Annotated in this window: 344 protein-coding genes, 1 rRNA gene, 22 pseudogenes and 1 other annotated feature (2 of these 368 cut by a window edge); of the genes and pseudogenes, 170 read left to right on the top strand and 197 right to left on the bottom strand. The window is 54.1% G+C overall.

Annotation, left to right across the window (positions count from 1 at the left end):
* Both JMJ16_RS42535 and JMJ16_RS42540 read right to left on the bottom strand, forming a co-directional pair.
* Positions 1-59: the 5' portion of a zinc-binding dehydrogenase gene (locus tag JMJ16_RS42535; protein ID WP_201391460.1), read on the bottom strand. It extends 955 nt beyond the left edge of the window; the window shows 59 of its 1014 coding nt (coding positions 1-59); its start codon is at positions 57-59; its stop codon lies off the left edge, out of view.
* A gap of 166 nt (positions 60-225) precedes the next feature.
* Complete coding sequence (locus JMJ16_RS42540) at positions 226-1641, bottom strand: hypothetical protein (protein WP_201391462.1); 1416 nt, start codon at positions 1639-1641, stop codon at positions 226-228.
* Between the two features lie 175 nt (positions 1642-1816).
* Positions 1817-2083: a binding site (T-box leader), on the top strand.
* A 111-nt stretch (positions 2084-2194) separates the two neighbouring features.
* Between JMJ16_RS42540 and ileS the strand changes: the two genes are divergently transcribed.
* Complete coding sequence (gene ileS / locus JMJ16_RS42545) at positions 2195-5404, top strand: isoleucine--tRNA ligase (RefSeq protein ID WP_201391464.1); 3210 nt, start codon at positions 2195-2197, stop codon at positions 5402-5404.
* A gap of 99 nt (positions 5405-5503) precedes the next feature.
* Here ileS and JMJ16_RS42550 read toward each other — a convergent pair whose 3' ends face one another.
* From JMJ16_RS42550 to JMJ16_RS42575, 6 genes are all read right to left on the bottom strand, one after another.
* Positions 5504-6613 (bottom strand): Gfo/Idh/MocA family protein, encoded by a 1110-nt coding sequence (locus JMJ16_RS42550; protein ID WP_201391466.1) that lies wholly within the window; start codon positions 6611-6613, stop codon positions 5504-5506.
* Positions 6614-6631: 18 nt separating this feature from the next.
* A complete protein-coding gene (locus tag JMJ16_RS42555) occupies positions 6632-7690 on the bottom strand; it encodes a glycoside hydrolase family 130 protein (protein WP_201391468.1) in 1059 nt (352 codons plus the stop codon).
* A 77-nt stretch (positions 7691-7767) separates the two neighbouring features.
* A complete protein-coding gene (locus JMJ16_RS42560; RefSeq protein WP_201391470.1) occupies positions 7768-8676 on the bottom strand; it encodes a carbohydrate ABC transporter permease in 909 nt (302 codons plus the stop codon).
* A gap of 33 nt (positions 8677-8709) precedes the next feature.
* On the bottom strand, positions 8710-9471 hold the full coding sequence (locus tag JMJ16_RS42565; RefSeq protein ID WP_374229170.1) for a carbohydrate ABC transporter permease: 762 nt from the start codon (positions 9469-9471) through the stop codon (positions 8710-8712).
* 555 nt (positions 9472-10026) lie between these two features.
* Entirely contained in the window at positions 10027-11328 is a 1302-nt protein-coding gene (locus JMJ16_RS42570) for an extracellular solute-binding protein (RefSeq protein WP_374229171.1), read from the bottom strand.
* A 96-nt stretch (positions 11329-11424) separates the two neighbouring features.
* Positions 11425-12450: a LacI family DNA-binding transcriptional regulator gene (locus JMJ16_RS42575; protein WP_201391474.1), complete on the bottom strand. Its 1026-nt coding sequence runs from the start codon at positions 12448-12450 to the stop codon at positions 11425-11427.
* Between the two features lie 439 nt (positions 12451-12889).
* On the opposite strand from JMJ16_RS42575, the gene JMJ16_RS42580 reads away from it, so the two are divergent.
* The 4 genes from JMJ16_RS42580 to JMJ16_RS42595 are packed head-to-tail and all read left to right on the top strand — an operon-like array spanning position 12890 to position 17532.
* Positions 12890-13666, top strand: coding sequence for a DUF5666 domain-containing protein (locus JMJ16_RS42580; RefSeq protein WP_201391476.1), 777 nt, complete (start codon positions 12890-12892; stop codon positions 13664-13666).
* Between the two features lie 37 nt (positions 13667-13703).
* The gene (locus JMJ16_RS42585) at positions 13704-15320 is read left to right on the top strand and encodes an efflux RND transporter periplasmic adaptor subunit (RefSeq protein ID WP_201391478.1); all 1617 of its coding nucleotides are present in this window, start codon (positions 13704-13706) and stop codon (positions 15318-15320) included.
* 2 nt (positions 15321-15322) lie between these two features.
* Positions 15323-16120 carry an ABC transporter ATP-binding protein gene (locus JMJ16_RS42590; protein WP_201391480.1) on the top strand — a complete coding sequence of 266 codons (798 nt, stop codon included), beginning with the start codon at positions 15323-15325 and terminating at the stop codon, positions 16118-16120.
* Complete coding sequence (locus JMJ16_RS42595) at positions 16117-17532, top strand: ABC transporter permease (protein ID WP_201391482.1); 1416 nt, start codon at positions 16117-16119, stop codon at positions 17530-17532. The genes JMJ16_RS42590 and JMJ16_RS42595 overlap by 4 nt, the downstream gene beginning before the upstream one ends.
* Positions 17533-17591: 59 nt before the next feature.
* Here the strand turns inward: JMJ16_RS42595 and JMJ16_RS42600 are convergent, their stop codons facing one another.
* Together JMJ16_RS42600 and JMJ16_RS42605 are read right to left on the bottom strand one after the other, a co-directional pair.
* Positions 17592-18071, bottom strand: a complete 480-nt coding sequence (locus tag JMJ16_RS42600) for a hypothetical protein (protein ID WP_201391484.1) — start codon at positions 18069-18071, stop codon at positions 17592-17594.
* Positions 18068-18412, bottom strand: a complete 345-nt coding sequence (locus tag JMJ16_RS42605; protein ID WP_201391486.1) for a PadR family transcriptional regulator — start codon at positions 18410-18412, stop codon at positions 18068-18070. The genes JMJ16_RS42600 and JMJ16_RS42605 overlap by 4 nt, the downstream gene beginning before the upstream one ends.
* A 205-nt stretch (positions 18413-18617) precedes the next feature.
* Between JMJ16_RS42605 and JMJ16_RS42610 the strand changes: the two genes are divergently transcribed.
* Complete coding sequence (locus JMJ16_RS42610) at positions 18618-20480, top strand: serine hydrolase (protein WP_201391488.1); 1863 nt, start codon at positions 18618-18620, stop codon at positions 20478-20480.
* A gap of 31 nt (positions 20481-20511) precedes the next feature.
* Here JMJ16_RS42610 and JMJ16_RS42615 read toward each other — a convergent pair whose 3' ends face one another.
* The 3 genes from JMJ16_RS42615 to ada all read right to left on the bottom strand — a co-directional run bounded on the left by JMJ16_RS42615 (position 20512) and on the right by ada (position 23208).
* The gene (locus JMJ16_RS42615) at positions 20512-21480 is read right to left on the bottom strand and encodes a GNAT family N-acetyltransferase (RefSeq protein ID WP_201391489.1); all 969 of its coding nucleotides are present in this window, start codon (positions 21478-21480) and stop codon (positions 20512-20514) included.
* A 140-nt stretch (positions 21481-21620) separates the two neighbouring features.
* Positions 21621-22124, bottom strand: coding sequence for a DUF5946 family protein (locus JMJ16_RS42620; protein WP_201391492.1), 504 nt, complete (start codon positions 22122-22124; stop codon positions 21621-21623).
* Positions 22117-23208, bottom strand: coding sequence for a bifunctional DNA-binding transcriptional regulator/O6-methylguanine-DNA methyltransferase Ada (gene ada, locus JMJ16_RS42625; protein ID WP_236601943.1), 1092 nt, complete (start codon positions 23206-23208; stop codon positions 22117-22119). Before ada ends, JMJ16_RS42620 begins: the two co-directional genes overlap by 8 nt.
* Positions 23209-23980: 772 nt before the next feature.
* Between ada and proB the strand changes: the two genes are divergently transcribed.
* The 4 genes from proB (at position 23981) to JMJ16_RS42645 (ending at position 27607) form a co-directional block, all read left to right on the top strand.
* Complete coding sequence (gene proB / locus JMJ16_RS42630; RefSeq protein ID WP_201391496.1) at positions 23981-25123, top strand: glutamate 5-kinase; 1143 nt, start codon at positions 23981-23983, stop codon at positions 25121-25123.
* An 18-nt stretch (positions 25124-25141) separates the two neighbouring features.
* Positions 25142-26419: a glutamate-5-semialdehyde dehydrogenase gene (locus JMJ16_RS42635; RefSeq protein ID WP_201391498.1), complete on the top strand. Its 1278-nt coding sequence runs from the start codon at positions 25142-25144 to the stop codon at positions 26417-26419.
* A 13-nt stretch (positions 26420-26432) separates the two neighbouring features.
* Entirely contained in the window at positions 26433-27281 is an 849-nt protein-coding gene (proC, locus tag JMJ16_RS42640) for a pyrroline-5-carboxylate reductase (RefSeq protein ID WP_201391500.1), read from the top strand.
* Between the two features lie 170 nt (positions 27282-27451).
* Positions 27452-27607 (top strand): DUF5679 domain-containing protein, encoded by a 156-nt coding sequence (locus JMJ16_RS42645; RefSeq protein WP_007920481.1) that lies wholly within the window; start codon positions 27452-27454, stop codon positions 27605-27607.
* Positions 27608-27712: 105 nt separating this feature from the next.
* Here JMJ16_RS42645 and JMJ16_RS42650 read toward each other — a convergent pair whose 3' ends face one another.
* From JMJ16_RS42650 to JMJ16_RS42675, 6 genes are all read right to left on the bottom strand, one after another.
* Positions 27713-29356 (bottom strand): MFS transporter, encoded by a 1644-nt coding sequence (locus JMJ16_RS42650; protein WP_201391502.1) that lies wholly within the window; start codon positions 29354-29356, stop codon positions 27713-27715.
* 220 nt (positions 29357-29576) lie between these two features.
* Positions 29577-31856, bottom strand: a complete 2280-nt coding sequence (locus tag JMJ16_RS42655) for a PHB depolymerase family esterase (protein WP_201391504.1) — start codon at positions 31854-31856, stop codon at positions 29577-29579.
* Between the two features lie 92 nt (positions 31857-31948).
* On the bottom strand, positions 31949-32977 hold the full coding sequence (locus JMJ16_RS42660; protein WP_236601945.1) for a PHB depolymerase family esterase: 1029 nt from the start codon (positions 32975-32977) through the stop codon (positions 31949-31951).
* Between the two features lie 883 nt (positions 32978-33860).
* Complete coding sequence (locus tag JMJ16_RS42665; protein WP_201391506.1) at positions 33861-35153, bottom strand: MFS transporter; 1293 nt, start codon at positions 35151-35153, stop codon at positions 33861-33863.
* 447 nt (positions 35154-35600) lie between these two features.
* Positions 35601-36287: a class I SAM-dependent methyltransferase gene (locus tag JMJ16_RS42670; protein WP_201391508.1), complete on the bottom strand. Its 687-nt coding sequence runs from the start codon at positions 36285-36287 to the stop codon at positions 35601-35603.
* A 57-nt stretch (positions 36288-36344) separates the two neighbouring features.
* Positions 36345-37034: a hypothetical protein gene (locus tag JMJ16_RS42675; RefSeq protein WP_201391510.1), complete on the bottom strand. Its 690-nt coding sequence runs from the start codon at positions 37032-37034 to the stop codon at positions 36345-36347.
* 215 nt (positions 37035-37249) lie between these two features.
* On the opposite strand from JMJ16_RS42675, the pseudogene JMJ16_RS42680 reads away from it, so the two are divergent.
* The 4 genes and pseudogenes from JMJ16_RS42680 to JMJ16_RS42695 all read left to right on the top strand — a co-directional run bounded on the left by JMJ16_RS42680 (position 37250) and on the right by JMJ16_RS42695 (position 39578).
* Positions 37250-37626 (top strand): annotated as a pseudogene (locus tag JMJ16_RS42680) (winged helix-turn-helix transcriptional regulator).
* 100 nt (positions 37627-37726) lie between these two features.
* Positions 37727-38218, top strand: coding sequence for a nitroreductase family deazaflavin-dependent oxidoreductase (locus tag JMJ16_RS42685; protein ID WP_201391512.1), 492 nt, complete (start codon positions 37727-37729; stop codon positions 38216-38218).
* A 79-nt stretch (positions 38219-38297) separates the two neighbouring features.
* On the top strand, positions 38298-38888 hold the full coding sequence (locus tag JMJ16_RS42690; protein WP_201391514.1) for a TetR/AcrR family transcriptional regulator: 591 nt from the start codon (positions 38298-38300) through the stop codon (positions 38886-38888).
* Between the two features lie 234 nt (positions 38889-39122).
* Positions 39123-39578 carry a pyridoxamine 5'-phosphate oxidase family protein gene (locus tag JMJ16_RS42695; protein ID WP_201391515.1) on the top strand — a complete coding sequence of 152 codons (456 nt, stop codon included), beginning with the start codon at positions 39123-39125 and terminating at the stop codon, positions 39576-39578.
* A 119-nt stretch (positions 39579-39697) separates the two neighbouring features.
* Here the strand turns inward: JMJ16_RS42695 and JMJ16_RS42700 are convergent, their stop codons facing one another.
* From JMJ16_RS42700 to JMJ16_RS42715, 4 genes are all read right to left on the bottom strand, one after another.
* On the bottom strand, positions 39698-40528 hold the full coding sequence (locus JMJ16_RS42700; protein WP_201391517.1) for an ABC transporter permease: 831 nt from the start codon (positions 40526-40528) through the stop codon (positions 39698-39700).
* Positions 40525-41544 carry an ABC transporter ATP-binding protein gene (locus tag JMJ16_RS42705; protein ID WP_201391519.1) on the bottom strand — a complete coding sequence of 340 codons (1020 nt, stop codon included), beginning with the start codon at positions 41542-41544 and terminating at the stop codon, positions 40525-40527. Before JMJ16_RS42705 ends, JMJ16_RS42700 begins: the two co-directional genes overlap by 4 nt.
* Positions 41545-41686: 142 nt before the next feature.
* A complete protein-coding gene (locus tag JMJ16_RS42710) occupies positions 41687-42328 on the bottom strand; it encodes a class I SAM-dependent methyltransferase (RefSeq protein WP_201391522.1) in 642 nt (213 codons plus the stop codon).
* A 425-nt stretch (positions 42329-42753) separates the two neighbouring features.
* On the bottom strand, positions 42754-45996 hold the full coding sequence (locus JMJ16_RS42715) for a LuxR C-terminal-related transcriptional regulator (protein ID WP_201391524.1): 3243 nt from the start codon (positions 45994-45996) through the stop codon (positions 42754-42756).
* Between the two features lie 157 nt (positions 45997-46153).
* Here JMJ16_RS42715 and JMJ16_RS42720 point away from each other — a divergent pair, with 157 nt between their 5' ends.
* Complete coding sequence (locus JMJ16_RS42720) at positions 46154-47038, top strand: AraC family transcriptional regulator (protein ID WP_201391526.1); 885 nt, start codon at positions 46154-46156, stop codon at positions 47036-47038.
* 104 nt (positions 47039-47142) lie between these two features.
* On the opposite strand, the gene JMJ16_RS56240 is transcribed toward JMJ16_RS42720, so the two are convergent.
* Entirely contained in the window at positions 47143-47763 is a 621-nt protein-coding gene (locus tag JMJ16_RS56240) for a DNA glycosylase AlkZ-like family protein (protein WP_307813389.1), read from the bottom strand.
* The gene (locus tag JMJ16_RS56245; RefSeq protein WP_201391531.1) at positions 47661-48287 is read right to left on the bottom strand and encodes a DNA glycosylase AlkZ-like family protein; all 627 of its coding nucleotides are present in this window, start codon (positions 48285-48287) and stop codon (positions 47661-47663) included. The genes JMJ16_RS56240 and JMJ16_RS56245 overlap by 103 nt, the downstream gene beginning before the upstream one ends.
* A gap of 320 nt (positions 48288-48607) precedes the next feature.
* Here JMJ16_RS56245 and JMJ16_RS42735 point away from each other — a divergent pair, with 320 nt between their 5' ends.
* Both JMJ16_RS42735 and JMJ16_RS42740 read left to right on the top strand, forming a co-directional pair.
* Complete coding sequence (locus JMJ16_RS42735; RefSeq protein WP_201391533.1) at positions 48608-49582, top strand: nitronate monooxygenase family protein; 975 nt, start codon at positions 48608-48610, stop codon at positions 49580-49582.
* A gap of 183 nt (positions 49583-49765) precedes the next feature.
* Complete coding sequence (locus JMJ16_RS42740) at positions 49766-50644, top strand: transglutaminase-like domain-containing protein (RefSeq protein WP_201391535.1); 879 nt, start codon at positions 49766-49768, stop codon at positions 50642-50644.
* 74 nt (positions 50645-50718) lie between these two features.
* On the opposite strand, the gene JMJ16_RS42745 is transcribed toward JMJ16_RS42740, so the two are convergent.
* Entirely contained in the window at positions 50719-52845 is a 2127-nt protein-coding gene (locus tag JMJ16_RS42745) for an ADP-ribosylglycohydrolase family protein (RefSeq protein ID WP_236601946.1), read from the bottom strand.
* A gap of 318 nt (positions 52846-53163) precedes the next feature.
* Here JMJ16_RS42745 and JMJ16_RS42750 point away from each other — a divergent pair, with 318 nt between their 5' ends.
* Entirely contained in the window at positions 53164-54351 is a 1188-nt protein-coding gene (locus JMJ16_RS42750; protein ID WP_201391537.1) for a YCF48-related protein, read from the top strand.
* A 162-nt stretch (positions 54352-54513) separates the two neighbouring features.
* Here JMJ16_RS42750 and JMJ16_RS42755 read toward each other — a convergent pair whose 3' ends face one another.
* The 3 genes from JMJ16_RS42755 to JMJ16_RS42765 are packed head-to-tail and all read right to left on the bottom strand — an operon-like array spanning position 54514 to position 57016.
* Complete coding sequence (locus JMJ16_RS42755) at positions 54514-55179, bottom strand: HAD family phosphatase (protein WP_201391539.1); 666 nt, start codon at positions 55177-55179, stop codon at positions 54514-54516.
* A gap of 47 nt (positions 55180-55226) precedes the next feature.
* Positions 55227-55937, bottom strand: coding sequence for a hypothetical protein (locus tag JMJ16_RS42760; RefSeq protein WP_201391541.1), 711 nt, complete (start codon positions 55935-55937; stop codon positions 55227-55229).
* A gap of 47 nt (positions 55938-55984) precedes the next feature.
* Entirely contained in the window at positions 55985-57016 is a 1032-nt protein-coding gene (locus JMJ16_RS42765) for a LacI family DNA-binding transcriptional regulator (protein ID WP_201391543.1), read from the bottom strand.
* Between the two features lie 245 nt (positions 57017-57261).
* On the opposite strand from JMJ16_RS42765, the gene JMJ16_RS42770 reads away from it, so the two are divergent.
* The 3 genes from JMJ16_RS42770 (at position 57262) to JMJ16_RS42780 (ending at position 60931) form a co-directional block, all read left to right on the top strand.
* On the top strand, positions 57262-58110 hold the full coding sequence (locus JMJ16_RS42770) for a GNAT family N-acetyltransferase (protein WP_201391545.1): 849 nt from the start codon (positions 57262-57264) through the stop codon (positions 58108-58110).
* A gap of 51 nt (positions 58111-58161) precedes the next feature.
* The gene (locus JMJ16_RS42775; RefSeq protein WP_201391547.1) at positions 58162-59250 is read left to right on the top strand and encodes a DUF2332 domain-containing protein; all 1089 of its coding nucleotides are present in this window, start codon (positions 58162-58164) and stop codon (positions 59248-59250) included.
* Between the two features lie 259 nt (positions 59251-59509).
* Entirely contained in the window at positions 59510-60931 is a 1422-nt protein-coding gene (locus JMJ16_RS42780; RefSeq protein ID WP_374229162.1) for a glutamine synthetase family protein, read from the top strand.
* Positions 60932-61400: 469 nt separating this feature from the next.
* Here JMJ16_RS42780 and leuD read toward each other — a convergent pair whose 3' ends face one another.
* The gene (gene leuD / locus JMJ16_RS42785; RefSeq protein WP_201391551.1) at positions 61401-62018 is read right to left on the bottom strand and encodes a 3-isopropylmalate dehydratase small subunit; all 618 of its coding nucleotides are present in this window, start codon (positions 62016-62018) and stop codon (positions 61401-61403) included.
* Between the two features lie 22 nt (positions 62019-62040).
* Positions 62041-63474: a 3-isopropylmalate dehydratase large subunit gene (gene leuC / locus JMJ16_RS42790; RefSeq protein ID WP_201391553.1), complete on the bottom strand. Its 1434-nt coding sequence runs from the start codon at positions 63472-63474 to the stop codon at positions 62041-62043.
* A 262-nt stretch (positions 63475-63736) separates the two neighbouring features.
* On the opposite strand from leuC, the gene JMJ16_RS42795 reads away from it, so the two are divergent.
* Positions 63737-64636 (top strand): LysR family transcriptional regulator, encoded by a 900-nt coding sequence (locus JMJ16_RS42795; RefSeq protein WP_201391554.1) that lies wholly within the window; start codon positions 63737-63739, stop codon positions 64634-64636.
* Between the two features lie 93 nt (positions 64637-64729).
* Here JMJ16_RS42795 and JMJ16_RS42800 read toward each other — a convergent pair whose 3' ends face one another.
* Entirely contained in the window at positions 64730-64948 is a 219-nt protein-coding gene (locus JMJ16_RS42800) for a hypothetical protein (RefSeq protein ID WP_236601947.1), read from the bottom strand.
* Positions 64949-64958: 10 nt separating this feature from the next.
* Positions 64959-65354: pseudogene (locus tag JMJ16_RS42805) on the bottom strand (ABC transporter ATP-binding protein); the annotation flags it as partial.
* 297 nt (positions 65355-65651) lie between these two features.
* Here JMJ16_RS42805 and JMJ16_RS42810 point away from each other — a divergent pair.
* Both JMJ16_RS42810 and JMJ16_RS42815 read left to right on the top strand, forming a co-directional pair.
* On the top strand, positions 65652-67016 hold the full coding sequence (locus tag JMJ16_RS42810; RefSeq protein ID WP_201391556.1) for a sensor histidine kinase: 1365 nt from the start codon (positions 65652-65654) through the stop codon (positions 67014-67016).
* Positions 66997-67665, top strand: coding sequence for a response regulator transcription factor (locus JMJ16_RS42815; protein ID WP_201391558.1), 669 nt, complete (start codon positions 66997-66999; stop codon positions 67663-67665). Before JMJ16_RS42810 ends, JMJ16_RS42815 begins: the two co-directional genes overlap by 20 nt.
* Here JMJ16_RS42815 and JMJ16_RS42820 read toward each other — a convergent pair.
* From JMJ16_RS42820 to JMJ16_RS42830, 3 genes are all read right to left on the bottom strand, one after another.
* Complete coding sequence (locus tag JMJ16_RS42820; RefSeq protein ID WP_201391560.1) at positions 67621-69645, bottom strand: WD40 repeat domain-containing serine/threonine protein kinase; 2025 nt, start codon at positions 69643-69645, stop codon at positions 67621-67623. The genes JMJ16_RS42815 and JMJ16_RS42820 overlap by 45 nt on opposite strands.
* A gap of 29 nt (positions 69646-69674) precedes the next feature.
* Complete coding sequence (locus JMJ16_RS42825; protein WP_201391563.1) at positions 69675-71810, bottom strand: serine/threonine-protein kinase; 2136 nt, start codon at positions 71808-71810, stop codon at positions 69675-69677.
* A 244-nt stretch (positions 71811-72054) separates the two neighbouring features.
* Complete coding sequence (locus JMJ16_RS42830; RefSeq protein ID WP_201391565.1) at positions 72055-72801, bottom strand: YqjF family protein; 747 nt, start codon at positions 72799-72801, stop codon at positions 72055-72057.
* A 585-nt stretch (positions 72802-73386) separates the two neighbouring features.
* Here JMJ16_RS42830 and JMJ16_RS42835 point away from each other — a divergent pair.
* The 4 genes from JMJ16_RS42835 to JMJ16_RS42850 all read left to right on the top strand — a co-directional run bounded on the left by JMJ16_RS42835 (position 73387) and on the right by JMJ16_RS42850 (position 77527).
* Positions 73387-73542 (top strand): response regulator transcription factor, encoded by a 156-nt coding sequence (locus tag JMJ16_RS42835; protein ID WP_255553290.1) that lies wholly within the window; start codon positions 73387-73389, stop codon positions 73540-73542.
* A gap of 505 nt (positions 73543-74047) precedes the next feature.
* Positions 74048-74950: an aminoglycoside phosphotransferase family protein gene (locus JMJ16_RS42840; protein WP_201391567.1), complete on the top strand. Its 903-nt coding sequence runs from the start codon at positions 74048-74050 to the stop codon at positions 74948-74950.
* A 16-nt stretch (positions 74951-74966) separates the two neighbouring features.
* Positions 74967-75812 carry an LLM class flavin-dependent oxidoreductase gene (locus tag JMJ16_RS42845; RefSeq protein WP_201391569.1) on the top strand — a complete coding sequence of 282 codons (846 nt, stop codon included), beginning with the start codon at positions 74967-74969 and terminating at the stop codon, positions 75810-75812.
* Between the two features lie 158 nt (positions 75813-75970).
* Complete coding sequence (locus tag JMJ16_RS42850; RefSeq protein ID WP_201391571.1) at positions 75971-77527, top strand: serine/threonine-protein kinase; 1557 nt, start codon at positions 75971-75973, stop codon at positions 77525-77527.
* A gap of 60 nt (positions 77528-77587) precedes the next feature.
* Here JMJ16_RS42850 and JMJ16_RS42855 read toward each other — a convergent pair whose 3' ends face one another.
* From JMJ16_RS42855 to JMJ16_RS42880, 6 genes are all read right to left on the bottom strand, one after another.
* Positions 77588-78514, bottom strand: coding sequence for a carbohydrate ABC transporter permease (locus JMJ16_RS42855; protein ID WP_201391573.1), 927 nt, complete (start codon positions 78512-78514; stop codon positions 77588-77590).
* Complete coding sequence (locus JMJ16_RS42860; protein ID WP_201391575.1) at positions 78511-79422, bottom strand: carbohydrate ABC transporter permease; 912 nt, start codon at positions 79420-79422, stop codon at positions 78511-78513. The genes JMJ16_RS42855 and JMJ16_RS42860 overlap by 4 nt, the downstream gene beginning before the upstream one ends.
* An 89-nt stretch (positions 79423-79511) precedes the next feature.
* The gene (locus JMJ16_RS42865) at positions 79512-80915 is read right to left on the bottom strand and encodes an ABC transporter substrate-binding protein (protein WP_201391577.1); all 1404 of its coding nucleotides are present in this window, start codon (positions 80913-80915) and stop codon (positions 79512-79514) included.
* Between the two features lie 144 nt (positions 80916-81059).
* Entirely contained in the window at positions 81060-82379 is a 1320-nt protein-coding gene (locus tag JMJ16_RS42870) for a WD40 repeat domain-containing protein (RefSeq protein WP_201391579.1), read from the bottom strand.
* A complete protein-coding gene (locus JMJ16_RS42875) occupies positions 82379-83020 on the bottom strand; it encodes an RNA polymerase sigma factor (protein ID WP_201391581.1) in 642 nt (213 codons plus the stop codon). The genes JMJ16_RS42870 and JMJ16_RS42875 overlap by 1 nt, the downstream gene beginning before the upstream one ends.
* A 704-nt stretch (positions 83021-83724) precedes the next feature.
* Entirely contained in the window at positions 83725-84504 is a 780-nt protein-coding gene (locus JMJ16_RS42880) for a DUF899 family protein (protein WP_201391584.1), read from the bottom strand.
* Between the two features lie 380 nt (positions 84505-84884).
* Here JMJ16_RS42880 and JMJ16_RS42885 point away from each other — a divergent pair, with 380 nt between their 5' ends.
* Both JMJ16_RS42885 and JMJ16_RS42890 read left to right on the top strand, forming a co-directional pair.
* Positions 84885-85529, top strand: coding sequence for a PadR family transcriptional regulator (locus JMJ16_RS42885; RefSeq protein WP_201391586.1), 645 nt, complete (start codon positions 84885-84887; stop codon positions 85527-85529).
* Positions 85530-85589: 60 nt separating this feature from the next.
* The gene (locus JMJ16_RS42890; RefSeq protein ID WP_201391588.1) at positions 85590-86921 is read left to right on the top strand and encodes an MFS transporter; all 1332 of its coding nucleotides are present in this window, start codon (positions 85590-85592) and stop codon (positions 86919-86921) included.
* Here the strand turns inward: JMJ16_RS42890 and JMJ16_RS42895 are convergent.
* The 3 genes from JMJ16_RS42895 to JMJ16_RS42905 all read right to left on the bottom strand — a co-directional run bounded on the left by JMJ16_RS42895 (position 86851) and on the right by JMJ16_RS42905 (position 88629).
* A complete protein-coding gene (locus tag JMJ16_RS42895) occupies positions 86851-87360 on the bottom strand; it encodes a hypothetical protein (RefSeq protein WP_201391590.1) in 510 nt (169 codons plus the stop codon). The two genes, JMJ16_RS42890 and JMJ16_RS42895, sit on opposite strands and share 71 nt — an antisense overlap.
* A gap of 2 nt (positions 87361-87362) precedes the next feature.
* Complete coding sequence (locus JMJ16_RS42900) at positions 87363-88169, bottom strand: NAD(P)-dependent oxidoreductase (RefSeq protein ID WP_201391592.1); 807 nt, start codon at positions 88167-88169, stop codon at positions 87363-87365.
* A 70-nt stretch (positions 88170-88239) separates the two neighbouring features.
* Positions 88240-88629 carry a MerR family transcriptional regulator gene (locus JMJ16_RS42905; RefSeq protein ID WP_201391594.1) on the bottom strand — a complete coding sequence of 130 codons (390 nt, stop codon included), beginning with the start codon at positions 88627-88629 and terminating at the stop codon, positions 88240-88242.
* Between the two features lie 116 nt (positions 88630-88745).
* Here JMJ16_RS42905 and JMJ16_RS55080 point away from each other — a divergent pair.
* Positions 88746-88868 (top strand): annotated as a pseudogene (locus JMJ16_RS55080) (RNA-guided endonuclease TnpB family protein); the annotation flags it as partial.
* Between the two features lie 156 nt (positions 88869-89024).
* Here JMJ16_RS55080 and JMJ16_RS42910 read toward each other — a convergent pair.
* A complete protein-coding gene (locus tag JMJ16_RS42910; RefSeq protein ID WP_236601949.1) occupies positions 89025-89654 on the bottom strand; it encodes a GNAT family N-acetyltransferase in 630 nt (209 codons plus the stop codon).
* Positions 89655-89736: 82 nt separating this feature from the next.
* Positions 89737-90069: a DUF302 domain-containing protein gene (locus JMJ16_RS56525; RefSeq protein ID WP_307813354.1), complete on the bottom strand. Its 333-nt coding sequence runs from the start codon at positions 90067-90069 to the stop codon at positions 89737-89739.
* A 5-nt stretch (positions 90070-90074) separates the two neighbouring features.
* Between JMJ16_RS56525 and JMJ16_RS42920 the strand changes: the two genes are divergently transcribed.
* Both JMJ16_RS42920 and JMJ16_RS42925 read left to right on the top strand, forming a co-directional pair.
* Positions 90075-90965 (top strand): isoaspartyl peptidase/L-asparaginase family protein, encoded by an 891-nt coding sequence (locus JMJ16_RS42920; RefSeq protein WP_201391596.1) that lies wholly within the window; start codon positions 90075-90077, stop codon positions 90963-90965.
* A 28-nt stretch (positions 90966-90993) separates the two neighbouring features.
* Positions 90994-91764 (top strand): sugar isomerase domain-containing protein, encoded by a 771-nt coding sequence (locus JMJ16_RS42925; RefSeq protein ID WP_201391598.1) that lies wholly within the window; start codon positions 90994-90996, stop codon positions 91762-91764.
* An 85-nt stretch (positions 91765-91849) separates the two neighbouring features.
* Here JMJ16_RS42925 and JMJ16_RS42930 read toward each other — a convergent pair whose 3' ends face one another.
* Positions 91850-93016 (bottom strand): oxalate decarboxylase family bicupin, encoded by a 1167-nt coding sequence (locus JMJ16_RS42930; RefSeq protein ID WP_201391600.1) that lies wholly within the window; start codon positions 93014-93016, stop codon positions 91850-91852.
* Between the two features lie 466 nt (positions 93017-93482).
* Here JMJ16_RS42930 and JMJ16_RS42935 point away from each other — a divergent pair, with 466 nt between their 5' ends.
* The 4 genes from JMJ16_RS42935 to JMJ16_RS42950 all read left to right on the top strand — a co-directional run bounded on the left by JMJ16_RS42935 (position 93483) and on the right by JMJ16_RS42950 (position 99533).
* Positions 93483-95321, top strand: coding sequence for an N-acetylmuramoyl-L-alanine amidase (locus JMJ16_RS42935; protein ID WP_236601950.1), 1839 nt, complete (start codon positions 93483-93485; stop codon positions 95319-95321).
* Positions 95322-95578: 257 nt separating this feature from the next.
* Entirely contained in the window at positions 95579-96556 is a 978-nt protein-coding gene (locus JMJ16_RS42940) for a CapA family protein (protein ID WP_201391601.1), read from the top strand.
* Positions 96557-96637: 81 nt separating this feature from the next.
* Positions 96638-97498, top strand: a complete 861-nt coding sequence (locus JMJ16_RS42945) for an SAM-dependent methyltransferase (RefSeq protein ID WP_201391603.1) — start codon at positions 96638-96640, stop codon at positions 97496-97498.
* A gap of 208 nt (positions 97499-97706) precedes the next feature.
* On the top strand, positions 97707-99533 hold the full coding sequence (locus JMJ16_RS42950) for a heparinase II/III family protein (protein ID WP_201391606.1): 1827 nt from the start codon (positions 97707-97709) through the stop codon (positions 99531-99533).
* Positions 99534-99778: 245 nt separating this feature from the next.
* On the opposite strand, the gene JMJ16_RS42955 is transcribed toward JMJ16_RS42950, so the two are convergent.
* Positions 99779-100981, bottom strand: coding sequence for a multidrug effflux MFS transporter (locus JMJ16_RS42955; RefSeq protein ID WP_236601951.1), 1203 nt, complete (start codon positions 100979-100981; stop codon positions 99779-99781).
* A gap of 289 nt (positions 100982-101270) precedes the next feature.
* Here JMJ16_RS42955 and JMJ16_RS42960 point away from each other — a divergent pair, with 289 nt between their 5' ends.
* A complete protein-coding gene (locus JMJ16_RS42960) occupies positions 101271-102167 on the top strand; it encodes a LysR family transcriptional regulator (protein ID WP_201391608.1) in 897 nt (298 codons plus the stop codon).
* A gap of 154 nt (positions 102168-102321) precedes the next feature.
* Here the strand turns inward: JMJ16_RS42960 and JMJ16_RS42965 are convergent, their stop codons facing one another.
* The 9 genes from JMJ16_RS42965 to JMJ16_RS43005 all read right to left on the bottom strand — a co-directional run bounded on the left by JMJ16_RS42965 (position 102322) and on the right by JMJ16_RS43005 (position 109516).
* A complete protein-coding gene (locus JMJ16_RS42965; protein WP_201391610.1) occupies positions 102322-103032 on the bottom strand; it encodes a YIP1 family protein in 711 nt (236 codons plus the stop codon).
* A gap of 145 nt (positions 103033-103177) precedes the next feature.
* Positions 103178-104266, bottom strand: a complete 1089-nt coding sequence (locus JMJ16_RS42970) for an S-adenosylmethionine:tRNA ribosyltransferase-isomerase (protein ID WP_201391611.1) — start codon at positions 104264-104266, stop codon at positions 103178-103180.
* Positions 104263-104970: an SDR family oxidoreductase gene (locus JMJ16_RS42975; RefSeq protein ID WP_201391612.1), complete on the bottom strand. Its 708-nt coding sequence runs from the start codon at positions 104968-104970 to the stop codon at positions 104263-104265. Before JMJ16_RS42975 ends, JMJ16_RS42970 begins: the two co-directional genes overlap by 4 nt.
* A gap of 137 nt (positions 104971-105107) precedes the next feature.
* Positions 105108-105554 carry an OsmC family protein gene (locus JMJ16_RS42980; RefSeq protein WP_201391613.1) on the bottom strand — a complete coding sequence of 149 codons (447 nt, stop codon included), beginning with the start codon at positions 105552-105554 and terminating at the stop codon, positions 105108-105110.
* Positions 105555-105625: 71 nt separating this feature from the next.
* Entirely contained in the window at positions 105626-105994 is a 369-nt protein-coding gene (locus JMJ16_RS42985; protein WP_201391614.1) for an ester cyclase, read from the bottom strand.
* A gap of 155 nt (positions 105995-106149) precedes the next feature.
* Positions 106150-107070: a manganese catalase family protein gene (locus tag JMJ16_RS42990; RefSeq protein ID WP_201391615.1), complete on the bottom strand. Its 921-nt coding sequence runs from the start codon at positions 107068-107070 to the stop codon at positions 106150-106152.
* A 112-nt stretch (positions 107071-107182) separates the two neighbouring features.
* Positions 107183-107749, bottom strand: coding sequence for a hypothetical protein (locus JMJ16_RS42995; RefSeq protein ID WP_201391616.1), 567 nt, complete (start codon positions 107747-107749; stop codon positions 107183-107185).
* A 43-nt stretch (positions 107750-107792) separates the two neighbouring features.
* Positions 107793-108767 carry a sensor histidine kinase KdpD gene (locus tag JMJ16_RS43000; RefSeq protein WP_201391617.1) on the bottom strand — a complete coding sequence of 325 codons (975 nt, stop codon included), beginning with the start codon at positions 108765-108767 and terminating at the stop codon, positions 107793-107795.
* Between the two features lie 131 nt (positions 108768-108898).
* Positions 108899-109516, bottom strand: a complete 618-nt coding sequence (locus tag JMJ16_RS43005; RefSeq protein WP_201391619.1) for an NUDIX domain-containing protein — start codon at positions 109514-109516, stop codon at positions 108899-108901.
* A 616-nt stretch (positions 109517-110132) separates the two neighbouring features.
* Between JMJ16_RS43005 and JMJ16_RS43010 the strand changes: the two genes are divergently transcribed.
* Positions 110133-111020, top strand: coding sequence for a metal ABC transporter permease (locus JMJ16_RS43010; protein ID WP_236601952.1), 888 nt, complete (start codon positions 110133-110135; stop codon positions 111018-111020).
* Between the two features lie 12 nt (positions 111021-111032).
* Positions 111033-111917: a metal ABC transporter permease gene (locus JMJ16_RS43015; RefSeq protein ID WP_201391623.1), complete on the top strand. Its 885-nt coding sequence runs from the start codon at positions 111033-111035 to the stop codon at positions 111915-111917.
* A gap of 68 nt (positions 111918-111985) precedes the next feature.
* Here JMJ16_RS43015 and JMJ16_RS43020 read toward each other — a convergent pair whose 3' ends face one another.
* The 3 genes from JMJ16_RS43020 to JMJ16_RS43030 form a co-directional block, all read right to left on the bottom strand.
* Positions 111986-112168 (bottom strand): hypothetical protein, encoded by a 183-nt coding sequence (locus JMJ16_RS43020; protein WP_201391625.1) that lies wholly within the window; start codon positions 112166-112168, stop codon positions 111986-111988.
* Positions 112169-112302: 134 nt separating this feature from the next.
* Positions 112303-113052 carry a hypothetical protein gene (locus JMJ16_RS43025; protein ID WP_201391627.1) on the bottom strand — a complete coding sequence of 250 codons (750 nt, stop codon included), beginning with the start codon at positions 113050-113052 and terminating at the stop codon, positions 112303-112305.
* Positions 113045-113590 carry an RNA polymerase sigma factor gene (locus tag JMJ16_RS43030; protein WP_201391629.1) on the bottom strand — a complete coding sequence of 182 codons (546 nt, stop codon included), beginning with the start codon at positions 113588-113590 and terminating at the stop codon, positions 113045-113047. The genes JMJ16_RS43025 and JMJ16_RS43030 overlap by 8 nt, the downstream gene beginning before the upstream one ends.
* Positions 113591-113811: 221 nt before the next feature.
* Between JMJ16_RS43030 and JMJ16_RS43035 the strand changes: the two genes are divergently transcribed.
* The gene (locus tag JMJ16_RS43035) at positions 113812-114765 is read left to right on the top strand and encodes an oxidoreductase (protein ID WP_201391631.1); all 954 of its coding nucleotides are present in this window, start codon (positions 113812-113814) and stop codon (positions 114763-114765) included.
* Positions 114766-114860: 95 nt separating this feature from the next.
* Here JMJ16_RS43035 and JMJ16_RS43040 read toward each other — a convergent pair whose 3' ends face one another.
* The 4 genes from JMJ16_RS43040 to JMJ16_RS43055 form a co-directional block, all read right to left on the bottom strand.
* On the bottom strand, positions 114861-115079 hold the full coding sequence (locus tag JMJ16_RS43040; RefSeq protein WP_236601953.1) for a DNA-binding protein: 219 nt from the start codon (positions 115077-115079) through the stop codon (positions 114861-114863).
* 160 nt (positions 115080-115239) lie between these two features.
* Entirely contained in the window at positions 115240-115743 is a 504-nt protein-coding gene (locus JMJ16_RS43045) for a dihydrofolate reductase family protein (protein ID WP_201391633.1), read from the bottom strand.
* A 54-nt stretch (positions 115744-115797) separates the two neighbouring features.
* Complete coding sequence (locus tag JMJ16_RS43050) at positions 115798-116676, bottom strand: haloalkane dehalogenase (RefSeq protein WP_201391635.1); 879 nt, start codon at positions 116674-116676, stop codon at positions 115798-115800.
* 141 nt (positions 116677-116817) lie between these two features.
* Positions 116818-119922: a LuxR C-terminal-related transcriptional regulator gene (locus JMJ16_RS43055; RefSeq protein WP_201391637.1), complete on the bottom strand. Its 3105-nt coding sequence runs from the start codon at positions 119920-119922 to the stop codon at positions 116818-116820.
* 293 nt (positions 119923-120215) lie between these two features.
* Between JMJ16_RS43055 and JMJ16_RS43060 the strand changes: the two are divergent.
* Positions 120216-121319, top strand: a pseudogene (locus tag JMJ16_RS43060) (FAD-dependent monooxygenase); the annotation flags it as partial.
* Between the two features lie 36 nt (positions 121320-121355).
* Here JMJ16_RS43060 and JMJ16_RS43065 read toward each other — a convergent pair.
* Positions 121356-121811, bottom strand: a complete 456-nt coding sequence (locus tag JMJ16_RS43065; protein ID WP_201391639.1) for a helix-turn-helix domain-containing protein — start codon at positions 121809-121811, stop codon at positions 121356-121358.
* A 129-nt stretch (positions 121812-121940) separates the two neighbouring features.
* Here JMJ16_RS43065 and JMJ16_RS43070 point away from each other — a divergent pair, with 129 nt between their 5' ends.
* The 3 genes from JMJ16_RS43070 to JMJ16_RS43080 all read left to right on the top strand — a co-directional run bounded on the left by JMJ16_RS43070 (position 121941) and on the right by JMJ16_RS43080 (position 124045).
* Complete coding sequence (locus tag JMJ16_RS43070) at positions 121941-122378, top strand: DoxX family protein (protein WP_201391640.1); 438 nt, start codon at positions 121941-121943, stop codon at positions 122376-122378.
* Between the two features lie 82 nt (positions 122379-122460).
* Positions 122461-122856, top strand: a complete 396-nt coding sequence (locus JMJ16_RS43075; protein WP_201391642.1) for a VOC family protein — start codon at positions 122461-122463, stop codon at positions 122854-122856.
* A gap of 160 nt (positions 122857-123016) precedes the next feature.
* The gene (locus JMJ16_RS43080; protein WP_201391644.1) at positions 123017-124045 is read left to right on the top strand and encodes a zinc-binding alcohol dehydrogenase family protein; all 1029 of its coding nucleotides are present in this window, start codon (positions 123017-123019) and stop codon (positions 124043-124045) included.
* Positions 124046-124217: 172 nt separating this feature from the next.
* Here JMJ16_RS43080 and JMJ16_RS43085 read toward each other — a convergent pair whose 3' ends face one another.
* Positions 124218-125048, bottom strand: coding sequence for an aminoglycoside adenylyltransferase domain-containing protein (locus JMJ16_RS43085; protein ID WP_201391646.1), 831 nt, complete (start codon positions 125046-125048; stop codon positions 124218-124220).
* Between the two features lie 478 nt (positions 125049-125526).
* Entirely contained in the window at positions 125527-128715 is a 3189-nt protein-coding gene (locus JMJ16_RS43090; RefSeq protein WP_201391648.1) for an efflux RND transporter permease subunit, read from the bottom strand.
* A gap of 169 nt (positions 128716-128884) precedes the next feature.
* Between JMJ16_RS43090 and JMJ16_RS43095 the strand changes: the two genes are divergently transcribed.
* The 3 genes from JMJ16_RS43095 (at position 128885) to JMJ16_RS43105 (ending at position 132724) form a co-directional block, all read left to right on the top strand.
* Positions 128885-131296 carry an ATP-binding protein gene (locus JMJ16_RS43095; RefSeq protein ID WP_201391650.1) on the top strand — a complete coding sequence of 804 codons (2412 nt, stop codon included), beginning with the start codon at positions 128885-128887 and terminating at the stop codon, positions 131294-131296.
* Between the two features lie 13 nt (positions 131297-131309).
* Positions 131310-131969: a response regulator transcription factor gene (locus tag JMJ16_RS43100; RefSeq protein WP_201391652.1), complete on the top strand. Its 660-nt coding sequence runs from the start codon at positions 131310-131312 to the stop codon at positions 131967-131969.
* 323 nt (positions 131970-132292) lie between these two features.
* Positions 132293-132724: an OsmC family protein gene (locus tag JMJ16_RS43105; protein WP_201391654.1), complete on the top strand. Its 432-nt coding sequence runs from the start codon at positions 132293-132295 to the stop codon at positions 132722-132724.
* 129 nt (positions 132725-132853) lie between these two features.
* Here JMJ16_RS43105 and JMJ16_RS43110 read toward each other — a convergent pair whose 3' ends face one another.
* On the bottom strand, positions 132854-133429 hold the full coding sequence (locus tag JMJ16_RS43110; RefSeq protein ID WP_201391656.1) for a hypothetical protein: 576 nt from the start codon (positions 133427-133429) through the stop codon (positions 132854-132856).
* A gap of 115 nt (positions 133430-133544) precedes the next feature.
* On the opposite strand from JMJ16_RS43110, the gene JMJ16_RS43115 reads away from it, so the two are divergent.
* From JMJ16_RS43115 to JMJ16_RS57550, 7 genes are all read left to right on the top strand, one after another.
* A complete protein-coding gene (locus tag JMJ16_RS43115; RefSeq protein WP_374229163.1) occupies positions 133545-135023 on the top strand; it encodes a PLP-dependent aminotransferase family protein in 1479 nt (492 codons plus the stop codon).
* Positions 135024-135168: 145 nt separating this feature from the next.
* Positions 135169-138327: a LuxR C-terminal-related transcriptional regulator gene (locus JMJ16_RS43120; RefSeq protein WP_201391660.1), complete on the top strand. Its 3159-nt coding sequence runs from the start codon at positions 135169-135171 to the stop codon at positions 138325-138327.
* Positions 138328-138506: 179 nt separating this feature from the next.
* Positions 138507-138737 (top strand): hypothetical protein, encoded by a 231-nt coding sequence (locus JMJ16_RS43125; protein ID WP_201391663.1) that lies wholly within the window; start codon positions 138507-138509, stop codon positions 138735-138737.
* Positions 138738-138857: 120 nt separating this feature from the next.
* Positions 138858-139994: an epoxide hydrolase family protein gene (locus JMJ16_RS43130; protein ID WP_201391665.1), complete on the top strand. Its 1137-nt coding sequence runs from the start codon at positions 138858-138860 to the stop codon at positions 139992-139994.
* 102 nt (positions 139995-140096) lie between these two features.
* Positions 140097-140804 carry an MFS transporter gene (locus JMJ16_RS43135; RefSeq protein WP_201391668.1) on the top strand — a complete coding sequence of 236 codons (708 nt, stop codon included), beginning with the start codon at positions 140097-140099 and terminating at the stop codon, positions 140802-140804.
* Positions 140792-141385: a hypothetical protein gene (locus JMJ16_RS43140; protein WP_201391670.1), complete on the top strand. Its 594-nt coding sequence runs from the start codon at positions 140792-140794 to the stop codon at positions 141383-141385. The genes JMJ16_RS43135 and JMJ16_RS43140 overlap by 13 nt, the downstream gene beginning before the upstream one ends.
* A 271-nt stretch (positions 141386-141656) precedes the next feature.
* Positions 141657-141905, top strand: a complete 249-nt coding sequence (locus JMJ16_RS57550; RefSeq protein ID WP_201376055.1) for a DUF1272 domain-containing protein — start codon at positions 141657-141659, stop codon at positions 141903-141905.
* A gap of 75 nt (positions 141906-141980) precedes the next feature.
* On the opposite strand, the gene JMJ16_RS43150 is transcribed toward JMJ16_RS57550, so the two are convergent.
* Complete coding sequence (locus tag JMJ16_RS43150) at positions 141981-142580, bottom strand: NADPH-dependent FMN reductase (RefSeq protein WP_201391672.1); 600 nt, start codon at positions 142578-142580, stop codon at positions 141981-141983.
* Between the two features lie 252 nt (positions 142581-142832).
* Here JMJ16_RS43150 and JMJ16_RS43155 point away from each other — a divergent pair, with 252 nt between their 5' ends.
* The 3 genes from JMJ16_RS43155 to xylA all read left to right on the top strand — a co-directional run bounded on the left by JMJ16_RS43155 (position 142833) and on the right by xylA (position 146013).
* Positions 142833-143210 carry a helix-turn-helix domain-containing protein gene (locus JMJ16_RS43155; RefSeq protein ID WP_201391674.1) on the top strand — a complete coding sequence of 126 codons (378 nt, stop codon included), beginning with the start codon at positions 142833-142835 and terminating at the stop codon, positions 143208-143210.
* Between the two features lie 206 nt (positions 143211-143416).
* On the top strand, positions 143417-144682 hold the full coding sequence (locus JMJ16_RS43160) for an ROK family transcriptional regulator (RefSeq protein WP_201391676.1): 1266 nt from the start codon (positions 143417-143419) through the stop codon (positions 144680-144682).
* A 137-nt stretch (positions 144683-144819) separates the two neighbouring features.
* Positions 144820-146013 carry a xylose isomerase gene (xylA, locus tag JMJ16_RS43165; protein ID WP_201391678.1) on the top strand — a complete coding sequence of 398 codons (1194 nt, stop codon included), beginning with the start codon at positions 144820-144822 and terminating at the stop codon, positions 146011-146013.
* 180 nt (positions 146014-146193) lie between these two features.
* On the opposite strand, the gene JMJ16_RS43170 is transcribed toward xylA, so the two are convergent.
* Positions 146194-147123 (bottom strand): hypothetical protein, encoded by a 930-nt coding sequence (locus tag JMJ16_RS43170; RefSeq protein ID WP_201391680.1) that lies wholly within the window; start codon positions 147121-147123, stop codon positions 146194-146196.
* A gap of 231 nt (positions 147124-147354) precedes the next feature.
* The gene (locus JMJ16_RS43175; protein WP_201391682.1) at positions 147355-150459 is read right to left on the bottom strand and encodes a LuxR C-terminal-related transcriptional regulator; all 3105 of its coding nucleotides are present in this window, start codon (positions 150457-150459) and stop codon (positions 147355-147357) included.
* 225 nt (positions 150460-150684) lie between these two features.
* On the opposite strand from JMJ16_RS43175, the gene JMJ16_RS43180 reads away from it, so the two are divergent.
* Complete coding sequence (locus JMJ16_RS43180) at positions 150685-151632, top strand: NADP-dependent oxidoreductase (protein ID WP_201391684.1); 948 nt, start codon at positions 150685-150687, stop codon at positions 151630-151632.
* A gap of 5 nt (positions 151633-151637) precedes the next feature.
* Here the strand turns inward: JMJ16_RS43180 and JMJ16_RS43185 are convergent, their stop codons facing one another.
* Positions 151638-152483, bottom strand: a complete 846-nt coding sequence (locus tag JMJ16_RS43185) for a phosphotransferase enzyme family protein (protein ID WP_201391686.1) — start codon at positions 152481-152483, stop codon at positions 151638-151640.
* 96 nt (positions 152484-152579) lie between these two features.
* Positions 152580-153311 carry a MerR family transcriptional regulator gene (locus JMJ16_RS43190; protein WP_201391689.1) on the bottom strand — a complete coding sequence of 244 codons (732 nt, stop codon included), beginning with the start codon at positions 153309-153311 and terminating at the stop codon, positions 152580-152582.
* Between the two features lie 191 nt (positions 153312-153502).
* Between JMJ16_RS43190 and JMJ16_RS43195 the strand changes: the two genes are divergently transcribed.
* Together JMJ16_RS43195 and JMJ16_RS43200 are read left to right on the top strand one after the other, a co-directional pair.
* Positions 153503-153808, top strand: coding sequence for a hypothetical protein (locus tag JMJ16_RS43195; RefSeq protein ID WP_201391691.1), 306 nt, complete (start codon positions 153503-153505; stop codon positions 153806-153808).
* Positions 153809-153887: 79 nt separating this feature from the next.
* Entirely contained in the window at positions 153888-154349 is a 462-nt protein-coding gene (locus tag JMJ16_RS43200) for a VOC family protein (RefSeq protein WP_201391693.1), read from the top strand.
* Positions 154350-154440: 91 nt separating this feature from the next.
* Here JMJ16_RS43200 and JMJ16_RS43205 read toward each other — a convergent pair whose 3' ends face one another.
* The 6 genes from JMJ16_RS43205 to JMJ16_RS43230 form a co-directional block, all read right to left on the bottom strand.
* Positions 154441-155910, bottom strand: coding sequence for an MDR family MFS transporter (locus tag JMJ16_RS43205; protein ID WP_201391695.1), 1470 nt, complete (start codon positions 155908-155910; stop codon positions 154441-154443).
* A gap of 80 nt (positions 155911-155990) precedes the next feature.
* Complete coding sequence (locus JMJ16_RS43210; RefSeq protein WP_201391697.1) at positions 155991-156485, bottom strand: hypothetical protein; 495 nt, start codon at positions 156483-156485, stop codon at positions 155991-155993.
* Positions 156486-156693: 208 nt separating this feature from the next.
* Entirely contained in the window at positions 156694-157146 is a 453-nt protein-coding gene (locus JMJ16_RS43215) for a DUF3995 domain-containing protein (protein ID WP_201391699.1), read from the bottom strand.
* Positions 157147-157162: 16 nt separating this feature from the next.
* Positions 157163-158158, bottom strand: a complete 996-nt coding sequence (locus tag JMJ16_RS43220; protein WP_201391701.1) for an alpha/beta fold hydrolase — start codon at positions 158156-158158, stop codon at positions 157163-157165.
* A gap of 96 nt (positions 158159-158254) precedes the next feature.
* The gene (locus tag JMJ16_RS43225; RefSeq protein ID WP_201391703.1) at positions 158255-158896 is read right to left on the bottom strand and encodes a TetR/AcrR family transcriptional regulator; all 642 of its coding nucleotides are present in this window, start codon (positions 158894-158896) and stop codon (positions 158255-158257) included.
* A gap of 669 nt (positions 158897-159565) precedes the next feature.
* Positions 159566-159763, bottom strand: coding sequence for a YwbE family protein (locus JMJ16_RS43230; RefSeq protein ID WP_201386382.1), 198 nt, complete (start codon positions 159761-159763; stop codon positions 159566-159568).
* 396 nt (positions 159764-160159) lie between these two features.
* Here JMJ16_RS43230 and JMJ16_RS57555 point away from each other — a divergent pair.
* Positions 160160-160483: pseudogene (locus JMJ16_RS57555) on the top strand (transposase family protein); the annotation flags it as partial.
* 348 nt (positions 160484-160831) lie between these two features.
* Here the strand turns inward: JMJ16_RS57555 and JMJ16_RS43240 are convergent.
* The 3 genes from JMJ16_RS43240 to JMJ16_RS43250 form a co-directional block, all read right to left on the bottom strand.
* The gene (locus JMJ16_RS43240; RefSeq protein WP_201391706.1) at positions 160832-161008 is read right to left on the bottom strand and encodes a helix-turn-helix transcriptional regulator; all 177 of its coding nucleotides are present in this window, start codon (positions 161006-161008) and stop codon (positions 160832-160834) included.
* 26 nt (positions 161009-161034) lie between these two features.
* A complete protein-coding gene (locus tag JMJ16_RS43245; RefSeq protein WP_201391708.1) occupies positions 161035-161529 on the bottom strand; it encodes a DDE-type integrase/transposase/recombinase in 495 nt (164 codons plus the stop codon).
* Between the two features lie 103 nt (positions 161530-161632).
* Positions 161633-161812, bottom strand: coding sequence for a hypothetical protein (locus tag JMJ16_RS43250; protein WP_374229164.1), 180 nt, complete (start codon positions 161810-161812; stop codon positions 161633-161635).
* A gap of 404 nt (positions 161813-162216) precedes the next feature.
* Here JMJ16_RS43250 and JMJ16_RS43255 point away from each other — a divergent pair, with 404 nt between their 5' ends.
* The 3 genes and pseudogenes from JMJ16_RS43255 to JMJ16_RS43265 all read left to right on the top strand — a co-directional run bounded on the left by JMJ16_RS43255 (position 162217) and on the right by JMJ16_RS43265 (position 165165).
* Positions 162217-163506: a glycosyltransferase gene (locus JMJ16_RS43255; RefSeq protein WP_236601955.1), complete on the top strand. Its 1290-nt coding sequence runs from the start codon at positions 162217-162219 to the stop codon at positions 163504-163506.
* Between the two features lie 581 nt (positions 163507-164087).
* Positions 164088-164408, top strand: a pseudogene (locus JMJ16_RS43260) (DDE-type integrase/transposase/recombinase); the annotation flags it as partial.
* A 58-nt stretch (positions 164409-164466) separates the two neighbouring features.
* Positions 164467-165165, top strand: a pseudogene (locus tag JMJ16_RS43265) (IS6 family transposase).
* A 138-nt stretch (positions 165166-165303) separates the two neighbouring features.
* Here JMJ16_RS43265 and JMJ16_RS57560 read toward each other — a convergent pair.
* The 7 genes and pseudogenes from JMJ16_RS57560 to JMJ16_RS43300 all read right to left on the bottom strand — a co-directional run bounded on the left by JMJ16_RS57560 (position 165304) and on the right by JMJ16_RS43300 (position 170169).
* Positions 165304-165492: a zinc ribbon domain-containing protein gene (locus JMJ16_RS57560; protein ID WP_201391712.1), complete on the bottom strand. Its 189-nt coding sequence runs from the start codon at positions 165490-165492 to the stop codon at positions 165304-165306.
* Positions 165493-165760: 268 nt separating this feature from the next.
* On the bottom strand, positions 165761-166174 hold the full coding sequence (locus JMJ16_RS43275) for a DUF3592 domain-containing protein (protein WP_201391714.1): 414 nt from the start codon (positions 166172-166174) through the stop codon (positions 165761-165763).
* A gap of 261 nt (positions 166175-166435) precedes the next feature.
* Positions 166436-166651, bottom strand: a complete 216-nt coding sequence (locus tag JMJ16_RS43280) for a hypothetical protein (RefSeq protein WP_201391716.1) — start codon at positions 166649-166651, stop codon at positions 166436-166438.
* A gap of 411 nt (positions 166652-167062) precedes the next feature.
* The gene (locus JMJ16_RS43285; protein WP_201391718.1) at positions 167063-168454 is read right to left on the bottom strand and encodes a hypothetical protein; all 1392 of its coding nucleotides are present in this window, start codon (positions 168452-168454) and stop codon (positions 167063-167065) included.
* Positions 168435-169073: pseudogene (locus JMJ16_RS57565) on the bottom strand (transposase family protein); the annotation flags it as partial. The gene JMJ16_RS43285 and the pseudogene JMJ16_RS57565, both read right to left, overlap by 20 nt.
* 224 nt (positions 169074-169297) lie before the next feature.
* Complete coding sequence (locus JMJ16_RS43295) at positions 169298-169792, bottom strand: DMT family transporter (RefSeq protein ID WP_201391720.1); 495 nt, start codon at positions 169790-169792, stop codon at positions 169298-169300.
* A 92-nt stretch (positions 169793-169884) separates the two neighbouring features.
* Positions 169885-170169: an EamA family transporter gene (locus JMJ16_RS43300; RefSeq protein WP_201391722.1), complete on the bottom strand. Its 285-nt coding sequence runs from the start codon at positions 170167-170169 to the stop codon at positions 169885-169887.
* A 386-nt stretch (positions 170170-170555) separates the two neighbouring features.
* Between JMJ16_RS43300 and JMJ16_RS43305 the strand changes: the two genes are divergently transcribed.
* A complete protein-coding gene (locus tag JMJ16_RS43305) occupies positions 170556-171560 on the top strand; it encodes an aldo/keto reductase (protein WP_201391724.1) in 1005 nt (334 codons plus the stop codon).
* 99 nt (positions 171561-171659) lie between these two features.
* Positions 171660-172199: pseudogene (locus tag JMJ16_RS43310) on the top strand (zinc ribbon domain-containing protein); the annotation flags it as partial.
* Between the two features lie 774 nt (positions 172200-172973).
* Here the strand turns inward: JMJ16_RS43310 and JMJ16_RS57570 are convergent.
* The 9 genes from JMJ16_RS57570 to JMJ16_RS43360 form a co-directional block, all read right to left on the bottom strand.
* Positions 172974-173051 (bottom strand): hypothetical protein, encoded by a 78-nt coding sequence (locus JMJ16_RS57570; RefSeq protein ID WP_374229172.1) that lies wholly within the window; start codon positions 173049-173051, stop codon positions 172974-172976.
* A 577-nt stretch (positions 173052-173628) separates the two neighbouring features.
* Positions 173629-175542, bottom strand: coding sequence for a hypothetical protein (locus JMJ16_RS43325; RefSeq protein WP_201391726.1), 1914 nt, complete (start codon positions 175540-175542; stop codon positions 173629-173631).
* 331 nt (positions 175543-175873) lie between these two features.
* Entirely contained in the window at positions 175874-178471 is a 2598-nt protein-coding gene (locus JMJ16_RS43330; protein ID WP_201391728.1) for a hypothetical protein, read from the bottom strand.
* 124 nt (positions 178472-178595) lie between these two features.
* The gene (locus JMJ16_RS43335; RefSeq protein ID WP_201391730.1) at positions 178596-179540 is read right to left on the bottom strand and encodes a carbohydrate ABC transporter permease; all 945 of its coding nucleotides are present in this window, start codon (positions 179538-179540) and stop codon (positions 178596-178598) included.
* Between the two features lie 4 nt (positions 179541-179544).
* Positions 179545-180480: a carbohydrate ABC transporter permease gene (locus tag JMJ16_RS43340; protein WP_201391732.1), complete on the bottom strand. Its 936-nt coding sequence runs from the start codon at positions 180478-180480 to the stop codon at positions 179545-179547.
* A 260-nt stretch (positions 180481-180740) separates the two neighbouring features.
* Positions 180741-182075, bottom strand: coding sequence for an ABC transporter substrate-binding protein (locus JMJ16_RS43345; protein ID WP_236601956.1), 1335 nt, complete (start codon positions 182073-182075; stop codon positions 180741-180743).
* A gap of 224 nt (positions 182076-182299) precedes the next feature.
* Positions 182300-183526: an ROK family protein gene (locus JMJ16_RS43350; protein WP_201391734.1), complete on the bottom strand. Its 1227-nt coding sequence runs from the start codon at positions 183524-183526 to the stop codon at positions 182300-182302.
* 284 nt (positions 183527-183810) lie between these two features.
* On the bottom strand, positions 183811-184632 hold the full coding sequence (locus JMJ16_RS43355) for an alpha/beta fold hydrolase (RefSeq protein ID WP_201391736.1): 822 nt from the start codon (positions 184630-184632) through the stop codon (positions 183811-183813).
* Between the two features lie 328 nt (positions 184633-184960).
* Positions 184961-185701: a GH25 family lysozyme gene (locus tag JMJ16_RS43360; protein WP_236601997.1), complete on the bottom strand. Its 741-nt coding sequence runs from the start codon at positions 185699-185701 to the stop codon at positions 184961-184963.
* Positions 185702-186173: 472 nt separating this feature from the next.
* Here JMJ16_RS43360 and JMJ16_RS55090 point away from each other — a divergent pair, with 472 nt between their 5' ends.
* The 7 genes from JMJ16_RS55090 (at position 186174) to JMJ16_RS43390 (ending at position 191755) form a co-directional block, all read left to right on the top strand.
* Positions 186174-187205, top strand: coding sequence for a GAF domain-containing protein (locus tag JMJ16_RS55090; protein WP_236601957.1), 1032 nt, complete (start codon positions 186174-186176; stop codon positions 187203-187205).
* Positions 187177-187824: a sensor histidine kinase KdpD gene (locus tag JMJ16_RS55095; protein ID WP_236601958.1), complete on the top strand. Its 648-nt coding sequence runs from the start codon at positions 187177-187179 to the stop codon at positions 187822-187824. The genes JMJ16_RS55090 and JMJ16_RS55095 overlap by 29 nt, the downstream gene beginning before the upstream one ends.
* 143 nt (positions 187825-187967) lie before the next feature.
* Positions 187968-188549 carry a TetR/AcrR family transcriptional regulator gene (locus tag JMJ16_RS43370; RefSeq protein WP_201391741.1) on the top strand — a complete coding sequence of 194 codons (582 nt, stop codon included), beginning with the start codon at positions 187968-187970 and terminating at the stop codon, positions 188547-188549.
* Between the two features lie 214 nt (positions 188550-188763).
* Positions 188764-189408, top strand: coding sequence for a DUF6114 domain-containing protein (locus JMJ16_RS43375; protein WP_201391743.1), 645 nt, complete (start codon positions 188764-188766; stop codon positions 189406-189408).
* Between the two features lie 218 nt (positions 189409-189626).
* Positions 189627-190241, top strand: coding sequence for a DUF6230 family protein (locus tag JMJ16_RS43380; protein WP_201391744.1), 615 nt, complete (start codon positions 189627-189629; stop codon positions 190239-190241).
* A 242-nt stretch (positions 190242-190483) separates the two neighbouring features.
* Positions 190484-191278, top strand: coding sequence for a hypothetical protein (locus JMJ16_RS43385; protein WP_201391745.1), 795 nt, complete (start codon positions 190484-190486; stop codon positions 191276-191278).
* 165 nt (positions 191279-191443) lie between these two features.
* Positions 191444-191755 (top strand): hypothetical protein, encoded by a 312-nt coding sequence (locus tag JMJ16_RS43390; protein WP_201391746.1) that lies wholly within the window; start codon positions 191444-191446, stop codon positions 191753-191755.
* On the opposite strand, the gene JMJ16_RS43395 is transcribed toward JMJ16_RS43390, so the two are convergent.
* Together JMJ16_RS43395 and JMJ16_RS43400 are read right to left on the bottom strand one after the other, a co-directional pair.
* Positions 191729-193303, bottom strand: coding sequence for an IS1182 family transposase (locus JMJ16_RS43395; protein WP_201377468.1), 1575 nt, complete (start codon positions 193301-193303; stop codon positions 191729-191731). The genes JMJ16_RS43390 and JMJ16_RS43395 overlap by 27 nt on opposite strands.
* A gap of 184 nt (positions 193304-193487) precedes the next feature.
* Complete coding sequence (locus JMJ16_RS43400) at positions 193488-194315, bottom strand: nucleotidyltransferase domain-containing protein (RefSeq protein ID WP_201377465.1); 828 nt, start codon at positions 194313-194315, stop codon at positions 193488-193490.
* 140 nt (positions 194316-194455) lie between these two features.
* Here JMJ16_RS43400 and JMJ16_RS43405 point away from each other — a divergent pair, with 140 nt between their 5' ends.
* A complete protein-coding gene (locus JMJ16_RS43405) occupies positions 194456-194983 on the top strand; it encodes a DUF6230 family protein (protein WP_255553303.1) in 528 nt (175 codons plus the stop codon).
* Positions 194984-195195: 212 nt separating this feature from the next.
* Here JMJ16_RS43405 and JMJ16_RS43410 read toward each other — a convergent pair whose 3' ends face one another.
* Entirely contained in the window at positions 195196-196035 is an 840-nt protein-coding gene (locus tag JMJ16_RS43410) for a class I SAM-dependent methyltransferase (RefSeq protein ID WP_201391748.1), read from the bottom strand.
* Positions 196036-196395: 360 nt separating this feature from the next.
* Positions 196396-197187 (bottom strand): hypothetical protein, encoded by a 792-nt coding sequence (locus tag JMJ16_RS43415; protein ID WP_201391749.1) that lies wholly within the window; start codon positions 197185-197187, stop codon positions 196396-196398.
* Between the two features lie 447 nt (positions 197188-197634).
* Here JMJ16_RS43415 and JMJ16_RS43420 point away from each other — a divergent pair, with 447 nt between their 5' ends.
* The 7 genes from JMJ16_RS43420 (at position 197635) to JMJ16_RS56540 (ending at position 202146) form a co-directional block, all read left to right on the top strand.
* Positions 197635-198651 (top strand): TIGR03842 family LLM class F420-dependent oxidoreductase, encoded by a 1017-nt coding sequence (locus JMJ16_RS43420; protein WP_201391750.1) that lies wholly within the window; start codon positions 197635-197637, stop codon positions 198649-198651.
* A 217-nt stretch (positions 198652-198868) separates the two neighbouring features.
* Positions 198869-198994, top strand: coding sequence for a hypothetical protein (locus tag JMJ16_RS56250; protein WP_255553291.1), 126 nt, complete (start codon positions 198869-198871; stop codon positions 198992-198994).
* 12 nt (positions 198995-199006) lie between these two features.
* A complete protein-coding gene (locus tag JMJ16_RS43425) occupies positions 199007-199408 on the top strand; it encodes an alpha/beta hydrolase (RefSeq protein WP_201391751.1) in 402 nt (133 codons plus the stop codon).
* A gap of 65 nt (positions 199409-199473) precedes the next feature.
* Positions 199474-200217 (top strand): SDR family oxidoreductase, encoded by a 744-nt coding sequence (locus JMJ16_RS43430; RefSeq protein ID WP_201391753.1) that lies wholly within the window; start codon positions 199474-199476, stop codon positions 200215-200217.
* Positions 200218-200780: 563 nt separating this feature from the next.
* Entirely contained in the window at positions 200781-201227 is a 447-nt protein-coding gene (locus JMJ16_RS56530) for a PAS domain-containing protein (protein ID WP_307813359.1), read from the top strand.
* The gene (locus JMJ16_RS56535; protein ID WP_307813361.1) at positions 201158-201649 is read left to right on the top strand and encodes a PAS domain-containing protein; all 492 of its coding nucleotides are present in this window, start codon (positions 201158-201160) and stop codon (positions 201647-201649) included. Before JMJ16_RS56530 ends, JMJ16_RS56535 begins: the two co-directional genes overlap by 70 nt.
* The gene (locus JMJ16_RS56540) at positions 201646-202146 is read left to right on the top strand and encodes a PAS domain S-box protein (protein ID WP_307813362.1); all 501 of its coding nucleotides are present in this window, start codon (positions 201646-201648) and stop codon (positions 202144-202146) included. Before JMJ16_RS56535 ends, JMJ16_RS56540 begins: the two co-directional genes overlap by 4 nt.
* On the opposite strand, the gene JMJ16_RS43440 is transcribed toward JMJ16_RS56540, so the two are convergent.
* The gene (locus JMJ16_RS43440; protein ID WP_201391755.1) at positions 202091-203281 is read right to left on the bottom strand and encodes a kelch repeat-containing protein; all 1191 of its coding nucleotides are present in this window, start codon (positions 203279-203281) and stop codon (positions 202091-202093) included. The genes JMJ16_RS56540 and JMJ16_RS43440 overlap by 56 nt on opposite strands.
* 186 nt (positions 203282-203467) lie before the next feature.
* On the bottom strand, positions 203468-204427 hold the full coding sequence (locus tag JMJ16_RS43445) for a hypothetical protein (RefSeq protein ID WP_201391757.1): 960 nt from the start codon (positions 204425-204427) through the stop codon (positions 203468-203470).
* 14 nt (positions 204428-204441) lie between these two features.
* Between JMJ16_RS43445 and JMJ16_RS43450 the strand changes: the two genes are divergently transcribed.
* Entirely contained in the window at positions 204442-204669 is a 228-nt protein-coding gene (locus JMJ16_RS43450; RefSeq protein ID WP_201391759.1) for a hypothetical protein, read from the top strand.
* 498 nt (positions 204670-205167) lie between these two features.
* Here the strand turns inward: JMJ16_RS43450 and JMJ16_RS43455 are convergent, their stop codons facing one another.
* The 4 genes and pseudogenes from JMJ16_RS43455 to JMJ16_RS43470 form a co-directional block, all read right to left on the bottom strand.
* On the bottom strand, positions 205168-205869 hold the full coding sequence (locus JMJ16_RS43455; RefSeq protein ID WP_201391761.1) for a PAS domain S-box protein: 702 nt from the start codon (positions 205867-205869) through the stop codon (positions 205168-205170).
* Entirely contained in the window at positions 205839-205985 is a 147-nt protein-coding gene (locus JMJ16_RS43460) for a hypothetical protein (RefSeq protein ID WP_201391763.1), read from the bottom strand. Before JMJ16_RS43460 ends, JMJ16_RS43455 begins: the two co-directional genes overlap by 31 nt.
* A gap of 399 nt (positions 205986-206384) precedes the next feature.
* Positions 206385-206600, bottom strand: a pseudogene (locus JMJ16_RS43465) (Tn3 family transposase); the annotation flags it as partial.
* A 57-nt stretch (positions 206601-206657) separates the two neighbouring features.
* Positions 206658-207322, bottom strand: a pseudogene (locus tag JMJ16_RS43470) (IS6 family transposase).
* A gap of 650 nt (positions 207323-207972) precedes the next feature.
* Between JMJ16_RS43470 and JMJ16_RS43475 the strand changes: the two are divergent.
* The 4 genes from JMJ16_RS43475 (at position 207973) to JMJ16_RS43490 (ending at position 211386) form a co-directional block, all read left to right on the top strand.
* Positions 207973-208185 (top strand): hypothetical protein, encoded by a 213-nt coding sequence (locus JMJ16_RS43475; protein ID WP_201391767.1) that lies wholly within the window; start codon positions 207973-207975, stop codon positions 208183-208185.
* On the top strand, positions 208128-208970 hold the full coding sequence (locus tag JMJ16_RS43480) for an alpha/beta hydrolase (protein ID WP_201391769.1): 843 nt from the start codon (positions 208128-208130) through the stop codon (positions 208968-208970). The genes JMJ16_RS43475 and JMJ16_RS43480 overlap by 58 nt, the downstream gene beginning before the upstream one ends.
* A gap of 342 nt (positions 208971-209312) precedes the next feature.
* Positions 209313-210713 (top strand): transposase, encoded by a 1401-nt coding sequence (locus JMJ16_RS43485; protein WP_255553304.1) that lies wholly within the window; start codon positions 209313-209315, stop codon positions 210711-210713.
* A gap of 43 nt (positions 210714-210756) precedes the next feature.
* Positions 210757-211386, top strand: a complete 630-nt coding sequence (locus JMJ16_RS43490) for a hypothetical protein (RefSeq protein ID WP_201391771.1) — start codon at positions 210757-210759, stop codon at positions 211384-211386.
* A 102-nt stretch (positions 211387-211488) separates the two neighbouring features.
* Here the strand turns inward: JMJ16_RS43490 and JMJ16_RS43495 are convergent.
* Positions 211489-212911, bottom strand: a pseudogene (locus tag JMJ16_RS43495) (AAA family ATPase).
* A 107-nt stretch (positions 212912-213018) separates the two neighbouring features.
* Between JMJ16_RS43495 and JMJ16_RS43500 the strand changes: the two are divergent.
* The 5 genes from JMJ16_RS43500 (at position 213019) to JMJ16_RS43520 (ending at position 218174) form a co-directional block, all read left to right on the top strand.
* Positions 213019-214617, top strand: a complete 1599-nt coding sequence (locus JMJ16_RS43500; RefSeq protein ID WP_201391773.1) for a UxaA family hydrolase — start codon at positions 213019-213021, stop codon at positions 214615-214617.
* A gap of 331 nt (positions 214618-214948) precedes the next feature.
* On the top strand, positions 214949-215821 hold the full coding sequence (locus tag JMJ16_RS43505) for a TIGR03621 family F420-dependent LLM class oxidoreductase (protein ID WP_201391775.1): 873 nt from the start codon (positions 214949-214951) through the stop codon (positions 215819-215821).
* Positions 215822-216128: 307 nt separating this feature from the next.
* Positions 216129-216485 (top strand): hypothetical protein, encoded by a 357-nt coding sequence (locus JMJ16_RS43510; protein ID WP_201391777.1) that lies wholly within the window; start codon positions 216129-216131, stop codon positions 216483-216485.
* Positions 216466-217005 (top strand): peroxidase-related enzyme, encoded by a 540-nt coding sequence (locus JMJ16_RS43515; RefSeq protein ID WP_201391778.1) that lies wholly within the window; start codon positions 216466-216468, stop codon positions 217003-217005. Before JMJ16_RS43510 ends, JMJ16_RS43515 begins: the two co-directional genes overlap by 20 nt.
* Positions 217006-217403: 398 nt before the next feature.
* Entirely contained in the window at positions 217404-218174 is a 771-nt protein-coding gene (locus JMJ16_RS43520) for a sugar phosphate isomerase/epimerase (protein ID WP_201391780.1), read from the top strand.
* 196 nt (positions 218175-218370) lie between these two features.
* On the opposite strand, the gene JMJ16_RS43525 is transcribed toward JMJ16_RS43520, so the two are convergent.
* Positions 218371-219663 (bottom strand): erythromycin esterase family protein, encoded by a 1293-nt coding sequence (locus tag JMJ16_RS43525; RefSeq protein ID WP_201391782.1) that lies wholly within the window; start codon positions 219661-219663, stop codon positions 218371-218373.
* 713 nt (positions 219664-220376) lie between these two features.
* Between JMJ16_RS43525 and JMJ16_RS43530 the strand changes: the two genes are divergently transcribed.
* The 4 genes from JMJ16_RS43530 (at position 220377) to JMJ16_RS43545 (ending at position 225745) form a co-directional block, all read left to right on the top strand.
* The gene (locus JMJ16_RS43530; RefSeq protein ID WP_201391784.1) at positions 220377-223091 is read left to right on the top strand and encodes a LuxR C-terminal-related transcriptional regulator; all 2715 of its coding nucleotides are present in this window, start codon (positions 220377-220379) and stop codon (positions 223089-223091) included.
* Between the two features lie 188 nt (positions 223092-223279).
* Positions 223280-223528, top strand: coding sequence for a hypothetical protein (locus JMJ16_RS43535; RefSeq protein WP_201391786.1), 249 nt, complete (start codon positions 223280-223282; stop codon positions 223526-223528).
* A gap of 36 nt (positions 223529-223564) precedes the next feature.
* On the top strand, positions 223565-224326 hold the full coding sequence (locus JMJ16_RS43540) for a DUF4386 domain-containing protein (protein ID WP_201391788.1): 762 nt from the start codon (positions 223565-223567) through the stop codon (positions 224324-224326).
* Positions 224327-224902: 576 nt separating this feature from the next.
* On the top strand, positions 224903-225745 hold the full coding sequence (locus JMJ16_RS43545; RefSeq protein ID WP_201391790.1) for a DinB family protein: 843 nt from the start codon (positions 224903-224905) through the stop codon (positions 225743-225745).
* A gap of 667 nt (positions 225746-226412) precedes the next feature.
* Here the strand turns inward: JMJ16_RS43545 and JMJ16_RS43550 are convergent.
* The 9 genes from JMJ16_RS43550 to JMJ16_RS43590 form a co-directional block, all read right to left on the bottom strand.
* Positions 226413-227024, bottom strand: a complete 612-nt coding sequence (locus tag JMJ16_RS43550; protein ID WP_201391792.1) for a LysE family translocator — start codon at positions 227022-227024, stop codon at positions 226413-226415.
* Positions 227025-227164: 140 nt separating this feature from the next.
* Positions 227165-227317 (bottom strand): hypothetical protein, encoded by a 153-nt coding sequence (locus JMJ16_RS43555; protein WP_201391794.1) that lies wholly within the window; start codon positions 227315-227317, stop codon positions 227165-227167.
* Complete coding sequence (locus tag JMJ16_RS43560) at positions 227318-227599, bottom strand: pyridoxamine 5'-phosphate oxidase family protein (RefSeq protein ID WP_201391797.1); 282 nt, start codon at positions 227597-227599, stop codon at positions 227318-227320. It lies immediately after the preceding gene.
* Positions 227600-227674: 75 nt separating this feature from the next.
* Positions 227675-228319, bottom strand: a complete 645-nt coding sequence (locus tag JMJ16_RS43565) for a DJ-1/PfpI family protein (protein WP_201391799.1) — start codon at positions 228317-228319, stop codon at positions 227675-227677.
* A gap of 56 nt (positions 228320-228375) precedes the next feature.
* On the bottom strand, positions 228376-228969 hold the full coding sequence (locus JMJ16_RS43570) for a TetR/AcrR family transcriptional regulator (protein WP_255553292.1): 594 nt from the start codon (positions 228967-228969) through the stop codon (positions 228376-228378).
* Between the two features lie 361 nt (positions 228970-229330).
* Positions 229331-229681 carry a hypothetical protein gene (locus JMJ16_RS43575; RefSeq protein ID WP_201391803.1) on the bottom strand — a complete coding sequence of 117 codons (351 nt, stop codon included), beginning with the start codon at positions 229679-229681 and terminating at the stop codon, positions 229331-229333.
* A 188-nt stretch (positions 229682-229869) separates the two neighbouring features.
* On the bottom strand, positions 229870-230850 hold the full coding sequence (locus tag JMJ16_RS43580) for an aldo/keto reductase (RefSeq protein ID WP_201391804.1): 981 nt from the start codon (positions 230848-230850) through the stop codon (positions 229870-229872).
* Between the two features lie 516 nt (positions 230851-231366).
* Entirely contained in the window at positions 231367-232182 is an 816-nt protein-coding gene (locus tag JMJ16_RS43585; protein ID WP_201391806.1) for an SDR family NAD(P)-dependent oxidoreductase, read from the bottom strand.
* Positions 232183-232250: 68 nt separating this feature from the next.
* On the bottom strand, positions 232251-232673 hold the full coding sequence (locus JMJ16_RS43590) for a MarR family winged helix-turn-helix transcriptional regulator (RefSeq protein ID WP_201391809.1): 423 nt from the start codon (positions 232671-232673) through the stop codon (positions 232251-232253).
* A 449-nt stretch (positions 232674-233122) separates the two neighbouring features.
* Between JMJ16_RS43590 and JMJ16_RS43595 the strand changes: the two genes are divergently transcribed.
* Positions 233123-234166: a sensor histidine kinase KdpD gene (locus tag JMJ16_RS43595; protein ID WP_201391811.1), complete on the top strand. Its 1044-nt coding sequence runs from the start codon at positions 233123-233125 to the stop codon at positions 234164-234166.
* 29 nt (positions 234167-234195) lie between these two features.
* Here the strand turns inward: JMJ16_RS43595 and JMJ16_RS43600 are convergent, their stop codons facing one another.
* Positions 234196-235041, bottom strand: a complete 846-nt coding sequence (locus JMJ16_RS43600; RefSeq protein WP_201392344.1) for a metallophosphoesterase — start codon at positions 235039-235041, stop codon at positions 234196-234198.
* A 573-nt stretch (positions 235042-235614) separates the two neighbouring features.
* Between JMJ16_RS43600 and JMJ16_RS43605 the strand changes: the two genes are divergently transcribed.
* Together JMJ16_RS43605 and JMJ16_RS43610 are read left to right on the top strand one after the other, a co-directional pair.
* Positions 235615-238182 (top strand): tetratricopeptide repeat protein, encoded by a 2568-nt coding sequence (locus JMJ16_RS43605; protein ID WP_201391813.1) that lies wholly within the window; start codon positions 235615-235617, stop codon positions 238180-238182.
* Positions 238183-238290: 108 nt separating this feature from the next.
* Positions 238291-239034, top strand: a complete 744-nt coding sequence (locus JMJ16_RS43610) for a thioesterase II family protein (protein WP_201391815.1) — start codon at positions 238291-238293, stop codon at positions 239032-239034.
* Between the two features lie 52 nt (positions 239035-239086).
* On the opposite strand, the gene JMJ16_RS43615 is transcribed toward JMJ16_RS43610, so the two are convergent.
* Positions 239087-239278: a hypothetical protein gene (locus JMJ16_RS43615; protein WP_201391817.1), complete on the bottom strand. Its 192-nt coding sequence runs from the start codon at positions 239276-239278 to the stop codon at positions 239087-239089.
* 328 nt (positions 239279-239606) lie between these two features.
* Here JMJ16_RS43615 and JMJ16_RS43620 point away from each other — a divergent pair, with 328 nt between their 5' ends.
* From JMJ16_RS43620 to JMJ16_RS43645, 6 genes are all read left to right on the top strand, one after another.
* Complete coding sequence (locus JMJ16_RS43620; protein WP_201391819.1) at positions 239607-240227, top strand: response regulator transcription factor; 621 nt, start codon at positions 239607-239609, stop codon at positions 240225-240227.
* 246 nt (positions 240228-240473) lie between these two features.
* The gene (locus JMJ16_RS43625) at positions 240474-240704 is read left to right on the top strand and encodes an MbtH family protein (RefSeq protein WP_201391821.1); all 231 of its coding nucleotides are present in this window, start codon (positions 240474-240476) and stop codon (positions 240702-240704) included.
* A gap of 211 nt (positions 240705-240915) precedes the next feature.
* Positions 240916-241977: a MupA/Atu3671 family FMN-dependent luciferase-like monooxygenase gene (locus JMJ16_RS43630; RefSeq protein WP_201391823.1), complete on the top strand. Its 1062-nt coding sequence runs from the start codon at positions 240916-240918 to the stop codon at positions 241975-241977.
* Between the two features lie 108 nt (positions 241978-242085).
* Positions 242086-242814 (top strand): aspartate/glutamate racemase family protein, encoded by a 729-nt coding sequence (locus JMJ16_RS43635; protein WP_201391825.1) that lies wholly within the window; start codon positions 242086-242088, stop codon positions 242812-242814.
* 182 nt (positions 242815-242996) lie between these two features.
* Complete coding sequence (locus JMJ16_RS43640) at positions 242997-249662, top strand: non-ribosomal peptide synthetase (protein ID WP_201391827.1); 6666 nt, start codon at positions 242997-242999, stop codon at positions 249660-249662.
* On the top strand, positions 249659-263569 hold the full coding sequence (locus tag JMJ16_RS43645; RefSeq protein WP_201391829.1) for a non-ribosomal peptide synthetase/type I polyketide synthase: 13911 nt from the start codon (positions 249659-249661) through the stop codon (positions 263567-263569). Before JMJ16_RS43640 ends, JMJ16_RS43645 begins: the two co-directional genes overlap by 4 nt.
* A 123-nt stretch (positions 263570-263692) precedes the next feature.
* Here JMJ16_RS43645 and JMJ16_RS43650 read toward each other — a convergent pair whose 3' ends face one another.
* The 18 genes and pseudogenes from JMJ16_RS43650 to JMJ16_RS43740 all read right to left on the bottom strand — a co-directional run bounded on the left by JMJ16_RS43650 (position 263693) and on the right by JMJ16_RS43740 (position 328562).
* Positions 263693-271822, bottom strand: coding sequence for a non-ribosomal peptide synthetase (locus JMJ16_RS43650; RefSeq protein ID WP_201391831.1), 8130 nt, complete (start codon positions 271820-271822; stop codon positions 263693-263695).
* Positions 271819-272826 (bottom strand): AMP-binding protein, encoded by a 1008-nt coding sequence (locus tag JMJ16_RS57575; protein ID WP_374229173.1) that lies wholly within the window; start codon positions 272824-272826, stop codon positions 271819-271821. The genes JMJ16_RS43650 and JMJ16_RS57575 overlap by 4 nt, the downstream gene beginning before the upstream one ends.
* A 6-nt stretch (positions 272827-272832) precedes the next feature.
* Positions 272833-274136, bottom strand: a pseudogene (locus JMJ16_RS57580) (condensation domain-containing protein); the annotation flags it as partial.
* Positions 274137-274227: 91 nt separating this feature from the next.
* A pseudogene (locus tag JMJ16_RS43670) lies at positions 274228-278312 on the bottom strand (amino acid adenylation domain-containing protein).
* Between the two features lie 65 nt (positions 278313-278377).
* Positions 278378-279244: pseudogene (locus tag JMJ16_RS55105) on the bottom strand (condensation domain-containing protein); the annotation flags it as partial.
* A gap of 11 nt (positions 279245-279255) precedes the next feature.
* Positions 279256-282105, bottom strand: coding sequence for an amino acid adenylation domain-containing protein (locus JMJ16_RS43685; protein WP_201391840.1), 2850 nt, complete (start codon positions 282103-282105; stop codon positions 279256-279258).
* A gap of 49 nt (positions 282106-282154) precedes the next feature.
* Positions 282155-288277 (bottom strand): SDR family NAD(P)-dependent oxidoreductase, encoded by a 6123-nt coding sequence (locus tag JMJ16_RS43690; RefSeq protein WP_201391842.1) that lies wholly within the window; start codon positions 288275-288277, stop codon positions 282155-282157.
* A complete protein-coding gene (locus JMJ16_RS43695; RefSeq protein WP_201391844.1) occupies positions 288226-288912 on the bottom strand; it encodes an AMP-binding protein in 687 nt (228 codons plus the stop codon). Before JMJ16_RS43695 ends, JMJ16_RS43690 begins: the two co-directional genes overlap by 52 nt.
* Positions 288902-291352, bottom strand: coding sequence for an SDR family NAD(P)-dependent oxidoreductase (locus JMJ16_RS43700; protein ID WP_307813391.1), 2451 nt, complete (start codon positions 291350-291352; stop codon positions 288902-288904). The genes JMJ16_RS43695 and JMJ16_RS43700 overlap by 11 nt, the downstream gene beginning before the upstream one ends.
* A gap of 59 nt (positions 291353-291411) precedes the next feature.
* Positions 291412-293094 (bottom strand): annotated as a pseudogene (locus JMJ16_RS56255) (AMP-binding protein); the annotation flags it as partial.
* On the bottom strand, positions 292977-294404 hold the full coding sequence (locus JMJ16_RS55115) for an AMP-binding protein (RefSeq protein WP_236601962.1): 1428 nt from the start codon (positions 294402-294404) through the stop codon (positions 292977-292979). The gene JMJ16_RS55115 and the pseudogene JMJ16_RS56255, both read right to left, overlap by 118 nt.
* Positions 294320-300433, bottom strand: coding sequence for an SDR family NAD(P)-dependent oxidoreductase (locus JMJ16_RS43710; protein WP_201391850.1), 6114 nt, complete (start codon positions 300431-300433; stop codon positions 294320-294322). Before JMJ16_RS43710 ends, JMJ16_RS55115 begins: the two co-directional genes overlap by 85 nt.
* Before the next feature lie 92 nt (positions 300434-300525).
* Positions 300526-301544 (bottom strand): annotated as a pseudogene (locus JMJ16_RS57585) (condensation domain-containing protein); the annotation flags it as partial.
* Between the two features lie 23 nt (positions 301545-301567).
* Positions 301568-305035: pseudogene (locus tag JMJ16_RS43720) on the bottom strand (amino acid adenylation domain-containing protein); the annotation flags it as partial.
* A 97-nt stretch (positions 305036-305132) separates the two neighbouring features.
* Positions 305133-309269 (bottom strand): non-ribosomal peptide synthetase, encoded by a 4137-nt coding sequence (locus JMJ16_RS43725; protein WP_201391856.1) that lies wholly within the window; start codon positions 309267-309269, stop codon positions 305133-305135.
* The gene (locus tag JMJ16_RS43730) at positions 309173-312979 is read right to left on the bottom strand and encodes a non-ribosomal peptide synthetase (RefSeq protein ID WP_201391858.1); all 3807 of its coding nucleotides are present in this window, start codon (positions 312977-312979) and stop codon (positions 309173-309175) included. Before JMJ16_RS43730 ends, JMJ16_RS43725 begins: the two co-directional genes overlap by 97 nt.
* A gap of 95 nt (positions 312980-313074) precedes the next feature.
* Positions 313075-314130, bottom strand: a complete 1056-nt coding sequence (locus tag JMJ16_RS43735; protein ID WP_201391860.1) for a TauD/TfdA family dioxygenase — start codon at positions 314128-314130, stop codon at positions 313075-313077.
* Positions 314131-314249: 119 nt separating this feature from the next.
* Positions 314250-328562 carry a non-ribosomal peptide synthase/polyketide synthase gene (locus JMJ16_RS43740; protein ID WP_201391862.1) on the bottom strand — a complete coding sequence of 4771 codons (14313 nt, stop codon included), beginning with the start codon at positions 328560-328562 and terminating at the stop codon, positions 314250-314252.
* A gap of 316 nt (positions 328563-328878) precedes the next feature.
* Here JMJ16_RS43740 and JMJ16_RS43745 point away from each other — a divergent pair, with 316 nt between their 5' ends.
* The 7 genes from JMJ16_RS43745 to JMJ16_RS43775 all read left to right on the top strand — a co-directional run bounded on the left by JMJ16_RS43745 (position 328879) and on the right by JMJ16_RS43775 (position 335025).
* The gene (locus tag JMJ16_RS43745) at positions 328879-329934 is read left to right on the top strand and encodes a TauD/TfdA family dioxygenase (protein WP_201391864.1); all 1056 of its coding nucleotides are present in this window, start codon (positions 328879-328881) and stop codon (positions 329932-329934) included.
* Positions 329935-330208: 274 nt separating this feature from the next.
* Positions 330209-331252, top strand: a complete 1044-nt coding sequence (locus JMJ16_RS43750) for a pyridoxal-phosphate dependent enzyme (RefSeq protein WP_201391866.1) — start codon at positions 330209-330211, stop codon at positions 331250-331252.
* A gap of 54 nt (positions 331253-331306) precedes the next feature.
* Entirely contained in the window at positions 331307-332242 is a 936-nt protein-coding gene (locus JMJ16_RS43755) for an ABC transporter ATP-binding protein (RefSeq protein ID WP_201391868.1), read from the top strand.
* The gene (locus JMJ16_RS43760; RefSeq protein ID WP_201391869.1) at positions 332235-333062 is read left to right on the top strand and encodes an ABC transporter permease; all 828 of its coding nucleotides are present in this window, start codon (positions 332235-332237) and stop codon (positions 333060-333062) included. Before JMJ16_RS43755 ends, JMJ16_RS43760 begins: the two co-directional genes overlap by 8 nt.
* A gap of 233 nt (positions 333063-333295) precedes the next feature.
* On the top strand, positions 333296-334150 hold the full coding sequence (locus JMJ16_RS43765; protein ID WP_236601964.1) for a hypothetical protein: 855 nt from the start codon (positions 333296-333298) through the stop codon (positions 334148-334150).
* A 106-nt stretch (positions 334151-334256) separates the two neighbouring features.
* On the top strand, positions 334257-334625 hold the full coding sequence (locus JMJ16_RS43770) for a hypothetical protein (protein WP_201391873.1): 369 nt from the start codon (positions 334257-334259) through the stop codon (positions 334623-334625).
* 64 nt (positions 334626-334689) lie between these two features.
* Positions 334690-335025, top strand: coding sequence for a hypothetical protein (locus tag JMJ16_RS43775; protein ID WP_201391875.1), 336 nt, complete (start codon positions 334690-334692; stop codon positions 335023-335025).
* A gap of 103 nt (positions 335026-335128) precedes the next feature.
* On the opposite strand, the gene JMJ16_RS43780 is transcribed toward JMJ16_RS43775, so the two are convergent.
* The 5 genes from JMJ16_RS43780 to rhaI all read right to left on the bottom strand — a co-directional run bounded on the left by JMJ16_RS43780 (position 335129) and on the right by rhaI (position 343989).
* Positions 335129-337990 carry an NB-ARC domain-containing protein gene (locus JMJ16_RS43780; protein WP_201391877.1) on the bottom strand — a complete coding sequence of 954 codons (2862 nt, stop codon included), beginning with the start codon at positions 337988-337990 and terminating at the stop codon, positions 335129-335131.
* Between the two features lie 723 nt (positions 337991-338713).
* On the bottom strand, positions 338714-338977 hold the full coding sequence (locus tag JMJ16_RS43785; protein ID WP_236601965.1) for a hypothetical protein: 264 nt from the start codon (positions 338975-338977) through the stop codon (positions 338714-338716).
* 124 nt (positions 338978-339101) lie between these two features.
* Entirely contained in the window at positions 339102-340580 is a 1479-nt protein-coding gene (locus JMJ16_RS43790) for a rhamnulokinase family protein (protein ID WP_201391882.1), read from the bottom strand.
* A 16-nt stretch (positions 340581-340596) separates the two neighbouring features.
* The gene (locus JMJ16_RS43795) at positions 340597-342687 is read right to left on the bottom strand and encodes a bifunctional aldolase/short-chain dehydrogenase (protein WP_201391884.1); all 2091 of its coding nucleotides are present in this window, start codon (positions 342685-342687) and stop codon (positions 340597-340599) included.
* A 78-nt stretch (positions 342688-342765) separates the two neighbouring features.
* Positions 342766-343989, bottom strand: coding sequence for an L-rhamnose isomerase (gene rhaI, locus JMJ16_RS43800; protein ID WP_201391886.1), 1224 nt, complete (start codon positions 343987-343989; stop codon positions 342766-342768).
* Between the two features lie 354 nt (positions 343990-344343).
* Here rhaI and JMJ16_RS43805 point away from each other — a divergent pair, with 354 nt between their 5' ends.
* A complete protein-coding gene (locus tag JMJ16_RS43805; RefSeq protein WP_201391887.1) occupies positions 344344-345369 on the top strand; it encodes a substrate-binding domain-containing protein in 1026 nt (341 codons plus the stop codon).
* An 18-nt stretch (positions 345370-345387) separates the two neighbouring features.
* Here JMJ16_RS43805 and JMJ16_RS43810 read toward each other — a convergent pair whose 3' ends face one another.
* On the bottom strand, positions 345388-346146 hold the full coding sequence (locus tag JMJ16_RS43810; RefSeq protein ID WP_201391889.1) for a DUF72 domain-containing protein: 759 nt from the start codon (positions 346144-346146) through the stop codon (positions 345388-345390).
* A 304-nt stretch (positions 346147-346450) separates the two neighbouring features.
* Between JMJ16_RS43810 and JMJ16_RS43815 the strand changes: the two genes are divergently transcribed.
* From JMJ16_RS43815 to fxsT (JMJ16_RS43855), 9 genes are all read left to right on the top strand, one after another.
* Entirely contained in the window at positions 346451-348403 is a 1953-nt protein-coding gene (locus JMJ16_RS43815; RefSeq protein WP_201391892.1) for a RiPP maturation radical SAM C-methyltransferase, read from the top strand.
* 86 nt (positions 348404-348489) lie between these two features.
* Positions 348490-348690, top strand: coding sequence for a hypothetical protein (locus tag JMJ16_RS43820; protein ID WP_201391894.1), 201 nt, complete (start codon positions 348490-348492; stop codon positions 348688-348690).
* Positions 348691-348949: 259 nt separating this feature from the next.
* Positions 348950-349150, top strand: coding sequence for a hypothetical protein (locus JMJ16_RS43825; RefSeq protein ID WP_201391896.1), 201 nt, complete (start codon positions 348950-348952; stop codon positions 349148-349150).
* 260 nt (positions 349151-349410) lie between these two features.
* A complete protein-coding gene (locus JMJ16_RS43830; protein WP_201374232.1) occupies positions 349411-349611 on the top strand; it encodes a hypothetical protein in 201 nt (66 codons plus the stop codon).
* A 173-nt stretch (positions 349612-349784) separates the two neighbouring features.
* Positions 349785-351038, top strand: coding sequence for a pitrilysin family protein (locus tag JMJ16_RS43835; RefSeq protein WP_201391899.1), 1254 nt, complete (start codon positions 349785-349787; stop codon positions 351036-351038).
* Positions 351039-351085: 47 nt separating this feature from the next.
* The gene (locus tag JMJ16_RS43840; protein ID WP_201391901.1) at positions 351086-351646 is read left to right on the top strand and encodes a hypothetical protein; all 561 of its coding nucleotides are present in this window, start codon (positions 351086-351088) and stop codon (positions 351644-351646) included.
* A 44-nt stretch (positions 351647-351690) separates the two neighbouring features.
* Positions 351691-353058: an MFS transporter gene (locus JMJ16_RS43845; protein ID WP_201391903.1), complete on the top strand. Its 1368-nt coding sequence runs from the start codon at positions 351691-351693 to the stop codon at positions 353056-353058.
* A gap of 576 nt (positions 353059-353634) precedes the next feature.
* Entirely contained in the window at positions 353635-353871 is a 237-nt protein-coding gene (locus JMJ16_RS43850; RefSeq protein WP_201391905.1) for a hypothetical protein, read from the top strand.
* A 271-nt stretch (positions 353872-354142) separates the two neighbouring features.
* The gene (fxsT, locus tag JMJ16_RS43855) at positions 354143-356434 is read left to right on the top strand and encodes an FxSxx-COOH system tetratricopeptide repeat protein (RefSeq protein ID WP_201391907.1); all 2292 of its coding nucleotides are present in this window, start codon (positions 354143-354145) and stop codon (positions 356432-356434) included.
* A gap of 443 nt (positions 356435-356877) precedes the next feature.
* Here fxsT (JMJ16_RS43855) and JMJ16_RS43860 read toward each other — a convergent pair whose 3' ends face one another.
* Positions 356878-357432, bottom strand: a complete 555-nt coding sequence (locus tag JMJ16_RS43860; RefSeq protein WP_201391909.1) for a hypothetical protein — start codon at positions 357430-357432, stop codon at positions 356878-356880.
* A 215-nt stretch (positions 357433-357647) separates the two neighbouring features.
* Here JMJ16_RS43860 and JMJ16_RS43865 point away from each other — a divergent pair, with 215 nt between their 5' ends.
* Positions 357648-358388, top strand: a complete 741-nt coding sequence (locus tag JMJ16_RS43865) for an alpha/beta fold hydrolase (RefSeq protein ID WP_201391911.1) — start codon at positions 357648-357650, stop codon at positions 358386-358388.
* Between the two features lie 149 nt (positions 358389-358537).
* Here JMJ16_RS43865 and rrf read toward each other — a convergent pair.
* The 5 genes from rrf to JMJ16_RS43890 form a co-directional block, all read right to left on the bottom strand.
* Positions 358538-358654: ribosomal RNA gene (rrf, locus tag JMJ16_RS43870) — 5S ribosomal RNA — on the bottom strand.
* A gap of 289 nt (positions 358655-358943) precedes the next feature.
* Positions 358944-359822, bottom strand: a complete 879-nt coding sequence (locus JMJ16_RS43875; RefSeq protein ID WP_201391913.1) for an ABC transporter ATP-binding protein — start codon at positions 359820-359822, stop codon at positions 358944-358946.
* A gap of 54 nt (positions 359823-359876) precedes the next feature.
* Positions 359877-360845 carry an ABC transporter permease gene (locus JMJ16_RS43880; protein ID WP_201391915.1) on the bottom strand — a complete coding sequence of 323 codons (969 nt, stop codon included), beginning with the start codon at positions 360843-360845 and terminating at the stop codon, positions 359877-359879.
* A gap of 90 nt (positions 360846-360935) precedes the next feature.
* The gene (locus tag JMJ16_RS43885) at positions 360936-361799 is read right to left on the bottom strand and encodes a hypothetical protein (protein ID WP_201391917.1); all 864 of its coding nucleotides are present in this window, start codon (positions 361797-361799) and stop codon (positions 360936-360938) included.
* Positions 361800-362369, bottom strand: a complete 570-nt coding sequence (locus JMJ16_RS43890; protein WP_201391919.1) for an RNA polymerase sigma factor — start codon at positions 362367-362369, stop codon at positions 361800-361802.
* 259 nt (positions 362370-362628) lie between these two features.
* Here JMJ16_RS43890 and JMJ16_RS43895 point away from each other — a divergent pair, with 259 nt between their 5' ends.
* From JMJ16_RS43895 to JMJ16_RS43910, 4 genes are all read left to right on the top strand, one after another.
* Entirely contained in the window at positions 362629-363447 is an 819-nt protein-coding gene (locus tag JMJ16_RS43895) for an alpha/beta fold hydrolase (RefSeq protein WP_201391921.1), read from the top strand.
* A gap of 366 nt (positions 363448-363813) precedes the next feature.
* Positions 363814-364827, top strand: a complete 1014-nt coding sequence (locus JMJ16_RS43900) for a phosphotransferase enzyme family protein (protein WP_201391923.1) — start codon at positions 363814-363816, stop codon at positions 364825-364827.
* A 129-nt stretch (positions 364828-364956) separates the two neighbouring features.
* Positions 364957-365637, top strand: a complete 681-nt coding sequence (locus tag JMJ16_RS43905) for a VOC family protein (protein WP_201391925.1) — start codon at positions 364957-364959, stop codon at positions 365635-365637.
* A gap of 32 nt (positions 365638-365669) precedes the next feature.
* Positions 365670-366029, top strand: a complete 360-nt coding sequence (locus tag JMJ16_RS43910) for a nitroreductase/quinone reductase family protein (RefSeq protein WP_201391927.1) — start codon at positions 365670-365672, stop codon at positions 366027-366029.
* Between the two features lie 34 nt (positions 366030-366063).
* Here JMJ16_RS43910 and dinB read toward each other — a convergent pair whose 3' ends face one another.
* Positions 366064-367152, bottom strand: coding sequence for a DNA polymerase IV (gene dinB / locus JMJ16_RS43915; RefSeq protein ID WP_201391930.1), 1089 nt, complete (start codon positions 367150-367152; stop codon positions 366064-366066).
* A 1-nt stretch (position 367153) separates the two neighbouring features.
* Positions 367154-368353, bottom strand: coding sequence for an acetylornithine deacetylase (gene argE, locus JMJ16_RS43920; RefSeq protein WP_201391932.1), 1200 nt, complete (start codon positions 368351-368353; stop codon positions 367154-367156).
* 438 nt (positions 368354-368791) lie between these two features.
* Between argE and JMJ16_RS43925 the strand changes: the two genes are divergently transcribed.
* From JMJ16_RS43925 to JMJ16_RS43940, 4 genes are all read left to right on the top strand, one after another.
* Positions 368792-370261: a serine/threonine-protein kinase gene (locus JMJ16_RS43925; RefSeq protein WP_201391934.1), complete on the top strand. Its 1470-nt coding sequence runs from the start codon at positions 368792-368794 to the stop codon at positions 370259-370261.
* 27 nt (positions 370262-370288) lie between these two features.
* Positions 370289-370678 carry a hypothetical protein gene (locus tag JMJ16_RS43930; RefSeq protein ID WP_201391936.1) on the top strand — a complete coding sequence of 130 codons (390 nt, stop codon included), beginning with the start codon at positions 370289-370291 and terminating at the stop codon, positions 370676-370678.
* A gap of 119 nt (positions 370679-370797) precedes the next feature.
* Positions 370798-371232, top strand: coding sequence for a hypothetical protein (locus tag JMJ16_RS43935; protein ID WP_201391938.1), 435 nt, complete (start codon positions 370798-370800; stop codon positions 371230-371232).
* Between the two features lie 194 nt (positions 371233-371426).
* Positions 371427-372242 carry a hypothetical protein gene (locus JMJ16_RS43940; protein ID WP_201391940.1) on the top strand — a complete coding sequence of 272 codons (816 nt, stop codon included), beginning with the start codon at positions 371427-371429 and terminating at the stop codon, positions 372240-372242.
* Between the two features lie 65 nt (positions 372243-372307).
* On the opposite strand, the pseudogene JMJ16_RS43945 reads toward JMJ16_RS43940, so the two are convergent.
* Positions 372308-374041, bottom strand: a pseudogene (locus JMJ16_RS43945) (NAD-dependent malic enzyme).
* A 281-nt stretch (positions 374042-374322) separates the two neighbouring features.
* On the opposite strand from JMJ16_RS43945, the gene JMJ16_RS43950 reads away from it, so the two are divergent.
* Both JMJ16_RS43950 and JMJ16_RS43955 read left to right on the top strand, forming a co-directional pair.
* Complete coding sequence (locus JMJ16_RS43950) at positions 374323-374790, top strand: Rrf2 family transcriptional regulator (protein ID WP_201391942.1); 468 nt, start codon at positions 374323-374325, stop codon at positions 374788-374790.
* Positions 374791-374917: 127 nt separating this feature from the next.
* Positions 374918-376162 (top strand): MFS transporter, encoded by a 1245-nt coding sequence (locus JMJ16_RS43955; RefSeq protein WP_201391944.1) that lies wholly within the window; start codon positions 374918-374920, stop codon positions 376160-376162.
* Positions 376163-376249: 87 nt separating this feature from the next.
* On the opposite strand, the gene JMJ16_RS43960 is transcribed toward JMJ16_RS43955, so the two are convergent.
* The 4 genes from JMJ16_RS43960 to JMJ16_RS55135 form a co-directional block, all read right to left on the bottom strand.
* Positions 376250-377443: an MFS transporter gene (locus tag JMJ16_RS43960; RefSeq protein ID WP_201392354.1), complete on the bottom strand. Its 1194-nt coding sequence runs from the start codon at positions 377441-377443 to the stop codon at positions 376250-376252.
* Positions 377444-377548: 105 nt separating this feature from the next.
* Positions 377549-377773 carry a carboxymuconolactone decarboxylase family protein gene (locus tag JMJ16_RS55125; RefSeq protein WP_236601966.1) on the bottom strand — a complete coding sequence of 75 codons (225 nt, stop codon included), beginning with the start codon at positions 377771-377773 and terminating at the stop codon, positions 377549-377551.
* Positions 377774-377808: 35 nt separating this feature from the next.
* On the bottom strand, positions 377809-378288 hold the full coding sequence (locus tag JMJ16_RS55130) for a transposase (protein WP_236601122.1): 480 nt from the start codon (positions 378286-378288) through the stop codon (positions 377809-377811).
* A 26-nt stretch (positions 378289-378314) separates the two neighbouring features.
* Positions 378315-378815 carry an IS630 family transposase gene (locus tag JMJ16_RS55135; protein WP_236601123.1) on the bottom strand — a complete coding sequence of 167 codons (501 nt, stop codon included), beginning with the start codon at positions 378813-378815 and terminating at the stop codon, positions 378315-378317.
* A gap of 322 nt (positions 378816-379137) precedes the next feature.
* On the opposite strand from JMJ16_RS55135, the gene JMJ16_RS43975 reads away from it, so the two are divergent.
* Positions 379138-380649, top strand: a complete 1512-nt coding sequence (locus JMJ16_RS43975; RefSeq protein WP_201391946.1) for a PLP-dependent aminotransferase family protein — start codon at positions 379138-379140, stop codon at positions 380647-380649.
* 150 nt (positions 380650-380799) lie between these two features.
* Here the strand turns inward: JMJ16_RS43975 and JMJ16_RS43980 are convergent, their stop codons facing one another.
* Complete coding sequence (locus JMJ16_RS43980) at positions 380800-381510, bottom strand: TetR/AcrR family transcriptional regulator (protein ID WP_201391948.1); 711 nt, start codon at positions 381508-381510, stop codon at positions 380800-380802.
* Positions 381511-381546: 36 nt separating this feature from the next.
* A complete protein-coding gene (locus JMJ16_RS43985; RefSeq protein ID WP_201391950.1) occupies positions 381547-382422 on the bottom strand; it encodes a class I SAM-dependent methyltransferase in 876 nt (291 codons plus the stop codon).
* A 334-nt stretch (positions 382423-382756) separates the two neighbouring features.
* Between JMJ16_RS43985 and JMJ16_RS43990 the strand changes: the two genes are divergently transcribed.
* On the top strand, positions 382757-383431 hold the full coding sequence (locus tag JMJ16_RS43990) for a 5'-methylthioadenosine/S-adenosylhomocysteine nucleosidase (RefSeq protein WP_201391952.1): 675 nt from the start codon (positions 382757-382759) through the stop codon (positions 383429-383431).
* 176 nt (positions 383432-383607) lie between these two features.
* On the opposite strand, the gene JMJ16_RS43995 is transcribed toward JMJ16_RS43990, so the two are convergent.
* On the bottom strand, positions 383608-383943 hold the full coding sequence (locus JMJ16_RS43995) for a VOC family protein (protein ID WP_201391954.1): 336 nt from the start codon (positions 383941-383943) through the stop codon (positions 383608-383610).
* Positions 383944-384278: 335 nt separating this feature from the next.
* Here JMJ16_RS43995 and JMJ16_RS44000 point away from each other — a divergent pair, with 335 nt between their 5' ends.
* Complete coding sequence (locus tag JMJ16_RS44000) at positions 384279-385514, top strand: transposase (protein WP_255553306.1); 1236 nt, start codon at positions 384279-384281, stop codon at positions 385512-385514.
* 187 nt (positions 385515-385701) lie between these two features.
* On the opposite strand, the gene JMJ16_RS44005 is transcribed toward JMJ16_RS44000, so the two are convergent.
* Genes JMJ16_RS44005 through JMJ16_RS44015 form a run of 3 tightly spaced genes read right to left on the bottom strand, consistent with a single transcriptional unit; the run spans position 385702 to position 389095 of the window.
* A complete protein-coding gene (locus JMJ16_RS44005; protein WP_201391958.1) occupies positions 385702-387207 on the bottom strand; it encodes an alpha-amylase family glycosyl hydrolase in 1506 nt (501 codons plus the stop codon).
* A 42-nt stretch (positions 387208-387249) separates the two neighbouring features.
* Positions 387250-388509, bottom strand: a complete 1260-nt coding sequence (locus tag JMJ16_RS44010) for an RNA-guided endonuclease TnpB family protein (RefSeq protein WP_201384132.1) — start codon at positions 388507-388509, stop codon at positions 387250-387252.
* A complete protein-coding gene (locus tag JMJ16_RS44015; RefSeq protein ID WP_201392345.1) occupies positions 388481-389095 on the bottom strand; it encodes an IS607 family transposase in 615 nt (204 codons plus the stop codon). The genes JMJ16_RS44010 and JMJ16_RS44015 overlap by 29 nt, the downstream gene beginning before the upstream one ends.
* A gap of 285 nt (positions 389096-389380) precedes the next feature.
* On the opposite strand from JMJ16_RS44015, the gene JMJ16_RS44020 reads away from it, so the two are divergent.
* The 3 genes and pseudogenes from JMJ16_RS44020 to JMJ16_RS55145 all read left to right on the top strand — a co-directional run bounded on the left by JMJ16_RS44020 (position 389381) and on the right by JMJ16_RS55145 (position 392709).
* Complete coding sequence (locus JMJ16_RS44020; protein ID WP_201391959.1) at positions 389381-390118, top strand: TetR/AcrR family transcriptional regulator; 738 nt, start codon at positions 389381-389383, stop codon at positions 390116-390118.
* A gap of 200 nt (positions 390119-390318) precedes the next feature.
* Positions 390319-391050, top strand: a pseudogene (locus JMJ16_RS55140) (PEP/pyruvate-binding domain-containing protein); the annotation flags it as partial.
* 588 nt (positions 391051-391638) lie between these two features.
* The gene (locus JMJ16_RS55145) at positions 391639-392709 is read left to right on the top strand and encodes a PEP-utilizing enzyme (protein WP_236602002.1); all 1071 of its coding nucleotides are present in this window, start codon (positions 391639-391641) and stop codon (positions 392707-392709) included.
* A 28-nt stretch (positions 392710-392737) separates the two neighbouring features.
* Here JMJ16_RS55145 and JMJ16_RS44030 read toward each other — a convergent pair whose 3' ends face one another.
* Both JMJ16_RS44030 and JMJ16_RS44035 read right to left on the bottom strand, forming a co-directional pair.
* Complete coding sequence (locus JMJ16_RS44030) at positions 392738-395401, bottom strand: PEP/pyruvate-binding domain-containing protein (protein ID WP_201391961.1); 2664 nt, start codon at positions 395399-395401, stop codon at positions 392738-392740.
* A gap of 82 nt (positions 395402-395483) precedes the next feature.
* Positions 395484-395942, bottom strand: coding sequence for a MarR family winged helix-turn-helix transcriptional regulator (locus JMJ16_RS44035; protein ID WP_201391963.1), 459 nt, complete (start codon positions 395940-395942; stop codon positions 395484-395486).
* 341 nt (positions 395943-396283) lie between these two features.
* Here JMJ16_RS44035 and JMJ16_RS44040 point away from each other — a divergent pair, with 341 nt between their 5' ends.
* Positions 396284-396787: an SDR family oxidoreductase gene (locus JMJ16_RS44040; protein ID WP_201391965.1), complete on the top strand. Its 504-nt coding sequence runs from the start codon at positions 396284-396286 to the stop codon at positions 396785-396787.
* 72 nt (positions 396788-396859) lie between these two features.
* Here the strand turns inward: JMJ16_RS44040 and JMJ16_RS44045 are convergent, their stop codons facing one another.
* Together JMJ16_RS44045 and JMJ16_RS44050 are read right to left on the bottom strand one after the other, a co-directional pair.
* Positions 396860-397285, bottom strand: coding sequence for a DUF6069 family protein (locus JMJ16_RS44045; RefSeq protein WP_201391967.1), 426 nt, complete (start codon positions 397283-397285; stop codon positions 396860-396862).
* A gap of 95 nt (positions 397286-397380) precedes the next feature.
* Positions 397381-397797 (bottom strand): MFS transporter, encoded by a 417-nt coding sequence (locus JMJ16_RS44050; RefSeq protein WP_201391969.1) that lies wholly within the window; start codon positions 397795-397797, stop codon positions 397381-397383.
* A 306-nt stretch (positions 397798-398103) separates the two neighbouring features.
* Here JMJ16_RS44050 and JMJ16_RS56545 point away from each other — a divergent pair.
* The 4 genes and pseudogenes from JMJ16_RS56545 to JMJ16_RS44070 all read left to right on the top strand — a co-directional run.
* Positions 398104-399446 (top strand): annotated as a pseudogene (locus JMJ16_RS56545) (N,N-dimethylformamidase beta subunit family domain-containing protein); the annotation flags it as partial.
* Positions 399447-399539: 93 nt separating this feature from the next.
* Complete coding sequence (locus JMJ16_RS56550) at positions 399540-400841, top strand: choice-of-anchor D domain-containing protein (RefSeq protein ID WP_307813393.1); 1302 nt, start codon at positions 399540-399542, stop codon at positions 400839-400841.
* A 170-nt stretch (positions 400842-401011) separates the two neighbouring features.
* On the top strand, positions 401012-402916 hold the full coding sequence (locus JMJ16_RS44065; RefSeq protein ID WP_201391972.1) for an SWIM zinc finger domain-containing protein: 1905 nt from the start codon (positions 401012-401014) through the stop codon (positions 402914-402916).
* Between the two features lie 291 nt (positions 402917-403207).
* The gene (locus tag JMJ16_RS44070; protein ID WP_201391973.1) at positions 403208-403420 is read left to right on the top strand and encodes a DUF2795 domain-containing protein; all 213 of its coding nucleotides are present in this window, start codon (positions 403208-403210) and stop codon (positions 403418-403420) included.
* 78 nt (positions 403421-403498) lie between these two features.
* On the opposite strand, the gene JMJ16_RS44075 is transcribed toward JMJ16_RS44070, so the two are convergent.
* The 8 genes and pseudogenes from JMJ16_RS44075 to JMJ16_RS44105 all read right to left on the bottom strand — a co-directional run bounded on the left by JMJ16_RS44075 (position 403499) and on the right by JMJ16_RS44105 (position 414287).
* Positions 403499-405904: an FAD-dependent oxidoreductase gene (locus JMJ16_RS44075; RefSeq protein ID WP_201391974.1), complete on the bottom strand. Its 2406-nt coding sequence runs from the start codon at positions 405902-405904 to the stop codon at positions 403499-403501.
* 263 nt (positions 405905-406167) lie between these two features.
* Complete coding sequence (locus JMJ16_RS44080) at positions 406168-407982, bottom strand: tetratricopeptide repeat protein (protein ID WP_255553308.1); 1815 nt, start codon at positions 407980-407982, stop codon at positions 406168-406170.
* 96 nt (positions 407983-408078) lie between these two features.
* Positions 408079-408948 (bottom strand): annotated as a pseudogene (locus tag JMJ16_RS56265) (helix-turn-helix domain-containing protein); the annotation flags it as partial.
* A gap of 42 nt (positions 408949-408990) precedes the next feature.
* Positions 408991-409659: a transposase gene (locus JMJ16_RS44085; RefSeq protein WP_201377911.1), complete on the bottom strand. Its 669-nt coding sequence runs from the start codon at positions 409657-409659 to the stop codon at positions 408991-408993.
* Positions 409656-410684 (bottom strand): hypothetical protein, encoded by a 1029-nt coding sequence (locus tag JMJ16_RS44090; RefSeq protein WP_201377840.1) that lies wholly within the window; start codon positions 410682-410684, stop codon positions 409656-409658. The genes JMJ16_RS44085 and JMJ16_RS44090 overlap by 4 nt, the downstream gene beginning before the upstream one ends.
* A gap of 284 nt (positions 410685-410968) precedes the next feature.
* Positions 410969-412627, bottom strand: a complete 1659-nt coding sequence (locus JMJ16_RS44095) for an isovaleryl-CoA dehydrogenase (protein WP_201391976.1) — start codon at positions 412625-412627, stop codon at positions 410969-410971.
* 99 nt (positions 412628-412726) lie between these two features.
* On the bottom strand, positions 412727-413035 hold the full coding sequence (locus tag JMJ16_RS44100; RefSeq protein ID WP_201391977.1) for a protealysin inhibitor emfourin: 309 nt from the start codon (positions 413033-413035) through the stop codon (positions 412727-412729).
* Complete coding sequence (locus JMJ16_RS44105) at positions 413019-414287, bottom strand: M4 family metallopeptidase (RefSeq protein ID WP_201391978.1); 1269 nt, start codon at positions 414285-414287, stop codon at positions 413019-413021. Before JMJ16_RS44105 ends, JMJ16_RS44100 begins: the two co-directional genes overlap by 17 nt.
* A gap of 454 nt (positions 414288-414741) precedes the next feature.
* Between JMJ16_RS44105 and JMJ16_RS44110 the strand changes: the two genes are divergently transcribed.
* Positions 414742-415062 (top strand): RNA-binding protein, encoded by a 321-nt coding sequence (locus JMJ16_RS44110; RefSeq protein ID WP_201374287.1) that lies wholly within the window; start codon positions 414742-414744, stop codon positions 415060-415062.
* A 326-nt stretch (positions 415063-415388) separates the two neighbouring features.
* Here JMJ16_RS44110 and JMJ16_RS44115 read toward each other — a convergent pair whose 3' ends face one another.
* Positions 415389-416519: a M4 family metallopeptidase gene (locus tag JMJ16_RS44115; protein WP_201391980.1), complete on the bottom strand. Its 1131-nt coding sequence runs from the start codon at positions 416517-416519 to the stop codon at positions 415389-415391.
* Positions 416520-416768: 249 nt separating this feature from the next.
* Here JMJ16_RS44115 and JMJ16_RS44120 point away from each other — a divergent pair, with 249 nt between their 5' ends.
* The 3 genes from JMJ16_RS44120 (at position 416769) to JMJ16_RS44130 (ending at position 419687) form a co-directional block, all read left to right on the top strand.
* Positions 416769-417398 (top strand): LysE/ArgO family amino acid transporter, encoded by a 630-nt coding sequence (locus JMJ16_RS44120; RefSeq protein ID WP_201391983.1) that lies wholly within the window; start codon positions 416769-416771, stop codon positions 417396-417398.
* 115 nt (positions 417399-417513) lie between these two features.
* Positions 417514-418494 carry a phosphotransferase enzyme family protein gene (locus JMJ16_RS44125; protein WP_201391985.1) on the top strand — a complete coding sequence of 327 codons (981 nt, stop codon included), beginning with the start codon at positions 417514-417516 and terminating at the stop codon, positions 418492-418494.
* 221 nt (positions 418495-418715) lie between these two features.
* A complete protein-coding gene (locus JMJ16_RS44130; protein WP_201391986.1) occupies positions 418716-419687 on the top strand; it encodes a heme A synthase in 972 nt (323 codons plus the stop codon).
* An 85-nt stretch (positions 419688-419772) separates the two neighbouring features.
* Here the strand turns inward: JMJ16_RS44130 and trpA are convergent, their stop codons facing one another.
* Genes trpA through JMJ16_RS44145 form a run of 3 tightly spaced genes read right to left on the bottom strand, consistent with a single transcriptional unit; the run spans position 419773 to position 422747 of the window.
* Positions 419773-420588, bottom strand: a complete 816-nt coding sequence (gene trpA / locus JMJ16_RS44135) for a tryptophan synthase subunit alpha (RefSeq protein WP_201391988.1) — start codon at positions 420586-420588, stop codon at positions 419773-419775.
* Entirely contained in the window at positions 420509-421765 is a 1257-nt protein-coding gene (gene trpB / locus JMJ16_RS44140) for a tryptophan synthase subunit beta (RefSeq protein WP_201391990.1), read from the bottom strand. Before trpB ends, trpA begins: the two co-directional genes overlap by 80 nt.
* Before the next feature lie 16 nt (positions 421766-421781).
* Positions 421782-422747, bottom strand: coding sequence for a sugar-binding transcriptional regulator (locus tag JMJ16_RS44145; RefSeq protein ID WP_201391992.1), 966 nt, complete (start codon positions 422745-422747; stop codon positions 421782-421784).
* A gap of 41 nt (positions 422748-422788) precedes the next feature.
* Between JMJ16_RS44145 and JMJ16_RS44150 the strand changes: the two genes are divergently transcribed.
* On the top strand, positions 422789-423121 hold the full coding sequence (locus tag JMJ16_RS44150; protein ID WP_201391994.1) for a hypothetical protein: 333 nt from the start codon (positions 422789-422791) through the stop codon (positions 423119-423121).
* 141 nt (positions 423122-423262) lie between these two features.
* On the opposite strand, the gene JMJ16_RS44155 is transcribed toward JMJ16_RS44150, so the two are convergent.
* The 6 genes from JMJ16_RS44155 to JMJ16_RS44180 all read right to left on the bottom strand — a co-directional run bounded on the left by JMJ16_RS44155 (position 423263) and on the right by JMJ16_RS44180 (position 430984).
* Positions 423263-423895, bottom strand: coding sequence for a hypothetical protein (locus JMJ16_RS44155; RefSeq protein WP_201391996.1), 633 nt, complete (start codon positions 423893-423895; stop codon positions 423263-423265).
* Positions 423896-424099: 204 nt separating this feature from the next.
* The gene (locus JMJ16_RS44160) at positions 424100-425485 is read right to left on the bottom strand and encodes a substrate-binding domain-containing protein (protein WP_201391998.1); all 1386 of its coding nucleotides are present in this window, start codon (positions 425483-425485) and stop codon (positions 424100-424102) included.
* A gap of 268 nt (positions 425486-425753) precedes the next feature.
* Positions 425754-426299, bottom strand: coding sequence for a hypothetical protein (locus JMJ16_RS44165; protein ID WP_201392000.1), 546 nt, complete (start codon positions 426297-426299; stop codon positions 425754-425756).
* A 231-nt stretch (positions 426300-426530) separates the two neighbouring features.
* A complete protein-coding gene (locus tag JMJ16_RS44170) occupies positions 426531-427883 on the bottom strand; it encodes a hypothetical protein (protein ID WP_201392002.1) in 1353 nt (450 codons plus the stop codon).
* 23 nt (positions 427884-427906) lie between these two features.
* Positions 427907-429337, bottom strand: a complete 1431-nt coding sequence (locus tag JMJ16_RS44175; RefSeq protein ID WP_201392004.1) for a hypothetical protein — start codon at positions 429335-429337, stop codon at positions 427907-427909.
* A gap of 165 nt (positions 429338-429502) precedes the next feature.
* Positions 429503-430984 carry an MFS transporter gene (locus JMJ16_RS44180; RefSeq protein WP_201392006.1) on the bottom strand — a complete coding sequence of 494 codons (1482 nt, stop codon included), beginning with the start codon at positions 430982-430984 and terminating at the stop codon, positions 429503-429505.
* Between the two features lie 370 nt (positions 430985-431354).
* On the opposite strand from JMJ16_RS44180, the gene JMJ16_RS44185 reads away from it, so the two are divergent.
* Positions 431355-431540, top strand: a complete 186-nt coding sequence (locus JMJ16_RS44185) for a hypothetical protein (RefSeq protein WP_201392009.1) — start codon at positions 431355-431357, stop codon at positions 431538-431540.
* Positions 431541-431556: 16 nt separating this feature from the next.
* Here the strand turns inward: JMJ16_RS44185 and JMJ16_RS44190 are convergent, their stop codons facing one another.
* Both JMJ16_RS44190 and JMJ16_RS44195 read right to left on the bottom strand, forming a co-directional pair.
* Entirely contained in the window at positions 431557-432537 is a 981-nt protein-coding gene (locus tag JMJ16_RS44190; protein ID WP_236601970.1) for a ring-cleaving dioxygenase, read from the bottom strand.
* A 461-nt stretch (positions 432538-432998) separates the two neighbouring features.
* Positions 432999-433178 carry a hypothetical protein gene (locus tag JMJ16_RS44195; protein WP_201392011.1) on the bottom strand — a complete coding sequence of 60 codons (180 nt, stop codon included), beginning with the start codon at positions 433176-433178 and terminating at the stop codon, positions 432999-433001.
* Between the two features lie 276 nt (positions 433179-433454).
* Here JMJ16_RS44195 and JMJ16_RS44200 point away from each other — a divergent pair, with 276 nt between their 5' ends.
* From JMJ16_RS44200 to JMJ16_RS44235, 8 genes are all read left to right on the top strand, one after another.
* Positions 433455-434069 (top strand): TetR/AcrR family transcriptional regulator, encoded by a 615-nt coding sequence (locus tag JMJ16_RS44200; RefSeq protein WP_201392013.1) that lies wholly within the window; start codon positions 433455-433457, stop codon positions 434067-434069.
* A 160-nt stretch (positions 434070-434229) separates the two neighbouring features.
* Positions 434230-436938 carry an FxSxx-COOH system tetratricopeptide repeat protein gene (gene fxsT / locus JMJ16_RS44205; protein ID WP_201392015.1) on the top strand — a complete coding sequence of 903 codons (2709 nt, stop codon included), beginning with the start codon at positions 434230-434232 and terminating at the stop codon, positions 436936-436938.
* 754 nt (positions 436939-437692) lie between these two features.
* Positions 437693-438520, top strand: coding sequence for an alpha/beta fold hydrolase (locus JMJ16_RS44210; RefSeq protein ID WP_201392017.1), 828 nt, complete (start codon positions 437693-437695; stop codon positions 438518-438520).
* A 178-nt stretch (positions 438521-438698) separates the two neighbouring features.
* Positions 438699-439325 carry an NAD(P)H:quinone oxidoreductase gene (gene wrbA, locus JMJ16_RS44215; protein WP_201392019.1) on the top strand — a complete coding sequence of 209 codons (627 nt, stop codon included), beginning with the start codon at positions 438699-438701 and terminating at the stop codon, positions 439323-439325.
* Positions 439326-439397: 72 nt separating this feature from the next.
* On the top strand, positions 439398-439676 hold the full coding sequence (locus JMJ16_RS44220) for a ubiquitin carboxyl-terminal hydrolase 14 (protein WP_201374316.1): 279 nt from the start codon (positions 439398-439400) through the stop codon (positions 439674-439676).
* A 73-nt stretch (positions 439677-439749) separates the two neighbouring features.
* On the top strand, positions 439750-440724 hold the full coding sequence (locus JMJ16_RS44225; protein WP_201392020.1) for a ring-cleaving dioxygenase: 975 nt from the start codon (positions 439750-439752) through the stop codon (positions 440722-440724).
* 21 nt (positions 440725-440745) lie between these two features.
* Complete coding sequence (locus JMJ16_RS44230; RefSeq protein ID WP_201392021.1) at positions 440746-441405, top strand: alpha/beta hydrolase; 660 nt, start codon at positions 440746-440748, stop codon at positions 441403-441405.
* Positions 441406-441605: 200 nt separating this feature from the next.
* Positions 441606-442160: a GNAT family N-acetyltransferase gene (locus tag JMJ16_RS44235; protein ID WP_201391657.1), complete on the top strand. Its 555-nt coding sequence runs from the start codon at positions 441606-441608 to the stop codon at positions 442158-442160.
* 182 nt (positions 442161-442342) lie between these two features.
* Here the strand turns inward: JMJ16_RS44235 and JMJ16_RS44240 are convergent, their stop codons facing one another.
* Positions 442343-443110 carry an MBL fold metallo-hydrolase gene (locus JMJ16_RS44240; RefSeq protein ID WP_201392022.1) on the bottom strand — a complete coding sequence of 256 codons (768 nt, stop codon included), beginning with the start codon at positions 443108-443110 and terminating at the stop codon, positions 442343-442345.
* A gap of 178 nt (positions 443111-443288) precedes the next feature.
* Here JMJ16_RS44240 and JMJ16_RS44245 point away from each other — a divergent pair, with 178 nt between their 5' ends.
* Positions 443289-443708, top strand: coding sequence for an Lrp/AsnC family transcriptional regulator (locus JMJ16_RS44245; protein WP_201392023.1), 420 nt, complete (start codon positions 443289-443291; stop codon positions 443706-443708).
* Between the two features lie 132 nt (positions 443709-443840).
* On the opposite strand, the gene JMJ16_RS44250 is transcribed toward JMJ16_RS44245, so the two are convergent.
* Positions 443841-444875 (bottom strand): WD40 repeat domain-containing protein, encoded by a 1035-nt coding sequence (locus tag JMJ16_RS44250; RefSeq protein WP_201392024.1) that lies wholly within the window; start codon positions 444873-444875, stop codon positions 443841-443843.
* 657 nt (positions 444876-445532) lie between these two features.
* On the opposite strand from JMJ16_RS44250, the gene JMJ16_RS44255 reads away from it, so the two are divergent.
* A complete protein-coding gene (locus JMJ16_RS44255; RefSeq protein ID WP_201391643.1) occupies positions 445533-445964 on the top strand; it encodes a MerR family transcriptional regulator in 432 nt (143 codons plus the stop codon).
* 18 nt (positions 445965-445982) lie between these two features.
* Here the strand turns inward: JMJ16_RS44255 and JMJ16_RS44260 are convergent, their stop codons facing one another.
* The gene (locus JMJ16_RS44260; protein ID WP_201377970.1) at positions 445983-447365 is read right to left on the bottom strand and encodes a transposase; all 1383 of its coding nucleotides are present in this window, start codon (positions 447363-447365) and stop codon (positions 445983-445985) included.
* Between the two features lie 128 nt (positions 447366-447493).
* Between JMJ16_RS44260 and JMJ16_RS44265 the strand changes: the two genes are divergently transcribed.
* The 5 genes from JMJ16_RS44265 to JMJ16_RS44285 all read left to right on the top strand — a co-directional run bounded on the left by JMJ16_RS44265 (position 447494) and on the right by JMJ16_RS44285 (position 451549).
* Positions 447494-448006, top strand: a complete 513-nt coding sequence (locus JMJ16_RS44265; protein WP_201392025.1) for a (2Fe-2S)-binding protein — start codon at positions 447494-447496, stop codon at positions 448004-448006.
* Positions 447993-448976, top strand: coding sequence for a xanthine dehydrogenase family protein subunit M (locus JMJ16_RS44270; RefSeq protein ID WP_201392026.1), 984 nt, complete (start codon positions 447993-447995; stop codon positions 448974-448976). Before JMJ16_RS44265 ends, JMJ16_RS44270 begins: the two co-directional genes overlap by 14 nt.
* Positions 448973-449314: a xanthine dehydrogenase family protein molybdopterin-binding subunit gene (locus JMJ16_RS56270; protein ID WP_201392027.1), complete on the top strand. Its 342-nt coding sequence runs from the start codon at positions 448973-448975 to the stop codon at positions 449312-449314. Before JMJ16_RS44270 ends, JMJ16_RS56270 begins: the two co-directional genes overlap by 4 nt.
* Complete coding sequence (locus tag JMJ16_RS44280) at positions 449308-451185, top strand: xanthine dehydrogenase family protein molybdopterin-binding subunit (RefSeq protein ID WP_255553295.1); 1878 nt, start codon at positions 449308-449310, stop codon at positions 451183-451185. Before JMJ16_RS56270 ends, JMJ16_RS44280 begins: the two co-directional genes overlap by 7 nt.
* Before the next feature lie 193 nt (positions 451186-451378).
* Complete coding sequence (locus JMJ16_RS44285) at positions 451379-451549, top strand: hypothetical protein (RefSeq protein WP_201392031.1); 171 nt, start codon at positions 451379-451381, stop codon at positions 451547-451549.
* A gap of 12 nt (positions 451550-451561) precedes the next feature.
* Here JMJ16_RS44285 and JMJ16_RS44290 read toward each other — a convergent pair whose 3' ends face one another.
* Complete coding sequence (locus JMJ16_RS44290; protein ID WP_201392033.1) at positions 451562-452254, bottom strand: hypothetical protein; 693 nt, start codon at positions 452252-452254, stop codon at positions 451562-451564.
* Positions 452255-452755: 501 nt separating this feature from the next.
* On the opposite strand from JMJ16_RS44290, the gene JMJ16_RS44295 reads away from it, so the two are divergent.
* Complete coding sequence (locus JMJ16_RS44295) at positions 452756-453115, top strand: hypothetical protein (protein ID WP_201392035.1); 360 nt, start codon at positions 452756-452758, stop codon at positions 453113-453115.
* 81 nt (positions 453116-453196) lie between these two features.
* Here the strand turns inward: JMJ16_RS44295 and JMJ16_RS44300 are convergent, their stop codons facing one another.
* Positions 453197-454006: a class I SAM-dependent methyltransferase gene (locus tag JMJ16_RS44300; protein ID WP_201392037.1), complete on the bottom strand. Its 810-nt coding sequence runs from the start codon at positions 454004-454006 to the stop codon at positions 453197-453199.
* A 538-nt stretch (positions 454007-454544) separates the two neighbouring features.
* On the opposite strand from JMJ16_RS44300, the gene JMJ16_RS44305 reads away from it, so the two are divergent.
* From JMJ16_RS44305 to JMJ16_RS44315, 3 genes are all read left to right on the top strand, one after another.
* On the top strand, positions 454545-455723 hold the full coding sequence (locus JMJ16_RS44305) for an MFS transporter (RefSeq protein WP_201392039.1): 1179 nt from the start codon (positions 454545-454547) through the stop codon (positions 455721-455723).
* Between the two features lie 298 nt (positions 455724-456021).
* Positions 456022-458361, top strand: coding sequence for an RICIN domain-containing protein (locus tag JMJ16_RS44310; protein ID WP_201392041.1), 2340 nt, complete (start codon positions 456022-456024; stop codon positions 458359-458361).
* Positions 458362-458476: 115 nt separating this feature from the next.
* Complete coding sequence (locus JMJ16_RS44315; RefSeq protein WP_201392043.1) at positions 458477-459379, top strand: NAD(P)-dependent oxidoreductase; 903 nt, start codon at positions 458477-458479, stop codon at positions 459377-459379.
* On the opposite strand, the gene JMJ16_RS44320 is transcribed toward JMJ16_RS44315, so the two are convergent.
* The 3 genes from JMJ16_RS44320 to JMJ16_RS44330 form a co-directional block, all read right to left on the bottom strand.
* A complete protein-coding gene (locus JMJ16_RS44320) occupies positions 459376-459975 on the bottom strand; it encodes a GNAT family N-acetyltransferase (protein ID WP_201392045.1) in 600 nt (199 codons plus the stop codon). The genes JMJ16_RS44315 and JMJ16_RS44320 overlap by 4 nt on opposite strands.
* Positions 459972-460460 (bottom strand): SgcJ/EcaC family oxidoreductase, encoded by a 489-nt coding sequence (locus tag JMJ16_RS44325; protein ID WP_201392048.1) that lies wholly within the window; start codon positions 460458-460460, stop codon positions 459972-459974. The genes JMJ16_RS44320 and JMJ16_RS44325 overlap by 4 nt, the downstream gene beginning before the upstream one ends.
* 107 nt (positions 460461-460567) lie before the next feature.
* Complete coding sequence (locus tag JMJ16_RS44330) at positions 460568-461101, bottom strand: NUDIX hydrolase (protein WP_201392050.1); 534 nt, start codon at positions 461099-461101, stop codon at positions 460568-460570.
* Between the two features lie 93 nt (positions 461102-461194).
* On the opposite strand from JMJ16_RS44330, the gene JMJ16_RS44335 reads away from it, so the two are divergent.
* Positions 461195-461373: the 5' portion of a serine hydrolase gene (locus tag JMJ16_RS44335; protein ID WP_201392052.1), read on the top strand. It continues 1111 nt past the right edge of the window; the window shows 179 of its 1290 coding nt (coding positions 1-179); its start codon is at positions 461195-461197; its stop codon lies off the right edge, out of view.

The raw sequence follows: 461373 nt of genomic DNA on the forward strand, positions 1-461373 counted from the left end.
GCCTCTTCACGTACCTCGACCTGGTTCTTGCCCGTAAAAATAACGTTGAGCGATTTCAATAGGGTCCTCCTTCCGTGCTTCCATTCAAATTATTGTATGCTTCATAATAGTAACGCCAAGAAGCGTGCGTCAATGAGGGCGGCTCTCTGTTTGAGCACTCAACACAACAATCACCATGCCTCAGGCTCTCCCCCTACATAGCCTGGGGCATGGCGAAGATGTCTTTCAGGCGTTTTGTTTGGCATAGGTGTAGGTGCCAAAGCGCTCCACAAGCTGAATGGTCTCGGTGGGTAGCCCCTGGTGCAGGGCTATACAGCGAGCGTAGAAGTAGTGCCCTGGTTTCTGCACAGAGCCAAGATGATAGGCAATGAGCGTCTCTAACAGTGCTCCCAGCCAGGCTTGAGGATTGCTATGCTGGCGAGCAAGCTGGATGTAATAGCCCTGTTTCTGAGAGGTCTCCCCAAAGACCTGGCACAGGTAGCTTGCTACCTCCCTAACGTTAACGTTAACGTTTTTAATTAAATTTAATAACGTAACGTTAACGTTAGAGAGATTAGTCGCCACCTCTGAGGGAGACGAGTCGCCCATAGTATGAGCTGAAGTCGCCTTGAAGTCGCCCATTTTTGGGGAGACGAGTCGCCTTTTTTCTGGCGACTCGGTAGCAAGAGAGTCGCCATTTTTGTTCACCGAGTCGCCAATTGTAGTCGCCTTTCCAGAAGGGGAGTCGCCATTTTTGTTCACCGAGTCGCCAATTGTAGTAGACTGGTCGCCAATTGTAGTCGCCCTCCCAAAAGGCGAGTCGCCATTTTGTGCAGGGGAGTCGCCTTTTGCCTTTTCCCTTGGAGAAGGAGAGTCGCCAATTGTGGTAGCCTGGTCGCCAATGTGAGTCGCCAACTCGCCAATTGTAGTTGCCATCTCAGAAGGCGAGTCGCCTTTTGGTGTGGCGACTCCCTTGGTGGCAGGAGTGCTACGCTGGCTCGCCAGACTCTCGATCTCGTGGAACAGGCGGTGCGCGGCTACTGGATCGAAAAGGTCGAAGATTGCCTGGCGTACATCCTCCAGGTTGACCATCCCTTTGTGTGATGTGGAGGGTGCTTTGTCGGCTTGTGTAGTTTGCGCAAACTGCGGCGTGCAGGATAGGATACAGGCGTCTTTGGTGGCTAGCAGGGCCAGCCAGCGCTGTTTGACCTGGCAGGCGAAGGAGGCCACCTTGGGCCGGTAAGAGGTCAGGGCGTCTAGCGTGTCGGGATGGGCCAGGCGTGGCTCGCCCAGAGGCAGGTAGAGTGCGATACCGGGCCTCTCTTCACATCTCTGGAGCACACGCATCTGTTGCAGCACTAGCACATACTTATTGGTCCGGTCATAATCCAGGCCCAGTAGCCGTGCCAGCTCGCGCTGGTTGCGTGCCCGCACCACCGCCGCTTCGCCAGCGGACTCTACGGTAGCCTGGGACAGAAAGGCCTCCAGGAAGCTCAGGCCGCCATTGGCGGGCAAGAGGAGGTCGAGTAGTTGTACCAGGAAGGGGTGAGCTCTTCGCATAGCCTGATTGCAATTCGCCTGGGAAGTGGGCTGTTGTATATTCTGTTCAGGGGGAAATTCAGTTAAGGGAAGAGTGGTCATCGCGCCTACTTTCTTTTCCACACAGCTATCCACACATACATAGTAGTAGGGCAGGTATCTCTACATATAAAACGTACGAGATATAATTTTTGGGGCATGAGTTTTTGGCGCGGGCCCGCTACTGGCGTATGCAAGTAGCGGGCCCACCCTTTTACAGGGTGGACGAGTGTGCTATAATGCAGATGACCGAACTCACTGAAAAGTGTTGAGGGAGACGAGTACGCGCAGGTTGCCCGGTACAGAAAGAGCACGGCTGATGAGAGTGCTACTGGAGACGCGCCGAATATCACTCCTGAGCTGAACGCCGAACGTCACCTGACAAGTAAGCGGACCGGCCTTGCCTCCCGTTAGCGGGGCAGAGATGTGTTGGCATCTCATCGAGTGGACGTGCCTTGCCCTCATAGGGCTGTGAAGGGACGTCAATAGGGGTGGTACCGCGAACCTTTCAAGCTTCGTCCCCAGTTGGGGCGGGCTTTTTTTTATGCACTTTTTTCCGATTGTTTCATTAGAAAGCTACCCGAATATCCGAATAGCGCATGGTTGGTTGTAGACAGTATCTGGAGCGTTGAAGAGCATGTTTAAAGAGATTGAGACGAGGCAATCATTTCCTGCCCTCGAACAACAGGTGGAGCAGTGGTGGCAGGAGTATGGCGTGGTCGAGAAGGTGCTCGCCCATGGAGACCGGAAGCAGCCGTTTGTCTTCTTTGAGGGGCCGCCGACCGCCAATGGCCGCCCGGGCGTGCACCATATTGAGTCGCGCACAAGCAAGGATGTCGTGATCCGTTATCGGCGAATGCAGGGCCAGTATATCCTGGGTGCGCGCGGTGGTTGGGATACGCATGGTCTTCCGGTTGAGCTTGAGGTGGAGAAGCAGCTTGGCTTCTCGGGCAAGCCCGATATCGAGAAGTATGGCATCGCCGAGTTTAACAAGGCCTGTAAAGAGAGCGTCTGGAACTATGTCCAGGAGTGGGAGCGGCTGACGAACCGTATCGCCTACTGGATCGACCTCAAAGATCCCTATATCACCTATACCAATGAATATATCGAGTCCCTGTGGTGGATCCTCAGAACCTTCTGGGATCGGGGCCTGCTCTTCCGTGACTATAAAGTCACGATGCACTGCCCACGCTGTGGCACCTCGCTCTCAGACCACGAGGTCTCACAGGGCTTTGAGGACAACGTGGATGACCCTTCGGTCTGGGTGCGCTTCCGTGTGCGCCAGACCGGGCATGAACTGGCTTCGCAGCTAGCGGGTGCCTCCCTGCTGGTCTGGACGACCACGCCCTGGACCCTGCCTGCCAACGTGGCGGTCGCGGTCAAGCCCGATGCCGACTACGTGCTGGTTGAGTATAAGGATGAGCGCTTGCTGCTGGTGCAGGCCCTGGCCGACAAGGTTCTGGGTGAGGGCGCATACACCGTCCTGGCGACTTTCAAGGGCAATCAGTTGCGCGACTTGCGCTATGAGAATCTCTTCAAGGGCGTTCCCGGCGTGGGCGAGCAGGTGGATTGGACCCACACCTACCGCGTCATCGCCGACGACTATGTCTCGCTGGAGGATGGTTCGGGCCTGGTGCATATCGCGCCCGCCTATGGTGACCTGGAGATCGGGCGCACCCATGGCCTGCCAACGCTCTTCTCGGTTGACCTGGCAGGTAATACGCTCTCGGCTTATGATGAACTGGGCTTCGGTGGCCTCTTCTTTAAGAAGGCTGATCCCGTTATCACACGCAACCTGAAGGAGCGCGGCCTGCTCTTCAAGGGCGAGCGTGTGCGCCACAGCTATCCCTTCTGCTGGCGTTGTCATACACCCTTACTCTACTATGCCAAGCCCTCCTGGTATGTGCGTACAACCAAGTTCCGCGATGAGATGCTGAGCAACAATGAGCAGATCAACTGGGTTCCCGAGCACATTAAGACGGGGCGCTTTGGTAACTGGCTGGAGAACAACGTTGACTGGGCTTTGAGCCGTGAACGCTACTGGGGCACGCCCCTGCCGATCTGGATCTGTGATAAGTGCGAGAAGACCGACGTGGTTGGTTCGGTGGCCGAGCTTTCGCAGAAGGCTGGGCGCGACCTGAAGGAGCTGGATCTGCACCGCCCATATGTGGACGAGATCACCTGGGGCTGTGAGTGCGGCGGTAACTATCATCGCGTTCCTGATGTCGCTGACTGTTGGTTTGACTCGGGTTCGATGCCGGTCGCGCAGTGGCACTATCCCTTCGAGAACGAGGAGATCTTCGCGCAGGCGGGCCAGGCCGACTACATCTCAGAGGCTATCGACCAGACGCGTGGCTGGTTCTATACCCTGCACGCCATCTCGACCCTGCTCTTTGATCGCCCGGCGTATAAGAACGTCATCTGCCTGGGCCATATCCTGGATGCCAGGGGCGAGAAGATGTCGAAGTCGCGTGGCAACGTCGTCAATCCCTGGGAGCTGCTGGAATCTTATGGCGCCGACTCGACGCGCTGGTTTATGTGTGCCTCCGCGCCTCCCTACAACTCGCGCAACTTCTCGTTCGAGCTGGTGAACGAGATGCAGCGCCAGTTCCTGCTGACACTCTGGAACACCTATGCCTTCTTCGTGACCTACGCCAATATCGATGGCTGGCAGGCGCCAACAGAGGGCGATCCCTTCGCGGGCGTCGAGCTCCAGTTGATCGACCGCTGGATCCTGGCGCGTTTGAACGCCTTGATCGGCGATGTCACCGGGATGCTCGACAACTATGATATCCATGGTCCCACGCGCCAGATGGTCAGCTTTATCGAGGATCTCTCTAACTGGTATGTCAGGCGCAACCGCCGCCGCTTCTGGAAGGCCGAGAGCGACCAGGATAAGCACGCCGCTTACCTCACGCTCTACACCTGTCTAACGACGCTGGCGAAGCTCCTGGCGCCCTTTACGCCCTATGTCAGCGAGTCGCTCTACCAGAACCTGGTTGCCAGCCAGAATGCCAGCGCGCCGCAGAGTGTGCACATGGCCGAGTGGCCGGTGGCCGATCCCGCGCGCCTGGATAGTCAGCTCGTCACCGATATGGGCCTGTTGCTGGAGACGGTCAACCTGGGGCGTTCGGCGCGCCAGAATGCCTCGCTGCGTATCCGCCAGCCCTTGAGCGAGCTGCTCATTCGCCTGACGCGTAGCAACGCCACGGTGGAAGGGCTGCGCCGCTTCGAGAGCGAGCTGCGCGATGAACTGAACATCAAGAGCGTGCGCTTCCTGGGCGTCGAGGACGGCCTGGTAGAGTACTACTTCAAGCCAAACCTGCCGGTGCTCGGTAAGAAGCATGGCCGCCTGATCCCGCAGGTCCGTAGCGCCCTGAGCGCTCTGACGGGCGAGGTCGCTACGCAGGCCGCGCACAAGCTGGAGAAGGGCGAGAGCGTCGCCATAGAGGTTAATGGACAGGAACTGCAACTGGTCTCCGAGGATGTCCTGGTCTTCGCCACCTCACCCGAGGGGTATGCCGTAGCGGAGAGTGACGGTCTCGTCGTCGCCCTCAACACAACGGTCTCGCCTGAACTGGCACAGGAGGGCATTGCCCGTGACCTGGTGCGCCTGATCCAGGACGCGCGTAAGTCGGCTGGCTTTAGCATCACGGATCGCATCCAGGTGCGCCTGCAACCGGAGGGCAAACTAGACCTACAAGCCGTCCTGAACTCTCACAGCAGCGTCATCAGCAGTGAGACGCTGGCCAACTCGCTGGAGCTTGGCGCGAGCAACGGTGGCTATCACACCACTACCGCCGAACTCGAAGGCGGCAACGTCGTCATTGCCGTCCAGCGTGTGTAAAATAATATTACTAAACAAAGACGCAAAGAGCCGGACCGTTGCATTTGCAACGGTCCGGCTCTTCTTTTTTCAAGATGGTTACCAGACAGGGAGCCAGGCTTATGGTTGCTCGTAGGACTGGCTGCGACCCTGCTCGATGGATTGCTGGGAGAGGAACGCCAGGCGGAAGCTTTCGTAGGCATCCTGTAGCGTTACCCCTGGTGTGTAGTCGGGCTCCTGGATGGAGTGTACCAGGTCGGACATACCTGCACGAATGGCGTTGGCGTAGTCTCCCGTGCGATCGGGACGTGTCAGCGTTGCCTGTACAAGCTGGCCCGCTGTCGCGCCTGTAATGCCCTCGGGGGCGGGTATTGTCTGGATGGTAAGCTTGGTTTGCAGGAGCTTTTCGAGGGCGGGATAGTCCGAGGAGGCGAGCGTGCCCTCTATCTCCATCCGATCTGGAATCCAGCCATAGGCCGTGGCCGTACCTCGCTCCATGACCACACGCAGCACCGTTTTCTCCAGAATTGCCAGGCGGTCAAAAGCATGATAAAAATGGGCGAGGGCGCCGCTGCTGTAAGAGACCGATGACATGACGCGATCCTGTCTGCCATCGGAGCCTGTGTGGGCATTGCCCGATACCAGGACAGGCTTGCTGGCAACCAACTGGTTGCACAGATCAAAGAAGTGTACCCCATGTTCAATAAAGATGCCACCGCTACGGGAGCGGTCCCAGAACCAGTGCTGTGGGTGAAGCGCCTCGTTGGAGGCTGTATTTTCCAGGCGGATATAGGTTACTTCGCCTAGCAGCTTGCTGTGTACCAGCTTCTGCAGTGTGACGTAGAGGGGAACATAGCGCAGGACATAATCGACCTGTATCTGTACACCGTGTTCTCTGGCTGCTGCAACAAGGGTATCGGCATCCGTAAGGGTCGTGGCAAGGGGCTTCTCCAGGAAGACATGTTTGCCCGCCTGAATGGCCTTGAGCGCCTGGGGAACATGGAGCCAGGGGGGAGTGGCAATCGTCACGAGATCTACCTCGAGATCCGCGAGTAGCTGATCAATATCGGCATATGACGTGGCGTCGAAGCGTGCGGCGGCCTCTTCTCTGCGTGCGGCGGCCACATCTGTAATAGCCGCGATCCGCACCTGAGGCATTGTCGCATACGCCTGGGCTGTAAATTCGCCGAAGCCGCCATAACCAATAATACCAAGACCAAGAGGTTTCATGTCAAAGAGCTCCATTTCTTAGAGAAGCGTCGCAAGAATGTCTTTAATCGAGAAGGTTGCGCTACAGACGACCAGGTCAGAAGCGCCATAGTACACGGTTAGCGTATCCCCGTTTTCAACGACGCCATTGGTAAAGACCACATTCCCGAAGAAGCCGTTGACCTCATATTCAGCCAGGGGCTCCATAATAGGCTGTTCTGAGCGTGCGATGACCTTTGTGGGATCATTGAGATCGAGCAGCACTGCACCCAGGCAGTAGCGGTTCTGCTCATTGGCTCCATGATAGATCTCCAGCCAGCCAGCTTCCGTGCGTGTAGGTGCGGCCCCGGCGCCGATCCGCACGGAGTCCCACATTCCAGGACGCGTTGTCAGCAGGCAGGTATGCTCTCCCCAATGCAGCAGGTCAGGAGATTTGCTGATCCAGATGTTATTCCCACCAAGGCCAGTTTCGCCGAGCGTGGGGCGGTGTAGGGCGAAATAGTGCTCACCGATTTTCTCAGAGAAGAAGGTACAATCTTTATTATTGGGGGGCAGGATCATGCCGTGACGGTTAAAGTGCTGCCAATCCTCTGTACTAATCATGCCCACTCCATATCCCAATCTGGAGACCGCTGTATACGTCAGGTAGTAGCAATTCCCGATCTGGGTCACGCGGCAATCCTCAATGCCAAAGGCCTCCAGCTCGCCTTCACCGATGAGTGTAGGCGTTGGCATGACCTGGAAGTGGACGCCATCCTCGCTGGAGGCGAGGCGCAGGTGGGAGAGGGTCGTCAGGTAGGTATTTCCCTGATAGACAAAACTGCGTGGATCGGTTCCGTACTCTAAGCCTGGATCATCCTTCTTGCAGGAGAGGATGCGCAGGCCATTGTGCGCGGAGGGATCGATCACGAGTGCTCCAACTGTGTCCTTAGCTTGTTCTGGACGCTCGGCCACGCGGAGCAGGAGCCAGGTCTTGCCCTGGAAGGTGAAGGCCCCTGGATTGAGCAGGCATTCGACTACCAGCCCATCGAGGCTGGGGGCAACATTAGCTGGATGTAAGAGGGGATTATAAGTAGAACGCTTGGCGTTGTCTGTCATTATATTGTGCTCCTTAGTATAGCAATGTGGATTGCTGGTATATACACCAGGTTTCGGTGAGGGCCAGAGGGCCGGGATTAATCCCAGCCATAGCGGTGGCCCCACGACTCAACAATACGGCGAATGATAATGATTGAGATGAAGGTTGCGATTGCGTTAAGCAGGGCAATCGTTGCTCCATATCCCGAACGGAATTGGTTGAAGGCTTGATAGTAGATTTCTAGCTGCCAGGTCTGCGTCGCCATTTGCGGCCCACCATTGGTTAAGGTGAAAGGCTCCGTAAAGATGGAGAACATCAAGCCAACGGCCAGGATAATGACTGTGTAGAACGCGGGATAGAGCATAGGTATCGTCATACGCCAGAAGCGTGTCCAGGCGTTAGCGCCATCAATAGCGGCTGCCTCATAGACCTCGGTGGGAATGCCCTGAAGGCCGGACAAAAAGATCAGCGAATAGTACCCGGCAAACTTCCATACCATCATAAAGACGATGACCAGGGTCGCCAGTGTGCCATCCCCCAGCCAGTCGGGTGAGGAGCCAAAGAGGGAGCGGAGAAACGTATTCAGCGGGCTATCATAGGAGAGAAAGCCGCGCACGACGAGAGAGGTGACCACGCCTGAAGCCAGGTAGGGGAGGAAAAAACCAACCGCAAAGAGAGGCTTGAAGCGTGGAATCCGGTGAATAATCAGCGCCAGTCCAATAGCTCCCGCCAGTACAAGGGGGATAAAGAGTACCAGAAATTTGTATGAAACCAGAAAGGCCTGCCAGACCCGAGGGCTGGCGAGCGCTTCCTGAAAATTGCCCAGGCCAATAAAAATGGGGGTAGGCGAGATCAGGTTCCAGTTCTGGAAGACCAGGAAGAGGCTCCAGAGCAAGGGAATAAAGAAAAAGATCAGCGTAAAGATGAGATAAGGACTGGTCAGAAGCCAGCCTTGAAGCTCTCTCTTTATGGCTTGTTTTTTGTTGATAGCTGGTATGCTACTCATGAGAATCGCTCCGTTATTTCTATGATGCAGTGCTTAGCGCAGGACCAGTTGGACGCCCTTGACGAAGTTGCGACTAAAGAGGCTAAACAAGAAAAGGATCGGGAAGGTCAAGAGAGCGGCGGCGGCATAGAGCGGACCCGGGTAGGCACCATAGGGGCCAAACATGGAGCTCAGGAGCACATTTAGCGTTTGTCTGGTTGGCTCTTTGACCACGATGAGGTCCCACATGAGTTCGGTCCAGCGTTCCATGAAGACAAACAGGAAGATGATCGTACTGATAGAGCGGGCCATAGGGATCATGATACGGAAAATGATCGAGAGATTATTGGCGCCATCCAGGCGTGCCGCTTCGATCATTTCGAGAGGAGTAGAGCGGAAGAAACTGGTATACATGAAGATGGCCCAGAGGCTGACCAGCTTAGGAATAATCATCGCCCAGTACGTATTATACAGGCCAACGAAGCGAATAATGAGAAACGTCGGCACGAGGAGAATGATAGCCGGGTAAAACATTTGAAAGAGGATAAAGTTGTTGATGAAGCGCTTCCCGCGAAAGTCGAGGATAGAGAGCGCGTACCCAACGATGGCTCCCACCAGCACGACACTGACGCTATCGACAATGGTGACCATGAAACTATTCAATAGGGCATTGACGAGAGGAAGCGAGGCATAGCCTCCCCCGTTGAATATCCATTCATAGGAGCGGAGGGTAAGAGCGCTGGGAATAAAGGTCTTATTGACCTGGTCCCAGGGCGCAAAAGACTGTAAAAGCAGATACACATAGGGCAGAATCATAATCAGCAGGACTGGTATGGCAATGATATATAGCCAGTTGCCCCTGGTATGATGCGTTGTTTTACTCGTAATTTTAGGGCGAGTATTGGTCGCAGAAGCCAAGGGTATGGCTACTCCCTGTTTGCTTTGCGTTTGTGCCATCATCATTCTCCTTCACTTTGACACCAACTAGTTGTAGACCTGGCAAAGGCACCCGGTACGTGCAAAAGAGAGATTGGGAGAGAATTAGTTCAAAGATCTTATTCCGAACCCCAACGTCACTTGCGTGTCTAGTGCTGCGCACTCAGGGTTTTCGGATCAGAAGTAATTGCAATAGGTAGTAGTGTGATTGGCACTATTGCTTTGCACCCGGAGTGTGTCCCTTTTTGGAATGTGTAACCGCTGTTGCTATCCAGTAGTGGTTTGAGGAGCCTGGGAGTAGCCACCTGGTTTTCACCAGGCAGCTACTCCTATGTGCAAGGTTACCAATGTGTAAGATCTTATTCCGAAACCCAACGTCACTGACGTGACTAGCGCTCCGCGCTCAGGGTTTTCGGATCAGAAGTAAGGTAGGTGTTACTTCAGCATGGTTTGAACAGAGGATTTCCAGCTATTCCATGCCTGCTGAGGGGAAGCGCTACCTTTAACAACCGGGATAACGGCCTGATCTCCTAGTGATACCTGAATATCTGTATAATTCGATACATTGATCGGAGGTATCGCATTTGGGATATTTTCGGCATACTTAGAGAATTGTGGATTCTGAGTGAAGTACGCTTTAAACGTCGTATTTGTGCTCAGATCATCACGAGCCGAGGGCAAGCTAGTGGTTTGTAGCCATTGCAGGTCGTGCTGCGAGTCTGAGAGCACCCACTTAAGAAACTCCCAGATAGCGTTCTGCTGCTCAGTTGAGGCCTGCTTGTAGATTACCAGGCCCTTGGCATCGGCAAAGGTTTTGATGTTCTGGCTATTGGCCATGTTATCGGGAACCGGTGGCGGGGTCAGGACATAGTTATCATTGAGTTTGAGATTGGGATACTTCTGCTGCCAGGTGGCAAAGCGCCAGGGCCCAATGATGTCCATCACACTCAGGCCAGTTTCAAAGGCATCGGTCTCAGTCTGTGTCAGGAGGAGCTTATTCTGCGAGAGATCCTTCAAGAAGCTTAGGGTGTTGACGGCAGCCTGGTCATTGGCAGTGACTTTCCCGCCAGAAATGAAGTTCTGTCCATTACTAGCAGCGTCATAGATGCTGAAGAAATCGAACCAGCGCTCGTACCAGGTATCTTTCACAAGCGCGTCACGTGCCCAGACAAACTTGTCAGGGAACTTCTGCTTTAGCTTCTGGCCCATGGCGATAACCTGGCTATAGGTGCGTGGTGGCTCGTTATAACCGATCTGTTTGAGGATATCCATACGCCAGCCGAAGAGCATAGCGTTGCTATACATGGGCAGAATGTAGGTATGACCATCGCTAAATTTCCAGTTGGTGATGGTCTTGTCCATGTGGCGGGCTTTAATGACATCATTCCATCCGGGCATCTGGTCGAGAGGCACAATAGCCTGCGAGCTTTGTAGCTGCCCGCCAAAGCCGGTAAAGATATTCTCTGATGCTGCTGGCCCGGTGCCACCTGCCAGGGCTGCTTGAATGCTGGCCTCTGAGGTGGGATTTTCTGGAATGGCCTTGACTGTAACTTTGATGTCGGGGTGCTGGGCCATGTATTCTTTGGCCATCTGGTTCCAGAAGGCCTGTTGAGGGGGATTGGCTGCGGACCAGAAGGTCAGATTCTTAGCGTCACCAGTACTTCCACCTTCGCCACAGGCGGCCAGGGGGAGACACACCACAAGTAGAAGTAGCGAACCCCAGAGTAATTTTGTCAGCTTCACTGCTGATTCCTCCTTTATATCTGGACACTTTTGCATCTGGGCACTGCCGAAAGAATAGTTATATATTCTTTATCGGCTTTTACGGCGTAATCAATAACTACTGAAAGCACATCCACATGAGCGGCGCAACACCAGCTCAGTCGCGAGTTGCGTCTGCACCGTTACGGGCGTCTCCTCAGATTCCTCCAGAATGTTGAGCAGGCGGCGAGCCGCGAGCTTTCCCATTTCCTGGGTAAAAACCTTGACGGTACTGAGCGGAGGCGTACTGAGCGCACTAAAATAGGTGTCGTCAAAGCCTATAAGCGCGATATCTTCTGGCACACGACGCCCTAGTTGTTGTAGTGCGCGTAGTGCCCCCAATGCCATGGCATCGTTGACGGCGAAGATTGCGGTAAGATTGGGAAGCGTTTGAAGCGTTTCTTTGAGCAACACTTGCCCGGTTTCGAGCGTGGTATCCTCGGCATGAAAGAGATGAGGCGCCAGTCCTGCCGTGGCGAGGGCATTCCTATAGCCTTGACCGCGATGAACAGAACTGGCCCAATTCTCCGGCCCTAGCAGGGCAACAATGTCGCGATGCCCATGCTCGATCAGGTGCGTCGTTGCTTTATAGGCTCCCTGAACATCATCGCTATTGATGGTGTCGAGAGGCGTATTTAGAAGCATATTATCAACCAGGACCATAGGAATTCCCTCTTGTTTGAGCTCCAGAATGAAGCGGGTGGGAATATCTGGACCAGCTAAAATTATGCCATCTACGCGATTTTCAGCCACAGGTTTAAAGGTTGCAATGCTCTTTTGCTCCTCACTGATAGTGCTTAGCAAGAGATGATAGCCATGACGACTTAACTCGGCCTCTACACCATGCATGATGATGGGATAAAAAGGATCTCCCTCCAATGGTGTATGGCGCTGGTTGACAACATAACAGATCGTCTCCGTCCGTGATGTCGCCAGGACGCGTGCAGCCATATTCACCGAATATTCGAGTTCCTTTGCCACGGCAAGGACCCGTTCACGTGTCTCTGGCTTCACACCATCTTTCCCATTGAGCGCGCGAGACGCCGTTGCTAGTGAGACGCCAGCCTTCTCAGCAATTTCATTTAAACTTGTGGACATTTGCAAATCCTTGAAAAACTTTTGGAAACGCTTACAAAAATGATACATTTATTTTCTATTTCTGTCAAGCATGACAAAATAGGTAGGGCTATTCACATTTTGGCACACGAAAACCTTAGGTGTCATCTTGCATCTATGAGATCAAAATTGCAAAAACTGGATTACACTACATTTCGCTCACAAAAATAACCCTGGGTAGGATGGAAATTTTCAGAGCGAAAATTTTCAAATAATTTACAATTGCTTGAGGTTTTTTCTGGGGCTCTGTGTTAGATTTTCATCTTAAGAGGTATATGTCCTTGAAGTGTGCTTTAACAGATCTATCGTATATATTTTTGAAGAGTTTTATTGGTTCTAATTATGTCATGCAGTGTAGTTGCGGAGCACGTAACTATACTGAACAGCCCCTTGTGCAGTATCGAAAAGGAGGCCTATTTCAATGTATGGGCAACGTTTGCATAAGACTATTATTGGAGGGTTCGCGGGACTCTCGCTCTGCGCTCTCCTTTTGAGCGGGTGTGGTTCATTCCCCTTTCAAGGTAGCGCTGCAAGTTCCACTCCTACGGCGACCAATTGTACCTCTTCTGCCCGTTTCAGGCCCGTGAATGGGACGCTCAAGAGCGTTGACGGGAATACGCTCTCCGTGACGAACCAGCAGGGGAAAAGCGTCACCGCCCACCTTGAGAAGATGACGCGTTTTACGCAGGAGAAGGCCGTCGCGGCCAGTAGCTTGAAGGATGGCATAGCTGTCTCCGCTGTGGTGAAGCAAAATAGCGATAACAGCACATACACGGCGACCCAGATCGTGCTTACCGATAGAAATACTGGCGCGTTTGGGAACAATCGGCAGCAGCGTGGCAACAACCTGAACGCGAACTGTGTGCCTGCCCGCCAACGTACTCCCACTGGCAACGGTAAAGGTAATGGTAATGGTGGCGTGCGCACCAACGCCAATGGCACGCATACCCTGAGTGGGACCGTGGGACAACTAAACAATAATATATTGACGGTAACGGATACGAAGGGTGATGACTATACCATCAACCTGGCAAGTACCACAAACATTATGCAGATAAGTAGTGCGACCGCCTCCGACTTGAAAGCGGGCGAGACTGTAACCGTGACCGGAAGCACCGAGAAGGACGGCAGCGTTGACGCGCAAAATGTTTCCATCCTGCCAGCCGGAAGCAATAGTCAATCCCCAGCGGGAAATTAATGGTGCAATATTATTTTATGAAAGATGAGAGAGAGATATGGCTGAGCAGATAGAAGATATTCCTTTGTTAGATGAAGAAGAGCCAGATCTGGATGGTCCGGAGGGCGAGGAGAAGGCGAAACGGCGCTTCCCACGCTGGATGATCATTGTTTCGGTCATCCTGATAGTCGTTTTGCTGGCGGGCGGCGCTCTCTACTGGCGCACGGCGAGGCCTAAGCCCATTCAGTATACCCAGGTGGCCGCGACGACCGGGAATATCAGCGTAAAGGTCTCCGCAACCGGCCCTGTAGCCGCGAACGCGCAGTATCCCTTGAACTTTGGCACCGCTGGCCAGATCAGCGAGATCGATGTCCAGGTTGGGCAACATGTGACCAAGGGGCAGAAGTTGGCCAAGGTGACTGTTGATACCACAACCCTTCAGGACAACATCGCACAAGCGCAGCTGGATGTCAATTCGGCGCGTGATTCGCTGAACTCGGCCATCAACTCGGCGGGTACTGCCTGGAACAACGTAAGCAAGCAGCAAGGTGTCAATACTGCGAACTTAAATCTGGCATATGACCAGGAACAGACTGATCTGAGCAATTGTAGCAAGGCTGGTGCCGCGCCCAACTGCCAGCAGCAAGCGAAGGATAAGTACACGCAGGCACAGAAGCAGGCGGATAGCAGCAATACGTCGACATATAACCAGGCGGTCTCGGCGCAGAACCAGGTCACCTCAGCGCAGGATAATCTGAATAAAGCCCTGTTGTCGTTGACCATAGCCCAGCATGCTCTGGCCAACGCCAATACCAATGCCGTGCTCCTGTCCCCAGTTGACGCGACTGTGGCAACCATTAATGGAACTATTGGGCAGAACGTCTCCTCCTCTGGTAGCGTCAGTAGCAGTAGCGGTGGCAGCAGTAGCAGTAGCAGTAGCAGTAGCAGCAGTAGCAGCCAGGGCTTTATCATCCTGACGGATACGGGCAAGTTGATGGTCTCGGCGCAGATCAACGAGGCCGATATTGGTAGCATCCAGGTTGGGCAGCCTGCGCAGTTTACGCTCACGGCTTACCCTTCGCAGACCTTCCGCGCCTCGGTAGCCTCGATCAATACCATTGGCCAGGTGACCTCGAACGTCGTGAACTATACAGTCATGCTGGCGGTGGATAATCAGAGCATTGGCTCAGCCCGCGTCTATCCCGGCATGACAGCGACGGTCAATATCACCACGGCCCAGCGTATAGATGCCCTGCTCATTCCGGCCACCGCCTTGAGCTTCCCCAGTACTGCCTTACAGAATGGGGAGATTGATCGCACCCAGTATCTCTCGCTGCTGAGAAACAACCTGGGTGGTTCATCCACCGGCGGCACTGGCGGCGCGCAGAGCGATACAAGGGTTATCCTGCAATTGAAAGATGGTAAGTTGACCCCCACCGTGATCAAGATTGGCCTGAATAACGGGCAGTATGTGGAGGTCCTCTCGGGCTTGAACGCAAACGACCAGGTAGTGACCGGCCAGACTGGTGGGAGCAGCACCACTTCAGGTAGCGGTACGGGCAACGGTGGTCTCTTCCGCCTGGGCGGCGGCGGTGGCAACGGTGGCGCTGGCGGTCGTGGTGGCAATGGCGGCACTGGTGGTAACGGAGGCACTGGTGGCAAGGGAGGAAACTAAGCATGCTAGATCAAGAACAGACTGTGGAAGTCTCGACCACTGAAGAGAACGCGCCAATTATTCGCCTGGAGCGCCTCAAGAAGTCCTACAAAATGGGGCGGACGGAGGTGCAGGCCCTGCGCGGCGTCGATCTCTCGATCAAGAAGGGCGAGATGGTCGCGATCATGGGGCCCTCCGGCTCGGGCAAGTCGACGTTGATGAATATCCTTGGCTGCCTGGACCGGCCCTCTGGCGGGAAATACTACCTGGACGGCATCTCCGTGAGCCAGATGAACAAAGGGGAGCTCGCGGACGTGCGCAACCAGAAGATTGGCTTTGTCTTTCAGAGTTTTAACCTGCTCTCCTGGATGAGTGCCTTCTCAAATGTCGAGCTGCCACTGGTGTATGCCGGTGTCTCTACTGAGCGGCGCAAGAAACGGGCCTTGTGGGCCTTAAAGCTGGTTGGTCTGGGGAGCCGGGCCAACCATCGCCCGATGGAGCTTTCAGGTGGTCAGCAGCAGCGCGTCGCCATCGCGCGGGCGCTCGCTACCTCGCCAGCCATGATCCTGGCTGACGAGCCGACTGGCAACCTGGATACAAAAACAAGCACCCAGATCATGATGGTGCTTCAGAAGCTCAATGCACGTGGCATGACTATTGTCCTGGTCACGCATGAGCCAGACATCGCGAACTACTGCCACCGTAAAGTGGTGCTACGAGATGGAAAAATTCGCGAAGATAGCATCAACGCCTTCCCCCTCTCCGCGCAGGAGCAGCTTGCTTCATGGTCGGCACCAGACGAAACGGAGGAGTTACCATGAACACGCCAGAAGAGCAGCAGGAGATCATGCTTGAGGACCAGGACACGATAAAAATGCCAGCCTTCGACCCGCCTGAAGAGTTTGCCTTTGTGGATCAAGAGACGGCGAAGATCACGCCACCCATCGCAACCTCCCCTCTGGAGCGCAAGGGGCCTGGCGAGGGGCGACTGAGGCGCCGACGAGGAACCCTGGCCCTGTACCAGAGCTTCTCAAGTGCCGTGGTGGCCTTACGTGCCAATAAGATGCGCTCACTCTTGACCTCGCTGGGTATCATCATTGGCGTGGGGGCGGTCATTGTCATGGTCTCAGTGAGCCAGAGTAACGCCGCGGTCATCAACCAGCGCCTCTCGACGCTTAATCCGAACGAGCTCGTTATTCGCTCGGGGAGCGCCAATTCGAGCGGCGTTCGCCAGGGCCAGGGTTCGCTGCAGACGCTCACGCAGGCCGATGCCGATGAGCTCTCTTCACGTGTACCCAACGTCTCGGCGGTCAGTCCTATTGCCAATGCCAGCGGTCAGGTGATCTTCCAGGGTCAGAATTGGGCCTCGACCATCCAGGGGGTCTATCCCTCGTTCCAGACAATCAATAGCTGGCAGATGCAGGAGGGCAACTTCATCTCCGACACGGACGAGCAGAGTGGTGGCGCCGTCGCGGTCATCGGCCAGACCGTCGCGGACAATTTGTTCACGCCCCAGGGCGTTGACCCACTGGGACAGCAAATTCGTATCCGCAACGTTCCCTTTACCGTTGTAGGCGTGCTGGCCTCAAAAGGCGCCAACGCGGGCCAGCAGGACGCCGACGATGTCGTCTACGTCCCCTTCAGCACCGCGCAGAGGCGCCTCACCGGGTCCCAGTTTGCTAGCTCAATTGACGTGCTGGTCAGCGACCAATCCCACATGACCGACGCCCAGAGCGCCGTGCAGCAGGTATTGGAGCAGCAGCACCATATTGGCGATCCAGCCTCCGACGACTTTGTGATCCAGAACCAGGCGCAGGTCCTGGACACGGTCCAGACGACGACGCAGGCCTTGACCTTCCTGCTGGTGAGCGTGGCGGCCATCTCCCTGTTGGTGGGTGGCATTGGCATCATGAACATCATGCTCGTCTCAGTCACCGAGCGTACGCGTGAGATTGGTATCCGCATGGCTATCGGGGCGCGCCCTCGTGATGTCATGACCCAGTTTCTGATCGAGGCCCTGATGCTAAGTGCGCTCGGTGGCCTGGTCGGAATTCTTATAGGCATAGGAGGCGGATTTATTGTTTCGCTTGTCGCGAACACCCCCTTTGTCCTGAGTCCGCTGGCGGTCCTGCTGGCCTTCGGCTTCTCCGCCGGCGTCGGCGTTGTCTTCGGCTTCTACCCGGCCCAACGCGCCGCCCAACTCGATCCCATCGTCGCTTTGCGCACTGAATAAAGATACTTTACGGGTGGGGCGTTACCAGCGTGTGCCGGTAACGCCTCATTTTCCGTTCTTTATTCTTCAGTAGCAGATCTTACAGGGCGTTTGAAGTAGTGGAACGGGGTCCAGTTTCCACACGGCTCCCAATGATCGGCCATCATCTCGTTGATAATCGCGTTACGGTTGAGGCCAATGCGACGGGCGTACTCCCACTGCTGAACGTTTCCGGGATTCCAGGGGCGCTGACAATACAGAGCAAACGCGGCGACATCTGTGAGTTCCCAACCCGCCTTGCCTGCTTCTTGCAAAATGGCCATCTCGTCGAAGGCTGTGGCGCGAAACGTGCGGCGCTGCATTTCTCCTCCTGCGACCCGTTCGCGGGCAGTCACGCGCTCTTCAGCGTACACCTCTGGAGATCCAAAAGCTTCCAGAGGCGTTTCCCCGCTTTCCGCCAGGTGACTTTCTACCTCCGCGAGAATCTCACCGATCTGGTGGTTGTCCAACCCATAGCGTTGGAGACAGGCGGAAAGCTGTTCAAGATATGTATCAGTCATTCTTGTTTCTCTCCTCTTGGATAGATTAACGTTGCGACATGTTCAGTGAAGGACGTCCAATCCCCCGCTTGTTCTTTAAAGGTGTGATGCCCTTGTTGTGTCAGGGTGTAGTACTTGCGCCCTGGCCCTTGTTCTCCAGCTGTCCATCGGCTTGTGACCAAGCCAGCTTCCTCGAGCCGTGCCAGGAGGGGATACAATGTGCCTCCTTTAATGTGCCCCAGCCCTGCTTGCTCCAGGCGCTGCGTGATGGCGTACCCATAGTATTCGCCATCGGCAAGCACACCCAGAACGCAGAGATCCAGGACCCCGCGAAGCCATTGTGTTCGTCTTTCTGCTTTCATGGCTATATAGTATCACAATCTAGATAGTAAAGCAATATAGATTGCAGCACAACCTAGAGAGGGAACGATGCGTGCTAGAACAGGAAATTAGTCCCTGTTTTGACTGCATGAGCTAATTATTGCTAGAATCTTGAGTGTTTCATTGTATATTTTTATGCATTTACATGTACGATTCTATCAATAATTAAAGGGATAGGACGGCTTGATGATGAAGCATATTTCCAGACGAACGATGAGGCTCCTTCTCCTTATGGTAATGTTTGGCAGTTCGGCACTTTTGTACTCTGGCTGTGTCTTTCGTGGCCCCAATGCAGTAATCACAAATGCAAGTAATGGAGCCAACCAGTGGGTTGGTGAAAGCAAAGTTACTGCGCCAGACTTTGACTTCTCGGTGCCAGAGGCCCAGGCGTTGAGCGTCTCCCCACTCTTTGAGCGTTACACTCAGAGTCATGGAGGAACGATAAACCTGGGAGCTCCGCTGACCGCTGCGTTTCCTACAGACCAGGGGTGGTTGCAGTTCTTTGCATCGAGCGCGTTGCTCCTGCCAGTAAGTCAGCAGGGGCATACGCAAGCGAACGATGGCTCGCTGGTTGCCTTAAGCAAGGATGGCGTGAGGGACGCCAATACGGGAATCGTGCGCCTGCCGCTGCTCCAGGCCTTGCTTACGGCTGGCAGCCAGGTGCCCATTGGTGGTGATAAGAGCCACTTTACCTATATTGATCTACGCAAGGCAACCAATCCCGGCTTCATGCTGGCGGCACCAGCGACGGGTCAAACCGCTACGGCCTCCGTGAGTGGGAAGGGCGTCTTTGTCAAGGGAGGGACACGCGCCGGACAGGATGTGGGCCATTTCATTCCACAGTCGCTCTGGAGCTATGTCAATCGTTCTGATGTCTCGCCTGACGGGTGGAAAACGGATTTTGGTCTACCACTTACGGAGGCGCTTTCTTTGAGCGTTACGAAGGATGACGGCCTTCATCATATGCTAGTGCAGGCATTTGAGCGCGATGGATTGGTACTCGATCAAGGCACTGTGGGCGCCTCGGGTCAGCCTCAGATCCAACGCCTCGATACTGGCACGGACTATGTGCATACCATTGGCCTGCCTACCGTCGCGATTAGCGCCAAGCAGGCGATCTGGGCGCTAGAAGATACAGCCCTCCTCTCCGCTCCGAGTGCGGGCCAGGCGGTGGCGCACGTTGGGCAGAATTTCCCGCTGACACTGCTTGGGGATACGAAATGGGACACAGGCATGCTCTGGTACCATATACAATGGGCAGCGCCAAAGGGTGGTGGAGAGGGATGGGTGCCGGCGAACGCCATTACCTTCACCGCGCCTGGCAATGCACCGAGCCAGGCCTCAATGGACGCGCTTTCACCGGCTCTGGCAACGTACCTTGCCGGGATCGGCAACAATGCAGGTGCCGTGGTCTACGATGTGTCGCGCCAGCGTTATTATACCTATAATGACAGTGCTCAATTCATCGTAGCCAGCTCAATGAAAGTGCCCATTATGTTGACGTTCTTCGATACAATTGAGCAACAGGGGCGTGAGCCGAATGATGACGAGATGAATCTCCTGACGACCATGATCGAGAATTCCGATAACGACTCGGCCTCGGCCCTCTTCTTTGATAAGATCGGCGGTGCGGCAGGGATTGCAAGTTATATGCAAAAGACCGGCATGAGTGGGCTCAATCCGAGTGATGATGCCTGGGGATACAGCACAATTACGCCGCAGACCATGGTGAATCTGCTGACGCTCCTCCAGGAAGGCAAAATCCTGACGGCCCACGACCGCGACATCGCGCTCAACCTGATGGAGCATATTGAATCTGATCAGCGATTCGGGGTTGGAGATAGCGCGCCCGATGGGGCCACGGTGGCGATGAAAGACGGCTGGGTGCCTGGACCCGATGATCAGTGGGCCGTGAACTCTTCTGGCATCGTGACCCTGGGCCAGGAGACCTATATCATCTCCATCTATACAATGGAAAGTGCCTCTTTAGAGGATGGGCAGGGCATTGTGCAGCACGTCTGCGATAGTGTTGCCTCACTGCTTACCTAGAGAGCCGGCGTTGGCCGCCTCTATTCAGGTCTCAATGTATTCGTAGGTCTTTCCCAGCCCACACCTCCTTCTCGTAGGTGTGGTATTGGAAGAGGGTGTGCATGCCAGCGCGCTCATAGAGGCGGAAGGCGCCGGTTGAGCTGAGCGTGTCAACGTTCAATGTCATTTTGTGCAGGCCGCGCTGATAAAACTCTCGCTGGATGTGGCGTAAGAGTGCCATTCCCAGCCCTTGCTTGCGCCAGGAATGCCGGACGCCCAGGTGACCAATCCATCCCTGGTCATCCATCGTCTCGCCGCTCACAAGTCCCGCGACCTCGTTCCCATCGCAGGCTAAGAACATCAGGATCGTGTCAGAGATTTTCTGTCGCCGCCACTCCTCGAAGGTCAGGGGCACGTGTCCGCGCTCATCCTGCGCGATCTCCTCATCGGCTTCATAGCAGGCCTGGGCATCTTCGTGGGAGCGAAATGGGCGTATCACGATTCTGTCGTTTGGTACTGGTATTGATGGTAGCTCATTCAGGTCAAGCTGCATATGGGCGAAGCTGTACACTTTCTCATAGCCATTCTGGTGCAGGAGCCGCTGCGCCTTCTGGTTGCGCTCGCTGATCCAGCTTGCCCCCATGGTGGCACGTGCTCCTGGCGGGGCTTCGGCGACCCATTCCTGGACGCGCATCTCAGCACAATGGAGCAGGAACCCGCCAATACCACGCCCGGTGTACTCAGGTAGCAACCACACATTGGCAAAGAGCCGGACGCGTCCACTTCCCCTGGCACAGGCATAACCTATGATGCGCCCGCTTGATGTTCCTACCACCCACGTATCGGTCAGGAGATTGAAGCCCTTGGCGTGCCAACTCCTCCAGAGGCTCTGCCTCTCAGAGAGCGGCTTCCCAAAATCCGCCATTTCCTGGGCGATAAGCACCTGCAAGACCGCCTCCAGGTCCCCTACTATAGCTGGGCGAACCCAGAAACCATCGGGAAGAGCAACTATCTTCGTCATCTAAGCACTCCTTGCTGTAACCATCTACGATATATCCATAACAGATATATTAAGGCAGAGGCGCGCTTTCGTCAAGGGCATCTAGTGTCTAAGTTGGCCTGAAGCTACGTAATCGGCGCTTTACAAATATTTTGGCTCTTTTACTTGCTTGAGATGTTGAGCCGTTCATGGACAAAGTTTGCAACCTTTGCCTGTTCTGCCTCCCAGGTCCTCCAGACAGATTGCTCCCATTGTTGGAGCATGTCGATTCTTTGCTGCTCGGGGACGTTGAGTACATCCAGGACGGTCAGTGTTGCTTTGGCTTCTGGAAGGCGAAATGAGGGCCACTGTTTTGGCGTTTTCGCAAGAAGCATATGCGCTCTTTGTACCTGTCTCCCGGTATAGCTGTGCTCACATGCCAGGTATAATCCGACCAGGGCAAAGGTCAACGTAATAGGTTTGAGGTTTGTTCCTGCATGCTGTGCGGCATATGTATCGACAGCAAACTGGTGAGGGAAACTTGCATCCGGCAATGACAGGGTATAGGCAGATAGCTGATCATATAGTTGTCTACATGCAGAGGAGGCGTGATAGCGCTCATCGAATTGCTCTTCTGTCGAAGGCAGAATGAGCCCACAGCCTGGACATATTACCGTTTTATTCACAAGTGCTCCTTTTGCTTTGTTCCAGGGCGAGCAGGCGCTGTTTACGCTCAATGCCCCAGCGGTAGCCGCCTAGTTGCCCGTTGTTGCGCACTACACGGTGGCAGGGAATGAAGACCGCGATGTGATTGGCGGCGCAGGCCTGGGCGACGGCGCGTACCGCACTGGGCTGGCCGATTGCCTGGGCGACCTCGCTATAGGAGCGTGTCTGCCCGGCGGGGATCGCTTGCAGAGCGCGCCAGACCCTCCATTGAAAGGCTGTGGCCTGGACATCGAGGGGGATATCGATCTCAATTGTCCGGCCTGCCAGGGCACGTTGCAGGTGCTCTATCCACGGGCGCAGGTGCTCCGCGTCGTATGTGCGCTCCGCATGGGGATACTCGCGCTCTAGTTCTGCCTCCAGTGCCTGCCTGGACTCGCCAAAACGGATGGCTGTAATCCCACGCTCAGTAGCCGCGATAAGTACCTTTCCAAGCGGGCTATCGGCGATAGTATAGGCCAGGTGCACCCCTTTGCCTCCGCGCTGGTAGGTCGCGGGCGTCATGCCGAGTTGCATCGGCGTGCGCTCATACACGCTGCTGCTCGATTGATAGCCCGCGTTATAGAGGGCGCTGGTGACTGGCTCGCCCTCCTGAAGGCGCGTTTTGAACTGCTTCAGTCTGAGCGATTCAGCATACTGGCGGGGCGAGAGGCCCGTCACCTGCTTAAAGGTGCGTTGGAGGTGATAGGGACTCATATGAAACTGCGTGCTTAAATCGGCGAGGCGTAGGGGGGCATCTATGTTGTTCTCGATATATTGACGCACCTGCTCAACCAACTCCGCATGAGGAGAAGGCACCTGCTGCTGATCTGGATGGCAGCGCAGGCATGGGCGAAAGCCAGCCGCGACGGCCTCTGCGGGTAAGCGAAAGAAGCTCACATTCTCCCGCCGTGGGCGACGCGCCGGACAGGACGGACGGCAATAGACTCCGGTGGAGCGTACCGCGAAGACAAAAGCCCCATCCATCCGCGCGCTTCTTATAGTCACAGCATCCCAACACTGCTCCTCATCGAGGGTAGACTGATTATGTGTCTGGATATCAAACATACTGGCATTTTCCCTTTCCTCATTTCTGCTCATGAGTAAGTATAAGCTAGGAAGAGGGGATAGGCTATCGCTTTCTTGCGCACCAAACTGAAACTCTTTCCTTGTACAAATATCCATGAAATGCATTAATTGCATCAAGCATTCGGTAGGGACCAGCTCTCCAAGCTCAGCCGCTTGTTAGGACCAAACTCTCCAACAATGTATTATGTTGGTACACCGCACGACCAGTTCGACATAAACTCAATGATCTTCAATACCATGTTTCAATCCTTCCAGGAAAAATAGTGAGGCATGAAAATGAATAGCACTCATATAAGACTTGACAGGAAGATATATTTTGTGGTACACATTAAAGAAATCTGAATATCTTTGCTGTCACAGAGAAGTAGTACGTCCATCTATGCGTACAGAGAATGGCAAGCTAGTAGCTGCGAGCTGCCATCGCTAAGCGGACCGAACCCATCCCTGAGCAGCTAGCGATGAGCTAGCCGGGTGTTCCCCCGTTATCGGGAAATCAAGTGAGCAATGTTGTGCTGACAGAGCGAGATGCCTCTTCATCATCTCATTGCTAACGAAGGTGGTACCACGGAAGTAAACGTTCTTTCGTCCTTTGCGACGAAGAGAGCGTTTTTTTTGTGGTCTCTTCTCGAAAACCTGAGCGCGCTTGTCCCCGAATGGGGGAGCGCTAGCCACGAGAGTGGCGCTGCGCCCCCGAATGGGGGGTGGTTTTCGCCTAAGAAGGGAATCGACCAAGAAAAGGAAAGTTTGCACAATGGCAGGTAGGCAACACCGTATCGTCGTAAAAATTGGTGGCAGCATTTTAACGAGCGCAAGTTATATGCTGCGTATGGAGCGGCTGCAAAGTCTGGTAGACGACATTGCCCGGCTGCGCTCTAGTGGCTTTACACCGCTGATCGTGAGTTCAGGAGCAGTGCCAGCTGGCTTTGGCGCCTTGAGTGGCACGCGCTATCCCACATCCGTCGCCGAGAAGCAGATGGCCGCTTCTGTGGGGCAGGGCCGTTTGATGCACCTGTACCAGCAACTCTTCATGCAGTATGACCTGTTGACAGGCCAACTGCTACTCACCAGTGATGATTTTCGTGTCCGTGCGCGTTACGTAAACATTTGCAATACTCTGAATTTGTTGTTGCAGCGTGGTGTGGTGCCTATTGTCAATGAAAATGATACGGTCAGTGTCGATGGTATCAAGGTTGGCGACAATGATACGTTGGGAGCGTTGGTCGCCACGGCAGTGGATGCCGAACACTATATCATCCTTTCAGACATCGATGGTCTGTATACTGCGAACCCGCGCCAGGACCCGCAGGCGCGGCTTATCACAACAGTGGAAACTATTACGCCCTACATCGAGACCCTCGGTGGCGCACGTGGCTCGCTGGGGACCACCGGTGGTATGCGCACTAAGATCAAAGCGGCACGGATCGCTACCGCTGCGGGTGTGGAGGTGGTGATCGCCAATGGCGAGACGCCCGACATTTTGCGGCGCATCCTCAATGGCGAGGAGATCGGAACGCATTTCAAGCCGCGCAAAAGGCCGCTCTCAGGGAAAAAATCCTGGATCGCCTTCGGTTCACATCCTGAGGGAAAAATCTTGATCGATATGGGCGCGGTGCAGGCTGTGTTGCACCAGCATAAAAGCCTGCTGGCAAGCGGCATTTTGCGGATCGAAGGCGATTTTTCAGAGGGGGACGTGGTCGCGATTTGCGGACCAGATGGCAGCGAGCTAGGACGCGGCATCAGCCAGTATGCCTCGGACGATCTCCAGCGTTTGAAGGGCATGCGTTCACAAGAGATCGCTTCTTTAGCACCGGCAAATATGACGACGGTTCCTGAAGTTGTACACAGAGATACGCTGGCGCTCTATCGCTCAACGATAGTGGCCACCGCACAGTAGTATGGGTAGGAGAAACAAATGCTTTCAACAGATACAGCCCAAGCTCTGAAAGAGCGGGTGGCAACCCAGGCCCAAGCCGCGAAAGTAGCGGCCCGCGAACTGGCGCGAAAAACGAGCGAGGAGAAGAATGCGGCCCTAGAACTGATGGCTGCTAGCCTGGTCGCACGCCAGCATGAAATTCTGCAAGCCAATGCGCAAGATGTCAGCAGAGTGAGCGCCGCTGGTGCGGCCAAGAGTTTCATCGACCGCCTGACCTTGACGCCCGCGCGCATTCAGAGTATTGCCGATGGTGTGCGCGCCGTCATGGCTTTGCCCGATCCCATCGGAGTGACGCAGGAGCGCTGGCAATTGCGCAATGGCGTGTTTGTCGAGCGGCGCAGCGTTCCCCTGGGCGTCATCGCCATGATCTACGAGGCTCGCCCCAATGTCACAGTTGACGCCGCGACTTTGGCGCTGAAGACCAGTAACGCCGTGATCTTGCGTGGCAGCGCCGATGCCTTAGAGAGTAATCGCGCTATTGTCGCGACCCTGCGGGAGGGCTTGCGCGTCAGTGAAATCCCCGCAGAAGCCATTCAATTGATAGAGAGTGGAGAGCACGCTTCGGTCGAATACCTCATTCGAATGCGTGATGCCATTGACCTGGTGATACCACGTGGCGGTGCCAGGCTCATTCAGACTGTTGTAGAGTCGTCCGTTGTACCGGTCATCGAGACTGGAGTGGGAAATTGTCACGTTTACGTTGACGAAGCCGCGCAACAGGAGATGGCAACAAAAATTGTCGTCAATGCCAAGACACAGCGCCCCTCTGTGTGTAATGCGGCTGAAACTCTGCTGGTACATAAAGACATCGCGCCGCAGTGGCTACCCCAGGCGCTCAAAGCCTTGCAGGAGCGTGGCGTAGAGATCCGTGGCTGTGCACGCACTTGCCAACTTGTCCCTGATATAGAAAGCGCGAGCGAGCAGGATTGGGGGACAGAATACCTGGAGCTGATCATGGCCGTCAAACTAGTTGACAATGTGCAAGAGGCCATCGCGCATATCGCGCAGTACGGTACGCGACATACGGAGAGCATTGTTACCGAGAACGAGGAAACGGCAGCGCTGTTCTTAGACCGGGTGGATGCGGCGGTCGTATACCATAATGCCTCGACACGCTTGACAGATGGTTTTGCCTTTGGTTTTGGCGCGGAGATCGGTATCAGCACGCAGAAAATGCATGCACGTGGCCCGATGGGTCTCCAGGCCTTAACCAGCTACAAATACGTTGGGCATGGCAGCGGCCAGGTTATTGAGTAGAGAGAAGGTTGAAATGGCAATACAACGCGACCAAACCCTGTTTTTCCTGGGCGCAGGCTCGATGAGCGAGGCGATGATCAAAGGCATCGTTGCCGCTGGCATTTTGCCCGCTGAGCAGATAGTCATCGCTAATCGGCGACATCCTGAGCGCCTGGCCCATCTGCGAGAGACCTATGGTGTACGTATCTGCCAGGAGAAACAGGCAGAGCTTGCCGAAGCTGGCATGATTATTATCGCCGTGAAGCCCTTCGACCTGGCCACGGCTTTACAGGAGATCGCGCCGTACGTAACCGCGCGGCAGCTTGTGATCTCGGTTGTTGCTGGAGCCGCGACCGCGACAATTGAGCAGCATTTTCATGAAGCGGTGCCAGTCGTTCGTGCCATGCCGAATACCTCCAGTTTTGTGCAGGCATCAGCGACCGCGCTCTGCCGTGGTCGCTGGGCCAATGACGAGCACCTGGCAGTAGCACGCCACCTTTTTGCCGCCATCGGTGTCGCCGTCAGCGTCGAAGAACCCTCGATAGACGCGGTTACAGGTCTCTCAGGGACTGGCCCAGCCTACTTTTATTATGTGATAGAGTCCCTGATGGCAGGAGGACTGGCCTGTGGACTCTCGCAAGAGGATTGTCGTGTGCTCATGGAGCAGACGGTGTTTGGCGTGGCGAAAATGCTGCAAGAAACAGGAAAAGATCCGTCGGAGTTGCGTCGCCAGGTGACGTCGCCTAATGGCACGACCATGGCCGCGATGGAGGTGCTGGATCGAGGTCATGGGAAGCAATTATTCATGCAAGCTGTCCAGCGCGCAACTCAGCGCTCAGTTGAGATGGGCAAAGAGATGACAACGCAACCGAACCTGGTATGAGCGATTGCCCTTTGAGTATGGTTGAGTTTATGGTAACACCAAAAAGTACTCAAGGAGCCTAAAACTGCTCCCAAATGGCTTCGACATACGTGAACGATATAGTCAAATATATGCCACTTGCGTGGGTGTGGTATATTTGGTTTCAGTTCACATTGAAAGGAGGTCTGTCTATGGCAGACGTAGCATATTGCGTGAAGTGTAAGGAAAAGCGGGAGATGAAGGACCCTCACAAGATCGAGATGAAAAACGGGAAACCTGCGATGCAGGGGACCTGCTCGGTTTGTGGTACCAAGCTCACGCGTATTCTTTCCAGCAAAGACGCGTAGTTTTTATGCGCATTTGAACGAGAATATGCTTGCACATGCGGTGTGAGCTTTGACCTTATGCAAAAGGAAGTGACCTCTCGGGGTCGCTTCCTTTTGTCGTTATGATCAGGCTTCCTGCGGCGAGCTTTGTGTTGGCCGGGCTGATGTGCCTGCCTCCTGCTTCTGTGGTGCTGGCTTGCCTTCCACCAGGAAGAGGGCGCTGAGAGCGCTGGCGAAGGCCAGGCCCGCGCAGACCCAGGCGACCAGGCGGAAACTGCTCAGGAAGGATTCATTGATGGCGCGCTTGAGAGCTGCCTGGCTAGCGCCACTTACCTCTGTGGGGATGCTGATGCCTGCCAGTCTTGAGCGTTGAGCGTCAATCGCTGCTTGTACCGTGGGCGAGAGGTGAAGTGTTGCCAGGTGCTGATCCAGGTTACTGTTGAAGACGGCCAGGACCACGAGGCCAAGGATCGCGATGGCTAGTAGGCCAGCAGTGCGCGAAACGGCGTTATTAATGCCAGAGGCGACACCGGAATGACGTGACTCAACTGACCCCATCACGGCGGTGGTCAGGGGCGCGACAGTGATAGTCATGCCCGCTCCCATAGCGATAACGGCGGGGAAGAAGGTAGTCCAGTAGCTTGCGGCTCCACTCCCAACGCCTGGCAGGGAGAAGAGGATAAAGCCAAGACCGGTGATGGTGGGTCCCACGACCAGCGGCAGTTTCGCGCCAAAGCGATTGACCAGGGCGCCGGTCCAGCGTGAGAAGATGAAGAGCATCAGGACAAAGGGGACCATGGCCGCGCCCGCAAAGACAGCCGGATAGCCTTGCACCTGAATCAGATTGAAGGGTAAGTAAAAGGTCAGGACACCCAGGGCGCCATAGAGCAAGAAGGTAAGGATATTGGTACCGCTAAAGGTGGGCGAGTGGAAGAGCGTGAGCGGAACCATCGGGCTTGCGCTGCGTGCCTCGACCAGCAGGAAGGCGCAGAGGAGCACAATGCCAACTGCCAGCATACCCAGTACCGTAATATTGCCCAGGCCGAGCGAGCCAGCCTCGATCAGTCCGTAGACAAGCGCTCCCAGCCCGAAGGTGACCAGGAATGTACCCCACCAGTCCAGTCGCCCTGTGGCGCTCTCGTCGCGACTCTCCGGAACACGCCAGAAGAGCACAATCAGCACGATCACTGCCAGGGGAACATTGAGGAAGAAGATCCAGCGCCAGGTGGCGTACTCAATAAAGAGTCCCCCGAGAACCGGACCCACAACTGAGGTAATGGCCGTAAAGCCGGACCAGGTGCCTATGGCGCGCCCACGCTGCTCATCGCTAAATGACGCGCTGATAATAGCCAGACTTCCGGGCACGAGTAACGCGCTCCCGATGCCCTGAATGGCGCGTGCGAGGATTAATTGCGGCACGTTGGGGGCCAGGCCGCACCAGAGCGAGGCCAGGATAAAGATGGTAATGCCCAGGCCGAAGATGCGCCGTCGTCCAAAGCGGTCGCCCAGTGAGCCACCCACAAGGATGAGAGAGGCGAGGAAAAGCGAATAGGCCTCGACAATCCATTGTACATCGCTGGCGGTAGCGTTTAGCTCTTTCTGGATAAAGGGTAACGCTACGTTGACAACGGAGCCATCGATAAAGGCCATGCTTGATCCGAGGATGGTGGCGACAAGAACCCATGCGCCAACATTGGGCGTGCAGGGCTGTGTTCTGGGAGCAGAACGGATTACACCTTCGTCACATGGTGCTTTCATAAAGTTTGGCATGAGTTCTTCTCGTTCCCCTGGCAAAATATTTGTATCCTTCTATATAAATTTCGTAGTGGTGCGCAAAAACAATTCTGACGCAACGCTGGTATAGCTACCAGACTGCATCTATGCCCTCATTGTATCATCTAACAAGGGGAAGTAGCCGCGTACGCCAGTAGCGGGTATCAGCCCGCTACTGGCGTACGCGGCTACTGTGGGGGAAGGAGCTATGAAGTCGCTACTGGTACTGTACGCTCAGAACCGGGACATAGGCACCTCCTGAATCGCCGCTGTAAAAATCCATCACGTCTGACTGGTTGTTGTTGCTGGTGGGCAACTGGAAATGGACGCGGAACTGGGTATGGCCACTGAGATTGATATAAGCTAAGGCGCTCTGGCTGAGAGTATCCGTGGTTGCCTGATTCGTTTGCGTGGGTACGACATTAAAGTAGCCAATGTTCGTCTGGCCCGACGTGGCGTTGTAGTCAGCCTGCTCCAGGGCGTTATTGTTGTTAAAGCCACCAGTGGGCGAGATATCCAGGCTGATGGAGCCAAGATCGCCCAGGTAGTAGTAGGGATCGTAGCGGTACAACGTCACGGTAGCACTGACAATGGTTGAGCCAGCCGGGATCTGGCTCGTATCGAAGGAGAGAATACTTATCTCCGCCTGGTTCAAGGGCGTTGAGCCGGACTGGAGATAGGCCAGCGATCCGACGGGAATGCCATCATTGGGATAGATGTAGCCATCTTCAGTGGCGATAGATTTGAGGGTAATGGTATGCGTCGGCGGTGAATTGATCGTATAGGCCTGGGATTGCACAGGACCGCTATTGCCTACCTGGTCCTTGCCAAAGAACTTGAGCGTCTCTGAGCTTGTAACCTTGATCGGTCCACTGTACTGTGTCGAGCTAGTGGTCGGGGTCGAGCCATCAGAGGTATAGTAGATCGTGCCGGGCATATTCAAGCTGAGCACGACGCTCTGTGGACCACTATAGGTTCCTGCTGGTGGACTGGCTGTGACCTGAATAGCGGTTATGGTATAGACCTGGCTCTGGACCGTGCTTGTATTGTTGCTGGCATCCACGCCAAAGTATTTGAGGGTCGTGGTTTGCGTAAGGCGGAGTGGCGCGCTATAGGTGGCGGACGAAGCAGTAGGCGTCGAGCCGTCAGTGGTGTAGTGAATGGTTGTATTGCTCTCGTTTGAGCTTAGACTTACTGACACGGGACCACCAAAGGTGCTGCCCGAGGGCGAGGCGGTAATGGTTGGACCTGTGGCATTGATGGTATAAGTCTGGGTAGCCACGGTGCTTGTGCGTCCGCTAGCAACGGCGATGGCCTTCAACGTGGTTGTTTGCGTGAAGGTCAGCGGACCACTATAGGTAGTTGAACTGGTAGTGGGCGTTGAGCCATTGGTGGTATAGTAGATCGTCGCGCTGGTAGGGCTGGCTGTGAGCGTGACCTGTACGGAACCGTTATAGGTACCGCCCGCCGGCGAGACGCTTACTGTTGGGGCCTGTCCCTGGGGATGATTCATGAAGAAGGTATACATGGCCTGGGTAGCGCTGGGTCCCTGCGGATCGGTATAGGAGCCACTGCTGCTTCCGCCCGACCAGGCATGACCCATGCTATTGATCTTCCAGTACTCCTGTACCTCATTGCCATTGGTATCGTTCCAGGTCTGAACAGTATAGGAGCGACCACCAGAGACCTGGCCGTTGGTCGAGGTTGAGGGGCTATTAAAGCTCGCGTTATACGTATTGTTAGAGGCCAGGTGGTCAGTCTGCATCCATTGCTGCACAATCTGATCGCCGTTGACGGGATAGACGGTATAGTCGCTGGTGCCGTGGAAGACGATGGTAGGCACGACGCCCGCGACGCTCCCCATGGCGTTATAGGCCGCCTGCCCTTGCTGGGTCGGATTGGGACCTCCCTGGGTTTGCGCGGTTGAGGCGGCGGTAAGCGAGGTGGCGGCCTGGTATTCAAGTCCAGACTCGACACCGATAGAGGCGAAGATATCGGGATAGGTTGCCCCCATAATGACGCTCATGGCCGCGCCGGCAGACATTCCCGCGACATAGACGCGATTAGGATCGATGCTCCACTGGGAGGTAGCCTGTTTAACCGTCTGAACAATCCCGGCAATAATCGCCGGCTCGCCGCTTCCCCGCGCCTGGTCGGCTGTCTGGAACCAGTTCCAGCAATCGCTTGAGTTGTAACTGCTCGTTTGCTGGGGATAGACAACGATAAATTGTTTCTGGTCCGCCAGGGCGTTCATCTGTGTGCCATTGGCGAAATCGGTAGGATTTTGCGTGCAGCCATGCAGCATCACGATGAGCGGGACGGTGGTGCCTGCCTGGTAATTCGCGGGTGTGTAAACATAATAAGGGCGGCTACCGGCGGAGCCATTATAGGTATACTGCTGGAAGGTTCCACTACTGGCGTGAGCATGAGGAGTGAAGGGGGCCAGGCCAAGCATAAGTAGAACCAGGACGGCGGTGTATCTGCATAATCTGGACATGACATGTATCCCCTTAAGGGTCTTGTGGGAGCCTACTAATCTGGAGTGACAGAATTGGTAGGCTCTGTTTGTGTACGAAGCCAGGGAGATGTTTAACGTGAGTGGCTCATGAAGAAGGTATACATAGCCTGGGTAGCGCTGGGGCCAGCGGGATCGGTATAGGAGCCAGAACTACTGCCGCCCGACCAGGCATGGCCCATGCCATTGATGGTCCAGTACTCTTCGATCTCCTGCCCGCTGGAGTTGTTCCAGCGCCGGATGGTGTAGGAGTGACCGCCAGAGACCTGGCCATTGGTGGTACTGGAGGGGGAGGAAAAGCTGGCGTTGTAAGAGCCGCCGGAGGCGTCGTAATCCGTCCGCATCCATTGTTGAACGGCCTGATTGCCATTGATGGGGTTAACAACGGTATCAGCGGTGCCATGGAAGACAATGACGGGGACCACGTGGGCGTAGCTGCCCATAGTATTGTAGGCAGCGTCCCCCTGGCTGGTCGGATTGGGTCCACCGTAGAGTTGAGCGTAGGCCGCGCCATAGGCATTGGTGGTGGCCTGGTACTCAAGCCCGGAATGGATGCCGATGGCCGCATAGAGGTCAGGATAGGTCGCGCCCATATTGGAGGCCATAGCTGCACCCGCTGACATGCCAGCGAGATAGACATGATGAGTATCAATTCTCCAATCGCTGGTATCTTGCTCCACGGCCTGCGTGATGCCGCCAATAATCCCAGCTTCGCCACTATTGCGGTATTGATTGACGGAGAGGAACCAGTTCCAGCAGAGCGAGGCGTTATTGATGTACTGCTCCTGTGGATAGACGACGATAAACTGGTGCTGGTCTGCCAGCTGGTTCATCTGGGTTCCCGCCGCGAAATCCTGTGGCGTCTGCGTGCAGCCATGCAGCATGACAATCATGGGAACTGAAGTGCCTGGCTGATAATTAGCCGGAGTATAGACATAGTAGTTGCGGCTGCCTTGAAAGGCGTTGGAGTAGGTGTAGAGATGCCATGCGCCTCCACTAGCATGGGCCATGCCTGTAGAGAGGGGAAGCAAGAGACTGAAGCTAAGCACTACAAGGCCAACCATGATCTTTGTGATCTTTGTGATCTTTGTATAAAGAAACATCCGTGTTACCTCCTTCAGACACTCCTCTGTGCCTGATCGCCGGGCAGTATCCGCCCTGAGGAAAAGATCGGTTGAGCTATCCCACGAACAATGCAGCAACGATATTCGCAGGGAAAACATGACAAGTGAATCACTTATCATATACCAGATAGAAAAGCTCTTTGTCAAGATATACATGTGAGGGTATGGCAGAGGAAAGATTAGAAAATAGTGATTTCTCCTTTGCAGAGGAAAATTGCCTGTTTGCTGGGTTGACAATTATATATTGGGATGATAAACTACTAACAACGAAAGGAGGTGGTGTGAATAATGTATGAACCTAGTCGCTGCACAAGCAGCACATTGTTGCGCACCTCCCAGAAGAGAGGCCTGAAGCACTAGTTGCTTTCTCTTCTCGGGTGTGATGCACACTGGTAGGTCGCGTGACTTGCTTGCTTGTGCAGTTTCTATAAAACAGAGCATGGGGACCAAGAAATATGCCCTCTGCTCTGTTTTTATTTTTGGAATGTCGTGGGCCATCTAGAATGTCCTCTCTGGCAAACTTATTGCTCTTTTCACTATTCGGGGCCGCGACATTTTTACCTCCCAAATCCCCGTTAAGGATTGGCAAGACTGATAAAAGCCTTCTGTTTTCCCTCTAAACTTTGAGAAAGTGGCCCTCCTTTCCCATCCAGTGCTGTTTCATTGACAGGTCACTAATGAAGGGCCAGAAGTGGTCCAGGGAACTGTGGCCGACTAAAGCTGTGCGGTGCATGTCAAAAATCGTTCGTTTGTTGCAATGAGTTCCTCCATTTCCTTAAGAAGTTTATGAGGAGGCACAGAAGGCAGAGGGAGAGCGGTGTTTCTCCTCTCCCTCAAAAGCAAGCGATAAGGAAAACCTTTTTCAGTTCTCTTCATTCGAGAGCAATGCGGTCTCTTGTTCACCACCAAGCGTTTGCTTTTTCGCCTGGTGCCTCTGAAGAAGCGGAAGAGCGATCCATACACAAACCATGGCGAGGAGAGTAATGAGCGAAGCTGAGGCATAGACTTGAAAATGCCCCCACGCTGTGTAGATGAAACCGCCAATAAGTGGTCCGACAACCCATCCAAGCGATTGCAACGATTGTGTCGCTCCACTCACACGACCTTGTTCGTGTCGTCCAACCATTTCAGAGATGAGACCTCGCAGAGCGTTTTCAACAAGGCTACCTGAACCTGCGAAGAGTACAATACCGACAAGCAAGAGAATCGGTGTGGCGAGAAACGTGATAGAACCAAGCACGAGGTAGCTGATGCCGACCAGCACGAAGGCTATGAGACCGAGCTTTATGTTTCCCAGCATTGCGAGGAACCTGTCTACCAACACACCCTGGACGAGAATGTCTACCGCGCCGAGCACGGTGACCACGAGACTGGCCTGCGTGACATTGAAGCCAAGGCTATCTTTCATCAAGACGGTGATCGTCGTCTGCAACATGCCCACTGGGAAAGCGTACAAGAACCAGGCCAGCAGTAACCAGCGCAAGTTTGCCCAACGAAACGCGGACGCCAGTTGTTTCAAGGGGTTCAGTTCATGTACCGAAACGGAGGTGATGCGGTGCTCTTTGTTCAAACTCTCTGGTAACAAGAAGTACCCCCAGACAAGAGTAAGCAGGAGAAGGCCAGCCGCGGCAAGAAAGGGGGCGCGATCGTTGATCGTGGCCAGCAGTCCACCAAGCGCAGGGCCAATGAGAGTACCGACACCTGCCGCACTGCCCAGCAGACCAAAGTACTTGCCACGGTCCTTTGGTTCCGTGAGATCAGCGACATAGCCAAACAAGACACTGATGTTGCCGCCCGTCAAGCCATCGATGATGCGTCCGAGGAAGAGCAACCAGAGCGCACCGCCAAGGCCCAGGATGAGATAGCCAAACACGGAACCAAGGAGACAGATGAAGAGAATGGGGCGTCGCCCAAAACGGTCGGAAAGCACGCCTAAACCTGGCGCGGCGATCAACTGGCAGATCCCATAGGCAGCGGTCAGCCATCCCACGATGACGGCGAGATTATTCGGATGAGCCAGGTACTGGACCGTGAGAAACGGAACAAGAGGGACAATGATCGTGATACCCATCGTATTCAAAAGGGCGATAACGAGAAGAAGCACAAGAGATGTGCGTCCTACAGACGTGTTTGTAGGACCAGCTGATTTGTTCATGGAGGTGTTCTACCTTTGCAAAAAATTCTATCCTCCTCCACCTGTGAAGGAGGAGCATGAATCTTTTCAAACAAGTCCCAGCTTTCTCGCGCGGTAGATACGCTGCACACCTGTTTACGAACTGTATTTACGGAGAAGAAATGGGGAACGGGAGAGCTTCTCTTGCTGCTCTCTCTCCTCGCCGTGCGCCGCATGCGGCTCGAACACATCCGTACGATGAGCAAGAACGCTGACAATGAATATTCGTTGGAGGAGTTGTCAGCGCTTCACCCTTGCTTCATCGATATATTTGCTGTGATATACTTGCTATTTGCTTTTTGAAAAGACGTGCTCACTTTATCACAGGGCGTTTTTGTCTGTCAAGCGTCGTTTCCTCTATCCACTCGGCATCTTACAATCGACCTTTTTTTGACCCTTTCTGCTCTGCTTTTCCTGCACAGGAATCCATCACCTTCGCGCTCTGACAAAACCTACTTCGGGCAGCTTTGTCGTCCCAGTTTCGATCTCCCCGCTTTCTATCTGCAAGAATCCTGCTGCTTGCATCAAGGCAGGCTGATCTTGAACTCCACTCTGCCAGGGACCTGTATGGACAGGCCGCTCAGATTGTTCCTCATGCTCCTGCGGGCGCCTGAAATCGACCACCAGCAGACGCCCTTCCGGTTTGAGCACGCGGGCTATTTCAGCGAGTCCTTGACGCTTGAGATCATCAGGCATAACGTGCATCATAAAGGTACTTAAAACAACATCGAATGACTGGTCGGCGAAAGCAAGCTGTTCGATCACGCCAACCTGGAAGTCAATAGAGAGGCCCGCTCTCTCCGCCTTGGAACGCGCGCGAGTGATCTGCTTCGGCCCGGGGTCAATGCCAGACACACGGCCCACCGCACCCACGTGTTGCTTCGCGATGATTGCCAGTGTCCCGGTGCCGCACCCAACATCCAACATAGTTTCTCCTGGCTGAAACTGGGCCAAGTCGGCTATGTGTTGCTGAAGCTCCTGCCACTTACCACGCGACAGGATATTTTGCCACCACAGCATCAGATCGTAACGCCAGCCCAAATCAATGACATGTCCTTGTGTCGCTTTAGACGACGCCTCGCTCGATTCCTTATGGTGATGGGTGAATGATTGCATAGATCTTGCTCCTTTCAGGTTTCAGAGACATTCGCTAAGGCATTCTGACCTCAGCCTTTATGCAACAAACTCAGCATGAGCAATGGGTTGGCTCTCGCGCAAGATGAGCAAAGCACTCCAGGCAATTGCCAGCCCTTCAGCCGCATACCCAGCTATCTCGACCCACATCGGCACCATCAAGTCAATGCCCAGAATTACCCCACCGACGAGAAACAGCACCCCAATAGGCCAGGGGAAGATGTGTTTTAGCAGGAGAAGAATTCCCAGGAATCCATAGCCAACGATAAGGAGGAGAGACATCAGGAAGGGAGTATAGAGGGCGATCCCGAAGCTCTGAAGCAGAGGACTCTGGGCTACGGCTTGAAAGAAGTCAGGCGAATGGAACTGCGTTTGCAGCGTGGGATCAAAATGCGCAAAAAGAGGATTGAAGAACCCATCAATAAACAGGAGGCCCGCATACGAGATTTGCCCAAGGAGAGCCAGAATCAAGCTGAGGGGCGCGCCCCTGCCCATACGCTCATGGTAGCGCAGGTAGATGGCGATCAGTCCAAACCCGGCCAGGATGGTACAGTAGGCTCCTATCATATGGGCTGCCATATAGGCAGCGGCGCGCGGGTTGATCTCCATGGCGCGTCGTCCGCCATGGAGAAAGGCCTCATAAAAAGGAAGGAAAAGCGCAGGGAGGATACTGACTCCCGCTAACAGACGCGTCATGCGAGTGAAGCTCGCTGGGTAGGTGTTGTACATACTACCAGTTCTTTCTATGCTTGTTCTTCTTGAGAGAAGAGACAGTTTAGTTCAGGATGAGAGAAGGTGATCTTTTTGCTCCAGCCCAAGTTGGCTTCGCTTGTTATGCTTCCCACATCCTGCTACAATCAAAATACAGGATAACAGTGAAAGAAACAAGTACGCAAAATAATTTGAGGTAGTCTAGAAAATCATACTATAGAAAGGTGCATCTCATGAAACAGCAGCAGAAAACGGCGGGGTGTCCAGTCGAAGTGACGCTTTCGATCGTTGGGGGAAAATGGAAATTGCAGATTGTCTATTGTTTGCTCAACGGAACCAAACGCTTCGGAGAGTTACGCAGGCTCATTCCTGCTACGACCCAACAAATGCTCACCCTCCAATTGCGGGAGCTAGAGCAGGCAGGGATCATTCACCGGAAGGTCTATGCTCAGGTCCCCCAAAGGTGGAATACTCACTCACCGAGTCGGGGCGAAGCCTGGAACCAATCGTCTACCAGATTCACGCCTGGGGAGAGTGGTACTGCGAGCAAAACAACATCGAGTATTGGCAGTTGAGTGACAACATGGAAGATCATGGTAGTCGTGCGTGAGATTGGCTGCATTGACTCCCTTGACAAGTTCCCCATCTCTGGCTATAGTATGTTAGTGAACATTCACACACATATGGAGAAGGAGTTAAGGTAGCATCTCATGGCAAAAACATTTCGCCCAACACTTTTCTTCCGCGTGGGCCGCAACATCAACACGTTTCTGCTGCGGGCCGGTGTGAAGAAGGGCAATATGACCCTGCTCACGGTACGTGGGCGCAAAAGCGGGCAGCCTCATACAATTCCGGTAGCGCTCGTTGAATACGATGGCCAGCGCTGGTTGACCGCGCCCTACGGCGTCGTCAACTGGGTGCGCAATCTGCGCGTGGCAGGCGAGGCCACGCTGACACGTGGTCGCCACACCGAGCGCGTCTCTGCATTCGAGGTGAGTGCTCAGGAAGCAGCTCCCATCCTCAAAAGAAGCCTGATCGGAGCTCGATCTTTTGTTCTGGCTTACTTCGATGTAACAGCAGACTCCTCGCTTGCAGAATTTGAGCGTGAGGTATCGAAGCACCCTGTTTTCTTGGTGAAAAGTCTCTCAGAGCAGCCCCATACTTACAAAAATACTTCGGAAAGAAAGGCTTTGTTTTCATAAGGTTGACCCCACCTCTTGACAAGACCCTCATTTCTGACCTATCATGTTAGTGAACACTCACACACATGGAGAAAGAAGCATGGGAAAAACACGAGAGAAAATCCTGGACGCCGCTGAAAAGCTGCTGCTCTTGAAAGGTTCGACACACGTGACCACCAAGGAGATCGCACGCGAGGTCGGCCTCTCCGAAAGCGCACTCTACCGACATTTCGATCATAAAGAAGACATCTTCTTTGCGCTCATGGCCGAGCACCTGCCGGCCTTCCACGAGGTGTTCCAGACGCACCGGGCAGGCACCGCAACCGTCCGCGAGAACCTTATCGCGCTCGCGCTGGCAGTTCTTCACTACTATGAGCAACTGCTGCCCATGGGCGTCTCCTTCCTGGCTGACAAGGAGCTCCTGGCCCAGTTTCGTGCCACGACCTTACCGTTGGGTATGGGCCCACACAACGTTTTTGAACGGTTTGCAGCCTACCTTGAGGAGGAGCAGCGCCTGGAACGCATTGGGCGGCACCTTCCCTCTTTGACTATAGCGACCCTGTTGCTGGGTCCCTGTTTTCAAAGGGTCTTTAACCAGCAATTCCTGGGCTTCGATCCGTTTCACAAAACAGATCAGCAGTTTGTTGAGGAACTGGTGCAAGGGTTGCTGGCTGGCAACACCCCTTCCTGAACAGGGAATGAAAAGGGGTTCTCTCTGTGAGCGCAATAAATGCTTCAACCGGTCAACAGGATGAATGTATGGCAGGTACATTTGGTGAGAGCTTTTCTCACTCTCGAACAGCATCTGGAAACAAGGAGATACATTGATGTCGATCTTCGCACAAACTTTTTCGTGCAAGGGACAAATAGTGAGAACCATAGCGGAAAACGCCGAGCAAACGATCACAAGAAAGAGAGACAGATCATGAGCGAAAAAACGACTCATACCACGCGAGAGTATCTGACTGCCCCTGGAAAAGGTCATATGACTCTGCTGACCAGCTTCCGCCGCAACGGCATAGGCATCGGCACCCCGGTAGGCACGGTGGCCTCAGACGGCAAACTCTACTTTATGACGCCAGCGGATACCTGGAAGGTCAAGCGCCTCGCCCATAATTCACACGTCACCCTCGCGCCTGGCAACCGCAAAGGGGAGGCGCTTGGTCCGGCGATTGAAGGCACCGTGCGTCGCCTGTATGCCGAGGAGGCCAGGCGCGCGCGAGGTATGTTGCGTATCGGCATCGTGGGTCGTTTCTTCGGGATCGTCTTCGACCGCAAATATCCTGGCGAGAAAACGGCGGTGTATGAAATTGTGCTGGATGAGAGAGGCGCCGACATGGGAGATGGAGGCTTTGAGAAGACGCAGGCTGCACGTTCCTAAGCTGGATCAACGCAGAGTTCATCTCGATCAGGCATGGAGACGCGCAAGGCTGCTTCTCCCCACGAACCAATCATGGCTGCGCTCAGCCATGATTGGTTCGTCTATGCCAAAATTTGATTTTAACGGTTGCGCTCGCGGCGCACAAAGAGGATGGTGCCGCTGACGAGGAAGATGGTGAAGAGAACCGCGATAATGGCCAGATTTATGAGCGGGTGGAGCAGGACGATCTGGTTGTACTCTGGCCTGCCCGCGTAGAAGATGCCGCGAACCAGGTCCACCGCGTAGCGCATGGGCGTAATCTCTGAGAGAAGGGTCAGGTACCAGGGAAGTCCACGGGTGGGCAGAAAGATGCCTGAGAGGAAGAATTGTGGGAATAGGAGAAAGGGCATAATCATATTCGCTGTCCTCTGATCGCTGAAGAGCGAGGTGAGCAGAGCACCAAACGCGCCGCCAAAGAGGCAGATGATCAAAGAGACGGGTATGACGAGGAGCAGGCTGGTGAGCGAGAGCGGAACACCAAAGAGGAGAGCGCCCAGCAGGACGAGAATGACTGCCTGCACCAGGGCGACAAGTGACTCACCAAAGATTTTGCCAAAGATGATGGTATAGCGCGAGATGGGGGCGATAAAGAGTTCCTGGCTAAAATCGCTCGTTCGGTCCTCGATTAGTGAGACCAGGCCGCTCATCGTGCTCTGGAAGAGCGACATGGCGAGCAAACCAGTCATGCTAAAGGTAATCAAATTATAGCCCGCCGCTTTCCCAAAATTGCCCTGAAGGGGACCTGCCAGCCCACCAACGAGAATAATGGGGAAAATGAGGGTAAAGACCAGGCGTATCGGGTCACGTAGGAAACGCATGACGTCGCGCCCAGCGATGGTCAGGATAGCATTCCAGTTGCGAGAGACGTTACTTCGTTGCTCTCTAGCAGGATGAATGACGGGATTGGTCATTTTGTGTGTTCCTCCGTTTGCTCCTCGATATATTCTTGTTTAATGATATGGATATAGGCATCCTCTAGCGAAGGGGTATGGGTTTGGACCATGCTCAAGGGTGTATCGATGCTCTTGAGGAGCTGGTGTACCTGCTGGTTTTCAAGGGCGATGGAGAAGAGGCCATCTTCTTTAAACGCAATATTTTTCGTGTGTAGCTCCACGCGTAGCTGCTCGCGCTCGTGCGCGTCGATGAAGAGCATAGGCTGTGTCAGGCTGGTTTTGATCTGCTGAGGGCTGCCAGCGCTAACAATCTGGCCGCGATTGATAATCAGGATGTTATCGGCCCCCTCGGCCTCTTCCAGGTAGTGAGTGGTAAGAAAGATGGTGGTCCCGCTCTCGGCGCGTACCTGGCGGAGATGATCCCATAGCTCGCGTCGACTCTCCGGGTCCAACCCGGTAGTAGGCTCATCCAGGAAGAGGACCTCGGGACGGTGGAGCAGGCTACGGACGATTTCGAGCTTGCGCTTCATACCTCCAGAGAACGTCTTGACGGGTTTGAAGAGGCTTTCTTCGATGCCCAGGAGATGAGCCAGCTCCTGTACCTGGGCGCGGTAAGTCTTTGGCATCAGGCGAAACAGGGGTCGGTAAGGGTAGAGACCATAGAGGGTCGCATGCAGGCGTATATTCTCTTCAGCGGTCAGGTTAAGATCGAGGCTGGGCTTCTGGAAGATAATGCCGATCTGGCTACGAATCAGGTGAGCCTGTGTTGCCAGGTCATAGCCCGCGATACGTATGGTGCCAGACGTGGGAGCCAGGGTCGTGGTCAGCATGGAGATGGTTGTGGTTTTGCCGGAGCCGTTGGGTCCCAGCAGGGCAAAGAGCGTGCCGGGCGCGACCGAAAAAGAGATTTGGTCGACGGCATTCTTTGTCGCCTTTTTATAGCGTTTTACCAGGTTCTCGACATTGATGATAGGTGTTTTTGTTGCGTGAGGGATATGGCTTGTATCGATAGGAACAAGTGTCTCTTGAGTCATATCTTATAGAACCTTTCCATGGAGGGGTACATCTAGCTCCCCTGCGCGATTGACTTGTTTTGAGTATAGCGATAAATAGGATGAAAGTGCATCATCCATCAAGACGATGCGAGGGATGATTTTTGTTTGAAGAGTTATGCTATTAGCCTCTGGCCAGTATTATCACCAGGGGCATCAACTCGCCTACGGGCGTGAGGTATTCAAGTCGTATATCCTGAAAACCAGCCTCCTGAACGGTTTGTACCGTGCTGCGGTTCCAGTGACAATTGCCCAGCAGGAGCCTGGTAAGGGGGGTAATCAAGTCCTGTAGCAGGGCGGGCATGCGTTTTTGGGCGCGCACATGCTCTATCATGAGGAGCTGGCCGCCAGGTTTGAGGATGCGGCGCATTTCTTGCAGGCCACGTAGGGGATTATTGACGGAGCAGAAGACCAGTGTGCAAACGATGCTGTCAAAGTATGCATCGGCGAAGGGAAGTTGCTCAACGTTGGCTTGCGTGAGGGTAACAGACACGGGTGCGCTTTGGGCGCGTGTGCGTGCATAGCTCAGCATCGAGCTATCAAGCTCAGTTGCCTCTACGCGCTCGACAAACTCGGGATCATAGCAGGCGAAGTTCAGACCGTTGCCCGCCCCCACTTCGAGCACCAGTCCTGCAGCCTGCCCGACAATTTTCTTACGCAACGGCTCCATATAGTCTTTCTCTGCTGTGCCTTGCGACATACGCTCATAATAGGAGGCGAAGAGACGCCGTAAAGGTGCAGGTGTGGAGAGACGCTCCTGGTTCATGCCTGGCAACCTCGCTTTCAGCTTAAGATATTGATGCTCACCTTCTAGAAGAATTACAACCCGTGTATAGTGTAATGCAAAGAGGGATATTCTACATCATCCTTTATGGTTATTTGCATGAACTAGCGTGGGTAATGCCGTTTCTCAGAATACCTGGTTCATACACAACTTTAGTGTGAAATGGTCGGTGCCTGCTTTCTCTGGAAGCGGAGACCAGTGAAATGATATAATTCCCAAAACCTCTTTGGGCTATCACTTGATAAAAGTGGCTCCTGAAGCCATTTCGCAGCGAGTTCATCGCATTATGACATGGATGAGGAGTTGCTGATGGAAGGGCCTGCTGTTCTGCCTCTTCTTCAAGGATTGCGTCTCACTGGGATTTATGTGAGAAACATCAGGTAACCATAATGGTTGTTTTTGAAGACTTAAAGGAGATGCAGCTGGCGGGCAAGCTCGCTGGCGGCATGGCGATTATTGACTTGTAGTTTGCGGTAGATGCTCTGGACCTGGGAGCGGATAGTATTGACAGAAACAATCAGTTCGCGGGCGATATCGGGGTTGGAGCGACCTGTTGCCAGCAGGCGTAGTACTCGCTGTTCCTGGCTCGTCAGTGGCTCATAGAGCGGTTCAAAGACGGGGGTCACAACAATGGACTGGCTGGCATCGTGTTGTGAAAAGGCCTGAATGAGTTGGCGCGCATAGTTTCGCAGTGGTTGAATATGGAGATGAGGAAGATTATCGCGCAGGAGAGTCACAAGCCTTTCGCCCTCATCAAGGAATGTGCGCCGGTAACCCTCAATATGTCCCTGCTTGAGCGCTTCCATGAGGGTTTGATGTGCCTGGGGGAGTTGCTTATGAGCTGCGTAGACCTGGGCCAGCAGTAATTTTATTTGCAGGGCGTGTCGTCCCCGGCCAGCCTCCTGAGCTGCGGAAAGCTGGATGTTTAGGAGATGTAGCGCGGCCTCATACTCATCCTGAGCAAGATGCAGGCGTGCCATGAGGAGTACGCTCTGTTCGCGCACCAGGACAAGCATATCCGGTGATGCTTGCATACTTTCTGAAGGGTGTTCTTGCATAGCGATCTCCCCTGGTGCTGGCAGTAAAGATGGTTCGGAAGATGTCGTTGTGGCGCAGGTACCTGGATGAGGTGTGAATTGGAACCAGTAATGCGCTGTGGCGATATCTCCCTGCGAGAGAAAGAGCTGGACAAGCCAGCTGCGTGCCTCATGATAGAAGTAGAGAGGCAGGCCCTCCGGGGTGTTGTGCACCTGAGCTAAAGCATTGGCCAGGCGCTCTATAGCCTGATCGGTTTCTCCCTGGGCATGCTCCAGCCGTGCCATAAGTAGCTCAACCAATGGCTGGAAGAAGTCCTGGGGGACCATTGGAAAGTTTTGGGCCAGGGCTGAGAATGCCTGAAGCTCGCGTTGTACACCGTCGAGGTCGTTCTTCTCATAGAGGACCTGGGCCAGGCCAAGGTGCGCGGCAAGGGCGACAGGACCATCTTCAAGGATAGTTCTCTTATGAATAAGCTGTTCAAACTGGTGGGCTGCCTGGCGTAGTTCACCAGTTTCATAGCAGATCATGCCTGTAAAAAGCGTAGTGCCATCTAGAATGTGCAAGCTATGGAGAACTTGCCAGCACTTGCCAACCTCCGCAATGAGCTGTCTAGCCTCGTTGAGTCGACCTGTTTGCAGGGCTTCGATTCCCAGAACCACCAGGCTCATGCCTCTCCATAAAGGCTCTGTTGCTGGGAGCCAGGCCAGGGCTTGCCTAGCCCAACTTACAGATTGCTCGCGCTTGCCTTGTTGGTAGGAGAAAAGAGCACGAAAGGCGAAGACCTGTCCAAGATGGGGAAGATCTTTACGTACGTGCCAGCCTTCTTCAGCCAGTTGCAACAGTATTTCTAGTTGTTCCACGAGGAATGGGTCTGGTTCCTCTTGCTCGTCGCGACCAAAGATGAGTGTTACGGCATAGCTTAAACAGAGTTGGGGAGAGCTTTGACGTATTTTTTCGGGTAGCTGCGTGAGCCAGCGGCGCAGAGTGTGAAACTCGCGAAATTCCTGTACGTGCAAGGCCTCTATATATTGCTCTATCAATCTCGCGGCCAGCTCGCTATCCTTAGCCTTCAATGCCGCTTCAATGCCTTCTGTAAGCAGGTCATATTCTGCGAACCAGTGGCTGGCCCTCTGATACAGTGTGCGTAGTTCATCCTCGCCCAGGCGCAGGCGCGCCTCATGCTGCATCGCCTCGGCGAAGAGGGCATGATAGCGGTACCACTCGCCTGTGCCATCGAGGGCCTCCAGAAAGAGGTTGGCCCGCGCAATACTTTCTAACAGGCTTGCGCTCTCTTGCTGACCGGTGACAGCCAGACAGAGAGGAACACTTAAGCGCGCCAGGATGCTCGTGCGTAGCAAGAAGTCTTGCAGCGGCTCGGGCTGAGCCTGGAGGACCTCACTGACAAAATAATCCCGAATGGAGCGGTGATTGCCGCGAAAGGTGGTAAGGATATACTCTATCTGTGTCTGTGTCTTGTGTCCCTGCAAGGAGAGCGCGAGCAGGCGTAATCCGGCGGCCCACCCCTCCAGGTGCGTATCGAGCGTAGCCAGGAGTTCCGTAGAGGGTGACGCTGGAATAATCGGCTGGAGGAATGCAGCCGTTTCCTCGGGTGAGAAGCGCAGGTCACTGGCATAAATAGAACTAATTTCGCCTCGTGAGCGCAGGCGAGTAAGCGAGAGTGGAGGCTCTGTGCGTGTCAGCAGCAGAATATGCAGCGTCTCAGGCAGATTAGCGAGGAGAAAGTCAAACGTCTCATGAATCCTTGCCTCAGTGATGACATGGTAGTCTTCTAAAACAAGCAGGCGATGTTGAGAGTGTTGCGCCACCTCGTTGAGGAAAGGAATGAGTAGCTCTTCGAAGGGACGCGCCGGGATGCCTGTTTGAGGTGAGGGGAGGTTTAGAGGAAGAATATATGGTTCGGGAAGGGAGTGCCAGCCCTGGCAAGCGCGCAGGACATAGCGCCAGAAGCGAGCTGGATCATTATCATTCATGTCTAGCGAGACCCAGGCTGCCTCAGATAGGAAGTCATTTTGCGCAAGCCAGGAGGTGACGAGCGTCGTTTTGCCCGAGCCAGCGGGCGCGATAAGCAATGTGAGCTTGTATGCTGACCAGCCATCGAGGCGCTTAAATAAGCGTGGTCGCTCCACCAGTTCCAGGGGGAGGCGTGGCGGACGCAACTTGGTATCCAGTAATAGCTGATCCTGCTTCGATGGAGCTTGTTGGGAGTGCTGAGATGCTGTTATGGGTTTATCAACCATGTGCCCATTGGAGGTGATAGGGGTATCTGGGGGAGAGAGAAAGCTTTCTGCAATGTTTTCCAGATGGCCTATGGAGAGATCGGCCGTGCGGCCAAGATAACGTTTGCTCGTTCGACCCTGGGATGAGCGATAAGCATACCAGTAGGGGCCATTGCGTTGAATATTCTCTTTGCGCGCCGTAAAGTGAGCGCCAGTGTAGCTGTAAAAGGCAAAAGAGCTGATATCAACCAGCTTATGTAGCAGATCGGAATGTTCAAGAGTCTGGCCACCCGATTGAGAGCATCCCTGGTCGAGAAGTTCATATTTTTGTGCTTGAGGAGACCAACGCAGGAGGTAGGGAGCCTGTTTGGGCATGTGTGCTCCTTTAGGGAAATACGGTATTACCTAAAACCATTATCTATCATCCAATATATTACCACATCTTTGCTTTTAGGTAATACGTATGAACACGGATCGCATGATATAATTTGCAGAGAATCCATTGTCTTCCTATAGCAGAGAGACATGAGTCGTGAAGAAGTTTCAGCATGATGATGCCAGGCCATATCAGGCTTTTGATGTGCCGCCAGAACATATTGTACAGTCGAGTAGGGGGCGGGATTGGAATGGCTTTGATATCGCGGATGTCGTGCATCCCGATGATGACTTTGTCTTGCCCGCGCTGCCAAGACATGTGCTAGTAATCAACCTGAGTGCCGCTACCGAGGCTCAGGAACGGCTTGCCGGGCGCCAGGGGCAACTGGGAACAGGCAGCTTGACAATTCTACCCGCGGGCGCACCAAGCACATGGCACCTGGATAGTCCCGAGGAGGTGCGCCACCTGCATCTCTACCTGCCTCCAGCTCTACTCAAGGGGGTTGCCGCCGAGATTGATCTCAATCCCGAACGCATAGAGCTTATTGACGAGATTGGCGTAAGTGATCCCCAAATCGAGGCACTGGCGCTCGCATTCTTGAGGGAACTCCATACTAATGACCTCGGCGGTAGGCTGTATATCGATTCCTTGACGAATCTCTTTATCCTGCATCTGCTAAGGCAGCATTCTTCAGTAAAGTTGCCCACAAAAACACAGCGCCATTGCCTATCTTCACGTCATCTCAAACGTGTACAGGCTTATATTGAAGAGCGCCTCGCGACCGATCTTACTCTCGCCGAGCTCGCGGCCCAGATTCATCTTAGCCCTTATTACTTCGCGCGCCTTTTTAAGGAAGCTACTGGCCTCTCTCCCCACCAGTATGTGCTCCAGCGCCGCGTAGAGCGCGCCAAAGTCTTGCTCACCACCACTGACTGGTCTGTGCTCTCTATCGCTCACAGCGTGGGCTTCGCCAATGAGAGCCACCTGGCCCAGTACTTTAAGCGCCTCACTGGTCTCTCGCCAAAACAGTACCGGCGCTAAATTGTAGGGTTCAAGCTGGCTTGGACTCGCCCGGCCCACAGGCCGGCACCCAGGCGCTGAGCAGGTCGCTTCGCTCGAACTCTGTCGAGCCAGCTCCAAGATCGCTAAAACTGGGAAGATGAGGGAGATTCATATTCCAGTAAGACCTTCTTCCCGAAGAGGTCACTGAGCCGTTCCGCTTCGGCTTCAATCCCTTTTCGGATCGAGGCGGTGGATGAGGAGAACAGGTTCACCTTGACGACGGTTTGCGAGCGTCGGATTGTAGAGCGCCAGACTCCTTGTATGGAACCGTTGATCAGAATGACCGCAAAGGTCCACCCTTGAAGGTTGAAGACCTGGCGCTTGTAGGCTTGAGCGAGCAGGGGTTCGCAACCGCGCGGCGCCGCCCCGATCGTATAGGCATCGAATAAGGGGAGCAGGTGGATCTGCTCTGCTGGTTCAACGCTTTGGATGAGCGGAAGGGTCGCACGCAGGGCGAAGGCTCGCCACCCTTCTACCTCTACTTCTTCCAACTCCTCTTCTATCGATTGGAAGAGTTTTTTTGCGAGGGTTTTCCCACATCCCCACCAAAAAGCAAAATCGTCTGCGGTCGCGGGGCCATATGCTCGCAGATATCGACGGGCTATTTCCTGAAGCGCCAGCTTGGGCTCGATTGGCTGCCATTTCCCAATCCATCCTCGGGGTTCATGAAGGTGACCGTCTTCCCCTGGCCTGGCCCGAAACAGAGATCTCCGCGATAGGCCGATGGCTTCAAGGGAGACCCCCAGCTCTCAGAGAGGATCAAGTCGCGCACGCGAGCAGCACCCGTATGCTTCGCAACAGCGTCAGCGAGTTGCAGACGAGTCATTGGTCCCTGCTCCAAAACATGCGGGATAGCCAAGAGATAGGCCTCCTGTTGCTCTATTGAGAGGCCGAACTCAGCGAAATAATTCGACCAGCTCGCAGTATGCTGCCAGTCACGCGCCGCTACATACAGAGGGAGTTCTCTTGCAGAGAGTAAGTGTAATGTGCCACGCATGGCCCAGGTCCTCACCAGGGTGTGGTCCTGGAAGATCGCAGCTTTGACATCATGTGGAGAGAGTCCTTCCACACGGGTACACAATGCCAGCTCGGCAGCAGACATCACCTGTGCCTGAATCCCACCAGTGCGCGTCACCGCCTGAACGAAATCCTGCGAGGAGAAACGCGGGGAGAGGCCATGTTGCGACAAACGCCAGGCATGCACCTGGCGCCATTTCAATACTCTCATCTTCGCTCCTTTCAATGCCACCAATGCTTTTACATTAATCTTCAATCACAGTGTACTGGTTCATGCGGTCAGAATACGTCCTCAAAAGAGGGGTTGTGCCCAAGAGAGGAGGTTGAAGAAAAAAAGAAGACTTCTTCGTGTTGGAAACAGATCAGTGTCCTACAGACTTGGTGAATAGACCATTTAGAGTGCAAGAATATGATGGAAAGGCGCAAGAATATAGCGGTCTTTTCCCTCCAACTGCAATATAGTAGGAGCAAGATAAGTAGTCTGGCGAGTTGAGAAAGAACGGTTCGCCAGTAAGAGTGAGGAGATTACTTATGCTACATACGCATCTTACAACCTGCTGGAAGTTAAGCTATCCCATCGTTGGTGCGCCAATGGCGTATGTGGGCAAAGGGCGCCTGGCACGAGCGGTGAGCGAGGCGGGCGGCCTGGGCATGCTTGGTATTGGGAGCAAGGACTCTGTGGAGTATATCGCTCGCGAGGCACAGATCGCGCGTGGAGACGACCAGGGACGCTTTGGTATTGGCCTGTTGGCCTGGTCCCTTGCGTCAAGGCCGGAACAGTTGGAGGCGGTGCTGGCGGCTCGCCCCTTCCTTATCTCTATCTCGTTTGGCTCGCTTGCTCCCTATGCTGCACGTATCAAGCAGGAGGGTGTGCTGCTTGCCTCCCAGGTGCATTCGCGGGAGGAGGCCCTGGCGGCAGTACAAGATGGAGCGGACCTGCTTGTGGTGCAGGGGACAGAGGCCGGAGGCCATACTGGGCATGTGAGCACGCTGCCTCTGCTCCAAAGTATTTTGGATGCTGTTGAAGTGCCTATCATCGCCGCCGGGGGCATAGCGACGCCGCGTGGAGTGGCGGCAGCCCTGGCCGCTGGCGCGGAGGGTGTCTGGATCGGAACCTGTCTGCTGGTCTCGCCGGAGTGTGATACTACTGAGGATGCACGCTCACGTATTATCGCGGCGCAGGAGAGCGAGACCGTGCTTACCCGCGCCTTCGATGTGGCGCAGGGCTTTGCCTGGCCCCCTGAGTATCCTGGTCGCGCTTTGCGGAACAGCTTCAGTGAGCAGTGGCATGAACGCGTAGATGCGCTGGTAAAGGATCAGGAGGCGCAGCAACAACTGAGGGAAGCGGTCGCGCGCAAGGATTACGACCTGGCCCAGATTTATGCAGGAGAGGCTGTAGGCCTGGTAAGGCAACGCCTTCCCGCGGGCGAGATCGTCCGTCGCCTGGGCGAGGGGACGGAACAGCTTTTGCGTGAGCGATATGCTGCCCTTTTAGGGGAAGCGTGATACACAAAGCACAACTTTATCTGTAACCACCGCCAGGCGATTGTTTTGCTTATAGACATAGGAATTAGCAGGGGACATTCCGTTCTTGTACATAATTTGACAAAAGATGTCAGTTGATGGACGCTATGCTGGAATGCCAGGAGAACATATGTCTCTTGGCATTTGCTGAAAGGAAGAGCGTTTATGGCTGGAAACGACCAGGTATTGGTGTATTATCGCGAGCAGAGCGCTTTGACGGACCCAGGCAAGTATGCTTATCTCTATGCCGACCTTCCACGTGATATGGCTGGCCTGGTGAGTGTGGTGCAGGGACTGCTGATTCCACCTTATACAGAATTGTTGCGTGAGGGTTATGGGCTTGGAGCAGGCGAGATTGATAACGCGCTCTTTGGAGAGCGGCGTACCGAGGCTTTGCTGGCGCGTATCCTGCGGCGCAGACCAGAGCCTTTGACTATGCGGCGACCGCCAGTAGATCGTATTGGCATGATCTGCCGTAATTTCGCCGTGTTGCTGGTCTCTATGCTGCGCTACCAGGGGGTGCCCGCACGGGCGCGAGTCGGATTTGGTGGTTACTTCCGTTCACCCTACGCCGCTGATCATCGCCTCGCAGAGTACTGGGATGCAACCCAGGAGCGCTGGGTGCGCGTGGACCCGATGATCGACGAGGTTCAGCAACGCGGTCGGGATATGGGTTTCAACCTGCTGGATATGAAGGCAGGCGATCCCTTCTGGCTGGCGGGTGAGGTCTGGCGGCGCTGCCGCGCAGGCGAGCTTGAGCCGTGGGACTTTGGCGATAGCGACGTGGACAGGGGCATGCCACCCATCCGTTATGCCCTCCTGCAAGACTTTGCCTATTTGAACAAGCTCGAAATGCTGGGGAATGACGACTGGGGCGCGTTAATTACAAAGCCCGAGGCGGAACTAACACGCGAAGACCTGGACCTGCTTGACCGTATCGCCCTCCTGACAGAGAACGCCGACACCCACTTCGATGAGTTACGAACGTCCTTTCCCCAGACAGCCTATGGCCGGGCTGTGCTAGAGAGCATAGCAAAAGTATAAGCCCCTGAGTAGCCGCGTACGCCAGTAGCGGGCGCCCGCTACTGGCGTACGCGGCTACTTATGCTTACCGTCAACTAAGAAGAGGCTGGCTGAATACGAACAGCATCGCAGCCAACGCGGCCTTCCTGGCAGATGAGTGCGATAGCTCCACCCTCCAGGAGATTCTCTGTATCCTGGAGATCAAAGAGGGGTTGCTCGTTGATCCAGGCCTGGATGTGTGTTCCCTGCACCTGCAAGCTTAGTGCGTAAGCCTGATAGAGTTTCCAGGGGAATGACGTTTCGGCCAGCACGTGTTCTCCGTCCAGAACTTTGACCAGTTGGGCCTGCCCTGAGCGAGTCAGCAGGAGGGCATAGTAGCGCTGGAGGCCCTGTACGCACGCGGCCAGACCAAAGGCTTCGGCCAGGTGGGGCGTGAAGGTCGTGCTGATGCGGTAGTCTTGCCAGTCACGTGTCCCTTGAATGAGCAGACCCCTTCCGGTGTTTTGCACCAGGCGAAAGGACTCTGCTGCCCATGGCTCAAACTGGTCGACAGCGTTCGTCCAGGCGCGATGCCACATCTGTCCTTGCCGAACGGGACGTGTCAGGGTTGTTATGGGTGCTCCCCGCCAGTCCAGGCTCTCCAGATAGACTCGCCCTGGATTGCCGCTTGCTTCGTTCCGTAGGATAAGGCCGATCTCCATGATGGGTTCACCTGCTGTATCAGGAATTTGCCATGTCATGACTTGCTTTGCCTGTGGTTCCAGCGCAATAATCGGCCCCCAATACGTTTCTAGCTGATCCTCTGTCCCATAAGTACGCACGAAAAGCTGGACGCTTATAGGAGCTATATTCGCCTGGTCGGCCAAAAGGTGCGCTTCTACAACCTGGCCAGCATAGAACGTGGGTGAGGCCAGAAGCTCATAGCCGGGCATATCCTGTGCAGAGGGTGGAATAAATGTTGACGTTGCCAGCGAGGTCTCCCGCTCACCCTGATAATGAATGGCCAGGCAGCGTTGCGCGCTATTTAGAGGATGGACAACGTTGCTGAGGATTGCGTTCGTTTCCTCTCCTCCAAGTTGAAAGCCTTGCAAGGAGCCGGGCAGCGAGAAGTTAAAGCGTGGCGGGAGGGTGAAAGGAAGACCGCGTAGTGCATGCGCCATGCTGGCAAGCTGATAAGTTACCTGGACAGCGTCAGAGATGCAACTTCCTCCATCGGCGGTCGGCAGGTAGAGGCGGTCTGCCACGGGACCGCGCCAGTCGGGGCCAGCCTCCAGAGTTTTCAAACCATTTTTGATGGCTAGCAGACAGCCAACATTGCCCGAGTTACAGTCGGTATCCCAGCCACAGGTATTGACGATCATCAGCGAGCGCTGGAAGTCGTCGTCTCCATACAACAGTGCGAGGATGATGAGGGCATGATTGGGAATGACGTGGCAGCCACCACCGTAGCGATCATAGCCGTAACGAGCTACGATGCGCTCACGCGTCCTGCGCCAATCACCATCCTCCTGGTGCCAGGCACGGATGTCCTGGATCATCCTGGCTACAAGCGAGGTCGAGGGAATAAAGGAGAGCCCAATATCAAGGAGCGTGTCCAGGTCATGCTCAATGAAGGCTGCCGCCTCCATTGCCGCGATTACCTGCGCAGCGTAGACAGCCTCACCATCATGGCTCACGCTTCCAGCCTTACGGGCCAGTTCCGCCGCCAGCACTGGATCACCCGGCGCGACCATCCCCCAACCATCGATAAAGATTTGCGCGCCGATCTGCTCGGCGACGACCTGGCCATTTAGCTTGCTGGAGCCACTTTCTGGAGCCTGGATGCCAGCTTTGAGCCGCAGATAGGTCGTATGCTCGGTAGAGGTTCCCATTCCACCCCACCAGAGGATTGTGCGCTGCTCTATAATGTAGTTAAGCCACGTTTGTCCGATCTGGGCTGCGCTAAGATCAGGCGAGTTGCCATAATCGGCGAGGGCGCGCACAAAGGTAAAGGTACCAGAGAGATCATCGTCAGTCACTATGAGTGGAACGCCCAGTTTATCATGAACATAGTAGTTGATCTCGCCTAGCTCTTGCGCGATATGCTCATAGGTCCAGCCCTCAAAGGGCCGCCCCAGGTAGACGCCGATTATCTTGCCCAGCACCCCGGCATAAACCCGTTCTATATAATCGGGTGGAAGTTCTTGCAGTGGAAAGCGCTCGTTATCTTGGTGCATCGTCATCGCCATCATTTCTATCCTTGTTTTAAATAAGGCATAGGGAGAACGTGATTCTTGAGCTTTATTATAGAACGCAATTGAAATGATTGTATAGGCTGATTCATACCTGTGCCTAGCTTTTCAATGCTCGCGAGAACGGGGCGGATACTCTTTCTCGCGAGCGCCTTCGCGCCGCAGGCGCGAGACGAAAGAGAGTTCGAAAGTTGCGCGCAACTTTTGATAATCCTCTGGCATTATAGTAAGTGTGCAATTCAAATTACTCTACCATGTTTTGTGTAAGCATAGAGTGGATAAAAAATACAGGTCACGACGGAGTGCACTATGCGCAAAAAAAGTATATTCTCAACTATTGGTATGGTTTCAGCTCTGGCTGCGCTTCTTTTGCTCGCGGCATGTGACAGTGGTGGAACAATCTCGGCGTCTTCTACCGCAACACCAACCTTATCAACTACTCAAACGCCTGCTACCTCGGAGACACCCGGGACTAACAGCACGCAGACCGCTACACTGCCCTCTTCGGTCAAAGGGCCACTGACCGCCATTCGCATGCTTACAACGCAGCAAGGGTGGGCTATGACGTCCAATGCGATCCTCAAAACAACTGATGGTGGGAAGAACTGGACGAATGTAACACCGCCTAATGCACCTGGTTACCAGGTCGCACGAGGAACCTTTATTGACAATCTCTATGCCTGGGTTGTTAGCGCTCAGGAGACCCAGAACAAGGTCATCATCCAGCATACGACCGATGGCGGGCAGACCTGGAGCAGCCTAACGCTCGATGTCCAGGACCCTGCGGGCGTTGATATGTTGCATTTTAGCGGCAACGAAGGCTGGTTTGAGGCTATCACCTCTCCTGGAGCTGGGAGCCAGGGTGCTTACATCTTCCGGACGACTGATGCGGGTCAGACCTGGAAGCTCATATCCCAGGCTGGAAGGAATGGTTTGCCGCTTGGTGGCTTCAAGTCAGGTCTCTCCTTTAAAGACGCGAGCACTGTCTATGCTACGATTCGCAGTACGACTGGTCAGCCAACTGATCCGGGCCTCTATGTCTCCCGCGATGGCGGTTTTACCTGGCAGGAACAGCAATTGACTCCTCCGGCTGGTCTTACTGTCCAGCAGATAGGCACAACGCCTCCCATCTTCTTTGGAAATACCGGTCTCTTGCCTGTCTATATCACCACACCGGATGGACATGCCCACCTGGTTCTGTATCACAGCAATGACGGTGGCTCATCCTGGTTCCCGACCCTACCTATCGAAACGAGCGCCGATAGCACCTATGTTGCCGATACCTCCCACGCCTGGGCCTCTGATTGGCAGAGTGGTAAGCTCTTCTATACTACCGATGGCGGCAAGAGTTGGCAGACGGCCTTAGTTCGCCCTGGCAAGCTCAAAGAAATGAGCTTTGCCGATGCGAATAATGGCTGGGCCGTCACAGAGAGCCAGCTCCTACATACCTGGGATGGTGGCAAAACCTGGGGCAACATCTCCTACACCAATCAATAGCATTACATCTTAGAGCGCACCCGGCAGCACACAAGCTGCCGGGTGCGCTCTAATAGGCACTTGAGGCTGAGCGCAGCGATAAAACCCACTATCAACCTGTGCGCTTCGGCAGTGCTGTTCGCTCCACGAAAGGAACGTGCAGTGCTGTTCCCACACAGAGTGTCAGCGCCCCAGCTCCCTGCTCAACCTCGGGAGGGAGCACTGGACGGTTACCATGGTGAAGTCTGGGATGACGTACCTCGCTCCTGCTGCAAGCAAGGGAGAGGCAAGCGCCTCCGGGCGCACGCCAATGCACAGCGCTCCCGCAACACGAGCTGCCTGGACCCCGCCAGGCGCATCCTCAAATACTATGCAGGAGGAGGCTGGGCGTTTGAGCAGGTGAGCCGCGCGCAGATATCCTTCGGGGTCTGGTTTCCCCCTGCGCATGTCTTCTGCGCTCACCTGGACCGCAAACAGGCCAGCGAGACCCAGTTGAGCCAGGACGGTCTCGACTTTCCAGCGCTGGCCACTCGTTACCAGGGCTGTCGGAATCTGCGCGGCGTGCAACGCCCGTAAGAGCGCCCCCACGCCTGAGACTTCCTGATACACCGCCTGCTGTTCTGCGGCCTGGAGTTCTTGCAAGATAGCGTCTTTCTGCTGCCCGCTCAGGTGGGCAAACAGCATCTCCAGCGTTTCGGAGGCTCTCCGTCCATAGACAGACCGATCCAGATCTTCCGTGGTGAGTTCACATCTGTACCTGGCTGCGATCTGTTGCCAGAATGTGGTTACGGCGAGCTGCGTATCCACAACCACGCCATCAAGATCAAAGAGAATGGCTTCATAGCTCATAGGCACTGTCCTGCCTGCCTTTCTCGCACTGTGATGGGCGATAGATGCTAGCGGAGGGAGGATGTCGCGCCGATTTCCACGAAATATGCCGTCGTGTCCAGGCGGCCCGCGCCGGTAAAGACTTCCGCGCCAGCCTCCACGCTGATGAGATATTGCGAAGTGCTCAACCCACGTTCGACGAGATAGTCAAAGAATTCGCGCAAGTCGAGCGCCTGTGAAGTGGTATTGGAGGTGCGGAGAAACGAATGGACCGGCCAGCCACACTGAGGCAGAGAACCCTCCCATAGCTCCCAGGTAGTCCCGCCAAGCGCGATGGAGGTCTGTTTTGTGCCGATTGGACGAATATCACCACTTTGATAGAGCCAGATCATAATCTCATGATCGGCGTTGGCATTACCCAGGTGCGGGTCGGAGGAGAGCCAGAGGTCATATGACACATTGAGACTCCCAGGAGTTGTCTCTTGCAGGTGGAAATCCCAGGACGTCTGGACATTGCGGTGCTCGCAAAGCTGGAGAGGCAAGCCGGTGCCAGAGAGTTTCCAGCCCCAGTGCCATCCAAGCACTGCGCAATTGTAGGATTTCACGGTATCGACTGGCCCGCTCCAGTCCCAACTGGTGCCCCAGGCAATGGCCGCATCGCTCTGCGACGTATCCCAGAGGTATTGCGAACCGGACCCGGTTTCGGCTCCCCAGAGATTGCTGTTGAGCCAGTATTTGCCCAAGGTGAACGAGTCACCGTCCTTGTGCAATTGTGTCATGCTATCCTCCTTGTGTTCTAGTGTGTGAAAAACACATCTGCGATAGACTACACGCGAGGTGCGGCGCAGGACTGACGCAGGATCAATTCTGGCTGCACAATCACGCGACACGTATCTTCTTTTGGGAGGCCGCCCTCGATCAAACGATGGATCAAGCGTGTCGCGTGGTCAGCCATCATCTCAACCGGTTGGCGGACGGTAGTGAGGGAGGGAAACCCCTCGGCAGCCTCCTCGATATCATCAAAGCCGAGAATGGACAGATCTTCGGGCACCGTGCGGCCCACCTGCCATGCCCCACTCATCGCACCAAGAGCGAGCAGATCTGAGGCACAGAAGAGAGCGGTGGGCGGCTCTGACAGGGCCAGAAAGTGGCGCACGTGAGCGGCGGCATTGCTGCGTGAACTGTGGCAGTGCTGGGCATAGTACTCCTGCCACTCCAGGTTCCGCTCTTGCACAAAACGCTGGAAACAGACGAGCCGCTCGCGCACTCCTGCATGCTCCAGATTGCCCAGAAACGCGATCCGGCGGTGCCCCAATTGGTAGAGGTAGTCCAGAGCTAGTTGGGTTCCAGCCTCCTCATCAATCACCACTGCTGGAAGCGCCATCTGCGTCCCGCAGGCCACAGCGACACAGGGACGAGGGCGTTGCGTGAGCATCTGAAGCAGGAGCGCATCGCCTGGCAGGTTTCCCAGCAAGAAGAGGCCATCAAACCAGGGGTTGAGCAGAAACGCGAGATGCCGCTCGGCGGTGGAAGGATCAGAAGCAGCGTGTCCCACTAGAAGATCAAAGCCCTCCTGATGTGCCGCACGCTGCAAAGCTCGGACCAGCACGCTCAGAAATGGATCGCCGAGATCACGAAGAATAGCTCCCAGAACGCCTGTGCGCTGGGTTCGCAGGGCGGCTGCAAAAGGATTGGGGGAATAGCCCAAACGCCTGGCAGCCTCTCTCACTCGTTCCACCGTGGTCTGGCTGATCGGAATGCTGCCCTCGCGCTGATTCAAGACGCGGGAGACCGTGCTTACCGAAACGTGGGCAGCTTTCGCGATATCCGCGAGGGTCAGGGAGGAATGATTCTCCATCACATCTTCCTTTTTAATACAATCGATCTACGTATAACGATTGCATTACATAGCGTACCTGACGTTGAAGGGCCTGTCAAGCATTGTCAGGGACGAAATAAAGGTATAGACGAAAGAGATGCCTTGTGCTGTGTTCGCTTACCAGGCAGTGCAGGCCATACGCTTGTGGTAAAATGGGCTTGATAAAGTTCCTAAAGGAGTTAGAGGTCAATTTTATATTTCTCTATTTGGAAAGATTATAGCGTATGCATATTGCAATTCAGCCTTTACTTGAAACTGATATAGACAGGACAGATATAGTTGTGCAGGCGGCCTATGGTTCGAGTAGTCGCAAGACGACCTTCTACTACTATTTATACCTCCAGCCAGACGGGGCATTTGTGGCGAAGAAGGCTGACGCGATTGTAGGTTTTGGTGGCTTTCTCGACTATGACGATTTTTCCTACATCGGCATGATGTCTGTGGCGCCTGGCGAGCAGCGGCAGGGCATTGGCCAACGTCTATTAGAGGCAATTCTCAATCGCCTGGAGGAGCGAGGATGCCCTACAGTCCTCCTCGATGCCTCGCCCAGTGGCGCGCCTCTCTATCGCTGCTATGGCTTTTATGATGACGGTGAGGCGCTTGTCCTCAAAAAGAGCCAGCAGGTGAAGTTACCAGATAGCGGTGCCGAACCAATTCTCTCAGCAACCGAGGCCGATCTTCCAGAGTTACTGGCCTTCGATGCCTCCATGTTTGGGGGTGATCGTGCCAGGCTCCTCAAGACGTATTGGGCAGGAAACCCTGAGCGCACCCTTATCGCGCGCGATGAACATGGGCAAATCAGTGGGTATCTACTGGCGCAGGCGAGTGTGCTGGGACCGTGGATTGCCCAGAGTCAGGAGGTAGCTGAAAGGTTACTGCTAGCGGGATTGGCCCTGCCCTTTCAGGATATGCCTCAGGTCTTCGTTGCCGCAGAGCACAGGGACGCCCTTGCGCTACTCACGCGCTATGGTTTTACCATCCAACGTTCGCTTCAACATATGTATAAAGGAACGAGAATAGCACGCCCGCGCACAACCAATATTTTTGGCCAGGCCAGCCTGGGTTTCGGCTAAAAGAGTGGTGTTCGCGCCATTGTAGCAAACATAGGAAAGGATGCTATCACAATGTTTTCCTCTGCCTCCTTACCAGAGAAGCTGGCCCAACTTGCTAGCTACTTTGAGCAGCATGGGAATTACATCTATAAGGGGAAGTCGCCTGAAAATTCGTCTCCTCTTTATGCCTATCTCAGCCAGCAAGTCAGCCAAGACCCTGACTTACTGGCTCTGCTTGTGAATGTAGATACCTCGACAACGGTCACAAACCTCTTTTTCAGTGCCGTTCACTTCCTCTTACTCAAGCAACCAGTACATCCCCTGGCAGAGTTTTATCCCGATCTCACAGCGCAACCGCGCCCGCCCCATGAGAGCTATCCTCCTTTTCGCTCCTTTTGTCTGAAACATAAAGAAGAGCTTATCCACCTGGTAACGACGCGCCCGGTCCAGATCAACGAGGTTCGACGCTGCTCGGCCCTGGCGCTGGCATTCTGTGTGCTTGGTCAACGCCTGCAAGGACAACCTCTGGCTCTTGTCGAGATCGGCACTAGTGCAGGGCTACATCTGCTCTGGGATAGCTACGCCTACGATTATGGTGAAGGTCGCTCCCTCGGCTCGCAGGAGTCACCAGTACATATTGTTTCTGCCTTTGAGGGAAGCTTCCCTATCCCTGGTAAGCAACCATTCCCTCTAGTTGCTTCGCGTGTGGGACTCGATCTCAATCCCCTGGATGTTCATAATGAGGATGATATGCTCTGGTTGCGTGCCCTGCTCTGGCCTGAGCATCATGATAGCCAGCAGCTTTTGCAGTCAGCTATAGAAGTGGCGCGCCAGCATACACTTCCTCTCGTGAGAGGCGATGCCTCCATGACACTTCCGCAGGTGATAGCGGCGATACCGCGAAAGCACGTGCTCTGCATCTATCACAGCTATACTTTGAACCAGGTACCACGGCAGACGCGTGAATACATTCTCAAGCAGATCCTTCAACATTCAGAGCAACGCGACCTGTATCGCATTGAACAAGAAGGCTATTCGCTTCAGCAACCTCCTGGCCTTTTGCTCCACACCTATCATAAGGGACAGATGCAGAGCGAGCGCCTGGCATCTTGCGAATCACGCGGACGCTGGATCAAATGGCAGCCTACTCAAGTGAACTAAAAAAAGAAGAGTTATTAGTAATCTTCTGAAAGAGCAAGCAGACACTATATTGACAATGCTGGAGACTGATTTTATACTTTATTATTGCTTGGTTAAAAAGTTGTAGTGCAGCTATGTTAGTTTATCATTCATGAACTTGATGCTACCTCCAGGTTTTTTACTATCATGATGTTGTTCCATGCAACATGCACATTCTGCTCTTAGATTGTGCTAAACCTCTTAGTTTCGTCTCCTGTCAGAAATTCAAGAATGGAAAAACATGAACGATCTTTTTTTGGCACTTCCTTATGATGAGCTTGAAGAGTTAAACATTGGCGCGAGGGAAAAGCGCGACAAGGTTCCAGTGGAGGAACAGGAGCGCGAATATCGCTCTTATCTGGAGAAGGAAAAGCGCATTAGAGCAGTGACGCTCTGCTTCTCGGACCTGGAAGGGCGCTTCCACATGTTAGATTATGACAAGAAGTTTCTCTTAGAATCGGCAGATAATCTGACATTTGATGGTTCATCTATCCGAGGATTTACGGCTCAGCATGAATCAGATTTGCGTATCAAGCCTGATTGGAGCAGTTTTTTCTGGTTACCAACCGATCTTTTTGGACCTGGCAAAGTCATTATGTTTGCCAATATTTTAACGCGCGAAGGTGGTCAGTATGCCTCGGATTTCCGTGGTTTATTGCAGAATTTCACGCGAGATCTCAAGGCACAAGAGGGTTTAAGCGCACTCGTAGCGGCAGAGGTTGAGGGATTTGTGTTAGCGGGGCGGAACGCGGAGCAGAATTTTGATGAGAAGGATGGTTTTCAACTGCTCTCCACGAGTGGTTATTTCCATTCGTTGCCACGTGACCCGCTACGTCAATTTATCGATGAGGCTTCGGTGGTCCAGCGAGCTATGGGTTTTAAGAATGAGAAAGACCACCCTGAAGTGGCTCCATCTCAGTTTGAAATGAACTTTTCCTATGGAGAAGCCTTACGTGTGGCCGACCTGATTCAGCTCTACAAATTGCTCTGTCGTCAGGTTGCTAGCAACTTGGGCATGACTGCATGCTTTCTGCCAAAGCCTGTTATGGGTATTAACGGCAGTGGTATGCATATCAACATGTCTATGGCAAAAAACGGGGAGAATCTTTTCTACGATAAAGCGGGAAAAGGGCAATTATCGACCTTTGCGCATGATTTTATTTCCCGTACGCTTAACCATGCACAAGAGATCTGTCTGGTCTTGAACGCGAGTGTCAATGCATATCGTCGGCTAGATCCACATTTTGAAGCGCCGAATCAGATCAAGGTCTCGGCGATAGACCGGGGTTCAATGGTACGTATTCCGGTGGGCAACGAAAGGACCGCGCGTATAGAGGTCCGTTCTGTTGGTCCGGATGCCAATCCCTACCTGCTCCTCTATGTTCTTTTCAAAACGGGGCTACATGGCGAGCTTTCATCGGTATCTGCTACGGGGCATGAGTCAGCGAGCCTGTTGCCTGGTACCATTCAAGAGGCGATAGCGCTTTTTGAGTCTGGCGATTTCGTGAAAAAGATCCTGGGTAAGGAGAATATCGAGAAATATCTGGCTTGCAAAAAACAGGTAGCCAGTCGCAGCCCCAGTGATTTGGGGACGTTGGTAAAGACATCTGAAGTCACCTATCATCATGAGATTACCAACCAGGGATTATGGAATAAATTCTAAGATCTTATTCCGAACCCCAACGCCACTGGCGTGTCTAGCGCTTCGCGCTCAGGGTTTTCGGAGAAGTAGTAAGCCCCGCATTGAGTGTGCACTTGCACAAATCGCTAAAACGAGGCAAGCCATTCCATCGACGCACGGAATGGAGAATGCCGAGTAGACGAGAGGCGTTGCAGCCTCCAAGCGCTGAGTAGCCCCAGGAGGCATTGTAGCCTCCAAGCCTCTAGAAGCTGTAGAGAGTAGCATTAAGCGTCCGTCCCCACCTCATCATCCCCCTCCGTTATCGGCCTCATTCTGAAAAGAGCTTTACGTGGTGTAGGACCCATACTGGCATGGACTCAAGACGCACAGGCAGGGAGACGTCCAGGGTGGAAAGGTCGCTGCGCTCGGAGTTTATACCCGCATAAGCCCTACAGGTGGCTTTTCTTGTCAAGGTACCACACACTACCTGAATTCACCGGTTAACTTCTCTCTACGCAAATTGCCAGGGAGTGACCTGGGCGCGCTGGCGCTCGTACGCGGCGATCTTGTCCTGCATATGCAGGGTGCGGCCTACGGCATCCAGTCCCAGCAGGAGAGCCTCTTTACGGTAACTGTCGATCTCGAAACGTAGTACGCGGCCTTCAGGTGTCGTGACTGCTTGCTCCCCGAGGTCGATGTGCAGGGTATAGCCCTCGGTGGTGTTGACCTCCTCGAAGAGCGACTGCACGGTCTCGGCATCGAGTGTGATGGGCAAGATGCCGATGTTCAGGCAGTTGTTATAGAAGATATCGGCGAAGCTGGGGGCGATGATGGCGCAAAAGCCATACTCGGCTAAGGCCCAGGGGGCATGCTCGCGTGAGGAGCCACAGCCAAAGTTCTCGCGTGTGACCAGGACGCTGGCGCCCTGATAGCGCGGCATATTTAGCTCAAAGCTGGGATTAGGTTCTTTGGTGGTCTCGTTCGCGTAGCGCCAGTGTGAGAACAGGCCCTCGGCAAAGCCGGTGCGCGCCACAGAGGTCAGATACTGCGCGGGAATGATGGCGTCAGTATCGACGTTGGCGCGGTCCAGGGGCATAACGATGCCGGTATGTTCGGTAAATGCTTGCATTGAATAGTGCTCCTCTCCGCTCTTATTCCCAGGTGCGAATATCGACAAAATGGCCCGCAATTGCCGCCGCGGCAGCCATGGCGGGACTGACCAGGTGCGTGCGCCCGCCCTTGCCCTGGCGACCCTCAAAGTTTCGATTCGAGGTGCTGGCACAGCGCTCTTCCGGTGCCAGGCGGTCGCCGTTCATGGCGATACACATGCTGCATCCGGGTTCGCGCCACTCAAAGCCCGCCTCGGTAAAGATCGTATTGAGTCCCTCTTCCTCGGCCTGCCGTTTGACCAGGCCACTGCCGGGAACAACCATGGCATGGACGTGGTCAGCCACCTTCTTGCCTTTGACCATGGAGGCAGCGATGCGCAAGTCTTCCAGGCGGCTATTGGTGCAGCTCCCGATGAAGACGCGATCCAGCTTGATTTCCTCGATAGCCGTGCCAGGCTCCAGGCCCATGTAATCCAGGGCGCGGCGTGCGATGGCGGGATCCGAGAAGGTTTCTGGCTCGGGAACGATGCCAGTGACGGGTGCAACCATGGCGGGGGTTGTGCCCCACGTAACCTGGGGAGCCATTTCCTCGGTGGTCAGGGTAATCTGTTTATCGTATGTGGCGCCGGCATCGGTCTTGAGGCTATTCCAATAAACAATGGCCTTCTCCCAGGCTTCACCCTTGGGGGCAAAGGGACGGCCCTGCAAATAGTTGAACGTCGTCTCATCGGGCGCGACTACACCCATGCGTGCTCCAGCCTCAATTGCCATATTGCAGAGGGTCATACGGCCCTCCATCGAGAGCGAGCGAATGGCGGAGCCGGTAAACTCGATGCAGTAGCCAGTACCAGCGCCGGTGCCGATCTTGCCAATGATGAAGAGTGCCAGGTCCTTGGCGGTACAGCCAGCGGGAATAGGGCCTTCGACGCGGACCTCCAAGGCCTTGGGACGGCTCTGGCGCAGGCACTGGCTGGCGAGTACATGCTCGACCTCGCTGGTGCCAATACCAAAGGCCAGGGCGCCAAATGCACCATGGGTCGCGGTATGGCTATCGCCACAGACAATTGTCATGCCTGGGAGGGTAATGCCCTGCTCCGGCGCGGTCACATGGACGATGCCATTGCGCGCATCATCCACACCAAAGAAATTAATGCCGGCTTCTTTCGCGTTCTGCTCAAACGTCTGAATCTGGAGCGCGGCCTTGGCATCCACGACCGGGACGCTGCTGCGTTTGCCCTGTACCTGTACTGGCGTAGTAGGAATACTGTGATCGACCACGCCAAAGGTCGCATCTGGACGGCGCACGCGCCGGCTGGCCTGCCATAACGCCGCGAAAGATTGGGGCGAGGTTACCTCGTGGACGAGATGGCGGTCAATATAGAGGAGCGTACCCTGCCCTGGTTCTTCGCTGATCGCGTGTGCTTCCCAGATCTTTTCGAAGAGTGTGCGTGGATGGGAGGATGTAGCCTGATCCATAGCAAATTGCCTCTTTCTTAGCGTTACGTTTATCTTCTGATCCGAAAACCCTGAGCGCGCTTGCCGTGCCACCGCTTGCCCCGAATGGGGGTTAGGTGGTCCCCGAATGGGGGGAGCGCTAGCCACGCCAGTGACGTTGGGTTTCGGAAGAAGATCATAGTCAGGTCTTTACGGAACAGTATAACGGAGCTATACTGATATGTCTAATACCTATTTTTTAGGTTTGTGATGCTTCCTTGTTATCAAGCCTTGAAGGAAAAGCATGGAACTGCGCCAATTAACCTATTTTTTGACTGCGGCCCAGACGCAGAATTTTCGCAAGGCAGCTGAGTTATGCCTGGTGGCCCAGCCAGCGCTCAGTCGCCAGATTGCGGCCCTGGAGGAGGAGTTGGGTATTGCGCTCTTTCGCCGGGTGAAGCAGCGCGTGGTGCTTACGACCGCCGGTCAGGAGTTTGCCAGCTATGTCAAGAATGCCCTTGATACCTTACAGCAGGGGCAATTTGCCATGTCGCGCTTGCAACAGGGCCAGAGCGGAACGCTGCTCATCGGGTGTAATGAATCGCTGGCAACGGCGGTCCTGCCCGAGGTCTTTGCGCGCTTTCGCGTCTCTTATCCCGATGTGCGCTTGAAGGTCAGCGTCAACCGTACTGACGAGGTGATCGCGTTGGTGGAGACGGGCGAGGTCGATGTGGGCCTGATCTTTGATCCCGATGTGCGTTCAGAGATCGTTGTGTTGCGCGAGCTCTTTCGCCAGCAGCTCCAGGTACTGGTGGCCTCCTCGCATCCACTCGCGCACCTGGAGCCACACCAGGTCACCTTGCAGCGCATCCTGCAAGAGCCGCTGATCTTATTGGACGAGTCAGCCAGGCTGCGCAAAGTGCTCGACCGCATCTTATTGCAGCGTGGCTTTAGCATCTCGCCCAGCGTGGAAATCAGCTCAGTAGAGGCGCTTAAAGAACTGGTGCGACATGGAAGCGGAGTGACGCTGATCTCGCCTGCCCTCATGCGTTCCGCCCACCACGAGGGGCTAACCCTGCTTTCTATCGCCGATTTGCAGGAGGAGTTTATCTATGCGCTGGTCTACCGGCGTTTCGGTACCATTCCCCTGCTGGCACGCCAGTTTATCGATATCGTGCTGCAAACCGAGGCGCCAGTAGAATAACAGTCTTACCGTTTTGTGTCGGCAGCCCAGAGCACCCAGGATATGAGCACAAGCTGTGTGATACCGACTCACTGACTCGAATCTGAGACCTTGCTAGAGATCCTGAAGCGCTTTCTCAAGGACAATATCATGACCAGCGGCCAGATCTGCCGATGTGGGGTGTACTTCATCGTCAGGCGGCACGCCAATGCCATCGACGATCTCTCCAGCAGGCCCTTGCATAAATGCAACCGGCAACGCTATTACGCCCCCATCGTCGAGCAAGAAGTCACTGGACGGTCCAGAGACCGCTCCCGCCGTCCTTTCTCCCATCAGGTGCCCCGGCCTCCCTGGAAGAGACGCCACTGACTAGCAGTGGCAATTCCACATTCTCCAATCCGGTGAGCACTGGGAGTAAGTTATACGTCTGAAAAACAAAGCCCATCTCGCGGGCACGGAAGAGGGTGAGCCAGCGATCTGACAGGTTGCGAATATCCTGATTCGCAATGCTGATGGTTCCTTTCGTGACCCAATCCAATCCGCTCAGGCAATTGAGCAGCGTGGTCTTGCCACAGCCACTCGGCCCCATAATGGCAACAACTTCCTTGCGCTGGATACGCAGCGTCACCCCCTGCAAGGCCTTCACCACGACCTTGCCAGTATCGTAGTGCTTGTGAACATCAAGAGCCTCGATAATGATGTCTTCCTGGTGTGTATCGTTAGATCGCACCAATTCCATGTCTGGATACCTCCTTCTGAGAATCATTTGCTCAGGGCAATGGCTTGCCCTGGGCACAAGTGTAGCCAGGAGTGAAAGACAACGCTATCGAGAAACTCTGCACTTTGCCCTCGTCAAAGCCTGTAGCGAGATGGTGCAGAGAGATGCAGCAGACAAATGCAGACACGTGCAAGAATATTTGCTGGAATTGACGTAGTGCCCGGAAGCCACTCATGCTATACTTGAGTAAAGCTTCTCTGCATTTCTGAAACCCGCCCCGAAAGGCGAACCTTGCAAGCACGAAGAGCGAGGAACACGATGACAAATATGCTCTTTCATCTCTTCAGCAAAAAAGAGGGGAAGAAGCCGGAGCAACAAGATCAACAGAAAAGGTCGCCGAACTGGTTTCTTTTATTCTGGCTTGGCTTCATCTATGTGCAATATATGCTGCCGCGCGTAGTATCTCTATTGCAAAAAGTGGATGAAAAACTTTCATTTGTTCCCTCTGTTGAAGATGTCTCTCAAAAAGATGGCAGAAGCGGCATCCTCCTTGCTCTTTTTGTTTTTACGCTCTTGATGGCATTTCATAGTGGTCTGCACTGGTCGGCTCTGTTTAGAAATATCAAGCGGCCCTATTTGTGGCTCTATTTCCCGCTCCAGATCGTGTGTATCTTGCTTATCTACCTTATGACCGATGGGGTAAGGGGGTCAGATGACGTCCTTCTGGGATTGTGCCTCATGCTGGCTATTGAGGCCATTATTCTGTTCAAACGGATATCCCTGATCATTGTGGCAGCAGCAGGATGCCTGCTTTTTTACCTCGCCATTCAAGGGTTAAATCTGCTTATCATTACGCAACAGGACCTCCCTGCGGTACCCAAACTGATCGGGGTACTCACGGAAAGTTCAGCCCTCATTCCGTTCGTCTGTGCCAGCGTCATTCTCTACATCCAACAAACCAGGGCTCACCAGAGAGATCAGATACTCTTGCGCGATTTAGAGACGGCACATATTCAGCTCGAAGACTATGCGGCACGCGTCCAGGATCTGACGTTGACCACCGAGAGACAACGGATGGCCCGCGAACTGCACGACACGCTGGCCCAGGGGTTGGTTGGCCTGACGATGCAATTGGAGACCATTGACTCGCTCCTGATCAGGCAGCGTTGCGAGCAGGCGCGAACCATCGTCCAGCAGGCGATGACACGTTCGCGAGCCACGATCACCAGTGCGCGATCCGCGATCACGGATCTGCGGACAGAGATATCTACGACGCGTGATATACTCGTCGCCATTGAGGCAGAAGCGGAACATTTCACGATGGCGACCGGTATCCCTTGTCCCTGTTCTCTGGAAACAAGGCTCCCAGACGAGTATTATGAGCATCTGTTACGTATGGTCAGCGAGGGACTGACCAACATTGCCCGCCACGCCCAGGCCAACCAGGCCTGGATAAGGGCAAGCGTCGAAAATGAAGCGATCACGCTTGAAATAGGTGATAATGGGGTTGGCTTTGAGTCAGCAAAGATCACAACAGGTCACTATGGTCTGCTGGGACTGCGTGAACGAGCACGTCTGATGAATGGTCAGCTGCTGGTGAGCAGCAAGCCTGGCAAGGGAACGACGGTCCGCCTCTGTCTTCCCCTGCAGAGAGGAGGCGAAGATGAACGAAAAGCAGGATGATATTCGTGTCATTGTGGTTGACGACCATCTCGTCGTGCGAGAGGGACTGCGGATGATGTTGGAAATCGCCGGTGAAGGCTTTACCCTGGTTGGCGATGCGGCGGATGGGGCAGCGGCTCTGTGCGTGATAGAGGAACTTCAGCCTGACGTCGTGCTGATGGATCTGCGGATGCCTGGCATGGATGGTTTGGAGGCAATCACTCAGATACGGGAGCGCTGGCCACACATCGCCATCGTCATTCTGACGACCTACAATGAAGACGATTTGATGCTGCGCGGGCTGCGGGCAGGCGCATGCGGGTATCTGCTCAAGGATACCGACCGTGAGACCTTGTTTCATGCTATTCGTGCGGCGGCTCGTGGTGATCTGCTCCTCCAGCCAGAGATCATGGCACGTATTCTGGCCCGCACCACAGATGCACCTCAATCGACACCCTTAAGATCTCAAGCAGAGGAGTTGACCGAGCGTGAGTGTGAAGTATTAGAGGCCGTAGCACGTGGCGAACGAAGCAAAGAGATCGCGTCTCGGCTTGGGATCAGTTTACGCACCGTTGGATCACATCTCACGAGTATCTATACTAAGCTCGGCGTCGATTCGCGCGCCTCAGCGGTGGCTACTGGCATTGAGCGCGGTCTGCTTTCGCGATAACACAAAATAAAATGATTTACACTTTCCAGACGCGAATAACTCCGTTTTCGTCGCCGAAGCGATAAACTGATTATTGGGTGACCAGGCAATGCTTTTGATCGTTGCCCCCTGACCTGGATAAGATCGGAGCAGCTTGCCAGTTGTGCTATGCCAGACCTGTAGGACCCGGTTGTCTCCGAAGGACGCGATGTACTTCCCATCGGGCGACCAGCTCATCACCAGACTCACAATATCGTCAGTGAACTCAACGATCTTCGTGCCGGCGAGAGCGTTCCAGACGCAGGGCGAACCATGCGCCATTTGCGAAACAATGCGTGTGCTGTCCGGCGACCAGAGAGCGTCAATGGCGGCACCAATACCATGTGTAAACGAGCTAATGCGCGCGCGTGAGGGCAGTTGTAGGACATCGAAGCCCTGAAATGTCTGCTGGACAACGTATTTGCCATCAGGGGAGCAACGAGATGGTAAGCCATTCAGGGAAATATAGAGATACGACATGTGCTTATTGGTAGGGTTCCAGGTGCGAATAGTGCCATCGCTACAGGTAAGAAGAAGCTCCGCTGCATTGGGTGTCCAGGCGATTCGATCAACGCTACCAATGATGTCATTAGGTGGCTCGATATCTTCATCATGGGTCGCGATTCCCTGCCCGGTTGTAGGGTCCCAGAGATGCGTCTGAGGATGACCATAGCCAGAGGAAGCAACGCTTTTGCCATCAGAAGACCAGGCGAGCGTCGCCACTGCATCTTTATGGCCGTAATAGATCGCGACATTGTTCCCCGTAAATGCATCCCAGGCATGCACACTATGGTCATCCTGCGTCGCGGTAGGAGTCGCACCCATATACGTTACAGAGGGTGCGGCCCCCCCACCGGAGGTGATGCGCTTGCCATCAGGGGACCAGCCCAGAGCGCTCACCAAACTGGAATGCCCCTTGTAAGTGTACACCAGCGCACCCGGTTGTATTACCGTTGGTGTAGGAGTAGGGGGATGTTGTGTGGTTGGAGTCTGAGTAGGGGATGACTGGTGTGTGCTATTCCACCAGGTAAGCCCACCAACTCCAAGCAGAGCGAGCGCGCCTACTCCGAGCGCGCCCTGAAGCACGTACCGTCGCGGAACAGAAGACGGACCAGGTTGCTGGGCTGGCACCATCTGTTGAGAATCATGCTGGCAGGCGTATTCCAGGGCGTTCGCGAAGGCGTTGATATTCGCGAAACGTTCGCCAGGGTCTTTGACAAGCGCCTTCTGTAAGACAGATTCCAGCGCGGGCAGTGGTTGCCCCATGCGCTCGTGTAGAGGCGGTGGAGGTGTGAGCGCATGCTGCGTAGCGATCTCGACATAGGTGCCGCTGAATGGGGGCTGTCCTGTCAACCACTCATAGACCATAACAGCAAGCGCATATTGATCGCAAAGGGGCGAAAGCTGATGCTGAAATTGCTCAGGGGCCATATACTCTACGGTTCCGACAATGTTCTCCTGCGCTTGCTGACTCGCCAGGCGCGCGAGACCGAAGTCGCTGAGCAGTAACTGCTGCTGAGAGCCGATGAGGATATTTTCGGGTTTGACATCGCCATGTATCAGCCCCTGGTCATGAATGTACTGTAAGGCGGATGCGATCTGCCTGTTGTAGTAAGCAACATGTGTGAGCGGCAGACGTGTATGTGCTGGTACACGCTGGCGGAGGGTGCCGTTGGGTATGTATTCCATGACCATATAAGGTATCGCGTGCTGTACGTCAAATTCCAGAATCGGTATGATATGTGGATGTTGCAGGCGGGCGATGAGGCGTGCCTCCTTGAGAAAGCCCTCCTGATCTGAGTGCTCGGTGTGCAACAACTTGATGGCCGCCTGGGTTGCCAGGTACATATGCTCGGCAAGGTAGACTTCCGCGAAGCCACCACGCCCAAGTAAACGTTGTAAACGATAATTTCCGAATTGCTTCCCGACATGGGAGACAGAGCTCTGTTGCTGCTGCTTCATAGCGCTTGAATACTCCTCACAATACAGTTCTAAAAAGAGGTAACCTGCCAGAGTCGCACCGTCTTGTCCTGGCTGGCGGAGACAAGTCGCTTCCCATCAGTAGACCAGGCGAGCGAGTGGATAGCGTCACTATGACCCTGTCCGGTAGAGACGACTTTGCCTGTGCTTGCCTCCCAGATCATTACCGCGAAAGAATCTTCGTTGGCGCTCGCGGAGGCAACATACTTCCCATTGGGTGACCAGGCGACAGGAGCGCTAAACTGGGTATAGATCTGAGAGAATTCTTTCGAGTTTGTATCGACATCCCATAGCGCGACCTCCTTCTCCGCACCGATAACGATGAGATTGCTTTTGGGAGACCAGGAAATGCTGAGCTGTTCATTCGCTCCTTGCAGGGTATAGGCCGCGTGTTGTTTATCCCCATCCAGCCTCCATATGCGAACATAGCCATTCGTTTCAGCAGTAGCTATGCGCTTGTTATCGGCGGACCACGCCAGGGCGTTTACATCGCCAAGGGTCAGCCTGTTGGAGTTAACGTAGCGAGTAGGAGTCTCCGAACTCTGTATGTTCCAGACCGCAGGATTTTGTGCGGCAACAGCCAGCAGATGGCTATCGAGACTCCAGGCCACTGGTCGCCTGCCCCAGTCGAAGAGGCCACCACTCTGTCTGTATTGGGTTGGTTGGTGTATCGTTGTCACGTCCCAGATGCGTACAGAATTGCTGCCCTCCATTGCACCGGAGGCAATGTAGCGACTATCTGGGCTCCAGGCCACATCTGTCACCCTCCCCTGAACGTTTTGCGACCAGAGTGTGTTGCCTGTCGCTGCCTCCCACAGGCGCACCGTGTTATCGTCACCTCCCGAAATGAGATGCGAACCCTTGGGGGACCAGGCCACACTGACGACGCCCTCTATATGCTCGTTATACACGCGAAGAGAGCGAGCCTGTACGAGATAGGGCGGAGGTGTGTCTGGATGGCTTCCGGTCGAGTTTCCCTGCGCGCTCCGGCCATAATTCCACCACAGCGTGCCAGCGGAGAGCGCAATGGTAGTGGCGAAAACACCAACGAGCAGGCCGCGACGCGAAACAAGCGGTCTCATACTGGCTGTGCTGGTCTCTTGTGGAGGAGTCGTAGTAGGACCAGCGACAAGTGTTGGTGGAGTCATAATGGGCGTGTCAAAGCGGGAATCGTGTGCGGCGACCGTCGGCGGAGATATTACAGGGACAGAGGGCGTGCTAATGTGCGTCGTGGCCATGGGAGATTGGCTGTGGGAGGTATGTAGCGGAAACTGCTTGGGTGCGCGATATTGGCCTATCTGATGCGCGATCTCCAAGGCCGCGACAAAATCGGTGATGCGAGCATAGCGCTGATGTGGGTCTTTCGCCAGGGCAGTTAATACGGTAGTTTCAACGGCTGGTGGAAGCGTTGGTACCATCTCGCGTAGCGACGGCGGTGGCGTCTGAAGGTGTTTGGTTGCGATCTCAAGATAGTTGGAGCCTTGAAATGGTCGCCTGCCGGTGAGCCATTCGTAGGCAACGATAGCCAAGGAATACTGATCGCTCGCCGGACGTGGTCTACCCTGTAGCTGTTCAGGAGCCATATAGGTAACGGTTCCGGTAATCTCCTGTAGCGTCTGGGAGCGAGAACCACGAGCCTGGGTCGCGATCCCAAAGTCGCTGAGAAAGATCTCATCCTGCTCACCGAGAAGTAGGTTTTCCGGTTTGATATCACGATGAACAAGCTTCTGGTCATGCGCGTATTGTAGGGCGGAAGCGATCTGTCGCAGAATTGGAAGGACGTCAGTGAGTGGCACGGGTCGACCGGCGAGGAATCGCTGCCGGAGTGTACCATTCGGCGTATAGTTCATGACGAGATAAGGAACCTCGTTCTCTTCGACTCCGAATTCTAAAATATGGATAATGTGAGGGTGTTTTAGGCGAGCGACAATGCGAGCTTCCGCCAGAAAGCTTTGTTGCTCACTCTCGCTCATGCGTGTATGCAGTACCTTAATAGCGGCCTGTGTCTCCAGGTGGCGATGAGTGGCGAGGTAGACTGCCGCGAATCCGCCTTTGCCGAGAAGCCTGGTTAAAGTGTAGTTTCCTAAACGTTTCCCAATCAGAGTTTCCGTTGCGTCAGTCATAAGCGCGAATTGTTTTACCTCCAATATATACTCTCTTGTCTTCAATTTGAAGTATAAGCTGCTTGCGAGCCTATGTGCTATTTGAGCATGTCTGGCATCAATTATAAGACCACCAGAATCCGAGGTTGTATGATCTTCATCACATAATTGGCATGCAGGCGACGAGAAAGGGAGGCCAGTCGAAATGTGTAAATCACGGAATGAAATGGGACGTCCGTTACGACGAGCATAGTAGCTCTGAGTATATCCCATAATTTTGGCTGTCTTTTTATTTCACGCGTTGCAGCGGCCAGATCAGGACCTTGAGCTGGTGCGAGTAGTGCAGGAGTGGCTGTGTGTCGGGAAGAGTGATCCCATGTGCCTGGGCCATGGTGTTGACCCTACTCTCTAACTCAGCCTGCCAGAGGGGCCAGCGCATATGGTGAATATCGCCGCGATAGAGATGACGCCGCTTATCCAGAGCATACAGGCAGTAGCGCTCGGTAAACCACTCCTCGACGGAGCCGGGTCGGGCGGGCGCCTCTTGTGGTAGAGGGCGATAGCGCGCCTGGTAATCAGCGGTTGGGGCATTACGATGGGTTCGATGGCTGGAATAGATGGTCATATCCTGTTCATGCGCGACCCGCATCTGGGCGTTAAAGTAAGGAAGATGAAAGAAGGTCCGCGCACTGGCAACGGCTATTGGGCTACTTGCATCCAGGCTGAAGAAATAGACCCCGGGAATACCCTGCGCTCGCACATAGGTGCGCACATTAAGCTCAACTGTCGCAGAAAGACCAGGAACCTCGGGGAGAGTGCGCAGACGAATATGAGCCATGGTAAAAGGCACCACACCGACCCAGCATTCACCCTCATAGATGTCCAGTTCCAACTCTGGCGGGATAAGAGGACGTAACTGAGCAGGCTTGATGGGCCAGTGCGAGAAGAGCAGATCATTCCAGGTCTGAGTCATAATCCAGCGCGTTTTAGGCAAGGGATAGGGACGGTGCGCAATATTCTCAAGTAGTGTTTGCATAGACACGTTAACCTCTTTACTGGCCGACGCTGCTAACGCACGCGTCTACATATCATGGCACGGAGAATGTCGTGCCATGATATGTAGACGCGTGCGTTAGCAGCGTCGGGTCACTCCCGATCCCCATGCCCACGCAGGAAGGGCCTGCATGGCTGGAAACCCTTAACTTAATGCGACTATAGAGTGTAAACTCGAGAATCTGCTTGCCTTGCTGTTCTACTTTCTGATATACTGCTCCCTGTGGGAAGAACGCGAGAATCCCAGAAAGGCCGTATGCTTGGGTATCTCTTCTGACGCTCCTCTGCTTCCAAATCATGCTCTCTCTGAGCTTGTCTATCCCCAACCACTTGGAGCGGCGTTTTCGTCCTGCAGGAGACCAGTTGATGCTCTTTTAATAATTAATCTGGGAACGATAATGCTCAACGTTATCTGCTTAATTATTAAAACTCCATTAACTTACCTGAGTGAAAATGGCAACCTCCTTTCCCGCGCCATCGGTTCTACTGGTCAGCTCAATGTGTACAAAGTCTAGCTCAGATGCATCTCAAAAAGTACCTGACCTCATGAGATATGTGAGATATCGGCTTGATTGCTCAAGGGCTTTCTAACCGCGAGATTGCCCGACACCTTGTGCTCAGTGTCGGCACCGTAAAAGTCCATACGCGCAATATCTACGGCAAGTTGGGTGTAGGTAGCCGCACCCAGGCACTCGCGCAAGCCGCCAGATTCAAGCTTCTGTAACGAGACTCGGCTTCTTTTTCCACAAGCAGAATACCTCCATCTGCAAGGGCAGATTACCACTTTTGGGAGATCACACTACCACCGCTTGTCGTTTATGCTTAGAACATCATCAATGAGCCTTGGGGCACATTCGATGAACAATGACATTCGACAAACTGAACAGGATTTTTCGACCAAAAAGGGGATTTCGTCTTGCAATCTATGTTTCATACCAGCTTAAAAGTCATTCATGACCAGAAGATCACGGAAGCCTTGGAGCACTCCCGCTTTTTTACAGAGCCAAAAACACAAAAGCCCGCTGTGTTCCAGATGGTTGGGGCGTTTCTGGCTCGTTTCAGCACGTTCTTTGTTCAAAAACCAAAAGCGACCTCCCCTTTCTGTGCCCGGCAAGGGGAAGGAACAGTTTCTTGAGTCGCAGCGAGTATGCCTCCCTCACACTCGCGCCGAGGCAGCTCTGCACTTTTCTGCTTTCAACGGGAAGTTATTCATAAAGAGGAGAACATTCATGGGTAAAATGCACGTCGACGAGGTGGATATCGATAGCGTTCTCGTGGGCCGGTTACTCACGGCCCAGTTTCCGCAGTGGGCGGATCTCCCCATCAAGCCGGTGTCCTCCGCTGGGACCAACAACGCGATCTATCGGCTCGGGAAGGACATGGCCGTGCGGCTCCCCCGTATCGCAGGAGCTACCGGACAAATGGACAAAGAACACCTGTGGTTGCCGAGGCTTGCCCCGTACCTGCCGCTGACAATCCCTACCTCACTCGCTTTGGGGACACCTGGTGAGGGCTATCCCTGGCATTGGTCTGTCTATCAGTGGCTCGAAGGCGAGAACGCGGAAAGCAGGTCCATCACCGAGGAAAGTCAGGCGGCGCGTAATCTGGCCCAATTCATCACAGCCCTGCAACAGTTTGATCCAGGAGACTGGCCGCCTCCTGGGCTGCCCAATTCCTCTCGCGGCGTGCCGCTCTCCACACGCGATGCTCCCACGCGCGCCGCCATCGCTGAGCTTTCTGGCATACTTGATACTGGTGCGGTGACTGCAGCATGGGAGGCGGCGCTGCGAACCCCCTTGTGGCAAGGGTTGCCTACCTTAACCCACGGAGACCTGTTACCAGGAAATCTGCTGGTCCAACGGGGCCGGATCAGTGCCGTTATCGACTTTGGGGGATTAGGCGTGGGCGATCCCGCTTGTGACTTAATCGTCGCGTGGAGTCTGCTTTCCGCCCACACCCGAGATGACTTCCGCGCGGCCCTATCGGTCGATAACGCGACATGGGCACGAGGGCGAGGTTGGGCACTGTCCATCGGACTGATCGCCTTACCCTACCACCAGGACACCAACCCCGTGTTCGCAGCCACCGCCCGCCGTATGATCGACGAAGTTCTCGCCGATCACGGAAGATAGAAAAGGAGCATCACCTATGCAGTTTGCCATCGATCTTCCCCACTTTGGTCCTTTCAGCAATCCTCGCCTGGTCGCCGAATTGGCGTATGAAGCCGAGGAGGCGGGTTGGGATGGGTTCTTTCTCTGGGATCACCTCAACTACGACCAGGCTGGATTACCGAAACCCGTGGCAGTCGCCGATCCCTGGATATTGCTGACTGCGATTGCACTGCGCACCAAATACATCAAATTCGGTTCGATGGTCACGCCATTGCCACGTCGCCGTCCCTGGAAGCTGGCACGCGAAACGGTCACGCTCGACCATCTCTCAGGTGGGCGTCTGATCCTGGGGGTTGGCCTGGGTACCAACTACTATGGAGAATATCACGATTTCGGCGAGAACACGGATGTCAAAGTTCATGGAGAGATGCTCGATGAGGGTCTTGCAATTCTGCTGCGCCTGTGGAGCGGTGAGCAATTCAGCTACGAGGGGCAGCATTATCAACTCTCGCAGGTGCAATTTCTGCCCAAACCGCTTCAGCAGCCGCGCATCCCAATTTGGATCGCAGGCAACTGGCCTCACAAAAAGCCCTTTCGTCGTGCAGCTCGATTCGATGGTGTCTTCCCCCAGAAGAGCGGTCGCGACCTCACACCAGAGGACTTCCGTGAGCTTCTTGGCTATATCCATACCCATCGGACAGGAACAACTCCTTTCGATGCGGTTGCCTTTGGGCTGACCAGCGGGATCGATAAAGCTCAGGATGCGGCGCATGTGGCTTCGTTTGCTCAGGCAGGTGCCACCTGGTGGCTGGAGAGCTTTGACCCCCTTCAGACATTTGAGCAGATCCGCCAACGGATTCACCAGGGGCCACCGCGCTTCTGATGACAAACCACCCTCCATTCGGCAATCTTTGGCGAGACCCGGGAGAAATTGGCAGGCCTCTTGCTATTTCGAAGAAGGTCACTATAATAGACCGTAGCATCATAGTATTGATGATTATGCATGCACTTATTTTTTTCTTTATTGTATAGGTAGTTTGTATGCCGCAAGAGAAGATCCAGCTTAATGGATATGAAATTACAGAGACTGTATTTCGAGGCCACTATAGTACTCTCTACCGAGGAGCGGCGCGTGATGACAAGCGCCCGGTCTTCATTAGAAACTGGCCCATGGCGCATATTGCTTCAGAACGTAAGCAACAGCGCTTACAGAATGAAGTCGAGAAACTAAAAAGCCTCAACGAACATCCTCATATCCTGGATACTTATGAGCTGGTTATCGGAGAGCAGGGCATGGCTCTGGTATCAGAGGCCGCACAGCAGGATTCGCTCCAGGCTCGGCTTGCGGATACCTCGCGGGCGCCCTTTGCGCAAGAAGAGGCCTTCGCCATCATTGAGCAGATTGGGAGCGCCCTGGTTGCCACGCATGCGCAAGGTGTTGTCCACGCCAACGTCACGCCCGAGACTATCTACTTTCGCCAGGAAGGCGAGGCGGCGCTGACCGATTTTCGCCTGCGGAATATGATTGGGGCCATCAGTGATTATCACGCCTATATCGAGGAAGCCGTTCCTCGCAGCTTATATATGGCCCCTGAGCAGTTTGATGGGCGTGTCAGCCAGGCGGTTGATCAATACGCCCTGGCTTGCCTCGCGTATATGTTGCTTACAGGACGCGCTCCATTTGCTGGCACGGCGCGCGCCACCCTTTTACAGAAGCACAAAAATGAGATGCCTGTCCCCCCTTCGCGCGTACGGCCGAATCTTCCAGCCTCGGTTGACCCAGCTTTGCTGCGTGCTTTGGAGAAAGAACCTTCACGTCGCTTTCCCGACGTTCAATCCTTTCTGGCCGCGCTCAAAGGCGAGGATAGAGAGGCGCCTCTTATTCTTCCCACAGCAACGGCTGGCTCGCCGGAGGAGCCAACCCAGGAGTTTGCGGCTCTCCCCGCTGTAACCCAGGAGACCAGTCCTGCTCTGGCTCATAATATTGGCGACAATCACGAAAAAAAGTTAAGCAAGAAAAAGGTGTTGCTCTCGGTGCTACTTCCTCTGCTTGCCTTGCTGGTCATCGTGACTACCATTCTTGCCCTACCACGTCCCGCTCTTCCACCACTCCTGCAAGCGGTCCAGATAAGTGTCGTGGGAACAAGCGCTCCAACCCCAACGCCCGTCATCACGCGAGGTGTGACGCCAACTCCTACAGTCCAGCCCAGCCCGACGCTTCGCCCCTTGCCAACTGCCAGGCCAACCTCAATCCCAAAGCCTACCCCAACCCCCACGGCTCAGCCTGTGCAGACCACTCCGACCCAGATAGCTCAAGGTCAGGGAAACGTCTCGCCTATCTTTGAATGCGTGCAGCCACATGGCAACAAATATGATGCCTACTTTGGCTATAATAATTCAGGCTCAAGTACAGTCACTATTCCCCAGGGAAGCATCAATAAGCTTATACCAGGACAATATAATGGCTCCCAGCCGACGGTCTTTAATCCGGGCCGCCAGTACCATGTTTTTCGCGTCACCTTCTCCAATGGCGAGATAGTGATGTGGGCGCTGAATTATAAAATGGCGACCGGTAGTCAGTATGGTCCAGGTTGTTGAAAGCTGGACTATAACTGACTGCCGGTCGCGGGTCGGAGTATTAGAGATGGCTAGAGATGGCTAGCCCTTGACGGAGCCTGCCAGGATGCCACGCACAAAGTAGCGTTGCATCGAGAAGAAGACGACCAGAGGCAGCGCCATTGAGATGAAGGCCGCCGCGGTCAGCACTTGATAGTTATTGCCATAGGTGTTGACCAGGTTGGCGATGATCAAGGTCATCGGTGCATTCTGGGGGTTACCTCCCAGGAAGATCAATGAGATCAGCAGATCGTTCCAGACCCACATAAACTGGAAGATGGCCAGTGAGGCCAGTGCTGGCACCGAGAGCGGAAGAATGATGTTCCAGAAGATGCGCACATGCGAGGCTCCATCGATATGCGCCGACTCCATCAGGTCGCTTGGCAATGCCGCGAAGAAGTTGCGCAGCAGGTAGATGGAGAAGGGCAGACCAAAGGCGGTATGTGCCAGCCAGACGGCGGCATACTGGCCATTGAGTCCCAACATGGTATAGAGACCCAGGACGGGAACCAGGGCAATTTGCAGCGGAATAATCTGGAGCGCGACAATCCCCAGGAAGATCCAGTTCCGTAATGGGAACTTCATCCAGGCGAAGGCATATGCAGTGATGGCTCCAATGAGGAGCGGGAAAATCGTGCCAGGAATGGCGATGATAATGCTATTGAGAAAGGCGCGTCCAAAGCCCTGGGCCTGGATCACATCCATATAGTTTTGGATAGTAAACTGCCAGGGCGGAACAAGACCTGTCCACCAGCCGGTCGTATTAATCAGGTCGGGCGGACGGAAGGAACTGACAAAGAGACCAAAGGTAGGGACCGACCAGAGGAGGCCAATCGCGACGACCAGGGCAGCTACGAGTCCACTGCTGACACTACGTGCCAGCAAGTGCCCCAGGTTTGAACGCTCCTGCTTTGGCTCCTTCAGCTTCGGCGCTGAAGTGACGACCTGTTCTGTGTTTGTCGTGCTCATCGTAACGCCTCCTCCTCCCGTATTCTGCGCACGTTAATATACATCACGGGAATAACCGTTATAAGTAGCAGGACTGCCAGGGCGCTTGCCAGGCCATAGTTGTTAAACTGGAACAATTGATTATAGAACTCCATGGCTACCACATCGGTGTGGAAGTTACCGCCAGTCATGATATAGACCACGTCAAAGATCTTAAGAATGCTGATAATCATGGTTGTCAGGACGACCACCAGGGTCGACTGGATCATCGGAACCATCACACGCCAGAAGAGCGTAAAACGGTTCGCGCCATCGATCTTTGCCGCCTCCAGGATCTCATCTGGAATGCCTTTCAAGGCTGCCGAGATAATGACCATACAGAAACCGGTCCACATCCAGGTATAGACGAGAATCAGCATAAAGTTGCTGAGCGTGGAGTCCTGCAACCAGGCGTGAGGTTGACCACCAAAGAAGGTGACCACGGCGTTGAGTAATCCCGTTTGTGGCTGATCGGCGGGATCAAACTTATACACAAAACGCCAGATAACGCCAGCCGCCACGAACGAGATAGCCATAGGCAGGAAGAGCGCCGATTTCACAATGCTCTCAATTTTGACGCGATCCACCAGGACCGCGATGAGCAGGCCCAGCCCGACCGTTAAGATGGTTGCCAGCACAAGCCAGAGCAGATTATTTTTGATGACCTCCAGGAAGGCCGGATTGGTAAATACCTGCTGATAGTTTCTCAGGCCCACAAAGGTGGTTGAGGTACTATTGTAAAAGCTCAGAAGAACTGTATTGAACAACGGATACAGGAAGAACGTGATCTCCAGGATGAGGGCGGGTGCGATCCAGACCAGTGCCCACCAGTAATTGGAGCTACGCGTTCTCCTTGTACGTGGAGATGTTGTGACTTGCTGTGTTGCCATACCCTGCATCCTTTATCTGTGGGGTGCGGGTGTGCGCTGGCAGCCTCAGACTGCCAGCGCACACCCACACCCCACCTACCAACCACGTCTTAGGACTGGTATGCCTGTTGAGCGGAGCTTTCAAGTGTGCTGAGAATGCTATCCAGCGACTTGGGATCACTGACATAGGAGATAATAGCTTTCCAGAAGGCGGTCTGTAGTGCTCCAGGAACCAGGTCGCCTGCGCTCAGGCGTACGGCTGAAGCATTGATCATCTGTTGCGCGGCCTTGCTCGCGATAGTATTCGGATAATCGCTCGACTGGACGGCCTTGTTGACCGAGGTCGCACCACCACGTTTGACCCAGATGGTCTGCGCCTCCGTGCTCGAAATGTACTCCAGAAGCTGGCGTGTGCCATCGTTATCTTTGAAGGCCGCGATAATATCGGCGCCACCGATCACGTTGCCTTTGTACTGATCCTCAATGCTGGGGAAGTCAAAGAAGGTGTAATCGGTACCAGCCTGCAGCTTCTTATACTGGGCTTGGATAAATCCGGCGGTAAAGTCGCCCAGGAAGTACATATAGGCCTTAGGCGGAGTCGCGAAAGGCTGATAGGACGCGTCCTCGTAGTTTGTAGCCAGAATGGCCTGGGGCGCGCCATTGATATAGTGTTTGCCCTGCACGATGGTGCCAAACATCTGGAAGGCGTCCTTGATACTGGGATGCGTCCAGGGAATCTTATGGCTTGTCCACTGGTCGAACATGTCCGGGCCGTACTTTTTGATGTAGATCGTTGAGATCCAGTCGGTTCCAGGCCAGCCGCTGGAGGCCGCGCTCTCGATACCCAGCGCCCAGGGATATTTGCCGGCATTGGCGATCTTGTCCGAGACCGCGATCAGGTCATTCCAGGTCTGGGGAACGGAGCCACCAATATCCTGGAAGTTTTTGGGGCTATACCAGACGGTCCCTTTGGTGTTGGCTTTAGGAAGGACGCCATAGAGCGTGCCCTGATAGGAAGCCAGGTCGATCCAGGCCTTGCCATAGTTCTGCTGGATCTTGCTCATATCAAAAAACGCGTCCAGCTTGACCAGTTTCCCCTGGCTGGCATACTGCTGGAACTGGGGAATACCCGGCATACCAGCGGCATCGGGGGGATTATTGCCCCGCAGACGTGTCGAAAGGACGGCGTTGACGTCACGTGTAGACTCGAGGTTGACGGTGATATTCGTCTTCTTGGTAAAGGCCGAGGTAATGGCCTTGAAGGAATCCAGTTCCTCGCCACTCCACTGCGTCAACAGATCGATGCTCTTCACTTTGCTGGGTGAGCCGCTATTTGCGCCATTGCCAGCCGGAACGCCACCGCAGGCAGCCAGCAGGGCCGATGCGGCACTGACGCTCAGCCCTGCCGCCGTGGCTTTCTGCAAAAACTCGCGGCGTGGCATACTGCGGGTGGCAGTGTAATCCTCTACGAGTTGATCGATATCCTTACGTTTCTGACGATCAAAGATAAACATGAGACCCCTCCTTGCGCTTCTCTGCGCGTAGTAATTCATACATAGAAAACGAATTAAACCCAACAGATAGATTCAAATAGGCCATAGAGGTAGCGAGAAGAGACATTTGTCCTATTTCTCACCGCAGTTTTGTATATGAAAACCCTATGGTCCGGGTTCTACGTTCCAGACCTGGACCGAGTGGTCCTCACCGCCTGAAGCGATCTTCTTGCCGTTGGGCGACCAGGCGACGGCATCGACAACATTGTTATGCCCTCGATAGCTCAAAAGCGTCTGGCCTGTATGGGCATCCCAGACCTGGACGGTGGTATCATAGCTGCCTGAAGCGATCTTGCTCCCATCGGGCGACCAGGCCACCGATGTTACCTCTTTGCTATGCCCATAATAGGTTAAGAGGCGTTGACCGGTCGTGGCATCCCAGACCTGAACGGTGGCATCGCGGCCCCCGGCTGCGATTTTCTTGCCATCGGGTGACCAGGCCAGGCTATCCACGGGATCGCTAATGGTGTAGGGATGGTTTAGATAAGTAAAACCGGTATGGGCATCCCAGACCTGGACAAAGTCGTCATGCCCACCCGAAACAATTTTGTTGCCATCAGGTGACCAGGCCAGCGTACTGACCAGTTCCTTGTGATTGTCGTAGGTAAGCAATGTCTGACCAGTATAGGCAGTCCAGACACGGACGATACTATCGCTTCCAGAGGCAATATCATGCCCATCAGGCGACCAGGCCAACGTTGTGACTCCCAGGGTGTGCCCTCTATAGGTGAGGAGGGTTTGGCCCGTAAAGGCATCCCAGACCTGGACGGTATGATCCCAACTGCCCGAGGCAATGTGCCGCCCGTCAGGCGACCAGGCGACTGTATCTACGACTTTTGCATGTCCATGATAGACGCTGATCAGTTCACCCGACTTTGCCTTCCAGACCTGGACGGTGTCATCCCAGCTCGCGGAGGCAACATACTGCCCATCGGGCGACCAGGCCACCGCGCTGACAAAATCTGTGTGCTGGCGGTAGGTCGTAACCGCGATCCCTACCTGGCTGGCTAAATTCGTGGCGGCCAGGTAGAAATTCCCCAGTAGCATGACGCCAAAGAGAATACATGCTACTGCCAGAAACGGGAAGACCCGCTGCCAGCGTTGTGTTGGATGGACGTTAGGATGGTTTATCCGCGACTGGATGTCGGCAAAACTTTGTGTCGACCTACGCACCGGGGTATCCTCATACTTTAGCTGTTGACTATGTTGTTCTAGCAAAAGTGAGATACGCGGAATGGGCTGCACGCTAGGGGCAGGGAGACGTTTCAGTGCTGAAGCAAAAAACAGGTAATCCTCTCGCGCCTGGCGACAGGAGGTGCACGTTTTCAGGTGTGCTGCTAACGCCTCTTGTTCGGCGACGGAGAGATCTTCGGGCTTGAGCGCCAGCTTCTCCTTCCACCTGGCACACTGAGAAAAGAGATTCATTACGCTTTTCCTCCCATGCCAGGTTTGCTATAGGTATCCACATATTTGCGATAGATCTGGCGCAGATCCTTTAAACCTCGACTAACATATTTGCTCACACTAGTTTCCTTCATACCAAGTAGTTCAGCAATTTTGTTCTGGGGAAGATCCTCAATGAGATGGAGAATCAGGCAGGGGCGATAGGTGGGCGAGACCTTCTCCAACGCCATTCGCAGCAGTTCTAGCTCTTCAACCCTCTTCTCAGGCCCTTCGATATAGAGATCATCGGATTGCTCCAGGTAGATCTCAAGCGACAACTCTTTTTTGTGCCGGGCGTGCTTCTTTAAATAGGTATAGGCACAGTTGGTCGCGATGCGGTAGAGCCAACCGAGAAAATGTGTTGGTGAGCGCAGGCCGGGTAAGTAGGTCCAGACCTTGACAAAGGTCTCCTGCGTCAGCTCGCAGCCAACGCCATCATTCCCCACCATCCGGCTCAGGTATCTGCTAATCTGGCTATTGTACAATTCATACAAAGCTTCAAATGCCCGCATATCTCCCAGTTGGGCCTGGGTCACGAGTGCGATCACCTCATTCTCGACCGCTGCACCACTCCCGTTCCTCTCGGCATCTGGGAATGACTGATCCTCAATCAAATACGCCATTGCCACGCTCCTTGTGAGCAGACACCCTTGTCTGCTTGTTTATCCCTCGCTCTATCCTCACTTATTGATGCGCTGCATATCTTTTGAAAGATTCAAATCCATGAGTGCAGTTCGCGACGCCATTTCACCACAGAACTTGCATGTTCGAAAGGGTATTTTCCTGTCTACTTATTACGACTCACTTCCCACCCAAAATCTGACAATTCTTTGAGTTCCTGGCGAAAACTCATCCTGAGGTGTAGATTTTGTATTTGCGCTGGAGTAGATGTGGCTTTGCACTGAAGTGGTGCTGAGTTTGCACTGAAGTGTGTGGTGCTGTTTTGGAGTAAGCAAACGAAGGGTGATATTTCTTGCGTACTCCAGAAGAACGCCACAAACTCACCAATAACAAAGAGGCTGGTACTCGAGAGAAGAGAAGCTCCCTTTTTGTCGTAAGGCAGATGTGGTTGTGTTCTCGAGGAGAAAGCTTTTTTTGTGAGAAGGATATCGTTGTCTTGTCGTATATTCTGCATATTTCTACAATTTATCTTAAAGCCTAAACTGCGCCAAAGCATTCTTTCGACTTTTCCCTTGAAGAGATGCAGACGACCATTGTCAGCACATATGAGGACAGTGATCTGTTGCTTAAGGCAGATTATGCTTTGTGGCGGATGTGCCTTCTGGCTCATCCGCTAGTGCTTGCCCTGGTGGCTTGGCTGGTTTGGCTAGCCGTTTGGGGCAGTGGTTTTGGTGCCGAGGTTGTCGGAGCGTCCAGCCGCCAGCCGGGACCATTGGGCGGTTGGGCGGCCGTCCAGCCGCATCTGGTCACCTTTGGAATCCCACCGCTGCGGCCAGCCCTCGGGCGAGTCCTCCCAGAACTCCTGCCGGCCGTAGGCGGTCAGATCCAGGATTCCGTACGACGGTGCCATCACTTCATTGCCGCGGCCGGTGGTCCAGTAGGTCTCGAAGACATGGTCACCGTCTCGGAGATAGCTGACCAGGATGCCGAAGTGCCGGTCTGCGACCAGCTGGTCCACGGTGTCCTGCGGCACCGAGTACCACGGAACATCCCAACCCATGAAGTCACGGTAACGGATGCTCTCCTCGTACGGACCTTCGCAGAACGTGGCGTAGGTAACGTCGCGGGAATGCAGGTAGGACAGCTCGCGAACCTGGCTGTTGGAGAAGGTGCAGCCCTCGCACTGGGCGCTGGCGGGCTGACCAGTATGCCACATGTGAAAATAGACGATCAGAAGCCTTCGGCCCTCGAAGACCTCCAGCAACGTGATCGGTCCATGCGGGCCAAGAAGCTGGATGGTGGGGTCTACCTCCACCATCGGCAGACGCCTTCGAGCCGCCGCGATCGCATCCCCTTCGCGGGTGTGCGCCTTTTCCCGAACGCGCAGCTTGTCCAGTTTCGTCTGCCAGGTGGTCCGGTCGACCACCTCAGGCAGCGCGGGGGTGTCGAGGCTTTTGGGGAAATGGTGCTGATCATGTGTGTTCATAGGTGTTTCCTTCCTTCCTCCCCCTCTGGCATTCGGGATAGCTCATAGGGAGAATAGGTCTTCTCATTTGTAAGTGCCTCTATTCTACTGGCAGAGAAAGAAAAAAACTTCTCGTATCTTGCTCAAATCCTCGGCCCGTTCCACATGGGTCAACTCAATTGGATGGCTTGGCAGGGGACCTCTCATGCTCTCTACCTCCCGAGCCGAATCTACCTCACTTGCTTGTTTCTGTCAATCTCAGAATGAACTTTAGGATGGCGAAGTTAGACCCCCTTGACTATTTCAATATATCATATTAATATATCATAGTGTTGTATCATAGTGTTGTATCATAGTGTTATATTAGCATGATGTGTTGATTTCACTGGAGGAATCAGGTTATGGATAGCGAGCATGTTATTCTTGGAGTCATCAGCTTTACCCCATGTTCAGGCTACGATATGAAGGCCGAGTTTGAGAAGGGTGGAGCTGGGATGCTCTCTGCACTTAGTTTTGGGAGTATCTATCCACGCCTCAAACAGCTTGAGCAGAATGGTCTCATCGAAGTGCAGCAAGCCGAGAGTGAGGGACGACGCAGAAAAGTCTACGAATTGACCGCGCAGGGTTGGCAGGATCTGGCGCAGTGGTTGGAGCAGCCCTCGGACTCTCCTCCTCCCATGCGCGACGAACTCTTACTGAAAATGATCTTCTGGGGACCGGCAGGCCAGGAGAGGACAACCCTGCTTGAGCACCTCCAGGCGCGCCGCCGCGAGATACAGCAGATGTTGCACGAACTGCGCGCGTGGCAAAAGAACGGTCGATCCTTTATTGATGAGTATGCTGAACTTGTCTTCAGCTATGGCGAATCGCGTCTGGAAGCTGAGCTTGCCTGGCTTGCCAAAGCTATACCCCAGCTTGAGGGACCGGAGCGCCCTCCCTTGCAGGACCCCAACGATTTGGCTTCCACACAAAAGGCCAGGCGCACCAGGGCTCTCGAGCACCAATCTAACGAGGCATCCACTCCCTCAGAGCAATCGCAAGAATAGTCAGGAAGCGCGAAGAACGAGCATTGCGAAGAACGAGCATTGCAAGGAAGAAATGATTTCATGATACAGCATCACAAGGATATGAAAAGGGAGAGCTTGCCAATTTTGGCTCTCTTTGGCGCAAATGGCATTTCGGTGTTGGGAAGTATGTTAACAGCGCTGGCCATCCCGTGGTTTGTCTTGCAAACAACTGGTAGCGCTGCCCAAATGGGCCTGACTGCCTGTGTTGAAGTCGTGGCGAATCTCGTGGCTGGAGCGTTTGGGGGAACATTGGTTGATCGTATGGGTCAGAAACGCATCAGTATTCTGGCAGATCTGGCCAGTGGCTTTGCGGTTGCGCTTGTTCCGTTACTCTACTACACCGTAGGGTTGGCCTTCTGGCAGCTGCTCGTACTGGTCTTTTGCGCCTCGTTTTGCAATACACCGGGCACAACCGCTCGTACAGTATTGTTACCTGATTTAGCGGAGTTGACCGGAATGCGCTTCGAGCTCGCCAGTTCTATCTTGCAGGCTATCCAACGCGGAGCTGGATTGTTAGGAGCGCCTCTCGCGGGTGCGTTGATCGTGATCGTAGGCACAACCAGGCTGCTCTGGGTAGATGCGACAAGCTTTCTCCTCTCAGCATGCATCGTTGCGCTCGTCGTGCCTGCATCTCGCACCAGCACAGATCGTGAAGCTCCGCCAGAAGGTCACAGGATTGCAGAGATCCAAGCAGAGGAGCGTTTCGATGTTCCATCAGAAGAGATCCCATCATGGCAGGCTGGTTTCAAGCTGAGTTTTCAAACACTCTGGCGCGATCGGCTTATGCTGGCAATTATGTTTGTGCTCATTATCACTAATCTGCTCGACGCCTCGTTTTTTGCTGTCGTGATGCCCATCTACGCCAGAGTACACTTTGGCAGTGTCTTGGCTTTCGGTTTGGCCTCCGCGGCCTTTGGCGGCGGAGCGTTGTTCGGCTCCATCCTTTTTAGCATACTTGGCGTGAAGCTGCCGCGCCGTGTCACCTTTACTCTTGCCTTTATCGGTATGGGGCTCCCGTTCTGGACACTTGCACTGCTGCCCGTGTTCCCGGCCATGCTGCTAGCAGCAGCCGTAGGAGGCATTGCCAGCGCGCCGATCAATCCCATTATTATGACAGTAGCGATGGAACGCGTGTCTGCGGAGATACGCGGACGGGTACTTGGACCGCTGATTGCCCTGGCTCAGATCGCGGTTCCCCTGGGACTGTTGCTCATTGGAGCCAGCGTGGAGCGTCTGGGTGTGCAAGGCACGCTTTTCTTGATAGCTGCCGCTTACCTCGTCGCGACGCTCAGCCTACTCTTCAATCCCGCACTGCGCCAGATGGAGGGCCGTGCGGAGGCAGAGAATGAGCCTGTAGCTGGGCCAGCTTAAACACGAGATGATCCTGGATACTCATGCATGTCTCCGGGATCATCTTTGCCGCCAGCGTGTTTCTCACAATCGAAACTTGTTGCATCTCAGTACTATCTCCCTGCTGTGCATAGGGTTGCTGGCGCTCACGTTGTGCCTGCTTAAACGTGCCAAATTGCGGCGGCATTTTCACTTCCGCCTGGTGCAGCAGTTCTTCTATGGTCACTATCTGAATACGCGGATAGTCTTTGTTCCAGCCTGGAGAGTGATAGAAGCCGGCTTTGAGGGCCTCCATCACCATATCACGCGACGACTCCTCCAGAGTAATAAAAACGCCTATTGCTGCCTGCTCGCGCTGGATCGTGCCCACCAGGTTGTAGATCCATTTAACTCTGGGATCTACAGGCTGTCCTACCTTCACGAGAAAGAAATGACTCTGAACATCTTGCCTCTCATTCATCCTTATGCGCTTTGCAGGATATCATAGAGCAGATCCGCAATAGGTGTAGACATCTCTACCTGTTGTGAGGTCTTCTTAAAGAGGCCAACATCCTTCAACGGGATCGCGCTCGTGAAAGGCGTTGAGAGTTCGGCGACTCTCTGGCCATAGCTCTGATAGATGGGTGCGGAGAATAACGTGCTTGTGAGCATGTTAATCACTGCCTTTGGATCGACTCCGTTGTTGCGGGCCATTGCGAGCGCTTCTCTGATAGAGTGTCCCGCTGAAACAATCAGGAAGTTTCCCACGAGCTTGACGATATTCGCCGCGCCGATCTCCTCGCCGAAATCGAAGATACCTTTCCCTCCCATCGCTTGCAGAAGTGGCCTGACACGATCTTTAGCCTGCTGTGGACCCGCGAAAGGAATCCAGAGATTGTGGGCGATGGCTGCTTCAGGCCTGCCAAAGATCGGCGCTTCGACATAGGTACAGCCATGTTGCGCGTGAAGGGCGGCCAGCCTCTTCGATGTCTCAGGCAAGATCGTACTCATCGCAATATGCACTCCGCCCGCTCCCAGCTTCTCTAGAAAACCATCGCTCATGACAACGCTTTCCAGAGCCGTGTCATCCCACACAATGGTCGCGACAATTCCTCCGCTCGTCGCCACGTCAGCTGGTCGCTCCACCAGTTGCGCGCCCTGAGCCACCAGCGGCTCCGCTTTGCTCGCGGTGCGGTTGTACACGCGCAACGCATATCCCGCTTGCAGCAGATTGGTCGCCATTGGCAAACCTAACTGGCCCAGTCCAATAAATCCAATCGTTTCGCTCATTTTTCCACTCCTTTTGTATAAGATGGTCACGTTAAACATTACGTTAACGTCATGTTTTGGGCAAAAAAAACTAGAGATTTTCCCGCTCTTCAAGCCAGTTCTCGAAACGCGCGATATGGACCAGAAGGTCAGCGCGAAATTGCTGAAGCGCGCCGACCTTCTGGTCCACCTCGGCGAGATGCTGGCGCAGGATAGCGAGAACCTTCTGCTTTGGCTGTACCCCACTTGGATCAGTGAAGTAGAGATCGATCACGTCGCGTATCTCTTCCAGGCTCAGCCCAAGCTTCTTGAGCTGGTCAATTTTGCGCAGGCGGGCCAGCGTCTCTTCTGTATAGTAGTGCTGACCATGCCCCTCGCGCTCGCCTGGGGGAAGCAGCCCGATGCTCTCGTAATAACGCACGGTGCGCGGAGTTACCCCTGCCCGTTCGGTCAAATCTCCGATCCGCATACGCTCGTTCATCGCTCCCCCTCAAAGTTAACGTTAACGTCATATTGCTATGATACTGTTCTGACGAGACATTGTCAAGAGCCTGTACCCCTTTTTGAATTTATGTATATAATTATTTGTAAATCCGCATGCTCATCTACGCGTACAAAGTGGACGGGACACAGGCTCAATATCGCGCCATTGATGAAGCTATACGGGTGACTCAGTTCATCTGCAATACGTGCCTGCGCCTCTGGATGGATACTCGCGGCATCTTTTGGCCTCCAGGTGTGTAACTCCCAACCTTATTCTGACGAAAATCCCATAATTATCCTGGTGAACAAGTTGTTCAGGGTAGCTTACCCGACCTGGGGCAATTATTGGAAAAGCGGCCAGAATAGTGTTGGGAGTTACACGAGTGCATTGCATCACCGAAGTTCGCAGATGTAGGACATGGCTGGCTTGCCGTTGAGCGTGAGCTCACCGACGGCGACGAATCCGTTGTGTTCAAGCACCTTGCGCGAGGCTGGATTGTCCAGTGTGACCCTCGCGCGCAGCCTGGCGAGTCCGTACTCTGTGATGGCGAGCTCACGCACCTTGCGCACTGCCGCTGTGGCCAGTCCCTGCCCCGCGGCCTTCTGCGCGATCCGGTACCCCAGTTCCGCCGACCCGTCTGTCACTTCAACCAGGTTCACCCGCCCCACCACCTCGCCGCCCTCGGCCACCAGCAGGTGGAAGTAATCCGTCCCGGCTGCCTGCCACTTGAGCAGTTGCGCAAGCCGCGTGTCGAACTCGGCGAAGAACTCGTCCCCCCGATCCGGTATCGACGCCGCGAAGTAGGCCCGATTCTCCCGCTCGAACGCAAGCAGGGCTGGCGCGTGATCGAGGCGGACCAACTGAAGGTCTGGCATAGGTAGTTGGAGGCGCGGTATCGATTCCGACTCGGTTCCCCTGTCCTCCTTCGATTCCGTGTGGGCGGGTTTCCCGCCCACGGCCTGCCTACCGAGAAAGGAACATTCACCGACCTTTGGCGCGTCTCGTTCGTCTCGTTCTTCCATGTGTTTCTCCCTTTGCTCAATGATGAATTGATATAACTGCCCGTTGAGTACTAGGCATACTCTATCACCCTGTTGCAACTCTCTATGTAAATACCAACAGTATTCGGCTCATAGCCAGATTTGAAACGCCATGCGTTGTTGGCGCACCACTCCTGATCTCGTACACGACAAACCGCAGTGGAGCGTACAAGACAATTTCTGGCTGGAGCCTGCTCATTTGGGTGGCGAGGAGCGGATTGCCAATCGTAAACAACATTGGCAAATTCTGGTGATACATCTCACTCATGTTCCGCATGAAGCCGGCCACCCGCAAGGGGTGGCCGGCTTCATGCGGGCGGCACGCCCCGTTTAGCAATACAGCCAGGTTGCATGATACAATGGACCCAACCATATCAAACACCAGGAGTACATACATTATTTATGCCTATCGCTATCATTGTTCACGGAGGAGCGGGAACCATTGCTCCTGAAAGAATAGAGGGCGCGCGCAAGGGCTGCAAAGAAGCCTCCGCCATTGGCTGGAACGTGCTACAGAGCGGCGGGACCGCGCTCGCAGCCGTCGAAGCCGCTGTGAGATCTCTGGAAGATAACCCACTCTACGACGCGGGCACCGGTTCCTACCTCTCCCTGGACGGCAAGATCGAAATGGACGCCGGCATGATGGAAGGGCACACCTTGCAGGTTGGGTCAATCGCGGGCGTCGAGCTGATCAAAAATCCCATTTCGCTGGCGCGCCAGGTGCTGGAAAGCCCGCATGTATTGCTGGTCGGCAAAGGGGCACAACAATTTGCGCAGGAAAGGGGCATCTCTCTGTGTGAGCTAAAAGACCTGCTCACCGAGGACCAGCACGAACGCTGGAAAGCGGCACGTAAGGCGCTCGACGAGGGCAAGCTCCAGGAAGGGGAGAAGCATGGCACGGTCGGCGCGGTCGCCATCGACAGCCAGGGGCATTTAGCCGCCGCCACCTCAACTGGTGGCATCTTCAACAAATATCCCGGACGCGTCGGCGATTCACCGCTGGTTGGTTGCGGCTACTACGCCGACGAAGATGCCGCTGTCTCCTGTACCGGCTATGGTGAGGATTTCATCCGTCTGCTCATTGCCAAACGTGCCAGTGATTTTGTAGCTGGTGGTATGAATGCTCAGGAGGCAGCCGAGGCTGCGATCAAAGTGCTGGGCGCCAGGGCCAGTGGAACCGGTGGCCTGATCATGGTCGATCACCGTGGCAATATCGGCTTTGCCCACAATACCCCCAATATGTCCAGGGCCTCTATGCAGGAAGGTATGCAGGAGCCGACCGTCGCGTCATAAAAGGGTTGTGTTGCAAAAAAGGAAAAATATGAACGAACATCACGATCAACCTGTTTCGCTACAAGCGTGCTGGCTACAACTCCTCCACATACAGGAAGAACTTCTCACAACACAGACCGAAGCCATTCAGCAAGCGGCGCAGGTCTGTGCCGAATGCATTGAATATGGAGGTGTCATTCACACCTTTGGATCAGGGCACTCACGCGCCTTCGCTGCCGAACTGGTCCATCGTGCCGGTGGTCTCGCGCCGATTAATCGCATCGATTTTGAAGATCTCGCACTTTATGGTGACTGGTCATTGAAACGTGTTCGTAGCCTGGAATGTGAGCGTGACCTGACGGCGGGAGCTGCATTACTCTCCTACCACCGGATCGAACCGCACGATGTCTTTTTGATTGCCTCGCAATCGGGGGTTAATGCCGCTGTTGTTGAATATGCTCTTCAGATAAAACAGCGCCAGCACCAGCTCATTGTCCTCACATCGCTGAAGCATACAAGGGAGACCCCTTCACGCCATCCTGGCGGTCAGAAGCTCTATGAACTTGCTGACATTGTGATCGATAATTGTACGAGCTGTGGCGATACGCTGCTGGCGTTGCCTTCATCTGAGCAGATCTGTTCGGCCTCGTCGTTGATAGGTGTCCTGGTTGCTCAGCTTTTGAATAGCGAAATAGTCAACGTATTGCAATCGCGTGGCAAAGATGTTCCGGCCTTTGTTTCAGACAATATTGAAGGGGGGATCGAGCGTAACCTTTCACTCCAACGGCGCTATGAAAAGCGTGTACGCTACAAAGGCTAGCAGCTGCTCCTGTTTTAAGTAGCGCCTATATCATGCTTTTGTGGAACACTCTCTTTCGAGTTTACGCCCTCTACATCTGCGCGCCTCAAATGACCACTGGTTGCTTCTGCTTATGCAGCGTATCCATGACCGTCTGGTTGAGATGCAGATGGTCCTGCACCAGGGTAGGGGTGGTCAACGCCATCCACTGGTTCAGCGACACGTCAGCAAAACGATTACTCTTGAACATCTCCAGGAAGCGCAGCGGCGTTTCGCCCGTATTCTCAATATAGTGCCCCATGGCAAATGGAACATAGCCCACGTCCCCAGCGTGGTAGTCGAATGTGCGAGCCTTGCCCCCGGACGCAAACACAGTCATACGTCCCTGGCCTTCGATGTAATACTGCCATTCATCATTATTCGGGTGCCAGTGCAACTCCCGTAACCCGCCCGGTTCAACTTCCACCAGCGCCGCAGCAATCGTCGTTGAGGCGGGAAAGTTGGTCGAGTCAACGATGCGTACCATCCCACCCCTGCTGTGAATCGGCTCCTGCTCCATCAACCGATAGACGAAGCTCTGTGGCACGGTGCCGTTGGGGGCAGAGACTTGATCGGCAGATAACTCGCCAGGTACATCACTCTGAAAGATATAGCGCTCATGCGCTGGAATGCTGGCAAAATTGCTTTCTGCCACACCGAAGTTCTTTGCCAGGATCTCTTTGGGTGTGTGTGCGAACCAGTCGGTGATCAGGAAGGTCTCATTCTCGGAGAAGCTGCCGTTATCGAACACTAACAGGAATTCGCAGCCCTCCTTCAGACCCTGGATCGAGTGCGGAATGCCGGCAGGAAAGAACCAGAGGTCTCCTTCGCTGACATCCTCGATGAAGTTGTGCCCATCCTGATCCATCGCCGTCAGGCGGGCGCGACCATTGAGCATGAGAGCCCATTCGGATTCCTTGTGCCAGTGCAACTCTCGCACCCCACCTGCGGTCAAGCGCATATTCACGCCTGCCATCGTGGTCGAGATGGGCAATTCCCGCACCGTCACCTCGCGCGCCCAGCCTCCCTCAGAGAGCCGATTATGCGCATTGGAAAACGAGAACTTCAAATTAGGAATCGTGCCAGCGTCGGTATGAGGCGGGGTCAGCAAATCAGGATTCTGGAGGTCTAGCAAGACATTGCGCGGACCCGGGTCGGTTGCGCCAAGTCCGTCTGCCATAGGTTGAGGCACCTCACTGGTCTCTAAGGCGAGGTTCAGTGGTCGTTTCTTCATGGTCCTTGTCCTCTTGCGGTTCTACGGCTAGTAGTGGCATTTCATTGAGTGTGTGTGCTGCTGTTCGAGCACGAAAGTCAGATGCCAGAGGCCAGGCACAGAATGCCTGCTCTGGTGCCTGAATAGTGCAGGTCTCTCACCTGCATGTACTTTCACTATACCAGCCTACCCAAAGCGATGCGCCGGATGCCCCTCATTTTGGACTCTTTTGATTCACGCAAAGTGATACTGTTGGCAAACCGAATCATAGCCCCCAAAGAAGGGTGGGAAAGCCAGGTGCAAGAGATATCGCGAGCGTGACCAGAAAGAGGCTTGTTGTTTTTGTTCTTTAAAGCTGGTCAATATGTTATTCTTAATATTGGTGGCGATGGATCCGAATCGGAGCCTATCATCACTGGTTTTCCCCGACCCTCTGTTCGCTCGCATCTTTTGTGAAACATGTATTGCATGGAGGTAGTACTTAACTATGATGCATCGACGCATAGCTTTCGCTCGCCTCTCGCTCCCAGCCTTGTTTACCCTGCTTGTACTGCTCGCAGGGCTCCTGGGAGAACCTTCCCCAGCCAGCGCACAAACGGTCAGCAGCGGCGCAATCGGCTCGGCCTTCGAACAGGCCAGCAGCGAATTCGGCGTGCCCGCCACCCTGCTCAAAGCCCTCTGCTACATGGAGGGACGCCTGAGCATGCACCACGGCTCTCCCAGCATCGACAACGGCTTTGGCTGCATGCACCTGGTCAAAAACAAGCACACCGATACTCTCGACCAGGCCGCCAGCCTGCTGCACGTCAATGTAGCTCAGTTCAAGACCGACATCGCCACCAATATCCGCGGCGGCGCAGTAGTCCTGCGGGCCGAGGCCCTACGGCTCTCTGCCAGTCATACCCTGCCCGCCAATCTCTCCGACTGGTATGGTGCGGTTGCCGCGTACGGCCACGCCACTGTGCGCTCGACAGCACTGATGTATGCCGATGCGCTCTACCAGATTCTGGGCACCGGCTTCAATATCCAGAGCGACACCGGAGAGATGGTAACCCTGGCGGCTCAGGCGGTCAAGCCCAATAAGGCCACGGCTGCGGCAGTCCAGGGAACCAGCACACTGCCAAACGGCTGCAGCAATACGCCCACCGGCGACTATTCTGCCGCGGTCAACTGCATTCTAGATCCCAACACCTTCGACTGCACACTATCCCAAACTGTCTACCCGCCCTGCAACTACGAGGAGCGCACTGATGCGGGCTATCCGCTGCCAGTGGACTACGTAGTCATCCATGACACCGAAGGCTCCTTGCAGGACGCTCTCAATGTTTTCCAGAACACCGATCCTCAAACTGCCCCTGGTTCCGCCGCCAACTATATTGTGGACTCGGATGGCACGGTTTATCAAGTAGTCCATGATGAGGATTTTACGTATAATTGTGGCAACTACTGGTATAATCAGCATTCGGTCGGTATCGAACACGTGGGCTTTGATGCGACCGGGTTCCAGTGGTACAACGCGGCCCAGTACCTGGGTTCGGCCAAGCTGGTGGCCTATTTGCTCACCAAGTACCATCTGCCACTGTCTCGCAATGATATCGTGGCGCATGGCACGGTGCCACCCCCGTTGTATCCGTACGGCCCTAACCACGTTGATCCAGGTCCATACTGGATGTGGGACTACTACTTGGGGCTGATCCATCAGCAGGGCATCCCCTATCCGCAGGAGACACCCACGAAGGGAACCATCGAGCTGCACACGAAAAATCATCTGGAGAAAGGCGGAGTGGAATCGCCTGCCGACTTCAACTTCTACTATCTCTACAATGGCCCCAGCACCGCCTCGGGGCGCATCCCGCAGTATAGCGACCCCACCGACATTACCGACGAGACGAACAATATCGAGACCGATATCAGCTATGCCTACCTGGCTAAGGTCAAGGATCCGGCGGGGACAGGAGATACGCTATACGAGATCTGGTATGGCGAGGATGACCAGGTTCACTTGAATCCCTCCAGCCAGTTCCAGGACGGAAAACTGGTCTGGCTGGCGATCCCTCCGGGAGCTAACGTCACCGAGGGAACGGGCACGCTGGTGAGCATCAACGAGAGTGGGGTCTCTCAAGTCTTCGTCTATGGCAATCCTATTCCCGGCCATATTCTGGGTGGCGTCCCCAATGGGGCGATTTTCGACTCGGGATATACCATCGTGCAGGATAACTCCACTACCCTGTGGTATGAGATCAACTTCTCCCATCGCCAGGCTTGGATCCCAGCCAGCGAAGTCACGATCGTCCATGCCACACAGACCCAACAAATTCAGAAATAGACATACAAGAGGAGCGGGGTATAAACGTACTAATGGAATGGGTGCCCAGCCCTCTCAAAAAGAGAACTGACCACCCATTTCATTAGTAAATGCCATGCGCAAGTAATTTTGATCATGGCCCATCTTTGTGGAGTGAAGAAACTTGAAAGAGAGAGTTTTAAATACACTTATCTACAGCAAGATATATAATTCAAGGGAGAGAAGGCAGTGAGAGTCAAGGCAGATTGAATGGTTCATGGCGAGGAAGGAGAAGGCATATGCGGCTTCTCTTCGTTGGCGATGTGATGCTGGGGCGGCTCATAAACCAGATTTTAATGGAAGAGCCTCCAACCTATCCGTGGGGGGATACATTATCTCTTTTCCAACAGGCAGATGTGCGCATCTGTAACCTCGAATGTGCCCTGGCGGATCATGGATCGTTCTGGAGAGCGACCCCCAAAGTATTTCACTTTCGCTCAGATGCAAAAAATGTAGAGGTCCTCAAGGCGGCTCATATTACTGCTGTGTCGCTTGCCAATAATCATGCCCTTGATTTTCATTACGAAGGATTGTTTGAGACGCTTGAAGTGGTGCGTGCTGCTGGCATTTATACCGCGGGGGCTGGTCGAAAGAAGGCTGAGGCCGCCGAAGTGGCGGTGTGGGAAGCAAAGGGGAAAAGGTTGGGGCTAATCGCGTTGACGGATAACCAGCCAGAATGGGAGGCAACTGAAGAGCTGCCCGGAGTGTGGTATGTGCCTATTGACTTGAAGGATGAGCGGGCGGGAGAACTCTTGGAGATCGTCAGGAAGGCGAAAGAGAAGGTGGACCTGCTGATCGTATCGGCTCATTGGGGACCAAACTGGGGTTATACCCCTCCAGCGGAGCAGGTCCCCTTTGCGCATGCTTTGATCGAGCAGGGAGCTGACATTGTTTTTGGCCATTCCGGTCATGTAGTGCGCGGAATCGAGCTGTACAAAGAGAGACCGATTCTGTATTGCGCTGGTGACTTTATCGATGATTACGCGGTTGATCGTATTGAGCGCAACGATCTTAGCTTCATTTTCCTGGTGGAGGTAGAGGATCAGAGGATCAGGGGGTTACGGCTCTATCCTACGGTGATTCAAGATTTTCAAGCGCGGCGGGCCTGGGATCAAGAGAGGGAGAGCGTGGTGGCGACAATGCAGAGGCTCTGTACAGAACTGCGAACATCAACCGTATGGAATGAGCAGGATGCGTTTCTAGAGATCCAGATATAAGGGCCGCTTGCCGAGAGTCTGTACTCATTGGGAGAGGAAGAGACCCTGATATGAGTTACGTTCAGAATGGAGAGAAGAGACATGAGCGATGACACTGATCAGCACCAACCAGTTCATCCCACGCCAGGTGCCTCCAACCCACTTGCTCGAACGGCAAGAGGAACGGCTGCGCTACGAGCATGTGAAAGTGAACGTAGTGATGCACTGTTCGTTGACCCGCTGGCTGCCCTACTTGCTGGAGAAAAATATGTGGCGTGGGTGAAAGGCCGACCAGGTGATCCTGGTTTCTGGCCAGTTCTGCGAACACGTTTTTTGGACGATCTGCTTGGCGACTGGATGCGAGCCACCTCGATCCGTCAGATTGTACTACTGGCGGCTGGACTGGATACTCGCGCCTATCGCCTCGCCTGGCCTCCTGAAGTGCGCCTCTTTGAGCTTGACCAGGAGGAGATCTTCAGCTACAAGGAACCCCTTCTTGCCCAGACACATGCCATTGCACAGTGCCAGCGTACTCCCTTGTCGGTCAATCTTGAAGGGTCTTGGGCCCAGGTACTGCTCGAAGCTGGTTTTGACCCAGGATGCCCTTCCATCTGGATCATTGAGGGGCTTCTCTTTTACTTGAAGGCAAGCACTGTGCTGCACATCATGGAAACCGTCTCACAGCTTGCTGCCGCTGACAGTTGGCTGAGCTTGGACATCGTCAATCAAGCAGCACTGACCTCATCGCATCAAGAACAACTCAGGCGTCAAGGAGTTGCCTGGCAGTTTGGAGTCGACGAGCCGCAACAATGGCTTCACAACTTAGGATGGGATGCCTCTGTCTCTCCTTTGGGAGAAATCGCTCTGCGGTATGGACGCTGGCCTTACGCCCCTCCGCCAGTTCGTCTAGATCCTGCAATACCTCGTACCATGTTTGTTGTCGCGCAACGACGTATGTCGTGAGAGGCTGGATTGAGACGGGCGGCAAAACGTGTGGTGCAACACTCACACCTTCAATTGATAGCTCCAGACCCACTTTCTTGCTCAAAACCCCTTCTGGCAAGGAACTGCCGACTGGACTACTCGAAAAGCATGGAGTGATCAGCAGGCGCTGGTCGATGAGCATATTTTCTGGAACCGATCAGGTAGATGATTGGAAAGGCAAGGGCACATGGCATCTTCTTTATCATCCATTTTCGGCGTGGCAACACAACAATTGCAACAACTGCTGCCCACGCGAGGTCTGGCTTTCCCTGAACTGGAGGAGGCGCGTTCAGCACGGCAGCGGCTGGAGCATGCGCCGCAAACCCAGCGTGTGCTCCGGCAGACGGAGTCCCTGCTGACCGAGATCGGGACAATCCCGCAGACCACCTATACAGCGTATCGCCTCTTTCGGGAGAGCGGGGAGCGCAGTCGCTACGAGGCCGCGTATTTTCTCAAGCGGGCACGCCTCTCCGCCGCCGCGCTGCGTCTATTCCTCGGCCAGACAGCTTTACGCGAGGTTGTACAGGATTATATCTGGAGCATCTGTGAGGAGAGCAACTGGGTGCTTCCGGCCCATGAGCGAGATATGATCGATCTCTTTGCCGCCGAAACGGGCTATTTGCTGGCCGAAACTCTCCTCCTGCTCGGCGAGACTCTTAATGAGGAGGTGCGCCAGCGGGTCCGCTCGGAGATTGAGCACAGAATTTTCGAGCCGTATCTGCGTTTCTTTCACCTGCATACCTGGTATCAGGGGGCGAGCAACTGGAATGGCGTTTGCAATAGTTCGGTCGCGGCAACCTTCCTTCTACTGGAGCCGGAGCCGGCGCGAATACAGCGCGCTCTGGAAATTGCTCTCACCGGGCTGCACACCTTTGTGGAAACGGCTTTCGCGGAAGATGGTAGCTCAAGCGAGGGGGTAGCCTACTGGCATTACGGCCTGTTCAACGTTGTGGCTCTCTCAGAGCTTTTGTACGCGTGTAGTGCTGGCCAGATCGATCTGCTCGCGGGTGAGAAGTTGAAGCTGATCGCGGCCTTTCCCGCGAAAATGCAACTCTCTGGCGCCAACTTTGCCAGCTTCGCCGATTGCGATGAACATGTTGGCTTTCATCCTGGCATCCTCACGCGCCTGGCGCTGCGTACTGGCGAGTTAACTCTCCTCAATCTGCTTACCCAGCCAGAAGAGCCGGACAATAATTGGCGCCTGCCCATGATGCTGCGCGATATCCTCTGGTGGGACGGTAGCCAGCCTGTCAGCGTTCCACCAGAGGACACTCAACTGCCAGCGGGTGGGACCGCGCGGCTGGTAACGCAAACTGAGCAGGGGGCGCCAGTCGTGTTGAGCGTCAAAGCGGGGCACAACGACGAAGAGCACAATCACAATGATGTGGGCAGCTTCCTTCTGCACGTCGCCGGCGAAAATCTGCTGACAGACCCCGGCCGGGGACTCTATTCACGGGACTACTTCGGGCCGCGTCGTTACGAGAACATTTTCGCCAATTCCTACGGGCACAGCGTCCCACGCATCGATGGCCTGTTGCAGGGTACTGGCCGTGCATTCTCCGGTGCGTTCCAGGGAAGCGTGGATGCCAGCGACTCGGATGGAGAAAAACGGATCGTGCTCGAATTTGCCGCGGCCTACCCCTGTCCAGATCTGCTTAGCGGCCGCCGGGAACTGCGCTTGATCACGCGAGGAGCCGGGGCGGGTAGTGTCTGGCTACACGACCATTTTCAGTTTGCTCAGGGAAGCCACCAGGTGGAAGAAGCCTTTATTACCTGGCTGGATTGCGAAGTCGACGGAGCCATTGCCATCCTCCACGGCCAACATCATAATCTGCGCCTGTCCATCGAACAGCCCCAGGGATTGCAATTCTGCCTGGAACACCTGGAAGGGCAGAGCCAGGCTAACCATAAAACGCGGGTACTGAAACGTCTGACCATTGCGCTGCCAGAGGGGGTAGAGGCCGATGTATATGTACGGGTAACTCATGTACAACAGCACATTGCTAGAGGCTAAGGTAGAGCTGACTTATTCCCTTCTTCATGATGCTTGGTCATTTCTAATGTATGCTCTGGAGGCTGACTCTCAACTCTTCCCTCCCTCTCCTTGCAGTATAAGGCAGGCAAGAATTATCGCGCCAGCCCAGGTAGCTGCGTACGCCAGTAGCGGCTACCTGGACCCTATAACTTGTTGGAGTACGGTATATCTTTGCGAGTCGTTTAAATGATGCTCTCGCTCCGCCTTATTGTTGGCAACAATTATTATGCCCGTGCGGGGCGGCAGAGGAGAATGAAGGTGAGCAGGGTCGCCAGGGCGAAGGCCGCGATAGAGGCTGCCATCGGCAGCGCACTCGCGCTGCCGCCGAGGCCGACCAGGGGGGCGACGACCGCGCCAATCGCCAGTTGCAAGACACCCAGCAGGGCGGCGGCACTTCCAGCCGCTCGCGTATTTGCCATCGCCAGCGTTGTCGCGTTCGGCATGATGAGACCAAGGCTGGAGGTCAGGATAAAAAAGGCTGGCAGGATGCCGATAAGCCCGATACCGCTCAGGACAACCACGAGCAGGGCCATACCCCCAAGGGCGATCATGGCGTAGCCATAGCTCAGAAGATGTTGTGAGGGAACACGGCCAACTAGCCTGGCATTGACCTGGGCCATGATGACGATACCCAGGGCATTAATACCGAAGATGATACCCAACAACTGGGGCGAGATCCCATAGATGTTCTGTAAAACAAACGGTGAGACAGAGATGTAGATGATGCAGGCGGTAAAGGCAAAGCCACAGGAGAGGGCATAGCCTACGAAGCGTCGGTCCATTAGCAATTCACGGAAGGCACTCAGGGTTGTTGTGATGCCTCCACGCTGGCGCTGGCTAACAGGCAGTGTCTCTCCAAGTCCAAGCGCCGAGACGGCGAGCAGCAGCACTGCGGCGAGTGCGAGGGTGACGAAAATGCCATGCCAGGAGGTCACTCTAAGCAGCTGACCACCAAGCAGCGGCGCGAGCATCGGAGCCAGGCCGTTGATCTGCATCAGTAGGGAGAAGAAGCGTGCCTGGGTAATTCCGCTGTACAGATCGCTGACCATCGCCAGGGCCAGCGCCACGCCAGCCGCGCCCGCTACACCCTGGATAAAGCGCAGGGGAATGAGGATTGCCATGGAAGGGGCAATGGCACAGAGTAGCGATGTGAGCACATAGACTGCGACGCCGATAAGCAAAGGCCAGCGCCTGCCCCGGGCATCGCTGATCGGTCCCGCGACTATCTGTCCCAGGGCCAGGCCAAGAATAAAGGCGCTCAGGGTCAACTGTGCCTGCGAGGTCGTCGCCGCCAAATCATGACTCAAGGTCGGAAGCGAGGGGACATACATATCATTCGCCAGCGGCCCCAGCGCTCCCAGCCCACCTAGAATCAAGACATGACGTGCCCGAATGCGTGCTGAGGGCTTCTCTCCCTGTTTCTGCATATCCACTTGAGTATCAGTAGTAGAGGGTACATTATTCTGCTCATCAGGTTGTATGGATAAAATGTTTTCAGCCATCATAGCTCCAATAGGTTATTTTCAATCTCTCACCCGTGGAGTGCTGGGAGTGTGGGAGTTGGTGCGTACGCACCAACTCCCACACTCCCAGCACTCCACGCCATCCCAGATGGTGAAGCGGATTGATCATTTATTACTTGCTTGTCAGCAGTATACTTGATTTTGTATAATGAGCGCAAATCATACTTGTCATAAACTTATGAAAGACATACATATGAACTTCTCACAGCTCCAAAGTTTTGTGGCCCTGGCTGAAACGGGCAGTTTCACGGAGGCGGCCTATACCATTAACCTGACACAATCGGCAGTAAGTCACGCGCTCTCAGCGCTTGAAAGCGAGCTGGGCGTGACGCTGCTGGAGCGTAATCGTAAGGGCGTTGTCTCGCTCTCTCGTGTTGGAGAAAAGATCCTTCCACATGTGCGCCTGCTCGTGGCCCAGGCCGAGGCGATTGAGCAAGAGGCAAAGGTAGCGCGTGGCGAGGCAGCGGGGAAGGTGCGCCTGGGAAGTATCGAATCGATGATTCCTCCGCGTTTGTTGGCTAGCATGTTGACGCGCTTTCGCGTCGCATATCCCGACATTGAAGTGGTGCTCTTTGAGGGATCCATGCACGAGGTGGGAGACTGGATCGAGCAGGGGGTTATCGATGTGGGTTTTGTGTTGCTACCCGCGCCAGGGATTGATGGAACGTTGCTAACGACTGATGAACTCTGCGTGCTACTTCCACCTGGACATCCGCTCCAGACACGCAAGACGCTTACGCCAGAAGATCTGCGCGAAGAGGGCTTTGTGATGGAGAAGACTCAATGCTCGCTGAACCTGATGCGCAGAGCTGGCTTTGTGCTAGACAAGTATAAATCGCAAATTCGCTATCAGGCTAGCGATACCGCGACGATTCTGGCCATGGTCCGTGAGGGGCTGGGCATTACCTTAATGCCACGCAAACTTCTCCCCAGTAAGCTTGAGGGTGTTGTCGCCCTCTCACTTAATCCCCCTCAGGATCTGCGGATCGGTCTCGCGGTCAAGTCGCAGGATGCAGCGCCACCAGGAGCCAAGCTCTTTATTCAGACCGCCCTGACCTGCGCCCAGGCACAGGCCGGAGCCACAGCCTGAACAGTCGTATGCGAGCGGCTCCTCTGTAACTCCTTTATGGCTTTTTATCCAGCCTCTATATAACCTATATACTATAAGGAGCGGATTCGTGTTTTGATCTCATCGTTATGGCGTTTGCATTGGCCTGTAGGGCGAGGCCCTTACATCCTAAATTTTAATGTGCCATGTGTAGCATATTCGCGATAGAGTGCGCGAGCACAGCGAGCAGGCCACAAACTGCCATGACGCCAAGGATGTAGGGGATAGCCACAGTTATGATTGACTTCTCGCGGTTCAGCCCGTGGACGCCCATGACAACCGAGGTGTTGACAAAGATGCCATAGAAGAAGAGCGCGACACTGATAATGGGCGCAAAGAAAAGCGTTGAGAAGTGCAGTGCCACAAAGACAGTGATAATGAGCGCGCCAATAAATGCCAGCGGGACCTGGTAGAGCAGCATATCGAAGCAGTGAGAGACGAAGCGCCCATGACCGCCAAAGGCCCGCGCCAGCAGGTATTGCAGGGCCGCGCCCACGAAGAACAGGAGTGGCACAAAGACGACCTTGAGGCCAAAGGCCGCGATGGTCGCGCCCACGGTTAATACATCCATAAAGCCAAAGAAGACGTTTGAGCGCGTATCGATCCCGCTGGAGGTATCTCTGAGCACACTACGCAGCAGACCAAGCGCCGCGGGAATAATCAGCAGCAAGACGAGCTGGATCCAGACCAGGCTCCAGCGCGCATACTCGGCCGCCTGGGCAAAGACATGTGGCTGCGGCGTCGTGACGGCTCTGGCATAAAAGGTGGGCAGGCGTCTCGCGGGATGCTGCCCCGCGAAGGAAGGTGGAACATTTCCGCCGGGCATATATTGAGGTTGTCGTTTCATTGCGTGTGCCTCGATTCCTCGAAAACTGATGTGACCCTGTCAGTAGCTAGCATGCCACTTTCTTTTCATTTTACCGAGCATCGAGAAGCCAAAAAGCCCTCCCGCAATGTCGTCCCCCCCAACGTCGGACTCCTCTCCTGCCGCCTTATGGCAGCAGGAGATGCAGGTCGCCAAACTCATGCCAGAGGTATTGCTCTTGCAACGCTGCAGCATAGGTCTTCCGCAAATGCTCACGACCGGCCAGCGCTTCGAGCATAAGCAAGTGCGAGGCACGCGGCTCATGTAGACCTGTAAGCAAGGCGTTGATCGCTCGCAGGCCACGCTGTGGCGTGATCACCAGGCGTGTCCATCCCTCCCCCGGATGCGTGACACCATCTACGTCCGTGACGGTCTCCAAAGCGCGTACAACCGTCGTGCCCACCGCGACGACACGTTTATGGTTAATGTGAGCAGCATTTATAGATCTGGCGGTTTCTACAGGCACACGATAGTATTCTTCATATGGTGGCTCATGCTCCTCCAGGCTCGAAACGCCGGTATGGAGCAGCAGGGGCACAATCTGAATTCCGTGAGCAACCAGGCGCGCGATGAGTTCAGGCGTAAAGGCGCGCCCCGCCGAGGGCATCTCGGCACTTCCATACTCTGTCGCGTAGACCGTCTGATAGTACTCAAGCGGCCAGGCTTCGGGCACATAGTTATAGCGAATGGGGAAGCCATAGCGCGCGAGATATTCCTGAAGTGGTGAAGCAAGCTCAAGGGTCGCGATCCAGAGCCGTTGCCTGGCTGGTTGGAGCCTCCCTTCTCCGGCGCTGTATGGCGTGAGCAGGTGCAGCGAGGCTCCTCCTGGCAGCGGCACCCGTTCGCCAGCCCGCATCTCAGAGAACGGGAACGTTTGCTCTTCCCGTTTGAGGCGAACCTCAACGATCCACAGATTGGCGGGCAAATGTGTCGAGAGGTGGACTTCCAAGGGAGTGCCGTCCGCGCGGGTCGCGCTGAGCGCGGCATTCATCGTTCCGCTGGTATTGACGACGAGCAGGTCGCCTGGCTCCAGAAAGTGCTCTATCTCACGGAAGCGGTCATGAATAATATGGTCATTGGCGCGATACGAGACCATCAGGCGCACCTCGTCGCGCGCCAGGCCGCGAGCCTCAGGCGGCCTGGTCGCCTCAAGCTCGGCTGGCAACACGAAATCAAGCGATGCGTCTAACGCTGTCCAGATGGGTAAGCTGGTCATGAGTGTGCGTCCTTCCCTGGCAGGGCACGTGCCTGATAGCGACCACTGGGATAGTCGCCCTTGATGAGTTGAAGCAGGCCCGGGATGCTTTCCTCTGGTAGCGGACGATCAGAGATGTCCTCGCCTGGGAAGGCCTCCTGGTGCATCTGGGTGCGCATATCGCCGGGATCGACCCAGTAAATACGCCAGGCCTCCTGCTCAGCCGCCAGGATATGTGAGAGTTGCTCCAACGCAGCCTTGCTTGAGCCATAGCCACCCCAGCCCGCGTAATTCTCGATGGCAGCATCACTGGTGATATTGAGAATCCTGGCCCCTGGCTGTAAAGAATGCTGGAGCGTTTGCAGCAGTGCCAGGGGGGCGATGACATTGGTGCGGTAGACCTGTTCCAGCGTCTCAAGTGGATACTGCAGCAGCTGAGGTTGAGGGCTGGGTCCCAGGATGCTGGCATTGTTGACGAGGACATTGAGAGAACCAATTGTGTGTAGCGCGTCGGCGAGCGCCTGGCGATGTGCAGCGTCTGTGATATCTCCGGCGATAGCAATTACCTGCGTCTCGCGAGCAAGCTTCTGGCGAGCAGCCTCCAGGGCCTCATCTCCACGCGCATCAATAATCAGGTTCCACTGCTCTTTCGCAAGCTGGCGAGCTAAAGCGAGGCCCAGTCCTCTTGATGCTCCCGTAATCAGAGCGGTTTGTGTATGTGGCATGCGAGTTTCTCTCTTTCAGTCGTACGTTCTTTGTTTTCTCTGCTCGTACTGTACCTGAAAAAGATGCGCTGCGGATTGTGCAAGAGGACAGAAAGCCTTAGTCCCTTTGGACAGGTTGACTTCTCCTGGTCAAAAAATCATAGCGCAGGAAGCTGCGCCTCTGGCTCAGATGCCTCGTGAATTTGAAAGGTGTGCTTGATTGCGGCACTCTTTCCAAGCATGATATTGACGCCGCAGTAGTTGGTTGTATCCAGCTCAATGGCGCGCTGGATGCTCTCCGGGCGTAAACTGATGCCAGTAAAGATATGCTCGACGGTAATATCGGTAAATATCTTGGGATCTTGCTCGGCACGCTCGCCATGGACGCGGATCTCGTAATGGGTGACATCCTGGCGCATCTTGCGCAGAATCGAGAGGATGCCAATGCCAGCGCAGCCAGCCAGCGCTCCGAGTAGCGCCTCCATGGGGCTGGGACCCTGGTCTTCTTCTACTGAGCTTAAAACGATGCGATGCTCGCTGCCAGAGTCAATGGTAAAGGTGCTGGTGCCGGTACTTTGAGCACGCACGGATAATGGTTTGGTCATTGTCCCCTCCTTGGAGTGCAGATAAATATCACTGATCTCTTGCTATGGTATACCTTGCAAGGTGACCGATGTCAATCATTTGGGAGCAAATCTCCGCCCTCATTCCACTCCCCCTGAATTTTTCCCTGACTGATATGGAAGATCTGGATCAGGCTTCGATACACCGCTTTCTTGCTCTCGGCATGCGTGCCCCGCCAGCTTGTGCGTATCACAACTCTGTCGCCCTCGGCGACCAGGTCATCGATAGTGATACGCAAATCAGGAATGGCATCATATAATGTTGCAAAATACGCCCGCACGCCTTCTGGCCCCACAGTCTGCTCAGGCGTTGAGTGGTCCACAAAACTTTCGGTGAAGACTTGCTCTATCCCTGCCAGGTCTTTTTCATTGAAAGCCTTGTAGAGCGCAAGCATCATTTTTTTATTCTCTGCCACTGACATGGTGTAGGCCTTTCCTGATAGTTCTTCTATTGATAGTTCTTTTATTGATAATTGTGTATGGGGATTAACCGCTTGCAAAAAGAGACTATCCCGATCACTGTAATCAAACAGAGCCAGAATAGTCTCTAGTATATACTAAAGGACGGGAGGTTGTCCTACTTCAACTTACTCACTTGCTCAACCAGTTCCATAATCTCAGGTGTCAGGCCGGGAGAGAACTCTTCTGGCCGCTCAGGACCGGGCGTAAAAGGGACACCTTCAGGTGGTTTCTCGGGTACCTCCAGTGGTCCGCCGGTAACAGAGGGCGCCAGCCCCTGAAAGACCTTGGCCATCTCAGAGCCATCAAGCCGCCAGTGATACTGCTGATTATGAAGACCCTTCTCCATAAGCGTGCGTACTTCGGGAAACTTGGTGGCATCGAAGTTTGGGATGGGAAGGACTTTCCCCCAGTTGATACCCAGCGATTCCAGGGCCTTGGCGTAAACGTTCTCATGCGCGTGATCGCGTACAATCAGGTAAGAGATGGTGGAGCGTGCCGTCTTATTATCGGTCATTTCATACATACGGCATTTCTGTAAACGCCCCGTTGCCTCCAGCATCAAATTGTAGAGGAGATCGAGCGTGAGATTCCCACTATTGTAGACATATGAGCCAGACCAGGGATTGCCCGCGGCATCAATAGGCATCGCCCCCTGTGAGGCCACCAGGAAGTGGTGAATATTTCCCTGGTGCAGGGCCATATTTAAAGGCGTGGAGCCATTCTGTCCAGGCACGTTTTGGGTCGCGGCGCCGAACACGCCCCCTTTCGCCTTATAGCCAGGCGCGCCATCTACGAGGCGGTTGATGGTGGTCGCGATCAACTCCACATGGCTAATTTCCTCTATCCCGACTCCCTGAATCAAATCGAGGTAGGGTTTGGCTTTGCCGCGGAAGTTAAAGCTCTGGAAGAGGTACTGCATCATCGTGCGCATCTCACCAAATTGCCCGCCCAGACCTTCCTGCAATGCATTTGCCGCAGCGGGATCAGGCTCGTCAGGAACGATCTCATTGATCAGCTTTTGAACGTGAAAAAACATGCAGTTTTCTCCTTTGCACATGACCACTCTGTATTACACATCGTTGTATGTCTCGGTCATTGTGCTAACACGTTCAAGCAATGGAGCGGCGTTACAAATTTTTTGTGGATGACTACTTCCCGGAACAACCTTCTTCAATAGGCGAGATACCCATATGAAGCAATTCTTTCCTGGTAAGTTCCTGTTGATCTCCCAAACGATAGTAATGGGCCGGGCCTGGCGTTTGTCCTTCTGGCAGGTTTGCGGGATTGTTCGCGATTAGTGGATAGAGCGGGTCAGGTTCAAATATATAGCGCGCATGATAAAGCAGGCACGGCCATGAATCCTCCTCCCAGTTCTCATTTCCATTCCCTATAAATTTTTGCTTTTTGAAGGCGAAGACTCCTTGTTCGCATGTGACGGTCGCGTTGAACGAAGCAAGGGTCTGGATAGGCGTGCTATAAGCCGAATCCAGAGGCTCATACACTTTTATGCCAAAGAAATACAGCAGGGCCGAGTTCCGAGTCAGGGTCTGAATCGAAAAACGGCCTTTGGCATGCACATTGATACTCTGAGCAGAAGCCAGCATTTCAACCGTTTCTGAAGCAGAAAAGTTCAGGAAATGCCCTTGATAGGTACAGAAGGGCCTGGTAGCAAAATGACCGGGAATTGGCAACGGTTCAACGCTCGCTCTCGGCATAGATTTCTCCTTGTTTTATGTTATGGCCTTTGATAGAGGAGGCTTAGCTTTCCTGCTGGGCCAGGGGCAAGGTAAACCAGAAAAGTGATCCCTCGCCTGGTACGCTATGTACCCCTATTGCCCCCTGCTGGCGCTCAATAAGGGCGCGGAAGAGGAAGAGGCCCAGGCCCAGGCCTACGGAGGAGCCATCCTGTACCTCAATCCCTTTGACGCGATAGGAGATATCCCAGATATTCTCCAGTTCATCCGCAGGAATACCGGTGCCATAGTCCTGAACCTGGACCTGGGCCATGCGCAATGCCTCTCTCTCTTCTATGGTCAGCATCACTTTGACCGGTCGATCTGGCATGGAGTATTTCATCGCGTTACTCAGCAATGCATTCAGGGCTTGCTCCACACGTTCGGGGTCGGCGTGAATGGTAATTTGAGACTCCTCCTCTGGCACTGTCAAGTCAATTACACGATCCATCTCATGCGTATTCTGAACCGCATTCTGTACAATCTGTACCAGGTTGCAGGGGCGCATGACGATAGAGATCTTGCCTGACTGAACGCGTGAGACATCCAGGAGATCGCTAATCATTTTATCCTGCTCGTTTACACGGTAGACAATGTAGTCAAGCGGTTGCTGAAGGCGTTCGAGATCAGCGCCAAGCGTGGACACGTCGATCTGTTCCTGTTGTCTGACCTTACGCCGAAGTTTCTCCAGACGTCGCAGGGCAAGCTGGGCATTGCCTTTGATCGTGGTCAGGGGGGTGCGTAGTTCGTGCCCAGCGGCACTGATAAAGGAATCGAAGCGTTTACGCGTTTTGAGCAGGGCCTGCTCTAGCTGCTGGATCGTCTCTGCCTCGGGTGACGAGCCGCTTTCCGCTTCCGGGACAGCAGGCTCTATCTTCGCCTGAAGCGCTAACTTCTCTTGAGGATGCTGCGGATATTGGTGTATATTATGTGCTTGAGAAGCATCTGAACTGCCCATTATTCCCTCGTATTCGTTTCTGTGTTCTGGCTCCTCGACCATGATAACTCTCTCATGCCATCCCTATCCACTATGGACTCCTCTATAGTGCTGAGCTAACGGATTATTTCTTCGATCCGTCTAAGGATCCTGCAATGCAATAGCACGAACATCCGTGGCAAGAAGTTTCGCTTCTAGCTGCCTGCATAGCGATGAAGCGCCTGCATCAATTGCTTTGCGTATGTTGGCGAATGGGGGCAGAGATCCTGTGCCTCTATCTTGACGACCGGCCCTTCAGTAAATGAGTAGAGACAGCTTCGCCCCTCAATCGCCCTGGTCTTCCCCTGGAAGAGCGCTTCAAGTTGTGTGGATTCTACCGCGATCATGTCCGCAACCTCTTCCTGTTGCAGGAGAAAACGTGGAGTTAGTGCCCGGTAGTGATACAGGTAGACATGACAAAACTCGCGATCAATAAACTGATCAATTTCAATCGTGCTCGGGATGACTCCAACAGGGAGCAACTCATGATACGCAATCGTTATCCCCACCTCCTCCGCAACCTCACGAACCCCATCCCTGACCGTCTCGCCCGCGAGCAAGTGACCCGCGGCTGTAATATCGAGTTTGAGAGGAAAATCTTTCTTTGAAGCCGCCCGCCGCTGAAAGAGAAGATATGTGTGCACACCCTCCTGGCGAAAAAACCAGCAATGGAAAGTCTCATGCCAGTGTCCCTGCTGATGGACCACGGCCCGCGGCAGTGTCCCCAGGGGTTGCCTCTGTTCGTCGTAAATAGCGAGGATTTCTTGCTCCACCTCACCCTCCTGAATTTCATCAATAAATGCTGTATCCCCACTATAGCACAAAAAAGAGGAGTAAACTGTCTGATTTGGGGACAACTTTCCTGCCTCTCATTGCTTATAAAAACCGCCGGATGAGAGTCTGTGGCGATGGTTGACTTCGCCAGCCGTCGCCACAGACTCTCATCCTTTGCGGAGCACCGCGGGTGCTGTGGATGAAGGAGAAGGAGTAGTTCCTAAGGAAGGGGAAAAAGGAGGGCATGGAGAAGATAGACAAAGAACCGCTAGTGCCCACAGTATCAGTTCCCGCCATCTCCTCGCGAAACACACCTCATTTATATAGTCGCACGAAAGCCAATTTTGTTACACTCTGACAAATATTCTCCTTAATTTGGGTAGTGAATATGGTGCGTGCTGGTGGCCGCAGGCCACCAGCACGCACCATATTCACTACCCAGGCGAGCGCCGTAGGCGCGAGAGGTATGTTGAGACACGATATCACTATGTTGACAGTGCTTTGAACTCTATGCTATGCTGTAGCAAACGATACACAGTATCAATTTATATGTGCGCTAGTAGAGAAGGCGCAGTTTCGGGGATAGGTTGGCAAGGAAAGGGCCTGCTACAAACCATGCTTGATATATTCACCTATGCTTTTATCCAGAATGCCTTCCTGGCTGGAACCTGCGTTGCGATCATGGCCGCGCTTGTGGGGTATTTCCTGGTTGTACGCGGCCTGACCTTTGCGGGTCACGCACTCTCTCATATTGGTTTCGCGGGGGCCGCAGGAGCCGTCTTACTCGGGATTGACCCCATCTTCGGGCTGCTTGCCTTTACGGTTGGCTCGGGCATCGGCATTGGTCTCCTGGGCAAGGAGTTACGCGAGCGAGATGTGGCCATTGGCGTCATTATGACCCTGGCCCTGGCGCTTGGTATCCTCTTCCTCTCACTCTATAAAGGATACGCGGAACGCGCCTACAGCATTCTCTTTGGTACCATTCTGGGAATTAGTCAGTTCGATGTACAGACCAATGTCCTCTTCTGCCTGCTCTGCCTGGCACTCATTGCCCTGCTCTTCAGACCCCTGCTCTTTAGCTCGTTCGATCCTGAAGTCGCACAGACGCGAGGCGTTCCGGTACGCCTGCTGGGTGTGCTCTTCCTTATTATTGTGGCCATCACCATCTCGATCTCCGTCAAGGTTGTGGGCATCCTCCTGATCTTTACTCTGCTAGTGGGGCCTGCCGCGACGGCCATCCGCATCGTGCATTCGCCTGTCAAGGCGATCCTCCTGGCCTGCCTCCTGAGCGTAGGCTATACCTGGCTGGCCATCTTCCTAGCGGCTCTGACACCGTGGCCTGTGAGCTTCTTTATCACGGCCCTGGCCTTCATCGTCTACCTACCAGTACGCCTGCTCTCGCCGCTCTGGCTAGGGAAACGTGGGCGCGAAGACGCTCTAGAGGAGTCGTTGGCAAGCGATGAGCATGCAGCCGAAATGCAGCTTAGCGGTTCATCACATTAAGGGGAGAGCGAGATGTCAGCATTACTTCAATTGTTTCAGCTCTATCAGAACCAGGAATTTGTGCGTAACGCCTTCCTGGCGGGAACGGTCGTCTCCATCATTACGGCGGTTATTGGCTATTTTGTGGTCCTGCGCTCGCAGTCCTTCGCGGGCCACGCCCTCTCCCATGTCGGTTTTGCCGGGGCCACGGGCGCGGCTCTGCTCGGGCTAAGCTCGCTCATGGGTATGTTCCTCTTTACGGTCCTGGCAGCCCTCGGGATGGGCATCTTTGATAAGCGCCTGCGCGGTCGCGATATCGAGACCGGGATGGTGCTTTCCTTCGCCCTCGGGCTGGGCGTGCTCTTCTTGAACCTGTATACCCAGTACGCAACCCAGACGGTTGGTGTGCTCTTTGGCTCGCTTTTAAGCGTCTCGACGAGCGATGTCCTGGTGACGCTGATCTCGGGCGTCATTGCCCTGATCATTCTGGCGGCCATCTTCCGTCCCCTGATGTTTAGCTCGATTGATCCCGATGTCGCGCAGGCACGGGGTGTGCCGGTACGCCTGCTCTCCATCGTTTTTCTCCTGCTTATTGCCATTACGGTCTCGGAGGCTGTACAGGTCGTGGGAGTCCTGCTGGTCTTCGCGCTCTTGATTGTGCCTGCCGCGGTCGCGCACCAGTTGACTAATCGGCCTATGATAGCCTTGCTTCTCTCGATTCTCCTGGGGCTGCTCTTTACCTGGGCGGGATTGCTCCTGGCTCTGGTGGGGCACTGGCCCGTCAGCTTCTATATTGCCGCACTCTCCTCCATATCCTATCTTATTGTCGCAGGCTATAAGCGCTTACGCACACCTGCGCGCTATCAGCCTCAGCCTCATCCCAGCCGCGAGTGCATAGGTGAACATACAGCCGTCTGAATAACCCACCCAGCCCCGGATGCTGGTGCCCGCATATCATTAGCGGCAAGGCAAGCGGCAGCGTCGGGCTATTCTGCTTCCGCAACAGACCTCAAATAGCGGTTTCTGGAGAGGAGAAGATTTTTCATATAACGGGTGAGGACGAGAGTTTCAGCCAGGCGCCCAAGGAAGCCCAATGGGGCACTGAACGTAAAAATATCTATCATAAGTGTTCCAGAGGGTTGCGGAGCAAACTCATGAATATGCTTCATTTCCTGAAAGGCTCCTTGAAGCATCTCATCGGATACGCCCTGGAGTACCATTACCTCCTCCTGGGCCATAACCGCTACTGGCGTACGCGGCTATTCCTCCAGAGCGGAGAGTAGCCGCGTACGCCAGTAGTAGGCTACCTCACCGCGAAGTAGAGGCGATAGGCGAGCTGGTCGTTCCAGTACAACTCGATCTTTCCAGAGAGGACGACTGAATAGCTGAGGCTGATATACCCATGCTTATTCTGGTTGGCCTCAATAGCGGTCTCTTGCGCCTTGTCCTGGATACCATTTGTAAATACCTTGACGGCTATCTTCCCCGCGTTCTCTTTGGTCGAGATGTTATAGATCACATAGAACACGGTTCCACGGGCAAAGACCTGATGCTTGTCCAGGGCGATATGGCTGTTAGGATCGATATGCGATGTAGTGGTAGCAGAGGTAATAATGCTCGCACCAGGACCAACCTCGGAGGGACCAGGATCAGGAATATGCGTAGCGATGGCGGTTGGTATGGGAGCTTTCGAGCCAACCATTGCTGACTGATGCTTTGGCCCAAAGAGAAGAAGCGCGCCGCCAACAAGCGCGGCGACAATGAGCACGGCGGCAATAGAGCTCAATACACGTGTCAGGCGGCTCCAACCCGCCTTCTTCGATGAAACATCCATGATAGTTTTCCTTTTTCGTTGTATAGGTAACTCCTTGATAGAGCTGGTTCTTTTTTTCTGTTGCGCCTGCTGCAAGCGTGCCTCCAGGCGTTCCTGGACGCGCCAGAGCGATTCCCTGTTGGCGTGGGCATAGGGGCGATAGCTGCGTTGTACCTCTTCGAGCAGGTTATGATCGCCGGGTTCCCAAGTCGCAAAGAAGTCCTGTTCGTTGTCAGACATTACCTGCTCCTTCCTGTCTCTTTCCACTATAGGCGCCACGCAAGACCTTGAGCGCACGATGCAGGATCATGCGGACAGCGGCCTCGCTCTTGGCGACAATCTGCGCGATCTCGCTATAACTTAGCTCATGCCCAAAGCGTAATTGCAGAATCTCGCGCTGCTGCTCCGGCAGCTCTCGCATGAGCGTATAGAGCTGCGCGTACTCCTCGCGGCGCAGGGCCACCTGCTCTGGCTGTCGCTCATCGCGCTCATAGAGCATCTCCTCGACGTTCGCCAGGGGAACGCTGGGATGCCTGGTGAAGTGGCGGAAGTGATCAGCCACCTTGTGGTGCGCCACGGACCAGATATAGGCGCGCACTAAATGCTCGTCCTCTTGTAGGGCCGGACCTTTCTCGACTAGCGCCAGAAATACCTCCAGTAACAAGTCTTCGGCATCCTCGCGCGAACCAACCTGGCGCATCAGGTAGGCGAATACGGCGGGCGCGTAGCGCTGGTAGAGCGCGATTGACTGTTCTTGTGCCCGGGCTGGTTGATGCATGCATTACTCCACATTTGAGATCTCGCCAGTATATTCGCAAATAACGTTGTTTTGTAACAGGCCCGCTACTGGCGTACGCGGCTACTTCTCCAGAGCAGATAGTAGCCGCGTACGCCAGTAGCGGGCGATAGCATGATACAATATGGCCGAGATATACCCATACAAGTATTTATTTTGATCTATTTAGACAGGAAAGACTATTATTCTGGAGGGAAGAAGCCTTGAGTCAGTGGACGACAAACGATATACCAGACTTGCGGGGGAAGGTCGCGCTGGTCACGGGCGGCAATAGCGGCCTGGGCAGGGAGACGGTGCAGGCTTTGGCGGCTAGAGGAGCGCATGTCATCCTGGCCGCGCGTAACCCTGAGCGGGGCGAGAAGGCCCGCGAAGAAATTCTTCAAAGTGTGCCTGACGCGTCTATCAAATTTATGCAGCTCGACCTGGCATCACAGGCCGCCATTCGCGAGTTTGCTGCTAGCTTCCTGGAGGCGCACCAGCGGCTGGATCTGCTCTTTAATAATGCGGGCGTTATGGCCATTCCACGTCGTGAGACCAGAGATGGCTTTGAGATGCAGTTTGGTACCAACCATCTGGGGCATTTTGCGTTGACGGGCCTCCTGCTCCCACTTTTGCTCGCCACGCCAAAGAGCCGGATCGTGACCACCAGCAGCATGGCGCGTGCCATGGGGCGCGTCAACCTGGCTGATCTTCAGGGGCAGAAGGGCTATACGCGCTGGTCGGCCTATGGCCAGAGCAAACGTGCTAACCTGCTCTTCGCCTTTGAGTTGCAGCGCCGCCTGGCCGCCACAGGCACGGAGACTATCAGTGTCGCAGCCCATCCCGGCTACGCGCATACCAATTTGCAATCGACCAGCGCCACGCTCAGTAACTCCAATCTTGAACTCTGGTTCTACGAGAAATTTGGTGCGTTTGTGGGACAGCCTGCGGCTATGGGAGCACTACCCCAGCTCTACGCGGGCCTTTCGCCCAATATTCACGGTGGCGAGCTGGTCGGACCAGGCGGCTTCTCTGGCATGCGTGGTCATCCCCGTGTCGAGACCAAAGCTCAGCGCGAGTACGACCACCCCACGGCCGAGCGCCTCTGGGATGCCTCCGTCGAACTGACCGGTGTCGACTACGCCCAGCTGAAACAGAGCCAGTCAACCTCTGTATAGCAGCCATAATGGCTGGGACGACGCTGCTAAAGCACGCATCTACATATGCGCGTCATATGTAGATGCGTGCTTTAGCAGCGTCGTCCCCCCTATCATTAGCTCACCTCGTCCGTGAAGGACAGACCAAGCTGGCTAAGGGCGTGACGCAGTTGCGTAATCGTCTTTGGCCCAACACCATGAAGCCGTTTAATTTCTGCTGACCTTACCTTTGTAAGCTGGCCAAGGTGTCTATAGCCTGCTCCAAGAAGCGCCCGGCGCGCTGGTTCAGACAGCTCTGCTGGCAGGTCACTATTTTGTGAACCTTGGTGTTCCATCTTTAGATCTATTCCTTTCTCATCGGTATTTAGCCTCACCAACATCATAACCTACCAAAAGCCCATAAAACTACTCCAATCTTGCGCAAACAAGACAGGCAGCCACTGAGGCCGCATCTTGCGGTCTCAATGACTGCCTGTGCACCGAATGGCTTTATTCTTATCCTAAAGCATAGCGCAGTTGGATGACGCCACCGCCAAGGGGTTTGCAGTCCAACAACTGCACATCCCGGTACTGGTAGTGGTCCTGATCGAGCAAGAGGTTGAGTCCCTTGCCCTCCATTACAGGGGCGACGTTAAAGATGACCTCGTCGATAAGTCCCTGGCCGAGAAAGGCGTTGTGCAGATCCGCGCCACCCGAAAGGAGGGTCGTGGTATGACCTTTTTCTTGCAGGTAGCCAAGGGCTTCCTGAGGGGAGGCCACAACCTTGACACCAGGGATGTCCTTGACGCTCTGAGAAACGACGACAATGTCCACTTCACCAAAGGGGTTCCCACCACTTGCCTGCATGCCCTCGAATGTTCGTCGTCCGACGATGAAGTTTCCCGCAGCTTTCACCTGTGCCGCGAAATCGCCCAGGGCCTCCATTTTTGGTGGATGCTCAGGACTGGACTGAGCATAGTTTCCGTTAGCGGTCAAGGTTGCCCAAAGAATGGTCTTCATGAAATTTCTCCTATGTTTAGTGTGTATTTAACATAAATCAATAATGAGTGATGGCTAGTCCAGCTTTTGAAGCCAGCTGGCGATGGCCTGGCCGATCTCGTCGGGGGAGTCTTCCTGGGGGGTGTGGTGGCCACGTACGCGCACCTCGCTTTGAGCGGGCCAGGTGCGGTTGAACGCAGTCTGATCTGAGCCTTGCGTTCCTGGAACGGCCTGTATCAGTAGCTTGGGGACAAGGCTCTGGGAGAGCCACTGACCGGAGGTGGTGACGATCTCGGCGACATCGGCTGGCTCACCCTCAATGGGAATCTGGCGGGGCCAGGTGAGCGTGGGGCGGCGTGCCTCGCCCGGCTCGGCAAAGGGACGACGATACTCGTTCATCTCTTCCTCTGACAGCTTGCGCAAAATGGTCGCGGGCAGGTTGAACTCGATGAAGGAGTTCTGCTCCAGCACCATCTGCTCGCCTGCTGGACCTCGTAGAGCCTGGAAGCGGGAGCGGGCAATCTCTGGCATCTGATCCCAGGAGGAGGTCCCGATAACCGCTTCCATATAGGCGATGCCGCGCACGGCCTCCGGGTGGCGACGCGCCCAGTCAAAGGCCAGGGCCGCACCCCAATCATGTCCAACCAGGATGACTCGTTCACGCACATCCAGCGCTTCAAGCAGCGCATCGAGGTAGCGGCGATGCTCGACAAAGGTGTAGGAATCGGGGCCGCTCTCGGGCAGCTTCTGTGAATCGCCCATGCCGATGAGGTCTAGGGCGATAACGCGCCCCAACCCCTGTACATGGGGAAGAATATTACGCCAGGCATAAGACGAGGTGGGATTGCCATGCAGGAAGACAATGGGATTACCCTGACCCTCCTCTACATAGGCCATCTCTAATCCTAGAATCTGCTGCCGTTTTTTCTGATAGGGGAATGCTGCGCTTATCATGATGTTCTCTCTTCCTTTCTGAAAGCACGTGTTTGTTTGATGTGCACATCATAGCTTTCAGATGGATGAATTGACTTCATGTGCGAGGATGATTGCATGCATGATTCGCAGCCACGAAAAGAGGGGAAGCCAGAGGGATGATTAGATCAGGTGGAGCTCGCGTGCGACTTCGCTGGCGGCGTGGCGTGTATGGACGCCCAGTTTGGCATAAATGCTCTGGACCTGCGTGCGAACAGTATTGACCGAGACAACTAGTTCATTGGCGATATCCGCGTTTGAACGCTGCTGGACGAGCAGACGCAAGACGCGCTTTTCTTGCGGGGAGAGCGGCTCAACCAGGGATGACGCCAGCGTCTGAGTTCCATCTTGTTGTTGAACAGGAAAGGCGCTTAGCAGGGCACGCATATAGGCAAGCAACGATTGCTCGTGAACCTGGGGCAGGAGGGAGCGTAAAAGGATCGCCATCTGCTCCCCAGCATCGAGGAACAGGCGCTGAGCGTTCCCGGAGAAAGCCTGGACAAGTACTTCGCATAGCAGATGTAGAGCTTCGGTCTTGCGTTTGCTTACGGCAGCGACCAGCACCATCTCGACCTGAACCTCAAGCAAGCGGCGCGTATGTTGCGCCTCCTGCGCCGCAAGAAGCAAGTTCTCAAGCTGATGAGATGCCTCTTCCAGCTTGCCCTGGCTGCGCAACCAGCGGGCAACAAGCAGGTCTTCCTCTATTGCCTGTGAGAAATTGTGCTGAGGCTTGCGGCCAGTCGCCCAGCGATGGATGGTTATCTGGTCCCCAGCGGAGAGCGCCAGGTGCGCCTGGGCCGTCTGGACCTCCTGCAAGAGGAGCGGCAAGGAGAGAGGTATCTTGTCGAGAAGGGTAGTGAGTAGTTGTTGGGCAACAAGGACCAGGCCCTGCGCTTGTTGCACACGCGCAAGGATGAGTGTTGCCCGCACCTCGTGGTATACCAGGGGTTGAGATTGACTGGCAGTTATGGCCTCCTGTGCATAGTGAGAGGCGCTTTCCAGCTCATTGTGCTCGTAGCAGAGGGCTGCCAGACCATACAAGGCACTGCAAAGCGTATAGATGGGTCCGCCCTTCCTGGCTGAAGCGAGGACCTGGCGATACAGGGAGGTAGCCTGCTGATTCTCCCCCTGCTCAAAGAAGACCTGGGCAAGCTTGAGCATGGCGACGCGCTGGAAATAGTGATTCCCCGCGGCTGCACACAGAGCCTGAGATTCAAGCAAGGCAGCGCGAGCCTTTGGGAAGTGCCCCGCCTCTATCCATTCTTCAGCCACGATGCTCAGGCTCAGGCCACGCCAGATAGGGTGAGTGCCCAGCATGATGGGTGGCTTGTCTTGTAGCTGAGGCAGCCACTCCAGGGCCTGTTTCGCATCGTGTGTCGCGGCTGGCACGTCGCCCTGTCTCAAGGCAAGTAGCGCGCGAAAGGCATACAGTTCTCCAAGCTTCACTTGCTGGTTTGCCATGCGGAAACCCTGTTCTGCCCTAAGCAAGAGTTTCTCAATCGAGAGCTGGGTTGCAGTATCGGGGAGCCATGAAGGACTCCGAAATAATAGCGTTGTGGCATAGCTCAAACAGAGAACGGGTTGCTGCTCCAGATGCGCGTCTGGAAGCTGCTCCAACCAGCGATACAGAGTATGAGGCTCCTGGACCTCACCTGGGAAGGTCTGCCTCTCAATGGATCGCTCGATCAAGCTAGCGGCTCGATTGTAATCCTGGGCATCCAGGGCCGAATCTATGGCCTCGCCAGGATAGCCATGTGCTTCATACCAGTGTGAGGCGCGAGCAGAGAGATAACGCAATTGCTCCCCACCAAGACGACGCCGGGCCTCATGTCGCATGGCTTCGGCGAAAAGCGCGTGGTACCGATACCATTGCCCGTCGTTGTGAAGCGGTTCCAGAAACAGATCAAGGCGTTCCAGTTGCATGAGCATATCCTGGCTGTTGTCTTGTACGGTTACTGCGTCGCACAGAGAGGCGGTCAGGCGGGTGAGGATACTGGTCTGGAGTAGAAATTGCTGCACTGGTTCTGCTTGCAGGTCAAGCACTTCGGAGACAAAGTATTCCTGGAGAGAGGCATTCCCAAGAGGGAAACGAGCCAGCGCCTGCTCGCTCTCGGCGGGCGTGCTTGTTCGTTGAAGCGCGAGCTTTACCAGGTGGAGTCCGGCCCCCCAGCCTTCTAGTTGAGCATGCAGGCGCTGAATCGTCGAGGTCTCCAACGAGAAAGAGAGCGAGCGTTGGAGCAGAAGCGCGCTCTCTTCGTGTGAGAAACGCAGGTCAGTCGCGCGAATTTCATACAAGGCATTGCTGGCGCGAAGGCGCGCCAGGGAAAAGGGGGGATCGCTACGCGTGATCATGATCAGATGGAGCGTGGCTGGAAGATGCTCAAGGAAAAAGGAGAGCGTCTCATGGATCAGAGGAGAGGTAATCACATGGTAATCCTCCAGCACCAGAATGCCTTGCGTGGGCGATTGAGACAGCGCGTTGAGCAAGGTGGTTAGCATGGCCTCTAGAGGCGAGGGGCGAAAAGGCGGCTGTGGAGCCAGGGAGGCCAGGGTGTCGTAGACCTCTTGCAGATTCACTTGAAATGCCTGGCAGGCCGCAATCAAGTAGCGCCAGAAGCGCAGCAGATCATTGTCCGAAGCCTCCAGAGAGACCCAGCCAAAGGGCAAGCTGGCGTGTCGTGTCGCCAGCCATTGGGAGACGAGGGTCGTCTTGCCAAACCCGGCAGGCGCTGAAAGCAGCGTGAGAGGGACTTCGTAGACAGCATCGAGCAGTGCCAATAAGCGTGAACGGTCGAGAAGAGAGGCATGCAGGCCCGGCGGAGACAGTTTGGATAAGAGGAGTGGAGACGCTTCAACGGGAGCCGATTGGAGCGAGGCCGAAGCCTGACCTGGCTCTTCTAGAGCAGGCTGATGCGCATCAGACGTACCTTCTAGCAAGCGAGCGATTTCCTCTAAACGCGCATACGTAAGGTCCGCTGTTTTGCCGAGATAGCGCTTGACGATGCGCTCATGCAGACGACGATATGCATACCAGTAGCTGCTCCCGCGTTGCACCCGCTGCTTGCGGGCGGTATAGTGAATACCCGAACGGCTATGAAAGGCAAAGGAGGTGTTTTGCTCAAGCCACTCACTCGTGAGCGTCTGTTCGCTGACCTGATCGCCAATGAAGAGGAGATAGTTCTGGGCGTATTCAGACCAGCATAGTTGAGCGTGGGCATACCTGGGCATAGACGTTCCTTGTCACTAGATAAAGAAGGGACATATCGTGTTGCCTAACAGTTGTAACCCAACAAATATAGCACAGCTTGCCTCGTTAGGCAACAAAAGTAGCTGTAGTTAGAAAGGCACAGTTGAGATGGCTTACTCGAACAACAGAGTCAGCAAAGCGAAGCTAGCAGCCATCCAATGGCTCTGCCCCAAGACATGCTTTCCATCAAGAAAGGATCGGCGATTATAGTGATGACAAGAGATAATGAACTGCCAATTCTGATTATTGGCGCTGGTATGGGGGGCTTGCTGCAGCGCTGGCGCTGCAGCAAGCGGGCTTTGCTGTCCGCGTGTTTGAACGCGCCAGGGAGATCAGGGAGGTGGGAGCCGGACTCACACTCTGGCCCAATGCGGTGAAGGTTTTACAGAGGCTTGGCCTGGATGAGATGTTGCGTGACCTTGGTCTACCTGAAACGGCCATGAGTGGCTTCTACTCTGCTCGGGGAAAGCTCCTGGCCCCGCTCTCGCCAGCGGAGGTTGAGGATAAATTGGGCGCGCCAACCATTGTGATCCATCGAGCAGAGTTCCAGGCGGCGTTGCGCGAAAAAGTGGGACCAGATGCGCTCCAATCAGGCGCGAGATTCGTCGCCTTCGAACAGGATGAGAATGGCATCACCGCCTCTTTTGCGGATGGGCAACAGGTACGAGGCTGCCTGCTAATTGGCGCCGATGGCATTCATTCATCTATCCGTCAGCAGCTCTTCCCGCAGAGCATACCGCGCTATGCAGGCTATACGGCCTGGCGTGGTGTCGCTGCCGCTGTTCCTCAAATGATTGGAGAGTTCTGGGGACGGGGCCTGCGCTTTGGCATCGCCCCTTTGAGCAGGGAGCGTGTCTACTGGTTTGCGTCCCGCAATGCTCCAGAGAACGCGACAGAGGCACCAGAGGGACGGAGAGAAGAGTTGTTGGCAATGTTTAAATACTGGCATCCAGCCATAACAACGCTTATCGAGGCGACGCCTGTGGAGGAGATCCTGCGCAACGACATTTATGATCTCAAGCCTCTATCTCATTGGAGCAAAAGACGTGTGGTCCTGCTCGGAGACGCGGCGCACGCGATGACGCCGAATATGGGGCAGGGCGCTTGCCAGGCACTTGAAGATGCATTTGTCCTCGCCCAGGCCTTACAGCACACCCAATCTATTGCGGAGGCACTCCATGTCTACCAGCAGAAGCGCCTGGCTCGAGCTAACATGGTTATCACGCGCTCGCGCCAGATCGGGATTATAGGGCAATGGGAGCATCCATTCGCCTGCTGGTTTCGTGACCGTGCACTTATGCTTACACCCACGCATCTACTCATTCAGCAACTCGTATCTGTCGCGGGCTACATTCCTGATGAGCAAGTCAGCACCTAAACATATTTCTATCTAAAAGACATCTCCTTACTTCTATTAGAGTTGACTGACCAGGCTATTGGGGCCTGCGAAGACCGCCCGTCCCTGGCGCACTGTTTCACGGATCAAGGGAAGCATCTGCTCGCGTTTGGCCTTCATGAGTGCGATCCAGTCTGCCGGAGCGCCGGTCTGGGGGTCATGCTCGGCGCTCCAGTTGGCCATCTCCACCAGGAGCGGAATCAGGTCCAGGCCCTTCTCCGTCAAGGCATACATCTCTTTACGTTCATTTGTGGGATGAGGCCGTTTGATAAGAATATCCTGTTGCTCCAGGTGCGCCAGGCGGTTGGCGAGAATATTGGTCGCGATCCCCTCTTCTGACGCCAAAAACTCCGTATAGGTCTTCTTCCCAAAATAGACAATATCGCGAATAATCAACAGTGACCAGGGATCGCCAAGAACTTCCAGGATGAAGTTAATGGGGCAGTCCGAACGCCTGTGGTGTTTATGCTTCATGTTAGATACTCCCGATTGGTTCATTTGCTATTTCCGCTTTTGCGTCCTGGTATTGGAATAGTATAGTACCTGCACTTGCAATTTGCAAGTACAGGGCAAGTAAATAGCGAGAAACAAAGGAGCATCAAGATGAACAATGTCGCAAGCCTTCAGGTATCAAACGAAAATAATACCCAGGGGAAACGTCAGAACAAGGTTATGCTCACCACGCTCTGGAGTGTTCAGGTACTGCTCGCGCTGATCTTTCTCTTTGCTGGCAGTTCGAAGTTACTTATGCCAATCGAGATGATGACCTCGCAGATGAGCGTGCCGCTGCCCGGCCTCTTTATCCGGTTCATCGGCGTGGCTGAAGTCGCTGGTGCGCTTGGCCTCATCTTGCCTCTCCTCCTGCGCATCAAACCTTTCTTGACTCCGCTGGCTGCTTCCGGGCTAGTAATCATCATGATAGGGGCTACGGCGATAACGCTTATGGGGGGCGATGTCGTCTCTGCCCTGCTCCCGCTGGTGGTGGGCCTGCTCGCCATTTTCATCTTCTACGGTCGTCGGTCCTATTTCAAGGCCGCCTGACTCCAACCTTCTTACTTAAAGGAAAGTACTCCCCTGGTAATCCCATATGCCAGGGGGCAAACAGAAAGGATCAATGAGAATAATGGATATGAAACTTGAGCTTGTACCAGTGCCAGTTACTGACATTGATCGCGCCAAAGCTTTCTATGTGGAAAAGGTGGGATTTCACGCGGACCTCGACATCCAGCCAACTGATACAGTTAGAATAGTCCAGCTTACGCCACCTGGATCGGCTTGCTCGATTGTTCTGAGCACCGGCCTCGATGGTATTGAAATGCAGCCTGGTTCACTCAGGGGTCTGCACCTGGTCGTTGGGGACGTCCAAAAAGCTCGCGAAGCGCTCATGAGGCAGGGCGTCGAAGTAGGCGAGATTGATGAGCATGATCAGGGGATTAAGTACGCGGCCTTCAGCGATCCCGATGGCAACACATGGACTTTCCAGGAAATGCCCTGGAGGTCCTCAGAGTTTAGCTCGTAAAGGCGTTTTGCTCATTTGCACAGGCATACGGTTTGCGCTTCTGGATCGTGTTCCTTGTAAGTAAAGGGTGAGTGCGCTCAGCCCAGTCGCGTAAGTCTATGCAAGCATAGACTCTACAAAAAACGCATCACTTATACACAAGCAAAGGAGCAAACTATAGATGAAAGCCGTTGGATTATACCGTTATTTACCCATAGGTGATCCTGAAAGCCTGGTGGACCTGGAACTGCCCAGGCCAACGCCAGAGAGGCGCGACCTGCTCGTGCGTGTCAAGGCCGTCTCCGTCAACCCGGTGGATACGAAGACGCGTAAGGGTGGACCAAAAGATAAGGTAGAAGAGCCGCCGCGTATCCTGGGCTGGGACGCGGCGGGCATCGTGGAGGCCGTGGGAACCGAGAGCGCGCTCTTCAAGCCCGGAGACGAGGTTTACTACGCGGGCGATATCACCCGTCCGGGCTGCGATAGCGAGTTTCATCTCATTGATGAGCGCATCGTGGGGCATAAGCCCAAAAGCCTGGATTTCGCCGAGGCAGCGGCCCTCCCCCTCACTTCCTTGACGGCCTGGGAGGCTCTCTTCAGCCGCCTGGGCGTTACGGAGCAGCCGGCCGAGAACCAGGGCAAGAGCATCCTTATCATCAATGCCGCGGGTGGTGTCGGCTCTATTGCGACCCAGCTTGCCAGACGCGCGGGCCTGACCGTGATTGGAACGGCCTCGCGTCCGGAGTCCATCCAGTGGGCGAAGGCGCACGGCGCGGACTATACCATCGATCATCACCAGCCCTTCGCGCCACAACTGAAGGCCCTGGGCAACCCCACCATCCCCTACATCTTCTGCCTCAACAACCTTGACCAGCACTGGGACAATATGGTCGAGGCCATCGTCCCCCAGGGAAAGATCTGCTCCATTGTCGGCCCCCAGAATCCGGTCAATCTGGGCGCCTTGATGGGCAAGAGCGCGACCTTCGCCTGGGAGCTCATGTTCACCCGTCCCCGCTTCCAGACCGCAGACATGATCGAGCAACACCACATCCTTGATACCGTGGCGGGCCTGGTCGACGCGGGTGAGATCAAGACCACCCTTACCCAGCGTCTCTCGCCCATCAACGCTGCCAACCTGCGCAAAGCCCACGCCACCCTGGAGCAAGGCAGCATGATCGGTAAATTGGTCCTTGAAAATTTTCCCGAATAGTAGCCGCATACGCCAGGGCGCAGCCCCAGTAGCCACGTACGCAAGTAGCGGCTACTGACTTATTACGGCATTCCAATAGTTGTTAAAGGTGTTGCCATCAATCACAAGAGCATGGCGAGGGCGCAGGCATCGTCCATACCTCCGCCAATGTCGGTATCCAGGTGAAATTTCGTCATCGCAAATCTCCTTCTGCTTGTGAGACAGCCATGCGAATGAAGCGCTGTATCTCGGGATTGAGGGACGCATCGAACGTTTGCTTGTTGTGCCAGGCCTGCGAGTGCTCGACGGTGCTGTGCCAGGGTTCGGGCAGGGTCGCTAGCGCCCAGGCGACGGCCTGCGGCTTGCTGGGTAGCGTGCCCGTGGCAAGCGTACAGAGGGCACGGCACATGGTTTGGATGACGTAGGCTTTCTGTCCCAGGTGAAGCTGCCAATCGGGATCATCAGGCTGGTTGGCCCAGCGCAGCCATTCCGGCATCCTTAAGCGCACTGCCTCGCGCAGGTCAGTGGCTGATATAGGGTCAACAAGCGTGGTCGGTGCGGGACCACAGAGCGTCAAGCCGTGTTCCCGCACGACCCAGCGCTCAAGCACCCAGTTATAGTCATGCTCGTACCACTTCAGCTGCTCCTGGCGGAAGAGCGTTGGGAGCCGCTCGCCCAGGGTGAAACGCCGTACCGAGACGCGGGGAATGTAGGCTCCCTCAAGGTGCTTCGCGTATGGATTGGGCAGCTTTGCAAGCGTATCATGCATAGTGGTTAGGTCAGTGAACTCCGCCTCCGTGAGCAGATGCTCGGTGACTGCGAAGAAGTCAACGTCGCTGGCCAGGGGATCAAAATCGCCCATTGCCAGGGAGCCGCGCAGGTAGAGGCCGACAAGGTTCTGCCCAAGCATCTGCTGGACGCCGAGCAGCAGGGCATCTAGAAGCGTAGGTATAGTGGTGGGTATAGTGGGATCGGACGTGAGCCTGGCAAGCACATCTTGCGGGAGATGCAGGGGTAAAGACATGGAGTAACATTCCTTCCTGAATCAAAAAGCACGTATGGGTAGAGGCCACCTACGCTTTTGCGCGTAGTGAGTTGTGGCAACATGAATTTGCTATCCTCTTGACAGGTGAATAGCTCGGTTGTTACATCATGCCAGGGCTGCCCATACTGCTCCTTCTTAGAAGTAATGCTAGCCCAAGTATACGCAGTGGAGAGATGAAATGTCAAACCAGAGTTCATTAGGGGGTGCGATTCATTTTTGGCAGAGGTGCCTCCCGTTGTCATAGGCCCCACGTTGATGACTCCACTGGCAAATTTTGTCCGGACAAGTTTTTGACGAGGAGAGACATGCATGAATCCTTGAGGGAGCCTGTGCTGGCTATCCTCTCCTGCCCACATAGAGGCTTACTCGTCGGGCATTCGCCGTGCAGAGTAAGCCTCTATTTCTTGGGTATACGCGACGTGGTTCTCTTTCAAGAGAACCACGTATGCGCCTCATACTAGACCATTTGTGACTGAGGCTCTGGAACTGGCGGGAGTTCCTCCTGGGAAGGCAATGAGCCTGAGCGTCCACGAATATCCTCTACAATGGTATAGAGGGTGGGCACAATCAACAATGTCAGGAAGGTCGATGAGGTCAGACCGCCAATCACGACAATTGCCAATGGACCCGAAAGGAACGCGCTTGAACCGCTCACGCCCAACGCCATCGGAATTAGCGCCAGGATGGTTGCTACTGCGGTCATCAGAATGGGGCGCAGGCGACGCCTTCCGCCCTCGATGACTGCCGTACGCGCGTCCAGGCCCTTCTTGCGATATTGATTCACCAGGTCAAGGAGTACAATGGCGTTCGTTACCACAATACCAATCAGCATCAGCAGACCGATCAGCGCTGGTAGACCAAGCGCGGTATGGGTGATGAGCAATAGCGCGACCGATCCTGTACCCGCCAGCGGAATCGAAACCAGAAGCAGTAATGGCTGGAGGAGGCTGCGGAACGTTGCAACCATAACGACGTAGACGAGCAGAATAGCGATCAGCAGAGCCAGGCCGAGGCTCTGGAAAGCTTGACTCTGCATTGACGAAACACCCCCCAACGAGAAGGACGCTCCTGCTGGCAGGCTAAGCGCTTTCAAGCGGTTCTGTACATTCGCACTGACCGCTCCAACATTCTGGCTCGTTACGGTTGCGCTGATCGTTGCGGTTCGGGAACCGCTAACATGTGTGATCTGAGTTGGACCGTTGACTTGCGTCACAGAAGCCAGGTCTCCCAGGCGCACGGTGCCAGTCGTTGAAGGGATGAGCATGTCCTTCATCCCCTCAACGGTCGTTGCTGGGTCTCCAAACTTGAGGTCAACTTCCTGCGTCTTCCCATTCAGCGTCACATTGGTGACAGTTGTGCCATTGTATATAGTGCGCAGTACTTGTCCAACCTGTGCAGGCGTTAACCCATACTTGAGCGCCTTCTCTCCATCCACATGGATATCGATTAATGGCGCAGCATTGATCAGTGAACTGGTCACATCTTTCAAGTCGGGGGTTTGCGTAACGGAATCAAGCACCTCTTGCGTAGCCTGATTCAGCGTTCCCTCATCGGAGGCCTGCACATTGATCGATAACGTAGAACTACTGCCCGAAGACTGGGAACCCGCAACCGTAATAGTGCCAGCATTACTCAGCGTTTTTATTTGATCGCTGACTTGTTGTTGCACCGTCGTTTGATCAACACCATCATTCGTGGTCACGGCAAAGGTAGCGGTATTCGTACTTCCGCCCGACGATCCGAAGAATCTACCACCACCACCACCAGATCCAATGGTAACCTGATAGTTCTTGATACCCTGAATGTTTTTCAGGATCGCTTCTACTTCTTGAGCTGCTTTGTTTGTGGTATCCAGATCAGCGGTGGCTGGCAATTGCTGGCTAATGGTGAAACTATTCGAGCTAGAGTTCCCAATCAGATTGGTATCCAGCTTAGTGGCACCCCAGCCAGCCGAGACCAGAAGGGCCAGCGCAATAATCAGGGTTACGACCCGATAGTGTGTGACCCAGCGGATCATTGGCACATAGGCTTTTTCTAGAATACCAACCTTTTCGTGGCTATCCGCGTGCTGTGCGCGTTTGGGCGTTTTGAGGAACCAGTAGGCCAGTACAGGAATAATGGTCAGTGCGATCAATAGCGAGGCCAGAAGCGCGATGGTAACAGCTACTGAGAAGGGCTGGAAGAACTCTCCAACCAGGCCGGTGGTGAAGGCAATCGGCAAGAAGACGGCAACCGTCGTGAGCGTTGACGCTGTGATGGCGCCTGCGACCTCGCGTACGCCATTGAGAACCGCAGCGCGCTTCTCTTCACCGGAGTGCAGATGGCGATAGATGTTCTCCAGCACAACGATGGAGTCGTCAACCACACGCCCAATAGCAATGGTCAGACCACCCAACGTCAGGATATTAAGTGAAAAACCACCCACCCACAGTCCAATCAGAGCAATGATGATAGAAACAGGGATAGAAATGGCGGTCACAAGTGTAGAACGGATTGAAAGCAGGAAGAGCAAAATGGTGAGAATCGCGAATCCAGCCCCAATGGCGCCTTCTCTGACCAGGTCATTTACTGAGGCCTGGATCGATGGGGCCTGATCGGCAATGACCGTAATCGTTGCCCCTGAGCCGAGCTTTTGTTCTAGCTCTGATAGTTTGTTCTTCACCTCCTGGGAAACAGAGACGGTATTGGCATTCGAGTTTTTTGTAATGGAGATTCCTAGGCTATCTTTCCCATTGGTACGCGTCAGCGTGGTGGAGGGAGACAACACTTGCTCGACAGTCGCCACATCCTCGAGTTTGACTGGCTGCGAGGGGGTAGACTGGGTTGTCGTTGTGGGTAAAGTCATCCCAGGAGGTAATTTCTGGCCGCCTGGTATGGATGATGGTGTTTGTTGGGAGGTGCTGCTTCCCCCGCTCACAACAAGGTTTTTCAGGTCATCTAGCGTTGTGACAGCGTTATTGACACGTACAGCAACGGTCTGCCCATTGTCTTTCACTTCACCGACCGAGATCGTCGTATTGTTGGCCTGCAAGACGCTTTGCACCTGGCTTGTGCTCAATCCCTTCGCCTGGAGTTTCTTGAGATCAAGTGTAATCTGGATGATCTGAGCGCGCACGCCGGTTACCTGAACCTGGCCTACGCCATTCAGGCCTTCCAGAACGGGCGTGACGTCCTGGTCCAGCTTCACAGCTAGATCTTGCTGATTACTGGAAGAGGAGACAGCCAGGCGAATAATCGGTTGATCCGCAATGTTAAATGTGTTGACCTGGGGTGCCACACTTGAAGGAAGGCTTGTCTGGGCCTTATTCACCAATTGCGTCAACGTTTGATTGGCTTTATCCAGATCGACACTATAGTCATATTGCACAATAATTTGAGAGACACCCTCACTGGAATAAGATGTTATTTGTTGGAGTCCTTGCACTCCCTGAATACTCTTTTCAAGTGGATTAGTGACCTCTTGCTCCACACTCTGGGGTGAAGCGCCAGGATAGACCGTGACAATAGAAATCGCGGGAAAAGACAACGATGGCATGAGTTCCTGCTTGAGCGATGGAATGACAAACGCTCCAACCAGTATCACCGCTATCGTTACCAATGCCGCGATGCTGCGATTGGCAAGACTTAAGCGAGAAAGAGAAGACATAGTGCTCTCCTGATAAAATTTATAGAATCTTACGATGGTTGTACTTTCGTCAGCTTAACGGCACCAAGGTGCACCTGTCTACAGGGAAACCCCTAATGTTTTCCTCGCTCAAATCCGCTACAATATTGTAGGCAACGGTTGCTCAGAACTTCAGAAGCAGGGACATCGCATGGATAAAACAAAAATCTCTTATTTCCTCACGCATCGCTGGCTGGTGATTCTGTGCGGTCTGACCATTCAGGTATTTGTGATCATACTGGCATATACCAATTCATTTCAACCAGCTCAATCTGATATCACGCTTGTCCCGGTTGCGGGACGCTCCGATGTCTGCCGTATTGTGCATGTCTCAATGTTTACCGATGCCTGGATCAATGGCATTGAGCCGGGGATGCTTGTGCACGCGATCAGTGCACCGTTCCCTGTTGATCATTCCGAGGCTGGGACACTGGTGCATTGCCAGCCAACGGCATCATCCATCTATGTCCAGGTCATTGGCCACAACATCGTCCTTCACCTCAACTCAGCTATCTCTACATACCCCCTTTCATCACTTGTCGTGTCCTGTTTTATGGCCATCATCTTTAGCCTGACCGGGATTACCATCTATCTTCGGGCCACTGACCGGCCAGCAGCGCGTATGGCATACGGCCTATTCTACTGTGCCTCCTATCTCTTCTTCCTGATGAATGCCCAAAGTCAACTCTGGACGAATATCGTCTTCTATATTCTGGGGTCGATGACATGGGGCATGGCTGCTACCTTTGTTTGCTTGCTGCCTCGCATCCCATCTGGACAGAAATATCGAATGCTGCCGCTCTTACCATATACGCCCCTGATCATTGGCCTCGTTCTCATTGCCTGCGATTTACCCATCATCCTGTTTCTCCCCTGGGCGCGTTCAATGGCTGCGCTTATTATCGGGATATATGCGGGAGTCTGCGTCCTGATTATTGGCGGGATCATGTTCTGGGGACTACGCCATCTCAGTTCCTCTGAAAAGCAAATCAGTCGGTTAATGATTGCTGGCGTTGCCTTTTTCTTGCTCGCGCAAGCACTGAGGCATAATGTGATCATTCCCAATTCATTCGTACTCAACAGTTTTACTCACCTGCTTCCTGCCCCTCTGATGTTGTTGCCCATTCTCTGCGGCTACTCACTGATCCGCCATCAGTTCTTGGGCCTGACCAGCCTGCTCAGTCGCCAGGTGATGCGGGTCCTGATGTGGCTCATGCTGGCTTGCTTCTTTCTTGTTCCGACCATTATGCTTATCGAAACCATCCAAAACAGTATTGCGTCACAGATTGTACAAGACTACTGTTATGCTGGCTTATTGATTGTCAATCTCTGCCTCTTTCCCCAGGCCTGGCATGCCATCCGCAATCTCGGCGATCAGGTTTTCTATCATGACTTTTATGAATATAATCGCTCGCTACGCGAGTTGAGTGCTGAACTCACACGTTTACAACATTTTGACCAGATTTGTGCGTTTATTCTGCCACGCCTGGCAAGGCTACTAAACGCCACCGGTGTTGCCTTGCTGGTGCGCACGCAGGGCCATGCGACGACCAGCGCTGACCACAAATACCTTGTACTACCATGGCATATCTATCTCAATACAGAACCTCCTTTCCTGGCTGGTGAGCGATTGGCAGCCATTGCGAACCTGGCACTCACACATATCAGGCCACACACAGATGAACCGCTTCTACTCGATGGTGTGCTCCTGTTAGCACTCTCTGACGGTGATACACTCAATGGTTTCCTTTGCCTGGGGCCAAAGCAAAACTATGAGCCATATAGCCGTCAGGATAAAAGCTTCCTGGCAACGCTGGCAGCCCAGCTTTCCGTGCTGGAAGTGAACAGTCGTTACCTGGAACAGACCCAGGCGAACGCGCGTCAGCTTACCGCGTTGAATCGACGTGTCATCTCAGCGCAAGAGGATGAACGACGACACGTGGCTCTAGAACTGCACGACGAGGTACTACAACAGGCGCTGCTCCTGGTACGACAGCTATCAGATGCGAGCATTACGAACGACGTTTCCGCCCCATTGCCGCTTGCACGCTCGCTGGTGAGCAGCCTGCGCCGAACCTGTTTGGAACTGCGCCCTCCGCTGCTCGATGATTTAGGGTTAGAAGAGGCCTTACGCTGGCTAGCTCAGCAGACAGAGCAACGTACCAAATTCCTGCAAATTACCGTGTTTTGTACCAGAACAGACAACACCCGCCTGCCATCCGAGGTTGAATTAGCCTTCTATCGTATTGCGCAAGAAGCGTTTTCCAACGTGACCAAACATGCACAAGCCAGCCGCGTGATGCTGCGCTTACGCTCTACCTCGATGGGAGGTACCTCATTGCTCATCTATGATAATGGACGTGGTTTTCTCAAAGGCAAACCTGAGCATGAGCAGCTAGGTCTGATAGGTATGCACGAGCGTATGATCGCGGTAGGAGGTCAGTTACAGCTACGCACACAACCTGGACGTGGCGTCATTGTTCGTGCAACATATAGATCACAAAGTATTCTCGAAACGCTCTCCCAGAGAGATGATGCCTTCACCTCTCTTGAAAGAGCGTAAAAGGAAAACGACCATGAAAGAAAACATTAGCATCTTGCTCGTTGATGATCACCCAATGATGCGCGAAGGCACAAGGCGGTTATTAGAGGAGGGCCCAGGGTTCTCTGTGGTCGGCGAGGCAGGTGATGGCGCGCAAGCTCTCGCCTTGTGCCAACACTACATGCCTGATGTGGTAATCCTGGATATTTCCATGAAAGGAATGAATGGCTTCAGTGTCGCGCGCTTAATGCTGGCGCATGAGAAGCCGCCAGCGATCCTGGTACTCACTGCCTATGAGCAGAGTACCTATGTCCAGACGATGCTAAAGTTGGGAGTGAAGGGCTACTGGCTCAAAAGTGCCCGCAGCAGTGATATCCGCCAGGCTGTTCTAGACGTAGCAGAGAATAAAAGAACATTGGACCCGGAAGTACGCGAGGTGCTGGAGGAGTATGAAGCCCATGCTCTCACACCAGTAGAACAACTGACTAATCGCGAGCTCGCAGTGTTACGCCTGATTATCCAGGGCACACGTAACAGTGAGATTGCCCAGCGGCTCGCTATTTCCGTTAAAACGGTCGAGGCCTATCTTACCAGCATCTATGGCAAACTGGGCGTACAATCACGCGCGGAAGTTATCGCTTTGGCACAGAAACAAGGCCTATTATTGGAGGATGAGCCAAATATCGCAACCTAATGCATTGGGTTCTGTCTTTTTCTCTGTTTGTCATGCCTTATCTCCCCTTCAGTATCAAGGGGGCATTTTAGTCAGTCTATGCATGAGAAAGTGCTATAATAGCTGCAGGAGAAGGACAATATCAGAGATTGGCTTGATACTAGCGAGACGCCCCTGTACGCCAGTATCGAATAGGTGAGAGCCATTTCATCCTGACATGTACACCTTAACCCGCTTCGGAATTAAGATATGCCCGTGTTCCTTTGATGAGGAAATAAGGTCCAATGAAAAGGACCACTTCATTGTTGAAGCTAATTGATGAGAGTCATAAAGGAGACGTAATTATGCCAACACGTACAGCAGACGCCGAATGGCAAGGGGATCTTCGGCAGGGTAAGGGGACCATGCGTGTGGGGAGTGGAGCCTTCGAGGGCAGCTATTCGTTTAAATCACGCATGGGCGATGAGACTGTCGGCACCAATCCTGAGGAACTCATTGGCGCAGCGCACGCTGGCTGTTACTCGATGGCGTTGTCGAACGCGCTCGCAAGTGCTGGCTTCACGCCAACGAGAGTGCACACAACCGCGCGCGTACACTTCAATCAGGTGCCCAGCGGATTCGCCATCAACCCTATTGACCTGGAGACCGATGCCGTTGTGCCAGGCATAGACGAAGAGACCTTCCAGAAACTTGCGCAGGATGCCAAGGAAAATTGTCCTGTATCCAAAGCGCTCGCGGCCACACCCATTAACCTCAAAGCAACCCTAATCAAGTAATACTTCTCAGGAGCAAACTTCTCGCTGAAGTGTATTTCCTGATGAATGGGAGGGGAATCATTTTCCCCTCCTACGCATTATCGACGAAGTTCAGGGTCTTCGATCTCTTGCACTATTCTTCCCGTTTGCTTATCGACCAGGCGCGAAGATTGCTTGGACTTCTACCTGCACGCCCTTGATCTCTTCTGCTAACAGGCTTTTTTGTGAACCATGTAAACAATATTCCAGTGCTGGCCCCATCGTCATCTGCCGCTGCCACAAGATGTCTTGTTGATCGTATTGCCTCTGATGCAGAATTTCGTACAGTTTGTCGTAGCTCATGCCGGAGGGCTTACTGAACCAGGTAGCGAAACGCATCTCAGACACCTGGGTGAGATTGATTGTCCCTTCCTTCAAACGATACAGGCCACCAGTACCATTGTTCGCCAGGCGCGCAACCTGATGATGCGGCTCTCGGCAGATTTCGGTAACCGCTGCATTGTCCAAGGGATCAAGCGCCGCCGAATTCTCAACGAGATACCAGTCTTCGTACACTTCACTCCCCTCCACCATCCACGGCAACTGGGCCATCTCCAGGACCAGAGAACCCACAAAGCCCTGTGGTTGCCGCTCTTGCAATATCTGGTGAAATGCGACCAGCTTCTCCTGGTATTCCTCTCTCGCTACGTTACTCGCCCGCTGATGCCAAAATACATATGCTAACATCTTTTTTCCCTTTCATTTCTTCTTGAAGATTGCTTCTTTGTGCTATACTACAAGGAAAGTGGATGCAGAGAAAGGACCACTAGCTGCAAAAATAAAAGAACCACTTGAAGGAGAGGTGCCCACCTTGGCGAGAGCTTCCCTTGATCTGTCAATCACGCTGGATCGCAAGCACAAGGAGTCACTCCATACCCAATTGGTGCAACAACTACGCCAATCCATTACCAATGGTTTGCTTCCAGCCGGAGTACAATTACCATCAACGCGAGCATTCGCCGCAGATCTCGGCCTCTCACGGAATGTCGTCATCGCAGCGTATGATGAGCTTTTTGCTGAAGGGTACCTTGAGGGGCGGCATGGATCAGGAACCTACGTCAGACAGGATCTTCCGCTACACACTCGCCTGTCACGCCCTTCTCCGCCCCCATGTCCTAGATGGGTTCGTCCTCCAACGCTCCCTGAGATCTCCGCGCCTTCGCCAGATCCCCATGCGATTGAATTTCGGCTTGGCACTCCCACGATCACGCCCCTCTCGACACGTATCTGGCACGAGGTCTGGCGCAAAGCCATTGAGCACTTGCCACCTAATATGTGTGGATCACCAAAGGGAGACCCACGCCTTCGAGCGGCCCTGGCGGATTATCTTGGGCGAGCGAGGGGCATTGCTTGCCAGGCAGAAGATCTCATTGTGACTTCTGGTGCAACGCAAGCGCTGGATTTGCTCGCGCGAGCCATCCTGGGACCAAGCGACCTCGTGGGCTTCGAGGAGCCGGGATACCCTGTAGCCCGTCATATCCTGGCTGCTAGCGGCGCGCAGATTCTTCCGTTGCCTGTTGACGATGATGGGATGTGCGTGGATCAGCTTTCCCAGAGTCCGCTTGCTCCTGTGCTTGTCCATGTCACGCCATCCCACCAGTACCCCCTTACGACCAGGCTCTCGGTGACTCGCCGTCTGGCATTGCTCGACTGGGCACAAACAAACGATAGCCTGATTATCGAAGATGACTATGATAGCGAGTTTCGCTTCCATGCTCCTCCGCTGCCAGCACTTGCCAGTCTCGATACCACGGGGCATGTAGCCTACATCGGAACCTTTTCGAAGGTGCTTACCCCTGCTTTACGTATTGGCTATCTGCTTGTTCCATCACCGTTGCGGGAGCCAGTCGAGCGCTTGAAACGATTTTCCGACTATCACACGTCCTGGCCGACACAGCAAGCACTGGCAATCCTGCTCTCAGAAGGGCATCTCGATCGACACATTCGCCGGATGCGGCACCATTATGCACACAAACGCCAGTTGTTAAAGGAGGTTCTTGCTCCTATCGCTCACCTCGCGCAGTTACGTGGCCTTGATGCCGGTTTGCATGCGTATCTCGAACTCCGCGCGGACCTGGACGCCCATCGTGTTGCTCAGGATGCAAAGGCGCGTGGCATTCTTGTTTCAACGATAGATACGTGCTATGCCGGAACGCCAGATCGCAATGGTCTTCTTCTTGGGTATGGAGGGCTTTCGGCGAAAGATGTTGTGCGCGGGGGACAGGTCCTCCGAGAGGTAATTGAACACCTTGCTGGGGAGACAAGAAGCAATCTCGGTTGAAAGGCTTGTTCTCAGTGCTGACGCGTCCAAAATTGGACGGCACTCGCTTGTGTTGCCTCTTGCAAATCGTATTTGTTTTCTTCATCTCTGCTATACTCACCCTGTTGGGGAGTTGGGGATGAAAGATATTGTGTGAAAGGAATCCATGCCAAAGCGACCCACACATACACTTATCTGGTCGAGCGAGAACAATGCCTATCGTCTTCATGTTCCGGAGCAACAGCCCCAACTCCTGATGGCGGAAGATGAAGATTCCTGGTTTACCTGGTTAGCGACGCATTCCTCCTTCTCCTTCCAGGGCCGCTCTGGCCATCTCAACGTTCTCAAAGAGGCTCGCTCACGGGGCGAGGGATATTGGTATGCTTACCATACCGCGGCTCGCCGTACTCACAAACACTATCTTGGACGAACCCCTCATGTGACCTTCACGCGCTTAGAAGAAGTGGCTCAAATTCTCAGCAGCAAGACGGTATCCGCCACTCTTCCACCTGATTTTCCGCAAGACCATTCCGGGCACAAGCCGATGCTGCTACTAACCAAACTCTCTCATCCGCGTCTCCCTTCCTCGTTAGTAGCGCGAGAACACTTGCTTACACGGCTCGGTGCCACGCCTCTCCACCGACTCACGCTGCTCTCTGCCTCCGCTGGCTGGGGCAAGACCACCCTGCTCTCTGCATGGGCGACCCGTGCTTCTTTCCCCATTGCCTGGCTCTCACTTGATGAACTGGATAATGATCCAATACGTTTCTGGGTCTCGGTACTCGTCGCTCTACGCACCTGTGTGCCTGGGATTGGAGAGGTGGCCCTGGCAATGCTCCATTCGCCTCAACCTACGCCTCTCACCACTGCCTTAACTACACTTTTGAATGACCTGAGCGCTCTGACAGAACCAACCATCCTGCTACTGGACGATTACCATCTTATCGATGAGCAGACTATTCATGATTCGTTGCTCTTTCTACTTGAACACCTCCCGACGCACCTGCATCTGGTGCTTGCCAGCCGTGTTGATCCCCCATTGGCCCTTTCACGACTGCGTGCTCGCGGTCAATTACTGGAGCTACGGGACGCCGATTTACGTTTCTTGCAAGAGGAAGCCGCTGCTTTTTTGACATACACCATGGGTCTCGCACTTGAAGACGAGGAAGTAACCCAACTGGCGCGTCGTACAGAGGGTTGGATCGCGGGATTGCAACTGGCAGCGCTCAGTCTCCAACAGCGTGCGGATCACGCTACTTTGGTGCAAAACTTTACCGGCAGCCACCGCTATCTACTGGACTATGTGCAGGAAGAGATCTTGGAGCGTCTCCCTCTTCCTCTTCAAGTCTTTTTGCTCCAAACCTCACTTCTGAGCCGCTTAACCGCCTCTCTCTGCCAGGCCGTCACGACAGAAGCGAGGAGCCAGGAAATGCTAGAAACGATTGAGCACGCCAATCTCTTCCTGGTTCCCCTTGATACAGAACGGCGTTGGTATCGCATGCACGATCTTTTTCGTGAAGCGCTACTCGCGCGTTTACAGGCCACCCAGCCGGAACTGGTACCACTACTCCATCAACGAGCAGCACACTGGTATGAAGCGCGAGGGGCGTGGCAAGAAGCCATAACACACGCGCTAGCAGGGGCAGACTTTACATATGCCGTAACGCTAATAGAGCAGACAGCCGAGAAGTTCTGGCTCCGTGGTGAGAGCCAGACGCTCTACCAGTGGGTCATGGCGCTCCCCGAGGTACAAGTACGCGAACATGCTCGCATTATCCTAACAGCGGCACTCTATCTGCTGAATGCTAGCGCGTCAATCATTGCCGCACAACGCGGGAAAACACGAACGCAGGTGGAACACTTGATGGCACGGGTGGAGGCAGTGCTCAGGCAGCAAGGCGAAGAAATGCTAGAAGCTCAGGAGGTGGCATTCCTCCAACAGCGTCTGTTCCTGCTACGTCTCTGGAGCGACGCGATTGAAGAGACGGCACGAGGTGATCGAGACCAGTATCGCCTCATCGAGCAGGGCATGCAGCACATGGATCAGGAAGACGAGATGATCTGGCAGATGATCCCGCTCTCCGTCACCTTTATTCTGCACTGGACCTTGCTGGGAGAAGGAACCTCCCTGGTCCAGCGCTTTGTGGACGCAAAGCAGCAAGCATTGCAGTCTGGGAGCCACTTTGCAATCATCAAAGTCATGCAATGGCTGGCCGGAATCGCTCTGAGGGCGGGACAATTACGTCTGGCGCACCAGGAAAGCGTCACGGCGCTCAACCTGATCGCCCAGATTGATGGATATGCTCTCCTGGCAGGGTACTTTTCGTACTGGCGAGCGTGCATTTTGTATCAATGGAATCATCTGGAAGAGGCTCGTTGCCTCCTGAGAACACTGATCCAGGATGCAGAGACCTACCAGCAAATAGATCTGCAGGTTATTGGGCGTCTACGCTTGATAGACATAGAACTTGCAGCGGGGAAGCATGCTTCCGCTTCCCAGATACTACAACAGACACAAGCCCTGATCCAGAGCCAGGGGTTTTCGCTGCACCATCTTCTGCTCATCTCTACCCAGGTAAGGTATTGGCTAGCGACAGGAGACCAGTCCCAGGCCGCACGCTGGGCAGCACAAGCGCCATTTTCTCAGGACACCTGGGAGAATGAGCGCCAAGGGGAGTTGCTGATGCTGGTTCGAGTCTTCTTAGCGCAACAGCAGTACCATGCTGCGCGCGAAACCCTGGAACGTTTCAGCGAGCACCTTGACCAGCGAGAGGACATCGAAATTACAATCTCTTTTCTGGCGCTCTATGTGGTCGCGCTACACCAGACAGGGGAGAGAGAACACGCGCGAGCTATTCTCATGCGTCTACTCACTCTGACAGAACCAGAGGACAATGTTCGTGTGTTCCTCGATGCTGGCAAACCAATGCGCCACTCGCTCCAACGCTTCTTGAACGAACCGCAACACAAAACGAATGCCGCACCTGCAGCGTTTCGGCTCTTCGTGGAAAAATTGCTGACAGCGTTCGAACAGGAGGAACAGAGGCAGGCTTTGGGGGGCGCGGTGCAGCCCGAAGGAGCGCAAGAGCAAGAGAACCGTACAGCAAGTTCCCCTCCAACACCTGCACTCCTGGACCCGCTCACAACCCAGGAGCAACGAGTGTTACGCTTGCTCGCAGTTGGACAAACGTATGTTGAAATGGCGCAGACCTTGATTGTCTCCCGCAACACCATTAAGACTCAGGTCAGCAGCATCTATCGCAAGCTCGGCGTGAGCCGTCGCGCGGAAGCTATTGCGTTGGCCCAACGTTTGTCTTTGCTCTAACGCACGCTCATTTCCACGTCATCAGTGCCTTTTCTGGATCATCCGGTATTTCCCCAAATAGCATCGTTATCACCCTTTACAATCACGAACAAGAGTGATGATTCTCCCTGCTTTCTCCCCTATACTTCTCTCAAGCACCGCAGATACGTGCCAGAGGAAGCAGAGGAAGGAGAACGCATATGCGTGTACAGATCCGTGTGAAGGAGCATCTCGACCTCTCCTGGCAAAGCAGATTTGAGGACCTATGCATTGCACATCAAAGCGATGGTACCTCGTTGCTCTCAGGGGAGCTTCCAGATCAGGCGGCACTCTATGGCGTGCTGCTTACCATTCGTCGTCTCGGTTTGAGCTTGCTCGACCTCTCGACGAGCGCGCATCTTTCATATAAAGAAAAAGGAGAGCAGGGATAAAAGCGATTCAATACACGTGACACATTCACTACAAAGGAGGGTCAATGCTGCCCTCCTTCGGTACTACACTGTCTTTGTAAGCAGAGAAAAAGCAAGATAGACGCAAGGAGCGATGAATCTATGAGCATTCAACCATTTCACATTGCTATCCCACAAGCCACCCTTGACGATTTGCGTGAGCGCCTGGCTCGCACCCGCTGGACTGATGAGGTCGAAGGCGCGGGTTGGGAGTATGGTACGAACCTGCAATACATGAAAGAGCTAGCCAACTACTGGCAGCATGAATACGACTGGCGGAAACACGAGGCGGAACTGAATACTTTTGCGCATTTCAAAGCCGATGTTGATGGCGTGGGCGTCCACTTCATCCATGAGCGCGGCAAAGGACCAAACCCAACACCGCTGCTGCTCCTCCATGGCTGGCCCGATTCCTTCTATCGTTATCACAAGGTCATTCCCATGCTAACTGATCCCGCCCGCTTTGGTGGTGACCCGAACCGCTCGTTTGATGTGATCGTTCCGTCCATCCCCGGAACCGGGTTTTCAGACCGCAAAGCGATGAACAACGATGCGCACGCTGATCTGTTCATCAAATTGATGCGTGATGTTCTCGGGTACGACCAATTTGTCTCCGCAGGAGGTGATGGCGGGACGCTGATCACCATGTCGCTCGCGCGCAATTACCCGGAGGCGTTAACCGCCATCCACCTGACGGATGCTGGCTATCCAGATTTCACAAAGACCTACGATCCTCCCTTCTCACCTGCTGAGCAGGAGTTCGCGGGCTTCATCGGGCAGTGGTGGATGAAAGAGGGGGCTTTTAACATGGTTCAGTCCAGCAAGCCACAAACCCTTGCGTACGGCATGAATGACTCCCCTGCCGCTCTGGCGGCCTGGATCATGAGCTTCATTTGTACTGGCTCAACGGTGGAGGACATTGAGCAGCGGTTTGGCAGAGACGAGTTGCTCACCAATATCACGCTTTATTGGGTTACGCAGACGATTGGTTCCTCGTTCCGCTGGTACTATGAGATGGCTCACGCAACTCCAAAAGCAAACGCGGAAGAACGTCCATCTGTTCCCGCAGCCGTCGCTCATTGTCCCTGGGACGCTCCTCTGCCCCGTGAATGGGCTGAGCGGCAGGTGAAGCTGAAGCACTTTACCGACTTCCCTCGTGGTGGGCACTTCACGGCCTGGGAGGAACCCGCATTGTACGCAAACGATCTCCAGGATTTCATTGACCAACTCGGCAAATAGCCGACTTGCTTGATGCGGATTATCATTGGCGGCGGCTTCATCTGCCGCCAAGGTTTTCTTTCGTTCCAATCTGATTGGAGCAAGTGAAGGATACTCTCCACCATGAACACACTGAACAGGACGGATCTTGTGGGAAGGCGTAAATGGCAGTTCCTTCTTGGGGTGTGGATTGATGCTCTGGGTTCAGGGCTATTTCTTCCATTCTCGTTGCTTTACTTCACAAATGTCGCCGGATTACCTCTGGCAGCCGTTGGAGGTGTGATCACCATCAGCATGCTGCTGAGCCTGCCTATGACTCCACTGGCGGGTATGCTGGTGGATCGCGTGGGAGCACGCCGGGTCATCCTCATTAGTATGGCGCTTGCCGCTTTGAGTTGTCTGGGCTACCTCTTTGTGCATACCATTCCGCTGCTCGCATTGACGACATTGCCAGGAGCCATCGCAGGCCGCCTATTCTGGGTAGCCTTACCCACTTTTATCGCAAGCATTTCGACAGAGGGGAAGGCGCGAGATCGTTGGTACGGGCTAGTGGGCGTGGCGCAAAACGCAGGAAATTGCATTGGGGGCGCACTTGCAGGGCTCCTCGTTGCCTTTGGAGGTCCCACTGCTTATCAGGTGATATTGTACGTTGATATTGCGAGCTTTCTACTTGCAATGGCCTGTATCTGGAGCCTGCCTGTAAGCGAGCAGGCGGTATCTGCATATCAACCTTTGAATGTCCCCACAGGGTCGGGGGCTATCGGGCAGTCCTGCGTGACAAAACGTTTCTGGGTATTCTTGTCAGCAGCTTTGTTTTTGTGCTTTGCTTAATCATGCTCTCAGATATTGTTCCCTACTACCTGGTGAACGTGCTGCATTTACCTTCCTGGATCGTTGGTGTGGAAGCAACATTCAGCGCAACCCTCCTCACGCTGCAAGCATTGATCGTACGGCTCGTTGTTTCCTTGAGGAGGACACGCATTCTGATCCTTGCTGGATGGGTGTGGATTGGATCAGGGGGCTTGTTTCTCCTGGCGCTTGTCCTCCCTTCCAGCTGGCTGATTCCTTACATCTTATTGGTTGTTGGGATCTATACCTGTGGAGGACTGCTCTATGGCCCGGCAATGAACGCCCTGGTCGCTGAAATAGGACCAGGGCCCTCACGTGGCCGTTACATCGCAACATATCAATTCGCGGCCTGGGGATTGGGCCAGACTATCGCGCCAACCCTGTTCGCGTCACTGTTCACATTGGGACCGGCCTATCCCTGGATCGTCCTTATTGGGCTGACCTTCTTTGCCAGCTTGTTCTTGCTTAGACTAGAGGCGAGAGACTCGAGGCTTGGAGGGATGCGCAGATCTACATCGAGTACTCTCACATCCTGTGAAGAGTCAGCCGTTGTAGCTGATTGAGCTAACAAAGCATGAAACCATGAGAGAGGTCTTTTGTCGCCTGGATGAGCACGTTGATGCTTCAGTTTCCCCTTCCTGCGGGTGGCTCTCTTCTTTTTTGCAACAAGTGGCTCTTCCCTCAGGTCCACGTTCTCTGTAATATGATGTTTAGAGCAAATCAAGCTGACGAGACCAGCGTTCTCCTTTCCCCTTCCATAGAACAGGAGTCTCTCTTGTCAGGGGAAAAGGAGAGAATGTGCTTTTTATCTCTCTTTCATGAAGGAGGTTATCTATGCTTGCTATGCGTCCGAACTGCGAATGCTGTAATCGGGACCTTCCTGCGGATAAAGAAGGGGCTATGATCTGCACCTTTGAGTGTACCTTTTGCATAACTTGTACTCAGGACATCTTGAAAGGCCAATGCCCGAATTGCGGGGATGAGCTAGTTTGTCGCCCTCTCCGTTCATCTGCAAACTTAGAGCAATATCCAGCCTCAACGCAGCGAGTCCTCAAACCTGAAGGTTGTCTGATGAAGGCTTAGTTCCGCTTATGCTCAACCATTCCATTGCCCCTGATGACGCGGGCAACTCTGAGCTGATAGTGCCCGAATGCCTTGCTAATCTTGAGACAGACGATCACGTTCGCGCGCCGGTATGAGGGCGGTGACCCACCACAGCAACTCGGTCATCATTCCATTGAAAGATCGGTCGAGAAATACTCCACTTGGCGAATCAGGCGCGTCAGAGACGCTGGGAACCCAGTTCGGAACCAGAGAGATGCCAACTTGCTCGCGGATGGGAACCATTTTGAGCTCGATGAGCACCTGGCGCAACTGCTCCGCCGCTCGATAGCCTGCTGCGAAACCACCATAGCTGACGATAGCGGCAGGCTTATGTGCCCACTGGGAGTACAGATGGTCGATGGCATTCTTGAGCACTGCCGAATAGCCGTGATTGTATTCGGGGGTTACAAAGATAAAGCCATCAGCCCGATCAACCAGTGCTGCCCATTGCTCAGCTTCAGGCGCGATATGTCCATACACTGGTGAGGTAGGGGAATCAAAGAAAGGAAGTGAGATATCGCGCAGATCAACCAACTCAAAGATGGCATCGGTGCGCGTCGCCAGGCGGTCCATGAGCCAGTTTGCTACAACTTCACCTCTGCGGCCCTGCCGCGTACTCCCAAAGATCACCAAAATACGGGAATAGGTATTCATTTTTTCTCCTCTTGTTTCTCTTCAAAATGGACTTATGACTTCCACTTACTATGTCGTTTTTACACTCGCCTCTCTGGCCTTTTTCCGTCGCTTTTTGCGAGCCTCTGGTAGCGTTGCTACGCGGCTAAACGCTCGGATCAATCAGCCAGTAGAGATGCAGCTCTCTCTTCGTGCTATACTCACTATAAGAGAGTAAAAGCCTTTCTACAAGAACGCACTTTTTTGTGCATGACTTACCAGGAGGTGAGTGGCATGGAAACAGGAGAATTGCTTGGGAAGCTTCGTGGGTCCGACGTATGGAGTGTGCGCTGCCCATCCCGGCGCTTGCTCGACCTGATTGCCGACAAGTGGACCACGCTGGTAATCGTCGCCCTGGCGGACGGGCCCAGGCACTACAGCCAGTTGAAGCGCGATGTGAGTGGGATCTCGCACAAGATGCTCAGTCAAACGTTGCGGCGGTTAGAGAAACAATGCTTTGTCACACGTACGGTCTACCCAACCGTGCCTCCGCGTGTCGAGTATGCGCTCACGGCGCTGGCCCAAACGCTGCTTCCAACGCTGTGTGCGCTCATCGATTGGGCCCAGACCCACGCCCCCGAGTTCCCCATGCTTGAGGAAGAGGTCAAGTAAGCGGATAGGGTGCTGCTGTCCATTTGGGAGGTTGGGATTATATGCTTCATGTCTCTAACGAGAAAAGACTTTGAAGGCCAAGAAGAGAGTGGCAGAGCCTTGACAGGAACGATCGTCTTCAGGTATATTTCTTTTTAGAAGCAAAGTTAAGTAAGTTTCTTTACTTATCTGCTCGCCCTCAAGGCCATAGTGAAAGATGAAGAGCAGTGACATCGTTTCTTGAGATCCCGGCAGTTCCCGGCAGTTTGCGGCAGATGAATCGACTGACCGTCTTACGTTTGTTGCGCAAATTTGGCCCCATCACTAAACCCGCGCTGGCCGAATATAGTGGGATTAGCCGTCCAACTATCACCAAATTGGTCGACGAACTGGAAGAACAGGGCCTGGCGGAATGTGTTGGGATAGCCGCGCCTGCCGCCAGCGGCGGTAAGCCTGGTGCACTGTATCGTTTTAACGCAGAGGGGGTGCAGAGTGCGGGGGTCTTTCTTACCGTAGATACCGTGCGCGTCGCGCTGGTCAACGGGAACGGGCGTGTGTTAGGTCGTCTTGAATGTCCCCTGGGGCTGGATCGACGACCAGAACCTGTCATAAATGTGATCGTCGAGACCTTGCAAGAGCTTCTCGCCTCTCTTCATGTTACGCTTCCTCAATTGCTTGGTATAGGGGTTGGCATGCCAGGTTTGACCTCATTCGCGACAGGAGTGGTCCATTTTGCACCGCATTTCCCGCAGTGGCAAGATGTACCAGTGAGAGACCTGTTAAAGGCCAGGCTGGGCATCGAGGTGTGGGTAGATAATGACTGCCACGTGCAGGCACTGGCTGAACGTCATTTTGGCGCTGGCCAATCCTGCACAGACTTTGTCTCGGTCGAAAGTGGTATCGGGGTCTCTGCCGCCTTTTATTTACAGGATACCCTCTATCGTGGCCTCGGGGGAACGGCTGGCGAAATCGGCCATATGACGATCCAGGAGGATGGACCGTTGTGCGAGTGTGGCAATCGAGGATGTTGGGAGACCCTGGCCGCAACCACCTGGATGGTAGAGCAAGCATGTCAGTCTGGGCAGGCCACGTGGTTGCCCCTACCCACCGGCGCACGCGTCGAGAATGGGGCAATGACAACGCGAGAACCTGACGTCATGAATACACTTGCGCACGCGATCTTTCACGCTGCGCAGGAGGGACATCCAGAGGCCATTGATCTTGTTCGTCAGCATGCCATGCACTTTGGTGTAGGGCTTGCCACCATTATTAACACCCTCAATCCACAATGCATCATTATCTGGGGCGACTCAATGAAGGGGGGCAACCTCTTTCTGGAAACCGTGCGCGCTGTTGTCCGTCAGCGCGCCCTGGGGCGCCCACGCGACATGTGTACCATTATCTTTTCATCGTTTGTCCAGGATGTCGGCGTGATTGGGGCGGCGAGTCTTGTCATAGATGCGCTGTTTACCTATCATCAGCCAGCATCATAACGTTCTCTGTGTAGCAACCGGCAGACTGGTTTTCGTCTGTCCAGAGTTCATCACATGTAGCCCGCATACGGGCATGACCCGGCAAAGCTCGATGGAAGAACTTTGCGGAACATAGTTCAGAGAGGATAAGAAATATCATGACTCAGATCAAAGAAGCAACCAGTGATCAGTATACGCCAACGAAGGCGGACAAATTTAGTTTTGGCTTATGGACCGTCGGGAACCAGGGACGTGACCCCTTCGGCGAGGTTGTCCGCCCTGAACTCCAGTCAACGTACATTGTCAAAAAGCTTTCAGAACTGGGAGCCTGGGGTGTGAACCTGCATGACAACGATCTTGTCCCCTTTGACGCCACCCCTCAGAAGCGTGACCAGATCGTACGCGACTTTAAACAGGCACTCAACGACTATGGCATGGTTGTCCCTGAGGCTACGACTGACCTTTTCCGCCATCCCGTCTTCAAGGATGGTGCCTTCACCTCGGTCGATCCCAGTGTACGGGCCTTTGCTCTGCAAAAGACCATGCGTTCCATCGACCTGGGTGTAGAACTGGGCGCACCCATCTATGTCTTCTGGGGAGGGCGTGAAGGTGTGGATGCCGAGGCCAGCAAGAATCCCGTCGATGCCATCAAGCGTATGCGCGATGCCATCAATTTCCTGAGTGAGTACGTCCTTGATAATGGCTATGACCTGCGTTTTGCCCTGGAACCCAAGCCCAATGAACCCCGTTCCGATACCTATTTTCCGACCATTGGTCATATGCTGGCCTTCATCGCCACGCTTGACCATCCCGAAATGGTTGGTGTCAATCCTGAAGTGGCCCACGAGCACATGTTGGGACTCAATTTCGTCCATGGCGTTGCTCAGGCGTTGGAGGCTGGAAAACTCTTCCATATTGACCTCAACGACCAGAAGGGCCCACGTTATGATCAGGACCTGCGCTTCGGGAGTGAAAACATCAAGAGCCTTTTCTTCCTGGTCAAATTATTAGAGGAGCAGGGGTATACAGGCCCACGTCACTTTGATGCCCATGCCTATCGTACTGAGGACGAGCAGGGCGTCTGGGACTTTGCTACTGGTTGTATGCGCACCTATAATATATTCAAAGAGAAGGCGCGTCGTTTTAACGCCGACCCCGAAATCCAGGCCCTATTACAGGAGATCAACAGCGGTGACTCTGTTCACGCCGCCCTCTTCAGTGGTGGATACAGCAAAACGGCTGCGGATCAGGTCAAGGCAATCGACTTCCAGCCCGGCGTGCTGGCGCGACGGGGCTATAAATACGAGAAGCTCGACCAGTTGACCGTTGAACTCTTGCTTGGCGTGCGCTAAGCACAGGAGCTGAGAGCCATCCTTGAAAAGAGCAACGAGGTTACTATATTTGTAGCCTCATTGTTGCTCTTTTCTCACTCAACAACAATGGCCTCCTGGTAGCGTTTTGACGTTTAACACCGACAGGCCGAATTCTTGCAAAACCTCAAGTCCTGACGATCTCAGGTCGATCCCCAGTGATCAGACATCTGCTACAAGTTGCTGGCGCGCTGATCTGCTTGCCTGAAATGAGGGCAGAACCACCAACAGGGCCATCAGAAGCGCGCGGCCACAGGCATCTCCAGTGAGTTCTAGCACATTGCCTATGCGCATCATCATCGGCCATGAGGTCTGCCCAAGTAAAGGAATCCAGGCCTCCAATACCGCCCCAACCAGCGCGATATATAGGCCTGTGGACCAGCGTGATTTGCGCATCACGGCGATGATAGGCAACATTGCCAGCACAAAGAGCATGCCACGTACCGCCTCCAAGATGAGTGTGGTTGCAGTGGAAGGCACTACTGTATGCAGTGAGGCAATAAATGTCGAATCGTAATAATACGCGTGTTCAAGTGGTGTCACCAGCATCGCGAAGAACAGGTAAATCGCCGCATAAGGCACGCCTGCGACTACGATACGCCAGGTCCAGGAGAAAAAACTACGCTGACGCATCACCTGGGTAAAGCGTGGAGCGTTCCGTGCATCCTCATTCGCCGGAATCAGCCAGGCGATGATACCGGTGATGAATAGCAGAGGCAGTCCTTCAATAATCAGCGCCGCAACCAGGGAAAACGGGGTTAGCAGGCTCGTGTAAAAATATGCCTCGATCATATCGGTAAGTGTACCAGTGATATAGAGTGGCACAAAAATCGCTAGAAAACGCGGGAAACGGCGGTAAAAGACCCGACGAGCCAGAGGAGTCATACTTGTCACATAGAACACACCAGAAATAACACGAATAATGATATTTTGCGCGGTAAATGTAGCCGATGGTTTCCCCGATGACAAGAGAGACGCAAACACGATGAGCACAACCGCCGATAACAATCCTCCAATCACGACACGAATGATCAGATGCATTGGAGTAATATCCCTCTGGTGCGTGTTTGCAATATCTTGTTGTTTATTCATTCATTCTACCTTTATTTTTAGAACAGAAACAATAATATTTGGTAAATCGCGACAAGGCCTTCCGCCATCGCATTACTAGTAAGGTAAGTCGATATGTGCGGTGTATGTAATGCCATGAACTCTACCTTCCACGACTGTAGCTGATAAAAAGGGGTTGTGTCATCACCTAAACGAGGTATTGCAATGTGTAAAGATGAGATCAATCGAGCAGCTATCGACAAGTGGGAGATGTTAGAGCAAGCCTAGTTCCCTGGCGCGGGCAATTGCTTGCGTACGGCTATGGACATTGAGTTTGTCATAAATATGTTTGATATGCGTCTTGACCGTGTTTTCAGCCCGTACGAGATGTCGGGCTATTTCCCGATCTGTGTATCCTTCCGCCAGACAGCGCAAGATGACAAATTCATGTTCACTCAGCAGTTCTGTGCTTGTGCTGTTCTCGGCAGGTTTCTCTGCCATATCTCGCTTATCTAGCATAGCCAGGAGTTGTCGGGTGTAATTTGGAGAATAGTTCGCTAACGGCTTGAGATTGCGCAAAATCTTGAGAAGAGGTAGAAGCGCTTCACCCATGTCAATAAATGTACGGCTATAGCCCAGGGGTTCGGCCAGTTCTAACGCCAGCGCTAGTTCTCCTGTTGCTTCAGGAACATGTTGTTCCGCATACAATGCGAGAGCATGAAGAATCAGCCATTGGATACGACGCCTTTTATTCGGTCCATTCATGAGAGGACTCTGAAGTTGCGCGAGCAATCTCTTCGCACCAGGGAGATTGCCCTGTGCGAGGTACAGGCGGATCAGGACCAACAATTCAATCAGCAGAAAATAGGTTGATGGCAGCGAGGCAATGGTCTCCACTTCACCATAGAAGTAGAGCCCTGTAGCGTGGGCGCAGCGAACAGCAGCATCTATGTCATGTGCAGCCAGCCAGAGAACAACGGGGCGGCGTGTGACAAAATCCAGAAAGAACGGATCGTTGGTCTGGTGGGCCAGTTCCTGTGCTTGCTGTAAGAGCGTGTGCGCGTCCTGCATCCTGCCCTGAGCCAGTCTGACATCAGCCAGTGTCAGCGTGCAGTCAAGCGCCTGGATACTATTTCCGCCACGCCTTGCCAGTTCAAGACCTGCGACCAGATGGTTCTGCGCGCCCTCCAGATCATTCCACTCATACAACAGATTTCCACATCCCGCATGGATATGCCCTACCACGGCGGAATGCATCAGACCATGATGGGTAGCGAGCTGAATACCTTGTCGATACGTCGCATTTGCCAGGCCAGGCCGACCCAGCAAAACCTGTGTCTGTCCCAAGAGATGTAAAGCAGTGAGTGCGCGATAAGGATCATGCCTCTGAAGATCAGGGTGAACAACTTCACGCAACACCTGCTCAGCTTCGACCAGATTGCCAGCATGCAAGTAAGCTCCGCCCATAGCGGCTCGCACGCTGGTCCTCCATTCCAGGTCATCCTGTGGTAGGAGAGCCAGAGCCTCGAACACGTAGGCCAGAGACTTCTGTGCTTCTCCTCTCGAGCTATACAGATGTGCGTAGAGCGCTGCTATGCGTCCACGAAACGCATCAACCGTGTTGGAAGCTATCTTCTCAATGCCTACGTGTTCCAAATCACGCAAGATCTCTTCCGCCTGGTCCAGGCGCCCACTTGCAATGTACAGTCTGACCAAAGCTTGGCATAGCCAGGGGCGTTCTGTTAGTAAATCAGTTGGCAAAAGTTCCTTCCAGCGTGTGACACTGGCAAACTCATTCTGTTTGAGCATCGTATCGACCAGACGCTCGAGCAGATCTGCTGCGCGTACGAAATCCCTCGCGGCCAGCGCGTGTTGGATCGCATCTTCCAGCAAATTGTGTTGCTCATACCACGCACTGGCCAGTCGATGGAGTGTGCCAAAATACTCTGGTTGCTCTTGGCGCACACGATTACTCAAGGCCTCTGTTAGGAGATGATGATAGCGGTACCAGCGGCCTTTGTTGTCCAGAGGAAAGAGAAAGAGATTCTTCTGTTCCAGGTAGGCCAACATGGTTGTCCCATTCTTCTCGCCAGTCAGAGTATCACAAAGGGAAGCCGTAAAGCGTTCTAGCACCGAGGTAGCCAGCAAGAAACGTTGCACATACTCTGGCTGACGCTCCAGCACCTCGTCTACCAAGTAGCTCAGAATAAAACGATGGCTCCCTTTGAATGAAGAGGTAAACTGAGCAGTATCCTGGAGCGAATACAATGAAAGAGCGGCCAGTTGCAAGCCGGTAATCCACCCTTCGGTACGTTCCATCAGCATCTCTATATCAGCCTTTGCCAGCGTAAGATGTTCGGTCTGCGCAAAAAAGACCTCGGCCTCGGCAGATGTGAAGGAGAGATCGGCGGAATGTAGCTCAACGAGATGGCGTTTGGCACGGAGTGAGGCAATAGAGAAGGGCAACTCGTGACGCGAGGCGAGCACAAGATGAACGTGCTTGGGTAGATGGTCGAGGAAAAACACCAGCGAATCATGAATAACCTGCGCTTCAATGAGGTGATAATCATCCAGGATAATCGCTATCTCGTTGCCCTCTTCGCCTAGAATATTCAGCAATTCGCGCACCGTTGGTACGAGCGAAACAGGCGGCTGGGAGCGCACCATTTCCAGGAGAGGTGTGATTTTCTCAAGTGAGGCTCGTTGCAGAGCAGCAAGAATGTACGACCAGAAACGCGCGGGATCGTTATCTTCTTTATCTAACGCGACCCAGGCGATCAGCGCAGAAGATTGGCATGCCCATTCGCTGAGCAACGTCGTTTTTCCAGACCCCGCCGCGGCAGAGAGCAAAATCAAGCGGCGCCGCAGGCCCACATTGAGGCGCTGGACAAGCCGTGCGCGCGCGACCAGATGCGCCTGGAACACAGGGATGTGCAATTTTGTATGCAACAGATGGTAAGTAGGCCGATCGTGCACTATCTTGTGGCTCTTACTCACGTTTAATACCGCAGGAACTGCTGATTTTTCGTTTTTTTCTGTCACCCATGAATTACATTTATCGTCTCCCTGCTCCAGACGTTGAGCCAGTTCCTGAGCCACAGCCTTGAGTCGGGCCATTGTCAACTGGTTGCTTTTGCCTAGATAGACTCGATAGAGCTTCCCTTGCTTTTTGCGATAAGCCCGCCAGTACGAGCCACCACGACCATTAGATACCCGTTCTTTGCGCGCGGAAAATGCTCCATACTGACTATGAAAGGTGAATTGCGCCACCTCCTCAACCCAGGCATACCAAGCAGGAGTCTCAACAGCCAGCAATGGAACCAAAGAAGGTTTTGTAGAGGCATAGACGTATGCGTCTTCCTGTACAACGTATTTCATTGAGACTGGTCTTCTTTCTAGTGAGTTCCCGAACAGTATAACATCAGTTCGGGAACCGACGCCAGAATCGTCGTCCTATCCAAAGCTTTTTTGGACTGGTCGATAAATAGATTAGGAACCTACTCTCTTGCCCATTAGTACAGGTTAGATACTGACCGTTTGCCTCACGATCTTGTTACACTACCATGCTACTATTGAAGGCAAATAATAGAGGAGGTTGTATGTATGCCGCCACAGACAATGAAGGCTATACAGGTTCAGCAATATGGCGGACCTGAAGAACTAAAACTTGAGGAAGTAGCACGGCCAGAGCCAGCCATAGGTGAGGTGCTGATACGTGTTCATGCTACGGGTGTACTGCCAATTGAGTGGAAAATTCGTCAAGGAGCATTCCACGACGTTATGCCAGCATCTTTCCCTTATATTCCAGGTAGTGCTGTTGCTGGAGTCGTAGAGGCGGTTGGTCGTGGCGTTAGTGAGTTTCGGAAGGGGCAGGCGGTCTATGGTCGCAGCAATAAGGGAAGCTATGCCGAGTACACAACCGCTGCAGTAGAGAACCTGGCACTTAAGCCAGAAGCGCTCAGCTTCGATGAAGCGGCGACGATTTCAGGTGGAGCAACAACTGCCTGGACGGCACTCTTTGAGACAGCTGAATTGCGAGCTGGACAAAGCATCCTGATTCATGGGGCGGCGGGTGGCGTGGGGCTCTTCGCCGTCCAGTTTGCTCGCTGGAAGGGGGCACGAGTCATTGGAACGGCGTCGACGCCTAATGTAGACTTTGTACGCTCTCTTGGCGCCGAGACCGTAGTAGATTATACAACGACGCCATTTGAGCAGGTGGTGCAAGATGTAGATGTCGTGCTGGACCCGATAGGCGGCGATGTATTGGAACGTTCTTTGCACGTGGTCAGGCGAGGAGGCATACTGGTATCGCTCCTGGTCTCACCCTCACAGGAGCAGGCGCAAGCGTTAGGCATCCGCGCTACGAAGAACACGGCTTCGCTTCCCTATCCATCGACTCGCCTTCTGGGAGATATAGAGCAATTACTGGTCGAAGGCCAGGCGCGAGCCGTTATTGCGCGAACCTTTCCCCTTCACCAAGCAGAACGCGCCCATGAACTCAGTCAAAGTGGTCACGGGCGTGGACGCATTGTGCTTCATATAGCCGATTGAGCTTACTATGCCTCTATAGCAAGCTCTAACGCGATCCTGTATTTCGCGGTGAGATCGTGAAAGCCCCGGTTCAGCAACCACGTGATCGAACCCAGTAGGCGCAGGAGGCGATAGTGGGCCAGTAAGTGTTGTGTCTCCGCGTTGTTTGCAATACTGCCATAGCCCTCTAGGAAGGGAGCTGTCAGCGCATGGTCCCACAGCGTGAGAACCGCGATATCCAGGAGCGGGTCACCAGGCTGCGCGTCGATAAAATCCAGAAAGGCCAGAACCTTCTGGCTCTGGGGATCAAGCAGAATATGCTCATCCTGAAGATCACCATGAAGCAGTCCAATTGGGCGTTGTGCCAGAAGAGGCCGCTGGCGTTCAAAGCGTTCTCGCAATCTTCTTGCTTGCCCCTCATCGAGCACGCCCGACAAGCAGGCGTGCTCGATCTCCAGGTTGCCCCACCACAAAATAAACTCTTCCCAGTGTTGCTGGCCTCCTGAGAAGGGCGGTTGCGCGCCCAACCCATGTAAACATCGCAGATACACTCCCGCTTCCCTGGCGGCGTCTGGATAGTGTGAGGAGAGAGGAACACCGATCACCTGGCGCATAGCGAAGACTGCGGGCGGACCCGCCTCAAAGTTCAGGATCTTTGGTGTTGGCAGCCCGGCTGATGCCGCCTGCTGTGCGACCTTATAATCACATCGTAGCGCTCGTACGTCGCTATATACCTTCAAGATAATGCGTGCCTCTTCAGCCAGGAAGATAGCGCGATCAGGTTGTGTATAGAGCGGCTTCAGCGGCTCTCGTGAGCCAGTAAGGCGCGTGAGCATGTCCGTGGCAGCTAATGCTAAACTGTGATTAGCCAATATTCCTTCTCCATAATTCTATAGCCGAATCAGTGGCAATACAAAGGCAAGAGACGCCTTCTCTCCACACATGTAGGGCCCAAGCTAACATGGACCTTACATGCTCTCTAGCTCCCCACAAAACTCATGTACATAGTGCTGAAAGTTGGCCATGGCCTTAACACACAGCCAGCTTGTTCGCGTCAGTTCCTCACGCCTCTTCTCCACTGTCACAATGGCTTTTTCTGACCGACCTGCCGCCAGCTCGTCCAGGACTGATTGGATCACATCGAAGTTATAGCCAGCCTCCCTGAGCAGGACGATCACGCGCAGGCGCTGCATCTGTTGCTCGTCATAGAGGCGATAGCGGCTATCCTGGTCGCGTACCGGGCGCAGAAGACCCTGCTGTTCCCAGAAATGCAGGGCCGAGACACGCACACCCACCTGCCTGGCTGCCTCTCCCACGTGGAGACTCTGGGAAGGGTGCGCGCTTTGTAGAGAAGCGGGTTGCGCGGCCAATGTATGCAGCGCCGAAAGTGTCTGCTCAACTTGCAGACGTTTGTTGGCAAGCTCGGCGTGACGCGAGTCTATCAGGGCCAGCGAGACTGAAAGGTCCCCCTGGTGAAGGGCCTGCATAATCGCCGACGTCCGCTGCCAGCTATAGCCACCAGCCATGCCGCGAGCGGTCTTGAGCGCGGCAAGGTGGCGCTGGGTATAGAGACGATAGCCGCTCTTGCTGCGCGAGGCCGCTGGTAGCAGCCCCCAGGCCTCATAGTTGCGTACCTGCTGAACACTGATCCCTGTGGCCCTGGCCAGGTCAATAGTACGCAGAGAATCGCGAAGTACCATGTAAAACCCTCAGATATATGTGAAGACTTTTCGCATTTACATGCCTCTTTATACCACATGGAATCAGAACTCAACCCTCCATACTTGCATCTGTGTTATAAAGTAGGTGTGATCCGAAAAAGGCCTGGCCAGCGTGGCAGCTCGGCCCCGATCTCCACACATGGTGGCCGGCGGGCGCGCACCTTCATGAGATGCTTGGCTCGCGCTATGCCGTCATCGGTTCAGCAGTGGGTGTTTCGGAGGCCAATGGCATCGGCCAGCCCGAACCCGGCACGCTTGAGGGCCGTCTGACTGCTGTGCCGGGGCCAGCGCGTTTCCTTCCCACGTATTGGGGGCAAGGGCTTCCAAACACGGAGATTACAGCACTTCCAACTCGCTCTGGCAGCGCGAAGAACTCTACCTACTTCGCCCTCACGCCTCAAAGCCTCACTGATTTCGACTGGCTGGTCATCCTGGATGCAACAACATACAGTCGTGGTGGTCCATCGTTACCATAAGGGCATTAATATTGAACGCGCGTTCTTTTTGTGTATACTGACTATAGAAGAATGAACAGTTTTGTGGAGGAGTCAGGATATGTATTTTGCCTCAGGCAAATCGGTAACGAATCGCTCTATACCAGCGAGCACAGTTATTCCTGTACTGGCTTACGAAGATGTACTGCAGGCTGCAGAGTGGCTTTGCAAAACATTTGGTTTTAAAGAGCGCCTACTCATAGGCCATCATCGCGTTCAGCTTACGGTGGGTGATGCTGCGGTCATTGTGAATGAGGGGAAGCCAGAAGTGCCTTCTCGCGCCGAAAATCACTCAGTGCTGATACGTGTAGAAGATGTGGACCGCCACTATGAACTCACACGCGAACGTGGTGCGCACATCTTGCAACCACCAACAACTTACCCTTATGGAGAGAGACAGTATACCGTCGAAGATCCAGGGGGGCATCGCTGGACCTTCTCACAATCCGTCGCCGACGCTGACCCCGAGGAATGGGGCGGGACCTGGCCCAGCACAGAAAAAAACTCAAAGGAAGGCTTTTAAGACACCTAGAGGCACGACGCTGCTAAAGCACACATCTATATACCATTATACGTAGATGAGTGCTTTAGCAGTGTCGGTCAGCTCTATTGCGTTATATTCCGGCTTCGACCTGGAGCGCAGGCTCCAGTACCTGCTCGGGCTCGACCTGTTTCCCGCGCTGACGCATGGTGGAGGCAGCGTCCTTATCGCGCACGCGCAGGGCGAAACTGACTGCGATGACCGCGAGAATGGCCGAGGTGATGAAGGCGGCATGATAAGCCGTCAGATTCGGCTGAACGCTACCATTGGCGATATGTGTCATTCCGACCGTGCTCATGACGGTGCTGATAAGTGCCACGCCAAGCGAGGCTCCCACCTGGCGCTGGGCATTGTTCAGCGCCGAGGCCTGGCCGGTTTCAGCAGGCGAAATTGTCGCGAAGGCCGCAGCCTGCACAGGGATAAAGGCATAGGCCATGCCCGCCCCGGTCAGGAACATTAACCCACGCATTATCCACAAGTCGGTATCCATGCCTATAGTAAGCATACAAAGCTCAATAATCGTAACCCCAATCAGACCGCCAGCGATGAGTCGGCGTGGCCCCACTTTGGGATAGAGACGCGCCACAATCTGGGTTGAGACGAGAACGCCAAGTGCCTCGGGAAAGGTCGTCAGGCCCGAGGTAAACGCGGAGACGCCACGCGCCTCCTGGAGGAAGAGCGGGGCAGCGTAGAGCAAGCCCATAAAGCCCGCGCCCGAGAAGACTGTGACCAGGTTACAGGTGCGGAAGAGCTTGTTATTGAACAGGCGCAGATCGAGCATGGGCTGCGTCGAGCTGAGCTCGACAAACACAAAGGCAACCAGCATAAGCAGGCCCACGATACCCGTGCCCAGAATGGTACCGTTGGTCCAGCCGTAGACCGGTCCCTCGCTCAGCGCATACATGGTCAACGCCAGGCCGATACCTGCCAGGAGGAAGCCCAGGATATCGAAGCGCTTATTAGTGTTTTCGTAATACTCATGCAGGAAGAACAGGGCGAAAATACTGGCCAGGATGCCCAGGGGGACATTAATATAAAAGACCCAGCGCCAGGAGAGCTTATCCACCAGCAGGCCTCCGATAATCGGACCCGTGGCGGGCGCGATCACGGTCGGGATATTGAGGATGCGTGAGACCTGCACACGCTCCTCGGGCGGAAAGGTCCGGTAGAGAATGGCGGTGCCAACAGGGGTCAAGGCGCCACCCGCCAGGCCCTGCAAGACGCGAAACGCGACCAGCATTGGCAGGCTCGTTGCTAGGCCACAGAGGGCGGAGGCGACAGTAAAGAGGACGAGCGCGCTAACAAAGATCCGCTTGGTTCCCACGCGATCACCCAGCCAACCCGAGACAGGAATAATCACCGCCAGACTTACGAGATAGCCTACAACAATAGCGTCAATAGCCGTACCAGTCACATTAAACTGGCGGCTCAAAGCGGGGAGAGCCACGTTCACGACCGTCGAGTCCATAATACTCATAAACATTGCCGCGACGAAGACCACACTAACCGCCACCTTAGGATTCATCTGCACACGAGAAGACATTGAGGCTCCAATTCATAGTATTGTAAGAAAAATATGTGGATATACATATGAACAAAGTGGGAAGCTGCAAATCTTCCCACTTACTCCTGGCTGGCTTTTTTCGGGCGGCGTGTATGTTGGAGACGTTTCTTTTGAGAATTGAATTCTCCACGCGACACACAGACCGGGCAGGTACACCAGGCGCGTTCGCGCGCACCTGGCATATAGCGCCAGCCCACCACCCGCGAAATAGATTGAACTTTGCGAATATCTTTGGCGCTAATTGAGCGCGCAATGATCAGCTCAAACCCTTGCGGATCATCTTGCTGCATAAGTTCGCTGATAGCCTCGGTAACAGATAGATGCTCATGCGGTTGAGCATAGCGGCCAAACCAGACCATTTCCTCGTCAGGCACATAAAAGTAAATACCCACAAAGGTACGCTGACCCCAACGCTTGAGTTCGCGCAGCCATTGATGCGAGACATAGTAATTTTGCATGACAGGCATACAATAGACTCCATGCCCTTTGCGAATGCCAGCATGCAGAATTCTTTTTACGTCTTTGGCTGGCGTCAGGTGGACCAGAATCGGCATAGAAGATACCATCCATTACTATATCAAAGGGGGGAGCGGTTCCACACATTACTGACCGCTTACTCTTCTGACGAGTAGCGGCCGGGTTTTGTCACAAGAAAAGGCGTTGCGCCTCCACTGAAGGCTCTGAAGAATAGAGACGCCTCCTGCCTCATCCAATGGGCTCAGGGTGAAGCAGGAAGATATGCAAAGCTGTTTCACTCAAATCTTAGAAAGACGCGGCCGCGGCCGCGGCGACAAAGAGTACCAGGCAGATGGGTGTATAGACTATGAGATTGAGTTTGTAGAACATTTCACTCCTGGATGCGGCCAGGCGTAGTGCCCACACAATCCCTGCTAGACCACGCAGTAGGAGTCCTATCGTAACGGCCAGAGTGCCGAGTTGAAGCAACGAACTGGGAATGAGTTGTCCAAACATCCCAAGATAATGGACCCGAGCTAACACAATCAAGGCACCACAAAACAGCAGGCAGACGAGTGGAACAAGGACCGCTGGCCTGAAGGAGCGGGTTTTGTTTATGTTGAGTACCGCCTGTGCCAGTGAGAGCCTATCCTGTGCAGGCCAGATTCGGCCTGTTGCCCAGTAGGCATGCATCAAACCATCTGCGATAAGCACGATTGCTACGAGTATACCTGCAAGTTCTTTTATATTTTGACTCATGGCTTTCTTCTCCTCCCTATGCTGCTAAAAAGCTCAAGAGCAACTGTTTCACTTTTTCAGGCTGATCGTCATAAACGAGGTGTCCAGCATGATCGAGCACAACAATGGTAGCCTGTGGGTCCAATTGGTGCCAGCGTTGAGCATAGCTGGATGAGTCCTCAATCGTATCTTGCTTGCCCCAGATGACCAGGGTCGGCGTCTTCATCTTTGGAATGAGTTGATCTGTCACGCTCCAATCAAGATTGCGTTCTAGTACCCACTGCGAGACCAGGTTGCACTGAAAAGTCAGTGGGGGATAGAGTTCTTGTGCCATATCAGCTGTCACCTCTGACTTATCGAACAGGAGTCCCTCCAACAGTTGCCTCGTCGCATCAACGCTTGTTGGCATAGAGAGCTTCATTGTGTCTTCGCCAATTACCGGCCACTTTGCAAGCTCATAAAACCAGGGGTCGGGTAGATCTAAACCTGCATTGTCCATGCCAACATATTTGATTACCCGCTCAGGATGTTTCTCGGTAAAGTACAGAGCCATGCCACCGCCCCAGGAATTCCCGCCGAATACGGCCCTGGGGACGTGCAGCTTATTCATAAACGTTAGCAACGACTGGTTAATCGAATCTAGCGTGTAAATGGTTGTAAAGTTGGGATTCTTTGCGGTCGGCGTTGTATACCCATCACCTGGCGGATCAATGATGTAGACTGAGTAATGCGGTGCCAGAGCGGCGGCGATAGAACGAAATTCATAAATCCAGGCACCACCACCTGGCATGAATACGACTGGCTCTCCACTCCCTTCGTGCAGATAATGCAAACGAAAGTTGCCCGCGTCGATGTAGTGATCGAGGTGCTGCTCCTGAATTTGTCTCAAGTAGGCAGGTACATGTGTATGATCTTCCGGAGGCATGTAGATATAAGCAACGAATAATAAGGCAACGAGGCAAAGTGACAACAAAGCGACAAAACTATAAATCGTTCGACGTAACCACCTGTGCTTTAACCAGAAATGTTTCATATGCTTCTCTCTTTCTATTGACAGCCATATATTCGCTGAACATACAGCGAATATAACGGGCAAAAAAACAGCCCTATCTTACAAGGATAGGATCAATTAGTCTGTATTGGGATGGTCAGGGATGTCTCCAAGTAGCAGATGCACAACATGCTGTTTATACCGGGCGTGGAAGTTGGAATCATGGACATCGACGCCCAATGGTCTGAGGAATGTTTCAGCATGGGCCGTGGGGAACCAGCAGAGAGCGGTGAGAGCAATGAGAAATTGCTCGGCATCACCTTGCCACCCTAAATCCTCCTGTAACGCGTGTATGGCCTCGCGCAAGAGCTGGAACTGAGATGGAAGATTGCCCAGGTAGCGGGCACCATGCAAAGCTTCCCACTCGGTCAAACGCACAAAAGTTGGATGCGTTGTAAGGTCATCAAACAGACGCTCAATGACCACACGCATAATCTCCTGCGCATTGACACCAGGAGTATGTGCCTGTTCATGAATAAACGTGACCAGCTCTTGCGCGTGTGTAAAGGTTCGTGCCAGGACAGCGCGATAGAGGCCCTCCTTCGAACCAAAAAAGTAGTTGGGCAGACCACGCGTCACTCCCGCCAGATCACAAATCTCCTGAAGACTCGCAGCATCATAGCCTTTTTCCGCAAAAACTGTTTCAGCGGCATCCAGAATCGCTTGTTTGCTGGCCTCGGCAGCCTCCGTTCTGCGGGTGCTTTTCCCCTGCTTGTTCATGTTCACCTTCACTCTCAAAACAACATCGAATATTTTACTCGCTATACGTATAACTAATTTAGCAAAAAACAGAGTGATAAGTCAAGAGGCAAAGGTGTAAAAATCTCATCTGAAAACGCTCGGCGAGAAAGAAAAAAGCCCCAAATCCAGTAAGAACAGGCTGAAAGAACAGACATTCTATTGTTAGCGATCCTATTAGGCGGCAGGAGGAGCAGTTACCTGGTACCCCAACTATTGTAGAATTCTTCGATTTATAGATAAGAGTGGGCGCATGGTGGATGCATTCACCTTGCGGGTTGTTCCTGAGAAAACAGTGCCAGAGGACAATACACCTGATAATGATGAGGATAGAAACGTATAGAGACCCTTTCCTTTGCGCCCCAACATTCAGCCAATTTATCACAAAACAATGTTTAATTCCAAAGTCTCATGAAATGGGTCGTGTTACGTTTGGCAAATAATGCAGATGTGTGTATCGCCACGAAAATTTGGTTTTTGCGATATGATCGCCGGAGGTACATGCGAGAGGAGCTCTATCTGAGAAGAAGCTGTCGTATCGGGGAGACGTGAGAGCACCATACCACGTGTCATGATCAACTTTCGTTTGCACTCAGTTCAAACCAAAACTCCATCGTTGGAAATGGAGCAAGGTCATCCTTGTGTGGCATGCTACTCCTCGATTTTCTGTACGCGCCCAACCTGTCCATCGACAAGCCGTACCTTAATCCCATGTGGGTGAGAAACGGAGTTGGTCAAAATGTCCTTGACGATTCCTCGGGTCAGTTTTCCTGTTCGCTGGTCTTGCTTGAGGACGATTGACACTTCGATTCCCGAACGTATATCTTGACGGATGCGTCCATCTGGCATTCAGTTTCGCTTTCTACTGCCATCCCTGGTGAATAGATGTCTCTTTTACCAGAGTGGATTTCACGTGTTTCCTGATGTTCACAATCACATGTTGGATGGGACGCCACCATCCAGATCAACACCCTTTCCCTTCATGAGTCCCTTTTTTCCTGTTGCTTTCAGGAGAGACACCATACTGGAGCCACTGGCTATGACAGTGCGGCAAGGGAAAGCTTCTGCGGGCTCGCTTTTGAGTGAATGGATAGACCCATTGCACGTATTGTACTCCTCAAGAGGGGCAACTGTCCATCTTTTCCATCGCATTGCCAGGGCTTTCCAATTCTCAAAAAGGAGGTGAAAAGAAGAGTTTTCCTTGTAGAATACAAAAACCAAATCACATCTCAAGGAAAACGCTGCATGGACTCTACCACATTACCGCTTTCAGCACGAGGTGAACATGACCAAGAGAAGCTTCCCGTCACCTCACTCTACCAGACCTTGCAAGCCCTCCCAGACAAGAGACGCAAACAAGGAAAACGATACGAATTGGCCTTGGTTCTCTCCCTGCTGGTGCTTGCCAAGCTGGCAGGACAAAAGACCTTGAGTGCAGCCACTGATTGGGTTCGCCATCTTCGGGTTCCTTTAGCACAGCGCTTTGGACTCTCCCGCCAGCAGATGCCCTGCCAGATGACCTATTGCCATGTCCTGGCCATGGTAGACAGCAAGCATCTCGATGAACTTCTTTCCGCCTTTTTCACCCGTTGGGAAGCTCAGGCCCGATATGGAGAAGAACCCAGTCGCCTCCTGAGGCCAGCAATCCAAGTGAAACATGCTCACGCCGCTGTTGATGGCAAAGCCCTACGGGCCACAATCAAAGAGGCTTATCGGGTTCATCAACTCAGTTGCTATGAGGTGCAGACTGGCACAGTGCTTTGGCATTGCAGACCCTACACTGGCCCACAGAATGCCAGTATGGAAACATTCCCTATTGGAAAGGAAGCCCAGAGTTTCGGCATCAGTGCCGAAAAGTGCGCAGAGTTTCTCGCGATAAAATGGATAGGGGGTGAGATACGCCACGCTCCCAGCGGCTTACGCTATGAGGTTGACGCCAATTTCGCTGGCAACTTTCGCCTGAGACCATCCCCGCAACTCTCGTTCCTTTTTCAGGTGAAGATTTGGCTTCATCGCGCACTGCTCCTTATTTACTGTTCCAGCGTTGAAAATAGTATCACTTTTCTCTTCAGCGAAAAAGTGGTCGAGATTCATAGTATATCATTGTTCCTTTACTACTCTCAACATCGGAGTTGGCATAGTTGCTCGATTTGTTTGTGTTGCAAGAAATTTGCGAAAGGAATCGCGCGCGAAACTGTTCCCGTTCTGTTGAGTTTAGATTGCCACTCCAAACACCCTTGCGATGAATCCTGTTTGACTGAGACTATTTCTCCTTTGTCTATCTCTTGCACCTGGCCTTTCCTGATCATATGCATCACCTCGTATTCCCGGAAGGTGCTCCATGCGATCTCAAAGGACCAGAACCCCATCCCTGGTTTGACGAGGCGTTTGAGAAAGCGATGATCCTGTTCGACGAGAGTGTTGAGATACTTGCGCTGTCGCAATTCACAAGGAGTTGGAACCGCACCAACTGCTTTCCTCTCGTGGAAGGCTTTGGGAGACGCAGCGTTCCTGTCCACGGTGATCACACGAGGGGAGACTGTGTGAAAGGAGGCAAGTGTTTTGTGGAAAAAGCGTGTGGCTGCTTCAACATCGCGTTGCAGCTTTGAAGGCATCTATACAGTTTTCCTCTCGGTGAGAGGCAGCATATCGAGGCATTCTATTCAGCCTGATTCGCTTCTGTTTTCTCAGTTCTGACAGAACCCTTCATTTGTATCGTCATCGCCACGGGACAACGAGGAGTACGATATCGGTGGGGTCTTCTAGAAAGTTGAAGAAAGTGCCAGTACGTTCGTTGAAGGTGCAACAACACGCCGAACAGCGGAACGTTTGATAGCCCAGAGCGGTGTGCTTGTGCTGTTCTTTTGTCGTCGAGGATGCGCCGTGTGGGCAGTTCATCGTTCCCTCCTCAGAGCAATGTTCTCAATGATTGTCAGTCTATCACTAAGAACGATTTCACATGGACTGCGTTCTCAGTTCTGACACATCCCCGCATTCGTGCTGTGCCCGCTGAAGCGGTCTGGCGAAATGCTGTGCATACTCCTGCGGCTGCATTTGCTCTTCAATCGGCTTCATATGGAATCTCTCCCTTTGTGCGAATAGACTCTGAACGATAGCATTCTACCTTGCTGCTCTATTCAAACACGCACAGAAAGCCGATTGGCTTCGTGACAGGTGTGACAAAGAGGAGCATTTGTACGTGACTAGAGTAAAGAATAAGGATCGAAAGCAAGATGCCCTTTTCTGAAGAGGGAATATCTTCCTCAGTCGTTGCAGCATTTTGGGAAGGAGGAGCACTGCTGGTGTCTACCCTCCAACGAACTATCCTGTTCTTGCTTGCTGATACTGGAGCAGGACATCGCAGCGCGGCCAATGCCATTGCTTCCGCGATCACACTCCTTTCACAGGAGGAGCATGCTCACTGGAGTGAGAGCATGAGAAGAGAAACGCAACCATCAGCTGATGGCTATGAGTCTGGTCGCCTCAGAGATACGCCCTCTCCGCCAAACTATCACATCGAGATCGTCGATGTGTTTGAGCAGTGCAGCCGATTTCCTCTGCGTGAAATCGCCAAACTGTATGCACCGATGATTCGCCTACATCCACAATTGCATGGGAAATTCTTTCAGCAGATGAACCATGAAGCCATGGTCAAAGCTGCAACCGCTCTGGGAAGCCCTTTCATTCGAAGCGGCATGCATCATCTGATGTCGACTATAGAGCCAGACATCATTGTTTCGGTCCATCCCGTGCTCAATTATATTACGCTGCACATATTGCATAAACTGGGGGTGCCGATTCCATTTGTGACGGTGGTGACTGATCTTATCAGCGTTCACACCGCCTGGTTCGCTCCGGGCGCAAGCGGCTACGTCGTTCCCACTGAGCAAGCCAAAGCGTTTTCAATCCAGAAGGGCATCGACTCCTCCCTCGTCCACGTCATTGGTCTGCCCATTCATCCCCAATTTACCTGCATAACCAAACAGGAGGACAGTGTATCTGAACGCCTTGGCCTCATCCCTCATCTTCCGGTTGTCTTACTGGTCGGAGGTGGAGAGGGGGCGGGAGGATTATCTACAGCAGTACGTGCCATCTCGCAAGCACGTTTGCCCGTACAACTGCTGGTCGTAGCTGGACGCAACGAGGAGTTGCATACCCGCCTTCAGCGCATGCGTTCCCGACTCCAGGTGCCGATGCACCTCTTTGGGTTTGTAGAAAATATGCCTGATCTGATGCGGATTTCCGATGTCATCGTGACCAAAGCTGGGCCAGGAACGATTTGCGAGGCGCTCGCCTGCGGTTTACCCATCATCTTGTGTGGACACGTCCCAGGCACAGAGTCAGGCAATATTGCCTTCGTTGAACGCAATGCTGTTGGAATCCTAGCACAGCGTCCTCAGGAGATTGTCGACGAGCTTCGCCGGTTACTCCAGCCCGGTTCGCTACTACTGCTCCATCGACGGGAAAATGCACTGCGACTCAGCCGCCCTCATGCGGCCTTTGCTATTGGGCAGTATATTCTGAACCAGTTGCCCCCACCCGATCAGCCAAGTCTCTGGCAACGCAGGAGGATATCAGAAAACAGTACATGAGAAGCAGCATAGTATGTTACAATCATGATGAACATGGACGGAAAAAGACACGGCACTCTTGTGTGACATATCATCCCAAAGCAATGAAGTACTCTTCTTCGAAGTTTTGTTCTCAGGAGGCATCACGATGATCAGGTGGTGTTGCAAAAAATGTTGAGCGGAGAAAATGGGGCAAAAGAAATGTTGAGCGGAGAAAATGGAGCAAAAGAACAGAATGTTCTGCATCTTTTCCTCGGGAGATATGTTCATATGGACTTCAGTTTGCTGAAATTTAATTTTTTTTGCAACACTCCCCAACCAGGCCTACATAGACGGCTTTCCCACTCCGCACGCGCAGGCTGTAGAAACCATCATCTATGGAGGCGAACGAAAGTCCTAAAAGGAAAACAGGAAGGCCGCTGCGCATGGTGCCCTCGCAACGGCCTTCCTGTTGCCAAAGTCAAATACATCTATATAAACGCATAAGAGCGCAAAAAGTAATGAGATCTTTACGAGCATTCGTGGTGCTCGCTGGGGCTGTGTTGCAAAGAGCAAGTTGATCTGGTAGAGTGGACCCAAAAGAAGACCGAAGAGGATCTCTCATGGCAGAACAACACCTCTTCAAATGGCGCCACTTCGAAACAGCGATCACTCTGTTCTGCGAGCGCTGGTATTGAAGGTACGCTTTAAACTATCGCGACCTGGAAGAGATGATGCGCGAGCGGGGTTTGCAGGTTGACCATACCATCATCTCGCGTTGGGTGCAGCGCTCCGCTCCCGAGCTGGAGTAGCGCTGCCGTCCTCATCTGAAGGCCACGAGCGATTCTTGGCGCGTTGACGAGACGTATATGAACGTCAAGGGTGTCTGGATGTACTTGTCTCGAGCAGTGGAGTCCCAGGGGAATATGCTAGCGTGGATTGTGTTGTAAGAAAGAAACTGATCTGTTAAAGTTGGAAGAAAAGAAGGCAAGAAGACCCGCCATGACAGAGCAACACCCGTTCAAATGGCGCCATTTCCAATCCGAGATCATTCTTCTGTGCATACACTGGTACTTGCGCTATTCGCTCAGCTATCGTGACCTGGAAGAAATGATGTTCGAGCGAAGGTTGCACGTCGATCACACAACAATCTATCGCTGGGTGCAATACTATGCCCCCGAACTGGAGAAGCGTTGTCGACCGTATCTCAAAGCCTGCAATGACTCGTGGCGTGTCGATGAAACCTATGTCAAAGTGAAAGGGGTGTGGATGTCCTCTATCGAGCAGTTGATTCAGATGGCCAGACCTTGGAGTTCCTCTTGAGCCCAACGCGCGATGCCCAGGCAGCTCAAGCCTTCTTCCTCAAAGCGCTCGCATTGACTACTCATTCGGTTTCTCAAGCGGGCACACTTGAAAAGCAGGAGCCCCAGTCCATAGCTCTCTCTGGCTGATCCCAACACCACGTTAGTCCCTCGGGTGATCAACGTGGATAAAAACGCTGCCTACCCTAAAGCGATTGCTGATCTCAAAGCCGCAGGCATTCTACCAGCATTGGTCGAACTGAGACAGGTCAAATATCTCAACAACCTGATCGAACAGGGCCGTCGGTTTATCAAACGCTTGACGAAACCAGGGATGGGCTTCTTTTCCCTGAAGACGGCGTGGAAAACATTACAGGGATTTGAGGCGATGAACAGATGAGAGAAGGATAACTACAAAACGTGACAAAAGGAGACACTGCTGAGTCTATCTAGCAGAACTACTGGACGAGACAATAGGCACCATGACCGATGCCCTAGAGATGTTGATGTCAGCGTTCATCAGCATGCCGCAATTGATTCAACAGAAGAAAGCTTGGCTCTTACGATTCTCTTTTGCACAGTGTCCACAGCTACTACAAGTACGACTTGTATTGTGGGGATCAACGATATGCAATGGGACACCAGCAAGAGCAGCCTTGTAGGAGAGGAAGAAACGGAGTTGTCCAAAGGCCCAGGAGCTCTGGCGAGATCGCTGCGACTTTCTCAACGGTGCTTCCGTGCGTGTATGGATGTGCCTTAAGTCTTCATAGGAACCTCAAGAGTTACCGCCAAAGAGAAGGTGTCATTGCGGTACATCAGATCAGCCTGCCCCTTGATCGAACGCATGCGAGGCTCCTGGTAGCTACCGACGCGAAAAGGAACCAGGACTCGACCGGAGAGCGTCAGGAGAGAGACGTGATTGAGTCCCTTGAAGGCTTCGATGATCTTGAACAGGACGAAGCAGCCAAGGGGAAAGCTCGTCAGGCCAATGAACATCAGTATAATAGGAGGTGTGCTTCGTAGCCCCCGTCCCAGGGAGTAACCTCTGTCAATTCGGCTATAGAGGGATTGTCGGTAAGATAACGAACTGATAGATAATCTCCCACCTCGTAATAGCCAAGGGCATATGATCGGAACGACAATGCCTCTCCATTGAAGGCAACAAAGCCAACGGTGAGTAACGTATAAGTACTTCCACCATTTGAACCTATGGTCGTAGTATGGACATTCACGACCTCTCCCATAACCTTCTGACCGCGTATCAGAAGCGGTAGCAGCCGGAGTGTTTGTTTTGTTCCCTTTATAAGGGAAAATAGTCCAGAGATAGTCACTACACCAAAGAAGAGGCATAAGCCTCCAAACAGCAACAATGTGTTTTTGTCCTCTAACGATATGGAACCTTCTAACATAGTAGCCCTCCTTGCGCGTTTTATACTCATTACTATGAGTGTAGCGGAGAACTTGGTGCGGCACCAGTGGTCACGTCACAGAGAGAATGTGACACTGCTCACAAAGAAGAGTTAATCCTCGTGTGGATACCACGTATCGCGCGAAAGGAGCAGCAGCCGAGAGGAAGATGATGCCGTTTTTTGTACAGAAACATGAGGTCCAGGATTGCATGTTTATTTTGAAAACCATGCATGAGCGTGTGAGAGGGCCTTGAAACCGCTTCAGTCACATAGGACGCGTGCGAAAGCCCTGGCGTCGCCGAGAGAACATTTCGAGAGCGTGGTTGGCTGGAGTTGAAGACCGCCAGCCAGCGTGTGGCAACGCATCGTTTCATTGAGCGCTGTTTGGAGACTGAGCTTGAGCAGCATCTTGGTTCTCCCAAACGGGGGACTACCTAGCGGAGGCCCTGGAAGTACAGCGAGTTCTTGGGAAATCATTCTTAAATAGCTCCTAAACTAGACGGAGAACGGCCTTCGTGAGGTATGGATTGGTCAATAGATTGCTCTTGTAAGCCTCATATTACCATTTTTTGTAGTTGTTTTCGACTGGTGGGTCTGGGAGTGATTCAACTTTTGCAATTTCCAACTCTTAAACGCCACGCTCACGTCGCTACTGGCAATTTTCGTTGCGTTGTCTAGACCGGTATTCCACAGAATGGGATAGAGCCTAGTGCAGACTCACGACACCTGATCAGGAATGGCGAGAGGAGTTTCATAAGAGCATCCATAGTACGCGCAGTGGCAGCACTCTCAACCTAGCGCTCAGGTAGCAAATCAATTACTGTGTGGTTGCTCAGATTCACCCGGATGGTTCCAAAATTGCGATCCCCCTTGGAGGAACCTTACAATCTAAGAAGAAGTGAGAAGCGTCTTTTGTTGCGCCTCAAGACATTGGGAGACTTCTCTGACAATGTTTAGGAAGTTCTCGATGAAAGGCGAGGTATTCTCTCGTTTCCAGGCAACAGCATACTCGACCGAAGTTCTTGGGTCAATAAGTGGCCGATAGCTCACTTCATCAGTGGCTTGTGGAGAAAAGGACGCGTGACCTTTGACCTGTGAAGTCTCTTGGAGAACCATTGGCTCGTTGGGTGTCTTTCCATGCATGCTACCGACAGACCTGCGACGTGATGACGCTGGAGCGCGAGAAGATTTCCATAACGGCAAATTTTTTGTGATGCGATGAGGCAGCTGATCGAGGGCATGAAACTGGGTTGTCGGCGGGAAAATACATACATGCTCTCGTAAAAGTGCCAACCATCCCGCTTTATTCTCTGGCGCAGAAATACGGTAGAGCCGAGACGATTTCTCACTCAGAGGGCGCAGGCGTACACAAAAGTCCACAGGCCAATGGACGATCTGTTTGGCCCCAATGTTCCAGGGTATCTGAGCATGAGGTTCGACCAGCAAAACAGCCATTTCTTCGACAAATGCTAGCTTGCGGAGGAGCTTCTGTTCAAGCAGTGGATGGACGAGAAGATCAATAGGCAGGATATCACCGCTCTTTCCCCTCACGTGAATATGTAGGCACACGGCTAGGAATCCTGAAGAGTAGCGAAAAATATTGAGTGCGGGAAGTGAGACATCCAGATCGGTAGCGCGGGTGCCAATAGGCAAGGTGATGAGGAGAAGAGGCTTGTGTTCTCCTGCTGAAAGAAGCAAAGCAGCCTGTTGTTGGCTAGATTGCAATGTTTCGCTCCAACCCGCAGGGAGGCTCCATCGATGCTGTTCCTCTTGCTGTTGCTTTTTCTGTCGTTGTTCTTGCGCCATCTGCGCCTGATATCTTTTCAAGAGATGGCCTGGCGCGGTTGCTTGTGCCTTTTTGAGAGGAACGTAAGCACGCTTGAGCAAGCATCGTTGCTTATTGGTTAAAAATGGGCATCGTTTTGTTCCTACGACGCGACCTCGACCAGGATTTGAAATGACACCATAGACTGACAGGCTCGTTTGCTTCGCTAAGAGCTGGAGAATCTGCTGGTCGTGATCACGAGCAGGGAAGAAAAACACCTGTCGATCAATGGAAGTGATACCACTGCCCTGAAATACATAGGGGAGGACAAGGAGCATTCCCTCATCATAGCTGTATACTTTGGGAGCATGAAAGACAAGGGTCGCATGTCTCCAGACCTCGTAAGAAGGAACCAATACAATCCCTTCAATTGTCCCAGATGGAGCACGATACCAACGGAACTCAGCGTTTATTGCTGCTTGTAATGGTTTCTCTTCAAGCATTTCCTGGACCACGAAGATAACCTTGTCTGGAATGAGAGCAGTGGCAAAGATTTGCAGGGTTGGGAAGAGATCTACTCTCAAAAGGGACGATGAGGAGCAATAGAAGTAGGAAGCGGTGAAACGGGGGGGGTGAGTACGATCTTTCTAGCAGATTTCGTTTCCACTGAGCCAAAAATTGGTGCCATGTGGCACGTGCCTCTCCCCCTTTCCATGCGGAATGGCGAAGAGGCGCTTCGGGTTTCGAATTAGGCAACGATGGTACCATCTGCAGCAATTCTTGCCGATGGGCTTCTCCCCAAGGAAGCGTGAGTTTCTCAAGCGGTTCGTAGGTGGGAGCGCCATACACGATGATCTCGAGTTTTTGAGAATGGCAAAGTGTCTGAAAAACGGCTAGATGAAGTTCAGGCGAGAGAAACAGAACGAGAGGAAACGCTTCCTGGGCTTCCTCGCTGATAGCGGTGAGCAAGGGCGGAGAGGCCTTCTCGAAAGGTCGAGGCTCAGGACAGGCGGGATTGAGGCAACGAAAACGCCGCGCTCGGATGAGGAACATGACCGCCCGGCCCGAACAAGGAAGACTCTGAATGCGGCGAGTGTACCAACCGTGCCCCGCTTGCGAGTTGGTCTGACAGGTGGGACACTGCTCACTCTCGCGGGTCGCGCACCAGCGTGATCAGAATCTGCCGGCCTTCCTGCAAAATGGAGTCCATCTTCAGAGAGGGGAGAGGTGGGAGAAGATCTGTCCAGGCCATATGAAGCACTCCTGTGCTGAATGAAAAGAGAGTCGATGATGGATGCACTGTAGCACCTCTGATTCAGGGGGACAAGCAAGAAAGCTCTCCTGCTTGGAATGCAGACTTATTGATGGGATTTTCCACCGAAAGTGACCAAAACCCCTAAAAAGTGTCTAACACTCGCGCCAATTACCACGTAGGTTATGACGCTACCCTGACTGGCTCCGACTTCGGCCACCAGTGCGAAGAAGAGGAGATAAGCCAGCGCCGAGCAGATCAGGCCAAGCACAAGTAGGCTCACTATCACCTCCAAGTCAGGTATCCTGCCGGGTAGCCTGGTCATGGCCAGTGGCGCCAGCACAGCGGTCGCAGTCAGGCACTCGACGGTCATCACTCCCAGGCTGGGCAAGGTTGCGATAGTTGGTCGTTTGATGAGCAGAGCGCCGACAGCGTAGCCTGTGGCGGCGAGCAGGACCAGCGTTGCTTCGAGTAACCGTTGCGTATCTCCGCCTGCGTCGAGGCCCAACAGCGTTGCCACGCCGCCCAGGCCGATCAGCAGTCCGAGCAGGCGCGTGCCGCGCACTCGTTCACTCGGATCGAAGCGGAGCGCGAAAAGCACAACAAGAAGTGGATCGGCGGCGATGAGCAGGCTGTGAGCGACGATGCGATGTGCTGCTCACCGTAGCTGATCAACAGAAACGGTCCGGCAATCTACACACAGGCAAGCGCGGCAACAGTGAGCCAGCGCTCGCGCAGTTGCCGCAACACACCCTGGTGGACTGCCACCGGGAACCGAACAAGAGCGGCAACCCCAACCCGAGCAAATACGACAACAATGGGGCCAAGTTCCCACACCGCAATTTTGATGAAGAGATAAGGAATGCCCCAGATCACCAACATTGCGGTGAACAGGAGCCAGCCTTTGCGTGTCAGGGTTCCTCCAGCGCACGAGGTCCATAGCGAGACTACCGTTTTCTTGATGATTTTCAAAACCATAGAGTGAATACAATGATAGAATACGACAAGTTCAGAGAAAAATGGTAAATCCCGGGATTCTGCGGGAGGGTTTGGTCTACTTTTGCGAGCCGTTCCCCTACAAAAAGCCCCTCTTCTCGGACCATTTGCCCACCCAGATACCTGTACCTGCGCACCAGAATTCGCAGGCACACGCGCTTTCTGCCAGATCGGAGGTCCGTCATGCGGTGGGTGGTATGAGCTATGGAATAATGGGGAAGCGAAATTATTCGTCGATTGTTTGCTCTCTCCCAAACGAAAGAAGTACAATAAGGCCACATCGCCCAAAGAACCCTTAGAGGTGGGAATGGGTAGAGAAATGCCAGGATCCCATCTCTCATCATGGGAGGAAAAGGAGGAATTCGATTATGAAAACCAAGCGCATGGGCCGCACGGGACTGCGTGTCTCTGAAATTTGCCTGGGTACCATGACCTTTGGCAACCAGTGCGACGAGCCAACCTCGCGTGCCATTATGCAAAAAGCCTTTGATGCAGGAGTGACGTTCTTCGATACCGCCGATGCGTACCCGCTGGGAGCGTCCCTGGAAACAGTTGGGCGCACCGAGGAATATATCGGACGCTGGCTCAAAGGTCGCAGAGAACAGATTGTCCTGGCGACCAAGTTTTTTGGCAAGATGGGCCAGGGGCCTAATGAGCAAGGCGGATCGCGCAAGCACATTGTTCAGGCCGTAGAGGCGAGTTTGCGTCGCTTGCAAACGGACTACATCGACCTGTACCAGATGCATTTTCCTGATCCGGAAACACCCCTTGATGAAACATTGCGCGCTCTAGATGATCTGGTTCACAGCGGCAAAGTGCTCTATATTGGCTGCTCCAATTATCCAGCCTGGCTGTTGACCAAGGCGCTTTGGACCAGCGACAAATGGGGCCTGGCTCGCTTTGACTGCGTGCAACCGCGTTATAACCTCTTATTCCGCCATATCGAAGCCGAGTTATTCCCCCTTGCGCTTGACCAGGGAATAGGGGTAATAAGTTACAATCCTCTGGCCGGAGGAGTCCTGACAGGGCGCTATCAACCAGGGCAACAACCGAGCGAGGGGACACGTTTCACGATCAACAATGCTGGGAAGCTCTATCAAGCCCGCTACTGGCAAGATGCGCAGATGCAAGCAGTAGAACGACTCAAGTCGTTTTGCCAGGAACGCCATCTCTCGGTGGCGCAACTCGCGCTGGCCTGGGTCCTGGCTCAACCTGCAATTACTTCAGCCATCGTGGGCGCGAGCAAACCAGAGCAACTCGACCAGACCCTCCCGGCGGTTGATCTGGTACTCGATGAACAGATGCAAGAAGTATGTGACGATGTCTGGTATCAACTTCCGCGCGAACGCAATCGCGATGTCGCCTTCCGTTAGCTCGTGGATAGAGAGCAGAAGCCTTTGCTAGCCAACAACAAAGGCTTCTCTCTTTCTTTGTTCTCGCCTCCTCGTTCAGGGTTCTTCTCTTTCAGGGCCACCATCATCATCGAAAAGATTTCCTACAAGGCATGGCAAAAACGTTATGGTAAGAGTGTGGGACTGCGAGCACCAGGGATGTTTGTGGAACTCCTGAGACGTACCGTTGCAAGCACGGGCGGCACCCTGGTGGCGCGTCCCCACACGTACAACGGCGCTGAGCCAGTGGTGTCATGGGTGTGGCAAGAAGGTCAAAAAGCCGCGCTCTCAGCGCTGGCATCAGTGCGAGTGTGGCGTGGGTCCCGTCCAACGTGACCTGTATTCGGCTTTTCTGGCTGCCTACCTTCATCGAGCAGACCCCATTCCCTCGTGTGCTCGATACCAGCCGTATTGGGAAGGTGCGCAAGCGCGCCTCATGGCAGCACACGAGCGTGCAATCCAACGCGCGAAAGAAGGGCAGACGTTGCCCCGAAGCTTTGGTCTTCCCAGAGCCAGAGCGCGTCTGCCGAAAAGTTCAGGGGAACCACCACGAGAGCCAACGCTTCTCCCAAAAGGAGAAGAGCTGGAAGCTTTGGTCGACCCCTGGAACCCCCGCTGCTTTCACACGGGGAGCTCTCAGTACACTCCCAAACATGCCTCCTGGATGAACCAGGCGGAAATCTGACTCAGTATTCTGGTCCGCAAGCTTGTCAAACGGGGCCATTTCATCCCGCTCGATGATTTACGCTACCAGGTGCTGGCCTTTATTGCCTATTACAATCGGACGATGGCTAAGCCCATCAAGTGGACCTACACCGCATATTGACTCGTAGTGCCATACCGATAAACGCTCCAACAAAGCCTCTTCATTTAAGAGACACTTTCACCTTTGGGCTATGTGACTTCTAAACACAGATGATTGTTGTCAAAAAACACAAATGATCCCAGTTCAGGAATCTCTGTGATGGAGACATGAGCATTGCTCAAATACTAGAAGATCACGCTTCCGAAGAGCGCGACCCCCACAACCAGGAGATAATAACTTTTCTGGAAAAAGCTTATCAGCCAGCCTCTCAACAGACGCATCCCTCGGAGCAGACGTTGCTACGTATGCGACAACGTTTGAGCTCGGCTATTGCTCGGGAAGCAGAGGGCGAGAAACGATCCCAACTGCGCATCATCAAAGGGATGGGGAGTGGAGGTGGAATGCCAGGCGAGCACAGAGGTATGAAGCGCCATTTGACACTGCTGGCCATCGCCGCTGTCATGCTACTGGTCATTGGGAGTAGCATGTTCATCTTTAGCAGCATGCATATAAGTACGCAGGGAAGCAAGGTATTAGGTCACAAACAGACGCAGTCTACGAGCATTCCGGTTGTTATGGGGGAAAGGGTTTTAGGTGTGGTCCAACTTTTCCCAACGGATCACAATCCGACTCCAGCGGTTGAGCCAGGAGAAGAGGCGTTCAACCACCCATCGTTTGGGAACTTTGGTTGTTTCCAGAGCGTTGGGAGACTCCTGGGTTGCTGGTACATATCTCCTTGTTGCTCAAGTGCTTGCCAATACCAAGCATGATTATGACGATTGAGACGCACATGAGGCTCATAGAGCAGGCTGTAGATCACGTCGTAATCATAGTCAGCATCCAAGCACAGATGCTGGGGATGCTCCAAAGTTGACTCAGGATGCGCAAGAGCGTGATGCTCCAACGTCGCCGCGACCAGCTTCATGTCATGGCGATTGGCCCCCTCAATCACCAATGCCAAACGGAGCATCCTCTGCGATCGCAGAGGATGCTCCGTTTGGTTCCCTGTTTGCCGCGATCGGTGGGAGCGGGCCCGACGGCGGCTCGTGCAAAAGGGGCTTTGCACGTCGAGCTACCCAGGCTCTGCCAGTCCCAACCAATGCTTTGCAGTTCCAATGATAGCATTATTCATCGAGGCAGTAAAGTTCAGGGTCAAGGTGCCATTTGTCGCAATAACTTGTAGGTTTAATCTGCAACACGACATTCTTACCAACCTGACTATAAACTACGTGCCAGTATCTCGGGTCAGCCAACCTGCCCCCAGCGGAATTGTTCCCAGGCCTGAGCCTGGGTTGAGGTGGCATCCAGGGGCGTATTGGTCTGGTCCGTGCGAGCACTGACATAGTTGTTATTGGCCACCGACTGTAAGGCGACGGTCCCATTGCTTTGCAGGACCCAGTTGAACTGTTCCCAGGCCTGAACCTGGGTCGCGGTGGCCTGCAGAGGCGCATTCGTCTGACTGATGCGGGCGCTGACATAATTGTTATTGGCGTGGGAGAGCAAGGCGATTAGCCCATTACCTGCATCGACCACATCAAACTGCTCCCAACCCTGGACCTGCGTCGCGGTGGCCTGCAGGGGGGCATTCGTCTGATCGGTATGGGCACTGACATAATTGTTATTGTTTGTTGCCTGCAGCCAGATGGTTTTGCCAATAGGAGGAGTAGCCAGTCCCCAGTTGAACTGTTCCCAGGCTTGCACCTGAGTCGCTGTGGCATCCAGGGGGGTATTGGTCTGGTCCGTGCGGGCACTGACATAATTGTTATCGGCCGCTGATTGTAAGGCAACAGTCCCGTTGCTCTGCGGTAACCAACGGAACTGTTCCCACCCCTGCACTTGGGTCGCGGTGGCTTGCAGGGGGACATTCGTCTGACTGATGCGTGCGCTGACATAATTGTTGTTGGCGTGGGATCGCAAGGCGATCAGCCCATTGCCAGCATCAACCACGTCAAACTCTTCCCAGGCTTGCACCTGGGTTGAGGTGGCCTGTAGAGGAGTATTGGTCTGGTTATTGCGAGCACTGACAAAGTTGTTGTTATTTGTCGCCTGCAGCCAGATGGTTTTGCCAATGATGCTGGGCGGTGTGCCAGTTGGAGTAGGAGTTGGGGAAGAACTGCCGCTGGTGAAGGGTTTCCAGAGATTAGTAAATGCGTAGGTACTCTGCGAGAGGCCATCGCAGGTATCCGAAGTAGGAGTAGTACGACCCGGGCAAGAACCATTATCTCGTGAGACCGCCCAGAATGCGAGTTCTCCAATTTGGTTTGCCTGCGCGAAAGACAACACCTGGGACGCATTGCTCTGTGTAAAGATCTCGCCCGGAGTGTCGTTCTGACCAATCATCGCGGTGATCCCAACCATCGACCACAGTTGGCTGGAGGTCTTTGAGGGGAACATCTGCTGTAACTGGGCATGCAGGCCGTTGGCCGCGTTGATCGCCTCCTGTCCCATCTGACTGTCAGGGCTCCCATAATCCATCGTCATCAGGTTGACCACGCTAAAATTGACTCCCTTGGATATCGCGTCCTTGAGCAGATCCAGACTTCCTGTATGGCCAGCGGGGGCTGGTTCCAGGCCGGTGGTGCCCGAAGGCAGGGTAAAGGAGATGGTCAAGCCCGGATTGGCCTGCTGCAACGCCGCCAGGGCTGTGTTGCGGCGCGTATAGGTGGTCGCGTCTCCTTCTTCCCCGCCTTCAATATCGAAATCCAGGTGTGACGCGCTGTACTGGTTAATCACCGCCTGGTACTGGGCCTGCAAACTACTAGCACTGGTACAGGCCTGTGCCAGTTCCTGGCCTGCCGCTCCTCCAAACGAAATAATCACATCGCCGCCCTGACTGCGAATGTAGGAGATATCGCTGGTCAACGTCGGCAAATCTGACGAAGTATTATTGATTGGGACATATCCATCCCAGACAGGACTACACCCACTGGCGGTAATAAAAGCCAGCGTGTAGTATTTCTGCCCGGTACTCTGGGTCACTGATTGCAAGGACGCGCCTACACCGGTCTCGGCATAGGGGGCAAAGTAACTGCTGGGCAAGGCCGAAGCCGCGTAGGCCCGGGGTATGCCTTTAGAGAAAATAGTTGTCGCCGCCACGATACCACTTAGCACCATAACACAGGAAAAGAAGAGAGCGAGGACACGGGGAAATTTGCGCATAGCGATTCCTCCATGAATACTATGACAAAACACGATATTCAGGTTGAGAGAGCGATTGCTCACTCCATGCATACTCTCAAGGAATTTCGGCGTGAGGGAACTAGCCAACAAAGACTGGCTCCCTATTACCTGGCATACCCGTTTCCTCAGGGCTGCTAATTTCATCCCAGAAATCAAACAGCCCCAAGGAGCGACGTTCAGCAAGTGTGAACCAGGCTAGTGCACTGCCACTCAACCGTTTAGGAAAAGAGAGAAAAGGGATGTTCCTTCAACCCCGCCCAGGGGGACGCCCCCTGGACACTCTTTCCCAAACACGCCTTGTGGTTAGGTACTAGGGGTAACTGACCAGTTTAGCGACGCTATTGCTGGAGTTTGACGGACCTCCTGTACTGTTGATGATATGGGCAATCGTACCAGTTCCACCCAGCGAGACGGTGACCATGTCGTGGAACTTGACTCCTGGCGTGTTGGGGACCTCAAAGGAATGATCCTCGACCACGCTGGGATTGACATTGAAGTAGCAGTAGCTACCCAATCCCCAGGCTTCGTGACTGGTGACCGAGTTCGCCACCTTGTAGGCCGCGTAGCCGTTGGTGCTACCATTCATCCAGGCTGACTGCGTGGGGGGATCATAAGGCAGTTCGTTCTGGAAGAAGTAGGTCCGGCCGCCGTTGCCATTCCAAATGACCTGGTACTGCTGATAATGCTCGACGAACAGGCCATACGCGGTCACGTTGTTGCCATTAACAATCAGGCCATTGGCGGCGGGATTGACGGTCCAGCCAACCGTGGCGTTGTTGTTGATGCCGTGGTCCGCGCGCCAGATCCAGAGGTCGTCGAGAATGACATCGTTGCTGTTGATCACCAGGCTCTGAGTGGCCAGCCCGGCTGTCGCAGTGCCACCGATCCTGATGAAGACATCACTGAGCAACGTAGGATTGGCCGCGTGACTCTGTGAAGATCCACTTGGGCCAATTTGCAACAGAACCGGCGAGTTGACTGGGCCTGCATCGAAGAGCAATCCGGCGATGGTGACACCATCGACATCGGCGACCGTCATGGGGATGACCCCATTTTGCGGAACCAGCGTGGCCAGGCCCAGGCCGAGCACCACTGTGTTCGCTCGTGTCACATTAATCGTGCCATTGAGGGAGTAGATGCCAGGCGTGAAGAGCAGGTTTAACCCCTGTGCAAGTGCGTTGTTGAGGGTTGTCGCGGTATCACTCGGCTGAGCAATATAGAACTGGCTGAGGGGGATGGAGGTGCCAGCAGGCGACCCACTGCCCCAACTCGTGCCCTGTGAGTTCGTCCTGAGGGCAGGTACAAAAACCTGATAGTTGCCAGACTGATCAATATACAGGAACGGCTTTTCTCGGATCACGGGTACCTGACCAACTACAGTGTAGGGCGGGTTGGGGAAGCTTTGTCCCGGTGCGCCATTGACCCCCACAAAAACCATGTTCCAGTTGTAACCGGTCCAGCTTCCCAGTTGATCGTTCCTGGAGAGCCACTGCTGCTGCGTACCCGAGTTGACCTGACCGCTGACGTGGGTGTCGGCCAGGAAGCCGCCACTGGACCATCCACCATCATCCAGTTTCATATTCCCCTGCACATTCATGCGTCGGAAAGGTGCGGCTTGAGACACCGCCCAGATGTTGGTGCCAGTGGGAGGAATCACGGTCATGTTCTCGGCTGCGCGCCAGAAGTTACAGGTGGCATTGTGATCCGGCATCCAGTCAGCAGCGACGTGAACCGCGCCATTGATCGTCACATTGCCGGGCAGATAGCCCAGACCCAGTACCTGGGTGTAGAAGCCAAGGTTGACATCCACGTTGTAGGTGCCTGGCTTGAATAGGAAGGCATAGCGATTCGAGCCAAATTGATTGCTTTGTTGCTGATTGAAGACCGAAGTCAAGGTGTTTTGAATCGTTGAACTAGACATCGTGGGATCAAAGATGTACACGTTGGGACCAAAGTTCGGCGACCCACCAGATCCACCGACCTGTCCCCAGCGGAATTGTTCCCAGGCCTGAGCCTGGGTTGAGGTGGCATCCAGAGGCGTATTGGTCTGGTCCGTGCGCGCGCTCACATAGTTGTTATTGGCTGCCGATTGCAAGGCGACGGTCCCATTGTTTTGCAGGACCCAGTTGAACTGCTCCCAGGCCTGAACCTGGGTCGCGGTGGCCTGCAGAGGCGCATTCGTCTGACTGATATGCGCACTCACATAATTGTTGTTGGCGTGGGAGAGCAAGGCGATTAGCCCATTACCTGCATCGACCACATCAAACTGCTCCCAACCCTGGACCTGCGTTGCGGTGGCCTGTAGAGGCGCATTCGTCTGATCGTTGTGAGCACTGACATAATTGTTATTGTTTGTTGCCTGCAGCCAGATGGTTTTGCCAATGGGAGGAGTAGCCAGTCCCCAGTTGAACTGTTCCCAGGCCTGGACCTGAGTCGCGGTAGCCTGCAGGGGGGTATTGGTCTGGTCGGTACGGGCACTGACATAGTTGTTATTAGCCGCCGATTGTAAGGCGATGGTCCCATTGCTTTGCGGCAGCCAGTTGAACTGCTCCCACCCCTGCACTTGGGTCGCGGTGGCTTGCAGGGGGACATTCGTCTGACTGATGCGTGCGCTGACATAATTGTTGTTGGCGTGGGATCGCAAGGCGATCAGCCCATTGCCAGCATCGACCACATCAAACTCTTCCCAGGTCTGCACCTGGGTTGAGGTGGCCTGTAGGGGGGTATTGGTCTGGTTATTGCGAGCACTGACAAAGTTGTTGTTATTTGTCGCCTGCAGCCAGATCGTCTGGCCAATGGGGGCAGAGGCCGCATATATAGCATGTTGGCCTATGGCCTCGGGCAACATGCCCAGTGCGCCTGCCATGGCGACAGAACCGGCCAGAAAACGCCGCCGGGAAACTCTCATTATGCATTCCTCCATGAATGACATTAAATAAACTAGTATCCCTATGTCTTTGAGGACCAAAGAATAGCCATCACTGTAGTGTTGAGGCTTGATCCTGATTCGTTTGAGCACTCACCTCCAATCATTAGCCTTTAATGCTTCCCGTTCCCAGTCCCCCACGCCAGAAGCGTTGCAGGATAATACAACCAATCAGCAGCGGAATTGAGGAAAGCAATGATCCAGTTATGATCAGGTTATAGATTGTCTGGCCAGCGCTAGCGTTCGTGGCGGTCACATTCCAAGTCTGTAAGCCCACTGTAATTGGGAAGAGATTGGAATCATTGAGCATCACCAACGGTAGGAAGTAGTTATTCCAGATAGCCACAAATTGGAAAAGTAAGATCGTTACCAGCGCCGGGGTCATCAAATTAAGCGCGATCAGAAAGGTTGTGAACTCGTTGGCTCCATCCATGCGGGCAGCCTCCAGAAGCTCATCGGGCACAGCCGACGCCGCATAGATACGAGAGAGATATACCCCGAAAGGGCTAACAAGACTAGGCAAGAGTACTGACCAGTACGTATTGGTCAACCCAACACTACTCATTAACAGGTAGAGTGGCAGAGCCAGGGTCGTTGCTGGCACCAGGATCGCCCCCAGGATAATAGAGAAGGTCAGGTTACGCCCACGGAAGGTATATTTGGCCAGGGCGTAGCCAGCCATACTCGCGATAAACGTCCCAACTACGGCTCCCACGCCTGCATAGAGGAGGGTATTCAGCAGCCAGCGTGCATAAATTCCACCGTTGAAGGTAAAGAGTTGCTGTAAATTGGCAAACAGATGGAAGTCAGGCGAGAGCCAGAAGCCAAATGTACCGAATAAATCGGCCTGGCTTTTCGTCGAGGAGATCACCAACCAGAAAAAGGGTATCAGAAAGTAGACGGCAAAGGCGATCAAGAAGGTCATAACCCCAATGTTATTCAAGCTGAACTGACTGGGGCGCCGCTGCTTGGTGGTCACTGTTTTTTGAGCGAGAGGCATCGACTCTGAAGAGATGCTTTGGCTCATATTGTCGGAAATGCTTTGACTCATATCCTTATACTCCTGATTGTCGCTGGGTAATACGTAAGAAGCCGAAAGAAAGCACGCAGATAACGAGTGCCAACACAACTGACAGCGCAGCGGCATAGTTGTAGTTGTTGTAGTTAAAGGCGGTATTGTATGCATACAAGACAGGAGTGTATGAGCTCGAAATGTTGTTGGAGATCGCCGAGAGTACTTGGGGTTCACCGAAGAGTTGGAGTGTCCCGATGATAGAGAAGATACAAGTCAAAATCAGAGTGGGGACGATCAATGGAATTTTGATATGCCAGGCAACGTGCCATCCCGAGCTACCATCCATGCGAGCCGACTCGTAGATCTCAGAAGGAATAGCCTGGAGAGCGGCAAAAATGATGAGCATATTGTAGCCCGTATACGTCCAGGTAGCAATATTGGCAATTGACCAGAGGACGGTTCCTGCACCCAAAAAATCCAGCCTCGGCAAGCCGAGTGCCTGGACACCTTTGACAATTGGACTGAGAGCTGGGTCATAGAGATAGCCCCACAACAGAGCCGCAATGATGCCCGGGATGGCATAGGGTACAAAGAAGGCCAACCGGAAGAAAGCCTTGAAGCGTGCCGCCGCTGAATCCAGGAACAGTGCCAGGATGAGTGCCAAACCCAGCATCACTGGAACCTGCACGATGCCATAGAGCAACACCCGACCCACTGAGGCAGCGAAATTGGGATCGTGCACGACATCGGCAAAATTGGCCAAACCACTGAAACTCACTGTAGCAGCACCTAATCCCAGACCACTGCGGTGGGACTGAAACATACTCTGATAGAGTGCATAGATGAGTGGTGCAATAAAAAACAGGATGAAGAGTAACCCGAAGGGCAAGAGAAACAGATAGGGCGCCAGGGCTCGACGGCGCAAGGTCTGGCGTGGCTGGCGACGTGGACGGGGTGAGGCTACTTCCAGTGCCATACAATATTCTCCTCATTCAGATCACATCTATGAAAAGTGCGCAGGTTTTCGCTTGTGAACGCACCCGTGTTCATGAAGCGCAGTATCAACAGTACTTACCATATGATGCAAAACGCTTATGAAGAAGGTAGCTATGCTTGTTGGTTGTGAGATACCGACACACAACCAACAAGCGTCCCAGGGGCCGTCGACGCGTTTTCAGACATTGGCACACCTGGAAACGCGTATTTGGCCTGGTAAGACGTAGAGATACGCATTGGCTACGAACTGACGCTAAAGCCCTGCTTTTTCATGTCGTTTATTGTGCTCTGCTGGACTGCATTCAGCCCCTGCCCCAATGTCCCCTGGCCGTTGACCGCGTTGGCAAAATTATCACCCATGTCACTATAGACCTTCTCCATCGTTGGCCCCCACTGGAAACTGACATCCACCTGTGTACTCGCAGTCTTGAAGAGGTCGAAGATCTTCTGGTCCCCAAAGAACGGGCGAGGACCGCTCAGCAAAGATGAATCTAAGAGCGGCTGATAGGCCGGATAAAGCGCATTGCCCTTAATCTGTAGCTCCATGCTTCCCTGATTGGTATTGAACCATTGAGCAAATTCGGCGGCCTCTTTGGGGTGCTGCGTGCTTTTGAATACGACATTGGAGGAACCACCCCAGTTACCATCAACTTGCTGCCCGACCTCCCACTGTGGGATGGGGGCAACTCTCCAATCCCCAGCGGTTTTGGGAGCATTTTGCTCAATGATACCAGCTCCCCAGGGCGCGGTAATCCAGGTAGCAACTGCCCCGCTCTGCAAGTCGTGGAACCAGCCATCGGCGAAGTCCGGCTCGGTTTTGATGAGCTTTTTGTTGATCAGATCTTGCCAGTAAGAGGCGACCTGCTGGGCCTGAGGATTGTTAATGGATACTTTCCAGGACTGGCCATCGATGGTGAACACGCGCGCACCAGCCTGCCACTCCAGCCCGGTAAACCATCCTGGTTGCTTGGGAGGAAAGTCAGTGATGAAAGTACTGGGGGCGGCGGCATGCAATTTGGCCGCATCTTCAGCGTATTGCGCCCAGGTAGTGGGTACCGGGATATGATACTTTGTGAAGAGGTCGGCCCGATAGTACAGAGCCAGAGGACCAGTATCGCCAGGAATACCATAAATAGCGTTGTCAAGAGTATCCTGCTTCCAGGTCCAGGGTACAAACTTATCCTTCAGCGCTCCAGCTCCATAAGGGGCAAGGTCAACCAGCGCACCCGTCGTCTCAAACGTGGGCATGACCTGGAACTCGACCTGAGCAACATCGGGTTCGTTATTCGCTTTGATGCCTGTAAATAGCTTGTCGTATTCAACCGGGCCTGAACCCACATTGCTGAATTTGACATGAATATTGGGATGAGTCTGGTTCCAGAGAGCAACCGCCTTATCGGCTCCAGTGATCCATGACCAGAACGTTAAGTTCACCGGGCCGGTGGAGGTATCGCTTGAATTGCTGCCGCCACAGGCAGCGAGAGGTCCTATGAGCGCGAGTATGATGCCCAATATGGCGAACTGTGACGCCAGATGGCGCATCCGAGGGAAGAGGAGAAAAACTGCATTGTCCAATGCCTCCTACATTCAAATAAGAAAACAACAGCGTGATCTATGAAAAACGCCCCACGATATCTGCTCCTTCGTTTCTGTCTCTAAGCTTGAAGTCACCTCCAGGGTAGTACACCAATAAAACTAGACATACGGACATAAGGGCCTGTATTCATCGGGATATCTACGCTGGAGAGGCAATAAGCCCACTCAAGCGTAGAGCACTGATCTCAAATGAGGCCAGATCCTCATTTGAGGGAAGATGAATTGTGCCTTCCTGCAACTGCAAGAAACTGCTCCAGGGTAAACGCTGCGGCTCCCATCACAACAGCATCCTGGCCCAGGTGGCTGAGTTCGATCCTGGTGGCTGAGAACAGCCGTTTGAGAGCATAACGCGCGACAAACCGGTGCAGTTCTGAGAGAATATACTCGCCAATTTCCAACCCAACCCACCCACTCAGGATAATGACTTGTGGGTTGAAAAGGTTAATGAGATTTGCGATACCAGCACCAAGATAGTGCGCGGTATCTTTGAGCACGCCAATTGCCGCGGGATCTCCGTTACGTGCCGCCTCAACGATAGCGGCAATAATGCGCTCCTGATCGTTACTCTGAAGAAGTGAACTCTGCGGTGCTACTTCTCTCAATCGTCCAATAATGCCTGGGGCGCCGGCATAGGCTTCAAGGCACCCATAGCCACCACAGCGACACAAGCGTCCATTCAGCTCGATGGTCGTGTGCCCCCATTCTCCCGCATTATTGCTGACACCGCGGTACAAGGAATCATCAGCGATAATGCCAGCCCCTATCCCTGTTCCTACCAGTAAAACAGCTATATGCTTAGACCATTGACCGGCCCCAAATAAACTCTCTGCATGTGCCATAGCTTTCGCAGCATTATCAAGATAGATGGGCATAGGGAAATATGTTTCGAGAAGTGAGACAAGTGGCACGCTCTGCCATCCCCAACTAGGCACATAGGCCGCTATCTGCTCGTCCCGTTCGACCAGACCACCCACACCAATCCCGACACCAAGCACTTTCGCCAGTGTGATTCCAACTTCCGCCAATACAGCTTCTGCTCCCTGGCAAATAAATTGTACCGCCTGCTCTGGTCGATTCTCATCGAGAACCTGTGGATATGCTATAGAGCTTAGCTTGTGCAATGCCAAATCAAAGAGCTGAATCCTGATGAACGTCTCACCGATGTCGACACCGATAAAATATCCATAACGTGGGTTAATGGTCAGAATGGAACGAGGTCGTCCTCCTTGTGATGCCTCTAAACCAGACTCGATAACAATCCCTTCCTCAAGCAATTCGACAACCACATTGGTGATCGTCGCTGAGCTCAGACCAGAATATTGACTCAGTTTCTGGCGACTCATCGACTTACCGAGATAGATTTGCCGAAGGATCGTAGAGCGGCTGATCTGTCGCACATCTGGTACAACTGGATTGCGTGTCCGCTTCATTGATCTCTCCACAAATAACAAGATATCTTCATTGTTTCATGCCGCTAACCAGCTCAATCCGGGGATGAAAGCTACCTCCTTTGAAGCCAGTCCTTATTTCATCCTTTTGCTTATTCATGAGGTATTTATACTTATTTTAATCAATAAAATAAGGGTTGTCAAGGGAGCAGATTCTAGGGGTCAAGGTTTTGGGGTCGGTGCATATCAAATGGCGAGGATTTGCGTCAAAATCCTCGCCCGATGGCTCCTCTATCTCTCATGAGGGGATAGGTGCGGCTGCCCAACTATTCCTGTGCTTGCGTTCCGCCAAGAAAAGGAGAAAGCACCGGGAGCAGCAGATCAGGTCGGAAGATAATATTATAATGGGTGGCGCCGGGCAAGATGGCGAGTTGTGAGGGAATGAGGTTTTCACCATTCCAACCGGCATCCCTCAAGCCGCCGCCGAGGAGATTAAAAAACTCGACCGCATGCGAAGGAGGAAGCCCATCGGAATCGCCGGCGATAATCAGGGTGGGGTTTTTCAGAGCAGCGACCTGCTCCCTCCAATCATAGTCCTGGCTCATACCTTCCCTCATGGTGGCAACAAAACGAGGAAAATCTTCTGGCTTCGGAGCCACACGCATATAGGCCTCATGCATGGGAGTACCCAGGAAGAACTCAGGGGACGTAGATGCCATGCCGGCTTGCATCTCGGGGTGCCAGCCAACTCGTTTGAAAGGCGTGGAGATCACCACGAGTTTGTCGATCCGTTCTGGATGACGAATGGCGGTCTGCAGAGCCACAGCGCCTCCAAAAGAGTAGCCGAGGAGATCGGCTGTTTCCAAACCAAGGTGCTCTATCAGGCCAGCGATGTCATCAGCCAGATGCTCAAAGTCAAAGGGGCGATCAGTGAGGGCGGTGCGTCCGTGCCCGTAAAGATCGACCCCAATGATCTGGTGGTTCTGAGCGAGAGTGGGAGAAAGAGCGGCGAACATGTCAAAGGTTCCAAAGCCACCGTGTAGCATGATTAACGGCTCGCCAGTGCCATGAAGCTCATAGTAAAGATTGATACCGTTGATAGGAGCGTATTTTCCTGCCGGATGGTTCGTATTGGATGTCGTTGTCATGAGCAAAAACTCCTCGATCCTTGTGGAATGACAGGCATGCTTACAAGATGCCACGCACCTATTCTACCGCCTTGGAAAGAAGAAAACTTCTTCGATCTTGCCCTTCTTGCACATACATACCAGACGCGCGTTGCGCCATCAGGCGTCTCTCTCGGAGGGTAAGAGCCTGTTTGGCAATGCAAGGCACGTGCCCTGTTTGGCAAAATGAGCAAGATGGAAGAAGATTTTTCGGGTCCATATGGTATGCTCTCTCAAGAGGCACCGCTCGACGCAACAGCCCCTCGATCCTTTCCATCAATACTTGGTGGCCCATACTGCGCCGTCTTCTTCAGATGGATTGGTATGAGAGTTCATAAAGTTTTTCTCTCTCTGCAGAAAAGACATTTAAGTCAACAGGCTCCGATATTCCGGGGACATGCCCCCGATCACAATACTGCCAGAACGCCCAATTGGTGACATTGCTCCATTGGATCGGGAAAAGTGCTTCACCGATCCAGATGACATAATTCTCAAAATGCCCTTTGATATATTCTGCGTATCGGTCGAGATCCGTGTAAATAATGGGTTTCATACCATAGTGGTGTTCCAGCCGCTTAAGAAACACGTTGATTTCGCGTAGCATCGCCTGGCGATCCTTACCGGATACTTCCAGATCCAACACGGGTGGCAGCATCCCTGCCTCTTTGGGAACCATATTGATGTAATTATCTGCCTGCTCAGCACCGCTCAAGGACGCTGTATAGAAATGATACGCACCTCGAAGCAGCCCCTGCTCTTTTGCCCCGCGCCAGTTCGCCTGAAAATAGGCGTCCTGATACGTTTTGCCCTCGGTCGCCTTAATGAATACAAACGCGTACCTGCCTGTTTGGGCAACGCGTTTCCAATCAATCTGCTTCTGATAGCTCGACACATCAAGGCCTTGCACATTGTTATTCGACACAAACCAGGAGTTCGGCCAGATGATCCCCGTATACAATAAAATTGTCACTGCCAGCAGGCAAAGCAGGACAAGCACAACTCGCCGTACTCTTCTTCTCATAAATTCCCATACTTTGTTCAAAGACGTCACCTTCGATAGGATGTATCTATAGAGATGATAACACACCAATCGTCTTGATCTGCCGCCTGATCCCACTGGAGCATAAAAATATACAAATGTACATTATCACAATGGATCGATCTTTCTGTACACCGCTGTAGGCATCCTGAGCAGCAGCCAGTCGCTCAAAATTTGCTTCTATCTAGGGATGGCCAAGATGCTGGCAAATGGCTCCCTTCCTGGAACCAACTTCCAAACATTTCCCTTTCTTACAGTGCAACTTCAATCATTCTTTCATAGGGGTTTGGATCGAGTTGCTTAACCTCAGAAGTGAGATGATATTGTATCCTTCTATGCGAAGCATACAATAGTAGTATCAAGACACTCTTTTCCCTTGCTCATGAAACATCTGGTCGTTCCCGATAGGAGGATTGAAGTGGGTAAGAGTCCTCGACCTGTCACTCGCCGTCAAGCACATAGAAGGAAGCGATATCAACGTGCGATGCCTGCAAGGAAGCGAGAGCTCCACGCCTCCCCGTTGGAAAAAGCCATCGCCCATAGCTGTGCTTTGACGTTGCCTGAGCTGAAAGCTATTTTGGACGTTCTCCCCGACAGCGTCATTGTCTGTGATTGGGAAGGGAAGATCCTGCAGATCAATGCCGCGGCCTCTCAACTCTTTGAACTGGCTCCTGACTTTCCTTACCGGGGGATCTCCTATCGGCAGTTTCTCGAACCCTATGAGCTGTCTAACGAACAGCAACGCTTCTCCTCTATCGAGCAATGGCCCATCAACCTTGCCCTTGCTGGAAAAGTGATGTCTCATTCGCCAGAAAACACGCTCGCCCTCCATCTGCCTTCCGGGCTCAAGATCTATGTGTATGTCTGGCGCTTTCCCCTGCTGGATACCCACAAGCGCACTGCCAAATTCGCGTATATCTTCCGTAATATTACCTTCCGTTATCAGAAAGCCTTGCACCTTCAACGCGTTCAGCAGGCAGTGTTGGCTCTGACCCAAGCCATTGTGCAAGTTCCCACGAATATGGATTTTACCTTGCCGAGAGCAACACCGCTCCTGTCACCTCGGCTGCTTCTGGTCGCCCAACAGTTGGTGGACGTGATCCATGAGGTTCTGGATTGTCGCCGGGTCGCTCTTTGGGCGCTGGGATCAACAGGGCATCTGCATTATGTAGCAGGAAGCGGCTTTACCGCTGAGCAAGAACACCGTCGCCGGAGCGACAGTGGGCGCTTCTCGGCCACAGAATTGGTCGGAGAGACGGTGATGGACCACCTTCAGTCCAACGAGGTAATTATCCCGACTGATCTTGTGCGTTTCCCATCTGAATATGCGAGAGATTTTGGCGCTGAGGAGAGCTTGCTGATGGTCCCCTTGTTTCTGGAGCAACGGCTGGCTGGAGGGCTAATTATTACCAGGACGGGTTTGGAGAGCGAATACCTACTAGAGGAAATCGAACTGGTGAAAGCGGTCGCAGCGCAGGTTAAAGACGTTGCAGTGTCAGATTGCCGAACAGTCTGAGAGGGTAGGGACACACGTTGCGCATGTCCAGCAGCCCTTACTGTTGGCCTCACAAAGTGCCGAAATTCAGCAACGTATGATCAACGATCTCATTGATGATGCACATCTGCAAAGCAACACGCTCAGCTTGTGCATGAAGCACTGTGATCTGCTCACGGCAATCCAAGAGGTGGTGGCCAGACAGCAACAGTCCAATCCTGAGCGCACCATCATGCTGGAGTTCTTGCCGACGGAACACGCGGTCTCCATACTCGCTGATGCTGAACGGATCCGCCAGGTTCTCACTACCTACCTGACGAATGCCCTTCGCTCTGCGCCTGCAGGGCATCCCATTAGCGTGCAGGTGACCGTCGAGGACACAACTGCGCGCGTTTCGGTGCATGACGAAGGGCCAGGGATCTCCTTGGAAGAGCAAGCGCATGTCTGGGAACGTTTCTATCGGGCCAAAGGCAGCGCCGTCCAGCATGAGTTGGATCTGAGCTTAGGACTAGGCTTGTATCTTTGTCGGGCCTTCATTGAGCTTCACCATGGCAACGTTGGAGTGCAAAGTGCCCCCGGGCAGGGGGCGACCTTCTGGTTCACCCTGCCAATTGCAAGTCCCACAGAAGGCGAACATTAGGCGTCACCGCCTGATATGAGGGCACCGCAGATATGAGAAGTACATCGCAATCTTCGCGGGATAATGTACTTTATGGTCCTGGTGTGCTATTCTAAAAAAACTATGCAAAAGAATTTTTTATGCAGCCAGGGGAAACAATAAGTATGCATCGGAACGCGAAGCACCCTAAAATCGACCGCCGCGCCGAACTACTCAAAGTCTCACGAGAGATCATGGCCGAGAAAGGTTATGAAGCCACCACCGTTTCTGAAATTGTCGCCAAAGCGGGGGTAGCCCAGGGAACGTTTTACTGGTATTTCCCTTCTAAGGCATCTATTGTCAAAACCCTCACCATAGAGATGCAAAATGAGGTCCAGATGGCTCTTTTGCGTGTGTTTACAGAGCCTCGTCCTATTGAGCAGAAGATTGAGAGGAGCATCGAAGAAATATTTGGCATTTTGAGTATGTATCGTGATGTACTTGCCCTGGCCCACCTCGTCGAATCGGCCTCAGAAAATGAACTCGTCTTCGAGCCGTATCACCGCTTGATCTCCGAACTGCTTCGCTATGAACAGATGCAAGGGACAGTCAATAGTTCAATCAGTCCCGATATCACTGCGACACTCATTGTAGGGGCGGTCTACTATGCCACGCTTCAGTGCTACCTCTACAATTCACCGATATCGACTGATCACTATATTGAAGAAACCGCACAATTTGTCTGCCGAGCACTTGGAATAGATTGAGGCGTCGCGTACAGGTGTGATCACGGCAAAGTTAAAATTCGCGCATTGGCGCGACCCACCCCTTATTGATCAAAACCTTGACCCCTTACCAGTTTTGCTATTTTTTTCTCATGTGCTTGACAAATGTAGTGCTATCTTTTATTTTTGTATATAAGACCATTGATTGATAGTCAGTCAGTTTTTTTCTCAGTGTAGAGAAAAGGAGGCACTCGCGATGGCCAATCAAGACGACCCAACCATCGCTGTGGTTCAGGCTAATGGCACCAATGCCGGGGGAGAAACGTCCGGCACAAAGATCTCCACAGAACCAAAACACTGGTCTTGGAAACGCCTGTCAGCAGCACAACTGCGGTCGGCCTTACCCTTACGTCTTCCGCCACTTTCGCGCCCAGGGAAGAAGAAGGCGAAGCAGGAGGACAACTGGCGAGAATGGTCACGCTTCCGCCTCTGGCGCAGAACACGTCCATTCTCGGGATCAATTCTCATCATACTCGCGGGGCTCCTGGTACTCTGGGGTCCGATTGAACTGCTTCCGTTCGCGCTCTTACCGGGTAGTAATATTTGGGCCGGGTTGCTGGTGGGTGGCCTGCTCTTAGTCATGGGATTAATCCAGTTACTGGTCCCTTCCAACGCACTTGTTACCGGATCAAGTGCCGTCGTACTTTCTCTCGTCTCACTCCCTGTTGCCGCTGGGGGCTTGGGCATAGGCATGTTACTGGGTATCATAGGTGGCGCTATGGGTGTTGCCTGGCAGCCTGTTTCCCGGTCTCGGAACCGTTCGCCTCAAAGCGTCACAAATTACAAGCTTCCACGCAAGATCCCAGGATGGATGAAAAAACCTTTTCCTCGCTCACACTAACCATATTGATCTCTAAACTCAGCTTGTAGGATGTTCGTTGTAGTGCGGCAAGCCAGTTCTAGAAGGCATGGATGCCTTCCTCTGGCCAAGTGATCTGTGAACCAGACAAAAAAGCCGGTTCTAGAAGGCATGGATGCCTTCCCCTGGCCGAATTGCCTGGTTCATAGACAAAACAAGACGACCGTTTGCTATTTTGTGGAAAGCGGGTGTGCAACCTTATGGAACAGGAATCTTTCGCTGACGAAACCCCGACCAACCCGGATCTTCATGATGAAGAGCAGGAGCAACCTGAGCAGGAGCCAGCCATTGGCAGGGTCAACCGTACAGCATTTTGGGTTGTAATGCTGGTCGCATTGACCATCCTTAGCGGTATGACTGTTCTTGTCTCCAAGGGCGCAATCGCCATGGCGGCGGCGGTGCCGATCCCTGTGACGGTCAAGGCCTCAAGCATCAAGACCACGAGATTCCGCCTCTACCCGGGGATCTCCCAGGCCGATGGTAAAACTGCTGTTGCAGTCAACCAGCTCGATGGGACGCTCTCGGACCTGGTGATCTCCAAGACGGTTTCCTTGCCGGTTGTCGGCAATATGACGATTACCTTGAAGGCGGGTCAGAATAATACGCCAGTCACCACAACTGGTCTGACGACCGACCTGGCGGGTCTGTCATCTGAGTCGGCGACGTTTGGGGGCCAGGCGGTAAGCAGCAATGCCAATGGCAATGCCTTCGAAATTGATGCCCAAACCGTTACATTGAATAATATCAACATTAGCGCGCCGTATATGATAGCCAATAGTATGACCCTGCCAGGGTTGACACTCACGGTGAGTTAAAGCGGCTGCCAGCGTGATGCCTGTATGCGGCGTATTCGTGTGTGTGCTGATAACCCAATCCTTTTACACACATAAGGGATACCCCCATACTCCACCAGGGGGCCGTACAGGCCCCCTGGCCCCTCATATTTACAATCCGTCAAATACTACTTTTTACTTATTTACTCTATTTTTTTCCAGCGGTGCTGTTTCCACTTTGCGGAGGAGCAACACTGCTCCCACCATAAAGGAGCGTGGACGACGTGTACTCTTTGCGGCGTAACGTTATAAGGTTATGTATTCCCATTCTCTCCCTCGGTCTGATCATGGGAACCATACTCCTACTTATGCATCCTGTTGAGGCCTATGCGCATCCTTCACAATCGCAAGACACCCTGAGTGCCTTCTCGTCATCTGGCATCAAAGTAAACTATTCTTCAAATGGGGCATTCGCGGCTTCGGGCGACTATACCTTAGAGGCGACCGAAATCATTGGCACGAACGCGCATATGAATTCATTGCCTGACCCGCTTCATCCCACGCTCACCTTTAGCGCGTCCACGATGACCGGGTTTAGCTTGAGTCATCCATTTTATGGTGTGAATCTGGTGCTCTCGTCGAATGGTTCGGTATCGGCGACTGGCGTGGCCATTAAAACGGGCCTTTTCCAGGATGTCAATACCGGGCTCAAAAGTTTCGCGAATAAAGCCGATTTGCTTATCCTGGCGGCTGGCGGTACCGTCCCTAGATTGGTGATGAAGAACGTGACATTAAAGGTGGATCGCTCCATTTATGCCAATACCTTTACCGTCACCAGTTTCCACATGGTGGTATCCGCGACAGCTCCCGCGCCACTGAAGGCGTCGCCACCCACGGATACGCCCTCATCCACGGTTACACCGTCGCCTACGAAAACACCACCAACGAAGGGAACGCCATTGCCTACGGGGACGCCATCGCTGCCCTTGCCTCTGCCGACGCTGACGCCTCCCTCCGTACCGACACCCACACCCACGCCTAAAAAGTGTCCGTGCCTGCTTCTTTGCTTGATATGTTGAGCCAACCTGAACACGCCTCTTGATTTTGCATTCGGGGAGGGGAGTGTAGGGGAGGGGAGTGTAGGGGAATGCCTCTGGCATTCCCCTACACTCTCCTCCCCGAAGAAGGCGCCAAAAGTAAACCTGAAGAGTCGGGAGGTACGTCATGGGAGGAAGGCCATAAACATGGAACAGAAACCTTTCGCTGACGAAAGCCTGAATAATGAAGGGCAGGAGCAGCCTGAGCAGGAGGCAGTCATTGGCACGGTCAAGCCATCCATATTCTGGACTGTAATGCTGGTCGCATTGGCCCTCCTTGGAGGTATGATCGTTCTTATCTCCAAGGGCACGCTTGCTATGACAGTGGCAGTGCCCATCCCTGTGACGCTCAAGGCGGCAAGCATCAAGACCACGAGCTTGCGCCTCTATCCGGGAATTACCCCAGTCGATACTAGAGAGCCGGTCAAGAAATCAAGCAGAGTCCTGAAGCTTAGCTGAAAGCTGCTGGGAGCGAGCCAGGACATGCAAATTGTGGACAACAGCACAGCGGCGCAGATCGAAGAGGTTCTTGCGCACACCTCGATAGCGAGCGCGGCGTCCTTGCCACTGACCTACATGAGCCAGGGTATGCTCGACGGCCACTCGTTCGCGTAGTTGAGCACGCCCTTGCACTGTCTGTTGGCGCTCACGTAACTCGATGATCAAGGCTTCATCCGGATGGATGCTGACGCTGCGCCCTTTGGTGCTGGTCGTGCATTGCTCTTTCAATGGGCATTGAGCGCAGATCTCTTTGGGAAAGTGGACGACCCCACCGGGCAGAAAGGGCATCTCCTGCTCAGCCGGACACCGGATGATCTGCCGTTCCCAATCTAAGGTAAAAGTTTGCTTGGAAAAGCGTTTGCTCTCGCGTACCGGCCAGGCTTTGCAATACACCGCCAGATCATCGCTGCGTTCCCGCACGAAATGGCTGCTCAAATAGGCCCGGTCGATATGCAGTTCTTTTAAAGAAACTTCTTGCTGGCAGAGATCTTCACTGATGGCTCTCGTGACACTGGCTTCGGGAACATTGGCTGGCGTGATTCCCACCGCACGGATGAGGCTCGTGTCCAGATCATGCAAGACATGACGTTTGTACCCATCGACCAGCATGCTTCGACTTTTGCGTCCATGGCGCATCTGCTCATCTTCAACGCTAATACGTCGATCTTTTGCCACTCCTTTTATCAGACTCTCTTTTCCCTTCTCATCCACCTGCACATCTTGCGCCTTCACCTGTTGAGCAATTGAGAGAGACGGCTGAGCCAAGAGCACATCTTCCTGTTGCAGAGTCTGCACCCAGGTTTCTACGGCTCGTAACACATTCAAGACCAGACCCAGCGCCTCATCTTTCTGAATTTGTTGATCCCAATCACGATCTAACGCCGCTTTCAAACTGCTCCCACAGACCAACTCTGCTCCGGCCTCCTTCGCTACCTCGACCAGCCCCCGCCCCTGCTGGCCAGCCACCACGCGCATGACCTTTTTGAGCGCGTGTCCCACCAAATTACAGGTGTCTTCCACTCGTCCGGCTCCCCACAACGGACTACTATCTAAGGCGGCGCGTAAGGCCCGTGGACCAAATGCCTGGCTTTGGTTGGCGATCTCAATGGTTCGTTCGATCAGCCGTCGATCCATCTGCCCCTCAATGAGCCGCTGGCGAAAGGCCACCAATGTGCCTTTACTGAAAGGTGTTTGCTCGCAATTCAGACAATCGAGTACCAACTGCCACCGCCGGTCCATAAGCATCGCCTCAATGACCTCATCATCGGATACACCAGTGTATGCTTCCAGGATGAGTGCCAGGGCCAACATTGCTGGGGTCACTGGCGGCTGCCCTCGCTCTGCTTTCTGGTACAAACTCGCCAATTCCTGCTGGAACGCTTCATCAAACAGTTCATGACGGTGTTGACGCAAAAAGACAAATAATTTAGCTTTTCGAATCCGCTTCACAATCTGTTCTTCTTGCTCGCTCAACTCCACGGGAGGCTTCCATATTGGTGGTTGCATGCATTTCCTCCTGAACCTTTTCCGAGGCTTAGTTCTTTTTCTTGAGCTAATCATCTCTCGCTTGCTCTGTCAATCGCATTCTTTTCTTTCCCCCCTCATTTCCTCAAGCAGAGCCGTTTTCCAATACAGATGCGTCCGTCAGTGCCTCCCCACCAACGTTTGAGAGCCCATGGAATGATGAGATTTATGGCAGCGTGTTTTGCTCCTCTGATGGAGGCAATGCGAGTCGCAGCTCCACAATGGCACGAGGTGAGACTGGAACGTATCCCCCAAACTGGACTACCTGGGGCATCAAACTTTCCATTTCATCACAAAGGCGACGTAAAATGGCTACACGTTCCTCATGTGTGAAAGACATTCGTAGATTGGTGTGCTTTGTGTACGTCGTACGTTCACCCCGGAGTGCTGTTTTTACTTCGCGAATCGTCCCTTCCAGTTCGAGCAGGTAGGAGGAGAAAAGAAGAAGCCTGCCCGCAGCGAGAGCCCTCGCACTTCCGCAAGCGATGATCCAGAAGAAACCCACATGTGTCGAAGCTCGCTCGATACGCTGCTCAAGACTTTCAGGTTCTGGTGCCGATGGTTTAGGAAGACCAACTTTATCAAAGAGCAGAAGGGAAGCGTGTTCGCGGTAGGCTTTTGCCTGCGGGATCAGCATCCAATCGACACTTTGAGCGGACTCCTGATAAACCACATTGGTGAGGATACTGTCAATCTGGTTCGCGTGGTTCCTTCTCTCAAAAATGATTCCTGGTGTCCCAAACTGCTTGAACAGGGCGAGGCGTTCTTCCGTCGTTTTCGCTCCGATCTGCCAGGGGGTGGCACACAAAGACGCACTTGAGGCGTCAGAGACGACGACGTACAGATCCAGATCACTGAGCCACGTCTCTTCACCACGACCAAAGCTCCCAGCCAACCAGGCTGCCACAAAGCGCTCATCCTTTTGCAACGTGGAAGCGATCTGCTCCAGTAAGATGGTACGTGCTTGGACATACTTCATTTTTTCCATGGACATAAACGATCTCCTTGATCTCTTTTGCTCTTGTGGAGAAACAGCGCATTGTTATATCGACGGAAAAGAGGAAAAGGAGTAACAACACAACCTTGGAGGATCGGTATTTTCTTCTGGCTATATATACTGATGAGGAGGCGTTGGTGTGCTCATCCTTGCGGGAAAAACGTGCACTTCATTTACGGAGATTCTCATTTCCATTTCTCGACCGATGCTCTAGTTCCCCCGCGGTCAACCAGCTCGATGGGACGCTTTCGAATTTGGTGATCTCCAAGGCGATGGCCTTGCCGGTTATTGGCACTGTCACGGTGACCTTGAACGCGGGACAGAATACGCCAGTCACCACAACTGGTCTAACGACCGACTTGTCAGTTCTCTCTTCTGACGTGGCGACGTTCGAGGGCCAGGCAATATTCAACAATGCCAACGACAATGCCTTCGGATCCGATACCCAAACCATGACGTTAAACAATGTCACTATTAGCGCGCCATATGTGATTGCCAATAGTATGACTCTGCCCGGGTTGACGCTCTCTATTACTTCCCAACGGGGCGGGCGACAACTGGCGCAAACACCTCTGCACTCTCTTCAAACACGGAGATATACGAGATCCCATACATCTCTCGCCTTTCTTGGAGCGTTTCACTTATTTGATCGAGCGTACCGATGAGGCAATGAGGTATCGCAGGCACGTGCGCCTCTGTGGTTTGAAATCTTCCCGCAAGCTGCTGAAATGCTTGAGAACGGTCCTCTGTCACAACAACGGCGAAGAGAATGATATTGAGTTCTACGCACAGGAGAGAAGCGATTTGCATACGCAACATGTGATCACGAGAGGCTTTGAAGTCCCCCTCTTGCTGAAGAAGAGAACTTCAAATAAAGCTAGAGAGGCCGTTGTCCGCAGGCAATGAAGGTGTTGGAATAGCTCTTGTAGCTATCGTATTCGTCTAGCGATGCTGCCAGCGCCTGATCATATTGTGCTGGCGACACACCGAGTTGAGACAGCACTTGCTGGCGCATCGCTTTATTGATGGCCTGGACGCCTGTTGCCGCCATAGTACCAATGCGCCCTCCCCAACTGCCAACGGGATTGGGAATCTGTTGATACACAATATTGGTCAGGCCCACACCTTCGAGAAGATTCTGGGTACGACGGGCCATCGAAGGATCAATGCCTTGCTGGCGGCTTGCCTCCGTGATCCAGGTCGCAAGTTGCCTACTGGCTGGCCCCATCTGCTCAAAGGTGATATCCACTTCCACGAGTTCCACCCAACCGCCAGGACGAGTCACCCTGACCAGTTCCTGGACCTCGCCTGGCCAACGTTGGGTAGGAAGGGCAAAGACCAGGAGCCGTTGATGCACATAATCAAAGCTCTGCGGCGCAAAAGGAAGCCCCTCAAGAACATTGCCTTGCACAAAACGGCACGTGTCAGGAAACTGTGGACTTCGTGGCAAGGAGAGGGGGGAAACCAGATCAAAACCCACCACGGTTGCTTGAGGATACGTAACAGCCATTTCCTGACACCAGCGCCCCGTTCCACACCCAACATCTAACATGCTGGTTGGAGGCTGCAATGGAGCCAGAGCATTGCCTTTGAGCGTGGCACGCAAAATATAATGCTGGAAATCCAATCGATTGATTTCTTCATCGTTTCGGGGTAAGAGATAGGGAGCATTTTCCTGCTCCCCGAATGATTGTAATCCTGATTGTCTCTGAGTCACTGAGGGTACCTTCCCCCTCCTGTCTGTTGGAACCTGTGATAACGTCTTCCGTGAAACTATCTTGAAGAAAGACATGTGTGAGCATCCTGCCTTCTCTGTATGTTTGCTTTCTTGAAATACTGTAGCATGCTTAACCGCATCAACGCATTAAAAACCTATAAAGATTTTCTCTCCAAACGGGTATGAGTGCTCTCCCAGAGGCCTTTGGCTGCCGAAGAATGCGCCTTCTTCAAGGAGATCAGAGACAGGAACAGTGCACTCACGTCCTTGACTTCGCCCACTATTGAGTGGTTTTCCTCTTCCTATTCACGGTCCTCGTCTTGGGCAACCCTCTGTCATACTAAAATCAATCGCCTTGCCTTACCAATCCTGTAAAGGAGCCCGGTTATCGAGCCAGTTCCATTCAGTATCTTGCATAAACCGGACCAGTCCGCGCTCATAGGAAATATTCCATTCACGAAAGTTAGTGATGCATTCCCACAAAGCCTGGGCATTGGCAACAGACCCCTGTGTCAAAAGCTTCTCACACAGCTCAAGGAAGTTTTCAGGCTTCTCGGGCGCGTTCTCTACAGCTTGCATCAGCCACTTGTGGTAGGGATAAAGGATGCGGTTATATGCCAGCACTAAACGCGAGGCATAAAAGACCATCTCGCTGGTTGCGTGGGCCATCAGATAGGTTGACTGTTTTTGCTCGGCTTCACCAACAAACCAGTTGAGCATCTGGACCTGACTGTAGAAGGCCAGCATCTTTTCCTCACGCTCAGTCTCCTGGTAGACTGGTATTTGTTTCAGCAAATCATCCAACTCAGGGATATGCGAGAAAACTGCGAAAACATTGGTGTAAGCCGCCCGCGCTGGCTCGCTGCCCTTCTGTGCAACATCTCTCAAAAACTGCAGGTTAAAGAATTTCCCGTCGATGTATCCACCAGGATAATCGCACATCTCTGTGTTGTAATACCAGCGCTGGCCACTAGCTACACAACGAGCATATTCCTCATCGGTAGCAATAAACATAACATCTACATCCGAGTTCTCTCCGCCCCAACCCTTGACCAGTGAGCCGCCGACCAGCAAGGCCAGGTAGCGTGGATCATCTTGAAATGTCTCTTTGAGGCGCTCGATAACGCGCAAATGGTGTGGTTGCAGGTACAATTCAGAGTTCCTTTCTCATCTATCCTCTTTGTCGAAGCAATTTTGCCCCAATTCGGCGTGTTCCGCAAGGGGAAAAATAGGGACGGGCAACATCGTCATTCATGATCGCAAACGACAACGCTACCGTTGTAGGAGCTGTCGCAAGACCTTTAGCCAGCGACGAGGAACCATAGAGGAAGGGCTGCGCAAGCCAACAGAATTGATCGTCATTGTGGTGACACTTTGGTGAAGCAATCCAATCATCGACCGCTGCTTCGCCTTCGTCAGGGGCAATTGTGCTCAATCACCGGTTAGTGTGGCTCTATCCAGGGAATGAAATAGTGATTTCACATAAGAAATGAGCAAAAGCGGCCTCAGGCCAGGGGCGAATCGTGTTTTTCCTGCCAGGTATACTACCTATCTATAATGAAAACAAGGGAACTTGAATAGTGATAGGGAGATGAAAATATGATCGAGTTTGGTATTACCCTCAGGCCCGATCCACCACCAGAGCGTATTGTTGAGCTGATGCGTATGGCCGAGGCCCAAAACTTCTCCTATGGCTGGTTGTTTGATTCACATGTACTCTGGATGGACCCCTATCCTCTACTCACATTGATGGCCGTGAATACTACTTCCTTGCGGCTAGGGACCTGCGTGACCAATCCCGGCACTCGTGATCCCAGCATCACGGCTAGCACCTTCGCGACCTTGCAGGCGATTTCAGGCGATCGGATGATTATGGGCATTGGTCGCGGAGATAGCGCCTTGCGTGTTATGGGAAAGCAACCTGTATCGCTGACTGTCATGGAGAACGCTATTCAAGAGATACGAACCCTTGTTTCGGGAGAGGCTACACATCTGAATGAGCAGGCTATCCAGCTAAAATGGGCGCGCAGCCGCCTGCCTATTTTTGTCGCTGCCTATGGACCCAAAGCTTTACGCCTGGCGGGACGCGTGGGCGATGGCGTTGTCCTGCAATGTGCCGATCCCCATCTGATTAAATGGGGTCTGAATTTTGTGCGCGAGGGTTGTGAGGAGGCGGGACGTGATTGGTCACAATTCCATATTATGTGTGCCACGGCAGGCTATGTTTCGGATGACCTTGAGTATGCGCGTTCGCAGGTACGTTGGTTCCCCGCGCTTGTGTCCAATCACGTTATCGAGTTGCTCTCTCGCTATCCTGCCACTGACTTGCCAGCGGAATTGACCAGCTATGTACGTCAGCGTTCGGGCTACGATTATCAGGAGCATTGCCAGGTAGGGGCATCCCATGCCGAGTTTGTCACCGACGAGGTTGTTGATCGCTTTTGTGTGATTGGTACAGCGGAGCAGTGTCGCCAGCGTATCCGCGAACTGGCCGCCATTGGCGTCAACGAATTCAACCTCTACCTGATGGCCGAAGAGCAAGAGCGCCTGCTGGAAATCTATGGTCGAGAAATTATTCCAGAGTTTTGCAATGTCCAGGTGAGGCCTCGCACCTAAAAAAAGTCTCTGTTGGGAAAGCAATAGATGGATGAGTTATGGCCTCACACCAGCCTTTCGCCCTCCCGTTTATGGCGCACTTTGTACGAAGCACGGCTCCCGCACCGCTCGACCCTCAGTCGCTTTCTCGCCGCGCTGAATCAAATGGTGGTTGAGACATTGCGCAGCGTGTTTCTCGAAGACCCGAAAAGATCTTGACCTTCCTGGTCTCGACGAAATGCAGATCGCAGCCCTCTTTGGCCTGAATGTGGAAACCTACCAGACAACCAAGCGTCGTTTTACAGTGCAGGCGCAGGAATTGCTTGCCGATACTGTGTTTGCCACGCACCAAATCGCATCGTGATCTGGTGGCACCGTGAAGAGTCGGAGAGCGCAGGAAGCGGTCGATCCCATCTTTTCTGCAGACACGATTAACGCTCTGGCGCACTTCTATGCTGGCGCAGAAGATCTCGGCAATCCGCTGATTTCTCCGATGTATGCAGATTTTCATGGCTTCCCCTCTTTGCGGATTGATGTTGGTCGAGACGAAATTTTTCTCGATGACTTTCTCCTCATCGCGGAACACGCCAGAGCAGCGAATGTTCCAGTCGAATTAACGGTGTGGGATGACATGTGGCATATCTTCCAAGCCTATGCCTCTGTTCTGCCTGAAGGACAACAATCGCTTGAGAAGATGGGCAGCTTTATTCGCCAAACGGTGTTGCCACAGCGCGAAATAATAGAAAGAAGGCACGAGAACGAGCCTGGCAAGAGATGACATTGGTAGGTAAAAGATGTGTTTCACTCCCTGTCTCCCATAAGAGATATTGTGAAGAAAAAAGAATGAGTACACGACTGCAAAATAAAGTGGCGATTGTCACTGGTGCATCACGTGAGATCGGCCAAGCAATTGCAGAGGCATTGGCGAACGACGGAGCACAGATCGTCATCAATTATGCCCAGAATAAGGGAGCCGCCGAAGACCTTGTGGGTCGCATTGAGCGCAATGGAGGTCAGGCTCTGGCTGTCCAGGCAGATGTCAGTAAACATGCTGACTTGCAAGCCTTGTTCAAAGCGACCATTGAACACTTTGGGCGTGTTGATATCCTGGTCAACAATGCCAGCATTATGACCACGAAGCCGATTGAGCAGATCACAGAACAGGACTTTGACCGAGAGTTCGCAATCAATGTGAAAGGGACCTACTTTGCTTGCCAATTTGCCGCCAGGTACATGCAAGCAGGAGGGCGTATCATTAATTTCTCCTCCTCTGTCCTGGGACAAATGATGCCCACCTACAGCCTTTACGCTGGCACCAAGGGGGCAGTCGAGCAAATCACTCGGCACCTGGCGAAGGAGCTCGCCCCAAAGGGCATTACCATTAATGCCGTCGCTCCAGGACCGGTCAACACGGAGTTGTTTACCGCCGATAAATCAGAAGCCCAGATAGAGGCGATCAAACGCATGATTGGTTTCGGTCGTCTTGGGGAACCCGAAGACATCTCAGGCGTGGTGCTCTTTTTAGCAAGCCAGGAAGCCGGGTGGATCACTGGACAGGTTCTGCGTGCCAATGGAGGGTTCATCTAGATCACACATGTGAGGCGGGGCAATCTTCTCAGGCTTTGAGAACGCCTTCTGGACTGTTTCCACATGGAAACAGTCCAGAAGTGAGAGAATTTCTTGGAAACAATTTTCAACAAACCGCCGCAGGGGACTCCTGCGGCGGTTTGTTGAAGTCAACGAGGGGAAGGTGAAACTCGGGATCACGGCCCCGACACTACTGTTAATTGCGCAAGAATCTGTTACTCTCGCGCAAGAATCTGAACGAAGACCCCGCTCTATCTCTGTTAGAGTAAGAGCAGAAGCCCTGCTTCAAATATCGCCGGAAACAGGTGTGAGGAGAACACGCTGCTTTACATGGACAATCATCGCTTGGGAACCTGTACTTACACGCCGCACCCTTTATCACCGGCCAAGTCATTTCGGTGGATGGAGGAGCACATATCGGCAAATTGTTGCTCGCACTGGTTGGGTGAGCAATATGTTGAAGTGAGGAGAACTCGAGAACTCAATCTTTTTGGCCACTGTGAGAAAGGAATATATCTTCGTTCTCAGGGATGGGGGTACGTGAAAGGGAAAGCTACCGCACGATGTCGAAGACCAAACAGACCAAACGTGTCACGCGACGCAGGCGTGACACGCTCAGTACCATGCTTGAGGCGCTTCCAGGCGCCTTCTTTGTTCTCGATCATGCCGATACCATTGTGTATGCCAATGCGAGTGCGCAAGCCATGCTCGGCACACCACCCAAGGCATTGTGTGAGAACAACTTCTGGCACTGCGCTCCCCACCTGGTGAGCCCCGTGCTCTCCCAGGCGGTGCGGCAAACGAAACAGACGCGAGCCTTGACCGACGTGCAGTATGTGTCTCGCATCACCCAGAACTGGCTGCACGTGCATCTCGCGCCGATGGTTGGGGGCTGGCGTTGCAGTTCCACGAGGCGAGCGCGCCAGCCCGACCTCAGGAGGTGTTTCCCCAGGGCGAGCACCTCTGCATCGATGACCTGGATGGTTTGCAGATCAGGACTGCGATCTTGACGCCAGAGGGAATCGTATTGGCGATTGATGCCATCCCGTTGAACAATGCACAGGTCCGATGCGAAAAGGTGATTGGCCAACCGCTCGCCGAGGCTCCCTGGTGGTCCCTTTCCCCTGCAACTCAAGAACAGCTCTGTGCTGCCATTGTGCGAGCCAGCACGGGAGAAACGGTGCGGTTCGAGACCGTGTTTCACCCCAGGGAAGGGATGGACCTTCATTTGGAGGTAGCGATCACGCCGCACATGGACGTGGACCACCACGTCGCGTACCTCGTCATGATCGGGTTCGACATTACCACGCGCAAGCGCGCCGAAGCAGCCATTCATACCCTGATCGATGCCATCCCCAGCTGGTCTGGACCGAGCGACCAGGAGGCTATATCGACTATTGCAATCAACGCTGGCGCGACTATACAGGCATGAGCGCCGAACAGACCCAGGGGAATGGATGGATACAGTGTATCCATCCTGAGGACCGGCAACGCGTGCTGGCGGTGTGGCAGCGCGCCGTCCAGACCGGCCAGCCGTGTGAAGCGGAACAGCGCCTGTGCCAGGGCATGACTGGAGCATATCGCTGGTTCCTGATGCAAGCAACGCCGTACAAAGATGCGCAAGGCACAATCCTCACCTATATTGGCACCTGCACCGACATCGAGGAACAGAAACAGGTGGAGCAGAAGCGCATCGCGGAAGCCTTGCACCAGAGTCAGGAGCGCATCCATGCCCTCATCGGCTCCAATATTATCGGGATTACTTCTAGCGAAGTGGAAGGAGAAGTGCTGGTGGACGCCAATGAGGCGTTTCTTCACATGACCGGCTATAGCCGAGAGGAGGTGCGCAGCAGAACGCTGCCCCTTGCTCTGTTTACACGGTCGGCGGTTGCCAGTTGTGGCCCTTCCATTGCCACAAACTGTCGTTGAACGCTGTCATGGTAATGGACGTTGCAAAGGCATAGACGGTCCGCTGCGCCACACTGTAAAAAAGACACATATCCTGCTCTGGCAGGTGCTGCAGCGACTGTTGCCTCCAGTTTTTCCCATCCCAGGTCCAGGAAACCTGGATATTTTGCTTGCCAGGGTTATCGCTTCCCGCCAACGTCAGAGTCACCTGCTGGGTAGCCTCATCCAAGACCATACTGGTTTGAATGGGGTAGGCACCGTATAAGGTGCCATTGTTTGTGAAACGTACCTCAGGAGAAGGTGAGGGATGTTCCTGCGTCCAGGCGGTGCCATCCCAGGTCCACGTATCTGTCAGAAGAGGAATTGGGGCCCCCATGTCATCACCCCCGAAAAGTACCACCGTGTGCGTGGCGGCATCATAGGCCATACTAGCATTCATACGGGCCGAAGGGGCCATCCCAGGATGCTGCGTCCAGGTGGTGCCATCCCAGGTCCACGTATCATTTAAAGGAGAGTTCGCTCCTGTTGCGAACCCTCCAAAAAGGACAAGTTGCCCAATGGCAGCATCGTAGGCTATACTGGCATTCATGCGCGGCGGTGGGGAGGTTGGGGGATTTTCTTGTACCCAGGTGGTTCCATCCCAGATCCAGGTCTCATTCGTCGCCTGGTTACCACCAATGAGAGATCCGCCGAAGAGGACGACAAGACCTGTGGCATCATCGTACGCCATACTGGCGCCAAGAATGGGCTTCGGCGATGCTGCGGGGTGCCGTTGTGTCCAGGCATGCCCGTCCCATGTCCAGGTATCCTGCAAATACCCGGTAAAGCTTTTGCCGCCAAAGAGCACGAGGCCCTCGTGCCGCTTGTCATAGGCGAATTGGGGAACAGCTCTTGATGCTGGCCCTGCTCCATCTTCAATAAAAGCTGGAGTACTGTATGCGTTAGAAGTTGGGGTCGCCATTGCAGTTGCCCGGGGAGTGGTTACGCGCGGAGTCGCTTTGCCCTGTGAAACTGCCGGTGGGGGATCCCCACACGCCGTCAAAAGCGCGATAAGGCCGAGGATACAGAGACCTACGACCAGACCGGAGTAGGCATGCAATCGCATGCCTTTTTGCGTAGAACGAATTTCTTCCCTCTCCAAACCCCTTTGTCTCATGGTTGCTGCTTTCTAGGACCCAAGGTCGCACACAATGCCGGTAGAGCTTTCAAAAGGTATCAGAAAACCCCGCGGGGTTTTCTGATACCTTTTTCAACGCTTGCACCAGCTCGCGTCCGCAATGGCAGATAGCCATTGTTTCTCAGAACGTAGGGATGTATGCCAGGAAGCGTACGTTAGTAACCGCTACCAGATAATACCGCCATTGCCATTGTCATTGACCATCCCATTCCAGAGGGTATCAATGTTAATGGTGTAAATCCCCGTATGCTGTGTATTGCAGGAAACCTTCCCGCAGGTCTCGGAATAGGTCATGGTATTGTTGTCGAAATTGTAACCGAGGATGGTAATAAAATGGCTTGTTCCAGGAGAATTAATCCAATCTGGTAAGTAAGCGTCGTTGACGGAAACGATGAGTGGCTTCCCACTCGATTGAATATCTTGCTGTACGTCATTTTTGAAGGTCGTTTTGTTCAAGTTGCCTACACCAGCGACTGCGTAGAAGTAGTTGGAATAGTTGGAGCTATGGCCAGACGCCTCCCAATTTAAAACGTCCCTGACATCAGCGAAGGTAGCGTACGCGTTTGGATAGGCGTTGTAGGTCATCTCACCAGCGGAGGTAAAAGCCGGGGGAGAGCTCTGCGTTGCGATGTACTGGACATAGGATGCGTCATTCGAGTCATTCCATGTCGTCGTGGTGTACGGATCACTGTACGTGTGAGTTCCCCTTTTGAGATTGACCCCCCAATACCCAACCGTTGCTGTTGAGGCCCCAGGTCCGCACTCATTCCAAAAATATTTGTCGGTATAGCCGTGTCCAGCCGAATCGGCGCCGGTATAAGGAGGCTCACTGACGTCTTGCGCCGGGGAATAGCTCAGGTGGTTTGAACCCGATACAATGTTTGGGGTTGCGCCACGTCGCTGCTGTTTCGATTGTAAGAATTTTGGATCCTGTTGTCGGCGGCTCTTTCCGCCAGTAAATAATTGGCCAGGTTGTATACCTTTACCGGAGCCGGTCGAACTGGCTACGAGCGAGTTCGCGTGGGCTGGAAGCGTTTTTGGAAAACATATCAGCAGTAAAAACACGATGAAAAGCGCCTGAATACTGCGCCGGATACGGGTGGTGAAGGTGGAACAAGTGCTCATAAGAAATCCTTTCCATGCAAATAGCAGCATTCGCAAACTTCGATCATAAAAGCGCTCACCTGGTAAATAAGTTGTCGAGAGAACAGTTCGACCTGGTGCCCGAAATAGGTCCGGCACACCGAACCGCGCGAGCGCCGCTACTGATGCATCGCTATTTGCAACCCCCAAATCGTGAAAAAGCGTATGGAGGAATCGGACCTCCCTTTCCTTCTGGAGGAGAAGGCATCCCGACCGCTGGATGAATGCGCTCGAAGTAGCGTCTTCGCTCCGCGTACTCGTTCTGGAACTTCCAAAACGCGTAGAACGACCTTCTTAAAAAAGAAACTAGAAAAGAACTGCAGAACATCTCCTAATCCCATAACTTCCTCCTTGGATAAAGGGGCTATTCGGCATTGGAAAGTACAAACGGCTTGTTACTCAACATCGACTTGAGAGTGAAAAAATAATCGTGCAAACGGATGTGTTACAGCTGTTTCTTCACGGTATGTGCGAGTTGGTGGGGCAAAGGTCGTCGCCCCGATCTGCTTTCTGAGAGACCTTTCGAGGATTTTGTCTCTTTACCGTGGATAGCACGTTCTTGAATAGAACTCCACTAGTTACAACCATGCATTTTACAACCATGCATTGCACCTTTTCTCCGGTTTCGCACTAACAGACTATTGCTATGCGATTTATAAAGCAGGTATAAATTACAGTATAATGTCATTGCCGCGACAATACAAGTCACATTACTTCAGTACTTATCCGAGCCTTTTGAGTAAAAGTGGACACCATTGCGGCGATGTGAATATCACAGGTTCTCTTCGTCGGCCAATCACTTCCCACACCGAAAAATTGCTCGCGTACCCTGCATCGCAGTGTCTATCATGGCATGTCTGCATGGCTTCCCCTTCCCAGTGCCCCTGGTGTTTCGAGTGCGCGCTCCATGACGGAACGACCTGCGTTTCAAGCAACGTATGCAACAACCTTCCCACAGCGTCTCGTGGGGCCCAGCCATAGAGTCGCTCCGCTCCCTCATTCCAGTAGATGGTCCGGCCCAGAGGATCGCGCAAGGAAAGCGCATGAGGGACCAGATTGAGCAGATCGGTGAGGAGTTTGAGGTTGAGCGCTTGAGCAGCGCGTTGGCGTTGTGCGGCGTGCTGTTCGGTCATATCACGAACGGCTCCCAGTGTACAGAATGCTCCCTCAAGCAGAAAAGGTCGCAGGCTAATATCCACTGGGAATTCGGTGCCATCCTTGTGCATCCCATAGAGTTCCAAGCCAACGCCCATCGGGCGAACACGGGGAGTCGCGGTATACTGCTCTCGTTTCCGTCGATGAACGTCTTGAACGCGCACAGGGAGCAGGATTTCTATTGGTGCTCCACGAAGCTCTTCCTCTGTATAGCCAAAGAGCGCAGCAAGTCGCTCATTCAGCGTAAGAATGGTTCCTGCCTGATCCACCACCAAAAGGCGTCAGGAGAGAACGCCAAAACGTAGTCCAGATTGGCGGATGTGATCTGCTGGAGGGCCGCAGCGGTCAATGACTGGGTGAAAGAATGATGTTCTTGATGTGTCATAAGGGAACGCTCCTCTTTGCTTCACTCACTCTGGGAAAAAACAGCGAGAGTAGCATACATATTCATTGAGAGGGGTCAATGGCGCAGAAATACGACGCGCGTTCTCTCGTCATGCTTTGAAGTGGACGGATAATCGAATGAGCTTTTTCTTAGGATGTCTACCGTTTCGCTGAAGAAGCATATCCGGCTTCTTTATGAGGAGCGAAATCAGCCAGAGAAGGAAAACTCCTATTTTACCCTTATGATACTCTTTGAGGAAAACGCCACAACTGCTCACGGACCATACTACCAGGCTCAATACATACATTGCTGACACCAGGGGCAAGATAGCAATATTGCTGGAGAGAAGAAGATCGCTTGATGCGAACTGCCTCTTGTCCCAGATGCTTCCACTCGGCTTTAGACGGCCTCGACTCGTTCGATTACCAAGCGTTCAGCCATATCGAGTTGGATGAGGCCATAGGGATTGACATTGCTGTAGATCAGCGGAGTCAGCCCGCGCAGGTCTTCTTTGGTCATTCGGTTCATCCAGGCTGGTTCCGATAAGACATCTTGAATCATCAACGTCTGCATGTAGGTAAGGGCGATGTGCAAGAAGTGGAGGGCGAGCAGGTTGTGTTGTAAGAATGAGTGAAGAACCTCAGCGATGTGAAGGAGTGCCATTTGTTGTGCTTAAGCTCCCACCTCAAAGAGGCTGGCGATGAACATGATCTGGTCTTGAATGTTCCTCTGGCAATCCCCTGCACTTGCCCTTTGCGAATCATGCTCATGCCCTCAAATCCTTGGAGCGTTTTCTCTGCGGTTTTAAAAGAGAAAAAGCCCATCCCTGGTTTGGTTCGTCGTTTGATACAGCGATGATCCTGCTCGACAATGTTGTTGAGATACTTGACTTGTCGCCGTTCACAGGCTTCGGGAAGGAGCCCTGCCGCTTTCAAGTCCTTGAACGCTTTGGGGTACGCTGCGTTCTTGTCAACAGAAATGACGCGAGGCGGTGTGGTACGAAGAGCTCGGAGCGCCTGCTTGAAGAAGTTCTGGGCAGCCTGTGCATCACGGGTGGGACTCAGACGAAACTCCAAAGTATTTCCCGCGGAATCTACGGCCCGATAGAGATACATCCACCTACCTTTGATTTTGACGTAGGTTTCATCGATGCGCCAGGAGTCATTGGAGGGCTTGAGGTGTGGTCGACATCGCTTGTTCAGCTCTGGGGCGTAGCGTTGCACCCAGCGATAGATCGTGGTGTGATCGATAGGGAGTCCTCGTTCCATCATCATTTCTTCTACGTCTCGATAGCTCAATGAATAGTGCAAATACCAACGAACACATAACAGAATGATATCGGCTTAAAAATGTCGCCACTTGAACAACGAACCATGATGCATAGAGAAATGCCTCTCACTCAGTAGGATCCTGTTGAGTGTATCTCATTACTGCCATTTCTTGCAACACAACCAGTTTTTCTTCGAGCTAAAATCATGTCTTCTGAGTAAGAATGATCAGCCAGGCAAGATTACATGTATTGTGTATCCATTTCCTACAAGTAATACTGTGTAATTGATCAATTTGGGGAGCCAGCGCGGAGTCCAATCTCGTGCTTTTCTCCAACCCAGGATGCTATGGCCCTCATGCGTATTTGAGAAAACTTGTTATGCTGGAAAATGAAAGGAGACATTGCATCAGGCAGGAGCTTCTCCAAGAACGCGAAGAGAGATATGTGTGCGCGACCAGCCTTGGTGCCAGACAAGCTTGCTTGATTGCTTCTGCTAACCGGGTGGGCATGTCATACAAGGATTTAGCCAAGGTACAAAAGACTCTGCCCTGACGTTATTCACGAAAGCTGGAAACGAAAGATATGGTCATGATAGAGTGGGTGACCGATGCATCTTCTGCCCATCGTCCTCGAGGCTTGAAGAAGAACGATCTGCGAGACGCAGTGTGAACGTTATCGCGATAACAATACCATATTCCCAAACGAAGGAGAAAGCATATGCTCATCTACAATCGCACGAATATCCCTGGATCAGTGGGCCGTGGCACACTCGATCCCGAACTCAAGGCATGGCTTCCAAAAGTCCCAACTCTCGGTGCTGATGTGACGATTGCGCAGGGCCGTCGAGATCACAAGGTGCTTGGCGAGGGGCCGTGGCCCGAGATCACAAGGTGCTTGGCGAAGGGCCGTGGCCCGAGATCGGTGCTATAGAGACGCTCGTTCTGCCTGGACCCCACGGGTCCCTAGCCGTTCGCAAGCACACACCCACCAATCCAACAAGTGTTCTATCCGGAGCATTGGTCTATATCCACGGTGGCGGCTTCACTTATGGGACACTTGATGAGTTCGAGGTTCCTATGCGCCTCGTCGCCGAGCGCGCAGGCGTCATTACCTATAGCATCGAGTATCAGCTCACTCCAGAGGCGAAGTTTCTGGTGCAGATTGATGAGATAGAGTACTTCGTGCGCTGGCTCTTCGACAACGCTAGCGCAGAGGGCGTCGACGCGAACAAAATCGCTGTCGGGGGTGACTCTGCAGTCGGGAACACGACCTGTGTCATCGCGCTAAAGCTTTGCAATGAAAAGGGTCCCAGGCTCGCCTTGCACGTGCCGCTCTTCCCGGAGGCCGCCTTCCCTGGCGATACCTTGTCAGGGAGCGAGAACCAGACCGGGCTTTATCTCGAAACAAACGGGATCTACGAGATGGTACGCAATTACCTCAAGAACTCAGATGATGGACGGCATCCGTACATTACTCCTTTGAACGCTCAATCGCATACCAATCTTCCGCCGACGATCCTGGTTACGAATGGATTCGACCCGCTTCGCGATGTGGGACACGCATACGCACAGAAACTGGCCGCCGCAGGCAACGACCTCACCTATGTGCACAATCCAGATCTGACTCACGGGTTTCCTCAATTTACGCGCTTCTCTGCCGCCTGCCATCAAGCGACGATGGAGCTCGCCGACCTCATCAAAGCGCACATCGGCTGAAAAGAAGGGGAGAGGGTCAGGTCCATTTCATTCTCTTTGGCTTCTTGCCTGGGTTTGCCTCACTCACCCCTTCCCCCTGAGAGCCGTGGGCGCGAAGAGTCTCTCTTTAATAGGAATGCGAGGGGAGCAGCTCTGTCAGGTGATAGGGTTTGCGTTACTGTACCGTGAAGGCCGTCCCATGATCCAACATGGGATCGCAAAGCAACGCCGTGCCAGAAATCTCGGTCTCCAGGAGACGAGAACCGTTTGACATCCCAAAAAGCACACGATCATTTCTCATGAGAGTAGTCCCAGATTTCTCATCTTTTCGAGTGTATGACTTTCTCTCTTCACTCTATGTCTGTGAAGAAAACACATATTCTGTCAATCTCTTTTCAAAAAAGACAGATAGCGCCTGAAGCACTTTTTCCCGATCCCATTATAGAAGTTTTAGCCGTCTTTCGGCCACTGTTTACGGCTCCCACTTGGAGGAAACTGATGACGTTGCTTACCGGGACCTTGCTGGCTCATGGACGCCGAACAGTCACGGCGGCTCTGCGTGCCAGCGGCAACGACATGGCTGCCAACTGGAGCACCTTCTACCACGTGCTCAATCGAGCACGCTGGTCTCCTCTGGCGGTGAGCCGTCAACTTCTCCTCCTTATCGTCGAAACCTTTGTGCCAGCCGGAGCCGACGTGGATCTGGTCCTTGATGAAACGCTCGAACGACGCTGGGGCAGCAAGATCAGGAAACGAGGCCATTACCGCGATAGCGCGCTTTCTAGTCGAGAACGCTCGGTGAGTAACCCTGGCTTGCGCTGGATCGTGATGGCAGTGGTCGTGACCCTTCCTTGGACCAAGCAGAGATGGGCGTTGCCTTTCTTGTGCATCCTCGTGACTACTCCCGAGGTCAGCCAACAGCTGGGCAAGCGACACAAGACCATCGGGATGTGGGCGCATCAGATGATCAGTCTGGTCCGGCATTGGCTTCCCGGCCGCTCCATCAAGCTCATGGGTAATACCGCCTACACGGTGTTGGAGTTGGGATTGCATGCACGTGCCCAACGGGTGACCCTGGTCACGACTGGCCGCTTGGATGCCGTGTTCCATGAACCACCTCCCGAACGCACCCGGCACCCTATTGGCCGTCCGAGAGTGGTAGGCCCACGTCTTCCTTCCCTGGAGCAGGTATTACAAAGCCCGGAGGCCGTCTGGCAGGAACTCACCCTGGATTGGTACGGCGAGGGGAAGCGCACGCTGGAGTTGTGTACCGGCACCGCTCTGTGGTATCGCTTTGGATACGATCCGCTGCCGATCCATTGGGTTCTGACGCGTGATCCCTCGGGCAAGCGCCCTGCGAAAGCGCTCTTTTCCACCGACCCCATCCAGACGGCAAGCCAGATCGTCAGCGACTTCATGAAGCGCTGGAGTCTGGAAGTGACCTTTGAGGAGGGTCGTGCCCATTTGGGCATCGAGACCCAACGCCAATGGTCGGATCGAGCTATTGAGCGCTCGACTCCTTTGCTCTTTGGCCTCTACAGTCTCGTGACGCTCTTTGGGCGGGCGTTGCACCCGGATGGGCACATTCCTGTCGCTCAAGCCGCCTGGTATCACAAGCAGACTGCCACCTTCCGTGATGTCCTTGCTCTCGTCAGGCGACATCTGTGGGGCCACAGGACTTTTCCCACATCACCCACTCACCCCGATGTGGTTTTAGTGCCCCGCTCGACTCTTGAGCGGCTGTCGTTGGCTGTCTGTTCGTGAGTTGGAAATGTACAAAGTCAAGCTCTGATGAAAGGAAAAAAGAATGATTCTCCCCCCTAGCGACTGCCCTGCCTGTAAGCGCAATGACCAGGTTCAGAAAGTCCCGGCTATTCATCGCAATAGCTCCTTCACTAGAATGGAAACCCAGGTCACTACCTCTACTTCTGTCACCTATGATTCCGCAGGAAATCCTACCTACAACTCTGTCCCTCAGATGACCACCGTTCCAGTCACTCACCAGACGAGACTTGGGGCTTTACTCTTGCCTCCTCGGCGGAAAACGATTCCTCTTCCTGTCGTTGAGAAGATCATCCTCTGGCTTTGTCCTCTCCTTGCCATCGCTCTCTATCTCTCTCAATTGTTTTTCCCGTCCTTTATGACTGGCCTTCTTCCTGCTGATTCCAGCGTTGCTAGTATACTCCTGGTCATCTTGAGCATATGCGGTCTCTCTATCGGTCTACCAGTGCTCCTTGGGGTTTTGACTCATCGCGTGTTTTTCCGTCAAGCGAACAAGCACCGCCGTGAGCTACAACAGCAGGAGCAGGAGCGCTGGCAATATCTTATGCGCCAATGGGAGCAATTCTGCTACTGCCATCGGTGCGATTGCGTCTTCTCTGCGAGTACCGAGAAAATCGCTGCACCTGCGCAAATACAGCAACTCTATCGTCAGTAGTTGCCTGCACAGTTTACCATCCTCTTGTCATCTAGGTGGTGGCTAAAAAGAGAATGATTTCGCTCAACGCTGGCAGCTTGGCGGCTTTTTTTATCCAGGCGATCACCGTGTTGCGTGAAACCCCAAAGTTTCGTTCCAGGCCTCCTGAGAGCTCCCCGCGTGAAAGCAGCGGGGGTTCCAGGAGTTCGGTAGACGCGCTCCGGCTCTGGTCAGACCAAAGCTTTGGGGCATGCTCTGCCCATCTCTCGCACTTTGGATGAGACGCTCGTGTGCTGCCCGCAGGCGCGCTTGCGCACCTTCCCAATACGCCTGGTATCGGGCACACGAGGGAAGGGGATGTGCTGGATCGAGAGAGGCGGCAAGAAAGGCCGAGTACAGGTCGCGTTGCACGGGACCTACCCCACAGGAGCACTGGTGCCAGCGCTGGGAGAGCGACTTCTTGATCCGCTTGCCACAGCCGTGACACCATTGGCTCAGCGCCGTCGTGCGTGTGGGGACTTCTACCAGGGTGCCGCCCGTGCTTGCAACGGTGCGTCTGAGGAGTTCTACAAACATCCCTGGAGCTCGCAGTCCCACGCTCTTGCCAAACTGCTTCTGCCATGCCTTGTAGGAGATCTTTTCGAGGATGATGGTGTTGCCCAGCGCGACCACCTCGTGGACCTTGCGGCCGTGCAGGCTCTTGCGGTGCGCCGCCAGCTTGCGCTCCTTGGCGGCCTTGCGCCGTCGGGTCGCCTGGTAGCGCTTGCTCTGCTTCCACCGCAGCTTCTTGTTGCCTTGCTTCTTGATGCGCCCCTGCTCGTCGTAGTACTCGGGAGCCAGTTCCTTGCAGAACACCTGCAGGCTCGCCTCCCCTTTGGGGCTGCTGGCGGGACGTTGGATGAGGCGGGCGAACTTGATGCGGTGCCTCAGGCCGTGGGTCACCACCTCATCCTTCCAGCCGATGAGGGTTGGGAGGCGGTTCCCGTTCCAGAGGAGATACCCCGCGTTTCCGGAATCGGGCGGCTGCAGGACAAAGCGAAGGCTGGTATCGTTGCGCTTGTTCTCGATGCTGGAGAGGCCGCGCCCCCGGCTCTTGAAACGCACCTGTTTGGCCTTGCCCAGGCAGACGCGGTTGAGGGCGCAGTAGGCGCGGCTGGCCAGCGTTTGGGCCAGCACGGCCTCAATATGATCCGCAATCCAGCCCACGCGCAATCCCTTGACTGCCTCCCTCATGCAAGGCTGCTTCGGTGAAGCCATGCGCCTTGCGCAAGGTGGAGAAGGCCGCTGCTCGCTCGGCCTTGTGGGTGCGGGGAAGGGTACGGGCCTCTTGCCAGGCGGGATCAGCCCGCATGCGGCGCAGGCGCTTTTGTCCTTGGGAGAGGATGGCGTTGTAGAGCTGACGGTCCGCCTCGAAGTGGGCGCGCAGGTGTGCAGCTTGTCCGGCATCGACGACCAGGGGGAGTTCGAGCAGAAAGGTAGGAGTCGCGGGTCGCTTCTCCTGCTGTTTGCTCTCGCGGCCTGGGCGCTCAAATGTGGCGAGGAGCATGCGTATCGCAACAGGCAGTCTCCCTCTCTTCTAGTACTGTGCCAACATGGAGATATGGTACATTTAAAGCAAGAATATACTCTCAAAGGAGCGTAGAAGGAGAATGTATGGACAAGCGATCACAGCCGCGTTTGCAGATACAGGGAAGTGCTTTCTCTCATGACAAACCCATCGACCTCCAGGAGGCTGCTGTCCTCTTGCAGGCAGGCGATGATGTTGCTATTGCTCGCCTGCCATTGAGCAGGGGTCTTGTTCTGCGTTTGCCTGATGGCCGTTTGCTTGAGGTCGGGCAGCGTATCCAGGCAGGTCACAAACTGGCGTTGCGAGGGATTGCGCAGGGCCAGCCAGTGCTCCGCTATGGCTCGATCATCGGTTTTGCGACACAAACGATCGCAGCAGGCTCTCATGTGCATACACACAATCTCGCGGTGGGTACACTCCACCAACAGTATACGTATGGGAGCGAGCTACGCCTGGTTGACCTTGTCCCGCTCCACCAGCGGCGCACCTTTCTGGGCTATAAACGACCCGATGGCAGGGTTGGCACGCGCAACTATTTGGCACTGATTGGCACCGTCAATTGTTCTGCCAGTACGATCCGGGCCATCCAGAAGCGTTTTGGGCCAGAGATACTGCGCCGCTATCCTCACATAGATGGAATCATCGGTCTAACCCATAAAAGTGGCTGTGCGATGGGACGCCAGGGGATCAACACACTGCAGCGCGTGCTGGCAGGTATGGCCTCCCATCCCAATGTTGGTGCCTACCTGCTGGTGGGCCTGGGCTGCGAAAGTAATCAGATCCCTAACCTGATCAATGAGATGGGACTGAGTGCAGGGAGGCAGTGGAAAGAACCACTCTCGCTCACCCTTCAGGAGCATGAGGGCGTTGCGCAGACCGTTGAAGAGGGAGTGCGCCTGATCAGTGAACTGCTTCCACGGGTGAATGAAGTGCGACGTGAACCAGTTCCCATCTCCGAGCTCACGCTGGCGCTTCAGTGTGGTGGGAGCGATGGTTGGAGCGGTGTGACGGCGAATCCTGCATTGGGGTACTGTGCTGACGAATTGATCAGACAGGGAGGGACCGCCGTCCTGAGTGAGACACCAGAGATCTATGGGGCCGAGCACGTGCTGCTACGACGTGCGCGTAGCCAGGAGGTGGGCGAAAAGCTGCTCGCGCGGTTACGCTGGTGGGAGCAGTATGTGGCAATCAACGACATGGAAATGGATAATAATCCCTCTCCTGGCAACAAACTTGGCGGCTTGACGACTATTTATGAGAAGTCACTGGGCGCGATTGCAAAAGGGGGTTCCTCACCATTGAATGCCGTGTACCAATATGCCGAGCCAATTGGGGAACGTGGTCTGGTCGTCATGGATACGCCAGGATATGATCCTGTCTCCGTCACGGGCCAGGTCGCAGGAGGAGCAAACATTGTGGTCTTTACCACCGGCCGTGGCTCCTGCTTTGGCTTCAAACCTGCTCCCTCTATCAAGGTCGCGACGAACACTCCTCTGTATGAGAATATGCGCAATGATATGGATCTCAACGCTGGCGTCATTCTCGAGGGGGTGAGTGCGGAGGAGATCGGACAGCAGATTCTCGAGGAGGTGATTGCTGTGGCTAGCGGCAAAAAGAGCAAAAGTGAGGCCCAGGATATCGGTGAAGAAGAGTTCGCTCCCTGGATTCTAGGGGCGACCATGTAAACATTCTGGCGATAAGGCAGCGATAGGGTCCGCAAAATCTTTGATACGAGAGAGGCGAAAAGTCTTTTTCCTACCATTTGCCGGCCTGACCATGCTGGTGACGTGCTTAAGGCAAGATCACTACCATCACAGATAACATAATCAAGCCACTGATCCCTACAGTAACGGCATCATTCACGACATATTTCAGAATCTCCTTGAGCAATAGAGTATGCAGCAAGGAAGCTTCTTGGTTGAACGAGAGGTTACTCTCAAAAACAGGCAAAACGCAAGAGTAAGAGCACTGATGCTATAATGGGGGAGGATCTATTCTCTTGAAAGAAGGGTGTTTATGGCGAAAAAAGCATTTCGTTTCGGGGTTGTCACTGGCGGTCACCCATCCCGTTCAGCGTGGATGACGCTGGCACAACGCGTAGAGGAACTGGGCTACTCCACTCTGCTCATACCAGATGTTCTGGGGACACCGTTGGCAACGATTACTGCTCTCGCCGTGGCCGCCACCGCCACCACGTCACTGCGAGTCGGGAGCTATGTTTTTGTCAATGATTATCGCCATCCTGTCCTGCTGGCTAGAGAGATAGCGACGCTGGATCAACTCTCCGATGGTCGCGTAGAACTTGGACTGGGTGCGGGCAACTGGCCGCGAGACTACCAACAGCTCGGCATTCCATTTGACAAGGCTGGCACACGCGTCTCTCGTTTTGCGGAGGGGCTGTCCATCATCAAACAGTTCTTTACCACCGAAACCGTCGATTTCTCCGGCAAGTACTACACGGCGACAGCACTGCGCCCCGTTCCCAGACCGGTGCAGCAACCACATCCTCCCATTCTAATCGGCAGCTCAGGTCGCCGCATGCTGACTCTTGCGGCGCGTGAGGCCAATATCATCATGCCAGTATCAGTTGATCCTACCGATGCATCGTTAGAGGAGAAGATCGGCTGGATACGAGAGGCCGCGGGTGAGCGCTTTGAGCATCTGGAGTTCAGCCGAAATGAATTTGGGATTGAATTAACTGACAATCCCGTCACCGCTGGCCCCCTCACCCAGAGAGGGATACCAGTGCAATCACGCCCAATGACCACGGCGCAGGCAGTGGAGTATCTGCTGGAGCAGCGTGAGCGCCTGGGTATCTCTTATATTCAGATTCAGGAAAGGCAATCAGAGAACTTTGCTCCAGTGATTGCTCACTTGAATGGCAAATAGCTTTCCAAAACAGTAACCCAGCTACGATGATCTCAATCGTTGTCCACAGCGTAAGATTTATGCTCGGTAGGTGAAAGTGCCAGTACAAGAAGACATCAATGGCTTTACGCTGTGTTGATATGAACTAACTGACGCGAATATGTGTCGAAGTGGACAAGTTATGGCTCTTACGCGGACTCGCTGATAAAAAGCTCAAGCAGAGATTAAAATATTTTCTTGGGGTTCATCCCGAACAGGAACGGAAGACGGGTTGGTCGAAGCCCTTTCTCTATGTCTTCCTGAAGGAAAGAGAAGGTATTTGTTTCTAATGCACAGCCGTTATGCAAGATACACGCAGGCATTGAGCGATGGAGTGCTCAATAGTCCAGGCGAGGTTGACTCTACGCTTCGACAGCATGTCGAAGTGCAGTCTGCGAAGTTGAACGGGCGCGCATCTCACCAAGCAGGGCAAGTTCCTGCAGAGTTGGAACGCTATATTACCAAAGTCGCTCTGTATGCCTACAAGGTCACTGATCAGGACATCGAGGCTTTGTGCGCGGCAGGGTATAGTGAGGATGCCATTTTTGAGCTGACCTTGAGCGCTGCTTTGGGTGCAGGCATGGCCCGACTAGAGCGTGGCCTGAGTGCGCTGAAAGGAGAATCTGATGCGACTCAAAATCATTGAGCAGGTGTTGAAGGGCGAACCAGCTTCCGATATTAGGCGCACCTTGACCTACCGCTCGCATGTGTTTGGTCAACCTTTCTCCGCTTACCTCCAGGAAGTGCTGCGAGGACAGTCCGACTGGAGCATTGGCGAGCGCGAGTTGTTCGCGGCCTTTGTCTCCCGCAAAAATCAGTGTGCCTATTGAGCGGGTGCTCACGGCGCAGTTGCGTCGCAGGCGCTTGAGGGCGATCTGGTCAATGCTGTCTTGCAAGATTGGCAGACAGCTCCCATTGATGAGAAGATACGGGCAACCCTGGGTCTGCTGGAGAAGCTGACGCTGACACCCTTTGAAGTTGGACCTGGCGATATCACGCCTGTGCGCGCAGCAGGTGTGAGCGATCAGGCTATCGAAGATGCTCTGGTGGTCTGTGCGCTTTTTAACATGATTGATCGCCTTGCGGATGCGTTTGATGTAGAGATCCCATCGGAGGAAGGCTTTGCCCGGACGGGAGAACGCCTGTTAGCAATGGGGTATCTCTGAAGACAGTTCAGTAACCCAATCCCCTTTTAGGGGATTGGCTTGCGTACTGTTCTCGCACGAGAGAAGGCTGTTGCAAGTTCCAGCTGACTCGCCTGAGTCGGGAAATCGGCTACGTTGGGAAGGTCATGCGACCTACGGATGCCTGCTCTCGTCCGTAGCTCTCGCGCCAGTGGTGGTGAAAAGTCCTGGTGAGGAGGGACCGGTGCTGCTGGCACGACAAGCCTTTCCAACGTTGGCGAAGAGCACCATACGTCTGCACGGAGACGGGGCTCATCTTTCTTGAGACCACGTGAGGAGGAGACCGTGCTTCCCCTCCTCCCCCGCAAGGGGTGCGCCTATGGAAGCTTTTGTTTTCTCCCACAGCCTAAAGGCATGCGGGTCTCCACGAAAGGATTTTTATGAAACCTATTGAATCCAAGTTTGCTGCGCAACTCTATACTGTGCGTGAAGAATTAAAAACAGATTTCCCCAATGTTCTGAGGGAACTAAAAAAGATGGGATGGGCGGGTGTGCAGATTTCCGGGTTGCATGGATATGATCCGAAGGAGATTGCCAGCGTCTTAGATGAAACCGGATTAGGCACAGCCGGAATGCACATTCCGCTACAAAGACTCACAGATGATTTGGAGCAGGTTCTCGAAGAAGCTCGTCTATTTCATACCCGCGACGTCATTTGCCCCTATTTACCGCAAGAATATCAGAATGCCGAAGGGTACACATTGGTTCGGCAGCGTCTCAACGAGGTTGCCCGGAAAGTTGCAGATCAAAACGTCCGTATAAGTTATCACAACCACAACTTTGAGTTTAAGACCCTTATCAATGGGAAATCAGCTCTTGAATATCTCTTGGAACCATCCAACACAAACGCGGTTCAGGCAGAAATTGATGTCTACTGGGTCAAAAAAGGTGGAAAAGACCCCGTTTCATTTATCAAGCCCTATGCCAACAGAATGCCGATCATCCATTTGAAAGATATGACTGCAGATGAAAGAGAGACATTTGCTGAAGTGGGTACAGGGAGCATCGATTTCACTGCGATACTTCGTTGGGGCGAGCTAGCCGGCGTGGAATGGTACGCCATTGAGCAAGATGTATGTCCGGGCAATCCAATGGATAGTTTACAGATCAGTCTGGAAAACTTACGCAAACTGACTCTATCATTAGCGTGATGTCGGAGGATGAGCTTCCCCCGTTTTTGTGGTGTGTTTAATCGGAAGCCCCCTTATCCAGAGGTAGCGACCACTCCAAAATGGAGGCTCTCCGTTTCTTTGTTTGCCTTCAAATTGGAATGGTCTCTTTAGAACTCAGCACCCGCGCATCACGCGATCAGAGGACGTGATTGCTCCAAACGTGCGCTCCAGCCTTCTAGAAATGGCCCCACCCGTTGTAGGCCGTTGTATCCAGGACAGCGAACCAATCGAAATCGGTGAAGCTTTGGGCGCCCAGTGGTTCATAGCTCCTGTTCTTCTGGCTGCCAGAGCGAATCGGAAGTGCCGCCATTTCCTCTGTAGGAAGCCCTTGCCCTTGATGGGTGGGAATGAACCGCACTGGTCCGGGAGCGGATGTAAACCGCGCCTCAAGCGTCCCGGCTTCTGGCTGGTCGATCCCGTTGGCTGGCGAGGAGCCTACGGCTGAGCCGATGACGGCATAGCGGCGACCGAATAGTTCATGAAGATGAGATCCAACGGGCCACCAGCTCAGCGTCTCATTCCCCCATTGCACCTTTCCACGCTTGAGATGGCTATTGTGGGCAAAAACCAGGACGTTGCCTCGTCCCTGTTCACGGGAGACGATATACGCCAGATTCTCTGCCATCATTGCGGCACGTATGCCGAGCAGGCGGGCCTGGCGTTGCTCGGACGGTTGCGCGAGCGTAGCATGATAGTGCAGGAGTTGCTGAGCCACCACAGCATAGTGGACGGCTTCTCGATAGCGGCTCTCGTCGCTCTTTGCGACCAGTTCGGGACGGCGCACGCGCAGCTCTGCAATCAGCTCCTCGGTCTCGATCCGCAATGCGGTTGCCTCCGGTGATCGACCTATCGCTTGCGTTGGGTCGAGCGCGGCAGCCGGATTCTCCCAGTCAGCGTCCTGTCCAAGCAGCGGGTCGATGCGCTTGCGATACTCCTGGCCGAGGTCCTCATCTCTCTCGCTGAGGTAATCAAGCGCAAAGTGCAGTGTCTGGCGGGGACTATCTGCGATTATATCGGTCGGGCTATCGAAACCATAGAACTGGAGTTTTGTAGGGTGAGCTGGATCAGCATTGTATTGTCTCATCCACTCGACCAGCTCGCGATTCGCTTCGAACGTTCCGAAACCGTGGCTAAAGCCAGTATCCTGCACCGCCTCATAGGATGCCGGACCGCGGCCAAGCACGTATTCGTTGACGAGAGGGCCTCGAGGAAAACTGCTTTCAATGGCAATGGCGCTGTAGCCATGGGCTTCTACAAGGCGTTGGAAGAGCTGGTTGCGAAGGACAAGCAGCTCTTCCCCTCCATGGAGTGCTTCTCCAAAGCCAAGCAATGTTACCTCATCGCCAAGTGAGTCGATCACCGTATCAACGGCGGCGTTGAAGTCCGGGCGAGAAGCGAGAGAGCATGGGATCGCCTCGTGTGCTATCCAGTTATCAAGTGTTGTATATACTCTTGTTGCGTTCGTCATGAGTCTACCCTCTATTGTTTTCACTGTACCATTTATCCAAGGAGAAATCTTCTCTTTCTGCCGCTTCTCTCTCCCATGCTCTCGTCTACCGTCTGAGAGCATGGGCGCCTGGACAAGTGAGACCACTCTCCAGGCTTCAGCAGATCGAGCATTCGGTTGCATGCATGCATCTCCGATCCAAGCTGGCCGGGCTTTTTCTGGATCACGTCTCTACAGTACAACACAGATGCAAGATTAGAGGGTAGAAAGAGAGCCAGGAGAGTGCGTATGGACATACATGGATCATAGCAGGCCCAATATACTTGGATTTCTGTGAGAGAACGAGGAGTGTATCGCAAAAAAAGTCTCAAGTCCGGACTTGGGAGTTTTACATGAAGCTTGGCAATACATTACGCACTATCGAGTCTTCCCAGGGCTTCTGGAATGAGCGTCGAGCCGGGTACGCGACCAGAGCAGCCGCTATCGTCTCTTCCACCTCAACTTGGCGGGGAATTGCGTCTATATGGCAAGAAAATGCGCCAACACCTTGTTTTTAGTTGAAGAATGGAGTACGATTACGCGCAGAGGTATCTAGCACTCTACGCGGCCCCAGGCCCATGAGAAGGAGCGACGCATGAAGACGTTTGCCTTTGAGCAGTCGTGTAATCGACTTCAGCTTCCGACTGCCACGCGTGACTTCCTCCTTTGAACCACCAGAAGGAAAAGAAGCAGACATGCCTACGCCCATTCTCGCCACGAAACTGTATCTCCCTCGGCTTCGGCCTCACGTGGTCAACCGCCCTCGCCTGATCGAGCGGTTGAACGAGGGGTTGCACCGCAAACTGACCCTTATCTCTGCTCCCGCAGGCTTTGGGAAAACCACGCTGGTCACTGCATGGGTCGAGGGCATCAAGCGACCAACCGCCTGGCTATCTCTGGACGAAGGGGAGAACGATCCTACCCGCTTTCTGATCTACCTCATCGCGGCTGTGCAGATGATTGCGTCCACGCTTGGCGAAGGAGTCTTGCGTGCGCTCCAATCAAGTCAGCCACCACCACCCGAAGCGATGCTGACGGCCCTGCTCAATGACCTGGCGAGCATCAAAGATCCGTTCGTCCTCGTCCTGGACGACTACCACGTGATTGAGGCCCAATCGGTTGACCTGGCCCTCACCTATTTCGTCGAACATCTGCCCCCGCACATGCACCTGGTCATCACCACTCGTGAAGACCCACATCTCCCCCTGGCCCGCTTACGCGCTCGGGGCCACCTGACCGAACTGCGCGCCGCCAACTTGCGGTTTACCTCCTCCGAAGCTACTGCCTTTCTCACCCAGGTGATGGGCCTCACTCTCTCCACACAGGACATTGCCCGACTTTCAGACCGCACCGAGGGCTGGATTGCTGGTCTGCAATTCGCTGCGCTTTCCCTACGGGGCCATCAGGATGTTCCCGGCTTCATCCGGGCATTCGCTGGAGATCACCGATACATCGTGGACTACCTAGTCGAAGAGGTCTTGCAGCGTCAGCCCGAACCGGTGCGCAACTTCTTACTCCAGACCTCCATTCTCGACCGGTTGAGTGGTCCGCTGTGCGATGCCGTCACTGGTCAGGAAGAAGGCAGGGCGCGGTTGGAAGCCCTGGAGCGAGGTAACTTCTTTGTCGTTCCGCTCGATGACACACGCCACTGGTATCGCTATCACCACCTCTTTGCTGACGTGCTCGCTGCGCATTTGCTGGTAGAGCAGCCCGAGCAGGTCTCGACACTACACCGGCGCGCGAGCGAGTGGTACGAACATCATGGTTCGGTGGGCGATGCCATCCGCCACGCACTGACCGCCGAGGACTTCGAGCGAGCGGCGGATCTGGTCGAGCTGGCAATCCCGGAAATGCGCAGGAGTAGACAGGATGCCACGTTGCTTGGCTGGCTCAAGGCGCTCCCCGACGAGCTGTTTCACTTCAGGCCCGTGCTCAGTGTTGGGTATGCCTATGCATTACTGGCGAGCGGCGAACTCGAGGCCGTCCACGCCCGATTGCGGGACGCCGAACGGTGGCTGGATACGACGGCAGATACGAGGGCGTTTGCGCTTGCTCCATCAACTGAGATGGTCGTCATGGACGAAGAGGAATTTCGCCAGCTCCCGGCTTTGATAGCCGTGTACCGTGCCGCGCGTGCCCAGGTTCTGGGCGATGTGTCCGACACCATAAAATACGCCCGGCGGGTGCTCGACCTCGTACCTGAGGAAGACCATCTCGGGCGCGGAGCAGCAGCGGCGCTCCTGGGGCTCGCGTCCTGGGTGAGCGGGGATCTAGAGGCAGCGCACCGGATGTTTGCCGATGGCATAGCGAGTGTGCAGATGGCCGGAAACATCTCTGACGCCATCAGTGGCACCATCGCCCTGGCTGATATCAGGATGGCGCAAGGTCGTCTCCACGAGGCCATGCGGACCTACGAGCGCTCTTTGCAGGAGGCGCTGGCGCTGGGGGAGCCTGTCCTGCGGGGAACGGCAGACCTGTATGTGGGCATGAGCGAGCTCCACCGAGAGCAGAACGATCTGGATGTCGCCGAGCAGTGCCTGCTGAAAAGCAAGGAGCTGGGCGAGCGCACAGGGTTCCCGCAAAACCGGTCTCGTTGGTGTGTTGCTCTGGCTCGCATACGGGAGGCCCAGGGAGATCTGGACGGCGCTCTCGACCTGCTCCACGAGGCAGAAGGCCTGTATGTGAGAGACTTCTTCCCCAATGTGCGTCCTGTAGCGGCGCTCGTGACACGGGTGTGCGTCACGCAGGGGAGGTTAGGCGAGGCCCTTAGCTGGGCGCGTGAGCAGGGCTTGTCCATTGAGGACGACCTCAGCTACCTGCGCGAGTTCGAGCACATCACCCTGGCCAGGGTGCTCCTGGCCAGGTCTAAGAGCGACCGTGCAGATCGATCTCTGCTTGAGGCAATAGGACTGCTCTCGCGCCTCCTGAAAGCTGCGCAAGAAGGTGAGAGGACGGGAAGCATCATCGAAATCCTGGTGCTCCAGGCGCTCGCCCACCAGATGCAAGGTGACACCTCTGCTGCTCTCATGGCACTGCAACAGGCACTCTCGCTGGCTGAGCCGGAGGGCTACGCCCGCATGTTTGTGGACGAAGGCCCATCCATGGGGGTCCTGCTAGAAGGAGCCGCGAAACACGGGATTGCCCCGAACTATGTCCGTCAACTCCTGACAGCCCTGGGCTCAGCTTCAGACAGAACGCCTGTCAAACAGGTTTTGATCGAGTCACTCTCGGAACGTGAGCTTGAAGTGCTTCGGCTGTTCAGAACTGACTTGAACGGCCCAGAAATTGCCGACGAACTCGTAGTGTCCCTCAACACCTTGCGTACCCACACCAAAAACATTTACAGCAAGCTTGGGGTGAACACCCGGCGGGCAGCGGTCCGCCGGGCTGAGGAACTCGATTTGTTCTAACGCACCCAGCTTCCACCAACCCCAGCAGATGTGTCGAACCACTGCCGGGGCTTTTTTTCTCCATCACAGCCTCCCGATTACCAAATCACCACATCAATCACCACATGTGGTGATGCCTTCTCACCACATTCATGGGTATATTTTGATCAAAGAAAAGAACGCATGCAACGACGTGGAGATTGATCCATATGAGAAAAATGCATGAGCCACAACATTATGAGATTCGCATCAAGGGACACCTTGAGAACCAATGGGCCAACTGGTTTTCTGGCCTGACCATCACGCGAGAAGACCGGGGCGAGACGGTGTTAACCGGCCCAGTCGATCAGGCCGCGTTGCATAGCTTGCTGAGAAAAGTGCGTGATCTAGGCATGCCATTGCTCTCGGTCATTCGCGTTGAACCCGAACCGGCAGATCTGCCGGATATTAAACATTGACACATATCACTCTTATTCAAAAAAGGAGACAAATACATGACTACCACCGAGCAAACCACGCAAACTCCAAAATCAAAGCGCATCGTCAGTGCCAACCAGCGCAGGGCAGAAATCGTGATTGCGGCCCTTTTCCTGGTGACTGCGATCACCAGTGGCGCCGGGGCTTTCATGCTGGATCCGCTTCTGAACGCCCCCGACTATCTGGCCTGGGTTTTTCCGACCAGGGGAGCAGTCGTATTGGATTCCCTGCTGTGGTCGATCAACAACATTGGGATTGTCTTCATCGCGGTGTTTGCGTTTCCCTTGTTCAGAAAACTCGATGAAGTCCTCGCGGTCGGGTACCTGGCTTGCCGGATCATCGAGGGCACTATCATGATGGTCGGTATCGTCGCGACCTTGCTGCTGATCCCGTTGAGCCAGGAGTTCCTCAAGGCTGGTGCCCCCCAAGGCTCGTGGTTTCTGACTCTTGGCGACGTCCTCAAGCAGGCGAAATTCCTTGGCCTGACCCAAGTTTCTCTCCCGATGCTCGGGTTGGGTGGATTGCTCTTTACCTGGATGTTGTTCCGGTTCCGACTCGTTCCACGGTTTATCTCTGTGGTTGGTTTGATCGGCTACGCCGTGGTGTTGTTCGGGAGCGTTGCCGGCTGGTTCGGTCTAATCGACGTGGCACCAGGAGGCAACGGGACGATCTTTGCCCTTCCCGTCGCAACGTTCGAGATCATCCTTCTCCCCTTCTGGCTGTTGTTCAGGGGCTTCAAGACACCGGAAGCCCCCGAGCGCGTCGTCGCCGCGAAGTGAACGCTACCGTAGCCGGCGGCCCCTCTCATGGCCGCCGGTGCGGAGTGCCTCCTTGCTGATAAAGTATACTGAAAAGGATCGAGACCAGAATTTGACACATATTCTGGAACTCCGTCAGCTTTGATGGTCCCTGGCTGCTTGCTCGTCTCCAAGAACCAGGATATGAATCAATTTGCCATGGGGCAAGTGTTTTGCTGGTCCGCCTGTGTCACGTGCCTGGGTACCTCTCCTCTACCGATCCAAGCGTCCCGGATCGGATTCGCCAGTTCGCCAACCCATCCTTGACAGGATTATCTCTCTCCCTGTATACTCGTGAAGTAGTCATACGTTTTTTGGGGAGGTTTTGACATCTATGCCAGTGTGCTGCTAACTCCATCCTGTTTCCTGTTCAAACAGTGAAACAGACGTTACCATTCTTGCTTCCACCTATCGCGTGTCTCTCATCAGGCATGAGCGCTTAGCCGTTCTACGCCTGGAATGCCGCAGAGCATGATTCCTGCTCGACGGCCCTTCTGGCGAGGCCGGAGCCGAGACGGCGGATAGTGATAACGCAAGCATTTGATGGTGCTCAGAGATATGGAGAAGCGCGCAGCAAAGAGGTGTCAGGCATGGAACTCCGGCGAACGCATCGCTGATGTTCCCCATCTACCACACGCACCCGCAGATGGATGCCATCTTTTCCCCTGTCGTGGCATCCGCCTCTTCGATCATCGTGTAAGCGATGACCTGCTCTCTCCTCCCTCTGGTCTCTTCCATCATGTCCTTGCGCGTGTTGATACGATAGTACTGTTTTTTCTCGAAGACAAAAAGCAAGGAATACCTATCATGACAGAACATCAGCTTTCACTCCTCCCCTTCTACGCGGGTTGGGGTATCTACCAGCAGCGTCTGGTCGCGGCCATCGCGCCCCTTACCGGAGAGCAGCTTGCCTTGCGCACCACGCCGCAACACTGGTCGATTGGCATGTACGTGACGCATATTGTTGCAAATCGCGCCTGGTGGTTCCACGCGCGAATGGGCGAGGGGAGCGACGATCTGACTTCCCTCGAATTATGGGCTCTAGGAGTCTGTGAGGGGAACGTGGATCCATGCCACCCGGCAGCAGAACTGGTTGCCGGACTTGAGAAGACTTGGCAGCTGATCCAGCATACGCTGGCCCGCCTGACCCCTGCTGATCTTGAGCAGGTCGTCCCGCCTCTGGATGATGAGGAACGTGTGCGGCACGCGAAACTGGTGGAGCCTGCGCTCCAGCCGTACGCTCAGATGTGGGTGGAGGCAGCACGTCAGGCGAAAGTAGTGAGGCCCGCGGTTTCGCTCCAGTCGATCATCTGGGGTGTGCTCGAACATGACATCCATCACGGCAGCGAAATCTCCACCACTCTCGGCGTCCACGGCCTGCCAGTCGTCGAGTTGGATTAAGAACAGGAACGTCTTCAGTTCTCCTCTCTCTCATAGGTGGATATGTTGAAATGATGTGGTCGCTTCAGCGACAGGGGCGCCCCTGTCGCTGAAGCGACATTCCATGCTCACATGGACAAGAAAAAGGGGAAAGACTGGATGCAGAGATGCGCAGCATCAACCTGTTTTCTGACGTATGTGTATGGGACTCAGCCAACTTTGATTATCACCGTTTGTCTGCTTGCAGCCGCTAAAACCATCGGCATTTTATCTGGTGCAAGCCAGTCCCAGGCCACTTGATATCAATCCCACCAGTCTGCTGGCGAACAGTGCAGAAGTATTCTATGAATGAGTGATCTCGAACACCAGGAGAGTTCTACAGATGATGCCTCGCCGTAACATGCTTGACACATACATCAAGCATGTTACGGCGAGGTGTGACAAGAAGCACGTGCGAAATATCAGGGAGCCGAGTCTTGTCGAGACAAGGTATCGCACGCCACAACTCGATCTGGGGCAACCTCACGAAGTGGAATGGCACCCCGTCAAGCGGCTCCCTGACCGCGCTCCAAGATACAGGAAAAAAGCGGCTGGTGAGATGTCTCAACTGTCTTTCTTTTAGGTTGGCAGCAGATGAAGCATCTGCCGAATCCAGCGTATTCTGAGAAATGTCAAAAACTGGGGTGAATTATCTTTCCGTGAATACCAGCTTGACCGCTAGTGCGCCAAAGGCAACAGCAAAACTGCATCGCAGCCAGAGCATAACGCGTGGACGCGTGAGCACATGATCGCGCATGGCAGAGGCAAAAATGCCGTAAGCTGAGAAGACCACAAACGTTACCAGCATAAATACCCCCGATAACTCTATCATGCGCAAAAGCGGCTGTGTTTCCTGCGCATTGACAAACTGGGGCAGGAACGCCACAAAAAAGAGAGAGAGTTTGGGATTGAGGATATTGATGAGAATACCTTCAATGATAATGCGTAGGTGAGACCGCTTGACCTCTTTGCGATCAACCTGCAATGCACCTTTTTCCTGCAGTGAACGCCACGCCATAAAGAGCAGATATGCTACGCCAACGTATTTGACCGCATTGAATGCAAGGGCACTGGTATGCAGGATAGCCCCAAGCCCGAGTAGTGCTGCAGCCAAGTGCGGCACGATGCCGAGCGTGCAGGCAAAGGCCGCTACGATGCTGGCACGAGCACCACGCGAAAGCCCGGCAGTGATGGTATAAACTGCTCCGGTTCCTGGTGATACAACAACAATCAGGGTAGTGATGAAAAACGCGATGGTCATCTGCGCTCCCTTTTTTAGATAGTTAATAACTCAGATGGGGAAGAATGGTGGGAGACGAGCAGCATTGAGCCTTTAACTTCTTCCACTCTTCTTCCTCTTTCCTTAAGCGTTTCGGTTTTTGCAAAAAATCACGATGACGATCATCGAACAAAGTCGGAGAGGTCGGCAAAATCCCAGGCACGCAGTGTTCCCGGCTCCAAACGGATATGCACGTGTGGAGCTCTCGCCAGTTCCTGCAAAAAGAGAGCAACATACTCCGGTAGCACATAGCGCTGCAATATTCTCTTATGCACCTATTCTACACCATCACTTGTGAAATACGCAATACCCCGCACTTCAATTCCGCGGTTGCGACCTCCATTCTCGGCAACGACGATACTCGCTCGGGGGTCAGACTGCAAATTGCGGTGCTTGGCATCATGGGCCAGAACAACCACATTAAATCCTCCATCCAGCCATTCATACCAGATGGGAGAGAGCAATACTTCACCACGAGAGAAATACGTGGCTAAAACACCATTTAAAGGCTGTTCAAGCAGATCACCTAAATCTGCCACTTGCAGGTTCTTCCGCATACCATAATTTCTCCTGTTCAGCAATGATGAATCAGAGAGAGAGACCGTCCCTCTCTTCCTTGCATATGCCCTCTCTCATTCGTGAACCAAAGACGTTTGGAAATCAATGCCCCTGGCGACTGCTTGAGCCATTTCTTCTCCTAAGAGACGCTCAACCATGTGCAACGCCATATTGAAACCCGCCGTTACTCCTGCCGATGTGATAATGGTTCCTTCATCCACAAACTTTCCTGTGCGTTGGACCTGGATCTGAGGAAACTGCTGTTCAAAGAGATCGAGCGCGGCCCAATGGGTTGTGGCTCGCTTCCCATTGAGGAGTCCTGTCTGGGCGAGTAAAAAGGCTCCCGAACAGACAGAGGTCATAAGGGTGCTCTGAGAGGCCGAGCGGGCGATCCACTGGATGATCTCATCCTGGGCACGCATATGAGCAATGATGCCAAGATTCCCGCCAGGGACGACCACGATGTCAAAAGCAGGAGACTGTTCAAACGAATAATCAGGCTCAAGGCGAAGCCCATTACTGGCTTTGAGTTGTTGCCCGCTCTGGGAAACCGTTCTGACAACAAATGGGTGATTCTCAAGAGTATCCTGACCTGATAGCGTTTTGCGGAGGTCATGCATGGTATAGCCTGCGTTATAAAAAACTTCATAAGGTCCGGCTATATCTGTTAGATCGACGTGCTCAAACAGCAGAATACCCACCGTCCACTGGTGTTTCATAGCAGATGGTCTCCTTCTAAATACGAACGTTCGTATTTATTCCAAGACAAAAAAAATTAGCTCGCAGATCGTTGAAACAGATCAACCATCGCCTTCTTTGCTATAGCTATCATCTCTGCGTCGCGCCCTAATCCTCGCCATGCCAGTGTTGAGAACTGGATGCCAAGGAACTCGAAGGCGAATTGATGGATCTGCAGATCCGATCGGAAATGGCCCCACGCCACAGCGTCACGAGCGCACCGCTCAACCAGCTCGATGAAGCGATTGTATTGCTGCCTGACCGCTTCGCGGACTTCATTGCTCTCCAGATCGTCTACCTCAAGCAGCGCATTGGTAAAAAAGCATCCTCCTTCAAAGGTTCTTGCCACAAGATACTCAAACCAGGCATCGCTGAGAGCCTGGAGTTGCGGCAAGCCGGATGCTTTTTCAAGCGCGGGCACGGTCACGACCTGTTGGAAGATCTGTGCAGCCCTCTCAACAGCAGCTACTTGCAGATTGATTTTTGATGGGAAATGAGCACAGATCCCTCCTTTCGAGAGAGAGAGCGCCTCCGCCAGCCGCCCAATAGTTAACCCATTCAAGCCTTGCACGGATGCCATTTGAACCGCGCGCTCTAAAATGAGCTCTTTGGAATTTTCACGATGACTCATGTGCCTAGTATAAAATACGATCGTATTTTTTGTCAAGAGCAAATTCTGGCATGGACTTGCCTCTGTGACTTGCTTGTGGTAAATAATCCCAAGACTGAGATGACGTTTCCCTCAAGGATGAGGCATGGCGTTCAAGGGTTGGATACCCTGTCTCTGTTCCATGCTGCTGATGGTTCGTATGTTTCTGGAGGCCGCGTATCATTGCGGCGAACAAATCGTTTGGTTCAGGATACTGAAACGTTATACCCTTGTGGGCAAGCCACAACAGACGCGTAGGATTTGCGCAAGCAGCGAGGCGTGGGTTTCAGTGCAAAAGAGGCCCATACCTGATTGTTCGCGGGCGCACTAGACAAGCTCCTCCTCAACACCTTTCTCTGGTATCTGCCGCTTCATCGAGAAAACCCACAGAGAGAGAAGCAGGCCGCATCGTCTCCTGCACCACCGCCATCAGGTGCTCACTCAACCCAGTCAGGCTCATCTCATGGCGTACGGTTGAGGCAAAGGCTTCCAACGTCTGGGCGGCATCGTATGTGCGACGATAGAAGCGCCGATCAATGACTCTCTGGATACGATGACGCAACGGCTGGAAGAGGGCCGCAACCACCAGGGTCGAAGCGACCAGGCCCAGCGTATTCTCCTGCTGGCCGAGGACATCGCGTACCAGGGTTCCGAAAATAAGCACCAGGCCCACATAGATCAAGCCCAGAGTCACCGTCAAGACTGTATAAATCAGCGTGCATGTTCAAACATTTGGCCTTCCTCAGCCTTTTCTAGGAAACTAATTGTAGGCATTGAGGATGATGAGCGTTTGCGCTCCTAGTAACAGGAGGATGAAAACAACTCCACAAGCTCCGATTACGCTCGGTGAGAAGACCTCTCTTTCTGCCTCATCCAACTATCTCATCCAAGCAGTTCTTCGATCTGGCGCATCTGGGCCTCGTTCAGTGGCCCGAACTGCATCGCTGCTGCGTTCTCCTCTACCTGTTTGACAGTCTTAAAGCCCGGAATAGGGATAGTATGCCCGCTGCGCGCCCATAGCCAGCCCAGTGCACCCTGTGCCAGCGTACGGCTATCACTCGTCAGGACCTCGCGAACCTGGTCTAGTCGCTGCAACAGTCCTGGTAAGCGTTCGCTACTGAGGTAATTCCATGAAAGCTCAGACAGTCGAATATCTTCTCGTCCTATCTGCTCTCTTGAGGTATATTTCCCGGTCAACACGCCCATCGCCAGGGGGCCTCTGTTGATACTCGCCAGATTGTGTTCCTCGCACACTGCTAAGACGGCGGGATTGTCCTCAAAGACATTGAGCGTATGCTGAATGGCCATACAATGCGGCCCCTGGGCGAAAAGGCGCGCGCGTTCTGGATCGTCCGTGCTCCACCCATAATAGCGAATTTTTCCCTCCGCCACGAGTTGTTCCATCTCTTCACGCACCTCTACAGCCCCCTCAAGATCATAGTCATTAAAATGGAGTTGATAGAGGTCGATATAGTCTGTTTGCAGGCGGCGTAAACTGCCTTCGCAGGCTCGGCGAATGCCTGATCGAGGATCATCCAGGCCGCCGGTAATTCTGCGTGTTTCTTCGTCGAACTGGTCCCCGACCTTGGTGGCAATCAGCACGTTTGCGCGCCGCTTTCCTAGCGCCTGGCCAAGGATACGTTCGCTATGCCCACAGCCATAGACCCCGGCCGTATCAAACAGGGTCACGCCTAGGTCGAGCGCCCTCTGAATAGCTTGAATAGACTCCACATCGTCTACTTCGCCATACCCGCACGCCAGGTCACCGGCCCAGAACGGCCCACCGATTGCCCAGCAGCCCATACCCAGGGCACTTACTTCGATGCCGCTTCTTCCAAGCGTTCGTGTCATTACTGTACTCATTCTGTTTCCTCCTCCGATCATAATATGGTTTGCCTCTATCAGGCATGCCCCATCATACCTGACCCCCACCCCGCCGCACATTCTCCAAAAGGAGGAAATCTTCCGCGACTTTGCTCCCCCCGAAAATTACCAAACATTCCCCGATTTACCAAACACCCGGAAATACGATAATTACATGGGCGGATTGTTAAAAAACTTGAGCGGTTTTCCACCGAAAGTGACCAAGACCCTCAAAACCTGCTCACTTGTCGCCTTAATTACCAGCAACGGCATACGGGAAACTCGTAGCCAGTGAAGAAGGCCCACTCGCGAGAGTGAGAATCCCCTGGCTTTATTTACGGGATCTTGATGTTCCGACAGTTCCTTTGGATAGTGGTTGTCGTAGCCATAGAAGGTATGAGTAGCCCGACGCGATCACGCACGGACAGGGATGTGCCTGACCCTGATATGATAGGCTCACTAGCCATAAGCTCGTCTCCTCTCAAGGTCACCTCCAGGGTGCCTTAATTTAACCCCTTAAATGATGAAATTGCCGCCATCCACAGTGAGATAGGCCCCAGTGATAAAAGAGGCCTGATTGGAAGCCAGGTAGGTAATGGCGGAGGCCATGTCCTCCGGTCGTCCATTTCTCCGTAAAGGGGTCATCCGGGCCATCTGGTCTTTCATCTCCTGTGGTGCTCCTGCATTGAGATCGGTGAGAATCATCCCCCCACCCACCGTATTGACCCGAATGCCGGAGGGTCCAAGTTCCTCTGCCATATGTTGCATCATCGTCTCCACGCTGGCTTTGGCTATAGAGACTGCGACGGCTATTCCTCCTGCATTTGCTCGACGAGCATGGGTGGCACTGACGAAAATGATGCTTCCTCGCTGGTGTTTGATCATGTCAGGAAGAACTGCCTGACTGGGATAGTAGGCAGCTTGTAATTGACCCCGGACAAATGCATCCAAAATGTCCCAACGGCTTCCTGTGAAAGAGGCAAGGATTGCCTGAAGCTGTTCGTGGGCAGGGATCGAAGACGTGGGATTGCTGCTTGACGCCGGGGCATTGAGAACCAGCGTATCAATAGGCCCGAGGGTCTCGCGAACGCGCGAAACCATTTGTTCCACCTCCTCCTGCTTCGCGACGTCCGCTTGAAAGGCAAGTGCTTTGCCTCCAACTCTCTCAATGGTCTCCACCACTTCTTGAGCAGCCGTTGCATTGCGATAGTAGTTCACGGCCACCCTCGCCCCATGCCCTCCAAGCTGAATCGCTGTTGCTGCACCAATGCCGCGACTTCCTCCTGTCACTAAGGCAATACGATCCTTCATCAATGGGACTTCCATATTCATGTGCGTAATCCTTCCTTTTATAGTTAGCCGGCTATTTAAAACTCAAAAAAAAGAGGAAATCTCTTCCTCTAGGAAACGTTAGCAAGAGCTTGTTGAAGCAGACGACGCAACAGTGCCTGTTCAAGTTCAGTCATATGGAGGCAGACGCGAGCATCGAGATTCTTCCATACTTGCATAGCGGGCTCATAGAGGGCGCGCCCGGCTTCGGTAAGATAGACACGCGAAATCCGTGTGTCCTGCTCATCAACACAACGCCTTACCAAGCCAGCACGTTCCATACGCTGCACTGATTTGGTAACCGTCGGCAGCTCTAGCTTGAGGCGAGCAGCCAATTGAGATTGAGATAAGCCATCTTCTTCCCAAAGTAGGAAAAGCATAAACTCTTGCGCTGCATGCAAACCAAGCTGTTTCAGTGCTTCATCAGCCTGCCTACGGTGCTCTTTGATCAACTGAATAAGAGCGTAGCTTACATCGTCTTCAAATGGATGCATATGTTCCTCTATTTTTACTTTGCTGGCTAACTGTGCTGCCTTGAGTATAACGCGAATAGGTGCAGGTTGTCAAGCGAGAGAGGATCGGCTTGTTGTGGTTGATGTTGTTGCGGTTTTCTTGGGGCGTAGAGTGATAAAAGGAGGATGCACCCTCTACTTAATGAGAAATCCTCTCACGAGAAACTATCGCATGCTTCTCAGTGTGTCAGCTGGGGCACATTGTCTGGAAGCTGAAGGTTACACTCTTCTCGTGCAAGAATACTATGAGGCAAGAGGTGATGAGTAGAGGCATGATACGTATGAGAAGAGTAAACCGATATCTTCGGCGTCATGGGACCAATACTCAACGGTTGGCCATCAGGAAGGGAAGGTGGCACCGGCCTTTTGTCGGTTATGGAGTTGGGCTCGTTCTTGTCCTTCTTGCCAGACTTGTGAACCACCTTCTCAAAATGCCACACTTTATTTGGACGCCTTTTTGTCTGGTTGCTGTCATTGTCGGATTTGTGTGGGGTGTTGGTCCCGCATTGGTTACCATGACCATAGGGTTCTTTGTCTTCAGCATCTTTGTCGTTCCTCAATATAACTTATTTGCCTTGAGTATTTGGTATGATTTCACTCTCCTCATCCCCTTCGTGTTTGCGCAAATCGCGATTGCTTTTCTTGCGGCTCAACATCAAGTGCAATACAAACGCGCCCTTGCCGCAAAACAAGAGGCACATGCGTACGCGCAGGAACTGGCAGCGGCTAATCAGCAGCTTGAGCGCGCGAACCGTCTCAAGGACCATTTTCTCATCCGGGCAGCCCATGAATTGAGGACCCCGCTTACCACGATACTTGGAGAGGCGCAACTCGCCCTGCGTCGCCTGAACAAAGGAGGAGGTGCAGCGACATCGCCGCTTGTATGGAAGAAGCATTTTGAAAAAATTCTCGCGCGAGCATTCGCTTTGCACGCCTTGATGGAGGAAGTGATTCACCTGAGCAGTTTCCGGTCAGGTGATATTCAATTACGGCTGAGCCCATGCGATTTTGGTGACCTCTGTCGTGAAGTCATCGAGGATCAGCGCGCATTCTCAAAGCGCACGATTACGTTTATATGCCCACCAATCCCTCTCATTCTGCAAGCCGATTGCGAACGACTTTCCCAAGTCGTCATTAACGTTGTCAGAAACGCCATTCAGTACTCGCCAGAACATACTGCGATCAATGTCTCTCTGAGTGTAGAACCTCCCAATGTGCTTCTCCAGGTCCAGAATGAGGGGCCTGTATTTACTCGAGAGCAGCAGGAGCAGCTTTTCGAGCCTTTTTATCGTACACCTTCCGCCGAAGCCACAAACAGAGAAGGGTGGGGGCTTGGCCTCACGATCTGTAAAGAGATCATTGAGCGACATGGTGGACGCATATGGATAACCTCTACTGAAGCGCAGGGAATCATTTGTTCTGTGCAGATTCCTTTTCAATCACACCAAGAGATGCCGCATGTACCCTGTGATTGATTTCTGTCTTGTGTGTATGTGTAAAGGCTTTAGCGTGGGGAGCTTTCGGTTAGGGATGGGAGGAGCTGGCGCAGATATCCCTGAATACCTTTCTCTCTGTTCCACTGTTGCGGATAACCAAGCGAAACCTCTTCAAAGTGCACACCATCTACAACATCAGTACGAGGGATGTGTAAGTGTCCATAGATGACCATCGCTGTCGGAAAACGCTTATGCCAATCATGGGTACGCCGTGTTCCACACCAGAGAGAGAAGCGTGGAATACGCTTAAGGCGCACAAGGGGCTCGTAAAGGGGAAAATGGTTGATCAGGATCAGGGGTGTGGTAGGCTCTACTAATTGAAGGCGCCTTTCGGTATATGCACAGCGTGCCGCGCACCACGCCGCTCTAGAGGGATAGGGGTCGGGGTGGAGTAGATACTCGTCAGAACAGAGAATATCGGCCTCAAGCGCCCATTCGAGCGCCTTCTCTTCGGGAATCTCGGCTGGTCGAAAGCTATAGTCATAGAGAAGAAAAAGTGGCGCAAGCAGGTATGGAGTCCCGGCTCCGGGCCATTGCACATAGGGATCTTCGGGGGTCAGCACTCCATAGCTTCTGCAAATGGAGACCAGGGCAGCATATTTGGCGTCACCACGCAAGTTGTCGGAGGATGTTTTTTGAGAAGGGATAGTCCATAGATCATGGTTGCCAGGAACCCAGATAACCCGGGCGAAACGTCTGGTCAACAGAGACAGGGCATAACGCAGATGATCTAAGGTCTCACCGACATCACCAGCCAGAATCAGCCAATCGTCCGGGTAAGAAGGAAGTTCCTCCAGCGCCTGCCTATTGGTGGCATGCCCAATGTGCAAGTCACTAATAGCGTAGAGTTTCATCGTCTTATTGTACCAGAGCTGCACCCAAAAGTCTCTATTTTTGCTAATGCCAGCAGGACTTCCCAATTCTAGGCATCATAAGCATGTTCTTCTTTCTATGCCAGGGGAAACTGGCTTCAATCTCCGAAAAAGGCATGCAGGGGTACCTGCGACAAATTCTTCCTTTTCCATATTTAGCGTAGTTATCTACGTTAGGCTACTAGGAAATTTTACCCTGGGAGTGCCCATGGATACTTGTAATAAGGCCAAATACGGTATATCTTGTATAGGGAACAGAGTATTCATTTTTTGTATAATGACCACATATTGCAAGAAGGTCGATACGTAGGAAAATTTACTTCTTTTAGAAGAACAAATAAAAACGGGACTTTTAGATTTCCTGATGTCAGTGTGCAGTTTGATATTGTGGATGAGACCGATAGATCCCGGAGAAACAGGCTTCATTCATATGGAAGGTGACGCCTTTGTTGATGTTACATCAAAGCAAAAGGTTGTGCTTCGATCTTCTCCTTTTGTGGAGAGCGTCGGCTTATACTGTGACATATATTGAGAATGCGCGAAAAGGATTTCAGCATGCCTGTGAGAAAAGCAGCACAATCTTATCCAAATCTTCTTCTAAGAAGAGCTCGCCAGGAGCAAGGATGGTCGCAGCAAGAGGTTGCTGATCGTATCAGTGCTCCGCATGCGTTTATGATCAGTCGTTGGGAGAACGGGACTGCCCAACCTGGATCAGCATATCGTCAAAGTCTCTGTGAACTCTTTGGTAAATCTCTCAAAGAGTTAGGACTTTCTAAAGAATCAGCTGAACCAGTTATTGCCCAGCCACAATTTCCCATCTATGATTCTCTGCTGCCTTTTCGCCTTTCTACTGCTCAGGACATTGTAGGAAGGGATCAACTACTGGCAGATTTTGCTCAGCGTCTCTTACATCAGGAAGAGAGACAGCTTTTTGCGCTCTATGGGCTTCCAGGAGTCGGAAAAACAACGCTGATTGTAGAACTGGCGAATAATCCGGAGATACGTGATTACTTCAAGGACGGCATCCTCTGGGCCGCTTTGGGGCCTCAAGCCAATATCATGACAGAGCTGAGTCGTTGGGGAAAGCTCTTTGGTCTGGGAGATAGTGGGAACAAATCTCCGCATAGCTATGATGAATGGTTGTACGCTTTGCGTTCGGCTATCGGGACGCGCCGTATGCTTTTTATTATTGATGATGTTTGGAGCCTTGAAGAGGCTCTTAAATGCAAAGTAGGAGGCCCTTATTGCTCTTACTTGCTTACGACACGCATCCCTGAAATTGCCTTGTACTTTGCTGGAGATCAGGCACAACAGATTCCGGAACTGAACCTGGATGATGGGATCAAACTGATTACGCAAATAGTACCCGCTCTGGTTGAATTGAGTCCCGACGCTCCACGCATGCTCGTTGAGTTGGTTGGTGGGCTACCTCTGGCGCTGATCCTGATTGGTAATTACCTGCTGCTTCAAACACGCCACTTTCAGAGTCGGCGTACTCAATCAGCTCTTTTGCAACTGCAGGAGGCTGAGAAACGCTTGCAACTTGCGCTTCCTATGATACGTGATGAGCAAAACACACACCAACACTCTAATGTATCGTATAATTTGCAGACGATTATTCATATGAGCGAGGAGCGATTAGACGAGCGTTCACGCAGGGCGTTATCCGCGCTGGCTGTGTTTCCACCAAAACCGGATACATTTTCTGAGGAGGCTGCTCTGGCTGTGGCTGCGGTCAATGCGGATGTGCTTGACTACCTGATGGATCAAGGGATGATTGAAATTGGCCAGCAGGGCCGCTATCAAATACACCAGGTTATTTCTGATTATGAGCGTTTGCAAGGACGCAATAGTGAAGCTGAAATGCGTATGCTCTCCTACATGATCAAGTTTGCTGAGCAGTCCAGGACCGACTATCGCTTACTGGAGCAAGATCTACACCTTATTACTAAGGCGGTTCAGTTAGCATTTGAGTACAAGCAGCATGATCTGGTGATGCGGGGTGCCCTGGCGTGCTCAAAGTTTCTTTATGATCGTGGCCTACAAACTGTATCTGAAACCCTGCTCCACCAGGCTCTTTTGTCGTCAGAGCTCAGTACTAACATACCTCGAAGGGCGGAGATTTTACGGGATTTGACCAATATCTCTAAAGTTACTGGTCATTATGAGCAGGCAGAGAAACTGGCACTGGAATGTCTCACTTTGCTGCGTTCCCAAAAGCACGCTGGCGCGCTTTTGTGTGAGATCCTGGCTCACCTGGGCCACATCATTTTGTTGCAAGGAAAATATGCAGACGCCAGGCTCTATTTGCTTGAGGGCCTTTCGTGTGCCCGTCAGAACAGACTTCCCAAACAACTGAGCCGATTGCTCGGTCTCCTGGGGGTCACAGCCGAGTGTCAGGGAGATATGCCACAGGCGGAACAGTATTGGCGAGAAGGCTTAAAGATCGCAACACGGGCAGGGGAGCCAGAATCTCTCATGTATATTTGTGGTGTATATGGTGCCACGCTCTGTGAATACGAAAGATATGCCGAAGCAGAGGGGTATCTCCATAAAGGCTTAACGCTGGCTCAGCAAATGGGTTCACGTCCAGAAATCTGTCATTTTCTCCTGGATCTGGGTGATCTCGCCCTTAAACGTGGGGAGCATCAGCAGGCCGAAGCATATTTGCAGCAGAGTCTTGGGCTGGCGCGTTCAATGTGCCTGCATCCAGCGCTCAGCGTAATATTGTTGAGGTTGGGAGAATGTGCGATTGAGCGAGAAGAGGATGAAACGGCCATGGATTATCTTCAAGAGGGGCTCGATTTCGCGCAACAAAAGGGCAATCGTTACTTTGTGAGTGGCATTTCTTCAGCAATGGGGAAGATATACTTGAAAAGGAGAGACGCCCAAAAAGCAGAAGACATATTCCTGGCCGCGCTGGCCTGTGCGCCTGAAGAGGATGGACTTCATATAGCCATGGCTCGTTATGGGTTGGCACAAGTGCATTTGTTTCGTAATGAAAAAGGGCAGGCCTTGCAGGAGGGTGAGAAGAGCTTGCGGACCTTTGAGAAGATAAGAAGCCCACTTGCAGATGAGGTCAGGCAATGGCTTGACTGCTTCACTTCTGTATCAAGGAGGTGATGACGCCCCCGCCTTAGCTTCTTCTTCTTTTAGTCTCTAAAAGAGCGTTGTATTTGTGAAGTTCTTGCTTCTTACTTTTTACTATTTTAATCTTGAAAGAGTTTTACCATGTCTAATCGCTGGTTTCCTTATTATCGCCCCAGGCCACAAGCTCGTTTGCGCCTCTTCTGCTTTCATTATGCTGGTGGGAGCGCCTCAGTGTTCCGTTTGTGGTCGGAGATGATACCTGCGCAGATTGATCTTTGTGCGCTTCAGCTGCCCGGACGCGAAAACCGTTTGACTGAAACTCTGATTACCCATTGTCCACAACTTGTTGAGATGCTGGTGCCGGTCATTTTGCCATATCTGGATATCCCATATGCCTTCTTTGGGCATAGCATGGGGGCCATTGTTAGTTTTGAACTGGCACGTACGCTGAATCGATCTAGATATACGCCACCTGCACACCTTTTTGTTTCCGGGCGACGCGGACCACGAGTTGAGCGCAGGGAGCCCTTTACGTATGATCTACCCGATTCTACGTTCATCGAGAAACTGCGGCAACTAGAGGGCACACCCGAAGAGGTATTGCAGAACAAGGAACTGCTAGAACTCTTGCTGCCAACGATACGCGCTGATTTCACCCTTAGCGAAACATACGCATATCAGGATCAAGCGCTGCTGACTTGCCCTATTTCGGCTTATGGTGGTTTACAGGATAAAGAAGTGACACGTGAGGATATGGCCGCATGGCATCTGGAGACGCGCGGCCAATTTATCCAACGCGTTTTTCCAGGGAACCACTTCTTCCTGCATTCTGCCAGAGAGCAGTTGCTCGAGGTTATCACTCGTGAGTTGCTTGCTGCTCTCTAATATCATGTGTTGGTGTACTCGATGTACCATACATGAAACGCTGTTATCGATATCACTGCGTTTTTGCCTCATTGCCGGGCGCCTGTGGCCCCGGCAAAATTTCTCGTAGATAATTCTGCACCCCTTTTTCTTGTTGCCAGTCCTTTTGATAGCCAAGCGAGACCTCTTCAAAATGTACCTCATCTCGATAGCCTGTTGCTCGAACATGTACCATCGTCTGACGAAGGAATTGTTCACGGATCATGTTTCCCTGGCGTCCAAATTATCCTGGCAATGCGTGCAGTCAGGATTGAAAGCGTATAAAAGAATCTTTTTGGTGTTTTGTAGCATGTATTGTTATTGAGATGATACATGTTTGTATATTATTTGCCCTTTTAATGTCATTGTTCTACCACTTTCTCTGGGGTATCCTCCCTGAGAGAAGAAAAGAGAAGTCAATTTTTATTGACCATACCAGTTCCATAACGAAATTACGATAGATGTCCTGGTCATTGAAAACAAAGCGGGTTTTCCCACTTTGATACAAAGTTTGTGATTAGTATAACAAGACCCTCGGAGGAGAACGTACTGTAATGGAACAAAGGATACTCATTGCTGAGCCACGTGAAGTAATACGCACAGGCCTTCGTGTCATTCTTGAACGAGATGAGCAGATTAAAGATATTTACGAAGCGTTTACAAGCGAAGATCTGCGCAAACTGCTTCACAGCTACAGTTGTGACTTGATCATTGTTCATCAATCACTTGCATCTGAGTGCACTGTCTTACCCATGAGTAAGTTTATTCTTTTGGTTGATGAGCCAGACATGGACCTGTTTGTAAAGGCATACAGACACAAAGTTCGTGGTTATCTTTCAACCAGCCTCTCTTCCGATTTACTCTTTGCTGCGATACATACCACAAAGGATAGTTGTCTGCTTGACCCTGTATTTCTCCCCTGGTTTATGGAGCATATGTTTACCTATATGCAGGATGCCCATGAGTTTAACTCGCTCTCACCACGTGAGCGTGAGGTTGCTCAATTGATAAAAAACGGCATCGATCGTCGTTCTATTGCCCAACAACTGCACATCTCCGAAGCGACGCTCAAAACGCACATCAAAAATATGGTTCGTAAGCAGGGCGAAATGCAACCGCAACCAAATATCCTCCCCTATCAACCAAAATCGAAGCTTTTGAAACAGAGCAATTAGCTCGGCCTCTGAAAATAGAAAGAACCTGATATGCATGTTTTTTCTTCAGCGTCGCTTAGAATGGACCAGGGAGGATGATATTTCTCTCCAGAGGAGGGTATATTGCAGCTTTTCCTGGTACGTATTTTGCGCTAGAAAAATCCTCGTCTCAGAGGATGGTTTGATGATGAGAGTAAAGGCTATACTTCTTTTTAAATCTGGCGGTTCGACTGGTTCACTAGTTTCAGAGAAGGAGATATTTCGTCCATGCCACATGAGGAAGAGGATAAAAATACCTATAAGGTTGTAGTTAATCATGAAGAGCAGTATTCGATCTGGTTTGTTGATCGTGAGCCTCCACTGGGTTGGCGCGAGGTTGGCAAAGAAGGCCCCAAGGATGAGTGCCTGGCCTATATCAAAGAGACCTGGATAGATATGCGCCCGCTCAGCCTGCGCAAAAAAATGGAAGAGGCGGCTCATCAGGATACACCATCCTAGATTACTCAGCCCGTGACCTACGATAAAATAATGATTGATCACTGCACTAGCTTACTCACCCATACTGGTCGTAGGTCCGGGCCTTACGCCTGATGGCGTAATCATAGATTCCTTCTGTTGGCTTTGACATGGAAGTGGATTGAGTCTGGCACCCGATAATGTGTTAGAGATTAATTGCATATCTCTACTTTTGGGATGAGAGCAGGTGGATATGAAATTTGGCATCATGTTTTTCTCCAGCCAGCCCTACGACGGAAACAAGAATAAGTACCATGTAGTCATTGAAGCAGCACAGTTTGCAGATACCCATGATTTCTGTTGTGTCTGGATACCTGAGCGCCACTTTGATTCCTTTGGTGGTATTTTTCCTAATCCTTCAGTGATGAGTTCTGCCCTCGCGATGATTACACAGAGGATACAACTTCGAGCTGGTAGTCTGGTATCTCCTCTCCATGATGTGTTGCGCATAGCGGAAGAATGGGCTGTGGTGGATAATCTCTCGAACGGCAGAGCGGCGATCTCCTTTGGGTCAGGTTGGAATGTGAATGATTTTGTGTTCTATCCCGATCGCTATAACGATCGCCGAGATCTGATGTTTCAGCAAATTGATACCGTTCAGAGACTCTGGCAAGGAGAGAGTTGTCTGCGTCCAAACACGTTTGGCAAAGAGGTTGAGCTATCTGTTTATCCAAAACCAGTTCAAAAGGATTTGCCAATCTGGGTGACATCCTCTGGCAATCCTGCAACGTTTACCCAAGCTGGGAGCATAGGCGCTAACCTGTTAACCCATATGATCGGGCAGGATATCAAAGCCCTGGCCAAAAACATTCGGTTTTATCGTGCATCCCTGATGGAGAATGGATTTGAGGCGGCGGATCGCAAGGTTTCTTTGATGCTGCATACGTTTATCGGAAAAGATCGTGATGCGGTAAAAAATAAGGTGCAGGCCCCCTTTAAGGAATATCTACGTTCGGCGGTCCGTTTAGAGAACAAGGCGGCTAAAGGAGGAGGGGCAATCAGTGGAGGACACCAGGTCCCTTATGAGGAAACGTCTGGAACGACGATGGAGGAGCTTTTAAATATTACATTTGAAAAGTACTACACAAATGCTGCGTTGCTGGGCACTGTCGAAACGTGTAAGCCACTGGTCCAACAATTGGAAGGGATCGGTGTTGATGAGATTGCCTGCCTTGTTGATTTTGGCGTAGATGACGATGAGGTGCTGGCGCATTTGGAGTATCTCAATGATCTGAGGATGGCTTGCGCTGATTAAGATCTTCTTTCATCCTCCTGTTTGCATAATTTGCCTTGCCTGAACACATAGGTACATCCTGGAATGGCAAAGGCGTTCCAGAATTCATGCATCTAAGGTGAAATACGTATGGAGATACAATATCAGCAACGCGACCTGGTTGGCATTGTTGGTGGTATGGGTCCTCTGGCATCGACTGCGTTCCTATCGACGCTCTATGATTTTACGCTAGAGGGAGTGGAGCAAGAGGCGGGACGCTTTATCCTGTATTCCGACCCCACCGTTCCTGATCGTACCGAGGCCTTTCTTGGTCATCGGGATGAGATTGTCTTTGAGATGTTTGTGGAGATATTGCGCGCCCTACAACGCTTGCAGGTGCAGAAAATTGTGGTGTGCTGTATTACCCTTCATTATCTGTTGCCCCGTCTCCCGTGGGAATTGCGACAGCCTATCATCTCATTGCTTGACCCTATTTTTATTGCCCTACAGGAGAAACGTGAGCCCCATCTGTTCCTGTGTACCAACGCCACGCTTCAGCTACGCCTATTTCAGAGTCACCCGTTGTGGGAGAGCTGCTCAGGCTATATAGTGTTGCCCCAGGAAAAAGATCAACAGGCGATCCACGCATTGATTTATCACCTCAAAGCTGGAAAGGACGTGGGTCTCGCTTCCACAATGGTACGAGACTTATTGGATACATATCACGTCGATGCTTTTGTCGCTGGCTGTACCGAATTTCATCTCCTTTCTCGCTACCTGGTATCTACACCCAATGATGAGCGGTCATACAACTGTATTGATCCCCTGACCATCATTGCCAGGCAACTGTCCAGAATGCCCTGTCAAGAAGGAAAGTAAAGCATCGGATTAGAACTTTTCAGCGTGAAGGGTATTCTCGCACCCTTCATTTCCCTGATTATCGGCTAGAAAAATCCTCTTCGAGGGGGATTGTTCGTCCATGCAGTAGAACTTATGCTTACTGTTATAGCAGAGAAGCCTTTTTAATGTGATAGGAGCATCAGCTAGAGAGAATGTAAAAAATGGATAGAAAGATATATGGTGGTTATTGGGATCTCTCTCGCAACAGCTCAACATGGGTTGAGCTGTTGCGAGAGAGAGCGTTTTCTCATCCCGAAAGACGGGTGTATACCTTTTTGGCAGATGGAGAGAAAGAAGAAGCTCATCTGACCTATGCTGAACTAGATTACCAGGCGCGAGCGATCGCATCCCTGCTACAGGCCAGTCGGGCCAGTGGACAACCCGTGCTTTTGCTGTATCAACCTGGTCTGGCGTACCTTGCAGCCTTCTTTGGCTGTTTATATGCCGGCGCGATCGCCGTTCCAGCATACCCGCCCAGGTTGAATCACAATTTAGAGCGCCTTGAAGCGATTGTTTCAGATGCGCAACCCGTGCTGGCCCTTTCGTCAAAAACGGTGGCCACGGCAGCCATGCGCCAGCAGTTTACAGCGTTCTCTCATCTAGGTAATCTTCATATTGAGGTCACTGATACCCTACCAGAAAACATGGCCGATCAGTGGCGCGAACCAGATGTAAATGGAGATACGCTGGCCTTTTTACAATATACTTCCGGCTCAACTGGCAAGCCAAAAGGGGTCATGGTGAGCCATCAGAATCTTCTCTATAACCATAGGATGCTGCAGGAATCTCTGCAGCATCCTGTAGACGCCCCCTTTGTTAGTTGGTTGCCACTCTTTCACGACATGGGGCTTATCGGTCACGCTCTCCAATCCGCCTATCTCGGTACTTCTTGCATTTTTATGTCACCTTTTGCCTTTCTGCAGAAGCCACTGCGCTGGCTCCAGGCCATTTCACACTATAAAGCGTACACTTCTTTTGCCCCTAACTTCGCATACGATCTGTGTGTCCAGAAGATCGCCCCCGAACAGCGAGCTACCCTGGATCTCAGTTCGTGGCACAATGCTCTCAATGGCGCGGAACCCATTCGCGGTGAGACATTAGAGCGCTTTGAGCAGGCCTTTGCGCCTCATGGCTTCCGGCGCGAGGCTTTTATAATGGGATACGGACTGGCCGAAGCGACCTTATTTGTTTCATCCGCCAGGCAGGGAGAGCAGAGCCTGGTGCGGACAGTGAACGCCGATGAACTTGAACGGCATCACGTGGTTCGTGCTACCGAAGCAGACAAACGCTCCACGAATATTGTGAGCTGTGGTCATACCCTTTTGGAGCAGAAAATAGTCGTTGTCGACCCCGATACACACCTGCCATGCTCTTCCGATCGGATTGGGGAAATCTGGGTCTCTGGTTTGAGTGTTGCTCAGGGGTACTGGAATCGTGCAGAGGCGACCAGGGAGACGTTTCACGCGTACCTGGCGGATACAGGAGAAGGGCCATTTATGCGTACCGGGGATATGGGATTTTTAGAACGCGGGGAGGTGTTTGTTACCGGTCGCTTAAAGGATATGATTATTGTCCGTGGTCAGAATTATTATCCCCAGGATATTGAGAAGGTTGCAGAGCAGTGCCATCCGGCGTTGCGACCAAATTGCAGCGCCGCCTTTTCACTGACGGTTGATGGCGATGAGCGCGTGATCCTCGTCCTGGAAGTTGAGCGTCAGCATCGGCATCAAGATCCGAAAGGTATCTTTTCCGCTATTCGCCAGGCGGTGTTTGACCACCATGAATTACATATTTATGGTATTGTGCTCATCAAACCGGGAGCTATTCCTAAGACGAGTAGTGGTAAGATCCAGCGCCAGGCGTGCCGAGAAGCGTTGGTGAAACGGCAATTGCCTGTGTTATCCGCGGACTTGCCACCATCGATCGCCGTTCTGTTAGAGCCAGTGCCGCCTGAACAGCCCTCGGTAGCGTCTGCAGGTCAAGCAACTGACGCTGCACATCGGTTTGCGGATTCGCATCCTCACCTGCACAAACATGCTGAATATGAGCAGAAATCGACCGCGAACGACCCTACCACTGAATCTCGGAGCCACAAAACGATGCAATTTAGCTTGCTTTATTTCGCCAGCGACGAGACAGCATTAGCTGAACAAAAATATGAACTCCTCCTGGAAGGGGCCAGGTTTGCAGATCAACACGATTTCACTGCTGTCTGGATACCTGAGCGGCATTTTCATCCCTTTGGTGGTCTATATCCAAATCCTTCTGTCCTCGCTGCCGCCTTAGCTGTGACCACCGAGAAGCTCCGTTTGCGTGCAGGTAGCGTCGTTTTACCTATGCATCATCCCGCACGAGTAGCCGAAGAATGGTCGGTTATCGATAATCTTTCCTCTGGCAGAGTAGATATCGCTTTCGCCACCGGTTGGAATCCGAATGATTTTGTGCTGGCACCAGAAAACTTTGCCAATCGCAAAGAGCTTCTGTTCTCAGGTATAGAAACCTTTCAAAAGCTCTGGTCTGGTGACGCTATAAGCTGGTCTAATGGAATTGGACAGCAAACAGCCGTTAAGATCTATCCGCAACCCAGGCAGCGTGCACTTACTCCCTGGATTACCTGCACCGGCAATCCCGAACGCTTTGCCGAAGCTGGCGCGATGGGCGCAAATGTGCTGACTGGTCTCTTATTCCAGAACGTTGAAGAACTGGCTGAGAAGATTACTCTGTACCGCAACGCGCGGGCGAGCCATGGATACGATCCCGATAGCGGGCACGTTACACTCATGCTCCATACATTTGTCGATGAGGATATGGATGAGGTACGTCGCAAGGTGCGCGCGCCTTTTACTGCGTATTTGGAATCCTCGGTCGATCTATGGCGACATGGACGAGAGAATCTTGATGGATTGACACCCCAGGAGCGTGAGCAGGTTCTCTCATATGCTTTTGAACGGTATTTTCATACGCACGCTTTGTTTGGGACTCCTCAGAGCTGTGAAAAAATGGTTGCGCGCCTGGAGGAGGCCGGCGTCGATGAGATTGCTTCTCTGCTCGATTTTGGCCTGGATGTAGATACCGTCATGGATGGCCTTCACTGGCTCAATGTGTTGCGCAAGCGTGTGCAGAAGAGACGTAGAGCGCAACGCAGCGAAGGCAGGGGCGTGACGAACAGCGTACAGATGATGCCTGAGCCACCTGCTCTAAAGAAACAGCAGGACCAGAGCCAGCATCACCTGCATGCCTATCTGCGCCAGCAACTTGCCCAGGCAGTGGAACGTAGCCCTGAGGAACTGGCCGATATTACGAACATTCGCAGTCTGGGCCTGGATTCGCTCAAAGTGATGAGTATTGTCAACAATTGCCAGCGTGACCTGCAGGTTATGTTGGATGCCGGGCAATTTTACGAATTGACATCCTTTGATAGCTTGCTACAATATGTGGCCGACGAATATGCGCGTGCCCATGCCCGAGACAACCGCGCCACGCTGGACAGTGCTCCGCCACTTGCCGTGCAGAGGCAGGAGCGGCAGATGTACTTTCCTCAGTCCTTTGCCCAGCAACGCCTGTGGTTCCTCAGCCAATTGCGACCAGACAACGTAGCCTACAATGTGCCAACCGCGATCAGTATCTATGGGAATATACATGTCGAGGGCCTACGTTGGAGCCTGGAAGAGATCGTGCGCCGTCACGAGATTCTGCGCACGACGTTTGACATGCGCCAGGGGCAGCCGTCTCAAATAATTAGTGCCACGGCTACGTTCTCTTTGCCCGTGGTCAGGTTGAACATAGATGACCCACAGGCGCGCCAGGAAGAGCTCCAAAGGCGGGCACTGCAAGAAGCGCAACTCCCCTTTGACTTGATCCAGGGTCCGTTGTTACGCGGCACGTTGATCCTGTTAGATGCAAATGAAGCGATGCTCCTGCTCACCTACCATCACATTGTCGCTGATGGCTGGTCTCGAGGCATCCTCATGCATGAACTGCAAACGCTATATACCGCCTTTGTTGGCGGGCAGCCTTCACCATTAGAAGAACTGTCCATTCAGTATGCAGACTTTACGATGTGGCAGCAAGAATGGTTGCAGCGGCCGGTCGCCAACAGAGGACAACAGAGGCACGATGCGCAGTCGGCGCATGCTGAAGAGGCGCAAACGCTGCTGTCCGACCAACTGGCCTACTGGAAGCAGCAGCTTTCCGGTCCGCTTCCTCTACTTGAACTTCCATTAGATCATCCCAGACCTCCTTTGCAAACATTCCATGGAGCACATCAGGCTATCTCTATACCTGAGCCATTGATGCGAAAGCTCAAAGCGTTAAGCGAGCACGAGGGGACGAGTCTCTTTATGACCCTGCTGGCCTCCTTCCAGCTCCTGCTGGCCCGCTATAGCGGGCAGGAAGATATCCTGGTTGGCAGCCCGATCGCGGGACGTACACGAACCGAGACCGAAGCATTGATCGGCTTCTTTGTCAACATGCTTGCCCTGCGGATAGATCTCTCGGGCAACCCCTCGTTCCATGATCTGCTGCAAAGGGTACGCACTGGTTGCCTGGAGGCATACGCCCACCAGGAAGTCCCCTTTGAGCAGGTGGTAGAGGCTGTCTATCCATCACGCGATCTGAGTCGTTCGCCTATTTTTCAGGTGGTCTTTGTGTTGAATGAAGATTCCTGGAGGCTTGAAGCGAATGCAGCTGGATTACAGTTCCGCCAGGTGGAGATGGAAAGTGGCATCGCCGCTTTTGACCTGACCTGGTCGGTAACAAATAAAGGGTCAGGCATCGTCGAGTACAATACTGACCTGTTCGAGGGGGGAACCATTGCCAGGATGCTGACGCACTGGTATGAGCTTTTGCAGACCATTGTTGCCGATCCTTCACAACGCCTGACAGATATCTCGCTACTGACAGCCGCGGAACGGCAGCAGATGCTGGTGGACTGGAATATGACAGATACGTCATATGATGACAATCGCTGCCTGCATCAGATCTTTGAAGAGCATGCTAGGCGGACTCCCACGGCCATAGCGATCAAGACTCCGACGACCAGCTTGACCTATCAGCAAGTGGATGATCGCTCAAATCAGCTGGCCCGTGCGCTCGTGCGCCTGGGAATAGGCGTTGGTGCGCGTGTTGGATTGTGCATGGGCCGGGTGCCAGAAGCTATTATTGGTTTACTTGGTATTCTTAAAGCCGGTGGTGTCTATGTCCCCCTGGACCCCCAATATCCCCGGGAGCGACTGGCATTTATGTTCGAAGATGCTCAGATCTCTCTCCTATTAACCCAGAAAAGTGTGCAGGAGTACTTACCCCAACAGTTGTTGCCAACGCTGTATTTGGAGCCACGCTGGTTCCAGGATTGCAACGAGTCGTCAACTCCGTTGTCAATGGATCTGACCCCTGAGCAACTGGCATATATCATCTATACATCCGGCTCGACCGGCTTGCCAAAAGGGGTTGCTGTCTCGCATCAGGGGTTGCAGAATCTGGTAGAAGTCCAGCGGCAGAACTTTGATTTGCGGCCAGAAGATCATATTCTGCAATTCTCATCTCTGAGCTTTGACGCATCGATCTGGGAGATGTGTATGTCACTGGGTACTGGCGCGACGTTGTGCCTGGAGGATGAACAGCGTGTATTAGCAGGGGCAACGCTGAGAGATGCTTTAGAGCGGCTCGCCATCACTGTTGCGACGCTACCCCCCTCTATTCTGGCATCCATGCCTCAGGAAGCCGGAGGGCTCTCTCAATTGCGGAGCATTATTGTCGCTGGCGAGGATTGTCCGGCAGAACTGGTCGCGCAGTGGTCCGGGGGCCGTCGTTTTTTCAATGCCTATGGTCCGACTGAAGCGACGGTGTGCGCTTCGATGGAGCTGTGTACCGATGGAGCACACAAGCCTTCGATTGGTCGTCCCATCGCGAATATGCAGCTCTACCTTTTGGATTCAGCCCTGCAGCCTGTGCCCATTGGTGTGCCCGGTGAGCTTTATATCGGAGGTGTCGGTCTCGCGTATGGCTATGTTAATCGCCCGGCATTGACGGCCGAGCGTTTTATACCACACCCATTTCATGGCGGTCGGGGAGCGCGCCTCTACAAAACAGGCGATCGTGGCCGCTATTGCGTTGATGGAACGATTGAGTTTCTGGGGCGGGTGGATAATCAGGTGAAGATACGCGGGCATCGTATCGAACCGGGTGAGATCGAAGCGGTGCTCTTACGACATTCTCTAGTACGGGAGTGCGTGGTGGTGGTGCAGGAGCGCCAATCAGAGGATCAGCGCTTGGTCGCCTATGTGGTTCTGCAGAAAGGGAGCCAGTTTTCCAGCGATGATCTACGTGGCTATGTCAGGCAACACCTGCCCGAGTATATGGTACCGGAGATTGTGATGCCCCTGGCATCTCTGCCACTGACCCCCAATGGCAAGGTTGATCGCAAGCGGTTGCCAGAGGCGGTGATCGCCCGTGAGCAAGAAGCAACGCGTCTATTGCCATCTAATGCGTCGGAACAATATATCGCGGATATATGGCAGCACTATCTGCAGCTTGAAAAGATTGGCCGCCATGAAAACTTCTTTGATCTGGGCGGCCATTCCCTGCTCGTTGTGCAGGTGCTGCAAAAGCTACAGGAACATTTTCAGCGCACTATCGCCCTGACCGATATATTCAAGTACCCTACGGTAAGCTCTCTGGCCAGATATCTGGATCAGACCGAGCAGCAAGCCCAGCTTGCGCATGAGCAGACAAGCACTCTACAAGAGCGGCAAGAAGAAGCATTACAGGCTGGCAAGGACCGCCTGAAGAGGATCAGGCTGTCGACAAGCGAAAGAGTAAGAAAATGACAAATGGAGAGCTGAACGGGCTGGAGGTGGCTATTGTTGGGCTGGCGGGACGTTTCCCTGGAGCAAAAAATGTCGAGGAATACTGGCAACATTTGTGTGAAGGTACCGAGACCATCTCTTCTTTCTCGGAGGATGAGCTTGCGGCTGAAGGCGTGGACGCGCACGAGCTACAAGATCCTGCTTACGTCAGAAGAGGAGGGGTGGTCGAGGATATCGATCTGTTTGATGCCGCCTTCTTTGGCTACAGTCCAAGAGAAGCCGCGTTTCTCGATCCGCAGCAGCGCCTCTTTTTAGAATGCGCTGAAGAGGCGCTGGAAAATGCCGGCTATGATGCCCGCAGCTATGGTGAGGCGATCGGTGTCTACGCTGGTGCCGGATTGAATACCTACCTGCTACGCAATCTGGCACATCTGCAAAACTGGTCTGATAGTGGCGGCATTTTTCAATTGATCACCGCCAACGATAAGGATTTTCTGGCCAGCCGGGTCGCGTATAAATTGAATCTGCGCGGGCCTGCCCTGGCCGTGCAGACCGCCTGCTCTACCTCTCTGGTTGCTGTACATCTGGCGGTACGGGCTCTGGTTGGAGGCGAGTGTAGCATGGCCCTGGCTGGCGGCGTCACGCTGCGCGTTCCCCAGAAGGTGGGCTATCAATACCAGGAAGGCGGCATCTTGTCGCCAGATGGTCATTGTCGGGCCTTTGATGCCGATGCGCAAGGGACCGTTGCCAGTAATGGCGTCGGCATTGTGGTCTTAAAGCGACTAGAGGATGCTCTGGCCGATCGTGACCATATCTACGCGGTGATTAAAGGGTCGGCGATCAATAATGATGGCTCGACAAAGGTAGGGTATACGGCCCCGGGCATTCAGGGGCAAGCACGTGTCATTCAGGACGCACAGCTCGTCTCTGAAATGGACGTGGAAAGCATTGGCTACATCGAGACCCATGGTACCGGCACCATCAATGGCGACCCGATTGAGATCGCAGCTCTGACTGAGGCCTTCCGTGCCAGCACCGATAAGAAGAATTTTTGCGCGATTGGCTCGGTTAAAGAGAATATTGGACACCTTGATACGGCATCCGGGGTGGCTGGCTTGATCAAAGCGGCGTACTCTCTGAAGCATCGCGTTCTGGTACCATCGGTACATTTCAAAAGCCCCAACGCAGCTCTGCAGCTAGAAAATAGCCCTTTCTATGTCAATACCGAGCTGCGCGAGTGGCAGACAGAGAATGATCTACCCAGGCGAGCGGGCATCAGTTCCTTTGGAATTGGGGGGACGAATGCGCATGTCCTGCTGGAGGAAGCCCCCGAGCCGGCTAGCTCTATGCGCACGTTCAGGCCGCGGAAGGTGGTGATGCTATCGGCCAGAACAGAAACTGCTCTGCAGCAGGCCAGCGTACAACTGGCCGCCTATGTTCGTCAGCATCCAGAATTTGAGCTTGCTGATATTGCCTATACCTTGCAGGTCGGACGACCGCTTTTTCAGTATCGACAGGCTCTGGTGTGCCGTGATGCCGATGATCTGGCCCGGAAGCTGGAAGCGGAGGATGCGGTCCAGCTGATGAGAGGAGTGGTAGAAGGCGCAGAGAATGCCGTTGTATTTATGTTTCCCGGTCAGGGCGCGCAATATATCGAGATGGGCCGCGATCTTTACCAGACAGAAGCCGTCTTTCGCAACGCCATAGAGCGTTGCGCGGAGTTATTACGGCCCCACCTGGGGATAGATCTGCTGCAAGTCCTTTATCCTGCGCCTGAAGGTGATCGGGAGCAGGATTCCTGGCGTTTGACGCAGACCTGGTTAACCCAGCCCGCTCTCTTTGCCGTGGAATACGCGCTGGCAAAGCAGTGGGAAGCCTGGGGGGTCCATCCCTCAGCCATGATTGGACACAGTATTGGCGAGTATGTCGCCGCATGTCTGGCGGGGGTCTTTTCTCTGGAGGATGCCCTGCAGCTGGTGGCGGCACGAGGACGTTTGATGCAGCAATTGCCGGCAGGCGCGATGCTTACGGTCTCACTGCCTGCGCAGGAAGTTCAGGCATTTTTGGATGACCGTCTCAGCATTGCGGCTATCAATACGCAGACACAATGTGTGGTGTCCGGGCCAACAGACGCTGTTGAGTCGTTGGCCCGGCGCTTGCAAATCCGTGGTATCGATTGTCGGCGTCTTCATACCTCACATGCCTTCCATTCGCTGATGGTTGATCCTATTATTGATGAGTTTGTTGAGCTGGTGAGATCCATACCCCTCCATCCCCCGCGACTTCCCTATATCTCTAATGTGACCGGAACCTGGATTAGCAATGTACAGGCTTGCGATCCTCTCTACTGGGGACATCACATGCGGCAGCCGGTTCATTTTGCCACGGGCATTGCGGAAATCCTGCACGAAGGCAGCCCAATTTTACTTGAGGTTGGCCCCGGAAGGACGCTAAGCACCTTTGCTCGTCAACAGAGCCAGGCCCTGCCACAGCAGATAAGCCATACCATTATTCCATCCCTACGCCGGCCCAGCGAGACTACCAGTGATGATGAATTTATGCTGACGGGCCTGGGCCGTTTATGGTTAGCAGGCGTGTCTATTGCCTGGGACGAATTTCATGCTGGCGAACTGTGTCGCCGCGTCCCTTTGCCCACCTATCCATTTGAGCGCCATCGCTACTGGATTGATTCTGTCCAGCTTGCCAGGGGGGCGCAAACTCAAGTGATCCCTTCAGAGAGCGAGGCGCAACAGCCGAGCACCGTGGCTGATGCTGACACAACCCTGTATCCTCGCCCGGTGCTACCAACCCGCTATATTGCGCCGCGCACTCAATTGGAACAGACCCTGGCGACGTTATGGCAACAGCTTTTAGGGGTTGCACAGATTGGTGTGTACGATTCTTTCTTTGAATTAGGTGGTCATTCGCTGCTGGCGACCCAGCTGGTGTCGCGACTGCGCTCCGACCTGCAGGTCAGTCTGCCTTTACGGGCTATTTTTGAGGCTACGACTGTGGCCGAGCTGTCCCAACGCATCGAGGAAAGTTCATCAGCCAGCGTAGATGACGAGGCCCTGGTTCAGCCGATACCCGTTCTGACACGAGAAGATAGGCTCCCACTGTCCTATGCACAGAAGCGTCTCTGGTTTATGCAGCAGATGGAGCAAGATGCCGGCTTCCTGAATATACCGCTGGGCTTACGTCTGCGGGGCCCGCTCGATCTTGAGCGCCTGCGTCACTGTCTGCAGGAGATAGTCAACCGCCATGAGACGTTGCGCACCACCTTTGTTGTGCATGCTGGTGAGCCTGAGCCATTGATCGCATCGACCCTGCCTGTGATGCTAGAGATTGAGGACGTCCAGGGATTGGCAGGCAGTGAGCAACAGCTGGCTGTCCAACAGCTGTCGACACAAAAGGTGCGTAGAGCCTTCGACCTGGAGCATGGTCCCTTGTTTCGCGTAACCGTGTTTAAGCTGGCCCCGCAGGAACATGTGCTACTTGTTGCGATGCATCATAGTATCTCTGATGGCTGGTCGTTTAGCATTCTGGTGCGCGAGCTGATCGAGCTTTATACAGCCTCCCATAACAGTCAGCCATCCTCTCTGCCGCCGCTGGCCGTGCAATACGTTGATTTTGCGGCCTGGCAACAACAATGGTTACAAGGCAATGAGATCGAGCGGCAACTGGGATACTGGCGCAAGCAACTGGCGGGTCCGCTGCCGGTATTAGAGCTTCCCACCGATCATCCACGGCCGGCCATCCAAACCTATCGTGGTGCGCATTTTCCTTTTCGCTTGCCTGGCGCGCTCACTGAGAGCATCAAGGCACTGAGCCAGCAAGAGGGGGCGACCCTGTTTATGCTCTTACTGGCGGCCCTGCAGATCGTCTGTTCTCGCTACAGCGGGCAAGAAGATATCCTCATCGGAACGCCGATCGCGAATCGCAGGCGAAGCGAGATAGAGAAACTGATTGGTTGTTTTATCAATACCCTGGTTATCCGCACGCAGCTCTCAGGCAGCGAGACCTTCCAGGAACTCTTGCGCTCTATACGCGAAAAAGTGCTGGAAGCGTATGCCAACCAGGATCTTCCTTTTGAGCAGGTGGTGGAGGCCCTGCAGCCTGAACGAGACCTGAGCCGGTCTCCCATTTTTCAGGTCATGTTTATGCTGCAAAATGTGCCGATCCCAACCTCTGAGTTCGCTGGCCTGCACCTGGATCTGCTGGACATTGATAACGGTGCCACACAGTTTGATCTGACGTTTATCGTTAACGAGACAGAAGAGTGCGTGGCCGGCCTGGTCGAGTACAATGTCGATCTGTTCGAGGAGGAAACGATCAGGCGCATGGTTGATCACTGGCAGGGCGTTTTGATGGGTGTGACCGCCGACTGTACCCGGCGGATCGCCGACGTGCCGCTCTTCACCACTGCCGAGCGAGAGCAGCTTAGCGCATGGAACGATACACAGATGGCCTGGCAGGAGCCGGACTCGCTGCCGCAACTCTTTGCCGCACAGGTTGCGCGCACCCCTGATGCCGTCGCCCTTGTCTGGGGACAGACCTTCTGGACCTATGCTGGACTCAACAAGGCCGCCAATCAGGTAGCCCACAGGCTGCGCGCAGCGGGGGTTGGCCCCGGTAAACTGGTTGGTATCTGCCTGGAGCGTTCGGCGGAACTGGTTGTGGCCATGCTGGGCGTGCTCAAGGCTGGGGGCGCCTATGTTCCACTCGATCCAGCGTATCCGCAGGAACGCTTAAACTATATGCTTACGAACAGCCAGGCGGTCGCCCTGTTGATCGAGGAAGCATTTGTCGAGTGTTTCCCCCTCGACGCTACCTGTGCCCTGGTGACTTTGCCCCTTGCTGCCAATGATGGAGAGGACATAGACGATCCAGACGTGGAACTGAGCGCTGAAGATTTGGCCTATGTCATTTATACCTCTGGCTCTACAGGCAAGCCCAAGGGAGTCATGATTTCCCATCGCGCACTGCGCAATTGTTTCCTCAGTATGGCCCGGCAGCCGGGATTGACTGGCGCGGATAACGTGCTGGCGGTAACCTCATTTTCTTTTGATATCGCTGGTCTGGAGCTCTTGCTGCCTCTGGTGGTTGGGGCAGCGATCACCATCGTGAGTCAGCCGGACGCTATGGATGCGTTTGCGCTCCACCATCTCCTTGAAATGACAGGCGCAAGCTTTATGCAGGCCACTCCGGCCACCTGGCGGCTGCTGCTAAACGCGGGTTGGCAGGGGAGTTCCGCCCTCAAAATACTATGTGGTGGTGAAGCTCTTCCCTGGGAGCTGGCGCAGCAACTCTGCCAGCGTAGCGATAGTGTATGGAACATGTATGGTCCGACCGAGACCACTATCTGGTCTACCCTACGCCCGCTGCACACGAACGAGGCGCAGATCAGCATCGGGTGGCCAATCGCTAATACACAGGTCTATGTGCTGGATCGTCAGGGGCGGGAACTGCCTGTTGGCGTTGCGGGCGAGCTATTCATCGGAGGTGAAGGGATGGCGCATGGCTACTGGCAACTGCCAGCCTTAACCGCAGAGCGCTTTGTGCCAGATCCTTTCAACAACCAGCCTGGCGCGCGCCTGTATCGGACAGGTGATCTGGTGCGCCGGACGGCTGATGGCGCCTTAATCTACTTGAACCGCTCCGATTTTCAGGTTAAGGTACGTGGGCATCGTATCGAACTTGGCGAAATTGAAACACGGTTAGCGCAGCATCCCGCAGTTCGTGAATGCGTCGCGGTAGTCCGTGAGGAGAGAGAGGGTGATGCCCGCCTGGTAGCATATATGGTCCCGCAGCCCGGAGCTGTTATCAGCCAGCCTGAGCTACGCACTTTTATGCAGCAGCATCTGCCAGAGTACATGGTGCCCTCTCACTTTGTGCAGTTGGAGCGTTGGCCCTTAACCCCTAACGGAAAAATTGATCGCAGAGCGCTGCCCATACCTGAGTTTTCCGGATCGCAGACCCATCTCATCGCGGCTCCGACCAGCCCCATTGAAGAGATAGTGGTAGATGTCTGGAACAGGATCTTGCAGCGAAAGGTTCCAGGGACGCGCGAGAATTTCTTTGACCTGGGTGGTCACTCTCTCCTGGCAACGCAGTTGCTGGCGCAGATTCGCGAGCTGTTCTCGATCGAGATACCACTGCGCAGTGTGTTTGAAGCTCCTACCGTGAAAGAATTTGCAGCCTTGCTTGAGCGCGTACTGCGCCAGGACCAGGACCACCAGGTCGCTCCAATCGTGCCTGTGCAGCGCGAGCGCTATCTGCCCGCCTCTTTTGCTCAGCAGCGGCTCTGGCTGCTTGAACAATTGTCACCCGACACGGCTGCTTACCATATCCCGCTCGCGGTACGGCTGCGCGGGCCATTAGATGTCGCAGCCCTGGAACAAGGCCTTGGGGAGATCATACAGCGTCACGAAAGCCTGCGTACCGTCTTTAGTATGCAAGATGGTCAGGTCAAACAAACCATCCTTCCATTTAGCGGCTTCACCCTTTCCTCTATCCATCTATCTGCCTGGGATGCCGCCACTGGCGAGCAAGAGCTTCAGGCGCTGGTCCGGGCGGAGATTATGAAGCCATTTGATGTTGGCCAGCTTCCTCTGGTGAGGGCCACCCTCTTTCAGAAACAGGAGGAAGAGTATGTTCTGCTGGTGACGATGCACCATATCGTTTCCGACGGCCCCTCATGCCGGGTACTTATCGACGAGCTTATTCATTACTATACGGCTTTCGCGCAAGGAGACTTACCTGCCCTGGCGCCGCTCTCGATCCAATACGCTGATTTCGCCTCCTGGCAGCGTCAATGGTTGAGTGGAGAAAGACGTGATGTGCAATTGCAGTACTGGAAACAACAACTGGCGAACCTCGTGTTGCTAGAACTGCCAACGGATCATCCGCGTCCGGAAGCGCAAACGTTTAGAGGGGCAGATAGAGTCTTTACGCTTCCCCAGTCGCTGACCACAGCTTTACAAGACATCAGCCAGCGGGAAGGTGTTACCCTCTTTATGACCATGCTTGCCAGCTTCCAGGTTCTGTTGTATGCATACACCGGTCAGGACGACATCACAGTAGGAACGCCTGTGACCAATCGGAGCCACGCAGAATTAGAAGGATTGATTGGCTTCTTTGTGAATACACTGGTCCTCAGAACCAGCCTGTCCAATAATCCCAGCTTTACCGAATTGCTGGCCCGCGTACGTGAGGTGTGCCTGGAGTCCTACACACACCAGGATCTTCCCTTTGAACAGATTGTGGATGCTGTTCAGCCGCAACGGGACCTGAGTCGTTCGCCGCTTTTCCAGGTAATGTTTATGCTACAATACCTGCCTGATGTCGTCTCATCCTTCCAGCTTCCCGGCCTGCAGCTGAGCCCGTTTCCAATTGGCAGCCAGGCGGCCAAGTTTGACCTGACCCTTGACCTTACGGTCACGGAGCAGCATATACAGGCTCGTCTGGAATATGCCACCGACCTCTTTGAGGCGCAGACGATAGAGCGCATGATCGGACACTGGCAAACGCTGCTTGAAGGGATCGTTGCTGATCCCACCACGCGTATCGCCTCACTACCCCTGCTGACGGCCGAGGAATATCAGCTGTGCATCAATGATTGGAATAAGACCCGGAGCTCCTATCCAGAGGAGCTATGCCTGCCTCAACTGTTCGAGGCGCAAGTTGAGAGCACTCCAGATCATCCAGCGGCCATTTTTGGAGATGAGCAGCTTAGCTATCGCGAACTGAATCGACGTGCGAATCAACTGGCCCACTACCTGCAAAAATTGGGCGTGGGACCCGATGTAAGGGTTGGCCTCTACCTGGAACCCTCATTGGAGTTATTGATCGCCATCCTGGCTATCCTCAAAGCGGGCGGAGGATATGTTTCGATTGATCTGGCCTATCCGCGTGAGCGCGTCGAGTTCCTGCTGCGCGATGCAAGCGTCGCGGCCTTATTGACTCAGGAGCGCCATCGCGACAGGATACCTGTTACTGACCAGGGCGCGCAAGTAATCGCATTTGATACCATCCACCCTGAACTCGGCCTGCAATCTGTGGATAATCCCGAGAGTACTGTTTGCCCCGACAACCTTGCCTATATCCTGTATACATCAGGTTCAACGGGCGTTCCTAAAGGTGTTATGATTCCGCATCGGGGCCTGGCTAATTATCTGCAGTGGTGTCGCCAGCGCTATGCGGTTGCCGAGGGGTCAGGGGCTCCGGTGCATTCATCGCTGAGTTTTGATCTCACTGTGACCAGCCTCTTCTCGCCGCTGCTTTCCGGCCAAACGGCGGTACTGCTCCCCTTTGAGCATGGCGTGGAGTCGCTCAACGCCGCGTTTCAGACATATCAAAACTTTAGCCTGGTTAAGATCACTCCTGCCCACCTGGCCTTGCTGGGCCTGCAACCCGATCTGGGCCAGTATGCGGCCAGTACCCGGCTCTTTGTGATTGGAGGCGAGCAGCTCCTCGGCGAGAAGCTGGCCTTCTGGCAGGATCTTGCGCCCGAGATGCAATTTATCAACGAATACGGGCCAACCGAGACCGTGGTTGGCTGTTGTATCTATCAAGTTCCCACTGGCCAACGTATCGCGGGACCGGTTCCGATTGGTCGCCCGATTGCGAATACACAGCTCTATCTCTTGAACCAATCTTTACAACCAGTCCCCATCGGGATACCGGGAGAGCTCTATATTGGAGGAGATGGCCTGGCACGCGGCTACCTCAATCAGCCAGCTCTCACAGCGGAGCGTTTCATTCCCAATCCTTTTAGCCCACAAGGAGGGACGCGCCTGTATAAAACGGGTGATCTGGCCCGCTATCGTGCTGATGGCATTCTTGAGTTCCTGGGTCGGAACGATCACCAGGTCAAGGTGCGGGGATTCCGCATCGAGCTGGGCGAGATTGAGGCGGTTTTGTCTCAGCATCCAGAGATTCGTGAATGCGCTGTTGTCGTACAGGTAGACCGGCCTGATGTTCAGCGCCTTGTAGCCTATGTCGTATCCAGGCAGGCGGACGCGACGCTTTCTCAAACGCAATTGCGGGATTATGTCCAGCAGCACTTGCCAGAATATATGACGCCCGCCGTTTTTGTGCAGCTAGCACGACTGCCGCTTACGGTGAATGGCAAGCTGGATCGTGAGGCATTGCCAGCTCCTGGCACCATCGAGCACGAAGCAGGAAAGACGTTCGTCGCTCCACGCACACCGACCGAGCAGACGCTGGCGCGCATCTGGGCGGAAGTGCTCGGCATGGACCGCGTCAGTGTCACGGACAATTTTTTCACGCTTGGAGGCGATTCGCTCCTGAGCATGCAGATCATTGTGCGCGCCGCTCAGGCACACTTACGACTGACCCCCAGGCAGATTTTCCAGCAGCAGACCGTGGAGTCCCTTGCCTCGGTCGTCAATACCTATTCACCCTTCCAGGCCGAACAGGGGATTGTAGAAGGGCCTGTCGCACTGACTCCTATTCAGCACTGGTTCTTTGCACAGCAGCTCAGGCAGCCGTACCACTGGAATCAATCGGCACTGCTCCAATTGGCCGGGCCGATGAATGGTGGAGCGCTGGAAAAAGCCTTTGAGATATTGTTTACGCATCATGACGCCTTGCGCATGCGTTTTACACAGCGTAATGGCGCATGGCAACAGCGCAATGCGGACCAGAAGAACGTGGCGGACTTTTTCTCTTATAGCGATCTAGCTGGACAACCACGTGTAGATCAGGAGCGTATGATTACCGCCACTCAAGCGCTCATCCAGATGGGTTTTGAACTTGATCAGGGCCCCTTGTTGCAGGCGGTGTACTTCGATCGAGGTACGGAGCAGCCCGCGCTACTATTGATCTGCATTCATCACCTCGTGGTTGATAATGTGTCCTGGCAGATCCTTTTGACCGACCTGCAGGCAGCCTATGAGGCGTTCGTGCGCAATGAGCAGCCTCAGCTTCCGCCCAAAACAACTTCCTATCAGCGCTGGGCCGAGCAGCTTGAGCAGTATGCGCAATCTGAAGAAGTGATGCAGGAGCAAGCGTTCTGGCTGGAAGAGAATTATGGAGAGGTCCCGGCGCTCCCACTGGATTTTCCAGCTGATGCTGTCAGCAATACCATGGACTCTGTTCGAACGTATTCGCTTAGTTTGAGCCAGGAAGAGACCAGGGAGCTTCAAGAGAACGTTTCACGGGCCTACCATTTTCCGATGAACGACATTGTACTGGCTATGCTCGCGCTCACCTGCATGCGCTGGATGGAGAGCGATGCGATCCAGATCGACACTGAAGGGCACGGGCGCGAAGAGATATCGGAAACCATCGATGTCTCGCGGACAGTTGGCTGGTTTACCTCGATCTATCCCATCTACTTACAACTGTCACGATCAAGTAGCGAGAGAGATGCCCTGCTGAGACTGCAGGAGAAGTTGCGCCGACTTCCCCAGAAAGGCTTCAACTATGGGGCCCTACGCTACCTGAGTGCAGACCCCTCTTTGAAGCGACGTTTTAGCGCGCTCCCTCGGGCCGATATCCTATTGAACTATGTCGGGCAGATTGACCAGATGATTGCTTCTGCCAATCTATTTACCGCTATCTATCCATCAAGTGAATTTGATCGCAGCCCAATGGATAGGCGGCCCTATCTCTTTGAGATTATCTCTGGCATTCGCGATGGGAAGTTCTACATCGATTGGAAATATAGCTCTCAGGCTCATTCGCCGTCAACGATCGAGCGTCTCGCCAGCGATTTTATGCAGGCCGTGCGTACATTGATGCAGCAGCATCGTCTGAGAGAAGATCTGCTCATTGGCCCTGGCGTCGCGCGGGTGCCCCTCACTCTGGAGCAGTGTGAGCAGCTGCTGACCGGACTGGCTGTCAGGGCAACTGATATCGAGACGATTGACACACTGTCTCCGGCTCAGCAGGGAATGCTCTATGAAACGCTGAGTGGCCCGGGGACTGGCATTCACGTCGAGCAGTGGCTGTCGACGGTCACCGGGAACCTGCAGCTAGAGGCATTTCAACAGGCCTGGCAGCGGGTGATCGATCGGCATACCATCTTCCGCACCGCCTTTGCCTGGGATACACTGGCCGAGCCGGTACAGGTAACACTGCGCAACGCAACGCTGCCGATACAGCATTATGATCTCAGTGAGCTATCTGTTGAGGAGCAGGCGGTATACATTGAAAACTATGCCAGCGCAGATCGCCTGCAAGGTTTTGAACTTGCGCACGCACCGCTGATGCGCCTCACCCTTTTCCGCCTCGCCGCTGACCACTACCGTTTTGTGCTGACCTATCACCATATGCTGATGGATCTCTGGTGCCATCATCTCGTGATACAAGAAGTGTTTTCTCACTATCAGGCCTATTGTAACCAGCAAAGCCTGCATCTGGAACCGAGCCTTCCCTATAGCGAATATATCGCCTGGTTGAAAAAGCAGAATATCGCAGAGGCGGAACGTTTCTGGCGCCGCAGCCTGGAAGGTTTTAGTACTCCGACGCCGCTGGGGCGTACAGGCGAACCGCATAGCCTCTCCGGGCAGGAAGCTACCCATGCATCCGAACTGCTCACGCTGCCGGCCTCGACCACGGCGGCGGTGCAGCGCGTGGCTCGGCAGCATTATGTCACGCTGAATACCCTGTTCCAGGGCATATGGGCCCTGCTATTGAGTCGCTATGCCGATACAGAGGATGTGCTGTTTGGCGTCACCGTTGCGGGCCGTCCTCCTGAGCTTGCCGGCATTGAAAATATGATCGGGCTATGTATCAACACGTTACCGTTGCGGATTCACGTGCGCCCTGATACCCCTCTCTGGGATTGGCTGCCTGCTATTCAGGACTATAATCTGGACTTGCGTCAATATGAATATACGCCTGCGGGCTCCATTCATACATGGAGCGATGTCCCTGGTGGGCAACCATTATATGAGAGCTTGCTTGTGGTCGAGAATTTCCCGGAGAGCTTCTTTGACTTCAATACGACCATTGGAAATGTAACGTTAGCGAGACCAGAGCTGAAAGGGGCGCAGACGCAGCATGCACTGACAATGCTGGTCACCGTTGAAGCAGAGCTTGGTATTGGGTGTATCTATGATCGGCAGCGTATCAGTCAGCCCATGGCGCAGCGGATACTGGAGCATTTCCGCCTGCTGCTGGAGCAGTTGGTAAGCGGGTCAGACAAATCCCTGACCGCCCTGCGGCAGTTGATCACTGATGAGCAAATCCCTGTCATCTATCCCGCAGCCAGGGCACCAGAGTGGGCGCTGGATCCGCCACGTACTTCTATGGAGCATGCTCTGGCGAGTATCTGGCAGGAGGTCTTAGGTGTGCAACAGATTGGCATTCATGTCAATTTCTTTGAACTCGGCGGCCATTCCTTGCTGGCCACACAACTGATTTCTCGCATACGCACAAAGTTACAAATCGATCTGCCGCTGCGCAACCTCTTCGAATATCCTACCATCGCCATGCTGGCAGAACAGCTCACGCGACACACGGAGACGCCAGGATCGCACGAGGTCGCCGCCATTGTGCCTGTGGCGAGTGATCAGGTGCCGCTTTCACTGGCGCAGCAGCGGCTCTGGTTCCTTGATCAATTGCTGCCCGATACCAGTTTGTACAATATCACGAGATCGCTGCGTATTCATGGACCCCTTCAGGCTGTCTGTTTGCGGCGTAGCCTTGAAGAGATCATGAGGCGTCACGCGATCTTGCGCACAACCTTTCACAGCAAAGGCGGACAGCCTATTCAGGTCATCGACCCCCATGTCAACTTGAACTGGACTGTGATAGACCTCAAGCATGACCAGGAAGCGCTACGAGAAGCGCAGGCAATTGCCCTGATGCATGAGGAGGCCCACCAGCCAATGAATTTAGCGCATGGGCCACTCATACGTGCGATGCTTCTGGAGCTCAGTGCTGAAGATGCTATCCTGGTGGTGTCCATCCATCATATCGTCTTTGATGTCTGGTCTGAAGGGATCTTCATACGGGAATTGATGACCCTTTATCAAGCTTTCGCGGCCGGGCAACCCTCACCGCTGCCAGCACTCCCCATTCAGTATGCTGATTTTGCTGTCTGGCAACGGCAATGGTTGCAGGGTACCGTCCTTAACGACCAGATCGGTTACTGGCAAAAGCAGCTGCAGAATGTCCGTGAGCTCGAAATCCCTACCGATCATCCACGGCAGGCGAGACAGGGTCACAAAGGGGCGATGAAAGAGTTCGCGCTAGACAAGGAGCTATCAGCCGCGCTGATAGGCCTGAGCCGCCAGGAGGGTGTAACGGTCTTCATGACCCTGCTGACCAGTTATATGACCCTGCTTTTGCGCTACACCGGCCAGACTGATATCGTCGTGGGGACCGACATCGCCAATCGCACACGGACCGAGACCGAACAACTGATCGGCTTCTTTGTCAATCTGCTGGTGCTGCGCGGCGATCTCAGCAGGAATCCACGTTTTGTTGATGTATTACAGCAGATACGCCAGATGGTACTGGACGCCTATGCGCATCAAGACCTTCCTTTTGAGAAACTCATCGATGTCCTTCACCTGGAGCGTGAGGGAGGTCAGACCCCATTGGTGCGCACCCTGTTTGTGATGCAGAATATTCCCTGGGTGGCTCCCGATCTGGATGATATCACTTTGACCCCTGTCCCAGTGGAACAAGATATCACCAGATTCGACCTGGCCTTCTTTATGTGGGAGACGCCAGAAGGTTTTATGGGTACCGTCAATTATAGCACAGAACTGTTTGAGGAGAAGACAATCGCGACCATGATCAGCCATTTCCAGATGCTTTTGCAGAGCATCTGTACCCAGCCTGATACTCAACTGGACGCCTTGAAAATGTATAGCGCCGAAGCCGAGACCAAAAAGCGCGCTTCACAGCTCAGCCGTCTGAAAAAAGCAAAGCGCGAAGAGATTTTTTAAGCACATGGCTGAAAGCCATGTGCTTAACACCGGCGGCTCCTGACGCGCCTGCGGCGCACAGGGAAATAAATATGTAGTTGTGCAAAAAGTGCGCTCAGGCGCACTTTTTGCACAACTACATATTTATTTTTCTTGATGATGTTCGGGATTCAGGTAGTGGGCCAGGGCTTGCGCCAGGTCTTTGACACGGGGCTCTTCGATCATTGTGATATGGGTCCCGGGGACCATCTGCACGTGCAGGTGGGTTGCTAAGGCCTTCCAGTTGCTGATGATCGTATTTGTTTGCTCCGCATCTTCATCACTGGCCTTAAGCAGGGTTACCTGACCGGTATATGGTTGGGGGATATAATGATCGATGGCTTTTTCTATGGTCCAATGCACATGTGCAAAGAAGCGTATTTGTTCAATCCTGACGTCACGAGGGGCAATATCTTGCTGTTTTAACTGGTCGCATATATAGCTCAGCTGCTCGATGGGTTCGCCCTGACTGGCAAGGTTTTCTGGTAGCGTCAGCTGGTAGCGTCTCATCAGCGACCTGGCGATGGCCGCATCGTCTGTTCCCTCCTCTTCATCCTCAATCGTTGTCTTCACAGGCTTTGGTGGCTTGCTATCGAGCAGGGCGAGCAGGCGAACTTCTTGCCCCTCTCGCTGTAGCTGCTGCGCCATCTCATAGGCAATCTGACCTCCGGCCGACCAGCCTCCAATCTGGTATGGCCCCTCAGACTGCACCTCTTTGATGGCTGCTATATAATAGGCGGCGATCCCTTCCAGGCTACGAAATTCCTCAACATGTTCACGTGGATCAGGCATACGCATTCCATAAAATGGCTGTTCCGTTCCTATGTATCGGGACAGATTCCTGTACTCGAATACTTCGCCGCCTGCAGGGTGGACGCAGAAAAACGGGCTACGGCTACCCTGCATCTGGAACGGTACTAATACTGCTGTATCCTCCTCTGGTGGTAACTGCTCACGCAAGAGAGTAGCCAGTTCGGCCACCGTCTGATGCTGGAAGAGCGCGGCCAGTGGAAGTTCGCGGTCGAAGGTGCGCTTGATATGCGATAGGAGCCGCACCGCCAGAATAGAATGTCCACCCAGATCAAAGAAATTATCCATGACGCTGATAGGATGTTTGTTCAATAATTCTGACCAGATATCGCGCAATTGATATTCGACAGCATCGCGAAATTGGACAAACCGGGATGGTTCAAGCGCCAGTTCCAGGGAGGCGAGGGCCTGCCGGTCTACCTTGCCATTGGGGGTGAATGGCAACGTAGCCAGTGGCACAAAGTGGGCGGGCAGCATGTAGTCAGGTAACCTTTCCTGCAGGAAGCTGCGCAGTTCGCCGGGTACGCCTGTCAAATCCTCACCCTCGTCTTGCTCCATGGCAACATAGGCAACGAGTTGCTGTTCATGATTGGCTACCTCCTTCATAAGGATCACGCTCTGCTTTACCTGTGGATGCCAGCTCAGGGCCGCTTCAATCTCTCCAAGTTCTACCCGGTTGCCACGAATCTTGACCTGGTGATCGCTGCGACCGAGCAGCTCGATGTTTCCATCTGGCAGGTAGCGGGCGATATCACCGGTCTTGTAGATCCGCTGTCCGGGCTCAGCGCTCCAGGGATGTGGTAGGAAGCGCTCTGCTGTCGCCTCGGCCTGATCAAGGTAGCAGCGCGCAAGCCCGGCGCCACCCAGATAGATATCACCCTGTATGCCAGGTGGAACCAGATTGAGAGCGTGGTCCAGGATATAGGCCTGCATGCCAGGAATCGGTTTGCCAACCAGCACTATTTCGCGCTCATGCCAGCCGGGGGCTGACGCATAATAGGTAGATGTCATGGTGCATTCAGTTGGTCCATACTGGTTGACGACCTGGATCTGCGAACCCATCAGGCTGGCGACTTTCTGGCAGTCGGCTACTAATAACGGCTCTCCGCTGGTTAGCACAAGCTGAAGAGAAGTATAGGTGCCGCGAGCCTCCTGGGCTGCCTCCAGCAGCATGCGCAGCAGTGAAGGCACAATACTCATGAGCGCGGTAACCTGATGGTGCTCGATCTTCCTGAGGATGGCCTGCGGCTCCTTAAACTCGTCAGGACCCAGCATTAGCATCCTTGCGCCTGTTGTCAGAGCGCCAAAGATGTCTCGAACAGATGCATCAAAGGCGACCGATGCGAGCTGTAGTACCGTTGATGACCCATCCAGATGGTAGGTACGAGCCAGGTAGTTTAAGTAGTTGGCGACCCCTCGATGGGCGATCATAATGCCCTTTGGTCGGCCTGTAGAGCCAGATGTATAGACGATATAGGCAAGGTTATCCGGTGACATGCTGACGTCGGGATTTGCAGAGGCTTCTTTAGCAAGCGTAATGTTCTCCTGTTCCACTAAGAGTATCCTGGCCGAGATCGGGGGCAGGCGTCGCCGCAGCTTTGTAGATGTGAGCAGCAAGGGGAGGCGCACCTCTTGCAACAGGCGCGTGAACCGTGCCCTTGGCGAGGCTGGATCAAGTGGTACATAGGCTCCCCCCGCTTTGAGAACGGCTAGCAAGCTGATCACCATCTCCAGAGAACGCTCCAGGCAGATACCGACCCGTGTTTCTGGCCTGACTCCCAGTCTCTGGAGCCGATGTGCCAGCTGGTTTGCCCTCCGGTTGAGATCCTGATACGTCAGTTGCACCTCACCCAGGACGATGGCGATGGCGTCCGGAGTGCGCTCAACCTGTGCTTCAAAAAGTTTGTGCTGGTAGAGATAGTCAGGGGTCTCTACATGGGTAGTGTTCCACTCAATGAGCATCCGCTCGTGCTCGGCGGGAGTCAACAGAGGGAGCAGAGAGATCGGTTGCTCTGGATTGGCCACAATTCCCTCAAGGAGCAGTTGCCAGTGGGCAAACATATTTCGGATGGTGCGGGCTTCGAAGAGGTCGGTATTGTATCCCAGGCTGACGCTTAGCCTTTGTCCTCGCTCCACAACCATCACGCTCAACTCAAGCTTCGCGACATGCTGTTCCAGGTCGATGCCCTTGCTCTGGATAGACGTCTGCGTTCCAATGACCTCAGGAAGATTTTGCATCACAAAGAGGACCTGGAAGAGGGGTGAACGACTGAGATCACGTTGAGGCTGCAGAGCCTCCACCACCTGCTCAAAGGGTAGATCTTGATGGCTATAGGCCTGTAGCGCCACTCCACGTACCTGGGCGAGCAGGTCGATAAAAGAAGGGTTGTTTGAGAGATCGCTGCGTAGCACCAGCATATTGATGAAGCAGCCAATCAGCCCCTCGATCTCCTGATGAGTGCGATTCGCAATTGTGGTTCCCACGGCAATATTTTCCTGCCCGCTATAGCGGGAGAGTAGGATCTGGAAGGAGGCCAGCAGGGTCATAAACATCGTTGCTCCTTCGCGGCGGGAAAGCTCACGCAGCTGTTGATGCAGCGTGATGGGCAGGTCTAACTCCATGCGCGCCCCGCGGAAGGTCTGGATTGGCGGACGAGGATGATCAATGGGCAATTCCAGCGGAACAATGGCCTTGAGCTGCTGTTTCCAATAGTCCAGTTGCCGCTGCAAAACCTCGCCCTGAAGCCAGGAACGTTGCCAGAGAGCATAGTCGGCGTACTGGACAGGTAAGGCTGGCAGAGAGGCTGTCTGCCCCTGAGAGAATGCGGCATAGAAGCTGGTCAGCTCGCGTACCAGGATGCTCATTGACCAGCCATCTGAGATGATATGGTGGAGCGTCAGGAGCAGGACCTGTTCTTCTTGCTCAGCCAGTTGGAGCAACCAGCAGCGCAGTAGAGGCCCACGAGTCAGATCAAAGGGTCGCCGTGCTTCTTGCTGAGCTAGCTGCTGCGCCAGTGGTTCCCGCTCCTCTCGTGCCAGATGGCTGAGATCTATGATTATCAGCTCGGTAGTGGGGGCCGGGGCAATCAGTTGCACTGGTTGCCCTTCCTGGGCCGGGAAGGTAGTACGCAGATTCTCGTGCCGCTCGATCACCGCTGTCAGAGCTTTCGCCAGGGCTGATCGATGTAACTGCCCGTCCAGGCGTACGGCTGTTGGAATGCTATAGGCTGTACTGTCTGGCTCTAGCTGGTGGAAGAACCACAGGCGCTGCTGAGTAAAAGAGAGTGGGAGATCCTGGCTGCGCGCTTGTGGCACTATTTCGGGCACTTGCAACCTCTGGCCCTTTTGTAATTCCTGGGTGAGCCGGGTGGCTAGCTGTGCAACGGTAGGCGCCTCAAAGAGCGCCCGTACCGGTAGCTCTACCCCGGTCAGCCGCCTCAGGCGTGAGACCACCTGGGTAGCCAGTAGGGAGTGGCCTCCGACCTCAAAGAAGTTGTCATATATTCCCAGCTGCTCTACCTGTAAGACCTGGCTCCAGATCTGAGACACCAGTTCCTCCAGTTCATTGCGTGGTCGCTGCTCGGTGTCCTGGTTCCCTGGCTCTTCGTCTACCGTCAGGGTTGCCAGCTGCCGGCGATCCACTTTGCCCGAAGAGGTCAGGGGCAGCTGCTCCAGTTCAACCAGTCCCGAGGGGAGCATGTACTGGGGCAGCCGCTCCCCCAAATAGGAGCGCAGCTCCTGCAAGGAGAGCGCATGCTCGGGTGTGCGCACCACATAGGCGATCAGGCGCTGCTCGGCGACCGCAGTGTTTGTCCTGGTGTGCTGCATCCCGACCGCCGCCGCGCTGACGGCGGGATGGGTACTGAGGATTGCCTCGATCTCGCCGGGTTCGATGCGATAGCCCCGCAGCTTGACCTGCGCATCCCGGCGTCCCAGGTATTGCAGGGTGTTGGAGCGCTGGGGGACGAAGCGGGCCAGATCGCCGGTCCGGTAGAGGCGGGCACCCGGCTCCGAGCTGAAGGGATGGGGCAGGAACGCCTCGGCGGTCAGGTCGGATCGGCGATGATAGCCGCGTGCCAGGCCAGCGCCGCCGAGGAAGACCTCTCCGGGGACCCCGATGGGAACGGGCTGCAGGTGCGCATCGAGCAGGTAGACCTGGAGATTGGAGATTGGGCTCCCGATGGGGACGCGAGCGAGCTGCGGATCTGGCTCACAGGGCCAGCAGGTGGCATCGATCGTCGCTTCGGTGGGTCCGTAGAGGTTGTAGAGGCGCGTGGTGGGGGGTAGGGAGGTCATGGCGCGGCGAAGCAGATCGGCGCGCAGTTCCTCGCCGCCGCAAAACAGGGAGCGCAGATGGTGGCAGTATGGCAGCAGCGGCTCATCGAGGAGGGCGTGCAGCAGGGTGGGGACCACCTGCAGGATGCTAATCTGCTGGTGGGCCAGCGTCAGGGCGAGGGCGGCGCTATCGCGGTGGGTATCGGGCTGAGCCAGGACGAGGCAGGCGCCAGCCAGCAGGGGAGCGTAGAACTCCCAGACGGAGGCATCGAAGCTGGCAGGGGTTTTTTGCAGCACGCGATCGGCGGGGGTGAGAGGGAAGGTAGTCTGCATCCAGAGCATGTGGTTGGAGAGCGCGGCATGCGAGATCATCACCCCTTTGGGGTGACCCGTCGAGCCCGATGTATAGATCACGTAGGCTGGATTCTGCGGCACTACCTTCCTTTGTGGTGTAGTTGAAGCTTCCCGAGAGAGATCCGACCAGTAGCTTTCCACAGTCAGTATATTCAGTGGCTGGTTCGCGAACAATTCCGTGAAGCTTGCTGAGGTCAGCAACATACTGATCTGTGCGTCAGCCAGGAGAAAGGCCAGCCGCTCGCGAGGATACTCCGGATCTATCGGCACATAGGCCCCGCCAGCTTTGAGCACCCCCAGCAGGCTCACCACAAGCTCAACCGAGCGCTCCAGGCAGATGCCAACCAATGTTTCTGGTCCTACCCCTTGTTGTTGTAACAGCGCAGCCAGCTGCGTGCTCAAATGATCGAGGGTGGCATAGGAGAGTTGGATCTCATCACCTGCTACAGCAATCGCGTCCGGAGTACGCGTCGCTTGATCCGCGAAGAGCTCGTGTACGCAGCGGCTGTCCACGAAGTCCTGTTGCGTGGCATTCCAGTAGAGTAGTGCCTGATGCTCCTGTAGGGTTAGTAGCTCATAGCGGTCGATGCGTTGTTCTGGATCTTGTACCAGACCCTCTAAGAGCAATTGCCAGCGCTCCTGCCAGCGCTCGATCGTTGCGGGCTCGAAGAGGTCGCGATTGTACTCGATGCTGCTGTACAGCTCTCGCCCATTGTCGAAGAGCGCGAGCGTCAGATCGAATTTAGCCGTTGTAGCCGCAGGCGCAAAATTATCCAACTCCAGTTCGGCGACCTCTTCATTTGAGGGTGCCGCATGCTGAAGCTGGAAGAGTACCTGGAAGAGGGGTGAGCGGCTCAGGTCGCGCTCGGGTTGTAGTGCCTCTACCACCTGTTCGAAGGGGATCTCCTGATGGGTATACGCCTCCAGGGCGCTACGTCGTACCCGCTTGAGCATCTCGATAAACGTGGGGTTGTCGGAAAGGTCGCTGCGCAGCACCAGGGTATTGGTGAAGAAACCGATCAAGCCTTCAACTTCCTTACGATTACGGTTGGCGATCGGCGTGCCGACCGCAATGTCGTTCTGGCCGCTACTGCGAGCCAGCAAGACCTGAAATGCTGCTAGCAATGTCATGAACAGCGTCGTGCCATTTTTCTGGCTGAGCTGCTTGAGGGCCGTATTCAGCGTTTCAGGGAGCACCAGTGAATGCACAGCCCCGCGCAAGCTCTGGAGCGTGGGTCTGGGATGATCCGTAGGGAGTTCCAGGGGCTGCAGGTTGGCTAACTGATTCTTCCAGTAGCTCAGCTGCTGCTGCAATGCCTCGCCTTGGAGCCAGGAACGCTGCCAGAGCGCATAGTCAGCGTACTGCACTGGTAGCGCAGGCAGGTGAATAGGTGTGTCGTTGACAAAGCCAGTGTAGAGGGCGCGCAGTTCTTGTCGCCAGATTGTTTGTGACCAGGCATCCGAGATGGAGTGATGCGCTGTTAGCAGGAGGGCATGCTCCCGAGGCGAGCAACGCAGCAGATGGGTCCGCAAGAGAGGGCCACGTTGCAGGTCAAAGGGCCGCTCAATCTCCTGGGTTGCCAGCTGAATTGCTTGCTGGCTCCGTTCGGGCTCTGGTAGACCGGTCAGGTCTATCCATCTTAAGGGCGTCAGGCTGGTGGGATGCACTACCTGCACCGGTAGACCTTCGTGTAGCGCAAAGGTGGTGCGTAGCACTTCGTGGCGATCGATCATGGTGGTCAAGCTCTGCTCTAGAGCCAGGGGAACCAGAGGACCACGTAGCCATCCAGCCATTGAGACGGCATATGCTGTACTGCCGGGTTCCATCTGGTCCAGAAACCACAACCGTTGCTGGGCGAAGGAGAGCGGCAGGGGCTGCTGACGCGCGATCGGAACGAGCGGAGGGGTTCCTATTTCCAGACCCTGCCGTAGAGCCTGCTCGATCAGCCGGGCCATGCCAGCGACCGTGGGTGCCTCAAAGAGCCAGATAATAGGCACCTCTATTCCAAAGATCGTTTGCAGCTGCGCGATCACGCGGGTCCCGAGCAAAGAATGGCCTCCCATCTGGAAGAAATCGTCGTTGCGTCCCAGTTGGGGAAGTCCCAGCACCTCCTGCCAGATCTGGAGCAGCATCTCCTCAATGGGAGTACGTGCCGGCTCGCTCTGGATGACCTGTACCTGTTCTGAGATTGGTTCTGGTTCGGGGAGGTGCCGTCGATCCACTTTCCCATTGGCCGTGAGTGGAAATTGGTCTAGCATCATGATATGTCCGGGAACCATATATGATGGTAGGATCTGCGAGAGGGTTTCGCGCACCTCCTGTGGATTGAGTGCAGGCTGTTTCCAGGCCAGCACATACCCTACCAGCTCACCTTGCCAGGGGTGGACCACGGCATCGCGCACGCCGGGCAGGTTGCGTAGCTGGTTTTCGATCTCTCCCAGCTCAATGCGGTAGCCACGCATCTTCACTTGATTGTCATTTCGACCCACAAATTCGAGCTGACCCAGCTCATCCTCTCGCACCAGGTCTCCAGTTCGATACCAGCGTACCTGTTCAGCGTTTTCTAGCCCGGTTAGGAAGCGTTCCTGTGTGAGCTCTGGCGCGTTCAGGTAGCCAGCCGCCAGCCCTGCACCAGCCAGATAGAGCTCACCGATGACGCCCGTGGGTATCTGATGCTGATGGGCATCGAGCAGACAGTATTGCACTTTGGGCAAGGGGCGCCCAAGCGGAACACCGGGTCCGCGTGTGATGGGTGAGGGAACTATCAGGTCAGCCAGGGAGCCCAGGGGATTCACCAGGGCCCAATGGTAGCCTCGGTTGGACCATAGTGGTTGTAGAGATTGCAGGTGATCTGCAATTGCTGTAAATGTTCTACCAGGGTCCAGGGGAGGGTTTCTCCACCCAGTATTAGATGGCGCTGAGGGAGGATACGCGTGGCCCCGGCAGCCAGCAGGGCTTGTAGATGGGAAGGGACGATTTTGAGCACATCGAGTGGATAGCGCTCGACATAGCTCGCGAAGGCCGCTCCATCGGTAACCAGGAGATACGGCAGGACATGGAGGCAGCCACCAGAGGCGAGGGCCGTGAAGATGGCCGTGTTGCCCAGGTCGGCGGCCAGATTGGAAACGGTGGCAAAGTGCCAGCCTGCTTCGACCTCTAGCAGCTCGCACAAGGCCTGGATATAGTTGCTGACGCTCCCCTGACGGATCTCGACCCCTTTAGAAACTCCCGTTGAGCCCGAAGTATACATAATATAGGCGAGCTGCTCTTGCTCCACCTCAATCTGAGGCGGGGTTATAGGTAATGGAGCCAGTAGGGTGGACATCTCCTCCAGCCGCAGAACCTGGGCTGGCAGGTGATCCAACGGCTCCAGGAGAGACTGCTGAGAGATCAAGATGGTGGGTTTGAGATCTTCGAGCAAGAGGCGCACGCGGGCAGCAGGCAGGTCCTCCGCGATAGGTGCATAGCAGCCGCCCGCTTTGAGTACCGCGAGCAGGCAGATAATCGCCCAGTGGTCGCGTGGCTGATAGAGGGCAACGCGGCCACTGGGCAGCAGGCCACGGCTGATGAGCAGGTGGGCAAGCTGATTGCTGAGGTGATCGAGCTGCTGATAGGTAAGCAGGTGTGTATCGTAGCGCAGGGCGGGGGCCTGCGGCTGGTGCTGGGCATGGGCCTGAAAACGCTGGTGCAGAGGGATGAAGGGCCAGTCACGCTGCGGCCCCTGCCAGCGCTCGCGTTGTGCCATTTGCTCCTGTGGTGTAAGCAGTTGCAATGTGCTGGCCAACGTTTGTGGAGCCATGAGTGCGTTTTGTAGCAATGTCTGGAAAAGATGTGCCAGCCGCTCGGCAGCAGGCCGCGCAATTACTGTGGGCTGATAGCGTATCTGGAGCTGCATCTGTGCCCCATACTGGACGACGTACAGCTGAAGTTGAGATGGCTCTTGCCAGCTTTCCAGCCGCTGTACCCGGGCCACGAGCGAGCTCTGCCGCCACTCTTCAAGCCCGTTAGTATAGGCAAAGCCGAGTGGAAAGGCCTGTCCCTGCGCTGAACGTTTCTGGTCGCGCGCTTCCCAATTGAAATAGAATTGCTTCTCATTCATCTCCTGCAAAGCCAGGGACGTCTCTGCCAGCGCTTGCTCAAAGCTTATCGGTCGCTCCAGGGAGAGCAAGAAGGGCACGCTTCGGGCATAAGGACCCAGCGCGGTGGTCAATTCCTCATAGGGTCGTCCATCACAAGAGACGCCAATAAGTGACGTTTCGCCCGTTAAGCGCCAGAGCAGGATTTGCCAGCAAGCCAACAGGCAGGCTTCGGATGAGATCTGATGGTCTTGGCTGAGTTCCTGCAGGCGCTGCTGATATGTCTCATCCAGCGCGATTGGAACCTGCTGGAGTGGAATGCTGGCGGATAGTGTGTGGTCGATGCCGGGGGACGAAGCTTCTTTACCGGCCTTTAAGGGGAGGCGCACAGCGTCCAGATGAGAAAGATCAAAGGCAGACCAGAACGCCTGCTGTTCCTCCGCCCCTCAGAAGTCAAGAGATCATTTTGCCAGGAGATGACATCGATATATTGCAACATATCTTCATCGTCATCTTCCTCATCTTGCAACGATGTTCCCTGCTGGAGCATGCTATAGAGACGCAGTATGTCCTGGCTGAAGTGTTTTAACGTGCCGGTGTCTGCACACAGAGCAGACATGCGCATGAGCAACACATGGTGCTCGGCATCCAATCGGAACAGGATCGCATAGAGCAACGGTCCATGTTCGAGATCAAAGGCATGGTGGCATAGATCCTCCCATTGCTGGACAAGGACGTTTTGTTGCGCCGAAGCATCCAGGCTTTGCAGATTCATCAGTGGACATGAAACGTTTATCTCATGCCCGATCACCTGCATTGGCAACTCCATACCAGGCATCACAGAGAATGTGGTGTGTAAGATCTCGTAGCGTTGCACGCCTTGCTGGATTGCCTGCTGAAGCCTGTCAACCTCAAGCTTACCCTCCAGCAAAAACATGCCCTGCGTGCCATAAAGCTGGTTGTCTTGCAGCCATCTCCATGTGCGTTCCTGCTGCTTCGAAAGATTCGCGGCCTGTAAATCTATTTTTTGCATTGACTATTCTGCCCCTCATAGAAAATTGAAACTATACCTAAACGTATCATTAGCGATGCCAGCGTAAAGCGTCGTGCTGCGAACTCGCTCCTCACGATTTTTCCGATTTCTCTTCTGAGATGCGCAAGCGTTCACCACGGCTTATCTTGAGATTCTGGCGTAGCGCTGTCTGCTGCCTGGCCTTTTGCTCCTTTTCGGCAGCCGTCGCCATCTCCAGGCTAGAGATTTTCGTGTGCGGTTGTTTGACAATTGAGTTGAGCAGTGCCTCATAGCGCTGTACCAGCGTTGCAATCGTCTCGCGCTTGAAAAGATCGGTGCTGTAATTGACTGAACCATAGATGCCTGTGGGGCTTTCAGCCACAAAGACAGCCATATCAAATTTGGCATGGTTGGCCTCGCGGTGCATTTGTTGCGACTCAACATCGGATAGCTCCGCATCCGCCAGCGGGACGTTTTGCAGCACGAAGAGCGCGTTGACCAGGGGAGTGCGATTGCCCTCACGCGGCAGGCGCAGGTGCTCGACGATCATCTCAAAGGGCAATTCCTGGTGGGCATAGGCAGCCAGGACCATCTCGCGCACGCGCTGCAGGAGCGTGGTAAAGCCGGGATGATCCTGCATGCTGGTGCGCAGTGCCAGCAGGTTGACGAAGAAACCGATCAGCTTCTCGGTCTCCAGATGGGAGCGGTTGGCGCTATCGGTGCCGACCACGATATCCTCCTGACCACTGAGACGATAGAGCAGGACCTGGAAGGCGGCCAGCAGGGTCATAAACAGGGTCGCCCCTCTTGCTGGCTCAGTTGCCGCAGCGCTTGCGCCAGCTGGGCGTCCAGCTGAAATCCATAATGCGCGCCCTGCTGGCTGAGAGCACGGGTGCGCGGATAATCGGTGGGCAGCTCCAGCGCGCGTGCCCCATTGAGCTGCTGGGTCCAGTAGCGGATCTGCTCTTTGAGCACCTCGCCCTGCAGCCAGCCGCGCTGCCAGGAGGCGTAATCGGCGTATTGGATAGGCAGCGAGGGCAAGGGTGAGGGCTCGCCTGCTCTGAACGCCTGATAGAGAGCTGTCAGCTCCTGGACGAGGATGCCCATGGACCAGCCATCGGAGACGATGTGGTGCATGGTCAGGAACAGGATATGCTCCTGAGGTGAAAGGCGCAGCAGCCAGCTGCGCAGCAGGGGTCCCTGGCGCAGGTCAAAGGGCTGTTCGGCCTCTTGTTCCACGAGCTGTTCAATGGCCGCTTCATGCTGCTGGTGGTCATAGCCGCTGAGATCGATCACGGGGAACGGGATCGGCGTCTGCTGGACGATGCGTTGAAGCACCTGCCCCTGGCGCTCTTCAAACACGGTGCGCAGGCTTTCATGGCGCTGGATGAGCGCCGAGAGGCTGGCGCGTAGGGCGGGGATCGCCAGGGTGCCGTGCAGACGAGCGAAAACGGGAATGCTATAGGCGGCGCTGCGAGGAGCGAACTGGTGCAAGAACCAGAGGCGCTGCTGAGCGAAAGAGAGGGGGAGATCCTGATCGCGCGGCACGGGCAGCAGTGGCGGCATCGGCTGTGTGTGTCCCTGTGCCTGGCGCAACAGCAGTTGGAGGCGAGCCGCCAGCAGAGATATGGTGGGAGCCTCAAAGAGCAGCAGCAAGGGGACCTCGGTGTGGAGCAGCTTGCGTAGGCGAGCGACCACCTGGGTAGCCAGCAGGGAGTGGCCTCCGAGCTCAAAGAAGTTCTCCTGCAGGCCGACTTGGTCGCGCTGCAGAACCTGCTTCCAGACCTGCAACACCAGTTCTTCTACCGGCTGGAGAAGCTTTTTCTCTTCATTTTTCTCTATCTTCCCATTGGACCACCGAGGCTCAGGCAAGGAGGCACGATCCACCTTCCCATTTGGAGTGAGTGGGAGCGTCTCAAGCCATACAAAGTGGTCTGGGATCATATACTCTGGTAAATCCCCTTTGAGGAAATCTGCCAGGGTCTCCGTATTGAAGCCGGCGACATCCCTTTGCTCTTCGCCCACTATATAGGCCACCAGACGCTTTTCCTGTGGTTCTCTTCCATGGAGGATAACCACGCTTTGCTTTACCTGGGGATGACGGGCGATATGCGCTTCAATCTCTCCCAGTTCGATACGGTAGCCACGCAGTTTGACTTGCCCATCGTAGCGCTCCACAAATTCCAATTGCCCATCTGGTCGATAGCGACCCAGATCTCCAGTACGGTACAGACGGCTTCCGAGGGGTCCATAGGGATCAGGCACAAAAACCTCGGCGGTGCGCCCCGCATCGCGCAGGTAGCCGCGTCCAACGCCCGTCCCTCCAACATAGATCTCGCCGATTACTCCCTGTGGGACCAACTGCATATGTGTATCCAGGAGATAGATCTGGGTGTTGATAATAGGGAAGCCAATCGGAACGCGCCACTGGTGCTCATTCTGTTCCCTGCGCAACAGCGCATGGGTGACGTCGTCGGAGCATTCCGTGGGTCCATAGGCATTGAGCAAGAGGATATCATTGTCCTCACGCCACCAGCGTTGACATAGTGCTTTGGGCATGGCTTCACCCGTGGCGATGAGCCAACGCAACCTGCTGTCTGGAAGGTCAGCTGCCTTCGGCTCATCGAGCATCACCGCCAACATGGAAGGTACCACCTGCAGAATGCTGAATTCTTTCTCCTGAACTGAACGCAGGAGTGCGTATGGGTCGTGGGCGATGATATTGGGCAGGATTTCGACTTTTCCTGCCTGCAGTAACCCGGCCAGGAACTGCCACACCGAGATATCAAAGCAGGCGGAGGCGGTCTGGGCAATGATATCTTTATCGGAAAGCTCTAAGGCGTAGACCTTGGCCATCAAATGGTTGAGCATACCCTCATGGTTAACCATGACACCTTTGGGCGTGCCTGTAGAGCCAGATGTATAGATGACATAGGCCAGGTGTTGCGGGAGCAGCGTAATGTCATATAAGGGTGACTCGCTGGCTGGCCCTGGTGTATCTAACTTCTCCAGACACACTACTGGCGCTCCATTTGAGGGGATATGCTCCTGCAGGCTAGCGGTGGTAAGCAGTAAAGATACCTGGGCCTGCTCAAGGATGACCTGAACCCTCTCGCGAGGATAGGCTGGATCGAGGGGGACGTAGGCCGCGGCACAGTGCCAGATCGCGAGCACACTGATGAGTAACTCACAGGAACGCTCCATGTAGAGGCCCACCAGTGTCTCTGGCCCGATACCCCGTTGTTGGAGCATGCACGCCAGGCGTTCGGAACGTTGCCAGAGGGCGGCATAGGTGAGTTGCTGCTGTGGATCACAGACAGCAATCCGTTCGGGCGTACGCGCTACCTGCCGGGCCAGGTGCAGTATGTAGTGCAGCGGTGGCGCTATCTCCTTTTGGGTTTGATTGTGGTGCCGGATTAGTTGCTCATATTCGTTGGTGGTGAGCAATGGCAGGGTCGCGATACGTTGTTTCGGTGAGCTGACGATGCCCTCTAAGAGCGTCTGGAAATGAGCGAGCAGACGATCTATGGTGCTAGCCGCAAAGAGATCGGTATTGTATTCCAGCGTGATCTGCAAGCCTTCAGGGTTCTCGTTCACGACAACGCTCAGCTCAAACTTGGCGCTGTGCTGCTCAAGCGCAACGTTCTCCGCCTGGAGCTCTGCCGATCCCGGCAGCTCCTCTCCATTTCCCATGCTTTGCAGTTCAAAGAGGACCTGGAAGAGCGGGGAGCGGCTCAGGTCTCGCTGGGGCTGCAGCGCCTCCACCACCTGCTCAAAGGGCACATCCTGATGGGCATAGGCTCCCAGGGCCATGGTGCGCACCCGCGCCAGCAGCTCGATAAACGCAGGGTTGCCCGAGAGGTCGCTGCGCAGCACCAGCGTGTTGACAAAGAAGCCGATCAGTCCCTCGACCTCCTCGCGCGTCCGGTTGGCGATCGGGGTACCCACAGCGATATCCTGCTGGCCGCTGTAGCGCGAGAGCAAGACCTGGAAGGCAGCCAGCAGGGTCATAAACAGCGTGACCCCTTCGCGCTGGGAGAGCTCGTGCAACTGCTGACTCAAGGCGCGTGGCAGGCGGCGCTGGTGGAGCGCGCCGTGGAAGGTCTGGACGGCGGGTCTGGGCTGGTCGGTGGGTAGCTCCAGGGGAGTGAGGCCGCCCAACTGCTGCTTCCAGTAGTCCAGCTGCCGTGCGAGCACCTCACCCTGGAGCCAGGAACGCTGCCAGAGGGCATAATCAGCATACTGGATGGGCAAGGGGGGAGCGCGGCCCGCTGGTGGTGTAGCGCGGCCAGGTACAGGATACTGAGTTCACGGAAGAGGATGCCGCCGGACCAGCCATCAGAGACGATGTGGTGCAGGTTGAGGAGCAGGACGTGTTCCTGCTGCTCCGCCAGGCGCAGCAGCAGGTAGCGCAGCACAGGGCCCTGGGCCAGGTCGAATGGTTGTGCGGCCGCCTGCTGGAGGAGCTGGAGGGTGACGAGCTCGCGCTCCTGGGAGGGCAGGGTGCTCAGATCCAGGACGAGCAAGGGGGTCAACGGTTGGGGATGGATGAGCTGGATCGGCTGACCATCGCGCAGGGGGAAGGTGGTGCGCAGATTTTCATGGCGCAGGATGAGGGCGTGCAGGGCCTGCAGGAAGGCGCGCAGATCGAGGGGACCACGCAGGCGGAGCGCCTGGGGGATCGAGTAGGCGGAGCTGCCGGGCTCCAGCTGGTCCAGGAACCAGAGGCGTTGCTGGGCAAAAGAGAGCGGCAGCGGTTGCTGGCGCGAGGCCGGTACGAGTGGCGGCAGCTCTATCCCCATCTCCAGGCTCAATGCCTTCTCGATCCGCCGGGCCAGGCCAGCCGCCGTAGGGGCATCAAAGAGCCAGGTAATAGGGATCTCGCGGTCAAAGATGGTTCGCAATCGCGCCACCACCCTGGTACCCAGCAGAGAATGACCGCCCAGCCGGAAAAAGTCATCGTGACGCCCAATCTCATTGACCCCTAATATCTGTCGCCAGATGCCCAGGATCACATCCTCAATAGGGGTGCGTCCCTCCTCTTGCTTATATGCAATCTCCTTTTCCTCTTGCGGAGCTGGAGCAGGTAAGCGCTTCCGATCCACTTTCCCATTAGCAGTCAGGGGCATCTGCTCCAACTCTAGAATCCAGGCAGGTACCAGGTAGGGGGCACCTCCGCCAGCAGGGCCTCGCGCACCTCCTGCTGCTCCGGGCCGGGTTTTTTCCAGGGAACGATATAGGCCACCAATTGGTCTTCCTTAAGCTCTACGACTGCTTCACGGATAGCCGGATGTTTCCTGAGATACGCTTCGATCTCTGCCAGCTCGACACGATAGCCGCGTACCTTTACCTGGCTATCCTGTCGACCTATAAACTCGATCTGCCCGTACTCGTTCTCGCGCGCGATATCTCCTGTTCGATACCACCTCTGCCCCTTGCCGCCTTCCTTGATCTCCACAAATCGCTCGCGAGTCAGCTCTGGAGCCTCCAGATATCCAGCGGCCAGGCCCATTCCTGCCAGGTACAGCTCTGCCTGTATGCCCCTGGGCATCCGCTGTCCTTGTTCATCCCGAATGCTGATCTGCATATTGGCAATGGGGCGACCGATTGGTACGCTGTTGCCTCGCTCTCTCTGGTCTGGAATGGTAAGCTGGTCAATTGGACCCAGCGAATTGACCAGCGCCCCAATGGTGGCCTCGGTCGGGCCATAATGATTGTAGAGTTGGAAGGTGGCCCCCGACTGCTGTAGCTGCTCTACCAGAGACCAGGGTAAGGCTTCTCCTCCCAGGATCAGCCGCTGCCCTGGCAATATCCCCTTTCCTGCGGCCGCCAGCAGCGCCTGTAGATGTGAGGGAACGATTTTAAGGACATCGATAGGGGACTGTGTGACATAGCGCGCCAGCGCCGCCCCATCGGTGACAAGTGTGTAGGGCAGCACATGCACGCAGCCGCCGCTGGCGAAGCCGCAGAAAATTGATGTGTTGCCCAGATCGGCGGCCAGGCTGGAGACGGTGGCAAAGTGCCAGCCCTCATCCACCTCCAGCAATTCACATATTGCCTGGATGTAGTTGCTCACGCTTCCCTGGCGGACCTCGACACCCTTGGGGACTCCAGTCGAGCCCGAAGTATAGATGACATAGGCCAGATCATCTGGCCTGACCTGCACCAGGGGCGTGGTTGTGGGCTGTTCCTCTAGCTGTCTTGACCAGTGCTCTACGGACAGAACGGGGACCTGGCTCTCTCCTATATCCTTAGCTATATTCTCAGCCAGATCCTGGCTACAGAGTATCAGCGTGGGCGCCATTTCCTGCAGCAATAAGCATACCCGAGGAACTGGCAGATCCTCGTCCAACGGCACGTAACATCCTCCGGCTTTGAGTACTCCCAGCAGGCTAATGAGCGCTAGGTGGTCTCGGCGCTGATACAGGGCAACGCGATCTCCAGTCCGCAGCCCACGCGCCAGCAGCAGATGTGCCAGCTGGTTGGCCTGTCGCTCCACCTCCTGATAGTTCAAGACTATTTCTCCATAGCGCACCGCGGGCGCGTCGGGCCGCCGTCGGGCCTGGATCTGGAAGCGATGGTGGAGTGGGATGAATGGCCAATCCGATTCTTGCCCACGCAGGTGTGCGTGCTGTTGGTCTTGTTCTGCCGGAGTGAGTAGCGCCAGTGAACTGATACGAGCCTCAGGGGTAGTGAGGGCATGTCTTAGCAAGGTCATATACGATTCGACCAAGCGCCGGGCGACTGATAGGGAATACACAGCAGGATGGATGCGTAGTTGGAGGTGGAAGTGCTCTCCAATTTGCGTGGCCTGCAACTGAAGTGGAGAGGGTTCGCTCCAACTGCTTTGCCGCAGCAGGCTGGCCTGCAAAGGGCCTATACGCCACTGTCCCGGCCAGGTACTGTAGGCAAAGCTGATCGGAAAGATGGGCTGCTCCTGAGATTGGTCGGCGGCCAGCATGGTCCGACTGAAGTAGAGCTGTTTTTCTACTGTCTCCTGTACCAGTTGTTCTGTCTGGCGCAAAACCCAGTCGAATGTCAGGTGTGGCGAGAAGGGCGTTTTTAGCGCAAATGGCACGGTCCAGGCATTGGGTCCAAGAACTTTTGTGAGCTCCTCGTGTGGCCTGCCATCACAGATAAGGCCGAGTAGAGGCGATTCCGCCGTTAAGCGCCAGAGGAGGATCTGCCAACTGGCAAGCAAGCAGGATTCTGGACTCACCTGATAGCGTTGACTCAGCTCAAACAGTTGATGTTGCATTTCTCCATCCAGCTTTACTTCGATATATTGTGGTGGGGCCTGTCCCTCAAGCTGACCTGGAACATTTTTTTTGTTTGGATGCTGGAATGGAAGTGGTATGTCCGAGAGCCGTGAGAGCTTCATCGCATGCCAGAATGCCTGCAGCTCTTCTCGCTCTTCACCCTGCAGAAGCTCGTCCTGCCAGGAGGAGACATCTATATACTGGAGTTCGTCCTCGTCATTGGCGATTGCTTCCTCTATTGTGCCTGCTGCATAGGCTGCGAACAACACGGAAATAAGCTGCTGCAGCGTGGACGCGTCGGCGCAGAGCGCGGGCAGGCTTAGTAGCAGGGTATGTGAGCGGGCCGAGGTACGTAGCAGGGCTGCGTGCAATTGCGGACCATCTGCTAGATCGAATGGATAGCTTTGCAGATCGTGCCAGTGCTCTTCTACTAGTATCCCTTGCTCTTCGGCCCTCAGATATGCACTATCTATAAACAAGAATGCTATCGGACCCTTGCGATGGAGCACCTGCATAGGCAGGTCCATACCGGGAGCTATATAGAAAGTTGTATGCAGGATTTCATAGTGATCTACAACCTGCTGCAGAACTTGCTGAAATAGTACAGCATCTAGTGCGCCTTCTATGGTGATAGCACATTGGGTGTGCTCGATCTGGCTGGTCTGTGACCACTGCCAGAGGTGTTTCTGCTGGAAGGAGAGTCGAAAGCCTTTTACTGTTACGGTCTGCATCTATTTACCCATTCTTGACTACCTCTTCTTCAGACAGAGAAGAGGGATCTTAGTTTAACTCGATCCCAGTGCGATCAATTTTCTTCAGCTTGCCCTTGCGAGCTATGATACCCTGCTGCCTGGACTTCTCTCCTTCATCTTTTTCAGTGGCAGACTGTATCTCTAAACTGTCCACAGGAGTGTCAGGGTGATCCAGAATATCCTTGAGCAATACTTCATAGTTCCGCAGCATTTTTGCGATGGTTGCCTCCTTGAACAAGTCAGTACTGTAGTTGACTGCGCAATGTAAGCTGTCGTTGCCTTCAGACACGAAGAAGGCGAGATCAAACTTGGCGCTGCTTATCTCTCGATCTACAGGGCGAGCCACGACACCTGGCAGTTCGGCTTCTGTGAGCGGAACGTTTTGCATCACGAAGAGCGCGTTGACCAGGGGAGTGCGATTGCCCTCACGCGGCAGGCGCAGGTGCTCGACGATCATCTCAAAGGGCAATTCCTGGTGGGCATAGGCAGCCAGGACCATCTCGCGCACGCGCTGCAGGAGCGTGGTAAAGCCGGGATGATCCTGCATGCTGGTGCGCAGTGCCAGCAGGTTGACGAAGAAACCGATCAGCTTCTCGGTCTCCAGATGGGAGCGGTTGGCGCTATCGGTGCCGACCACGATATCCTCCTGACCACTGAGACGATAGAGCAGGACCTGGAAGGCGGCCAGCAGGGTCATAAACAGGGTCGCCCCCTCTTGCTGGCTCAATTGCCTCAGTCGTGGAGCCAATTGGGCATCTAGCTGAAGTCCGTAGTGTGCCCCACGCTGGCTAAGGGCGCGGGTGCGCGGACAATCGGTGGGCAGCTCCAGCGCGCGTGCCCCATTGAGCTGCTGGGTCCAGTAGCGGATCTGCTCTTTGAGCACCTCGCCCTGCAGCCAGCCGCGCTGCCAGGAGGCGTAATCGGCATATTGGATAGGCAGCGAGGGCAAGGGTGAGGGCTCGCCTGCTCTGAACGCCTGATAGAGAGCTGTCAGCTCCTGGACGAGGATGCCCATGGACCAGCCATCGGAGACGATGTGGTGCATATTTAGGCGCAGCCAGTGTTTTTGCCTGTTCAGGCGCCAGAGGCAGTAGCGTAGCAACGGGCCATGCTTTAAGTCAAAGGGCTGCTGATTTTCTTGCTCGCTCAATGCTCTGGCAACTGCTTCTCTCTGATCTAGTGGAAGTCCCTGCAGATCAATGAGGACGAGTCTAGAGTGCCCCCGCGGGCTAATGGTCTGATAAGGTTGCCCCTCTATCTCCTGGAAGGTGGTGCGCAACCCCTCATGCCGCTCAATTATCGTTGTCAGACTGGCTTCAAAAGCCTCCAGATTAAGCTTTCCCTCGAATTCAACGCTAACAGGAATGTTATAGCTCGTATTGCCGGGCTCCAATTGATCAAGGAACCACAGGCGCTGTTGACCAAAGGAGAGTGGCAATAACTGTTCTCGCGCCACCGGCATCAGCTCTGGAGCAGTCGTGAGTTGCTGGTGTTGCGCTTCGATCAGCTGTGCCAGGCTGGCGATGGTAGGATATTCAAAGAGACTGCGTACTGGTATGTTCACCTGCAGGATACGCTGCAAGCGAGCTATGACCTGTGTTGCCAGCAGTGAATGACCTCCCATCTCAAAGAAGTTGTCGAGTACCCCGACCTGTGATGTATTGAGCACCTGTCGCCAGATCTCCACCAGCTGCTGCTCCAACTTGCTGCGTGGCTCTTGCGCTTCAGACTGCCTTCTGGCATGGTTTACCTTTCCCAGGCGCTCTACGTCTATTTCTCCCTCTTCCTTTAGTGGTAGCGCGGCCATCTGCACCAGGCGGTAGTTCACGGGTAGCGCTCCCCACTCAACTGGCCAGCCCTGTTGTGTTCTACGCTGCAGCCTTGGCGCGAGGTAGGCAACTAATTCATGAAGCGCATAGCTGGAATCCGTCAGGTAGCGGCGAATATGCTGATTGCTGCCGTCCAGCCCCACTAGAAGCGAAGTAGGGGTATGCTGTAACGCGGTTAACAATGAGTACCAGCCCTGGCGGGGAGCGATGGGCTGGTAGCCGTTGGCACGTGAGAACCCCTTGAGCTGGTAGCCGCGGCTCATGCCGACCTCATCCCACATGCTCCAGGCCAGGCAGTAGCTCTGCAGGCTACATTGGGTACGCTGGTAGTGGGCAAAACTTTCCAGGAAACTATTGGCCGAGGCATACGCTCCCACGCCGCTGCCGCCGAAGAAGGCGTTCACCGAGGAGAAATGAACGAAAAGAGCGTTCGGGCGTTCTTTGAGCAATTGATGCAGGGTCCAGGTCCCATCAACTTTGGCGTGCAGTATCTGTTCGAACTGCTGCCTGGATTCTCCTAGCAGTGCCTGCTCGTGAAACGTGCTGGCCAGGTGCAATATGCCATCCAATGGGCGTTCCCATTGCTGCTGAGCCAGGCTCACCGCTTGCTGCAATCCAGCTAAATCGCACACATCGACCGCCGCATAATATACCGCGCCCCCCTGTTGTGCCAGTTCGCGCAGAGCCGCCAGACGGGTGGTACGCTCGTCTTGATCAGCAGAAACAGGCGTGCGTCCAATGAGCAGCAGATGGGCTTGATACTCCTGGAGCAGATGGCAAGCCAGTTCATAGCCTACACCACCCAGACCACCACTCAGCAGGTAAAAGCCCTGCTTCTGTAATGGTGATGGTTGTGTCGGCTCCTGTGACCAGTCAATGTGCTCCAGGCGAGCCACAAGGCGCTGTCCATCGCGATACGCCACCTCTGGCTCTTTCTGATGCTGGTAGAGATCATAAGAGACACGAAGCGCGTTTTGTGCTGCCTGTCCTAGCGGCAGATCGATATGCATGCATTGAAGCCAGGGAAGTTCACGGTCAAGGGTTTTAAGCAACCCGAGGATAGGGGCCTTCTCAAAGGCCACGGCTTCGACTGCATTGACCGCTGCCAGTTGATTGCTGACGACTACCAACTTGCTTTGTTTATGTTCTTCGGACTTCCAATACGGCTCCAGTGCCTGCACCAGGTGGAGCACACTGAGCACTCCCTGGCTGTATGCCTCTTTGAGGTGGTTCTCCTGGATATGCCCCTCCGGACTGGGATGATAGCCCCATAGATGGATGACATGGTTGATCGTGAGCTGCTCTGCCTCCAGCGCGGCGCCCAGCAGGCGATATCCCGTAGCGGTATCTGGCTCGATGGTGTAGTGATCATCCCCCAGCCGTGCAAAGTCTGGCCCACTCTCCACCCGAATGACGCGTTGCTGCTTCTGCTGTAAATACTCGCACAGGGCCGCGCCCAGGCCTTCTTTATCCATCAATAGCAGGATGATGTCTCCCGCGTGCCCCATCTCGGGTTGGCGAATGGCCAGCGGCTGCCAGCGCTGGCGATAAAACCAGTCGGGCAGGGTGTTGGCATTGCCCTGCAGCCGATCAAGTTCTTTCAACAGGTCCCGATACGCACCTGCTTCAAACTCCTTCTTGAGTTGGGTGCGCTGAATCTTGCCAATGCTGGTTTTGGGAATGGCATCTCTGGCGACCGGAAGCACATAGGTAGGGGCTATCCCTACCTGGGCACTGACCCTGGCCCGTACCTTCCTGAGCAGATCGAGTATCTGTGTGTCATCAGCGCGACTGACGACGAAGATGGCCAGTTGATCGGTGGCGCTCTCGCCCTCGCGCACGGCGCAGGCGGCGGTGTAGGAGGTCTCGACCTCCTCTAGTTCCTCGACGGCCGCCTCGATCTCCTGGCTATAGTAGTTGATACCATTGATGATGATGGTATCCTTGGCGCGTCCGGTGATGGTCAGTTGCCCCTCGCGCATCAGGCCCAGATCGCCGGTATCGAACCAGCCATCGGCGGTAAAGGCCTCCCTGGTGGCCTGGACATTGTGGTAGTAGCCGCCGGTGATGGAGAGTCCCCGCACCTGCATTCGCCCCACCTGCCCTTCTGGCACCACTTGATTGTTCTCATTTACCAGGCGAACTGAGAGCCCTGGAATGGGCTCGCCTACCTCAACTAATTGATCGGCCTCATTGTCGTGGCGAGACGCGAACTGGTTGGAAAACACGACCCCTGAAGACGTTTCTGACATGCCCCACGCCGGATACATAGCGGTGGCTGGCAGCTTATGTAGCTGCAACACTTGTAAGAAGGTACGCGCGATCTTTCCCACGATGGCTTCCCCGCCATTGAGCAGGTAGCGCAGAGCTGAGAGGTCCCAGTGGCGCTGCTGTATCTCCTCGGCGCGCTCATTGATCAGGCCTAGTGCAAAGTTGGCGGTCCAGGTGACGGTGGCACGATAGCGATCCAGATAATCCAGCCAGCGCAGTGGATCTTGCAGGATAGTCTGTGGGAGCGCGTGGATCTGGGTGCTGCCCATGTAGAGGGAGCGCAGGTGGAGCATTACGATCCCGCCAACATGGTCCAGTGGCATCCAGTTGAAAGTCACATCTTCGCGGGGGCTGAACTCGAACCGTTGGATCATGCCCTGGACCATGCTCAAGAGATTGCGGTGATTTAAGGTTACCCCCTTTGAGGCACCGGTGCTACCCGAGGTGAGCAATATCAAGGCCAGATCTTCCGGCTGGCTCTCGTGATAGGTTTCGTCGCAGGCAGTGGATGTCTGTAAGCTGCTGAAAGGGACCACCTGGAAGTTGTTCCAGTCCTCGTTTTGGGCCAGCACCTGTAACGATGGAGCCAGGTTGCTGCCAGCCACCACGATAGGCTGACCCAACAATTGCCAGGCGTGGTGCAGGCGACTGCTGGCGCTGGTCGGTTTCTCATAGGTGGGCGCAATCGAGACCGGTACAGGGACCATGCCCCCTAATAGGCAGCCCCACAGGAGTGGTAAAAACTCCTGGCACCTCTCCACCTGCATGATAACCTTGTCTTGTGGATGCACGCCGAGTTGCCGTAATCCACCCAGCACCCGTTGGGCCTCCTGCAGGAGCTGCTGGTAGGTCCAGACGATCTCACTGCCATCGGAGAGTACATAGATGACCCGGGCATGGCTATCCCGCTGGCTGGCGGCCTGCAAAAGTGCCTGGGGCAGGGTCGTGACAACCTGATCCAGGTGTAGGATACCTCCCTCGCTGATCGACAGGCGTTCCCGCTGGTTTGTGGAGACCTGTTCCCGCTGTACAGGCGCGCTGGATGGCTTTTCCTGTGGCTGTGCATGCCTCCCCAAATCAGGCAAGAGGTCGGCCAGGTGCAGTGGCAGCGGCTCGTCGATGTGTTCCTGCACCACGAGCGCGACTTGCTTGACGCCTTCCTGTCTGCGCAGGTACTGCTCCCATTGAGCCATGACCTGTGTGTTCAAGGGGGCCATGGTGAGCAGGGCCTGATCATCTACCGTGCCGGTACCCGTCAATGGGATATGGGAGACAGGAATATAGGCCTGTGGCCTCCAGGATTCCGGGAGCGCGGCACCGAGCTGCTCCAGCCAGAACTCAGGAGGACTCTGATTGGCTGTTACGATGTAAGCGACCAGTTCCCGGGCACCACTTAGGTTCCTACGAGCGATAATCCGGCAGCTATAGATCGTAGGTTCCCGCAGCAAGGCATCTTCTATCGCATCGAGCCACACAGCATAGCCGCCAACCCAGATCTGACGGCCATCTGTATCCTGGATCTCAATTTTGCCTGTGCTCCGATAGCGTCCGCGCAGACCAGTTTTGAACATGCGAGCATCGGAATAGATATCTTTCAGGAAGTGCTGCTGGTTTTCTTCTGGATGATCCAGATATCCTGAGGCGATCCCGGGTCCCGCCACATAGATCTCGCCGCTGCCCCCGGGTGGAACCAGTTGTTTGCGCGCATTCAGGATGTAGACGGCCATGGATGTTGCATGCCCACTAAGCATCTGCCCATTTTCATCGGCCTGTTCCGCGACATCCATCTCTAGAGAGTAGGCCGCCTCCGGCCCCCCATATAAATAGGAGAATGCCCCTTTGAAATCGTTGGTAAATGTGCTCACGATTTTATTGGAGGGAGGCTCTCCACTGGCCATTACCAGGCGTAGCGTTTCCGGGAATGTCGCACTGGTGAGCGCGCGCAAATATGGCGCGCTTGCATGGAGAACACTGCACCGATATTCGGCCAGCAGGTGCTCTACTCGCTGGCCATCCCGCAGATCTTCCCCCCGGGAGCAATCAGGAGACACGAGCCAGCCGTGAGCGCCCAGACAATATCGAAGAGGATGCTTCCCTCGGTGGGCGAAGAGAGGGAGAGCAGGGTATCTGCTGGTGAAAGCGCAAACCGTTTCTGCAACCAACGGATGTGATACCTCAGTTGCTGCTGTTCCAACATCACATAGCGGCTGGCTGCTCCGATAAGGAAGGTAACACTGCTTGCGTCTGTTTCCGCGCCATTTTCCCGGCTCTCCTGCGTGATAGATCCTGCCTCGCTATCAAGGCAGACAGCCATGCCTTGATAGCGGGGTAGCTGTGTCAGCCACTGCTCTTTTGTCAGCAGAACCTGCGTATGAGTATCTTGCAGCCTTCTCTCTTGCCACTCTTGTGGGTGGGATGGGTCCAGAAGGACACAGGTTCCACCAGCCTTGAGAATACCAATCAGCCCCACTACCAGCTCTATAGAATATTCCAAGCACAGTCCCACTGTGGTAGTGCCCTCGATGCCACGAGTAGACAGGTAGCGTGCTACCTGGTTGGCTTGCTGGTTGAGTTCCTGGTAGGTCAGGCGTGAGCCTGCGCAGGCTACCGCGATTGCTCCGGGTGCCTTCTCTACCTGGGCCTCAAAAAGATGGCGGATCTCTTTATGCTTACTTTTACTCGTCATCGTTCTCTAGCTCTTTCCATGGACTAATGAATTGCTCTAACTCATCTTTAGTTACAAGAGGAAAGCTTCCAATTTTTTGATCAAGACCTGAGACCATATGCTCCAACACTACGACCCAGTGTGAGAGTAAGCGTTGAATAGTGTCAGTTTCAAAAAGGTCTTTATTATAGGTAAGCTGGCCTTCGAGCTCCTGACCATCGTCAATGGTGTAGCAGATGAGATCAAAGTTTGACGTTTCACTGCCTGTTGACTCGCCATGGATGGTTAAGCCGGTCAGCTCATGCTGTTCGGATACCGATGGTGGTGAAGCGAACATTACCTGGACCAGGGGCGCGTAGCTCGTTTTGCGTTCTGGTCGTAGCACCTCCACCAGTTTTTCAAAGGGCACATCCTGGTGGCTGTAAGCGTTCAGCGTAACTTCCTTGACTCTCTCCAGCACTTCTCGGAAGGTTGGATCGTCGGTAAGGCTGGTACGTAGAATGAGCGTATTGGCGAAGAAGCCAATCAGACCTTCCAGTTCGAGTCGATTGCGGTTAGCGATCGGGGTGCCCACCACGATATCTTCCTGGCCGCTATAGCGCCACAACAGCACGACAAAGCTCGTTAGCAATGCCATGAACATGGTCACCTCTTCTTGCTGGCTCAACTCTCGCACACGTTGCGTTAGCTCTGCCGAGAACGAGGTAGATTGGCGGTCACCCTGATAGCTCTGTATGGTTGGGCGTGCATGATCCAATGGTAGCTCAATTACCTCGGGCATCCCGGCTAGCTGCTCTCTCCAGTATGTGAGCTCTTTTTCCAGCAGATCCCCTTTGAGCCACTCATTTTGCCAGACGGCAAAGTCGGCGTACTGGATAGGGAGTGGCGGCAACGCGACAGGCTTGCCCTGGACAAGAGCATTGTAGAGCGTGGTCAGCTCTTCGATGAAGATACCCAGCGACCAGCCATCGGAGATAATGTGATGCATGGTTATAAGCAACAGGTGATTGTCCGCCCCAAGTTTGAGCACGCGCATACGTACCAGCGGACCTCTAGTGAGATCAAAGATCTGCAGTGCTTCTTGCTTGTTCCATCGCCGCGCCTCTTGCTCGCGCTCCTCTTCCGGCCATTGACTCAGGTCCAGCAGCGAGAAGATTTCCTGCTCTTCCCACTCTGGCACGATCCGTTGCACAGCTTCACCATCGGAGATGCCAAAGGTGGTACGGAGCACTTCATGGCGCTGTATTATTTCTTTCCAGCTATGCTTTAGCGCATCCACAGACAGCGGTCCTTCCAGACGTAAGGCCGCCGGCATATTGTAGAAGGAACTATCTGGCTCCAACTGATTGAGGAACCAGAGGCGCTGCTGGGCAAAGGAGAGCGGGATCTTCTGATCTCTTGCCACGCGTTGTAGGGGCGGTGGCGTGTCGCTCGATGGCTGTTGCTGCTCCAGGACCTGGGCCAGTTCGGCGATGGTGGGTGATTCAAAGAGCTGGCGGACCGGGATCTCGACCTGGAAGGCCTGCTGCATGCGAGCCACCACCTGGGTGGCCAGCAGGGAGTGACCGCCGAGCTCAAAGAAGTTGTCGAGGACGCCGATCTGGGGTTGCTTGAGCACCTGCGCCCAGATGTCGCGGATCTGCCGTTCCAGGGCCGAGCGGGGCTCCTGGCGCGTCAGGAGGCTGCCGCTCGGCTGTAGTCCTCCCAGTCGTGCCACATCCACGGCGCCGGTCTCGGTGGATGGCAGCGAGGTCCGGGTGAGCACGCGATAGTTGGCGGGCTGGGCACCCCACCAGGCGGGCCAGGGCGTGGTGACCGCTGGCGCCACGTAGGCCACGGCCTCCTGCAGCGCGTAGCCAGGTCCCGTGAGCCAGGGACGGATATGGGCATTGGCGCCATCGAGGCCGACCAGGACGGTGGGCAGGCTATGATGGAGCACGGCCAGCAGGGAGTACCAGCCCTGGGCCGGGGAGATGGACTGGAAGCCCTGCGCCTGGGAGAAGGCCTTGAGCTGATAGCCGCGGCTCATGCCGATCTCATCCCACATGCTCCAGGAGAGGCAGTAGCTCTGCAGGCCACAGTGGACGCGCTGGTAGTGGGCGAAGGCCTCCAGGAAGGCATTGGCGGCGGCATAGGCGCCCACGGCGCGTCCACCAAAGAAGGCATTGACGGAGGAAGAGCTCACGAAGAGGGTGCCGGGTCGATCTTTGAGCAACTGATGCAGGGTCCAGGCGCCCAGGACTTTGGGGCGCAGGCTGGCCTCGATCTGCTCGTTGGTCTCCTGGAGCATGACCTGTTCGTGGAACTCGCCAGCGAGATGGAAGATGCCATCGAGGGGACGCAGCCAGGTCTGCTGGGCCTGGGCCAGTGCCGCCTGGACGGCGGACAGGTCGCAGACATCGACGCAGGCATAGTGGACGGTGCCGCCGTGGCGGCTGGCCAGGGCCTGCAGGTGGGCCAGGCGTCCAGCTGGTGTTTCTGGATCGGGGGAGCGCCCTCGAGAGAGATGGGGGTGCGCCCGAGCAGGAGCAGATGGGCCTGGAACTCCTGCAGGAGGTGACTGGCGAGCTCAACGCCCAGGCCACCGCTGCCGCCGCTGAGCAGGTAGACGCCATGGCGTCGCAGAGGAACAGATTGTGAGGGGAGGGAGGGCCAATCGATGGGGGCCAGGCGGTGGACGTAGCGGCCCTCGGGCTGATAGGTGACCTCCGGTTCTGTCTGGTTGTGGGCCAGCTCGGCCAGGATCTGGGCGCTGACGAGAGCGGGCTCAGTGCTGGCGAGGGTGAGATGGATGGCGTGGAGCCAGGGCAGTTCGCGGGACAGGGTCTTCACGAAGCCACTCATGGGTGCCTGGAGTGCGCTGTCGAGCTCATCGGCAGCGGTGCTGACGGTCAGCAGGGTGAGCGGCTCCTCCTCCCGGCGCTGCTCGCGGGCAAGCAACTGAACCAGCGTGCGAAGGTCATGTATGCGATGGGCCATGGCGTCGAGGTGCTCCTGTGGAGGTGCCTCGTCGCCCACAGGCGCTGGTTCCCCAAACTGAACAACCCGGGTGACCGGTCGGTCCGTGGTGGCCAGGGTGGTGGCCAGGGCCGCCGCCACCTGCTCCTGCTCAGCTGCCTGGTTGGGATCCCACTGAAGGAGTAGGACCTGGTGCTCCTGCTGCTGCAATTGCTCTGACAGGGCTTTTCCTGTCTCGGCCGTTGCTGCGGTCGTGATGATCAGGGTACGTCCGTGATCCACCTGGAGGGGGAGCTGAGGCAGCTCCAGGCGCTGCCAGCTGGGACGATAGAGCCAGTCGGGCAGGGTGTTGGCATTGCCCTGCAGCCGATCAAGTTCTTTCAACAGGTCCCGATACGCACCTGCTTCAAAGGCCTGCTTGATCTGGGGGCGCTGGATCTTGCCGATGCCGGTCTTGGGAATGTCGTCTGGCTCGACTGGCAGCACATAGGTGGGCGTGATGCCTACGCGGGCACTGACTTTGGCTCGCACCTTCTTCAGCACCTCCAGCACCTGGTCCTCGTCGAGGCGACTGACGACGAAGACGGCCAGTTGATCGGTGGCGCTCTCGCCCTCGCGCACGGCGCAGGCGGCGGTGTAGGAGGTCTCGACCTCCTCCAGTTCCTCGACGGCTGCCTCGATCTCCTGGCTATAGTAGTTGATACCATTGATGATGATGGTATCCTTGGCGCGTCCGGTGATGGTCAGTTGCCCCTGGCGCATCAGGCCCAGATCGCCGGTATCGAACCAGCCATCGGCGGTAAAGGCCTCGTCGGTGGCCTGGGCATTGTGGTAGTAGCCACGGGTGACCGAGGGACCCTGGGCTTGCAGGCGGCCGATGCGTCCCTGCTCGACAAGCTGATCCTCCCCATCGACCAGGCGCAGGGCGAAGCCGGGGATGGGCTCGCCGACCTCCACGAGCTGCGAGGTGGGGGCGGGCTGAGCCGGGAAGATGGTGAAGGTGACACCCGAGCAGGTCTCCGACATGCCCCAGACCGGGCGCATGGCCGTGGCGGGTAAGCCATGGGGCTGCAGCACCTGCAGGAAGGTCGCGGCTACCGTGGCCACAATCGCCTCGCCAGCATTGATCAGGTGCTGCATTGAGGAGAGGTCCCACTGCCGCTGACTGAGCTCCTCGGCGCGCTCGTTGAGCAGGCCAAAGGCGAAGTTGGGAGCCCAGGTGGTAGTGGCCTGGTAGCGCTCGATGGCATCGAGCCAGCGCAAGGGATCGTGCAGGACATACTGGGGGAGGGTATGGACCTGGCTTTGGGCCAGGAAGAGGCGTGGAAGTGCAGCATCACCACGCCGCCTACGTGGTCCAGGGGCATCCAGTTGAAGGTGAGCCCCTGGCGAGGGGTGCAGCCCAACTGCTGGATCATGCCCTGGATCTGACTCAAGAGGGAGCGATGGCACTGCATGACGCCTTTGGGGGCGCCGGTGCTGCCGGAGGTGAGCAGGATGAGGGCCAGGTCATCAGGCTGGCTGTCCAGGAAGGGCTCGGCCTCGGAGGTGCAGGCCTGCAGGGTGGGATAGGGAACGACGCTAAACTCATGCCAGCCCTGGTCCTCGGCCAGGGAGCGCAGAGGGGTGGCGATGGTACTGCCAGCGACCACGATGGGCTGGCCGAGCAGGTTCCAGGCGTGGAAGAGGCGGGTACTGGCGCTGGTGGGCTGAGCATAGGTAGGAGCGATGGCGACGGGGACGGCGATTATGCCACCGAGCAGGCAGCCCCAGAGGACGGGGAGGAACTCCTGACAGGCCTCGACCTGGATGATGACCTTGTCCTGGGGACGCAGGCCCAGCAGGCGCAGGCCGGCGAGGACCTGGCGTGCCTGGGAGAGCAGCTGTGGATAGCTAGAGACCAGCTCGCGACCATCGGGTAACAGGTAGGTCAGATGCGCCTGATTGTCCGGTGCGGCGGCGCGCAGCAGCATCTGTGGCAGCGTGGTAATCTCGGGTTCCAGCCGCAGCTCGCGGCCTCGCGCCAGCGAGAGCGGGGCTCCAGCCGTATTCCCTCGATCTTCAGATTGCCTGGGTGCTTGCGCCGGGCTGCCTTCCTCTTCTGGGACGTGCGGCTGGGGGACGCGCAGGCCCCAATCGGGGAGCAAATCGTCCAGGTGGAGCGGCAGTGGGACGCGACTGTGCTCCTGAGTAAGGACCGCCACCTGCTCCACCTCGTCCTGCTGGCGTAAGTAGTGTTCCCATTGGGCCAGCGTCTGGGGTGTGAGCGGCGCCATCTCTAACAGGGCCTGATCGTCGATCTCACCCATTGGGGTGAGCGGCAGGTGGGAGACCGGCAGGAAGCTCTGCGGGATGCGAGCCGCTGGCAGCGATGACTGCAACTGCTCGCGCCAGCTCTCCGTGGCGCCCTGTCCGCTGGTGACCAGGTAGGCTATTAGCTCCTGGACCCCACGATGGCTCTGCTGGGCAATCAGGCGGCAGTTCTGCGCTCCGAGGTGGTGGCGGATCTGCTCTTCGAGCTCGTCGAGGGAGAGCGATGTACCATCGATGAGCACCTGGCGTGGATGCTCCGGGTGATCCAGATACTCCAGCGCCCCGAGGAACGATAGCGCACCCGGTCTCCTGTGCCATAGAGTCGTGCTTCCGGTTCGTCGCTCCAGGGATCTGGGATAAAGAGTTCTTGTATCTGCTGATTGGTGTTGTGAGCATGCAGGTCCTCAATATAGAGCTGGCCAACCACATCGGCAGGCACGGGCTGCAACGCCTCATCCAATACCAGCAGGGTGGTGGTATCCAGTGCTTGCCCCAGGATTTGCTCGTACTGGAGCACGCGCGCGGGCGGCAGCACATGCCACGCCAGCGGCACTGGCGCCTGCTGCTTGGCGGTGTCCAGCAGGGGGAGAGCCTGAATGCGCTGGTCGGGATTGGCGACAATGGCCCTCAAGAGGTGCTGCCAGTGGGCTAAGAAGCGGGCAATGAAGGCATCGCTGAACAGCTCGGTGGCATATTCCAGGGTAGCATGTAGTCCCTGTCGCCCCTCGGACATGATCATCGTCAACTCAAACTTGGCGGTGCTGTTATTGAGGGTCTCATCGTCCTCCTCGACCTGCAGTGGCGACTGCTCAGCTGCCAGGATGGCATCGGGCGCGTTCTGCAGCACAAAGGCGACCTGGAAGAGCGGTGAGCGATTGCCCTCGCGTTGCTGCGGCATGGCCTCGACTACCTGCTCAAAGGGCACATCCTGGTGCGCATAGGCATCCAGGGTTGTGGTACGGACCTGGGCGAGCAGGTCGCGGAAGGAGGGATTGTCCGCCAGGTCGCTGCGCAGCACCAGCATGTTGACGAAGAAGCCGATCAGCCCCTCCAACTCCTGATGGGTGCGGTTGGCGATCGGGCTACCCACGGCGATATCCTGCTGGCCGCTGTAGCGGGTCAGCAAGACCTGGAAGGCGGCCAGCAGCGTCATAAACAGCGTGACCCCTTCGCGTTGGGAGAAGGTCTGCAACTGCGTGCTGAGGTCGGCAGGCAAAAGCACATGCTGTTTGGCGCCCTGGAAGCTGAGGATAGCGGGTCGGGGATGATCGGTGGGCAGGTTCAGTGGTGACAGACCCGCCAGACGCGTCTTCCAGTAGTCCAGGTGCCGGGCGAGCACCTCACCTTGGAGCCAGGAACGCTGCCAGAGGGCATAGTCGGCATACTGTACAGGCAGGGCGGGCAGCGTAGCGGCCTCGCCGCGCTGGCGGGCCAGATAGAGCCTGGTCAGCTCTTCGATGAGTCGGCCACTGGACCAGCCATCGGAGATGATGTGGTGTAGGGTGAGCAAGAGGACCTGCTCCTCTGCGGCCAGTTGGAGCAGCCAGCTGCGCAGCAGGGGTCCCCGGGCCAGATCGAAGGGATGGGCCGCCTCCTGCTGGGCGAGGAGCCGAGCCTGCTCGGTGCGCGTCTCCGGTGACAGGAAGCGCAGATCCACCACGGCCATCTCGGAGAGGGGCTGTGGGCTGATCTGCTGCCAGGGCTCACCTTGTTGGCTGGGGAAGGTGGTGCGCAGATTCTCGTGGCGCAGGATGACCTCATGCAGCGCCTGCCACAACGCCCGACGATCCAGCTTTCCACGCAAACGCATCTCCCGTGGAATCGTATAGGTACTGCTTCCCGGCTCCAGCTGATCCAGGAACCAGAGGCGCTGCTGGGCAAAGGAGAGCGGGATCTTCTGATCTCTTGCCACGCGCTGTAGGGGCGGTGGCGTGTCGCTCGATGGCTGTTGTTGCTCCAGGACCCGGGCCAGTTCGGCGATGGTGGGTGATTCAAAGAGCTGGCGGACCGGGATCTCGACCTGGAAGGCCTGCTGCATGCGAGCCACCACCTGGGTGGCCAGCAGGGAGTGACCGCCGAGCTCAAAGAAGTTGTCGAGGACGCCGATCTGGGGTTGCTTGAGCACCTGCGCCCAGATGTCGCGGATCTGCCGTTCCAGGGCCGAGCGGGGCTCCTGGCGCGTCAGGAGGCTGCCGCTCGGCTGTAGTCCTCCCAGTCGTGCCACATCCACGGCGCCGGTCTCGGTGGATGGCAGCGAGGTCCGGGTGAGCACGCGATAGTTGGCGGGCTGGGCACCCCACCAGGCGGGCCAGGGCGTGGTGACCGCTGGCGCCACGTAGGCCACGGCCTCCTGCAGCGCGTAGCCAGGTCCCGTGAGCCAGGGACGGATATGGGCATTGGCGCCATCGAGGCCGACCAGGACGGTGGGCAGGCTATGATGGAGCACGGCCAGCAGGGAGTACCAGCCCTGGGCCGGGGAGATGGACTGGAAGCCCTGCGCCTGGGAGAAGGCCTTGAGCTGATAGCCGCGGCTCATGCCGATCTCATCCCACATGCTCCAGGAGAGGCAGTAGCTCTGCAGGCCACAGTGGACGCGCTGGTAGTGGGCGAAGGCCTCCAGGAAGGCATTGGCGGCGGCATAGGCGCCCACGGCGCGTCCACCAAAGAAGGCATTGACGGAGGAAGAGCTCACGAAGAGGGTGCCGGGTCGATCTTTGAGCAACTGATGCAGGGTCCAGGCGCCCAGGACTTTGGGGCGCAGGCTGGCCTCGATCTGCTCGTTGGTCTCCTGGAGCATGACCTGTTCGTGGAACTCGCCAGCGAGATGGAAGATGCCATCGAGGGGACGCAGCCAGGTCTGCTGGGCCTGGGCCAGTGCCGCCTGGACGGCGGACAGGTCGCAGACATCGACGCAGGCATAGTGGACGGTGCCGCCGTGGCGGCTGGCCAGGGCCTGCAGGTGGGCCAGGCGTCCAGCTGGTGTTTCTGGATCGGGGGGAGCGCCCTCGAGAGAGATGGGGGTGCGCCCGAGCAGGAGCAGATGGGCCTGGAACTCCTGCAGGAGGTGACTGGCGAGCTCAACGCCCAGGCCACCGCTGCCGCCGCTGAGCAGGTAGACGCCATGGCGTCGCAGAGGAACAGATTGTGAGGGGAGGGAGGGCCAATCGATGGGGGCCAGGCGGTGGACGTAGCGGCCCTCGGGCTGATAGGTGACCTCCGGTTCTGTCTGGTTGTGGGCCAGCTCGGCCAGGATCTGGGCGCTGGCGAGAGCGGGCTCAGTGCTGGCGAGGGTGAGATGGATGGCGTGGAGCCAGGGCAGTTCGCGGGACAGGGTCTTCACGAAGCCACTCATGGGTGCCTGGAGTGCGCTGTCGAGCTCATCGGCAGCGGTGCTGACGGTCAGCAGGGTGAGTGGCTCCTCCTCCCGGCGCTGCTCGCGGGCAAGCAACTGGACCAGCGTGCGAAGGTCATGTATGCGATGGGCCATGGCGTCGAGGTGCTCCTGTGGAGGTGCCTCGTCGCCCACAGGCGCTGGTTCCCCAAACTGAACAACCCGGGTGACCGGTCGGTCCGTGGTGGCCAGGGTGGTGGCCAGGGCCGCCACCTGCTCAGCTGCCTGGTTGGGATCCCACTGAAGGAGTAGGACCTGGTGCTCCTGCTGCTGCAATTGCTCTGACAGGGCTTTTCCTGTCTCGGCCGTTGCTGCGGTCGTGATGATCAGGGTACGTCCGTGATCCACCTGGAGGGGGAGCTGAGGCAGTTCCAGGCGCTGCCAGCTGGGGCGATAGAGCCAGTCGGGCAGAGTGTTGGCATTGCCCTGCAGCCGATCCAACTGCTTGACCCGTTCGCGATAGTGCCCTGCTTCAAAGGCCTGCTTGATCTGGGGGCGCTGGATCTTGCCGATGCCGGTCTTGGGAATGTCGTCTGGCTCGACTGGCAGCACATAGGTGGGCGTGATGCCTACGCGGGCACTGACTTTGGCTCGCACCTTCTTCAGCACCTCCAGCACCTGGTCCTCGTCGAGGCGACTGACGACGAAGACGGCCAGTTGATCGGTGGCGCTCTCGCCCTCGCGCACGGCGCAGGCGGCGGTGTAGGAGGTCTCGACCTCCTCCAGTTCCTCGACGGCTGCCTCGATCTCCTGGCTATAGTAGTTGATACCATTGATGATGATGGTATCCTTGGCGCGTCCGGTGATGGTCAGTTGCCCCTGGCGCATCAGGCCCAGATCGCCGGTATCGAACCAGCCATCGGCGGTAAAGGCCTCGTCGGTGGCCTGGGCATTGTGGTAGTAGCCACGGGTGACCGAGGGACCCTGGGCTTGCAGGCGGCCGATGCGTCCCTGCTCGACAAGCTGATCCTCCCCATCGACCAGGCGCAGGGCGAAGCCGGGGATGGGCTCGCCGACCTCCACGAGCTGCGAGGTGGGGGCGGGCTGAGCCGGGAAGATGGTGAAGGTGACACCCGAGCAGGTCTCCGACATGCCCCAGACCGGGCGCATGGCCGTGGCGGGTAAGCCATGGGGCTGCAGCACCTGCAGGAAGGTCGCGGCTACCGTGGCCACAATCGCCTCGCCAGCATTGATCAGGTGCTGCATTGAGGAGAGGTCCCACTGCCGCTGACTGAGCTCCTCGGCGCGCTCGTTGAGCAGGCCAAAGGCGAAGTTGGGAGCCCAGGTGGTAGTGGCCTGGTAGCGCTCGATGGCATCGAGCCAGCGCAAGGGATCGTGCAGGACATACTGGGGGAGGGTATGGACCTGGCTTTGGGCCAGGAAGAGGGCGTGGAAGTGCAGCATCACCACGCCGCCTACGTGGTCCAGGGGCATCCAGTTGAAGGTGAGCCCCTGGCGAGGGGTGCAGCCCAACTGCTGGATCATGCCCTGGATCTGACTCAAGAGGGAGCGATGGCACTGCATGACGCCTTTGGGGGCGCCGGTGCTGCCGGAAGTGAGCAGGATGAGGGCCAGGTCATCAGGCTGGCTGTCCAGGAAGGGCTCGGCCTCGGAGGTGCAGGCCTGCAGGGTGGGATAGGGAACGACGCTAAACTCATGCCAGCCCTGGTCCTCGGCCAGGGAGCGCAGAGGGGTGGCGATGGTACTGCCAGCGACCACGATGGGCTGGCCGAGCAGGTTCCAGGCGTGGAAGAGGCGGGTACTGGCGCTGGTGGGCTGAGCATAGGTAGGAGCGATGGCGACGGGGACGGCGATTATGCCACCGAGCAGGCAGCCCCAGAGGATGGGGAGGAACTCCTGACAGGCCTCGACCTGGATGATGACCTTGTCCTGGGGACGCAGGCCCAGCAGGCGCAGGCCGGCGAGGACCTGGCGTGCCTGGGAGAGCAGCTGTGGATAGCTAGAGACCAGCTCGCGGCCATCGGGCAACAGGTAGGTCAGATGCGCCTGATTGTCCGGAGCGGCGGCGCGCAGCAGCATCTGTGGCAGCGTGGTAATCTCGGGTTCCAGCCGCAGCTCGCGGCCTCGCGCCAGCGAGAGCGGGGCTCCAGCCGTATTCCCTCGATCTTCAGATTGCCTGGGTGCTTGCGCCGGGCTGCCTTCCTCTTCTGGGACGTGCGGCTGGGGGACGCGCAGGCCCCAATCGGGGAGCAAATCGTCCAGGTGGAGCGGCAGTGGGACGCGACTGTGCTCCTGAGTAAGGACCGCCACCTGCTCCACCTCGTCCTGCTGGCGTAAGTAGTGTTCCCATTGGGCCAGCGTCTGGGGTGTGAGCGGCGCCATCTCTAACAGGGCCTGATCGTCGATCTCACCCATTGGGGTGAGCGGCAGGTGAGAGACCGGCAGGAAGCTCTGCGGGATGCGAGCCGCTGGCAGCGATGACTGCAACTGCTCGCGCCAGCTCTCCGTGGTGCCCTGTCCGCTGGTGACCAGGTAGGCTACCAACTCCTGGACCCCACGATGGCTCTGCTGGGCAATCAGGCGGCAGTTCTGCGCTCCGAGGTGGTGGCGGATCTGCTCTTCGAGCTCGTCGAGGGAGAGCGATGTGCCATCGATGAGCACCTGGCGTGGATGCTCCGGGTGATCCAGATACTCCAGCGCACCCGAGGAACGATAGCGCACCCGGTCTCCTGTGCCATAGCGTTGCATTCCCGACTGGCTATCCACGCTCTCGATATAGAGCTGGCCAACCACATCGGCAGGCACGGGCTGCAACGCCTCATCCAATACCAGCAGGGTGGTGGCATCCAGTGCTTGTCCCAGAACCTGTTCGTACTGGAGCACGCGCGCGGGTGGCAGCACATGCCACGCCAGCGGCACTGGCGCCTGCTGCTTGGCGGTGTCCAGCAGGGGAGGGCCTGAATGTGCTGGTCGGGGCTGGCGACAATGGCCCTCAAGAGGTGCTGCCAGTGGGCTAAGAAGCGGGCAATGAAGGCATCGCTGAACAGCTCGGTGGCATATTCCAGGGTAGCATGTAGTCCCTGTCGCCCCTCGGACATGATCATCGTCAACTCAAACTTGGCGGTGCTGTTATTGAGGGTCTCATCGTCCTCCTCGACCTGCAGTGGCGACTGCTCAGCTGCCAGGATGGCATCGGGCGCGTTCTGCAGCACAAAGGCGACCTGGAAGAGCGGTGAGCGATTGCCCTCGCGTTGCTGCGGCATGGCCTCGACTACCTGCTCAAAGGGCACATCCTGGTGCGCATAGGCATCCAGGGTTGTGGTACGGACCTGGGCGAGCAGGTCGCGGAAGGAGGGATTGTCCGCCAGGTCGCTGCGCAGCACCAGCATGTTGACGAAGAAGCCGATCAGCCCCTCCAACTCCTGATGGGTGCGGTTGGCGATCGGGCTACCCACGGCGATATCCTGCTGGCCGCTGTAGCGGGTCAGCAAGACCTGGAAGGCGGCCAGCAGCGTCATAAACAGCGTGACCCCTTCGCGTTGGGAGAAGGTCTGCAACTGCGTGCTGAGGTCGGCAGGCAAAAGCACATGCTGTTTGGCGCCCTGGAAGCTGAGGATAGCGGGTCGGGGATGATCGGTGGGCAGGTTCAGTGGTGACAGACCCGCCAGACGCGTCTTCCAGTAGTCCAGGTGCCGGGCGAGCACCTCACCTTGGAGCCAGGAACGCTGCCAGAGGCATAGTCGGCATACTGTACAGGCAGGGCGGGCAGCGTAGCGGCCTCGCCGCGCTGGCGGGCCAGATAGAGCCTGGTCAGCTCTTCGATGAGTCGGCCACTGGACCAGCCATCGGAGATGATGTGGTGTAGGGTGAGCAAGAGGACCTGCTCCTCTGCGGCCAGTTGGAGCAGCCAGCTGCGCAGCAGGGGTCCCCGGGCCAGATCGAAGGGATGGGCCGCCTCCTGCTGGGCGAGGAGCCGAGCCTGCTCGGTGCGCGTCTCCGGTGACAGGAAGCGCAGATCCACCACGGCCATCTCGGAGAGGGCTGTGGGCTGATCTGCTGCCAGGGCTCACCTTGTTGGCTGGGGAAGGTGGTGCGCAGATTCTCGTGGCGCAGGATGACCTCATGCAGCGCCTGCCACAACGCCCGACGATCCAGCTTTCCACGCAAACGCATCTCCCGTGGAATCGTATAGGTACTGCTTCCCGGCTCCAGCTGATCCAGGAACCAGAGGCGCTGCTGGGCAAAGGAAAGTGGCAATCGGTGATCACGGGCTGCTGGCACGAGAGGTGGCAGGGCCACTCCATGCCCCTGGCGCAGAGCCTCTTCGATGCGCAGTGCGAGCCCGGCAACTGTAGGCGTTTCAAACAGCCAGGTAATGGGAACTTCTACACCGAATGCTGTACGCATCTGGGCGATAAGGCGTGTGCCCAGCAAGGAATGTCCGCCCAACTGAAAGAAATCATCGCTGCGACCGATTTCGCGCACATCCAGAACGTGCCGCCAGATCTGCTGCACCATGGCCTCAACAGGGGTGCGCACATCCTCGATCGGCTCTACGCGCGTTTTTCCTCCGCTTTCGGCTGAGGGCGCAGGCAGGCGCCGGCGATCCAGTTTGCCATTGGGCGAGAGTGGGAACTGCTCCAGGCAGACAATATATCTGGGGACAAGATAAGATGGTAGCTGCTGATTCAAAGCTTCGCATACACTCTGCTGATCGGGCCCTGGCTGTTTCCAGGGGATGATATAACCAACCAGGTAAGGATCTCCCTCCAGCTCGTCGGGTCCATCTGTGCGCAATTGCACGACCGCCTCACGCACTGTCGGCAAATTTCGCAGGTGCTCTTCAATTTCACTAGGCTCGATGCGGTATCCACGCAACTTGATCTGGGCGTCCTGGCGACCAATAAACTCTATTAGCCCCTCTTCGTTCTCGCGCACGACATCGCCAGTACGATACCAGCGTGTCTGCTCGCTGATCAAAAAGCGTTCGGCCGTCTCGTCCGGGGCATTCAGATAACCCAGCGAAACGCCCTCGCCCGCAATATACAGCTCTCCCTTGCAGCCCTGGGGGACGGCATGGCGTTCATCATCCCATATCGCGACATGTACGTTAGAGATTGGATGACCAATCGGCACACTATAAGCGCGATCCTGTGGATCAGGAATGTAGACCTGGTACAGCAGCCCCAAAGGATTGACCATAGCTCCTATGGTCGTCTCGGTCGGCCCATAATGATTGTAGAGTCGACAGGTCTGTGGAGCATCCGGGCTGTGTTTAAGCTGCTCAACCAGGGTCCAAGGCAGGGCCTCTCCACCCAGGATCAAGCGCTGGCGAGGAATAATCCCGCTCGCTCCGGTAGCGAGCAGTGCCTGTAGGTGTGTTGGCACAATTTTAAGCACATCAAGAGCATGGCTACGGGCATAGCTGGCAAAGGCCGCGCCATCGGTGACAAGGGTATAAGGAAGCAAATGGAGGCAACCACCAGAAGCCAGAGCACAGAAGATGGAGGTATTGCCCAGGTCGGCAGCCAGGCTGGAGACGGTGGCAAAATGCCAGCCAGACTGCACTTCCAGCAGATCGCATAGGGCCTGCGTATAATTGCTGATGCTTTGCTGGCTGATCTGGACCCCTTTGGGACTACCCGTGGAGCCGGAGGTATAGATCACCGAGGCTACCTGCTGGGGTTGAATCGCTACCTCCGGCGGGCTCGCTGGCTGATCTTCAAGTATAGCTGGCAGGGACTCGACCTGGATCGTAACAGCCGGATTGTCATCCAGTGAAACGATCTGCTCCTGCAGTTCACGGCTATATATAATGGCAGCCGGGGCTATCTGGCCCAGGAGGAGCCTGACGCGGGAAGGTGGTAGGTCCTCATCCAGGGGCACATAGCATCCTCCCGCCTTGAGTACGGCTAATATGCTGATAATGGCCCACTGGTCGCGACGCTGATACAGGGCGATCCGCTGACCGGGGAGTACCCCATGTGACAACAGCAGGTTGGCCAGTTGATTCGTAACTTGCTCAACCTCCTGATAGCTCAGCAACACCGTACCAAAGCGTAAAGCTGGAGCTGCTGGCTGGCGCTGGACCTGAGCCTGGAAACGTTGATGCAAGGGAACGAAGGGCCAGTCACGCTGCTGACCCTGCCAGCGCTCCTGTTGTGTTACTTGCTCCAGTGGCGTAAGTAGCGCCAGAGAGCTGAGCGCCGCCTCCGGCTGTTCGGCTACGCTGCTGATGCACTGGAGCAGTAATCCAGCCAGACGCTGAATCTGCTCACCAGAGAATAGGGATGGGTTATAAGCAAGCTGTAGTTGTAGCGATGCTTTGGTCTGTTGTGCACGCAGCTGCAGCTGGAATGGCTCCCCCCATTCTTCCTGGCGCGGCCATGTGACGGCCAGCGGGCCATAGATCGCAGGTTCAGGTTGTGATTCATAAGCGAAACTGAGCGGAAATGAACGCTGTGCCGGTGTGTTTGAACTGAGAGCTTCCCAGGTAAAATAAAGTTGCTTTTCAAGCGCCTGCTGGTAGAGTTGCTGCATTTGCGTAAGTACCCATGCAAATGAGCGCTGATTCGTCAGACTGATGGAGAGCGGCACCATACGGGCATAAGGTCCAATCAGATCAACCAGTTCCTCGTAGGGGCGTCCATCACATGATAGACCCAGGACCAGTTCTTGATCGCCTGTAAGTCGCCAGAGGAGTGTATGCCAGCTTGCCAGTAATATCACCTCAGTCGTAACGTTAAAGCGCTGGGCTAAAAGTTGAATCTGCCGCTGTACATCCTCTGAGAGAAGGATGTCATGCTCCTGTGGCTTGGATAAGGTCGGGGCCGAAAGGCTCCAGTTCTGATAAATGTTTTTTTCACTGCGCTGAAAGGGCAGAGACAGATTCCCGAGCTGCGAGAGATCTAGCTTGCGCCAGTACGCCAGTTGCTCCTCCGCCTCGTCGTCTTGCAGTAACTCATTGAGCCACGCACTCACATTCGTATACTGGAGTGGTTCCTCCTCCTCTCCTTCTCCTCTATTATCCAGGCGGGCGGCATAGTTCTCAAAGATCGCTGTGCTTAGCTGTTTCAGCGCCGGAGCATCCGCGCAGAGAGCGTGAACGGTTAGCAGCAGTATGTGAGATTGGGGAGAAAGGCGCAATACTTCAGCGTAGAGCAATGGTCCATGCTCCAGGTCAAAAGGATGTTGCAAGAGCGCGCGCCAATGTTCATCCTGAAATATTTGCTGGTTTTTACTACTTATATGTTGAAGATCGATCAGCGGGCAGGAGACCTTGCTGTAACTACTGATAGCCTGCATCGGTAGCTCTACACCAGGGACCTGAACAAAGGCTGTACGCAAGATCTCATGCCGATCAACAACGTACTGAAGCGCTTGCTGGAACACCGCAGGCTCAAAATATCCTGTGATCTCAATGGCACATTGCACACGGGACCATGGCTTATCCTGTGTCCAGGACCAGAGACGCGACTGTTGTGGGGAAAGACGAGCCCCTTTTACATCTATCGTTTGCATCTACTTTGACTCCTCAATCTATAAGCTATGTGCGAGATACGGGCATCAACGCTTTGGCTACCGTGGACATCCACGAGAGCGCTGTATCCCACTCTTCTTAAGAAAGGTCGATCATATCCTCTTTAAAATCTTTCAGTTTGCTCAGATGGCGCTGCAGGCTCTTTTTCTTTTGGACAGTGCGCTGCTGCTCTTCTTCCTTGCTATAGATCTCCAGATGATCAATTGGAGTTTCAGGATGAGTCACAATGGCCTGTAGCAATGCCGCATAGTGGTTCATTATCCTCTCAATAGTTGCCTCTTTAAATAAATCAGTGCTATAGGCGACCGAACAACCAAGTCCTGCAGGTTCTTCCGTCACAAAGAGCGCCATATCGAACTTGGCAGAGGTCGTGTCGCTATCAATCGAAGTTATGGTAAGATCCGGAAGCTCCGCATCAGTCAATGGCACATTCTGCATGACAAAAAGGGCGTTTATCAGTGGGGTACGACTACCCTCTCTTTGCAGGTGTAAATGCTCAATAATCATCTCAAATGGAAAATCCTGATGTGTATATGCATTGATGATGACTTCCCGCATCGTGTGCAGAAAATCGTGGAAGGGTAATTTCCCATTCACGTGTCCTCTCAGTGCCAGCAGATTGACGAAGAAGCCGATCAGCTTCTCGGTCTCCAGATGGGAGCGGTTGGCGCTATCAGTGCCGACCACGATATCCTCCTGACCACTGAGACGATAGAGCAGGATCTGGAAGGCGGCCAGCAGGGTCATAAACAGGGTCGCCCCCTCTTGCTGGCTCAGTTGCCGTAGTGCCTGCGCCAGCTGGGCATCTAGCTGAAATCCATAATGCGCGCCCTGCTGGCTAAGGGCACGGGTGCGCGGATAATCGGTGGGCAGCTCCAGCGCGCGTGCCCCATTGAGCTGCTGGGTCCAGTAGCGGATCTGCTCTTTGAGCACCTCGCCCTGCAGCCAGCCGCGCTGCCAGGAGGCGTAATCGGCGTATTGGATAGGCAGCGGGGGCAAGGGTGAGGGCTCGCCTGCTCTGAACGCCTGATAGAGAGCTGTCAGCTCCTGGACGAGGATGCCCATGGACCAGCCATCGGAGACGATGTGGTGCATGGTCAGGAACAGGATATGCTCCTGAGGTGAAAGGCGCAGCAGCCAGCTGCGCAGCAGGGGTCCCTGGCGCAGGTCAAAGGGCTGTTCGGCCTCTTGTTCCACGAGCTGTTCAATGGCCGCTTCACGCTGCTGGTGGTCATAGCCGCTGAGATCGATCACGGGGAACGGGATCGGCGTCTGCTGGACGATGCGTTGAAGCACCTGCCCCTGGCGCTCTTCAAACACGGTGCGCAGGCTTTCATGGCGCTGGATGAGCGCCGAGAGGCTGGCGCGTAGGGCGGGGATCGCCAGGGTGCCGTGCAGACGAGCGAAAACGGGAATGCTATAGGCGGCGCTGCGAGGAGCGAACTGGTGCAAGAACCAGAGGCGCTGCTGAGCGAAAGAGAGGGGGAGATCCTGATCGCGCGGCACGGGCAGCAGTGGCGGCATCGGCTGTGTGTGTCCCTGTGCCTGGCGCAACAGCAGTTGGAGGCGAGCCGCCAGCAGAGATATGGTGGGAGCCTCAAAGAGCAGCAGCAAGGGGACCTCGGTGTGGAGCAGCTTGCGTAGGCGAGCGACCACCTGGGTAGCCAGTAGGGAGTGGCCTCCGAGCTCAAAGAAGTTCTCCTGCAGGCCGACTTGGTCGCGCTGCAGAACCTGCTTCCAGACCTGAGACACCAGTTCCTCCAGTTCATTGCGTGGTCGCTGCTCGGTGTCCTGGTTCCCTGGCTCTTCGTCTACCGTCAGGGTTGCCAGCTGCCGGCGATCCACTTTGCCCGAAGAGGTCAGGGGCAGCTGCTCCAGTTCAACCAGTCCCGAGGGGAGCATGTACTGGGGCAGCCGCTCCCCCAGATAGGAGCGCAGCTCCTGCAAGGAGAGCGCATGCTCGGGTGTGCGCACCACATAGGCGATCAGGCGCTGCTCGGCGACCGCAGTGTTTGTCCTGGTGTGCTGCATCCCGACCGCCGCCGCGCTGACGGCGGGATGGGTACTGAGGATTGCCTCGATCTCGCCGGGTTCGATGCGATAGCCCCGCAGCTTGACCTGCGCATCCCGGCGTCCCAGGTATTGCAGGGTGTTGGAGCGCTGGGGGACGAAGCGGGCCAGATCGCCGGTCCGGTAGAGGCGGGCACCCGGCTCCGAGCTGAAGGGATGGGGCAGGAACGCCTCGGCGGTCAGGTCGGATCGGCGATGATAGCCGCGTGCCAGGCCAGCGCCGCCGAGGAAGACCTCTCCGGGGACCCCGATGGGAACGGGCTGCAGGTACGCATCGAGCAGGTAGACCTGGAGATTGGAGATCGGGCGTCCGATGGGGACGCGAGCGAGCTGTGGATCTGGCTCACAGGGCCAGCAGGTGGCATCGATCGTCGCTTCGGTGGGTCCGTAGAGGTTGTAGAGGCGCGTGGTGGGGGGTAGGGAGGTCATGGCGCGGCGAAGCAGATCGGCGCGCAGTTCCTCACCGCCGCAAAACAGGGAGCGCAGATGGTGGCAGTATGGCAGCAGCGGCTCATCGAGGAGGGCGTGCAGCAGGGTGGGGACCACCTGCAGGATGCTAATCTGCTGGTGGGCCAGCGTCAGGGCGAGGGCGGCGCTATCGCGGTGGGTATCGGGCTGAGCCAGGACGAGGCAGGCGCCAGCCAGCAGGGGAGCGTAGAACTCCCAGACGGAGGCATCGAAGCTGGCAGGGGTTTTTTGCAGCACGCGATCGGCGGGGGTGAGAGGGAAGGTAGTCTGCATCCAGAGCATGTGGTTGGAGAGCGCGGCATGCGAGATCATCACCCCTTTGGGGTGACCCGTTGAGCCCGATGTATAGATCATGTAGGCTAGGTTGTCGGCCTCTGTGCGGCTGACAGGCTGCTGCGCGCTTTGCTGAGCGATCTTCACCCACTGCGTATCCAGGCAAAGGGTCTGAACCTGCTGAATGGGAAGTTGCGCCAGCAGATATTGTTGGGTCAGTAGGATGGGAGCTCTGGTCTCTTCAAGCAAAAGTTGCAGGCGAGTTGGTGGAAGGGTAGGATCGAGAGGGATATAGGCTCCGCCCGCCTTCAGAACGCCCAGCATCCCAACGACCATAGCGAGCGAGCGTTCCACACAGATGCCAACCAGCGCATCAGGACCGATGTCCCGGCTTTGTAAATAGTGGGCCAACTGATTCGCGCGCTGATTGAGCTGGTCGTACGTCACCTGCCCCTCTTCACATACGAGCGCCACTGCATCTGGTGTCTTTTCAACCTGGGCTTCAAAGATCCTATGCACACACGTTTTCTGATAGGACGCATCGCTTGCCTGGTTCCACTCAAAGAGCAGCTGGCTATGCTCGGAAGCAGTCAAGAGTGGCAGCGACGAGAGCGGCTGCTCAGGAGTGGCCACGATGCCCTCAAGTAAGACCTGCCAATGTGCCAGTAAGCGCTGGATGGTACTGGTCGCAAAGAGATCGGTGCTGTATTCCAGCGTGATCTGCAAGCCTTCAGGGCTCTCGGTCACGATGACGCTCAGCTCAAACTTGGCACTGTGCTGCTCAAGCGCAACGTTCTCTGCCTGGAGCTCTGCCGACCCCGACAGCTCCTCATCCTCCTCCCTATTTTTGAGTTCAAAGAGGACCTGGAAGAGCGGGGAGCGGCTCAGGTCTCGCTGGGGCTGCAGCGCCTCCACCACCTGCTCAAAAGGAACTTCCTGATGGGCATAGGCTCCCAGGGCCATGGCGCGCACCCGCGCCAGCAGCTCGATAAACGCAGGGTTGCCCGAGAGGTCGCTGCGCAGCACCAGCGTGTTGACAAAGAAGCCGATCAGTCCCTCGACCTCCTCGCGCGTCCGGTTGGCGATCGGGGTGCCCACGGCGATATCCTGCTGACCGCTGTAGCGCGAGAGCAAGACCTGGAAGGCAGCCAGCAGGGTCATAAACAGCGTGACCCCTTCGCGTTGGGAGAGCTCGTGCAGTTGCTGACTCAAGGCGCGTGGCAGGCGGCGCTGGTGGAGCGCGCCGTGGAAGGTCTGGACGGCGGGTCTGGGCTGGTCGGTGGGTAGTTCCAGGGGGGTGAGACCTCTCAACTGCTGCTTCCAGTAGTCCAGTTGCCGTGCGAGTACCTCACCCTGGAGCCAGGAACGCTGCCAGAGGGCATAATCAGCATACTGGATGGGCAAGGGGGGAGCGCGGCCCGCTGGTGGTGTAGCGCGGCCAGGTACAGGATACTGAGTTCACGGAAGAGGATGCCGCCAGACCAGCCATCAGAGACGATGTGGTGCAGGTTGAGGAGCAGGACGTGTTCCTGCTGCTCCGCCAGGCGCAGCAGCAGGTAGCGTAGCAGAGGGCCCTGGGCCAGGTCGAATGGTTGTGCGGCCGCCTGCTGGAGGAGCTGGAGGGTGACGAGCTCGCGCTCCTGGGAGGGCAGGGTGCTCAGATCCAGGACGAGCAAGGGGGTCAACGGTTGGGGATGGATGAGCTGGATCGGCTGACCATCGCGCAGGGGGAAGGTGGTGCGCAGATTTTCATGGCGCAGGATGAGGGCGTGCAGGGCCTGCAGGAAGGCGCGCAGATCGAGGGGACCACGCAGGCGGAGCGCCTGGGGGATCGAGTAGGCGGAGCTGCCGGGCTCCAGCTGGTCCAGGAACCAGAGGCGTTGCTGGGCAAAAGAGAGCGGCAGCGGCTGCTGGCGCGAGGCCGGCTCGATAGGTGGCAGCTGTATACCCTGCCCTAATTGCAGCTCATCCGCAATACGCCTGGATAGCTGCGTCACCGTAGGAGATTCAAAGAGCCAGGTAATCGGCACTGCTATGCCAAAGATGGCCTGCAGCCGTGCAGTCACCCTGGTACCCAATAATGAATGGCCTCCCAGCTGGAAGAAATTATCGGTTCTGCTAATCCGCTCAATCTGCAGCACGTCCTGCCAGATCCCCAGCATCACTTCCTCTACCGGTGTATGCATCTGTTCCGGTTGCCGTGATTTTTCTTGTCCGGGTGATAGGGGTCCTGGTAAGCGCTGCCGATCCACTTTCCCGTTGGTTGTGAGAGGCAAGGCATCTAAGTGCAGCACCTGAGCCGGCACCATATATGCGGGCAACTGTTTCATCAGAGCCTGTCTGAGTTGTTCCTGATCGGGTCCTGGCTGCTGATGCGATACGACATAACCTAGCAGAGTATCCTCTCGACTTTCCTCGGTCCATAACTGAACGACCGCTTCTTTTACGTCGGGAAGCTTTCTCAATTGCGCTTCGATCTCTCCAAGCTCGATGCGGTATCCGCGCAGTTTGACCTGGGTGTCCTGCCTGCCAATGAACTCCAGGACTCCATCGGCACGATAGCGCACCATATCGCCGGTGCGATAGAGGCGGGCACCTTCTTGATTGCTAAAGGGATCGGGCACAAAACGCTCGGCTGTGACGTCTGGCCGAGACAGATAGCCCCGAGCTATGCCAGAGCCTCCAATGTAGAGCTCTCCTTTTGATCCGACCGGGAGCAACCGCAGTTGAGCATCGAGAGGATACACCTGTATATTGGCAATTGGGCGACCGATCGGCACGCTGTATTGCTGTCCCTGGGGCATCTGTATCTCCTGGGTATCTCCCAATTGATAGACTACAGCGCCTATGGTGGCCTCGGTCGGGCCATAATGATTGTAGATCTGGCAGGTTGGCCGCGCCTGTTGAATCTGCCGCACCAGGGACCAGGGCAAAGCTTCGCCGCCCAGAATGAGTCGTCTTCGCGGGAGCACAGCGGCCGCCTCTGATGAGAGCAGCGCCTGTAGATGGGAAGGCACGATCTTGAGCACATCCAGGGGATACCTCTGCGCATAGGCAGAGAGCGCGATGGCATCAGTGACCAGCTCGTAGGGAAGTATATGGACGCACCCGCCAGAAGCGAGGCCACAAAAGATAGCGGTATTGCCTAGATCGGCGGCCAGCGAAGACACGGTAGCAAAGTGCCAGCCCTCTTTCACCTCTAGCAGCTGACAGAGCGCCTGCGTATAGTTGCTCACGCTCTCCTGGCGGATCTCAACCCCCTTGGGAACTCCCGTAGAGCCAGAAGTGTACATGATATAGGCCAGGCTGTCGCGATTTACCTTTATCTCCGGTGTCGTAACAGGCTGTCCCGTCAGCTGCTGTACGAGCATCTCGATCAGTAACACTGGGGCCGTGGATGATGGCAGGCGATCCTCTAGCTGCTTGCTGCTAAGGATCAGGGCTGGTTCTAGCTGCTGTAGCAGGGCCTGCAGACGCGCGGCAGGCACATCCACCTCCAGTGGAATATAGACGCCGCCTGCCTTAAGTACCGCCAGCAAACTAATGATCGTCCAGTGGTTGCGGGGCAGGCAAAGCGCGACATGGCCGCCTGGCTGCAGGCCAGCTGTCAGAAGCAGGTGAGCGAGTTGATTCGCCTGCTGCTCTAGCTGTCCATAGCTCAGCAGCAGCTCTCCATAGCGCAAGGCCGGGGCCTGAGGATGTTGACGCGCCTGAGCTTCAAAGAGTTTGTGAATGCCCTGATGAACAGGATAATTCGCCTGCGTGGCATTCCACTCAGACACCATGAGGTGTTTTTCCTGTTCTGTGAGCAGATGCAGCGTATCAATGACCACATCTGGATTGGCCAGCACCTGTTCGCAGACTATCTGCCACTGCTGCTGTAAACGCTGTATATCCTGCTGGCGAAAGGCCCGGTGATCATAGTGGAGCGCTACCCGCAGGCCCTCAGCACTTCTCAGGCAGACCATATTTACTTTGAAGTAGTCCAGATCCATGCCTTGATCTATGACCCTCCACTCGATTTGTCCTGTCTGCCATGGGAGCGGGAGCGCCTCATAGCTAAAGCCAAAGGGGCAAAACGGCTCTTCCGCATCGCTATCTTCTGCCTCAACGAACTGCCAGCTAAAATACTCTTGCCATTCGTCTGCCTGGCTCAGCGTCTCCTCGACCTGCTGCACCACCTGCCGGTAGCTGGCCTGTTTTTGAAACTGATACACGAGGGGAAGGGACCTGGCGAGTAGGCCAACCGCTTGCTTGACCTCTTGATATCCTCTCCCATCGTTGTTGGTCCCGATAAGCACGCCCGTTTGATCTGTCAGGCGTGCGAGAACGATACCCCAGCATGCGAGCAGGAGACTTTTCTCTGACACACCCAGCAGCTCGACCAGTGCTTGCATCTGTGAGAGCATCCGTTCTGGGAGCTCTAGCGTCAACGCATGTGGAACAAAAGACGCATGCCGATCGACTGGTTGCTCGTAGGGGAGAGACACTGTATTTTGCAGCGCGCGTGTTGTGGAAAGCCAGTACGCACCACCTGGGGAATCGGTTTCCTCCTGTGCGATGTCGTATAGCCATTCTGTCAGATCGGCGTATTGCAGGGGTTCCTCTTCTTCTGGTGCCTGCTGGCTATACAACAGGCTTAATTCCTGGAGCAAGATATGGCATGTTTGCATATCCGCATTCAGGGTAGCCATATCCCAGTAAAGCCAGTGGCGCTCAGCTGAACAGCTCACCAGCAGCACTTTCCGGGCTGGTCCTGCTGTTAGATCGAGCGGTTGATTTCGTCTACCCTCGCGCAGGCTGACAAGCGTCTCTTCCTGCTCCTGTGGAGAAAGGGCAGAGCAATCATAGAACTCCAGAAGCAGGGGAGTACCTGGATCTATCACCTGCGCGGGCAGGGCAAACCCTGTCAGCCGCGGAAAGTGTGTTCGCAGAATCTCATAGCGTTCCACCAGATGCCTCAGAGACCTGTACAAGCGGGCCAGATCAAGGTGCCCTTGCAGAAGTGCTGCAACATGAGTGCGATAGGGGAATGATCTCTCTGGATGCGGTAAAGCACACAAATGTCGTTGCTGTGGAGAAAGCCGAAAACTTTCTATCAGTATCTCAGGCATGGTGGTTTCTATCTCTTTCTCTCCTCTGAAATGAACATTTTCATGCTGGGAGGCGTTGCCAGACATTGAAGGTTGGACCTTTCAGGTGATAGCTCTCAAGAGCGTGCTGTGAAGGGCAGGCTCATTCCTGTTAAAATGCGGCGCGGCCCCGTAAATGGCGATCGCGCATGAGCTACCTGCATGTTATCGAGCAGCAGGACATCGCCTTTTTGCCAGGGAAACTTCACGATTTCCCGCGTATAGGCCTGGCGCAAAGCATCTAACGTGCTATCTTCTATGGGTGAGCCATCACCATAGTAGGTATTGCCCGGCAGGTCCTCTTCGGCGAATTGCTTGAGTAATGCCCCACTGACTTCGGGCCCCAGGGTTGTCACATGAAAAAAGGTGGCGTGATTAAACCAGAGTGGCTGGCCAGTTTTCGGATGAGGGACTACTGCCGGGCCTACCCGATAGGTGCGCAGGCGATTCTCGCCTTTCCACTTGCACTGGATACCTGCCTGCTGGCAAAACTCCTCCACCACTTCACGGCTAGAGGTTTGAAAGACGGTTTGCCAGGGAAGCCCGATCCCATCGCCGTAGTTGCGCACATACAGCACGCCCTTTTGCTGAAAGCGCTCCCTGATCTGCGGATCGATGTGTTCATACACCTTGCCCACATCTGCGATGGGTGTCTCGCCTCCCTGGGTTGGGGGCGTTTGACAGAAAAAAGCGATGCGCAAAGGCCAGGTCTGGCGATAAGAGCTCTCATTATGGAAGAAGATACTTTGATCAGCAGGATAATCAGTCGAAGTGTAGATGTTTCCGCTGATCAGGCTACGAGGAGAAGACTGCTCATGATATTCGAGTGTGCTCCCCGTAGCGCCTGTAATAAAGGCCTCAAAATCATCGGCGCTCTTGAGCGCAAAGCCCCGGAAGAGGATACCCCCATACTTCAGCAGGTAGCTCTCGATGAGCGGCTGATTATGTGTTGACCAATTTATGAGATCAAGGTCATCGACCGCGGGCTGTACAAGCAGCGGCAGCGTTCCCTGTGAGTCAAGCGCGCCAACCTTTACCAGGGCTTCCTGCGAGGTATTGGCTGTCGTCACAGCTTTCCGCTTGATGGATTTGATGGACCTGGGATTACGCTCATCGCGTTGTGTATTGGTCATGAGACTCCCTTCCTTGCTGTCTATGATCATCTGTCTGTCTAGAATTACTCATGTACGTGACGGGGAGAGACGCTTCTCATCGGCATGGCCTGCGCCTCGCGCCATCCTCATCAGCTTAGCTACTGTGGCTCTACCTGCTGGTTCACCCTGCGCCTGGTTTGTCCCAGCTTCTGCACATTTTTCTGGCGGCGCTCGCTTTCCTGTCTGGTTTTCCTCTCCATATCTATCGTTGTCAGAGCCGTTTCCAGGCTGTCCAGTTGTGTCTCTGGGGATGCAACGATGGTAGCAAGCAGAGCTTCAAATAAATGGAGCAAGCGTGCGATGGTTTCGACGCGGAACAGATCTGTCCGATATTCGAGCGATCCAGAGAGGTTGCCCTCGCTCTCCACGATGTGAAGGAACATATCAAACTTCGTAACTTCCGGCTCAAAACCAGCCGACTCGACCTGGATGCCTGGTAGTATGTTTTCTTGTGCCGAGGCATGTTCCAACGAGAATTTCACCTGGAACAATGGAGTGCGGCTGAGGTCGCGTTCAGGGTTGAGCTCCATCAGCAAGCGATCGAAGGGAAGGTCCTGGTGAACATAGGCTCCGATGGCGACCTCCCTTGTCGTATGCAGGATTTCAAGGAAACTCGGATTGCCAGAGATCTGTGTACGCAGCACCAGTTGATTGACGAAAAATCCAATCACCTCCTCCGTCTCGGCACGGTTGCGATTGGCCACGTTTGTGCCTACAACAAGATCATCCTGCCCCGTGAAGTAGTGCAGAAGCACATTGAATGCAGCCAGCAGGGTCATGAACAAGGTTGTCCCTTCGCGCTGTGAGAGCTCCCGCAGCCGCTGGCTCAGCCCGGCGGGCAGGTGTAGAGGCAGATGCCCCCCCTCAAAGGTCTGCTGCGGAGGCCGGGGATAGTCGGTGGGCAAGGCTAAAGGAGCGATGCCGCTGAGCCGCTGCTTCCAGTAATCCAGTTGCTGCTGTAAGACTTCTCCCTGGAGCCATTGCCGCTGCCAGAGTGCAAAGTCGACGTACTGTACCGGCAAGGCTGGCAGATCGGTGGCCTCACCGTGTGCTAAAGCGGTATACAGGCTGGTCAGCTCACGTACCAGGATGTCCATAGACCAGCCATCCGAGATGATGTGATGCATCGTCAGCAACAGTACATGTTCATCCCGCGATTGCGCTAAGAGCCAGCAACGCAGCAGTGGGCCGGACGCCAGATTGAAGGGCTGCTGCCTCTCTTGCTGTGCCAGCCTCTGTGTTTCCCGAGCCCGTTCCTCGGGCGTTAGATAGCTGAGATCAATCAGCACCTGCCCGGTCGTGGGCGAGGTCGCGATGCGCAGCACAGGCTGACCTTCATGGGTGGGGAAGGTCGTTCGCAGGATCTCATGGCGCCTCATGACCGCGGCTAGCGCAAGAGCCAGCGCAGCCCGATTGAGCCGTCCAGATAAGCGCACCGCCGTGGGAATGCTATACGCTGTATTGCCAGGATCGAGTTGATCCTGGAACCAGAGGCGCTGCTGAGCAAAGGAGAGCGGTAGATCTTGATTGCGCGCGACTGGCACAATGGCTGGAGCGGTAAGCCCCTGATCCTGACGCAACTGGAGCGTGAGCCAGGCCGCGAGCTCGGCCACGGTAGGGGCCTCGAAAAGTGTTCGCAGCGGTATCTCGATGCCAAGCAACCGCTGGAGGCGCGCCACCACCTGGGTGGCCAGCAGGGAATGTCCTCCCACTTCAAAGAAATTCTCATGCACATCCAGCTGTTCTCGGTCCAGGACCTGCTTCCAACACTGCAGGACGAGCTCTTCAATCGGGCTCAGCAACAGCTCTGCTTCTTTTTCTTCCTGTAACTCTCCATGTTCCCAATCGAGGGTCAGTAAGCGTTCCCGGTTCACTTTGCCATTGGCCGTCAACGGGAGCGCATCCAGCACCACGAAGTAGGCGGGAATCATGTAGGGAGGCAGCTTATCCTTCATATACCCGCGCAGGGCTGCCGACTGGTTCAGGATAACGTCCTCGCCCGGCTCTGACCGGAACACCACATAAGCAACGATCTGCTTCTCCTGTAACTCTGCACCCCGCAAAAGAACCACACACTGCTGCACCTGTGGATGCTGACCCAGCACCGTTTCTATCTCTCCTAGCTCGATGCGGTAGCCACGTAGCTTCACCTGGGCATCTGTCCGCTCCACAAACTCCAGCTGCCCATCCTCCCGATATCTTCCGCGATCGCCCGTGCGATATAGCCTGCTGCTGGGCTTCCCGCTATACGGATCTGGGACAAAGACGGTCGCGGTCCGCTCCACGTCTCCCAGATAACCACGCCCTACCCCCAGGCCTCCTACATAGATCTCGCCTACGACGCCAGTTGGCACTGGCGCGAGCTGCTCATCGAGAATGTAGAGCTGAGTATTAGCGACTGGCTGTCCAATGGGCACCCGCCATGAGCACGTCTGCTCCTCTAGAAGCGCATGCGTCACATCGTCGGAGCATTCCGTAGGACCATAGGCATTGAGTAGCTTGATTGAGCCTTGCTGCTGCCACCAGCGTTGACAAAGGGACAGAGGCATGGCCTCTCCTGTCGCGATCAACCAGCGGCCCTCCCACCGCAGATGTGGATGTTCCATCATCGCGTCTAGGAACGCTGCTATCTGAGCCGGCACCAGCTGCAGAATGCTGATAGCGGTTTGTTGGACGGCTTGCAGCAACTGGAAGGAATCATGAGAGATGGCATCGGGCAAGATGTGAACCTGTCCTCCCTGTAGCAAACAGGCAAGGAACTGCCAGACCGAGATATCAAAACACTGCGAAGCGGTCTGGGCAACGACATCGGCCTCGTCCAGATTCAGATCTTCAACCTTGGCCCAGAGATGATTCAGCATCCCTTCATGATTAATCATGACGCCTTTTGGCACTCCCGTCGAACCAGAGGTATAGATAACATAGGCGAGTTGCTGCGGCAGTAACTGAACTGGTGCCAGGGGGGCATACTCGGTCGGTGCTTCCGCCTCTATCTCCTCCAGGCAGAGCCGTTGTGAGCCAGCGGGAAGGTGCTGCTGCAGCGCTGTGTTTGTAAGGAGGAGCGATGCCTGTGCCCGTTCTAGGATGAGGCGGAGCCGTTCCTGTGGATAGGCAGGATCGAGTGGGACGTAGGCCGCGGCACAACGCCAGATCGCCAGTATACTGATGAGCAGCTCGCACGAGCGATCCATATAAAGGCCCACCAGGGTTTCTGGTCCGATGCCCCGCCGTTGTAAGACACTGGCGAGTCGCTCGGCACGCTGCCAGAGCGCCCCATAGGTGAGCTGCTGCCGTGCATCGCAGACGGCAATGCGTTCAGGTGTACGAGCCACCTGCCAGGCCAGGCACTGCATATAGTGCGATGGCGTGTTGAACTCTTTCCGCGTTTGATTGCTGTGCTGCAGCACCTCTATCTGTTCAGCAGAGGTGAGCAGGGGCAAGGTAGAGATACGTTGTTCAGGAGCACGGACGATGCTCTCCAGCAGCGTTTGGAAGTGTGCAAGGAAACGGCGCATCGTACTGGCGGCAAACAGATCAGTGTTGTATTCCAACACGCAACGCAAGCCCTGTTCATGCGGGGCCAGGGTTAGCTCAAGGTCAAACTTGGCGGTTGTCTGCACAACTTCGAGCGGTCTCCAGGTCACCCCTGCCATATCCAGGGTCGAGATAGGAAAATTCTGGAACTCAAAGGCGACCTGGAACAAGGGCTGCTGGCTCAAATCGCGTTCCAATGGCAATTGAGCAACCAGTTGTTCAAAAGGTACATCTTGATGGGCATAAGCCTGCAGCGTAACCTCATGAATGCGCGCCAACACCTCACGAAAGCTAGGGTCGCCGGATAGATCGCAACGCAGAGGAAGGGTATTAACAAAACAGCCGATCAGGCCTTCCAGCTCTTGCTGCCGTCGATTGGCTATCGAGGTGCCCACCACAATATCGTGCTGACCACTATAGCGTAGTAGCAGGACCTGGAAGCCTGCTAGAAGTGTCATAAAGAGTGTGGCACCCGCACGTTGTCCCAATGCTGCAACTTCCTGGCTCAGTGCTGCAGGAAGCATTAGTTCCTGCTGGGCACCCACATACGTCTGGATGGCTGGCCGTGGCCGATCGGTTGGAAAGTTGAGGGTAGCAGGCACATCGGCCAGTTGCCGCTGCCAGTAGTCCAGTTGCTCGTGCAGACGCTCGCCTTGCAACCATTCCTGCTGCCAGAGTGCATAATCGGCATACTGAACGGGGAGGGCTGGTAGCGACGCCTGCTCATCCCGAAGCGCGGCGCTATAGAGCGTCGTCAGTTCATTAATCAAGACGCCAGCCGACCAGCCATCAGCGATAATGTGGTGCAGGTTGAAGAGTAACGCATAGGACTCTTGTCCCAGGCGCAGCATATACACGCGCAAGAGCGGCCCCGTCGCCAGATCAAAGGGGCGCAGAGCCTCCTGCCGGGCCAGCAGTAGCACCTGTTCTTCCTGTGCCGCCGACGGCAAGTTTTGCAGATCGAGCAGTGGTAGTTGAATGGACAGCGATGGAGCGATCACCTGCATGGGCGTTCCCTGCTGGGAGATGAAAATGGTGCGCAAGTTCTCATGCCGTTGTACGATGTGCTGAAGGCTTTTCTCAAGTGCCGCGACGGAAAGGGGGCCGGACAACCGCAACGCGGCCGGGATATTGTAAGCGCTGCTTTCTGGTTCCATCTGGTGCATAAACCACAGTCGCTGCTGGGCAAAAGAGAGCGGAATCTGCTCAGGGCGTTCAGCAGGCAGGAGCGTTGGCGGTGGCTGTAAGGCTGTATGTTGCAGCAGGGCCTCGATGCGTTGAGACAGGGACGCGATCGTGGGGGCCTCAAAAAGTGTTCGCAACGGAATTTCGATCCCCGTTATTTGCTGCAGGCGTGCCACGATCTGGGTCGCAAGCAAGGAGTGTCCACCGACCTCAAAGAAGTTCTGCTCGACTTCTAGCTGATCCCGTTGCAGTACCTGCTGCCATGCCTGCATGGTTAGCTCCTCAATTGGACTGAGAAGCTTTCTACCTTCTCTCTCCTCTGGAGACGCTTCATCCCAAATGGGGGCTGGCAGCTTTTTCCTGTCGACCTTGCCATTGGCAGTTAAAGGCAAGGCGGCCAGGAACACAAAGGCGGCTGGCCGCATATACTCGGGTAGTAATTGCTGAACATGGCGACGGAGCTCTGCACTATTGGGAGCCGAATCTTCGGTATCTCGTGTCAGGTAGGCAACCAGCCGCTTATCATCTGGAATATCTTCTCGTACCACGACCACCACTTCGCGGATGCCCGGCCGTCGAGCCAGCACAGCTTCAATCTCCCCAGGCTCAATGCGGAAGCCACGCACCTTGACCTGCTGATCGACCCGCCCCAGATATTCTAGATCGCCCGCTATATCATAGCGTACCAGGTCTCCTGTACGGTATAGCCTTGCTCCCCATACATCTCCAAAGGGATCAGGAACAAAGCGTTCAGCCGTCAGATCGGCCCGTTGCCAGTACCCGGTGGCGAGTCCCGCACCTCCAACATATAGTTCGCCCGCGATACCCAGAGGCACCAACTGTTGCCGACTATCCAGTACATAGAGCCGTAGATCTTGAATAGGAGTACCTATGACGCTACCACGATCGCCCTCTAGATCGGCCTGACTCAATACACGATATGTCACATGGACCGTTGTTTCGGTGATCCCATACATATTGATCAGGCGTGGATGCTGATCCCCATGGCGCTCAAACCAGGGCCGCAGGGTCGTCAATGTCAGCGCTTCACCTCCAAAGATAACCAGGCGTAGCGCCATCTCTAGCGCGAATGGTTGCCGCGCTTCGGCATTGATCAATTGTTGGAATGCAGACGGAGTCTGGTTCAGGACGCTTACATCCTCCCTGGCGAGTAGCTGGCTAAACTCATCGGGAGAACGGCTGACCCAGTAAGGTACCACCGCTAGTCGACCTCCATAGATCAAGGCTCCCCATAACTCCCAGACCGAGAAATCAAAGGCATATGAATGAAACAGTGTCCACACATCTGTGGGCCCAAAAGAGAACCAACCCTGTGTCATCGAGAATAGTCGATGCACGTTGATATGGGGGACCATAACACCCTTGGGCCTTCCAGTTGAGCCAGAAGTATAGATCATATAGGCCGCATTCTGGGGCATTACTGTACATGCTGGATTGTGCGCTGGTTGGTCGGCTAGCCATTGCCGATGTGTATCCAGGCAGAGCACGGAACAGGTAAGGCTGGGCAGGTGGGTGAGCTGGTCAGATTGTGTAATTACCATGTTGACCTGGGCATCATCGATGACATTGGCCAGCCACTCGGCTGGATAGGTTGGGTCTAGAGGAATGTACGCCCCACCAGCCTTGAGGACCGCAAGCAGGGCGACCACCAGTTCAGGTGAGCGTTCAAGGGCAATAGCGACAAAGACCTCAGGACCAACTCCGGCCTGTTGCAGTGCGTGCGCGAGCTGATTGGAGCGCGCATTGAGCTCCTGGTATGTCAGCACGTGCTCCTCATAGCTCAGGGCGATGCGATCAGGGACCAGCGCCACCTGCTCCTCGAAGAGTTGGTGGATGCAGCGGGCGCGAGACAGTTCTTGAGGAGCAGTATACTCCAGGTGTATAAGCTGCTCACGTTCCTCTTCAGTCAGCAAGGGTAGGCCTGTGATCGGCCTGGCTGGACCCTCAACAATAGCTTCCAGGAGTACCTGCCAGTGGCCAAGCAAGCGGCTGATCGTTCCCGGCTCGAACAGATCCGCATTGTATTCAAGCTCACAATACAGCCCCTCAGTGGTCTCCGTGACCAGGAGCATCAGATCGAATTTCGCGGTAGTCTGCTCAAGTTCGAGGTTGGTAAGGGTGAGGCCAGGCAGACGCGGTGTTTGAGCCACCTCTGCTAATTGCTGGAAGTTCAGCATAGCCTGGAAGAGGGGTGAGCGGCTCTGATCGCGCTCAACCTGTACCGCATCTACCACTTGCTCGAAGGGGATATCCTGGTGGGCATAGGCACCGAGACAGACCTCGCGTACCCGTGTCAGGAGTTCCTGAAAGGAGGGATCTCCCGAGAGATCGGTACGCAGCACCAATGTATTGACAAAAAAGCCAACCAGCCCCTCAATCTCCTCGCGTGTTCGATTGGCAATGGGGGTACCCACCGCGACATCCCATTGCTGGCTATAGCGGGCCAACAGCACCTGCAAGGCGGCCAGCAGCGTCATAAATAGGGTAACGCCTTCTTGCTGTGATAGCGTCTGTAGTCGCCGCGAGAGGGCGCTGGATAGCCACAGCGGTCGTCGTGCGCCTCGGAACGTCTGCATGGGGGGGCGAGGATGATCGGTGGGCAACTGTAAGGCCGGCGTATCCGCCAGTTGCCGCTTCCAGTAGTCTAGCTGTTGTTGAAACATGCTCCCTTGCAACCACTGGTGCTGCCAGAGTGCATAATCGGCATATTGTACTGGTAGCGCGGGCAGAGCGGGCTCTTCTCCCTGTGCAAATGCTTGATACAGGCTGGTCAGTTCCCGTAGCAAGATCGTAATTGACCAGCCATCGGTGACGATGTGGTGCATGCAAAGGAGCAAGATATAGTTTTGTCTATCCAGTTGCAGCAGCCAGTTGCGCAACAGGGGACCATGCGCCAGATCGAAAGGCTGCCTGGCTTCCTGACGGGCTAGCCGCAGGGCTACATCCTCGCGCTCTTCCCTGGGTAGGCCACCAAGGTCCAGCACATGCAGTTGTGTGCTGGCCGCAGGTGCGATCAGCTGAAAGGGTTTACCCTGCTGATCGGGAAAGTTGGTGCGCAGGCTCTCATGCCGGGCTATCAGCCGGACCAGCGCTCGATCCAGGGCTACACGGTCCAACTGACCCTGCAAACGTACGGCGCTGGAAATGGTATATGTACTACTCTGAGGGTCCAACTGATGCAGGAACCACAGCCGCTGCTGGGCAAAAGAGAGCGGAATCCGCTCAGGACGTGCGACGGGCACGAGCGCGGGAAGTGTTTGTGAGCTGCTGTCATGCAGCAGTGCCTCAATATGGTGTGACAGAGATGCAATCGTAGGGGACTCAAAGAGCGTACGCAGCGGGAGCTCTATCTGAAACACTTCTCGAGCCTGGGCAACGGCGCGGGTAGCCAACAATGAATGACCGCCCAGCTCAAAAAAGTTATCAGTGACGCCAACCTGCACAAGGCCAAGTAGCTTCTCCCACAGCCCCGCCAGTATCTTTTCGACCGCCGTACGTGGCGCCTGATAAGCCGCTCCCAGGCCTGTTCGGCTGGCTTCGATCACGGGTAATGCCTGGAGATCCACCTTGCCATTCGGCGTCAGCGGCAGGACATCTAGCTGTATAAAAGCGGAGGGCACCATATAGTTGGGGAGCCGCTCCTTTAAGAAATTATAGAGATCGCTATTGTCGAGCGTCGTAGCAGCGACCACGTAGGCAACAAGATATTTGTCCTCTGGATTCTCATCATTGGCTCTAACGACGGTATCCTGCATGCCTGGATAGCGTCGCAGGTGTGCTTCAATTTCTCCTAATTCGATGCGGAAGCCGCGGATCTTTACCTGATAATCGATGCGACCGATAAACTCAATACTGCCATCGGGCAGATAGCGTCCCCTGTCGCCAGTTTTGTAGAGGCGCGCGCCCGTCTGCTCGCTAAAAGGATCAGGCAGGAACACCTCCGCCGTGCGCTGTGGATCACCAAAATAGCCTCGCCCAACCCCTATACCTCCGACATATATTTCACCATAAGCCCGAGCTGGTACAGGCGATAAGTTTGAATCCAGGATATATACCTGCATATTGGCTACCGGGTGACCAATAGAGACCGTACTGGCCGTCTCTAGAGGAGGTTGCTCAATAATATGGTGGGTGACGTCATCGGAACATTCCGTCGGACCATAGGCATTGACCATAGGCGTGTGGGCCTGACGCGCCAGCCAGCGCTGGCAAAGCGTGGGCGATACGGCCTCTCCTGTTACGAGCAGATGGCGTAGCGCCGGTAGCTGTTGGGATGCGGACCCACTCTCTTGCATCGCCTCAAGCAGAAATTTGAGTACCGAGGGTACGGTTTCGTAGATTGAGATGCCCTCGCGTTCCAGGGCGAGTAGCAGTTGTGCCGGATCATGAGAGATGCTATCTGGAAAAATAGCGACGCGCCCGCCGACAAGTAGCGAGGCCAGAAACTGCCAGACCGAGATATCAAAGCACTGTGAGGCGGTCTGAGCAATACTGTCTGCGGCCGTAAGCTGCAAATCATTAATCTTGGCGTATAGGTGATTGAGCATGCCTTCCTGCTCGACCATCGCCCCTTTAGGTGTTCCTGTGGAGCCGGAAGTATAAATGACATAGGCGAGTTGCTGAGGGCAGACCGTAACCGCCAGGTTCTCCTCGCTCTGTCTTTGAGTGAGAAGTTCCTTCCCATCGATATCCTCTATATAGGAGATGCGCACGGCCGATCCTCTCTCAGTCTGTGCACCTATGGACTCGGCGGTCGCGGCAAAGCTGTGGGTTGTGAGGAGCACCTCGCTGGCGCTATCCTTTACTATCTGCTGCAGCCTGCCTACCGGGTGGAGTGGATCGAGCGGCAGATATGCTGCACCGGTCTTAAAGATCGCCAGCATCGCGACCAGGAAATGAATCTCTCTTTCAGCCAGGAGCGCGACCAGGCTCTCGGGTCCAATTCCGTGTGCCTGGAGATGATGTGCCAGGCGGTTGGCGCGTCGATTGAGCTCCTGATAACTGACCTGATCCTCTCCACAGATTAGCGCGATCGCCTCTGGCGTACGCAGAACCTGGTCTTCAAAATGTTGATGCAGGCTATATGGTTGAGGAATGGCCAACTGAGCCCCCTGGCTATATTTCAGCACTTCCGCCTGCTCAGCCGGGCCCATTACGGTCAGTTCCGCGAGGCGACGTTGTGGATAGGCCAGCAGCTGGTGCAGCAGTGCCTCCCATCCCTGAATCATGGACTCGATGGTTTCCTTGGTGAAGAGATCGGTGCTGTACTCCATGACGCAGAGCAAGCCCTGCTCATTTTCCAGCGTCGTCAAGGAGAGATCAAACTTGGCGGTCGTATTTTCGCCCGCGTAGGGATCGATGGTCACGCCATCCAGATCAATCTCGGGGATCGGCATGTTTTGCAGGCCGAATAGCACCTGAAAGAGTGGTGTCCTGCTCAGATCACGCTCGGGCTGCAGGGCCTCAACCAGCTTCTCAAACGGCAGATCCTGGTGCGTGTAGGCTTCGATCGCTATGTTGCGTACGCGCCGCAGCAAGTCAGGGAACGCCGGATTCCCTGACAGGTCGGTACGCATCACCAATGTATTAATGAAAGGACCAATCAGATCTTCAATCCCGGCATGTTGTCGATTAGCGGTTGGAGTGCCCACCGCGATATCGTTCTGGCCGGTGTAACGAGCGAGCAAGACCTGGAAGCTGGCCAGCAGGGTCATAAACAGCGTAGCACCCTCGTTCTGGCTTAAGCGTTTCAACCCATCAACCAGATCGCGCGAAAGCTGATAGTTGAGCTCCGCGCCACGGAAACTTTGTATGCCTGGGCGTGGATAATCCGTTGGCAGCTCTAGCGGAGCAATCCCCTCCAGTTGTTGTCTCCAATAACGCAGCTGCGTATCAAATACCCCGCTCTGGAGATAGTGGTGTTGCCAGAGGGCATAGTCGGCATACTGTATGGACAGCTCAGCGAGCTGTGCAGGCTCATTTTTCACATGAGCCATATAGAAGGAATGCAATTCTCGGAGTAAGACACCATTGGACCAGCCATCGGAGACAATATGGTGCATGGTAAGCAGCAGCACATACTCCTCATGATCAGCCAGGCAGAGCAGAAGCGTGCGGAATAGAGGTCCCTGGGTAAGATTGAAGGGGCGTTGTGCCTCTTGCTGTCTCAATAGTCTCACTTCATCCTCACGCTGCTGCGGCGTCAGCGACTGAAGCCGTTTTTGTTCAAGATGATATTCGCTCCATAGATTGATATGCTGCAGCGGCTGCCCATTTTTAACGACGAAGGTTGTGCGTAAGATTTCATGTCGTCTCACGACCTCGCCCAGGCTATACTCCAGGGCTTCAACAGAAAGCTTCCCTTTCAGGTGTAGCGCAAAAGGTACATTATAGGCAGTACTATCTGAATCTAGTTGATAGAAGAACCATAGACGCTCTTGAGAAAACGAGAGAGGTAGATCCTGATCACGTGAGACAGCCGTAATAGCAGGAGTCGCAGCAGGGCGACTATCGTGCAGGGCAGACTCCACCAATTTAGCCAGGCTGGCGACGGTCGGCGCATCAAAGAGACTCACGATCGGCAAATTGACCTGTAGTGTGGCTTTGATCCTGGAAATAACCTGTGTGATCAGTAGTGAATGGCCGCCAGCCTTAAAGAAATCATCGTGAATGCCAATGCGTGGAGTTTGCAGCACATCCTGCCAGATAGAGGCTAGAATGTCTTCAATGGGACTGCGTGGAGCGGCATACTGTACCTGTGTCATGCTCACCTGCTGCTCAAGCAATGGTAGAGCCCGGTAATCAAGTTTGCCATTGGCATTGAGCGGCAAGGCCGGTAACTGCATGATGAAAGCAGGAATCATATACTCAGGCACTATCGTGTGGAGGAACGCACGCAGATCGCCATGGACCGCCCCTGCCTGCAGATCAGAGACAACATAGGCGATCAGCCGATCCTCATGATGTACCGCTGCAGCCTCACGCACAGAAGGATGTTGGCGTAATGCCGCCTCAACTTCTCCCAGCTCAATGCGATACCCTCGCAGCTTCACCTGCCGATCGGCCCGGCCAATAAACTCAACCATGCCATCGGGAGTGTAGCGTGCGAGATCACCCGTCTTATACACGTGCACCTGAGCATCCTGGGAGAACGGATGGGGAAGAAAGCGCGTTTGAGCCAGCTCCGCCTGATGCAGATACCCAGCGGCCAGGCCATCTCCGCTGATAAGTAATTCTCCCGTTACGCCTACCGGAACGATCTGCTGATAGCGATCGACAATGCATATCTGGACATTAGAGATCGGGTAGCCGATGGGCACCGTGGCCTGCTCATGATCAGCCAACTGAGCAGCACTGAGATCCCGCAACGGACCCAGCTCATTCACCAGGGCTCCGATAGTCGTCTCAGTAGGTCCATAGTGATTGATGATGGAGCAATCCGCGCCCCGCTGCTGGATGGTAGATAGTAAGGAGCGCGGCAATGCCTCGCCACCCAGGATGAGATACCGGCGAGGCAGGATGGTCCGATCGCCGCAACTGGCCAGCAGTGCTTGTAAATGCGAAGGAACAATTTTGAGCACATCTATCGGTTGCTGCTCATGATAGCTGGCAAACGTCTCACCAGAAGTCAGTGTTTCATAGGAAAGTATGTGTAAGCAGCCGCCAGAGGCCAGTGAGCTAAAGATAGAGGTATTGCCCAGATCGGCCGCTAACGTCGAAACGGTAGCAAAGTGTAAACCGGGCTCTGGCGCGATTCGCCTGCACATATCAGTGGTATAGTTGACCGCGCCCCGCTGTCGAATCAGCACCCCCTTAGGTGTTCCTGTTGAACCTGAGGTATAAATGACATATGCCAGATTTTCCGCGTCTGTCGTAGATAGAGGAGTGTCCGCTGCTTCATGATCAAGCAAACGTATATCCCTATCCAGGCAGAAGACCTGACCTGAAAATGCTGGCAGACGTGCCAGAAGATGCTCTTGTGTCAGTAAGACAGGAGCCTGCGTATCTCCAAGTTGAAAGGCTATGCGTGCCGGAGGACTATCAGGATCAAGTGGCACATAGGCGCCGCCAGCTTTTAAGACCGCCAGCAAGCCAATCAGCCCGTCCAGGCCACGCTCAACATACAGGCACACCAACACATCAGGGCCAACCCCATGTCGCTGCAGCCAGTGAGCCAGGCGATTAGCCCGGACATGTAGCTGTTCGTACGTCAGCTGTTGACCGTCACAGACGACTGCCAGCGCTCCCGGGCTTCTCGCGGCCTGCTCCTCAAAGAGCTGTTGCAACGTCTGAGAAGAATAGCTATGTTCGGGACCACGAAAAGCTGCCAGCAACCCCTCCTGTTCAGCGTGGTTGACAATTGGCAGGCGGCTAACAGGGGTTTGTAAGTGTGTCGGAGCAGCCTGCAGCAGTGTACGTAGGGCATGAGCAATCTGCATGGCTTGTTCTGGCAGCACGCAAGCTGCATCATACTGTATTTCCCACTGAAGAGTAGAGGCAACCTGTTGTAGGACGAGCTTGAGCACAAAGCGTTCAGTGTAACCGAAACACTGCTGGAGCTTAAAATGGATATTTCCTGCAATGATATCCTCGGGCCAGTGTTCAAACTCGAAGCTCCATGGAAAAAAATCGCCAGCTTGTTGCCGATTGAGTGTGGTCATAATATCCCAGCTAAAGTAGAGCTGTGCCGCACTGGCTCGATTGAGCGAGCTCTGCATCTGCGTAAGGGTCTGCGCAAACGTGCTATCCGGCGCGAATTCAGCCAGCAGAGGGACGAAGCGCGTATAAGGCCCAAGTGCACCCGCCAGCTCTTCGTAATTACGTCCATCACAGGCCACCCCAAGTGGTATGCCCTCCTCACCGGTCAAGCGCCAGAGCAGGATATGCCAGCAAGCTAAAAAGAACGTATTGGGAGCGACACCCAGTTGCTCTAAAACCGATAGCGAGGGCATATCGAGAGCTTCGCGGGCCACCCTTTGAGGAGTAAAGGGAGTACCAGCTTTCAGCTCTGCCATTGCTGTCGGCGCGAACGGCAGGCGCAACGCTGCTATTGGTGAAATATCTTTCTGCGTCCAGAAGGTTTGCTGTAGCCGGGCATCATCTTCTTCCAGGATCTCTTTTTGCCAGGCCGAGACATCCGCATACTGCAGAACGTCATCATCAACACTTGTACTTCCCTGCAGGCGAGCCATATATGCCCGGGCCAACTCAGCGATAATACCCTTGAGTGTTGGGATATCCGCACAGAGAGCAGGTAAGCTCAGGAGCAAAAGTGTCCGAGACTCAGCGCACCGTAACAGCATGGCCTGCATGGTAGGACCAGAGGACAGATCATGCGATTTTGCTCGAACTGCCATTAACGCGGCCTCAGCCCAATCTTGTTGAGCAGCTAGGTCCAGACCGCTCAGATTGCATTTTTCGAATGCAAACTCTGCATCAGGGTTAATTACCTGTACCGGTATATCCATACCTGGTAAGCGATGGAAGACCGTTCTCAGAATTTCATTCTGGCGAATCACATCTTCCAATGCCAGGCGAAGCATATCGTCACGTAGCGATCCTTCCAGGGAGATGGCACACTGAACCCAATATGTCTGCTGACCTTGCTGCAAATCCCATAAATGGTGTTGTTGACTTGAAAGATGAGATCCCCGTAAACCTGCCATATGCATATATTCGTCTACTCCTCACCCTGGCTTCTACGACAAAGGAAATGATTTCTGTTCTAGTAAAGGTACCACCTTCCTTTACTGGTGAACTATCCCCCCTGGAGAGGAATTTTAGCCATAAAATGCGAAAGAGAAGAGATGCCTGTATACCCTATCCTTGCTAAAGTTTTAGCAAAAGCAGGGTATGAGGATGCCAATTCTCTCTCTTATTTTGATCAAAAAATCCTCCTTCAATAGGATGGTCCAGCGAATATGAAAAAACGTATGTTATTGGTATGAGGAACTGCTATCCAGATAGAAAAAGAAGAAGGAAGGGAAGATGGAAAAAAAGCCAAGTCTCAAAGCGAGTATTCGAAGAAACATACAAGAACGGCGTGAAGAAATCAATCTTGGCAGTTTGAAACTGACACAGGAGGGCTATTTAGAGCCAGGCCTCTCTTTTCCGCTGGTTGTGAGGCCTGCAATGGATGGAGTGAACCTGGTAGCCTGGACCGAAAATAACAAGGAACATCTCAACTCTGAACTGGCCAAACATGGCGCGATCCTTTTTCGTGATTTCCCGCTTGGCTCGGCCGCAAAATTTGAAGCATTCGCGACTGCCGCGAGCGTGAGTGGGGAACTCTTCAATGAATACGGGGACCTGCCGCGTGATGATCCTGGATTGAAAATCTATCACTCGACACCCTACCCGGCTGACAAGACCATTTTATTTCATAATGAAAGCTCGCACATGCATCGCTGGCCGCTCAAGCAATGGTTCTATTGCGTCACAGTAGCTGGTGGTAAGGGGGCTACGCCAATTATCGATTGTCGTCAGACCTACAAAGCACTGGACCCGGCCCTGGTTCGGCGCTTCGCCGAGAAGAAATTGCTCTATGTGCGCAATTTTATTGACGGCTTAGATGTTAGCTGGCAGCAGTTTTTTCAGACGAAAAATAAAGAGCGCGTAGAGGAATACTGCCGCAATGCCTCAATAGACTTTGAATGGAAGAGTGAGCGTCATCTGAGAACACGGCAGGTGTGTCCTGCCGTTGTCAAGCATCCATTGACAGGAGAAATGAGCTTCTTCAACCAGATCCAGCTCCATCATATCTCGTGCCTTGATCCGGAAGTACGAGAATCCATGCTCTCGATGTTTTCAGAGGAAGACCTGCCTAGAAATGTCTACTATGGAGATGGTACCCCGATTGAAGATTCCACCGTAGCCGAAATCAGCGAGTTGTACGAGAAAATGGCGGTCCGTTTTCAATGGCAGGCAAACGACATATTGATGCTCGATAACATGATGATCGCGCATGCACGTGATCCATTTGAAGGCAACCGCAAAATACTTGTTGCGATGGCGGACATCATGTATCAGAAAGACTTTATCTAACAACGGTCGTGCCTTGTTGATGTTATCTTTCTGCTTTACCTGAGAACCGTTGCTCCTTCTGATATGAGTGAAGCCCGACACTTTGTTCCTTTTTAGGTGATGTAGCCTGATGCAGAGATCCCTACGGGCAAATAGGGAAGGTGAAAGGTGTCTGCGTGACGACTCATCCGCCACGCAGACACCTTTCAATCATGATAAGAAGGCCCATCTCCAGAATGGCAGCTCAATGGAAGGGCAAGCAATAGCGTACAAGTGATAGAGAGAAGCCAAACTGATGATAAATTTTAGCATAATACAGGACGTACCTCTTGTTGAACTCAGTAATATGGTGCAAAGCATCGGGAATACCCCTATTCATCCTATACAGATGCTCATCAATAAAAAGATCCACACTGTGCATTTGAAGCTGGAATGCGAAAATCCAACCGGCTCAATGAAAGACCGAACCGGTTACGGACTGATTCAGGATCTGGAAGATCGAGGTTTGCTCAGTCCGTCCTCAACTATTGTCGAGTCAACATCAGGTAATCTAGGCGTGGCACTGGCGCTCATCTGCAAATCGAGAAGATACCAGTTTATCGCTGTCGTTGATCCGAAAACCACACAAGAGAACATCTCCAAAATGGAGGCCCTGAATGCTCGAATCGATTACGTTCAGCAGCCAGATGAGAATGGAGGCTATCTGCTCTCGCGATTAGCACGTGTTCAGGAACTATGTGCCCTGAATGAGCAGTATGTGTGGACCAATCAGTACGCCAATAGCGCCAACCCCACAATACATTATCTCAGTACCGGTCCTGAGATCTATCAGCAGATGAATGGGAAGCTCGACGCCATTTTTGCGCCGGTTTCGACAGGTGGAACACTGGCTGGTATTGGTCGTTATCTGCGTAAAGTGCATCCCGCGACGACCATTGTTGGTGTGGATGCTCATGGATCGATGGCCTTTGGGGCACCGCCCGCCACCAGAAGATTGACCGGGATAGGCTCATCCAGACGCTCGAATTTCATCACCCATGCTCTCTATGATCACGCCATCCATGTACGCGATGAAGAAGCCTTTGCGTACTGCCACGCCCTATACGAGAAAACCGGCTTACTGCTGGGCGGGTCAAGTGGGTGCGTACTCTTTGCGTGCGCAAACTTTCTCGCCACCCATCCCGACATGAAAGATATTGTGTGTGTGTGCGCTGACAGCGGAGAGAATTATAAAACGACCATCTTTGAACGTGCCTGGCTACAGCAACTGAACATCGACTATTTTGAGCAGCAGCACCAATTAGCCCTAGATACACTTCTTCCGGAGCTGCAGGCATGACTCGTGAATGGAGGAGCAAAAGTACCAGAACAAAGGAAAAGAGGGGGTACATCGATGTCTGTTGTCTATCGCATTGAGCATCTCACAAAGGTATACAAAAATGCATCGAAGAAAGCGAATGATGACATATCGCTTAACGTTTTCGAGGGAGAGATTTTCGGGTTATTGGGTCCGAATGGAGCAGGAAAATCGACACTGATCAACCAGATAACAGGCCTGGTAAGGCCAACCACTGGAAGTATTTCGCTCTTTGGCATGGACGCAGTCAAGCAACCACAAATGATCCCTCACTACGTTTCGCTCCAACCACAGCAATCAATTGCCCTGGCCGACCTCTATCCAGAAGAAGCATTATTGTTTACCGCCCAACTGCGCGGCGCATCCTTCGCGAAGGCACGTGCGCAAGTACGTACACTGATCGAAGAACTGGATCTTGGTGCGATGCGCAAGAAACGCCTGCGTTTTCTCTCTGGTGGCCAGCGCCAACTTGTCAATCTGGCAGTCGCTATGATAGAGGATCGGCCTATCCAGATCTTCGACGAGCCAACGAACAATCTCGATCCATCAATACGGCGCCTCGTCTGGGGAAAGCTGCTGGCGCTGAATAAGCGGGGGATCACCATTGTGCTGGTGACCCACAATGTGCTGGAAGCGGAGCGGGTCGTGACGCGGGTCGCTATTATCAACGACGGCCGGCTGCTATCAATAGGTACGCCGGGAGAACTCAAGGCACGTGTTGATCAACGCATGAAAATCGATCTACTGTTCAAAACAGAATGTAGTACGCGCGGTAAGTTTCTCTACACGCTTGGCGATGTCCAGGCGCTCACACAGCTGCACTGGACGCTGCTCTGTGATCGCAGCAATTTGCAACATGTTGTAGCGCAAATTGTCTCGCAGATTGGCCTGGAATGTCTGGATGACTTTCGTATCCTCACACCTTCACTGGAAGATGTTTACCTGCAACTTGGAGGAAGAAAACTTGACTGATCCACAGCTTGTCGAAGAGCAGATACCATCATATATAGACACCGTTCCCGCGCCCTATCCTCTTGCCCGCTACTCATTGCAAACGGCGCTGCGGCAGTATATCGTCGTGCTACGTGCCCAACTGAGCTCTTACCGAGGAAGTTGGATCTTGCAAACCTTTATCAGCTTGATTCTGCCCTTTGCCCTGGTATACTCGGCCAAGTCTTTGATCGGAACAGTCAGCCCCGACCGCGCCATTTTTATCCTTGGTGGAAATATGGCCATGTCGATTGCTTTTGGTCCAACAACGTTTCTGATCGGCAAATTAGGCTGGGCACGTCAGAGTCGAGAGTTTGATTACTGGATTGCTCTGCCGGTACCAAAGCTTATCCTTGTAATTGCGATTATCTCGATGGCCTTGCTATTCGCCCTACCCGGCTTGCTCGGCAGCTATTTCTTTGGCAGCCTGCTCCTTGGGCTGTCCATGTCTGGAGCATGGGCATTAATTTTCCTGATCCCATTAGGCGTGCTTCCCCTTGCCGGCCTGGGAGCCTTTCTGGGAACGATTGCGCCAAATGGGCAGACGGCGAGCCTGATGAGTAATGTTGTACTCATCGTTGTTGGTTTTCTCTCACCAATGTTCGTTCCACCCGCGCAATTGCCCGGTATCTTACAGATTACATCCTTGTTTGTGCCCACCACCTACGTTGCCGACGCCTTTCGGGCCGTGATGGGTGGCCGCCTGGATGCCAGATTTGCCTTTGACGTCGTTATCCTTGTGTTGTGTTCCGTCATATGCCTGGTCGTTGCACACTGGAAAATGGAATGGCGCACCCTTTAAGTCGAGTAAGAAGCGATATATGGAGGTAAAAAGAAGGAAGAATGCAGAAACAAAGCGAACAAAAAATGCTATACCTTTGTCGTAGAGATATAGAACAGATCTGTCAGGAGCTTGATAGCGTTGAAATTATACGAGAGGTGTTCAAGCTTCATGGTAGCAGCCAAACAGTCCTGCCAGACGAAGCATATCTTACCTGGCGCAATAGCTATCAGGAATCGGTAAGGAGCCTGAACATGCCAGCATATGTAGGAGGCAGCATAAACAGGGCTGGCACCAAAATCATCAATGGCAATATCAACAATCCCTCACGTGGACTTCCCCGTGCCAACGGCCTGACGCTCCTATATGACGACGCCTCAGCACATATTCTGAGCATCATGGAAGCGGCATATATTTCCAGTTTACGCACCGCCAGCGTATCCATGCTTGCGCTAGAATGCGTGAAAGACGTGCCGGTTTCCTGCGCGGCTATCATTGGTGCAGGTGTGCTGGCGAGAGCGCACATCGAACTTCTCCTGAAGCGCCTGCCAGAGCTACGCACCATCCAGATTTATGATATGAGCCAGCAAAGGGTACAAGAATTACATGATCAGATAGAGGGCCTCTTACAGCAGAAAAATGTATCCTTCAACAGGGTACAAAGCGCTGAGGAAGCCATTGTTGCTGCTCAACTGATTATTCCGGCAACCACTACGACGGTTGGTTATATTCGTCATGACTGGCTGCAGCGAGGTGCTATCCTCATCAACGTCTCGCTAGATGATCCGCTGCCTGAAGTGGTGTTGCGAGCCGATCGAATTATTGTGGATGATTGGGGTCTGGTCCGCAGTGACTCCCGGCGGCTTATTGGCAGGATGTACCGACAAGGACAGGTTGTGGGGCCAGGTGAGCGGGTTGAAACGAGCGATCAGCGACAGATAGACGCCGAGCTGGGTGATATTGTCACTGGCAAAAAGCGAGGAAGAATCAGCACGGATGATATTATCCTGGTGAATCCTTTTGGGTTAGCTATCGAAGACATAGCCCTGGCTGCGCACGTATATCAGAGTGCATTACAAAAGAACATTGGCATCTGGTTGGAGTGTTAGTGGTTATAAATTTGTTGACGGTTATACTCCCATTTTCGTGTGAAAATACCTCTCCGGGTGGATTGTGCAGATAAACTGTGAGAAGGTATTCTTGAGAAGAATATGAGTGGAGACGAAACTCGCCTTACCGTTCAAAGAAATTATTCAGGAGGATATGATGACTCGAAAATACTGCAGAGCCTATCACTTGAAAGATTTGAGAGCATTCCGTGACTGGGCAGAAAAGCACGATGAGAATGAAGCAGAACTCTCAGGCGACAATATAGTTTATTTGTGGGATGACCTCACGGTTGTGAAGAGTCCTGTTATCCCCGACAAGGGGCTGATCTTTGATGCGGTAACTCCAGAATGGCAGGATTTTTGTACCACCACATTAAACTTTGAGATTCCTGAAGACTTACGCTATGCGTATGAGCAGGCGGAGAGCAGAGCTGAAAAGGAATCTGATGTGGAGCAAAGTCCTGCCTCGGTGTAAGTATCTGCGGCGTCACCAAGCTTTAACCTGGCAGTGACGTTCAAAACAAAAAGGAGTATTCTCGATGGATGAGCTCGTCCAACGACTCGCAGAGAAAGATCACCCGGTGACAGTCGGAGGGGCTAAACCAACCCTGGAAGAACTGCGCAAACGTATTGAAGAGATGGAGTACGTCTTTATCAAGTTCACCGGTACCAGAGGTGGAACCGACTTAGGGGTTAAAGTTGATAAAAGCGCTACTGATCTCGAACAGGCTGATTTTGAGCGGCGCACAGGGGATGCACATATTGAGGGCACGCTAACCTTAAATTATGTCAAAGTACGTTGTGTTGCCGACATTAATCTTGAGACGCTCCATGGAACAGGGCGCCTGGTGATTCTGGAAGAAGCGCATGCTTAGCAATTTTATAAAGCAATAAGAAGGGTGCAGGGTATGTGAATGAGAAACCCTGCACCCGCCCTCTTTTCTTACTCAGAACGCTTTGGTGGATATGCACTAGATGTTAACGTATAAGCAAAGTAGGGAGTGAAGACAGCCATTGCTGTATATCACTCCTGTTGCTATGCTCAAGTTGCTCATAAAGAGCCATTGCCAACATACCAAGCCGCTGCGCCTCCGCAATATTGCCGCGTGCCAGTGCGACACGTGCCGCTCCAAATTGAGCTTTGGCCTGATATTCCCGGTCGCAAGATGAGGTTAATGCTAACAGCTCTTCGAAATAAAGGGATGCTTGCTCGCTATTTTGTTGTAATAGGCTGCATTCACCTAATATAGAAAGCGCTATGCATAGAAGTCCTTTTTGCCTGAGTGAACGCGCCACAGCAAGACCCTCTGCTAAATAAGTCTCTGCCTGCTGAATGTGTTTGTACTTGAAAGCCTTTATGCCCAGGTAAACGAGCGAACGACTGATATATTCGCTGTAGCCTAGCTGGTACGCCATGGAAAGACTTTCACGCAAAAAGACTTCGGCTTGAACATCATCTCGTAGCTCCAATGCGGCAATGCCCGATAAAAGTAACAACTGGGTCAAGCACTCACGATAGCCTACCTGCTGTGCTAGAGTACGTCCTTCTTGCAAAAATGTTTCGGCATGGATATAGTTTCCCTCTTTGAGTGCAAGACTAGCGGACGCTTGTAGTATTCTACATCGTAAGTGTGGCAATGGCTCAAATTGATGAACAAGTGTTTCTCTCTCCTGCAGATATACATGTGCCTGGTCATCATCTCCCTGTTCAAGGGCTAGATGGACCAGCCCTAGCTGCGCATTGCAGATGAGTTCAGGATAACCAAGCTGACAAGCTATCTCTAGACTCTGGCGAAAATAGTGGTTTGCGTCTGCGTAGGCTGTCTCTATGAGCGAAATCTGACCAATTTCTCTTAGGAGTGTGCTTAAACCCTCGGGGTAATTATATTGTTGTGCTAGTGCGAGCCCTTCTTGAAAATAGGCTTGAGCCTGAAGGTAGTTGCCACGACGAGCCACAATTGCTCCTAAGTAAGAGAAAAGCATTACCAGGAGTGTATGATAACTATAACGGCGTGCTTCAATTAAAGTCTTTTGAAAATAGGCTTCTGCCTGAAGATATTCCCCTTGTTCGAATTCAAGCGTGCCAAGCTTAAAAAGAAGATTGCTCTTTGCGTGCTGCTCTTCATAGTGCTGTGCCAGATCTAAAGCTTGTTGATATAATGTTCTGGCCTGTGCGGCATCACCACCTTTCTGGATACTTTCAGCGAAAGAACAGAGAATTGACAAAGTATAGCGTAGTGTGTCTGGTTGTTTTTCCAGAGGAATGACAAGTTGGTATGCGTGTTGCAGATATTTACTAGATAAATCATACCAGCCCTTTCTTTGAAAAAAGGGCGAAAGTAGAGCGAGAGCGCGTATCAGCTGGTGTGTTTGCTTAAGATCAAGCATCGCTTCCAGGCCAGCAAGGAGTATATCTTGCTCCTGATTTAGTGCAACATCTATAGTATGGTATTGCTCCAGGTAGTCGATTGTGTAGCCAATGAGTCGATTCTTAGCTTCTCTATCGCTATGCTTTAAGCGAGCATAATCTATAATTATCTGGTGAAGCGCATAGCGTCCTGCACCAACACCTTCTAGTAGCCCTGCATCTATCAGGACATCGAGTATCTCTACCGGCGCCTCCGCAACTGCCAACGCGGCCTCTTCTGAAATACATTTGGGCCAGGCAGGCAGAACAGCCAGGGCGTAGAGTGCTTGCCTGGCGAGAGGCGAGAGATGATTATCGCTTATCTCGATTATGGATTTGAGGGAAGTAGCTGAGTTATCTGAGTGGTCAAAACTTTGATTGTTGACGATTTGTTGTTCAAAAATACGTAAACGCCCCTCTGATTGGGAAAGACGTGTTAGTGCTGCTTGAATTCGTCTCGGCTGTCCTCCGTGAGCATGTAATTGTAGATTCTGCCCTATTAGAGTCAGTGCTAGGGGTAACCCCCCCACAGAGCGTACCAGAGCATGCATAGTTTGGGGTTCCTGGTAGATTAATGTTGGGACAAAATTTTCTAAAAGCTCCAGGCTTTCTTTCTCTTCTAATCCCTGAATCACAAGTGCGTTATTATTGGCTAGTCGCAAAGAGATAGAGGGGAGACGCGTCGTCACTAGATATGCACATTGTGTTCCACCCATTTTGAAAAAAGGCAGGAACTCTTCAATACTCCACACGTCATCTATGATGATGAGCATGCGGCGCGCATGCAAAATATGCGCAATGGCTTTTACCTGCTCTTCTTCACTGGCGTAGCGCCTTAGCTCATTGGTTGAAAGGCCCAGGAGTACACCACAAGTTGCGAGCAGCTTTGCTTTCTCAGGCTGTGGTCCTAGGTTAATCCAGAGTATGCCATGATGAAATTGCTCTTGAATTTGCTCGTTGTAAATGCATATTCTTGCGAGTGATGTTTTCCCTACTCCTGGTAGACCATGCAGAGAAATAATAGTCTTTTCTTGCTCTGCGCATAGTTTCTGCGTAAGAAGCTCAATGACTTTCTGGCGTCCGATTACATGCGAAGAATGGGGAATGAAGGACTCCGGGTTATTGAACAGAAAGACTTTTGAGGGCGAAAAGACATCAGCTTGAGCAAGTGTTGGAGCTTTCTGTGTAGGAGATGGCATCTCTGGCTGCTCTTCATTAGGGAGTAATCCTAATTCACGTGCATCTTTACCAAACAGTGTACAAAGTTTTTCTCTATAAAAAGGACTGGGAATGGTATGACCTCTTTCCCAGCGACTGATATAACAAATAGCAGGTGCATCAATCTGCTCAGAGACAAATTTTTGAGACCATCCTCGTAGTTCGCGTGCTTGGCGTAGGAGCGTGTTGGGTATTGCTACTGCAGCAGATTTCATCTATGTAATCCTTTCGGAATGGAGATCCATAATTGGTACATCCGAAAAGTTGTAGGGTCCAGACTGGCTTTGATCGCTCCTGTGAGCAGAAACGCTGGACTAGTGAGCATAGGGCCATGCTCGTATGACTCTTCAGTCCCCTTCGTGATTTTACTGATGCACCAATAATCGCGGCTGCGTCCTTACCATAAATATCTATACAAGCAAGTATTCAGCTAAAAGCCTCTATTTGGGTTTAGCCTTTGAATGGTTAAGAAAAATAATGATAAGGCGCTTTACTCTTTAAAAGAAATTTGTAAAAGTTCCTTCACTACATATTTCTATCATTTCTATCTACTTCTCCGATCAGCTATTAACGTATAATATCATGATAATCATCATCAATATAAAAGGTAATATCACATTTATATCATTTTATTATCACCAAGGTGTTCTGGAAGTGTCTAAAAATACTCCTGACTTACTAAGGTTATAGGATTACATCAATTGGTGATATGCCTTTTTTACGAGATGTATGTGGAAAGAAGTGGGTTTCTATGAATTTTTGTGTAAATTGTTTGTTATAAAAGTATTAATAACATGCATGTTATTATAAACCAGATATTTGTTTTTTACATGTGCAGGGGAAATGCTACACCTCTTTTTCCCATTGTGCCAGCACGCCACGCAAATACCGCTATTTTCTCGCGGCGAGTAGCTATTCGAAGAGGAGGAGAGGGATGGTTAGAGGCTATCGTCGGGGAGATCCAAGCCGAAGTCGGCGATATGATAGAGGCCATCGGGCGAGCGTTCAACCACGCAATAGGGCTCGAGGGGAGGGAGATCGTGGGCGGGCTGCTCCTGTGCGAGCCAGGCAGCGAGGGCCTCAGGTAGGTCCGGCATCTGGCCGTGAAGCCAGGTGAGGAAGGCAAGGGCCTGTTCTGGAGTCAGGCGGACGACGCGCCCATCTGAGAGCTGTATGTCATGCGTGTTATCTATGGGGTTCACCTGCTTTCTTCGTGCTGTTGAGAAGACCTGGTGGCTCTGCATGCTCTATAGAGAGTATACCGCACAATGCGTGTTTTTTGTGGAGAGCAAGAAAAAAAACGCGTGTTTTCTCTTTTCAGAACACTTAATGGGTCCCAGTCAATGTGCGGAACTGTCCTGCGGCTTCTTGCCAGGCTTCGTGCTGGGCAGCCTGTGGCTCAAAGAGATGGGTAGCGGTGCGTTGGGCCACCGTGCGCACCTCTGCCAGGCTCTGGAGATCTCCCAGGCCTACTAGCTGCATCAGGGCATTGCCGTACGCAGTTGCTTCGTGTGGTCCAGCGATCACAGGTATTCCAAGCGCATTAGCCAGCCACTGATTCAACCAGGCGTTGCGGGCACCTCCACCAAGAACATGAACACCCTTGATGTCTTTGCCTGTCAGAACACCCATCTGCCGAAACACCTCGCAATAGCGTAAGACCAGGCTCTCCAGAATGCAGCGGGCAAAGGCCGCTGGGGCCTGAAGCGGTTCTTGCCCATGTTCCTGGAGATACGCGTTCATGGTGGCTGGCATGTTCATCGGAGCGAGAAAGCGTGGATCGTCTGGATCAACCAGGGCAGTAAAGGCTGGTACTCCTGCTACATCTGTCAATAAGGTTTCATAATCCATTGTATATCCATCTCGCGCCCACTGACGTTGGCATTCCTGCAAGAGCCAGAGCCCCATCACGTTTTTCAGGAAACGCGTGGTGCCAAACACGCCCCCTTCATTCGTATAATTGGCGGCCAGCACCTCTGGGCTGATCAGAGGTTGGGGCAGTTCGACCCCAACGAGCGACCAGGTTCCCGAACTGATATACCCCCAACTATCCAGAGAGGAGACTGGCGCAGCCGCAATGGCCGACCCAGTGTCATGAGTCGCAGGAGCGATGACCAACGCGGAACCCAGATCATCCTGCCATTCTGCGAGAACCGGACCAAGTGGTGTGCCCGGCTCAACCACCGGAGGAAGCATGCTTGTAGGAAGACCCAGTTGCGTCAGGAGATCCACGTCCCATACTCCCGCCACCGCGTCCCAGCATTGTGTCGTCGAAGCGTTTGTGCGCTCACTTACCATTGATCCGCTTAGCCAGTTATGAAACAGATCTGGAATCATGAGGAGGCGGTGAGCCTGGGCAAGGGTACCTGGTTGCTGATACTCGTGTGCCGTGAGCTGGAACAGGGTGTTAAAGGGCAGGAACTGAATGCCGGTGTGAGCATAGATGCGCTCACGTGGGATAAGGGCACAGACCTGTTCCATAATGGCCGACGTGCGTTGATCACGATACTGAAACGGCAAACCAAGTAAGAATCCGTTGCGATCCACCAGTCCGTAATCGACCCCCCAGGTATCGACCCCGATGCTGTCCAATGATCCAGCCCGTTGGCGAGCTTTGCGCAGCCCTGCCAGGGTCTCGTCCCAGAGGCCCGCAATATTCCAGAAACGATGTCCATGGATGGTGACCGGTCGGTTGGCAAAGCGATGCACCTCTTCCATGAGGAGCTTCTGGCCATCGAAGCGCCCCAGGATGACGCGCCCGCTCTCGGCACCAAGATCAATCGCCGCGACGTTGCGTGTCGTCATACATGTCTCTCCTCTCTTAGCGCGGATACGCAGCAGAGACGCCTCCATCGACGTTGAGCATATTGCCGGTGCTCTTACTGGAGCGCGTTGGTGAGGCAAAGAACGCTACTGCTTCCGCAATATCTTCGGGCAAAATATTGACGCCAAGCGTAGTTCGTTTGCGATAGACCTCTTCCAACTGGTCAGGCGCAACTCCATAGGTCGCCGCTCGTTCCTCTCGCCAGGCGCTTCCCCAGATGCGCGAGCCGGAGAGCACTGCATCAGGATTGACCGTGTTGACGCGAATGCCGAACTGACCTCCTTCTTCGGCAAGACAGCGTGCCAGGTGGGCCTCGGCTGCCTTGGCAGTCGAATAGGCGGCAGCATTTTTGCCCGCGACCAACGCGTTCTTGCTGGCAACGAAAACGAGACTGCCTCCACATCCCTGTTGCTGCAACAACTGAAAACCAGCGCGCGCCACCAGAAAATAGCCCGTCGCGAGCACATTCCAGTTCTTGTTCCACTCGGCCAGGCTGGTTTCGGTGAGAGGCGCACTGGAGGCAAGTCCCGCGTTATTGACGATGATATCGATGCCGCCGAAGGTCAAGGCTGCCCGTTCAAAGGCTGCCTGCACACTCTCCTCGTTGGTTACATCCATTCTGACAGCGAGCGCTCGTCCCGCACCGTACTGCTGATTAAGAGCGGTGGCCAGTTGTTCCGCGCCAGCAAGATCGATATCGGTGGCCACGATATGTGCTCCATCCTGCGCGACGCGCCGGCAGATGGCCGAGCCAATCCCGCCAGCTGCACCAGTGACCAGTACCACGCGTCGCGCAAACTCGCGCTCAGGAGGAGCGAGCTTGAGTTTATACTGCTCCAGTGGCCAGTACTCGACCGCATAGCTTTCCGCGTCCGAAAGCGAAATAAAACCGCCACAGGCTTCAGCCCCACGCATTACGGCAATGGCGCGATGATAGAGTTGTGCTGAGACATCCGTCAGAGCCATATCTTTGCCCGTGGTAAACATACCGACGCCGGGAAGCAGAATCACGCGAGGATGCGGATCACTCGCCGCATCTGCTTCACGAAAGACCGGGAGGGAGGCATCAGGATCAAGGTCCTGGCTGAGGTTCTCTGCAAGATACTGGCGATAACGGGTCACATAGGCCGCGATCCCGGTCTCCACTGCTTCAGCCAGGGTTTCACGGCCCTGTTCGGGAGTCCACTCGACCAGCAAGGGCCAGGGTTTGGTATGGACCAGGTGATCCGGACAGGCCGCGCCAATGGTGGTCAGGCGAGGAGCATCCTGGCTGGACACGAAGGTGAGCACATCTTTGTCATCTTCAAACCGCAGGATCTGGTGTTTATCCACAGAGACCAGTCCACGTAGCGTTGGTGCGATCTGCGAGGCAACGGACCTTCGTTCTTCTGTTGGGAGAGAGGGGACACGCAGGCCACCAAAGAGCGGTCGTTGTGCTTCTGAGATTCGATTTTCCACAAACGCACGCGCACGGGCAATGGTTGAGCATGTAGAGGCGTAGCACTCCTCGTCGGTCTCGCCCCAGGTGATCAATCCGTGTTTGGCCAGGATAACTAACCTGGCCTCTGGATGTGCATGCACGGCCAGGGCAACCTCGCGAGCCAGCCCGAAGCCAGGGCGACGGTAAGGTATCCAGAGCAGATCCTCGCCAAAGCACGCGTGAGCAAGCTCTTCCCCATTGGTAGCACAGGCAAAATAATTGGTCGCGTCCGCGTGGGTATGGTCAATATGGGCGAAGGGCAAAAACGCGTGTAAGAGCGTTTCGATAGAGGGGCGTGGGCGACCAGGATCGAAGAAGCAGTGTCCCAGGTACGCGACCATCTCGGCATCGCTCATCTGCTCGCGCTCAAGTAAGGGCAGCAAATCATCCAGATACAGACCAGTAAACGATGCTTCAGTACAGCTTGCCAGGTCCGAGCCAGAGCCTTTGACCCACAGAATACGGGCCGTTTGGCCGCGAAAATCTCGTTCGTCCGCTTTGGCAGAAGTGTTGCCGCCGCCCCAGTTGCAGACGGAACGGTCAGCTCCCAGCCGACGTGACCGCTCGACGAGTTGGGCCAGGGTGGACGAGAAAAGCAAAGATGCCATAATCAATTCCTCGGGTCTTTTAAACAGAAGTAATAAAGCACTATCTTCTCAGGAAACGAGCGTCAGTTGCGCACTGGCTTATGCACCGGGATAGCCACTTACGCTTTCGCCCAGCGTGCGCTCACGAGCTACTTGCTCAGCGTAGCCACTGGAGCGGAAGGCCGCAATGGGATCAGGATCGAGTCCCTGACGCACACGGACCTCTGCGAGTAGCGGGCGCACATCGGTTTCATACGCAGCCTGGAGCACGCGATATGCACCCAGAACGTCGCCGCTCTCCTGCGCCTGCTGCAAGGCCACATGATCGACCAGCAGCGCTTTCGCATAGGCCGTCTGGATATGGAGGACACTCTGAATCATTGCTTCAATCTTGGGCTCGATATTGTGCGATTGATCGATCATATACGCGATGCGACTGGCATTGGCATTGCCCTCGTGCTGCGCACCAATAATCTCATTGAAAATACAAAAGAGTTCAAAGGGGTTGAGTGATCCAGCAATCAGATCATCATCGGCGTACTTGCGGTCATTGAAATGAAACCCACCCAGGCGATCCTCATCCAGCAACTGCGCGACAATTTGCGCGATGTTGGTTCCCTGGGGATGATGGCCGGTATCCACGAGCACCTCGGCGTTTCGTCCCAACTTCTGCGCCATGAGGAGCGATGTTCCCCAATCAGGCAGATCCGTCGAGTAAAAGGCTGGCTCGAAAAACTTATACTCAATCAAGAGACGCATCGTATCAGGCAAGGCGGCATAGATGGCCTGGAGTGAATCGAGGAGGCGATGGCGACGGTGGCGCAGGTCATCCTGGCCAGGATAGTTGGTACCGTCAGCCAGCCATAGGCTGACCACATTCGAGTCTATGCTGTGCGCGATCTCAATGCAGGAGAGGACATGCGCAATCGCCTGGGAGCGCACTCCCTTGTCGAAATGACTGAGACTCCCAAAACGATAAGCATGATCTTGGAAGAGATTAGGATTGACCGCACCCAGGCGCAAACCCAGATGCTCGGCATACGTCTTGATCTCTTGCCAGTCATCAACCTGGTCCCAGGGAATATGCAGCGCGACCGTTGGGCAACAGCCAGTGACGCTCTGAACCTGGGCAGCGTCAGCCAGCTTCTCGCGCAGGTCGCGCGCCGCCCCTGGCCAGGGAAACACTTTGAAGCGCGTTCCCGAATTGCCGTAGCCCCACGAAGGGGTCTCGATGGAAAATGTCTGTATGTGCGCGATCACCTGTTCAATGTCAGTGCCCTGTTGAGCCAGTGTCACACGTATCTGTTCAAAGTGTTCGGCCATAGCTTTGCTCCTCTTCTTCATCGAAATCCAGATGCAGCATCCCTCTGAGAACGAGTGGAAACGTTCTGAAAGCCCCATCAGTAGAAAACAAAAAACTGAACCAGCTCACTTGAAACGTTTCAATAAGTATAGGAGATGAAGTGTGCTCTTGTCAAGAGCACATAAGAGGAGGCATTGCCCCTTTACAGACGTGACAAGCCCTACTCCAGTAGCTGATGCTTCCATCCAGCCCCTTTTCGGTCGGCCTTCGGCCTGCTATACTACAGAACACCAATGAAACGTATCACTGGAAATGACGCAACACGCAGAGGGGATGCGATATGCTCTTCTCAAGAGCGGGGAAAAGAAAAGCGCATGGTAAGTATTCGTGACGTTGCCGAAAAGGCGGGAGTATCGTTGGGAACGGTCTCCAATGTGCTCAATCGCCCGGAGATCGTCGCAGAGACAACACGGCAGCGTGTGCAGGCAGCAATCAAGGAACTGGGATTTGTGCGCAATGCCCCAGCACATCAATTGCGGGCTGGGAGCAGTCGCTACCTCGGCCTGGTAGTTCTAGATGTAACTAATCCTTTTTTTACCGAAGTGGCGCGTGGTGTCGAAGACGCGGCAAATGAGGCTGGCTACATCGTCATCCTCTGCAATTCAGATGCTTCGCTGGAGAAAGAGCGCAGCTATCTGCATATGCTCGAAGAGCAGCGAATTGCAGGAGTCTTGATTACTCCGGCCAGCAATGACCTGAGCGATCTTCAACGCTTACACCAGCAGGATATTGCGGTGGTGCTCCTTGACCGACCAGACCAGACGCAGAGCCTTTGCTCAGTTGCTGTTGATGATCGACAAGGAGGAGCACTGGCCACAAACCATCTGCTGGAACATGGACACCGATGTATCGCCTTTGTGAGTGGTCCGCTCAGTATTCGTCAGTGTGAAGAGCGGCGAGAGGGCATGCATCAGGCGATCAAAACCGCAGGCCTTGATCCCAACCAGGTGATAGTTGAGATTTCTGCCGGAACGCAGAATACTCGTGCTGGCGAGCAAAGCGTGGAGAAATTATTGCACCATGAGCGCAAGCCAACGGCTGTCTTTTGTGCCAATGATTTACTGGCGCTTGGCGTGATGCGCGGCTTGCTCCAGCGTGGCATCCAGATTCCCAACGAGATGGCCCTGATCGGCTATGATGATATCGAGTTTGCCAGTGCCCTTTCGCCTGCGCTGTCCTCCATTCGTCAACCGAAATACCTGCTGGGACGAACGGCGACAGAACTCCTCCTGGACGAGATGGCAAATCGTGAAAAACATCAGCATCAACACATCATCTACCAGCCAGAACTGATTATACGGACCTCGACCTTCCTGACGAAAAACGAGTCTGCGTCCTGACAAGAAAAGGGGTGCATTTCAGCTGGGTGAGGCGGCGAGTGATCCTAGCATTTCGCGCAGTCGTAGCGCGTTATGGATGGCGTATGCCTCAGGATCATTGTTGAAATAGGCATAGATTTCTCGTCCCTGTTCCGCATCGTGTGCGAGTCGTTTGGCCCAGGCGGACAGCTCATCGTCACTAAGACCAATGCCATTGGCCCCTGCGTGAAAACGCACGTACCCAAACGATCCCAGGGGAGGAAGGTCGAGGGGCGTCGGGAGCGTTCCGCCAATCGCTATGGCTAGCGTAGTGTTGCTGGTAGGTGTAAATAGCTGCGCTATCCTGGTGGCCATGTCTGCTGCGAACCAGGAGACATCGCGGACCTCAATAGCTACCTGAAGCTTGTGTGGAAGCTGGCTGAGAAATTGTTCCAGGCGCTCCGGATTGGCATGCCAGTGAGGAGGGAGCTGAAAAAGGAATGGCCCCAACTGTTCTCCCAGTCCCTCGGCGGCAGTGAGGAGGCGGTTTATCCCTTCTTCTGCGTTCAGAAGCTTTTTCATATGCGTAAGGTAGCGACTACCCTTGACCGCGAAGCGGAACCTGGGATGCGAACGTGTTTGCTCACTCCACGCATGAAACTGCTCGTATGTGGGCAGACGGTAAAAACTTCGATTAATCTCGACTGTGGGAAAGTGCTGGGTGTAGTATGCCAGGTGCTCACGTACGGGTAGATGTGTTGGATAGAAGCGCCCAATCCAGTGCGGATAGATCCAACCTGATGTGCCAATCCAGATCATAAGTCCATCCTCCGGAATTGTCCTGGTAAAGGTGTTTCTCTTCATTGCGGATCATAGGGTACACGAGGCAGGAGGGTAATTGGTCGCATCGTTCTTGATTACAAGATAGCGCACGTGTGCCATGGATGGTTTCCAGAGAACCCAAAAATGCTCATAAAACCACAACTGATCTGTGAATTGCAAATGCTATACTCTTTTCATGCAAATGCCAGACGCACTTCGTGGAAGTTGCAGAATTCCTAATTTATTTAGGTTAAAGCTGCATAAAGCATGAAGAGATGCTTTTTAGCAAGAGGAGAGATTCATGCGGATTGGTGAACAAGTTCTTTTTATGAGCATGCCATTTGCTTCGAGCCGACGTCCTTCTCTTGGACTGAGCCTTCTTCAAGCAAAGCTTCAAGAGTCTTCTATCCCCTCCTTTATCTGGTACCCCTTTCTCCCCTTTGTTCCCAAAGTAGGAACAAAATTCTATGAAGAGATTGCTGATGGCAAATACCCCTCTAACTACTTGCTTGGTGAATGGATCTTTGCTCCCTGGTTGATGAGTGATCCACAGGATTCCTCGTGGGACAGTGAGTATGATGAAAAGTATTTACAGTATCTACAACAGCCCAAGAACTGGTTGGATGTTCTCTATTCCAGGGGTATTGCTCAGGAAGATGCTGATACTGTGAGGCATGTGCGTCAGCTCATCCCTGCTTTTTTTGAAGATACTCTCAATGCTATCGAGTGGGATGAGATACAGTTTGTAGGCTTCACCAGCGTATTTCAGCAGCATGTCGCCTCCCTTGCATTTGCACGCATATTAAAAGAACGCTATCCGCACCTCACGATCGTCTTTGGCGGAGCAAATGTTGAAGGCCCAATGGGCCGCGGCCTATTACGGTCATTCCCTTGGATTGATGCCGTTGTCTCTGGTGAGGGGGAAAATATAATTATCCCTCTGGTAAAGGCCGTCCTTAATAAGGAAGATTATGCCCATGTACCAGGAGTATGGACCAGGCGAACCGTTGCATCAGCCCAGGTTCCAGCGGTAAAAATGGATGAGCTACCGTATCCCATCTTCGAGGATTTTTTTGCACAGCATAATGTTAACGAGATCAAGGATAGTGTCTCGCCTTCTATCATGGTAGAGACCTCTCGTGGATGCTGGTGGGGGCAACGCTCGCACTGTACCTTCTGTGGACTCAATGGCTTGAATATGGCCTTCCGGAGTAAAAGTCCAGAGCGAGCCTTACGAGAAATCACGGAATTGTGGGACCGCTATGCGGATCGAGCAGCGAATGTGCTTGCCGTTGATAACATCCTCGACTACCGCTATATCAATACGCTTCTGCCACAGCTTGCACAACACCCCAAGCGGTTTAGCTTATTTTATGAAACCAAAGCGAATCTCAAGAAGCAGCAAATCGCGAACTTCGCAGAGGCCCATATAGACCGTGTTCAACCTGGTATCGAAAGCCTGTCCACCCATGTACTCAAAGTGATGCGTAAAGGCGTTTCAGCACTAAATAATGTGCAGATGCTCAAGTGGTGCCACGAGTATGGAATCACGCCTTACTGGAATATTCTCTGGGGATTTCCTGGCGAGCAACCAGAAGATTATGCCCAGGCCAATGAATGGGCCAAGCGCATCTTCCATCTGCGACCACCTGTGGCCTTTGCTCCAGTTCGGCTCGATCGTTTCAGCCCGCTGTTCAATGAAGCCCAGGAGTTTGGTATTAAAGATATCAAGCCAACATTGGCTTATGAACATATCTTTCCTGGATTATCACCACAGGAGCGTTTCGACCTGGCCTACTTCTTTGATTATGATTATCAAGAAAAACCGGGAAGCGGTTATACAACGGACCTTATTCAAACGGTCAGGCAATGGACGAGTGCGCATAGCAGCGCCACCCTCTTTTATTGCCCCGTTGGTACTCGCACCTTGCTCGTTGACACGCGAACGGAACAACACCTTTGGCTGCTTGACCAGGAGTACCTGGAATTGCTTGACGCGCTTGATGCGATTGCCATCAAAAGCGACCTGGCCGGGCATTTGAATATAGATCCAGAAATGCTCTCCATGATGCTACAAACCCTTGACGAGCACCACTGGATCATCCAGGAGGAGAATAGGGTGCTTGGTCTCGCCATTCGTCTGGGGAGATACCAACCGTCAGGTCAAGCGCAGCGCCTCCTGGCCTCCATATTTGACGGCACAGGGCAAGCGACCGTCGCTGGTCACATTAGAACTCCAGTCGCAGTCTCATAAGAAAATATTAGACTTTAGACCTGAATTATGCACAGCAGGTAATTAGGATGTACACAATTAGGACACAAAAATTGGAGGATATTTCAATGGCAGACGAACGGAATCCAACAAATGAACAGAAGCCAGAAGGCGAAGCGAAGCGCATTACCCTCGATCCCTCAAAGTTTACGATCAGCGAGGATGGGAAGGTCATTTTGACCGCGCCAGAATTTGCTGATGCTTTGCGCGCTGCGGCAGACGACGATGATAACAATGGTCATGGGGTTGGTGTTGCCGTAATCTGGTAGTTTTCAACAACACACAGGAACTTTCAGGAACACCCATCGAGACCAACTCATGATGAGCATCAATGGATCACCCAGGAGGAGAACAGGGTTCGTGATCTTGTCATTTGTTTGAGAAGATGCCAGGCGCCAGGTCGGGCAAGCGGCTATTTCGAGTCGCTTTAGCGGTTCAGCAAGTTCTTTGTGATAGCTCTAGCTGTACTGATAGGGCTAACGAATGCAAGCGTTAGCCTCTAGTTTACAAAAATTGGAGGATATTCCAATGGCAGACGAACAGAATCCAACAAATGAACAGAAGCCAGAAGGCGAAGAGAAACGCATTACCCTCGATCCCTCAAAGTTTACGATCAGCGAGGATGGGAAGGTCATTTTGACTGCGCCAGAATTTGCTGATGCTTTGCGCGCTGCGGCAGATGACGATGATTCCAACGGCCATGGGGTTGGTGTTGCCGTAATTTTCTAGTTTTCAACAACACAGGAACTTTCAGGAACACCCATCGAGTGGCAAACTCATGATGAGCATCAATGGATCATCCAGGAGGAGAACAGGGTTCGTGATCTTGTCATTTGTTTGAGAAGATGCCAGGCGCCAGGCCAGGCAAGCGGCTATTTCGAGTCGCTTTAGCGGTTCAGTAAGTTTCTTTGTGATAGCTCTAGCTGTACTGATAGGGCTAACGAATGCAAGCGTTAGCCTCTAGTTTACAAAAATTGGAGGATATTCCAATGGCAGACGAACAGAATCCAACAAATGAACAGAAGCCAGAAGGCGAAGAGAAACGCATTACCCTCGATCCCTCAAAGTTTACGATCAGCGAGGATGGGAAGGTCATTTTGACTGCACCAGAATTTGCTGATGCTTTGCGCGCTGCGGCAGACGATGATGATGCCAATGGCCATGGGATTGGCGTTGCAGTAGTTTTCTAGTACCACAGCGTCCGGTTGAATTGATGAGTTTGTGAAACACAACGCTTGTTTCTCAACGCATCGTTGTACATCCCCTGACTGGTTGTTGGTTAACTTTGTTCTCCTCCTGGGTGATTCATTGGTGCGATTCTTGCTTTTTATAGAGGAGTCGCACCAAAAAGAAAGTGTGGGCGATGAACATGTTCGCTGCTGACTACTTGATCAAATCTATTTTCCCCAACGGATTACAAATATTAGTACAGCCTCGCAGATATGCGCGTACAACCAGTTGGGGCATTTTTGTTAATCACGGGGTCCGTGATGAAACCAAAGAAAGTAATGGCATAAGCCATTTTATGGAGCATGTGATCTTTAATGCGCAATATCGTAGTCAGTCTGAACTTGCTCGACTGGTGCAGCAAGGGGCAATTGTTGAGGCCTTCACCACAAAGGAATATACTCAGTTTTCGGTGACGACGGTACCTGCTGAAAATGATGCAGCTTTACATAGCCTGGCGACATTGGTCCGTCGACCCTCGTTCAATACGTCGCTTATTGAAACAGAACGGGCAGTCATTGATCAGGAGATCAAGACCTTTATGTCCACCAGGAAGTCACTTGATGAGTGGGTTGAGCGAGCGCTTTTTGGCAATAGGAGCCTGGGATTATTTACACTGGGGCCACGTGAGAATCTAGACACCTTTAACGAAGCAAATTTGCAGGAGCGTTACAGCACCTATTATACGCCCTTGCGTACGGTCATTATCTGTCAGGGAGCTGTAGAAGGAACAGAGGTGCTGGAGAAAGTTTTTGATGCTTTCCATGATTGGGCGCAAAAGCCCACCTCTATTCCTCCACCCAGATTCGAGGATGTGCCGCAAATGATCGGCATCCCTACCTCGTCCCAGCAAGTTTCTTTATACGTTGCATTTCGCGGCCCGAGCCTGACAAATATTGACCGATTACCTTTTTCGCTGATAGCAGATTGCCTGGGGTTAGGAGTTGGATCACGGCTCTGGAACTCCTTACGTGAAGAACGTCAACTGGTTTATGAAATACAAGCGACACCAACCACTTATGGTGTCGCCGGGTATATGACCATTCGGCTTTCTTGTGAGCGAAATAAGGTGCGCGAGGTGATTCAAGTGTTGCTCGCGGAGATTGCAAAATTGCATCAAGGCCTGGATGATTCAGAGCTAGAACGAGCGCGAACGATACGAACAACGGGTCTGCTTCATCAACACGAGAATTCACGTTTGATGCTTCCTTCTACCGGGAAATTTGCCGTCAATGGGCTTACGTTATTTGTCGATACTGAAATCCAGAGCTTGAAACTGGTTACAACGGATGATACTGCACGTGTCGCTCGTCAGTACTTGAACGAAGATACTCTTGCAATTGTGGCGTATGGATTAAGTCGAGAAGAATTACTCAATAGCGTTGCCTAGTGTGAAACGCCTGCCTGGCGGGCATACAAAAAGAAGGGAAAGTTCATATGGCTATACCTGTTGAGGGTCAATCTCCGCTACGTTTGCTTGTATTGCCAGTCTTGTTAGCGCTGATGGAAGGTGAACGGACGTGTAGTGATATTGCACGACAATCTAGCTTAAGTGTTTCAAAAGTCAACAGTATTCTCGAAGAATTGCTTGACCGGCACCTGATTATCGAGACGACGCCGTTGACGCGTGACCAGTTTAATGAGCCGCGTTATCGGATCGCGGATGGTGAAGCGGCAATGGCAACACTAACAAGCGAGTTGTCTGAAAATCCTATCCCTTATGTCTTGCAGATTCTTGATGCTGTCCGCAATGAATTGCCTAAAGCGGTACAACAAAGCAAAAGCATTCAGGCATGGTATTCACGTTTGATCCTTACCCCTGAGGTCGCTCACCAGTTAGTGGACCGTTTGTTTCAACTGATGAATGAGTTTGAAGAGATGCAGACGCCTGCACCACTTGAAGCATCAGACGGCTCTTCGTTCGCGGCACCTCAGAGAAATTCCTATCGACTCTGCATAGCATTCTATCAAGTTGGCGCAGAGGAAACGCATCCATAAAATTGTGCCAGCGTGCCGACAGTCGTAGAGGGGTGAAGAAGACCATGCTATTTCAAACACTACCACGATCATTGGGTAAATTGCTTATTAACCGCGAATATGCGTTTTTATGGGGTGGGCAAGCGGTTTCGTCATTGGGTGATTCAACCTTCGATCTGACGTTAGTTGTGTGGATCGCTGCCCTCATTGCACGGCAGGCTGATGGACAAGCGGCGACATGGGCACCAGTAGCGGTAAGTGGTGTCTTGATAGCCGTCGCCTTGCCATCCCTACTCTTTGGGCCGATTGCGGGAGTGTTTGTTGATCGTTGGGAGAAAAAGAGTGTCATGCTTTGGGCGGATTGTATCCGCATGTTCCTGGTTCTCTTGTTGGTCCTTGTATCTGGCTCCTCCTTTTTCCCCTGGAAACCTGATCGAGCCGTCCAACTTGGCGCCATTTACGTGACTGTCTTTCTGGCAAGCATCTGTTCACAATTCTTCTCTCCAGCACGAGCTGCGCTCATTAATGATCTTGTTGATAAAGAACAATTAGGGCGAGCAGCGGGACTGGCGCAAGTTTCCCAAAGTATTGCATTGATTATGGGACCACCACTCGCTGCGCCTGTTCTCTTTGGTTTTGGGGTTGAGTGGGCCCTGCTCTTTAATGCTGGAACGTTCCTGATATCTTTTCTCTGCGTTCTGGCTGTCCAGGCACCCGCATTCGTGAAAAGCGGTGGCAAAGCTGAGCAGCAAAAATTTACTCGTGAATTCCTTGAGGGTATTACATTTTCTATAAATAACATAGTGCTTCGTGTACTGCTCGTGACGATCGTTGTTGTGTCGTTAGGCGCAGGAGCCATTAACGCGCTTATGGTGTTCTTTGTCAGCGATAACCTGCATGTAAATGTTACCTATGTTGGTTTATTAGATGGCTTCTTTGGGGTGGGTGTGATCATTGGCGCTCTTTTGGTATCGGCGCTTTCGAGTCGGCTTCAGGAAACTCGGATGTATACTCTGGCTATCCTGGGGTTTGGCTTGCTCTTCTTATTACTTGCCCGTACCTCAAATCTGCTCATTGCCCTGGCTATTCTTCTTTTGCTGGGTCTGGCTCAGGCCACAGTCAATGTCACCCTTGTCCCTATCGCGCTAAAGAGTGTGCCTCGTGGTATGATCGGACGCGTTATAGGAACGATCAATTCATTAAGCGTGCTTTCCAGCCTTATATCCGTCTCACTTGCGGGCTACCTTGCCAGTAATCTTTTCAAGGATATTCATGGCACTGTTCTGGGCTTTGCCATTGGTCCAATTGATACTATTTTTACTCTCTCAGCGCTGCTGTTCCTCCTTAGTGGTATATATGCCTTTATGTACTTGCGCTCATCATCAACGCCCTCATCTGTGGATGAGGAAGCAGCGTCCCTCCAAGCGAAATGAGAAAAGCCTGCAATTTTTTACCCTGATTGGAGATGGTGTAGGCTACCTTTCCTTCTATCCAAGAAAACGCAACTACGGACAAGCGCACCTCTAGCGCTTGTCCGTAGTTGCGTTTCCCTCCAAGCATTTGCTGGAAGCGCTGCTATCATCTTGATTTTTCTTATAGTTTAATCAAGGAGCGTGATGCTTCAAGCTATCCATCGTTGCCAATAGTATGTCCCCGTTATCCGAAACTTACCCACATATGGACAAGCCATACCTGGTGTTCGGTTCCTGCTTCAACGAACAACCTGCCTGGTTTCCCAGGTCTTACAGGATCTCCACAGGCGTACATTCCGACGTAACTCGCCGTACTAGCAATAAGTGTAGCAGATGATTCAAGCGCATCAAATGTCTACAAATGGCAAGAAATGTTCATAGTTCAAGAATCTATGATCACCCCTTCAGTAGATATAATATGCTATATTTTGCTCCCTTGCCTAAAGTATACTTTACAAATTAGTTTTACTCTTCTATACTAGTTACTAAATATTGTGCAAACAAATAAGCCAATTGTGCAGAAAATAAGGATGTACTATGCATTCTGACGAACGTTTGTGTCAAAAACGGCTATGTGACCATGTGCCTCAGGGGATACTGGCCGGGACCTCTTCCCTGGTTGATCCATTGGGCAGGTTGGCCAACCTGTATCGAGAGCAACAAAAAAGCGAACACACAATGCTATGGTACCAACGGGCGCTCTCGGAGAGAGAACATCACTTGATAACCCATTCCCCATACCTGATAGATGCCTTCTTTGAGCACAAGCTTTGACAGGAGAAGGATGAGAATACATTCCTGTCTGCTCAACGCCTTTTCTTGCCAAATTGTGCCTGCTTGCTCCCCTTTCTTTTTCGAGAGGGCGTGCGCTTAAAAACGCTTTAAGTGCTGATGCTTCGCCTAGATACTACCCTGTGTTTTTGTACTGCCTGGCGCACATTCCATCCACAGAAATTACACAAGCTCTTGAGTGAAAATACATGTTTCCAACGAACAACGTAACTTCGAATTGGTAAAGTGTGTAATCCAACCAGGAGGTCTACAGATGGAGGAAACGGGTTCAATCACTTCTTTCAGTGATGTCTTGAAGACGCTACGCAAACAGAAGAAGATCACTCAACGACAGCTAGCGGAAAGATTAGGTGTACACTATAATACAATTTCTATGTGGGAAAGAGGCAATTGCTTACCAGAGAGTAAAGGCGTCGTCCTGACATTAGCAAGGCAGCTAGGATTGAATGAGGAGCAGACCCATCAATTGCTGGAGGCCAGCCTGACCGCTCTTACTCCATATTGGAATGTGCCTTATCAACGCAATCCCTTCTTCACTGGCCGTGAAAGCCTTCTCTCGCATCTTTACGAGTGTCTCTCTCTTGAGAAGAGCGACAGTGCTTCTCACTCCTGCGCATTGTGCGGCTTGGGAGGTGTTGGGAAGACGCAGGTTGCCATCGAATATGCATATCGCCATTTTCAGGAGTACTCTGCTGTTTTCTGGATTCACGCCGAAACGTACGAAAGCCTTCTCTCCAGCTATATTGCTCTCGCTGATTTTCTCCGTCTCCCTGAATATCAGACACGAGAGTCAAGCCAGATTGTTACTGCAACTATTCAATGGCTAAACAAACACAGTAACTGGCTACTTATCATAGATAATGTAGAAGATAGCGCCCTCATTACGCCCCTACTTCCTGTCGCCCGAAAAGGCTCTTTCCTCTTTACAACTCAACTTTCCACTTTGGGGGCGCTCGCTGAGAGCATACAACTCGAGCCGATGACACACATTGAGGGGGTGCGCTTTTTACTCCGTCGTATACGTTCGACTAACCTTGGTCTTGCTCGTTATGAGCATGAAGACGTTACCCAACTGATAGGGGTCATGGGAGGGCTGCCCCTGGCGCTTGATCAAGCTGGCGCATACATCGAGGAATCGCGTTGTCGTATTTCTGATTATCTGGATCTCTACCAGAGGTATGGAACATACTTGTTACAACATCGTGGAAGCGTTATTGTTGACCATCCTGACACGGTTTACGCAACATTATCACTTTGCCTTGAAAAAATACGACAAAGGATCCCTCTGGCAATTGAACTCCTCTATTTCTGCGCCTTCCTTTCTCCAGAGGCTATTCCAGAGGAACTTATTTATGAGGCTGCTGCGCTCAATGATTCACCCCTTGCTCCACTCGCAAAAAATCCTCTCCAACTCAATGAAGTAATTCGGGAATTGCTGACATACTCCTTGCTTCAGCGAGATGCTCGTTCAAGGCTCCTTTCGATTCATCGCTTAGTGCAGGATCTTATCAAGAATATGATGGATGAAAAGAGCCTGTATTTCTATGCCGAGAGAGCCGTACGGGCTGTCAATAACAAATTTCCCGATAGCAGAGCATTTACAAACTGGTCTGATTGCCAGAAGTATCTTCCCCATGCGCAGCTTTGCACTCTATTAATTGGGACGCATAAATTTACTTTCCCAGAGGCCGCACAGCTTTTGTTCCAGGTTGGTCTTTTTTTACTTCAACAGTCCCAGTATACACAGGCTGAGCATCTCTTACTGCAAGCCCTGGACAGGTACCGGAACATACCTGAGGAGGAGTTAAGCGTTGCGGATTGTCTCAATAATCTGGCGACGCTCTATCACGTTCTTGGGAATTATGCACAAGCAGAGTCGATGCTTCAAGAAGGGCTGGCTATCCGTCAGCGCTGTTTGGGTCTGGAGCATCAGGCGTGCGCCGAGAGTTTAAACGATCTTTCCACCGTCTATTTCAGCCAGAAAAAATATATACAGGCCGAAGAGCAGTGTTTGCAGGCGCTCACGATCTGGGAAAAAAATCTTGGTCTCGATCATCCCGATGTCGCAATCAGCCTGAACAACCTGGCAAGCATCTATCAAGCTCAGGAAAAATATGAGCAGGCTGAGTCATTTCTGCTACGAGCAAGCACAATCTGGAAAAAGGTTCTAGGGGAGAGGCATCCAACCCTGGCTTTTGCTCTTGCGAATCTGGCAAAGCTCTATCAGAAGCAGGAAAAAAATTCTCAAGCTCATACCCTTTTTCAGCGAGCGCTAGCAATTAGGGAAGAGGCTCTAGGACCCAATCACCCGCGAGTTGCTCGTAGCCTGCTTGATCTGGCGTCCTTTTACCAATCTGAAAGGGAATACGCTTTAGCTGTTACCTATTCTCAACGAGCTTTTACTATTTTTCAGGAGGCCTTTGGCCTGGAGCACGCCGATACCGTGATGGCCTCCGAGGTGGCGGCTGCGTGTTCGCAAGCACAGTCTGATTTTCTGCAGGAGCCTTCCTCCTACTCTGAAGCTGATATTTCAGAAGCTGGCTGAATTAGCCCCAAATGGGGCCATATTGGACAAATAGTAGTGGGGAAATTTTTTGTCCAATATGGCTTCTTGCCTCGTCCCTGCTGCACTCAACTGTCAAGGCAAATCCTCTCTATTGAAGAGAGCTCCAACTCTATTTGTTGCATGCAGGTATTGGGGTTACTCAACGTCAGTTCTTGCGAGCTGAAAGCGGTTCCAAAACCAGACACCAGGAAACTTATTGCTAAAAGCAAAAAAAGAAGTAAAAAGAAGTAGACCCTCGTCAACGAGAAGCGGTATTTTTCCCATAGTTGTGTAGCCATATGCTTTTCCTCTCTTCTGTACCTGGCTTGAAATATGAAAAAAATATTCTTTTACAAAGCCAATACTACACTAAAGCATTCACAAAATAGATGTGTTTTTTGATGGAAATGAGAGGCTCTGTCAGACGGGGGTACACATTGATGTTAGTATCTCGGAAATGCCTTTCCCTCTTGATTTTGTCTAAAAGCAGCCCCTACCCCTGTAACCCCAAATCCAACGATCAATGCCAGAAAAAGATCGACAAGATAGGCAAAAATATAAATAACGAGTGTATCTTTTAATGAGGTGTATCGTGAGATCGAGCCGAAAAGGATTACAAGATAGGAACAGGCATCGACAAAGAGAAAACAGGCCAGAGCGATCAAACAGGCCAGTGCTGAATATTTCCGCGTGAAGTAACCAGTAAAGAAGTAGACTGGAGTACAAAGAGCAGTAACGATTAGACTGATCACGATGTTTCCTTGATACAGTAAACCGAAAAGATATGAGCTGGCAAATATGCTGAAGAGCGCATTACTCACAACTGGAGTAGTAAAAATGATTGTGGTAACAATGACAATTCCTGCCAGGATAGCCCCAGCTAAAAAACCATGCTTGAGCACGCTTATCGTATTTGAGTGTTGTGACGGAGTGTATCGGTGAGCTTGTGAAGTTGAGATTATTGTTGGTTCCTCCATCTGATTATCTTGATACTGCATGCTATACTCCTTTTCATGGGAAGAGTGAAAGAGAATTCGTTTCCCTGCAATGGGGCATTATAACCGTATGGATAATATATATAAATTTGGAGTTTGGCTGTGAACTGCTTCACAGCTTCGAGTGGGCCTATAGACATACCATTAGAGCAAAGGGGCTCGTTGCCACCCGATTTTCCTTATATTGAAGCTCCATTCAACGGAAAGGATCTACCTGGATGCCTCTCACGAAAGAAGGTACCACTATTGCCTCTGTTCCGGCACTTCTCTACTTCCACGATTCGAGAGAGGCATGTGCTGAGCGAGGTACGGTATTGTTCTACCATGGCTTTGGCGGGAACAAAGAGAAGATCGAAGCCCATCCAGTCAGCCTCGCGCAGGCCGGGTTTCTGGTGATTAGCCTGGATGCTGTCGGGCATGGGCAACGACGCTACCCCCACTTCACAGAGTTGTTCAATGACGAGCGCTGGGTAAGGGAACCAGAAGCCACTGAGGCAGATTATCTTGCGATTGTGCGCCAAACGGCAGCTGAAGTGCCGCAAATCATCGACGAACTGCTCTTCTGTGGGTGGGCACAACCCGAGCGTCTGGGCATCGGGGGGATCTCGATGGGCGGCGAAATCACCTACGCGGCCGTCGTCAACGAATCCCGCTTGCGCGTGGCGACCCCTATACTTGGCTCTCCTGAGTGGGAATTACCCTGGCCCGAGAGCCCGCACCGGCATGTTGAGCGTTTTTTTCCGGTCGCTCTGTTTTCCCAAGCGGCGGCGGCGGATGAGGCAGTACCAGCCCGCTACATCCGTGCATTTCACGAGCAACTCACGCCGCTGTACGCCTCTGCCCCGGAGCGGCTGTGCTACCTGGAATATCCCGATGTTGGTCATGGACTTTCACCACACCTGTGGGAAACGTCTCGTCAGCGCATGGTAGCCTGGGTCGAGCGGTTTCTGAAAATATAAGCGTTCCTCTGCGCGGCGCACTTGTCTCCGCAGAGAAGAGGCGAGACTACACTCTTGCTGATCCGTGTTCACCTCTCAGATAACGGACTAACTGGCCGAAGACGGTGTCCAGCTTGATAATAAAAAAAGACCGCTTGTGTGAGCGGGTGAAACGGCGGTGTCCTATTTTCCCGTGGGGCTGCCCCCAAAGTATCGTTGGAGCTGAAGAGCTTAACTACCGTGTTCGGGATGGGAACGGGTGTACCCTCTTCGCAATAACCACCGGTTCGCCTGCGCATACAAGCGGTTCCGATTGACATAGTGAATAATACCATCCTCTTGGCGATTTGTCAATACTTTTTTTGCAACTTCAGAGGTTCTCTATGAACGCACAGCAAGTCAATGAGGAAAATGGCACACTCTCCCCTTTACTGAGAAGGGACCCTGTCCTGCCATCCGTTTTTGTGAGACTCCGCTCATCAATCCCTGCATGTAGGCTAGAGCTCGCTGATGAGACTCTGAAGGAGCTCGGTGGGTTGATCCGCCGAGCTTCCTGGATGAGAGTACGCACTCCTGTCAGACCCGAATGGCTTGTCTGCCCGTTGCCAGCAGATAGGCTTCTTCCAGACTGGGGTCACTGACGACGGCAGCCTCGTGCGGGCGGGCGGCACTGACGATACGCAGCGTGATGCCGTTCATCTGGTTGACCATCGTGCTAACTTGATAGGCCGCCTGCAACTGCAAGGCAGTGGCTTGATCGGTGGTCACACTCCAGACCGATCCTGCGGTGTGTGCTAACAACGCCGGAGGCGTTGTATCGGCCAGCACACGCCCCTCCTGCAAAATCATTAATCGATTGGCCACGGCCTCTACATCGCTGATGATATGCGTACTCAGAATGATGATCCGGTTGCTGGTCAGGCTGGCAAGCAGCGTGCGGAACCGCACACGCTCGGCGGGATCAAGTCCCGCAGTCGGCTCATCAACAATCAAGAGTTCGGGGTCGTTGAGCAGAGCCTGCGCGATGCCGATGCGCTGCTTCATGCCGCCGGAATAGGTGGGCAACTTGCGATCGGCCTCCTGCTCCAGATTCACAATCTCCAGTACCTCATCGACGCGCCGATTGACGAGCGACTTGGGCAGCCCTTTCATCGCGCCCAGGTAGCGCAGGAACTGTCGTCCAGTGAACTCCGGGTAGATGCCAAAATCCTGTGGCAGATAGCCCAACACCTGCCGGAGCGCCTCGCTATGAGCACGGATATCCTGGCCGTTCCAGCGGATGCTCCCCTCGGTGGGCTCCAGCAGAGTCGCGATCATCCGCATCAAGCTTGTCTTGCCAGCGCCATTGGGGCCAACCAGTCCCAGCAGGCCCGGTTCGCAGTGCAGCGAAAGCTCACGCAGCGCCCAATGCTGCCCATAGCGCTTGCTCAGGCGTTCAATTGTCAATTCCATCATTGTTCTCTCTTTCTTTTGAGCGCGCTCCCTCCCCGGAAGGGAGTTACGAGCGTCTTAGTGAAGCACGTCGCGAGGCCGCCTGAAAGCGAGGGCCGCCGCCAGCACCAGCCCCAGGCTGAGCCCGGCCAGCAGCAGGTGTGGCGCGAACCAGCCCGCGAGGTCGGGCATCTTGTTCTCAACGGAGAGAATGAATTGCTGCAGTTGCGCCTCGTTCGTAATCGTCGGATTGAGGTGAATAGCATAGGAAGGAAGCAGCCCAAGCGCGGTTATCCCGCTAGTCGGGTCCCAATTGACATACCAGGCAGGAGGGGGAGTGGTATTGCCGCCCAGTCCGAGGGGGATCACCAGCGCCCCCACGATCCATGTCACCATGATTACCACCTTGACCAGTGTGGACAGGCGTGGGAGCAGGGTGCTCAGGGCAAAACCGAAGCTGCTGACCAGGATCGTCGCCGGTAAGACCATGCCGACCCAGAGAAGCAGCACATTGCCAATCTCTGGCGCCGGATAGTCGGTGATGGTCAGATGTAATAGCCCGCCCATCCCCAAGATGGAAGCCAGTAACAGCAGCGCCAGTCCCAGACTCATCACCAGGCCCGCCAGGTAGCGTCCCCAGACATACGCCCAGGTTGGTAGCGCGGTCGTCATGAGTAGTTCGTGGGTGCGCCGGTGTACATCTCGCGTCACGCCATCAGCCGTGAGAAAGGGCAGAAGGAGAACCAGCATCACCAGAACTGTTGGAAGGGTACGAAGAAGCCCCCCCGCGCTGGTTCCGGCAATGAAGCCACTGAGCGATTCATCACTTCCTCCCCCTATGCGACTCACGCCTACACTAAATTGATCTGGCGCGTGCAAGGCCCATGTCATGAGGAGCAAGAAACCAAAGAAACCGAGAGCCTGAAGCCAGAAGAGGCGGCTGGCGAGAAAGCGACGAAATTCCCAGACCATAACGCTCAGGAGCGGACTTGGGCGCCCAATCGCTCGGGTTTGTTGGCCGGTGCCGGTCAATGCAGTGATATTCATGCTACTCTCCTTTTGTATATTCGAGTTTGTAGGTGCGACACTTGTTGCACATGCCTCTTACGAGCCAGCTCTCAAAAAGGTTCGCGAACCTTATGGACGAGGGAGCAGGCGGTGCATGTCAGCGTGGAGGCGCAGCAGCGCGATGGCCAGCAGCGCGATGCCAATGCAGCCCGGTAGTACCGAAAGCTCAGGTGTGAGCAGGAGTGCCTGAAGATTGGTGATGCTGCCGATGGCCAGGATAGCCAGCCAGCTCCCATAGGCCAGGGAGGCTGCTGCCTGGACCGGGAGGCGCAAGGAGAGCAGCAGAGCCAACCCCACGACTAGGAGCAGGGGCATGAGCCAGGAGAGTGTTAGCGCCAGCACATGCTCAGCGCCGCCCGCCCAGAGCACAAGACCCAGCGCAAGACCCAGACCAACGTCATAGCCCAGCACAATTACCAGCCGGGCCATGACCAGCTGTAGCGGCGAGGGCGGGCAGACCAGTTCCAATTCCAGCACCCGCGCTCCTCTCCCGCGAAAAGCGACGAGGGTTCCCAGGTAGGCCAGAAGTGGTCCGCTGGCGCGCAGCACCATTTCCTGATCGGAAAGGATTTTGCTCAACACGACCACTGAACCCACCAGGGTCACGAGCGCGCTCACCAACCAGAAGCCCAGGCCGAAGAGGCTGACTTGGGCGCGGGCTGTTGCCAGTAGCAAGGAGAAGTTCGCGTGCCGACGCTGCTGATGCGCGCGGATGGCCTGGCGCACGGGTGAGAGTGTCGGCAGTTCTGTCGTCAGCCGGGCAAGCAGACGCCGGGTGTCTGCGGGTTCAGGCTGTGGTGCCTGCCACTCGGGCAGGCGATGTAAGACGGGGAGCAGATCGGCACACTCATCTGGCGAGGCACCTTGCTCGCGTAGCAAGTCTGCCAACTGCTCTGGTCGCTCAAACGGCCAGGGTGATTGGGAATGAGACATCTAATCCACTCCTTCCTGTACTGGGGCCAGCATAGCGCGTAATCGATGAATGCCCACCGAGAGCCGCGATTTGACCGTACCCAGCGGGATGTGAAGCGTCTCAGCGATTTCTTGTAAGCTGAAGCCTTGATAAAAACGCAGCACTACCACAATGCGATACTCCTCACGAAGCTGAGCAATCGCTGCCCGTACCTCGCTGTCCTGCTCTGTCGCCAGAGCGCGTTCTTCTGGGCCAGGAGTGCTGTCGTACATGTGGAGCAGCGTTTTCTCCTCATCTCCCCCTCGCCAGCCCTGGCGCACTGCAGCGGACTTGAAATGATCGCGTGCCAGGTTGGTGGCAATTGTATAGAGCCAGGGCTTAAATGGGCGAGCAGGCTGGTAGGTGCCTTGTCGCAGCACACGTAGCAGGGTCTCCTGAACCAGATCTTCGGAAAGCTGTCGATCGCCTCCGACGAGACGGTAGAGGTAGCCGAGTAATGGGCTATGGTGACGTGTGACCATCTCGGCTAATGCCACCTGATCGCCTACCTGAACCGCTGCCATCAACTGTTCATCGCTTCTTTCTTGCATAAGGCTTGGCTTTGTGGGCTCCTTCAGTAGTATGCTCTTTCCTGTTACGAGCGAGAGCCACAAAAGGTTCGCGAGTGCGAGGCAAGGCAGAAGCCTGATCATCTTCTCGGAAAGGGATGATTTTGAGGTCTTGATTGGCTCACCATCGTCTGTTATCTTCACTACAGGTACCTTTGTGCTCACTGTGACCACGCGCTTTAGTGGTCCAGGAGGCAGGAAAACAGGAGGGGGATTCTTCTTGAGAAAGGGTGACGTAACAATGACAGAATGGTCCGAGCATTTTGTTCAGGTCAATGACCTGACAATTCACTATCATCGTGCAGGTGATACAGCGAAACCGGCCATTATTCTTTTGCATGGCGTTATGGACAACGGGCTTTGCTGGACGCCTGTGGCACGCGATCTGCAGGCGGATTTTGCGGTCTATATGCTTGATGCACGCGGGCATGGGCGTACAGGTGGCGCACTAGAAAATTTTTCATATAGCGTGCTGGCGGAGGATGTCGCAGCCTTTATTGAGGCGCTGGACCTACAAAAGCCCTATGTATTTGGTCATTCCATGGGTGCGATGACCGCGGCTGTTTTGGCTGCTCAGGTTCCTGAACGTGTTCGGGCTATTGTGTTGGAAGATCCGCCTTTTCGGGATGGGCCTCAGACTGAAAAGCGCGATGGTGAATCAGCGCCGGGATTTGAGCAGATGTTGCAGTGGATTCTGAGTCTGAGAGCGCTTTCGCCAGAAGAGCGACTGGTCATGGCCAGAAAGGACAATCCCAATTGGGGTGAGGCTGAGCTTGCTCCCTGGGCAGATTCAAAGGCTGAGTTCAACCCCGAGGTATTTCACCATTGGCAGGCGAATATTCCCTGGCGTGAGGTGCTGGCACGTATTGCCTGCCCGGTTCTGCTGGTCACTGGAGATCCTGAAGCAGACGCCATTGTCACACCTAACCTTGTGCAGGAAGCCAGTCACCTCTGGCATAACGGAGAGGTTGCGCATATACAAGGTGCTAGACATTGCATTCATCGTGATAGATATAATGAGGCAATGGCTTCAGTTCAGGCATTTTTGCGCCACGCTTGATAATCTTGCACTTTTGCAGAGCGCATGCTCTATTGCAAATGCAACACTAGCCCTTTCTCTGAGGAAAAGGCTGGCGTTGCATCATTCTCTTTTCATGGTACAATAATGTCTTGTCAGCCCGCTTCTTCATCAAGCGGTTCTCTATCTACGCATGGACGGCGTGACAGATGCGTCCAGGGAGGTGCCTATGAAAATCACAAAAATGTCCCTCATTTTGATGCGAAGGCTTCCCATCACACTGCGCGTTTTTTAGTCCATGGCAGTATGGACCCCTAGGGATTGTGTATGTCCCTCACGGGTGGAGCGTGATGGCGAGAGCTTTCGATCCTGTTGAAGATACTCTACAACAAGGTGGAGAGAGCTATCATGTCTCATATATTAGATACGCTGGCGGATAGGCCAGCTTTTAGCGTTCCTTTCCCCGTAACGCATTCTATTCTCGCGCCAGAGGCCCTGCTTGCCGAGGTGCTGCCTCTGTATGACCTGGATGAGCAGGTTAGTTGCCTCTTCCTGACGCGTGGTGTCAATGATACCTATTTGGTACAGTCAGGCACGACGAAGTATATCTTGCGTGTCTATCGCGCGGGCTGGCGCTCGCTCTCGGATGTGCTGTATGAGATTGATGTTGTGCGCTATCTTGACCAGAAGGGGACTGCTGTCTCCATGCCTGTGTCCCAGAGGGATGGCGGCTTTGTCAGTACGCTTCTGGCGCCCGAGGGGCCACGCCAGGCTGTGTTATTCACCTATGCACCGGGCGTGGAGCTGGATCGGCATGGAGCCAGGGACAGCTATCTACATGGTCGCGTGCTAGGAGTTATGCATGACGCCGCCAGTGGGTTTACAAGCGTCTGGCAGCGTGCTCCTCTCGATCTCTCGCTCCTCGCTGATCAATCGCTTCAGACGATTCAGCCGCTCTATACTGGTTCTGCCAGCGATTGGGCTTATCTGGAGGAACTGGTGGAGCGTTTGCGAACGCGGATACAGCAACTCGCGGGCCAGGGCTTAGATTGGGGCGCCTGTCACGGAGATAGCCATATGCTAAATGAGCATATGGACGAAGGAGGCACGATTACCCTCTTTGATTTTGATTGTTGCGCGCCGGGCTGGCGGGCCTATGACCTGGCCGTGGTACGCTGGTGCGAGGGCTTTTATAACATGGACCCCGATGATACACTCTGGCAGTCCTTCCTCAAGGGCTATACCGAAGTACGTCCACTGGCCGAGGTGGACCTGGCGAGCATTCCCGCGTTTGTCGCGCTCCGCGAGGTCTGGCATATCGCGCTTGTGGCCTCGCTCCAGCCCTCTTCTGGGGCCAGGGGCTTTGAGCGCATGATGCAGAGAACCCTGCGCCTCCTGCGCGAGTGGGAGGTGAAGCTGTAGCCCTTTTGGACAGTTGTTTCCTTCCCCTCCGTACAGTGTGGGTTGCTTGTGCTTCTGGTATGCTATATGCACCGCGAGTGGTTATCATCTAACGCTCACTTATCACATTGTATTGGAGGGCTGGTCAGTATGCAGTTTACACATTTGGTACTTGCAACACATAAGCTCAAGGAATTGCGTTCCTTTTATATAGATACCTTTCGTCTGCCCCTGGTAGAGGAGGATGCGGAGAGCTTTACCTTTGACGCGGGGGCGACATGCGTGACGTTTCGCGCGACAGAGCAGGTGGATAGCGTTTATCATTTCGCCTTTACCATTCCGCGCAATAAGTTTGAGGCTGCGTATGCCTGGATCAGTGCCTTGACAGAGCCAATAACGCAGAATGGTCAGAATCGCTTTCTCTTTGGGTCCTGGAATAACTCTTCGGTCTACTTTTATGATCCTGCCGGCAATAACGTCGAGTTTATTGCGTTACATGATCTGGAGAATGATGCGCCGGGAGCGTTTGAGCCGATGCGGGACCTGCTACGTGTCAGCGAGATTGGCCTGCCGGTCCATTCTGTGCCAGCCGAGATTGAGGTGTTGAAGCGTGACTTTGCGCAATCGGCTTTTCGTGAGAGCGAGGGTCCACAATTTGCCGCCATAGGCGACCTGGATGGACGCTTGATTGTGGTGGAGATTGGCCGATCCTGGTATCCAACGGAGGTGGGGGCGGTCGTGGCGCCAGTAACGGTGCGGATGCGTGGGCCACGCCAGGCTCACCAGCAGATAGAGGGCCTGCCTTACACGCTGGAGCAGGTTTCAGAGTAAGCGTACTGCATTGGGACGAAAGGATTGCCAGGATGCAAGAAGTGTTACAGACGTATGTAAGCGAGAATTTTTGTTATCTTACGACGACGGGGCGTAAGAGCGGCAAGGCGCACACCATCGAGATCTGGTTTGCCCTGGAGGGTTCAACGCTCTACATGCTCTCGGGAGGCCGTGACAAGGCGGATTGGGTCAAGAACATTCAGCGCCAGCCTGAGGTGGAGGTACGTATCAAGGCCACACGTAAGCAGGGGCGAGGGCGGATAGTAGCCGAGGGCAGCGAGGAGGATGCGCGAGCGCGCCAGCTCGTCTTCTCCAAGTACGCCCCCCGCTCCAACGAGGACTTGCGTGACTGGTCGCGCCGCTCCCTGACCGTGGCGGTGGATATAGTGTAAAGGGAACAACTTCTCTCCACCACATACCCTTACCCTATGCAAGGTCCCAGAGGGTGGGGGTGTGGTGAGCCGGGGTGCCGCGCTTTTCGAGTTGGGAGACGGTGACGCCGAGGAGGCGTACGTGGCCCTGGGGACCAACTTGATCAAGGAGGTCTTGAATATGGTGGAGCATGGCCTCTTTCGCTTGAAAGGCTTGAGGAAGCGTGGCACGGCGCGTCATGAGCTGGAAGTCGCTCCAGCGGAGTTTGAGGACCACAGTTTTGGCCTGGAGATCGAGTTCGACAAGGCGACGCTCGACCTTCTCGGCGAGGTCTGTGAGGATGCGTATGACTTCTGCATGCTCTGACAAAGCGAGATCTTCCGCCAGGGTGGTCTCTTTGCCGACCGATTTGCGCACGCGGATGGGTTCGACCGAGCGCTCGTCTTCTCCACGCACATAGTGGTAGAACATGCTGCCGCGCTCCTGGAAGAGCTCGCGCAGGCGTTCCTCGCTCAAGCTCTTGAGGTCGGCCCCGGTATGGATGCCATACTCCTGGAAGCGCGAGGCCGTGACGCGCCCTATGCCGAAAAATTTCTGGATAGGGAGGCTTTCAAGGAAGCGTGAGGCCTGCTGGGGGGTGATGACCGTCAGACCATCGGGCTTCTTATAGTCTGAAGCTAGTTTGGCGATAAACTTGTTATAGGAGACGCCAGCAGAGGCTGTGAGCTGGGTGCGCTCATAGATGCGCTGCTTGATCTCGCGTGCGACATGGGTGGCGGAGGGGATGTTAAATTTGTTGTGAGTCACGTCCAGGAAGGCTTCGTCGAGCGAGAGAGGCTCGACCAGTTCGGTGTAGTCGTGGAAGATCTGCATGATCTGAGTGGAGACGGCACGGTAGACCTCGAAGCGTGGCGGGACAAAGATGGCGTGTGGACAGCGCTTAAAGGCCGTGCGCGAGGGCATGGCGGAGTGAATGCCAAAGCGGCGCGCCTCGTATGAGCAGGTCGCGACCACGCCACGGCGATTGGGGTCGCCGCCGACGATGACCGGTTTGCCGCGTAGTTCCGGGCGGTCGCGCTGCTCAATGGAGGCGTAAAAGGCGTCCATGTCGATATGAATGATCTTACGGCCTGGGTGTGGCATATTATGATTGCATGCACCAGGCCTGGATAAGGCGTTCAAGGCGCTCCTGGCCTGAGTGGAAGTGCTCAACTGGCAGGCTCTCGTTGGGCTGGTGGGCCTGCTCGATCAGGCCGGGGCCACAGATGTAAGAATTGATGCCGATGGCCTGGAAGGGACCACCATCGGTGGCGTAGGGTGCGCCCTGCTCGCTGTGTCGTCCCATCACGCGAGCCAGGACCTCGATAAAGGGATCATTAACGGGCGAGTTCAGTGGCGGGACTGAGATGGCATCGCTGACAGAGACGCCACACTCGGGTGCGGCCTTGCGCATCTCCTGTGAGATCTCACGCTCGATACGCCCGCGCAGAGTCGTGATGATCTGCTCGACGTTATCGCCGGGCGCAACACGCATGCTGGTCGTTAACTCGCAGGTTTCGGCGATCATATTCGCGGCGAGGCCACCCTGGATAACGCCGTTATTGAAGGCCGTCGAGGGATTCTCGGGAAAGAGACGCTGGTTTTCGGATGTGACCTGTTGCTTTAGCTCAAGCCCGGTCTCCTTGATGATCTGAATAACATCGCTCATGCGGTTAATGGCGTTCAGGCCACGGTCGGCGGCACTGCTGTGGCCTCCCTGGCCGCGCACGGAGATCTTGAAGGTCGCGTAACCCTTGTGGGCGTGGAAGATCTCAAAGTTCGTCGGCTCGCCGATGAGGGCGGTCCTGGGTAGGGGAAAGCCCTGGAGTATGTCCGGTAGCTGCTTGACGAGGCGCTGCGAGCCCTGGCCCGCGACCTCCTCATCATAGGTCAGGATAAACATCAGGGGACGGCGCAGCTTGCTGAGGTCCTGTTGCTTCGCGGCCAGGATGGCCTGGGCCAGAAAGACCTTCATGTCTGTAACGCCACGGCCATACAGTTGCTCGCCATCCGTAATCAGTTCTAGCGGGTCCGACTTCCAGCCGGGCTGGCCCTCGAAGGGAACGACATCGATATGGCCCGAGATAATCAGGCCGCCCTCGACCGCGGGACCAGCCCAGGCGATCACCGAGGCCTTGGTCACGTCCTCAATTTCGTCGCGAGCCACCTTCACCGTCAGGCCGCTCTCCTCAAGATAGCTGGCAAGATACTCGGCGGCCTCTAGATTGCTGAGTGCGCTAACGGTATTAAAGCCGATCAGGCGGCGCGAAAGCTCCCATAGCTCTCCTTGTTGCAGCGATGTCATATTAGTATCGTCTCTCCTCTGCATATTTGTCGCGTAATGCTACTTTATCATAACACGTCAGGAATGATATGAGGGATGGGATAGCGACTTTATTTATAGTGCGATAAATACAATTTACTTGATGTGTCGTGAATAAATTTCTATCAAAATGCTCTCTTTCACGCTACTTTTTAAACTCTTGCATTAATGCATGTATGTCGCTAAAAAGTGGTACCATCAGGCTACATTCTAAGCGGCCGGGCCAGAAACTATTTTGAGATAGGTATAATAGCCTTAAGTTTAAGAATGCCTATATTCTGGGGCGCTCTCGTGCTCTCCAATCTTTAAAGAATGAATGGCAAGCTTTTCATTCTTTAAAGATTGGAGAGCACGAGGAATTATAGCTGATCGCCAGGGGAAAGGCATTCGCTCGAAGCATTGTATGATGAGGGTTTACAGATGAACGAACAATTTCGTGGATATCGACTCGTCACCCAACTCGCGAAGAAAACGAAGAGTAGTCTCTATCTAGCCCGACCGATAACGGCACCTACAGAGAAAGTAACCATTAAGATCTTCGATTCTCTGGATTCAGGGATAGATCAAGAGTTTTTTTATAACGAAGTAGATCAATTGATACAGCTGCGCCATCCCTTTCTTAATTCTCTTCTCGATGGAGGTATTGAGCAAGGCCGCCCATATCTCATCAGTCGTTATGCGCCTAATGGCTCGTTACGTCAGCGCCTCAAGAGTGTCAGACCTCTCACATTGGAGAACTCTTTCCTGATCCTCATGCAGATAGGACAGGCGCTTGCTTATACACATGGGTGGAACGTGGTACACGCACACCTCAAACCAGAAAATGTACTTTTTAATGCCCAGGATGAGGCTATGCTAGCGGACTTTATTCCTCCAAGCCTGCTTAAAAGTTATTTTCCTCACCCCTACCTTGAGCAAGAGGATAGCCAGTATCAGGCGCCTGAACAAGAAAAAGGCACCTTTTGTAGCGAGAGCGATCAATATGCTCTGGGATTTATGGCGTATGAACTGCTGACTGGTGAGCCTCCGCATGGGGCAACCACCTTCACCGAAGGCCAGTTTACCCAGATTTATCCTGTCCCACCGTCGCACATTGTTCCTGCATTGCCCCATTATTTCGATGATGCATTACCTAAAGCCCTGGCAAATGATCCTTTGGAGCGCCACGAGAACGTTGCCGCCTTTATTGAGGCCCTTACCGCAGGTCATGTGAATGTAACAATGAACCCATCTCTAGAGATGCTCCTACCACTTTTAACTGGAGAAAAGGGGACATCCACACCCGCTTCCCTGCTGACAAACAAGAACAAGAAGAGTAGCCCTCTTTCACCCAGGGAGAGTATCGCTGTCGCTACGCCGCCCAGGCTGAAGGGCGGCAATGTTCTACTGGAGGCTCAGGAGCGTGGGACAGACAAACCAGCGCCCCTTATACTGTCTCAGACAAGCAACGCGCCCATAATGGGAGCTCCAGAGAGCGCCTTCCAGATTACCCAGAAAGAGCCTTCCCGGGTTCAGACAAAAACGCCAACTCAGCGTAGCAGAAAGGCTGTTCTCATAGGGAGCTTTCTGGCTCTCGCCTGTGTGCTGCTTCTTAGCATCGGCCTACTGCCTCAATTCTTATTATCAGGCAAACAGGGACAGAGACCTACCTTCACCGCGACCACGCCGTCTATGAATGCGACAAAGACACAAACACAAGTACCTGTGGCGCAATCGACGATTACACCCTTGCCAACCGCCACGCAGAAAGCGCGAGTGACTCCATCCCCAACGGCCATAGTAATGCCTACAGCGGCGGCAACTTCGCCGGGTCCCAGACCAACCCCCACCTCACGTCCCAAACCAACTTCCACTCCTATATGTCGATGCCTGCTCCTATGTAAGTGCTAAAGTCATGAAGAAATTTAAAGAGAAAGTATGATGAATCCTAAAGCCGAGTACATTATCCGCTTCTTTTTTGAATGGAAGGGGACATGCTTTTGGAGTGGTAATGATGCAGCACGAGAGCGCTTTGACTATTATATTGAGCCGGAGGAATTACCGCTGTCGGAGAGCACGATCAAGCGAGCCAATGAATTGATAGAATGGCATGATAAGGCATTGAACTGGGAGTATCCTCCTGATCCCGGTCCCTGGCGCCAGGAAGAGTGTGATCGGTTTAATCAGGCGGCAAAAGAGCTTCTCAGTACCGTGCGGCAGGAGTTGGGAGAGCGTTTTGAAGTACTTGATGAGTCTTGGGAGGAGCAGGAAGACCCAGACCTCGACGCCTATTTGCGAGACCCAAAGGGTTTTAAGAGAAAAGCATAGATCAGAGCTGAACCTTACTTCTGGGCGAGCGTTTCATAGATAAGTGGCGAGTGGTCGAAAGGGGATGGTAGGTGCTGAAATTGGAGGCTATTCGCTCAGGAAACCAGAGGAGGCTAAGCGTGATCTGTTACCAGTGTATTTGTGAAGGTTCGACGGCTGCACATATGGCCTGCGCGGTCTGCTCGCGTTGTGGGGGTGGAGCCTGTGAGCGGCATGTGGTTGAGAGTGGACGCATGCATACCGGGTTGAGCGGGGCGGCACAGACGTGGTTGATCTGTACACGCTGTTACTATGGCAATACCTCGGTGGCAGCTCAAGCCGAGAAAGCTGTTTATATACGGGCAGAAGAGGGCGCGGCACAGAAGTTTTTTGCCCGCCTGCCCTGGAAGCGACAGCGCCAGGAGCCTGCGCAGGAGCCAGTATTGCCTAGCGCCAACGAGGCCGTTGAAACGGTCGAGGCCTTCTTGCGTATGATCAAAGTTGAGGCGCAAGATGATGTATTGGTGGAGGAGACAGAAGATACTTCACGCAAGCCAGGCGAGTCTGAGAGCTAAGGTGGGCAAGCACAATAGCATAGAATAAAGCGAGATGGTTGGGGAAGGTCGCTTCCTCAACCATCTCGCTTTTGTTTGCCTGTTTGAATATAGGAGAAGCGCTATAGTCCACTTTGGGGTGGGGCAGTATGCTACCTCTAGTTAGCGGGTTGTTATCTCAATACTTGCAAGCGAAAAGGAGTTGGGAGGCATATATGCAGTTTACGCAACAGCATAAGCAACGCTTACAAGCCTGTGTGGGCGTGACTAGAGATCTCAGTAGCAATCTGGCCGTGGCAAGCACGCTCTGCTTCTATGAGGGTTCGGAGATGCTCAATGCGGGTATTCCCTTAGCTATTGGTTCAGTAGCCAGCGCTGCGCTCAGTACAGAATATACTCATCTCTCCGGTGATGTCCAGCCTGGAGATATGTACGATGTTGCCTATACTGAGCCTCCTCCGCACGCGCGAGGACAGACTGAAACCGCTTTTGAAGAGGTTTTTCGCGCGTTGGCACTCTGCCTCCTCCAACTTGAGGTCGTTTTACGTAATCTCCATTACTCCTACACGCGCCTGCATGCGACCGAGCAGCTACTAATGGCGCAGGCTAGCAATCCCAAGGGTGGCGAGTATCAGGATGCGCAAATGTTCTCGACCCTGCATCTACAGGCCCTCTGGCGCAACCTTGAGTTGAGCGAACACCTGCAAGCGCTGCTTCTTTCAAGCGCGCCTCGCGTGAATATGTACTGGTATCGTGCGAAACAGCGGCTCCCCAACCAGCAGCACTTTACCTACCAGGAAATTGAGCAAGTCCTGACCTCCGCGTGGCAGAATCAAAGGCAGAGCATTGCGACCTACCAGCTTGCCGCCTTTGATATTAATGGACCTGAACTCGCTCTTCAACTGCTCTCGCAGCAGCGCGAGTTCTCTTTTCCAGTGCTCCTGCTTCAGCGTCAATACCACGAAAGCGTGTACTACCTCAACCAGACCTTACATTCCTGTCGGGATCATTTCTATGACGATCTCAAGTAGAGCGAGATAGCCCAGGAAACTCGCCTCCTCGACTATCTCGATTTTTGTTTTTCTCCGAGGCGTGCTCATATATGGACCTCCTGCCTGACGACAACCTGGGGATAGACGGGCTGCCACATCGCGTCCTGCACCTGTTGAATGATATTGGGAAGCTTGGCCCTGGTCAGTCCTTCGGCGGCGGCTGTTTTGGCGACCTCTACGGCGACGGTCGCCGAGACTGTGCGCAGGTTCTCCACATGTGGCAAGAGTGAGGCTCCAGGTTGGTGTACATCTACCAGGCTGGCCACAGCCCTGGCAGCTGCCATAAGCATGCCATCACTGACACGCTGCGCCCGTGAAACAATGGTTCCCAATCCAAGCCCTGGATATAAGAGGGCGTTATTGGCCTGGCCAATCGTGTAGGTTGTTCCTTTGAGCGTGATGGGATGCCATGGGACGCCTGTTGCGACGAGTGCCCGTCCATTGGTCCAGACGAGCAGGTTGGTTGGTGTGGCCTCCATCAGGGTGGTGGGATTGGAGAGGGGGAAGATGATGGGGTGCTCTGTATGGGCAGCCATCTCTTTGACTATGGTCTCGGTAAAGGTCCCCGGAGCCGTCGATGTCCCAATCATAGCCGTGGGATGCACCTGGCGCACGACCTCGGCCAGGCTGATGCCTCCACTGGGCATATCGTGCTGCCAGCTGGAGACCTCGCTGGCGGGACGAGCATAGGCAACCTGGAAATCGCGGAGCGCCTCACCCATGTTATCGACGAGCAGGCCTTGAATGTCGACTCACCAGAAGCGCCGTGTGGCCTCTTCTTGCGATAAGCCCTCACGCATCATGGCGGCGCGTACCTGGTCAGCATTGCCAATCCCAGCGGTGCCTGAGCCAAAGATGACGACACGTTGATCGCGTAGAGACTGCCCGGTGACCTTCATGGCTGAGAACAAGGCGGCCAGGGTGATGGCTCCAGTGCCTTGCATATCGTCATTAAAGGTGCAGATCTGCGAGCGGTACTTCTCCAGAATGCGCCGCCCGTTCCCAGGTCCAAAGTCCTCCCAGTGCAACATGGCATGGGGAAATAGCCTGGTTGCGGTCTTGATATAGACCTCGATAAAGGCGTCATAACGCGCGCCGCGCACCCTGGCATGCCGGTTGCCCAGGTAGAAGGGATCATTGAGCAGGCTCTCGCGATTGGTGCCGACGTCGAGCATGACTGGAATGACGCGAGCCGGGTCGATACCCGCCGCAGCGGTATAGACGGCAAGTTTACCAACTGAGATCTCGATGCCGCCCACGCCCCAGTCACCGATGCCAAGGATCTCTTCCGCGTCCGTCGCCACAATCAGGTCGATCTCATCGGGACCGGCCCCGAAGTTCCGAAATGCCATTTCGATCTCATCGGGATGGTCGATGGAAAGGTAGACTCCATGTGGTCTCCGGTATTCATGGTTATAGTGTTCGATAGCGTGGGCGATGGTGGGATCATAAACGATTGGGAGCATCTCGTAGAGATGTTCGGAGAGCAGACGGTAGAAGAGGACCTCGTTACGGTCCTGGAGGGCGGTCAGAAACAGATTTTTCTGCACATCGCCCGCTTGCTGCTGGTACTGAGTGTAGGTGCGTTTGACTTGCTCATCGATAGTCTTTATCGCGGGCGGTAAGAGGCCATCGAGGTGAAATGTCTTGCGCTCCTGCGCCGTAAAGGCAGTTCCACGGTTTAACATGGGATCGCTCAGGAGATCCAGACCAGTGACCTCGGTCTCCAGGCGTCGATTTCCACCGGATGTGTTGGGAAGTAAGCGGTAATTTCTCATTACGGCATGCCTCTCTCTTCTTTTACGCAGTAAGACCCCTCTAGCTTTACTCTACGTCGTCTATCAATCACGGCAGATGTCTATCAGGACTTCTTGCCACTAAGTTGCCCGCAGAGTTAAGGGTGAGAACATCTCGCCTGGAGAAGAGATAAGCAGTTCCACAATGCTCTTGACATTTGCTGTGGATGTAAGTATACTCCTTACATCCGGGTGTAGTGAATATTGTTACATCGGAGAGGTTAGAAGAGAAACCCACAGTGTAGTGGAATGAGGAAGAGAGCATGAGCGGTAATAGTCGTTTAACATTGGCGGTCCATACCCTGACCTGGATGGCGCGGAGAATGGCGAACTATGGCGATCAGTATGATTTCTCCACGTCGCGAGAGATTGCTGAGAGTGTCAACACCAATCCAGTCACGCTGCGTGAACTGCTGGGGATGATGGAGGAGCAGGGCCTGGTAACCGTTCAACGCGGGAGTAACGCGGGCTGGAAGCTGGCGCGCAAACCAGAGGAGATTACGCTCCTTGAGGTATACCAGGTTGTTAAGCCGCATACTATGTTCACGCTCCATCACACGCCCCCCAATCCAAAATGTCCTATCGGATGCGGCATAGGTCCCGCTTTGCAGGGAGTCTACGCCAATGTCCAGGAGGCAATGGAGGAGGAACTGGCGCGCACAACGATTGCCGATGTTTTGCGGGATACGCTTGCATCCACCGCTGCTATCCATGCGCGGCAGAACGAATGATTGATTTATTAGTCAGATTCCTCGATGTGTTAATTATTACACCGTCAAGAAGGCACTGACATAACCCCTTTTTTTATGCTGCGGTGTAACAATTTTTATTACACTGCGTTGAAAGGCTATTATTTTAATGTCACAAATGACTCAACAACGCTTATTGGCTGAAGCCCATCGGGCGACACGTATAAATCCGCGTATTCTCCTGCTGGCGCTGGGCATGTTTGCGCTGGGGACCGACGCTTTTGTCGTAGCTGGTGTGCTGCCTGTGATTGCTCATGAAACGGGCGTGCCCGTTAGCGTGGCGGGACAACTGGTTACGGCCTTTTCGCTTACCTATGGGTTGGGGGCGCCGCTGCTAGCTGTCCTTATCAGTCGCTGGTTGCCGCATCGCGTGTTGATTATCGCTCTTGGGCTTTTCTGTCTGGCAAATATAGGGTCAGCCCTGGCGCCAACCTTCCCGCTCTTGATGCTGACGCGCATTCTGACCGGCTGCTTTGCCGCGATGTATGCACCCCTGGCCTATACCATGGGAATCGCGCTTGCCCCGCCTGAGAAGCGCGGCCAGGCTCTGGCGCTGGTCGTTATCGGGCTTACTGTGGCGACCGCGCTTGGCTCGCCGCTGGGAACCTGGGTTGGCGAGCACTTTGGCTGGCGCCTCTCCTTTGGCCTGGTGGCGGGCTTGGCCGGAATAGGATTTCTGGCCTTCCTGATCAGCGGTCTGCCCAGGATTGCTACGCCGCCAACCGTATCGCTACGGCAGCGACTCGCGCCCATAACTCAGCCTCGCCTGGTCCTGACCTTGCTGCCCGCGTTGCTGTGGAACCTGGGAATCTATGCCATCTATACCTATATCGGGCCGCTCTTGCAGCAAAATATGCATCTTATGGATCTTAGTGGTATGCTGGTCGCCTTTGGCCTGGGCGTAGTAGTTGGCAACTGGTCGGGTGGTATGATCGCAGATCGTGTCGGCCCACAGCGCCCCTTGCTTGTCTCCATGGCCCTATTATTAATTATGGAAATTGTTATTCCGCTGGTAACGACAACATGGTTGGGGGGACTGCTGGCGCTTTTCGTCTGGGGGATATCGGGATCGTTGCTCTTCATTCCGCAGCAGCATCGCCTCCTGAGCGTGGCTCCTGAGCACGCGAACGTGATTCTGGCTCTGAATAACTCTATGTTCTACCTGGGCATAGCCGGGGGAGCCGCTCTGGGAGGGCTATCTCTCCGCGCTGTCGTGGTAACCCAGCTAGGCTGGATTGGGGCGGCCTGTGTTCTTCTGGCTCTGCTACTGCTCTTTGGCAGTATGCGCTTGAATAGGGAGAGGCTGTGGGGACATAAGAAGCCCACTGAAGAAATAGTGGTTGTGCCTGAGTAAGGCAGAAGAGCCTTTTTATAGCAAGAGGTGTGAGTGGCGAGGCTTTTGCGTGCTACTCACACCTCTTGCTATGTTTCTCAGGTGATGCTACATAGAAGTAACCTGGTTGTGGTGGTGCGGGAGGTGGTGTCCCAGGCGTAGGGAGAGAACGCTGCCTATGCCACAGCCAAGTAGCATGAGTAGGAGGAACAGGTTCTCTCTACCGGAGCCAAGCAGGAAACCGCTGAGAATGGGAGCCAGCACGAAGCCAGTTGTGGAGGCTAGTGAGGCGGTGGCGGTATACCTTCCCTGCATGCCCTCGGGCGCGAGGCTGACTACGAGCGGGAAGAGGCAGGGAGCCATCAGGGTCTCACCCAGGCCAAGCAGGCTGGCCGATAGGCAGAAGAGTATTGCGGCTGAGATCGAAGAACCCAGATAGCCCGCTAGAATGACACAACCCCAGGCGGCAGCCCAGATGAGAAAGAGCAGGGCAAGGGCGCGGGTACGCAGATGGCTGCGCATCCAGCGCAGAACAACAAACTGGAGGACCACAATAACGAAGCTATTGAGGGCGAGTGCAAGGCCCAGGGTTTGTGTGCCAACGTGTCCAGGACTGGTGGCATAGAGCGTGAAGCCATTGGGAAGCTGAGATATCCCAACCGTGTAGAATAGCAGCGCGATTAGCCATAGCAGCCAGAAGGAGGTATCTTTTAGCAAATGACTTAGGCTCAGTGGTGCGGGCTTGTTGCTTTTATCCTGAGCCTCTACCTGGGCGGGCCGGGATTGGGGTGGCAGGGTCAGAAGAATTACGATAAACACGCCGTACAGGGGTGCTTGAGCGATATAGGTGATGAGAAATGTGGACGGTTGACTAGTATTTATAATGAAGCCCGCCACGGTTGCGCCCGTGCCAAAGCCAATATTTACGCCGGTGTAGCGTACCGTGAAGGCTCCAGTTTGTTGCTTAGGTGATACTCTGGATGCCAGCAGAGTTGCTGTGGTTGGCATAACTACGCTTTGTCCGCATCCCAGCAGGAGCAGCGTGGCCGCTAAGGCCTGCCAGGTACTTTGAATAAAGGGTAGGATGCTTACGCCTGCTATCGCTAAACATAGGGATCCGATAAGCGTCCAGCGCGCGCTAAAGCGATCACTGAGGATGCCAGCCAGGGGCGCGGTCACTAAGCCGAAGGCAAAGCCAGTTGAGACAATAACACCGCCAGTGGCGAGCGCGATACCCCGTACCTGGTGCAGGTAGATGACGAAGAAGGGAATGAAGAGTCCTATAGTGAAATGGGGACGCACCTGCTCGTAGATCTCATCAGGTACGCGATCGAGGGAGATCAGCGTGAGCTTCTCAGTCCAGAGAAGGGCGGCGCGCTCACGGTCGCTGAAGAAAGGTGTCTCGTGCTAGACTGGTAGCGCATAGAGGCGCTGCTCCGTGTCGCCACCCTCGCGGGCATCGAAGCTATGCATATTGACGCAATATGCGCATCCATTGATCTGAGAGGCGCGCAAGCGTACCAGCTCCTTCAAAGGGGCCTCGAGCCCACAGTTGTTGATATATGTCTCAAGGCCGTTCATGGCCTTCATTGCTCCAGGCGCAGCTTTACCGTAATTTAGTCTTGTTCCCATGAGTGCTCTCCTTCTACTGACATCGTGATAAGAAACTAAACTGAGTAGCCGCATTGCAGTGAACAACTACGAATAATGTCGCGTTTGTGACGTAATCGCTCTTTTGCTCGAAGCAGCTCTTGATACAAGTGATCGAGGTCCCGACAACAGAGATTGCCCATCTCGACGCGCTTGAGATACTGCCAGATGCCCTCATCTGGGTTGAGGTCGGGAGCGTAGCCTGGAAGTTGCTCCAAATGCAGTCGTTTGCCCATCTTCGTTTTGAGAAAGGTCTTGATCTCATGGTTGCGATGGATGGGAGAGCCATCCCAGATGATCAGGACCTTGCCGCTGATCTTACGCAACAGCACTTTCAGAAATCCGACCACTGCCTCCGCATCATAGGAGGTCTGGCGCACTTGCATGAAAAGCCGCCCATCCAGGGTAATCCCACTGATCGCGGAGAGGTGATCCCGTGTCAGTTTCACGCGCAGAAGAGGCGTTTGCCTGCGCGGAGCCCAAGTACGAACCGCCATTGGCAGCAGATAGAACCCAGCCTCATCTACCCAGAGGATGGTGTATTTCTCGTTTTCGGCTTTTTTTTAATCGCTGGCCAACGATCTTCATACCACTGCTTGATAGCTTCTTCATTCCGTTGCGTCGCCCGTTCGATTGGCTGTTGAGGACTCCAACCAGCTTCTCGTAACAGTCGTCCGGCGTGATCGGGATGGTAACGGACACCAAAGCTGCGATAGATCACTTCCGCGATCCGCTTCCCTGTCCAGACATCTCCCCGAAATCCATAGGCTTCTGCCCCCTCCACCAACAAGCCAGGAATCTGCGCTTGTTGCTCAATTGACAGTTTTGGCTTCACGCCTTTAGGAGGATGTGCTTTGAGTGCTTCTATGCCGCCTTCTCTTGCTTGTTTCATCCATTGGCTCACGGCTCCCTTACTTACCCCTAGTGCTTTGGCTATATCCTTTTGTTGCCATCCTTGTTGCTTCAGTTTCCATGCTTGTTTGCGTCGTTCTTCTCGCCAATCGGCTTTCTTTGGTGCTCCCATGCTGCCGATTCTATCACAGTTTACTTGCTTCCGTCGACGTCAGTAACTAACTCTTTATGCAAGTTCTTGCTGCCGCCGTAGGCGGCAAGAGGGAAAAGAGAATTGGGGACACCCCAAACCCCCGCAAGGGGCTCTGCCCTTGACCCCGTTCGTCTGACTTGCCATCGGGGTAACTAGCAAGTGTTTCATGTAGTTGTTATCTTTCTGGAGGTAGTATATCTTAATAATGGACTTACTAAAAGAGCCAATTTATATTACTATGGCAGCGCCATTTTTAAGCAAAAAAAACTTTGAGCGCTTTCAGTAAAGGGAGCAGTAACTTATGCCAAAGCGGGCGAGACCGGTGGATAAACCGGAGATTATACTTGATCAGAACGCGCAGGCGCCGCTCTATCGCCAGCTTTATGAGCGCCTGCGGGCGCAAATCCTGGCGGGCCAGTTGGAGACGGGAGCGCGTCTTCCCTCGACGCGTGTCCTGGCTAGCCAGCTAGGGGTATCGCGTAATACGACGGCTCTGGCCTACGAACAGTTATTGCTGGAGGGATATCTGGAGAGCCGGGTGGGAGATGGAACGCGGGTGGCTCTCTTAGAGCCGGAGCAACTGGCACAGGCAGGCGGGAAGGTGTCAAAACAAAGTCGGAAGGGAACGCCAGCGACTCAGCATACTTTGTTGGCGAGGCGCGGGCAAATCCTACTCGACGAGTTTGCTGCGGGACATGAGGTAGAGGTAAGCCCAGACAAAGATATGTTTTTAGTGGGTGAGCCTGAAGTGGCGTACTTTCCCTATGAGATCTGGGCCAGGCTGATAGCGAAACACGCCCGGCAATCGCTGCAAGCCCACTCACGTTATCAGGATGTGCAGGGCTATGGACCTTTGCGCGAGGCCATTGTGGCTCACATCGGCATTACGCGTGGTGTACATTGTATGCCTGAACAGATCATACTGACCGCTGGAGCGCAAGGCGCGCTCGACCTGGTGGCGCGCGTCTTGCTCGATCCTGGTGAGCGGGCCTGGGTTGAGGATCCGGGCTACTTTGGGGCCAGGGGTGCGCTAATGGCTGCAGGAGCTGTTATGCTGCCAGTGCCTGTGGATCGCCAGGGCATCAGTGTAGAGGTTGGACGACAGCTTCAAGGCGAGGCGCGCCTGGCAGTAGTGACCCCCTCACATCAGTTTCCTACAGGGGTCACCATGAGCCTGGGTCGGCGCCTGGAACTGCTGGAATGGGCGAGGGAGACGCAAGGCTGGATAGTCGAGGATGACTATGATAGCGAGTATCGTTATAGCGGGCGGCCTCTAGAGGCGTTGCATGGCCTTGATCGTGCGGGGCGCGTGATCTATATTGGCACCTTTAGTAAGGTGCTCTTTCCCTCGTTGCGCCTGGGATATATGGTCGTGCCACCACAGTTGCTGGAGGGCTTTCTTGCCACCCGCCGCTTCGTCGATGTACACCTGCCGCTACTGGGGCAGATGGCCCTGGCCGATTTTATTACCGAGGGACACTTCGTGCGCTACCTACGCAAGATGCGCGGACTCTACATGGAGCGGCGCGATGCCCTGGTGAATGCCTTGAACCAGGAGCTGGGCAATATTCTGGACGTTACTATACCAGAAGCTGGCATCCACCTGGTTGCCTGGCTGCCGGAGGGGGTAAGTGCCGATAGCGTAGTCGAACTGGCTACAAAGCAAGGTCTGAGAATACTGCCTGTTTCGCGATTTAGCATGCGACCCCTCAAGCGTGACGGCCTCGTGCTTGGTTTCGCAAATGCAACTCCAGAGGCACTACGAGCAGATGTGCATGCCCTGGCGAGAGTGTTGCGGAGTGCGCTTACATAGACGCCTTAAGTAGCCGCATACGCCAGTAACGGGCCCACTGCTGACGTACGCGGCTACTGCTCCGTGGTCCGTTTATAATATGAATTCATTTTGAGCCTCGGAAAGAGGCGCATCCCATTTTCGTGTTCAGAGGATCTCGGCTTGTAGGAGCTATTCATCCTCTCTCGATTGTGTGGGCGGAACCAACCACTCCAGGAGATCTGAGTGCTCGGCTTGAGGTATCGAGCCTGCTGGCGCTCCCAACAAGCGTTCCAGCCCATCAGCACAGGCTTCTATGATCCGAGCGAGCCGGGGGAGATCATCAGGCGAATGGTCCTGCGCGCAGAGAATCTCGGCTGTCGCATACTCAAGGTCTTCAAACAGGGAGATGACCATTCTCGCCGCCTGATCCGGGTAGGGAGTCGTCAAGATGCCTTCTTCGATTCCTTGACGGATCATCTCCTCCAGCCAGGGCGTGAAACGTTTCACGCGAGCAATGTAGAGTTTGTGGCGAACGACGACATTCTCATCGCCATACCAGACGCGCAGAGACGCGAACACGAGGTGCCTGTGTGCATGTTTCCAGTGGTCCAGCGCGGTAAAGAAGCGCTGGAGTTTGGTGAGCGCGCCAGCCGTTGGATCATGAACGATAGGAAGCACTAACTGCTCGATCTGGTTCCCGATACGCTCGACCAGAGCCTCAAGCAAGGCCGGTTTGGAGTCAAAGTAGTGATAGAATGCTCCAGAGGAGATGTGCAATTCGCCCACCAGATCGGCAATTGCCATCTGTTCATAGCCCCTGGTTTCAATGGCACGTTGCGCTGCGCCAAGAATGGCGTTGCGGCGGGCCTCGTGAGCGGCTTCGTTGATGGTGCGTACCATGACTTCTCACCTCTCATTCGTAAAAGAAGACCAGTATCAGGGACGAACGACGGTCGCTTGAGCAATCCGTTCGACTTCGGACACCACCAGTTTCCGTCTCACAGATTTGAAGTAGCGTGTTTGATGCTCTGTACTCCCAACGTCTGCTGTCAGGCGGAGATGAAAGGGGGCGAGGTAGGATGCGACGCTGGAAGGTTCCAGGCCGAACAACCAGGGAGAGCCCCTTTTCGCCATCATATCCATCATTTTCTCCGTGCCCGGAATATCCGAACGTCGTTCGATAAAGCTTTTCAAGACGTAGGTAAACACAAGAATACTCCCAGAGGCCGAGGTGCCAACAAAAGCCAGTGTCCTGTGGACAGCTTCCTCCGAGAGGTACTGCGTCACGCCTTCCCACACAAAGATCGCTGGACTGGCAGGGTCGAAAGGTGTCCCACTGAAGACAGCTTCCAGACTCTGTGTGTCGAAGTCGATGGGGAGAAACGTGACCTGTTCCGGTAGCCGACCAAAATGTTTGTGTAGCTTCTTCTTTTTGTCTTCCTGCACAGATGGAAGGTCAACTTCAAACACGCGCGTGTGCTCTATACCGGTCAGGCGATAGGGGCGTGTATCAAACCCGGCGCCCAGGATCACCACTTGTTCGATCCCCTGCGAGAGGGCATCCCGGACGGCATCGTCGATAAAGCGCGTCCGAGAAATCTGGACGCCGTAAATCCCTGGCGTAATGGCATCCATCTGTTGGATCGTCAAATTGCGCATGCTTTTGAACTGCATCAGCGTCCGGATGGGGGTGCCAACCAGGTCTTTGACCATCGAATCATGAAACAGCCGGGTGTTCTCGGGCTGGTACTGTTCGATCAAACGACATATTGCTGCGCCAAGCGCTGTATTGCTTACACGTTGATTTGCCATAAGGAAACCTCACTCAATCAAAGCTTTTCTCTACTCAATCATAAACCGAGGCTCGGTTTATGATTGAGTAGAGCATAGTCTATGAACGAGCCGTTGTCAAGAGGAACACAGGCACACAGGTAAGTTTGAACTTGGTGCATGAATGCCCAGGCTTGAGCGCTGTTGAGCCATCTCCCCACGATCGCTACAGCCCAGAGTGGGAGGTTTTCTGAATTATGGTAAGCTGAGCATTATATGAAGCAGCGTAGCATCGGGCTAAGCCATCTTTCAGCAATGAAAGCAACCTGATGCTGTATTGTTTGACCCAAGGATACCAGAAACGAGAAGGAAACTCATGCAGTTACTTATCATCACACCTCTTGAAGAAGAACTCTCTTTTCTCTCCCAAAGTTTGCAAGCACAAGGTCTCTCAGAGAGCATTCAATCTGTGGGGAAGCTTACCGGGCATTGCTTCCCAAAATTAGGAGTAACGCTCGCTCTCGGCGGGCATGGCAAAGCGCAGTCTGCTCTGCAAACGCAACATTTTATCGACCATAGCGAACATATCGATCTCGTTATTTGTGCTGGAGCGGCGGGAGCCTTATCTCCTGGTACCGAGGTTGGTGATCTTGTTGTCGCAGAAACGACCATTGAGCATGATTACTTACTACGATTTGTACAGCGTCCCGCCCCGCAATTTGCTGGTTCCCAAGAGGCACTGAGTATGCTGCGCAGCAGTCAATATACTCTGCATCCAGCACAAGTGCACTATGGTATCATTGCCAGTGGTGATGAAGATATCGTTGATCTTGAACGGGCACAGGCGCTGCATTTGCAAACGAAAGCGCTTGCCGTTGCCTGGGAAGGTGCAGGCGTAGCGCGCTCCTGCCGCTTTAGTGGGATTCCCTACCTGGAAATCCGTGGCATCACCGACACGGCGGATCATGATGCACCCGCGGTTTTTGAGATGAACCTGAGCATTGCGATGGAAAACCTGGGCAGATTTCTTGTACAAGTGTTTATGAGGTAATCGAGGGTATTTCACCTGAAAATAACCCCAGGCGCAATCGCTTGGTCATGGTTATTTTCATCTGCTTCCCGCCTGACACTAACATTGCACTTCCTAACTCAGAAAAAAATGTGTATTAGGAGGATTTCTGAGTTAGGAAATATCCTCTCTTCCCGAAAAGGTATCGTAATTTTGCACTAGGCCAGAACCTCGATCAGGAATCCGCCTGGCGCTTGAACATAAAATGTCCAGGCATGACTCCGTTCCGGGGGCTTCATTTCAAATCCATCGTCTTTCAAGCGTTGATAGATCTCGTTGACGCGCTCCTCGCTTTCTTGGACAAAGCCGATATGAAATGTGCCTGGATAGCTCACCTGACCAGCTTTCATCAAGGTGAGTACCAGATTATCGTCGTCGAAAAGCACAGTAAAGCCTTTGTTGCCGCCCTGGTTGCGTAACCCGAAGCACGTTTCGAGAAAGTTGGCTGTCGCAGGGACATCAGTGACGGTCAGATTGACATGATTCAGTTTCATAGCTGCTAGACACTTCCTTACCCAAGGTAGGGAGAGAAGATGTTTCCTCTCCGGTCGACACTTCCATTCGACAATTTTTCGCTCTTTATCTTAACACCCGGGGCGGGAAGTCCCGTCTCCATTCATGGGACGGGATGAAAGCGCCGTTCCTTTCGGGCTGGGTGGATAGGGGCCAACTCTAACCAGGTTGTTCTCACGTCCCCTGACACGCTTCTCTGGAGACCTTGATCGTTCTGAGGGACAACTGAGGAGTGGATAGATCCTGTTCTCCCCACTTGTACACCCTACCCTTTTCTGCTATCATGCTCTGCATGTAAACGGTAAAAATCTACCAACTGAATTACCTATCATACAAACAATTCCAATACCTCAAAGCTGCTCAGATGGAAGCCGCACAGGTGTGGAATTGCTGTATGGAAATGCATAAAGCTGCACGTCTGGCTCATCTGCCCTGGCCAGAACGAGACGCGTTGCAGAAAGCCACCAAAGGGCGTTTTGCCCTGCACAGCCAATCGGTGCAGATGATGGTTGCCGCCTTCCTTGCCAACGTCCAGACCACACGCCATCTTCGTCAAACCCATCCCCAGATGAAGATGAAGTATCTCTGGCGCACCAAACGCTTTTATCCCGTCAAGTGGCCCGCGCAAGCGGTGAGCAAAGAACATAGGCGTGTGGTCCTGCCCATGGGCAAAGGACGCCCATCCCTGGTCTTGCCCATTGCGTTGCCCCAACACAGCGGCGCGTGCAGCCTGGTCTGGAATAATGGTTTTGAGTTGCATGTGTGCGTCGAAAGACCACAGGCAGCAGAAGCTCCCGGCACGGTTGCAGCCACCGTCGACCTGGGCGAGATCCACCTTGCAACTGTCACCACCACGACCAGCGAAGCCTTGATCGTCACCGGGCGCGGCATCCGTTCGCTCAAACGACAACGCCAGCAACAACTGGGCAAGATTGCCAAGAAGCAATCTCGATGCCAGAAGTCTTCTCGTCGTTGGAAGAGGCTGCAACGTGCGAAGAACAAGCAGTGCCGACGAGCAGAGCGCCGCATTCGAGATCTACGGCACAAAGCTACTTGCAAGGTGATTGACTTCTGTGTACAACACCACGTTGGAACGCTCTTCATTGGCAATCCTCATGGGGTGCGTGACAAGAAGAGTGGCAGACACCACAATCAGCGCATGGCCTTATGGGAATATGGCAAAGACAGAGACTACCTCACGCATAAGGCCAAAGCCGCTCACATCATGAGCTTCACTGGCTCGGAACGAGGAACCTCGAGCCAGTGTCCTGTATGTGGGCACACACACAAGCCCAAAGGCAGAAATTGGGCGTGTCGCGTCTGCCAGTTCTCCGGGCATCGGGACCTGGTGGGTTCGATCAATATGCATCGGCTTGCCTATGAGACCCAAGTGAAGTTTCCTCGTTCCTTCACGTATCTCCGTCCTGGCCCGTCCAGGTCAAGGAGTAGTCGGGCAGACACGCCCCAACGTTGTCTAAGCAAGACTGAGGCTCAACCACGTCTCGCGCAGACGGTCTCTTCGGAGACAGACCATCCCTCTGAATTGGCTTAGAAGCCCGTCCCGTTCTACGGGACGTGGAGTGTCACCATAAGCGCACGATCTAATCACGTATAAGGAGATTTACCGCTTGAATATAGATATGGGATGTTTCAACGTGCATGGTTGATGGCCCATTCAGGAAGTAGGAGCGTATGCCAGTAGCGCCGAGCCGCTCATGCAGGGCGGCCCGACGCTATGTTTAATAGCGGTTGGTGAGCTCTACGGCCTGGTGGCTGGGGAGCGTGAGAGTAATGCTGTTGCTCTGGAGCTGGTAAGCGGTGCCGGTCAGCTCATCGTGGAGCGTCTGGCTGCTGGCGAAGTTGTCCAGGTTGGGGATGGTGACGGTACGGGTACACCAGCAATTGTTGAGGGCGACAAGAACATTGCTGCCGCCATTCTCGCGCTCGAAGGCGTAGAAGCTATCATCGACCCACTTCTCATACTGCGCGCCGTTTTGCAGGGCGGCGTTGAGGTTGCGGGCGTAATTGAGCTTGGCGACATAGTTGTAGAGCGTACTACTGGTATTGAAAGAGTTGAACATGTCTTCGCGGTTGGCGGGATCGGCGCAGCCGCTGAAACCCTGCTCGGTGCCGTAGTACATGATCGGGATGCCACGACTGGCGAAGGTGAAGGCCAGGGCCATCTCAAGCTGGGGATATTTGTCCCAGGTTTGCGCGGGGTTGCCCGAGGCGTCGCAGAGGAAGCGATCCTGGTCATGGTTATCGATAAAAACACCATTGGTGCGCGCGTCTCGGTAGGAGCCGTCGGAGTTATAGCGATCACGGATCTCATACATGCTCTTATTCTGGGCGAAGACATCGTGGATGGTGTAGTACATAGGATAGTCCAGCACGGCATCCAGATAGTGGGTATAGTCGCCGACGTAGCCGGGATCGCCGCTATAGACTTCACCGATGGTAAAGGCTCCCGCGCTCTGAGCATAGCTGCTCCAGAAGGACTTGGGGACGTGCTTGACCGTGTCCACGCGCAAGCCATCGATGCCGGTTGTGCTGACCAGCCAACTCACATTATTGAGTAAAGTAGAGCGAGTCGTGGAGTCGTCCTGGTTGAGATCATTGAGGCCTGCCACATCCTCGTTTTCCAGGTCCCACTGGTTGTTGTAGTCCTGGATATTGCCGTTGTGGTGGTAGTTGCTGTAGTTGGGGAAGGTGGGCGCGGTGTAGTTGTAGGAGCCGGTGTGGTTGGCCACGACGTCGAGCATGACCCAGATGTTGCGGTTATGGGCCTGGGTCACAAGGCTTTGCAGGTCGCTCATACTGCCGAGATGACCATCGATGGAATAGAAGTCATAGCCCCAGTAGCCATGATAGGCATGGGCGTCATGCTGCATTACCACGGGTGTAATCCAGATGGCGGTGAAGCCCATATTCTTGATATAGTCCAGGTGATTGATAATGCCCTGGAAGTCACCGCCATGCCACGCGGTGGCATCCGAGCGATTGGTGTTGAAGCCGCCATAGTTATCGTTTCCGGAATTACCATCGCTAAAGCGGTCCGTTATGATAAAGTAGATGGAGCGACTGGTCCATTCATTGGCTGAATGGGCATAGACCCGCCTGGATGGCGAGATGACGAGGAGAACGGTCCCTACAAGGGCGAAGACGAGTAAGAGGGTCGCCAGCAGCAGCGCTCGGCGCCAGAGGCCTCCGTGCCTGGTGATTGGTAAAGAACATCCTGTTCTCATGTGATTGTAATATCCTGCCTTTCTAAATCTACTCAAAAGTGCTTACACACCCTCAAATAGATTCAATTGCTGCACTTGCCCCTTACAGGAAGCCCCTTTGACTTCTACGCCGCTTTGGGTCGCATGCAGCACACCGCACTCAGGACGAGCCTGAGTGTGTGGCTCTTGCCGAGCAAAAAACCTCGTCAGGATATTGTGCGCACTATTCTCATCGCGATCCATAACGAGTCCACATTCGACGCAACAATACGTTCTCTTCCACAGTGGCATGGCTTGCAGATTCCCACAGCCACTACACTGCTTGGAGGTATTGCGCTCATCTAAAAAGTGAAGGTCCTTCCCGTACAATTGGCTTTTGTAGGTGAGCATTTGAATGAAAGTGTACAAGCCCCACTCATTGAATACTGCACGATTGAGGTGTTTGTTGCGCTCTCGATGCTCTTTCGTGACCATTTGTCTTTGGGAAAGGTCCCCAACCACAACGGTTCTCTCAACCAGTTTGTGGGCTATCAAGTGTGACGCTTTATGAAGACTATCCTGTTGTTTATTGCGTTTTTTCTGGGAAACGCGCTTGTAGATCTTGCTTAAGTGAAGATATCGACGTGATTTCTTTTTGCACTTGTCACGCTTGGAACGAATCTTATCCAGTTGTTTGTTGTGCCAACGTGCCCCCTTGAAGCCGCCAATGGTATAGACTCTGCCTTGCTCATTGACGCCTGTTGCCAGGGTCTTGATGCCGAGATCAAAAGCAACCGTTCCTTCTGTTTCGTGTCGTTTCTCGTTGCGCTCTCTGACAAATGAGGCAGAGTAGTTGCCTCTGCCATCGCGACTGATCGCCACTTCTCGAAAACCCTCTGGGGGCGCTTCTGTGAGGCGTGCAACAATGTTGGGATACACCTTTGCACCATGTTTGCCTCCACCACCAGTAGGCAGAATGAGCGTATCGCCTTCAATCTTGAGATACATTGCAGGATAGCAGAGCGTGAAAAAGCAGTGACGTGGGCGTACTCGCGGGAATCCTGGCGTCTCTCCTGCTTTGACTCTGCGATAGAAGGCTTTCATCGCACCATGAAGGCGGTAGTAGACCTCTTGCAGCAGTTTCCCATAGACCTGAACGAGCTCAGGATCATGCTGTTTGCTCTCTTGCAAGCTTCGTTTAGCTTCGTAGAGATCCCACTTCTCGCCCTCTCTGAGCCGCATCACCCACCAGTTGTACAGCCCTCTACACTTGCTTTGCATGAACTCAAGCGTAGCGGCATCCTGCTCGCTCACGTCAATCTTGATCTTTTTGCAAAGCAGCATCTTGTATTGCTTTCTTGTAGGAGCGCAATCCGTGAAGCCGGGCCGAAAAGACGGTCACGATAGCAATCAAATCTCGCACAAGCTCTTGTTCAGGAGAAAGGTTTTCGCCATTGATGACCACGAGTTCGGTATGGTGTCGCTCGCAAAACACTTCAAAGTATTCATAACCAAAGCGAACTAGCCGATCCCGATGGGCAAGAACAATGCGCCGTACCTGACCAAGCTCCACCATCTCCATGAGACGATTGAATTGTTTGCGTTTATAGTTGAGTCCACTACCAATATCTGACATCCATTCATCGACCTTGAGCGAATGCTGGTGACAATAGGCTTCTAACGCTTTTGTTTGATGAAGCAAATCAGGCTTGTGAGCAATCCCAGAGACACGTGAGTAAGCGATGGTGAGGCCCTGTTCTGGCGCTTTCAACCCGCGATACTCAAGGTATTGATCGTGCGTATAGTAACGCCTGTTTGATTGTGGAGAACGGTGAGCAACTAATTTGCCTTCACGGTCCCATTTTTGGAGCGTTTTGGTGGACTTGCCAATAAGTTTTCCGAATGCCTGGATATCGTATATGTTCTTCATAAACACATTTTAACACAATTTAGTGCTTATATCAGAACTGTTTCATAACCTCCTGTTGCCTCCGCTTGTGCCAACTCAAGTCCGTGGTTGTGCACGTCCTAACGAAGAAAACGATCCTTATGCGGAAATTATAACATGGAAAAGAGAGGTGGCCGTAGCGAACACCACGGCCACCTCTCTTTTCCATGTTATATTCTTGCTTTTGGTTTTGTTGTGCTGTATATTTATTATTGTTGATGTATGACCAAATAAGCTTATTTAGTCATGTAATGGAAGGAGTGTACTGTGGCAGAGCTGAGCCGGGAAGCAGGCCTGGAGGAGCAGGAGCAATCCAGGCGTGAGGCGCGGGCGCACCGTATTCTGGACGCTGCAGCGACCCTGATTCTGCGTTGGGGTTATAACAAAACAACTGTTGAGGATATCTCCAGGGGGGCTGGAGTCGCGAAGGGTACCATCTATCTGCACTGGAAGACGCGCGAGGACCTGTTTGGCGCGCTGATGAAGCGTGAGAAGATGGTGTTGACGGAGGATGTACAGCAGCGTGTAGCGCAAGATCCAGAGGGACAAACGCTGCGTGGCCTGTTTAGGCATTCGGCGCTGGCACTGCTGAAGCGTCCTTTATTGAAGGCGGTGCTCCTGCGCGATATGGATGTTATCGGGAAGCTGGTGCATCGCGAGCATAGCAGTGAGTTGTACCAGGAGAAGTTGCAGGGCTTTATCGTCTACCTGGAGTACCTGCGTGAACACCGCCTGGTGCGTACAGATATGAGTATGTCTGCCCAGGTGTATACCCTATCGGCGATCTTTATGGGCTTCTTCCTGATCGCGCCCCTGATGCCGGAAGAGTATATGCTCTCCGATGAGGAACTGGCGCGATGGTTGGCTGAGGCTGTGCAGCGTGCGCTTGTGTCCGATGGGGTTGATATGTCAAATGAGGCGCGAGTCGCCTCACATGCCTTTGACCAGTACCTGGATCGCGATAGGGCGGCGAGCCAGCAGATGTTTCAACAAGAGGTTGAATGACATTCAGGAGAATATACTGTGAAAGATGCTGCAACTGTTCCCCTTGTCTTAGCTATGGATGCTCAGATGGCTTTACTGGAGCATGTGGGAGGGAAAGGGGCCTCCCTGGCACGCCTGGTTAAAGCTGGCCTGCCTGTACCCCTGGATTTCATGTCACTACGGAGGCCTACCGCTGTTTTGTCAGCGAGAACGGGCTACAGGAGGAGATACTCGCCACTGTCGCAACGATTAATAGCGAGCAGCCAGCGACCCTCGAAGAGGCCGCGAAGCGTATAGGGCATCTCTTTATGCAGGGCACTATGCCAAAGAGCATTGAGCGCGCGATTCGCCAGGCTTATGCGGAGCTAGGCGGGAGCCAGCTCGCCGTCGCGGTACGCTCCTCGGCGACGGCTGAAGACTTACCTGAGCAGTCATTTGCGGGCCAGCAGGAGAGCTATCTTAACATTCGGGGTGAAGTGGAAGTGGTGGAGGCCGTCAAGCGCTGCTGGGCCTCGCTCTGGACGGCGCGTGCCCTTGGCTATCGCGCGCATCATGCCATAGCACCTGAGGATGTGGCCCTGGCCGTCGTGGTCCAGCAGCTTGTAAACGCCGAGGCGGCGGGAATTATGTTCACGGCTAACCCGCTCACAGGCTCACGTGAGCAGGTAGTGATCAACGCCGCCTGGGGACTGGGTGAGGCCATTGTCGGCGGGCAGGTCACTCCGGATACCTTTATCTTTGATAAGGCCCGCAGAGCGATAAGCGAGCAGCAAATAAACACTAAAAGAGTGATGACCGTACGGACCACTACTGGCACACGCGAGGAACCAGTCCCTGAGGAACAGCGCACACAGACGGCGCTCACGCCTGAGCAGGTTTTGGAGCTGGCACAGCTTGGTATGCGCATTGAAGCTCTTTATGCTCAGCCTATGGATGTAGAATGGGCTCTGTATGATGGATGCTTCTACATTGTACAGGCGCGGCCAATTACGACCCTACGTGCTCAGGAGGCGAGGTTTGAGGAGTGGAACGATAGTTTGAGCGGCGACTACCTCTGGACGAACGGCAACGTTGGCGAGGCGGTGCCCGATGTGATGACGCCCTGCACCTGGTCGCTTATCAAGATCTTTATCGCCGACACAATGGAGCCACTGCACCTCACGGAGCATAAGCCGATAGGGAACATCGGCGGCCATTTCTACCTTAACCTGAGTATTACCGCGTCGCTGGCTGCCCTGGCGGGCATGAACCAGAAGCAGTTGGCCAGGATCAGCGAGGGCATCTTTGGGCGTCTTCCCGAGGGACTGGAGGTGCCAGGGTTACCGTTGTCACGCTGGCGCTTGCTTAAAGCCCTGGTACCAGTCGCGATAAGGCTCAAGAAGCGCGTGCGCACCAATCAGAAGCGCCTGCCCACGTTTATCGCCGCGGCCCCGGCGCGTTGCGAGGAGCTACAAGCAAAGATCCGCAACGCCGCCAGCTCTCAGGAACTGCTCGCTTTGTGGCGCGATGAGATCACGCCATTCTTCCGCGAATGCTGTCATATGCTGGAGGCGGGTGCCAGGCGAGACGGGAACGCGCTCGCCCTCATTCGGCGTGACCTGGGCAAGCTCGTAGATGAGGAGGAGGCTAACACGCTCTTCTCAGGCCTGAGCGTAGGGCAGAACCACCTGGCGAGCCTGGGCCTGCTACTGGGCCTGGCGCGACTAGAGCGAGGCGAGATTGACCGCGAAACCTTTGCTCGTACCTATGCCCACCGGGGGCCGCATGAGTTTGAGGTCTCGCTACCACGTCCGGCTGAAGATCCCACCTGGATCGAGAGCCAGCTCGCAGGCCTACGCGAGGCACCGCTGGATGTCAACGCGCTCTTAGCTCGGCAGAAGGTCGCGCAAGCGGCGGCCTGGGAGCGCCTGCGCCAGCGTTATCCACGTAAAGCCGTAGCGCTCCGGCGGCGTGTAGACCGGGCCGCTGCCGCAGCTCATGATCGCGAGGCCGCCCGTTCAGAGGTCGTACGTGTCTTCTGGGTTCTGCGCACCTTTGTCTTGCGCGTGGGCGAGCTGACTGGTAAGGGCGAGGACCTCTTCTTCCTCTCGATTGAGGAAATTCTGGCCCTGCTGGGCGGGAATGAAGCAGCGCTCGTTACTGTACCCACGCGGCGCGCGACCTATGAACGCTACAGCGCTTTGCCGCCTCTGCCTGGGCTGATTCGCGGCCACTTTGATCCCTTCAAATGGGCAGCGGACCCACGGAGGCGCAGCGATGTCTTTGACGAGCGAGGGCAGGCGGCTCCTGCTAGCCAGACCATCACAGGTTTTCCCGGCGCGGCAGGCATCGTCGAGGGACGTGCACGCGTGGTCGCCTCACCCGAGGAGGGCGACCAACTCCAGCCCGGCGAGATCCTGGTCACGACGCAGACAAACGTGGGCTGGACGCCACTCTTCCCCCGGGCCGCCGCGGTCATCACCGATGTTGGCGCGCCCCTCTCGCATGCCGCCATCGTCGCCCGTGAACTGGGCATACCCGCCGTCGTGGGTTGTGGCAACGCAACCATGCGCCTGCATAGCGGCGACTGGCTGCGTGTAGACGGAGGTAAGGGCACTGTAGAGGTGCTGTAGCCAGCACCTCTATGGTATGCGCAAACGCTTACTCTTCGTTGAGGGTAATTGTGCCACTCGTGCCATCGATAGTGACGCGCTGGCCGCTGGTGATGCGTTCGGTCGCGGCGGGTACGCCAACCACAGCCGGGATGCCATACTCGCGAGCGACCACCGCACCGTGTGAGAGCATGCCGCCCATTTCCATGATCAGGCCACCTGCCGTCAGGAAAAGCGGCGTCCAACCAGGATCAGTGGAAGGGGCAACCAGGATCTCCCCGGGCTCCAGATGCGCACCGTTTGGATTGAGAACGACACGCGCTGTCGCCGTAATCTGTCCCGGGGAGGCGGGCGCGCCTGTCAGGATGTGTGCTGCCGCGTCACCCGTAGGGACGGGCGATGGCTCGGTACCATCCGAGAGAAGCAAGCGAGGAATGTGGCGGCGAGCCATTTCACGGTCGTAGCGGTCGCGTCGCTCGTGGACCAGGGGGCGCAGATCTTCACCGGCCAGCGCGCGATGGACTTCGGGCACGCTGAGGAAGATGACATCGTGCGCATTTTCTAGTTGCCCACTAGCTGCCAGTTGTTTGCCGATAGCGAGCAGGAACTTGCGCAGGTGGGCCATCAGCAAGATGATGCAATATTTGGGCATTTCGCGAAAGCCAACCAGGGCGCGGACACGGCTTAGGAAGAAGCCAACAAGCTTGCCCCGTAGCCAGCCCCTGCGGCGGGCACGCCTGGTCAGTTCGGCGACCATAGCCTCAGCTTCACGCACCCCACGTTCAAACTGGACATCAGGTGAGGCGATGTCATCCTCCAAGCGCAGGTAGTTGGCGAGCACGCCGATGATATGCGTGGGATCTTCAGACCAGCGCGTAATGCCCATATCGATCTCGGCGACGGCACGATGTCCATAACTGCATAGGAAGGCTGTAAGCTCGCTTTGTAACAGCGCAGGCAAGCTACCAGATAGGTAGCCTTGCGCGATCTCGGCAGTGGAGGTTTCACGCGCAAAGTGAGCGGTGAGAGGATTCGCTTTGATGCGCTGGGTCATGGTCCAGAGCTCCAGGTCCATCTCGGTGGTGGGATTGTTTGGCAGGCCACGGAGCACGATCTGCATATCGGCTGGAGAGGCATCCTTGCCCAGGAGATGGGTGGCGATGGCGTGCGAACCCAGTCCCGCAGGGATCATGGGCACAATAGTAGTGAACATGCGTTTGACTTCATGGCGAAAACTTTGCTCAAACTGTTGCAGTCCTTCAACGGCATCAGCTTCATGTTCTGCCGCGACCAGGGCTTCGAGGTGCTCGCGGAACTGTTTGATGCGTTTCTGTGTCCCCCTGGGGTTGAAGAGAGCTCGCAGGACGCTGATTGGCAGGTGGGTATTCAGGATGAAGGTGGCAAGTATGCGCCAGAAACGGAGCCGTTGTTTGGGAAGTGGGGCGAGGCGTGGATCGTTGCTGAGTTGTTCGATTAGTTCAACACTGCGCGTTTCACCAATCGAGGCTGCGCCCCGGAACAGCTTGCGCCCCAATTCGCTACGGATCACGCGGGTCAGATCAATATAGATCCGTTCGCCTGCTTCTATGAAAATGGCTGGACCATCCCAGGGATCGCTGGGGCCCAGATCCATGAAGGTGGCCACGGTGCCTGTAAAGAACTGGAGGGCTGAACGGCCAGCCGGTGTGATGGGACCAAAGACGCCCTGGAGAATATTAAAGGAGAAGTAGGCGCGCAGGTCGTCATCAGAGGTAGGAGCGTTGTCTGGCAGAGGATAGAGCGTCGTAATGGGGCGGGACTGCACAAGCCACAGTTTGCTATTGGCGTCAATGGCCCATTCGATATCTTGTGGAGCGCCATAGTAGTGTTCAACCTGTACGCCGAGCCGCGCCACTGCACGCACCTGTTCATCGGTCAGGCAGGCTGTATCACTGACGGCCTGGTTCTCGGCCTGGAAGGTGCCACCGCCCGCGATGGAGCTGATGACGAGCTTTTTGTCGCCGAGATGGCGCTCGACAATTTCGCCGGTGCTGCTATTGACGACAAAGTGGTCAGGGTTGCTGGCACCGGAGACGACTGCTTCGCCCAGGCCAGGGTTAGCGTCAATAACGGCCTGGCGTCGCTTGCCAGTGAGCGGATTGGCGGTGAAAAGCACGCCCGCGACCGTGGAATCAACCATTGTTTGTACGACGATGGCCAGGCGGACCGTGCGCTGATCAATCTTTAGATTGGAACGATAGCTGACGGCGCGGTCGCTCCAGAGGGAGGCAAAGCAGCGCTGTACAGCATTGAGCAGGGTCTCTTGCCCAACGATATTGAGGTAGGTGTCTTGCTGACCGGCAAAGGATGCTCCGGGCAGATCTTCGGCAGTGGCGGAGGAGCGCACGGCTACAGGAGTGTTCTCGCCAAGCTGTTGGTAGGCATGGAGGATGGCTTCAGTGATCTCAGAAGGGAGTGCTGTATTCAGGAGACGAGTACGAGCTGTTTCAGCCAGGATATTGTGGTCTACTGTCTGAGCCTCAGCCAGCAATGAATCCATTCCGGCGTCAGCGGCGAATCGGGCATAGGCATGCGTGGTGACGCAGAAGCCCGGGGGAACGGGCAGCCCGGCGCTGATCATTTCGCCCAGGTTCGCTGCCTTGCCGCCAACCAGCGCGAGCTGATCTCGATGCAACCCTGCCAACGGGATCACAAGGGCATCCATCGCTTGCATAGTGTTGTCCTCTTGTCCTGGCAGCGGTGTGCTTGCTTGTGTTGCGCTATGAGAGTGAGAAGTCAGCTCAGCTTTTGCTTTCTCAGCTTGATTGAGAGATGGTTGACTCTGCGGCTGGAGAGACATCATGCTTCCCCTTTCTTTTTCCTGCTTCAGCCAGGAGCAGCATTGCCTGCAATACCTGTGCCTGCTCCTCTGGTGAAAGATAAGCCATCACGGCAATTTGCGCATCGGCGCGTCGTTGTTCAACTTGTGCGATCAATGCTCGACCACGTTCGGTCAGTGCAACCTGTTTGGTACGGCGATCACGTTTGTCTTCGCGCCGACTTAGCAGCCCCTGTACCACAAGCTGGTCGATCAGGCGGCTGGTGGCTGAGAGTGAACGGCTTAGCTGTTCGGCGATCTGCTTGATGCTCAATTCACCCTTTGTCTCTAATGTGATTAAGGTAGCTACCTGCGCAAATGAGAGATCAAATGCTTGATCGGCGCGTAGCATACCAACAATAAAATCCTGGAAAATGGCCCGCCTGAGAGTGCGCATGCTCTGTGCGAGCAATTCCTGGTCAGTTGTATGAATTGACGGCCCCTTTCCTTCTTTAGTTGCAAACTTGCAATTTTTTTACTATGTAAACTATAGCAAACGTACAAGTAATAAGTCAAGGAGCTCAGCTTATGCCAGTGTTTGACAGCAATGATGGGAAACCTTGAGCGACGTGGGAGAACTGATTTGACGGCCAGCTACAGGCGTACGCGGCTACAGGTTCCCCAACCGAGTAGCCGTGTACGTAAATAACCCCTGTCAGTGGTGACTTAGTAGTTTGCCATTGCTTTTGAAGGTTGTAAGCTAAGAAGCTCTTTTAGTTTTTCCTCCTCTTTCAAGAAGTGGAGGAGCAGCTTGGAGGGCTTGACATCCTTATCAACAATGCGGGCATTGGCGTTATGCACTCGACCGCAGAGTTGACAGAAGAGGAATTTGACAGCATGTTTGCGCTTAATGCCAGGGGAACCTTTTTCGCGCTCCAGGAGGCTGCTCGACGTATGCGCGATGGAGGACGAATTATCAGCCTCTCAACTGGAGTGACCGTTGCCACGACACCAGCTTTTGGCGCATACGCCGGGAGTAAAGCAGCTGTAGAGCATTTTAGCCTGGCCCTCGCCAAAGAACTGGGACCACGCGCCATCACTGTTAATACCATACTGCCAACCCTTGTCGATACTGGCACCTTACTGCTTTCCGAGGAGGCTATCGCACATTTTGTACAGCAAACGCCCCTTGGGCGGCTTGGGCAGCCACGAGACATCGCCGATATCATTGCCTTTCTAGTTAGCGAGCAGGGCAGCTGGATTACAGGACAGGCTATTCGCGCGGGCGGTGGACTGATTTAATGGCCCGCTCCTGGCGTACGTGGCTACTTGGTTGGGAAAACTGTAGCCGCGTACGCCAGGAGCGGGTCTCCCCTATTTGCGCGTAAGGGTGGTTAGCAGCCCCACGACGATGGCGGCGGTAATGATATGCATGGTCAACATGGTCCAGAAGATGGGCAGGTTCATGCCGGGAGCAGGGAATAGGCCGATCAGGGCCATGATGGGCGTGAGCAGCGAGAGACACAGAGCGATAAGCGCCAGAACGCGGTAGAACTGAATGGGTCGCCGGGCAAAGCGACTGACCAGCACAAAGGCCAGCAGAGCTAGCAGCACAAAGAAAATGGTGCTACCTATGACTGAGGGTAACTGCAAGCTTGCAAAGCTCTCGGGAACCCCGAGGAAGGCGACGGCTAACGTACGGATAAGGCTATTCACAAGGGCCGCGACGATAAGCGTCAGTGGACCGACCCAGAGGAGCTTGCGTGCAGCTACTTGTTTGTGCGAGATCATGGATGCCATGGATTGTTCTCCTTATATTTTATCTACTCAGTTGTAGGGATCGAGAGAAGTATAGCCTCAAGCGTATGCCGGGAGGAAGGATGGAAAGACACATTTCATGCTGTGTCGAAAGTCATGGTCTTCTCTGTGATAAAGAGGAAGAAAGGGACGAGCATGAGGAGGGTGCAGGCAGCGCTGAGTGCGAAGGCAGTCTGTAGGCCAAGCGTTTGGGCCAGGAGGCCACCTGGCAAAGGGCCGCTGGCGGCGATGCTATTGCCCAGAAAACTATAGGCGGCACTGACACGACCTAAGAGTGGCGATGGTACCTTACGCCCAAGCAGGGAGTATGCGGCGATGGTCCACATGGGGCTGCCGATGCCACCGATGAAGCCTGCCGCTTCGACAAGCCAGGGATTGTTGCTAAGAGCGGGGACGCCAAACATGAGCGCATTCCCAATGATATTTAAACCAATGGGCCAGCGCCTACCCAGCAACCTTTGTGTAGGAAGCGTTAAAACGTGAGCTTTTGTCAATTATGCTTTTAGTGACAGCGGTGGCTTTATTGCTAGTGTGATGTAGGAGCTTTACAGCGTCGGTCAGAAGCTTTTTGACTGAGAATGTATATACTTGATATCCATTTTTTGTTGCCCGTCTCCACCGATTCACCATCATTTTCGCTACAAGGTAAACACATGCAATCGCTAGAGTTGTAAGTGGGTTGAAGTGGGTTGATTTACTGCCCACACGTCCATTTTGTGGCAGAAGAATTTTATCTCGAGCGTGGCTTGAGAGAAATTGGGAGCAGGGTGATGAAAAAGTTGGTGTCTCGATGGCGCCCAATGCGTATCATTCTTGTATGTCTCTTGATAGCGGCCGCGCTACCAGTCATATATGTGACCGCAAGACTGGTGGTTGGGGCGAGGCATGCGACACAGAACGCGATCCAGGTCGAGAATAGCAAACCGGGAACCGATGGCTGGAATGATTTTGCCTCTGATTTGCAGTATGATCTGATTTCTGGTTATGGCTCGAAAATTAGTGTCAATCATGGCGACTCGTTGGACTTGTATGTTACAACGACCGCGCCCAGCTTTAGCATTGATGTCTTTCGCACGGGTTGGTATGGGGGAATAGGCGCGCGCAAGGTGACTTCGCTGGGCAGTTTTACCGGCGTGCATCAGCCAATGCCTAATCCTGATCCCAAAACTGGCCTGATTGATTGTAACTGGACAAAGACGACCACGCTGAATATCCCATCTGACTGGGTGACGGGGTCTACCTGGCGAAACTGACCACCTCGACGAATAAGTCAAGCTTCATCTTCTTTGTGGTGCGTGACGATGGCGGGCACGAGGATATCATCTTCCAGACGAGCGTAACAACCTATCAGGCGTATAACACCTGGGGAGGGACCGGACTCTATAATAATGAGACCAATAAATCGATCTTTAGTGGAGCACATGCCTCGAAGGTTTCGTTTAACCGTCCCTTCCGTCCTGGCGATAGCAATGGCGCGGGCCACTACTTCTTCTGGGAGTATAAGTTCGTGCGCTGGGCGGAGTCGCGTGGCTATGACCTGACCTATACCACGGATATAGATACGGCCGCCAATACCAACCCCCTGACCAATCACAAGGCCTTCCTCTCGGTTGGGCATGATGAGTATTGGACCAAGTCGATGCGCGACAACGTCGAGAATGCCATCAATGCGGGCGTGAATGTTGGCTTCTTTGGCGCGAATACCTCCTACTGGCAGATTCGCCTGGAGTCCGATAGCAAAGGCGTCGCCAATCGGATCGAGGTGGGGTATAAAGACTTCGCCCAATTTAACACGCCGCCGGGGCCCGATCCCATGTTTAATGTGGATAACTCTGTGCTCACCGATCTCTGGCGCGATCCGCATATTAATCGCCCGGAGAACGGGATGGCAGGCGTTATGTATGAGCAGCAGGTATACCAGGATTATACCTTTGTGGCTAAGAATACCTCGCACTGGATCTATGCCGGCACGGGCTTTACGGATGGCAGCAAGGTTCCAGGTATCATTGGCTACGAATATGACAGGGTGTTCAACAATGGCGCGACGCCGCCAGGCCTGACCGTGCTGGGTTCCTCGCCGGTGAACGCCTGTTGTGGTACGGGCAATTCGCACGCCGACACGACGATATACACGGCCTCCAGCGGGGCACGCGTCTTTGCCTCGGGTACCATCCAATGGAGCCTGGGCCTGGATAATTCCCAGGGCAATACCTACGCCAACGTGGGCATTCAGCAGATGACTGCTAACCTGCTTAATAACTTCATCAGTGCCGCCCCTCCGGGAGTGAGCCTGAATCCTGGTAGCATCAACTTTGGCAACCAGAACGTCAATACCGCCAGCAGCTCACAGAGCCTGACGCTGATCAATAACGGCAGCAGCGCCTTGACGATTAATAGCATTGGCATCACGGGTGGCAGCGCGGGCGACTTCAGCCAGAGCAATACCTGTCCCATAAGCCCGAGTACCCTGGCGGCCCACGCTTCCTGTACCATTAGCGTCACTTATCAGCCGAGCGTGCAGGGGAATAGTAGCGCGACGCTGACCATCAATGACGATGCCAGCGGGAGTCCGCACACGGCTGCATTGACGGGAGCTGGCGTTGTGCCCGCGCCAGGGAGCAGCCTGAGTCCCACGAGTTTGGACTTTGGAACGCAGAATCTCAGCATTGCCAGCGGGGCAAAACAGATTACCCTGACCAATAACGGGACCGCTGCCCTGACGATCAATAGCATTGGCATCAGTGGCACAAATGCTAGCGATTATACGCAGAGCAACAGTTGTCCCGCCAGTTCAAGTACGCTGGCCCCCAATGCCTCCTGTACGATCAATGTCACCTTTACACCGGCTGGACTGGGAAGTCGGAGCGCGACCCTGACCGTGAATGATAGCGCGGCGGGAAGCCCTTACGCGATTGCCCTGACCGGGACGGGCGTCAACTCCACGATCTACTTTAGCGATGGTTTTGAAGGTGGTAACACGAGTAAGTGGTCGCTACCCAATAGCGATGGCTCAGGAAGCATAACGGTTGAGTCGAGCCAGGTCCATAGCGGAACGAAGGCCGCGGCCATTACCAATGGCAGTAACCAGTATGCCTACCTGTATGCGCCGCTCTCCTCGGCCCAGGCACATACTTACACGCGCTTCTATGTACGCCTGGCGAGTACCACCTACGGCAGTATCGTGGCGATTGGGCGTAACCAGAATAATGGCTCAATCTGGGAGGTTGACTACGACAATGTCACGCACGCCTTTGACATCTACTTCTGGGGGGCATCGAATCAGGTCTATAGTATCTCGACGCCCAATAATTCGGTCAATGCCAACACCTGGTATAGCCTGGAGATCCAGGACTTCCAGGACCAGGCAGGACACGCCCAGGTCTGGTTAAATGGAGCATCTCAGGGTAGCATTGACCAGAATCTCTCCACAGGCAATCCCTTCCAGCGCATTATGATGTATAGCAACGCCCAGACGACGCTCTACTTCGATGATGTGCAGGTCGCGAGCAGCTACAACGGACCCACCTCGGGAGAATAGAGTCTGGAAAAAGAGACAGGGGTGGAGCGCAACGCGCTCCACCCCTGTCTCTTTTTCCAGACTCTATAAATATTTAATATGGCTTTTTTCCAGGTTTGTGCTAAACTTTTAGCCAGGAAATCCCTTTCATGTCTGACCAGAAGCATTTCTAATAATAGATGGGTTGCAGTATGCCAGTGTCATTTTTAACAGAAGAGCTCGTTCGTGGTAATGCGACGGGGAACTCGTATGAGCGCGGGAAGGTCTACTATAACCAGGGGGCGGTCACCTCGCTTGTATTGCGTGGCGATACATATGAGGCGCGGGTGCAAGGGAGCGAGTACGAGCCATACCATGTTATGGTAGTTAATCAACCGGGAGCCGTTAAGGCAGCGTGCAGTTGCCCATACAACTATGGTGGCCTATGCAAGCATATGGTCGCCGTGTGCCTGATGATCCTGTATAAGCCGGATGCTGTGGAGGAGGCTCCCAGCCTGGATGAGCTACTGGCGGGCCTGACAACCGAGCAATTGGTACAGATCGTGAAAAAGCTAGTTGCGTCTGATGAAGAGCTTATTGAGCAGGTAGAAATGATGGTGGAGGTCTTGAAGGCTACGCAGAGTCAGCCAGGGCCAAAGGCACAGGGTAAGCAGGAGCTGCCTGGGATAGAAGCTACATTTGTGCGTAAACGGCTGAAAAAGGCCTTTGATGAGGCCGCCGATTACTGGGATGGTTACGACGATTATTATGAGGAATATAGCAATCCCGGCCTGGAAGAGGTAGACTCGTTTCTTGAACTGTTTACCTCGATGATAAACGCACGCCAGGAGCGCGGCGTGCTGGAGGCCTTCAAGGCCCTGCTCGATGTTTATATTGACTACTGGGTGGACGCTGATGACGAGTATGTCGATCTATCCATGCTGTATTCGACTGGAATAGAAATTACCTCCCTGCTGGCTGAGGCCCTGTTGGGGGCTGAACTGACGAAGCAGGAGCGTGAGCAGTGGCAGAAGCAGATCAAGAAGTGGGAGAAGCAGCTTAGTGATAGCTGGGCGAACTCTCGTGTGTTTCTCGTAATGAAGCAGGTCCTGAAGGAGGGTTGGGAGGAGGAGTCCCTTAAGCGAATACTGGCAGGAGAAATCGCGGATGCCGAGGAGGCGGAAGGGGCCGAGGCCGTGGCAGACTTCTGGGGCGAGGAGCAAGACTTCGAGGATGAGGATGATGAGGAAGTTGAGATCTCGGACGACGAAGAGGTAGGCGATATCGTCGAGGTGCGCCTGCATGTCCTGGCGCGTCACGAGCGCTGGGAGGAGTACCTGAACCTGGCGCGAGCCATGAAGCGCTATAAAGAATATGTGCAGCAGTTGCTGAAAATGGGGCGGCAGCAGGAGGCCATCGACTTTGGCCTGAAGCATTTGCAGAGCCAGAGTGAGATGTTGGAACTGGCACAGAGAGTCTATGCAAACGGCGTGGTCAACGAGGCTCTCCGGGTAGCGGAACATGGTCTCCAGCTTCCGGACCATACCCCAAGCTATGGCAATGTGAAGCTCTCCCTGGCAGAGTGGACAATGGGAGTCGCCAGGCAAGCGGGCAGACAAGACCTGGCGCTGGCATCGGCATGGTATGTCTTTTTAAAGCGCTGTACCCTGACCAGCTACCTCAACGTCAAAGAGATCGCGGGCGAGGGTTGGCCAAAGTTGCGCTCAGAGGTGTTAGAGCATGTAAAGAAGGAAAAAAGCGATGATGCGATACGGATCTTCCTGCGCGAGGATATGATCGATGACGCTATCAAGCTGGTTGAGAAGCCGGGGTATGCAGGAGGGGAAAACCTAAGGAACATCAAGGCACAGACGGTATTGGAGGCCGCTGCTAGCAAGCGCCCGGAGTGGGTAATTGGCTATTGTCACCCTCTGGTTGAAGACGCTCTGGCAAGGGCACACCATTCTTACTATGCAGATATTGTGCGCTATCTGGGGTATATGAAGCAGGCATATATGTCTGCGAACAAAGGTGGAGAGTGGGGCGAATATATCAGGCGCCTGCGTGATAAGCACCGGTCGAAAAAGAAGCTGATCGAGTTGATGCAAAAGCTTTGATGATGAGTTTGCATATACTTCTTCGCCTGGTTCTGCATACTAGGAACAGAGTAACAAACCGAGCGGCGTTACGACGGTGTGAATGCCTATCGAAAACCTGAGCGCGTGAGCGCTAGCCACTGTAGTGGCGTTGGTTTTCGTATAAAAAGATAGCGTCGCCGGGAAGCTGCTTTTGTTATGTCAGAGTGAATATTTAAGATAGGCAGCTATACGTGTGAAGAACTTGCGTACCGGTACCACACTTTGGCGCAAGTGCCTCATGTGAACAAGCTGCTGATTAGGAGGAAAAAGATGGCCCAGCAGCCAATTAATCCAGTCCAGGTTGAGAAGTGTATCAAAGGCCTTGACTTCCCCGCTGACAAGCAGGAAGTTATCGAGTATGCGAGCCAGCATGGCGCGACCAACGAGATCCGCCAGGCGCTCCAGAGCTTGCCCGAGAGAAGCTTCGACAGCCCTGTTGGCTTGACCAAGGCTATCGGTGAGATGAACCGCAGCCAGCGCTAACACGTTTTAAGCGCGTTATAAGCATGGTGCAAAAAGAGAGGGTGGCGTGCCCATTGGGCACGCCACCCTCTCTTTTTGTTATTCGCGGATGCCGCGGGAGGGTAGGGGGCGAACTAGTGGGCTCATGACGGGCAGGCTCTTCTTGCTGCGGGGGAGGCGCTGGCGTACCAGGTAGTCGGGGGCCTGGGCCAGGTCTTGCTTCTCCAGGGTCACGTCCTCACCGAAGCGATTGAAGAATGAGAGCTCGAAGTTGGGGGTCTCACCCAGTGCTCCGTGAGGGCAGACCTCGACACAGTCGCCGCAGAAGATACAGCGGTCCAGCGCGAAGGCATAGCGCGTCAGGTGGCGCTCGGCCATCATCAGTGAGCCGGTCGGGCAGACCTGGACACAGGCGCCACAGGAGACACAGTCGGTATCATGCAGGCTGACGTTGAACGGGGTCGAGACGATGGTGTCGAAGCCCTTGCCAAACATGCCGTAGCAGTCGGGGCCGATGACGTCATGACAGACACGGACGCACTGCGTACAGTTGATGCACTTGTTGGGATCACGCAGAATGAAGCTGTGCGAGAGGTCCGTCTCGTAGTCATGGTAGTCGCTTGGCTCGCCGTCATGGAAACGGTTATCGGCCAGGCCATGCTCGATACTGTAGCGCTGAAGGTCGCACTGTCCAGCCGCCGGACAGGCACATTGGAGACAGCGAGCAGCCTCACGTTGGGCCTGCTCTTGCAGGTAGCCCATCTCGATGATGCTAAAATTGTGTTTGCGCTCCTTATAGGGCAACATTGGCATTTTAACCCTGGGCTCGACTGGCTTATAGGGCACGATGTCGAAGAGGTCGGGTTTGCGCTCCTCCAGTTCCAGGCGGCGCGCGACCTCGCCCATGTCCTCGCCCAGCAGGAAGGCGTGGATCGAGCGTGCGCCCAACTTGCCCTGCGCCACGCATTGAATAATTGTGCTCGCCCCGAGTTGGCAATCACCACCGGCGAAGACGCCATAGCGGTCGGTCATAAAGTTAAAGGGATTGGTCTGGATGGTTTTCCACGTCGTCCATTGCACGCCAGCCTGCTCATTGAGCACGGAGGTGTCGACCTTCTGGCCGATGGCCGGAATGAGCGTATCGCAGGGAATAACAAACTCGGAACCGGGAATGGGGATGGGGCGGCGGCGACCGCTGGCGTCCGGCTCGCCTGGCCTTGTGCGCGCATACTCGACCCCAACGACTCGGCCATTTTCCGAAAGCACGCGCTGCTGAGCCGCGCCGACCAGGAGGCGCGTTCCCTCAGCCTCGCCGTCCTCGATCTCTTCATTCGTGGCCGTCATATCCTTGCGTGTACGGTAGTAGGTCGTATGAACTCTGGCGCCCAGGCGCAGGGCGGTACGCGTGCAGTCAAAGGTCGTGAAGCCTCCGCCAATGACGACGACCTCGTTCCCTTCTTTGACGGGTGTGGCCTTGCCCTCGACCTTGTCATAGAGGAATTTGATGGCGTTGACCACGCCATGCGCGTCCTCGCCGGGGATGCTCATCTGATTGCTAGTCCAGCAGCCGATGGCGAGATAGACGGCGTCGAAACCCTGCGCGAAGAGGTCATCGACGGTAAAATCTCTGCCCAGCTCGATATTGGCTTGCAGGTCTACTCCCAGATCAAAGACATGTTGTAGCTCGCGGTCCATCATATCTTTTTGCAAGCGATACTCAGGAATGCCATAACGCAGCATCCCGCCCGGTTGGGGCTGTTTATCAAAGACCTTGACGTAGTGCCCGCGTAGCGCCAGGTAGTAGGCGCATGAGAGACCTGCCGGACCCGCGCCCACGATGGCGACGCGTTTGCCCGTGGCTGGATCTTTCTCATATGGTATGGGGGGATCAAGCAGGCAGGCCTCGGCGGCGTGACCATGCATGCGGCAGATGGCGATCTCCTCATCGACGAGCTTGCGACGGCAGCCGTCCTGGCAGGGAGCCGGACAGGTCAGGCCCAGGATATAGGGGAAGGGCAAGACCTCTTTTACCAGGTGTGCGGCCTCCTTCATTGAACCCTGCGCGATCAACTCCAGATAGCCAGGAATATCGATATGCGTGGGGCACTCGACCTGGCAGGGAGGCTGGCAATAGGCGTTATGGTCGGAGAGCATCATCTCCAGGTTGGTGCGGCGAATATGAAAGAGTTCATCCGAGTTTGTCTTTATCACCATGCCGGGTTGAGCAGGCGTATTGCATGAAGGTAATGGCCGCTTCTGACCCTCGATATGTACCAGGCACATACGGCAGGCCGAGGTCGGCTCCAATTTCTCATCATTACAGAGATTGGGGATGTCTTGAATGCCATTATCAATGGCCACACTCAGGATGGTCTGGCCCTCATAGGCCTGCATTACTCGTCCATCGATGGTCAAGGTAAAGGAGGGCTGCCCATGCTCATCGCGTGTAGCCGCCCTGGCTGGAAGTGTAGTGGTGGCAGGTTGATAGGTAACGAGACGCGACATAGATCTTTTCCTTGCAACTGTCTTGCTATTTTTAGTTCTCTTCTTAGAATAGGCTCCCATCTGGCGCAAAACAATCACAAGATATATCAGTTTACCTATCAGTTTCTGTTCGTATTAACACTTTGCATTTCGTGCACCTATTACCTGGATAAGTCACTCTGTTCTCAGCGTCTGCGACGCTTCGCAAGGGATAAGGGTGTGGTGGCAGGGCTGGCTGCACCAGCCCTGCCACCACACCCTTATCCCGCAGAACCTCATAGAGTCTATGCTTGCATGGACTCTACAAGTTTGGCTAGCAGGGCGCGGCTGGAGAGGAATTCTGGATGATCGGCATCCCACACGCGTTCACGGAGGGCGAGGGCACGTTGAGCCAGGGGAAGCGCCACCTCGCGCTCTCCTTGCTCTTGATAGAGCGTGGCCAGACTATGCAGCGTGTTGGCGAGCGCCGGATGGTCGCTGCCTAGCGCCTGTTTCTGAATATGTAGGGCACGCTTAAGGTGTCCCTCGGCCTGGGCAGCGTCTCCCTGGAGGCTATAGATCATGCCAAGCGTGGCCAGGCCTTCAGCGAATTGGGGGTGGGTGTCACTGAAGATCTCAAGGAAGACCTGGTTGGATTGCTGGAGTGTCTCCAGGGCCTGGGAATATTTTCCCTGGAGCCCATAGACGAGACCCAACATATTCAAGCAGGCGCCAACCTCTGGATGGTTGGCGCCAAGGCTGCTGGCGAACACTGTGCAGGCCCGGCGCAGAAATGCCTCTGCCTGGGATAGGTCACCCTGTAAGCGATAGACAAGGCCGAGGGTGCGCAAACTCTCGGCGGTATCGGGATGCGTGTGCCCGGCTACTTGCTGACAGATGGCGAGAGCCTGCTTGAGAAGGGCTATGGCTCGATCATACTGCCCCTGGAGCCCATAGAGCAGGCCCAGGCCGCGCAGAGATGGAATCGTCGAGTAGCGCGCGGTCTCGTCGTCACCATCAAGCTGGAGAATGGTTTGCTGATAAAGCTCCTCTGCTTGTTGATAGTGTCCCAGCAGCTTGTAGATGGTCGCGAGGCTGCTTATACTCTCGATGGTATGTGGATGGGTAGGCCCAAGCGTCTGCCGACTGAGCGCGACCGCATGTAAGAGGAGGGCTTCAGTCTGTTGATACTGCCCTTGCTCATAAGCCAGGTTGGCAAAGAGCTTGATAAGCGGAACAAGGTGTGGATGGCCTGGTCCAAGTTCAAGCTGGCGTAGTGTGAGAGCGCGCTGGAGCAGGTGCTGGGCCTGGGGAAGCCGACCCTGCTGGAGCGCGAGGCGCCCGCTATTTTCCAGGGCCTCGCTCAACTTTTGGTCTTCCGCTGACAGCGTGTGCTCAAGCAACTCCAGGCTCCTGGCATAGGCCTGCTCTGCTTGCTGATAAGCGCCCCTGGCCTCATAGACCAGCCCCAGGCAGCTATACAGATTAGCTTCCAGATTGGCCTCCAGATTAGCCTCATCCTGACACCGAGTTGATGCCTGGGGAGACTGGCGAAGCAGCTCCAATGCCCTATGAAGAAAGCTCTCGGCCTGGACATATTGCCCCCGCAAGGCGAGATAGCGAGCCGCCTTATAAAGGAGAGAGGTCGTTTCTGGAGGCGTTGAGTGTGTCTGTTTCAGAGATTCCAAACTCTGCAAGACCTGGGGGAGTAGTTGTTCATTCAAGCGTAGGGCCTCTGTGTTTGGCTCCTCGGTGAAGACCCGGTTCAGGCCGCGCAGGATACGTGCTAACCAGGTGTCCTGCTGCTCCTGGGATAGAGCATCGCGCAGGATGGCCTGAACAAGGCTATGGACTACCAGGCTGTGTGTTGTGGCCTGGCGATAGAGAAGCGACAAGGCGCGCAGGCGGGCAATGGCGTCATCTAGAGCCAGGGGATCGCTCAGGACCGGAGCCAGTTGTATCCCTAGTTCGGGGGCGAGCAAACTCAACAGCTCTTCTGTAATGCCCTCGCACTGCAAGAAGGCGCAGCAGTACAGTAACTCAGCGGCGGCCTGCTGCTCCTGTTCCAGGCGCTCGATGCAAAGGGAGATGGTGCCAGCGATGGAGAGCGGATGCTCCATGGGATTGCCGCCACGCCGGGCGAGCAGGTCTTTACGATGACGCTGATAGCGTGCCAGGTAATCGGCCAGGCTGCATCCTGTCTCCTCTATATAGGCTCCTGCCTGGTCGAGGGCCAGGGGGAGGCCACCGAGGAACTTGCCGATGGCGCGTGCCTCATGCACGTCCTGTTCCTTAATAGTGTGCAAGGATGCAGACACAGCGAGATACTTTGCGCGGCGCAGGAGCAGGAGCGCGCTCTCCTCATCACTCATCTGCTTAAGGTCGATGTGCTGTGCCAGGGGGCCAGTTGCCTGGGCACGCGTGGTAAGCAGGATGTGACCATTAAAGAGAGAAGGCAGGAGAGGTTCGATGACCGCGACCTGTTCAACGTTATCCAGGATAAGTAGCCAGCTCTCATGTGTTTCAAGCCATACACGTACTAGTTCCAGAGTCGCCTCGGGAGCTTGTTCCTCAAGTATGGCAGTGGTACCGAAACGACGAGCGAGGTCCTGGCAGTGCCGGGCCAGCATCTCTGTAGTCTCGGCGGGGAGCCAGAGAATGGATTGGTAGGCGCTATAGTAGCGGTAGGCATATTCGAGGGCCGCCTGTGTTTTACCGATGCCACCCAGGCCACACAGGGCGTATATCTGCGTGGGGGATGCCTGCAAGCGGGTATGTAAGCGCTCCAGAAGAGCTTCGCGACCCGTAAAGAAGGGATTGCGCCGGTAGGGGAGATATTTGAGTTGTTGGGGAAGCTGTGGGTGATCGATAGGTGACCCTGGCTCAAAGGACGTGCCCTGTTCTGCTTGCTCGTCAGGAAAGAGGCCGAGCTCAGTTGCACTTTTGTCAAAGAGAGAGCAGAGCTTCAGACGAAAATAGGGGCTGGGGGCCGTAGCCCCACGCTCCCAGCGGTTGATCGTGATCACAGAGACCCCAATACGATCCGCCAGTTCTTGCTGTGACCAGCGATTGCGCAAGCGTTCAGCTCTGAGTCGTTGATTGGCACCAGCAGGAGCGTTTTTTTTCCGTCAGGGCAGAGATACCGACTGAGTAGCCTCGGTCCAGCGTGATTCGAGCGAGGCCAGCACGGAAGAACGCTTGTGACGGAAACGAAACCGCGTGAGCTGCTCCTGCTGGGCACGGGTCGTCTGCTGGCGCAGTTCTCTCCACCGGCCCCGGTCAAGCTGAGCAATCTGGCGCTGCAAGTGGTGGCGGTGGGTCTCATCTTGCTCCCACCAGGGCGCATAGGCCACGCAGCGCCCATAGCGCAACAGATACGCATTCCAATTCTTGCGCCCGCTCACCCGGCGATACTGCGTTTTGAGCGCGCGAATGCTGCGCTCCATGTCATTGTTGGTGCGCGGAAAGTCCTCCCGCTCATAACACTGCACCAGGTACGGGCGCAGATTCGAAAGCACCTGCAGCAGCTCCCGTAGGCTCTCCTGTTCCAACTCCGAGAGGGGGGACGTTTCCAGAAGTTGGACCATCTGCTCGCGCCACGCGTCCAGGCGTCGTCCCACGCTCTCATTGCTCACGGGTTCTGCGAGCGTGCGTGCCGCTTCTTTCACCAGGATCGCTTCGACCTCACAGAGCCAGCCATACATCCGCTTGACCTGTCTCAGGTGCTCTGCCCAGGTTGCCCGTTCTGTCACAATTGCCTGCAGACGGGTGAGCTTCTGTTCACACCGCCGACTCACGGCGCCCCCTTTTTGAGCAAGTGCTGGAGACTGGCTTCGATCTCCTCCAGCATCTGGCTTGCCTCGACCGTCGCAAAAGTCAGCGGCTGCACGCCGTCGATATTGAGCGCGGTCAAGATCCCAGTGGCGTACGCATCCAGCACGCGGAGCTGCTCGGCCTCCTGAGGCGAGGCGGTCACGAGGGCCTTCTTGATCTGTTTGCGCACCGCACGAACCTTCGGCTGTAAGCGTTTGCGGATCGCCGTTTTCGCCGCTTTGTCTGCTTCAAAGGCGGTCTTGGAGGCATCGCGCAGCGCATGGAACTGACACACCTGATGAGGGACCTCCGGCCAGAGCTCCTGGAGTGCCAGCAGCTCACTTTCCTGGGCATCGCTGATCGTGCCCAGCACCTTCACCCCCAGCTCAACCACCGGAGTCAAGAGTGCTTTCATGACGGCAGTCTCCGAGGAGAGCACATTCTCGGCCACCAGGACCCGCCCAGTCAGCGCATCGCGGACCAGGTACACTGTCTCGTTCCCTTTGTCAGGCTGAATGCCGTCGATGGCAACAATGATGCCCCCGTTCTTCTCGACTTGGGCCAACCACTCCTGGTCCTCGTTGGCCGCACTCGCTGCCCGCAGCAACGTGCAGTACGCATCAAACAGGTAGAGCACTTCTCGGCGCGCGATCTTGACTCCCAACGGGGCCAACCGGGCCAGTAACTCGCGATGGATCTCGTCGACGGTTTGGTGCTCGACCAATCGCAGCCGCCCCACCAACAGCACCACATCCACCCCATACGTGAAGTGGGGCAGGGCCAGCGCATCCGCTCGCGCACTGCGATACGTCCGCTGATGGCCCACACACTGCGCATCGGAACAGCGGTAGCCCGCATGCACCAGTTTGATCACCTCCTGCAACGTGACCACCGTGCGTTCCGACAAGGTGACGGCCCGCCGGAGTCGCTTCTGGCAGTCGGCACAGTGTGTCACTTCGGGACGGTAAAAACGTCGGCTGACCTGGGAAAATGTCCGCGCAGGTTTCATGCGTTTCTCTCCTGGCTGTTTCTGAGATCCTTTCCTGGTGGAGAGTGTACCACATGGGCTCAGTCGGCATCTCTGCCCCTACGGTTTTTTTCATCGCGCACGATCTTTCCAGAGGGCCCATAATCAATAATGGAGCTAGGAATGTCCTTTATGGTTATGGTAGCGGCTTGTCCCGTTTTTAGCAAGCCTTTTTGTCGCTTCGGGTGCGATTCAAAACCCGAGGCGGCTTCCGAAGCCGGTAGGGACCAGCCGCGTCCCTACCGGCCTGGGAAGCCATATCATGTTCAGGATGGAAGGGAGCGGGCCAGGATAGCCTGGGCGTCGATGCCAGGAGGGAGGGTGCCGAAGGCGTGGCCCCAGGCGCCACCCAGGCGCGAGGCACAGAAGGCGTCAGATAGAGAAGCGGGTGCGTGCTGGACCAGGAGCGCACTCTGGAGTATCAGGGCCATGCGCTCGACGAGGAAGCGGGCACGCCACTCGATGTTATCCAGGTGAGAAAGTTCTTGTTGCAGGGCCTGGACCGCCTCGTCGAGGTGTTTGTTCGCGGCGCGGGCGGGCGCGACCTCAGTAAAGAAGCTCTCCAGAACCTGGGGCTGTTTGGCGAGGGCACGCAGGACATCGAGGCAGTTGACGTTGCCAGAGCCCTCCCAGATGGAGTTAAGCGGCATCTCACGATAGAGGCGCGGCATGATACTCTCTTCGACGTAGCCGTTGCCACCCAGGCACTCAAGTGCCTCCGCCATGCACGTAGGGCCGCGCTTCGTTACCCAGTATTTGCCGAGCGCCGTCCCCAGGCGCTTGATATGCTCCTCATGTGTGCTGGTGGGAGCCTGGTCGCAGGCGCGCGCTAGGCGCAGCGCCAGGGTGATCGCCGCTTCGACCTCGAGCGAGAGGTCCGCGAGCACATTGCGCATCAAGGGTTGGTCGAGCAGAGGCCGTCCGAAGGCCTGGCGGTGACGTGTATGATGCAGGGCCTGGGTCAGAGCCTGGCGCATCATGGCCGTGCTGCCCAGGATACAATCCAGGCGTGTGTAGTTCACCATCTCAATGATTGTGCGCACGCCCTGACCCTCTTCACCGACCAGGAAGGCCACGGTCTGCTGAAACTCGACCTCGCTAGAGGCGTTGGAGCGATTGCCAAGCTTATCTTTCAGGCGCTGAATGAAGAAGGGATTGCGTGTGCCATCGGGGAGGACGCGTGGCAGCAGGAAGCAGGAGAGTCCGCCGGGAGCCTGGGCCAGGACGAGAAAGACATCGCACATAGGGGCGGAGCAGAACCATTTATGACCAGTGAGCAGATAGATGCCCGCGCCCAACTCGCCAGCAGGAACGGCGCGCGTCGTATTGGCGCGTACATCGGAGCCACCTTGTTTCTCGGTCATACCCATGCCGCAGAGGAGGCCACGCTTCTCTGTGGCGAGTCGCAGACCGAAGTCGTATTCGAGTGAGAGGAGGCCGGGGAGCCAGGTCTGGGCTAGCTCTGGCTGGTGGCGCAGGACCGGAATGGCGGCATGCGTCATAGAGATCGGGCAGCCGTGACCCGCCTCCACCTGGGTAAAGAGGTAGAAGCCTGCCGCGCGTGCGACCTGCGCACCGGGACGCTCCTCGCGCCAGGAGAGCGCGTGTGTTCCCCAATTCACTGCCGCTCCCATAAGCTGATGCCAGGCCGGGTGAAAGCTTACCTCATCAATGCGATGGCCATAGCGGTCGTGTGTGTGAAGCTCGGGTGGATAGTTATTAGCCTCAAAGCCCTGAGTGATAACCTCACTGCTGCCCAGGTAGCCCCCCAACTCGCTTAGGCGCTCTTCAGCCCAGCCAGCGCCTTCGCGTTGTATTCCGGCGATGAGCGCGCTATCGAGAGTAAAGGGGTTGTATTGAACAAGAGGTGGTGGCTGATTGGCAACAGTATGTGTCGAAATAGCTGGCTGAGCGAATAAGTCCATGAAATGCTCCTTTGCAGTAAATGTTGGGGTAGTTGGTGTTGGTGCTCCCTGGCAGCCTTCGGCTGCCAGGGAGCACCAACACCAACTACCCGTTCTATTTTACTCTCTTTTGACACGAAGGCGATCTTTGACAAACGAGAGGAGAGCCTTTATTTGCGGGTCCTGCACGGGATCGCAGACCTGCAAACTATAGTGGTTGGCTCCATCATCGACTGTAAGCATATAGTGCATCTGGTCGGCCCCGCGGCACGTGTGCTTCGATGGTCGGGAGTGATCGAAGACGCGTACTTTGTCAAGCAAGCGTTGTAGCTCCTTAACCTCTTGAGGGGAGAGAGACGTACTATCCAGAACATGGGACTTTGTCATGCCTGGGAAGTATGCCAGGCCGCCTTCAGTCCGCAGCGTCACTTTCATCTGGCTCCTCCGATAAATCTTGAGGTAAATTCTCAGGAGTATCCTGGGGAAACTGCCAGGGAGCATTGTCTTCAGCGTCATCTGGAATGGGCCAGTTTGAACTGCCTGTATTACCAGGCGTCGTAATCACTATTCCAGTTGTTGCATCTGTGCCATCTGTGGGGATGGTGCCAATGCTGGTTTTCAATACCTTGACAGCTTCCCAGGCCTTTTGAACCGCCTGTTGTTCCTGGCTGTTGGCACCATAGAGTGCGGACGCGTGCTTGACGGTCAGTGTCGCGAAGTCATTAAAGTTGGCGGACGGCTTTAAGGCGCGATCACACAATGTTATATACCAGATGCGCCCCGTTTTCTCCCAGGCGTGACCACCTATCGCGATAGCAGCCAGGTAAAAGGCATGATTCGGAATTCCCGAGTTTACATGTACACCACCATTATCGTCGGTCATGTCAACATAGCCATCCATGGTGGCAGGTTGGGGATCTTTTCCCAGAACGGGATCATCGTAGGCGGTACCAGGCGCTTTCATGGAGCGTAGTGCCTCTCCCTGAACCTTGTCTGTAAACAGGCCTTTACCAATCAACCAGTCGGCCTGATCGGCACTCTGGTTGAGCGAAAACTGTTTGACCAGGGAGCCAAAGACATCTGAGATGGATTCATTGAGCGCGCCCGGCTGGTCATTATAGTCGAGATTGGCTTCGCTACCTGTAACTCCGTGTGTTAGCTCATGCCCAATGACTTCAAGGGCAATGGTAAAGCGATTGAAGGTGTCGCTATCCCCGTCTCCAAAGACCATTTGTCCACCATCCCAGAAGGCATTGTTATAGCTGACATCATAGTGAATGGAGGCATCCAGGGGTAAGCCTTTGTTGTCGATGGAGTTGCGGCTATAGACCTGTTGATAGAAGTTATAGGTCCATCCTAAGCCATCGTAAGCTTCATTCCCCGCTTTATCAGTGACAGGAGTCTGTCCCTCATGGCGAATCAAGCTGCCGGGGAGATCGGTTGCATGTCGGGCGTCATAGATGGAGCGTTCTGGTCCGACGGCCTTGGCGACGGCGGTTTGCGGCAATTGTGCTTGTAGCAAGGGTATGGAACGAGAGCGGACAGCACGTACATACTGATCAAGTTCCAGTGATTTCAACGCGCGGTCGCGTTGTTGGAGCGTGCCACGTTCCGCAATGGAGGAGAGTATGTGTGGTGGAACAATTGTGTGTAGGATGCGAGGCGTGAACTGTTGTTGCATGAGAAGAGTGTCTCCTTTCGTCTCACAACATCTTCAACCAACCCTGGTCAACACTCTGTGTAGGATGCGCAGTTTTGTGTCAGTTACTTATACTCTAAAATATAGCACATAAAGCGGAAAATGTACAAAAAAAGAGTTAATGTGTGGCGTAAAAATGCCAGCGGCATCTTCACGCCACACATTAATATAATCAAGCGAGCCATGTAGTAGTGAGAAGTCCCGCCGAATAATCCCGGCTAGCCGCCTGGCTCGGATAAGTAATTTTGTCACACAATGATAAAAAGCTTCCATTCTGCACAAAAATAGTCTTGACGTTATGCCTTTCAGGGAATAGACTATCCCTATATGTTGTTTTTGATAACGTATGGCATCAGAAGGAATTGGATCGCTCCTGTGAGAGTTGGTTTCACGAGCATCAATTGTCGAGAGATGTCAGCACAGGAGCAGAATTAAGATGAGAATTTACGTTGGGGGCCTCCCCTACCAGTCAACCGAGCAGGATCTGATCCAGCTTTTTGAGCAGATCGGCCAGGTTACCTTCGCCACAGTCATCACCGATCGTGAGACCGGGCGCAGCAAAGGCTTCGGCTTTGTTGAGATGAGCAGCGATGACGAGGCCCGCGCGGCTATCGAGCAGCTGAATGGCTCAACCCTGGGCAACCGCACCATTACGGTCAACGAGGCCCGCGAGCGCCGCGCTCCCGGTGGTGGTGGTGGCGGCTACCAGAGCCGCGATCGTCGCTCAAATGGTGGTGGTTACCGCGACCGCTACTAAGCGCGTAGATCACTAGCAGTGAAAAAACAAGAGACGCCCTCCCCAGCGAGGGCGTCTCTTTTACTCTTATAATAAACACCTTCAATCTCATAGACGCCCGATTTATCGCGCGTGAGGCGATTTATCGCAGTCATACAGAGTCCCTGGCACTTTTCTATAATGGTATATAGTTGCATAGTATACACAACTGGTCATCGTTCCTTGCACCAGCTGCCATGAAACGATGCGCCGTCAGGAAAGCATACTCGTGGTTCTGTATTTCTGCGATAAATCGCCTTATGCGCGATAAATCGGGCACCTATGGGTGCGTGATCATGGGAGAGCGATCAATCGGCGGCCTGTCCTTCGTGGGAATGAGTCGTTGTGGCCCCAAGGACTTTGACGGTCTCCCAGGCTTGCCGCACAGCCTGTTTCTCGAGGCTCTTGGCGCCGTAAAGGGCTTCGGCTTGCTTGATAGTGAGTTGGGCAAAATCGCTAAAGTTGGCACTGGTCTCCAGATCTGGGTCAGTCAAGGTTTTATACCAGATGAGGCCGGCTTTTTCCCAGGCATAGCCTCCTAGTGTGCTGGCGACCAGATAGAATGCGTGATTCGGAATGCCCGAGTTGATATGTACGCCTCCATTATCGTCGGTCGTATCAACGTAGTCATCCATGGTGGCAGGTTGAGGATCCTTCCCCAGAACGGGGTCATCATAGGCCGTGCCAGGAGCTTTCATGGAGCGCAGAGCCTCTCCCTGAACCTTGCTGGTAAACAGTCCCTTGCCAATCAGCCAATCGGCCTCCTCTGAGCTTTGATTAAGAGAGAACTGCTTCACCAGAGAGCCAAAGACATCTGAGATGGATTCATTGAGCGCGCCCGGCTGGCCATTATAGTCGAGATTGGCTTCGTTACCTGTAACTCCGTGTGTTAGCTCATGCCCAATGACTTCAAGGGCAATGGTAAAGCGGTTGAAGTAATCGCCATCGCCATCCCCAAAGACCACACACTTGCCCACATCATCCCAGAAGGCATTGTCATAGTCCTGGTTGTAGTGAATGCTGGCTTTGAGGGCGAGACCTTTGTTATCGATAGAGTTACGGTTAAATTTCTGTTTGTAGAGTTTGAATGCCCAGCCTAGACCACCATAAGCTTCATTCACGGCAATATCGCTGTTAGAGTCCTGGCCTTCTTTACGGACGATTTTCCCAGGAAGCCGACTGGTGTATTGCACATCATAAATGGTGCGTTTAGCTTGTCGAGCCAGGATGGTATGATCCTCCTTGTCGGACTTGTCTGCCTTGGCATGAGTTTCAGCCTGCTTATATGTGTCGGGTGCTGGATGAATATGCTGCTGCTGCTGATGTTGCAGTGTCTTGAGGGCACGCACACGCTGTTCGGCCGTGCCATGATTTGCGATAGAAGACAGGATGTATGGTGGAACGATACCATACCTGGAGTGTCGGGTGGAGCGCTTCATGAGAGAGTCTCTCCTTTCATCTCACAACATCTTCTGTCAATCACCACAAGAGAACCCTCTAAAGGGGGAGAAAGCATCTAATTAAGGAAGACGCCTGTAGCATAAGTATAAAATATAATAATGGTTTTTACAACTGTGCTACTTTAAATAGAATTTACTGTATGTTTTGTACTGTAATAATTTGCTAATTAGCTTTACTGGATGTGGTAAATTATGAGGAGCAGTGTCAGTCAAGAAAGTTGAAGGAGCATGCCACAGATAATTTTGCCCCTCTTGCAGGGATTTGGCCTTGGGATGAGCCTCATTGTTGCTATTGGTGCGCAAAATGCGTTTGTGTTGCGCCAGGGATTGAAGAAGCAGCATGTTTTTCTGGTGGCTGCCCTTTGTTCGTTGTGTGATGCCGTGCTTATCTTGCTGGGAGTTGGAGGACTCGGAGCAGTGATAAATGCGCTTCCTGTCTTAACCCTGGTGGCGACGTGGGGTGGCGCATTATTCTTGCTGATCTATGGCCTTCGCTCTTTTCGCGCAGCCTTTCAATCGGATAAACTTAACGCACATGAAGTGGCTGGAGAACCTACACGTACGCGCGAGGTCATGCTGGCGGTGCTGGCCTTTAGTTTACTCAATCCACATGTTTACCTCGATACGGTAGTACTCATCGGAAGTGTTGGTGCCCATTATCCCTCTGGAGAGCGCCTGTTGTTCGCCCTGGGGGCTATGCTTGCCTCGCTCACCTGGTTCTTTGCCCTCGCATATGGTGCTCGCTGGCTGGCGCCATTATTTTGTTCCCCTCTAGCCTGGCGGGTCCTGGATTGCTTGATAGGATGTATCATGTGGTTTATCGCAGCCTCCTTGATCTGGAGCGTGCTTTATCGTTAGAAAATATGCATGAGGATTGACAGAAACATAGAGCAAAATCTATAATGCGAACCACTGCTGTGCAATCTCCCGCGCAACCCCCTATTTTTGGCAAGTAGAAAGTGAGACTCCTTCTATGAGCATGTCACCTGTATCTTTTGAAGATGATCCCGTATTACGTGAAGCACTTGTGCGCTATGAGGTTGATCCTGCGTCGCTGAGCTTCCTGGGCGGTTTTCGGAATCGGGTCTATGAGTACAGCCAGAATGAGCAGCGTTATATTCTGCGTATCTCGTCTGAGAGCCAGCGCTCGGCTGATATGATCCATGCCGAGATGGATTGGATGCATTATCTGGCCGGGCGAGGCCTTGCGGTCGTTGACCCTTTGCCCTCGCAGAGGGGGAATTTTGTGGAGGTCATTGAGCATGAGGGGCGGCAGGTTCCGGTTGTCGCTATGCACAAAGCTCCAGGGAAGCATCCAGGTAAAGAAGAGTGGACGCCCGAGCTTTTCGCGGCAATGGGACGCTTTGTTGGCCAGATGCACCAGGCGACCAGAGAATACATGCCAGCCATTGCTACTCAGCGCAGGCCTGCCTGGCACGAGGACCTGGATGTCTTCGCGCAGGAGTATCTGCACGCCGTAGATGCCGACATCGCGGCGAAGTTTCAGGCCATTCGCGCCTATCCAGAAAGCCTACCCCAGGAGCGTGACGCCTATGGCCTGATCCACGCCGACTTTCACCGGGGCAATTTTCATGTACTGAATGGGCGCATCACCCTGTTTGACTTTGATGATAGCCAGTACTCCTGGTTTGCCGAAGACCTGGCGATGGCTGTATTTTATGCTATCTCGCCCCAGGCCCAGAGCCAGGAGGAGCTAGACTTCGCACGCCAGTTCTACCAGCACTTTATGGAAGGCTATAGCCAGGTCTACACTCTCGATGCCACGTGGCGACAGGAGATCCCCTACTTCCTCAAGCAGCGCGAGATCAATCTCTACATCGTGCTGACCGCGCTCAAATATGAACTGCCGGAGGGTTCATGGTCGGAACGCTTTATGCAGAATCGTCGCCAGCACATCCTGGAAGATGTCCCTTTTGTGGATATAGCGTTCTAAGTTGCCTCGCTACATACAGATAGAACACCCTGGACTTGTGGGCGGGGACTGTGTTTCCACCTGACATACCGTGCTATAATATGCAAAAATAAACAACTACCTTCTGTAGGTGGTGCATCCTGGCTGCCTGAGGCAGCCAGGATGCACCACCTACAGGGCGAGCGCCGCAGGCGCGAGGGGCTTGCCAGCCACAAGATACAAAAAGAGATAATGGAAATAGTATGACACTGCGTTTGATGAAAATATTGGCCATCCTGACCTCTATCGGCGCATATATAATGGTGCTGATGGGGGCCATAGTTACCAAAACTGGAGCGGGCCAGGGATGTGGTACCTCGTGGCCGATCTGTAAGGGACAACTCATACCCGCGTATATGTCGGTTGATTCGGTGCTGGAGTACAGCCATCGTATCGCCTCTGGTATCGATGGCTTCTTGATCCTTTTTTTGACGGTCTGGTCCTGGTGGGTCTTCAGGCATAATGGGCGCGTCAAACTGCTCGGCTTTATGAGCCTGTTCTTCGTCATCCTCCAGGGTGCTCTGGGTGCGGTAACCGTCATGTACGAAGGCACCTTCGCCGAGGAGTGGATTCTCTCGCTGCACTTCGGTTTCGCATTGATCTCCTTTGCCAGCGTTATACTGCTTACCATTTATCTTTTCCAGATGAAAGCTGGTAAGGCTGTGGAAAAGCGTGAGGAGCGGAAGCCAGGCCTGGTGAGCAAGAGCATGCAGTACGTAGTCTGGGGTATCACCGCCTACTGCTACATCGTCGTCTACACGGGCGCCCTTGTGCGTCACTCCTCCTCCACCCTGGGTTGTGGCACGCAGTGGCCCGGCTGTAGCACACTTGTGCCAGACCTCGCCAGCCATCCCGGCGTGCAGATGTTCCACCGTTATGCTGCTACACTGATTGGCCTGCTCATCGTGGGCCTGCTCATCTGGGTTCTGCGCCGTTATCGCGAGCGCCGTGACCTCGTACGGGGTGCTTGGCTCGCGCTCATCATGGTTATCTTGCAGGGCGCGGCCGGCATGCTCACCGTCGTCACCGGTGGCCAGCTTGTCGTTGAATTGCTGCATACCACGCTGATCGCGGTCCTCTTCGCGGTCCTCAGCTTTCTCTGCATGCAGGTTGGCTGGCCCTGGAAGACCCGGCAACCCGTCGAGCAAGTCCAGATGGCCTCCAGCCGCGGGTAAAGAATTTTCTATTGAAGAAAAGGGGCAGAATGTAAGGCAAATTGTCTTACATTCTGCCCCTTTTTTGTTATGGCTTGTGCTAGCGTCATTCAGGCCTGAGAGAAAGCAAAAATTTCCTTACACCGGTTGTTCCTTCTGCTTCCAATACATTGAGTAATGTGCTCCCCACAATGGCAATATCACTCTTGTTGACGAGATAGCGAACATCATCTGGACGCTGAATGCCAAACCCGACTGCAATGGGAGTGGATGAATACTGACGACATCGTAAGAGGAAATCTGTTGTCGCATCACCAAAAGATGTTGGTGATCCGGTCACGCCTTTTCTTGCAGCACAATACAAAAGTCCTTCTGTCTTGCCCGCTAGATACTCCATTCGCGTATCTGGTGTGTAGGGAGTAACCACCAGAATGGGGTCAACATGCTCTTGCTTGCAGGCAGCAAAGTATTCATCGCTCTCCTCGGGAAATGCATCGGGCACTATCAGCCCACGAATTCCAATGGACCCGGCGGTTTCAACGAACCGTTTTACTCCATATTGGAGTAAAATATTATAATACGTCATGAAAATACAAAAGAGAGGGAAATCTCTCGTTACTTTTTGCGCAAAATCCAGACACTGTTCTACGGTCGTCCCTCGTTCCAATGCTTTTTGGTTTGCCTTCAGAAACAGCGGACCATCCGCAATCGGCTCGGAGAAAGGAATTTGTAACTCCACCAGATTCACGCCACATTCGTGGAACAGACGGATCATTTCATAATTCGTCTCGAAATCGGGATAGCCTACAATTTGATGCGCCATCAGCAAAATAGATTTTCTTTTACGCTTTTCCAGAATCTCCTGAGCGAGATTGCTGATATTGCGTGCTTTTCCGCTGGATAAAAGCCTGCCATTCTTCATCTTGTAATCCTTCCGCTATGTTAAAAATATCTTTATCGCCCCGGCCCGACATATTAATGATGACGCTCTCACCCTCCGAACACTGTTGCATCTCCCGAAAAGCCCCTGCAAAAGCATGGGCAGATTCTAATGCAGGAACAATGCCTTCTTTAGTCATGACAAGTTGGAGGGCATTCACAACTTCCTCGTTGGTCGCTGCTTCGAAGCGCACGCGCCCACGTTCTGATAAATTTGCGAGGAGGGGTGACACGCCTGTATAGTCAAGTCCCGCTGCAATACTGGAAGTCTCTAACATTTGCCCGTCTTTGTCCTGCAGAAAGAGGGTTTTGTACCCTTGGGCGATGCCAGTTCTGCCTTGCCCATACGCGATTCGTGATGCATGCTTTCCGTCTATTGGCCCTTCTCCCCCAGCCTCTACTCCAACCAGTTCAACTTCTTCGTGGGGTATGAACGCTTGGAAAATACCAAGGGCATTCGACCCTCCACCCACACAGGCATAGACACGATTGGGAAGCTTGCCTTCTAAGCGAAGAATTTGTTCCTTGGCCTCGGTCCCAATGATCGATTGAAATAAAGCTACTAGAGCTGGAAAAGGATGAGGCCCTGATGCGGTTCCCAGCAAGTAATGGGTTGTTTCAAAACTCGAAGCCCAGTCTCTCAACGCCGCATTCATAGCGTCTTTTAAGGTGTGAGAACCAGCTTCCACAGGCACAACTTCCGCGCCGAAGCGTTTCATCCAAAAAACGTTCGCATACTGGCGTTCTACATCTTCACTCCCCATGTAAACGGTAGCCTTTAAACCGAACTTCGCTGCTACAATGGCTGTTGCAACCCCGTGTTGTCCGGCACCTGTTTCAGCAATGACGCGTGTTTTGTTCATCCGTTTCACGAGCAGCGCTTGCCCCAAGGCATTGTTCAGTTTATGGGCACCTGAGTGATTCAAATCTTCCCGCTTCATGTAAATTTTGGGTCCACCAAAATACTTTGTCAGCCCTGCGGCATAGGTGAGTGGTGTTGGACGACCGGAAAAGTTTGCCAGGCTATCCTGATAGTCCTGCCAAAACACGGTATCATTTTGTATTTCAGCGAACTTTTCTTTTAATTCATGAAAAGCAGGGAATAGAATCTCAGGAATAAACGTCCCTCCATATGATCCGTAGTAACCATTTACACTCAATTGCTTTATCTCCCTATTATTTATTGTGCTTATGAAAATCTAAAACCCGTTGGGCGGTCTCGAGATCTGTCACAAGAGTATCAATCCATTTTCCTCGCAACGTTGCCGTGATTGCTTTGACTTTATCCTGGCTACCAGCGACACCGATGACATGGGTATGTGGTCTCAGCTCTGATATGTCAATGCCGAGCATTCTTGCTTTTGCAGAAAAAGCGATGTTCTCTCCTTGAATGTTGAGAAAGGACGCGCATACGTTTGCCACGGCTCCTTGTCGAAGGACATCGTTCAAATCAGCATTTCCAAAGTAACCAGTTTGGACAATCGTCGCCTCCTTTGAGATCTGACCAATACCGACAACCGCCACAGTACTCTTCCGAGCAATCTCAAGTACGTTGGCTATTTCTGGCTCTTTCATCAAAAGCTCTTTGGTTTCCTGGGAGACAACAACCGCAGGTGCATGCAGAAGCCAGTAGTTCGCTTTCATCCTTTCAGCAAACATCATGGTATTCGAGTTTGCATGCCAGGATGAGCCAGTAGAACCCCAGCCACCGACAAGTGGAGTAAACTGTAGCCCGTTTCGTGCAAAATACTCTAGCTCAGCAGCAACAGCAGTAACCGTACGCCCAGCCATAACTCCTACAATATCGTTATCTTTGAGCATTGATTCGAGAAGCACTGCACAACTTCGCCCTAGTTGGTGAAGAAGTCTTTGTTCAGAATGTTCTTCTATGCTTACGACAAAAGCATCGAGAATACCAAACGTTTCAATGAGTTCCTGCTCAATGTTCTGCTCTCGTGAATAAGGATTGTTAATCGTGATGTTGACAATCCCTTCGGCCCTTGCAGCAGCGAGCATTCGACTCACGTGAGGTCGTGAAATACCTAATCGTTTGGCAATGTCCTGTTGATTGAGTCCATCTTCGTAATAAAGCCGACTGATTTTAACCAGTAATCGTACCCTTTCATTTTGCAGATCGGTCATTTTTTATCTCCGCAAATTATGTTTGCACAAATGTACATACAATGAAATATTGTACATCTCTATTATGCACCTTCTTTCGATTTCTGGCAAGTATCCAGTACAGTAAACATGAAGGCCGGTTAGCATATTTCATTACCTACCAGGTCTACGATCTTGGGCCGAGTGGTGACTGTGACGCGAACGCGCTCTGGGTGGTCGAGACCGAACCTGGAGTCGCCTTTGTGGGCGATCTGGTCTTCAATGGAATGCACTCCTATGTGGCTGATGATCACCTAATTGAACATGAACTGGTGCCGCTCACACAGTACGCTGGTCTCGCTATCTTGCCTTGGAGTCCGCTAGTCGGTGGTTTTCTCAGTGGTAAGCACACGTGAGAAGGGCAGAGAAGCAATGCTCTCCTCTTGTTCCTGAACAAGGGGAGAGCATTGTATAGGCAAAACATACCTCTTCGTGACATGCACCACGCCTAAGGAGGAAGCATTTGTGGTAAGGCTTCCTGCCTTATATGTTAAAAACTAATAGAGATGGATGGTGCATTTATTGCCTGTGGTGTACATGGTAGTTGTATCCACAGATAATGTGGAGCTCGGGTTGATGGTCACCTTTACCGCAGAGTCTGGAGTGGCATTACCCTCGCAGTCGTCAAGTTTTGTACCATTCATTTCCTTGGCTGGCCCCATCCAGAGGTCCGCGTGGTTGGAGCCATTCTGGCATCCCTGGGGATCGGTATCGCCGCACTGGTCTTCCATAACAAAATATTTCTTGACCAGGGGGACGTAGATGATACTACCAATGGGGAAGGTCGTTTTCAGATCTTTATTGGGGGCAGCGAATGTCACGGGATTGTTGTAGGTGCCTGTACCCTCGGTGGCATGATTGTGAATAGTGGGATAGCCATCGGATTTGGGATAAGCGATATCGGCTGATCCATGCTGGTTCTCGGTCGCGCCGGAATTATCGTTATATCCATACCAGGTCACAACGGTGGTCACACTCTTTTGCTTGCCATCTCCACTGGGTACATACTTATGGTTGGCGCTCGCCTGGCTGGAGGCGGCATGCGCAGCCGTCATCGCTCCTAGCGCAGTAATCAATACAAGGGTTAATGCGATCATAGATAACGTGCGGAGAGGTGTACGTGCTGACATGTTTTCATCCTTTCGTGCGATAGTGATACGTATACACAATTCAGTGGCGAAAAGCCACAAGAGTTACTAGCGCAGAAACATGATGAGCACAACAAGGGAAGCTTGTATCCTTGCTGAAGGTTTCTGAGTTTTCTGTTCTCTAAAGAAGCCTCCTTTCGCGTTTGCATAATAGTGAGAACGAATAGGCCAAGGAAATGGTACGCTTTATGGAAGCAACGGTTCTGAAGGCGATGCGACGGGACTGCGAAAGTTGGCTCCGCAGGATTCACGTACCACAAGTTCAGCCGGGAGTTGGATGTGGATTGGTTGTTGCTGAGAAATGGATGTGTTCTTGTCATCCTTTCCGAGATATAAAGTTGCCCGGTGAAGCGTCTCATTATTCAATGAGCCTGGCTGTTGTAGCAGTGAGAGCAACAGGGAGACACCGCGCTGCCCCATTTCGAAGTAAGGTTGTCTCACTGTCGTCAATGGAGGACGTGTATAGGCCGAGGGACGGTCTCCATCGAAGCCAACAAGGGCGATATCCCTGGGTACAGAGAGGCCATACTCTTCTGCGGCTGTGAGCACTCCATAGGCCATTTGATCACTGGCGGCAAAGATCGCTGTTGGTCGTTTCTCGTGCGGAAGCTCAAAGAGCGTAGTAGCACAGGCTCGACCACTTGGAGGGAGAAAATCTCCCTCAAGAATAAGGTCGGCGTCCGGGAAAAGCCCGGCTTCGAGAAGTGCCTGGCAATATCCTTGATAGCGAGCATAGGATACCAGGTAGTGAGCGGGGCCTTTAATATGGGCGATCCGCCGATGTCCGAGACGAAGCAGATGACGCACAGCCATGTATGCACCTGTCGTATTATCTACACCAATCCAGGGAATCACCTGGGTCTCTTGATCATCAATCACCACCACTGGAAATCCCTGTCGTGAGAGTTGGGTTAGTCGTGAAGAGAGGCGTCCAGGGAAAATAGCCACCAGCCCGGCGCTCAGCGGAGTCGCGAGAAAACGCTCAATGAGCGCCTGTTCGCTATTCTTTGGTTCTTCGTCACTGACGCTATAGAGTGAGAGATCATACGGACTCTCTGATATCGTCTCGACCACACCCCGCGTAAGATCGGGAATGACTGACCAGACCCAGCCAGGAATGAGGACACTGATCGTGGAATGTTGCGCTATTGTAGGTTCCTGCTTTGGCGAAATAAGACCCTGCTCTGCGAGTGTTTGCATTACGATGTCACGGATGGCGGTTTCAACACTCGCTTGCGAGGTAGTCGCACTGGTAATGGGAGGAAACACAGAGGGATGAGTATGCTGACTCTTGCTCTCTGCTCGTCTCCGATCCTCAGTATACTGTTTGTGTGGAGCAGGCTGGTCGGGAAGGACTTCGCAAAAGTCGCTCAGCGTACAACTGAGCGCGTTGCACAATGCCTGAATAGTGGAGAGGCGTAAAGCGTTGGGAACGTTATTCAGTAGCGAGGAAATAGCCTGCAAAGAAAGCTGGGTGTTAGCTTTCTCCTCAAGCAATGTCTGCAACTCAGTGGGTCGATAAATATGATGGTTGACTGCTAGCCACTGCTTCAGGTTCCATTGCACTGGCATGCTGCTGCTCCTAATATGCTAATGTGCTGATGCTCAAGTAAAACTTACGTAATTCAAGTAAATAATACATGATTTAGGTAAAATTTGTCAATGCTAGGGTAAATGGATCATGACGGCCTCTTGGGAGTTGTAGTAATTGGAGGGAGTGGTCGCACGGTACAGATCGCATGGAGAAGGAAAGAGGTCGTGCGCACTTGAGAGTGTCATGTGGACTCTCTGGCGGAATAGTCCACCAGAGAGTCCACTCATTTTTGTCTAAAACGAATAGTTACAGGCCAGTAGGGAGGTCAGGGGTGGCGGGCTGCCAGGGCGAGTTATCAGCCAGGGGAGCATTGAAGTCGCCGGGTTTCTTATCGCCAACATAGGTGTAGAGGGGATACCCCTGGTAGAAGACGACTTTGTGGCCCTGAGCGTCGGTACCCACACTTAGTTTACCAGGTAGCTTGGTAGTCGAGGTAGGCGTTGTAGTACCCTTGTAGACCAGAGGCTGCCAGGTTTTGGCGCATGATCCATCACAGGTAAAGCCACTCGTTCCCTGCCACTCATGAACATACAACGTTATGCCTTTAAGGGTTGTCAGAACGGGGAACGTGCTTCCCACCGCTTGATGAGATGGGATATTGCCTACCGACACCACAACTGAAGATGAGCGTTGCTGCTGGGTGCTCATGCTGACCGGTTGTGTCGTAGATGTATTGAGCGTTGTTGCAAGTGTAGTTGCACTCGTTGTCGAAGTGGCAGAACCACAGGCCGCCAGGATCCCAAGCAGCAGCGATGCAAACAACATGTTGAAGATGAAGTTCTTAAGACGCATAGTGTTGTATTCTCCTAATCTCTCAATATTCTGTTGAGACATTCTTATTTTTTAGGTGTATATATATAGCATTTACTTGTCACACACACTATCGTTACGTATATCTAATTGTTACACTTTGTGGCCGATTAATATTTTGCTGATTAAAGAGCAAAAACACGAGTTGCTTCTCTCCCTTTCTGGGCTTCAAGGTGTGGGGACGAGGAGGTGAGAAAAATAGGGCAATCCCGCTCAATAAGCCACTTCCGGGCCGGACGCGGGCGGCGTGGCCTGGTCGAGGGGGACGCTGACCTGGGTGCCGTTGATGGTTATATGTAAGATGGCGGGCACAGGGTCGGCGGCGTAGGGGGCGCGATTACTGGTCGATTTGGCTAGTTTGATCAGGGCTTCGATGCGATCAGCGGCCGAGGGAGAGAAGCGTTGTTGTTTGTTGAATTTGAAGCCGTTGAGCGCGGCGATAAGGTACCGGACGGCAATGAGCGCGAGCGGGTCACCTGTGAGTTGGGCGGCGAGACGGTCCAGGTCGCGATAGGCCCTATGCGGATAACACATCAGTATAATGAGAGCCAGGATGGGCAGGCCTATGAGGACAAGTAGTGAAACTATGATGCGAAACGCCGTAAAAGGGAAGATCTGTACAGCTTGAAGCCAACTCAGCCATGCTAGAAAGATCCCCACCAGCCAGAGGTGGCGCAGGAATACCTTGCGTGTCAGGCGTTTTTGTTGCATGGCAATGCCCAGGCAGACCAGCGCGTCCTTCTGCCGCCAGTCCGTAGCCCTCAACAGCGCTTCGCTGATGATCAGGACCGGACGCTGTCCCATGCCAACGATGCGTACTGTATGTCTACCGACGATATCATGGGCTACCTGGATGGAGGCGAACTGAATGTTAGCGAACCTGCACCAGGCGGCGATCCTTGGCTCCAAATAAGCCCAGCGGGTGCTTTCAATTGGCTGAAGTATGGCCCTGCGTTTCTCATGCTGAAGCGCGAAGATGTCGCCTGATAAAAGAAGTAAAATAAAGGGTGTTAACTGTACAATGGGCGGAATGGCATCTGTGTTAAGGCCTAATTGCTTGCTTATCCAGACCACTCCTCCCAGGATATAGAGGCTGGGAAGAAATATGAGCGCCTGTGGAAAGAGGTAGTTGTAGATGTAGACCCTCCTGTATTTGTCACCTGGCAGGTTATTGACATGAAAAGTATGCAGCGCCAGGGGATCGGTGGCTATGACTGTACTAAATGCAAGAAGCCAGATTGTAACAATCAATGAATTGATAAAATACGCTTCGATGAGCTGCCTTAAACTTGAGCGATAAAGATCGTCATTCAATGCAATCATGATGCCGCTGATGATCAGTAGCACAAAGAAACCTATAATATAACTTACCACGTTAGATAGTCTTGTGCTCATATCAGAGCAGGCGGCTGCGTAGTGGAAATAGCCATCAAGGGTGGTTTTCTGCCCGTAGCTGCTGGCTACGATCTGCCGGAGTTTACGTATGTTGCGTTGTCCTATGATGGCAGAGATGATTACCGGGATAAGCAGGGCAGACGCGAGTAAAAATATTGATATCAACAGCATAGCGTTTCTTCTCCCTGATTTATTTATGAAGCGAGATTTCCATAGGTCACTTCCGGGACAGGCGCGGGCGGTGTGGCCTGGTTGAGGGGGATTGTGATTTGTTCATGCTCGATCCTGATTTTTAAAGGCGAAGGCACGGGCGTGGTGGCATATGGTGCCAGTCGTGAGCCTGTGTGTAACTCTGCAATCAGGCGTTCAAAGCGACCTTTTGCAGTCTTGAGATTATCTGATGTAAAAGGGCTCCCGTTGAGGGCTACACGGACATGATGTAAAACAAGGAGCGCCAGAGGGTCGCCTGTCAGTTTGATTATGGCGGTGTTATGAGTGTCTTCTTGCTTTAAACCGACAATGAGCGCCATTGCCAGGATTATTGTAATAGGAATACCGATGAGAAGCATGTCGAAAGTAATGTCACGTGCAAGCGAAGAAGGTAACTGTAGAAGCATTGGGGCCAGGAGGACCCAGGCTATAAATGTGCCGAACCCAGTGAGACCAGCCATGAGTAGTTTGAGTGCCGACTTTTGTTTATGCATGATGATGCCCTGACAAATGATCGTGTCATGCACGCGCCAATCACCTGCCCGTAGCAGGGCTTCGCTGATGATAAGTGCTGGACGGCGACCGGGACCTGACAGACGCACTTCTTGCCCTCCAAAGAGATCCTGTGCGATTAGAACCGCTGAGAACTCTACACCCGCAAGCCTGCTCCAGGAGTGGATGCGCGGGATTAAATTTGCCCACTGTGTCTCTTCAATGTGTTGAAGCGAGGAGGTCAGGTTCGCGTATGGTAAGGTAAAAATAGTTGTGAAGGTAAAGGTTGCAATAACGATGAGTGTGATAAAGACGAAAAAATAGGCATTGGCGATGCTACCAAATATAATTGAGAATATTGGTGGTTTGAAGATAATATTGATAAGGAGAGTTCTAGGTGGATACAGCAAGAAATAGATCAATATACCCAGGAGGGAGGCCGCAGCTGAGGTGTAGGTGGAAAGTATCTTGAACAGGTCAGCTTTGATGAAGCGTGAATGCTCAAGGGGATTAAACTCAAAGATGCGCATAGCTGCAAGATCAAGTCTAGCATCACTAATAAACTCAAATAGCCCCACGCCTATCACAAGTCCTATTAGCGCTGACCGGGTGGCGATCCCTATAGAAGCCTGTGCTGAAGTGCCAACCTTGATGATACTACTGGCAAGCAAGTTGCCAATTATAGCGGGCAATGGAAGAAGTATACCCCATATCCAGACCTGGTTATGTACCTGCGAGATAGTCTTTTGGCGAACCTGAGCATAGCGGCAGTAGGCCCCAAAAGGAATTTGCTGTGTGTAGAGCTTTAAGCCCTCTTCAAATACTGCGCGCTTGCGTTTTCTAAATCCCCAGTAGCCGATCAGGCAGCCAGCAATCGTTGATAAAATTAGGCTACAGGCGATAATAGTTAGTTGCAACAACATACGAGTGGACCTCATTACGTCTTCTTGTAATTATATTGAAGAGTTTCATTTTACACTAGAGAAGACGTAAGCGATAGCATTTCTTCAAAAGCAAAACATAATAAGAAAAGCGGGTGTGATGAGTGGCACAAACGTGCCACTCATCACACCCGCTTTTCTTATAGACTAGCTGGCCTGAGCGGTCTGGGGACCTTCCTCGTCATCGGCCTGGGAGAAGGGTTTGGCAATGCTCTCCAGGGACTTGCGCTCAGCGTCGACGCCGAAGAAGATGGCTACGACACCCGCAGCCGCCATGAATAGCGCGCCAGCATAGTAGCCGTAGGAGAGGATGACTGGCTGGTTGGTCTGGATGAGTAGACCAAAGATGAAGGGGGCGAAGGCGCCGCCAACCCCTGTTCCAATGGCGTAGAAGAGAGCGATGACCATCGCGCGCATCTCCAGGGGAAAGACCTCGCTAACGGTCAGATAGGCCGAACTGGAGCCGGTAGAGGCAAAGAAGAAGATGATCGACCAGCAGATGGTGATAGTGACTACGTTGAGCATACCCTGGGCGAAGAGCCAGCTCGTGATTGCCAGCAATATGCCAGAGATGATATAGGTAAAGCTGATCATCTTGCGACGCCCAATCGTGTCAAACAGACGACCAATGGTTAGGGGGCCGATCACGTTGCCGATGGCGAAGGGAATCTGATACAGTGGCACGCTCTCGGCTGGCAGGTGGAAGAAGGTCGTCAGCACCAGGGCATAGGTAAAGAAGATGGCATTGTAGAAAAATGCCTGCGCGGCCATCAGCGAGAGGCCCAGAATTGTGCGCTTGGGATAGAGCCTGACCATCGTCTTCGCGATTTCACCGAAGCCAATCGCGCCGCGAGGGCGGATATAAATGGCGCCCTCTGGCTCAGGTAGCGGCTTCCCGCCTCGTTCCCTCCGTACCTCATGCTCAATTTCCGCTACCACCTTATCAGCCTCCTCAAAGTGGCCATGCATCATCAGCCAGCGTGGACTCTCGGGTACGTAACGGCGTACCAGCAGGACGGCCAGACCCAGAACCGCGCCCAGAGCGAAGGAGAGGCGCCAGCCCACATTAATGGGGAAGAGATTGGGATTGAGCAGCACGCCGGTCATGGCCGCGCCAAAGGCTGTACCAATCCACCAGGTGCTATTGATCACGAGGTCAGTCCAGCCACGCGCCCGCGCCGGAATAAGCTCGTCAATAGCCGAGTTGATGGCCGCGTATTCGCCACCGATGCCCGTGCCCGTAATGAAGCGGCAGGCGGCGAACCAGTAGAAGTTAAAGGAGAAGGCGGTTGCGATGGTCGCGCTCAGGTAGACCAGCAAGGTAATCATAAAGAGCTTCTTGCGGCCCAGCTGATCGGTCATCCGGCCAAATACCAGGGCACCGAGGACCGCGCCAATGAGATAGACTGTACCAGCGCCGGAAGCCTCCACCGTCGAGAGATGAAGGGTCTGAGGCTTGCTCAGCACGCTGGCGATAGAGCCAACGATGGTGACTTCAAGACCATCCAGAATCCAGGTGATGCCCAGCGAGATGACCACGAGCCAGTGCCAGCGACTCCATGGGAGGCGATCCATCCTGGCGGGGACATCGGTCTTTATCGCTTTAGTTTTACTCTGCATTGTCTCCATAGCGTCATTGCTCTTTCAAAAATGAATGAACGATAACCTCTACGCATTACAAAGATACCTTACACAGACGCTTGTATTTAGCATATCAGGGGCCATGCTTATTTCAGTATAAAGAGAAGGGTGGCAGATGCTGAGAACGGTTTCGGCAGGAAGATAGGAGTAGTTGTAATATTTTTTATGTAAAAATGTGAAATGCGTCACAGTAAGAGAAGGTCAATTTTGCTATCATGGCAACGTGACACGCTTTTGCCCCAAAAAAGGGGTATATTGGCATGCCGACGTGTCTAAAAGTTAATCCGAGCGTCAGCTACAAGAGCGGTGTCTCGGTCGAATGAGGGGCGGTTTCCGCATGAGAAGAAGAGGAAGCATTGTGAAACTCCGCACCGCTCGCGTGCTCGTCCTGGGATCTGTCCTATGCCTGATCTTCATCTGGGGCGGCATCGACAACATAGATATTGGCAACATCGTCATTGGCCTGCTTGGCGTCCTGCTTGCGTTCATCCTCGTCGCAATTCTCTTCCTCAGCTACAAAGGAATCGGACAGGGCGAACTCTAGCCCTCTGTCCAACGCCTCAATCTCTCTCTGGCCATGCCGCTGCTCCTTGTGCTGATGGCCAATGGAGTGGTGGCAATACACGTTCTATCTCTGAGCGTTGAGCTTCGAGCCAGGACGGTAGCTGGAGTTGCGTTCCCAGGCGCTCAGCCGACTCATCAATGGTAAAGCCTGGGAGATCGGTAGCGATCTCAAAGAGCACACCACCCGGTTCAGGAAAGTATATGGAGTGGAAATACTTACGATCCCGTATAGATGTAACGTTGAGATCGTTTCCAATGAGCATGTCGCGCCATGCTTGCTGAACTTCATCCGTCGCAACACGTAGTGCGACATGGTGCACCGTTCCCGCTGCAACCTCCCCACGCCAGAAGCCTGCGGTATGACGCACATCGAGTCTCGCTCTGTTTTCCTCTGCTCCAAATTCGTAGCGAAACACATTCTGTTTTTCAGCAATCAATCGAAAGCCTAGAATGTCGCTCAAGACATGATTCGTCTGCTCATAATCATCTTCCCAGATCGTGACTCCCGCGAAACCGCGAATAGAATGTTCGGCAGGGATCGCCTGACTCTCCCAACCGAGGCGTTCCTGAATATCAGGACGTGCGACGAGTTCCACAACCAATCCATCTGGATCACGAAGTGAGATTACCTGTTCATCAAAGCGAGTGGCGGGCCCTTTATACTGAATGCCATATTCGATCAAGCGACCAATCCAATAACCGAGAGAAGACCGAGGAATCGCGAGAGCAGTAGCGTTAATCTGTCCTGTTCCTTGCCGCCCACGGGGAGCTCCAGACCAGGCAAAGAAGGTTATGATCGTACCCGGGTGTCCCACACTATCTCCATAGTACAGGTGATAAGCACTGGGGTCATCAAAATTGACGGTCACTTTGATCAGCCGTAATCCAAGGAAGCCAGTATAGAAATCGATATTGCGTTGGGCATCGCTCGTAATCGCTGTGACATGATGGATACCGAGAAGATTGTTTTGCATCATTTTTCCTGCACTTTTCGGATAGAAAATATCTCCGGGAGATCACTCAATAGGTCAGTAGTTTCTTGAGTAGAATGAGGTAGACACGTTTATCTCTATTTCCTGCCTTTATCCTCTTTAATCCAGAAGTCCTATTTCCTCTTTGCTCAAGTAGCTTATGGCATCTCCAAGGTCAATCAGTTGAAGTTCCTCAACGATCTTGTATAGTTGTTCTATCGTCGTCATATCATTTCCCCTTTATTCGCTCTACTTCGTCCCTTCTATGCCTCCGTATCGCTCCCACACCAGCTACCATCCCATCCCAGAGAATTTTTGCTCCGCTTCAAGGATCAATTTCTTAGACCATTCCATCATCTTAATGGCTAATATTTTTGCATTAGCCACTTTCTTTTTGATAGCCTCATTCTAACACCGAATGCTTATAATTGTCAAGTAGCTTATTTTTAGTTAGTTATGAGATCTGATTAAATCAAGTAGGAGGGAGAGAAACGCCTCTTGAGAAAGAGTGCGGTGGTCGTCGCAATCACGTGATTGAGGACATCTGTGACCGCCTGTATTTGCAGGGATGTCAGATCTGCTTCTGCCTCCAGCCCCATAGCTGACGTTTGTTCAGATGTCACTGTTTCGTGTGGTGTTTCCATCATAGGCCTTCTTCTATTGATGTTTACTATCTCTTCTCGAGAATTTCAATACATTCTCTTTTCATGCCAATCATACCTGACTCGCGTTGTTTTCCCACAGATCGTTACCCGTCGTTTAGCGGTCGTTCATTGAGGCATGGTAGTGGCTCAGGTAGTCAAATTTGAGTACTGATGGGAAAACGACGGCTAGACGACATACAACGACCGCCTCATTCAGGCACAAAAGCAGGTATGATTTTAGAGAGAAGCCGCCCTGCATAAATTATTAGGAGAAGATATATGGAAGCATCTTCCGAAATGAAAGCACGTATTTTTGCCGCCTTTTTAAGGCTCAGTGCAGAGCGGGGTATAGATGCCACCACGACGCGTGCTCTTGCGGCTGAGGCTGAAGTCAATGAGGTGACAATCTTTCGCATCTTTAAGGATAAAGCTACGCTGATACAGGCAGTCTACCAACACTTCGCGCCAGGGTACCGCATTGCCGCATATCGACTCACTATAGATGCGTCCAATCCTGTGCAGGCCGCCACGGGCTTGCTAGCGTGCCTGACCTTTTTATGGGATTGCTTAGATGAATATCCTCAGTTATGGCTCATTGGAATAGGCGAGTATTGGAGTTATCCTACCTTGCGTGAGGAACTGGCATTTCATCATCAGGTAGCCCGTAGCTTCATTGAGCAGGCATTGAGCCAGGCTGCTCCCATGTTACGCCCCGAGGTAGATCAGGCAACCACGGCAATGAGCTTATTAGGATTGCTTTTAGAAACTATCTCTTGGCGATATTATGGCTGGCTGACTATAACGGAAGAGGAGCGCCAGCGTAAACTACAAACCGCGATTCAGCCATTACTACAGACGCCATCGACGCTCTCAGCAAATATAGGAGAGACATAGGTTTATCCCTCTCCTATTTCTTCTCTTGTCAGCTCACAAGCTCGCCTCGGTGTAAGAAGGCATTGATATATGCGAGGTCCCGCTATGTTGTAAGTAAGTGCTTGCTTCTCTTGTTGAACTCATGATACGATACCAGGGGAGATAACAAAGAGGAGATTCCATGGCAAGGAATGAGCGCTTACGGCGTCAGCGTATTCTGCGCAACTGGCGACAGCAAGATGTGGCCGACGAGCTAGGGACGGCACTTATCACCATCCAGCGCTGGGAGCGAGGCATCCAGCAACCCAGCGCCTACTACCGTGTCAAGCTCTGTGCCCTCTTTGGCCTGAGTGCCCAGGAACTGGGACTCGTGGAAGAGGATGCATCGGCGCCTGTGCCCGAGTCCGCTGAGATCACATCCTCAGAGGTCGAGCCCGTCCCAAAACTGGCGCTCTGGACCGTTCCCTATGCCCGCAATCCTCATTTCACCGGGCGCGATGCTACCCTCGAACACTTGCATCAACGGTTCGCGCCTGCTGATGCAGAGGCAACAATGAGCATTCGCCAGGTAGCCCTGACGCAGGCCCAGGCCATTAAGGGATTGGGGGGGATCGGCAAGACGCAGATCGCGGTAGAATATGCCTATCGAGCACATGAACAGGGACGCTATACGCATACGCTCTGGATCGCGTCCGCCAGTGAAGAGGCGCTGCTCAGCAGCTTTGCCGCCATCGCGGACCAGGTGCCAGCCTTGCGCGCCGCAGCCAGTGAAATGGATCAACGCAAGCGAGCACATGCTTGCATCGGCTGGCTGGAGAGCTGTGAGGAGCCGTGGCTGCTCATTTTCGACAATGCGGATGATTTGACCTTTCTTCCCACCTATCTCCCCCAGGGTGGCAACGGAGATATCCTGCTTACAACACGTGTCCATGCGGTAGGCGCGCTGGCTCTATCCATTGAACTCGACACGATGGGAGTAGCTGAGGGGACACACCTCCTCCTTCGGCGGGCGCAACGCGAGGCTCTGGCCACAGCTGAAGAGATCGATGATGCGACCAATCTCGCAATAGCTCTGGGGCTGTTCCCGCTGGCGCTCGACCAGGCAGGAGCGTATATCGAAGAGACGGGATCTAGTGTGAGGGAGTATCTCCAGCTCTATCAGCACCATCGTCATGCCTTGCTCGCACAGCGTGGCTGGCAGATCACAAATTATCCCGACTCGGTCGCCACCACCTGGGATCTCGCCTTTCAACAGGTCGGGCAGGCTAATCCTGCCGCCGCAGAGCTGCTGCAACTCTGCGCCTTTCTGGCCCCGGATCACATCCCTGAGGAGCTACTGTCCCAGGGCGCTGCGCATTGGCCCCCTGCGCTCCAGCAGGCGGTCTCCAATTACTTCACATTCAGCCAGATGCTCAAACTCTTGCTGGCATTTTCCCTGGTCAAGCGTTTTCCCGAGGAGCGCCTGTTGAGTATCCACCGGCTGGTGCAGGTAGTGCAGGTGGAGCGTCTTGCTGGGCAGGAGCGGCGTTGGTGGGCCGAGGGCCTGGTACGGGTGCTGCATGCTGCCTTCCCCGCCGATCCAACCGATCCGATAGCTTCCTGGCCGCAGTGCCAGCGCTATCTGGAGCACGCCCAGGCCTGCGATCGCCTCATCCAGGAGTATCACCTCCAGCTTCCTGAGGCTGCGGAGCTTCTTGATCGCACGGCGACCTACCTGCGGGAACGCGCCTTGTACACACTTGCTGAGCCACTCTATCAACGCGCCTTGCGTCTTCGTGAAGAGCTGTTGGGAACTGAGCATCCTGACACGGCGAGGACCTTGAGCAATCTCGCCATGCTCTACAGTGACCAGGGAAGATATGCGGAAGCGGAGTCCCTCTACCTACAAGCCCTTCGTATCCTGGAGGAGCAGCTTGGCCCTGAGCATGTTGATACGGCAAGGACCCTGAACAATCTGGCCGTCCTCTACAGTGACCAGGGAAGATATGCGGAAGCCGAACCTCTCTACTTGCGCTCAATCCATCTTCTAGAACAGCAGTTAGGATCCGAGCATGCCCAGGTCGCTGCTTCGCTGAATGCATTAGCCAATATTTACACCAATCAAGGCAAGTACGGGGAAGCCGAACCTCTCTACCTGCGCTCAATTCATATCCTTGAGCAGACGTTGGGGCCCGAATCTTTACAGATTGCAAAATCATTAACCGGCTTACCTTACATTTATACCTTACAGGAGAAGTATACGCAGGCCGAAGCCCTCTATCAACGGGCGTTGCGCATCATGGAACAACAGTTAGGGCTTGAGCATCATCGTGTGACATTTCCACTCATTGGCGTTGCTTATGTCAATGTACAACAGGGAAAGTATGAGCAAGCCGAGCCGCTCTATCTGCGAGCCTTGCGTATTCGTGAGCAGCAGTTGGGTCCTGAGCACCTTGATGTCGCTATGGCTCTCTACGAATTGGCAAATCTTTACCAAAAGCAAGGCAGGTATGCAGAGGCGGAGCCCCTCTACTTGCGAGCCTTGCGTATTCGTGAACAGCAAGTAGGTCCTGAGAATCATTTAGTGAGCGATACATTGCGCGGGTTGGCGAATCTCTACACTGGACTAGAGGACTATGAGCGTGCCAGACCGCTCTACCAGCGCGCGCTACATATTCGTGAACAACACCTGGGTCCTGAGAGTGCTGGAGTCGCTCACATACTGCATGATTTTGCCGGCTTCTGGCAGGCGCAAGGTAAGCTCCAGGAGGCAGTAGCCCTGTATCAACGAGCCTTGCATATCCGTGAGAAAGCGCTTGGTACAGACCATCCCATGACTGTCGCGACGCATGATCGCCTCCAGGAGGTACTGCTCGCGCTGGATCAGGTGGAGAATGCAGCCCTGCAGTAAACCTTCTATTCTTCAGCTTGCGCTATCGCTGGCTTCCTGTCCAACTCAACCCGAATGGTCTGAAGGCGCTCTCGCGTCTCGCGCGTGAAGGGGTGCTCTACGCCAAATATATGCTCACGTATCTGAAGGCTCGCTGATAGAACTCGCCAGCTTCTTCTGACTGGCCTTGTGCCTGCCGGAAGCCAGCGAAATCATGCAGTATTTCAGCGGTTTCAAAATCCTTCATGCGAAGCCCTCTTATAACCTGCAAAAGTATATGAATAGAACTAGTTGAAATAAAAACGGTTAGTTAAGCAATAAAACTTTTATTGCATTAAAGATTATAAAAGCAGAACGATGCACGATTACCCCCCCCCAACGATCGCGAGACGATAGGTAATGATCCTTAAGAAAGGAACACCTCAAGCTATGCTCTCTATAGTGAAGGAATACTTTTGTATTTTTTGATGCGTAAGGTGCAAGTCGCCTCCCTATACTGGTAAAACGACTGCTAAAAGATCTATAAAGATCGCTACAAATGCTCAGCAATCAGCTATGCTCTTCATTGTAGAAATAAGGAAGGAACACCACATGTGGTACCTGCCCGCTTGCAACGCGTGCATATGCACAAAATGGATCTACCAGAACGAGACGCTTTGTATCGTTGAGTGCCATACTGTGAGCGGCCTTCACTAAAACAACGTTGCGAGCCAGGGGCAGTTGAGATAGTTCCAAAATAGTCATTGTACAACACGATCAAGGAGAAATTTGCACCATGGGTACAAACACAATCACTACCAAAGATGGCACACATATCTTTTACAAGGATTGGGGTACGGGCCAGCCCGTCGTCTTTAGTCATGGCTGGCCTCTGAACGCCGATGCCTGGGACGACCAGCTGCTCTTCGTGGCCTCCCATGGTTATCGCGCCATCGCCCATGATCGTCGCGGCCATGGACGCTCCAGCCAGCCCTGGGATGGCAATAACATGGATACCTACGCTGACGACCTGGCCGAGCTCATCGAGACGCTCGATCTCAAAGATGTGGTGCTGGTTGGGCATTCCACCGGTGGTGGCGAGATCACTCACTACGTTGGTCGGCATGGCACCTCGCGCGTCGCCAAGGTCGTGCTTGTTGGCGCGGTACCGCCACTGATGCTCAAGACAGAAGCCAATCCAGGTGGCCTGCCCATCGAAGTGTTTAATCAAATTCGCACTGGCGTCGTCATGGACCGCTCACAATTCTACAAGGATCTCAGCGCGGCCTTCTATGGAGCCAATCGATCAGGCTCCCAGGTTTCGCAGGGTGTGCGCGACATGTTCTGGCTCTGGTCGATGCAGGTTGGCCTCAAGGCAGCATTTGACTGCATCAAGGCTTTCTCCGAGACAGATCTCACGGAGGACCTCAAGAAGATCGACGTTCCGACCCTGATCATTCACGGGGATGATGACCAGATCGTGCCAATCGCAGACTCTGCTCTTCTCTCCTCAAAGCTTGTCAAGGGCGCAACCCTTAAGGTCTATCCTGGTGCGAGTCATGGTCTTACCACCACGCATAAAGAGAAATTCAATACCGACCTGCTAGGCTTCTTGAAGTCCTAAGTAAAGATCGGGGTATGCCGGTTGATTGCTAACGGCATACCCCTGGTGCTTGTATCTCACATGAGCACCTCAAGGATGCGAAAACCCATCTGAGTTCAACGATGGTATGAACCAATCAAACAAACTGGCCAATACAACATGCTCTTGCATTTCGCATACAACAAGGAGGAAAACGTCCATGTCAACAGAGGTCAAGGTAGCGATCATTTACTATAGCGCGACCGGGTCAACCTACCAGTTGGCTCTGGCTGTGGAAGAAGGCGCAAAAGGCGCAGGTGCCCACACACGTCTACGAGAAGTCGAGGAACTGGCTCCGAAAGAGGCGATTGCAACAAACCAGGGCTGGGCCGCACATCGAAAAATGACGCAGCATATCGCGACGGCAACGCTTGCGGACCTCGAGTGGGCTGATGCCATCATATTTGGCACGCCAACCCGTTTTGGTCTGCCTGCCGCTCAGTTGAAACAGTTTATTGATCGCACAGGTAAGCTCTGGTCACAGGGCAAACTCGCTAACAAGATCGCGTCGAGCTTCAGTAGTTCAGGCACCGCGCATGGTGGACAGGAAACAACCATTACCGCTCTGAACAATGTTTTCTATCACTGGGGTGCGATTATCGTTCCTCCCGGCTATCTTGATCCTGTGCAGTTCCAGGTTGGCAATCCCTATGGGGTTTCGTATACCTCGAATAATGGCTCTGTACCACCTGATGAGATAGCGCTAGCGGCCGCCCGCTTCCAGGGCCGGCGCGTTGCTGAGGTTGCGGCGCGTTTTGCAAGTAGCCTGGCTCCAGTTGCTCACTGAGAAAGCAGAAGGCATCTAGTGCTGATCGTCCTTTGTAGCATCGCTGAAAAATGAACTGGAGAAGGCAAGCATATGGCAAAGCAGTGTACACATTTGGAGCAAATACAGGAAGTCACACCGAGTGCAAATGGATGTGAGGAGTGTTTGAAAACGGGAGACACGTGGGTGCATCTGCGCCTCTGCCTTTCGTGTGGACATGTCGGTTGCTGTGATTCCTCAAAAAATAAACATGCGACCAGGCACTTTCACACCACAACCCATCCACTCATTGCGTCGCTCGAACCGGGGGAGAATTGGGGTTGGTGTTATGTCGACGAGGTGGTTTTCGAATTCGCGGACGCAGAAGAATGATTAGATGTAACATCATGAAGAGCAGAGCTCTCGCTTACCTGATATCAGGTAGCAGGGCATTTGGGAGGAACATATGGAACACAACGTTCTGACGGGCATTCATCATCTCACAGCCATCGTGGGAGATCCCCAGGCAAATGTGGATTTTTATACTCATGTGCTGGGACAACGCCTGGTCAAGCAAACGGTGAATTTTGACGATCCGGGCACCTATCATCTCTACTATGGAGATGATACAGGAACGCCTGGCACAATTCTGACGTTCTTTCCCTGGCCGGAAGCGCCGCGAGGACGCAGAGGAACTGGCCAGATTGTGGACATTTCCCTGGCTATCCCGGCAGATGCGCTCGACTATTGGATCGACCGTTTATCTCACCACGGGGTGACGATCACGGGGCAGGTCGCTCGTTTCCAGGAGCAGGTGATTTCCTTCCTTGATCCACATGGCCTCTCCCTGGAGTTGGTAGCCTCCCGTGAGGCGGACCTTCGCCGTGGCTGGACACATGGACCCGTTCCACAAGCGTATGCCATTCGAGGCTTTGCCAGTATTACACTGGCAGAGGCCCATCACGAGCCAACAGCCACTCTGCTCACTGAAACGCTCGGTTTTCGTCCCTTGCAACAAGAAGGCAACCGCTTCAGATACGAAGTCGGACCAGGCGGTCTGGGCACCCGCGTCGATGTGTTGGAGTTGTCCAATCAGCCACGCGGGAGAATAGCAGTGGGCACCGTGCATCATGTGGCCTGGCGCACCGAGGATGACGCCCATCAACTCGCCTGGCGAGAGCATCTGTTAGGTCAGGACGGCGATGTGACGTCAGTGTTGGACCGCCAGTACTTCCACTCGATCTACTTTCACGAACCAGGGGGAGTTCTGTTTGAAATTGCGACTGATCCTCCCGGCTTTGCCATTGATGAGCCGATCGAGCAACTCGGAACGCGCCTCAAGCTTCCCCCCTGGTTAGAATCAAGTCGCTCACAGATCGAGAATGTATTGCCTCCGCTTCATGTGCCAGAGGAGAATGCTGACAGGAGCAATAGCGAGTAATCGGGCGGAAGGAGATATCGAATGGAGCAGCTTCATCATTTGAATAACGTGACCAGTCCACACCAGGGGCAGCCTGTACTTACTGCGGGTTTGCCGCTTAAGCAGGCAAAAGCAGTTATGATCATGCTCCATGGACGTGGTGCATCAGCAGAAGATATCCTGAGTCTAACGAGCGAGCTACACCGGCCTGGTTTTACCTATCTTGCACCGCAGGCCGCTGGTTATTCGTGGTATCCCAATAGCTTTCTTGCACCTCTTGCCAGCAATGAGCCTGGTCTTACTTCTGCCCTGGCAGTCATTGCATCTCTGCTGACTCAAGTAGCGGATGCAGGCATTGAACCTGAACGGACCATCCTCTTAGGTTTTTCGCAAGGTGCCTGTCTGGCCCTTGAGTTTGCGGCCCGTAATGCCAGGCGCTATGGTGGTGTGGTGGGCTTGAGTGGTGGACTCATCGGGCCGGATGGCGCGCCGCGAAACTATCTCGGTTCGTTCGATGGGACCCCCATGTTTCTCGGCTGTAGTGATAGGGATTTCCATATTCCCAAAGAACGGGTTGAATATTCCGCTCAAGTGCTGCAACGGATGGGAGGACAGGTAACGGCACACTTGTATCTCAACATGGGCCATACCATCAACCTGGATGAGATACACGTTGTGCAAGCCATGATGGCGGCAATGTGAGAAAAGGAGAAGGGAAGAGACTCGTGAAGATGCGATTGCCCTTGTCCTGTAATGATATGCTTGAGAGTAGTATGATGTGCCTGGACAGCCTGAGGCTGTCCAGGCACATCATACTACTCTCCAAGGCGAGCGCCGCAGGTGCGAGGAGTCAAGCAAACACCCTGCTCATGGCCTAGCTATATAGATAAAAAGGAAAAAGAATGAGTAAACTCTCTCTCTGTATTCGTGTGGATGATGAAATCGAGTTACGCTTGAATGAGCAGCGGTATGTGGATGAATATCATGCCCTGGTGGTGCGCAACATCGAGCACTTGCGGGAGTGGATGTCCTGGGCGGCCTTCAAGCAGACGCCTGAAGTTATAAGTTCATATATGCGAGGCAGTATGCAGCAGTTCGCGGGTGGAGTAGGGCTGCCAACCAATCTCTGGTATAGGGGGCAAATGGTTGGTTCAATCGGTTTCCCCAGGATGAGCTGGGAGACGCGCGTGGCGGAGATTGGCTACTGGCTGGATAAAGATATGCAGGGCAAGGGAATTATCACCAGGGCTGCGAAGGCGCTTACCACCTATGCCTTCGAGGAGTATGGTCTCAACAAGGTTGAAATTCATGCCGCCGCTGGTAACAAGAAGAGCCGGGCCGTGCCAGAGAGGCTTGGTTTCACGCAGGAGGGAATCTTGCGCCAGGCCGAATGGCTTAATGGCAAGGCGCATGACATGATCGTGTATGGCATGCTCGTGGACGCGTGGAAGTATTAAGCGTACAGAGGGCTGCGCGTTTCTTTGGCATGTTTAATGGCATCTGAGCGTCCTTTCTTCTATAACTAATGCTCACTTTATCATGCAAAGAACAAGCGCGTAAAGAAGAGAATGAGAGGGATGTAGCGATGGAAACGACTCGTCCCCATCGCTACATCCCTCTCTCATCAGGTGGACTGTATTTAGAAGGTAAGGATCTCTCCGTCCTGAGGAATGGAGACTTGCTTCTCTAGCTCTTCTGCCTCTAGCTTGTCTCTCAATGCGGCACGCGTGAGGCGACAGTGATTGATTGTTTCCATGTGTACCGCTACGATGTTTGCCTCGGGAATGCTGCGGCATACCTGGCACACATCGTTCTCGTCCATAGTGATGGGGCCGCCGCCAGTGACAAAGGTTGGAGCACCAGCGTTGAGCATGACCACATCTGGTTTGTGCTGTGTGAGGGCCTGTTCAACGTCTGAGCACCAGATTGTATCGCCCGCGATATAGAGTGCTGGCTCTCCCTCGGCCTTCAATACAAAGCCAGAGACAGGACCCATCATTTTACCTAGCTCGCCTGTTCCGTGCTGCCCTCCAGTGCGGTCGATCTCAAGCCCACGCCACGTCAAGCGTTCACTTATCGGCAGAACCTGGGTGAAGCCTGCCTGCTCTAGCTTAGCCTGGTCTGCTGGCTGACAGAGTAGAGGTAAGTCTTTGGGGAGTAAGTCCTGTGCGGCTGGGTCCCAATGGTCACGATGCGTATGAGTTATTAAAACAGCGTCCAGGTTGTTGATTACCTGCTGTAACTCCTCATCGGAGAGTGGTAGCGGCATCATCGGGTTGCGTATCTGGTTGCCTGCGTTGGGAATGGGATCTATGGCTCCCTGAGGGCTGAGCATTGGATCGACCAGGATCTTGAGATTATGAATGGTCAGTACCAGGGTAGCGTGGCGCAGGAAGTGAATTTGCATTATGTTCCTCTTCTTCAGATTAATCTACCTAACGAATCTATCGTTTAGCTGCTCTTGTGATAAAATAATAGGATATTTCAAGCCCTCTGTACACAAAATATGGAAAGTAAGCGGACCTTTTGCTTTCCCTTTGTAAGGAAAGAGAGCATGGTTGCTAAACAGTTGTTATGGGATGATTATGGATACAACAGATATTGCTATTGTTCAGGCTTTGCGAGAAGATAGCCGCCTATCTATGCGTAAGCTTGCTGCGGTGGTTCATATGAGCGCGCCAGCCGTGGCTGAGCGTGTGCGTCGCCTGGAAGAAGAAGGGGTAATTACCGGCTACACTATTCGTGTGGATGAGCAAAAAATCGCTCCCAGGATGCTAGCATATGTAAATGTGCACATGAAAACGAATCATCACCAGAGCTTTCTCCAGCTTATTGAGGGCAGGGAAGAGGTACGTGAGTGCCATCGTATTGCTGGCGGGAATGTCTGTTATCTGTTGAAACTGGAAGTGATCGATCAGAGCACGCTCAATGAATTTTTAGATATCCTACTCCCCTATGCCAATTATAGTCTCAATGTTGTTATTGCCTCGACCATCAAACCATAGCGGCGACTCTACCTCCCTCTAGTACAGCTGGACAAAGATATCTCAATGGTCAAAAGAAGAACAATGACGAGAAAATGACGGAGGTCATGAGGCGAATTCTTCTATAGAAAAATAAGGTCCAAGCAATGGGGGTTATGGGATCGCCCAGAATCGTACAGTGGAATCACTGCTGCCGGAAGCGATAAGCTTGCCATCAGGAGACCAGGCCACGGATTTGATCACGGCGAAATAGTTAGTGAGATCGTTTGTAGAGGTGAAGACAGTCTTTTTTGTAGTTGCGTCCCAGATCTGCATGGTACGATCATCGCTGCCCGACGCGATGTACTTGCCATCAGGAGACCAGGCCACAGCGTTGACCCGGTCGGCATGGCCTTGATAGGTCACGCTCCTGTTTCCGCTGGCGACATCCCAGACCTGCACCGTATGATCATTGCTACCTGACGCGATGTACTTGCCATTGGGGGACCAGGCCACTGTGTTGATCTGGTCTGTATGACCGCTATACGTCAGGTATTTGTGGCTATTGATGGCATCCCAGACCTGTACAGTATGATCCATGTTTCCTCCTGATGCGACGCGCCTGCCGTCGGGAGACCAAGCCACCGCATTCACTACATCTCTATGGCCCTCGTAGGTGACGCTTATGCTCCCCTTGAGAACATCGAGAATATACGCGTTATTCGACGCATCACCTAAAGCGATATGGCTACTATCGGGGGACCAGGCCACAGGTCCAACAGCATCGACAAAGTTATCGTAGGTGGTGAGGATAAGTTCCCCGGTTATCGCATTCCAAACTCGTACATTGGCGGAGGAATCTCCCGCGGCGATGTGTTTCCCATCAGGAGACCAGGCCACCGTGTTCATGACCGCCATCTCGCGATTAAATGTAAAGACGCTTTTTCCCGTGGCTATATTCCAAACCTGCATTGAGTGATCATCGCTGCTCGACACCATAGATGTGCTATCGGGAGACCAGGCCACCGAAAGAACCGCATCCGAGTGGCCGGTGTATGTGAAAAGAGGATGTGGGCGCGACGAAGAATGTATCCACCAGAGAAATCCCCCACCAGTTCCTGCGGCGACTCCTACTGTTGCGATACTGAGAAGCGCTACTCGGCGAGAGAGGCGAGATTTTAGAGGTTTTTGCTGGATAACTTCACTCATAAGATATAGGTTCTCTTTTCCATCATACTAAGAATTAGCCAATCACCCCCTACACCGTTCGGGCCTGAATATATCGATGTATAGTGGCAATAGGATATCATAAGTCATCGGAAAATACTTCTTGTATCTTCCACTATATAAGGGCTAAATAGGGTCAAAAATGTTGGACGCGAAAGAAGTTGTGCGCACAACTTCTTTCGCGTCCATTTGGAAATTGTTGTTGCCTACATACAAATATACTGGAGGTTGAGTATTAACCGTACATAAAACCACCGTTTTACGTACATTCCCCACAAGACTCACAGAGAGGCATGAAACCGCCAAATTGGGGCCCCAACACTTTTTCCCTGCGTTTGCCCCGCTAAGCAAGAGAGGGAATCAAAAGCATTTGAGAAGAAAATGAGACCCTTGAAAACCTCTTTGGGCTCTAGAGAAATAGGAAAAAAAGGTTTTGCTACGCAAAATGGAGGGCTCACGCCAGCTACTTGGTATTCTCCGACTCAGCATCATCTCGAAATACTCCTTTGTCTTCTCATACAGGTATTGTTGCTTGCTTAGCGGGAAAAACGCGGGGGGGAATGTTGGGACCCCTCCTGGACAGAAAAAGTCACTCCAAACTCTTGACCTGGAGTTCACTCCAGGTTGTATAGTTGGGGCATGGAAACAAATTTTTCGATTCAACAGGTTGCTCAGCAGACCGGACTGAGCAGCGATACGCTGCGCTACTATGAACGCATCGGGCTGATTGAGCCGGTACAGAGAGCGCCAAACGGCCATCGCCGTTATAGTCAGCAAGATATCTCCTGGCTCCAGACGCTGATTCGCCTGCGCGAGACGGATATGCCGCTGGCGCAGATGATTCATTTTGCAGCGCTGCGTCGCCAGGGTGATGCCACTGCGACCGAGCGCCGGTTGATCCTGGAAGAACACCAACGCGCTCTGGAAGAACATATGCACAAGTTAGAGCAGCATATGGCCGCGCTGCAACGGAAGATCACGCACATGCGCGAGGTTGAAGAACGTAATAACGCGGCAGTCGCCCAGGTCTACGCGACACTTCAAGATGAGCCCACGGATACCGTTATTTAACGATAGAATCGATAGGACCTAAGTTTTGGCCAAATAAATGGCGACATGCGCAGGAGCGACGAAGGTTTGGAAAGGGCTGAGTAAGACAGGAGCCAGCGGAGCATCCTGATTGAGTCCGATCTGACGGACGCGCCCCCACGCATCAAGGAGGAGAAAGCCACTGATATGAAAAACATCGCGTACCAAACGCAAAGGTCCGTAGTGCTGCACCGCAGAGGTCGTTACGACCAACCACTCTTGTGCCCAGACGAGCACATTGTGGACCAGGCTGCCCAAGAGCATAACCATCTGTTGCGCTTCAAACCGCTTTTTGCTGCGCTTGCCGAGGGCACCCCCCTGTTTGTCGCCTTTGAACGAGGTTTCGACCCCACCTCCACGCTGATCGTAGAGACGCAGGTGGGCAAGCAGCAGATCCTTGACAGGATCAAGACTGTGGACAAGCAGGCCATCACTCAGTTCTTCAACCTCATCGGGCAGCAGGCTGCAGATCAGGACCGCGATGCCCCACTGTCCATTAGGTTTGCGCTTACGAACTGCGATGCGCCTCACAGGCCGCACATACTCCGGCGCTTCCACTTCGACCCATCCCACTTGCCGCCCCGGCTCATCGGGATCGTCAACCCAACGGGTCACGGAAGCTGCCAGGCGAGTCGCACGTTGGCCGGAGTAATCCTTGCACAGGATCTGGTAGCCTTGGGTGAGCGACCAGTTCACATCGTTCATGCTGCCACCCCCAGCATCCACCCGCAACAGGGTGCGCGCGCGTTTCGCGCCATTAAGGTCCAGGATCTCCTCGGCAGCTTGAACCAGAGGCACAAACGCCTCGGACAGTTTGGTCCGGCCCTCAAAGAGTTGATCGACGACGACTTCCCCGTAGCGGGTCGCCAGGACACGGCCCAATTGCCGTCCACGGCGGTTGCGCGCCCCAGCAAAGTAGCCTTTGGTAGCCAGAGCAGCCTTTTTGCCACACGGCAGACCCGTGAGATCAACATCCAGGATTTGAAATTGCCGATGGTAGTCATGCCGATAGCCTTGGCTGTGTTGGCGATACATCAGCTTCATCGCGTGCTCCATTTGCTTCACCGTCTCGGCGGTACAGGCAGAGAGCGTTTCCTGGACGACCGATTGCTCGGCGCAGCGCGTCCGTCCAAACGCGTGTTGCAGCGCACGATCGCTCCTCAAGCGGCTGTTGATCTCCACCAGCCCTGTGGCTCCCGCCAGGATACTGATGAAGGCATCGGACAGTTTCTCAAAGGGCGTGTCTTTCACGGTCTTCTGCGGGATCTGAACGAGCTTTCGGATCGGTGCCAGCAGATCCAGGGTGCGTAGTTTGATGCCCAGTGCGGCTAGGCTCGCACATCCGGTAAAACGTTGGGTCAGTTTCATCGTAGATTCTGTCATGATGATGAATCTCCTCTTGTTTGGTTGACTTTCTGCAAGAGCTATAGATCATCATCTTTTTCTTTGCAAGCTCTTCTTTTGCCAAGCTTGCTGCCACTATTTTGGCCAAAATTTACGTAGGAAAAGATATGGCTACTTCCACAGAGACATCCCTAGATGCTCAACTGATTGCTGTGACGTTGCGTGTCAATGGCACAAAGCACGCGCTGCTCCTGGATACCCGCGTGACACTGCTTGACGCGCTGCGCGAACATCTTGGACTGACGGGCACAAAAAAGGGCTGTGACCACGGAGCATGCGGCGCTTGCACGGTCCTGGCCGATAACCAGCGTATTCTCTCCTGCCTCACCCTCGCTGCGATGTGCGAAGGGCGAGAGATTACGACGATTGAAGGCCTGGCCAATGGAGAGGAGCTTCACCCCATGCAGGCAGCCTTTATCGCTCACGATGGCTTTCAGTGCGGCTATTGCACTTCGGGACAGATCATGTCCGCCGTGGCTCTGCTCAACGAGGGGCACACGACTTCTCAGGAAGAGATCCGCGAGTTTATGAGTGGCAATCTCTGCCGCTGTGGCGCTTACTCCAATATTGTGGCCGCGATCTGGAGCGTGGTAGAGGGAGAAAAAGATGCGACCTTTTAGCTACTGGCGCGCCGAAAACGAGGCGGGCGCCATTGCGCGCCTGACAGCCTACCCCGGGGCAGCGTACATCGCTGGCGGCACGACGCTGCTGGACCTGATGAAGGATGATGTGCTCCATCCCGATCTGCTGGTAGATATTACACACCTCCCTCTGTGGGGCATTGAAGTCACCGAAGACGCGATAGTGATTGGCGCGCTGACTACCATGAGCGAGGCGGCGGATAACGCGCTGCTCCGCGAGCGTTATCCGCTGATCACGCAAGCGCTGCTGGCCAGCGCGTCACAACAACTACGCAATATGGCAACGCTCGGCGGCAATCTGCTCCAGCGCACGCGCTGCTCCTACTTCCGCGATCCCGTCTTTGCCTGCAATAAACGCATGCCTGGCTCCGGCTGTGCCGCGCTGGTTGGCGAAAACCGCGTGCACGCCATTTTCGGTACCAGCGAGAACTGTATCGCAACCCACGGCTCTGATCTCGCCGTGGCCCTGATAGCGCTGGATGCTGCGCTAGAGGTGCACGGACCAAACGGCTCGCGGCGCATTCCGCTGGCCCATTTTTATCTTCTGCCTGGCACAACGCCGGAACGTGAGCATGTTCTCAAACCCGGTGAGCTGATTGCCGCGCTGGAAATTCCGACGACGTTCAATGCCTCTCGCTCAACCTATCTCAAGGTGCGCGATCGCGCCTCCTACGAGTTCGCCCTGGTTTCAGCCGCCGTGGCCCTGGAACTGGACGGTTCAACTGTCCGCGCGGCGCGGATCGCGCTGGGTGGAGTGGGAACAATCCCCTGGCGGGTACGCGCCGCGGAAGCACTGCTCCAGAATGCGCCTCTCGCCAGAGAAACCTGCGCCGCCGCCGCGGAAGCGGCCCTGACAGGGGCTATCCCCCAACGCGATAACGCGTTTAAGATTGAACTCACCCGGCGTACACTGATACGCGCCCTGACCACAGTAGGAGGCATCGCATGACTCAAAGCGCTCCACAAACATCCTCGCCCAGCGTAGGCCAGCCGGTTGACCGCGTCGATGGGCTGCTCAAGGTAACAGGCCAGGCCCGCTATCCCGCGGAATTTCCCTTTGAGCGCATGGCGCATGCGGTTATTGTGCAGAGCACCATCGCGCGCGGTAGCATTAAAACGATCGAGACAGTTGCGGCGGAAGCAGCTCCAGGTGTGCTTGCGGTGCTGACGCATCTCAACGCGCCGCGCTTGCACTCCAGCCCCCCAGCTTTGTGGTGGGGTCAGCGCCGCCGCCGCCTCTCCAAGACCAACACATCTCTTATCATGGCCAGCATATCGCTGTGGTAGTAGCAGAAACGCTTGAGCAAGCCACTTTTGCCGCGACTTTGATCACGGTCGATTACCAGGAGGAAACGCCGCTGCTCCGACTCGATGATCCGCACGCGCAGGTGCTCGACAACGCTTTTCCCGACGTAGTGCGTGGCGAGCCCGAAGCTGCTCTAGCCAGGGCTCCGGTACGCGTGGAAGCAACTTACACTACTCCGACGCAGCACCACAATCCGCTGGCGCCGGCTGCGACTATCGCCAGTTGGGATGGCGAGACGTTAACGCTCCACGATTCGACGCAGGGAGTCTACAATACCCGCGCTCAACTGGCAATGATGCTCGGCCTGGAGATAACGCAGGTACGCGTGCTGGCTCCGTTCATCGGCGGCGCGTTCGGCAGCGGACTGCGCCCCTGGCCACACGTGGTTCTGGCCGCTATCTCGGCCCGTCAGGTAGGCCGCCCGGTCAAACTGGTGCTCACCCGCGAGCAGATGTACACAACCACTGGCTACCGCCCGCGCAGTGTACAGCGTGTAGCCCTCTGCGCAACCCGCAAGGGCCAGCTTCTCGCTACAATCCACGAGGGCACCGAGCCAGTGGCAATGAATGACGACTTTCGCGAAGGCCTGACGCGCGCGACCGCTCTGCTTTACGCCAGCCCTCACCTGCGCACTGCCTATCGTCAGGTGCGTCTCAATGTCGCTGTACCCACCTGGATGCGTGGCCCTGGTGAATCGACCGGCCTTTTCGCGCTTGAAAGCGCGTTGGACGAATTGGCGTACGCCCTGGACATTGATCCGCTTGAACTGCGCCTGCGCAATGACACGCCGGTCCATCCCCAGAGCGGCCAACCGTGGTCAAGCCGGAAGCTGCGCGAATGCTTTGAACTGGGCGCTCAAGCCTTTGGCTGGGAACGTCGCCCACGCGCTCCGCGCTCTCTGCGCGACGGTCATGAACTGATCGGCTGGGGCGTGTCTGGCAGCTACTATCCCTACAACCGCCAGCTGGCAGAAGCCCGTGTGCGCTTGCTGGCTGATGGCAGCGTGCTGATCCAGACCAGCGCGACCGACATCGGCCCCGGCACCGCTACCATTCTGGCTCAGATTGCCTCGGATGCGCTCGGCCTGCCCCTGGCAAGGATTCGCTGCGAGCTGGGCGACAGCAACTCTCCCGTCTCGCCCAACCAGGGCGGCTCTATGCTCGCCGCCAGCGCCGGCTCGGCGGTCCACGCGACCGCTGCCACGCTGCTGGAACAGACACTCGCGCTCGTTCAGGAAGACGAGTATTCGCCATTGCGCGGGGCAAGCCCAAAGATGATACTAACCGGAGACGGATATATCGCGCTCAAAAACGATCCCACGCGCCGCGAGAGCTATACCGCCATTCTCCAACGCCATGGCCTGGATCTGCTCGAGGCCACAGGCCGAGCTGCCCCTGGCGACGAGGCCCAGCGGTTTGGCACGGGCATCTTCGGAGCAAAATTTGTCGAGGTGCGCGTAGACGCCGAGCTGGGCAGGATTCGTGTGAGTAGAGTGCTCTCGGTCATCGCGGCTGGCCGTATTCTCAACCCGAAAACTGCGCGCAGTCAGGTTATCGGTGGTACCGTTGGCGGCATTGGCATGGCCCTGCTGGAACAGACCCGCATGGACGAGACAATAGGCCGCATCGTCAACGCCAACTTTGCCGACTACGCCATCCCGGTCCACGCGGATATTCCCCCGCTCGAAGTGCTCTTTGTCGAAGAGCCCGACCTAGAACTCAATCCGCTCGGCGTCAAGGGCGTCGGCGAAGTCGCCATCGTCGGTATTGCGCCGGCTATCGCCAACGCTATCTACCATGCCACAGGCCGCCGTGTGCGCGACCTGCCTATTACCATGGACAACCTTTTATAGAAGTTGAGAGAACAAGGGCCGAGGGCTTGTAAATGACAAAATTCGCAGAGCGATCTCATTTACAACCAGATTATCGCCTGGCCGAGATCGCCAAAGGCACAAATGTGACGGTTAATAGCGTTTTGCCGGGACCAACGAGGACCGAGGGGGTTAGTGAATTTATTCAGTCACTGTCCCTGGCGAGAAGTCAGAGGTGGCCGAGCGCAAATCTATACAGGAGAATCGCCCTACCTCTTTGATCGAGCACCTGATTCAGCCTGAAGAAGTGGCGGCGCTGGTCACCTTGATCTGTAGCCCGCTTGCTGGGGTCGTCGATGGAGCTGCGCTACGCGCGGAAGGAGGTCTGGTACGTAGTGTTTTCTAAGTTTCGGATCGGCTACTCTTTTGTTCGCCTAAAGTATTCGATGAGATATGGATCGAAGTGTCTCTCGACCAGTTCCGTCATTTCCTCGCTGGAGTGACTTCCGTCTACCTCAACGACTGAAAGCGAAAGGGTTTCCGCCTGCTGCTTGACATAGCGAGCAAGCTGGCAGTCGCGGGCGATGATGTTACGCAGGCGTTGCTCAGGGTTGCTGCCCTCGTTATAGACGCCATGCCGTTTCTGGCGTCTGACCAGTTCAGCCTGCTTGCGGCGTCGAGCCTGGTCGCAGAAGGTATCAGTGGGAACCAGCCAGATTGCTTGCTGGGGACTGGAGAGATAGGGGGCGACACACTCTGGAAAGAAGTTCCCCTCGGCGACAATAAAGTTTTCTCTGGGCAGAGCCAGGAGATCCTCGATGACCAGCGCAAAGTTCCTGGCCCACGATTCAATGGTTTCTTGAAACACTTCTTCAACTGGGCGCTGTATCCAGCGCTGGTCCATGCTCATACTTAGAAATTTCTGTGCCTCAACGTCGCCAGCGGCTATACGTCGCGCAAAATGATGACTTGCAAGCGCATCGACATGATAATCAAGGAAGACATAGATCCGGGTGATGGTATGGCTGATCGTGGATTTTCCTGAGCAGGGGGAACCGGCAATCCATAGAACATGTGAGAGCGCTTGCGCAATGTCGCTTTGTGTTGGCATCAGATATTTCCTCCCAAGCTAGCTGTCTATAGCGTTTGTTGAGAGTATACATGAGTATTTGTGCAAAAACATTGTCCAAATGGCGGATGTATATTCTTGACGTATCTTGTACAATAAGGAAGGATAAACCAAAAGCCCGGCGCATACATCAGTAGCGCCGGGTTTGTTTGTGTTTTTGTAAAATATCCAGAAATCCCGCTTGACTTAGAGCGCGCTCTAAGATGTAGACTATTGTCTATGAATATGAAAGATAGTCTCTCTGGTTCTGTATTCTCCTCCCGCAAAGAAGCTTTTTTAGATAGAAGTACACGCTATGGCTCCCTTACATTGCCACAGCTTTTGCCTCCTTGCTTCGTCGTATTATTGGACAACTTTCCACTTTTTTTGAATCTGGGAAGTAATCAGCACCCAAAGAGGTTATAGAGGGTGTAGAACTATTCGTACCTTTGGCTCCATAGTGTTATCTATCTCTGGTTGGTAAGTTTGAAAGTGAGGTTTTGCATGTCTTTTTCATCATCTCTCCAGTCACATACATCCTCAGTATCAGCCGATGCGCTACAAGCTTTTCCGCGCTCCCTGGCCCAGGTCGCGCCCACAACATTGCTTACTCAGTTACAGGAAGAGCGACTCATCGCTGAAGCGCAAGAAGGGCATGTTACCTTGAAGCTTACGGCAGATGTGAGCGTTGGGCTTTTGGGAACGGACGCGCCAATCTTAAGTCAGAGCTTATTTCTGGCGACAGGAACGGTCGAGGTGCTAGCAAGCTTCTGCGGACAGTTCCTTGAGTTTCGCTACAACCGCCTCTCAGGTTCAGGCGAGGAGTATCCTATGCGCCTGCTCCTGCATGGAGCCGCGCTTTAAGATAGAAGTTTATGATGTATGGAGCCAGGTTAGCAAAGCTAACCTGGCTCCATACATCATGATCTGATAAGGCACGTTGTGTTACCTGCTTGGAAGCTTACGTGCGCGCAGCCCCATAAAAAGGGGAATTTCCTGGTAGGCCCTGTTCTCGGCCCTGGCGTGTGGCCCGCTGGATGTCTTATAGGTACATAGCTCGCGCATCTGGTCAAGCACGAGGCCACTGGAGGCGAGATCATTAATGTACTGTTGCAAGGGGCGATGAAAGCATAGGCTCTGCCCCTGGCGCCCATTGGCGTATTCCTTCATGGGAACGGCCAGCGGGGTCAGGTAGCGATCAATGCGCCGATATTGTAGTTGGCGTTCCTCCTGCCAGCCCCAGCCACTTTGACGCGGCACACGAAAACAGGGGTGAATCATCACAATTACAAGCCTCCCACCGCCGCGTAAAGCCCAGGCTGCCCCCTCTAGTACTGAACTCAGAGGGTCCATATCCTGAATACTGAGCAGAAAGACTATGCCATCAAAGGTTGCTTGTTCTATCCCTGAAATCAGGTCAAGGCGACTGGCATCTCCTTGTAGGAAGGTGCCTATGCGTCCATGATGGGCGCGGGCGCGCTGGAGTAGCCTTGTGCTGGCATCAATGCCGACATAGGAGGCACCCGCGCGTGTGATATGAGGTGCCAGGACGCCCTGGCCCGCGCCAATATCCAGGATACGCTCACCGCGCCGGGGGGCAAGCAATTCCAAGGTGGCGGGGATCGCCAGCTCACGATGCAGTGTGCTGCCATCCTTGCCGACCCAGCCATCGTACCATTCGGTATGCGCATCCCAACTAGTTCGCACTCTCTGCCCAGATGATGTGCCTCTGGCTGCTGTTTGTCTATATCGCACCGCTCTTTTCCTTTCGCTTGAAACCTGGGTTTCGCAAAAGAAGATAGATGTAACCACGGGGTTAGAGCACAGTACTACGGGACAGGAGAAGCGGGGAAGAGCTATCAGGCAGATGGTGGAAGCGGTGTGCGTAGAGACGAGATGTGTGTCGACCCAGGCGAATAGCGTACCATCTCAGACAGCTCTATCGGCTGCTGAGCCTGGCCCCGCTCTCCTTCGCTGGAAAGTGTCAAGCGATGTGAGGAAAAAGAGAAGAGGAACGTGATTGGAGATGTTGATGTTCAATCACTACAGGCTCATAACAGCAGATGCGCTTCTTCTTGGCCTGTAGCATGTGTTTCCCACGATGGACATCTCCCCTTTACTAACGAAACAATCTTTTATGGGGTGTAGTATAACATAGTGCTTGCTTGAAAAACAAGAGGTCGGGCGAGCATGCTCTTGAAATAGGACAGGTTCGCGTGGTACAGTTGCCAGAAGTCTCTGGCTTCTTGCTCTGCGGAAAGGGAGGCCATTACCAATATGAAGGAGTCGTCTTTTGTCCACACAGCCGATGGCGTTGCGAACGGCACGTTATGCTATTTCTCTTATGTTTTTCGCCAATGGGATGCTCCTGGCAAGTTGGGCGGCGCGCATCCCTACGATACAACAGCAGTTGCAGTTAGATCCAGGCCCGCTGGGTATTGCCCTCTGGGGGTTGGCGGTGGGGTCGCTCGTGGCCTTTTCCTACGTGGGATGGCTCATTGTTCACCTGGGAAGTCGTTTGACCACGACCATTGCGGCTATTGTGTGTTGTTGTAGTCTGGTGCTTCCGGCTCTTGCGCCTAACCTGCCACTCTTATGGCTCTCACTTATGCTGTTAGGTATGGGCAATAGTGTCATGGATGTGTCGATGAATGCCCAGGCCGCCTCTTTGGAAGAGAGCTATCGCAGACCAATTATGTCATCTTTTCACGGGCTCTGGAGCGTTGGCGCCCTGGTTGGGGCCAGTGGTGGCAGCCTTATGGCCTGGCTCAATATTATGCCTTTGTTCCATTTCCTGCTTGTTTCCGGGCTGCTCCTTCTGGTGGTCTTGCTTGCCAGTCGCTGGCTCTTGCCAACTACAGCCAAGCCCAGCGAGAAAACGCCAGTCTTCGCGCGCCCGACAAAGGCCTTGCTGGGGCTAGGCATCATTGGCTTCTGCTCCTTTATGAGTGAAGGCGCGATGGCGGATTGGAGCGGCGTCTACCTGCATCGCTCGCTGGGTACCAGTGCGGGATTGGCCGCGCTGGCTTTTGCCGTTTACTCGCTCGCTATGGCTGTTGCGCGTCTGCTGGGTGATTCTATTACAAAACGCATTGGACCAGTGCTCCATGTGCGTCTGGGTGGTTTTCTGGCAGCCCTGGGCCTGGGCCTGGCTCTGCTTTTCCAACAGCCCATTCTAGCGCTTGTGGGCTTGGCTTGTGTGGGAGCAGGGCTTGCCTGCCTGGCTCCGCTTGTCTTTAGCACTGCGAGCCGTATGCCTAACCTGGCTCCTGGTCTCGCCCTGGCCGCTGTGGCGACAATGTCCTACACTGGTTCGCTGGTTGGTCCTCCTGTGATTGGCCAGGTCGCGGAACTCATATCCTTGCCTTATGCGCTTGGCCTGTTGGCGCTTCTCGGCCTGGTCATTGTATTGCTGGCCCCCACGCTCGCGCGTGCTCCCAGGCAGGAGAGTAAGGCTGCGGAAGTGGCCTGACGCTGCTAAAGCACGCGTCTACATATGAAGGCGAGATCGGCTCCGTACCTTTATATGTAGACGCGTGCTTTAGCAGCGTCGGTCAGTATCTACAAACTTCTTAAAAGTATGCTACTATGATAAAGAGTATTATCTAGTAACCCCCTCTTCTATGCAAGAATGAACTGCTCCTGGAACCGTTCATTCTAAAGGCGTCAAATGGTCATCGGTGACCAGGGATGGTAGTTATTTGAGTACCATCCCTGAAAAGCGTGAGAAGACACTATGAAGGTGTCTATGTTTCAAGGAGGACCCTCTTATGCTTCGTCGTTTTAGCCTTCACTTCGCTCCTCGTCTCATCGCACTTTGTATGTTTGTCCTGTTTGCCTTTCTGGCGGAGGGACCCTTCGATGTGGCCCGTGCGGCCTCTACTGTCACTATTAACCCCTCTCAGCAGTATCAAACGCTTCAAGGTTGGGGATCTAGCATGGCCTGGTGGGCTAACTGGGCGGGTGGCTTGAGCGATAGCCAGCGTAATGCTCTGGCCGATGCTCTCTTTGATCCCAATAAGGGTATTGGCCTGAATGTCTTGCGCTATAACTTTGGGGCGGATGGTCCGGGCAATGTCTGCCATAACTCCATCGCCTCGGGTAAAGCAGGGATTTATACTAATCTCCCTACCTATGAGCCATCTGCCGGTACCTATGACTGGACGCAGGATGCGAACCAACGCTGGGTCCTCCAGGCTGCTCAGAACCGGGGTGCCAATCTCTTCGAGGGATTTGTAAACTCTCCTCCTGCCTGGATGCTTACGAATAGTTGTACCTCAGGGGCGAGCGGCAATGCCGAGAATCTGAGTAGCGCGCACTATGATGATTATGCCAGCTACCTGGCGACTATTGCTCAGCATTTTCATGATAGCTGGGGTCTGACGCTCCAGACGCTTGAACCATTTAACGAGCCGACTCCTGGCTACTGGAATTATCAAGGCGACCAGGAAGGCACCAATGTCTCTACCTCTACCCAGAATACAATCATCAATAAAGTTGGTGCCAGGCTTGATACGACCGGTGTCTCGGCCTATTCGGTGGTCTCGGCTCCTGACGATACGGCGGTGAACCGGTCAAACACGGACTACAATGCTTACGATAGCACGGCCAAAGGCTATGTCGTACAATATAATACTCATACCTATGGTGGCAGCGATAGCGACCGGGATTATGCCTATAGCACCATTGGGCAGGGCGGCAACAAGCGCCTGTGGATGTCAGAATGGGGCGCGGGCTCGCAGGGAAGTCAGATTGCCTCGGCTATTACTCTGTCCCAGCATATCCTGGATGATGAACAACACCTGCATCCAGCTGCGTGGGTGATCTGGCAAGCGGCCGACAATTACTTTGGGGCCGGAGGATCTGGCAATGCTGGTGCCAACGATGATCTCTGGGGCCTGGCCAGTACAGACAGCAATGGCAATATCATCTACCCATCGCGTTACTATGGCTTTGGGAACTACACCAAGTTTATTCGCCCTGGGTATAAGATGATAGGTAATAATGATGGTAGCACGTTCAGTGCCTATGATGCTGGATCGCATACCCTTGTGCTTGTAGCTACCAATAGCGGCTCCAGTAGCAATGCTGTTACGTACAACCTCTCAAATTTCACCAGTGTAGGTGGAACCGCGACTCCTTATCAGACAACGGCGAGCGCGAACCTGGCTCAACTGGCGAATATGAGCATCTCAAACAAGTCGTTTACCGCATCGCTCCCTGGCCAATCGATTACAACATTTGTCATTCCTAACGTGAGCTATACTGGCACAAACGCCGTGACCGAGGTTGACGACTCCGTTCAGGGCAGTGGGACCAACCAGTTCAATTATCAAGGAAGCGGTTGGGGGCATTGTACCAATTGTGGCGGCAATCTCTATAATGGCAGTGATAGCTGGGATGGACAGTCTGGCGACTCTGTCAGCCTGCAATTTACTGGCTCGCGCATCCGCCTCTATGGTGTCAAGGATACCAATGAAGGGATTGGCCTGGTCTCTATCGATAATGGGCCAACGCATGAAGTCGATTTCTATGCGTCACAGCGAGCCGGCAATCAGTTTATGTGGGAAAGCCCTGCACTCAGCTCTGGTACTCATACCTTCAAACTGAGTGTAACCGGGCGTAAAAATCCCCAGAGCACGAATGTCTGGCCCGCACTGGATCGAGTAGAGATAGATCCAGTGACCACTGGTTACGTGAAGATTGTGAACCGCAATAGTGGGAAGGCTCTCGACGTGACTGGCCAATCCACAAGTGATGGTGCGCTATTGGAGCAGTGGGATTACTGGGGTGGTGCTAATCAGCAGTGGCAACTGGTGGATGCTGGTGGTGGCTATGTCAAGATCGTGAGTCGCAATAGCGGCAAGCTCGTAGATGTCTCTCAAGGCTCTACCGCTGATGGTGCATCAGTCATCCAGTACACGGACAGCGGCGGGACCAATCAGCAATGGCAACTGGTAGATGTTGGTGGAGGGTATGTTAAGATCGTCAACCGCAACAGCGGTAAGGTGCTTGATGTAAGTGGTCAATCCACCAGCAATGGTGGCTCAGTCATCCAGTATACATATAATGGTGGCGCTAATCAGCAATGGCAGGTGCTGTCTGTCTGAGTAGGTAGGTAATATAGTGAGACGGATGCATTCTTCGTATCCGTCTCACTTTAGCAGAGAGTCCAGGCACGCATGGACCCTTGATTTTGTGAAGGTCTAGAAGCGAGGAGATGAAGTGGAGATTCGCACTGTTGCTATCTTGAGTCCAGGTGATATGGGGCATGCGATCGGCGTGGTCCTTCACCGGCATGGCCTGCGCGTCATTACCAGACTGCGTGACCGTAGTGCGCGGACACAGGCCCTGGCGAAGGCCGCTGGAATGCAGAATGCTCCTGATGATGAGACCCTTGTGCGCGAGGCTGATATCCTGCTCTCGATCATGCCACCAGCCAGCGCATACTCCTTCGGAGAACGTATTGCTTCAACTCTGAGTCATGTGAAGACCGAGCTACTTTTTGTAGATTGTAACGCCATTGCTCCGCGCACGGCACTGGCTCTCGATCAGTTATTGACGGAGGCGGGAGCGGGCTTTGTGGACGCCGGAATTATTGGAGGTCCGCCTCGGCCTGGCGAAAAGGGACCGCATATATATGTCTCCGGTACACGAGCGGCGGATGTCGCCCGCTTGAGCGAGTACGGCCTGGATGTGCGCGTTGTAGGCGCGCAGAGCGGCCAGGCATCTGGCCTCAAGATGTGCTATGCCTCGGTCACGAAAGGCCTGACGGCCCTGGCGACAGAAGCCCTGACCGCCGGTCGCGCACTGGGCCTACAGGACACACTGATTAACGAATTACAGGATTTGCCCGCCTTTCGCTCCATCAAGCGCTCGGTTCCTGGTATGCCACCCAAAGCCTATCGCTGGGTGGGCGAGATGCAAGAAATTGCACGCACCTTTGCGGACCTGGGGCTTCCTCCACAGATGCTGGAGGGGGCCGCAGCCCTTTATCACTTCGTCGAAGGCACCGAATTAGGCCTTGAGAAGCCGGAGCAACGCCAGCGCGGCCAGACGCTGGAAGAGGTGACCGAGATTCTAGCAGCCGCCTTGCCGAAGCAGATCAAGCCCGAGCAAGATAATTAACGTTTCTCGATAAGCGGGAGGCCAAAAAGGGCTGCTCCAGTCAGAGCTCGCTCTTTGTTCTCTTTTGTGGTGAGCAGCCCCAGGCCTCCTGTGTCTAAGAAGTGGACCGCGCTGGTAAGCTGGAAGCCTGCGTGTTCGATGCCCCGTTGCGATGCCACGTTGGCTGCTTGGTGAATGATCCAGAAGCGCTCATTTGTGGTGCATTCATGGCGCAGGATATATTGAAGCAAGCGAGGATAAATACCGTGACCTCGCCATGCTGGAAGCGTGATAAAGTAGTACAGGTAGCGGTTTTGTGAGGGAACCTGAAAGGTGACGAGTCCGCCGCCAAAGGCTGCCTTGCCAGTGGCGGACCACCCAACGGCGACGGCGTGCGCACCCATGCGCGCAAGATAAGGCTCATGGCCTGCTTGCATCAGTTTCAAGACTTCATCTTGAGTAGTCTCCATCATGAACGCCAGCTCCTCAAGATTTGCGGCTCTCTCCACCGAAAAATCGGGCAGTGGTGGCAAGGCTGGCAGTGCATCGCCTTTCCACCATGTCCATAGGAGGCCCGCCCGGTCTCCTATGCTATACGTTCCTTGATTGGTGGTCATTGTGCGAGCTCGCTTACTTCTCGCAGCTCTTCTGTCATCTGTTGGACCAGTTCGGGCCTGCCATGCAGTTGGGCCGGGGTGTTCTGGAGGGAGGCGATGTGCCAGTTCCCAGCATACCTGGTGACGACGATAGTCTGAATAGAATTGAGTGAGGGATCTATCTCGGTCTTGTCAGGCGGGACCATGCCAACGATAGCGCGGAGGGTGGCGACATCAGGCTGTAAGAAACGCACATTTTTGATTTTGTAGATGTAGGGTGGCGTGGGATGATGGTCAAAAATAGTTTTTAGCGTTGAGAAGATCTCTGCTTGCCCTATAAGCTGGCTTCCATCGAAGCCAATACTCTCTCCATCTTCATTGAAGAGGGCAGCGAAAGCTTTGGCATCGCGTTTATCCCAGCTCTCCAATAATTTGCTGTAGAGTTCTCTGACTTCACGCTCATTGGTGGCCTGCTCGTCTGGCGTTTGAAACATTCTTTTATTCATATGGGTTTGCTCCTGGAAATCCACACTAAATACCTCTCTTCTGCTTCCAAATGTGGAGCGCGAAAGCGGAACTGATATTGACGCGACGCCAGTAGTATCTACGTGCTTTAGAGTTCATATATCGCCTTCAGGAAGGCCTGGTCTGAGGCTGAGAGCTTGAGGGGAGCCAGCTCGGTGCGTGGGCGGAATACGGCCTCTAGCTCATAGCCATCCTGCTCGCGGGCCTCGGGATGAAAGGCCTCGGGAGTGGCATGATAGATAACCTGGAGGAAATCGGGATAGGTCCGAAACGTCTCCAGGCGTGGACCCAGATAGCGGAAGTGCTTGAAACCTAGCAGGCGCGTGCTCGCCAGGGACCAGCCAGTTTCCTCCAGCAGTTCACGCCGCAGGGTTTGCATCAGTGTCTCGCCATCCTGGCGCTGTCCACCGGGGAGGAGATGATGGTTCAAGGGATCGCGAATGACCAGCACCTGATCTTCCCGCGTCACCAACGCGCGAACCGAGGTAATTAGCTCCATGGGCGGCAGTTCCTGGCTGAGATAGCTCATAACTTTTAGCGGAATTGTTCCCTCGCCCCATAACGCGTCCTCTTCGGCCACAAGAGTGGCGCTCTGAAGTGTCTGTGCCAATTCTATGCTCATCTGAGCCTCCCTGCCATGTGATTCTATGCATGACCTTTTTAGTGATATCATAGCATAAAGCTCTGTAAGCGTCGAAGTGAAAGGGAATTTGAAATGCTGAGCGAGATTGACCAGGTTGTAGCTGAGGAGATTGATCTTCAGGGGCCTGGAGTCGCCATAGCTATCGTGAAGGATGGCAAAATGATCCATAGTGCGGGTTACGGATTTGCGAACCTGGAGTGGAGCTGTCCTATTGAGCCTGATACCGTCTTTCGATTGGCCTCTGTTACCAA

Source organism: Ktedonobacter sp. SOSP1-52 (assembly GCF_016587395.1).

Bases quoted from the DNA above. Each gene is read 5' to 3' on its own strand.
- ileS (WP_201391464.1), top strand. From the start codon at position 2,195: ATGTTTAAAGAGATTGAGACGAGGCAATCATTTCCTGCCCTCGAACAA.
- JMJ16_RS42550 (WP_201391466.1), bottom strand. From the start codon at position 6,613: ATGAAACCTCTTGGTCTTGGTATTATTGGTTATGGCGGCTTCGGCGAA.
- JMJ16_RS42555 (WP_201391468.1), bottom strand. From the start codon at position 7,690: ATGACAGACAACGCCAAGCGTTCTACTTATAATCCCCTCTTACATCCA.
- JMJ16_RS42560 (WP_201391470.1), bottom strand. From the start codon at position 8,676: ATGAGTAGCATACCAGCTATCAACAAAAAACAAGCCATAAAGAGAGAG.
- JMJ16_RS42565 (WP_374229170.1), bottom strand. From the start codon at position 9,471: ATGATTCTGCCCTATGTGTATCTGCTTTTACAGTCTTTTGCGCCCTGG.
- JMJ16_RS42575 (WP_201391474.1), bottom strand. From the start codon at position 12,450: ATGTCCACAAGTTTAAATGAAATTGCTGAGAAGGCTGGCGTCTCACTA.
- JMJ16_RS42580 (WP_201391476.1), top strand. From the start codon at position 12,890: ATGTATGGGCAACGTTTGCATAAGACTATTATTGGAGGGTTCGCGGGA.
- JMJ16_RS42585 (WP_201391478.1), top strand. From the start codon at position 13,704: ATGGCTGAGCAGATAGAAGATATTCCTTTGTTAGATGAAGAAGAGCCA.
- JMJ16_RS42590 (WP_201391480.1), top strand. From the start codon at position 15,323: ATGCTAGATCAAGAACAGACTGTGGAAGTCTCGACCACTGAAGAGAAC.
- JMJ16_RS42595 (WP_201391482.1), top strand. From the start codon at position 16,117: ATGAACACGCCAGAAGAGCAGCAGGAGATCATGCTTGAGGACCAGGAC.
- JMJ16_RS42600 (WP_201391484.1), bottom strand. From the start codon at position 18,071: ATGACTGATACATATCTTGAACAGCTTTCCGCCTGTCTCCAACGCTAT.
- JMJ16_RS42605 (WP_201391486.1), bottom strand. From the start codon at position 18,412: ATGAAAGCAGAAAGACGAACACAATGGCTTCGCGGGGTCCTGGATCTC.
- JMJ16_RS42610 (WP_201391488.1), top strand. From the start codon at position 18,618: ATGATGAAGCATATTTCCAGACGAACGATGAGGCTCCTTCTCCTTATG.
- JMJ16_RS42615 (WP_201391489.1), bottom strand. From the start codon at position 21,480: ATGACGAAGATAGTTGCTCTTCCCGATGGTTTCTGGGTTCGCCCAGCT.
- ada (WP_236601943.1), bottom strand. From the start codon at position 23,208: ATGTTTGATATCCAGACACATAATCAGTCTACCCTCGATGAGGAGCAG.
- proB (WP_201391496.1), top strand. From the start codon at position 23,981: ATGGCAGGTAGGCAACACCGTATCGTCGTAAAAATTGGTGGCAGCATT.
- JMJ16_RS42635 (WP_201391498.1), top strand. From the start codon at position 25,142: ATGCTTTCAACAGATACAGCCCAAGCTCTGAAAGAGCGGGTGGCAACC.
- proC (WP_201391500.1), top strand. From the start codon at position 26,433: ATGGCAATACAACGCGACCAAACCCTGTTTTTCCTGGGCGCAGGCTCG.
- JMJ16_RS42645 (WP_007920481.1), top strand. From the start codon at position 27,452: ATGGCAGACGTAGCATATTGCGTGAAGTGTAAGGAAAAGCGGGAGATG.
- JMJ16_RS42650 (WP_201391502.1), bottom strand. From the start codon at position 29,356: ATGCCAAACTTTATGAAAGCACCATGTGACGAAGGTGTAATCCGTTCT.
- JMJ16_RS42655 (WP_201391504.1), bottom strand. From the start codon at position 31,856: ATGTCCAGATTATGCAGATACACCGCCGTCCTGGTTCTACTTATGCTT.
- JMJ16_RS42660 (WP_236601945.1), bottom strand. From the start codon at position 32,977: ATGTTTCTTTATACAAAGATCACAAAGATCACAAAGATCATGGTTGGC.
- JMJ16_RS42665 (WP_201391506.1), bottom strand. From the start codon at position 35,153: ATGAACAAATCAGCTGGTCCTACAAACACGTCTGTAGGACGCACATCT.
- JMJ16_RS42670 (WP_201391508.1), bottom strand. From the start codon at position 36,287: ATGCAATCATTCACCCATCACCATAAGGAATCGAGCGAGGCGTCGTCT.
- JMJ16_RS42675 (WP_201391510.1), bottom strand. From the start codon at position 37,034: ATGTACAACACCTACCCAGCGAGCTTCACTCGCATGACGCGTCTGTTA.
- JMJ16_RS42685 (WP_201391512.1), top strand. From the start codon at position 37,727: ATGGCAAAAACATTTCGCCCAACACTTTTCTTCCGCGTGGGCCGCAAC.
- JMJ16_RS42690 (WP_201391514.1), top strand. From the start codon at position 38,298: ATGGGAAAAACACGAGAGAAAATCCTGGACGCCGCTGAAAAGCTGCTG.
- JMJ16_RS42695 (WP_201391515.1), top strand. From the start codon at position 39,123: ATGAGCGAAAAAACGACTCATACCACGCGAGAGTATCTGACTGCCCCT.
- JMJ16_RS42700 (WP_201391517.1), bottom strand. From the start codon at position 40,528: ATGACCAATCCCGTCATTCATCCTGCTAGAGAGCAACGAAGTAACGTC.
- JMJ16_RS42705 (WP_201391519.1), bottom strand. From the start codon at position 41,544: ATGACTCAAGAGACACTTGTTCCTATCGATACAAGCCATATCCCTCAC.
- JMJ16_RS42710 (WP_201391522.1), bottom strand. From the start codon at position 42,328: ATGAACCAGGAGCGTCTCTCCACACCTGCACCTTTACGGCGTCTCTTC.
- JMJ16_RS42715 (WP_201391524.1), bottom strand. From the start codon at position 45,996: ATGCCCAAACAGGCTCCCTACCTCCTGCGTTGGTCTCCTCAAGCACAA.
- JMJ16_RS56245 (WP_201391531.1), bottom strand. From the start codon at position 48,287: ATGAGAGTATTGAAATGGCGCCAGGTGCATGCCTGGCGTTTGTCGCAA.
- JMJ16_RS42735 (WP_201391533.1), top strand. From the start codon at position 48,608: ATGCTACATACGCATCTTACAACCTGCTGGAAGTTAAGCTATCCCATC.
- JMJ16_RS42740 (WP_201391535.1), top strand. From the start codon at position 49,766: ATGGCTGGAAACGACCAGGTATTGGTGTATTATCGCGAGCAGAGCGCT.
- JMJ16_RS42745 (WP_236601946.1), bottom strand. From the start codon at position 52,845: ATGACGATGCACCAAGATAACGAGCGCTTTCCACTGCAAGAACTTCCA.
- JMJ16_RS42750 (WP_201391537.1), top strand. From the start codon at position 53,164: ATGCGCAAAAAAAGTATATTCTCAACTATTGGTATGGTTTCAGCTCTG.
- JMJ16_RS42755 (WP_201391539.1), bottom strand. From the start codon at position 55,179: ATGAGCTATGAAGCCATTCTCTTTGATCTTGATGGCGTGGTTGTGGAT.
- JMJ16_RS42760 (WP_201391541.1), bottom strand. From the start codon at position 55,937: ATGACACAATTGCACAAGGACGGTGACTCGTTCACCTTGGGCAAATAC.
- JMJ16_RS42765 (WP_201391543.1), bottom strand. From the start codon at position 57,016: ATGGAGAATCATTCCTCCCTGACCCTCGCGGATATCGCGAAAGCTGCC.
- JMJ16_RS42770 (WP_201391545.1), top strand. From the start codon at position 57,262: ATGCATATTGCAATTCAGCCTTTACTTGAAACTGATATAGACAGGACA.
- JMJ16_RS42775 (WP_201391547.1), top strand. From the start codon at position 58,162: ATGTTTTCCTCTGCCTCCTTACCAGAGAAGCTGGCCCAACTTGCTAGC.
- JMJ16_RS42780 (WP_374229162.1), top strand. From the start codon at position 59,510: ATGAACGATCTTTTTTTGGCACTTCCTTATGATGAGCTTGAAGAGTTA.
- leuD (WP_201391551.1), bottom strand. From the start codon at position 62,018: ATGCAAGCATTTACCGAACATACCGGCATCGTTATGCCCCTGGACCGC.
- leuC (WP_201391553.1), bottom strand. From the start codon at position 63,474: ATGGATCAGGCTACATCCTCCCATCCACGCACACTCTTCGAAAAGATC.
- JMJ16_RS42795 (WP_201391554.1), top strand. From the start codon at position 63,737: ATGGAACTGCGCCAATTAACCTATTTTTTGACTGCGGCCCAGACGCAG.
- JMJ16_RS42800 (WP_236601947.1), bottom strand. From the start codon at position 64,948: ATGGGAGAAAGGACGGCGGGAGCGGTCTCTGGACCGTCCAGTGACTTC.
- JMJ16_RS42810 (WP_201391556.1), top strand. From the start codon at position 65,652: ATGACAAATATGCTCTTTCATCTCTTCAGCAAAAAAGAGGGGAAGAAG.
- JMJ16_RS42815 (WP_201391558.1), top strand. From the start codon at position 66,997: ATGAACGAAAAGCAGGATGATATTCGTGTCATTGTGGTTGACGACCAT.
- JMJ16_RS42820 (WP_201391560.1), bottom strand. From the start codon at position 69,645: ATGAAGCAGCAGCAACAGAGCTCTGTCTCCCATGTCGGGAAGCAATTC.
- JMJ16_RS42830 (WP_201391565.1), bottom strand. From the start codon at position 72,801: ATGCAAACACTACTTGAGAATATTGCGCACCGTCCCTATCCCTTGCCT.
- JMJ16_RS42840 (WP_201391567.1), top strand. From the start codon at position 74,048: ATGGGTAAAATGCACGTCGACGAGGTGGATATCGATAGCGTTCTCGTG.
- JMJ16_RS42845 (WP_201391569.1), top strand. From the start codon at position 74,967: ATGCAGTTTGCCATCGATCTTCCCCACTTTGGTCCTTTCAGCAATCCT.
- JMJ16_RS42850 (WP_201391571.1), top strand. From the start codon at position 75,971: ATGCCGCAAGAGAAGATCCAGCTTAATGGATATGAAATTACAGAGACT.
- JMJ16_RS42855 (WP_201391573.1), bottom strand. From the start codon at position 78,514: ATGAGCACGACAAACACAGAACAGGTCGTCACTTCAGCGCCGAAGCTG.
- JMJ16_RS42860 (WP_201391575.1), bottom strand. From the start codon at position 79,422: ATGGCAACACAGCAAGTCACAACATCTCCACGTACAAGGAGAACGCGT.
- JMJ16_RS42865 (WP_201391577.1), bottom strand. From the start codon at position 80,915: ATGTTTATCTTTGATCGTCAGAAACGTAAGGATATCGATCAACTCGTA.
- JMJ16_RS42870 (WP_201391579.1), bottom strand. From the start codon at position 82,379: ATGAATCTCTTTTCTCAGTGTGCCAGGTGGAAGGAGAAGCTGGCGCTC.
- JMJ16_RS42875 (WP_201391581.1), bottom strand. From the start codon at position 83,020: ATGGCGTATTTGATTGAGGATCAGTCATTCCCAGATGCCGAGAGGAAC.
- JMJ16_RS42880 (WP_201391584.1), bottom strand. From the start codon at position 84,504: ATGAACACACATGATCAGCACCATTTCCCCAAAAGCCTCGACACCCCC.
- JMJ16_RS42885 (WP_201391586.1), top strand. From the start codon at position 84,885: ATGGATAGCGAGCATGTTATTCTTGGAGTCATCAGCTTTACCCCATGT.
- JMJ16_RS42890 (WP_201391588.1), top strand. From the start codon at position 85,590: ATGATACAGCATCACAAGGATATGAAAAGGGAGAGCTTGCCAATTTTG.
- JMJ16_RS42895 (WP_201391590.1), bottom strand. From the start codon at position 87,360: ATGAATGAGAGGCAAGATGTTCAGAGTCATTTCTTTCTCGTGAAGGTA.
- JMJ16_RS42900 (WP_201391592.1), bottom strand. From the start codon at position 88,169: ATGAGCGAAACGATTGGATTTATTGGACTGGGCCAGTTAGGTTTGCCA.
- JMJ16_RS42905 (WP_201391594.1), bottom strand. From the start codon at position 88,629: ATGAACGAGCGTATGCGGATCGGAGATTTGACCGAACGGGCAGGGGTA.
- JMJ16_RS42910 (WP_236601949.1), bottom strand. From the start codon at position 89,654: ATGGAAGAACGAGACGAACGAGACGCGCCAAAGGTCGGTGAATGTTCC.
- JMJ16_RS56525 (WP_307813354.1), bottom strand. From the start codon at position 90,069: ATGTATGTACTCCTGGTGTTTGATATGGTTGGGTCCATTGTATCATGC.
- JMJ16_RS42920 (WP_201391596.1), top strand. From the start codon at position 90,075: ATGCCTATCGCTATCATTGTTCACGGAGGAGCGGGAACCATTGCTCCT.
- JMJ16_RS42925 (WP_201391598.1), top strand. From the start codon at position 90,994: ATGAACGAACATCACGATCAACCTGTTTCGCTACAAGCGTGCTGGCTA.
- JMJ16_RS42930 (WP_201391600.1), bottom strand. From the start codon at position 93,016: ATGAAGAAACGACCACTGAACCTCGCCTTAGAGACCAGTGAGGTGCCT.
- JMJ16_RS42935 (WP_236601950.1), top strand. From the start codon at position 93,483: ATGATGCATCGACGCATAGCTTTCGCTCGCCTCTCGCTCCCAGCCTTG.
- JMJ16_RS42940 (WP_201391601.1), top strand. From the start codon at position 95,579: ATGCGGCTTCTCTTCGTTGGCGATGTGATGCTGGGGCGGCTCATAAAC.
- JMJ16_RS42945 (WP_201391603.1), top strand. From the start codon at position 96,638: ATGAGCGATGACACTGATCAGCACCAACCAGTTCATCCCACGCCAGGT.
- JMJ16_RS42950 (WP_201391606.1), top strand. From the start codon at position 97,707: ATGGCATCTTCTTTATCATCCATTTTCGGCGTGGCAACACAACAATTG.
- JMJ16_RS42955 (WP_236601951.1), bottom strand. From the start codon at position 100,981: ATGCAGAAACAGGGAGAGAAGCCCTCAGCACGCATTCGGGCACGTCAT.
- JMJ16_RS42960 (WP_201391608.1), top strand. From the start codon at position 101,271: ATGAACTTCTCACAGCTCCAAAGTTTTGTGGCCCTGGCTGAAACGGGC.
- JMJ16_RS42965 (WP_201391610.1), bottom strand. From the start codon at position 103,032: ATGAAACGACAACCTCAATATATGCCCGGCGGAAATGTTCCACCTTCC.
- JMJ16_RS42970 (WP_201391611.1), bottom strand. From the start codon at position 104,266: ATGACCAGCTTACCCATCTGGACAGCGTTAGACGCATCGCTTGATTTC.
- JMJ16_RS42975 (WP_201391612.1), bottom strand. From the start codon at position 104,970: ATGCCACATACACAAACCGCTCTGATTACGGGAGCATCAAGAGGACTG.
- JMJ16_RS42980 (WP_201391613.1), bottom strand. From the start codon at position 105,554: ATGACCAAACCATTATCCGTGCGTGCTCAAAGTACCGGCACCAGCACC.
- JMJ16_RS42985 (WP_201391614.1), bottom strand. From the start codon at position 105,994: ATGTCAGTGGCAGAGAATAAAAAAATGATGCTTGCGCTCTACAAGGCT.
- JMJ16_RS42990 (WP_201391615.1), bottom strand. From the start codon at position 107,070: ATGTTTTTTCACGTTCAAAAGCTGATCAATGAGATCGTTCCTGACGAG.
- JMJ16_RS42995 (WP_201391616.1), bottom strand. From the start codon at position 107,749: ATGCCGAGAGCGAGCGTTGAACCGTTGCCAATTCCCGGTCATTTTGCT.
- JMJ16_RS43000 (WP_201391617.1), bottom strand. From the start codon at position 108,767: ATGGTCGAGGAGCCAGAACACAGAAACGAATACGAGGGAATAATGGGC.
- JMJ16_RS43010 (WP_236601952.1), top strand. From the start codon at position 110,133: ATGCTTGATATATTCACCTATGCTTTTATCCAGAATGCCTTCCTGGCT.
- JMJ16_RS43015 (WP_201391623.1), top strand. From the start codon at position 111,033: ATGTCAGCATTACTTCAATTGTTTCAGCTCTATCAGAACCAGGAATTT.
- JMJ16_RS43020 (WP_201391625.1), bottom strand. From the start codon at position 112,168: ATGAAGCATATTCATGAGTTTGCTCCGCAACCCTCTGGAACACTTATG.
- JMJ16_RS43025 (WP_201391627.1), bottom strand. From the start codon at position 113,052: ATGTCTGACAACGAACAGGACTTCTTTGCGACTTGGGAACCCGGCGAT.
- JMJ16_RS43030 (WP_201391629.1), bottom strand. From the start codon at position 113,590: ATGCATCAACCAGCCCGGGCACAAGAACAGTCAATCGCGCTCTACCAG.
- JMJ16_RS43040 (WP_236601953.1), bottom strand. From the start codon at position 115,079: ATGGAACACCAAGGTTCACAAAATAGTGACCTGCCAGCAGAGCTGTCT.
- JMJ16_RS43045 (WP_201391633.1), bottom strand. From the start codon at position 115,743: ATGAAGACCATTCTTTGGGCAACCTTGACCGCTAACGGAAACTATGCT.
- JMJ16_RS43050 (WP_201391635.1), bottom strand. From the start codon at position 116,676: ATGATAAGCGCAGCATTCCCCTATCAGAAAAAACGGCAGCAGATTCTA.
- JMJ16_RS43055 (WP_201391637.1), bottom strand. From the start codon at position 119,922: ATGCCCAGGTATGCCCACGCTCAACTATGCTGGTCTGAATACGCCCAG.
- JMJ16_RS43065 (WP_201391639.1), bottom strand. From the start codon at position 121,811: ATGAAGCATAAACACCACAGGCGTTCGGACTGCCCCATTAACTTCATC.
- JMJ16_RS43070 (WP_201391640.1), top strand. From the start codon at position 121,941: ATGAACAATGTCGCAAGCCTTCAGGTATCAAACGAAAATAATACCCAG.
- JMJ16_RS43075 (WP_201391642.1), top strand. From the start codon at position 122,461: ATGGATATGAAACTTGAGCTTGTACCAGTGCCAGTTACTGACATTGAT.
- JMJ16_RS43080 (WP_201391644.1), top strand. From the start codon at position 123,017: ATGAAAGCCGTTGGATTATACCGTTATTTACCCATAGGTGATCCTGAA.
- JMJ16_RS43085 (WP_201391646.1), bottom strand. From the start codon at position 125,048: ATGTCTTTACCCCTGCATCTCCCGCAAGATGTGCTTGCCAGGCTCACG.
- JMJ16_RS43090 (WP_201391648.1), bottom strand. From the start codon at position 128,715: ATGTCTTCTCTTTCTCGCTTAAGTCTTGCCAATCGCAGCATCGCGGCA.
- JMJ16_RS43095 (WP_201391650.1), top strand. From the start codon at position 128,885: ATGGATAAAACAAAAATCTCTTATTTCCTCACGCATCGCTGGCTGGTG.
- JMJ16_RS43100 (WP_201391652.1), top strand. From the start codon at position 131,310: ATGAAAGAAAACATTAGCATCTTGCTCGTTGATGATCACCCAATGATG.
- JMJ16_RS43105 (WP_201391654.1), top strand. From the start codon at position 132,293: ATGCCAACACGTACAGCAGACGCCGAATGGCAAGGGGATCTTCGGCAG.
- JMJ16_RS43110 (WP_201391656.1), bottom strand. From the start codon at position 133,429: ATGTTAGCATATGTATTTTGGCATCAGCGGGCGAGTAACGTAGCGAGA.
- JMJ16_RS43120 (WP_201391660.1), top strand. From the start codon at position 135,169: ATGCCAAAGCGACCCACACATACACTTATCTGGTCGAGCGAGAACAAT.
- JMJ16_RS43125 (WP_201391663.1), top strand. From the start codon at position 138,507: ATGCGTGTACAGATCCGTGTGAAGGAGCATCTCGACCTCTCCTGGCAA.
- JMJ16_RS43130 (WP_201391665.1), top strand. From the start codon at position 138,858: ATGAGCATTCAACCATTTCACATTGCTATCCCACAAGCCACCCTTGAC.
- JMJ16_RS43135 (WP_201391668.1), top strand. From the start codon at position 140,097: ATGAACACACTGAACAGGACGGATCTTGTGGGAAGGCGTAAATGGCAG.
- JMJ16_RS57550 (WP_201376055.1), top strand. From the start codon at position 141,657: ATGCTTGCTATGCGTCCGAACTGCGAATGCTGTAATCGGGACCTTCCT.
- JMJ16_RS43150 (WP_201391672.1), bottom strand. From the start codon at position 142,580: ATGAATACCTATTCCCGTATTTTGGTGATCTTTGGGAGTACGCGGCAG.
- JMJ16_RS43155 (WP_201391674.1), top strand. From the start codon at position 142,833: ATGGAAACAGGAGAATTGCTTGGGAAGCTTCGTGGGTCCGACGTATGG.
- xylA (WP_201391678.1), top strand. From the start codon at position 144,820: ATGACTCAGATCAAAGAAGCAACCAGTGATCAGTATACGCCAACGAAG.
- JMJ16_RS43170 (WP_201391680.1), bottom strand. From the start codon at position 147,123: ATGAATAAACAACAAGATATTGCAAACACGCACCAGAGGGATATTACT.
- JMJ16_RS43175 (WP_201391682.1), bottom strand. From the start codon at position 150,459: ATGAAATACGTTGTACAGGAAGACGCATACGTCTATGCCTCTACAAAA.
- JMJ16_RS43180 (WP_201391684.1), top strand. From the start codon at position 150,685: ATGCCGCCACAGACAATGAAGGCTATACAGGTTCAGCAATATGGCGGA.
- JMJ16_RS43190 (WP_201391689.1), bottom strand. From the start codon at position 153,311: ATGGTACTTCGCGATTCTCTGCGTACTATTGACCTGGCCAGGGCCACA.
- JMJ16_RS43195 (WP_201391691.1), top strand. From the start codon at position 153,503: ATGCTTGGCTCGCGCTATGCCGTCATCGGTTCAGCAGTGGGTGTTTCG.
- JMJ16_RS43200 (WP_201391693.1), top strand. From the start codon at position 153,888: ATGTATTTTGCCTCAGGCAAATCGGTAACGAATCGCTCTATACCAGCG.
- JMJ16_RS43205 (WP_201391695.1), bottom strand. From the start codon at position 155,910: ATGTCTTCTCGTGTGCAGATGAATCCTAAGGTGGCGGTTAGTGTGGTC.
- JMJ16_RS43210 (WP_201391697.1), bottom strand. From the start codon at position 156,485: ATGCCGATTCTGGTCCACCTGACGCCAGCCAAAGACGTAAAAAGAATT.
- JMJ16_RS43215 (WP_201391699.1), bottom strand. From the start codon at position 157,146: ATGAGTCAAAATATAAAAGAACTTGCAGGTATACTCGTAGCAATCGTG.
- JMJ16_RS43220 (WP_201391701.1), bottom strand. From the start codon at position 158,158: ATGAAACATTTCTGGTTAAAGCACAGGTGGTTACGTCGAACGATTTAT.
- JMJ16_RS43225 (WP_201391703.1), bottom strand. From the start codon at position 158,896: ATGAACAAGCAGGGGAAAAGCACCCGCAGAACGGAGGCTGCCGAGGCC.
- JMJ16_RS43230 (WP_201386382.1), bottom strand. From the start codon at position 159,763: ATGCCAGATGGACGCATCCGTCAAGATATACGTTCGGGAATCGAAGTG.
- JMJ16_RS43240 (WP_201391706.1), bottom strand. From the start codon at position 161,008: ATGAATCTCGACCACTTTTTCGCTGAAGAGAAAAGTGATACTATTTTC.
- JMJ16_RS43245 (WP_201391708.1), bottom strand. From the start codon at position 161,529: ATGCCTTCAAAGCTGCAACGCGATGTTGAAGCAGCCACACGCTTTTTC.
- JMJ16_RS43250 (WP_374229164.1), bottom strand. From the start codon at position 161,812: ATGAACTGCCCACACGGCGCATCCTCGACGACAAAAGAACAGCACAAG.
- JMJ16_RS43275 (WP_201391714.1), bottom strand. From the start codon at position 166,174: ATGTTAGAAGGTTCCATATCGTTAGAGGACAAAAACACATTGTTGCTG.
- JMJ16_RS43280 (WP_201391716.1), bottom strand. From the start codon at position 166,651: ATGATTTCCCAAGAACTCGCTGTACTTCCAGGGCCTCCGCTAGGTAGT.
- JMJ16_RS43300 (WP_201391722.1), bottom strand. From the start codon at position 170,169: ATGGTTTTGAAAATCATCAAGAAAACGGTAGTCTCGCTATGGACCTCG.
- JMJ16_RS43305 (WP_201391724.1), top strand. From the start codon at position 170,556: ATGAAAACCAAGCGCATGGGCCGCACGGGACTGCGTGTCTCTGAAATT.
- JMJ16_RS43325 (WP_201391726.1), bottom strand. From the start codon at position 175,542: ATGCGCAAATTTCCCCGTGTCCTCGCTCTCTTCTTTTCCTGTGTTATG.
- JMJ16_RS43330 (WP_201391728.1), bottom strand. From the start codon at position 178,471: ATGAGAGTTTCCCGGCGGCGTTTTCTGGCCGGTTCTGTCGCCATGGCA.
- JMJ16_RS43335 (WP_201391730.1), bottom strand. From the start codon at position 179,540: ATGAGTCAAAGCATTTCCGACAATATGAGCCAAAGCATCTCTTCAGAG.
- JMJ16_RS43340 (WP_201391732.1), bottom strand. From the start codon at position 180,480: ATGGCACTGGAAGTAGCCTCACCCCGTCCACGTCGCCAGCCACGCCAG.
- JMJ16_RS43350 (WP_201391734.1), bottom strand. From the start codon at position 183,526: ATGAAGCGGACACGCAATCCAGTTGTACCAGATGTGCGACAGATCAGC.
- JMJ16_RS43355 (WP_201391736.1), bottom strand. From the start codon at position 184,632: ATGACAACGACATCCAATACGAACCATCCGGCAGGAAAATACGCTCCT.
- JMJ16_RS55090 (WP_236601957.1), top strand. From the start codon at position 186,174: ATGCCTGCAAGGAAGCGAGAGCTCCACGCCTCCCCGTTGGAAAAAGCC.
- JMJ16_RS43370 (WP_201391741.1), top strand. From the start codon at position 187,968: ATGCATCGGAACGCGAAGCACCCTAAAATCGACCGCCGCGCCGAACTA.
- JMJ16_RS43375 (WP_201391743.1), top strand. From the start codon at position 188,764: ATGGCCAATCAAGACGACCCAACCATCGCTGTGGTTCAGGCTAATGGC.
- JMJ16_RS43380 (WP_201391744.1), top strand. From the start codon at position 189,627: ATGGAACAGGAATCTTTCGCTGACGAAACCCCGACCAACCCGGATCTT.
- JMJ16_RS43390 (WP_201391746.1), top strand. From the start codon at position 191,444: ATGGAACAGAAACCTTTCGCTGACGAAAGCCTGAATAATGAAGGGCAG.
- JMJ16_RS43395 (WP_201377468.1), bottom strand. From the start codon at position 193,303: ATGCAACCACCAATATGGAAGCCTCCCGTGGAGTTGAGCGAGCAAGAA.
- JMJ16_RS43400 (WP_201377465.1), bottom strand. From the start codon at position 194,315: ATGTCCATGGAAAAAATGAAGTATGTCCAAGCACGTACCATCTTACTG.
- JMJ16_RS43420 (WP_201391750.1), top strand. From the start codon at position 197,635: ATGATCGAGTTTGGTATTACCCTCAGGCCCGATCCACCACCAGAGCGT.
- JMJ16_RS56250 (WP_255553291.1), top strand. From the start codon at position 198,869: ATGCAGATCGCAGCCCTCTTTGGCCTGAATGTGGAAACCTACCAGACA.
- JMJ16_RS43430 (WP_201391753.1), top strand. From the start codon at position 199,474: ATGAGTACACGACTGCAAAATAAAGTGGCGATTGTCACTGGTGCATCA.
- JMJ16_RS56530 (WP_307813359.1), top strand. From the start codon at position 200,781: ATGTCGAAGACCAAACAGACCAAACGTGTCACGCGACGCAGGCGTGAC.
- JMJ16_RS56540 (WP_307813362.1), top strand. From the start codon at position 201,646: ATGAGCGCCGAACAGACCCAGGGGAATGGATGGATACAGTGTATCCAT.
- JMJ16_RS43440 (WP_201391755.1), bottom strand. From the start codon at position 203,281: ATGAGACAAAGGGGTTTGGAGAGGGAAGAAATTCGTTCTACGCAAAAA.
- JMJ16_RS43445 (WP_201391757.1), bottom strand. From the start codon at position 204,427: ATGAGCACTTGTTCCACCTTCACCACCCGTATCCGGCGCAGTATTCAG.
- JMJ16_RS43450 (WP_201391759.1), top strand. From the start codon at position 204,442: ATGCAAATAGCAGCATTCGCAAACTTCGATCATAAAAGCGCTCACCTG.
- JMJ16_RS43460 (WP_201391763.1), bottom strand. From the start codon at position 205,985: ATGACACATCAAGAACATCATTCTTTCACCCAGTCATTGACCGCTGCG.
- JMJ16_RS43475 (WP_201391767.1), top strand. From the start codon at position 207,973: ATGCTCATCTACAATCGCACGAATATCCCTGGATCAGTGGGCCGTGGC.
- JMJ16_RS43490 (WP_201391771.1), top strand. From the start codon at position 210,757: ATGATTCTCCCCCCTAGCGACTGCCCTGCCTGTAAGCGCAATGACCAG.
- JMJ16_RS43500 (WP_201391773.1), top strand. From the start codon at position 213,019: ATGGACAAGCGATCACAGCCGCGTTTGCAGATACAGGGAAGTGCTTTC.
- JMJ16_RS43505 (WP_201391775.1), top strand. From the start codon at position 214,949: ATGGCGAAAAAAGCATTTCGTTTCGGGGTTGTCACTGGCGGTCACCCA.
- JMJ16_RS43510 (WP_201391777.1), top strand. From the start codon at position 216,129: ATGCACAGCCGTTATGCAAGATACACGCAGGCATTGAGCGATGGAGTG.
- JMJ16_RS43520 (WP_201391780.1), top strand. From the start codon at position 217,404: ATGAAACCTATTGAATCCAAGTTTGCTGCGCAACTCTATACTGTGCGT.
- JMJ16_RS43525 (WP_201391782.1), bottom strand. From the start codon at position 219,663: ATGACGAACGCAACAAGAGTATATACAACACTTGATAACTGGATAGCA.
- JMJ16_RS43530 (WP_201391784.1), top strand. From the start codon at position 220,377: ATGCCTACGCCCATTCTCGCCACGAAACTGTATCTCCCTCGGCTTCGG.
- JMJ16_RS43535 (WP_201391786.1), top strand. From the start codon at position 223,280: ATGAGAAAAATGCATGAGCCACAACATTATGAGATTCGCATCAAGGGA.
- JMJ16_RS43540 (WP_201391788.1), top strand. From the start codon at position 223,565: ATGACTACCACCGAGCAAACCACGCAAACTCCAAAATCAAAGCGCATC.
- JMJ16_RS43545 (WP_201391790.1), top strand. From the start codon at position 224,903: ATGGAGAAGCGCGCAGCAAAGAGGTGTCAGGCATGGAACTCCGGCGAA.
- JMJ16_RS43550 (WP_201391792.1), bottom strand. From the start codon at position 227,024: ATGACCATCGCGTTTTTCATCACTACCCTGATTGTTGTTGTATCACCA.
- JMJ16_RS43560 (WP_201391797.1), bottom strand. From the start codon at position 227,599: ATGCGGAAGAACCTGCAAGTGGCAGATTTAGGTGATCTGCTTGAACAG.
- JMJ16_RS43565 (WP_201391799.1), bottom strand. From the start codon at position 228,319: ATGAAACACCAGTGGACGGTGGGTATTCTGCTGTTTGAGCACGTCGAT.
- JMJ16_RS43570 (WP_255553292.1), bottom strand. From the start codon at position 228,969: ATGAGTCATCGTGAAAATTCCAAAGAGCTCATTTTAGAGCGCGCGGTT.
- JMJ16_RS43580 (WP_201391804.1), bottom strand. From the start codon at position 230,850: ATGAGTACAGTAATGACACGAACGCTTGGAAGAAGCGGCATCGAAGTA.
- JMJ16_RS43585 (WP_201391806.1), bottom strand. From the start codon at position 232,182: ATGAATATGGAAGTCCCATTGATGAAGGATCGTATTGCCTTAGTGACA.
- JMJ16_RS43590 (WP_201391809.1), bottom strand. From the start codon at position 232,673: ATGCATCCATTTGAAGACGATGTAAGCTACGCTCTTATTCAGTTGATC.
- JMJ16_RS43595 (WP_201391811.1), top strand. From the start codon at position 233,123: ATGCCACACTTTATTTGGACGCCTTTTTGTCTGGTTGCTGTCATTGTC.
- JMJ16_RS43600 (WP_201392344.1), bottom strand. From the start codon at position 235,041: ATGAAACTCTACGCTATTAGTGACTTGCACATTGGGCATGCCACCAAT.
- JMJ16_RS43605 (WP_201391813.1), top strand. From the start codon at position 235,615: ATGCCTGTGAGAAAAGCAGCACAATCTTATCCAAATCTTCTTCTAAGA.
- JMJ16_RS43610 (WP_201391815.1), top strand. From the start codon at position 238,291: ATGTCTAATCGCTGGTTTCCTTATTATCGCCCCAGGCCACAAGCTCGT.
- JMJ16_RS43615 (WP_201391817.1), bottom strand. From the start codon at position 239,278: ATGATCCGTGAACAATTCCTTCGTCAGACGATGGTACATGTTCGAGCA.
- JMJ16_RS43620 (WP_201391819.1), top strand. From the start codon at position 239,607: ATGGAACAAAGGATACTCATTGCTGAGCCACGTGAAGTAATACGCACA.
- JMJ16_RS43625 (WP_201391821.1), top strand. From the start codon at position 240,474: ATGCCACATGAGGAAGAGGATAAAAATACCTATAAGGTTGTAGTTAAT.
- JMJ16_RS43630 (WP_201391823.1), top strand. From the start codon at position 240,916: ATGAAATTTGGCATCATGTTTTTCTCCAGCCAGCCCTACGACGGAAAC.
- JMJ16_RS43635 (WP_201391825.1), top strand. From the start codon at position 242,086: ATGGAGATACAATATCAGCAACGCGACCTGGTTGGCATTGTTGGTGGT.
- JMJ16_RS43640 (WP_201391827.1), top strand. From the start codon at position 242,997: ATGGATAGAAAGATATATGGTGGTTATTGGGATCTCTCTCGCAACAGC.
- JMJ16_RS43645 (WP_201391829.1), top strand. From the start codon at position 249,659: ATGACAAATGGAGAGCTGAACGGGCTGGAGGTGGCTATTGTTGGGCTG.
- JMJ16_RS57575 (WP_374229173.1), bottom strand. From the start codon at position 272,826: ATGGCTCCACAAACGTTGGCCAGCACATTGCAACTGCTTACACCACAG.
- JMJ16_RS43685 (WP_201391840.1), bottom strand. From the start codon at position 282,105: ATGCAGACCGTAACAGTAAAAGGCTTTCGACTCTCCTTCCAGCAGAAA.
- JMJ16_RS43695 (WP_201391844.1), bottom strand. From the start codon at position 288,912: ATGACGAGTAAAAGTAAGCATAAAGAGATCCGCCATCTTTTTGAGGCC.
- JMJ16_RS43730 (WP_201391858.1), bottom strand. From the start codon at position 312,979: ATGCCTGAGATACTGATAGAAAGTTTTCGGCTTTCTCCACAGCAACGA.
- JMJ16_RS43735 (WP_201391860.1), bottom strand. From the start codon at position 314,130: ATGACCAATACACAACGCGATGAGCGTAATCCCAGGTCCATCAAATCC.
- JMJ16_RS43740 (WP_201391862.1), bottom strand. From the start codon at position 328,562: ATGCATATGGCAGGTTTACGGGGATCTCATCTTTCAAGTCAACAACAC.
- JMJ16_RS43745 (WP_201391864.1), top strand. From the start codon at position 328,879: ATGGAAAAAAAGCCAAGTCTCAAAGCGAGTATTCGAAGAAACATACAA.
- JMJ16_RS43750 (WP_201391866.1), top strand. From the start codon at position 330,209: ATGATAAATTTTAGCATAATACAGGACGTACCTCTTGTTGAACTCAGT.
- JMJ16_RS43755 (WP_201391868.1), top strand. From the start codon at position 331,307: ATGTCTGTTGTCTATCGCATTGAGCATCTCACAAAGGTATACAAAAAT.
- JMJ16_RS43765 (WP_236601964.1), top strand. From the start codon at position 333,296: ATGCCAGCATATGTAGGAGGCAGCATAAACAGGGCTGGCACCAAAATC.
- JMJ16_RS43775 (WP_201391875.1), top strand. From the start codon at position 334,690: ATGGATGAGCTCGTCCAACGACTCGCAGAGAAAGATCACCCGGTGACA.
- JMJ16_RS43780 (WP_201391877.1), bottom strand. From the start codon at position 337,990: ATGAAATCTGCTGCAGTAGCAATACCCAACACGCTCCTACGCCAAGCA.
- JMJ16_RS43790 (WP_201391882.1), bottom strand. From the start codon at position 340,580: ATGACGACACGCAACGTCGCGGCGATTGATCTTGGTGCCGAGAGCGGG.
- JMJ16_RS43795 (WP_201391884.1), bottom strand. From the start codon at position 342,687: ATGGCATCTTTGCTTTTCTCGTCCACCCTGGCCCAACTCGTCGAGCGG.
- rhaI (WP_201391886.1), bottom strand. From the start codon at position 343,989: ATGGCCGAACACTTTGAACAGATACGTGTGACACTGGCTCAACAGGGC.
- JMJ16_RS43805 (WP_201391887.1), top strand. From the start codon at position 344,344: ATGGTAAGTATTCGTGACGTTGCCGAAAAGGCGGGAGTATCGTTGGGA.
- JMJ16_RS43810 (WP_201391889.1), bottom strand. From the start codon at position 346,146: ATGATCTGGATTGGCACATCAGGTTGGATCTATCCGCACTGGATTGGG.
- JMJ16_RS43815 (WP_201391892.1), top strand. From the start codon at position 346,451: ATGCGGATTGGTGAACAAGTTCTTTTTATGAGCATGCCATTTGCTTCG.
- JMJ16_RS43820 (WP_201391894.1), top strand. From the start codon at position 348,490: ATGGCAGACGAACGGAATCCAACAAATGAACAGAAGCCAGAAGGCGAA.
- JMJ16_RS43825 (WP_201391896.1), top strand. From the start codon at position 348,950: ATGGCAGACGAACAGAATCCAACAAATGAACAGAAGCCAGAAGGCGAA.
- JMJ16_RS43830 (WP_201374232.1), top strand. From the start codon at position 349,411: ATGGCAGACGAACAGAATCCAACAAATGAACAGAAGCCAGAAGGCGAA.
- JMJ16_RS43835 (WP_201391899.1), top strand. From the start codon at position 349,785: ATGAACATGTTCGCTGCTGACTACTTGATCAAATCTATTTTCCCCAAC.
- JMJ16_RS43840 (WP_201391901.1), top strand. From the start codon at position 351,086: ATGGCTATACCTGTTGAGGGTCAATCTCCGCTACGTTTGCTTGTATTG.
- JMJ16_RS43845 (WP_201391903.1), top strand. From the start codon at position 351,691: ATGCTATTTCAAACACTACCACGATCATTGGGTAAATTGCTTATTAAC.
- JMJ16_RS43850 (WP_201391905.1), top strand. From the start codon at position 353,635: ATGCATTCTGACGAACGTTTGTGTCAAAAACGGCTATGTGACCATGTG.
- fxsT (WP_201391907.1), top strand. From the start codon at position 354,143: ATGGAGGAAACGGGTTCAATCACTTCTTTCAGTGATGTCTTGAAGACG.
- JMJ16_RS43860 (WP_201391909.1), bottom strand. From the start codon at position 357,432: ATGCAGTATCAAGATAATCAGATGGAGGAACCAACAATAATCTCAACT.
- JMJ16_RS43865 (WP_201391911.1), top strand. From the start codon at position 357,648: ATGCCTCTCACGAAAGAAGGTACCACTATTGCCTCTGTTCCGGCACTT.
- JMJ16_RS43875 (WP_201391913.1), bottom strand. From the start codon at position 359,822: ATGATGGAATTGACAATTGAACGCCTGAGCAAGCGCTATGGGCAGCAT.
- JMJ16_RS43880 (WP_201391915.1), bottom strand. From the start codon at position 360,845: ATGAATATCACTGCATTGACCGGCACCGGCCAACAAACCCGAGCGATT.
- JMJ16_RS43885 (WP_201391917.1), bottom strand. From the start codon at position 361,799: ATGTCTCATTCCCAATCACCCTGGCCGTTTGAGCGACCAGAGCAGTTG.
- JMJ16_RS43890 (WP_201391919.1), bottom strand. From the start codon at position 362,369: ATGCAAGAAAGAAGCGATGAACAGTTGATGGCAGCGGTTCAGGTAGGC.
- JMJ16_RS43895 (WP_201391921.1), top strand. From the start codon at position 362,629: ATGACAGAATGGTCCGAGCATTTTGTTCAGGTCAATGACCTGACAATT.
- JMJ16_RS43900 (WP_201391923.1), top strand. From the start codon at position 363,814: ATGTCTCATATATTAGATACGCTGGCGGATAGGCCAGCTTTTAGCGTT.
- JMJ16_RS43905 (WP_201391925.1), top strand. From the start codon at position 364,957: ATGCAGTTTACACATTTGGTACTTGCAACACATAAGCTCAAGGAATTG.
- JMJ16_RS43910 (WP_201391927.1), top strand. From the start codon at position 365,670: ATGCAAGAAGTGTTACAGACGTATGTAAGCGAGAATTTTTGTTATCTT.
- dinB (WP_201391930.1), bottom strand. From the start codon at position 367,152: ATGCCACACCCAGGCCGTAAGATCATTCATATCGACATGGACGCCTTT.
- argE (WP_201391932.1), bottom strand. From the start codon at position 368,353: ATGACATCGCTGCAACAAGGAGAGCTATGGGAGCTTTCGCGCCGCCTG.
- JMJ16_RS43925 (WP_201391934.1), top strand. From the start codon at position 368,792: ATGAACGAACAATTTCGTGGATATCGACTCGTCACCCAACTCGCGAAG.
- JMJ16_RS43930 (WP_201391936.1), top strand. From the start codon at position 370,289: ATGATGAATCCTAAAGCCGAGTACATTATCCGCTTCTTTTTTGAATGG.
- JMJ16_RS43940 (WP_201391940.1), top strand. From the start codon at position 371,427: ATGCAGTTTACGCAACAGCATAAGCAACGCTTACAAGCCTGTGTGGGC.
- JMJ16_RS43950 (WP_201391942.1), top strand. From the start codon at position 374,323: ATGAGCGGTAATAGTCGTTTAACATTGGCGGTCCATACCCTGACCTGG.
- JMJ16_RS43955 (WP_201391944.1), top strand. From the start codon at position 374,918: ATGTCACAAATGACTCAACAACGCTTATTGGCTGAAGCCCATCGGGCG.
- JMJ16_RS55125 (WP_236601966.1), bottom strand. From the start codon at position 377,773: ATGGGAACAAGACTAAATTACGGTAAAGCTGCGCCTGGAGCAATGAAG.
- JMJ16_RS55130 (WP_236601122.1), bottom strand. From the start codon at position 378,288: ATGGCGGTTCGTACTTGGGCTCCGCGCAGGCAAACGCCTCTTCTGCGC.
- JMJ16_RS55135 (WP_236601123.1), bottom strand. From the start codon at position 378,815: ATGGGAGCACCAAAGAAAGCCGATTGGCGAGAAGAACGACGCAAACAA.
- JMJ16_RS43975 (WP_201391946.1), top strand. From the start codon at position 379,138: ATGCCAAAGCGGGCGAGACCGGTGGATAAACCGGAGATTATACTTGAT.
- JMJ16_RS43980 (WP_201391948.1), bottom strand. From the start codon at position 381,510: ATGGTACGCACCATCAACGAAGCCGCTCACGAGGCCCGCCGCAACGCC.
- JMJ16_RS43985 (WP_201391950.1), bottom strand. From the start codon at position 382,422: ATGGCAAATCAACGTGTAAGCAATACAGCGCTTGGCGCAGCAATATGT.
- JMJ16_RS43990 (WP_201391952.1), top strand. From the start codon at position 382,757: ATGCAGTTACTTATCATCACACCTCTTGAAGAAGAACTCTCTTTTCTC.
- JMJ16_RS43995 (WP_201391954.1), bottom strand. From the start codon at position 383,943: ATGAAACTGAATCATGTCAATCTGACCGTCACTGATGTCCCTGCGACA.
- JMJ16_RS44005 (WP_201391958.1), bottom strand. From the start codon at position 387,207: ATGAGAACAGGATGTTCTTTACCAATCACCAGGCACGGAGGCCTCTGG.
- JMJ16_RS44010 (WP_201384132.1), bottom strand. From the start codon at position 388,509: ATGCTGCTTTGCAAAAAGATCAAGATTGACGTGAGCGAGCAGGATGCC.
- JMJ16_RS44015 (WP_201392345.1), bottom strand. From the start codon at position 389,095: ATGAAGAACATATACGATATCCAGGCATTCGGAAAACTTATTGGCAAG.
- JMJ16_RS55145 (WP_236602002.1), top strand. From the start codon at position 391,639: ATGCTGGAGGCGGGTGCCAGGCGAGACGGGAACGCGCTCGCCCTCATT.
- JMJ16_RS44030 (WP_201391961.1), bottom strand. From the start codon at position 395,401: ATGCAAGCGATGGATGCCCTTGTGATCCCGTTGGCAGGGTTGCATCGA.
- JMJ16_RS44035 (WP_201391963.1), bottom strand. From the start codon at position 395,942: ATGCGCACTCTCAGGCGGGCCATTTTCCAGGATTTTATTGTTGGTATG.
- JMJ16_RS44045 (WP_201391967.1), bottom strand. From the start codon at position 397,285: ATGGCATCCATGATCTCGCACAAACAAGTAGCTGCACGCAAGCTCCTC.
- JMJ16_RS56550 (WP_307813393.1), top strand. From the start codon at position 399,540: ATGACTGCTAACCTGCTTAATAACTTCATCAGTGCCGCCCCTCCGGGA.
- JMJ16_RS44065 (WP_201391972.1), top strand. From the start codon at position 401,012: ATGCCAGTGTCATTTTTAACAGAAGAGCTCGTTCGTGGTAATGCGACG.
- JMJ16_RS44070 (WP_201391973.1), top strand. From the start codon at position 403,208: ATGGCCCAGCAGCCAATTAATCCAGTCCAGGTTGAGAAGTGTATCAAA.
- JMJ16_RS44075 (WP_201391974.1), bottom strand. From the start codon at position 405,904: ATGTCGCGTCTCGTTACCTATCAACCTGCCACCACTACACTTCCAGCC.
- JMJ16_RS44080 (WP_255553308.1), bottom strand. From the start codon at position 407,982: ATGGAGCATCCGCTCTCCATCGCTGGCACCATCTCCCTTTGCATCGAG.
- JMJ16_RS44090 (WP_201377840.1), bottom strand. From the start codon at position 410,684: ATGAAACCTGCGCGGACATTTTCCCAGGTCAGCCGACGTTTTTACCGT.
- JMJ16_RS44095 (WP_201391976.1), bottom strand. From the start codon at position 412,627: ATGGACTTATTCGCTCAGCCAGCTATTTCGACACATACTGTTGCCAAT.
- JMJ16_RS44105 (WP_201391978.1), bottom strand. From the start codon at position 414,287: ATGCAACAACAGTTCACGCCTCGCATCCTACACACAATTGTTCCACCA.
- JMJ16_RS44110 (WP_201374287.1), top strand. From the start codon at position 414,742: ATGAGAATTTACGTTGGGGGCCTCCCCTACCAGTCAACCGAGCAGGAT.
- JMJ16_RS44115 (WP_201391980.1), bottom strand. From the start codon at position 416,519: ATGAAGCGCTCCACCCGACACTCCAGGTATGGTATCGTTCCACCATAC.
- JMJ16_RS44120 (WP_201391983.1), top strand. From the start codon at position 416,769: ATGCCACAGATAATTTTGCCCCTCTTGCAGGGATTTGGCCTTGGGATG.
- JMJ16_RS44125 (WP_201391985.1), top strand. From the start codon at position 417,514: ATGAGCATGTCACCTGTATCTTTTGAAGATGATCCCGTATTACGTGAA.
- JMJ16_RS44130 (WP_201391986.1), top strand. From the start codon at position 418,716: ATGACACTGCGTTTGATGAAAATATTGGCCATCCTGACCTCTATCGGC.
- trpA (WP_201391988.1), bottom strand. From the start codon at position 420,588: ATGAAGAATGGCAGGCTTTTATCCAGCGGAAAAGCACGCAATATCAGC.
- JMJ16_RS44145 (WP_201391992.1), bottom strand. From the start codon at position 422,747: ATGACCGATCTGCAAAATGAAAGGGTACGATTACTGGTTAAAATCAGT.
- JMJ16_RS44150 (WP_201391994.1), top strand. From the start codon at position 422,789: ATGAAATATTGTACATCTCTATTATGCACCTTCTTTCGATTTCTGGCA.
- JMJ16_RS44155 (WP_201391996.1), bottom strand. From the start codon at position 423,895: ATGTCAGCACGTACACCTCTCCGCACGTTATCTATGATCGCATTAACC.
- JMJ16_RS44160 (WP_201391998.1), bottom strand. From the start codon at position 425,485: ATGCCAGTGCAATGGAACCTGAAGCAGTGGCTAGCAGTCAACCATCAT.
- JMJ16_RS44165 (WP_201392000.1), bottom strand. From the start codon at position 426,299: ATGCGTCTTAAGAACTTCATCTTCAACATGTTGTTTGCATCGCTGCTG.
- JMJ16_RS44170 (WP_201392002.1), bottom strand. From the start codon at position 427,883: ATGCTGTTGATATCAATATTTTTACTCGCGTCTGCCCTGCTTATCCCG.
- JMJ16_RS44175 (WP_201392004.1), bottom strand. From the start codon at position 429,337: ATGTTGTTGCAACTAACTATTATCGCCTGTAGCCTAATTTTATCAACG.
- JMJ16_RS44180 (WP_201392006.1), bottom strand. From the start codon at position 430,984: ATGGAGACAATGCAGAGTAAAACTAAAGCGATAAAGACCGATGTCCCC.
- JMJ16_RS44190 (WP_236601970.1), bottom strand. From the start codon at position 432,537: ATGATGCAAAACAATCTTCTCGGTATCCATCATGTCACAGCGATTACG.
- JMJ16_RS44195 (WP_201392011.1), bottom strand. From the start codon at position 433,178: ATGATGGAAACACCACACGAAACAGTGACATCTGAACAAACGTCAGCT.
- JMJ16_RS44200 (WP_201392013.1), top strand. From the start codon at position 433,455: ATGGAAGCATCTTCCGAAATGAAAGCACGTATTTTTGCCGCCTTTTTA.
- fxsT (WP_201392015.1), top strand. From the start codon at position 434,230: ATGGCAAGGAATGAGCGCTTACGGCGTCAGCGTATTCTGCGCAACTGG.
- JMJ16_RS44210 (WP_201392017.1), top strand. From the start codon at position 437,693: ATGGGTACAAACACAATCACTACCAAAGATGGCACACATATCTTTTAC.
- wrbA (WP_201392019.1), top strand. From the start codon at position 438,699: ATGTCAACAGAGGTCAAGGTAGCGATCATTTACTATAGCGCGACCGGG.
- JMJ16_RS44220 (WP_201374316.1), top strand. From the start codon at position 439,398: ATGGCAAAGCAGTGTACACATTTGGAGCAAATACAGGAAGTCACACCG.
- JMJ16_RS44225 (WP_201392020.1), top strand. From the start codon at position 439,750: ATGGAACACAACGTTCTGACGGGCATTCATCATCTCACAGCCATCGTG.
- JMJ16_RS44230 (WP_201392021.1), top strand. From the start codon at position 440,746: ATGGAGCAGCTTCATCATTTGAATAACGTGACCAGTCCACACCAGGGG.
- JMJ16_RS44235 (WP_201391657.1), top strand. From the start codon at position 441,606: ATGAGTAAACTCTCTCTCTGTATTCGTGTGGATGATGAAATCGAGTTA.
- JMJ16_RS44240 (WP_201392022.1), bottom strand. From the start codon at position 443,110: ATGCAAATTCACTTCCTGCGCCACGCTACCCTGGTACTGACCATTCAT.
- JMJ16_RS44245 (WP_201392023.1), top strand. From the start codon at position 443,289: ATGGATACAACAGATATTGCTATTGTTCAGGCTTTGCGAGAAGATAGC.
- JMJ16_RS44250 (WP_201392024.1), bottom strand. From the start codon at position 444,875: ATGAGTGAAGTTATCCAGCAAAAACCTCTAAAATCTCGCCTCTCTCGC.
- JMJ16_RS44255 (WP_201391643.1), top strand. From the start codon at position 445,533: ATGGAAACAAATTTTTCGATTCAACAGGTTGCTCAGCAGACCGGACTG.
- JMJ16_RS44260 (WP_201377970.1), bottom strand. From the start codon at position 447,365: ATGACAGAATCTACGATGAAACTGACCCAACGTTTTACCGGATGTGCG.
- JMJ16_RS44265 (WP_201392025.1), top strand. From the start codon at position 447,494: ATGGCTACTTCCACAGAGACATCCCTAGATGCTCAACTGATTGCTGTG.
- JMJ16_RS44270 (WP_201392026.1), top strand. From the start codon at position 447,993: ATGCGACCTTTTAGCTACTGGCGCGCCGAAAACGAGGCGGGCGCCATT.
- JMJ16_RS56270 (WP_201392027.1), top strand. From the start codon at position 448,973: ATGACTCAAAGCGCTCCACAAACATCCTCGCCCAGCGTAGGCCAGCCG.
- JMJ16_RS44290 (WP_201392033.1), bottom strand. From the start codon at position 452,254: ATGCCAACACAAAGCGACATTGCGCAAGCGCTCTCACATGTTCTATGG.
- JMJ16_RS44295 (WP_201392035.1), top strand. From the start codon at position 452,756: ATGTCTTTTTCATCATCTCTCCAGTCACATACATCCTCAGTATCAGCC.
- JMJ16_RS44310 (WP_201392041.1), top strand. From the start codon at position 456,022: ATGCTTCGTCGTTTTAGCCTTCACTTCGCTCCTCGTCTCATCGCACTT.
- JMJ16_RS44320 (WP_201392045.1), bottom strand. From the start codon at position 459,975: ATGACCACCAATCAAGGAACGTATAGCATAGGAGACCGGGCGGGCCTC.
- JMJ16_RS44325 (WP_201392048.1), bottom strand. From the start codon at position 460,460: ATGAATAAAAGAATGTTTCAAACGCCAGACGAGCAGGCCACCAATGAG.
- JMJ16_RS44330 (WP_201392050.1), bottom strand. From the start codon at position 461,101: ATGAGCATAGAATTGGCACAGACACTTCAGAGCGCCACTCTTGTGGCC.